General features: G+C 52.4%; 390 protein-coding genes, 1 tRNA gene, 3 rRNA genes and 1 riboswitch (2 of these 395 running past the window's edge). Of the genes, 216 read left to right on the forward strand and 178 right to left on the reverse strand.

Going from position 1 to position 461,373, the window contains the following annotated elements; translation table 11 throughout:
• The 4 genes from BN8_RS19740 to BN8_RS19755 form a co-directional block, all read right to left on the reverse strand.
• On the reverse strand, nt 1–1,420 hold the 5' portion of the coding sequence (locus BN8_RS19740) for a RagB/SusD family nutrient uptake outer membrane protein (protein WP_009283701.1). It extends 257 nt beyond the left edge of the window; only the first 1,420 of its 1,677 coding nucleotides appear in the window; its start codon is at nt 1,418–1,420; the stop codon falls past the left edge of the window.
• 92 nt (nt 1,421–1,512) lie between these two features.
• Nucleotides 1,513–4,503, reverse strand: a complete 2,991-nt coding sequence (locus BN8_RS19745) for a SusC/RagA family TonB-linked outer membrane protein (protein WP_009283702.1) — start codon at nt 4,501–4,503, stop codon at nt 1,513–1,515.
• Between the two features lie 407 nt (nt 4,504–4,910).
• On the reverse strand, nt 4,911–5,330 hold the full coding sequence (locus BN8_RS19750; protein WP_009283703.1) for a DUF6069 family protein: 420 nt from the start codon (nt 5,328–5,330) through the stop codon (nt 4,911–4,913).
• Between the two features lie 295 nt (nt 5,331–5,625).
• The gene (locus BN8_RS19755; RefSeq protein ID WP_009283705.1) at nt 5,626–6,204 is read right to left on the reverse strand and encodes a TetR/AcrR family transcriptional regulator; all 579 of its coding nucleotides are present in this window, start codon (nt 6,202–6,204) and stop codon (nt 5,626–5,628) included.
• 347 nt (nt 6,205–6,551) lie between these two features.
• On the opposite strand from BN8_RS19755, the gene BN8_RS19760 reads away from it, so the two are divergent.
• On the forward strand, nt 6,552–7,487 hold the full coding sequence (locus BN8_RS19760) for an NAD(P)/FAD-dependent oxidoreductase (RefSeq protein WP_009283706.1): 936 nt from the start codon (nt 6,552–6,554) through the stop codon (nt 7,485–7,487).
• Between the two features lie 159 nt (nt 7,488–7,646).
• Here the strand turns inward: BN8_RS19760 and BN8_RS19765 are convergent, their stop codons facing one another.
• From BN8_RS19765 to BN8_RS19775, 3 genes are all read right to left on the reverse strand, one after another.
• Nucleotides 7,647–8,747, reverse strand: a complete 1,101-nt coding sequence (locus tag BN8_RS19765) for a phytase (protein WP_009283707.1) — start codon at nt 8,745–8,747, stop codon at nt 7,647–7,649.
• A gap of 71 nt (nt 8,748–8,818) precedes the next feature.
• Nucleotides 8,819–10,078: a right-handed parallel beta-helix repeat-containing protein gene (locus BN8_RS19770; protein WP_009283708.1), complete on the reverse strand. Its 1,260-nt coding sequence runs from the start codon at nt 10,076–10,078 to the stop codon at nt 8,819–8,821.
• A 43-nt stretch (nt 10,079–10,121) separates the two neighbouring features.
• Nucleotides 10,122–12,875 carry a TonB-dependent receptor gene (locus BN8_RS19775; RefSeq protein ID WP_009283709.1) on the reverse strand — a complete coding sequence of 918 codons (2,754 nt, stop codon included), beginning with the start codon at nt 12,873–12,875 and terminating at the stop codon, nt 10,122–10,124.
• A gap of 43 nt (nt 12,876–12,918) precedes the next feature.
• On the opposite strand from BN8_RS19775, the gene BN8_RS32970 reads away from it, so the two are divergent.
• Genes BN8_RS32970 through BN8_RS19790 form a run of 3 tightly spaced genes read left to right on the forward strand, consistent with a single transcriptional unit; the run spans nt 12,919 to nt 17,187 of the window.
• The gene (locus tag BN8_RS32970; RefSeq protein ID WP_144051783.1) at nt 12,919–13,401 is read left to right on the forward strand and encodes a hypothetical protein; all 483 of its coding nucleotides are present in this window, start codon (nt 12,919–12,921) and stop codon (nt 13,399–13,401) included.
• A 17-nt stretch (nt 13,402–13,418) separates the two neighbouring features.
• A complete protein-coding gene (locus BN8_RS19785) occupies nt 13,419–16,532 on the forward strand; it encodes a ligand-binding sensor domain-containing protein (RefSeq protein WP_229368215.1) in 3,114 nt (1,037 codons plus the stop codon).
• A gap of 10 nt (nt 16,533–16,542) precedes the next feature.
• Complete coding sequence (locus BN8_RS19790; protein ID WP_009283711.1) at nt 16,543–17,187, forward strand: response regulator; 645 nt, start codon at nt 16,543–16,545, stop codon at nt 17,185–17,187.
• A 58-nt stretch (nt 17,188–17,245) separates the two neighbouring features.
• Here BN8_RS19790 and BN8_RS19795 read toward each other — a convergent pair whose 3' ends face one another.
• Nucleotides 17,246–17,944, reverse strand: a complete 699-nt coding sequence (locus tag BN8_RS19795; RefSeq protein ID WP_009283712.1) for a LytR/AlgR family response regulator transcription factor — start codon at nt 17,942–17,944, stop codon at nt 17,246–17,248.
• Nucleotide 17,945: 1 nt separating this feature from the next.
• The gene (locus BN8_RS19800) at nt 17,946–19,997 is read right to left on the reverse strand and encodes a response regulator (protein ID WP_009283713.1); all 2,052 of its coding nucleotides are present in this window, start codon (nt 19,995–19,997) and stop codon (nt 17,946–17,948) included.
• Between the two features lie 284 nt (nt 19,998–20,281).
• On the opposite strand from BN8_RS19800, the gene BN8_RS19805 reads away from it, so the two are divergent.
• The 3 genes from BN8_RS19805 to BN8_RS19815 all read left to right on the forward strand — a co-directional run bounded on the left by BN8_RS19805 (nt 20,282) and on the right by BN8_RS19815 (nt 24,150).
• A complete protein-coding gene (locus BN8_RS19805) occupies nt 20,282–22,309 on the forward strand; it encodes a tetratricopeptide repeat protein (RefSeq protein ID WP_009283714.1) in 2,028 nt (675 codons plus the stop codon).
• A gap of 235 nt (nt 22,310–22,544) precedes the next feature.
• A complete protein-coding gene (locus tag BN8_RS19810; RefSeq protein ID WP_009283715.1) occupies nt 22,545–22,904 on the forward strand; it encodes a hypothetical protein in 360 nt (119 codons plus the stop codon).
• A complete protein-coding gene (locus BN8_RS19815; protein ID WP_009283716.1) occupies nt 22,882–24,150 on the forward strand; it encodes an oligosaccharide flippase family protein in 1,269 nt (422 codons plus the stop codon). Before BN8_RS19810 ends, BN8_RS19815 begins: the two co-directional genes overlap by 23 nt.
• Here the strand turns inward: BN8_RS19815 and BN8_RS19820 are convergent.
• Genes BN8_RS19820 through BN8_RS19835 form a run of 4 tightly spaced genes read right to left on the reverse strand, consistent with a single transcriptional unit; the run spans nt 24,068 to nt 31,178 of the window.
• Nucleotides 24,068–25,270: a glycosyltransferase gene (locus BN8_RS19820; protein ID WP_009283717.1), complete on the reverse strand. Its 1,203-nt coding sequence runs from the start codon at nt 25,268–25,270 to the stop codon at nt 24,068–24,070. The genes BN8_RS19815 and BN8_RS19820 overlap by 83 nt on opposite strands.
• Before the next feature lie 24 nt (nt 25,271–25,294).
• The gene (locus BN8_RS19825; protein WP_040006373.1) at nt 25,295–26,866 is read right to left on the reverse strand and encodes a cellulase family glycosylhydrolase; all 1,572 of its coding nucleotides are present in this window, start codon (nt 26,864–26,866) and stop codon (nt 25,295–25,297) included.
• Nucleotides 26,867–26,883: 17 nt separating this feature from the next.
• Nucleotides 26,884–28,089 (reverse strand): hypothetical protein, encoded by a 1,206-nt coding sequence (locus BN8_RS19830; protein ID WP_040006374.1) that lies wholly within the window; start codon nt 28,087–28,089, stop codon nt 26,884–26,886.
• On the reverse strand, nt 28,086–31,178 hold the full coding sequence (locus BN8_RS19835) for a protein precursor (protein ID WP_009283720.1): 3,093 nt from the start codon (nt 31,176–31,178) through the stop codon (nt 28,086–28,088). Before BN8_RS19835 ends, BN8_RS19830 begins: the two co-directional genes overlap by 4 nt.
• 225 nt (nt 31,179–31,403) lie before the next feature.
• On the opposite strand from BN8_RS19835, the gene BN8_RS19840 reads away from it, so the two are divergent.
• A complete protein-coding gene (locus BN8_RS19840) occupies nt 31,404–32,186 on the forward strand; it encodes a dolichyl-phosphate beta-glucosyltransferase (protein ID WP_009283721.1) in 783 nt (260 codons plus the stop codon).
• A gap of 118 nt (nt 32,187–32,304) precedes the next feature.
• Here BN8_RS19840 and BN8_RS19845 read toward each other — a convergent pair whose 3' ends face one another.
• Entirely contained in the window at nt 32,305–33,987 is a 1,683-nt protein-coding gene (locus BN8_RS19845) for a tetratricopeptide repeat protein (protein ID WP_009283722.1), read from the reverse strand.
• Between the two features lie 215 nt (nt 33,988–34,202).
• Here BN8_RS19845 and BN8_RS19850 point away from each other — a divergent pair, with 215 nt between their 5' ends.
• The 4 genes from BN8_RS19850 (at nt 34,203) to BN8_RS19865 (ending at nt 38,440) form a co-directional block, all read left to right on the forward strand.
• Nucleotides 34,203–36,017, forward strand: coding sequence for a family 43 glycosylhydrolase (locus tag BN8_RS19850; RefSeq protein WP_009283723.1), 1,815 nt, complete (start codon nt 34,203–34,205; stop codon nt 36,015–36,017).
• A 79-nt stretch (nt 36,018–36,096) separates the two neighbouring features.
• Nucleotides 36,097–36,588 carry a GNAT family N-acetyltransferase gene (locus BN8_RS19855; protein ID WP_009283724.1) on the forward strand — a complete coding sequence of 164 codons (492 nt, stop codon included), beginning with the start codon at nt 36,097–36,099 and terminating at the stop codon, nt 36,586–36,588.
• 54 nt (nt 36,589–36,642) lie between these two features.
• Complete coding sequence (locus BN8_RS19860) at nt 36,643–37,872, forward strand: MFS transporter (protein WP_009283725.1); 1,230 nt, start codon at nt 36,643–36,645, stop codon at nt 37,870–37,872.
• Nucleotides 37,873–37,906: 34 nt separating this feature from the next.
• On the forward strand, nt 37,907–38,440 hold the full coding sequence (locus BN8_RS19865) for a putative metallopeptidase (RefSeq protein WP_009283726.1): 534 nt from the start codon (nt 37,907–37,909) through the stop codon (nt 38,438–38,440).
• Nucleotides 38,441–38,448: 8 nt separating this feature from the next.
• Here BN8_RS19865 and BN8_RS19870 read toward each other — a convergent pair whose 3' ends face one another.
• The 7 genes from BN8_RS19870 to BN8_RS19900 form a co-directional block, all read right to left on the reverse strand.
• Nucleotides 38,449–42,021, reverse strand: coding sequence for a carboxypeptidase regulatory-like domain-containing protein (locus BN8_RS19870; RefSeq protein ID WP_009283727.1), 3,573 nt, complete (start codon nt 42,019–42,021; stop codon nt 38,449–38,451).
• A 61-nt stretch (nt 42,022–42,082) separates the two neighbouring features.
• Complete coding sequence (locus BN8_RS19875) at nt 42,083–42,376, reverse strand: putative quinol monooxygenase (RefSeq protein WP_009283728.1); 294 nt, start codon at nt 42,374–42,376, stop codon at nt 42,083–42,085.
• An 84-nt stretch (nt 42,377–42,460) separates the two neighbouring features.
• Nucleotides 42,461–43,453, reverse strand: a complete 993-nt coding sequence (locus tag BN8_RS19880; RefSeq protein WP_009283729.1) for an aldo/keto reductase — start codon at nt 43,451–43,453, stop codon at nt 42,461–42,463.
• A 77-nt stretch (nt 43,454–43,530) separates the two neighbouring features.
• Complete coding sequence (locus BN8_RS19885; protein ID WP_009283730.1) at nt 43,531–44,292, reverse strand: DUF6090 family protein; 762 nt, start codon at nt 44,290–44,292, stop codon at nt 43,531–43,533.
• Between the two features lie 132 nt (nt 44,293–44,424).
• Entirely contained in the window at nt 44,425–44,703 is a 279-nt protein-coding gene (locus BN8_RS19890) for a hypothetical protein (protein ID WP_009283731.1), read from the reverse strand.
• Nucleotides 44,704–44,719: 16 nt separating this feature from the next.
• Nucleotides 44,720–46,207, reverse strand: coding sequence for a S8 family serine peptidase (locus BN8_RS19895; RefSeq protein WP_009283732.1), 1,488 nt, complete (start codon nt 46,205–46,207; stop codon nt 44,720–44,722).
• A 214-nt stretch (nt 46,208–46,421) separates the two neighbouring features.
• Nucleotides 46,422–46,820 (reverse strand): T9SS type A sorting domain-containing protein, encoded by a 399-nt coding sequence (locus BN8_RS19900; RefSeq protein WP_040006375.1) that lies wholly within the window; start codon nt 46,818–46,820, stop codon nt 46,422–46,424.
• A 224-nt stretch (nt 46,821–47,044) separates the two neighbouring features.
• On the opposite strand from BN8_RS19900, the gene pgeF reads away from it, so the two are divergent.
• Entirely contained in the window at nt 47,045–47,815 is a 771-nt protein-coding gene (gene pgeF / locus BN8_RS19905) for a peptidoglycan editing factor PgeF (RefSeq protein ID WP_009283734.1), read from the forward strand.
• 67 nt (nt 47,816–47,882) lie between these two features.
• Nucleotides 47,883–48,125: a GlsB/YeaQ/YmgE family stress response membrane protein gene (locus tag BN8_RS19910; RefSeq protein ID WP_009283735.1), complete on the forward strand. Its 243-nt coding sequence runs from the start codon at nt 47,883–47,885 to the stop codon at nt 48,123–48,125.
• A gap of 91 nt (nt 48,126–48,216) precedes the next feature.
• Here the strand turns inward: BN8_RS19910 and BN8_RS19915 are convergent, their stop codons facing one another.
• Entirely contained in the window at nt 48,217–49,368 is a 1,152-nt protein-coding gene (locus BN8_RS19915) for an acyl-CoA dehydrogenase family protein (RefSeq protein ID WP_009283736.1), read from the reverse strand.
• A gap of 377 nt (nt 49,369–49,745) precedes the next feature.
• Between BN8_RS19915 and BN8_RS19920 the strand changes: the two genes are divergently transcribed.
• Together BN8_RS19920 and BN8_RS19925 are read left to right on the forward strand one after the other, a co-directional pair.
• Nucleotides 49,746–51,077: a UDP-glucose dehydrogenase family protein gene (locus tag BN8_RS19920; RefSeq protein ID WP_009283737.1), complete on the forward strand. Its 1,332-nt coding sequence runs from the start codon at nt 49,746–49,748 to the stop codon at nt 51,075–51,077.
• Nucleotides 51,078–51,183: 106 nt separating this feature from the next.
• A complete protein-coding gene (locus tag BN8_RS19925) occupies nt 51,184–52,164 on the forward strand; it encodes a UDP-glucuronic acid decarboxylase family protein (RefSeq protein ID WP_009283738.1) in 981 nt (326 codons plus the stop codon).
• 185 nt (nt 52,165–52,349) lie between these two features.
• Here the strand turns inward: BN8_RS19925 and nspC are convergent, their stop codons facing one another.
• The 4 genes from nspC to BN8_RS19945 form a co-directional block, all read right to left on the reverse strand.
• Nucleotides 52,350–53,498, reverse strand: coding sequence for a carboxynorspermidine decarboxylase (gene nspC / locus BN8_RS19930; protein WP_009283739.1), 1,149 nt, complete (start codon nt 53,496–53,498; stop codon nt 52,350–52,352).
• 65 nt (nt 53,499–53,563) lie between these two features.
• The gene (locus BN8_RS19935) at nt 53,564–53,935 is read right to left on the reverse strand and encodes an energy transducer TonB (RefSeq protein WP_192579080.1); all 372 of its coding nucleotides are present in this window, start codon (nt 53,933–53,935) and stop codon (nt 53,564–53,566) included.
• A 59-nt stretch (nt 53,936–53,994) separates the two neighbouring features.
• Nucleotides 53,995–54,804, reverse strand: coding sequence for an energy transducer TonB (locus BN8_RS19940; protein ID WP_040006376.1), 810 nt, complete (start codon nt 54,802–54,804; stop codon nt 53,995–53,997).
• 59 nt (nt 54,805–54,863) lie between these two features.
• Nucleotides 54,864–56,078, reverse strand: coding sequence for a saccharopine dehydrogenase family protein (locus tag BN8_RS19945; protein ID WP_009283741.1), 1,215 nt, complete (start codon nt 56,076–56,078; stop codon nt 54,864–54,866).
• Nucleotides 56,079–56,298: 220 nt separating this feature from the next.
• Here BN8_RS19945 and BN8_RS19950 point away from each other — a divergent pair, with 220 nt between their 5' ends.
• The 3 genes from BN8_RS19950 to BN8_RS19960 all read left to right on the forward strand — a co-directional run bounded on the left by BN8_RS19950 (nt 56,299) and on the right by BN8_RS19960 (nt 58,108).
• Nucleotides 56,299–56,730, forward strand: coding sequence for a WapI family immunity protein (locus BN8_RS19950; RefSeq protein WP_009283742.1), 432 nt, complete (start codon nt 56,299–56,301; stop codon nt 56,728–56,730).
• A gap of 145 nt (nt 56,731–56,875) precedes the next feature.
• Nucleotides 56,876–57,319, forward strand: coding sequence for a WapI family immunity protein (locus tag BN8_RS19955; RefSeq protein WP_040006377.1), 444 nt, complete (start codon nt 56,876–56,878; stop codon nt 57,317–57,319).
• A gap of 168 nt (nt 57,320–57,487) precedes the next feature.
• On the forward strand, nt 57,488–58,108 hold the full coding sequence (locus BN8_RS19960) for a TetR/AcrR family transcriptional regulator (RefSeq protein ID WP_040006636.1): 621 nt from the start codon (nt 57,488–57,490) through the stop codon (nt 58,106–58,108).
• A gap of 59 nt (nt 58,109–58,167) precedes the next feature.
• Here BN8_RS19960 and BN8_RS19965 read toward each other — a convergent pair whose 3' ends face one another.
• Nucleotides 58,168–59,463, reverse strand: coding sequence for an aminopeptidase P family protein (locus tag BN8_RS19965; RefSeq protein ID WP_009283745.1), 1,296 nt, complete (start codon nt 59,461–59,463; stop codon nt 58,168–58,170).
• A gap of 318 nt (nt 59,464–59,781) precedes the next feature.
• Here BN8_RS19965 and BN8_RS19970 point away from each other — a divergent pair, with 318 nt between their 5' ends.
• Nucleotides 59,782–61,353, forward strand: a complete 1,572-nt coding sequence (locus BN8_RS19970) for a S8 family serine peptidase (RefSeq protein WP_009283747.1) — start codon at nt 59,782–59,784, stop codon at nt 61,351–61,353.
• A 6-nt stretch (nt 61,354–61,359) separates the two neighbouring features.
• Here the strand turns inward: BN8_RS19970 and rfaD are convergent, their stop codons facing one another.
• Nucleotides 61,360–62,325: an ADP-glyceromanno-heptose 6-epimerase gene (gene rfaD, locus BN8_RS19975; RefSeq protein ID WP_009283748.1), complete on the reverse strand. Its 966-nt coding sequence runs from the start codon at nt 62,323–62,325 to the stop codon at nt 61,360–61,362.
• A 268-nt stretch (nt 62,326–62,593) separates the two neighbouring features.
• On the opposite strand from rfaD, the gene BN8_RS19980 reads away from it, so the two are divergent.
• Complete coding sequence (locus BN8_RS19980) at nt 62,594–63,010, forward strand: 6-carboxytetrahydropterin synthase QueD (RefSeq protein ID WP_009283749.1); 417 nt, start codon at nt 62,594–62,596, stop codon at nt 63,008–63,010.
• An 85-nt stretch (nt 63,011–63,095) separates the two neighbouring features.
• Complete coding sequence (gene lpxB / locus BN8_RS19985) at nt 63,096–64,217, forward strand: lipid-A-disaccharide synthase (RefSeq protein ID WP_009283750.1); 1,122 nt, start codon at nt 63,096–63,098, stop codon at nt 64,215–64,217.
• On the opposite strand, the gene BN8_RS19990 is transcribed toward lpxB, so the two are convergent.
• Together BN8_RS19990 and hisB are read right to left on the reverse strand one after the other, a co-directional pair.
• Nucleotides 64,203–64,799 (reverse strand): 1-acyl-sn-glycerol-3-phosphate acyltransferase, encoded by a 597-nt coding sequence (locus BN8_RS19990; RefSeq protein WP_009283751.1) that lies wholly within the window; start codon nt 64,797–64,799, stop codon nt 64,203–64,205. The genes lpxB and BN8_RS19990 overlap by 15 nt on opposite strands.
• 260 nt (nt 64,800–65,059) lie before the next feature.
• The gene (gene hisB / locus BN8_RS19995) at nt 65,060–66,208 is read right to left on the reverse strand and encodes a bifunctional histidinol-phosphatase/imidazoleglycerol-phosphate dehydratase HisB (RefSeq protein ID WP_009283753.1); all 1,149 of its coding nucleotides are present in this window, start codon (nt 66,206–66,208) and stop codon (nt 65,060–65,062) included.
• 279 nt (nt 66,209–66,487) lie between these two features.
• Between hisB and BN8_RS20000 the strand changes: the two genes are divergently transcribed.
• Complete coding sequence (locus tag BN8_RS20000) at nt 66,488–67,492, forward strand: NYN domain-containing protein (protein ID WP_009283754.1); 1,005 nt, start codon at nt 66,488–66,490, stop codon at nt 67,490–67,492.
• Nucleotides 67,493–68,794 carry an aminodeoxychorismate synthase component I gene (gene pabB, locus BN8_RS20005; protein ID WP_009283755.1) on the forward strand — a complete coding sequence of 434 codons (1,302 nt, stop codon included), beginning with the start codon at nt 67,493–67,495 and terminating at the stop codon, nt 68,792–68,794. It begins immediately after the preceding gene.
• A gap of 12 nt (nt 68,795–68,806) precedes the next feature.
• Here pabB and BN8_RS20010 read toward each other — a convergent pair whose 3' ends face one another.
• The 3 genes from BN8_RS20010 to BN8_RS20020 form a co-directional block, all read right to left on the reverse strand.
• Nucleotides 68,807–69,712, reverse strand: coding sequence for an SDR family oxidoreductase (locus tag BN8_RS20010; protein WP_009283756.1), 906 nt, complete (start codon nt 69,710–69,712; stop codon nt 68,807–68,809).
• A gap of 85 nt (nt 69,713–69,797) precedes the next feature.
• Entirely contained in the window at nt 69,798–70,637 is an 840-nt protein-coding gene (locus BN8_RS20015; protein ID WP_009283757.1) for a crotonase/enoyl-CoA hydratase family protein, read from the reverse strand.
• 76 nt (nt 70,638–70,713) lie between these two features.
• Nucleotides 70,714–72,132, reverse strand: coding sequence for an aminotransferase-like domain-containing protein (locus tag BN8_RS20020; protein WP_009283758.1), 1,419 nt, complete (start codon nt 72,130–72,132; stop codon nt 70,714–70,716).
• Between the two features lie 105 nt (nt 72,133–72,237).
• Here BN8_RS20020 and BN8_RS20025 point away from each other — a divergent pair, with 105 nt between their 5' ends.
• From BN8_RS20025 to BN8_RS20050, 6 genes are all read left to right on the forward strand, one after another.
• The gene (locus BN8_RS20025; RefSeq protein ID WP_009283759.1) at nt 72,238–73,647 is read left to right on the forward strand and encodes a pyridoxal phosphate-dependent decarboxylase family protein; all 1,410 of its coding nucleotides are present in this window, start codon (nt 72,238–72,240) and stop codon (nt 73,645–73,647) included.
• 74 nt (nt 73,648–73,721) lie between these two features.
• On the forward strand, nt 73,722–74,216 hold the full coding sequence (locus BN8_RS20030; protein WP_009283761.1) for an MBL fold metallo-hydrolase: 495 nt from the start codon (nt 73,722–73,724) through the stop codon (nt 74,214–74,216).
• Nucleotides 74,217–74,386: 170 nt separating this feature from the next.
• Nucleotides 74,387–75,229, forward strand: coding sequence for a ComEC/Rec2 family competence protein (locus BN8_RS20035; protein WP_009283762.1), 843 nt, complete (start codon nt 74,387–74,389; stop codon nt 75,227–75,229).
• 52 nt (nt 75,230–75,281) lie between these two features.
• Nucleotides 75,282–76,409, forward strand: coding sequence for a trans-sulfuration enzyme family protein (locus tag BN8_RS20040; RefSeq protein WP_009283763.1), 1,128 nt, complete (start codon nt 75,282–75,284; stop codon nt 76,407–76,409).
• Between the two features lie 208 nt (nt 76,410–76,617).
• Nucleotides 76,618–76,956, forward strand: coding sequence for a PadR family transcriptional regulator (locus BN8_RS20045; RefSeq protein WP_009283764.1), 339 nt, complete (start codon nt 76,618–76,620; stop codon nt 76,954–76,956).
• Complete coding sequence (locus tag BN8_RS20050) at nt 76,953–79,649, forward strand: ABC transporter permease (RefSeq protein WP_009283765.1); 2,697 nt, start codon at nt 76,953–76,955, stop codon at nt 79,647–79,649. Before BN8_RS20045 ends, BN8_RS20050 begins: the two co-directional genes overlap by 4 nt.
• Before the next feature lie 57 nt (nt 79,650–79,706).
• Here the strand turns inward: BN8_RS20050 and BN8_RS20055 are convergent, their stop codons facing one another.
• Nucleotides 79,707–80,618 (reverse strand): SDR family NAD(P)-dependent oxidoreductase, encoded by a 912-nt coding sequence (locus BN8_RS20055; RefSeq protein WP_063827479.1) that lies wholly within the window; start codon nt 80,616–80,618, stop codon nt 79,707–79,709.
• A 79-nt stretch (nt 80,619–80,697) separates the two neighbouring features.
• On the opposite strand from BN8_RS20055, the gene BN8_RS20060 reads away from it, so the two are divergent.
• On the forward strand, nt 80,698–81,297 hold the full coding sequence (locus BN8_RS20060; RefSeq protein WP_009283767.1) for an NAD(P)H-dependent oxidoreductase: 600 nt from the start codon (nt 80,698–80,700) through the stop codon (nt 81,295–81,297).
• Nucleotides 81,298–81,390: 93 nt separating this feature from the next.
• On the opposite strand, the gene BN8_RS20065 is transcribed toward BN8_RS20060, so the two are convergent.
• Entirely contained in the window at nt 81,391–82,575 is a 1,185-nt protein-coding gene (locus BN8_RS20065; RefSeq protein ID WP_009283768.1) for a cysteine desulfurase family protein, read from the reverse strand.
• 145 nt (nt 82,576–82,720) lie between these two features.
• On the opposite strand from BN8_RS20065, the gene BN8_RS20070 reads away from it, so the two are divergent.
• Nucleotides 82,721–83,590 (forward strand): mechanosensitive ion channel family protein, encoded by an 870-nt coding sequence (locus BN8_RS20070; RefSeq protein WP_009283769.1) that lies wholly within the window; start codon nt 82,721–82,723, stop codon nt 83,588–83,590.
• 148 nt (nt 83,591–83,738) lie between these two features.
• On the opposite strand, the gene BN8_RS20075 is transcribed toward BN8_RS20070, so the two are convergent.
• Both BN8_RS20075 and BN8_RS20080 read right to left on the reverse strand, forming a co-directional pair.
• Complete coding sequence (locus BN8_RS20075) at nt 83,739–84,494, reverse strand: peroxiredoxin family protein (RefSeq protein ID WP_009283770.1); 756 nt, start codon at nt 84,492–84,494, stop codon at nt 83,739–83,741.
• Between the two features lie 77 nt (nt 84,495–84,571).
• A complete protein-coding gene (locus BN8_RS20080) occupies nt 84,572–85,975 on the reverse strand; it encodes an enolase C-terminal domain-like protein (RefSeq protein WP_009283771.1) in 1,404 nt (467 codons plus the stop codon).
• 89 nt (nt 85,976–86,064) lie between these two features.
• On the opposite strand from BN8_RS20080, the gene BN8_RS20085 reads away from it, so the two are divergent.
• Both BN8_RS20085 and BN8_RS20090 read left to right on the forward strand, forming a co-directional pair.
• Nucleotides 86,065–86,916, forward strand: a complete 852-nt coding sequence (locus BN8_RS20085; RefSeq protein ID WP_009283772.1) for a DUF2490 domain-containing protein — start codon at nt 86,065–86,067, stop codon at nt 86,914–86,916.
• Between the two features lie 109 nt (nt 86,917–87,025).
• Entirely contained in the window at nt 87,026–87,625 is a 600-nt protein-coding gene (locus tag BN8_RS20090) for a hypothetical protein (RefSeq protein WP_009283773.1), read from the forward strand.
• Between the two features lie 66 nt (nt 87,626–87,691).
• On the opposite strand, the gene BN8_RS20095 is transcribed toward BN8_RS20090, so the two are convergent.
• From BN8_RS20095 to BN8_RS20110, 4 genes are all read right to left on the reverse strand, one after another.
• Nucleotides 87,692–89,095: a tetratricopeptide repeat protein gene (locus BN8_RS20095; RefSeq protein ID WP_009283774.1), complete on the reverse strand. Its 1,404-nt coding sequence runs from the start codon at nt 89,093–89,095 to the stop codon at nt 87,692–87,694.
• 121 nt (nt 89,096–89,216) lie between these two features.
• Nucleotides 89,217–90,257 carry an NAD-dependent epimerase/dehydratase family protein gene (locus BN8_RS20100; RefSeq protein WP_009283775.1) on the reverse strand — a complete coding sequence of 347 codons (1,041 nt, stop codon included), beginning with the start codon at nt 90,255–90,257 and terminating at the stop codon, nt 89,217–89,219.
• On the reverse strand, nt 90,238–90,741 hold the full coding sequence (locus tag BN8_RS20105) for a hypothetical protein (RefSeq protein ID WP_009283776.1): 504 nt from the start codon (nt 90,739–90,741) through the stop codon (nt 90,238–90,240). Before BN8_RS20105 ends, BN8_RS20100 begins: the two co-directional genes overlap by 20 nt.
• The gene (locus tag BN8_RS20110) at nt 90,716–91,795 is read right to left on the reverse strand and encodes an AAA family ATPase (RefSeq protein WP_040006378.1); all 1,080 of its coding nucleotides are present in this window, start codon (nt 91,793–91,795) and stop codon (nt 90,716–90,718) included. The genes BN8_RS20105 and BN8_RS20110 overlap by 26 nt, the downstream gene beginning before the upstream one ends.
• 141 nt (nt 91,796–91,936) lie before the next feature.
• Between BN8_RS20110 and metG the strand changes: the two genes are divergently transcribed.
• A complete protein-coding gene (metG, locus tag BN8_RS20115) occupies nt 91,937–93,988 on the forward strand; it encodes a methionine--tRNA ligase (protein ID WP_009283778.1) in 2,052 nt (683 codons plus the stop codon).
• An 80-nt stretch (nt 93,989–94,068) separates the two neighbouring features.
• Here the strand turns inward: metG and BN8_RS20120 are convergent, their stop codons facing one another.
• Nucleotides 94,069–95,310: a DUF2264 domain-containing protein gene (locus tag BN8_RS20120; RefSeq protein ID WP_009283779.1), complete on the reverse strand. Its 1,242-nt coding sequence runs from the start codon at nt 95,308–95,310 to the stop codon at nt 94,069–94,071.
• Nucleotides 95,311–95,416: 106 nt separating this feature from the next.
• Here BN8_RS20120 and BN8_RS20125 point away from each other — a divergent pair, with 106 nt between their 5' ends.
• Both BN8_RS20125 and BN8_RS31960 read left to right on the forward strand, forming a co-directional pair.
• Entirely contained in the window at nt 95,417–95,863 is a 447-nt protein-coding gene (locus BN8_RS20125; protein ID WP_040006379.1) for a peptidylprolyl isomerase, read from the forward strand.
• Nucleotides 95,864–96,028: 165 nt separating this feature from the next.
• Complete coding sequence (locus tag BN8_RS31960) at nt 96,029–97,834, forward strand: carboxypeptidase-like regulatory domain-containing protein (RefSeq protein ID WP_009283781.1); 1,806 nt, start codon at nt 96,029–96,031, stop codon at nt 97,832–97,834.
• A gap of 65 nt (nt 97,835–97,899) precedes the next feature.
• Here the strand turns inward: BN8_RS31960 and BN8_RS20135 are convergent, their stop codons facing one another.
• Both BN8_RS20135 and BN8_RS20140 read right to left on the reverse strand, forming a co-directional pair.
• Nucleotides 97,900–99,390 (reverse strand): ATP-dependent DNA helicase, encoded by a 1,491-nt coding sequence (locus tag BN8_RS20135; protein WP_009283782.1) that lies wholly within the window; start codon nt 99,388–99,390, stop codon nt 97,900–97,902.
• A complete protein-coding gene (locus tag BN8_RS20140; protein WP_040006380.1) occupies nt 99,387–99,638 on the reverse strand; it encodes a hypothetical protein in 252 nt (83 codons plus the stop codon). Before BN8_RS20140 ends, BN8_RS20135 begins: the two co-directional genes overlap by 4 nt.
• Here BN8_RS20140 and BN8_RS20145 point away from each other — a divergent pair.
• The 4 genes from BN8_RS20145 to coaD all read left to right on the forward strand — a co-directional run bounded on the left by BN8_RS20145 (nt 99,637) and on the right by coaD (nt 102,342).
• Complete coding sequence (locus BN8_RS20145; RefSeq protein ID WP_009283783.1) at nt 99,637–100,074, forward strand: CBS domain-containing protein; 438 nt, start codon at nt 99,637–99,639, stop codon at nt 100,072–100,074. The two genes, BN8_RS20140 and BN8_RS20145, sit on opposite strands and share 2 nt — an antisense overlap.
• Before the next feature lie 132 nt (nt 100,075–100,206).
• Entirely contained in the window at nt 100,207–100,707 is a 501-nt protein-coding gene (locus BN8_RS20150; protein WP_040006381.1) for an NUDIX domain-containing protein, read from the forward strand.
• A gap of 72 nt (nt 100,708–100,779) precedes the next feature.
• A complete protein-coding gene (locus BN8_RS20155) occupies nt 100,780–101,697 on the forward strand; it encodes a DUF3822 family protein (protein ID WP_040006641.1) in 918 nt (305 codons plus the stop codon).
• 183 nt (nt 101,698–101,880) lie between these two features.
• Nucleotides 101,881–102,342: a pantetheine-phosphate adenylyltransferase gene (gene coaD / locus BN8_RS20160; RefSeq protein ID WP_009283786.1), complete on the forward strand. Its 462-nt coding sequence runs from the start codon at nt 101,881–101,883 to the stop codon at nt 102,340–102,342.
• 7 nt (nt 102,343–102,349) lie between these two features.
• Here the strand turns inward: coaD and BN8_RS20165 are convergent, their stop codons facing one another.
• On the reverse strand, nt 102,350–103,042 hold the full coding sequence (locus BN8_RS20165; protein WP_009283787.1) for an NUDIX hydrolase: 693 nt from the start codon (nt 103,040–103,042) through the stop codon (nt 102,350–102,352).
• Between the two features lie 161 nt (nt 103,043–103,203).
• Here BN8_RS20165 and BN8_RS20170 point away from each other — a divergent pair, with 161 nt between their 5' ends.
• Together BN8_RS20170 and BN8_RS20175 are read left to right on the forward strand one after the other, a co-directional pair.
• Nucleotides 103,204–104,493, forward strand: a complete 1,290-nt coding sequence (locus BN8_RS20170; protein ID WP_009283788.1) for a hemolysin family protein — start codon at nt 103,204–103,206, stop codon at nt 104,491–104,493.
• Nucleotides 104,494–104,556: 63 nt separating this feature from the next.
• A complete protein-coding gene (locus tag BN8_RS20175; RefSeq protein ID WP_009283789.1) occupies nt 104,557–104,868 on the forward strand; it encodes a hypothetical protein in 312 nt (103 codons plus the stop codon).
• Between the two features lie 74 nt (nt 104,869–104,942).
• Here the strand turns inward: BN8_RS20175 and BN8_RS20180 are convergent, their stop codons facing one another.
• Complete coding sequence (locus tag BN8_RS20180) at nt 104,943–106,703, reverse strand: ABC transporter ATP-binding protein (RefSeq protein ID WP_040006644.1); 1,761 nt, start codon at nt 106,701–106,703, stop codon at nt 104,943–104,945.
• 149 nt (nt 106,704–106,852) lie between these two features.
• On the opposite strand from BN8_RS20180, the gene BN8_RS20185 reads away from it, so the two are divergent.
• Entirely contained in the window at nt 106,853–107,491 is a 639-nt protein-coding gene (locus tag BN8_RS20185; RefSeq protein WP_040006382.1) for a DUF4126 domain-containing protein, read from the forward strand.
• 14 nt (nt 107,492–107,505) lie between these two features.
• On the opposite strand, the gene BN8_RS20190 is transcribed toward BN8_RS20185, so the two are convergent.
• Complete coding sequence (locus BN8_RS20190; RefSeq protein ID WP_009283792.1) at nt 107,506–108,786, reverse strand: glycoside hydrolase family 183 protein; 1,281 nt, start codon at nt 108,784–108,786, stop codon at nt 107,506–107,508.
• A 193-nt stretch (nt 108,787–108,979) separates the two neighbouring features.
• Nucleotides 108,980–110,854 (reverse strand): molecular chaperone HtpG, encoded by a 1,875-nt coding sequence (htpG, locus tag BN8_RS20195; RefSeq protein ID WP_009283793.1) that lies wholly within the window; start codon nt 110,852–110,854, stop codon nt 108,980–108,982.
• Nucleotides 110,855–111,170: 316 nt separating this feature from the next.
• Between htpG and BN8_RS20200 the strand changes: the two genes are divergently transcribed.
• From BN8_RS20200 to BN8_RS20210, 3 genes are all read left to right on the forward strand, one after another.
• Nucleotides 111,171–112,133: a cytochrome c family protein gene (locus BN8_RS20200; protein WP_009283794.1), complete on the forward strand. Its 963-nt coding sequence runs from the start codon at nt 111,171–111,173 to the stop codon at nt 112,131–112,133.
• Nucleotides 112,134–112,180: 47 nt separating this feature from the next.
• Nucleotides 112,181–114,610, forward strand: coding sequence for a TonB-dependent receptor domain-containing protein (locus BN8_RS20205; protein WP_040006646.1), 2,430 nt, complete (start codon nt 112,181–112,183; stop codon nt 114,608–114,610).
• A gap of 80 nt (nt 114,611–114,690) precedes the next feature.
• Nucleotides 114,691–114,999, forward strand: coding sequence for a rhodanese-like domain-containing protein (locus BN8_RS20210; protein ID WP_009283796.1), 309 nt, complete (start codon nt 114,691–114,693; stop codon nt 114,997–114,999).
• A gap of 1 nt (nt 115,000) precedes the next feature.
• On the opposite strand, the gene BN8_RS20215 is transcribed toward BN8_RS20210, so the two are convergent.
• Genes BN8_RS20215 through rplS form a run of 3 tightly spaced genes read right to left on the reverse strand, consistent with a single transcriptional unit; the run spans nt 115,001 to nt 117,197 of the window.
• A complete protein-coding gene (locus BN8_RS20215) occupies nt 115,001–115,930 on the reverse strand; it encodes a bestrophin family protein (RefSeq protein WP_009283797.1) in 930 nt (309 codons plus the stop codon).
• A gap of 55 nt (nt 115,931–115,985) precedes the next feature.
• Nucleotides 115,986–116,759, reverse strand: a complete 774-nt coding sequence (gene dapF, locus BN8_RS20220; protein WP_009283798.1) for a diaminopimelate epimerase — start codon at nt 116,757–116,759, stop codon at nt 115,986–115,988.
• 57 nt (nt 116,760–116,816) lie between these two features.
• On the reverse strand, nt 116,817–117,197 hold the full coding sequence (gene rplS / locus BN8_RS20225; protein WP_009283799.1) for a 50S ribosomal protein L19: 381 nt from the start codon (nt 117,195–117,197) through the stop codon (nt 116,817–116,819).
• Nucleotides 117,198–117,314: 117 nt separating this feature from the next.
• On the opposite strand from rplS, the gene BN8_RS20230 reads away from it, so the two are divergent.
• Nucleotides 117,315–118,817: a bifunctional ADP-dependent NAD(P)H-hydrate dehydratase/NAD(P)H-hydrate epimerase gene (locus BN8_RS20230; protein WP_009283800.1), complete on the forward strand. Its 1,503-nt coding sequence runs from the start codon at nt 117,315–117,317 to the stop codon at nt 118,815–118,817.
• Between the two features lie 473 nt (nt 118,818–119,290).
• Here the strand turns inward: BN8_RS20230 and feoB are convergent, their stop codons facing one another.
• The 3 genes from feoB to BN8_RS20245 form a co-directional block, all read right to left on the reverse strand.
• Nucleotides 119,291–121,468, reverse strand: a complete 2,178-nt coding sequence (gene feoB / locus BN8_RS20235; RefSeq protein ID WP_009283801.1) for a ferrous iron transport protein B — start codon at nt 121,466–121,468, stop codon at nt 119,291–119,293.
• 24 nt (nt 121,469–121,492) lie between these two features.
• Nucleotides 121,493–121,720, reverse strand: coding sequence for a FeoA family protein (locus BN8_RS20240; RefSeq protein WP_009283802.1), 228 nt, complete (start codon nt 121,718–121,720; stop codon nt 121,493–121,495).
• 134 nt (nt 121,721–121,854) lie between these two features.
• The gene (locus BN8_RS20245; protein ID WP_009283803.1) at nt 121,855–122,628 is read right to left on the reverse strand and encodes a sulfite exporter TauE/SafE family protein; all 774 of its coding nucleotides are present in this window, start codon (nt 122,626–122,628) and stop codon (nt 121,855–121,857) included.
• Between the two features lie 150 nt (nt 122,629–122,778).
• Here BN8_RS20245 and BN8_RS20250 point away from each other — a divergent pair, with 150 nt between their 5' ends.
• From BN8_RS20250 to BN8_RS20280, 7 genes are all read left to right on the forward strand, one after another.
• On the forward strand, nt 122,779–123,453 hold the full coding sequence (locus BN8_RS20250) for a heme exporter protein CcmB (RefSeq protein ID WP_009283804.1): 675 nt from the start codon (nt 122,779–122,781) through the stop codon (nt 123,451–123,453).
• A 118-nt stretch (nt 123,454–123,571) separates the two neighbouring features.
• Complete coding sequence (gene ccsA, locus BN8_RS20255) at nt 123,572–124,231, forward strand: cytochrome c biogenesis protein CcsA (protein WP_009283805.1); 660 nt, start codon at nt 123,572–123,574, stop codon at nt 124,229–124,231.
• A gap of 33 nt (nt 124,232–124,264) precedes the next feature.
• Entirely contained in the window at nt 124,265–124,522 is a 258-nt protein-coding gene (locus BN8_RS20260) for a CcmD family protein (protein WP_009283806.1), read from the forward strand.
• Nucleotides 124,523–124,571: 49 nt separating this feature from the next.
• On the forward strand, nt 124,572–125,012 hold the full coding sequence (locus BN8_RS20265; protein ID WP_009283807.1) for a cytochrome c maturation protein CcmE domain-containing protein: 441 nt from the start codon (nt 124,572–124,574) through the stop codon (nt 125,010–125,012).
• A gap of 72 nt (nt 125,013–125,084) precedes the next feature.
• Nucleotides 125,085–127,793 (forward strand): cytochrome c biogenesis protein CcsA, encoded by a 2,709-nt coding sequence (gene ccsA, locus BN8_RS20270; RefSeq protein WP_009283808.1) that lies wholly within the window; start codon nt 125,085–125,087, stop codon nt 127,791–127,793.
• Nucleotides 127,794–127,865: 72 nt separating this feature from the next.
• The gene (locus BN8_RS20275) at nt 127,866–128,099 is read left to right on the forward strand and encodes a hypothetical protein (RefSeq protein WP_040006649.1); all 234 of its coding nucleotides are present in this window, start codon (nt 127,866–127,868) and stop codon (nt 128,097–128,099) included.
• Nucleotides 128,100–128,113: 14 nt separating this feature from the next.
• Nucleotides 128,114–129,403 carry a hemolysin family protein gene (locus BN8_RS20280; RefSeq protein WP_009283810.1) on the forward strand — a complete coding sequence of 430 codons (1,290 nt, stop codon included), beginning with the start codon at nt 128,114–128,116 and terminating at the stop codon, nt 129,401–129,403.
• 9 nt (nt 129,404–129,412) lie between these two features.
• On the opposite strand, the gene BN8_RS20285 is transcribed toward BN8_RS20280, so the two are convergent.
• From BN8_RS20285 to BN8_RS20295, 3 genes are all read right to left on the reverse strand, one after another.
• Nucleotides 129,413–131,533 (reverse strand): outer membrane protein assembly factor BamB family protein, encoded by a 2,121-nt coding sequence (locus BN8_RS20285; protein WP_009283811.1) that lies wholly within the window; start codon nt 131,531–131,533, stop codon nt 129,413–129,415.
• A 78-nt stretch (nt 131,534–131,611) separates the two neighbouring features.
• Nucleotides 131,612–133,945, reverse strand: coding sequence for a PAS domain-containing sensor histidine kinase (locus BN8_RS31965; protein WP_009283812.1), 2,334 nt, complete (start codon nt 133,943–133,945; stop codon nt 131,612–131,614).
• Between the two features lie 114 nt (nt 133,946–134,059).
• A complete protein-coding gene (locus tag BN8_RS20295; protein WP_009283813.1) occupies nt 134,060–135,964 on the reverse strand; it encodes an ATP-binding protein in 1,905 nt (634 codons plus the stop codon).
• 141 nt (nt 135,965–136,105) lie between these two features.
• Between BN8_RS20295 and pyrE the strand changes: the two genes are divergently transcribed.
• From pyrE to BN8_RS20315, 4 genes are read left to right on the forward strand one after another with little or no spacing between them, the layout of a single operon-like run.
• Nucleotides 136,106–136,786 carry an orotate phosphoribosyltransferase gene (gene pyrE, locus BN8_RS20300; protein ID WP_009283814.1) on the forward strand — a complete coding sequence of 227 codons (681 nt, stop codon included), beginning with the start codon at nt 136,106–136,108 and terminating at the stop codon, nt 136,784–136,786.
• A 39-nt stretch (nt 136,787–136,825) separates the two neighbouring features.
• Nucleotides 136,826–137,224, forward strand: coding sequence for an OsmC family protein (locus tag BN8_RS20305; RefSeq protein WP_009283815.1), 399 nt, complete (start codon nt 136,826–136,828; stop codon nt 137,222–137,224).
• Nucleotides 137,221–137,655: a (4Fe-4S)-binding protein gene (locus BN8_RS20310; RefSeq protein ID WP_009283816.1), complete on the forward strand. Its 435-nt coding sequence runs from the start codon at nt 137,221–137,223 to the stop codon at nt 137,653–137,655. The genes BN8_RS20305 and BN8_RS20310 overlap by 4 nt, the downstream gene beginning before the upstream one ends.
• Before the next feature lie 47 nt (nt 137,656–137,702).
• Entirely contained in the window at nt 137,703–139,628 is a 1,926-nt protein-coding gene (locus BN8_RS20315) for a glycoside hydrolase family 88/105 protein (protein ID WP_009283817.1), read from the forward strand.
• A 170-nt stretch (nt 139,629–139,798) separates the two neighbouring features.
• Here BN8_RS20315 and rrf read toward each other — a convergent pair.
• From rrf to BN8_RS20345, 6 genes are all read right to left on the reverse strand, one after another.
• Nucleotides 139,799–139,910 (reverse strand): 5S ribosomal RNA (gene rrf / locus BN8_RS20320).
• A 145-nt stretch (nt 139,911–140,055) separates the two neighbouring features.
• Nucleotides 140,056–142,887, reverse strand: a 23S ribosomal RNA gene (locus BN8_RS20325).
• A gap of 185 nt (nt 142,888–143,072) precedes the next feature.
• Nucleotides 143,073–144,579: ribosomal RNA gene (locus tag BN8_RS20330) — 16S ribosomal RNA — on the reverse strand.
• Together the 16S, 23S and 5S rRNA genes form the textbook arrangement of a ribosomal RNA operon.
• A 440-nt stretch (nt 144,580–145,019) precedes the next feature.
• Nucleotides 145,020–146,321, reverse strand: a complete 1,302-nt coding sequence (gene tyrS / locus BN8_RS20335) for a tyrosine--tRNA ligase (RefSeq protein ID WP_009283818.1) — start codon at nt 146,319–146,321, stop codon at nt 145,020–145,022.
• 87 nt (nt 146,322–146,408) lie between these two features.
• Nucleotides 146,409–147,638, reverse strand: coding sequence for an S-adenosylmethionine:tRNA ribosyltransferase-isomerase (locus BN8_RS20340; protein ID WP_009283819.1), 1,230 nt, complete (start codon nt 147,636–147,638; stop codon nt 146,409–146,411).
• Entirely contained in the window at nt 147,625–148,104 is a 480-nt protein-coding gene (locus BN8_RS20345; RefSeq protein WP_229368226.1) for a hypothetical protein, read from the reverse strand. Before BN8_RS20345 ends, BN8_RS20340 begins: the two co-directional genes overlap by 14 nt.
• A gap of 203 nt (nt 148,105–148,307) precedes the next feature.
• Between BN8_RS20345 and BN8_RS20350 the strand changes: the two genes are divergently transcribed.
• Together BN8_RS20350 and BN8_RS20355 are read left to right on the forward strand one after the other, a co-directional pair.
• Nucleotides 148,308–148,859, forward strand: coding sequence for a cob(I)yrinic acid a,c-diamide adenosyltransferase (locus BN8_RS20350; RefSeq protein WP_009283821.1), 552 nt, complete (start codon nt 148,308–148,310; stop codon nt 148,857–148,859).
• A 105-nt stretch (nt 148,860–148,964) separates the two neighbouring features.
• Nucleotides 148,965–150,035, forward strand: coding sequence for a branched-chain amino acid aminotransferase (locus tag BN8_RS20355; RefSeq protein ID WP_009283822.1), 1,071 nt, complete (start codon nt 148,965–148,967; stop codon nt 150,033–150,035).
• An 89-nt stretch (nt 150,036–150,124) separates the two neighbouring features.
• Here the strand turns inward: BN8_RS20355 and BN8_RS20360 are convergent, their stop codons facing one another.
• The 3 genes from BN8_RS20360 to BN8_RS20370 all read right to left on the reverse strand — a co-directional run bounded on the left by BN8_RS20360 (nt 150,125) and on the right by BN8_RS20370 (nt 153,095).
• Nucleotides 150,125–150,706 carry a hypothetical protein gene (locus BN8_RS20360; protein ID WP_009283823.1) on the reverse strand — a complete coding sequence of 194 codons (582 nt, stop codon included), beginning with the start codon at nt 150,704–150,706 and terminating at the stop codon, nt 150,125–150,127.
• A gap of 23 nt (nt 150,707–150,729) precedes the next feature.
• Nucleotides 150,730–151,395 carry an OmpH/Skp family outer membrane protein gene (locus BN8_RS20365; protein ID WP_040006384.1) on the reverse strand — a complete coding sequence of 222 codons (666 nt, stop codon included), beginning with the start codon at nt 151,393–151,395 and terminating at the stop codon, nt 150,730–150,732.
• A gap of 209 nt (nt 151,396–151,604) precedes the next feature.
• Nucleotides 151,605–153,095, reverse strand: coding sequence for a BamA/TamA family outer membrane protein (locus tag BN8_RS20370; protein ID WP_009283825.1), 1,491 nt, complete (start codon nt 153,093–153,095; stop codon nt 151,605–151,607).
• 120 nt (nt 153,096–153,215) lie between these two features.
• On the opposite strand from BN8_RS20370, the gene BN8_RS20375 reads away from it, so the two are divergent.
• From BN8_RS20375 to BN8_RS20385, 3 genes are all read left to right on the forward strand, one after another.
• Nucleotides 153,216–154,592, forward strand: a complete 1,377-nt coding sequence (locus BN8_RS20375) for an MFS transporter (protein WP_009283826.1) — start codon at nt 153,216–153,218, stop codon at nt 154,590–154,592.
• Nucleotides 154,593–154,673: 81 nt separating this feature from the next.
• Nucleotides 154,674–155,609: a carbohydrate kinase family protein gene (locus BN8_RS20380; protein ID WP_040006658.1), complete on the forward strand. Its 936-nt coding sequence runs from the start codon at nt 154,674–154,676 to the stop codon at nt 155,607–155,609.
• A 414-nt stretch (nt 155,610–156,023) separates the two neighbouring features.
• Complete coding sequence (locus BN8_RS20385; protein ID WP_040006385.1) at nt 156,024–157,682, forward strand: sensor histidine kinase; 1,659 nt, start codon at nt 156,024–156,026, stop codon at nt 157,680–157,682.
• Nucleotides 157,683–157,792: 110 nt separating this feature from the next.
• Here the strand turns inward: BN8_RS20385 and BN8_RS20390 are convergent, their stop codons facing one another.
• Nucleotides 157,793–158,413 (reverse strand): hypothetical protein, encoded by a 621-nt coding sequence (locus BN8_RS20390; RefSeq protein WP_009283829.1) that lies wholly within the window; start codon nt 158,411–158,413, stop codon nt 157,793–157,795.
• A 156-nt stretch (nt 158,414–158,569) separates the two neighbouring features.
• A complete protein-coding gene (lgt, locus tag BN8_RS20395) occupies nt 158,570–159,391 on the reverse strand; it encodes a prolipoprotein diacylglyceryl transferase (protein WP_009283830.1) in 822 nt (273 codons plus the stop codon).
• Nucleotides 159,392–159,490: 99 nt separating this feature from the next.
• On the opposite strand from lgt, the gene yidD reads away from it, so the two are divergent.
• From yidD to BN8_RS20410, 3 genes are all read left to right on the forward strand, one after another.
• Entirely contained in the window at nt 159,491–159,700 is a 210-nt protein-coding gene (gene yidD, locus BN8_RS20400; protein WP_009283831.1) for a membrane protein insertion efficiency factor YidD, read from the forward strand.
• Nucleotides 159,701–159,795: 95 nt separating this feature from the next.
• Nucleotides 159,796–160,173, forward strand: a complete 378-nt coding sequence (locus BN8_RS20405; RefSeq protein WP_009283832.1) for a co-chaperone GroES — start codon at nt 159,796–159,798, stop codon at nt 160,171–160,173.
• A 62-nt stretch (nt 160,174–160,235) separates the two neighbouring features.
• Entirely contained in the window at nt 160,236–160,613 is a 378-nt protein-coding gene (locus BN8_RS20410; RefSeq protein WP_009283833.1) for a DUF4174 domain-containing protein, read from the forward strand.
• Between the two features lie 113 nt (nt 160,614–160,726).
• On the opposite strand, the gene BN8_RS20415 is transcribed toward BN8_RS20410, so the two are convergent.
• A complete protein-coding gene (locus tag BN8_RS20415; protein WP_009283834.1) occupies nt 160,727–162,685 on the reverse strand; it encodes a sialate O-acetylesterase in 1,959 nt (652 codons plus the stop codon).
• A 72-nt stretch (nt 162,686–162,757) separates the two neighbouring features.
• On the opposite strand from BN8_RS20415, the gene BN8_RS20420 reads away from it, so the two are divergent.
• The 5 genes from BN8_RS20420 to BN8_RS20440 all read left to right on the forward strand — a co-directional run bounded on the left by BN8_RS20420 (nt 162,758) and on the right by BN8_RS20440 (nt 167,929).
• Nucleotides 162,758–163,648: an SDR family oxidoreductase gene (locus BN8_RS20420; protein WP_009283835.1), complete on the forward strand. Its 891-nt coding sequence runs from the start codon at nt 162,758–162,760 to the stop codon at nt 163,646–163,648.
• A gap of 9 nt (nt 163,649–163,657) precedes the next feature.
• Nucleotides 163,658–164,989: an NCS2 family permease gene (locus BN8_RS20425; RefSeq protein WP_009283836.1), complete on the forward strand. Its 1,332-nt coding sequence runs from the start codon at nt 163,658–163,660 to the stop codon at nt 164,987–164,989.
• 30 nt (nt 164,990–165,019) lie between these two features.
• Complete coding sequence (locus BN8_RS20430) at nt 165,020–165,826, forward strand: 5'-methylthioadenosine/adenosylhomocysteine nucleosidase (RefSeq protein WP_009283837.1); 807 nt, start codon at nt 165,020–165,022, stop codon at nt 165,824–165,826.
• A 134-nt stretch (nt 165,827–165,960) separates the two neighbouring features.
• Nucleotides 165,961–166,611: an NAD(P)-dependent oxidoreductase gene (locus BN8_RS20435; protein WP_009283838.1), complete on the forward strand. Its 651-nt coding sequence runs from the start codon at nt 165,961–165,963 to the stop codon at nt 166,609–166,611.
• Between the two features lie 118 nt (nt 166,612–166,729).
• Nucleotides 166,730–167,929 (forward strand): glycoside hydrolase family 1 protein, encoded by a 1,200-nt coding sequence (locus BN8_RS20440; protein WP_009283839.1) that lies wholly within the window; start codon nt 166,730–166,732, stop codon nt 167,927–167,929.
• A gap of 12 nt (nt 167,930–167,941) precedes the next feature.
• Here BN8_RS20440 and BN8_RS20445 read toward each other — a convergent pair whose 3' ends face one another.
• The 4 genes from BN8_RS20445 to BN8_RS20460 all read right to left on the reverse strand — a co-directional run bounded on the left by BN8_RS20445 (nt 167,942) and on the right by BN8_RS20460 (nt 171,794).
• Nucleotides 167,942–168,622: an esterase family protein gene (locus tag BN8_RS20445; protein ID WP_229368229.1), complete on the reverse strand. Its 681-nt coding sequence runs from the start codon at nt 168,620–168,622 to the stop codon at nt 167,942–167,944.
• 122 nt (nt 168,623–168,744) lie between these two features.
• Nucleotides 168,745–169,338, reverse strand: a complete 594-nt coding sequence (locus BN8_RS20450; protein WP_009283841.1) for an SGNH/GDSL hydrolase family protein — start codon at nt 169,336–169,338, stop codon at nt 168,745–168,747.
• 40 nt (nt 169,339–169,378) lie between these two features.
• Nucleotides 169,379–170,422 carry a homoserine O-acetyltransferase MetX gene (gene metX, locus BN8_RS20455; RefSeq protein WP_009283842.1) on the reverse strand — a complete coding sequence of 348 codons (1,044 nt, stop codon included), beginning with the start codon at nt 170,420–170,422 and terminating at the stop codon, nt 169,379–169,381.
• A gap of 55 nt (nt 170,423–170,477) precedes the next feature.
• Nucleotides 170,478–171,794, reverse strand: coding sequence for an O-acetylhomoserine aminocarboxypropyltransferase/cysteine synthase family protein (locus BN8_RS20460; protein ID WP_009283843.1), 1,317 nt, complete (start codon nt 171,792–171,794; stop codon nt 170,478–170,480).
• A gap of 185 nt (nt 171,795–171,979) precedes the next feature.
• Nucleotides 171,980–172,085, reverse strand: a riboswitch (SAM riboswitch).
• 185 nt (nt 172,086–172,270) lie between these two features.
• Here BN8_RS20460 and BN8_RS20465 point away from each other — a divergent pair.
• Nucleotides 172,271–172,597 carry a DciA family protein gene (locus tag BN8_RS20465; protein WP_009283844.1) on the forward strand — a complete coding sequence of 109 codons (327 nt, stop codon included), beginning with the start codon at nt 172,271–172,273 and terminating at the stop codon, nt 172,595–172,597.
• Nucleotides 172,598–172,618: 21 nt separating this feature from the next.
• Here BN8_RS20465 and BN8_RS20470 read toward each other — a convergent pair whose 3' ends face one another.
• The 4 genes from BN8_RS20470 to BN8_RS20485 all read right to left on the reverse strand — a co-directional run bounded on the left by BN8_RS20470 (nt 172,619) and on the right by BN8_RS20485 (nt 176,392).
• Nucleotides 172,619–173,341 (reverse strand): class I SAM-dependent methyltransferase, encoded by a 723-nt coding sequence (locus BN8_RS20470; RefSeq protein ID WP_009283845.1) that lies wholly within the window; start codon nt 173,339–173,341, stop codon nt 172,619–172,621.
• A gap of 101 nt (nt 173,342–173,442) precedes the next feature.
• Nucleotides 173,443–174,633, reverse strand: a complete 1,191-nt coding sequence (locus BN8_RS20475) for a glycosyltransferase family 87 protein (RefSeq protein ID WP_009283846.1) — start codon at nt 174,631–174,633, stop codon at nt 173,443–173,445.
• 20 nt (nt 174,634–174,653) lie between these two features.
• Entirely contained in the window at nt 174,654–175,442 is a 789-nt protein-coding gene (locus BN8_RS20480; RefSeq protein WP_009283847.1) for a polysaccharide deacetylase family protein, read from the reverse strand.
• Entirely contained in the window at nt 175,400–176,392 is a 993-nt protein-coding gene (locus BN8_RS20485; RefSeq protein WP_040006386.1) for a glycosyltransferase family 2 protein, read from the reverse strand. Before BN8_RS20485 ends, BN8_RS20480 begins: the two co-directional genes overlap by 43 nt.
• A 167-nt stretch (nt 176,393–176,559) precedes the next feature.
• On the opposite strand from BN8_RS20485, the gene BN8_RS20490 reads away from it, so the two are divergent.
• Genes BN8_RS20490 through BN8_RS20500 form a run of 3 tightly spaced genes read left to right on the forward strand, consistent with a single transcriptional unit; the run spans nt 176,560 to nt 179,362 of the window.
• A complete protein-coding gene (locus tag BN8_RS20490; RefSeq protein WP_009283849.1) occupies nt 176,560–177,558 on the forward strand; it encodes an ion channel in 999 nt (332 codons plus the stop codon).
• Nucleotides 177,559–177,611: 53 nt separating this feature from the next.
• Nucleotides 177,612–178,520 carry a S66 peptidase family protein gene (locus tag BN8_RS20495; RefSeq protein ID WP_009283850.1) on the forward strand — a complete coding sequence of 303 codons (909 nt, stop codon included), beginning with the start codon at nt 177,612–177,614 and terminating at the stop codon, nt 178,518–178,520.
• 44 nt (nt 178,521–178,564) lie between these two features.
• On the forward strand, nt 178,565–179,362 hold the full coding sequence (locus BN8_RS20500) for an SDR family oxidoreductase (protein ID WP_009283851.1): 798 nt from the start codon (nt 178,565–178,567) through the stop codon (nt 179,360–179,362).
• Nucleotides 179,363–179,407: 45 nt separating this feature from the next.
• Here the strand turns inward: BN8_RS20500 and BN8_RS20505 are convergent, their stop codons facing one another.
• Nucleotides 179,408–180,745, reverse strand: a complete 1,338-nt coding sequence (locus tag BN8_RS20505; RefSeq protein ID WP_009283852.1) for an amidohydrolase — start codon at nt 180,743–180,745, stop codon at nt 179,408–179,410.
• 141 nt (nt 180,746–180,886) lie between these two features.
• Between BN8_RS20505 and BN8_RS20510 the strand changes: the two genes are divergently transcribed.
• The 9 genes from BN8_RS20510 to BN8_RS20550 all read left to right on the forward strand — a co-directional run bounded on the left by BN8_RS20510 (nt 180,887) and on the right by BN8_RS20550 (nt 197,635).
• Entirely contained in the window at nt 180,887–183,928 is a 3,042-nt protein-coding gene (locus tag BN8_RS20510; RefSeq protein ID WP_009283853.1) for a SusC/RagA family TonB-linked outer membrane protein, read from the forward strand.
• 28 nt (nt 183,929–183,956) lie between these two features.
• Nucleotides 183,957–185,378 carry a RagB/SusD family nutrient uptake outer membrane protein gene (locus BN8_RS20515; protein WP_009283854.1) on the forward strand — a complete coding sequence of 474 codons (1,422 nt, stop codon included), beginning with the start codon at nt 183,957–183,959 and terminating at the stop codon, nt 185,376–185,378.
• A gap of 319 nt (nt 185,379–185,697) precedes the next feature.
• Complete coding sequence (locus BN8_RS20520; protein ID WP_009283855.1) at nt 185,698–188,823, forward strand: SusC/RagA family TonB-linked outer membrane protein; 3,126 nt, start codon at nt 185,698–185,700, stop codon at nt 188,821–188,823.
• A 24-nt stretch (nt 188,824–188,847) separates the two neighbouring features.
• Nucleotides 188,848–190,374 carry a RagB/SusD family nutrient uptake outer membrane protein gene (locus BN8_RS20525; protein ID WP_009283856.1) on the forward strand — a complete coding sequence of 509 codons (1,527 nt, stop codon included), beginning with the start codon at nt 188,848–188,850 and terminating at the stop codon, nt 190,372–190,374.
• A 172-nt stretch (nt 190,375–190,546) separates the two neighbouring features.
• The gene (locus BN8_RS20530) at nt 190,547–193,711 is read left to right on the forward strand and encodes a SusC/RagA family TonB-linked outer membrane protein (RefSeq protein ID WP_009283857.1); all 3,165 of its coding nucleotides are present in this window, start codon (nt 190,547–190,549) and stop codon (nt 193,709–193,711) included.
• A gap of 26 nt (nt 193,712–193,737) precedes the next feature.
• Nucleotides 193,738–195,201 carry a SusD/RagB family nutrient-binding outer membrane lipoprotein gene (locus BN8_RS20535; RefSeq protein WP_009283858.1) on the forward strand — a complete coding sequence of 488 codons (1,464 nt, stop codon included), beginning with the start codon at nt 193,738–193,740 and terminating at the stop codon, nt 195,199–195,201.
• A 28-nt stretch (nt 195,202–195,229) separates the two neighbouring features.
• A complete protein-coding gene (locus tag BN8_RS20540) occupies nt 195,230–195,739 on the forward strand; it encodes a hypothetical protein (protein WP_009283859.1) in 510 nt (169 codons plus the stop codon).
• Nucleotides 195,740–196,116: 377 nt separating this feature from the next.
• Nucleotides 196,117–197,175, forward strand: a complete 1,059-nt coding sequence (locus tag BN8_RS20545) for a 3-oxoacyl-ACP synthase III family protein (protein ID WP_040006664.1) — start codon at nt 196,117–196,119, stop codon at nt 197,173–197,175.
• Between the two features lie 22 nt (nt 197,176–197,197).
• Nucleotides 197,198–197,635, forward strand: a complete 438-nt coding sequence (locus BN8_RS20550; protein WP_009283861.1) for a MaoC family dehydratase — start codon at nt 197,198–197,200, stop codon at nt 197,633–197,635.
• A gap of 15 nt (nt 197,636–197,650) precedes the next feature.
• On the opposite strand, the gene BN8_RS20555 is transcribed toward BN8_RS20550, so the two are convergent.
• Nucleotides 197,651–198,379 carry a sulfite exporter TauE/SafE family protein gene (locus BN8_RS20555; protein WP_009283862.1) on the reverse strand — a complete coding sequence of 243 codons (729 nt, stop codon included), beginning with the start codon at nt 198,377–198,379 and terminating at the stop codon, nt 197,651–197,653.
• A 105-nt stretch (nt 198,380–198,484) separates the two neighbouring features.
• Between BN8_RS20555 and BN8_RS20560 the strand changes: the two genes are divergently transcribed.
• The 9 genes from BN8_RS20560 to BN8_RS20605 all read left to right on the forward strand — a co-directional run bounded on the left by BN8_RS20560 (nt 198,485) and on the right by BN8_RS20605 (nt 208,785).
• Nucleotides 198,485–200,437: a S8 family peptidase gene (locus BN8_RS20560; protein WP_009283863.1), complete on the forward strand. Its 1,953-nt coding sequence runs from the start codon at nt 198,485–198,487 to the stop codon at nt 200,435–200,437.
• Nucleotides 200,438–200,564: 127 nt separating this feature from the next.
• Nucleotides 200,565–201,497 (forward strand): homoserine kinase, encoded by a 933-nt coding sequence (locus BN8_RS20565; RefSeq protein ID WP_040006387.1) that lies wholly within the window; start codon nt 200,565–200,567, stop codon nt 201,495–201,497.
• A 73-nt stretch (nt 201,498–201,570) separates the two neighbouring features.
• Nucleotides 201,571–201,972, forward strand: a complete 402-nt coding sequence (locus BN8_RS20570; RefSeq protein ID WP_040006388.1) for a hypothetical protein — start codon at nt 201,571–201,573, stop codon at nt 201,970–201,972.
• A 92-nt stretch (nt 201,973–202,064) separates the two neighbouring features.
• A protein-coding gene (locus BN8_RS20580) for an IS3 family transposase (protein ID WP_374755517.1) occupies nt 202,065–203,173 on the forward strand; the annotation gives its coding sequence in 2 pieces (ribosomal slippage) (nt 202,065–202,326 and nt 202,326–203,173; 1,110 coding nt in all).
• A 379-nt stretch (nt 203,174–203,552) separates the two neighbouring features.
• Nucleotides 203,553–204,710, forward strand: coding sequence for a 3-dehydroquinate synthase (locus BN8_RS20585; protein ID WP_009283865.1), 1,158 nt, complete (start codon nt 203,553–203,555; stop codon nt 204,708–204,710).
• A gap of 112 nt (nt 204,711–204,822) precedes the next feature.
• Nucleotides 204,823–206,073: a metabolite traffic protein EboE gene (gene eboE, locus BN8_RS20590; protein ID WP_009283866.1), complete on the forward strand. Its 1,251-nt coding sequence runs from the start codon at nt 204,823–204,825 to the stop codon at nt 206,071–206,073.
• 58 nt (nt 206,074–206,131) lie between these two features.
• Entirely contained in the window at nt 206,132–207,517 is a 1,386-nt protein-coding gene (locus tag BN8_RS20595; protein WP_009283867.1) for an alkaline phosphatase family protein, read from the forward strand.
• A 57-nt stretch (nt 207,518–207,574) separates the two neighbouring features.
• Nucleotides 207,575–208,159, forward strand: coding sequence for a hypothetical protein (locus tag BN8_RS20600; protein ID WP_009283868.1), 585 nt, complete (start codon nt 207,575–207,577; stop codon nt 208,157–208,159).
• A gap of 197 nt (nt 208,160–208,356) precedes the next feature.
• Nucleotides 208,357–208,785 (forward strand): hypothetical protein, encoded by a 429-nt coding sequence (locus BN8_RS20605; RefSeq protein ID WP_144051784.1) that lies wholly within the window; start codon nt 208,357–208,359, stop codon nt 208,783–208,785.
• Nucleotides 208,786–208,854: 69 nt separating this feature from the next.
• Here the strand turns inward: BN8_RS20605 and BN8_RS20610 are convergent, their stop codons facing one another.
• Nucleotides 208,855–209,967, reverse strand: coding sequence for a DUF2911 domain-containing protein (locus BN8_RS20610; RefSeq protein ID WP_040006389.1), 1,113 nt, complete (start codon nt 209,965–209,967; stop codon nt 208,855–208,857).
• Nucleotides 209,968–210,249: 282 nt separating this feature from the next.
• Here BN8_RS20610 and ileS point away from each other — a divergent pair, with 282 nt between their 5' ends.
• The 7 genes from ileS (at nt 210,250) to BN8_RS20645 (ending at nt 220,076) form a co-directional block, all read left to right on the forward strand.
• Nucleotides 210,250–213,735 carry an isoleucine--tRNA ligase gene (gene ileS / locus BN8_RS20615; RefSeq protein ID WP_009283871.1) on the forward strand — a complete coding sequence of 1,162 codons (3,486 nt, stop codon included), beginning with the start codon at nt 210,250–210,252 and terminating at the stop codon, nt 213,733–213,735.
• A gap of 226 nt (nt 213,736–213,961) precedes the next feature.
• A complete protein-coding gene (locus BN8_RS31970; RefSeq protein WP_009283872.1) occupies nt 213,962–215,623 on the forward strand; it encodes a CBM35 domain-containing protein in 1,662 nt (553 codons plus the stop codon).
• A gap of 134 nt (nt 215,624–215,757) precedes the next feature.
• Nucleotides 215,758–216,504, forward strand: coding sequence for a hypothetical protein (locus BN8_RS20625; RefSeq protein WP_009283873.1), 747 nt, complete (start codon nt 215,758–215,760; stop codon nt 216,502–216,504).
• On the forward strand, nt 216,501–216,920 hold the full coding sequence (locus BN8_RS20630) for a DUF2846 domain-containing protein (protein WP_009283874.1): 420 nt from the start codon (nt 216,501–216,503) through the stop codon (nt 216,918–216,920). Before BN8_RS20625 ends, BN8_RS20630 begins: the two co-directional genes overlap by 4 nt.
• A 21-nt stretch (nt 216,921–216,941) precedes the next feature.
• The gene (locus BN8_RS20635; RefSeq protein ID WP_009283875.1) at nt 216,942–217,961 is read left to right on the forward strand and encodes a sensor histidine kinase; all 1,020 of its coding nucleotides are present in this window, start codon (nt 216,942–216,944) and stop codon (nt 217,959–217,961) included.
• A gap of 6 nt (nt 217,962–217,967) precedes the next feature.
• On the forward strand, nt 217,968–218,654 hold the full coding sequence (locus BN8_RS20640; RefSeq protein ID WP_009283876.1) for a LytR/AlgR family response regulator transcription factor: 687 nt from the start codon (nt 217,968–217,970) through the stop codon (nt 218,652–218,654).
• A 102-nt stretch (nt 218,655–218,756) separates the two neighbouring features.
• The gene (locus tag BN8_RS20645) at nt 218,757–220,076 is read left to right on the forward strand and encodes a purple acid phosphatase family protein (protein ID WP_009283877.1); all 1,320 of its coding nucleotides are present in this window, start codon (nt 218,757–218,759) and stop codon (nt 220,074–220,076) included.
• A 72-nt stretch (nt 220,077–220,148) separates the two neighbouring features.
• On the opposite strand, the gene BN8_RS20650 is transcribed toward BN8_RS20645, so the two are convergent.
• Together BN8_RS20650 and BN8_RS32975 are read right to left on the reverse strand one after the other, a co-directional pair.
• On the reverse strand, nt 220,149–220,439 hold the full coding sequence (locus tag BN8_RS20650) for a hypothetical protein (protein ID WP_040006390.1): 291 nt from the start codon (nt 220,437–220,439) through the stop codon (nt 220,149–220,151).
• Nucleotides 220,440–220,887: 448 nt separating this feature from the next.
• The gene (locus BN8_RS32975; protein WP_144051785.1) at nt 220,888–221,100 is read right to left on the reverse strand and encodes a hypothetical protein; all 213 of its coding nucleotides are present in this window, start codon (nt 221,098–221,100) and stop codon (nt 220,888–220,890) included.
• A 12-nt stretch (nt 221,101–221,112) separates the two neighbouring features.
• Here BN8_RS32975 and BN8_RS31975 point away from each other — a divergent pair, with 12 nt between their 5' ends.
• Nucleotides 221,113–221,532 carry a hypothetical protein gene (locus BN8_RS31975; protein WP_144051786.1) on the forward strand — a complete coding sequence of 140 codons (420 nt, stop codon included), beginning with the start codon at nt 221,113–221,115 and terminating at the stop codon, nt 221,530–221,532.
• A 9-nt stretch (nt 221,533–221,541) separates the two neighbouring features.
• On the opposite strand, the gene lepB (BN8_RS20660) is transcribed toward BN8_RS31975, so the two are convergent.
• The 7 genes from lepB (BN8_RS20660) to BN8_RS20690 form a co-directional block, all read right to left on the reverse strand.
• A complete protein-coding gene (gene lepB / locus BN8_RS20660) occupies nt 221,542–222,711 on the reverse strand; it encodes a signal peptidase I (protein ID WP_009283881.1) in 1,170 nt (389 codons plus the stop codon).
• Between the two features lie 136 nt (nt 222,712–222,847).
• Nucleotides 222,848–223,741, reverse strand: a complete 894-nt coding sequence (locus tag BN8_RS20665; RefSeq protein WP_009283882.1) for a 1,4-dihydroxy-2-naphthoate polyprenyltransferase — start codon at nt 223,739–223,741, stop codon at nt 222,848–222,850.
• 134 nt (nt 223,742–223,875) lie between these two features.
• A complete protein-coding gene (locus tag BN8_RS20670; protein ID WP_009283883.1) occupies nt 223,876–224,496 on the reverse strand; it encodes a glutathione peroxidase in 621 nt (206 codons plus the stop codon).
• 87 nt (nt 224,497–224,583) lie between these two features.
• Nucleotides 224,584–224,886, reverse strand: a complete 303-nt coding sequence (locus BN8_RS20675; protein ID WP_009283884.1) for a hypothetical protein — start codon at nt 224,884–224,886, stop codon at nt 224,584–224,586.
• A gap of 65 nt (nt 224,887–224,951) precedes the next feature.
• Nucleotides 224,952–226,745 carry an arginine--tRNA ligase gene (gene argS, locus BN8_RS20680; protein WP_009283885.1) on the reverse strand — a complete coding sequence of 598 codons (1,794 nt, stop codon included), beginning with the start codon at nt 226,743–226,745 and terminating at the stop codon, nt 224,952–224,954.
• Between the two features lie 76 nt (nt 226,746–226,821).
• Nucleotides 226,822–229,230, reverse strand: a complete 2,409-nt coding sequence (locus tag BN8_RS20685) for a penicillin acylase family protein (RefSeq protein WP_009283886.1) — start codon at nt 229,228–229,230, stop codon at nt 226,822–226,824.
• Nucleotides 229,231–229,289: 59 nt separating this feature from the next.
• Complete coding sequence (locus BN8_RS20690) at nt 229,290–230,960, reverse strand: hypothetical protein (protein WP_009283887.1); 1,671 nt, start codon at nt 230,958–230,960, stop codon at nt 229,290–229,292.
• A gap of 269 nt (nt 230,961–231,229) precedes the next feature.
• Here BN8_RS20690 and BN8_RS20695 point away from each other — a divergent pair, with 269 nt between their 5' ends.
• Entirely contained in the window at nt 231,230–232,333 is a 1,104-nt protein-coding gene (locus tag BN8_RS20695) for a glycosyltransferase family 4 protein (RefSeq protein ID WP_009283888.1), read from the forward strand.
• Nucleotides 232,334–232,342: 9 nt separating this feature from the next.
• Nucleotides 232,343–233,518 (forward strand): glycosyltransferase, encoded by a 1,176-nt coding sequence (locus BN8_RS20700; RefSeq protein WP_009283889.1) that lies wholly within the window; start codon nt 232,343–232,345, stop codon nt 233,516–233,518.
• Nucleotides 233,519–233,579: 61 nt separating this feature from the next.
• Here BN8_RS20700 and BN8_RS20705 read toward each other — a convergent pair whose 3' ends face one another.
• Together BN8_RS20705 and BN8_RS20710 are read right to left on the reverse strand one after the other, a co-directional pair.
• A complete protein-coding gene (locus BN8_RS20705) occupies nt 233,580–234,389 on the reverse strand; it encodes a peptidoglycan-binding protein (protein WP_009283890.1) in 810 nt (269 codons plus the stop codon).
• 157 nt (nt 234,390–234,546) lie between these two features.
• Nucleotides 234,547–236,988, reverse strand: coding sequence for a bifunctional YncE family protein/alkaline phosphatase family protein (locus BN8_RS20710; RefSeq protein WP_009283891.1), 2,442 nt, complete (start codon nt 236,986–236,988; stop codon nt 234,547–234,549).
• Nucleotides 236,989–237,147: 159 nt separating this feature from the next.
• On the opposite strand from BN8_RS20710, the gene BN8_RS20715 reads away from it, so the two are divergent.
• The 4 genes from BN8_RS20715 (at nt 237,148) to BN8_RS20730 (ending at nt 240,001) form a co-directional block, all read left to right on the forward strand.
• Complete coding sequence (locus BN8_RS20715) at nt 237,148–237,648, forward strand: GbsR/MarR family transcriptional regulator (RefSeq protein WP_009283892.1); 501 nt, start codon at nt 237,148–237,150, stop codon at nt 237,646–237,648.
• A 327-nt stretch (nt 237,649–237,975) separates the two neighbouring features.
• A complete protein-coding gene (locus BN8_RS32980; RefSeq protein ID WP_144051787.1) occupies nt 237,976–238,269 on the forward strand; it encodes a hypothetical protein in 294 nt (97 codons plus the stop codon).
• Nucleotides 238,270–238,313: 44 nt separating this feature from the next.
• The gene (locus BN8_RS20725) at nt 238,314–239,072 is read left to right on the forward strand and encodes a thiol-disulfide oxidoreductase DCC family protein (RefSeq protein ID WP_009283894.1); all 759 of its coding nucleotides are present in this window, start codon (nt 238,314–238,316) and stop codon (nt 239,070–239,072) included.
• Nucleotides 239,069–240,001 carry a TIGR01777 family oxidoreductase gene (locus BN8_RS20730; RefSeq protein WP_009283895.1) on the forward strand — a complete coding sequence of 311 codons (933 nt, stop codon included), beginning with the start codon at nt 239,069–239,071 and terminating at the stop codon, nt 239,999–240,001. The genes BN8_RS20725 and BN8_RS20730 overlap by 4 nt, the downstream gene beginning before the upstream one ends.
• A 3-nt stretch (nt 240,002–240,004) precedes the next feature.
• Here BN8_RS20730 and BN8_RS20735 read toward each other — a convergent pair whose 3' ends face one another.
• Nucleotides 240,005–240,802: an alpha/beta fold hydrolase gene (locus tag BN8_RS20735; protein ID WP_009283896.1), complete on the reverse strand. Its 798-nt coding sequence runs from the start codon at nt 240,800–240,802 to the stop codon at nt 240,005–240,007.
• Between the two features lie 103 nt (nt 240,803–240,905).
• On the opposite strand from BN8_RS20735, the gene BN8_RS20740 reads away from it, so the two are divergent.
• The 6 genes from BN8_RS20740 to BN8_RS20765 all read left to right on the forward strand — a co-directional run bounded on the left by BN8_RS20740 (nt 240,906) and on the right by BN8_RS20765 (nt 245,600).
• Nucleotides 240,906–241,169 carry a hypothetical protein gene (locus tag BN8_RS20740; RefSeq protein ID WP_009283897.1) on the forward strand — a complete coding sequence of 88 codons (264 nt, stop codon included), beginning with the start codon at nt 240,906–240,908 and terminating at the stop codon, nt 241,167–241,169.
• Nucleotides 241,170–241,250: 81 nt separating this feature from the next.
• Nucleotides 241,251–241,535 (forward strand): hypothetical protein, encoded by a 285-nt coding sequence (locus BN8_RS20745; RefSeq protein WP_009283898.1) that lies wholly within the window; start codon nt 241,251–241,253, stop codon nt 241,533–241,535.
• A 5-nt stretch (nt 241,536–241,540) separates the two neighbouring features.
• On the forward strand, nt 241,541–241,936 hold the full coding sequence (locus tag BN8_RS20750; RefSeq protein WP_009283899.1) for a hypothetical protein: 396 nt from the start codon (nt 241,541–241,543) through the stop codon (nt 241,934–241,936).
• An 83-nt stretch (nt 241,937–242,019) separates the two neighbouring features.
• Nucleotides 242,020–242,727: a hypothetical protein gene (locus BN8_RS20755; RefSeq protein ID WP_009283900.1), complete on the forward strand. Its 708-nt coding sequence runs from the start codon at nt 242,020–242,022 to the stop codon at nt 242,725–242,727.
• Nucleotides 242,728–242,981: 254 nt separating this feature from the next.
• A complete protein-coding gene (sufB, locus tag BN8_RS20760; protein ID WP_009283901.1) occupies nt 242,982–244,427 on the forward strand; it encodes a Fe-S cluster assembly protein SufB in 1,446 nt (481 codons plus the stop codon).
• A gap of 201 nt (nt 244,428–244,628) precedes the next feature.
• Nucleotides 244,629–245,600 carry an aldo/keto reductase gene (locus tag BN8_RS20765; protein ID WP_009283902.1) on the forward strand — a complete coding sequence of 324 codons (972 nt, stop codon included), beginning with the start codon at nt 244,629–244,631 and terminating at the stop codon, nt 245,598–245,600.
• Here BN8_RS20765 and BN8_RS20770 read toward each other — a convergent pair.
• The 4 genes from BN8_RS20770 to BN8_RS20785 form a co-directional block, all read right to left on the reverse strand.
• Entirely contained in the window at nt 245,554–246,369 is an 816-nt protein-coding gene (locus BN8_RS20770) for a sterol desaturase family protein (protein WP_009283903.1), read from the reverse strand. The two genes, BN8_RS20765 and BN8_RS20770, sit on opposite strands and share 47 nt — an antisense overlap.
• A gap of 453 nt (nt 246,370–246,822) precedes the next feature.
• Complete coding sequence (locus BN8_RS20775) at nt 246,823–247,380, reverse strand: DUF4199 domain-containing protein (protein ID WP_009283904.1); 558 nt, start codon at nt 247,378–247,380, stop codon at nt 246,823–246,825.
• A gap of 103 nt (nt 247,381–247,483) precedes the next feature.
• Complete coding sequence (locus BN8_RS20780) at nt 247,484–247,945, reverse strand: helix-turn-helix transcriptional regulator (RefSeq protein WP_009283905.1); 462 nt, start codon at nt 247,943–247,945, stop codon at nt 247,484–247,486.
• A 20-nt stretch (nt 247,946–247,965) separates the two neighbouring features.
• Nucleotides 247,966–248,676, reverse strand: a complete 711-nt coding sequence (locus BN8_RS20785) for an SDR family oxidoreductase (protein WP_009283906.1) — start codon at nt 248,674–248,676, stop codon at nt 247,966–247,968.
• A 167-nt stretch (nt 248,677–248,843) separates the two neighbouring features.
• Between BN8_RS20785 and BN8_RS20790 the strand changes: the two genes are divergently transcribed.
• Nucleotides 248,844–250,052 (forward strand): glycosyltransferase family 2 protein, encoded by a 1,209-nt coding sequence (locus BN8_RS20790; protein ID WP_009283907.1) that lies wholly within the window; start codon nt 248,844–248,846, stop codon nt 250,050–250,052.
• Here the strand turns inward: BN8_RS20790 and BN8_RS20795 are convergent.
• From BN8_RS20795 to BN8_RS20805, 3 genes are read right to left on the reverse strand one after another with little or no spacing between them, the layout of a single operon-like run.
• Nucleotides 250,003–250,587 (reverse strand): class I SAM-dependent DNA methyltransferase, encoded by a 585-nt coding sequence (locus BN8_RS20795; protein WP_009283908.1) that lies wholly within the window; start codon nt 250,585–250,587, stop codon nt 250,003–250,005. The two genes, BN8_RS20790 and BN8_RS20795, sit on opposite strands and share 50 nt — an antisense overlap.
• Nucleotides 250,584–251,333 (reverse strand): PIG-L deacetylase family protein, encoded by a 750-nt coding sequence (locus BN8_RS20800; protein ID WP_040006391.1) that lies wholly within the window; start codon nt 251,331–251,333, stop codon nt 250,584–250,586. The genes BN8_RS20795 and BN8_RS20800 overlap by 4 nt, the downstream gene beginning before the upstream one ends.
• The gene (locus BN8_RS20805; RefSeq protein WP_009283910.1) at nt 251,317–252,480 is read right to left on the reverse strand and encodes an acyl-CoA dehydrogenase family protein; all 1,164 of its coding nucleotides are present in this window, start codon (nt 252,478–252,480) and stop codon (nt 251,317–251,319) included. Before BN8_RS20805 ends, BN8_RS20800 begins: the two co-directional genes overlap by 17 nt.
• Nucleotides 252,481–252,630: 150 nt before the next feature.
• On the opposite strand from BN8_RS20805, the gene BN8_RS20810 reads away from it, so the two are divergent.
• The 5 genes from BN8_RS20810 (at nt 252,631) to BN8_RS20830 (ending at nt 259,036) form a co-directional block, all read left to right on the forward strand.
• On the forward strand, nt 252,631–253,581 hold the full coding sequence (locus tag BN8_RS20810) for a tryptophan 2,3-dioxygenase family protein (protein ID WP_009283911.1): 951 nt from the start codon (nt 252,631–252,633) through the stop codon (nt 253,579–253,581).
• Between the two features lie 97 nt (nt 253,582–253,678).
• Nucleotides 253,679–256,054 carry a TonB-dependent receptor gene (locus BN8_RS20815; RefSeq protein WP_009283912.1) on the forward strand — a complete coding sequence of 792 codons (2,376 nt, stop codon included), beginning with the start codon at nt 253,679–253,681 and terminating at the stop codon, nt 256,052–256,054.
• A 4-nt stretch (nt 256,055–256,058) separates the two neighbouring features.
• Entirely contained in the window at nt 256,059–257,252 is a 1,194-nt protein-coding gene (locus tag BN8_RS20820) for a PepSY-associated TM helix domain-containing protein (protein ID WP_009283913.1), read from the forward strand.
• 285 nt (nt 257,253–257,537) lie between these two features.
• A complete protein-coding gene (locus tag BN8_RS33960; RefSeq protein ID WP_192579081.1) occupies nt 257,538–257,765 on the forward strand; it encodes a helix-turn-helix domain-containing protein in 228 nt (75 codons plus the stop codon).
• Nucleotides 257,766–257,971: 206 nt separating this feature from the next.
• Nucleotides 257,972–259,036, forward strand: a complete 1,065-nt coding sequence (locus tag BN8_RS20830) for a zinc-dependent alcohol dehydrogenase (RefSeq protein WP_009283914.1) — start codon at nt 257,972–257,974, stop codon at nt 259,034–259,036.
• Nucleotides 259,037–259,091: 55 nt separating this feature from the next.
• Here the strand turns inward: BN8_RS20830 and BN8_RS20835 are convergent, their stop codons facing one another.
• The 3 genes from BN8_RS20835 to BN8_RS20845 all read right to left on the reverse strand — a co-directional run bounded on the left by BN8_RS20835 (nt 259,092) and on the right by BN8_RS20845 (nt 263,262).
• Entirely contained in the window at nt 259,092–259,598 is a 507-nt protein-coding gene (locus BN8_RS20835; RefSeq protein WP_009283915.1) for a YdeI/OmpD-associated family protein, read from the reverse strand.
• Nucleotides 259,598–262,114 carry a TonB-dependent receptor gene (locus tag BN8_RS20840; RefSeq protein WP_009283916.1) on the reverse strand — a complete coding sequence of 839 codons (2,517 nt, stop codon included), beginning with the start codon at nt 262,112–262,114 and terminating at the stop codon, nt 259,598–259,600. Before BN8_RS20840 ends, BN8_RS20835 begins: the two co-directional genes overlap by 1 nt.
• 113 nt (nt 262,115–262,227) lie before the next feature.
• Nucleotides 262,228–263,262 carry a helix-turn-helix transcriptional regulator gene (locus BN8_RS20845; RefSeq protein WP_040006394.1) on the reverse strand — a complete coding sequence of 345 codons (1,035 nt, stop codon included), beginning with the start codon at nt 263,260–263,262 and terminating at the stop codon, nt 262,228–262,230.
• Nucleotides 263,263–263,421: 159 nt separating this feature from the next.
• On the opposite strand from BN8_RS20845, the gene BN8_RS20850 reads away from it, so the two are divergent.
• From BN8_RS20850 to BN8_RS20910, 13 genes are all read left to right on the forward strand, one after another.
• Complete coding sequence (locus BN8_RS20850; protein WP_009283919.1) at nt 263,422–263,913, forward strand: pPIWI_RE_Z domain-containing protein; 492 nt, start codon at nt 263,422–263,424, stop codon at nt 263,911–263,913.
• 55 nt (nt 263,914–263,968) lie between these two features.
• Nucleotides 263,969–265,327 (forward strand): ADP-ribose polymerase, encoded by a 1,359-nt coding sequence (locus BN8_RS20855; protein ID WP_040006395.1) that lies wholly within the window; start codon nt 263,969–263,971, stop codon nt 265,325–265,327.
• Between the two features lies 1 nt (nt 265,328).
• The gene (locus tag BN8_RS20860) at nt 265,329–265,577 is read left to right on the forward strand and encodes a hypothetical protein (protein ID WP_009283921.1); all 249 of its coding nucleotides are present in this window, start codon (nt 265,329–265,331) and stop codon (nt 265,575–265,577) included.
• Between the two features lie 209 nt (nt 265,578–265,786).
• Nucleotides 265,787–266,035, forward strand: a complete 249-nt coding sequence (locus BN8_RS20865; RefSeq protein WP_009283922.1) for a hypothetical protein — start codon at nt 265,787–265,789, stop codon at nt 266,033–266,035.
• Nucleotides 266,036–266,125: 90 nt separating this feature from the next.
• A complete protein-coding gene (locus tag BN8_RS20870) occupies nt 266,126–266,581 on the forward strand; it encodes a pPIWI_RE_Z domain-containing protein (protein WP_009283923.1) in 456 nt (151 codons plus the stop codon).
• A gap of 85 nt (nt 266,582–266,666) precedes the next feature.
• Nucleotides 266,667–266,915 carry a DUF433 domain-containing protein gene (locus tag BN8_RS20875; RefSeq protein WP_009283924.1) on the forward strand — a complete coding sequence of 83 codons (249 nt, stop codon included), beginning with the start codon at nt 266,667–266,669 and terminating at the stop codon, nt 266,913–266,915.
• Between the two features lie 65 nt (nt 266,916–266,980).
• Nucleotides 266,981–267,271: a DUF5615 family PIN-like protein gene (locus BN8_RS20880; RefSeq protein ID WP_262493857.1), complete on the forward strand. Its 291-nt coding sequence runs from the start codon at nt 266,981–266,983 to the stop codon at nt 267,269–267,271.
• Between the two features lie 35 nt (nt 267,272–267,306).
• Complete coding sequence (locus tag BN8_RS20885; RefSeq protein ID WP_009283926.1) at nt 267,307–267,657, forward strand: VOC family protein; 351 nt, start codon at nt 267,307–267,309, stop codon at nt 267,655–267,657.
• Between the two features lie 162 nt (nt 267,658–267,819).
• Entirely contained in the window at nt 267,820–269,442 is a 1,623-nt protein-coding gene (locus tag BN8_RS20890; RefSeq protein WP_009283927.1) for an amidase, read from the forward strand.
• A gap of 192 nt (nt 269,443–269,634) precedes the next feature.
• Nucleotides 269,635–270,906, forward strand: a complete 1,272-nt coding sequence (locus tag BN8_RS20895) for a hypothetical protein (protein ID WP_040006396.1) — start codon at nt 269,635–269,637, stop codon at nt 270,904–270,906.
• Entirely contained in the window at nt 270,879–271,544 is a 666-nt protein-coding gene (locus BN8_RS20900; protein WP_040006397.1) for a condensin complex protein MksE, read from the forward strand. Before BN8_RS20895 ends, BN8_RS20900 begins: the two co-directional genes overlap by 28 nt.
• 4 nt (nt 271,545–271,548) lie before the next feature.
• On the forward strand, nt 271,549–274,965 hold the full coding sequence (locus BN8_RS20905; RefSeq protein WP_040006398.1) for a hypothetical protein: 3,417 nt from the start codon (nt 271,549–271,551) through the stop codon (nt 274,963–274,965).
• A complete protein-coding gene (locus tag BN8_RS20910; RefSeq protein WP_009283930.1) occupies nt 274,952–275,950 on the forward strand; it encodes a hypothetical protein in 999 nt (332 codons plus the stop codon). Before BN8_RS20905 ends, BN8_RS20910 begins: the two co-directional genes overlap by 14 nt.
• 22 nt (nt 275,951–275,972) lie before the next feature.
• Here BN8_RS20910 and BN8_RS20915 read toward each other — a convergent pair whose 3' ends face one another.
• The 5 genes from BN8_RS20915 to BN8_RS20935 all read right to left on the reverse strand — a co-directional run bounded on the left by BN8_RS20915 (nt 275,973) and on the right by BN8_RS20935 (nt 286,553).
• The gene (locus tag BN8_RS20915; RefSeq protein ID WP_009283931.1) at nt 275,973–277,802 is read right to left on the reverse strand and encodes an SLC5 family protein; all 1,830 of its coding nucleotides are present in this window, start codon (nt 277,800–277,802) and stop codon (nt 275,973–275,975) included.
• 93 nt (nt 277,803–277,895) lie between these two features.
• Nucleotides 277,896–279,068, reverse strand: a complete 1,173-nt coding sequence (locus BN8_RS20920) for an LLM class flavin-dependent oxidoreductase (RefSeq protein WP_009283932.1) — start codon at nt 279,066–279,068, stop codon at nt 277,896–277,898.
• Entirely contained in the window at nt 279,061–280,833 is a 1,773-nt protein-coding gene (locus tag BN8_RS20925; RefSeq protein WP_009283933.1) for a glycoside hydrolase family 13 protein, read from the reverse strand. Before BN8_RS20925 ends, BN8_RS20920 begins: the two co-directional genes overlap by 8 nt.
• 82 nt (nt 280,834–280,915) lie before the next feature.
• Nucleotides 280,916–283,786 carry a TonB-dependent receptor domain-containing protein gene (locus tag BN8_RS20930; RefSeq protein WP_009283934.1) on the reverse strand — a complete coding sequence of 957 codons (2,871 nt, stop codon included), beginning with the start codon at nt 283,784–283,786 and terminating at the stop codon, nt 280,916–280,918.
• A 199-nt stretch (nt 283,787–283,985) separates the two neighbouring features.
• Nucleotides 283,986–286,553, reverse strand: coding sequence for a TonB-dependent receptor (locus tag BN8_RS20935; RefSeq protein ID WP_040006399.1), 2,568 nt, complete (start codon nt 286,551–286,553; stop codon nt 283,986–283,988).
• 270 nt (nt 286,554–286,823) lie between these two features.
• On the opposite strand from BN8_RS20935, the gene BN8_RS20940 reads away from it, so the two are divergent.
• The gene (locus BN8_RS20940; RefSeq protein ID WP_009283936.1) at nt 286,824–287,582 is read left to right on the forward strand and encodes a DUF2490 domain-containing protein; all 759 of its coding nucleotides are present in this window, start codon (nt 286,824–286,826) and stop codon (nt 287,580–287,582) included.
• A gap of 60 nt (nt 287,583–287,642) precedes the next feature.
• Here BN8_RS20940 and BN8_RS20945 read toward each other — a convergent pair whose 3' ends face one another.
• The 8 genes from BN8_RS20945 to BN8_RS20980 all read right to left on the reverse strand — a co-directional run bounded on the left by BN8_RS20945 (nt 287,643) and on the right by BN8_RS20980 (nt 296,178).
• Nucleotides 287,643–288,335 carry a hypothetical protein gene (locus BN8_RS20945; protein WP_009283937.1) on the reverse strand — a complete coding sequence of 231 codons (693 nt, stop codon included), beginning with the start codon at nt 288,333–288,335 and terminating at the stop codon, nt 287,643–287,645.
• 173 nt (nt 288,336–288,508) lie between these two features.
• Complete coding sequence (locus BN8_RS20950) at nt 288,509–289,600, reverse strand: hypothetical protein (protein WP_009283938.1); 1,092 nt, start codon at nt 289,598–289,600, stop codon at nt 288,509–288,511.
• 2 nt (nt 289,601–289,602) lie between these two features.
• Entirely contained in the window at nt 289,603–290,292 is a 690-nt protein-coding gene (locus BN8_RS20955) for a hypothetical protein (RefSeq protein ID WP_040006400.1), read from the reverse strand.
• Nucleotides 290,267–290,821, reverse strand: coding sequence for an RNA polymerase sigma factor (locus tag BN8_RS20960; RefSeq protein ID WP_040006401.1), 555 nt, complete (start codon nt 290,819–290,821; stop codon nt 290,267–290,269). The genes BN8_RS20955 and BN8_RS20960 overlap by 26 nt, the downstream gene beginning before the upstream one ends.
• A gap of 130 nt (nt 290,822–290,951) precedes the next feature.
• Nucleotides 290,952–291,662 carry a head GIN domain-containing protein gene (locus tag BN8_RS20965; RefSeq protein WP_040006684.1) on the reverse strand — a complete coding sequence of 237 codons (711 nt, stop codon included), beginning with the start codon at nt 291,660–291,662 and terminating at the stop codon, nt 290,952–290,954.
• 292 nt (nt 291,663–291,954) lie between these two features.
• Nucleotides 291,955–293,793: a glutamine--fructose-6-phosphate transaminase (isomerizing) gene (gene glmS, locus BN8_RS20970; protein WP_009283943.1), complete on the reverse strand. Its 1,839-nt coding sequence runs from the start codon at nt 293,791–293,793 to the stop codon at nt 291,955–291,957.
• A gap of 179 nt (nt 293,794–293,972) precedes the next feature.
• Complete coding sequence (locus BN8_RS20975) at nt 293,973–295,334, reverse strand: DUF4270 family protein (RefSeq protein WP_040006402.1); 1,362 nt, start codon at nt 295,332–295,334, stop codon at nt 293,973–293,975.
• A 37-nt stretch (nt 295,335–295,371) separates the two neighbouring features.
• Nucleotides 295,372–296,178 (reverse strand): glycogen/starch synthase, encoded by an 807-nt coding sequence (locus BN8_RS20980; RefSeq protein ID WP_009283945.1) that lies wholly within the window; start codon nt 296,176–296,178, stop codon nt 295,372–295,374.
• Nucleotides 296,179–296,387: 209 nt separating this feature from the next.
• On the opposite strand from BN8_RS20980, the gene panC reads away from it, so the two are divergent.
• Both panC and BN8_RS20990 read left to right on the forward strand, forming a co-directional pair.
• Nucleotides 296,388–297,227 carry a pantoate--beta-alanine ligase gene (gene panC, locus BN8_RS20985; RefSeq protein WP_009283946.1) on the forward strand — a complete coding sequence of 280 codons (840 nt, stop codon included), beginning with the start codon at nt 296,388–296,390 and terminating at the stop codon, nt 297,225–297,227.
• Between the two features lie 372 nt (nt 297,228–297,599).
• Nucleotides 297,600–297,791 (forward strand): hypothetical protein, encoded by a 192-nt coding sequence (locus BN8_RS20990; protein WP_040006403.1) that lies wholly within the window; start codon nt 297,600–297,602, stop codon nt 297,789–297,791.
• Nucleotides 297,792–297,884: 93 nt separating this feature from the next.
• Here BN8_RS20990 and BN8_RS20995 read toward each other — a convergent pair whose 3' ends face one another.
• Together BN8_RS20995 and BN8_RS21000 are read right to left on the reverse strand one after the other, a co-directional pair.
• Nucleotides 297,885–299,294, reverse strand: a complete 1,410-nt coding sequence (locus BN8_RS20995) for a M16 family metallopeptidase (protein ID WP_009283947.1) — start codon at nt 299,292–299,294, stop codon at nt 297,885–297,887.
• A gap of 50 nt (nt 299,295–299,344) precedes the next feature.
• On the reverse strand, nt 299,345–300,019 hold the full coding sequence (locus BN8_RS21000; RefSeq protein ID WP_009283948.1) for a M15 family metallopeptidase: 675 nt from the start codon (nt 300,017–300,019) through the stop codon (nt 299,345–299,347).
• A gap of 131 nt (nt 300,020–300,150) precedes the next feature.
• Between BN8_RS21000 and BN8_RS21005 the strand changes: the two genes are divergently transcribed.
• Both BN8_RS21005 and BN8_RS21010 read left to right on the forward strand, forming a co-directional pair.
• On the forward strand, nt 300,151–301,386 hold the full coding sequence (locus BN8_RS21005) for a spore maturation protein (RefSeq protein ID WP_009283949.1): 1,236 nt from the start codon (nt 300,151–300,153) through the stop codon (nt 301,384–301,386).
• 74 nt (nt 301,387–301,460) lie between these two features.
• A complete protein-coding gene (locus BN8_RS21010; RefSeq protein WP_009283950.1) occupies nt 301,461–301,640 on the forward strand; it encodes a hypothetical protein in 180 nt (59 codons plus the stop codon).
• 8 nt (nt 301,641–301,648) lie between these two features.
• On the opposite strand, the gene BN8_RS21015 is transcribed toward BN8_RS21010, so the two are convergent.
• Nucleotides 301,649–302,308 (reverse strand): DUF1345 domain-containing protein, encoded by a 660-nt coding sequence (locus BN8_RS21015; RefSeq protein WP_009283951.1) that lies wholly within the window; start codon nt 302,306–302,308, stop codon nt 301,649–301,651.
• Here BN8_RS21015 and BN8_RS21020 point away from each other — a divergent pair.
• The 5 genes from BN8_RS21020 (at nt 302,291) to BN8_RS21040 (ending at nt 312,024) form a co-directional block, all read left to right on the forward strand.
• Nucleotides 302,291–303,664 carry an APC family permease gene (locus BN8_RS21020; protein WP_009283952.1) on the forward strand — a complete coding sequence of 458 codons (1,374 nt, stop codon included), beginning with the start codon at nt 302,291–302,293 and terminating at the stop codon, nt 303,662–303,664. The genes BN8_RS21015 and BN8_RS21020 overlap by 18 nt on opposite strands.
• Nucleotides 303,665–303,697: 33 nt before the next feature.
• Nucleotides 303,698–304,894 carry a trans-sulfuration enzyme family protein gene (locus BN8_RS21025; protein ID WP_009283953.1) on the forward strand — a complete coding sequence of 399 codons (1,197 nt, stop codon included), beginning with the start codon at nt 303,698–303,700 and terminating at the stop codon, nt 304,892–304,894.
• Between the two features lie 513 nt (nt 304,895–305,407).
• The gene (locus BN8_RS21030) at nt 305,408–308,389 is read left to right on the forward strand and encodes a sialate O-acetylesterase (RefSeq protein WP_009283954.1); all 2,982 of its coding nucleotides are present in this window, start codon (nt 305,408–305,410) and stop codon (nt 308,387–308,389) included.
• 122 nt (nt 308,390–308,511) lie between these two features.
• Nucleotides 308,512–311,550: a serine hydrolase domain-containing protein gene (locus BN8_RS21035; RefSeq protein WP_009283955.1), complete on the forward strand. Its 3,039-nt coding sequence runs from the start codon at nt 308,512–308,514 to the stop codon at nt 311,548–311,550.
• Nucleotides 311,551–311,571: 21 nt separating this feature from the next.
• Complete coding sequence (locus BN8_RS21040; protein ID WP_009283956.1) at nt 311,572–312,024, forward strand: DinB family protein; 453 nt, start codon at nt 311,572–311,574, stop codon at nt 312,022–312,024.
• Between the two features lie 49 nt (nt 312,025–312,073).
• Here the strand turns inward: BN8_RS21040 and BN8_RS21045 are convergent, their stop codons facing one another.
• The 3 genes from BN8_RS21045 to BN8_RS21055 form a co-directional block, all read right to left on the reverse strand.
• On the reverse strand, nt 312,074–313,090 hold the full coding sequence (locus BN8_RS21045) for a phytanoyl-CoA dioxygenase family protein (protein WP_009283957.1): 1,017 nt from the start codon (nt 313,088–313,090) through the stop codon (nt 312,074–312,076).
• Nucleotides 313,091–313,307: 217 nt separating this feature from the next.
• Nucleotides 313,308–314,945 carry a hypothetical protein gene (locus BN8_RS21050; RefSeq protein ID WP_009283958.1) on the reverse strand — a complete coding sequence of 546 codons (1,638 nt, stop codon included), beginning with the start codon at nt 314,943–314,945 and terminating at the stop codon, nt 313,308–313,310.
• A gap of 212 nt (nt 314,946–315,157) precedes the next feature.
• The gene (locus tag BN8_RS21055) at nt 315,158–316,783 is read right to left on the reverse strand and encodes a hypothetical protein (RefSeq protein ID WP_009283959.1); all 1,626 of its coding nucleotides are present in this window, start codon (nt 316,781–316,783) and stop codon (nt 315,158–315,160) included.
• Nucleotides 316,784–317,020: 237 nt separating this feature from the next.
• Here BN8_RS21055 and mltG point away from each other — a divergent pair, with 237 nt between their 5' ends.
• The 6 genes from mltG to BN8_RS21085 all read left to right on the forward strand — a co-directional run bounded on the left by mltG (nt 317,021) and on the right by BN8_RS21085 (nt 322,748).
• Complete coding sequence (gene mltG / locus BN8_RS21060) at nt 317,021–318,061, forward strand: endolytic transglycosylase MltG (RefSeq protein WP_009283960.1); 1,041 nt, start codon at nt 317,021–317,023, stop codon at nt 318,059–318,061.
• 87 nt (nt 318,062–318,148) lie between these two features.
• The gene (locus tag BN8_RS21065) at nt 318,149–318,562 is read left to right on the forward strand and encodes an acyl-CoA thioesterase (RefSeq protein ID WP_009283961.1); all 414 of its coding nucleotides are present in this window, start codon (nt 318,149–318,151) and stop codon (nt 318,560–318,562) included.
• A gap of 87 nt (nt 318,563–318,649) precedes the next feature.
• Nucleotides 318,650–319,612, forward strand: coding sequence for a YihY/virulence factor BrkB family protein (locus BN8_RS21070; protein WP_009283962.1), 963 nt, complete (start codon nt 318,650–318,652; stop codon nt 319,610–319,612).
• A 282-nt stretch (nt 319,613–319,894) separates the two neighbouring features.
• Entirely contained in the window at nt 319,895–320,902 is a 1,008-nt protein-coding gene (locus tag BN8_RS21075) for a glycosyltransferase family 2 protein (RefSeq protein ID WP_144051788.1), read from the forward strand.
• 81 nt (nt 320,903–320,983) lie between these two features.
• On the forward strand, nt 320,984–321,604 hold the full coding sequence (locus tag BN8_RS21080) for an L-threonylcarbamoyladenylate synthase (RefSeq protein WP_009283964.1): 621 nt from the start codon (nt 320,984–320,986) through the stop codon (nt 321,602–321,604).
• Between the two features lie 100 nt (nt 321,605–321,704).
• On the forward strand, nt 321,705–322,748 hold the full coding sequence (locus BN8_RS21085; protein WP_009283965.1) for a hypothetical protein: 1,044 nt from the start codon (nt 321,705–321,707) through the stop codon (nt 322,746–322,748).
• A 344-nt stretch (nt 322,749–323,092) separates the two neighbouring features.
• Here the strand turns inward: BN8_RS21085 and tig are convergent, their stop codons facing one another.
• Complete coding sequence (tig, locus tag BN8_RS21090; RefSeq protein WP_009283966.1) at nt 323,093–324,439, reverse strand: trigger factor; 1,347 nt, start codon at nt 324,437–324,439, stop codon at nt 323,093–323,095.
• Between the two features lie 101 nt (nt 324,440–324,540).
• Nucleotides 324,541–324,622, reverse strand: a tRNA-Leu gene (locus BN8_RS21095).
• A 258-nt stretch (nt 324,623–324,880) separates the two neighbouring features.
• Between BN8_RS21095 and BN8_RS21100 the strand changes: the two genes are divergently transcribed.
• The 9 genes from BN8_RS21100 to BN8_RS21140 all read left to right on the forward strand — a co-directional run bounded on the left by BN8_RS21100 (nt 324,881) and on the right by BN8_RS21140 (nt 334,748).
• Nucleotides 324,881–327,136: a RelA/SpoT family protein gene (locus tag BN8_RS21100; RefSeq protein ID WP_009283967.1), complete on the forward strand. Its 2,256-nt coding sequence runs from the start codon at nt 324,881–324,883 to the stop codon at nt 327,134–327,136.
• A 101-nt stretch (nt 327,137–327,237) separates the two neighbouring features.
• Nucleotides 327,238–327,747: a Fur family transcriptional regulator gene (locus BN8_RS21105; protein ID WP_009283968.1), complete on the forward strand. Its 510-nt coding sequence runs from the start codon at nt 327,238–327,240 to the stop codon at nt 327,745–327,747.
• Nucleotides 327,748–327,759: 12 nt separating this feature from the next.
• Complete coding sequence (locus BN8_RS21110) at nt 327,760–328,242, forward strand: DUF3291 domain-containing protein (protein WP_040006689.1); 483 nt, start codon at nt 327,760–327,762, stop codon at nt 328,240–328,242.
• 28 nt (nt 328,243–328,270) lie between these two features.
• Nucleotides 328,271–329,557: an adenylosuccinate synthase gene (locus BN8_RS21115; RefSeq protein ID WP_009283970.1), complete on the forward strand. Its 1,287-nt coding sequence runs from the start codon at nt 328,271–328,273 to the stop codon at nt 329,555–329,557.
• A 145-nt stretch (nt 329,558–329,702) separates the two neighbouring features.
• The gene (locus tag BN8_RS21120; protein ID WP_009283971.1) at nt 329,703–329,912 is read left to right on the forward strand and encodes a YgaP-like transmembrane domain; all 210 of its coding nucleotides are present in this window, start codon (nt 329,703–329,705) and stop codon (nt 329,910–329,912) included.
• Between the two features lie 105 nt (nt 329,913–330,017).
• Nucleotides 330,018–330,662: a hypothetical protein gene (locus BN8_RS21125; protein WP_009283972.1), complete on the forward strand. Its 645-nt coding sequence runs from the start codon at nt 330,018–330,020 to the stop codon at nt 330,660–330,662.
• Between the two features lie 84 nt (nt 330,663–330,746).
• A complete protein-coding gene (gene eat / locus BN8_RS21130; protein WP_009283973.1) occupies nt 330,747–332,096 on the forward strand; it encodes an ethanolamine permease in 1,350 nt (449 codons plus the stop codon).
• Nucleotides 332,097–332,220: 124 nt separating this feature from the next.
• Complete coding sequence (locus tag BN8_RS21135; protein WP_040006406.1) at nt 332,221–333,288, forward strand: hypothetical protein; 1,068 nt, start codon at nt 332,221–332,223, stop codon at nt 333,286–333,288.
• 86 nt (nt 333,289–333,374) lie between these two features.
• Complete coding sequence (locus BN8_RS21140) at nt 333,375–334,748, forward strand: tropomyosin (RefSeq protein ID WP_009283975.1); 1,374 nt, start codon at nt 333,375–333,377, stop codon at nt 334,746–334,748.
• Between the two features lie 64 nt (nt 334,749–334,812).
• Here the strand turns inward: BN8_RS21140 and BN8_RS21145 are convergent, their stop codons facing one another.
• The 3 genes from BN8_RS21145 to BN8_RS21155 form a co-directional block, all read right to left on the reverse strand.
• On the reverse strand, nt 334,813–335,379 hold the full coding sequence (locus BN8_RS21145; protein ID WP_040006407.1) for a porin family protein: 567 nt from the start codon (nt 335,377–335,379) through the stop codon (nt 334,813–334,815).
• A gap of 97 nt (nt 335,380–335,476) precedes the next feature.
• Entirely contained in the window at nt 335,477–336,679 is a 1,203-nt protein-coding gene (gene chrA / locus BN8_RS21150; RefSeq protein ID WP_040006408.1) for a chromate efflux transporter, read from the reverse strand.
• A 204-nt stretch (nt 336,680–336,883) separates the two neighbouring features.
• On the reverse strand, nt 336,884–337,858 hold the full coding sequence (locus BN8_RS21155; RefSeq protein ID WP_009283978.1) for an isopenicillin N synthase family dioxygenase: 975 nt from the start codon (nt 337,856–337,858) through the stop codon (nt 336,884–336,886).
• A 163-nt stretch (nt 337,859–338,021) separates the two neighbouring features.
• Between BN8_RS21155 and BN8_RS21160 the strand changes: the two genes are divergently transcribed.
• Nucleotides 338,022–339,593, forward strand: a complete 1,572-nt coding sequence (locus BN8_RS21160; protein ID WP_009283979.1) for a sensor histidine kinase — start codon at nt 338,022–338,024, stop codon at nt 339,591–339,593.
• Between the two features lie 56 nt (nt 339,594–339,649).
• On the opposite strand, the gene BN8_RS21165 is transcribed toward BN8_RS21160, so the two are convergent.
• From BN8_RS21165 to BN8_RS21175, 3 genes are all read right to left on the reverse strand, one after another.
• Nucleotides 339,650–340,351 carry a superoxide dismutase gene (locus tag BN8_RS21165; RefSeq protein ID WP_009283980.1) on the reverse strand — a complete coding sequence of 234 codons (702 nt, stop codon included), beginning with the start codon at nt 340,349–340,351 and terminating at the stop codon, nt 339,650–339,652.
• A 202-nt stretch (nt 340,352–340,553) separates the two neighbouring features.
• The gene (gene recR, locus BN8_RS21170) at nt 340,554–341,165 is read right to left on the reverse strand and encodes a recombination mediator RecR (RefSeq protein ID WP_009283981.1); all 612 of its coding nucleotides are present in this window, start codon (nt 341,163–341,165) and stop codon (nt 340,554–340,556) included.
• 85 nt (nt 341,166–341,250) lie between these two features.
• A complete protein-coding gene (locus BN8_RS21175; RefSeq protein WP_009283982.1) occupies nt 341,251–341,529 on the reverse strand; it encodes an ATP-dependent Clp protease adaptor ClpS in 279 nt (92 codons plus the stop codon).
• A 114-nt stretch (nt 341,530–341,643) separates the two neighbouring features.
• Here BN8_RS21175 and BN8_RS21180 point away from each other — a divergent pair, with 114 nt between their 5' ends.
• Nucleotides 341,644–343,107 (forward strand): sodium:solute symporter, encoded by a 1,464-nt coding sequence (locus tag BN8_RS21180; RefSeq protein ID WP_009283983.1) that lies wholly within the window; start codon nt 341,644–341,646, stop codon nt 343,105–343,107.
• A gap of 55 nt (nt 343,108–343,162) precedes the next feature.
• Here the strand turns inward: BN8_RS21180 and BN8_RS21185 are convergent, their stop codons facing one another.
• A complete protein-coding gene (locus BN8_RS21185) occupies nt 343,163–343,378 on the reverse strand; it encodes a hypothetical protein (RefSeq protein ID WP_009283984.1) in 216 nt (71 codons plus the stop codon).
• A gap of 262 nt (nt 343,379–343,640) precedes the next feature.
• Between BN8_RS21185 and BN8_RS21190 the strand changes: the two genes are divergently transcribed.
• The 5 genes from BN8_RS21190 (at nt 343,641) to BN8_RS21210 (ending at nt 352,220) form a co-directional block, all read left to right on the forward strand.
• A complete protein-coding gene (locus BN8_RS21190) occupies nt 343,641–345,533 on the forward strand; it encodes a TlpA disulfide reductase family protein (RefSeq protein WP_192579082.1) in 1,893 nt (630 codons plus the stop codon).
• 52 nt (nt 345,534–345,585) lie between these two features.
• Complete coding sequence (locus BN8_RS21195) at nt 345,586–346,500, forward strand: RluA family pseudouridine synthase (RefSeq protein ID WP_009283986.1); 915 nt, start codon at nt 345,586–345,588, stop codon at nt 346,498–346,500.
• A 432-nt stretch (nt 346,501–346,932) separates the two neighbouring features.
• On the forward strand, nt 346,933–348,924 hold the full coding sequence (locus BN8_RS21200) for a DEAD/DEAH box helicase (protein WP_009283987.1): 1,992 nt from the start codon (nt 346,933–346,935) through the stop codon (nt 348,922–348,924).
• 228 nt (nt 348,925–349,152) lie between these two features.
• The gene (locus BN8_RS21205; protein WP_009283988.1) at nt 349,153–350,661 is read left to right on the forward strand and encodes a tetratricopeptide repeat protein; all 1,509 of its coding nucleotides are present in this window, start codon (nt 349,153–349,155) and stop codon (nt 350,659–350,661) included.
• Nucleotides 350,658–352,220, forward strand: a complete 1,563-nt coding sequence (locus BN8_RS21210; RefSeq protein ID WP_009283989.1) for a tetratricopeptide repeat protein — start codon at nt 350,658–350,660, stop codon at nt 352,218–352,220. Before BN8_RS21205 ends, BN8_RS21210 begins: the two co-directional genes overlap by 4 nt.
• On the opposite strand, the gene BN8_RS21215 is transcribed toward BN8_RS21210, so the two are convergent.
• From BN8_RS21215 to apaG, 3 genes are all read right to left on the reverse strand, one after another.
• Nucleotides 352,217–353,587, reverse strand: coding sequence for a monooxygenase (locus tag BN8_RS21215; protein ID WP_009283990.1), 1,371 nt, complete (start codon nt 353,585–353,587; stop codon nt 352,217–352,219). The genes BN8_RS21210 and BN8_RS21215 overlap by 4 nt on opposite strands.
• Nucleotides 353,588–353,849: 262 nt before the next feature.
• Nucleotides 353,850–354,629, reverse strand: coding sequence for an O-methyltransferase (locus BN8_RS21220; protein WP_009283991.1), 780 nt, complete (start codon nt 354,627–354,629; stop codon nt 353,850–353,852).
• Between the two features lies 1 nt (nt 354,630).
• Nucleotides 354,631–355,017, reverse strand: a complete 387-nt coding sequence (apaG, locus tag BN8_RS21225; protein ID WP_009283992.1) for a Co2+/Mg2+ efflux facilitator ApaG/CorD — start codon at nt 355,015–355,017, stop codon at nt 354,631–354,633.
• Nucleotides 355,018–355,161: 144 nt separating this feature from the next.
• On the opposite strand from apaG, the gene ung reads away from it, so the two are divergent.
• Complete coding sequence (gene ung / locus BN8_RS21230) at nt 355,162–355,827, forward strand: uracil-DNA glycosylase (RefSeq protein WP_009283993.1); 666 nt, start codon at nt 355,162–355,164, stop codon at nt 355,825–355,827.
• Between the two features lie 78 nt (nt 355,828–355,905).
• On the opposite strand, the gene lepB (BN8_RS21235) is transcribed toward ung, so the two are convergent.
• The 5 genes from lepB (BN8_RS21235) to BN8_RS21255 form a co-directional block, all read right to left on the reverse strand.
• Nucleotides 355,906–357,078, reverse strand: coding sequence for a signal peptidase I (lepB, locus tag BN8_RS21235; protein ID WP_009283994.1), 1,173 nt, complete (start codon nt 357,076–357,078; stop codon nt 355,906–355,908).
• 74 nt (nt 357,079–357,152) lie between these two features.
• Entirely contained in the window at nt 357,153–357,893 is a 741-nt protein-coding gene (gene dapB, locus BN8_RS21240) for a 4-hydroxy-tetrahydrodipicolinate reductase (protein WP_040006692.1), read from the reverse strand.
• Between the two features lie 5 nt (nt 357,894–357,898).
• The gene (locus tag BN8_RS21245) at nt 357,899–358,591 is read right to left on the reverse strand and encodes a DUF5683 domain-containing protein (protein WP_009283996.1); all 693 of its coding nucleotides are present in this window, start codon (nt 358,589–358,591) and stop codon (nt 357,899–357,901) included.
• Nucleotides 358,592–358,668: 77 nt separating this feature from the next.
• The gene (locus tag BN8_RS21250; protein ID WP_009283997.1) at nt 358,669–359,595 is read right to left on the reverse strand and encodes a ParB/RepB/Spo0J family partition protein; all 927 of its coding nucleotides are present in this window, start codon (nt 359,593–359,595) and stop codon (nt 358,669–358,671) included.
• An 86-nt stretch (nt 359,596–359,681) separates the two neighbouring features.
• Nucleotides 359,682–360,467 carry a ParA family protein gene (locus BN8_RS21255; protein WP_009283998.1) on the reverse strand — a complete coding sequence of 262 codons (786 nt, stop codon included), beginning with the start codon at nt 360,465–360,467 and terminating at the stop codon, nt 359,682–359,684.
• A gap of 792 nt (nt 360,468–361,259) precedes the next feature.
• Here BN8_RS21255 and BN8_RS21265 point away from each other — a divergent pair.
• Nucleotides 361,260–361,730, forward strand: coding sequence for a hypothetical protein (locus BN8_RS21265; protein ID WP_009283999.1), 471 nt, complete (start codon nt 361,260–361,262; stop codon nt 361,728–361,730).
• Between the two features lie 4 nt (nt 361,731–361,734).
• On the opposite strand, the gene BN8_RS21270 is transcribed toward BN8_RS21265, so the two are convergent.
• From BN8_RS21270 to BN8_RS21285, 4 genes are all read right to left on the reverse strand, one after another.
• The gene (locus tag BN8_RS21270) at nt 361,735–362,661 is read right to left on the reverse strand and encodes a LysR family transcriptional regulator (protein WP_009284000.1); all 927 of its coding nucleotides are present in this window, start codon (nt 362,659–362,661) and stop codon (nt 361,735–361,737) included.
• Nucleotides 362,662–362,718: 57 nt separating this feature from the next.
• Nucleotides 362,719–363,756: an SPASM domain-containing protein gene (locus BN8_RS21275; protein WP_009284001.1), complete on the reverse strand. Its 1,038-nt coding sequence runs from the start codon at nt 363,754–363,756 to the stop codon at nt 362,719–362,721.
• A 68-nt stretch (nt 363,757–363,824) separates the two neighbouring features.
• The gene (locus BN8_RS21280) at nt 363,825–364,811 is read right to left on the reverse strand and encodes a hypothetical protein (RefSeq protein ID WP_144051789.1); all 987 of its coding nucleotides are present in this window, start codon (nt 364,809–364,811) and stop codon (nt 363,825–363,827) included.
• A 174-nt stretch (nt 364,812–364,985) separates the two neighbouring features.
• Nucleotides 364,986–366,947: a hypothetical protein gene (locus BN8_RS21285; protein WP_009284003.1), complete on the reverse strand. Its 1,962-nt coding sequence runs from the start codon at nt 366,945–366,947 to the stop codon at nt 364,986–364,988.
• A gap of 111 nt (nt 366,948–367,058) precedes the next feature.
• Here BN8_RS21285 and BN8_RS21290 point away from each other — a divergent pair, with 111 nt between their 5' ends.
• Entirely contained in the window at nt 367,059–368,180 is a 1,122-nt protein-coding gene (locus tag BN8_RS21290) for an NAD(P)/FAD-dependent oxidoreductase (RefSeq protein WP_009284004.1), read from the forward strand.
• Between the two features lie 3 nt (nt 368,181–368,183).
• Here the strand turns inward: BN8_RS21290 and BN8_RS21295 are convergent, their stop codons facing one another.
• Entirely contained in the window at nt 368,184–368,636 is a 453-nt protein-coding gene (locus BN8_RS21295; RefSeq protein WP_009284005.1) for an Lrp/AsnC family transcriptional regulator, read from the reverse strand.
• Nucleotides 368,637–368,812: 176 nt separating this feature from the next.
• Here BN8_RS21295 and ald point away from each other — a divergent pair, with 176 nt between their 5' ends.
• Nucleotides 368,813–369,943: an alanine dehydrogenase gene (gene ald, locus BN8_RS21300; protein ID WP_009284006.1), complete on the forward strand. Its 1,131-nt coding sequence runs from the start codon at nt 368,813–368,815 to the stop codon at nt 369,941–369,943.
• A gap of 100 nt (nt 369,944–370,043) precedes the next feature.
• Here ald and BN8_RS21305 read toward each other — a convergent pair whose 3' ends face one another.
• From BN8_RS21305 to BN8_RS21315, 3 genes are all read right to left on the reverse strand, one after another.
• Entirely contained in the window at nt 370,044–370,331 is a 288-nt protein-coding gene (locus BN8_RS21305) for a hypothetical protein (protein ID WP_009284007.1), read from the reverse strand.
• On the reverse strand, nt 370,328–371,845 hold the full coding sequence (locus BN8_RS21310) for a glycosyltransferase family protein (RefSeq protein WP_009284008.1): 1,518 nt from the start codon (nt 371,843–371,845) through the stop codon (nt 370,328–370,330). Before BN8_RS21310 ends, BN8_RS21305 begins: the two co-directional genes overlap by 4 nt.
• 74 nt (nt 371,846–371,919) lie before the next feature.
• Entirely contained in the window at nt 371,920–373,419 is a 1,500-nt protein-coding gene (locus BN8_RS21315; RefSeq protein WP_009284009.1) for a glycosyltransferase family protein, read from the reverse strand.
• Between the two features lie 149 nt (nt 373,420–373,568).
• Between BN8_RS21315 and BN8_RS21320 the strand changes: the two genes are divergently transcribed.
• A complete protein-coding gene (locus tag BN8_RS21320) occupies nt 373,569–374,951 on the forward strand; it encodes a glycosyltransferase (protein WP_009284010.1) in 1,383 nt (460 codons plus the stop codon).
• Complete coding sequence (locus BN8_RS21325; RefSeq protein WP_009284011.1) at nt 374,951–375,547, forward strand: GAF domain-containing protein; 597 nt, start codon at nt 374,951–374,953, stop codon at nt 375,545–375,547. The genes BN8_RS21320 and BN8_RS21325 overlap by 1 nt, the downstream gene beginning before the upstream one ends.
• Here the strand turns inward: BN8_RS21325 and BN8_RS21330 are convergent, their stop codons facing one another.
• From BN8_RS21330 to BN8_RS21345, 4 genes are all read right to left on the reverse strand, one after another.
• The gene (locus BN8_RS21330) at nt 375,548–376,354 is read right to left on the reverse strand and encodes a PdaC/RsiV family protein (protein WP_009284012.1); all 807 of its coding nucleotides are present in this window, start codon (nt 376,352–376,354) and stop codon (nt 375,548–375,550) included. It abuts the gene before it with no gap.
• Nucleotides 376,355–376,453: 99 nt separating this feature from the next.
• Entirely contained in the window at nt 376,454–377,188 is a 735-nt protein-coding gene (locus tag BN8_RS21335) for a LytR/AlgR family response regulator transcription factor (protein WP_009284013.1), read from the reverse strand.
• Between the two features lie 90 nt (nt 377,189–377,278).
• A complete protein-coding gene (locus BN8_RS21340) occupies nt 377,279–378,394 on the reverse strand; it encodes a sensor histidine kinase (protein WP_009284014.1) in 1,116 nt (371 codons plus the stop codon).
• A gap of 154 nt (nt 378,395–378,548) precedes the next feature.
• On the reverse strand, nt 378,549–379,205 hold the full coding sequence (locus tag BN8_RS21345; RefSeq protein ID WP_374755534.1) for a histidine phosphatase family protein: 657 nt from the start codon (nt 379,203–379,205) through the stop codon (nt 378,549–378,551).
• Between the two features lie 37 nt (nt 379,206–379,242).
• Here BN8_RS21345 and BN8_RS21350 point away from each other — a divergent pair, with 37 nt between their 5' ends.
• The 3 genes from BN8_RS21350 (at nt 379,243) to BN8_RS21360 (ending at nt 385,639) form a co-directional block, all read left to right on the forward strand.
• The gene (locus tag BN8_RS21350; protein WP_040006413.1) at nt 379,243–379,659 is read left to right on the forward strand and encodes a hotdog fold thioesterase; all 417 of its coding nucleotides are present in this window, start codon (nt 379,243–379,245) and stop codon (nt 379,657–379,659) included.
• Between the two features lie 244 nt (nt 379,660–379,903).
• Entirely contained in the window at nt 379,904–383,914 is a 4,011-nt protein-coding gene (locus BN8_RS21355; protein ID WP_009284017.1) for a hybrid sensor histidine kinase/response regulator transcription factor, read from the forward strand.
• A gap of 447 nt (nt 383,915–384,361) precedes the next feature.
• On the forward strand, nt 384,362–385,639 hold the full coding sequence (locus BN8_RS21360; protein ID WP_009284018.1) for an isochorismate synthase: 1,278 nt from the start codon (nt 384,362–384,364) through the stop codon (nt 385,637–385,639).
• 112 nt (nt 385,640–385,751) lie between these two features.
• On the opposite strand, the gene BN8_RS21365 is transcribed toward BN8_RS21360, so the two are convergent.
• Nucleotides 385,752–385,937, reverse strand: a complete 186-nt coding sequence (locus BN8_RS21365; RefSeq protein WP_009284019.1) for a hypothetical protein — start codon at nt 385,935–385,937, stop codon at nt 385,752–385,754.
• Between the two features lie 20 nt (nt 385,938–385,957).
• On the reverse strand, nt 385,958–386,185 hold the full coding sequence (locus BN8_RS21370) for an adhesin (RefSeq protein ID WP_144051790.1): 228 nt from the start codon (nt 386,183–386,185) through the stop codon (nt 385,958–385,960).
• 215 nt (nt 386,186–386,400) lie between these two features.
• Between BN8_RS21370 and BN8_RS21375 the strand changes: the two genes are divergently transcribed.
• On the forward strand, nt 386,401–387,444 hold the full coding sequence (locus BN8_RS21375; protein ID WP_009284021.1) for a glycoside hydrolase family 130 protein: 1,044 nt from the start codon (nt 386,401–386,403) through the stop codon (nt 387,442–387,444).
• A gap of 40 nt (nt 387,445–387,484) precedes the next feature.
• On the forward strand, nt 387,485–390,484 hold the full coding sequence (locus tag BN8_RS21380; RefSeq protein ID WP_009284022.1) for a S9 family peptidase: 3,000 nt from the start codon (nt 387,485–387,487) through the stop codon (nt 390,482–390,484).
• Here BN8_RS21380 and BN8_RS21385 read toward each other — a convergent pair.
• Nucleotides 390,481–390,960, reverse strand: coding sequence for a response regulator (locus BN8_RS21385; protein WP_009284023.1), 480 nt, complete (start codon nt 390,958–390,960; stop codon nt 390,481–390,483). The genes BN8_RS21380 and BN8_RS21385 overlap by 4 nt on opposite strands.
• A gap of 169 nt (nt 390,961–391,129) precedes the next feature.
• Here BN8_RS21385 and BN8_RS21390 point away from each other — a divergent pair, with 169 nt between their 5' ends.
• Nucleotides 391,130–392,410, forward strand: a complete 1,281-nt coding sequence (locus BN8_RS21390; RefSeq protein WP_009284024.1) for a sensor histidine kinase — start codon at nt 391,130–391,132, stop codon at nt 392,408–392,410.
• A 58-nt stretch (nt 392,411–392,468) separates the two neighbouring features.
• On the opposite strand, the gene BN8_RS21395 is transcribed toward BN8_RS21390, so the two are convergent.
• Nucleotides 392,469–392,852 (reverse strand): DUF1573 domain-containing protein, encoded by a 384-nt coding sequence (locus tag BN8_RS21395; RefSeq protein ID WP_009284025.1) that lies wholly within the window; start codon nt 392,850–392,852, stop codon nt 392,469–392,471.
• A 220-nt stretch (nt 392,853–393,072) separates the two neighbouring features.
• Here BN8_RS21395 and BN8_RS21400 point away from each other — a divergent pair, with 220 nt between their 5' ends.
• The 4 genes from BN8_RS21400 (at nt 393,073) to BN8_RS21415 (ending at nt 397,150) form a co-directional block, all read left to right on the forward strand.
• Nucleotides 393,073–394,344, forward strand: coding sequence for a sensor histidine kinase (locus BN8_RS21400; protein ID WP_009284027.1), 1,272 nt, complete (start codon nt 393,073–393,075; stop codon nt 394,342–394,344).
• The gene (locus BN8_RS32185; RefSeq protein ID WP_040006414.1) at nt 394,331–395,023 is read left to right on the forward strand and encodes a response regulator transcription factor; all 693 of its coding nucleotides are present in this window, start codon (nt 394,331–394,333) and stop codon (nt 395,021–395,023) included. The genes BN8_RS21400 and BN8_RS32185 overlap by 14 nt, the downstream gene beginning before the upstream one ends.
• A gap of 26 nt (nt 395,024–395,049) precedes the next feature.
• Nucleotides 395,050–396,162: a hypothetical protein gene (locus BN8_RS21410; protein WP_009284029.1), complete on the forward strand. Its 1,113-nt coding sequence runs from the start codon at nt 395,050–395,052 to the stop codon at nt 396,160–396,162.
• A gap of 109 nt (nt 396,163–396,271) precedes the next feature.
• A complete protein-coding gene (locus BN8_RS21415; protein WP_229368235.1) occupies nt 396,272–397,150 on the forward strand; it encodes a TolB family protein in 879 nt (292 codons plus the stop codon).
• 41 nt (nt 397,151–397,191) lie between these two features.
• On the opposite strand, the gene BN8_RS21420 is transcribed toward BN8_RS21415, so the two are convergent.
• Nucleotides 397,192–398,391: a lipase family protein gene (locus BN8_RS21420; RefSeq protein ID WP_040006416.1), complete on the reverse strand. Its 1,200-nt coding sequence runs from the start codon at nt 398,389–398,391 to the stop codon at nt 397,192–397,194.
• A 439-nt stretch (nt 398,392–398,830) separates the two neighbouring features.
• Between BN8_RS21420 and BN8_RS21425 the strand changes: the two genes are divergently transcribed.
• From BN8_RS21425 to BN8_RS33670, 6 genes are all read left to right on the forward strand, one after another.
• Entirely contained in the window at nt 398,831–399,538 is a 708-nt protein-coding gene (locus BN8_RS21425) for a YiaD family glycine zipper/OmpA-like lipoprotein (protein WP_040006417.1), read from the forward strand.
• Between the two features lie 26 nt (nt 399,539–399,564).
• Entirely contained in the window at nt 399,565–399,777 is a 213-nt protein-coding gene (locus tag BN8_RS21430) for a hypervirulence associated TUDOR domain-containing protein (protein WP_009284034.1), read from the forward strand.
• 23 nt (nt 399,778–399,800) lie between these two features.
• On the forward strand, nt 399,801–400,166 hold the full coding sequence (locus BN8_RS21435) for a DUF3140 domain-containing protein (protein WP_009284035.1): 366 nt from the start codon (nt 399,801–399,803) through the stop codon (nt 400,164–400,166).
• A 74-nt stretch (nt 400,167–400,240) separates the two neighbouring features.
• Nucleotides 400,241–400,696, forward strand: coding sequence for a ferritin-like domain-containing protein (locus BN8_RS21440; RefSeq protein ID WP_009284036.1), 456 nt, complete (start codon nt 400,241–400,243; stop codon nt 400,694–400,696).
• A gap of 359 nt (nt 400,697–401,055) precedes the next feature.
• On the forward strand, nt 401,056–401,553 hold the full coding sequence (locus BN8_RS33665) for a carboxypeptidase-like regulatory domain-containing protein (protein WP_009284037.1): 498 nt from the start codon (nt 401,056–401,058) through the stop codon (nt 401,551–401,553).
• Nucleotides 401,550–402,140, forward strand: a complete 591-nt coding sequence (locus BN8_RS33670; RefSeq protein WP_040006419.1) for a TonB-dependent receptor plug domain-containing protein — start codon at nt 401,550–401,552, stop codon at nt 402,138–402,140. Before BN8_RS33665 ends, BN8_RS33670 begins: the two co-directional genes overlap by 4 nt.
• 134 nt (nt 402,141–402,274) lie before the next feature.
• Here BN8_RS33670 and BN8_RS21455 read toward each other — a convergent pair whose 3' ends face one another.
• The 8 genes from BN8_RS21455 to BN8_RS31980 all read right to left on the reverse strand — a co-directional run bounded on the left by BN8_RS21455 (nt 402,275) and on the right by BN8_RS31980 (nt 411,381).
• Nucleotides 402,275–403,003 (reverse strand): DUF3891 family protein, encoded by a 729-nt coding sequence (locus BN8_RS21455; protein WP_009284039.1) that lies wholly within the window; start codon nt 403,001–403,003, stop codon nt 402,275–402,277.
• 121 nt (nt 403,004–403,124) lie between these two features.
• The gene (locus tag BN8_RS21460) at nt 403,125–403,544 is read right to left on the reverse strand and encodes a response regulator (RefSeq protein WP_009284040.1); all 420 of its coding nucleotides are present in this window, start codon (nt 403,542–403,544) and stop codon (nt 403,125–403,127) included.
• Nucleotides 403,545–403,896: 352 nt separating this feature from the next.
• Nucleotides 403,897–404,403 (reverse strand): pyridoxamine 5'-phosphate oxidase family protein, encoded by a 507-nt coding sequence (locus BN8_RS21470; protein WP_009284041.1) that lies wholly within the window; start codon nt 404,401–404,403, stop codon nt 403,897–403,899.
• Between the two features lie 281 nt (nt 404,404–404,684).
• Nucleotides 404,685–405,104 (reverse strand): four-helix bundle copper-binding protein, encoded by a 420-nt coding sequence (locus BN8_RS21475; RefSeq protein ID WP_009284042.1) that lies wholly within the window; start codon nt 405,102–405,104, stop codon nt 404,685–404,687.
• A 529-nt stretch (nt 405,105–405,633) separates the two neighbouring features.
• Nucleotides 405,634–406,131 (reverse strand): hypothetical protein, encoded by a 498-nt coding sequence (locus BN8_RS21480; RefSeq protein WP_040006421.1) that lies wholly within the window; start codon nt 406,129–406,131, stop codon nt 405,634–405,636.
• Nucleotides 406,132–406,245: 114 nt separating this feature from the next.
• Nucleotides 406,246–407,733, reverse strand: a complete 1,488-nt coding sequence (locus BN8_RS21485) for a hybrid sensor histidine kinase/response regulator (protein ID WP_009284044.1) — start codon at nt 407,731–407,733, stop codon at nt 406,246–406,248.
• A gap of 10 nt (nt 407,734–407,743) precedes the next feature.
• Nucleotides 407,744–408,187, reverse strand: a complete 444-nt coding sequence (locus BN8_RS21490) for a response regulator (protein ID WP_009284045.1) — start codon at nt 408,185–408,187, stop codon at nt 407,744–407,746.
• A gap of 170 nt (nt 408,188–408,357) precedes the next feature.
• Nucleotides 408,358–411,381, reverse strand: a complete 3,024-nt coding sequence (locus BN8_RS31980) for a PAS domain-containing protein (protein WP_192579083.1) — start codon at nt 411,379–411,381, stop codon at nt 408,358–408,360.
• A 241-nt stretch (nt 411,382–411,622) separates the two neighbouring features.
• Between BN8_RS31980 and BN8_RS21500 the strand changes: the two genes are divergently transcribed.
• Nucleotides 411,623–412,267 (forward strand): porin family protein, encoded by a 645-nt coding sequence (locus BN8_RS21500; RefSeq protein ID WP_009284047.1) that lies wholly within the window; start codon nt 411,623–411,625, stop codon nt 412,265–412,267.
• Nucleotides 412,268–412,342: 75 nt separating this feature from the next.
• On the opposite strand, the gene BN8_RS21505 is transcribed toward BN8_RS21500, so the two are convergent.
• Both BN8_RS21505 and BN8_RS21510 read right to left on the reverse strand, forming a co-directional pair.
• Nucleotides 412,343–413,815 (reverse strand): sigma-54-dependent transcriptional regulator, encoded by a 1,473-nt coding sequence (locus BN8_RS21505; protein ID WP_009284048.1) that lies wholly within the window; start codon nt 413,813–413,815, stop codon nt 412,343–412,345.
• 98 nt (nt 413,816–413,913) lie between these two features.
• Entirely contained in the window at nt 413,914–414,279 is a 366-nt protein-coding gene (locus BN8_RS21510; protein WP_009284049.1) for a response regulator, read from the reverse strand.
• Between the two features lie 482 nt (nt 414,280–414,761).
• Here BN8_RS21510 and BN8_RS32990 point away from each other — a divergent pair, with 482 nt between their 5' ends.
• Nucleotides 414,762–414,923, forward strand: coding sequence for a lmo0937 family membrane protein (locus tag BN8_RS32990; protein WP_009284051.1), 162 nt, complete (start codon nt 414,762–414,764; stop codon nt 414,921–414,923).
• 203 nt (nt 414,924–415,126) lie between these two features.
• Here the strand turns inward: BN8_RS32990 and BN8_RS21515 are convergent, their stop codons facing one another.
• On the reverse strand, nt 415,127–416,200 hold the full coding sequence (locus BN8_RS21515; protein WP_009284052.1) for an endonuclease/exonuclease/phosphatase family protein: 1,074 nt from the start codon (nt 416,198–416,200) through the stop codon (nt 415,127–415,129).
• A 266-nt stretch (nt 416,201–416,466) separates the two neighbouring features.
• On the opposite strand from BN8_RS21515, the gene BN8_RS21520 reads away from it, so the two are divergent.
• The 7 genes from BN8_RS21520 (at nt 416,467) to BN8_RS21550 (ending at nt 425,556) form a co-directional block, all read left to right on the forward strand.
• Nucleotides 416,467–416,718 (forward strand): YtxH domain-containing protein, encoded by a 252-nt coding sequence (locus BN8_RS21520; RefSeq protein WP_009284053.1) that lies wholly within the window; start codon nt 416,467–416,469, stop codon nt 416,716–416,718.
• 24 nt (nt 416,719–416,742) lie between these two features.
• On the forward strand, nt 416,743–417,111 hold the full coding sequence (locus BN8_RS21525; protein ID WP_009284054.1) for a YtxH domain-containing protein: 369 nt from the start codon (nt 416,743–416,745) through the stop codon (nt 417,109–417,111).
• 142 nt (nt 417,112–417,253) lie between these two features.
• Nucleotides 417,254–418,471 (forward strand): efflux RND transporter periplasmic adaptor subunit, encoded by a 1,218-nt coding sequence (locus BN8_RS21530; RefSeq protein WP_009284055.1) that lies wholly within the window; start codon nt 417,254–417,256, stop codon nt 418,469–418,471.
• A gap of 144 nt (nt 418,472–418,615) precedes the next feature.
• Complete coding sequence (locus BN8_RS21535; protein WP_009284056.1) at nt 418,616–421,714, forward strand: efflux RND transporter permease subunit; 3,099 nt, start codon at nt 418,616–418,618, stop codon at nt 421,712–421,714.
• 521 nt (nt 421,715–422,235) lie between these two features.
• Complete coding sequence (locus BN8_RS21540; RefSeq protein ID WP_009284058.1) at nt 422,236–423,165, forward strand: hypothetical protein; 930 nt, start codon at nt 422,236–422,238, stop codon at nt 423,163–423,165.
• Between the two features lie 194 nt (nt 423,166–423,359).
• On the forward strand, nt 423,360–424,037 hold the full coding sequence (locus BN8_RS21545) for a response regulator (protein WP_192579098.1): 678 nt from the start codon (nt 423,360–423,362) through the stop codon (nt 424,035–424,037).
• Nucleotides 424,038–424,137: 100 nt separating this feature from the next.
• Nucleotides 424,138–425,556, forward strand: a complete 1,419-nt coding sequence (locus BN8_RS21550) for a sensor histidine kinase (RefSeq protein ID WP_009284060.1) — start codon at nt 424,138–424,140, stop codon at nt 425,554–425,556.
• A 104-nt stretch (nt 425,557–425,660) separates the two neighbouring features.
• Here BN8_RS21550 and BN8_RS21555 read toward each other — a convergent pair whose 3' ends face one another.
• From BN8_RS21555 to BN8_RS21575, 4 genes are all read right to left on the reverse strand, one after another.
• Entirely contained in the window at nt 425,661–425,891 is a 231-nt protein-coding gene (locus BN8_RS21555) for a hypothetical protein (protein WP_009284061.1), read from the reverse strand.
• A 435-nt stretch (nt 425,892–426,326) separates the two neighbouring features.
• The gene (locus tag BN8_RS21565; protein WP_009284062.1) at nt 426,327–427,916 is read right to left on the reverse strand and encodes a peptide chain release factor 3; all 1,590 of its coding nucleotides are present in this window, start codon (nt 427,914–427,916) and stop codon (nt 426,327–426,329) included.
• Nucleotides 427,917–427,985: 69 nt separating this feature from the next.
• Nucleotides 427,986–428,363 (reverse strand): DUF423 domain-containing protein, encoded by a 378-nt coding sequence (locus BN8_RS21570; RefSeq protein ID WP_009284064.1) that lies wholly within the window; start codon nt 428,361–428,363, stop codon nt 427,986–427,988.
• 82 nt (nt 428,364–428,445) lie between these two features.
• A complete protein-coding gene (locus BN8_RS21575) occupies nt 428,446–429,102 on the reverse strand; it encodes a YggS family pyridoxal phosphate-dependent enzyme (RefSeq protein ID WP_009284065.1) in 657 nt (218 codons plus the stop codon).
• Between the two features lie 187 nt (nt 429,103–429,289).
• Between BN8_RS21575 and BN8_RS21580 the strand changes: the two genes are divergently transcribed.
• From BN8_RS21580 to BN8_RS21615, 8 genes are all read left to right on the forward strand, one after another.
• On the forward strand, nt 429,290–430,231 hold the full coding sequence (locus BN8_RS21580; protein ID WP_009284066.1) for a DUF8428 domain-containing protein: 942 nt from the start codon (nt 429,290–429,292) through the stop codon (nt 430,229–430,231).
• A gap of 167 nt (nt 430,232–430,398) precedes the next feature.
• Complete coding sequence (rpsF, locus tag BN8_RS21585; protein WP_009284067.1) at nt 430,399–430,776, forward strand: 30S ribosomal protein S6; 378 nt, start codon at nt 430,399–430,401, stop codon at nt 430,774–430,776.
• 2 nt (nt 430,777–430,778) lie between these two features.
• A complete protein-coding gene (rpsR, locus tag BN8_RS21590; RefSeq protein WP_009284068.1) occupies nt 430,779–431,030 on the forward strand; it encodes a 30S ribosomal protein S18 in 252 nt (83 codons plus the stop codon).
• A 90-nt stretch (nt 431,031–431,120) separates the two neighbouring features.
• Nucleotides 431,121–431,561, forward strand: a complete 441-nt coding sequence (gene rplI, locus BN8_RS21595) for a 50S ribosomal protein L9 (RefSeq protein ID WP_009284069.1) — start codon at nt 431,121–431,123, stop codon at nt 431,559–431,561.
• A gap of 144 nt (nt 431,562–431,705) precedes the next feature.
• A complete protein-coding gene (locus BN8_RS21600; protein ID WP_009284070.1) occupies nt 431,706–432,731 on the forward strand; it encodes a GSCFA domain-containing protein in 1,026 nt (341 codons plus the stop codon).
• A gap of 28 nt (nt 432,732–432,759) precedes the next feature.
• The gene (locus BN8_RS21605; protein ID WP_009284071.1) at nt 432,760–433,863 is read left to right on the forward strand and encodes an Mrp/NBP35 family ATP-binding protein; all 1,104 of its coding nucleotides are present in this window, start codon (nt 432,760–432,762) and stop codon (nt 433,861–433,863) included.
• Nucleotides 433,864–433,905: 42 nt separating this feature from the next.
• Complete coding sequence (locus BN8_RS21610) at nt 433,906–434,172, forward strand: NifU family protein (protein WP_009284072.1); 267 nt, start codon at nt 433,906–433,908, stop codon at nt 434,170–434,172.
• A 111-nt stretch (nt 434,173–434,283) separates the two neighbouring features.
• A complete protein-coding gene (locus BN8_RS21615; protein ID WP_040006424.1) occupies nt 434,284–435,930 on the forward strand; it encodes a D-alanine--D-alanine ligase family protein in 1,647 nt (548 codons plus the stop codon).
• Here BN8_RS21615 and BN8_RS21620 read toward each other — a convergent pair whose 3' ends face one another.
• Complete coding sequence (locus BN8_RS21620) at nt 435,931–436,497, reverse strand: Uma2 family endonuclease (RefSeq protein WP_009284074.1); 567 nt, start codon at nt 436,495–436,497, stop codon at nt 435,931–435,933.
• A 133-nt stretch (nt 436,498–436,630) separates the two neighbouring features.
• Here BN8_RS21620 and BN8_RS21625 point away from each other — a divergent pair, with 133 nt between their 5' ends.
• Nucleotides 436,631–438,388 (forward strand): phospho-sugar mutase, encoded by a 1,758-nt coding sequence (locus BN8_RS21625; protein WP_009284075.1) that lies wholly within the window; start codon nt 436,631–436,633, stop codon nt 438,386–438,388.
• A gap of 68 nt (nt 438,389–438,456) precedes the next feature.
• Here BN8_RS21625 and BN8_RS21630 read toward each other — a convergent pair whose 3' ends face one another.
• Entirely contained in the window at nt 438,457–439,488 is a 1,032-nt protein-coding gene (locus BN8_RS21630; RefSeq protein ID WP_040006425.1) for an oxidoreductase, read from the reverse strand.
• A gap of 34 nt (nt 439,489–439,522) precedes the next feature.
• Here BN8_RS21630 and BN8_RS21635 point away from each other — a divergent pair, with 34 nt between their 5' ends.
• From BN8_RS21635 to BN8_RS21665, 7 genes are all read left to right on the forward strand, one after another.
• Entirely contained in the window at nt 439,523–440,824 is a 1,302-nt protein-coding gene (locus BN8_RS21635; protein WP_009284077.1) for a Gfo/Idh/MocA family protein, read from the forward strand.
• A gap of 36 nt (nt 440,825–440,860) precedes the next feature.
• On the forward strand, nt 440,861–441,286 hold the full coding sequence (gene tsaE, locus BN8_RS21640) for a tRNA (adenosine(37)-N6)-threonylcarbamoyltransferase complex ATPase subunit type 1 TsaE (protein ID WP_009284078.1): 426 nt from the start codon (nt 440,861–440,863) through the stop codon (nt 441,284–441,286).
• 113 nt (nt 441,287–441,399) lie between these two features.
• Entirely contained in the window at nt 441,400–442,611 is a 1,212-nt protein-coding gene (locus BN8_RS21645; protein ID WP_009284079.1) for an alanine dehydrogenase, read from the forward strand.
• 53 nt (nt 442,612–442,664) lie between these two features.
• Nucleotides 442,665–443,069, forward strand: a complete 405-nt coding sequence (locus BN8_RS21650) for a hypothetical protein (RefSeq protein WP_009284080.1) — start codon at nt 442,665–442,667, stop codon at nt 443,067–443,069.
• Between the two features lie 403 nt (nt 443,070–443,472).
• The gene (gene gyrB, locus BN8_RS21655) at nt 443,473–445,497 is read left to right on the forward strand and encodes a DNA topoisomerase (ATP-hydrolyzing) subunit B (RefSeq protein ID WP_009284081.1); all 2,025 of its coding nucleotides are present in this window, start codon (nt 443,473–443,475) and stop codon (nt 445,495–445,497) included.
• 165 nt (nt 445,498–445,662) lie between these two features.
• The gene (ppk1, locus tag BN8_RS21660) at nt 445,663–447,900 is read left to right on the forward strand and encodes a polyphosphate kinase 1 (RefSeq protein WP_040006707.1); all 2,238 of its coding nucleotides are present in this window, start codon (nt 445,663–445,665) and stop codon (nt 447,898–447,900) included.
• A 147-nt stretch (nt 447,901–448,047) separates the two neighbouring features.
• The gene (locus BN8_RS21665) at nt 448,048–449,289 is read left to right on the forward strand and encodes a NupC/NupG family nucleoside CNT transporter (protein WP_009284083.1); all 1,242 of its coding nucleotides are present in this window, start codon (nt 448,048–448,050) and stop codon (nt 449,287–449,289) included.
• Between the two features lie 51 nt (nt 449,290–449,340).
• Here BN8_RS21665 and BN8_RS21670 read toward each other — a convergent pair whose 3' ends face one another.
• Both BN8_RS21670 and BN8_RS21675 read right to left on the reverse strand, forming a co-directional pair.
• Nucleotides 449,341–450,363: a fatty acid desaturase family protein gene (locus BN8_RS21670; RefSeq protein WP_229368240.1), complete on the reverse strand. Its 1,023-nt coding sequence runs from the start codon at nt 450,361–450,363 to the stop codon at nt 449,341–449,343.
• Nucleotides 450,364–450,726: 363 nt separating this feature from the next.
• Complete coding sequence (locus BN8_RS21675) at nt 450,727–451,578, reverse strand: M12 family metallopeptidase (protein ID WP_009284085.1); 852 nt, start codon at nt 451,576–451,578, stop codon at nt 450,727–450,729.
• A 267-nt stretch (nt 451,579–451,845) separates the two neighbouring features.
• On the opposite strand from BN8_RS21675, the gene BN8_RS21680 reads away from it, so the two are divergent.
• Nucleotides 451,846–453,531 carry a fatty acid--CoA ligase gene (locus BN8_RS21680; protein ID WP_009284086.1) on the forward strand — a complete coding sequence of 562 codons (1,686 nt, stop codon included), beginning with the start codon at nt 451,846–451,848 and terminating at the stop codon, nt 453,529–453,531.
• An 89-nt stretch (nt 453,532–453,620) separates the two neighbouring features.
• On the forward strand, nt 453,621–454,112 hold the full coding sequence (locus BN8_RS21685; protein WP_009284087.1) for a metallophosphoesterase family protein: 492 nt from the start codon (nt 453,621–453,623) through the stop codon (nt 454,110–454,112).
• Nucleotides 454,113–454,159: 47 nt separating this feature from the next.
• Here the strand turns inward: BN8_RS21685 and ftsH are convergent, their stop codons facing one another.
• Together ftsH and rsfS are read right to left on the reverse strand one after the other, a co-directional pair.
• Entirely contained in the window at nt 454,160–456,181 is a 2,022-nt protein-coding gene (gene ftsH / locus BN8_RS21690; RefSeq protein ID WP_009284088.1) for an ATP-dependent zinc metalloprotease FtsH, read from the reverse strand.
• A 151-nt stretch (nt 456,182–456,332) separates the two neighbouring features.
• Nucleotides 456,333–456,728, reverse strand: a complete 396-nt coding sequence (gene rsfS / locus BN8_RS21695; protein ID WP_009284089.1) for a ribosome silencing factor — start codon at nt 456,726–456,728, stop codon at nt 456,333–456,335.
• Between the two features lie 114 nt (nt 456,729–456,842).
• On the opposite strand from rsfS, the gene BN8_RS21700 reads away from it, so the two are divergent.
• Nucleotides 456,843–457,607, forward strand: coding sequence for a biotin--[acetyl-CoA-carboxylase] ligase (locus BN8_RS21700; protein WP_009284090.1), 765 nt, complete (start codon nt 456,843–456,845; stop codon nt 457,605–457,607).
• An 81-nt stretch (nt 457,608–457,688) separates the two neighbouring features.
• On the opposite strand, the gene pafA is transcribed toward BN8_RS21700, so the two are convergent.
• Entirely contained in the window at nt 457,689–459,353 is a 1,665-nt protein-coding gene (gene pafA, locus BN8_RS21705; protein ID WP_009284091.1) for an alkaline phosphatase PafA, read from the reverse strand.
• A gap of 234 nt (nt 459,354–459,587) precedes the next feature.
• Between pafA and BN8_RS21710 the strand changes: the two genes are divergently transcribed.
• Nucleotides 459,588–460,370: a sterol desaturase family protein gene (locus BN8_RS21710; protein ID WP_009284092.1), complete on the forward strand. Its 783-nt coding sequence runs from the start codon at nt 459,588–459,590 to the stop codon at nt 460,368–460,370.
• 61 nt (nt 460,371–460,431) lie between these two features.
• On the opposite strand, the gene BN8_RS21715 is transcribed toward BN8_RS21710, so the two are convergent.
• Nucleotides 460,432–461,373 carry the 3' portion of a polyprenyl synthetase family protein gene (locus BN8_RS21715; protein ID WP_009284093.1) on the reverse strand. Its footprint extends 33 nt past the window's final position, so only the last 942 of its 975 coding nucleotides appear in the window; its start codon lies beyond the right edge, outside the window; it ends in the stop codon at nt 460,432–460,434.

The raw sequence follows: 461,373 nt of genomic DNA on the forward strand, positions 1-461,373 counted from the left end.
GAACGGTGTTCACATCGGCCAGGGCACCAGCCGCATCATTGCTCTTCCGCAGTTTTGCCTCGGCCCGCATCAGGTACACATCGGCCAGACGTACGATTGAAATATCGGCGTCGCCCAGGTTCCGCCCCGACTGCGACTTCTTCCCAAACTCATATTTCAGCACCCGGTAGCCGGTACTGTAGTTACTGCCCGCTACGGTGAAATCCACCTGCTCGGTGAAATTTACGGGCAGCGTTGGCCGGTTCCGCGTTACGTTGAACAGCTTGCCGATCCGGTAGTTGTTGCCGCACCGCACAAACGCACCGTTCACCCGCAGCAACCCGTATTGCTGACCACGCAGAATCCCCCGATCCATAACTACATCACTGGCGGCCACGCAGGAATCGGCAGGAATGTTCATGTTCTTTTTGTAAAAGCGCGGGTCGGTTCCGGCCGGGTCGCTGGGCGCGTAGGCGCTGGTCCAGGTACGGTAGAAATCCGGCGTAATGGCCGGGCCGTCGGTACCGTTGGCCCCAGGAAATGCCGGTAGCGGGAACTGGTCACCCGACAGCGAGAAGTACGCCAGCCGGTTGTGACCGTTCAATTCAGCGCGCTGGTCAACGGCAAAAATCAGCTCTTTGTTATCGTGGTTATTATCGTTAAAGATCGAGAAGTAATCCGGCGACAACTGGTATTGTCCTGAACTGATGATTTTGTCGCAGTACTCCACCACCTTGTCCATATCCTCCGGCTTGAAGGTGAACTGAGCCCCAAAACGGTCGCGGTAAACGGCCGCATTCAGGTACAGACGAGCCAGCAAACCCCACACAGCCCCCTTGGTCAGCCGGCCCGGACCAACCGTAGTCAGCAGGTCAGGCTCAGCAGCCAGAAACTCATTCTTCACGTATTCGAGTGCCTGTTCGCCCCGCAGGATTTCTGAATTCGACTGAGGATCATTCTTCACAAACACCAGCCCGAACAGGTCGAGCAGCAGCATATTGTAGTACGCCCGCATCCCCCGGGCTTCGGCGATGTAGGTTTTTACGTTCGGGTCGTTGATTGTCGGCAACGTATTCAGGGCCGTAACCGAACGTGAAATACCCTGCGCCAGCAGCAGCCACGTATTGCGGAGGTTGGGATCAGTGCTCGTATGCGTGTGCTGGTGCATGGCGATGTAAATACCGTTATCGCCCCAGTCGGTACCACCCCGATACGGCAGAATAGCCTCGTCGGTCGAAATTTCCTGAATGGCAAAGTAGGTCGTGTGCGTGAAAACATCCGGCAGGCGGGCATACACCGGGGCAATGTTGCCGTCGGCGGCTTGTTTGTCCGTCAGGCCGGATGCTGAGGCCTCGTCCAGAACGTTCTCGTTGAGGTCGGTACAACTGTTCAGCGAGAGCAGGCTGAGCAGTGCTATGGTTGAAATGAATATCTTTTTCATTGTTGTCGGCGGATCGAACGCTGATCAGTATGATTTTTAAGGTTAATCATGATCAATCATAAGCATCATACTGATCAGCGTTCTAGTCAATATTAAAATGTCACGTTCAGGCCAAATATGACCGAGCGAGCTTTCGGGTAACTCAGGTAGTCGATACCGTACGACGAAATACCGTTGACGGTCCGGTCGGTGTTTACTTCCGGATCGTAGCCGTTGTACTTGGTGATGACGAACAGGTTCTGGCCGGTGGCCGAGAGCCGGATGTTCGAAATCCACCGCTTCATACCGATCAATTGTGGATTCAGGTTATACCCCAGCGTCAGGTTGTTCAGCCGGAAGAACGCACCGTCTTTCAGGAAGCGGGTCGACACCGGAGCGGAGTTGTTGATTGACTCCGTCGGCTCACCCACCGACTCGGCCGGACCGTTCAGGCCTTTCACCAGACGAGCTTTGTAGAAGAAGGCGTTGGCCGTGTTGTCGTACAGTTTGTTGCCCGATACGCCGTTGAAGTTAGCCGTCAGGTCGAAGCCTTTGAACGATACGCTCCCATTCAGGTTGTACTGCCGCGTGGGCAGGGCGCTACCAGCCGCAATCCGGTCTTTGTCCGTTCCGCCAATACCGTCGCCGTCTACATCGCGGTAGAGGCTCACGCCCTTGTCGTCGATGCCGATGTACTCGCGGAGGAAGAACGTACCGATCGGCTGACCGTTCACGTAGCCATTGATTGTGGCCGACGTCAGACCAGCCCCCGTGGCCGAACCCGACGTAATGACCGTGTAGGGCGAATTGTTCACTACGTTCTTGATGAACGTAACGTTACCGCCCAGGTCGAAACGCAGGCCACTCTGGCCGACATACCGGTAGTTCAGCCCCAGTTCAACGCCCTGGTTGGTGATGGTCATGTCTGGTACGTTGGTCCAGTACGTAGCCGCCGGCTGGATGGGGTCGGCCGGAATCACTTCGAGCAGAATTTTGCCCGACACCTTGCGGAAATAATCGACCGTACCCGTCAGGGCACCTTTGAACAGACCAAAATCCAGACCTACGTCGGTTTGCGTCGACACCTCCCACTGAATATCGGGGTTAGCGAGCCGGGTGTAGGTTGTTCCGGCCGGGTAAGTTGTCGAGTTGTCGAGCGGATAGCTGGTCGTTGCCGATACGTTCGACGTAAACAGGGCTTGGGTGATCTTCGACGGAATCTCCTGGTTACCCGTTTGCCCCCAGCCCGCGCGCAGTTTCAGGTCGGAGAAGGGTCCCGATTGCAGGAAGGGCTCTTCCGACAAGCGCCAGCCCGCCGAGAACGAGGGGAAAACACCGTACTTGTTGTTGGCACCAAACTTACTCGATCCGTCGGCCCGTACCGTTGCGGTCAGCAGGTAGCGGTCCCGGTACGAATAGTTGACCCGCGAGAAGAACGACTGCAGTTCGTTTTCGAGCGCAAAGCCACCCGGCCGGTTGTTCGCCAGCGTCAGGTCCTGACCAAGCCCAGGGTTGTAGATTGGCTCAATCGGCGAAATCGGGAATTTGTTAATGCTCCAGTTACGTCCCGAGATTGAGAACTTCTGATACGAGTGCCCCAACAGCGCCGTCAGGTTGTGGTTGTTCCAGCCGCGGGTGTAGGTGAAGTAGTTCTCGATCAGTACGTTCTGGTTATTACCGTAGATACTTTCGAGCCGCCCGTCCTGCTGAGGGACCGTGCTGGCCAGCGATTGCAGATCCCGCGTTGAGCTGGAATTGTCGACGCCCAGATTCAACTTATAAACGAGGTCTTTCGTGATTTTGAACGAAGGCGATACGTTGGCCACAACCCGGTTAATCGTCGTGATATCTTTTTGAAGATTGAGTGTCAGCAGCGGGTTCGTGAAGGCCTGGTACCGCGCCGGGGCACCCGTGGCATCATAAGCCGGATAAGTCGGGTTTGCCGATATGGCAGCTCCAACGATGCTCTCGATCGGAGGCCGTTGGTTGTACGTTTGTGAGGCCGTCAGATTCACATCCAGCGTGAGCCGGTCTTCCAGGAATCGCTGCGACGCATTGAAGCGGCCCGTATAGCGGTTGAACTGGCTGTTTTTCAGAATACCCTCCTGGTTCTGTACGCTCAGCGATCCGTAATACGTCAGCTTGTCGTTACCCCCACTCAAGCCGACGTTATAATCCTGCGTAACGGCTGTCCGGCTGATTTCACGCTGCCAGTCCGTCGAAGCTTTCTGATCGTCCAGCACACCCCCTACGGCTACCACCTGCTGGCGGAATTCGTCGGCCGTAAACACATCGATCGGACGGGCCATGTTCGAGATACCGACGTTGGCCGACAGGGTCAGGTTCGACGTACCGGCTTTCCCTTTTTTGGTCGTAATCAGGATAACGCCGTTAGCACCACGGGCACCGTAAATGGCCGTTGCTGAAGCATCTTTCAGCACGTCGATGGCTTCAATATCCTGCGGATTCAGAAAGCTCAGTGGGTTGGTAGCGCCCCCCGTGCTGGAGTTATCCAGCGGAATACCATCCAGGACAAACAGGGGCGTACTACCCGTACGAACGCCACCGGGTCCGCGTACGGTAATGTTCTGCCGGCCACCGGGTTCACCACTCGCCGAGGTTACGTTCACCCCGGCTACTTTACCCTGCAGGAGTTGTTCGGGCGAGTTGATGATCCCCCGGTTAAATTCGGTGCTTTTTACGGTTGTCAGGGCACCTGTCGCGTCTTTCTTGGTGGTGGTACCGTAGCCGATCACCACAACCTGCGCCAGTTCGGATGCCGACGGAGCCAGCGAAACGTTTATTGTCGTGCGGTTGCCCACGCGAATCTCCTGGGAGACAAACCCAATAAAACCAATAACAAGTACCGCGTCTTCGTTAGGAACCGCGATCCGGAAGTTCCCACTTGCATCGGTGGATGTGCCGCGCTGCGTTCCTTTCAGTAGAACGGTGCAACCGGCCAGCGCTTCGTTGGTAGTTGCATCGATGACCCGACCACTAACTGTTATATCGGCCGTCGGCTGATTAGGTTGACTTGGTGTGTTCGCAGACTGATTCAGTACTGTATCGTTTGCCCATGCAGCAGCAGGCAGGATAGCTACCATGATCAAACCCAGCAGCAACCCCCATCGAAACCGATCGGTCAGCCAATAGAGAGGATGATAAAAAAAATCCATAGCAGGAAGTTTAAATTCAACGACAAATTTCCGGGTATGCTTCTTTAGTCGAAATGCATTGAGGGGGAATTAAAGAATTGATAATACGCTCGTTATTTATCTAATAGTTGACTTTAGCACTTTGTGAACTTTTCCAGTAATTAATTATAAATACTGCTATCCGTCAGAAGGTTGCCTGCAATAAAATTCAATTATTTCTGGTTCAACTACAAATTAATATTATGAGCGGATTAATTGATAGACGCCATTAACTAAGATAATTTAACAAAAAGGGCCAGGGCACATGCAAGTCAATGACATGCATAGGCCCTGGCCCATTATAGCTGTATGTGTGATTAACTACGAGCGAAGCGATTAAAGGTGAACACCACTACCCCCGCTACCACAACATGCATTAATTCCAGAATAACGACCATGCCGATCGGTACGTTGGGGATGCTGAACGGTGAGAAAAACGACAGCAGAACGATAACAGCCGCAACGATATTGAATAGACGCAGCGGGTTCCTGGTGAATCGATTCAGGATAACCAGCACCAGGCCGGCTACTAAAGATGGCAGTAGCGACGCGATCAGTACCGGCACAGCGCTCAGGGGCTCACCGGCATTGGGAATGATCAGATCGCCGGGGATGGCCCCCGTGGCTAAGCCGATCTGAAACAGTAAGACGTTAACAATAGCCGATATAACACCGGCGATGGCAGCCAGCGACAGCACCCTGCCGACACTGGGAGTAGATGAAATCCGGGTTTCCATACAACAAACGAGTTAATTAATTAGCATTGATTTAGTGGTAAGTCCAGTGAGTTGCGCCGTCTGCTCCCAGACTATTCGCGCAGTTCATTATTCAGTAAGGCAGCCGATGATTAAATGGGTTTGCCTTTGCGGTTTATCAGCACCGATTGATTGGCCTTTGCATTTCGTCCGGTGGCGAACGTCGCTACTACCTGCTCGTGTTCTGCAGGGTTGAAGCAGCCGGTCAATCAAAGATCCAGTTTATATCGTCGCTTCATTTTATAACACTGTTTTTATCAAGCAAAAAATAAAAGGCTCATAAGCCTTTTATAAAACGGCCGATGGCGTCTTCTACTAATTGTTCAAAACGGCCAATCGCTTCCGGATGACAATCGTGATGGGCCATGGCAACAAACCCCTGTATCAGCGCAAACCAGTGCATAAGCACTGACTCAACATCATCGCTCGTTAATTGGCTCAAAACATTCCGTATGCTCTGCAAACCTTCTTCGGCTTCCTGAGCAGCATCGCTATGGCACACCGCACCGTCGAGGTTAAACATGAGCGCGTACCGTTCCGGATTCTCCTTAGCAAACCGCAGCATCGCCAGCGACACAGCTTTTAGTTGCTTTTTGGGTTTGTCGGGCCGCTCCGCCAAAGCGGCTAGCTGAGCATCGCGCAGTTGCCGAAAACCTTCCCGCTGCAACTCGGCCAGAATAGCCTCCTTCCCACCAAAATAATGATAAATAGCTGTCGTACTGGTCTGGAGCCGGTCAGCAATCTTGCGGGTGGATACGCCCGGCCAGCCTTCTTCGCCCGCCAGCGTGAGGGTCTGACGAAGAATATCCTGCTTGAGCGACTCCTGGTATTCTGCTTTCCGTGACATCTTAGCCATATAACGCTGTTACAAAATAAAAGTTCTGATTAGTTTTAGAAATATGTCTGCCTCTGAATTGTAGTCTCTCTGATCACTTTTTCTATGCTTAACCTGGTAAAAGGAACTCGCCTGTTTACAGTTAAATCATCCAAGGTTTACATCTCGGAGCAGGCAGGGTCAAGGTAAAGAATCCTGACCAGTTCTCCTCACTCGCTTCTTGATTGATGTATTTTAAAGTCAATAAGCAAAACTATATATACGCTGGAAGTTACTGCATTTGGGTTTGCGCCCCACAAACGCAACAATGTTGCATTTGACAATATTTTTATTAGCTTTGTAGCTTTCAAGGTCAACTACCACAGCCAATGAATCCAACTAGCTCTTTTGACGTAATCATTATCGGTGGCAGCTACGCCGGGTTGAGTGCCGCCATGACTCTCGGTCGGTCGCTACGTACTGTCCTCATCATCGACAGTGGTAAGCCCTGCAACCGCCAGACACCCCATTCGCATGGTTTTCTGACCCGCGACGGCGAAACACCCGGCCAGATTGCCGCCATCGCCAGAGATCAGGTTCTGACCTACCCCACGGTTTCGTTTCTTTCCGATAAAGTCACACAGGCCCAGCCGAGCGACATTGGTTTCTCGGTAGAAACGCAGTCCGGGCATCTATACAAAAGCCGGAAACTGCTACTTGCAACCGGCCTTGAAGACATCATGCCCGACATTCCGGGATTTGCTGAATGTTGGGGCCGCACAATACTGCACTGCCCCTACTGCCACGGCTACGAGGTGCATGGTCAGCCGCTGGGTATTCTGGCTAACGGCGACATGGCGCATGAACTGGTGCGTTTAATCCAGAACTGGAGCCCCGATCTGACCCTGTTCACGAACGGTCCTGCTACGTTGACCGACGAGCAACGCCAGTTCATTGAGCAGTTGGGTGTTCCGGTAGATGAGCGGTCATTGACGCACCTTATTCACCAGAACGGACGCCTGGCGGCATTGGCGTTCACCGACGGATCGATTCATGAACTGAACGCTGTGTTCAGCCGCGTACCATTCCGACAGCATTCGGATCTGGCCGTGCAGTTGGGTTGTAAGCTGACCGAGATGGGATTGATTAAGGCGGGCGAAATGGGACAAACCGACGTACCCGGCCTGTTTGTGGCCGGCGATAATAGTACGCCTTTCCGGCAGGTAGCGATCGCCACCGCCAACGGAGTGAAAGCCGGTGCCTGGATGAACAAGGAAATGATTGAAGAAGATATTGCTCTGAAGTTCTCAGTGGTAAGCGGGTAAGCGCCAGTAACGTTGCAGCCTGGTACCAGGAATGAAACTAGTGTCCAGAGAGGAAACAGGTTTTGTAACTGACTACTGGCATCGGGAGCGAGCGATCAAGAAGCACAAATCCTGACCAGCCAAGTGGCTAGTCAGGATTTGGTATAACAGTCTTCTTTTCTACTTCTGCGCTATCTTCTTCAATTCCTTACCCATAATGTCCTCCCAACGGTAGAGCTGGAAGGTCCGGTCGTCGCTCATGGCAATGAACAGACCGTAGCGGAACTGGCTGTTCAGTGGGACCGATACTGTTTCAGAGCCGTCGCTTTGGTGGGCGCTGACGGTTACCACCTTAATCAGGTCATGCTGGTTCGGATTCGCTACGGCTCCCTCCCGGCTGAAAATGTGGAACCGGTTGGCCCCCTGGTCCGACACCAGAATGTAGCCGGTCGTATCGGTCAGCTTATAAATCGAGATGCCTTCGTGATCTTCGGCAAAACCGGTGGATGCAAAAAGAGCCAGTTCCTGGTTACCCTTCTCCGGATCGGCGTAATACTTACGGACTCCCTTGCCCTCGTCGGAGTAGTAGACGTAGCCCAGTTCGTCGTCAACGGCAACGGATTCAATCTCTTTCAGACCGCTGTATTGTCCGAATTTGCGAACCAGCGTCGCTTTTACAGTACCCGACCCGTTGTCTTCCAGCAGGTACTGCCACAAGTACGTTCCATCGGTCGGTCCACTCTTACGGCCCACTACGGCGTAGATCTGCCCGGCTTTGTTTTTGTATAAGGCAATCCCCATCAGGTCGCGGAAGGCGGTACCCGTTTCACCGACGAACATAGCAAGTCCTCCCCCATCGACCGGTTTCATATCCGGCAGTGAATAGATACGCAGCTTATGGGTAAATCGCTCGGTCGTTACGGCAATATCGGTGGGTTTACCGTTTAGCCTCAGACCGTATTCTACGTCCACATTGTCAGGGCGCTGCAACCCTTTTACAACCTTGTCGGCCTGAATTTTGCCGTTTAGATCAAAGACGTACAGACCGCCGTCCTGCTCTTTGTCCGTACCGATGATCAGGCTCCTGGCCGGGTCCTGCGGGTTAATCCATACCGCCGGATCATCCGAATCGTGCTGGACAGGATCGGTGATGACAACTGGCTTAACAATGGTTTCCCCGATCGGCGTTGTCGCAGCCGCCGTCTGGGCTTCAGTCCGGCAGCCCTGCTCCAGCACGGAGAGCAGCAGGCAACCGCTGAGGATGAGTGTTGTAGAATTCACGGGCCGTTAAAGGTCAAAAACAATGAAAATCCCCGGTCCGGTCGGGCCAAACCGGGGATTGTGAGTGTACTTTACTTCGTGCCGAAAGCACCGATGGTTGTTGTCGGCTCAGGCGACTTGTACGTTACGCCGTTGATGGTTAATCCGTTGGCGTAGTTACGCGTGAAACTGGTAGTTCCTTTGCCCAGCGTCGGCGAACCGGCCTGTACACTGAAGTCCCACGCCTGATTGAACGTAGCGTTCGTCATGGCAGTGTTCAGCGGGTAGTTGACGAATTTCGGATCGTTGTCGCCGGCCGTTTTGCTGATGATGTCGTTGCTCCCCGCCAGAATTTCCGTCGACGGCTGGAACTGGTTGACGGCCTCCTGCGTGAAGGCGTAGTACATGTTGTTGCTCACTTTTGAGCGGTTATCTTCCGGAGCACCTTTGTCGCGCTTGATACCGAACCGGTCGTTCACGAGCAGGTTGTTGTACAGATCGGCACGGACGGTTTTTTCAAGCCAGATTGAACCACCTTTTGTGGTTGGTCGGCGCCAGCCAGCGTTTACAATCGTGTTATTATAGCCAACCACATACGCCTGCGGGCTGCGGTCGCCGGAGTTTGAGAGCTTCAGACCGTTGGTGTTCGGGCTGTAGATCAGGTTAAACGCTACGTCGGCCACAACGCCCGATTTGATGTTAATCGCGTCGCCGTTGGCAATACCCGTCGTGTAGAATTTGTTGTTCGCGACGATCACCTTACCGCCTTCGAGGTAGAAACCGTCTTCGTAGAAATTACGAACGGTGCTGCTGGTAACCACAAACTGACCGTTCACGTCCGGGTAGTAAATAGCCGGGATGCGTTCGCCGGCCGCGGCTTTGTACAAACCACCTTTTACGGACGGCGACGTTTCCGTCGTGACGGCACCACCGTATTCCAGAACGGTGTTCTGCATGACAAATTCTGCACAGGTCGGTGCGGCTACGATACCACCCCACAGCGCGCCAAATTCATTTTTTACGGTTTTCCAGGCATCCGGAACCGTGAATTTCACCGGGTTCTGTGATGTACCGAGGCTGTACAGGTTACCGCGCACCACGATCTCGGGTTTCACCGTCGAGTCGTTCATCAGAACCGTTACGCCCTCTTCAATGGTCAGGGTTTTGCCCGCCGGAACCTGGAGGTGGCCGGTGATCTTGTAGGTGCTTCCTTTCTTCCACACCCCGGATACTTCACCCGAAACAGCCTCCTGAACGACCGGCTGTGGTGTCGGATCGGTGGTGCTGGTTTCTTCCTTACAACCCGTAAAGACGACGGTCGACAGCGCAGCGACGAATAATAACTTTTTCATGAGGTTTGCTTGTGATACGTGTTAATATGGTTGTCTATTAGTGCTATTGAAATCGGTACCGGAGGCCAAGCAGATACGAGCGCTGATAGTAGTCCCGACGCACGAGCGTTTGACCCGGCTCCGACTGGAACGGAATACCTTCGTTCTTCGGGCTCGTGTTTTTGATGTACACTTCCAGGGGCGTATTGAGCAGGTTGTTGGCCTTGGCAAAGAAGCTGAAGCCTTTCCCGAACGTTTTCTCGACAGAAGCATCCATTTGAACAAAACCCTTCTGCCACAGGTCATTGTCCACGAACTGCGAGACCGTATTGATCCGGTCGCCGGTATAATTCAGGGCCAGTTGTCCATCCCAGCCGCTCTCCGTGTTTTTGTACAGCAGCGACAGGTTCGCTACGTGCGCCGACTGCCCGTAGAGCGGTCGCGTTTGGTTCACGGTAATGGTTTCAAGGTCGCCGGTCTGGTTACGGATTCGCTTCGATTTGGCGGTCGTGATTCGGGAGTGCGTGTAGGTGTAGTTCGCCTTGATGCCCAACACGTTCAGGTACTTGATAAAATCGACCTCAAGGCCGTAGTTGTTGGCGTTGCCGAAATTCCCCGGCGAGTAGTACGTATCCTGCCCGCGAATGGCGTCGCGTTGCAGCGTGTATTCAATCGGATTCTGTAGACGTTTGTAGAAAGCGCCCACCATGAACTGCTCCGATGGCCGTGGGAAAAATTCGTAGCGAAGGTCGATGTTATCGGCGATGGCCCGCTTCAGGTCCGGATTACCGCGCTCCTGGTATTCTTCCTGCACGATGCGGTACGGCACGATCTCGAAAAAGCCGGGCCGGTTGATCGACCGGAAGTACGAAGCCCGGAGGTTGGTCCGCTCCTGCGGTATGTACCGAACGTGCAGACTCGGCAGTACATCGGTGTACAGTTGCTTGCCCGTTGGCCGGTCTTCGCCAATCTGGAACCGCATCGCATACCCCTGATCGGTATTTTCGACGCGAACCCCACCCACAATCTCTGTCCGCTGCGTCTGGGTCTTAACTTGCAGGTACCCAGCCTTGATCACTTCGCTGGCGTCGTAGGTCAGGGCCGTCGCTACGGCACCGCGTGGGTTGATGACAGTCCAGGCAATGTCGGCGTAGTTGGTAAAATCAACCCCGTAGCGGGCCAGCAGATTCGTTGGCCGCAGTTGGTAGTTATTGTAGAAATTGGCACGTTGCTTGTCGCGGTACAGGCCACCCGCCATCCAGTCGACGGCAACGCCAGCAATGGACGTCGTGTAGGTCAGGTTGAGGTAGCCCGCCAGATCCCGGTCGGAGTTATGCTCCCACCGGCGGGTTGCGTTGCCAACCGTCGTACGGGTCTCTACGTTGTTTTTGCGTTCGCCCAGCAGCGGAATCGTCGTGTTGTCGGGTACGTCGTTCGTAGCCTCTGAATACACCGCCGACCATTGCAGCCGCAGGTTGTCCTGCAACTTGTGCTCGCCCTGAAGCGTACTGGTGTAAATCTGCTGCTTAGTCAGCCGCGACCGCGTTGAGTAGCCCAACGTAGCGTTACCGAGTTCGAGATCATAGCCGCCAATGGTCAACTGAGTCGATTTGGTATCCCGCACCTGCGCATTGGTCAGACTCATGAAGGCATTGTACCACTGGAGTTTATGCCGTGGGCTCAGCCGGTAATCCAGCTTGGCATGGATACCGTAGCGGGTTTGCTGTTCGGAATAGAGCCGTTCGTTCTGCTCCGTGAGCGTTACGCCCCGCAAGGTATCGACCGTTTCAAAATCGAAGAACAGACTGTTGCTGCCTCGGTACGTGTTCTGATAGCTACCCGCCACGATCACGCCCAGCTTCCGGTTGAAGAACCGGTTTCCGATCGACAGCCCACCCAGCAGGTTTGGGGCCGGGCGGCTGTTTGTATAGGTCGATGTGGCCTTCGAAAAATCATTGGCAGTGGCGTTATATTGGCTCCCGAACAATTCATAAGGTGATTGTTTGCTCACCTGCCCGGTCTGGAATCGCATAAAATCCCGGTCGAAAAACAGTTCGCTGTAGCCCGTCGAGAGGTTGGCCACGATGGACGGGCTATCCGGCGCATCCTTCATGACCATGTTGACGGCACCGCCAACGGCATCACCTTCCATGCTGGGTGTGAGAGCTTTATAAACCTCCAGCCGATCGAGCAGTTCAGACGGAAAAATATCGAGCGGGACGTATCGGTAACGGTTGTCGGGGCTTGGAATCTTCACACCGTTGACGAGCGTGTAGTTGTAGCGCTTGTCCATGCCGCGCAGAATGGCGTACTGGCCGTCGCCGTTGCTGTTTCGCTCGATGGAAATTCCGGAAACGCGTTGAATCACATTCGCTACGGTGAGATCGGGCGAAAGCTGGATGGTTTTACCCGACACGATGTTCATAACCTGGCTGGCATTCCGCTCCAGGTTGCGGGCGGTGTTATCGCTGGCACCATCGCGTTTCGCAACAATAGCCACTTCCTGAAGCATCCGGTCTTCGGCCGGTTCCATCGAAAAATTGATGGTGAGCGTTTCCTGATCGACGGTTACCGACTTGACGATGGTTTTATAAGTAAGATAGCTGATTCGGATTCGGTACTGCCCCGGCGTTACGTTACGAATGACGTACGATCCATCCAGCCCCGACACGCTATGCAGCCTGTTGTCCTCAACGATGATGTTGGCCCCAATCACCGGCTCTCCGGTAGCCGACTCGACCACCCGGCCTTTGACCGTAGCCGCCATCGCCTGAAGCGAAACGAAGAGACCCACTAAGACCAGATACGCGTTTTTCATTGCCTGTTATAGTCTTTGTCGAAAGAGCCGCCAGCGAGTCACCATGGTCGTGCGTTCCGACTGGACAAAGGTCAGGGTAAATGAAGGAGGAGAGCAAAGCTGGCCTGTGAACAAAAAGGCAACAAGGCAACAAAGGGCGTTAACAAGCAGGCAACAACGTAAACACAGAAAGATTAATCAACTGACTATCAAGCAAAATCAGCGTTACAACCAAGCCATTATCTTATTGTTAACAAGCCGTTACGGCAATATGAAGTCTCATGACGGGATAGTTTTAAAACGAAGCGTCTGCTGTTGTCAAACCAGTATGGTAGTTTGGCAACAGCAGACGCTTTCCTCAAAAAAGCAGGAGTTAGAAAAAAATGGTGTGGATAGAAATATATCTGTGGATAGAATAGAAAGCACACCTTTGGCCAAGCAGAATCGCTTGTTAACCGATGTAAATTTCCTGGCTTATCCGGGCGTAGCCTATACCCCTAAAGGGGTATTTTTTTGTCACCACCTACTTGTTAATTTCATACCATGATACCTTTCCCGTATCTCATGATTCGCACGTGGTGGATAGCGCTGTGGTTGCTGCTTGTCGTTGCTGCATCAGGAAAAGCCCAGCCTACTCAGCTCCGGTTTGAACACCTCACGGTTAACCAGGGCCTTTCCAATCATTTAATCTATGCTATGCTCCAGGATAGCTACGGGTATCTATGGTTTGCTACCGACAATGGTCTCTATAAATACGACGGCTATACGCTGGTCACGTACAAAAAGATTCCGGGCGATACCACCTCACTTGCCGGGAACTCGTTGCCCCAACTGATGGAAGACCGGGATGGTAATTTATGGATCGGTATGATGGGCCAGGGTATGTGTAAGTTCGATCGTCGGACGGAAACATTTACCTGCTATCCACCAACCCCGCTTACGCTTCGCCAGGGCAGCATCAATTCGCTTTGCGAAGACCAGGAAGGGTTTATCTGGGTTACCAACGGACAAGCCGAACTTCGGCGATTTGATAAAAAAACCGGCACCTATTCCCGCATCAACTATGCGTCTCTGCTGTCTGAGCCGTCGGCTGAGGGTAAACCCATCACTCCGATTATCAATACGATCTACCGCGATAAAACAGGGTACATATGGCTATGCAGTGACCGTGGCCTGTATCGAATGCAGGTAAGGACGAACGGCCAGGGTAAGCCCCCGCAAGTCAGTTTTACTACGTACCGCCACGACTCAACCAAACCGGGTAGCTTAAGCCACGATAAAGTGTGGGAAGCCTATGAGGATCGAGCCGGTACGCTTTGGGTAAGCACTGAAAATGGAATAAACCGGTTTGATCGAAAAAGGGAGACCTTCACGATTTTCCCGTATAGGCAGCCCCCTCCGCAGGTAAACAAAGCATCCATCAACAGGCATTTCCGCCACTTCGCGGAAGACCAGCAGGGGAATCTCTGGTTAGGCTGCGCCAGCGAGGGTCTGTTTCGGTTCGACACAAAACGCATGCAATTCGACCGCATTCGCCATAACCCGGTTGATCGATCCGGTCTAAGCAGCGATTGTGTGCTGTCTTTACTGGTCGACCGGTCCGGTTTGTTATGGGTTGGTACGTACGGCAAAGGAATCGACATTGTCAATCTCACCGAGCCGTTCCAGCACTACGAACCCCTACCCTATGATACGCGGTCGTTGCATAACGAATTTGTTCAGACCATTCTGGAAGACCGATCGGGTACCGTCTGGATTGGAACCGGTTTTGCGTTGAACCGGCTGGATCAGCGAACCGGTCAATTCGTGCAGTATCGCCACAGCCCCATTGATCCAACGAGTCTGCCCAATTGGAATGTTGAGGCCATGCTCGAAGATCGAGAGGGAAACTTGTGGGTGGCCAGCGGGGGCGAACTGGCCCTCTTCGACCCGAAAGCTGGAACGTTTACCTGTTTATCACGACAAACAAAGCGGTATCCGGGGTTGAGTGGCCAGGCAGCAATTCTAACGCTGTATGAAGATCGGCAGGGCCTGCTCTGGCTGGGTACGACCTACGGCCTGAAGAGTTTTAATCCTAAAACAGGTCAGGTCGTTTACTACGCCCCTCAGCAAAAAAACGGAATCAGCGATGCCCATGCTACGTCTATACTGGAAGACGACCGGGGCAACTTGTGGATCGGTACAGGGAGCGTTGCGTTGAATCGGTTAGACCGCAAGACGGGTCGTTTCACTTACTACCGACCCGATCGACACAAGCCCGGCAGCATTACGTCGGATGGCGTTCCCTGCATCACTCAGGATTCGAAAGGAAATTTATGGTTCGGTACCCTGGGTGGCGGCCTGTGCCGGTTCGACTACCGGACGGAAACATTTCAGGCCTTTACGCAAGCCAACGGGCTGGCCGACAATACCATCTTTTCGATCACAGAGGATAATCAGGGTAATCTCTGGCTGGCCACCACGAAAGGACTTTCCCGGTTTTCGGCGAATCGCACCACCTTTTCCAATTACGATGTCAACGACGGGCTGCAAAGCAATGGCTTTCGACACGCTCATTGCAAAGCGAAAGATGGTACATTGTACTTTGGTGGCAATAACGGCTTCACCGTATTCAACCCTCGCCAACTGACCATCAACCGGCATGTTCCGCCACTGGCCATAACCCAGATCAAGCTATTTGATACCCCCCTGACCGGCAAAACAGGCACCGACACCATCGAACTGACCTACGACCAGAACTTCCTTTCCTTTGAGTTTGCCGCGATGGATTACACCAACCCGGCCAAAAATCAATACGCCTACAAACTGGACGGGCTTGAACCAGACTGGGTGCATAGCGGTTCGCGCCGGTACGTCAGCTACACCAATCTGGCTTCCGGTACGTACGTATTTCGGGTCAGGGGTTCAAACAACGATGGTGTCTGGAACGACAAAGGTGTGGCCCTGCAGGTTATCATCCACCCACCCTGGTGGCAAACCACCTGGTTCAGACTGCTGGCGGGTCTATGTTTCGTGCTGCTGGCTATCGCGTCGGTTCGGCTGTACACCAGGGCCCGGCTACGTCGGCAGCGGACTAATCTGAAGCGCGTACTACAGGCACAGGAGGAAGAACGTCAACGGCTGGCGGCCGATCTGCACGACGATTTAGGGGCAACATTATCGGTTATTAAAGGACAGTTGCAAACGCTTCATCGAACCCATGAAGGATTGGAAGGGCCGATTCAATTAATGAAGAAAGCCATCATTGACCTGCGCCACATCTCTCATCACCTCATGCCACCCGAGTTTGTCAGGCTCGGGCTGGTCGAAGCCATCCGGGAGATCGTCAGACGGGCCGAAGCGGGTTCCGACATCCGCTTTCTGTTTATCTCTTTCGGCCAGGAACGACGGCTTGATCACGAAACCGAGCTGACTATCTATCGCATTGCAGTTGAGCTTATTAACAACGCAATCAAACACGCGGGCGCGACTCAGATCACAATACAATTGATTTTCTATCCTCAATACGTATCTTTATTAGTCGAAGATGATGGTCGGGGTTACGCAATTACGGCTCAGAACGAACAGTTTGGGATTGGCCTGCGTAATATCCGCTCCCGAGTTGCCTATCTGAAGTCGAAACTGGCAGTCGATTCCGGCGAGGCAGGCACGACCATCACCTTAGAGGTGCCGTATTAATTCCTGAACCATGATTTCCGGTATCAAGCCGACTACTGTTCTCATTGCTGACGATCATCAATTGTTTAACGAAGGTCTGCGCAACCTGCTTACCTTCGACGGAACTCCGTTCAGGGTTGTTGAGCAGGTTTACACCGGCTCAGACGTAATCCCCGCCATTCATACCTGGCGGCCGGATGTCGTGCTGCTGGATATCAACCTGCCGCAACGTACCGGGCTTGACATTGCGCGGGAGGTGGTTCGGGAGTTTGCCAACGTTCGGGTGGTTATCGTTTCGATGTACAGCTACCAGAAATTCGTGGACGAACTAAAGGCAATCGGCGTAGCCGGCTATCTGCTGAAAAGCGCATCGCAGCAGGAGTTGATTTCCTGCCTGGATCATGTCATGCAGGGCGGCACTTACTTTGATATTCGATTAGGCGGTAAAGCGGGTGATCTGCACCTGGAGGATGATTTTGTCAAGCGGTTCAAGCTTTCGCCCCGGGAGCTGGAAGTGATCGTTCTGCTGAAAAACGGTCTGACAACGGCTGAGATTGCCCAGCGCCTGTTTCTGTCCGACGAAACGGTGAAGACCCACCGAAAGAACATTTATTACAAACTCAATATCAACAGCCTCGCCGAATTGATCCGGTTTGCCAATGAACAGGGCCTGTGATCTACGGGCTGTACGTTCGTAACAGAGAGCAACCGCTTTCAGACTGTACTGCTACGTTCTACAACAGATTCAGGCGATTCATCAATTCGGCTTTGTTTGCCCGGCTAATCGGAACTACTTTATTGGCAATCACCAGGTTGTTCTCCTCAATATCAACAATTTTGTCCAGGTGCACGATGTATGAACGATGCACCCGGAGAAACTCTCGTCCCAGCTTTTCCTCCAGCGATTTCATGGTCGTATACACTACGAATGTCTGCTGATTCGTAATAATTTTTACGTAATCACCCATATTCTCAATGTACGAAATCGTTTCGTAGGGGATACGTATATAACGGCCGTCTGTCTTGACGTATATATCTTTCCGATGGTTGGCGGTAGCCTGAATGGTTTTGCTCCGGTTGCTCAGTTCCAGCACTTTTTCGACGGCCAGCTTGAACCGGGGAATGGCAATGGGTTTTTTCAGATAATCAGCGACCTGATACTGGAATGCATCAAACGCATACTCCGTCTTGGTTGTCGTTAAAACGACCTGCGGAGTTGCGGGGAGCCGCTCCAGCAGCTCAAAACCGGATAACCCCGGCATCTCGACATCCAGCCAGATCAGGTCTACTTCCTGTTCTGCCAACACCTTGAGCGCTTCGGTCGCATTTTCACAGACCGCTAGCAATTCCAGCGATTCGTGTTGCTCACAAAGCCTTTGAAGCGACTTTCGGGCCATAAGCTCGTCGTCGACAATGATGCATTTAAGTATCATACTAACTGGTAAGATAGTGTTGCCATTGTGCCTCAATCAGAGGTTTCTTATTTGTCAGTTCGGCGCAAAAGCCCTGCCAAAGATTCTGAATATCAATAACATCCGGGTCACCAGACGCCATTTCTTCCAAACGTGCCATAACCTTTTCGAGCTTCGGCAGGCCCACCATCCGCAGCGTAGGCTTTAACTTATGGGCCAGCTGGCGAACCTCGGCCCATTGCTGCTCACGAATAAGTGGCTCAAAGGCGTCGAACTCCGGCAGAATCTGTTCCAGAAATGTCTGAAACATATCGGCCGCATACTCCATATCGTCGCCGTAGAGGTTGGTGAGCTGCTGCTGATCCAGCACTGTCAGGTCGATGACAGTTGTAGTCGGCACGATTTTAGCCGACGCGTATTTCTGAAGCAGCTCCAGGAGGGTTGCCGGGTAGAACGGTTTACCAAGGAACTCATTCATACCGGCTGCGTGCAAGCTTTCCTGATGGTCCAGCATGGCCGAAGCTGATAACGCCACGATGGGAACCTGCTGGTTTGGATTGGGCTTTGTTCGGATTGACCTGGCGGCTTCGTACCCATCCAGAACGGGCATCTGAATGTCCATCAGAATGAGATCAAACCTCGACCGCTGGGTCACGTCTACCGCTTCCCGACCATTCCTCGCTATCTGGTACGTTACCCCCCACTTCGTCAGCAATGCGCTGACGTACCGCTGGTTCATCAGATTATCTTCTACCACCAGTACGTTCATTTGACTAACGAGGGCGGCCGATTCTGGGGTACCGGGCTGACTGCTCGCTTTACGCTTCACATACGGCAGCGAAATGGTGAATACACTACCCTGCCCTACAGCGCTCTGCACGCTGATCTGCCCCCCCTGCAAGTCGACCAGTCGTTTGGCAATGGTCAGGCCAATACCTACCCCCTTCTGTTTTTGACCGAGGTGGCTGATTTGCTGAAACTTCTCAAAAATCTGTTCCCGTTTGTCGTCCGGGATACCCATTCCGGTATCCGCAACGTCAAACTCGATCCAGGCTTTATTGCCTTCCTGCTTTTGCAACCTGGCCGAAAGCCGGATTAGCCCGGCTTCGGTAAACTTTTCGGCATTGCTCAGCAGGGTATACAGGATACGGCGTAATAGGGAACTATCACCGACGAAGCTATCCGAAAGCCCATTGCCAATAGCAAGCTCAAAGCTAACCGACGACTTCGCCAGCTTATCTCTGAACTCGTTCGCCAGGGTCTCGAGCAAACCAGCTACGTTGAACGGTTCGGGTTGAACGTCAATCCGAGCGGAATCAATTTTAGCCATGTCCAGCAGGTCAGAAACCAGCTCATGCAGAAAATCGGCCGATGACCTTAACATGTCGAGGTATTCCTGCTGCTGAACAGACGGGGATGTATCGTACAGCAAATTGGTCATGCCAATAATGGCATTGAGGGGTGTACGCATCTCATGGCTCATGTTGGCCAGAAACTGATTCTCGGCGATCCGGGCCTCCTCGGCTAAACTTCGGGCTGATTCCAGCTCCTGTTCCAGTTGTTTGCGCTCCGTGAGATTATAGTGAATACCGATTGAGCCAACAACCTGCCCTTTTTCATTCGTGATCGGGACGCCACTGACGAGCGCCCAGACGGTATGTCCATTTTTATGCAAAAGGGGTAATTCGTAGGAACTTGACTGGCCGTGTTTCCGCTTTTCCTGCTGTCTCTCAAGCACATCGGCATTCCCCGGTTTTACAAAAAGCTCACTGGCGTTTTTCCCAAGCAGTTCGTCCTCGCGGTAGCCAATCATCTGACAGAAGCGGTCGTAGGCCCGAACAATGATCTGGTCGTTGTCTACTTCAAGCAGACCCAGATCCATGTTATTCATGATCCCCCGGTACTTCTCTTCGCTTTTACGCAGTTGGTCAAGGGTGGTACTCACCTGAAGCAACTGCTCTTTGAGCACAGAAAGCTCATTGGTGCGTTGTTCCAGCATTTTCTCAGCCTGCATACGGGCAGTCTGCTCCTGCGCAGCCGAGACAGCTTCCGTATCAAGCTTTTTACGATTCATTATCAAGAAGTGAGTGAAATAGTGACAAAAATGCCAATTTGATTTACTTGCTTTTACAAGCTCCTGCTTAATCGCATAAAAATAATGTCAAAATACCATACAATAAACGCGAGGTGCTTTATTGAGGCTTATTTTTAATTTATATTTAGCCAATTTCAGTAACAATTTATTTTTCGGGGGAGAATCCTACCAAAAAACGGGTGAAACCAGCAGTTCATCGAAAAAGCCAGCCTTCCGGCGGGTCGTCAAAGTACCTTTGACTCATCCTTTCAGCCTCAATTGACATGAAAAATCTTTTGCTTGTCTTCACCCTGTTACTGAGCCAGCTTACCTGGGCACAATCTGAACTGAAACCCGGTTTCGACCTGCTCGAAGCGGGCAAGTTTGCCGAAGGCGCTTCATTCTTCAAAACGTATCTGACCACCAAAGACTCGACCAACCGTACGGCCCTGCTGTGCTACGGCCGGGGTATTGGTCTGTCGGGTAATGTTGCTGAGGCACAACAGGTGTTTCAGAAACTCCAGCAGCGCTACGCCGACGATTTTGAAATTGGGCTGAACTGGGCCGAATCGCTCATGTGGGCGAAACAGTACGCCGAAGCAAAAACCTACTACGAAAAATTACTGACCCAGCAGCCTACCAACTTTGCAGCTACCCTCGGCTACGCCAACGCCCTTTCATCCCTGCACAGCTACCGTCAGGCCCTGACGTATGTGGAGCGGGCGAATTTGCTGCAGGCCGGTAACGCCAGCGCCCGCATCAGCCGGAAATACATCAAACTCGGCTTAGCCGACCAGCTCTCAAAAAACCAACAATATGGTGAAGCCGCCCAGTTGCTGGAAACCATCTTACAGGACTTCGCTAACGATAAAGACGCCCTCTTCGCCAAGGCGCAGATCCTCGTTACGCAGGAGCGTTATGCAGACGCTCAGCGCGTTTACCAGACGCTGGTCGAAAAGCCGGAGAACCAACCGAACGCTTACTTAGGTCTGTCGTATCTGTCGTTTCTGCAAAAGAAAAAGCAACAGGCACTTACCTACGCCAATCAGGCAATTGCGGCTGCCAACGCCTATCCCGAAACGCAGTTAAAAGCGCAACTGGGTCGCGTGAGTGCGCTGGGCTGGAACGAAAAGTTCAGGCAGGCGTTTGCCCTGCTGGACTCCCTCGACAGCCGCTACCCCAACAACGTGGACGTTACGGTTTCCCGCGCCACCTTGTCGGTCTGGAACAAGCAGTACGCGAAAGGAGCCGAATTGTACCAGCAGGCCCTGCAACTGAAGCCCTCTTCCTTCGACGGTAATTTGGGCTACGCTGACGCCCGCCACGCCGAAGGGAACGATGCGGAAGCCTACCGCTACGTTCGCAAGACCCTGGAATTTTACCCCAACCAGTTGGACGCTACGCGGTTCATGCAGCGGCTCGACCTGGCTCATAAACCCACCGTAACAACACAAGCTTTCGTTAGCCGCGATAACGGCAACAACGTATCGACGAACTACAGCCTGAATGCCGCCTTTGATCTGAACACCAACTTCCGGGTGAACGTGGGCTACCGCGAACGGTACGTCGGTACGGTCAGCGAAGGCAGAAACGCCAATGTTAAAACCATGACGGCTGGTTTTCGGACGCGGCTGGCTCCGTTCTGGACGGTATCCGGAAACGCCGGATTGATCCGGTTGCAGAAAGACAGCACCGTCAGCCACCTGAACGTTAACATCACGAATGAGTTTAAGATTGGCCGCTACCAGATGGCCGATATTCGCTACAACCGCGATGCGCAGAACTTTACGGCAGGGCTCGTTGGCTATAATATCACCTACCACAACCTGATTGGTACCTACAACCTGGCCACGCCATTTAAACTGGGCTTTTACTCGCAGTACATCCACACCCTGTATTCAGACGATAACCAGCAGAAATCACTTTTCGCATCGCTGTACTACGACCTGAAATACGCGCCGGTCATCAAAGCGGGTGTCAACGTGCAGTTGATGAGTTTCGCTCAACAACGGCCGGAAGTTTACTTCAGCCCCTCGCAGTTTATGTCGGTCGAGAGTTTCTTTCACATTGAAAACCTGACCATGCCCAAGCAGAAACTGCTGTATCAGGTAGCGCTCGCGGGGGGGGTGCAACGCATTGAACAGGAAGCCTGGCAGCCTACGTACCGCCTGTCGTTTCAGAGCGGCTACCGACCGGCTAAAAATATAGAGATCATGGCATACGTCCTCAAAAGCAATATCGCTACATCCTCCGTTACGGGTTATTCGTACTCTGAAGCGGGATTAAAAGGAAGATGGGTGATTGTTAAATAAATCGTTACCTACCGTTTACTTGGATCGGGGCCGCTGCAGCATTGCAGTGGCCCTTTGTTTTGGGAGTCGCGCCAACAACCCCTGAGCGTACCAGCATCTGTAGATACGTTTTATTGATAATAGCTAACTAAAATCCCCGGAAAGTTTTCAAACACCCGCCGATTTCTGTCATTCATCGAAAAAGCCCCGTAAAAGGCCATATAAGGCTGACATTTGACTATAAATCAAAGCCATTATGAAGACGGAAATGCTACGTAACCTGGAAGTCGAGAAAGACGTATTCGTATCCAACAATAACCTGACCCATGTTTTCCGGCTCAGCGGCCATCTGTGCTCTACGGATGCTCTTTGGCTAAAAGAAACCCTGCGCAGCTTCGAGTACTCCGAAACGATCCTGCTGGACCTCAGCAACGTCGTGAAAACGGATCTGATTGCTGTCAATGCGGTGGCGACAGGCCATAAAAAACACACACTCCGCGTTGTGATGCCCGCCAGCCCCGAAGCCGCCGAAATCTTCTACCTGACCAAATTCACGCAGATTCTGAACCTGATTCCTTCGCTGCCTGTCGTTCATGAAAACGAAGTTTACGCTTAAGAACGGCCAGTTGCTGGGCGATGGCGCGATCCTGATGATCAGCGCCCTGTTGGTCAACATCGGCAACTACGCCTTTAATCTGGTCGCGGGTCGGCTGGTGAACCCGGCGGTCTTTGGCGAGGTTAGTCTGCTGGTAACCATGCTGCTGGCGTTGTCGTTCGTTGCGATGGCGTTTCAGTTGACAGCCTCCCGATTTACGGACGCCCGTGCTTTTTTGATGCAGGCGGCCTGGCGAAGCGGCCTGGTGCTCGCGGTAGTCTTCATTGCGTTAGGTAGCGCCGTTCAGCGATTCTTCCAGTTATCGTCTTCTCTACCACTGGTTATCCTGGCCTTGTCGATTCCTGTATATTTCGCGATGAGTGTCGGACGGGGTTCGCTGCAAGGTAAGCTGAACTACCGCCGATTAGCCGGTACGTATCAGGTTGAGATGTGGGTACGGCTGGCGTTAGGGCTGGGTCTGATCGCCCTTGGCTGGGGCGGCATGGGCGTTTCGGTCGGCTTACTGGTTTCGCTGGTAGCCTGCTACGTGTTAGCCCAATCGAATGCGACCCGCCAGTCGGCCGAGGAAACAACACCCTCCGAACGAAAACTGATCGGGGCGTTTTTCGCCACTACGCTGCTGTACGAACTTAGCCAGATCCTGATCAACAACAGCGACGTTTTGCTGGTAAAACACTATTTCAACGGTCACGACGCCGGGCTGTATACGGCGCTGTCGATGATCGGTCGGGTGGTGTATTTTGGAACGTGGTCGGTCGTGATGGTGCTGTTTCCGAAAGTGGTTGAACAAAAACAGAAAGGCTTGCCCACCACTCATCTGTTCTGGGGTAGCCTTGGAATTGTCGGAATTATTTCCGCCCTCGTCGTGTTGGCCTGTCTGGTTCTGCCGACCCTGATCGTAACTGTTCTGTTTGGCGATCAATACCTAACTGTTAGTCCGTATCTGTGGCGGTATGCCCTGGCCACGACCTTCTTTGCCCTGGCCAACGTGTTTGTGTATTACCACCTTTCGCTCGACCGCCGGACGCCCGTCCTGCTTTCCGTACTGGCCGGTATGCTGCAAATCGGTTTGATCCTGATCTGGCATGAGTCCTTTACGCAGGTGGTCAATTGTCAGGTCGTTGCCATGCTGGTCCTGTTTCTGTCGCTGGTTGTGTATCACGCTATCGTCGCGCTTTCCGCTCGTTCAGCAGCCGCACAAAATGCAGATAGTACCAGTCTACAATATCAGCCATCGGCAGCGTAACCGACGCGAAATAGTTGTTGGTAGCCAGTTCCCGGCGGTACGTGTCATCTTCCAGCACCCGCTGAATGGCATCGGCCAGGCTTTCGACGTTGTCCGGCTCAAAAAATGCGCCATCGTAACCTTCTTCTTTCACCAGTTGGCCAAGGTCGCCGATGTTGGGCAGAATAGCCGCCCGCCCGTAGCTACCGGCCTGGTGCAACACGCCCGAGCTACCGGTAGTGCTGGTATACGGAAACACAACCACGGCGCTTTCCCCGAAAATGCGCGGCACGTCTTCTTCAGCCACGTAGCCCGTAAAGCGTAGTTGCGGTACGTGCGCGTATTTCTGCTTCATCTCGTCCAGATAACCGGCTTTGTTGGGGCTGTCCGTACCCGCAATCACAATTTCCATATCCAGTGTAGTCCGGCTACGAACCAGTTCAACGGCTTCGATCATGGCTTCGACGCGCTTATACGTACCGAATTTGCCGAACGTCATGACCTGCATCGGACCGGGCGGCAAGGCAAAATCCGGCATGGGCGGCAACTCAAAACTACCGTGCGGCACCAGGGCTACGTTTTTAGCATTGTATTTTTTCTCCAGCACCTGCACGTACTTGGCGATCGTTACCGTGACCAGATCGGCGCTCAGGATGAAGCGTGTCAGCATGGACCCAATAAACTGGTAAGCCGCCGAAAGGACCGGGTTTTTCGTAATCCCGGCCGCTCCGAGATCCACCTCCTCCAAAATGTTATGCAGCAGAACTACGGACGGATAGCCGGCTTTTTTGACCAGAAACGGCGTCTGTAGACCCAGGGCGGCCGGTATTTTCTGATCGCCGAAAAACAGAAACTGAATATTGAACAACACCACATCCGGCTTCGTCCGCCGAACGGCCTGTAGGATATTGACGGGGTTCGACCAGTTGTTGAACTGCCAGACGGCCTCGACACGAATGGGGCATCCCTCATCGTCGAAGGTATAGTGCTGACCAGCGGGGAGTTTATCCGCAATCAGAATAACCTCTTTGACATCCGGGTTCCGGCGAAAATGCTGCACCAGATAAAAGCCGTATTCATTCAGGGTACCCTTGCCCGGTGGGTAGGTAGAGACGATGGCGACACGTAGCGGTTGTGACATAGCGTGGTTGTTTTAAGGAGAAGTTTACGGTTTCAAGACGTTTACTACGGGTTTCGGCTGGCCATCCGCGCGTAGAATACCAAAATGTTTCTGCGGCTCCCGCTGCCAGGGCTTATTGCCGACAATATCTGGAGGTACTTCGGTGAAATCGTACAGTGTCCAGAGCAGATACGGAATGTTCCTGTTTCGCTTCAACACATCCCTTACCCGACTGACGTAGTTTTCCTGATCCGCTTCCGACTTCCCGAACGGCGCCCACACGCCCCGGTAGGTTGGCTGACCGAACTCTTCCAGCATGAGCTTCTTCTGCGGTACTTTCCGTCGCAGATCGGCAATGCCCTGTTCCAGTTGCTCCAGCGACCGGTATGAGTGAAAGGACACAAAATCTACCTGATTGGCCAGCAGGTGCGCATTTTCAGGATACGCCCAGCCAATGGTGATCAGGTGATTGGGATCAAACTGCCGGGCACGGCCCGCGATCCAGTTCAGCCATTCTTTTACGTCGTCGGGATCGTGGTGCTTAAAGTCCAGATCCGGTTCGTTTTTCAGGTCCCAGGCCAGCAACGCCGGGTGCCTGTTCAGTCGGGTCAGGATTTGTTCGAGCTGGCGATCCGTAGCGGTCAGGTTCAGCAGCCGGTAATCGCCCACGAAGTCAAACAGCGTAACAAGTACTTTCAGGTTTTGGTCGTCGGCCAGATCGAGCAGGTTTTCAAGCTGGTCGAGCCGTTCGGGAGGTACCTTGCCCTTGCCGAAGTCATGGAAGTTGACAAACACCCGTGCGGTATTCAGACCCAGCTCACGAATCCGGCGAAAATCCGCCTTGATCACCTTCGGGTCGTATTGCTTCCAGAACAGCGACCAGGGCGATTTCTGTGGGTAATAATTCACCCCGGCTGGAAAGAAGGGCCGGCCATTGACCACAAACTGGTTTTCCTCCATTCGCACAAATCGGGCGCGATCGGTGGGCTCAACCTGAGGGATACGTAACGGGGCCGCTTCCTGCCGAACCATATGTTTGATCCGCCAGTAGCCATCGTCGAGCAGCATCACGACCTGATAATCAGCCACCGACTGGTCCGTATACAATTTCTCCTGCGTATCCGTTCGATACAGCCGTTGCTTCAGCAACAGGTGGTGGTCCGTAAAGGAAACAATCTGGCCATCAGCGGAATAAAAATGCAGTTGAAGGTAATGATCCACGTCGGTTTGGTGCAGCCGGTGGCCCTGTTGCGTCAGTTCGGTCACGGACGCCGTCGCTTTCGGTAGGGCGTCGGTGGTAAAGTATTCCTTCATGCCGATGGGCTTCCCCGCCAGGTAGCTCAGTTGCCACTGGTACCACGCCCGGACGTAATCGCCGACGATTTGCTCCCGGGTAAAATCTTCCATCGGCCGACCCGTTGCGGAATCGTCGGGAAGCCAGACCACCCGAGGGGTGTGCGATTCGAGCATGACGGTGGTCAGGTTCAGGGCTTCTTCGCGCTTAGCACCACTGTTGACGTATACCCAAAATTGTCCCACAGCCGCGACGAGCAGCGCCACCACCGCCAGTCCCGACGACCCGATCAATACTCGTGAATACGGTTTACTGATAACCACAGGCACTTCGTTCCAAATTACTTTACATTAATAATCAACACTACCTTTCGGCCGCCAACGGTCAGTTCGACACTGTGCGGTCCGGTTGTCACACCGGTCAGGTCCGCTTCTGCATAGCCGCCAACCGTTTCAATCGCCAGGGGGTCCCGATCATCGATCTGGACAGTAACCGCTGTACCATTCGGTACCAACTGGTCCAGGCTTTCGGTCAGTGGGCCTATCCGTAGCAGGCGTCGTTTCTGATCAACCTGCACCGGTATGCGCTTCAGATTCTCAGGAAACGAAAGCGTCAGTACGTTACTTTTTCCCGCCCCGAAAACTGACGCGCTTATACGCATAGAGCCCTCATAGCCGGGGTTTTCCAACGACACTTCGGCCACACCCCGTAGCGTGTAGCCCTTGACGATGCGAACGGTTTTGTTGGGGTCCAGGCACTGAAACCGGACCAACGTTCCGTCCGACACCACATTGCCGTAGGAATCGGTCAACACATTTGTTCGCACCCGAAAGTTCTGACGCTGGTCAGCCAGCGGGGTGTAGTTCGATGCCTGGATGGTAAAATTGACCGGAAACCCGGGCACCTCCAGCAATTCTTTCTCCTTACCCGATACGTTCTCGGCCCGCACCCCGACAATAGTTTTCCCCGTACTGGTCTGCGCCGTAATACGCTGATACGCTACCAAATGGTGCGTCTGCGCCATTCGTTCGTCACGTTGTCCATTCGGCCGCAGAAACCGAAACTGCACCGGCGTCGTAGCTTTTACGGGGTTCCCCAGGCTATCCGTCGGGATGGCCGTAATCATAGACCAATGCTGCCCATCGGCCACAATCGACTTGGCGCCGAGGTAGAGGTCCAACGGCTGGGCGGTTTGCTGGGGAACAACCCGTACCGTTTGCGTCCCTACCAGGGTATTCCGATGCCAGACCCGTAGCACCTGAGCGCCCGAGCGGGCAGTCCAGGCAACCGGCAAAGCCACGTTCAACGCGGCACCATCCACCGGCTGCGCCATTGTCTGCGTTCCCCATCCACCCTGCCAGGACAACATTATTGATTCCCCCAGATTAATTCGCTGGGTTTTGATCTGAACTGTCAGCGGCTGACCGGCCACCACCGAATCGGGTACAAGCAGCGTCACCGAACCCGCAGCCACCTGCTGCGGAGGATCATCGCAACCCGTCAGCAGGGCCACACACAGCCAACCGTATCTTGCGAATCGCTTCATTCCCCGATGTATGAGTTGACCACAAACTGAACAAAGCCGTGCAACGTTGGAATCAACTCCGATCGATCCGCGTTGGTATACGGCGGTCGGAACGTTTCCTGCGGCAGTCCATTCACGAAAAACTGCGACGATCGCCCTTCCTGAATACGTTCTATATGCTGAAGGTCCGGCAGCGGCATCGCAAACGTCTCCTTCCGCTGCGGCCGAACCCCTTCCTGCAAAAACCGGTGATCCACCCATATAATGCGCTGGGCACTGTCGTAAGTCGCCATCAGGATCTGCGGCACGCTGATTTCGAGCGTACCCTGGTTGCTGATCTGCCCCGTTGCGAGTTGCTGATCTGATACTGATACCTGCTGAATTTCAGCATCGCGGTAGAGGTCTTTGTCGGCCACCACCGCCCGCGCAAAGACCTTGAACGTAACTGGCTTACGCTCAAATTTGAACGCCGTAAATTCATTGGGATTGAACTGCCCGGGATTCTTGTCGTCTTCTTTAACCCAGGCCGTTTCCTCGAAATCAACCCGGAACGGAATAATTTCCTTGGGCAAGACCTTGTGCGACGTAGTGTATTTGGCGTTGTAGCTCACCAGCATCCGCCCCCGCCGATCAAACAATTGCGCTTCGATGGTAACGTGAGCCGGTACGTAGTCGGTGTTTTGTAGCTCACCAACAACAACGTAACGGTCCTGAAACCGCACCAGACTGGCCGACAGGATGTACATCTCCGGGCGATCCATGATATCTTCGTGCAGGGTCGTGGCCGTCGTTACGGTTCGTTTACCCTGATTCCGCATGGCCGGTACGCCTTTGATCAGAAACTGATCGGGGGCCGTGGCTGCCGGGGGGGCCGACGGCATAATCCACCACTTGCCATCCCGCTCAACCAGTTCGTGTGGGGTTTCGACAATGTATTCATCCAGCGGAGTAACGTATTTCTGCGTAACGACCGCCTTGACCCGGTTTCCGATTCGCTCTTTCACGCGAACAGCCATCGAATCGAGCTTACTATACGATGCCACCAGGCCATCGCGAACGGAGAGCTGCAGGATGTATTCGTCGAAGCTCATCGTCGGCTCGAAGTAGTTGTATGCTTCGCGGAAGTATTTGAAATCAAGAGCGTTGTAATACGCTTTTAAGGTTGACTCGGGTGTTTTCTGCGGAAACGGCTCGGAGTTCTTCAGCCAGACAGCCGCCAGCAGCGCAACCACGCCCATCAGCCAGGTTATCCAGATGAGCCGCTTGCCCGGCAGGATACGGATCAACAACGTACTCATCAGATACGGCTGCTGTATCAATTTCCCGGCGCGTTTGCGCTCCCGGAGCAGATCGGCAAGGTACGTCTGCGCCGGGAATCGGTACAGGCGACTTCGGAGCGAGGTATATACCCAGACAATCACCATCATGGCCAGCGCCGACAGGGGCAGGATGCCCCACATCAGTTTCTGATACTTCGGCATATCCTTGCTCGGCAGGAACGACGGCAACGGCGGTACGTCCTGTTTCTGCCAGACCAGAATACCATTTTCCAGCCGCTGCACGCGCTCCCACCCGGCGAAATACAGCATGGGGTCATAGAACTTGTCGTTCGAAAAAATAAACTTGAGGTGGTATTTTTCCGGTACGGTCAGAAACTGCTGCAAGGAACCAATCCCCTGAATACCTTTGAATTTAGCGTTTTCGAGCCGCTCGATGGGTGTTACGGTCAATTCGATCACCCGACGGGCCGAGTGGTAGTTGCCGTCGATGGACAGGGCTGTAGTCTGCGCCGAGAGCCAGGCCATCTGGTCGCCAAAGCCGAGCGTCAGAAACCGCCAGCGGCTGTGCATGTCGCGGTCCAGAAAATTCAGAATTGGCTGTACGTCGATGGGTTTGGGTTGCAGCGGACGAATCCGGCCAAGATTGACAATAAGCACTGTGGTTAAACTGACCGCAGCAATCAGACCTCCCAGCAGCAGCCGGTAGCGCCACCGTTGCCCGCGTTCGATCAGCGTTTGCCGCCAGTCGCCTTCCAGTAACCGCTGAAACAGTTCGCCCACGAACGGAATAGCCAGCACCGACGCCCAGAACGTAAAGCGATCGAGGGTCAGAATATCAAATGCGTTGGCCCCCAGAATCTTCTTCGGAATTGGGGTTGTGCCGCCCGTTCCCAGCAGCAGCAGCAAGGAAAACGACAGCGCCATGAACAGATTCCGACGGATGTAGAGCCGCCGGAATACGTACGGCAGCAACAGCAGCGTAGTGCCGAGTGGTATCAGGAAAAACATCAACCCCGACGATGGTACGTTGATGAACGAATCGCGTGACCCGTGCGGAATCGGCACCTGCGTAATCGGGTCGGTTTTCGACCAGTACCAGTACGGAAAGATAATCGTGACCATCAGCACGCCCACCCCAACGCCAAAAATGATCAGGTATTTGAGTCGTTTGAACACAATCCCGATCAGCCGCTGAACCACCTTAACCAAATTACCACTCGGCCCGACTTCGTCCAGCAGCGCCACACCAATCATTGGTACGATAAAGAATACCATTCCGAAGAGAGTGGTAACATGATGAGATGCTACGGTTACCCCCAGCAGCGACCAGGCCCGGAATAACCGTGGCCATTCGAGAGTACGAACGTAGGTGTAAACCTCGGGCAGAACGTTGGTGAGGCAGGCGATTCCGCACAGGGTTGGCAGTTGGCCGTAGATGTGAATCGTCTGAACGATGCTGGAGGCAAAAACCGCGAACAAGGCGGCATACCCAGCCGCCTGCTCCGACACCCACAGGCGTGAAAACCGGTAAATACCCAGCACGAAACCGCTCACGGCAAGCAGGACCACAATGGCAAACCCGAATTTAAGTCCACCGATAAAAGACAGTAAGGCAATGAGTTGATGTGCCAGGGGCGGGTAGCTTGTGATGGTAAAACCCGTATACCAGCGATACTCCCAGGGCTCGAACCACGACCGGGCGTAGTGATCGGCAAAGAAGATATGCACATATGCGTCGTAGGTTCCATCGAGCGTGAAGAACAACGCCGAGCCGTGGAAACACAGAACCAGCAATAAGGCAATCTTTACTAATGTGGTTGATTTGGGCATTCGTCAGGTATCACCATTCTCCATCAGGTAGTGCAAAAATAGTGCTAAGCCACGTAGCGCCGGCAAGTTACCAAAAACTGCGACCTGATTAACTCAAGACAAAAACTACCAAAAAACCGCCAGTTTACGCAGTTCATCGAATACTCGCCATACACCGGGCAAAACGAAGCCAACTTTGTCTCAACGAAAACGCAGAAGAAACAAAACATTAGCCCATCTAACTCCATGAAATTCGGTATCGTAATCCCCTGCTACAATGAAGCTAATCGGTTGAACGTCCAGGCTTTTACCGCTTTCGCTAACCAGAATCCAGACTACCAGCTCTGCTTCGTCAACGACGGCAGCCGCGATAATACGCTGGAGGTCCTCGAATCCCTGCACCAAACCAACCCTGACCAGATTACAGTGTTCGACTGCCCCAGAAATGGTGGTAAGGCTGAAGCCGTTCGGCAGGGGGTACAATACCTGTACGACAACACGAACCTGAATTACATCGGTTTTCTGGACGCTGACCTGTCAGTAAGCCTGGAAGACTTTACCGAGCTGGCCGAAACCCTGGCCCGCGATAACAGTCTGAAAATCGTTTGCGGATCACGGGTGAAGCGGCTTGGTGCCGAAATCAGCCGGAACCTGAAACGCCACATCATCGGCCGGACGATGGCTACCCTCATCAGCACGCTGTTGCAGATGCCGTTCTACGACACGCAATGCGGTGCTAAAATTTTCCACCGCTCGCTGGTACCGGTTGCGTTTGGCGAGAAGTTCCAGAGCGCCTGGCTGTTCGACGTCGAGATGTTCTTCCGTATGAAGCAGTACTACGGCCTGAACCCAGCCATGAACATGATCTACGAATTTCCCCTGCGTCGCTGGATTCACATGGAAGATTCAAAAATTGGCGCCAGTGATCTGTACAAAATTCCGGTTCATCTGCTGCGCATCGATTTCCACTACCAGATTCGTCCCCGGCTGCAGGAGTTCCGTCTTCAACTGGTTCCCCAGGCTGTTTAATCCGTACACTTTACTACGTCTAAGAAACTGATTATTAATCCGGATATTTCACAAATTCAGAAAGCAGACGATAGATAACTTTACTTCATCCCCCCAATTCATCCCGGCCATGCGGTTGCTAGACAAACCGCTGAATATACCCCGACAGCGATTCGCCTTCTGCCAAACCCAGTTTTTTGCGAAGACGATAGCGTGATACCCGCAGGCTGTCGGGCGAAATGGCCAGCATCGTTGCAATATCGGCTGAGCTCATATTCATCTTCAACAAAGCGATTAGTCGCAGGTCGGTAGCGGTCAGATCGGGGAAGTGACGGGTCAGGTTGCTGAAGAAGTTTGGGTGTACCTGATCGAACGTAGTCCGGAAGTCGTCCCAGTTTTTATCCTGGCTGAAACTCTGCCCGATTTTTTGCACCAGTTGTTTAAGTTGTTTACGCTGGTCCCGTTTGTCGTCTTTCAGAATCGTATTAAGATCGCTTTTCAACTCTTCCAGTACCTGATTTTTCTGAATCAGATGCAGCGTATGCGAGGTTAATTCCTTGCCTTTCAATTCCAGTTGGTACCGCAGGTTTTCTTCCGCCAGTTGTTTATTGGTCAATTCAACCTGCATCAATTCGTTCTGGGTGCGAAATATCTCCTGATTCTGCTGATTCAGGGCCTGTTCATTCCGAATCTTGAGTCGCTGCCGACTGATAATCACCGCCCCCAGCACACCAATCAACACCAGTACCAGCACCGCCGTTACGGTCAGGATAACGTTCATACGCTTCTCGGCGCTTAGTCGGGCAATCTCGTTGTCCTTCTGCTCTACATCGTACAGCGTTTGCAGCAGCGCAATCTGCCGGTTATTATCGGTGGCGTAGATCTCGTCGGTCAGGTCGTGGCTTAGCTCGAAATAGTGATAGGCGCTATCGTGCCGGTTCATCAGTTGGTACGTTTTGCCCAGATCGCGGTAGGCACCGTTCAACTGGTATTTTTCCCCTTTCTGCTCCGCCAGTTTCTTCACCTGATCATAAATATCCAGCGCCTGCCGATAGCGGCCGGTTTTCCGATACAGATCCCCCAGGTTATTGACAATTTCCAGCCGCCCAATTTCATCGCGGCTCTGGTCGCTCATCGTCAGGGCATTCTGGTAATAATACCGGGCCGAATCATACAGCGCCCGATCCTCGTAGATGCTTCCCAAGTTCTCGTAAATCTTCGATAGGCCAACCGGATCTTTTATGGCCTGGTAGTTGGCCAGCGCCAGTCGCTGATAATGGAACGCCTGGCTGAGGTCTCCTTTCTTTTCGTAAAGATGCCCGATGTTGCCATACGTCCGGGCCATGCCCTGCTGGCTGCGAATCTGCCGGTACATGGCCAGCGCTTCGTCAAATTGCTTACGGGCCAGGCTGCTCTGCCGATTGTAATAGTAGACCGTTCCGAGTTCGTTCAGGTTGCGGGCCAGCCGGTCGGGTACGTTGGCCGTCCGGAATATTTTCTGAGACTGCAACAGGTAGTTGATCGCCTGTGAGTAATTGCCCTGGTGGTAGAAAAGCAGGCCCAGTTGCTGAAGATAATCCCCTTCGGTCAGTCGGTCGTTCTCTGCGGCAGCCTTCGCCAGCGCCTGCTTGATCAGCAGATAGGCCGAATCCGGGCGCTGCCGCGCCAGTTGTTCAATCCGCGAAACGGTTGGTTCGGCGGTGGTAGCCTGCGCACTACCCGGCATGGCCTGCATGAGCCATACCAGCAAGATAAACCAGCGGCTAACGGGCACCTTGTTTAGCAGCGGATCTGCCGAAAAAATAGGGCAAAAGGGTCGCATTGTACATTAATTCACTGCATGAAGATAGGCAGTAGCCGGGATTTGGAACATGAAGTTTTTGTGAAGTCCACCCCATTGACCTGAGACGTGGGTAATGAAGCATTGACTGGAAATTTGATAATTCTCAGATACAATAGGCTCCATTGCGGTTCGCATCCCTTAATTTTACAAGACGGTCTGCGTCCGGCGCGGGCCTCTTTGCTTTCCTGTATTGTATGAAAAATCTGGCTTTTCTCTTCCTGCTCCTGGTCGGCTTACCGGCCCTTGCCCAGCGGCAGGCGCAGCAGCGCACTTACTGCAACCCGATGGATATCAGCTACCGGTATAATTTCGAGCAGTTGAACGAGAAGATTTCCTATCGTTCCGGTGCCGACCCGGTCATCATCAACCACAAGAATGACTATTACCTCTTCGTGACCATACAAGGCGGCTGGTGGCACTCCAAGAACATGGTCGACTGGAAGTACATCGTTCCCAACAAATGGCCGATGGAGGATATGTGCGCCCCGGCAGCCCTGTCCGTTCGCGATACGTTGTATCTGTTTCAGTCGACGTTTGAACAGCGCCCCATCTTCATCTCTACCGAGCCCGAAAAAGGCAAGCTGATCTTTTATAATCGCTGGATGCCCCGGTTACCGAAAGACATCGGCCCCTGGGACCCGGCACTCTTCCACGACCCCGACACGGATAAATGGTTTATGTACTGGGGGTCGTCGAACGTGTACCCCATCTTTGGGGCTGAACTTGATAAAAGCCGGAATCTGACCTACGTCGGCAATAACCCGGCCGCGGCCTACAAAGCCATGTTCTGGCTTGACCCGTATCAGCACGGTTGGGAACGTTTCGGGCCGAACCACTCCGATCCCATCAAGCCCTTTACGGAAGGTGCCTGGATGACCAAGCATAACGGCAAATACTACCTGCAATACGGTGCGCCCGGTACCGAATACAACGTCTACGCCAACGGCACCTACGTCGGCAAGGATCCGCTGGGACCGTTCGAATACGCGCCGTATAACCCAATTGCCTACAAACCCGGCGGCTACGCCACAGGCTGCGGCCACGGCAATACGTTTCAGGATAACTTCGGCAACTACTGGAATACCGGCACGACCTGGATCGGTGTTAACTGGGGTATGGAACGGCGGATTGTGATGAACCCGGCCGGTTTCGATAAGGACGATCAGATGTACGTCAACACCCGCTTCGGCGACTTTCCGCACTTTTTGCCGACCCAAAAAGTAGATACCCGCCCTGGATTGGGCCGCCCTGGACAGTCAGAAAATGATCTGTTTACGGGCTGGATGCTGCTGAACTACAAGAAACCTGTGACGGCATCGTCGACGACCGATACGATGCGGGCCGAACTGGTGAACGATGAAAACCCGCGTACCTTCTGGGCGACGACCAAAAACAAACCCGGCGAAACCCTAACCGTTGATTTGCAGCAGGAGTGTGACGTTCGGGCGGTGCAGGTCAACTACTTCGACTACAAGCAAACCATTTTCGACTCCGATTCGACGGTGTATACCCAGTTCAAAATTCTGACCTCCCGCGACGGCAAAAAGTGGGACGTAGCCGCCGACCTGACGAAGGAGCCGAAACGAGACCATGCCTGTGCCTATGTCGAACTGGAAAAGCCCGCCCGCGCCCGCTACGTTCGCTACGAGCACGTGTATGTTGCCGGACCCACGCTGGCCATCAACGGGCTGCGTATCTTCGGAAACGGCAGCGGCAAAGCTCCGGCAACGCCCGGCAAATTAACCGTTAAGCGCCAGAAAGACCAGCGTAACGCCGATCTCGCGTGGGAGAAAGTGCCCGGGGCCGTAGGTTATAACATCCGGTGGGGCATTGCGCCCGACAAATTGTATCAGACGTACCAGTTCTGGAACGACCAGCCCAATACGTTCGAACTGCGGGCGCTCAACGTCGGGGTGCCGTATTATTTCGCCATTGAGGCTTTCAACGAAAACGGCGTTTCAACTCTCAGTGCCGTCGTGGACGATCAGTCGGGGCTGGCCAAAAAGTAAGGTTTGTAACGCGAACGGATCAAAACACAGGTCTGTTCGCGTTTCTCACTACGTAATTTGTCCGGAAGCCAATCACCTTATGCCATTCACATTCCGCAATGACCAACCCGACGTAGCCCTTGCCGTGTTACGTGAGGTTGGCCAATGGCTCGTCGACAGCCAGCAAACCCTGTGGGAAATCGATACGCTCACCGCCGACAACCTGATTGATACGTACACTGAGGGCAATTTCTACGTCATGTACAACGATGACGAGCCGGCCGCTGTGTTCATTCTTCAGTGGGAAGATCCCTTGTACTACGGCGACGTTCCGGCTGGTACGGCCGGATTCATTCACAAAGTGGCGATTCGGCGGCAGTTTGCCGGGCAGGGTCTGTTCGGTCCCATCATCGAGTTCTGCAAACGGCAGTGTCTGGACCGGGGCATTCGGGAGATCCAGTTAGAAACGGACGCAACCCGGCCCGCCCTGATGCAGTTTTATGAACGAAACGGGTTTCAGCCAACCCACCAGCGACCGGTCCAGGAATTTGGCCAGACGTTTCTGTGTCAGTATTACGTGCTCCGGTTTTAGTTCGTCAGCCAGACCGATTGGTGGTCTGGCCACTGCCTTTTTACAATCATCAACATGTTCAATGACCGCCGGTTACTGCTGATTTACACCATCGTTCTTATTGATGTCATTGTCGGCTCGGCCATTGGACCGATCATGCCGGAGTTTGTCAAGGGCCTGCCCAACCCGCAGTTGTGGCTCTCGGCCGGTACCGCCCTGTTTCTGGGGATGCAGTTGTTCTCGGCTCCCCTACTGGGTAAACTCGCCGATGGCTACGGTCGACGGCCCATTGTCATCATCTCGGCCATCGGTACGTTTGCGGCCGATTGTCTGCTGCTGCCCGTCCGGGTTGGTTTCTACTTCGCCAATCGGCTGAGCGACGGAACCACCAACGGCATGTACGCGGCTGTCCGCTCGGCCATCACCGACATTTCACCGAAAGACCAGTTGTTCAAGAATCTGGGCATCGAAGGCGCGATCATCTCGCTCGGGTTTGTGGTGGGGCCAATGGCATCGGGTCTGCTGCTGACCACCTTCGACGTAGTGCCTAAAGACCAGGCTGCTTACGTGACGATCATGGCCGTAACGCTGTCGGGTATCAACATGCTGTTGAGCTGGGGCTTCCGCGAAACCCACGCCAATCCGCCCGGCATAAGTCGCCAGGCACTTAAAGGAGAGCTGATCAACGCCCTGAATGTCCAGCGGTTGTGGGCTCGGCTTTCTGAAAAAAGCCGGCGCTACCACGGGCTCAAACAACTGGTGCTGATGCAACTGGCCCTGACCTTCAGCACCGGCTACTACAACTATTTTGTAGCGTATCTGAGCGTTGGTCAGTTGCACATGGACGCTAAATCCATCTCATACACCTTCATTTATTTTGGCCTGCTGAGCATCGTTATCAACTACATTTTCTACACCTACATTGCCGACCGCATCAACCAGCGCCGGGCAATCTTCTGGTTTGCCGTGCTGGGCACCCCAACCCTGGCTGCTTACGGATTGGTCGGTACGTCGGAGGTGATGTTCTACGTAGTGCTCACGATCGATTGCCTGACCCTATCGCTGATTCAGGGGTTGATTGAAGGATTGATGGCGCAACTCACCACCGACGAAGATCGGGGCGAAATTTTCGGCATCAATCAGGCGATGCAGGGATTAGGTAGTTTCGCTACGACGCTTATCTTCGGAGCCATTTCGCTGATCGACCTGCGGCTGCCATTCGCGTGGTTTGCCGGCTGCCTGATGCTATTGACCTGGCTGGCCGCCCGGCAACTTAGACGCCCGGTTGCCCTACCAATTACCTGACTATAAACCTGTCTAACAACCCTGACCAATTGGTATGCGCCCCTCTCTTTTCGTTATTGGACTGGTATTGCTTGCGTTGAGTTGCCAGCCCGATCAGCCACCGGCCGAGCCACCACAGTACAACGTACCAACGGACATTGAACCGTTTGTTCAGGCGTTTCGGGACGAGGCCCGGCAACGCGGCCAATCCGTCGCGACGGACAACCTGATCATCCGGTTCGGGGCCGTTTCGGACAAGGATGTGTGCGGAGAATGCCTGCTACAGTCCAACAAAACGCCCGTTATTACGCTAAGCAACGATCCGCTCTGCTGGCAGCAGATGAATGCCCAGGAACGCGAATGCCTGGTGTTTCATGAACTGGGGCACTGCGTGTTGAAGCGGTTGCACAAGACGGATCGCTTTCCGAACGGCGCCTTCGTGAGTCTGATGAACCTCAACGATGTCAGCGTGTATGCTACCTGCCGGTACCCCATCGGCAACGATGACTGCGATAAACGCCCGCGCCGGTCGTACTACATCGACGAACTGTTCAACCCCAATACCCCTGCGCCGGCCTGGGCGAAGTGATTCTTGCCTTACTGCACCCGGATTTGCTGAACGCTGACAACCGGCTGCCCGTCGGTCGTTACGCCCTGGATTACGACCCGCAGGGTGCGTACTACGTCCGATACGGGAAACGCCAGCATAGCCCGCCCCTGTCGATCTGTCTGCACAATGGGCTTCCAGTACAGTACATCCCGGCGGTCGATGGGCGACTCCTGATCTGTTGTAGTAGGCGGATCGGCAGGCAGGTCGTAGCGTGGTAGGTAGAATTCGCGCTGCACGGACGAAAACCCGAGCAAGGTCAGTGGCTGAGCCGACGATGATGTTGATGCGCTGGCCTGACCTGGACGCCAGCGTTTGGTATAGAACGCAATGACCCCATTGCCACCCCGAACGCCGTAGATACCGGTTGACCCGCCGTTTTTCAAGACCTCGATACGTTCGATGTCGTTCGGATTAAAGCTGAGTAGTTCGGTTCCCTCCTCGCCAGTAACCGGTGTGCCATCGATCAGGAATAACGGCTGGTTACTCGACAGAAAGCTACCAATTCCGCGAATGATCACCGAATAACCGGCTCCCGCCGACACGGATTGGGTCTGGGAAACGGTCACACCGGGCACCTGCCCCCGAAGCATCTCGTACAGGTTGGGGTAGCGCATAGAGTTGTCGTCGAACAGAATGGTAGCGTCGGCCGACCCGTGCAAACTTCGTCGTTTAATATCATCCGGTCGGTCCTCAATCTTTCTGGCCCGGATCGTTACTTCTTTCAATTGTCTTGCGGTTTTGTCGCGATACGTACCGGGATCAGCCCCCTGACGCAGCCGGGCCGCTTCGAGTTGCGACCGTAAGGTTGACCAGTTTGCTACGGTATCGCCCCCGCTTACAGGCCATTCCTTACCAACTCGTTCCAGAATCAGTCTCGCTTCCTTAGCGGGCAATGGCTTCAACTGGCGGTCGGTGAGTTGAGCCACGACGCTGATCGTATCCGAAAAGACCATACCACCAACCCTAAACTGCCCATGCTCATCGGCCCCCGCCGAGCGCACAAATGCCTGCCCTGGCCGGGTGGAAGCAACAACGATCTGCGTACCCGGAAGCGGTTGCCCCTTTGCCGAAACGACCCGTCCCACGACTGAAATACCACCGGGCTCCTGCCCAATGGGCGGAGGACTGCTCACTCGTCGCCAGCCCTGGGTCATCAACAGATCATCAAGTGCCCGGCGCGTGTCGGCCGACGTAGCCTTAAAATAAAACCCGGGCTGTTCTACCCGACCACGCAGATCGCCCGTGAGCAACAGATGCGCCCGTATGTCGGCCGTAGCCGTGTCGTCGGGGATCTGCGCCACATCCGTGATCGACGCCGACAATGCCGCTACGGCCGGCAAATCGGCATCGTCGGTTAGTTTCAGATTGAGCGCCAGCCGTTCTCTTGGCTGATAGCGACTTTTGTCAGTCGTTAGCTTCACCTGAATGGGCGGCAGGCGCTCGGGAATAAATACCAGCCGCTCGGCCTGCGCTTTGGCCTGCTCACTGAACAGCGTAATCTGGTTAAGCCCGGGCGGCAACGTCGCGGCAGGCACCACCAGTCGGGCCAGTCCCTGCTGCAACTGCACTTTCTGACTATATACCAATTGCCCCCGGCTCTGGATTAATACGTAAACCGGTTCGGCTGCGTGGTTGCTCGTTCCGGCAATCTGTAGTGAAAGCCGACTGCTATCACTGACCACATCGGCCATCAGCGAAAACCCGTCGGGATCGACCGGCGGCAACGGTACACGCTGGGTTGAATGTACCGACTGAATTTCAGCCCGGTAGGTCTGTCCCGGAGCAGGCATGATCGACACGCTGCCCATCCCTAACCGGCTGGTCGTGAAACGGATTACTTCACGACCGGTTGAGTCCAGAATCCGGCCGGAAACGGCTTGCCCGTGCCCATCAGTACTAACCACTTTAATGCCCAAACGAGTAGATAACCCAGCCACCCAGCGCCCTCCTTCGGGCAAAAACTGTACATCCGGAGCTTTGGGCAGGTTAGCCATAGTGGCTGGTACGTTCGGGCTCATCATCAGGTTATACACGGCCACCGACCGTTCGTAGGCCGGGCGGTGCTGCGTATCATCTTCATCCGTATAAGCCCGCAGTCGATACGTACCCGTTGCGAGCGAATCCGACAGGCGGAAATTACCGACAGCCCGACCATCGACGATACGTATCCATTGATGCTGAACCACATTACCGGCCGGAGTGAGCAGGTCAACCTGTAGGGCCGCTTCGCCAACGGGCAGCCGTTGGGTCGCGGCATCGAACAGGTAGGCGCTGAACCAGATCCGATCGCCGGTGGCATAGAACGGCTTGTCGATGTGCAGAAACGCGCCCGGTGCCAGTGTCCGAAATTGCTCGTTGAACCGCTCGGTCAATCGGCCCAGCCTAGCATCGGGTGGCAACAACTGCCCCTGAGCAAGTTCGGCACCTTGAACAGCCCCCGCCGGTTGCGTTTTCTCCGGTTGCCAGTCGGCGGGCAGCAGCGTCGACAGCCGATCGTCGGCCAGCGACCCCTGAATCTCCATTCCCCGTGGTGACGTCACCCATCCATCAACGGTAATGTCCATCTGGCGATTTGGCAGCCAGAGTTGCGAATAAGCGTAACGGGCATCCCGATAAGGCGAATAAGGCGAGGTGTCTTTAGTGTATAAAATTGCCAGCGGCATCGACGACACCAGCCGACGCTCAAACGACAGTTGCCCGGGTTGAATGAGTTCGTTTAGCTTCAGCGGCAGCAGATGCCGGTTAATTTCCCGGTATAGCGACGCAGGGCCGTTGATGGTCAGAATAGGCAGGTTTGGATTCTCCTGATACACCAGAAAACCCTCCTGTTCGTAGGTACCGGCCACCAGGCTGGTCAGCAGATGGCGCAGCGATCCGTCGTAGGCCCGCATCCGGTTGCGACGGTACCGGGTGGCCTGTCGTTCGTCGGTGGTCGGTAGTTCCTCGAATCGGGATGAACCACCGTAGTACACACGTCCCTGGTGCGTATCGAAGTGGATCAGATCATAGCGCAGCCGATAACCAAGCGCCTGGTTCTCGATGATCAGTGGTTCGCTGGCGGTTGCTCTCAGATGGCCGTTTTCTTCCGTAAAACTGACGGCGTATTCGTTGGTGATCACGCACTGACTGGCAAACGGCTGGCCCAGCAATTCCTGCCGGAATCGACGGAACTGGCGCTGCCACTCCTTGTCGGTCCGCCGGGCTTTAACCGTTACGTCCGACAGCACCTGACCGGTACTTTTCAGGTCGAACTGAACCGTCACGGGCTGGTTATTATTGAGTCGGATGGTGCGCCGGATGGTTTCATACCCCACGTAGGAAGCTACCAGTTCGACGGTACCCAGCGGAAGATTTGACAGTTGGTACCTACCCTGCTCATCGGTCGTTGTGCCGCGTGTACTGGCGTTCAGGTATACGTTGGCGAACGGCAGGGGCTTGCCCGTAGCGGCATCGGTAACACGGCCCGACACGGTTCCGGAAGGAGTCTGGGAATAGGCGATCTGGTAAAGCCCACCTATGAGCCAGACTACCAACGCCATCACGAATCTGGAGCACCGCATACAGACAGAATCCCTTTGATTCACAAAGGCTTCGGGCGAATCAATTTACTGAAAAGTGGCCTTACACCTCTTCCAACTGCTCCATGGAGTAGGCAACGGCTCGTTCGGCGAACAGCGCTTTGGTAGCGGCCCAGGTGGTGCGAAACAGGTCACTCTGGCGGTAATTTTCCAGCGCATCCGGCGATTCCCACAGGCTGTAGGTAATGCGCACGTTCGGGTGATCCCAGTCGCGGAGGAGTTCAAGGTGCTCACAGCCCGGAAAACTCCGGATTTGCTCCTTCGAACTATCAAAAATCTGGTGAAAGTCAGGCAGCTTGTCGTCCTGAAAGGTCATGCGCACAAGGCGGATAAGCATACGGCGGTACTAAAAGGCGATAAAACAATGGAGTAGAGTCGCTCCCCAACCTTCAGGTTAGCCGGTTGGGGAGTGACCCACTGATTATACTAATTCCAGTTCGTCAAGTTCCTGATTGATAAACGAGATTTCGTCGGCCGACAGTTTTACATCGATGGCTTTGGCGTTCTGCGTGGCCTGATCTGCATTACGTGCTCCCACCAGCGCTACGGTAATACCCGGCCGGTCGATGGTCCAGCGAATGACGAGCTGGCTCAGCGACACATTCTTTTCGTCGGCCAGCGGCTTGATTCGTTGCAGGAAGTCGTTCGTTTCCGCGATGTTCGCTTCTTTGAAGAACCGGTAGTTAGCCCGGTGATCGCCCTCCGAAAACTGATGCCCCGGCTTAATCTTTCCCGTCAGCAAGCCGCGTTCCATGGGGCTGTAAGCCAGAATTGATTTCTTATGCTCAATACAATACGGCACCAGTTCGTCTTCGATGCCCCGGTTGATCATGCTGAACGGCACCTGGTTGGAGGCCAGTTTCAGCACCGTTTCGGCCTGTTGCATCTGAGCGACGTTGTAATTGCTAACGCCCGCCTGTCGGATTTTCCCCTGCTCAATCAGCCGCAGCACGGCCTCCATACTTTCCTCAATGGGCGTGGTTTTATTAGGCCAGTGCATCTGATACAGATCGATGTAATCCGTACCGAGCCGCTTCAGACTGTCTTCACACTCCTTGATGATGCTTTCTTTGGCAGCGTACCGGTAAATATCGATGTCGTTGCCGGCGTTGTCTTTGCTTTTAAAGGCAAAGTCGCCCTGGGTCAGATCCCAGCGCATCCCGTACTTGGTCAGGATCTGCACCTTGTCGCGGGGAATACCTTTGATGGCTTCACCCACGATTTCCTCGCTGGCCCCCTGTCCATAAACTGGGGCCGTATCGATGGAGGTTACGCCCAGATCATAGCTGGCCCGGATGGCGTTGATGGCATCACTACGCTCCGTGCCACCCCACATCCAGCCACCGGCCGCCCAGGCTCCAAATGTAATGGCCGATACGCGGACATCAGACTCGCCCAAATTTCTGTATTCCATATGGCTGTGTAACTAATCAGTTTTTTAGAGTAAAGCCCTAACTTTCTTTTTTGTTGCGAAAATGCTGATCGATACCGTTAGTTCAGTTTTTTCTTCAACTGGGCCTGAATGGCTTTGCCCTTGCTCAGAATTTCCTGGTACTCTTCCAAAAGCTCTTCCCGCGTACTCTGCCGAAGCAGCATTACGTTCTTAAATTCTACTTCGCCGGTCACGGCGGCCAGGTTTACTGGCTTACTGTTCATTCCCCCGACCAACGGCAGGCGATTTACCACATAAGGGCCTGCTATCGCATTGGTGGCGTCCAGTTCAGCACTTTCGACCTGTTCGATTGATGCATAATGCCTGTAATAATCGAAGAGTGCTTTTTTCAGCGATGCATCCGTGATTAACTGCATATTACCGGTGCTTGTCAGATCGAGGAAAGTGGCATTCTCGGCTATAAATCGGGGACGCTTAAACACAAACCGAACATCATCCAGAATCCGGTTGTAATTAGCCGGCGCAGCAGCCTGCTGCTCGGTAAGACTTCCCAACAGGCTGGCTTTCTGAATAATCTGCTTTGTTTCGGCAATTACTTCATCGAGTTGATTAAGATCCGTAACTACATCATTCGTCAGGCTTTTCAGGTACGCCTGCTCAACTTCCTGCTTGCGATTCTTCTCTTTCCATTCATCAAAGGCAAATGAGAGCGTAATACTGAGGATGATAACAACTATTTCCAGCATGTATTCCGGCCAGCGTTCCCGAAGCAACGTACCAATTTGTTTAAAAGGCCCCGGTCGTTTTTTTGCCGATTCTACGGCTGGTTGTTGTGGAGTAGGCTCTTGCTGAATATCCATGCCGTTATGAAAGCGCGCCGTAATACTAAGGAATCCAGCCGCTAAAGGAAAGTTGATAGTAACAACTACCTGACAAAAAACCAGCTTACTGGAAAATAAGCTGGTTTTTTGATTCAGCAAACCGATATAAACCTATCGCTTGGGAGGTCGCTTCACCTGTGGGCGGGTCGATGGGATGGCGTAACGCGTTTCTCTTTTGACCGTCCAGTCGGGTAATTTACGGGCCAGTTCGTACGCTGTGGCCTCTTCCACTTCGATCAGCAGCGTTTTCCGGCCCGAATCCAGCACCTGCGACGTATCCCGAATAAGGCGAAGGTCGTCCAGCGGGAACGGGGGTGTTCCCTTAAAGTTCAGTACGTATCGAGCCTGAGCCATATCCTTGATTGTTATCTGGTTACGAATCGTTTGCATAGGTAGCAAACAAACTTTAGACAAACAACATCCCGGTCCCCTCAAAAGTTGGCCCAAACCCCAGCGACTGCACGTTCGTGGCCAGCAGCCGGATCATCGCTTCGGCACGGGCCGCATTCCGGGGCATGCTCAGAATGGCCGACTCGGCCGAGAGCAACCGGGCTGCTATGCCCGCAGCCATGGGACAGGCCATGGACGTACCACTGAAGGGGGCATACCCACTCGGCACCGTCGACACGATGCCGACACCCGGCGCAATGAAGTCAACCTCGGGACCAATGTTGGAAAAAGCCGCTACGAAATTCTTTTTGTCAGTACCAAACGGAGCCGCTACGTTCGGCGCATCGGTTGTGTTAGCCGGGAACGTTCCTTTCCGGCCCATAGCCCCCACAGCCAGCGACAGGGAGAACGAAGCCGGAAAGCTCACCGGTTCGCGGCCGTCGTTGCCGGTAGCCACAAAGCAGATGGTACCGTTTTCGTGCGCGAACGTAATGGCGTCCTCAGTTGCGTCGTCGGGTGAGCCACCGCCAAGACTCATGTTAATAATGTCGCAGCCATCCGCTACGGCCTGCTCAATGGCTTTGATAATGGCGAAATTCGACGCGCCCTCACTGTCCCGCCCAAATACGCGGTACACATACAGGTCAACATCCGGTGCTACACCCCGCACACCCGTCGGGGGCGTTCCGCGGGCGGCAATGATCCCCGCTACGTGAGTACCGTGTTCGTCAACGTCGGCAAAATCGGCTGGGTCTTCGCCCGTTACGGTGCTGGCGCCCCCGGCAACCACCAGATCCGGGTGTGGCCCCGTTCCGGTATCAATTACGCCTACTTTCACCCCTCGTCCGGCGGGTTCGTCCTCCGGTCCTGCCGGGTAGAAAAAACCTTTCGCATCCGGTACGTCGAGCTTAACCGGCTGTAGTTGGAGCACATCGTTATTTTTTAGCGTAATGTTCTTTCGCCAGAGACTCCACAGACCGGCCTTCGGATAAACGAAGAGTTGTTCAAGCGTACGATTGCCTACATTTCTGAACCGCACTACGCCCTGTGCATCGGACGTAGCCTGTTCGCCTTCGCGCTGCTCGAAATCCGTAAACGCCACCACGATTGCGCCCGCTACCGGCCGATTCGTACGAGCTTCCGTCAGCCGAATCCGTATGGATACCTGGGGCTGATTCGCCAGTGGGGTGGGTTTCCGATTAACTTCGTAACGCCACCGCTGCGGGAAGTAAAATACCTCCGGCACGATCCGCAACCCCGGTAGTTGTGCCCGGAGTTCAGGCAGGTCGCTTTCGGGCAGCCGAATCAGTTTCGCTCCCCGCGGACCACTGGTATCCAGCACTACGGCCTGTTGGGGCAGGTCGCTGTCCAGTACGTCGTCCAGGTGCGTATCAATTTTTAACCTGGCCAGGGTAGATAATGTGGCTGACACCGATGGGTCATCAGGAAACCGTACACCTGTTCTGGGTAATAGAATGTAGTGTTGATACGTGCGTTTAGCCATGTCAATACGTCTGATAGATGGGAGTGATGTTGCCTTTTTCTCGCCCCGAGAGAGTCATTGCTATGATAAGTAAACGATCCGTTTCATTCAGAACGAAACATTTGCCGGATTGTACACATACATTAACTCATATGGACAGGCATTTGCTTCAACTTAGCCAACAAAAAACCCCGTCCGATTACGAACGGGGTAAGGATTTAGGACCAACTTTCAATTAATTCATCGAAACTGTACGCACGGGTTCAACCGGCGTTTTGGTGGACAGCGTAACGTTCTTCGTAATGGTCTCAATCCCATTCGTCACTTCAACCAGGTACTCCCCATCGGGCAGTTCACTTACATTCAGTTTTACGCGGAGCGTTGCCTCTTTTTTGCCAACGTGCTGGCTGTACAGTACCGTTCCGTCGGCTTCTTTCAGCCGGATGTCGACGTGTCCGCCGGCAGCTTTATCGACGATGACATTCAAACGAGTGCCGTCAACAGAAGAAAACATACCGACCTGGTAGGTGGCAGGAGCCGTCGGGCGCGTCGGCGCTTTGATTTCGACAGGCTTGGCAAAGGTGGCTGTGCTTAAAGCAAGAGCAAGGGCGAAAGTGTTAATGAGCGTTTTCATCGTATTTGTTGTGTAAGAAGGTTGAACATCAGTTGTTGAAATGGATCGGGCTTTTCTGCCTGATTGATGTATCAAAGGTAGAAGCAAAACCGGGTACCTTGCATTACAAACTACCGGGACGGTCATCTGACTTGATAAACGGACGAAAGTCTGTATGCCTGAGCGAACGGTCTGCGGGTCATATTGCGTTGTATGGCCATCGACGTACTCAAACTCAGATATACATGTTGCCATCAACTGCCATCAACGGCTCTTTTTTTCGCGTTCCTGCCATCTTTGCCGCAACTAATACGGTTGTGGCGGCAGAGAGCACCCGACACGGGGGGGTTAGCCAGTGGCCGTTTGCTTCCCTGAACCTCGGCATCAACACAGCCGACGAGCCGGCCCATGTTGAGGAAAACCGCCGACGCTTTTTCGACGCACTGGGTGTCGATGCGAGCCGGTTTGCCTCGTCGCACCAGGTTCACGGCACGGAGGTGCTGCACGTAACCGAGCCTGGCCGCTATGAGGGCTACGATGCCCTGATCACCAATGAACCGGATCTGCTGTTGGGCGTGACCGTTGCCGACTGTGTTCCAATTCTGATCTATGACCTGGCAAATCAAGCCGTTGCGGCTATTCACGCCGGTTGGCGAGGTACCGTGGGCGGTATCGTTACCAAAACCCTGGAGACTATGCGCGCGGAGTTCGGTACGTCGGGCAGTACCTGCTACGCGTACGTAGGCACCTGCATCGATGAAACGGCCTTTGAAGTTGGCCCCGACGTAGCCGAGCAGTTTGCCGCCGAATTCAAGCGAATTGATCCGTATACGGAAAAGATTTATGTGAATCTGAAATCGGCCAATACCAAACCGTTGGTCGACTTCGGCATTCCCACCGCGCAGATCAGTATTTCTACGTTCTCGACGGTACTTAATAATGATGATTATTACTCATTTCGAGCGGAAAAAGGACAAACCGGCCGGATGCTCGCTGTAATTGGGCTACGGAACTAAAACAAAATTTAAAAAGACTGGTTGTATAGTGTGTTTTCAAACATGTTTCACTCAACGTTATACAATCATGGGTATCTTAGTCTCAATCCTGGTAGGTGCCATTGCCGGCTGGCTGGCTGACCTCGTTTTCAAACGTTTTTCATTCTCACTGCTGGTTGAAATCCTGCTTGGTATCGCTGGTGGTTTCGTAGGTGGCTGGATCTTCGGCCGCTCAACGGGTCTTCTGGACAATATTCTGACGTCGTTTGTAGGTGCCGTTATCATTCTCGGTATTGCCGCGCTGATAAAAGGTTCTCGCCGGACGGTGTAAATCAAGAATCAGAAAAGGAGGAGGGAGTAAGGGAGAAAAGGAACTAGTAAAATAGTCCTTACTCCTTTACTCGCTCCTCCTTTTCTGCTATCTATTTTAAAATCTGCCGCGAAATCACCAGTTTCTGAATTTCGCTGGTTCCTTCGCCGATTGTGCAAAGCTTCGCATCGCGGTAAAACTTCTCCACCGGAAAATCCTTCACGTACCCGTACCCCCCGAAAATCTGAACGGCTTCATTGGCCACTTTCACGGCCGTTTCGGACGCAAATAATTTGGCCATGGCCGATTCTTTCGTAGTGGTTTTTCCCTGATCTTTCAGATCGGCGGCCTGGAACGTCAGCAGCCGGGCCGCTTCGATATCGGTAGCCAGATCGGCAAGTTTAAACGCAATGGCCTGAAAGCTGGCAATTGGCTGGCCGAACTGCCTGCGCTCCTGCGCATACTGGAGAGCAGCTTCATACGCACCCTGGGCAATCCCTAAACTTAGAGCCGCAATGGAAATCCGGCCTCCGTCGAGTACTTTCAATGACTGCACAAACCCATCGCCGACTTCGCCCAGGCGCTGGCTATCCGGAATCCGGCAATCGTCGAACAACATCTCGGCCGTTTCGGATGCCCGCATACCGAGCTTATCTTCCTTACGTCCTCCCTCAAAGCCGGGTGTTCCCCGTTCGACCACAAACGCAGTGGCATTGTGAGACGTATTGGGTTCACCCGTTCGGGCGATTACCACCGCTACATCGCCGGTTTTGCCGTGGGTGATGAAGTTTTTAGCTCCGTTCAGCACCCAGTGGTCGCCCTCGCGAACAGCCGTTGTGCGCATGTTGCCCGCATCGGAGCCGGTGTTGGGTTCGGTCAGTCCCCACGCGCCGATCCATTCGCCGGTGGCCAGGCGGGGCAGATACGTTTGCTTCTGCGTTTCGTTACCGAATAATAAAATATGGTTGGTGCAAAGAGAGTTATGGGCTGCCATTGATAAGCCCACCGATCCGTCAACCCGGGCCAGTTCTGCAATGGCCGTTACATACTCACGGTAACCCAGGCCAGTACCACCGTAATTGACCGGCACCAGCATACCCATTAGCCCTTGCTCACCCAGATGCCGAAACAGATCAGCCGGAAAATGCTGTGCTTCGTCCCACTGCCGAACATTCGGCCGAATCAACCGTTCACTCAACTCTCGTACCGACTGAGCAATTAATTGTGTAGTGTCTACTTGGTTTTCTACAATTTCGCTAACCATATGTTTGACTTTCTGATGAAGTGATTTCCTTGTAAGTTCGTTTTTTTAGCGGTAAAATCCAACCGCTTCTTACCTAACTTCTAATACGGATAAATGGGCGGCAAAGTTTTAAAATTCAGAGATTAACCGTCCAGAAAATTTTTCACCAAGCCAATTATTAACATTTAAACAAAATCGGTAACTTTCGCAGACTTTCTTATCAGGCTATGGAGCCTGGTAAATCAACTTAGTTTTATAGGTATTGTGTCAGCTACCGGTGAGTCACTATTCGGGCAAATCCGTAGGCGCTTATTGAAAAACTCCTATTTTTGTAACATCTCCCTGGTTCGCCCGGGCATTATTTATCAACGATCGAAAGCTTTATCAAATAACTCTATATGAAATTAGCAGTCGTAGGAACCGGATACGTGGGGCTTGTCACTGGGACTTGTTTCGCGGAGACTGGCAATCAGGTTACGTGTGTCGACATCGACGAGCGTAAAGTCGAAAAACTGAACAACGGTATCATCCCCATTTACGAACCGGGTCTGGACGTACTGTTCCACCGCAACGTAGAAGAAGGTCGCCTTAAATTTACGACCGATCTGGCCGAGGGGATCAAAGGGGCCGAAGTGATCTTTCTGGCGCTGCCAACGCCCCCTGGCGAAGATGGCTCAGCCGACCTGAAGTACATCCTGAAAGTATCCAGCGACCTGGGCCCGATCCTGAACCAGTACGTGGTGGTGGTCGACAAGAGCACGGTACCGGTCGGAACGGCCGAAAAGGTTCATGCCCACATTGCCGATAACGCCAAGGTTGAGTTCGACGTTGTCTCGAACCCGGAGTTCCTGCGCGAAGGTGTAGCCGTAGAAGATTTCATGAAACCCGACCGCGTTGTGATCGGTACTCGCTCTGAACGGGCTAAGGGTGTGATGAACCGGCTTTACGCTCCGCTGGTCCGCCAGGGTAACCCGGTCATCTTCATGGATGAGCGGTCGGCCGAAATGACCAAGTATGCCGCCAACGCTTTTCTCGCCACCAAGATCACGTTCATGAACGAGATCGCCAACCTGTGTGAGCGGGTAGGTGCAAACGTTGACGACATCCGTCGGGGTATTGGCACCGACAGCCGGATCGGCAAGCGGTTCCTGTTCGCAGGGATTGGTTACGGCGGAAGCTGCTTCCCGAAAGACGTACAGGCGCTGGCGAAAACGGCCGAGGACTACCAGTACGATTTCAAAGTGCTGAAGTCGGTAATGCAGGTGAACTACTCCCAGAAAACGAAGCTGATCCCGCAGATTGTTGAGCACTTTGAAGGGAACCTGCGCGGCAAGACCATCGCCATATGGGGACTGGCCTTCAAGCCGTATACCGACGACATTCGTGAGGCTCCTGCGCTGGATAACATCAGAGCACTGCTCGAAGCGGGTGCAAAGGTGACAGCCTACGACCCCGAAGCAATGGACAACGTGCGAAATATTCTGGGTAACCAGATTACCTTTGCGCATACGTCATACGCAGCCCTCGACGATGCCGACGCACTGGTGATCATGACGGAGTGGCCGTTGTTCCGCACGCCGGATTTTGATAAGATGAACCTGCTGCTGAAGAACAAGGTGATTTTCGACGGCCGGAACGTATACGAAGTTGACCAGATGCGCGAACTGGGCTATACGTACTATAGCATCGGTCGTGAGGCCGTCAACGTATCGGTCGAACAGAAAGTATAAGCTATTACGGTCTACGGTATGCGGTTTACGGACGATGCTGCTCATTTAGGCTGCACACCGTAAACCGCATACCGTAAACTGTATGTATGAACCATAAACCTAGTCAATGAAGCGCGTTTTAATTACCGGCGGAGCCGGTTTTCTGGGTTCGCACCTGTGCGACCGATTCATCAGGGAAGGGTACCACGTTATTGCGATGGATAACCTCATTACGGGCGATATCCGCAACATCGAGCACCTGTTCCACCTACCGAACTTCGAATTTTACCACCACGACGTTTCCAAGTTCATTCACGTTCCGGGCGAACTGGATTACATTCTGCATTTTGCTTCACCAGCCAGCCCCATCGATTACCTAAAAATCCCGATTCAGACCCTGAAAGTCGGATCGCTGGGCATCCACAATTGCCTCGGTCTGGCACGCGTAAAAGGCGCTCGTGTCCTGATCGCGTCTACGTCGGAGGTGTACGGTGATCCAACGGTTCACCCCCAGAACGAAGACTATTGGGGTAACGTAAACCCGGTCGGCCCACGTGGCGTATACGACGAAGCGAAGCGGTTTCAGGAAGCCATGACGATGGCCTACCATACCTACCACGGGCTGGAAACCCGGATTGTCCGGATCTTTAACACCTACGGTCCCCGGATGCGGTTGAACGACGGCCGTGTGCTGCCGGCTTTCATTGGCCAGGCGCTACGGGGTGAAGACCTGACCGTATTCGGTGATGGTAGCCAGACGCGCTCCTTTTGCTACGTTGATGATCTGGTTGAAGGAATTTACCGGCTGTTGCTCAGCGACTACCCCTACCCTGTCAACATCGGCAACCCGTCGGAGATTACGATCAAAGAATTTGGCGAAGAGATTATAAAGTTAACGGGCACCTCACAGAAGCTGGTGTTCAAGCCACTGCCGCAGGACGACCCCAAACAGCGACAACCGGACATTACCCGGGCTAAAGCTATCCTCGGCTGGGAGCCGCAGGTAGCGCGGGCGGAAGGGCTGCGCATCACGTACGACTACTTTAAAAGCCTGCCGGAAGAAGAGTTATACAGGGCTGCGTATCACCGTGAGTTTGTGAAGAAATAACCCAATTAGTGACGTTTTTGTAAAAAATTTTTGTACTTTTACAGCAGTAACTGCCTTGAGCAGTACACCTTTAGCTGTCTGATGAAAACCTGCGGGCCATGTTGTGCGCAGGTTTTTTTTGGTCCGTACAGTGCGTACGGACCAACCTACAAGTATTCACCCCTCTGTTACTATTTGCTCATCAATCAGCTCAGCCGATCTTTGAAGCTTTCGTAGCCATACGAACGTACCAGTTGAAATGAATTGTTGGGTTTCCAGATACCAATGGAAGGCAATCCTACTCCGTTGAACGTAGTGGTTTTCACCATTGTGTAATGAATCATGTCGTCGAAGATTAGCTTATCACCCACGGCCAACGGCTCGTCAAACGAGTAGTCGCCCATGAAGTCGCCTGCCAGACAGGTCATACCACCCAGCCGATACGTCGGTTTATCGGCCACCGGTTCGTGGTAGGCTCCAATGATCCGGGGTTTATACGGCATCTCGAGTGTATCGGGCATATGGGCCGCAAACGACGTATCAAGAATGGCTACGTCGATCCCCTGGCTGTTGAACGCGTCCAGCACCGTCGAAACCAGTACACCCGTTTGCCAGGCAATGGCCGAACCGGGTTCCATGATGACGTGAACGTTGTATTTTTCCCGAAAGGCAGTCAGTAAGCCAATCAGGTGATTGGTATCATAGCCTTCGCGGGTCATCAAATGCCCACCACCCAGATTCACCCATTTGGCCTGATGCAGCAGATCACCAAAACGACTTTCGAGGGCTTCGAGCGTGCGCTCAAGGGTATAGGAGTCGTTTTCACAGAGTGTATGAAAATGAATACCTTCCAGCCCCTCCGGCAACTGGTCGGGCAGGTGGTCGCGCGTAACACCGAGCCGCGACCCCGGTACGCAGGGATTATACATATCCGTGGCCACCTCGGAATATTGCGGATTGACACGAATGCCGCACGAAACCCCAGCCGCTACGGCCCGCGCCCCAAATCGCTCCCACTGGCTCCACGAGTTGAACGTAAGGTGACTGCTCCGCTCCAGTACGTCGTCAAACTCATCGTCGCGGTAAGCCGGGATGTACGTGTGTGCTTTCACACCCATGTACTCGTTGACGAGTTTGATCTCGTTCAGCGAACTGGCCGTTGCTCCGCTCAGGTATTCATGCACAATCGGAAAGGCGCTGAACATGGAGAAGGCTTTGAGCGCCAGAATAATTTGTACACCGGCCGCCTGCTGTACGCCGTTGATTAAGTCAAGATTCTGGCGCAGCTTCGCTTCTTCGAGAACAAAACAGGGGGATGGAATTGTATGGACGTTTTCGCGTAAGATCGTATTCATGCTGCAAAGGTACGGCCTTTCCCTTCCTCCCCCAACTGCAATAACCCTGCTGTTTGCCAAACCAATTACTCCTGGCGGGCAGGAAAGTAAATGGGTAAATTATAACGTACCGCACAAACTTTTCCAGAGTTTGTTGCCGGCGTCCAACGCGGCATATGGCGGATCATTCGAACGGCCTCTTCATCGCATCCATACCCTAATCCTTTTAAAATCTTTATCGTGGATATCTCCACAAAGCCGAGTGTATCAATAACAAATGACGCAAAAGCCCGTCCCCTAACGCCAGCTTGTTCGGCAGCTTTTGGATATCGTACCTGTTGACGCAGATAATTGGCCAATGCTTTTTGTCCGACCGGAAACGCTGGTTCCTGTACCGTGTTAATAAACGTTTGGCCATGACTGGGCTGCGTCAGAATCCAGAGCAGGATACAGATCATAAGCTTCGCTTGGCTAATGCCCCCTACTGCTTTGGCCCTCTTTCGTGTGCTTATCCGTTTCATTCCAGCGCAAAGGCAATGGGCAGGTTGAACTTGACCCGTACCGTTCGGCCCGATTGCTTACCCGGCTTCCAGGGCGGCATCTGCTTCACCACCCGTAGCGCTTCTTCGTCGCAGCCGAATCCGATGCCTTTCAATACCTGTACATCCGTCAGGCTACCGTCGGTGTTGACCACAAAACTGACCACTACCCGCCCAGATATCCCCGACCGACTGGCCTGGGCCGGGTACCGGAGATTCTTTTCCAGAAAGCTTCGGAGCGATTCCAGCCCGCCGGGAAACTGCGGTTGCTGCTCAACGGAGATAAACGGCTCGTCGGATTTCACCTCCGCTTCAACGGCTTTTTCCACTACCGTTGGCGCATTACCTTCCGGTGGCTGAATTACCTCAACATCGCCAGTACCTTCGGCCGTCTGATCGCTGGGCGTAGCGTCGGCCAGTTCGTCGGTAGTTGGTGGCAATACGTCTTCCAAAACTTCAGCATCAGGCATAACTACGGGGGGTAAGTCACGTACCGTATTGACCGTCGGTGGTGCTTCGACGGGCGGCAATGGAATGGGTTTCTCAGCCGGTACGTCGGGCAATTTGGTGAGTTCCGCTTCAATCAGGGTAGGCTGATCGGTGATGATTCCATCGGGCCACAGGTAGCCATACACTGTAGGCAGGCCCAATCCCAGTAAAAATAAACCGACGCCCAGTCCCAGTGCGCGGGTGAGCGTCGGTCGATACTGTCGGCGCAGATCAAACGCGCCATAAGCTTTCAGGCGATTTTCAAATACTAGTTCGTCGAGGGTAGAAGCTGTATACATGATATTGGCTGGTTTAGTTACAGCCAATGGATGCATAACTGCCTAAACTTCCACAAACCCTACGCCGGATACTCGTGCGGCAGCGGAATATCCACCCGCTCCTGCACCGGCAGGCCCTGCTTGTTCATCTGCTCAATAAACGGATCGGGATCGAGTTCCTCACAGTTCCAGACACCGGGCTTCATCCAGACGCCGGTCAGCATTAGCATCGCGCCGATCATGGCCGGTACGCCCGTTGTGTAGCTCACAGCCTGCCCGCGCACTTCCTTGTACGTTTCGGCGTGGTCGCAGTTATTCCAGATAAAATACGTCCGTTCGGCTCCGTCCTTCACGCCTTTGATCTGGCAGCCGATGGACGTCTGACCCGTGTAGTTTTCACCGAGCGTGTCGGGAGAGGGCAATACGGCCTTCAAAAACTCCAGCGGCACGATGTCCATGCCCTGAAATTTAACCGGGTCAATACGTGTCATCCCAACGTTCTGCAATACTTCCAGGTGCGTCAGGTACGCCTGACCGAAGGTCATCCAGAACCGCGCCCGCTTCAGGGTCGGGAAGTTTTTTACCAGCGATTCGAGTTCTTCGTGGTACAGCACGTACGATTCGCGGGGACCAATTTCGGGGTATTCAATGGGTTTGTGAATGCTCATGGCCGGAATCTCGATCCATTCGCCGTTCTCCCAGTAGCGACCCGGCTGGGTGATTTCGCGGATGTTGATCTCCGGATTGAAATTAGTTGCGAACGCCTTGCCGTGGTTACCCGCGTTGCAGTCAACGATATCGAGGTAATCCATCCGGTCGAAGTGATGTTTCGCAGCATAGGCCGTGAACACCTGCGTAGCACCGGGGTCGAAACCGCAGCCCAGCAGGGCCATCAGTTTTGCCTGCTCAAAGCGCTCTTTGTAGGCCCACTGCCAACTGTATTCAAATTTGGCTACGTCTTTAGGTTCGTAGTTGGCCGTATCGAGGTAATGAACGCCGGCTTCGAGGCAGGCATCCATGATCGGCAGGTCCTGATAAGGCAGGGCCACGTTGATGACCATCACCGGGTTGAACTGACGGATCAGCGCGACGAGTTCCGGTACTACGTCAGCGTCGACCTGTGCGGTCTGGATCGTTACGCCGTGCATCTCCTGAATCTCGGCCGCAATCCGGTCGCATTTCGATTTGGTTCGGCTGGCCAGCATAATCTCCGTAAAGACTTCACGGTTCAGCGCGCATTTATGCGCCACAACGCTGCCGACGCCCCCAGCTCCGATAATGAGCACTTTTGCCATTTACTTGCTTGTTTGTCGTGATTAGATTTGGCCGCAAAGATACGGAAACGCAGACAGCCTGAAACCGGCCATTCAGGATATAAACCAACTTCATGGTAATATTATACGTAGCGGTCTGCGTCGACAGGAGTAGCCCGGCAAAAACTTTAATGCCGTGAAAAACAAATAAATAGTATATTTGTTATATAGACCATAGACATCCGTCTCTTCTCTTTACGTTATGAAGTTTATATCTCCTACGGGCTCATTCGAATTGTCTATTCTGGGATACGGAAACACCAGTGCTAACTGGCGTGACCGCAACAACCTACGCTGCCGGATTTCAACCATCTGGCGACAGAACATGGATACGCAGTCGGCACCGCTACAAACCTGGGAAATCGGCCGTCTGCTGGATGGATTACGTTCGCTGCGAAACAGAGTGGTCAACCACCTGGTGCTTTCGTTTTCTGAACCGGGCCTGAGCGTGGAAGCCACTGCTTTACCCAACGACCAATACCGGCTTCAGATTCAGTTGGACCATAACCTGACACCGTCCTGGCATACTTACCCGGACTTTCCGGTTGAAATGGACCTTTTACTGACCCGGAGTCAGTTACAGGAAGCTATTCACGATCTATCCGGTGAGCTGGCCAGCTACCCGGAACGTTGATCGCAAAAGGTATTCAAAACCCGGTATGGTAGGGCTTACTATACCGGGTTTTGCATTTCATAATATTGTCGCTAACTTACCAACGTATATTGATAGCGTATTGTCAGCGACTGCCTGATTACTTAATCCGTTATTGACCTACTCGATGTTACTGAACGGCCAGCGCAGCTATTTCGAGCTTAACCTCCTTGACTACGAACACCCGCAAACGGCTCCCTCGTCGGCGGATCGGAATCTGTTGTGGGTTGCCGTTCGGACAGGCTGGCAGCATCACCAGTCGACTGCAACGGCTGCCATTCTCCACACGTACGAAATTGAACGATTAATCCACTGGCTTCGTCACCTCTGCACAACGGGCCGCCCTTTGCCCCGTCTGCTGTTTTCAGAGCCCTGCCTGAGTTTTGAATGCATATCGGCTGATACCGATGAATTTCTGCTACAAATTAAACTAGCTTTTGAAGTAGCACCTGACTGGCATTACGATCCATTTACTCCTTTCTGGCTCCCAGTCGTCATCAACAAGCATAAGCTGTCGGAAGCCATTCATCAACTGGAACAGCAATTTTCGAATTTTCCAGTTCGCGGCTAAGGTTACCGCTTGGTAACAAGTTGAAAAGTAACCATATTTGTGCACTTCCTATAATTCCCTACCGAATTACTGGGGGGTACTAACACGTTGTTAGTTAATGCACTGCACGCCTAATTCTTAAACACAAAATTCAGTATCATGAAGGTTATCAAGCGTAGAAATCGTCAAATGACCATGGAGCGAATCCTTCGGGCAATGGGCGATGTCATGGCTGAACGCGGCACCGAAAAAGCAGGCATCAACGCTGTGGCCGAACGGGCCGGCGTTAACAAGGTGCTTATCTACCGCTACTTTGGCGGCTGGAATGGGTTGCTGGAAGCGTATGTTCAACGAGGCTTCTTCCTCTCGATGTTTAACGAGAAATTTCTGGAAGCCGTACCGGAGCAGCTCGCATCGGAAAACCGGAGTAAAGTCTGGTCGGAGTACACGATTCAGTTCATGCGCGAATTCCGGGCTCGTAAATCCTCCCAGGAACTGGTACGTTGGGAAATGTCGCATGGCGAAACGGAACTAGCCCGCCGACTGGCTGCTTTCCGCGACGATTCGTACAAAAAACTGGTCGATAAACTCGCTCCTCACTACGATTTTGATCCGCTGGCTATCACCAGCCTGATGGTATCCGCCGTTACGTACATGGTCCTCATGAGCAGCCAACGGGATCAGATCGTGGGCATCGACCTACGCTCCGACGAAGGCTGGGAACGCATTGAGAAGGCCGTTCGCCGAATTTACACCGGTCTTAACCTCGCCCTGGAACGGGAAGATTCAAAAAAAGCCGAAGTAAAATAAGTGATGGGTTTACGGTTTTCGGCCACCCAAACCGAAAACCGTAAACAATAAGCCATCCTCTACCGATTCATCAAGTCTTCAATCTCGTCGGCTTCGAGTGGGATGTTGGCCATCAGGTCTATGTTCCCGTCTTCTGTAATCAGTACGTTATTTTCCAGCCGGATCCCCAGCCCTTCTTCGCGGATGTAAATGCCCGGCTCAACCGTAAACACCATTCCTGGCTCAAATCGCCGGTATTTGTTGCCTACGTCGTGGACGTCGAGTCCCAGGAAATGCGACGTGCCGTGCATGAAGTATTTTTTATACAACGGTGCATCGGGATTTTGTTGCTGCACGGCATCCTGATCCAGCAGGCCCAATCCAATTAATTCCGACTCCATCACCTTACCCACTTCGCGGTGGTAGTCGTCCCAGAGATTTCCGGGTCTTAGCATCTGTTTGGCTTCTTTCATCACCCGGAGTACGGCATCATACACCGCCCGCTGCCGTGCCGTAAAGCGACCGTTGACCGGTACCGATCGGGTCATATCGGCGTTATAATTGGCGTATTCCGCACCAATGTCGAGCAGGATTACGTCGCCGTCTTTGCACTGCTTGTTGTTGTCGATGTAGTGCAGCACGCAGGCACTTGGCCCGGACGCAATGATCGACGAATAGGCAGGCCCCCGCGACCGATTCCGCAGGAACTCGTGGTACACCTCAGCTTCGATTTCGTATTCCCAGACGCCCGGTTTGATGAATGTCAGCAGCCGCCGGAACATCCGTTCGGTGATGTTGATGGCCGTCTGGATCAACTGCACTTCCTGTGGCAGTTTCGTGGCCCGGAGGTAGTGCATCAAAGGAGCAAGCCGCTCCAGCCGGTGCAAGGGGTATTGCTGTTTGAACTCCTCAATAAAGCGGGCGTCGCGGGTTTGCACCTGCACGCCGGCCCGGGTGTGCTCGTTCGTGTTCAGATAGACCTGCTCGGCCTCGAAAATCATCTGCTGAAACACAAAATCAAACTCCTGTATCCAGTAAATCTGCTTCTCGGGCAGCCCTGACACCTGGCTGGCTTCTTCTTTGGTTAATTTGTGACCTTCCCAGATCTCGATCAGTTCACTGGTTTCGCGCAGGAACAAAGCAGCCCGAAATTTCTCGTCCGGGTGATCGGGAAAAAGCACCAGGCGCGTTTCTTCCTGATCGACGCCCGTCAGGTAAAACAGATCATTGTTTTGCCGAAAACTCATGGTGCCGTCGGCGTTGGTGGGCATAATGTCGTTGGCGTTCAGAACCACCAGCGACTTGGGTTTTAGCAACGCATTCAATCGTTGGCGGTTCTGAACGAAAAGTTGAGCATCTATCGGTTCGTAGCGCATACCTGATGTTATCAATGAGAGTCGCAAAGAAAACCATTTTTGCGGATCAGCTTTTCCCTACGTTACGTTTTAGCCAATTTCTCTTGGCTACGATAAATTCAAGCTCCTGTTCCCGGCAAAAGTCGGTTCGCTGTTTCTGCAAGTTCGGGAGCTTGCCGTTACGCCTGTTAAGCGCTTTTTGACGAAGATCGGAAATCTCAGATTTAGAAAGCCGACTCCGGTCACGTCAAAACAACTTCCTGCGACCGTTACATGTAATTTTTGGAACATTGTCTTTACTTTTAGTTTGGCAATTGCAGATTCTTTGTAAATTCCTGAATGAAAAATTTTCTGATCCTCACGTTTTGCCTGTTCACTACGTTCGTGCAGGCGCAGGTAAATACGGTATCCACGGGTGCCGGTTCGTCCAAGTACTGGATTCTTTTTACCGACAAGGATCAATCAACAGCGCCTGCCATCTCCCCCACGACTCTCGAACGTCGGCGGCTCCAGAACCTGCCCGTCGATGAGTCGGATCAGCCGGTAACGGGTCAATACATCAGCCAACTGCAACAGGCAGGCATCCGGCCCGAGTGCCGTTCCCGCTGGCTTAACGGCGTTTCGGCCCGCCTGACACCCCAGCAGTACGCTCAGGTATCAGCCCTGCCCTTTGTATGGACCATCCAGCCCATCGATCCGAACATCATTATCACCAGCACCGCATCGGCCCTGAAAACGTTCGATCAGATTAATCCGCAGATGGCCCCCGTAATGGCCCAGATTCAGGCACCTGAGTTTGCGCAGGCCGGTCTGACGGGCCGCTTCGTGAACATTGGGGTAATCGACGCGGGCTTCTTCGGAGCCGATTCGGTTGGGGCGCTTCGGCATATCTTCAAACGAGAAGGTGTCAAACAGGTACGGGATTACGTCAACGCCAAAAAAACGCAGAATAATCTGTTCCGAACACTCGAAACCATGTCCGACTTCCACGGCACGGAGGTATTGGCCGCCATCGCCGGCAACGATCCGGCCGAGAACGTCCAGTATGGTCTGGCTACCGACGCTACGTTCTACCTCGCCCGCACGGACCAGGGAAACCGCGAGTTTCGGGGTGAGGAAGACAACTGGGTCGCGGCTATGGAGTGGATGGACAGTCTCGGTGTACGGCTCATCAACACCTCGCTCGGCTACGCTAAAGGCATGAGCAACCCGAAAGAAAACTACGAACCCAAGCAGATGGATGGCCATACCAGCCTCATCAGCCGGGCTGCCCAGATAGCTGCCGACAAAAAAGGCATCCTGATCATCGTGTCGGCGGGTAATGAAGGCGACGACCGGAGCTGGCGTATCATCAGTACCCCGGCCGATGCCAAGGGTGTATTGGCCATCGGCGCTACCAACGCCAAACTGTGGAATCGCATTGGCTACAGCAGCATCGGCCCCGAAGAGTTGCCTTATCTGAAGCCGAACGTATCGTGTTTTTCACTCTACGGCACATCGCTATCGGCCCCGGTCATTACGGGTTTTGCGGCCTGTATCATGCAGGCCAACCCCAAACTGACCAACAAGCAGGTGATGGACATTATCGAAAAGTCATCGCACCTGTATCCCTACGGCAACAACTACGTCGGCTACGGCGTACCCCTGGCGTCGCGGGCGCTGGCCTTGCTGAAGAACCAGCCGCTGCCCGAAACGACCCGGTCGGTAAAGGCCACCGGCAAATCAATCACACTGCCCGTATCGACCTCGGAATCCGTTGTGTCGGTCTTCCGGAAAAAGAACGCCATGCACGTACTAAGCCAGGATGCGCTGCACGTCGCGGACGGCAAACTGGTGATACGTCGGGCTAACGGCGAAAAGCAGACGACAGTGGACCTGAAAAAAGAAGTGATTGAAGTGATCTGGGAATAAGCGGTCTTAATAATACCGCTTCCCGATCAGGTAATTCTGCACGTAATCGGTGATGCCTTCTTCGAGCGACTGGAACGGCCGTTCGTAGCCGATGGACCGCAGCTTGGCCATATTGGCCTGGGTGAAATACTGGTATTTGTCGCGAATATCAGCCGGAGTATCCACGAAGGCGATGTGTGGCTCCTGCCCCAGCGCCCGGAACGTACTGTTGGCCAGGTCGAGGAAGGTACGGGCCTTGCCGCTGCCCAGGTTATAGATGCCGGAATTACGCCGGTGGTGCATCAGAAACGAACAGACCTCTACTACATCTTTGACGTACACGAAATCGCGCATCTGCTCACCGTCGTTGAAGTTCGGATTGTGCGACCGGAACAGCTTTACTTCCCCTGACTGACAAATCTGGTTATACGCGTGAAAAACCACGGATGCCATGCGACCTTTGTGGTATTCGTTGGGGCCGTACACATTGAAGAATTTTAGCCCAGCCCAGAAGAATGGCTTTCGGTCCTGCTCCAGCGCCCAGATGTCGAATTCATTTTTCGACTCGCCGTAGGGATTCAGTGGCTTTAGTTGCGGAATCTGCGATTCGTTGTCATCATAGCCGAGTTCGCCTAGCCCATACGTAGCGGCCGATGATGCATAGACCAGTGGTATTTGATAATCAATGCACTTGTACCAGATCTGCTTGGAATACTCAACATTCAGATGATCGAAGATGGCGTAATCCTGTTCGGTTGTATCGGTCCGGGCACCGATGTGGAAGATGAATTCGACTTCCTGATAGTTCTGGTCGAGCCACTGGAAAAACTGCTCCCGATGAACCCGTTCCTGAATGCGCTTACCAACGAGATTAGGCTCTTTTTCGGGAGTTGAAAAATCATCAACAGCGATGATGAAATTGAAATTTTCCTGATTAAGCTTACTTATTAAACAGCTCCCTATAAAACCAGCGGCTCCCGTGACAATGATCATAAATTGGTAGTCGTAAACGTGTTCAGTATAAAAAAGAGGTTTAGCTTCGGTTCTGAGAAGTGAAATTGAGCGTAAAGTTAGTGCTTTTGACCTAAAGAAATGAATAGCGTATTTTATGAATAAATTGCACTTTTCTTATATGCCATACTAATTCAACGGATTAAAACCACTGACTTTCAACCCGCATTTCTGTTCCAGTAAAAAGGTCCGTACTTTTGCACTCTTTATTCACCGGCGTTTCTGGCAACCGCCTTAAATAAACCAGATTATGGTCTATATTAATCGAATTGAACATTTCAACGCGGCTCACCGGCTCTATAATCCGGCCTGGTCCGACGAAAAAAATAAGGAGGTTTTTGGCCCCTGTGCTAATCATAATTGGCACGGCCACAATTTTGAACTGATCGTTACGGTCAAAGGCGAGCCGGACCCGGATACGGGATTCGTGATTGATCTGAAACTACTGGGCGACATCATTCGGCGCGAGGTTATTGAAAAAGTCGATCATAAAAACCTGAACCTGGATGTCGACTTTATGCAGGGGAAGATGGCCAGTTGCGAGATTTTTATCATGGAAATCTGGAAAATTCTGGAACGTGCGCTGGCTCCGGTCACGGAGGCTCACCTCCATCAGATCCGGCTTTACGAGACGCCCAAAAACTTCGTTGATTACTTCGGGGAATAAAAGGATGATAGAGGAAGTTAGGGTAATGGGTTACACGTAGCTCCTGCCCTTAACTCGACCTCCTTTTACACCTCGTACCTACCCTATGACCTATTACCTGATTGCCGGCGAACGTTCGGGAGATTTGCACGGCGCAAACCTGATTCGGGCCATTCAGCAGCACGACCCGCAGGCCAGCTTCCGGGCATACGGCGGAGAACAAATGCAGGCAGCCGGGGCTACGCTCGTCCGGCATTACCGCGAGATGGCCTTCATGGGTTTCTGGGAGGTCGCTAAAAACCTGGGCACCATCCGGCGCATCCTGCGCGAATGTCAGGCCGATCTGCTGGCTAACCGCCCCGACGCTCTCATTCTGATCGACTACGCCGGGTTTAACCTGCGGATGGCCCGCTTTGCCAAACAGCACGGCATCCGGGTGTTTTATTACATTTCACCCAAAGTCTGGGCCTGGAATCAGCGACGGGCGCTTAAAATAAAAGCAAGTGTTGATCGGCTGTTTACGATTCTGCCCTTCGAAACCGCCTTTTTCGCCCGGTTTGGCTACGACGTCGATTACGTTGGCAATCCCCTGCTCGATGCTCTGGCCGATTTTCAGCCCGATCCGTTGTTCCATGACCGCGCCGGTCTGACGGATAAACCTGTCATTGCGCTACTGCCCGGCAGTCGGCTACAGGAAGTTACGTCCATCCTGCCGGTTATGTTGACGGTAGTCGAGCGGTTTTCGAACTATCAGTTTGTTGTCGGTACGGTCAGCAATCTTCCCACGGCGGTTTACGATCAACTGCTGGCAAAGTACCCCACGGTGAAACGCGTAGCCGATGCGGCTTATGATCTGCTTCAGGTGTCAACGGCCGCGTTGGTGACGTCTGGTACCGCAACGCTCGAAACGGCCCTGCTGAACGTACCGCAGGTGGTTTGCTATAAAACCGGGTTCGTATCCTACGAAATCGCCCGGCGCCTGATAGCCGTCCCGTACATTTCGCTGGTGAATCTGATTGCCGACCGCGCCGTGGTGACAGAGCTGATCCAGCATGACCTGACCACTGATCGTACGGCCGCTGAACTACAGGCGGTGCTGCCCGACGGCTCCCGACGCACGGATGTACTGGCTGGGTATGCGGAGATTAAAGAAAAGATGGGTGGCCCGGGTGCTTCTGAGCGGGCTGGTAAACGGATGGTAGCCTTAACACAGTCAGACGGATTGTGAGCGACTGGTGGTTGGAATGGGAATGACTCCCGTTTTTTCCCACTCGGTCAACCACTGTTTCTTCTTGCCGTGCACCTGCGAGAAAAACTGGTAGACAGGCAACATATCCTCTTCATAATTGCCGGTCATGTGTATAGGTTCACTCAGGATAACCAGCTTGCGGGGCCAGTCGAAACCAGTCAGAACGAGCGGTACGTTGGCTTTGAGAGCGATGTAATAAAACCCCGTTTTCAGCTTACCAACGTCCGAACGGGTCCCTTCGGGCGCGATGCAGACGTGGAGCCGTTCGTTCTGACTGAACACGTTTACAACGGCATCGACCAGGTTGTGCGATTTGTCGCGGTAAACGGGTTTGCCCCCCAGCGCCCGGAAAAGCCAGCCCGCATACCAGGTGAACAGTGAGCTTTTAGCGAGGTATTGAATCCAGACGCGAGTAGCGGCCCGGGCACCCACACCGACCGGAAAATCCCAGTTTGTTGTGTGCGGAGCGACCACCCAGATACTTTTAGGCACAGTTGGCACAGGACCGGCCAGCCGCCAGCCGGCGGTTGTAAACAGCCATCGGGCCAGTGCACTTAACATACGCTGAACTGAAAGAGAAATTGTGAAAAGTTGACGTCCGACATTTGCGAACGGAAAGATTCGAACGTCGGACGTCAGCCTTACTTAATAGTTACGCTCCTTGCGCTCCAGCCAGCGACCGGTCAGGAACGATGCCGTCAGCAGAACAACGTAGAACAATAGTGTCAGAGGAGTTGATAAATCCATGTCTGTAATAAATTGAATCGTTGGCAAAAGTACGATGCAAAACGTCTGCTACCAACAGCAGCCGCCAGTTTGTCTTATAGAACACCTTTTGTACTGGGCAGGTTATCAAGCTCCCGGATGTCACGCCGAACGGCCATCCTGATCGACTTGGCAAACGCCTTGAAAATAGCCTCAATCTTATGGTGTTCATTATCGCCCTCTACCTTGATGTTCAGGTTACAGAGCGCCGTATCGGAGAAAGACTTGAAGAAATGGAAGAACATTTCGGTCGGCATGTCACCCACTTTTTCCCGGCGGAATTCGGCCTGCCAGACCAGCCACGGCCGACCCGAGAAATCAATCGCTACCTGTGCCAGCGCTTCGTCCATCGGCAGCAGGAAACCGTACCGACTGATACCGCGCTTATCACCCAACGCCCGGCGATACGCTTCGCCCAGCGCGAGGGCCGTATCTTCGATGGTGTGATGCTCGTCGATATGCAGGTCGCCGTTGACGCGAATGCTCAGGTCGGCGCCGGAATGTTTGGCTACCTGATCGAGCATATGGTCAAAAAAACCAAGGCCCGTGTGAATATCCGCCCGACCACTACCATCCAGATTCAGGTCGATGCGAATCTGTGTTTCCTTCGTGTTACGCTCCACCGTAGCCGTACGGGCGGGCAGGCGCAGGAATTCGTAAATCTGATCCCACTTTTCGGTAGTCAGCGCAATGGTCTGCTGCATTACGTCGGTCGGCCCGCCGATGTCGGCGATCTGCACGGCCGGTACGGCGTTGGGCGGCACAAACAGAATGGCTTTAGCCCCCAGGTTCACGGCCAGTTGCACATCGGTCATTCGGTCGCCGATAACGTAGCTGTTGGCCAGATCGTATTCATCCGAAAAGTACCGGGTCAGCATGCCGATGCCCGGTTTGCGGGTCGGCGCATTATCACGAGGAAAATGACGGTCGATATGTACGGCCTCGAAGTGAACATCTTCGCCCGCAAAGGTCGCCAGCATCCTGTTATGCGCAGGCCAGAACGTATCTTCCGGAAAGGAGGCCGTTCCAAGCCCATCCTGGTTTGTCACTATGACTAATTCATAATCAGTTTCCTGCGCAATTTTTCGCAGGGCTGAAATAGCATTGGGAATAAATTCGAGCTTGGCCAGCGAATCGACCTGCTGATCAGGCTGCGGTTCCACGATCAGGGTTCCATCGCGGTCTATAAACAAAACTTTTCGCATATCGGGCTTGTTATTCAACTGGTAAAGATACCATACTGCCCTATTACGTAAGAGAATTGTATTAATTTTACGGCGTTATTTGATAGTACCACTTTCTTAGTTCTATCGTCTGTTACGTAGCCTCCATACCATACTTATTAATATCTTTTGTAAAAGCATAGTAAAAACTTGATTTTACGCAAACCGATAGATCCATCGTACCTGGAAAGAATCAAAAATCAGTAACACCCCCGTTGGAGTACAAGAAAATAAATTAGCGTACATAAACCATAGTAACACATGCCCGGAACTCCCTCCAGATTAACCCGTATTGGGGTTTTCTATGATGGTAATTATTTCCTACACGTAAGTAACTATTACAATTATTCACATGAACGTCGCAGCCGGATCAGCATTTCCGGTCTGCACGAATTTATTCGTCGTCAGGTAGCCGAAGAAGAAAACGTAGACGTTCGGCTGTGTCAGATTGTCGATGCCCACTACTTCCGGGGTCGTCTGAACGCGCACGAGGCTAACCAGCGCGGCAATCAACTATTTTACGACCGGCTGTTTGATGATATCCTGATGTCGGAGGGCGTCGTGACGCATTACCTTCCGGTAAAAACCTACCAGGGATACCGCCAGGAAAAAGGGATTGACGTATGGCTCGCCCTCGAAGCGTTTGAACTGGCGCTCCATAAAAAGTTTGACGTAGTGGTGCTGATCACCTCCGACGGCGACTACGTACCACTCATTCGGAAACTGAATACACTGGGCTCCCGCGTGATGGTTCTGAGCTGGGACTTTGAGTTCCTGAACGACGAAGGTGAAAAGCAGGTCACCCGCACCTCGCAGGATCTGCTCGAAGACGTATCGTATCCGGTCGGTATGCACGAGTTGATCGACACCCGGCTGCGGAAAAACGACGCGGTCATCCAGAATCTGTTCGTTAAGCAGCAACCCCGCCCAACGTTCACGGCCGTGAACGGGAACGGTAGCTATTCGAACGGCAACGGCTTTGGCAGCGGCCCGGCGTACGGTAACTACCAGATCGACGACGAGCCCAACTACAACGTAGCCGACATAGATACCGACCCGGAAGGTCGGAAAGTGAGTACGATCCGCAGCCTGAAAACCGGCTATGGCTTTATCAACTACCCGCCTAATAACCTGTTTTTCCACTATACGAGCCTGCTCGATGTAGACTTCAACGAACTACAGATCGACGACGAGGTAGAGTTCACCCTTGGCAAAAACGCCGAAGGGAAGGACATTGCCGTTGAGGTTCGGTTGCTCCAACAATAAATGAATGCAGTCCGTTTTGCGGTCGACGACACCGAATCGTGGCGCTGGCAAGCCCTTCGCTGGGCTGCCAGTCAATACGCATACGTAGCGTGGTTCGCCAGCAACGGCCTTGAATACCCTGATAACCCGTTTCCCAACCGACTCTGCATCGGTGCGAAACGGGTTGTTTCGTTTTCGGACGGTGACGCGTTTTCAGCCCTATTCCGGACCCATCAGCAGAAGCCAACTTTCCTGGTCGGTTATTTCGGCTATGATCTTAAAAATCAACTTGAAGCGCTGAGCAGCCGCCATCCGGACCGGCTGGGCTTCCCGGATGTTTACTTTGCCGAGCCGGAGTGGGTCATTGATGTTAATCCTGCTGGTGTAGTGACGGTCTGGGGTGATGGCGATGTACAGGCACTACGTACGGCCATTGATCAGCACCAGTCCCAACCCGCTCCGCCGATCTTCACTACGGTACAAAGCCGGGTTTCGCGGGATGACTACCTAGGGAACGTTGAGCGTATCCGGCAGTATATCAGAGAGGGCGAGGTGTATGAATTAAACTACTGCGTTGAGTTTTTTGCCGAAAACGCTATCCTCGATCCGGTCGCTACGTACGAAGCCCTGACCAGGCGGTCACCCATGCCATTCTCAACATTTTTGAAGCTGGATGATCGCTACCTGATGGGTGCTTCGCCGGAGCGGTTTCTGAAAAAAGAGGGCCATCGACTCATCTCGCAGCCTATCAAGGGTACGATTCGACGGGGGCAGTCGCCGGAGGAAGACGAGCGGCTTCGCACCCAGTTACTGAACAGCGAAAAGGAGCGCGCCGAGAATCTCATGATTGTTGATTTAGTACGTAATGATCTGGCCCGTTCTTCCCAAACCGGCTCCGTTCGGGTTGAGGAACTGTTCGGCATTTATACGTTCCGGCAGGTTCATCAGATGATTTCGACGGTGTCGGCTACGTTGCGCGAGGGCGTTGCGTGGTCAGACGCCATTAAATACGCCTTTCCGATGGGCAGCATGACTGGTGCGCCCAAAATTCGGGCTATGGAGCTGATCGACGAACTGGAGGTCAGCCGCCGGGGATTGTTTTCAGGAGCCATCGGCTTTGTGACGCCCAACGGCGATTTTGATTTCAACGTCGTGATTCGGAGCCTGCAATACAATGCCCAAAGCCATTACGCTTCGTTTTCGGTGGGCAGCGCCATCACCTACGACGCCGACCCAGCGCAGGAATGGGACGAATGCCTGTTGAAAGCCCAGGCCATACGGTCGATCCTGGAGCCGGCCACTACGTCCGTAACAGCCGGCTGAGGGTAGGCTGCGTTACTCCTGTCCTTCTTTCTTACTGGCGCGATTGGCCTGTTTGATTGTCTGCTCAATCACATCCCACTGCTCATTGGAGACCTGCTCGAGGTGATTAAATTCGCCGGCCATTAATACCTCCCCCCCGTCGATCGTGATGCACTCGCCGGTAATGAAACCCGAAAAGTCGGACAGCAGAAAGGCCGCCAGATTGGCCAGTTCCTGATGCTCCCCGACCCGCTTAAGCGGAATGCGACTGACCGGGTCCATCATCTTGATGAGCGGCTCCGGAAACAACCGCTCCCAGGCTCCCTTGGTCGGGAACGGTCCCGGCGCGATGGCATTCAGCCGGATGCCGTATTTCCCCCACTCAGCAGCCAGCGATCTGGTCATGATCAACGCGCCCCCTTTGGCTACCGCCGATGGTACTACGTAGCCGGAACCCGTCGTGGCATAGGTTGTCGAGATATTGAGCACCGTCCCACGAATCTGGTTGTCGATCCAGTATTTACCCACGGCCAGGGTGAAATAGTACGTGCCGCGCAGGACGATGTCCACAATGGTATCGAACGCTTTGTACGACAGCCGTTCGGTCGGACTGATGAAGTTACCGGCCGAGTTGTTCAGCAAGCCATCGATCCGTCCGAACCGCTCGATAGTTCGGGCCAGTACGTTCTCGATCTCTTCCGGTTTCCGGACATCGCAGGCCACGGCCAGAATCTGCCCCGCGCCGGCTGTGTTGCTCACTTCCTGCGTCAGTTCTTCGGCCGTCTGATCCAGCACGGCCTGCCGGCGGCTACAAATGGTGACGTTGGCACCCAACTGCAAAAAATAGCGGGTCATTGACTTACCTAAGCCCGTGCCTCCGCCGGTTACGATGATGGTTTTTCCCTTGAGCGCGTCATCGCGCAGCATACCTGTCGTCATATGGTAAAGAGTGAAAGAGCGAAAGAGTGAATGAGCGAATGTTAGCGGAGCTTGTTTCGCTCATTCACTCTTTCGCTCTTTACATTTAGTATCCCCTTTCGATTTTCTTGTTGAATTCGGCTTTTCGTTTGTCCAAAGTGGCCTGCATGGCTTCGCTGAAGTCGTCGGATTGCAGTTGCGACGAATTCCAGAGAGCGACGTATTGCAGGCCGTCTTCGATGGATTTATTAAAACTGTAGTTCAGCACCTGCTTGGCACCCTGCACTGCCCCGGCCGGATTTTCGGCAATTTTCTGGGCAAGAGCCTGCGCTTCGGCAAACAGATCGTCGGGAGTTTGATACACGTGATTGACCAGGCCAATCCTTTCGGCGAAGGCCGCGTCGTAATCGGCACCCGTGAAGGCCATTTCGCGGGTGTAGCCCTGACCGATAATGTTCGGCAGAAACTGTAGCCCACCTATATCGGGCGTAATGGCCAGCTTAGCTTCCCGCAGACTGAACTTAGCATCCCGCGAACACAGCCGGATATCGGCGGCCGCAATCATGTTAACGCCCCCGCCAATGCACCAGCCGTGGATGGCCGCAATGATGGGCTTTGGCGACTGGTACATCTTCTGAAAACCCGACTGCATCCGGCGAATCTCAGCCATCAGTTCGATTCGCTGATGCGCGACCATCGTGCCGCTCGTCATCGTGCCCAGTCGCGGCATCATCCGTTGCAGATCCAGACCGTAACTGAAATGATCGCCACCACCCCGAAAAACAACGCACCGCACGTCGTGCATACCGTTGATCTCGTCCATTGCCTGGGGCAGCTCGTCCCAAAATTCCGGCCCCATGGCATTTCCTTTGCCCGGTCCTGTCAGCGAAACGGTCAGTATACCGTCGGTTTGTTCAAAAGCGAGTGATTGATACGTCTGGTTCATACTAGTATGCTTGCATACGGTTAGCGTAAAGGTAGTATTATTCTGATATTTTGTTGATTTGGCCCTTATCAACTTGTCAGGTCATGCGGCACAATTGGCCTATCTGCTTTAACCCATCCAGGTAGGTAACTGTTGGCGGATGCCCATACGCAATACGTAAACAGGTAGCATACTGGGGTTGCGTCGTGAATAGATGTCCTGGATAGAACGTAATTCCAGCGCTGACGGCCTGAGTCAGAAGCGCAGCGGCTGAATACCCATCGGGAAGTTCGACCCACAGCACAAATCCACCCGCTGGCCGACTGACCGTTGTACCATCAGGGAAGCTGGTCAGGACCGCATCCAGATACGTCAGCATGTGTTTCTGAAGGGCAGCCCGCAGTTTTCGCAGGTGCAGATCGAACCGACCGATCCGCAAAAAATCGGCGATGGCGGCCTGCGTAATACGGGCCGGACTGATGGTCTGCATGAGTTGTGCCCGGATCACGGCTTCCTGATAGCGCCCCGGAAATACCCAACCGACCCGATAACCGGGGGCCAGTGTTTTCGACACCGATGAACAGAGTAGCACCCGCCCGGCCGTATCGAAACTGTGGCAGGTGCGCGGTCGGACGCTGCCAAAATACGTTTCGCCGTAGATATCGTCTTCAATCAGCGGCAGATCGTATCGGGCGAGCAGGTTCACCAGCGCGGCTTTACGCTCGTCGGCCATACAGTACCCGCTGGGATTACTAAACGTAGGGGTCAGCACCACGGCCCGAATCGATTCGTTGCGGATGGCCTGTTCGAGCGCTTCCAGATCAGGACCCGTTTGTGGGTGAGTCGGCAGTTCATACGCCCGAACACCCATGCCTTCCATTGCCTGCAAAATGCCGTAGTACGCTGGGGATTCGACCGCCACTACGTCGCCGGGCTGGGTCGTAGCTCGCAACGCCAGCGTAATGGCTTCCAGACAACCGTTGGTGACCACCACCTCGTCGGCCGATACGCGGCTTCCACCGTTGAACGACAGCCGGGCGATTTGCCGACGTAGTTCAGGCGAACCGGCCGTAGCCTCGTAGCCCAGACCGCTGTCCGGCAGTTGACGTACCGCCGTTAACAACGACTTGTTGAGCTTCGCCTGCGGGAGCAAGTCAAGACTTGGTACAGCCACGGCCAGATCAACAATGTCGGGTTGTGTCCAGCCCTTAGCCAGACTACGCATCGCTTCGCTGATGGTGATTGGCGTTGCCATCGGACGCGGCTGGCTGGTACGGGGTACTAGACCGGGCTGATTCCCCGCCGACCGTACGTAGTAGCCTGACTGTGGGCGAGAGACAATCAATCCGCGGGCTTCCAGATCGTAGTACGCCCGGAAGGCGGTCGTGACGCTAACGCCCTGCTCACGACTCAATTGCCGAACCGAAGGCAACCGCTCACCCATCCGCAAAACACCCTGCTCAATCTGGTACCGAAGCTGGTCAGCCAGTTGGCGATATCGAAAGCCGTCTGTCATACATACAACTGATATTGTTCTTTTTGCAAAAACTGGATCTGTTTCATATTACAAACTTGGCAGAACTTTGCCCGACAAACAACTAATGAACAAACCACTATCCGTATGAACCTTATGCATCAGGAAGGCCAGCAATTTAAAGTACTGCTGGAGCTGGCCCAATCGCAGGCGCTTTCATATCTGCAAGGCTTACCCCACATGCCAATCAGCCGACCTGCCCCCGTTCAACCCTCGGTTGATTTACCCGAGCGTGGCATGGGTACGTCAGCCGCTTTATCGCAGTTTCAGACCTATTTCTCGCAGGCGCTTGTCGCTTCGTCTGGTCCGCGCTACTGGGGGTTCGTGACGGGTGGCACTACGCCCGCGGCCATCGTTGGCGACTGGCTGACGGCCGTTTACGACCAGAATCCGCAGAGTGTTACCGGGCCGGGCGATGTATCGGCGGCTATTGAACTACACACCCTTCAGCTCTACCGTCAGTTGTTTGGCTTGCCTGACGGCTTTATGGGTGGTTTTGTAACGGGCGCAACGCTATCCAACTTTACCGCGCTGGCCGTAGCGCGGCAGTGGGCCGGTCAGCAGCTTGGCCACGACATTGCCCGCGACGGTGTTACGTCCGGTATTCGGATTCTGGCTGCGACGCCCCACTCGTCGGTCGTTAAGTCGCTGGCGATGCTGGGCCTCGGCAGCCGACACATGACGTACATCCGGAAACCGGCCGACCGTGAAGCGATGGACGTAGCGCATCTGGAAGCGTTACTGGCTCAGCAACCCGACGTACCGACCATCCTGATTTCGAGCGGGGGCACGGTCAATACGGTAGATTACGACGACATGCAGGCCATTGCCGAACTCCAGAAACGGTATTCCTTCTGGTGGCACGTCGACGCGGCATTCGGAGGGTTCGCGGCCTTGTCGCCCCGTTTTCAGGACCGGCTGGCAGGTTGGGAACTGGCCGACAGCATCACCATCGACAACCATAAATGGCTGAACGTACCTTACGACAATGCCGTGTACCTCATTAAATCCCATCACGCGACTTTGCAGGTTCAAACGTTTCAGAACTCCAACGCCCCGTATCTGGGCGACCCGCTGGCCGACTTTAGTTACCTGAACTACGGCCCCGAAAACAGCCGCCGACTGCGGGCGCTCCCCGTCTGGCTTACATTGCTGGCATACGGTCGGGAAGGGTACCGCCAGCTTGTGGAACAGAACGTGGAGCAGGCCTGTGCGTTCGGAGGACTGATTGACCAATCTGATTTCCTGCAACTCGAAGCGCCGGTACGGCTAAATGTGGTTTGTTTTTCGCTGAAGCAGTACCGGACTGATAAAGAGAAACTCACTCAATTCCAGAAAAAGCTGGAAGCGCTGGGTCAAGTCTTCATGACACCCACCGTCTACAACGGCGCTTACTGCCTGCGGGCAGCCTTCGTCAACTGGCGAACATCACCCGACGATCTGCGACTGGCGATGGAGAGTATGCAGGAAGCCTGGAAAGCCGTGCGCGAAGCATAATGAATTCATAAAGCACGGGTGGTTACGAAACCGTATTTTTACAACGCATCACTGTTCACCTTCCTGACCACCCTATGGCTTTTATTGGCTATCCCGAAGCAAAGCTACTGAAACAACCCGTCAGCGACGAACGGGTTAAACCGCAGGACATTGTAAAACGCGTTCTGTGGGGCGACTACGCCGAAATCATTGACACGACCACATCAGCTACCCACACGAAAGTTCACTGCCGCAACGCTGATGGCTGGGTTGCCAACAAACTCCTGCAGGCGGAGCGGCTGCTTGAAATCAACTTCATCGATGTTGGGCAGGGCGACGGCTGTTTTCTGGTAACACCCGATGATAAGTTCATCCTGATCGACGCTGGTCGCGACGACAGCATGTACCGGTTCCTGAAGTGGCGCTTCAACCTCTCGCACAATAACTTCGTGATTCCGCTCGATTACGTCGTGATGACCCACTCCGACCTGGATCATTACGGCGGTTTCCGGCCAATCATTGATTCGGGCCGCTTCACCATCCGGCGTATGTACCACAACGGCCTCGTGGAGCGCACCGGTTTAACCTGATCGGGCCGGTTATTACCGTAGGCACGGAAGAATACATCACCGACCTCTGCGATACGTTCGATAAGGTAAAACAGCTACTGGACGTCGACGCTAATCGGGGTAATAAGCTGTATCCGAACCTGCTGCACGACGCCTATCAATCCACTACGCTTGGGTTGACCGATATACGAATGCTGGAAAAAGGATCGGTTATTGACGGGTACGACGCGCAATCGGCGGTTCACATGGAGGTACTGGCTCCAATCACCCGGCAGGACGAAGCAACCGGCGGACGAAAAAGTCTGCCGTATCTGGACGAGCCGACACCCTTCAGTGCGCATCCGGGCTGGGACGAAACCAAAAATGGCCACTCAGTGGTCATTCGGCTGCAATACGGTAACGTCTCGATGTTGCTTGGGGGCGACCTCAACGACAAGGCCCAACGGTACCTGACGGTTCAGTACACCGGCCACGATCCGCTGTCGGAGTTGACCGATGCAGAACGCACGGAGATGATTCAGCGGGGCCGCGCCGTGTTTCAGAGTGATCTGGCCAAGTCATGCCATCACGGTTCGGACCGCTTCCTGGACGATTTTCTGGAGTTTCTGCACCCGCTGGCCACGGTGATTTCGAGTGGTGATAATGAAACGTATACGCACCCCCGCCCGGATACGTTGGGGGCCATCGGTAAATCGAGCCGGGGCCGCCGACCGCTTATTTTCAGCACTGAACTCGCCCGCTCGTCGGAAGACAAGAAAGTGATCAAGGATGAACTCCTGCGGGAAGTTGGCGCTTTGTTCGCCGAACTTGATACCACGACCGATCCTGTCCGCAAAAAAACGATTCAGGCACGCATTGTTGCCATCCGCGATTCGCTGGAGCGGAATGTAGCGGTATACGGAGCGATCAGTGTGCGCACCGATGGTCGGCGTGTACTCATCGCACAGAAAAAAGAGAAAAAAGGCAGCGGTCACGTCTTCTGGAAACTGGAAGCCGACGAAACCGGTGAACTGCAATACGTGATCAATCGTTGATAGGCTATTCCAACACGCACAAAGGTCCTTCAACACTCGAACCGTTCTACGTATGCACTTCGATACGCTTGCCTTACAGGCCACCCACCAGCACGACCCCACGACCGGGGCCGTTGTTCCCCCCATTCATCTCTCTACCACCTTCGAACGCAATGAGGCCAATGAACTACCGGGCAATTACCTGTACGCCCGGCCGAACAACCCCAACCGCGAAGCCCTCGAACGCTCGCTGGCTACGCTCGAAGGTGGTGCGACCGGTATAGCCTTTAGCTCCGGACAGGCCGCCATTATGACCCTGTTTCAGGCGCTGCGACCGGGCGATCACGTGGTGCTGGCCCACGATGGTTTCTACGGCACTACGTCGTTGCTGGAAGATGTATTTCATCCCTGGGGCCTGACCTACACCCGCGTCGATATGACAAACATCGATGCTGTCCGGTCCTCTATCCACGAAAATACGCGCATTGTCTGGGTTGAAACGCCCTCTAACCCGACGCTGGCAATCGTTGACCTGCTGACCATTGCGCGGATTGCCCACGACGGCGGAGCACTCTGCGTCTGCGACAATACGTGGGCCACTCCCGCTCTGCAACGACCTCTCGACCTGAACTGCGACATCGTGATGCATTCAACCACAAAGTACCTGAGCGGTCACAGTGACGTGATTGGTGGAGCGCTGATCTTCAAACGCAACGACACATTTACCCAACGAATCCGGCAGTTGCAGTCTGTTTCGGGGGCGGTACCCTCGCCGTTCGACTGCTGGCTGGTTATGCGGGGAATTAAAACCCTCGGCGTACGGGTTCGGGCGCAGACCATCACGGCTCAGGCAGTAGCTGAGTTTCTGGATGGCCATCCCATGATTGAGCGGGTCAATTACCCCGGCCTGGCGAATCATCCGGACCGGCAGTTGATCAAACAGCAGATGAACGGTCCGGGTGCCATGCTGTCCATTCAGGTAACAGGCGGGGCTGAAGAAGCGCTTACCGTGCTTGGGCGGCTGCGGCTGTTTCGGCGGGCCACGAGCCTGGGTGGCGTCGAAAGTCTGATTGAACACCGGGCGTCGGTGGAAGGGCCTCTTTCAACCACTCCGCCTAACTTATTACGCATTTCTATTGGATTAGAGCACGCCGAAGACTTGATCGGTGATCTCGCCCAGGCACTCACCCCTGGTCGGTAAAGGCTTTTCCCTCACACCTACCCCTCTCCCAAAGCGGGAGAGGGACGTAGCTCCGTTTTATCCTCCCCAGAGTGTCCATGAGCGTACAGACCCTGTCCGTTATTGGACATCATTTTCCTCTAGCCACCGAGCTAACCTATTAACTTTCAACTATTTATCTATTTGGCTAAAGATTTGTACGATAAAATATAAACTAATCCAGCACCCCATGCGTCGCACGTACTTAGGCGAGTTTGAAGAGATCGTTCTGCTGATGGTGGCCATCCTGGATGGACAGGCGTACGGCGTTACGGTGTCGCAGGAAATTGAGCAGCACACGGGTCGTCTGGTTACGTTCGGCACCGTACATAATACCCTCATTCGGTTGGAGGAAAAAGGGTTTGTTAAATCCGAACTGGGTGGTGCTACGGCCGAGCGGGGTGGTCGCCGAAAACGTCTGTTTCGCGTGACGGCCCTGGGCAGCAGGGCGTTGCAGGACATTCAGCAGCTACGCAATGAACTTTGGCAACTGGTTCCGCCCAATACCTTAAAGCTGAGCGGCCTATGAACCCGGCGAACCAACCACCCCGAAACCGCACCAGCGGACCACCGCGCTGGGCCAAACGCCTGCTGCGGTGGCTGCACCCGGCCAACACACTGGAGGAAGTCGAAGGCGACCTCGATGAACTCTACGCCTACTGGTATGAGCGGGCCGGTGAGCCACAGGCCAGTCTGCGCTACCTGCTCAACGTACTGTCGGTGATGCCCCCGTTTGTGCGCCGACGTCAGCAAGTAAATCCATATCCTCAACCCTCATCCTTCCATCCCGATATGATCCGTTCGTACGTTAAAATTGCCCTGCGGAACCTCTGGCGCAGTAAAGGCTACGCGGCCGTAAATGTGGTTGGCCTCTCCGTCGCCTTCTGCATCTGCCTGTTTTTGTTCCTTGTCGCTTACCGTCAGCTCACATTCGACTCATTCCATAAGGATGGCGATCGGATTTTCCAGACGTATCTTTTCGCTAATGACCCAGAGCGCGTCAGTCGGACGGGCGGGATGCCGTTGCCGCTGACACCGGCGCTGAAGGCCGAGTTTCCGGAGGTTGAGACCGCAGCCCGGGTGATGTCTGGGCGGCTGAGTCTGGTCGAATACCGGGGCAAGTTCTTCGACAAAATGGTTGTCCAGACAGACCCGGATTTTCTGACGTTGTTCTCCTTCCCGCTCATTAAAGGTAGCCCGGATGTGGCGCTGCGTGACCTAAGCAGTATTGTGGTCAGCGAAACAATGGCAAAGACCGTATTTGGCAACGAAGATCCAGTTGGCAAATACCTGCTGATTGGCACCGAAAGCAACAAAAAGCAGTACATCGTCTCCGGTATTATTGCCGATTCGCCGGACAATTCATCGGTCCGGTACGATGCGCTGGTTCGGATCGAAACGACACCGAACTACCAGAACGACAAGGAGAACTGGCACGCAAACTCCCATCGGACTTTCATCAAAATAGTCCCCGAAGCCGATCAGGCAGCGGTTGAAGCCCGGCTGAAACCGTTTGCGCAGAAGTACTTTGCCGGTACGATACAAGACCTCCTCAAGAAAGGCGCAAAGCCTGATGACCGTGGTGACGTGTTTGCCATACGCTTGCAGAAGCTGGCCAACGTCCATTTCGACCGCGACGTATCCGACGGCAAAGGAGCCCCCATTGCGCTGATCTACGTACTGATTGGGATTGGCGTCTTCATCCTGTCGATTGCCTCCATCAACTTCATCAACATGAGCATTGCACGGTCGTTCACCCGGGCTAAGGAAGTTGGAGTTCGCAAATCGCTGGGCGCTTTGAAAAATCAGCTTTTTGTCCAGATCTGGAGCGAATCCACGTTTATCTGTTTTATTGGTTTCGTTGTCGGCATTATCCTGACGTGCTTGTTGCTGGGTACGTTCAACACGACGTTCCAGGCTAAATTCACCTTAAGCTATGCGTTTCAGCCGGGATTCATTGCCTGGATGGCGGGCGTTTTTCTTGTCGTTACGCTCGTTGCCGGTGGTTATCCGGCCTGGCAAATGGCCCGGTTCAATGCGGTGGAGGTGCTGAAAGGGAAGGTATCTCTGAAGAAACCCGGACTTGTACGCAACGCATTGATCGTTACGCAGTTTGCCATGTCGAGTCTGCTGGCCTGCTGCACCATCATTGCCATACAGCAGGTAGACCATATGCGCCGGCAGCCGGTCGGCTTTGACAAAGAACAGGTGATTAGCCTTCCGGTCGGCAATCAGGCGAATGGGCGGCAGGTACTTGGGCGTTTGCGCAACAAGCTGGCCAACGACCCAACCGTACTGGCGGTAACAGGTACGAGCATCAATCTGGGGAAAGGCAAAGACCGTGTTACGTCGCGAAGTACGTTCGGCTTTACGTATAAGGGCAAACAGATCGCGACGGACTGGCTGCTGGTGGATTACGATTACCTGAAAACGCTCAACATGAAGCTGCTGGCCGGCCGTGACTTTGACCCTGCATATGCCGCCGATTCGATCAATCGCGTAGTGGTGACGGAGAGCCTGGCCAAACTAATTAACGCCAGACAGCCGGTCGGCGCGTTTATTCGGGACGATTCGGACACAACGGGCACAAAGTCCGAAATTATCGGCGTCGTTCCGGATTTTAAGTTGTATTCCGTAGCCGACGAAGCCCGGCCCATTGCGATGCATCTCTCCAACCGGGAAGACATCCACTACATTTTCGTTCGGGTAGCCCCGCAAAGCCTGGCTCAATCGATGGACAAGATAAAACAGATTTGGCGGGAGGTAGCCCCACAAGCGGAGTTCCTGGGTTCGTTCCTCGACGAAAATGTGGACGGCTGGTACCAGAACGAAGAATCTATGTCGCAGATATTTAGTCTGGCGGCCAGTATCGCCATGCTGCTATCCTGCCTGGGGCTGTTTGCCATTGCTTTGCTGGTTATTGAGCAACGTACCAAGGAGATTGGCATTCGGAAGGTGATGGGGGCCAGCGTGGCCAGCATCATCATTGTACTGTCCCGCGACTTCGTTAAACTGGTGATGATTGCCCTGGCGATTGCTATTCCCCTGGCCTGGTTCGGGATGCAGAAATGGCTCGACAACTACGCCGAGCGCATCACCATCAGCATCTGGATATTTTTAGCCGTTGGGCTGGTTTCTATACTGGTAGCGCTGGCGACTGTGAGCTTTCACAGCGTTAAAGCCGCTCTGATGAACCCAGTGAAGTCGCTTCGATCGGAATAAGCTTCGTTCCGGCGTTAGTGCGTACTAACGCCGGAACTGGCTACGTTACGATTCCGGCTATCCGCCACTCACCAAAGGTAGCCCTGAATTCCTCAGCAACGGCCGACGCAGGTAGTCGTAGATGCCCGTAAGCCGCTCGCTGAGCGCCCATAGCTGCTTCCCCAGCCTTCGGTTCTGCGCTTTGTCGCTGGGCGGATATGGTTTGCAATTAGCGAAATAAAGACCCGTTACGTGCTTGACCTCCGGCGACGACGCCAGGTAGATGTGAGTCCTGGCGGCTGTTTCGGGTTTGGGCGCAAAGAGTTTGAAGAACCAGAACGTGAAATTCAGCAGCCCACTGGCGTCTTCGCTGTTGCCGAACGCCGTATCGACCAGCCACGGGTGCAGGGCGTTGACCGTAATACCGTCGTCCATGAGCTGGTCAGCCAGTTCAAAGGTCCAGAGCAGCTTGGCCAGTTTGGAATCATCGTAGGCCGGAATGGCACGATACGGTGCCTTGTCGCGCCGGACGATATGGCTCATGTCGAACTCAGCCAACCGGTGCAGTTCCGACGCTACGTTGAGGATACGGGCCTCGTCGCTTTTTCGCAGCAGGTCCAGCACCAGGTGCGTCAATAAAAAATGGCTCAGGTAATTGGTCTGAAACGTCAGTTCAACCCCCTCCGGTGAGTACTGCAACGTATCGACCACCCGACCGGCGTTGTTGATCAGAACATCCAGCCGATCGTAGCGGCTATGCATCTCCTCCGACGCGCGGTAGATGTCGTCCATTCTCCCTAAATCGCACTGAATCAGGTCAACATGACCCGTTCGGCTGGCCGCCAGAATCTCGGCCTGCTGCCGTCGGCTCCGGTCGGCATCACGACAAATCATGATGATGTCGAATCCCTGTTTGGCCAGTTCCAGAGCAGTTACTTTACCCAAACCGGAATTAGCGCCGGTGATGGCACAGATACGAGGCTGTTGCATGGCTACGGTCGTCTGTTTACGTCCGAAACTAAACATCTAACCACGTAGTTACTAAACCATATTGAATGGACCTAGAGGTATGAACATCGCCGTAATCGCTACGTCATCACGCAAAAACAGCAACTCCCTCCGCTTCGGAAACTACGTCCGCAAAGTATTGACTGAGTCGGGGCAGCATGAAGTCAGCGTCGTTGACTTTGAAGACTATGATATTCCGTATGTCGGGCAGGGTTCGGTAAAACCCGATGCACTGACGCCATTTCAGCAGAAGCTGATCCAGGCATGGCAAAACGCTGACATTGTTATCTTCGCCATGCCCGAGTATAACTGGACCGCCCCTCCCCAGGCTACCAACGCGATTCATCAGTTGGGAGGGCCGCATTTTAAGTATCTGTTTGAAGGTAAAGTGTTTGCCATGGTTGGGGTTTCCAACGGCCGGGGTGGCCGGCAACCGGCACTCGATATGACGACGGTGGTGAACAAAGTAATCAGCTTCACCAACAGCTACTCGATCGTATCGCCCAAGCTGTATGAATCGCACGAAACCGACAAGAACCTGGATGAGAGCGGTCACTTTGTGGGCCATGAAGTTTACGCCCGCACGTCGAAAGCGTTCTTCGATTACACGCTGAACGTTGCCCAACGCTGGCTGCAGCCGACATTGGTCGAAAAAGTTTAAAAGCGGAGGAAAGCCGGAGAGGAGGAAGGGAGAAAAGGAAAAATGCACAGTCGGCAATTCCTTTTCTCCCTTCCTCCTCTCCGGCTTTCCTCCCTAATGTATCAGTTCCTTCTGATACAGCCCAACGAGCGTATCAACGGCGTAATCGATTTCTTCAGCGGTGTTGTATTTGCCAAACGAAAACCGGACGTAGCCTCGGTCGGGGTCGAGGCCAGGCAGGGCCGCCAGTACGTGCGAGCCTACGTTGGACCCACTCGAACAGGCCGAACCGCCCGACGCCGAAATCTTCGCAATATCAAGATTGAACAGCAGCATATCGCTGATGTCGGATGGGGGCAGGCTCACGTTCAGGACTGTGTACAGGCTACCCTCGACGTTGGCCGAATCGCCATTGAATTGCACCGGTGCGCCGGACCGCTCCGGCATTTTCTCGCGCAACCGCTCGATCATTCGGCGTTTGAGCCCCGTAATGTGCCGCCGATGCTGCTCCATGTCTCGGTAGGCGATTTCAAGCGCTTTGGCCAAACCAACGATACCGTAAATATTCTCGGTGCCACCCCGCATGTTCCGCTCCTGCGCCCCACCGTGAATGAACGGCATAATCTTCGTCCGCCCGGCGTTGACGTACAGGAAACCAACACCTTTCGGGCCATGAAACTTATGGGCGGCTCCAACAATGAAATCCACCGGCAGTTCCTGAAGGTTATGGCGGAAATGCCCCATCGTCTGCACCGTATCCGAATGAAAAATGGCATCGTACTGTCTGCACAACTCCCCTACCCGATGCAAATCCAGCAGATTACCAATCTCATTATTGCCGTGCATCAACGACACCAACGACCGCGTCTGGGCCGTACTGAGCAGTTCTTCCAGATGCGCCAGATCAATGTGGCCTTTCTCGTCGACATTAACCAGACTCAGTTTGATGCGCCCATGTTTGGCCAGATGCTCCAGCGTATGCAGCACGGCATGGTGCTCCAGCGGTGAGGTGATGGCGTGGGTCAGGCCGTAGGTTTCGATGCTGCTACGGATAGCCGTATTGTCGGCCTCAGTTCCGCCGGAGGTAAAGAAGATCTCGGCCGGCGACGTATTCAGCAGCATCGCAACGGTTTTGCGGGCCTTCTCGATGGCGGTACGTACTGTCCGGCCGTGGCTGTGAATCGACGACGGATTACCAAAATGATCAGTCAGTAAGGGCAGCATTGCGTCCAGTACTTCCGGATCAAGCCGGGTCGTTGCTGCGTTATCTAAGTAAACGGGGGCGTGAGAAGTGGTCATTATCAAGGTACTATATTTGGCAATCGCATCGGCAAAAGTACAACTAGCGGCCTGATAAATCAACGCGAGGGGCCGGACGGAGGTTCAGTCGGCAAAACAAGTCTGTGCGGGACGACGTTTTGAACAGAAACGATCCATTCAGTTCATGATTGACATTGACCAGGCCACCCGGCTTATTTACCAGAAATTAGTGCTCTGGAGCCGGTCGGCCATTAGCTATGTTCCCGAAATCATTACGGCTATCCTGGCCGTAATTATCTTCAATTTCCTGGCCCGCTACGTCCGTCGCATCGTTATTCGCGGGTTTGCCCGGTTCAGCAACAACATATCCCTTATTCACCTGACGGGCTCACTGGCGCAGGTCGTCGTCATGGCCATCGGGATCTTTGTAGCACTTGGCATGCTGGGACTTGACAAAACCGTTACGTCGCTGCTGGCCGGTGCGGGGGTATTGGCCCTGGCCGTTGGTTTTGCCTTCCAGGACCTGACGGCCAATTTCATTTCGGGCACGATGATCGCCCTGGCCCGCCCGATTCAGGTAGGCGACATTGTTGAAACGAACGGCTTCACGGGCCGCGTAATGGACATTAAGCTGCGGTCTATCCTGCTCGACAACTTTCAGGGCCAGACCGTTGAGATACCCAGCAAGGATGTGTTCCAGAAATCGATTATCAATTACTCACGAATTGGGCAGCGACGTATTGAACTGAACTTTGCCATCTCTTACATCGACGATTTAAATAAAGCCCAGCAACTAGCCAGGCAGGTGGTTCAGGCGCTGCCGTTTGTGCGCCAGGACAAAAAGGTCGAAGTGCATTACAAAGCCTTTACCAATGACAACATTCAGGGATTTATCTGGTTCTGGATCGATCAGCCACAAGTCAGTCCGGCGCTGGCGTTGAGTGAAGCGCTCAAGGTATTAAAGACCGTTTTCGACCAGAACGATATTCTGATGATGTTCCCGCCCCATACGTTCGATCTGAAGAAGCGCAAACGGGAAGAACTGAAGGTATAAGCTTCGTATAACCCGAAGACGTTTTTCGGCTACCCGTTTCGATGGTGTACAAAAACACTACGTTTGTGGCATCAGGGGAGGATCAATAAGATTTTTAGTGATCGTGGAGCCCAGTACCTATGTCCGGCATTCATGATCACTCAAAAACTTAAGGCATATTAACAGTGGCCAGCACCGCTTTTAACTGCTCGTAATCAGCTCCATCAACGTAAGCGGCAACCTTGCCTGCTTTGTCAATAACAATAAAAGAAGGGCTGCTCAATACCTGAAACTTTCTGTTGAAGCCGTAGGCATCCGGAATAGGCATAAACGGAAACGTGCGGGTGGTTGAAAAGTCACGAACCTCATCGGGCGAGTCGCTTAATACGCCTAACGATAGGAGTGGCACGGAGTTCTGGTAGAGTTTCAGTACGTCGTTTAACTGCTGGATTTGTTTTTCCCCGAAAAATGGGCGTTTCAATGAAACCCAAAAGCTCAATACAACCACATTGCCTTTCAACTCAGTTGATCGATACGTTTTTCCATTGACATCTTTCATGATAAACAGCGGCATATCGTCACCGGGTCTGGGTCGTTGCGTGGTGTCAACATCCCGAAATTGATGCGTCGCTCGTTCCTCAGCCGTGGTTGGCCGGATCAGGTAAGCGCTGGCTTTGCCGTATTCGTCAAATACCGGTTCCAGGTGCTGCCCGTCAGGATCGGCCTGTACTCGCCGTTGGTAGTCATTGAAAGAGACTCGTTTTTGGGTAGCCTTATCAATGATGACCGTATTGTCGTCAATGCGCCTTGTCGTTTGTATACCGCTGCGTTGAACAACAACCTGGGCTGTAGCAGTCAACCCACTAAGCGCAGTAAATAAGGTTGTAGCCGCTATTGGTACGAGTTTACGTTGAAGAAAGAACATATCGTCTGGTTTTGCTTCCTAACTATAAGCTCGTACCAATATAGCCTCATTACGTCATTTTTACTTTTTTTCTTTCGTTACGGCCGGATCACTGTCCCGTCCTTCTTCCGGGTAGCCCCCCAGCTATAATCGAACGTCGGGCCGTCGGGGAACGGAAACTTAGCCGCAACCTTCTCGTTAATGTCGACGCCGTGGCCGGGCTTTTCCTGGGCATACATGTAGCCGTCTTTCACCGTCGGGCAACCCGGAAACACCTCCTGCGTGTTTTCCGGAAATACGTAGCCTTCGTGAATGCCAAAATTATAGCTGGTCAGTTCGAGCGCGAGCTGCGACGCGTGCGCAACGGGCGATGCATCGCCGGGACCATGCCAGGCGGTTTTCACGCCGAAAAACTCACACATCGCCTGCACCTTCCGGGCCGGGCTCAGGCCACCAATCTGCGAGATATGAATCCGGATAAAGTCAATCAGCCGGTCTTTGATCAGCGGTACGTACTCGTGCTGCGTGTTGAATAACTCGCCCATAGCCAGTGGCACGGTCGTCTGCTGACGCAGGAGTTTGAAATGATCGTTGTCTTCGGGCGGAAACGGATCTTCAATAAAAAACGGACGGTAGGGTTCCACCGCCTTGCACACCTGCACGGCCTGACTCAGACTCACCCGTTCATGAATGTCGTGGAGCAGTTCAACCTCATCGCCCAGTTTTACGCGCAGGTGTTCGAACAGCTTAGGAACGCTTTTGACGTAGGCATTGGGGTCGAAAATTAGTTTGGGATTAGTCGGGCCGGGCACCGTAACGGCGGGCGTTGCCAGTCCGGCCTGCGTTCCCGACGTACCCACTGAACTAGCCGGTGTTCCGGTAGGGCCTTTCGCACCATAGACAGCGTTGCCTTTCAAACCCATTTGAACCCGAACGTGCCGGTAGCCCCGCTCCATGGCCGACCGTGCCGAGTCCTCAACCTCCTCCGGGCTACTGCCCTGGGCGTGGAAATACAAGTCCGCCCCGGCGCGGCATTTACCACCCAAGAGCTGATAGAGCGGCATATTGGCCCGCTTGGCTTTGATGTCCCACAACGCCATGTCGACCCCACTCATGGCATTGAACAGAACCGGGCCGTTGCGCCAGTACGAACTTACGTACGACGACTGCCAGATGTCCTCGATCTCGTCGGCATTACGGCCTATCAAAAACGGCTTGAGGTATTTCTCGATGGCTGTGTGCACGACGTAGGCGCGCTGCGTGAACGTAGCGCAGCCTAAGCCATAAAGTCCCGGTTCGCTGGTTTCAATCTTGACAACAACAAGCCGAATACCGTTCGGGCTGGTCAGGATCGTTTTTACGTCGGTGATGGTCAGCGGTGGCAGGCCGTTCAGCGACCTCGGTTTAGGTTGCTGGGCTAAAGCTTCCTGCACGGGGGCCAGACCGGTCGCGCTCAGTGCGGCACCGGTAGTCAATTGCTGGAGAAGGGTTCGGCGGTTCATGGTGGAAATGATTTAGTGTAGAAAGGCAAACCAAACATTCGCCTACTAACTTGGGTTAGGGTTCAACTCCTACCGATACTATATCAAGTATGTTTAAACGAACTTGTGCACTAAGCTTACCCTTTTTCCTGTCAACCTCCTTAGCAGTTAGTCAGGATTTTCGGCACGAAACCCGCGCCCGTCAGGCGTTCTGGTCGGAAGTAAACCTGCTGTATAAAACCAAAGGCCGTTGGTCGTTTCAGCTTGATCATCAATACCGGCGTCAGGCCGAAGACAATAACGGCCGCGACTGGAACGCATTCCGGTACCCGCTACTTCAGGTGTTCCGGCCGTGGGTAAACTATCAGGTATCCAGATCAGTGCGAACGTCGTTGTCGCCCATTGGCTTGTGGTGGAACTGGGGACGAACCAGTAAATACCAGCCACTGACGTTTTTTCAGGAAGTTCGTATAATTCCTCAGTTACAGATTACGAAGCCATTCGGCGATGGCGAGTTTATTCAGCGATACCGAACTGAACTCCGCTGGCCTTCTCAAACCGATACGCTGGCTACGACGTATATTTTCTTGTCCGACGGCGAATCACAGCAGGTTCTGGCCGACCGCTTCAACGTCCGGCTGCGGGCTATGGCCCGCTGGCTGAATCCGGTGTTCAAACGTTCGGCCACCGACAAACGCTGGTACACCCATGTCAGTGTTGAGCCCATGGTTGTTATTTCGCGCTCCGTCGCCCGCTTCGATCAAAACCGGACGTACCTGGCAATGGGTCGTCGACTGAAGGACCATATCCGCCTTGAAGTAGGCTATCTCAATCAACTGGCTTTACAAACTAACCCTGCCGAACGGCTCAAAACACTTCGGTTCAATAATGCCCTGCACGTATACCTATATCTCGAAAATTTCCGGCGCTCAAAGAGTCAGCCCGACTCAGGCCCCGAATAAAATATAGGCTCTCTGCTACAACGTATCAATCATATATGTATATTAAACACAATTTATTACAATTTAAAATCACAAAAATAACATAAGCTAAGTATAAATCACTACCGTTATGAAATCAGGCATACTCATTGGCACCCTCCTTTTGCTGGTGTCTGTTCAGGTCAAAGCTCAGCACAAAAACCCCCATCCCCAGACGATTTACATACCGCAAACGGTATATCAGGGACCTGTCATTGATTATAAATACCACGACGGCGTCATGAGGCTACGCGATGGAACGGAGTTGAAAGGCCGCTTCAAGTACAATGGTCGTAAAACGTTTATCTATCGGGCAGGCGCACAGACCGCCCGTCAAAAATTCGGTTTTTCGAGCATCAGACGATTGGCACTAGCTGGCTCGGATACGCTGGTTACGGCCCGTACCGACTCTACTGTATTCGTTCGGATGGGTACTCGTCTGTATCGGGAACTTGCCAGTGGCCCAACCATGGTGATGGACCAGACTTATACCGTTGATGAGGACCGCGGAAAAATTGGCAGTAAAATTTATGTACTGGACGATGCCGGCAAGTTTCACCGGTTCAATTCGTTGGAGAAGCTGAACCGATGGTTCTATACATACCGGGAGCAAGTTGGACAAAAAGCGACCGACGTATTCCTCAACAAAACCGAAATTGCCAAGGCAATAGCTCAGTTGAACCGGCAGTAAGGGCACAAAAAAGCCGCTCCCAATCCTGGCAGCGGCTTTCCTACATTAAGTGGTATATTATTTGGATTAGGTTTTGCGGTATTGCTGAATAATTCGATAAAGCGCTTTCTGCTTTTCCAGCTCAGGGAAAAACTCAAACAACTGGACATGAGCGTCGTAGTTGAGCGACAAAGCGGCTTCCAAATGTAGCAAAGCTTCTCGATAATACCCAGCGTGAATTAAATAAACTGCTGAACGGTAATACAGATCCGGTTCTTTCGGCATTTCGTCGATGCCAAGCTGAATGATCTCATTGGCTTTCATGAAATCACCCTGATCAAAAGGCACCAGCGACCACGTCAGGTACACATCCGGATTGGTCGTGTCCACTTCGGCGGCTTTCTGAAACGCTTCCACACTCGACAGTACGTTGCCGATCTTGTATTCGGTTTCGGCCAGTGCCAACAGATACTCGCCATTCTGGTCGTTCAGCTTGATGGCTTTTTGCAGAAACGGCAGGGCTTCATACCATTTTCCAGACTCACTCAGACAGACCCCGATACCAAACCAGGCTTCGTCCCACATGGAATCCAGTTTGATGGCCTCGCGGTATTCTTTCACCGCTTCAGGCAGCCGATCCTGCTTCTCCAGACTGGCCCCGAGGTGGCAATACGTATCAGCGGTTGCCTCTTCGTATTTCAGCGTTTCGCGGTAGCAGGTTTCAGCTTTCTCGAACAGCCCCAGGTTCATATACGTGTTGCCGAGGTTGAAATGCGCCGAGGCAAAGTCTTCTTTTATCAGCGTCGCGTACTCATACGCTTCGGCGGCTTCGGCATACCGGGCCAGCTTACTGTAGGCAATCCCGATGTTGTACCAGGCATTGTACGAATAGGGGTCCTGATCGATCAGTTGCTCGTAATAAGACAGACTATTCTCCAGTTCGCCCGTTACGTCGAGGCAGAACGCGAGTTCGTACAGCGCATTCTCATTATTAATGTTCAGCGCAATAGCCTGTTTGTACTGTGCGATGGCCTCATCGTACTTGCCCCAGTTCTGATAGCTCTGCCCCAATTGAAACAGAATATCATCCTTGTCCTCAGCTCTATCCAGAAGTTCTTCCAGCACCTGAACGGACTCTTCGTAGCGACCGGCCATGCCCAGCACTGAGCCCTGCATATAGGGTACGTCGAGATCACCCGGATTAAACAAACCGGCCCGTTCCAGCAACTCCAGCGATTCGTCGAATTTCTGGAAATTGGCCAGAATCTGGGCCTTGTCGAGCATCAGCTCCAATGCGTAAGGGAAGTTTTCCAGACCGGCCTCGGCGGCCTTGAGGGCTTTGTCCAGATCGCCCTGGCTGAGGTAGTGTTCGACCATCTGTTCATACACATCCAGGTCGAAAAACTGACTTTCTTGCTTGTCCAGCATCTGTTCAAAACGCCGGATCGACTCTTTTATATCACCTTCTCGTTCCTCAAACTCTTGCTCCATGTCGTTACCTCAGCGGGTTAAGTGGGGGTCGGATAGGGGCCGCAGCCATCGGCGCGGTTTATCCTTTGGCAGTAGAAATATAAACGGAAAAAGATAATTCCGCAACCCCCGGCCCGAAATTTTACGAACGGTTAACGGGGGTTCCGAACGCGTCTGCCACGCGCCGGAGGGTTTCACTTAACGGGCGGTATTGTAAACCAATCACTTGCTCAATCCGGCGTCCGTCATACTGATAACGCGAACTGGCCGACCGGGCCGTTTCGCGGGTAATCAGGGGTGCCTTGCCCGTTGCCCACGATCGAACGGCCTCCAATGGCCACAAAACGCGGGTTAAGGCAGGTGGTACCCGAACGCTCGGCGGGCGCTTACCCAACACCGTTGCCAGCTTATGTAACAAGTCTTTGTACGGAATGGTGCCCGCGTTCAGAATGTACCGACGGGCCGCGTCGGGCTCGGCTGAGTGGTCATGTTCCATTAGCCGGTATAAAGCCTCCACAACGTCCAGAACGTCAACGTAGTTGATTAACCCTTCTGGATAAAAGCGCTTTTCGTCATACGCATATTTGATAAGTTGCAGACTGCTCCGCGTCCAGTCACCAACGCCCAGCACCACCGATGGATTCACCATCACCGCATTCAGCCCCTCAGCAACACCCCGCCAGACCTCCAGTTCAGCGCGGTATTTTGTTTTGGCATACTGTGAGTTGTTCGGAGAATCTTCCCACTTCTGCTTTTCAGTAATAATGATTGGACTAGTTGACTTAGGCCCTTTTGCCGACGGTCGGCCTAATGCCGCTACGGAACTGACGTAGCCGAGTTTTCGGACACCCGCCTTTAGGCACACATTCACGACATTGGCGGTGCCTTCAACGTTTATCTTTTCCATCTGGACACGGTCTTTTGGCGTGAATGACACGACGGCAGCCGCATGGACTACGTCCATTTCTGATCTAATGGCCGCTTCGAGCGATGGTATATCCAGAATGTCGCCCTCGTGCCAGGTAATCTGATCCGCTACATCGGCCAGCATGCCATAACCACGCTCGGGCCGGTGAAGCGCTTCCACCCGATGACCAGCTGTGAGATAGCGCCGGGCAATGTGAGAACCAATAAAACCGGTCGCACCGGTAATGAACACAGTCTTAGGTAGTGATGAAGTCATTCAGGATGCGTTCGAGGGTGAGGAAGCCGGGTGCCTGACGAGCGTGGAGATCGGCGAGGAGCTGGAGGTAGTTGTTATTGCTCCCGATTGATGACGTTTTTAAGGCTTTTCCAAAAGTCTTGATATCACTGCTGAATCCATAATCAGATACATGCAGCCCTATCTGCCTTGCATTCCATAATAAAAAAGACTCAATAGCTTTATCAACAACGATCAGGTATTGCTGTGTCTGCCCCTTACGCTTGATAACAATTTTGTTCTCTTCCAATACGGTGGCAAATGATTGCAAATACGGTGGAACGCGTTTGTCATTGTCAACAAACCCGATTCGCATACCTGAATGTTCACGTCCAGCTTCCTCCTGCATTTCCTTGGCAACATTAGGTATACCGAATATATGAACGACAAGCTGTCGATTTTGAACAAACTGCATAACCAAGGCCGTATCTGCGTAACACTCAGGCAGGATTTGCAGATCGGGCATTGGGTATAAATCTATCCAGATTGAAAAATACGTCGGTGCTGTATTCTTGCACGAAACCAAGTTCTTCAGGAGTCAAAGCCTTGACCTTTGTCTCGTAGTCTTCGTAATACGTAACAAAGACATTAAGTTGATCATCGGCCAGGTTTGATACGAGCGTTTGTAGTAGATACGGGCTGTGCGTCGAAACAAAGAATTGATTTTCTTCACTATAAATCATCCGGTAGGCAATGTCTTGTGTGTACGGCGGAAACGAATGAACCTCTGGCTCTTCGAAGATGATGACTGAGTTTTTATTGGATTCAATGGCTGTGATGTAAAACATGAAGCGACGAAATGTATCGGCTATACTGAAAAAAGGATATTTGATTACGTAAAAGCCATCTTTTCTCTGCAGCTCAAACATTTGTTCATCGCGAGATAAGACAAAATCGAGTCCCTGTTGACTAAAAAGTTTTCCAAATTCTGTTTTTAGATTGCTACTCTTGTCCACAACTCCAAATAAATTATGTCCATCAGGTGGTAGTAGAAATTCTTTAAAAACGCCACGAAATGCGTCTAAATTTGCAAAATCGTACTTCTTATAAGGAGATGAATTATATCGATAAGCACGTTGAATATCTTTCATTTCCCCAGTGTATTTTAATTCATATAAAGTTCCTCCTGAATCCAACACCACATCTCTTACGTTAGGAGTGTCTATACCAGGTATATACTTGGGGTAAGAGTAGTACTCAAAATCAACGCTAACTTTAACACTACTCCCTATTAAAGCGGTGATCTTGTCAGAGTAAATCTGAATTTTTTTCTCCCAATCATTATCATAGAATAAATGCTTTATCTCTTTGTAGCGGATAAATCCATTTAAAAATTTATCAATACTATATTCCGCCCCCAGCAACCCCAGCCCCTCCAGAATATTCGACTTGCCGACGTTGGGCTTTCCGATGAAGACGTTCACACGCTTGCAATCCAGCCGCAGGTCTTTGATGGACTTGAAGTTTTTGATCTCAACCCAGTTCAGGAAATTATTCGTGGTGGCTTCGGTGTTCTCCATACTAGTCCAACGTGTTTGCGTAAACATAACAACGTTCGGCCCTGAATTGCTAATTTCGCGCCCAAATCAGTTTGTGGTTCGTCGTTCGTGGTTGTCGTTGGACTAACTACGAACGACAAACCACAAACCACAAACCACGATATGGCCTTAGAAAATCCACAACGTTATACCGTTACGGCGGCCCTGATTTACGCCAACGGACCGATTCATATCGGCCACCTGGCCGGCTGTTACCTGCCCGCCGATATCTACGTTCGTTACCTCCGCTCGACAGGTAAGGATGTCGCTTTTATCAGCGGTACAGACGAGCACGGCGTCCCCATCACGATCAAAGCCAAGAAAGAAGGGATTACACCCCAGGAAGTCGTCGATAAGTATTACGGTCAGATCAAACAGTCCTTCGCGGACTTTGGCATCTCGTTCGACATCTATTCGCGTACCACAAATCCGGTGCATCACGAGACCTCGCAGGAGTTCTTTAAAAAACTGTACGACAAGGGCGACTTTGTGGAAGAAGTGACCGAACAATACTACGATGAGGTGGCAAATCAGTTTCTGGCCGACCGATACATCGTCGGTGCGTGTCCCGTCTGCGGCAATCCGAATGCCTATGGCGACCAGTGCGAACGCTGCGGTACGGCCCTTAGTCCGCTTGAACTGATCGAACCGCACTCAACGCTGTCGGGCTCCAAACCAATCCTCCGCTCGACCAGAAACTGGAGCCTCCCCCTCGACCGGATGCAGCCGCAGATCGAAAAGTATGTCAACAGCCATCCTGAGTGGAAAACCAACGTGCTTGGTCAGTGCCAGTCGTGGTTGAAAGAAGGGCTGCGCCCCCGCGCCATGACCCGCGACCTCGACTGGGGCGTTAAGGTGCCGCTGCCCGATACTGAAGGCAAAGTCTTGTACGTCTGGTTCGACGCCCCGATTGGCTACATTTCGATGACCAAGGAGTGGGCCGCTGAGCAGGGCCGCGACTGGGAACTATATTGGCGCGATCAGCATACGAAACTGGTGCACTTCATCGGTAAGGATAACATCGTATTCCACTGCATCATATTCCCGGCCATGCTGATGGCAGAAGGCAGCTTCATTCTGGCCGACAACGTACCGGCCAACGAGTTCATGAACCTGGAAGGCGACAAGATTTCAACCTCGCGCAACTGGGCCGTCTGGCTGCACGAATACCTGGAGGAACTACCGGCCAAGCAGGACGTTTTGCGTTACGTTTTGGCAGCAAATGCGCCTGAAACTAAGGACAGTGAGTTTACATGGAAGGATTTCCAGGCCCGCAACAACAACGAACTGGTGGCCGTATTTGGCAACTTTGTCAACCGGGCGGTGGTGCTGACGCAGAAGTTCTGCGACGGTAAGGTGCCCGTTGCCGGCGACCTGACCGAGTACGACCGCGAGGTGCTCAATGAACTCGCTCAATTTCCCGACCGCATCGGGCAGGCCATCTACCAGTTCCGGTTCCGCGAAGCCCTCGGCTACCTGATGGATCTGGCACGGCTTGGCAACAAGTATCTGGCCGAAACCCAGCCCTGGCAGGTGATCAAAACGGATCAGTTGAGGGTAAACACGATCATGAACATTGCCTTGCAGATTACCGCCAACCTGGCAATTGTCTGCGAACCGTTCCTGCCGTTTACCGCCCAAAAGCTATGCGATCAGCTATTAATCAAAGACCGGCTTGACTGGACCAACGCGGGTCGCGCCGATATCCTGGTTGAAGGGCACGAACTGGGTAAAGGCGACCTGCTGTTCGCCAAGATTGAAGACGACGTTATTAACCAACAAATTCAGAAATTACTGGACGCCAAGCGTATGAATGAACTGGCCACCAAGGAAATACCAGCCGCCAAAACCGAAATTACGTACGACGACTTCGCCAAAATGGACATCCGGATCGGTACCATTCTGGAAGCGGAACGCGTACCCAAAAGCGACAAACTTCTGAAACTGAAAGTAGACGACGGAACCGGTCAGCGGCAGATTCTGAGCGGCATCGCGAAACATTTTGCTCCCGAGGACATCATTGGGAAGCAGGTGACGTTCCTGGCAAATCTGGCTCCCCGCAAGATGATGGGGCTGGAATCGCAGGGGATGATTCTGATGGCCGAAGACCGCGACGGAAGTTTGTCACTGATTTCTCCCGATAAAACAGTCTGGAACGGCGGGGCCGTAAGTTAACGCCCGGGTCAGTCTCCAGACTGGCCCTTTGTTTATAAGCGTCGAGTTAGGGCCAACCTCCCGGTTGGCCCAGCCGTTACTCAGCCTTTTATGGCGTGGTCTGCCATAACACTCTGGCTTGACCAGATACGCCTGGCCGTCCAGTCTTCGGCCGGAGCCGACCAGAAGGGATTAGACGCTGGTAAACCCAACGGCAGGAACGCAACCGAGCACAAGTACAGGCTACCCGTTGATATATACGTTTCGCCTATGCCGGGCTGATGACCACAGAGACCAATCTGAAGCCATCCTTTATCGTTGAACGTACCCGGTACGTCCATCGTCCGGCGAATAACGGCCGTTAAGGCACTACGTACCTGCCCCGGCGATAGTTCTTTCGGCAATTGTCCTTGCAGCGCTACCTGCGCCAATAATTGAAACGCTCCGCATCGATACGCCAGCGACCGGCCAAAAGCGGCAAACGAACCGTCTGGGCCAATCAGTCGCTCCTGCACTATTGCGTACCGCTGAGCGCGGGCGAGGATCGTATCGTAGAGTTCTTTATTGGCTTTTCCGGCGTCCAGTAAGGTTTTCACTATGTCCAGCAGCATTGGCTGAATCACGTAACTGTTGTAATAATCCCAGTGGAAGTCGGGACCATCGCCGTATGCCCCATCGCCTTTGTACCAGTTCAGGTGCTGTTTGATAGCGTAGTCCATGCGCATTTCGTCAGCGGCACCGGTAAATTTCAGCAGTGCGGCCTCAACCATTGCACTGAACAAAAGCCAGTTATTGTACGGTGGTTTAATGACGCGGCTCGATTGCAGGGCCGTCACTACGTTTTTCTGCTGATCGGCGGTTAGCCCCGCCCAGATTTTTGGGGCACGTAGTAAGCCATGCGCCAGAAAAGCCGCGTCGACCAAGGGCTGAGCATTCCTGGTAAAATTCAGAAAATCAGGCGATTTAGGATCTACGCCGTTAGCAATACCCTGCCGGGTTAAGTCGAGGTACCGTTTTCGCGAGCGCCCCTCCGCCGAATCATCGGCTTCGAGTTCAAGCCAGGGGGCCAGTCCGGCCACCGTCCGACCGAGCGCTTCCAGATGTGAGACTACTTTCCGACTCGCGTCCTGTCCGGGAGCCGATTCAATCGGCATTGTCGCTTTCAGCCGATTCTGGGCTAATGCTGTCAGGACCGGATCAACCACTTTCAGCAGTGTTTGCAGCCAGTACGTCCGATCATCGGCATTCGTCTGATTCAATACGGTGCCCTGAGTTACGGTGCCAGCCTGCGTTATGGCTAACGGCAGCGAAGACAACAGTCCTGTAAAGGTTCTTCGTTTCATCAAACTATCAGAGTATATCCGCCCTGTTTTCTACTCAAACCGATTAGTCGCGCCTTTCCCGACCCACCTATTATCTTTGCACCGATTTAACAGACCACAGGGTATTATGACAAAGGCAGAAATGCGTACCGACAAGGGTACAATGACCATTGAGTTCTTTGAGAAAGACGCGCCAAAAACCGTCGAAAACTTTGTTTCGCTCGCGAAGAAAGGTTTTTATAACGGCATCACGTTTCACCGGGTTATTCCAAACTTCATGATTCAGGGTGGCGACCCAACCGGCACGGGCGCGGGTGGACCGGGCTACACCATTCCCTGCGAACTGACCGGCGACAACCAGTACCACGACCGGGGTGTGCTGTCGATGGCACATCGAGGCCGCAACACCGGTGGTTCTCAATTCTTCATCTGCCACAACCGCCAGAACACCCAGCACCTCGACCGCAACCATACGGTGTTCGGTAAGGTAGTTGAAGGTCTGGATGTAATCGATCAGATCCGTCAGGGCGACAAAATTCAGGAAGTAAAAATCCTGGAAGACGAGCAGGCGTAACGTATCAGAACGCGCTCACAGCAAGGGTCGGTAGTCGGGATAACACCTCGGTTACCGACCCTTCTTTTTGAGTCTATCATTACCACAAAGCAACCATTATTACTAAATTAGACTCATAATGTCGTTCGCCTGTTGACAAGTCGCACCCTCAACCTTTATCAACACATGAAATCGTTTCTACCCTTCGTGCTGATCCTCTTCAGCCAGTTAGTCAATGCTCAACCGCGGACGATTCATGGTACGGTTCGGTCAGCCCATGACAAGGTTCCTATCCCAGGTGCCAATGTAGTCCTGAAAAACACAACCATCGGCACTACGACCAGCCCCACCGGTACATTCAGCCTGATGACCCCGACTGAATCAACGACCCTCGTCGTGGCTTCCATTGGCTATAAAACCCTTGAAGTCCTTGTTCCAAAAACGGTCGATTCCGTTTCCATACGCTTACAGGAAGACTCCCGGGCACTGGCCGAGGTAATCGTTACGGGCTACAAAACGCTGTCCAGACGAGACGTAACCGGATCGGTAGCTACCCTGTCGTCAACGAAAGGCGTGACAGCACCGAGTACAAGTGCCCGCCGACAAACGTACAAAGGGCCACAAGTAGGGGCCGGCCTTCTGACCGCCGGTGAAATTCACGATTACAGTAAATGGAAGCTATGGCAGGATATTGCGCAAAATGACCTGCGGACCTGGCAGAAACAATGGCACATTCGACCACTGGAGCGCTATTCCGTACAACTGACCACAACCGACGGCTACCCGATCAGTAATGCTGTTGTGACCTTGAAAACAGCAACTAACGGTACGCTCTGGGTTTCCCGCTCCGACAACACGGGTAAGAGTGAGCTATGGAATAATCTGTTTGATAGTTCAGCCGTGAGCCAGCCGGTTCAGATTGAAGCGTTGGTTGACGGCCAGCCGTATATCCTTAAAAAGCCGGTTCTCTTCAACAAAGGCCTTAACCGCATTCAGGTGAGCCAGCCTTGCCGCGCCTTATCGGCCGTTGATATTTCGTTCGTTGTCGATGCTACCGGCTCCATGCAGGACGAGATCAACTACCTGAAGGCCGAACTCGGCGACATCGTCAGCCGGACAAAAGCCCTGCTTCCCGGCAACACAATCCGGCTGAGCAGCGTCTTTTACCGCGATGTCAGCGATGACTACCTGACCCACAAATCGGATTTCACCGAAAGCCTGGATTCGATTTCCCGGTTTATCAATAACCATGATGCCGCCGGTGGTGATGACTATCCCGAAGCGGTTGACCAGGCGCTGAACGTAGCCATTAACGAACTGAACTGGAGCGATCAGGCGAAAGCTCGCTTGCTGTTCCTTATTCTGGATGCGCCACCGCACGAAGACGACGAGAGCCAGGCGCTCTTGAAGCAATCCATTCAGAAAGCGTCGGAGAAGGGCATTCGCATCATTCCGGTTGTTGCCAGCGGTGTCAACAAAAGCACGGAATACCTGATGCGGTCATGGGCGTTGGCTACAAACGGTACGTACGTATTCCTGACCGACCACAGTGGCATTGGCGATGCGCATATGGAGCCGACAACCGACAGTTACAAGGTAGAGCTGCTTAACAAGGTCCTGGTCCGACTGATCACCAGTTTTGCCCAGACACCCGACTGCCAACCCATCCGGGACGTAGCGCAACGAACTACCCGATTGTACGAAGACGGTGCTGATTCAACAAACGTAACAATCAACGGCGAAGCGGAGGATGGCGCGCCTTCCTGGAAACATTACCCCAACCCAACCAGCGACGTATTACACGTGGACTGCCGGAAAGCACCGACAGAGGTTTTCGTGGCCGACGTAACGGGCAAGATTGTATTGCGAACCGTTCCGACCGAGCGTCGGTTTACGCTCAATATGGTCAGCTTTCCGACCGGCATTTACTTCCTGAAGGTCAATAACGGCAAGAAGTGGGAATCCGCCCGGTTTATACTGAACCGGCAATAGGCGTATCGCCAAAGACTTGGGGAAAGTCCATTAACCCTGCCCCCAAACCCTTTGCATCCTGCCAATTACCCAAAAAACTGCGAATTAAAATTCATTAGAAAGGCTTCATCCGTAGCCCGGGTCAGGGCAGTGTACAACCAGCGAACAAACTCCTGATTCACCTGACCGTCGGGCAGGAAGCCCTGATCCACGAAGATGGCGCTCCACTGGCCACCCTGTGCTTTGTGGCAGGTCAGCGCATAGGCGAACTTCACCTGAAGAGCATTCAGGTACGGGTCGCGCCGGATAGCTTCGGTCCGTTCTTTTTTGCTCTTGATGTAGAAATAATCTTTCTGGACACTCTCGTACAGCATCTTGTGCTGTTCTGAACTGAGCGACGGCGAGGGCGAATGCAACGTATCCAGAATAATTTTTGCTTCAAAATCAGGCTGTTCTTCGTAGTCAACGAGCCGTAGCGTAACGGTCGCGAACCGGAAACCGTGCATTTCTTCCTGATTGCGGATTTTCATTACTTCTGCGAATTCGCCGTTGGCCAGAAAACCAGCCGGTGAGTCCTCACCCAAAATGGTATAGTTGTTACGGGCAATCATCAGCATATCGCCCGCGTCAAGTTCTTCCTCGCACTGGTCGATCATCCGCCGAACGAACTGGTTGTACTGCACGGCCGTCTTGTTGGACCGGCAAATAATCGCTGTGTTCTCCCGGCCGTATTTGTCGTAAGCGTAACGAATACCATCCTCCAGCTTGTTCAGCGGCATCTTATAAATATCCCGGAACGATTTCACGTTCAACTGGATGGATGGTGTATCGCCTGGTACGTGCCTGGGTACACCGTCCAGCAGCGCATCGAACCCAATAGCTGCCGGGGTTGGCTGTACGTCGGTAAGGAGTTGCCGCAGCCCCGTTGCGTTGTGCAGAATTCCAGACTCCTCGTCCTGCCGCATCACCTCCGTCAGTTCCTGCTCAAACACGGTCATGTCGAAGGAATGCATTAGAAACCCACGATCCAGTGCTGGACTCAACTCTCGCCCGATTGGTGGTAACTGAGCCGTATCGCCCACCAGCAATAGCTTGTTCCCCTGATTTTCGAACACAAAATCGACCAGATCGGTCAACAAACCTTTACCGCCAAAGTCCGCTTCGTCGGAGATCATGGAAGCCTCGTCGACGATAAACAGTGTATTCTCGTGGTAATTCTTCTGGCGCTGAAACGACAACGTACCAGAAGCAGGGTCGGCCACCTGCCGGTAAATCTTCCGGTGAATCGTCTGCGCGGGCTTTTTGGCGTAGTTCGCCATGACTTTAGCCGCCCGGCCGGTAGGGGCCAGCAACACAGATTTATACCCAAACCGGGGCAGCACTTTAATCAGCGTACCAACCAGTGTTGTCTTCCCCGTACCGGCATACCCACGCAGCAGAAAACAGTCGCGATACCGCTCAAACTCTTCGTGAGCAATGAATTCGCCGATTTGTTCAAAGAATTGCTGTTGGCCGGGAGTGGGTTTGTAAGGGAAGCGTTTGGCCAGCAACTGCGCGGCCGTTTGGGTATCATTCATGCTTCTAAGTTACGAAAAAAGGAGGAAAGGGAAAAGAGGGAAAAGGGGAAGAAAGGAGGGGGAGGAAAGGAGGAAAGGAGAAAAGGAAAATCAATCCATACCACCTCCTCCCCTTTCCTTCCCTTCCTCCCCCTTTTCCCTCTCCTCCTCTCCTCCCCCTTTTCCCTTTCCTCCCTCCTCCCTTTCTCCATTTGCTTCATCCTTCCAAATTTCTTACCTTCACTTTCCACTAAACCCTTCTTAGTCATGAAAATCCGTCAGATTCTCCAGGGGAAAGCAGTCAACGCGCTCTACACCGTTACGTCGAACCAGACGGTGCTGGAAGCCCTCGAACTTATGGCCGACAAAAACATCGGGGCCGTGCTGGTTGTCGATGATGGGCAGCTCACCGGAATTTTCTCCGAACGCGACTACGCCCGCAAAGGGATTCTGAAAGGTCGCCATTCGGCCGATACCAGCATCAGCGAGGTAATGACGCCCCACGTCATCACAATCGAGCCCGATCAGCGACTGGACGAATGCATGGTCATTATGTCGGAGCGGCATATCCGCCACCTGCCTGTGGTTGAACAGGGGAACCTCATCGGTATCATTTCGATCAACGACGTCGTGACGGCCATCATCCGCGACCAGAAAACCCGCATCGCATCGCTTGAAAGCTATATTTCCGGGAGCCCTTATTAACTGATGACGGTCGATAGCCGAGCCTGGTGATCGGCTACGTTAAACCGATAACCTTTATCGACTATCGACCGTCTGGGCTATCCATTCCTAAATATGTACTATCTTTGCGTTCTTTTTTAATCGTTTCAAGCCGTGACGCAAACGTTGGATAAAGCCCGCGAAGAAGTGCTTAAGTTATATGGAAACCGGCTGCGGCTTCGTGTCTGCGGTCTTTATCACGAGGGCGATCGTCTGCTGATGGTTCGTCACCGGGGCATCGGTCCGACCGATACGTTCTGGTGTCCGCCGGGGGGCGGGGCGCAATTCGGTGAATCGGCTCCGGAAGCGCTCATCCGCGAATTTGAAGAAGAAACGGGGCTGGCCATTGAAGTAGGCGATCTGTTGTTTGTCAATGAATTCATGCAGCCACCTCTCCACGCCATGGAACTCTTTTTTACCGTGCGGGCCACGGGCGGTTTGCTCCGCCAGGGTATCGATCCCGAAATGAGTCTTGACGGTCAGATTATTGAAGATGTGCGGCTTATGACGTTCGAGGAAATCAAATCGTATCCTCCCGAAGAAGTACATGCCCTGTTTGCCCACTGCCGCTCATTTGACGACATATTCCGCCTACGCGGGTATTTGCATCAGTAGTTGTCCAAGTGCCGACCGCTTTGTAAGTTTAAAACCCTTTTACTATCCGTAACCGTTAAGTTGCCTGAACCCGTGCAAACCACTGTGTCGCTAGCGCCAACCGTAGCCATCCACTCCGACCAATTTGACCTGGCCCAAACCCGGCAGTCGGTGCTGTGCATGGAAGTTGGGCACGACCGGTTTCGTTTCCTGATTCAGAACGCCGGCAAGCGCGGGTGCTACTTTGAGGACTATACATTCCCCTCCCTGCTCACGGAACGGCCGCTGACCAACGTACTGCCCGAGGTGTTTCGGGAGCACCCAGTTCTATCGGCCGGGCTGCACGCAAACGGCGTTTCCCAGGACCGGACCTGGCAGGAAATCCGGATCGCCGTCAACTCGTCGTCGTTCACGCTGGTTCCCAAATCACTTTTCCGGAAAGAATACGCGGGAAGTTATCTCGGACTGATGCGGGGCAATACCCTGCCGGGTCATGAGTTCGCGCAGTCGTATGCGCACGAGAACGAAGGTTTCCTTTCGGTGTTCAATCTGGAGCACCCGCTGGCCGATTACTTTTCGGAAGTGTATCCGCTTCAGCCACTTACGTTCGTTCACCAGACCAGTGCGCTGTTGCAGGCAACGGCAGACCTCGACCGGCATACGCTGTCATCACAGAATGTGTGGCTGTACTTCGACAATGAATTTGTCACCATCATCCACCGTTATGACCGCCAGTTACGTTATTGCAACCGATTTGGCTATAAAAACGCGCAGGATCTGGCCTATTACATTCTGTACGTCCTCGATGAACTGAAACTGGCTCCCGATGCAACGACCGTATCGCTTTACGGCGAGATCACGCCCTTTGCTGATACGTATGCGGAACTGGCCCGCTTCTTACCCAATCTGTCGTTTGGTCACACACCGCCCGGTGTTTCGCTGACCGACGAGTTTGATGAAATCCCTGAGCACCGGTACCTGAGCCTGTTTGGGCTGTGCCTGCTTGGCTAAGCGGCTGTTTTATCCGGAAGGTGCTGTACTTATCCCCCCGTCGGCAACACTCGTATACCCCGGAACCCATTTCAAAGTAATTGCGAGGGATTATATTAATTCACTACCGGTCATATCCAGCGCAAAGTAGCGATATGATGATTTTGCCGTTATCTTTCGCGGTCTTTCCGTCATCATACCTACATGAAACGAATCGCTCTATTTCCCGGCTCCTTTGATCCGTTCACAAAAGGCCACGAAGATATCGTGCTGCGAGGGCTGCGGCTCTTCGACGAGATTGTGATCGGTATTGGGCGTAATGCCAACAAACAGCGGTATTTTGCGCTGGAGCAGATGATGCGACTCATCGAAGAAACGTTCCGGGACTACCCGACCGTGCGGGTTGTCAGCTACGACGACCTGACGGCAAACGTAGCCCGCCAGCTAGGTGCCAGGTTCCTGCTGCGGGGGCTGCGCAACACCACCGACTTTGAGTACGAAAACGGCATCTCGCAGGTAAACCGCTTTGTATACGAAGAAGTAGAAACGGTGTTTCTGATCACATCGCCCCACCTGGCCCCCATCAGTTCGAGCATCATCCGCGACCTGCACCGCTACGGTAAAGAAATCGACTCGTTTCTGCCTTATAAATTTCAGGAGTTGTAAGCTGCCATTACCACGTACCGAGCGACTCGATGACGTACCGGATGGAGCTGAACGAGTTGGTCAGGGCCAGTTGCACCTGCCGGCGATCCATCCAGGCCAGCTTTTCAATATCCTCATCAGCCTGGGGTGCCATCCGGCGGTCATCGACGACACTCATCCGGTACCACTTCGTCCGCTTCAGAATACGGCTACCGTTCAGGCTGTACGTATGCCAGGTCGTGCAGATCCGTTCGCCCAGGGCTACTTTGATACCCGTTTCCTCTTCCACTTCCCGGGCGGCCCCTTCGCGCGACGATTCGCCGTCGTCCAGCTTGCCTTTTGGCAAATCCCAGACACCCCGCCGGAACATGAGCAGAATTTTTATATCGTTTACAATGACGCCCCCGGCTGCTTTTACGACCTTAAAATGACTTTTTAATTCATCTTCGCACGCACTTTTATCGGCGCAAACCAGCGTCACGGACAGCAATCCGTTCGTTTTGGCCTTTTGCAGCAGACTGAGCAGCCGGTCGATAGTAGCGGGTGTGGCGTTCATGACCAACAGGTGCCCATGCAGCGACTCGTCTTTCAGAATCTCCAGCCGGGCGTCGATAATCTGGTCATAATCAGTAAACGATTGGTGTTGCGTAGAATCAAGAATCTGTGATGCGGCTTTCGCACCGACGAGCCGGATTGGTCGGTCGTCAATAAAGACAATCATGCAGACAAGAGCAGTTCGTGCCGCAAAAGTAACAAAACTATTAGTCCCTCGCACGACGGTCCGATTACTGACGGCTTATTCCCTCTGAACAGGATAATTGCCGTAGCCATTAAAAACTGCCTGCGATTGCTATTTTTGCAATACGTCAATGCCTCTCCTTTGTGGAACTACTCATTATTTTATTTCTGACGATTCTGAATGGGGTGTTTTCCATGTCAGAAATCGCCCTGGTATCGTCGCGGAAATCCAAATTAGAATCAGCCGCCAAGAACGGTGATCGACGCGCACAGGTGGCACTCGACCTGGCTAACGCGCCAAACCGATTTCTGTCGACGGTGCAGATCGGTATTACGCTCATCGGTATCCTGCTTGGTATTTTTTCGGGCGACCAGCTTACGACCGACGTACAGAACTTTGTCGCGCAGATTGCTGTCCTTCAGCCCTACGCCCATCCGGTTGCGGTTGTGTTGGTCTTGCTGATGCTGACGTACCTGTCGCTGGTACTGGGCGAACTGGTTCCCAAGCGTATTGGCCTCTCCAATCCCGAAGGCATTGCCAAAACAATGGCCGCCCCCATGATCCTGCTGTCGCGGCTAACTTCGCCGTTTATCAGCCTGCTCAGCTTTTCCAGCGATATTCTGATCAAGCTCTTACGTATCAAACCGAACGAAAGCGCCGTTACGGAAGAGGAAATCCGGAGCCTGATTGAAGAAGGTGGCTCAGCCGGTACTATCGAGGAAATTGAGCAGGAGATTGTGCAGAATGTGTTTCAGTTGGGCGATCGCCGGATTACGTCCCTGATGACTAACCGGCAGGAAATCGTCTATCTCGATCTGGAAGAAGACCCGGCCGAAAACAAAGCCCGCATCATGGATTCCAAGCATTCGGTGTACCCGCTCTGCAAGGGAAGCGTGGATGATGTGCTGGGGTTGATCTACAGCAAAGATTTTCTGGGGAAAGACCTCGAAACCGAATTGCAGCGGCTGATGGATCTGAAGCGCGACGCCCTGTTTATCCCGGAAAACAACCGGGCGTATCAGGTACTCGAACGGTTTCGGGAGCGTAGGCAGTACGTAGGTATTATTGTGGATGAGTACGGTGGCATCCTGGGAATCATTACGCTGAACGATATCCTCGATGCACTCGTCGGCGATATCGCCGACGATACAGACTCCGATTATGAAATTCGGGAACGCGAAGACGGCAGTTTCCTGATTGATGCGCAGTTACCGTTCGACGAATTTGTGTCGTATTTCGACATCACGATCTCCCCCCAGAGCCGTCGCGATCTGACGGGATTTGATACGCTCGGCGGCTTTGCGCTGCATATCCTGAAAGACATACCCACCACTGGCGAAACGTTTATGTGGCAGGGGTATACCTTTGAAATTATCGATATGGACAAAAGCCGAATTGACAAAATTCTCGTTCGTAAACCTACCGAAGAATAAATTTTTTCCGAACAGGCATACCCCGGTGCCGGTTGTAGTGAGTAACTAAACTCATCAGCAACCATGCGACACCTGATTCAATATGCAAACACGCCCGACGATTCGGGGCGAATCCCATCCGGTATGGACCATGACCCAAACGCCGACGAAGAAATCATCGATCAGCAGGCGGGTGAACAGTATCCCAAGCCGGTAGAAGATGATCCGGATGTACCATCCGACAACCTGGCAAATTCTATTGCCTACGCCATCGATGGCTCAGGTCCCGGTCCCACCGGCAATGAACCGGAAGGTACTGAACGAAAAGTGATTCACGAAGGCATCACCGGTGCCGGCCCGGAGGATGAAGAAGAGGAATTTCGGAGTCTATTGTAATTAACGTATCAGGTTTCAGGTTCAACGTTGTGGAAGCATCAACAACGTTGAACCTGAAACTGGAGCGTTAACCGTTAGACAACCTCCTTATACTGCATTCGGTACAGATTCGCGTAGAAGCCTTCGTGCTGCAACAGTTCTTCGTGTGTGCCCTGCTCCATAATCCGCCCTTTGTCAACCACGATAATCTTATTGGCTTTCTGGATGGTTGATAACCGGTGGGCAATCACGATAGCCGTGCGGCCTTTCATGAGCTTATCGATAGCGTTCTGAATCATCTCTTCCGTTTCGGTGTCCACCGACGACGTAGCCTCGTCCAGTACAATGATTTTCGGGTCCTGCACCATAGCCCGAACGAACGAAATCAACTGACGCTGCCCCACCGACAGGGTTGAGCCGCGCTCCATTACGTTGTAGCTGTAGCCGCCGGGCAACCGCTCGATGAAGTCGTGTACGCCCACCAGTTTGGCCGCTTCAATCATTTTTTCGCGGCTGATGCGCTTATCACCGAGGGTAATGTTGTTCTCAATGGTGTCGGAGAACAGGAAAACATCCTGCAAAACGACCCCGATGTTGCGTCGTAAAGCGCCCAGTTCGTAATCGTGTACATCCACGCCATCGACTAGAATCTCGCCTTTATTAATATCATAAAAACGGCTGAGCAGGTTGATAATGGACGATTTACCTGCGCCGGTTGCGCCCACGAACGCGATCGTTTCGCCGGCCCGTACCTTAAACGAGATGTCGCGCAGTACGTAATCTTCATTGTTGTAGGCAAACCAGACGTTGTTGAAATTTACCTCGCCTTTCATGGCCGTCGGTACAAAAGTGCCGTTGTTGACGGTGTAGTCCGTACTGTCCAGCAGTTTCAGAATACGGTCGGTGCTGACGATCCCCATCTGGAGCGTATTGAAGCGGTCGGCCAGCATCCGGATAGGTCGGAAAAAGAGGTTGATGAACATAACGAAGGCCGTAACGGTCCCGAACGTCACCTCCTCGTTGATGATTTCGCGGGCACCGTACCAAACGACCAATCCCACACCCAGCGCCGAAATGATGTCGGCCACGGGATAATAAACCGAATAATACCAGATCGAGCGAATATTGGCTTTGCGGTGTTCGTTGTTGATCGCCCGGAATTTATCGGCTTCAATTTTCTCGCTGCTGAATATCTGAACTATACTCATGCCCGTGATGTGTTCCTGCACGAACGAGTTCAGATTGGCCACGGCGGCCCGCACTTCGTTAAACGAATCCTTGATCTTTTCCTTAAAGATGTACGTACTGAGCAGCATCAGCGGAATCATCGACAGGCTGATGGCCGACAGTCGCCAGTCGGTGTAGAACATCACAGCTACGATCAGAATCAGTTGAAGGATATCCCCGGCGATAGCGGCCATGCCTTCACTGAACACATCGGCAAGGGTTTCGACGTCGGAGATCGACCGCGTCACGAGCCGGCCAATGGGCGTATTGTCAAAAAATTTGAGCCGCAGGTGAAGAATTTTCCGGTACAACTGCACCCGAATGTCGCGGATAACGTGCTGCCCCAGCCACCCCGACAGATACGTGTTGGTAAACTGTACGATGGCCTGCAGCACCAGAACACCGATCATCAGCATGAGCATGAGGGTCAGGCCCTGATAATCACCCGCAGCAATCTCATTGTCAATCGTGTACCGAATCAGCAATGGGGTTAAGGGAGCCAGCGAAGCCGACAGCAGGATGATAAACACCAGTAAGTAAAATCGGCTTTGGTAAGGGCGTACAAAGCTGTACAGGCGTTTGAGCGTTGGCCAGTCAAAAATTCGACCACTCTTCTGTTCTTCGTTCACGGGAAAGCGACTAAATGGCAAGTTTTCTGGGTAACAGCAGAAGTCGATTTTCAGTTTACCGTTTAGAGTTTTTCCGTTCAACGGTAATTGGCATCCCCAATTATTGGACAGAAAACCGTAAACTGTATTTGGAAATCCAACTTACTACCATGACTATAGAATGGATTATCAGCGCCTGCCTGGGGGTCGGTTTAGCCGCCTGCTGCGGTTTCCGGGTGTTTGTGCCCCTGCTCGTAGCCAGCGTCGCGACTAAATTAGGAATCATCGGCACCATGGAAGGCCTTGAATGGATCAGTTCCTGGACGGCTCTGGCCGTGTTGTCGGTGGCAACCGTTTTTGAACTCGGTGCCTATTATATCCCCTGGCTCGACAACCTGCTGGATACCCTGGCCACACCCGCGTCAATTATTGCCGGTACGCTGCTCGGTACGTCGTTTCTACAGATCGACAGCCCAATTCTCGACTGGGGGCTTGGTCTAATGCTGGGTGGCGGTTCGGCGGGACTCGTGCAAGCTGGCACCAGTCTACTCCGGTTAGGGTCCACGGCGACTACGGGGGGGATTGGCAACCCGGTCGTGGCCACGGGCGAGAATATAGCTTCGTTCGGGTTGTCTATCCTGACCGTCCTGCTGCCGTTGTTTGCGTTCGTGATTATCGTGCTGGTACTGCTGTTTATTGCCGCACGGCTGCTCAGTCGGCGCAAAGTGTGGTTCACCCGCGCTGGCCGCAACCAGGCCGGAGGTACTAGTCCAGCGCAGTTTCCACGTAGTAGCAACGGCCGCGTGTAGCCAACCGTGTTGAATTACTTTTCGAATTCAACTACGTACTCCGAAAGGTACACACTCTTTTCGGGTAGGATATCTTTAACGAAGAGCCGGGCTTTCTGACCAAGCTTCAGGCAGGTACGCTTTTGGGCAATGTCCTCGGGCGTGTTCATCGGTTGCAGCGAGGGGTACCACAAAAAATGCCCGGGTCGGCTCAGGAGCAACTGCGGTTTGCTCCATTGCTGGGCGTTATCGCCCTTGCCCAGGTCAGCGTTGGTGTTGAAGGAAATGAAGATGTCGCTGCCCGCCCAAGACGGTCCAACTACCTTACCCATTAGCATCACCCAGGCATTGAGGTACGTGTTCCAGCTTACCGATGGTCCCCAGTGGAATCCCCCTGTAGGCGACGAAGCGGCACCACCTCCTTCCGCCCGTGGAATCTGAAGCGAGGCTATGGGCGCACCAATGCCGTTGGGCAAGGCATTGAAGCCACGACCATCCCAGCGCCGGGCTTTCCCGACCGGGTTGTCCAGATCCGACAGCCGGATACGCGCTACGCTGATGCACTGGCCCTTGTATTCGTTTTCAGGTCGGTAAGTCGCCGGCTGGTACGTACCGGGATAGCCGTATTCGCCGTAAAACAGGTACAGGTAATCACCACTGGCCACGGCCGACGGATCGCCCACGCCCCCGGCGAAGGTGTTCGACGTATTGTGCGGCTTCAGAATCATCCGGGGCTGGAGGTCCTCAATGAACAGGCCGCGGTTATCCCAGCTTCGACCACCATCGGTCGATTTCATGATGCCGATCCGGCACACGGCCGCCGGAGACGTTGGGCCTTTTAGCCCCTGCGGCCAGTTTTTGTTGATATAGCCTTCGCCGGTTTTCGGGTCGTAAGGCAGCGTTGACGGGTAGTTTTCGTTGTGGTAAACCGCGTAGAGCGTTCTGCCGGAACGGTCACGAGCATCCTGATAAACGGTTTCGAACCAGACAGCCCCGTGTAGCCCGGCTTTACCGATGGGCGCATTGTCGGGTATTTTGGGCGTACGGAACTCCTCAGCCTTTCGGCTGAACGCTTCGTCGGCGTTTCGTCCATCCGCAAACTTCAGGTCGTCAGCATAGCCCCAGAGCGGGTCCTCGCCGTGCTTGCCCGGAAAAATCCGGAACGTATCGCCAACCCAGGCTTCGGCCATGTTACAGTCGACGAAGGAGTTGAAATAAAACGTCTGGCCAGGTACCAGTTTAAATTTAGGCGTAGCGGTGGGTCGGTCAACGGAAAGCTGGCTCACCGGCAAAAAGCCGACTCCAACGATGAGCATCCCACCCACCGCGGCTACTGCGAGCATTCTCTGTACGTTCATGGGCCTAAAAGCTCAGGCGCCGTCGGTTTTACTAATCGCCTGAACACAACGAACCGGCGTGTCTGTCGGATTGATTTGTTTCAACATCTAGTCAGTTGTCTCCACGCCAATCCGGCAAACACACCGGTTCGTTCGCCATATTCACAATTTACTACAGCGTTTCCACCGTCCGGCGCACAAAAGCCGTCAGATCGGCTCCCGACAGCATGTTCTGCGACAGCAGGGCCAGGTCGTACACCTGCTTGATCAGCGCTTTGCGGGTATCTTCGCTCTCCGTCGCCAGGATCTTACCAGCCAGCGGGTGGTTGGCATTTACGACCACGTTGTAGTTCATCGGCAGATTACCGTAGAACGACTGCTCACCGGCCAGCGTCGACATATCCTTCATCCGACGCAGAAACTCCGGCTGCGTAATGGTGACGGGCAGTTCGTCGGTGGGCTGGGCTTCTACACTCACCGTCAGCGCCTTGCTATCCAGCACCTGCTCAAACAACTCTTTCAGTTTCGTCCGGTCGTCTTCCGAAAGTACGCTTTCGCTGTTCAGCCCCTTGTCGACAAGCTTGTCCAGCGTATCGGCATCAACCCGCTTGAAGGTCGTCTTCTCGAGCTTGTATTCAATGCTGTTGATGAAGTGCGGATCGATCACGTTATCGAACAGCACGACGTCGTAGCCGCGCCGACGCGCCGACTCGATGTAGGCATCCTGCTGTTTGCGATCCGTCGCGTACAGAATCACGAGCGTATCGTTTTTGTCGGTCTGATTGACCTGGTACTGCTCGCGGTATTCGTCGAAGGTGTAATACGTCCCCTCCGTGTTTTTCAGCAGGACAAACGACTTAGCTTTTTCCCAGAACTTCTCGTCGCTGAGGGCACCGTATTTGATGAACAGCCCGATGTCATCGAACTTCTCTTCAAACGCTTTCCGGTCGGCTTTAAACAGGTCACTCAGTTTGTCGGCTACTTTCCGGGTGATATAGCCGTTGATTTTCTTCACGTTCGCATCGGCCTGCAGAAAGCTTCGCGATACGTTCAGCGGAATATCAGGCGAATCGATGACGCCGTGCAGCATCATCAGGAAGTCGGGCACTACGTCCTTTACTTCGTCGGTGATGAAGACCTGCCGACTGTAGAGCTGAATTTTTTCACGCTGGAACCGGAGTTCATTCTTGACGCGGGGGAAGTACAGAATCCCGGTCAGGTTGAACGGATAATCGACATTCAGGTGAATCCAGAACAGCGGCTCTTCCGACATGGGGTACAGCTCGCGGTAGAATGTCTTGTAGTCCTCATCGGAAAGATCCGAAGGAGCTTTGGTCCAGATCGGCGTGGTGTTATTAACCACCTCTCCGTCGAACTCGATGGATACAGGCAGGAACCGGGCGTACTTGTCCAGAATGCCCCGTAGTCGCCCTTTGTTCAGGAACTCCTCGGAGTCAGGAGCAATATGCAGAATTACGTCCGTACCCCGTTCAGCGCGGTCGGCGGGGGTCAGTTCAAACTCCGTCGAGCCGTCGCAAACCCAACGGGCGCCCGACTGGTCGGCCCCATTCGCTCCTTCGCGGTAGGATTTAGTCACGATCTCGACTTTTTCGGCCACCATAAACGCCGAATAGAAGCCCAGTCCGAAGTGTCCAATGATAGCGCCTTTATCATCGGTTTTGTCCTTGTACTTCTCTAAAAATTCGGTTGCACCAGAGAACGCAATCTGGTTGATATATTTCTTGATTTCGTCGGCCGTCATACCGATACCATTATCGCTGACGGTGATCGTTTTGGCTTCCTCGTTCAGCGATACGGTCACTTTCAGGTCACCCAGCTCGCCCCCAAACTCGCCAAACGATGCCAGTTGGCGAAGTTTCTGCGTTGCATCGACGGCGTTGGAAACCAATTCCCGCAGGAAGATTTCGTGGTCCGAGTAAAGGAATTTTTTGATAATTGGGAAAATGTTCTCGGTATGGATCGAGATCTGGCCCCGCGTGGATTCGCCCCGCGTGGCACCATCCTTTTCGTTTTGTACTGCTTCCATATCAATTGTTGACTAGTTGACTGGTTATATCCCTGACCGGGCGGTCGTCAAATCCTGTTCCAGACGCCAGCCCGGCTGACAGATTGGCAGAATTTGCTGGAAAGATTTATCCTATTTATTCAATAGCCGCTGCCTGTCTCCCATTGAGTAATCGCCGGGTACTCACCATTCAGATAATGTATCCAACAGTTGAGAACACAAAACCGGTAGTTCACGCATAATCGGTTTCACAGCCCTTTCGGCTCCGGGTAATTTTGATCGTGCTGAGACCTACACTGTGAAACGCGCTGCCTCTTTTTTACTACTCAACTGCCTGATGAGCTGTGTCCACCCTACCGTCCAAACGGACAAGGGGGAATCACTCCGCACCATCACCGTGAAGCCGACGCCCGCCCGGATTGAGCGCGGGCGGTACCTGGCCAATCACGTGGCAGCCTGCCTGGATTGCCATTCCCGACGCGACTGGACGCGACTGGCCGGGCCGATCAAATCGGGTACACTGGGCGCCGGTGGCGAAGAATACGGAAAAAATTACGGCCTGCCGGGTCGTATCTACGGCCGGAATCTAACCCCATCGGCGCTGAGCGACTGGACCGACGGCGACCTGCTGGTAGCTATCACTACCGGGGTAAACAAACAGGGCAAGCCGTTGTTTCCGCTGATGCCGTACCGCAACTATCACCAGATGCGGCTGGATGATGCTGTAGCCATTGTTGCGTATCTCCGCACGCTCGATCCCATTGCCAATGACGTTCCAACCGCCCGCGTACCGGCCCCCATTCGGCTGGGGTTACGCCTGATGCCCCACCGGGCCGTTCTCAGGACGGACACAACGGCGCTGTCGGGTGTCGCATATGGCCGCTACCTCACGCAAATGGCCGGCTGTGCCGACTGTCATACCCGCCGGATCATGGGAAAACTGGTTGCGAAAGCTCCGTTTGCAGGTGGTATGGCAGTTCAGGTGACCGGTGGAGTTGTTCAATCGGCAAACATCACCCCCGAACCTGAAACCGGTATTGGTCGCTGGACACAGCAGGATTTCATTAATCGGTTCAAAGCCTACGACCCGACGCATTTCATAGCCCCGTCCGTCGGCGATGGCTTCAATACGGTCATGCCGTGGACCTTGTACGCGGGAATGACAGAGACCGATCTCGGCGCTATCTACGACTACCTGCGGACGGTCCCTCCCGTGAAACATCAAGTCATTGTATTCTCGGCCACGAACAACAAACAACGTACTAAAACGGACCGTCTGTCCAACCCCAAAAGCGAATGACTCAGCGTATGCTCAACCCACTCTATTCTATAAACCTTTCGTTCAACATGCTACGACTCCTGCTTCTGCTGCTCATCCCGACCGGTTTTGCCGTTGCGCAACCGTTTTCCATCAAAGGCTCAGTAACGGGCGCTGACCAAAAACCCGTGGAGGGTGCCGTCGTTTCCCTGCTTCGCTCAACTGATTCGTCATTCGTCAAAGGTGCACTGGTGGATGGCAATGGATCATTTGCAATAGCCAATTTGCCGGCCGGCAATTTCCGCCTGTCGGTGAGTTACCTGGGCTATCAGAACTACCTGAGCCAACCGATCCTGCTGGACGAACAGCACCCGAGTGCAGATCTACCGGCAATAGCATTGCAACCCGCCGAGAAAAGTCTGAGCGAAGTGCGTGTTGTGGCAAAGAAGCCGTTTGTGGAGCAGCGCATTGATCGCGTCGTAGTGAATCCTGACGCACTCATCAGCAACGCAGGCACGACCTCGCTCGACGTACTTGAAAAAGCACCGGGCGTACAGGTTGATGCCAACGGGGTGATTAGTCTGCAGGGCCGGGCGGGGGTGGTCGTGTTCGTGGACGATAAACCGACGTATCTGTCAGCGGGCGAACTGGCTAACTACCTGCGTTCATTACCGTCGGGGTCGATCGAAACAATTGAGATCATGACAAATCCACCCGCGAAATACGACGCGGCCGGCAACGCGGGTGTTATCAACATCCGGTTGAAAAAGACGAAAGCGCGGGGGCTGAACGGAGGCTGGAACGTTAGCTATGGTCAGGGTCGTTATTTCCGCAGCAACAACAGCGCGAATCTAAACTACCGCACCGGTAATCTCAACTTTTTCGGGAATGCCAGCCTGAACGCTAACAACATGTACCAGGACCTGACCATCTGGCGCGAGTACTTCGCCCCGACCGGTCAGAAACAATCAGGTTTTACACAAAACTCCTACATCCGGCGTCGGATGAACAGCGCAAACCTTAAGGCTGGCGTAGACTGGTACGTATCAAAAAAATCGACGCTTGGGCTGGTTTTGAGCGGGTTCTACAACCCGGGCAGCTCCACCGTAACCAACAATGCCCGCGTATTCGACGCCAACGGTGGGGTAACGGCCCGGGTGGAAGCCTTCACGCCATCTGACCGGCTGCTGGACAACAAAACCGCCAACCTGAACTACGCGTATAAATTCGATAGCAGCGGGCGCGAGCTATCCATTAATCTGGACTACCTCACTTACGGCTCCAACACCGATCAGTCGCTGATCAATACCGTGTTTGCCACCGATCAGCCCGTCGAAAAAACCATTCTGGAGTCATCATTGCCGTCTACGATCAATATCCGTACGGCCAAAGCCGACTACGTACATCCATTGGCCAAAGGCAGCAAGGTCGAAGCAGGTATAAAGCGCAGCGATATCGAAACCGACAACGTAGCCAATTTCGTCGACGTAGTGGGCAGTGTACGCCGACCTAACTACGAGTTTTCGAACAACTTTACGTACAACGAAGCCATTAATGCAGGCTATGTGAACTATAGCCTTGAGCGCAAACGGTTTACGATGCAGGCCGGACTACGTTTCGAGAACACGGCCATTCGGGGAGAGCAGCTGGGCAACGAGATGGTAAACGATTCGTCGTTCAGCCGGCAGTACAATAGCCTATTCCCAACGTTTTACGCGACGTACCGGCTCGATTCGGCAGGTAAACATCAACTGCGGTTTTCGTACGGTCGACGGATCGACCGACCCAACTACCAGTCGATGAACCCGTTCACGTACCCGCTGGACCGGTTTACGCTCTACGGCGGTAATCCCTACCTGCGGCCTACGTACTCCGACAACCTGGAGTTTTCGCACACCTTCAACAACGCCGTCACGACAACGCTACGGTACAGTGAGGCCCGCGACGTAATCTTCGAGACGATCCAGCAGGGTGATCAGATCTTTTACAGCCGTCCGGGTAATTTTGGCAAGCAGATCAGCTACGGCATTGCCCTCAACGGCACCTGGCAACCCGCCAAGTGGTGGACACTACAGGTGTACTCCGAAGTGATGTACAACCGCTTCCAGGCTAATCTGTACAATCAGCAAGTAGACAACAAGGGAACGTACTGGTATGTCGCCCCGACGAACCAGTTTCGGCTAGGTGCCAACTGGAGCGCCGAGCTGGCCGGTACGTACCAGACACGGGCCTACGCAGGTCAGTTCATCGTTATTCCCATCGGTCAGGTTCGGGCGGGCGTATCAAAAACGGTCTGGAAAAATAAAGGCACCCTCAAACTGGCCGTCAGCGATCTGTTTTATACAAACCAGGTAGGCGGAAACATCCAGGGCCTGGGCAACTCCACCGCCCGCTGGTACAGCTACCTCGACAGCCGCGTGGCTACCATTTCTTTCGCGTACCGCTTCAACAGTGGACAAACCCTCCGGCAGCGGCAGACGGGCGGCTCGGAGAGTGAGCAGAGCCGGGTCAGAAGTTAATTTTTTAGTCCAGCAATCGTTTGTAAAAGGCAAGCGACTCTTAGCGAACAGGTCGGCGAGATAGATTGTTACGCCTGTGTATGACCACACAGCCTTACACGGACATTAATCTCGCCGATCTTGATTTACTACGCGAGGAGCCCAATACAGTCGTTGTCGACGTGCGCGACGAGTGGGAATTCGAGGAGTTTAACATGGGCGGGATAAATATACCCCTGCCCGACATCCGCGCCCGTAAAGCCGAATTAGAGCCATTCGACACACTCATTGTCATCTGCTCCAACGGCGTTCGCAGTCGGGTGGCGGCTAAGGATTTTCTACGTCAACCCGAGTTACAGCACAAAGCTATCTACCACCTGCACGGCGGTTTGCTGGGCGATGAAGCCTGACCTACGTTACGATGGTAAAACCGGCTTTGGCGGCCTGTTTCTCCACATGGGGCAGATGGATCTGTAAAATATCGTGCACGTTGACGCGAATCTGCTGGCTAAGCTGATTCAGGGGTAAATCGTTACGTTCGAGACCGAACGGATCTTCAATCTCCTCACCGATCAGTTCCAGCCCTACGAGGATATACGACGCAAACAGCACCATCGGGATGGTCAGGTAGCCATAGACGTCGATGATAGTAAACGGCAGCACGGCTACGTACAGCATGATAAACAGCTTGAGAAACAGGTTGTAGGAAAAGGGGATGGGCGTACTCTTGATCCGTTCGCAGATACCGCTCACATCCATCAGAACGGAGATCAGCTCATTAAGATTGATATGCTGTGATTCAGAAAAGTAGCCTCTTCGGTACAGCTCTTCCGTGTGTACCCAGAGATGATTGGTAACACTGGCCGGTCCGTGTTCAATTTTACTCAGTTCACGTCGATCTTCATCTTCCAGCACATCCAGCTCGTCGGGATTGGGCCGATCCCGAAGGTGGTTTTTCAGCGCAAACGGAAAGTTAGAAATAGCCTTGGCGAAAAACTGCCGGTTGGTGTCATCGTCATTGGGTAGAACAGCGTTATAAAAAATAGCCAGATTCCGGCAGCAGTTCACAAGAACACCCCACGTCCGGCGCCCTTCGTAGAAACGATCGTAGGCGGTGTTAGTACGAAAGATGAGCAACAGACTAAGCAGAATACCCATAGCCTGCAGAAAAGAGCTGGGCGTATCTTTCAGCCGAAGGTCGTAATACCGAATTTCAACAACGCACACGGCAGCTACGTAGAGGCCCACTATGACCAGTTTGGCTAACAAGTCCTTTGCCGTGGGCCCCGTGTGAAAATGCCAGACGGCCGGCAGCCAGTCCTTCGATTTGTAAACAATCATAGGTAGTAGTTACATGTTTCGCACAAACATTCCCCACCTATAACTGCGACTTTACTCAAAGAGTTATTACCCCGTCAAAAACGCGTCTGGCCGGACCAATCAGGTAGACATCGGTAAAGCCACCACCTTCTACGGGGTTGAACGACACGCGCAGATTCCCTCCTAATGTTTGAATAAACACCGGATCGGGCATGTTCAACTGCCGGTGAACCACCAGCGCAGCCGCCGTTACGCCTGTACCGCAGGAGTAGGTTTCATCCTCCACTCCCCGCTCGTAAGTCCGGACAAACAGCGTATGATCGTCCATGACCTGGACAAAGTTCACGTTCGTGCCCCCCGGCTGAAAAGCTTCCGAATACCGGATGGCTCGGCCTTCGCCTACTACGTCCATAGCCGCCAGGTCTTCGGCAAACTTGACGACGTGGGGCGAACCGGTATTCAGGAACGTGTGGCCAGGGTGCTGCTCCATACCGGCTACATCGTTCATCTTCAAAAAGATTTCTTCTTCGCACACCACCGCTACGTGTTCACCATCAACGGCCCGGAAGCGGGTTTCGCTTTCGAACAAGCCCAGGTCGTGCGCAAACCGTACGATACACCGCCCGCCATTACCGCACATGCTTCCTTCGGCGCCATCCGCATTGAAATACACCATCCGGAAGTCATACTCGGAATCGTTCTGAAGCAGAATCAGGCCATCAGCCCCAATGCCGAACCGCCGGTGACATAACCGCTCGATGAAAGCCTGATCACCGGCCGGGAATGTCTGGTCGCGGTCGTCAACCAGCACAAAGTCATTGCCGGTTCCCTGGTATTTAAAGAAGTTCATAGCTTACAAAAAAAGCCGCCTTTTCAGGCAGCTTTTCAACAATGTGCTTGACAGCAATTAGGCTGCTACTACCTGTGTTACTTTTGCTTTCCGCTCTTTCACACGGGCAGCTTTACCCTGACGGCCGCGGAGGTAGAACAACCGCGCGCGACGTACTTTACCCATGCGTACGATTTCAACCTTGTCGACGTTGGGAGACAGAGCCGGGAAAATCCGCTCTACGCCAATGCCGTTTGATACTTTGCGAACGGTAAACGTTTCACCGTTGGTATTTGGGTTACGGCGCTGAATCACCGTACCTGTAAACACCTGAATACGCTCTTTATTGCCTTCGCGGATTTTGACGTGCACGTTTACGGTATCGCCGGACCGGAAATCAGGCAGATTGGTGCGACGTTGTGCGTTGTCGGCCTCCACCAGTTTGATTAAGTCGTTCATGACTGTATATATGTGATAGCTACTATCGCCAGATAAGAATTTGCGAAATGAGCCGCAAATATAGTAAACTTCTCACTGCCAGAAAATACTTTTGCAAAATTACCTTGAGTGCACTCCATGAAGATCCTGAATGTTGACCAGATTCGCGCGCTTGATCAGGCCACTATCCAACACGAACCCATTGCCCCGCTCAACCTGATGGAACGAGCAGCGCAGGGATTCGTCGAATGGTTCGCGGCCCGGTATCCTAACACGTCTCCTATCAAAATTTTCTGCGGACTGGGCAACAACGGGGGCGATGGTATGGCCATCGCCCGGCTCCTGCTGGAACGGCACTATACCCTCGATATCTACGTAGTACGGTACGCGCCCCGCGAATCGGACGATTTTATGCACAATCACCGGCGGCTGAAGCTGATCACCGAACAGGTCAGCTACATTGAACTGTCGACCGACATTCCCGCTATCCGGCACAATGAGATCGTAATTGACGCCATTCTGGGATCAGGCCTGTCGAGACCGGCCGAGGGCATTATCCGGAGTACGATTGAAGCCATTAACCGGGCACCGGCAACCGTGATTTCAGTCGATATCGCCAGTGGTCTCTTTGCTGATAAACCCAATCGCCCCGATGACGTAATCATTGAGCCCGATCATACCGTTACGTTTCAGCTTCCCAAACTGGCCTTTGTTTTACCCAGAAACGGCCGATACGTTGGTGAATGGCACCTGGTAAACATCCAGTTAAACAAACGATACATTGATCTGGCCCCCACGCCGTATTACTACACCACTCCTCACGAAGCCCGGCTGCTGCTACACAAACGTGACCGGTTTTCTCACAAGGGCACGTACGGCCATGCTTTACTTCTGGTCGGCAGCTATGGTAAAATCGGGGCGGCCGTACTGGCTTCCCGGGCTTGCTTACGGTCAGGCGTTGGGCTGCTGACAGTCCAGGTACCCCGCTGCGGCTATTCAGTGTTGCAAACGGCCGTCCCGGAGGCCATGTGTCGCCCCGACGGCCATCAGTATGTGCTGACGGGGCAGAGTGAGGTGGAAAGTCCTGCTCCGGCCGAATACTCGACGGTAGGCATTGGCCCGGGAATCGGTAAAGCTCCCGAAACGCTGGCCATGCTGCGGGAACTGCTGCCCACCCTGAAAAAGCCGATTGTACTCGATGCCGACGCGCTGAACCTGCTGGCCGAGCACCGCGAGCTGCTCGACATCCTTCCCCACAACAGTATTCTGACCCCGCATCCTAAGGAGTTCGAACGGCTGACTCAGCCATGGGCGGATGATTACGAAAAGCTGAACAGCCTGCAGGCTTTCGCCAAACGGTATCGGGTGGTGGTGATTCTGAAAGGTGCCTTCACGGCGGTGGCTACTCCCGACGGTGAGGTGCATTTTAATTCAACCGGTAATCCGGGATTGAGTACCGGTGGTACCGGCGACGTACTGACAGGCGTGCTGACGGCTTTACTGGCCCAAGGTTACGACTCCGTTGAGGCCGCCGTATTGGGTGTGTTTGCTCATGGCCTGGCCGGCGACCGTGCTGCTGACCAACGGGGGCCTATTGGTATGGTGGCTTCGGACGTAATCGACGCCCTGCGGTGGGATTAGCAGTGTGGATTTAGCACTACTACAGTTGTGGAGACATTACCACACTCCACACTTTAACCTGACTAATCGACTATTTCGTCCAGATTAGTTTATATGAATCCGAGATACGTTCACACAAAAAGTATCAGGTAGTTATACGTATAATAAATGAAGCGTAGTTCCGCTCTAAAAAAATAAGGTTCCCGGCCCCAAATTTGCGTTGTCTTCACCACATCTATACCACCAGGTACCATGAGAAACGTAGCACAACGGGAGTGGCGCATGAGCCGGCCGACTAGAAAGAGTCGTTTAGTATTAGATCAAACGACTGCTCTGGGTGGACTAACACTCGCTTTATTTACATACATTCTGTACCACTTTATTTACCCGCTTATCTCCAAAGGGCTTCTTTGGTAATTCGCCCCAGGTGCATTAATCGCCCGGCCAATACAGTCAATCGTATTGGCCGGGCGATTGCTTTATAAGCCTACGGATCAACTCAATACCTGATACGTCAGAAAAGCGGCTACGTAGGCAAGGGCGCTCATGTAAATCAGTTGAACAGCAGGCCATTTCCAGCTTCGGGTCTCGCGCTGGGTAGCCGCCAGCGTACTCATACACATCATGGCGAATACGTAAAAAATCAGTAAAGAAAACGCCAGTGCCGGGGTGTACATTGGCCCACCGGTGTCGGGGTTGCGCTCCGACCGCAACCGCTCCCGGATCGTTGTTCCATCATCATCGTCGCCCGAACCGATGCTGTAAATCGTCGACATCGTGCCAACAAACACCTCACGGGCTGCAAACGAACTCAGCAGCGCGATACCAATTTTCCAGTCGTACCCCAATGGTTTGATAACCGGCTCGATAAAATGGCCAAAATGACCGGCATACGAGGCTTCAAGCCGCTGGGAAGCTACCTGATTTTCCAACTGCTCAGTGGACAGGCCGGCACTCTGCCGCCTGACCCGCTCCTCTGCCTGCTGCATGTCGTCGCCGGGGCCGTAGCTGGCCAGCACCCACAAAACGACAGAGATGGCTAAGATGACCCGCCCGGCTTCCCAGACAAACGAGCGGACACTTTCCCAGACCGTTAGTCCGACGTGGTTCCAGCGAGGCAGTTTGAACGTAGGCAGCTCCATGATGAAGAAGCTCCGCTCCTTCGAACGCAGCACCAGCTTCAATACGTAGGCGGACAGCAACGCGCTGAACAGCCCCAGTAGATAGAGCCCCATCAAGGCCAGCCCCTGTAGGTTGAAAAAGCCAAAGATCTGCTGCCTGGGTACGACCAGCGCAATAAGGATAGTATAGATAGGTAGCCGGGCCGAACAGCTCATCAGGGGAGTAACCAGAATGGTAATGAGCCGGTCGCGCCGGGTACCAATGCTACGGGTTGCCATGATGGCCGGTACCGCGCAGGCGACGCCCGAGATCAACGGCACTACACTCCGGCCATTCAGTCCAAACTTGCGCATGATCCGGTCCATAATGACCATCACCCGCGACATATAGCCGGATTCTTCCAGCAATGCAATCAGGAAAAACAGGAACGCGATCTGAGGGATAAACACGAGAATACCGCCGATTCCGGCCAGTATGCCATCCGTAAGCAGATCAGTAAGTGGGCCATCGGGCAGTTGCTCTTTGAGGGTACCATTGAGCCAGGCTACGCCCGAGTCGATAGCATCCATGAAAGGCTGAGCCCAGGCAAAGATGGCCTGAAAGATCAGCAGCAGGATAAACGCAAAAATGGCATACCCCCACACCGGATGCAGCAGAATCCGGTCGAGCCGCTGGCTCCAGGTCGGCTGATCGATCGGCCGGCGGTCAACAACCGCGTCGGCAATGACGTCGGCAATGCGCTGGTAACGCGTAATGGTTTCACTGGCCTGAAATTCCGGCTCGCTGAAACGATACCGGTCGATGATGCTGTCCAGCCCCCGACGCTGCTGCTGGTCCAGAAACGAGAAGCCATCGTGCTGGATGACGTACTGGAGCGCGAGGTAGTTGTTTTTGAGCTGATATGACCCTTTGGTATCAGCGATCAGCTCGCCCACCTGTTCAGCCGGGTCAAAGAATAACTGACGGGGCAGCGTAGGCTCGTTCAGTTGCGTAACGACGGCTTTTTTTAACTGGTCCAGCCCTTCGCCCGTCCGGGCGTTAATGCGTACCACCGGTACGCCCAGCCGCATGGCCAACTTGACGGCGTTAACCTCCTGGTGCTGTTTTTTGGCGACGTCGAGCATGTTCAGTGCCAGCACTACCGGTACGCCCAGATCCGCTATTTGCGTAAAGAGCAGTAGATTCCGGCGCAGGTTGGACGCATCGACCACCACCACGGCAACATCAGGATAATCCGGGTGCTGGGGGTTGGCCAGTATGTCCGTAACAATCTGCTCGTCGAGTGATTTGGGATATATGGAGTAAACGCCGGGAAGATCAACAACGATGGCTTCGGTTTGGGCATCAATCGGCCACGGACCCGACTTCTTGTCTACGGTCACCCCAGGAAAATTACCGGTTTTCTGGCGTAGGCCGGTCAGTTGATTGAAGAGCGATGACTTACCGGCATTCGGGTTTCCAACTAAAGCAATTACGGGGGACGTTTTCAAATTGGTGTACGCGGTTCCCCGCCGGGATTCGCAGTATTCTGCTTGATAGGCAGGCCACATAGCGGGCCACCTGAACCAATACCGCTAATTATCAATCAGAATGGTAGCTGCTTCCGACCGGCGCATGGATAAACAATAGCCCGATACGTTCAGGCAGATGGGATCACCCAGCGGAGCCTTGCAGTGAATACAAACTTCAGCACCCGGCAAGCAGCCCATTTCCAACAACTTGAGCGACATCAACTGGTCGTTAAAAGACCGAATAATAGCTCGTTCTCCAATTTTCAGATCAGCAACACTGCGCTTGCTCATGGTGTCGGTGGATGCCGCCGTCAGGCGTTAACATTTATTTAGATTCATTCAAATTAACGCAAGATTACGACGGAAAGTTTAATGATGCAAGCAGAGACGATGAGAAAAAGAAAGCCCGGAGGTTGCTACGGCCCTCAAGTGAAAGAAACGACGATATCATAGCCAAAGCGGAGAATTGTCACCGCGATAATCAACAGGAAAAACACACGGATAAACTGGTTGCCTTTCAGGATGGCCAGCCTGGCTCCCAGAAACGCCCCCGACAGATTGGCTACGGCCATTGGCAGGGCAATGGTATAAAGCATAGTGCCTTTAATGGCAAAAAACAGTACACTGGCCAGGTTAGTCGATGCATTGATCCATTTGGCATGGGCGCTGGCTTTCAGAAAATCAAATCCAATCAGTGCAATAAACCCCAGAACCAGAAAGCTGCCGGTTCCCGGGCCAAAGAAACCGTCGTAGAACCCAATCAGCCCACCCATCAGCCACATACGACTCCGCTGCTGACTGGCCGAAAGGGTGCGCTGGTTGGCCTGCCCGAAATTTTTCCGGCTGAGGGTATAGATAAACACGGCCGTCAGGATCACCAACGCGAGCGGTTTCATGAAGCTGTTGGGTACGCGCGTGAGCGTCCACGAGCCTAACCACGACATGCCGAACGCAATGGCCATGGCCGGGCCGATAAAACGCCCAGCCACCGCCACCCGACGACTATATTGAGTCGCTCCCATAAGACTCCCGGCCAGTGATGGAATCTTCGTCGTACCGATCAGCGTCGGTACGGGATAATTGGGCAAGGTAAACAACATAGCTGGCGTTTGGATGAGTCCTCCACCCCCGATAATTGCGTCAATAAAGCCCGCCAGGAACGAAAAGCCACAGAGCGTAAGCGGGGTACTATAGTCCATAAACAGTGGGTTCTTGACTAAAGAAGCGCTTCCTCATGGGTTTAGGTTTCCGTTTCACCGGTTAAAATTTTCACTTCACTCACGAACTTCAATTTATTTCTTTTACCCTACCTGCTTGTGTCGTAATTTTGTACATTAAAAAGAACTAGCATGGCGGAATCAGTACGGCAATTGGGTGCGTTGATGCGGAAAGAGTTTCTGCTCGAATGGCGGCAACGCTACGCACTTAATGGCATGCTGTTGTACATTGTCGGGGCGGTGTTCGTGTGCTACCTGAGTTTCAGCGCCCGGCGGGGCCTGCTGACGCCGATTGTCTGGAATACACTATTCTGGATTATTTTGCTCTTTACGGCCATCAATGCCATTGCCAAGAGCTTTGTGCAGGAACGGGCCGGCCGGCTTTTGTACTATTACACGCTGGCGAGTCCGCAGCAGATTATTCTGTCGAAGATTCTGTACAATATCGTGTTGATGCTGGCCCTGGCCGGACTTGGATTTGTGGTCTATGCGTTCGTGCTGGGGAATCCGGTGCAGGACGTACTGTTGTATTTGTTGAGTCTGGCGTTGGGGGCAATTGGCTTTGCGGCTTCGTTGACCCTGATCGCGGGCATAGCCTCGAAGGCCGAAAACTCAGCGACCCTGATGGCCGTATTGAGCTTCCCGATCGTGCTGCCGCTGCTGCTGATGCTGCTTCGGGTCTCGAAAAATGCCATCGACGGTCTCGACCGCAGCGTAAGCTGGGATGAAATTGGGATTGTGCTGGCAATTGATGCGATTGTACTCGCCTTGTCATGGATGCTGTTTCCGTTTCTATGGCGGAGCTAGAATCGGTAGTTGGTATTTGGTTTACGGTTTTCAGTTTTCGGCTGTACGAGATTGCGTTAGTCCGCCGGAGCACTGGAGCGCCGAAATCGTAAACCGAAAACCGTAAATTGTAAGAAAAATGAAAAATTCCTGGTGGAAGATTCTTGCCGTTGCCATTCTTACCTACACCGTATTCTGGGGAATATTGGGTAAGGTGCCGCGGCAACCAATTCTAAACGAAAGCATCCGCAACGTGTACTTCCACGTACCGCTGTGGTTTGGCATGACTACGTTGCTGCTCACGTCAGCTATTTTTTCGATACGTTACCTGCGGAGCGGCCTTGCCGACCATGATCGGATCGCGGTTGAATTTGCCAACACAGGTATCGTATTTGGTCTGCTGGGGTGTGCGACCGGCTCAGTGTGGGCCAATTTTACCTGGGGTGAGCCGTGGCCGAACGACCCAAAACTAAACGGGGCCGCTGTGGCAATGCTACTGTATTTTGCTTATCTGATTCTGCGCGGTTCGTTCGATGATGAGCAGCGACGCGCCCGGATTTCGGCGGTGTACAACATCTTTGCGTTTGCGGTCTTTGTTCCGCTGATATTTATTCTGCCGCGCCTGACCGATTCACTGCACCCCGGCAACGGGGGTAATCCGGCATTCGGGCAGTACGACATGAATAGCCAGATGCGGATGGTGTTTTACCCGGCCGTTATCGGTTTCACGCTCCTGGGCGTCTGGATTACTGAACTACGGGTCAGATTAAGCCGAATTCGCGCCGTTGTTGAGGAATGATTCGGGGTTACTTTTCGTTACCTGATTACCATTATGAGCTTATTTCTAAAAGGCAAACTTGCACTGGCAACGGTTCTGCTGACCGCCCAGAACCTTTTCGCTCAACAGCCTGTCACGGACGGGGTTGAGATGGCCGACCGGCTCCGGGCCGATGGCAAGATCTGGGTCGTCGTAGCCGTCATCGCAGTGGTGTTTGCCGGCATTATTACGTATCTGATTCAGTTGGACCGGAAGATCGGCAAACTGGAGAATGAAGTAAAAGACAAACATCAGCCCCTAAACGTCCGGTAGTGATGTCCTATTACATAGGTCGGACGTCCACCATTAACGATTACGTACAATGAAACTTTCTCACATCTTCGGCATCATCGTTATCGCCATTGCCATTGCTATCATCGTTTCTACCGCCGGCGACGCCAGTTCGTACGTGACCTTCACTCAGGCTGCTCAGATGGCCAAGGATGGTAACGACGATATGATTCACGTGGTCGGCAAACTGAAAAAAGATGCTGCCGGGCAGATCGAAGGGTTGTTTTATCAGCCCGAGATGGACCCCAATCATTTTGAGTTCACGCTCGTCGACAACGATAACCGAGTGCAGAAGGTGGTGTATAACGCGCCGAAGCCGCAGGATTTCGATCGGTCGGAGCAGGTTGTCGTGATCGGCTCGATGCAGGACGACCACTTTCAGTGCAACAAGATTCTGCTGAAGTGCCCATCGAAGTATCAGGACGGCAAGCTGGAAACCACCGAACACGAGGCCAAAACGGCTAAGCTGTAAGGTGTTGGGTGGCGCGACACAGTTTGTGCTCTGCCACTTATTCAATACTTCATTGATTCAATCATTCAACCAATGATCCATACAACGGTCGGTAATATCGGTCACTTCTTTGTCATTCTGTCGTTTGTAACGGCGTTGGTCTCGACGATCGCGTATCTGCTCGTGGCTCTTTCTCAGCGTAAGGCTGATAGCGCTCCTGTTGAGTTCGAGCGCGCAGAGCGACTGGAATACGCCGAAGTGACCAGTGCAGGGGCCGGTCGGACCAGTATTCCGGTTTCTTCCAAACGCCCCAGAACCGACAAGAAAACTCCGTCTGGCAAGGCAGCCGTTGCCGGTAAGGCGGGTGAACCCCGCAACGACTGGCGGATGCTGGCCCGCTGGGCTTTTTATGTTCATGGCGTGGCGGTTGTGGGTATCGTAGGCGCTTTGTTCTACATTGTCAGCAATCACTATTTCGAGTACCATTACGCGTGGAGCTACTCGTCAAAAGCGCTCCCGGCCGAATATATCATCTCCAGTTTCTGGCACGGCCAGGAGGGTAGTTTCCTGCTCTGGATTTTCTGGAATGCGGTGCTGGGTGTGATCCTGATCAACACAAACCGAAAGTGGGAAGCGCCGATGATGATGGTGTTTGCCCTTGTGCAGGCTTTTCTGGCGTCGATGATTCTGGGGGTTGTGTTCGGCGATACATTAAAGATTGGCTCATCGCCGTTCCTGTTGCTGCGGGAAGCCATGCCCGACGCACCCATCTTCGCGACCGACCCGCTGTTTGTTCCGGAAGATGGGAAAGGCATGAATCCGCTGCTCCAGAACTACTGGATGGTGATTCACCCCCCTACTCTATTTTTAGGTTTTGCCCTGACCCTGGTTCCGTTTGCTTACTGCATGGCCGGGCTATGGCGTAACCAGCCGCTCGAATGGATTCGGCCGGCGCTGCCCTGGACCCTGCTGGGTGCCATGATTCTGGGCGTCGGGATTATGATGGGTGGCTACTGGGCCTACGAAACCCTCAACTTCGGTGGCTACTGGAACTGGGATCCCGTCGAAAATGCCGTGTATGTACCGTGGTTGATTATGGTGGCCGCGCTGCATACCATGCTCATCGCCAAGCGCAGTTCTACCGGCCTGAAAACGGCTATTATCCTGACGATCGCCCAGTTTATCCTGATTTTGTACTCTACGTTCCTGACCCGGAGTGGTATTCTCGGTAATGCGTCGGTACACTCGTTTACGGATTTGGGCCTGTCGGGTCAACTGTTGGTTTATCTGTTTGCGTTTATTATCCTGTCCGTTTTCCTGGCGGCCCGTAAGTGGAAACTCATCCCGAGCGATGAGCAGGAAACCTCGGTATACACGAAAGAGTTCTGGCTCTTTATCGGCGCTACGGTGCTGTGCCTGGCAGGTTTTCAGGTGATTGCAACCACATCGATTCCGGTATACAACAGCATTCTGGAGTCGTTTGGTAAGGTATCAAATCTCGCGCTGCCGGTCGATCAGATTGCTCACTACAACAAGTTCCAGATCTGGTTCTTTGCCATTATTGCATTGCTGTCGGGCATTGGTCAGTACATGTGGTGGCGGAAAGTAGAGAACCGAAACTGGAATGCCCTCGTAACGCCGGCTATTCTCACCCTGTTGATCAGTGCGGGATTGATTGCCTTCGGTGAAGTTCGGAACCCCGTATACATGGCTCTGCTGGTAGCTTCGGTATTCGCTATTGTCGCTAACGGTACCATTCTGCTGGGTGTTATTCGGGGTAACTATCGACTGTCGGGTGGTGCAGTAGCCCATATTGGTATGGCACTCATGCTCATCGGCGTCTTGTTTTCATCGGGCTACTCCCGGGTTATTTCGCTGAACAACAGTGGCATTCTGATTTCGCGCTCCGAAGACTTCACCAAGAACGACAATAAGGAAAACAAAGAGAACGTCCTGCTCTGGCTGAACCAGTCCGAACGGATGGATCAGTATCAGCTAACGTACCGCGGTCAGCGTATTGAAGCACGCGACGTACCTGGTTATTTTCCGCGTTCATGGGTACAGCTCATCGAGGGTGATTTCCACGGCATTGCGCTACGCGATATCGACGTCAACGGCAAAGTCTACCATAAAAAAGGGGATACGCTGGCCCTCTTTCCTGAAAATATTTTCTACGAGGTTGAGTACCGTGAGCCAAGTGGCAAAATCTTTACGTTGTATCCGCGACTTCAGGTCAACGAACGGATGGGCGTAGTGTTATCACCAGATATTAGCCGTAAGGTCGGCCGCGATCTTTACACGTACGTAGCAACAGCCCCCGATCCAACGGCCGAAGATCAGTGGGACAAAACCGAAACGTACAGTGTAGCCTTAAAGGATACATTTTTCCTGAATGATTATGTGGCGATTCTGGACGATGTAGTACGTACAAACGACGTTGATGGTACGGAACTTGGCCCGAACGATGCTGCCGTAAAGGCGCAGGTGCGGGTACTGGACAAAAACGGTGAGCATATCCTGTCGCCGGCATTCATTATCAAAGACCGCCTGGTTGGTCGCCGGGCCGAAACGAATGAAGAGCTGGGCCTTCGCATCCAGTTGAACGAAATTGACCCCCGTACCGGCAAATTCACCTTCGCCGTTAACCGAAAGCAGCGCGATTACATCGTCCTGAAAGCCTTTGAAAAGCCGCTCATCAATGTCCTTTGGATCGGTACGTTCATTCTGGTCATTGGCTTCCTGATGGCAACGGTCCGTCGGTACCGCGAATTTTCGAAAATGCGGAACAAGGGCATGGCATAATCGTTAATTAGTCAGTTGGTCAGCCGAGCTATGCAGGTGTGCATGGTTTGGCTGACCAACTGGTTTTTGTTTATGAAACTGTCCGAAACCATATTGATTGCCCTGGCGCTTGGATCACTGCTTTTATGGATTCTGGAAGTCCGCCGGACCAGTTTTGCCGAAAGCTACTGGATACTGATGGTCTGCCTGGCGTTCCTGTTTTCATTCCAGTTCGTCCGCAACCGGCGGCTAGAACGGGAGAAAATCGTGTCGCCAACCATCAAGCAAATGGAGGCTGACCGGAATCGGAAGAAGAAAAAGAAATAGATTGCGGTTTTCCCATGGAATTCTTTACCCTTCTGTTTGGTGCGTTACTAGCGCTCGTTACGGCCGGCTTTTTCTCCGCCGTGGAGATGGCCTATGTATCAGTGAACCGGTTGTATTTTGAGATTCACAGCAAGCAGGGACCGCTCAGCGAGAAGCTGGTTTCAGGCTTTTTGAAAAACCCAATCCTGTTTATCGGGACCACACTCACCGGCAATACCCTCTTTCTGGTTACGTTCACGGTGCTGGGCGTTACGGTGCTGAATCCGTTATTGTTGTCTATGTTGCCGGCAGGGTGGGCCGAAAGTGAGTTCATGCTCATTACGCTTGAGACTATTCTCCTGACCGTTATTTTTCTGCCCCTGGCCGATTACTTACCCAAGAGCCTGGCCCTGATTCACCCGGATGCCTTTCTGGAACGTCTGGCTGTGCCGTTGTGGGTCATTTATCAGGCTATTGCTCCTATCGTTCGTGTGCTGGTTGGTATTGCCCGTTTCGTGATTCGCTACGTATTGGGTCGGCAGCAGACCGAAATCAAGCCGGTTTTTGGGCTGACGGACCTCAACAACTACCTTCAGCAGCTTAATCAGAAAGCAGATACACAGGAGGACCTGGAAGTTGACACGCGTATCTTCAACAACGCCATCGAATTCCGCGATGTGCGCGTTCGTGACTGTCTGGTTCCCCGCACCGAAATTGCGGCCGTCGCCGTTGATGATACGCTGGAAGATCTTCGGCAGGCATTTCAGACCAGCGGACACTCTAAAATTGTGGTGTATCGCGAGAATATTGATGACGTGATTGGCTACTGCCACGCCCTGGCCCTGTTCCAGAAGCCGTCGTCCATCGAACAGATTCTGACCCCTATCATTACCGTTCCGGAAACAATGCCCGCCCAGGATCTGCTGATGCGCTTTCTGGCCGAGCGGAAAAGTCTGGCTCTCGTCGTTGACGAATTTGGAGGAACGGCCGGCATCGTCAGCGTCGAGGACATGGTCGAACAGATCTTCGGCGAGATTCAGGACGAGTACGATACCAACGAGGACTGGGTCGAACGGCAGATCGACGACTGGACATGGCTGCTCAGCGCCCGTCATGAAATCGACGACCTGAACGAGAAATACGGCTGGACAATACCTGAAGGCGACTACGATACACTCGGCGGCTATATTCTGGCCGAAAATGAAGACCTGCCAAAGGTGGGGGATATTATTGACCTTTCTCCCTTTACGTTTACGATCGTGTCAATGAGCGGTACGCGGATAGACACCGTTAGAGTGCATCTGAATCGGGAAGCGGCCGAGTAAGCGTTTCTTCTAAGGCAATGCGAACGCTACGTATTTATCCCCGGATTTGGTCTTGAGTTTGCCCCCTCCGCAGGCAAGCACTACGTACTGTCTCCCGCCTATGGCATACGTACTCGGTGAGGCATAGCCGGCAGCCGGCAGTGACGTTTGCCACAACACCTTGCCCGTTTGGGTATCAAACGCCCGAAATTGTTCATCCCGACTGGCCGCAATAAATAACAGCCGGCTGGCCGTGACGAGTGGACCACCGTAGTTATCCGTACCCGTTGGCGGAATACCCCGCGCCGTTAGTTCCGGATACTCACCCAATGGCACCTGCCACCGACGCTTACCGGAGTTTAGATCAACGGCCGTAAGGGTTCCCCAGGGGGGCGTACTGACCGGGTATCCATTCGCATCGTACCAGCGGTTATAGCCCGTATGCTGATACGGTACAGTTGTTGCCTGCGACGAAACCACGGCTTGTGCCGACTCTTTCTGAAACAGAAAATCAATGAGCGCTTTGTGTTCAGCCGCTGACAGGTGGGCGAAGGAAGGCATCATACTACGGCCTTTCTGTAGAATCTGCCTGACCTGATCAACCGACAGCCGCTTGTCAATCGCGACCAGCGACGGGTAAGAGCCATCGTGGTTCCCGCGCCGGTCGGTACCGTGGCAGGCGGCACACCGCAGGTTGTATAGCTGCGTACCGGTCAGTGCAGTTCCGGCCGAGGCTGTCCGGCGCTTTTCCAGGGAAGTGTACACCGGAATCTCTTTGGCCGGTACGTATAGGACGCCATCCGGGTCGACCGCAGCGCCACCCCATTGTCCTCCGCCATCGGTACCCGGGTAAAATATGGTCAGCGTCTGGGTGATGGGCAGATACGCCCGACCGGTTCGGGCCTGCCGGATAACGCCCGCCAGCGAATCCCGGTTGGCGACAAAGGAATTAAGGTCTTTTTCAGTAAATGCCTGCCGGGTGAAGTAATCCGGTCCAAGCGGGATTGGTTGTGTCGAAAATGGCTGCTCACCCGCTACTCCATCCGTCGGAACAGGCCGTTCGTCAATGGGAAATAAAGGTTTACCCGTAACGCGATCAAACACAAAAATATAACCCTGCTTGGTAATCTGCGCTACGGCATCAATACGCTTTGGCTTCCCATCGGGTCCTTTATGCGTTACAGTCAGCAGGTTTGGTGGAGCGGGAGGATCGCGGTCCCAGATGTCGTGGTGCACCAGTTGAAAATGCCACAATCGCTTACCCGTTTGTGCATCCAGCGCCAGCAGGCAGTTGGCAAACAGGTTACTTCCCTGGCGATTCCCCCCGTAAAAATCATAAGCCGCCGAGCCGGTGGGGATGTAAACAATCCCTCGCTCCCGATCAATGGCCATTCCCGCCCAGGCATTGGCTCCACCAACGTGCTGACGCCCGGGCCGTGGCGACCACGTATCATATCCTGTTTCGCCGGCCTGCGGTATGGTCCGAAATGTCCAGACGAGTTTACCCGTTCGGGTATCGAACGCCCGGACGTCGCCCAATAAGGCCGTTTCTGATTCGGCCACCCGCGCACCTACAATCAACAGGTTTTTATAAATCGTGTTGGGTGTATTCGATACCACATACTCATCCGCCCCCGGCCGCTCCAATCCCGTTCGGAGATTAATTCGCCCCTGCTCGCCAAAACTGGCAATGGGTCGCCCGGTCTGGGCATCGAGTGCGTACAGCCATTTGCCAGCCCCGAAAAAGATTTGGGCAGTTCGGCCATCCGTCCAATACGTAACGCCCCGGCTGGTGGTGCCACCATTGTCGGTCAGTGCCGTTTTCCAGATCTCCCGACCCGTAGCCGCATCGAGCGCAAACGCCTGTGTACCTGCTGATACACCGTAGAGTATTCCACCTACCACAATGGGATTACACTGCATCTGCGTCCTGTTCTGCACCGTATCAGCCCCGCCCGATTCATACGTCCAGGCCACCCGCAGGTGCTGCACATTATCGGGCGTTATCTGGGCAAGAGCCGAATAGTGGTTCCGGGCACCGTTGCCGTTGTATTCAAGCCAGTCGGTATCCGGTACCGGCAAAATAGGCAGTTTCATGCCGGCGTTCAGCAGTAATCCTACGGCGAACAACCACAGAAGTAAGCGTTTCATGAGCAGGCGGGAAAGTCTCGGGGTTCTATAAGGCAAAATACGGGGGTAAGCGTTTTATACTAATGCCCCGTATATGGCTCAGGCAATCGGCAGGTAGATTTGAAACGTAGCCCCCTCGCCTTCGCGACTGGTGGCCCGGATGTAGCCCCGGTGGTTATCCGTTATCTTGCGGCAGATGGCCAGACCGATGCCCGTCCCCGGATAATGACTGCGGCCGTGTAGCCGCTGAAAAATGGTGAAGATCCGGTCCGTATACTTTTCATCGAACCCGATACCGTTGTCCTTCACGTCGATCCGGACAAACGACCGGCGTTCATCCGTCAGCAACACACCCTGTATGCTACGGCCTTCGACCATAACGGCCGAAATAACGACGTGTGGCGGTACCCCCTCCTTACAAAACTTCAGGGCGTTGGACAGCAGATTCTGAAACAACCTGTGCAACTGCGGAGCATCCCCCATCAGGGCTGGCAAATCATCGAATTCGATAACGGCCCGTTTTTCCTGAATGATCAGATCCAGATCCTGAACGACACTATTGACCACCGACGCCAGCGACACCAGCTCGTGTGTTTCCTGCATATTGGTCAGTCGCGAAAACTCGAGCAGATCTTTGATCAGATCCGACATCCGGGCCGCTGCCGATTGCATCCGGTGTACCAGATCGGCTCCGGACTCACCCAATGCGGGTACGTATTGCGCCCGTAATACATCGCCAAAGGCCTGAATTTTTCGCAGCGGCTCCTGCAAATCGTGGCTGGCTACGTAGGCAAACTGCTCCAGACTTTCGTTTGACCGCTTTAGTTCCGTCACCGACTGCTCAAGTTCGCGCTGGTAGCGCCGGGCCTGGCTGATGTTCCGGTAAATGGCCATGGCCATCAACGTATCGCCGGCTTCGGCTTCGTCGTTGACGGGCCCCACGTACACTTCGTATACCCGATCGCCGACCGGCTGGATCAGTGTCCGGCTAATGCCCCCGAGGGCATCCTGCAGGTAGTTCCTCAACTCAGTACGATAGGTTGGCCGTAGTGCCTGATCCAGCCGACGGTCGATAATACCAGTCGGCGGATTAAGCGGAAACAGCTCTTCCGGCAACTCGCCATTAGCAAACACAACCCGCAGGTTACTGTTCACTACCAGAGCACCTACATCCGGTACGTTACGAGACATGGTGTTGAACAGGATGGCCTGGCTCCGCAGCACCTGAAGCATTTTTTTTGTCTCGTTGGTACTGGTATAGCTCACCAGCAGTTTGTTCGTGCTGAAAGGTGTGACCGATACGTCGAGGTAATGGATAGCGTCGCCTTTTGGGTAGCTGTCCTCAAGCCGCACAGGCACTCCCGTTTGAATAACCTCAAGATATTTCTGCCAAGGTGTGGGCATTGCACCCGGCAACAACTCCAGCATACCTTTGCCCACCACTTCGTCGCGGGAGCGGCCTATATCGTTCAGTACCGACTGGCTGATGCTTTCATAAATCAGGTCAACTACCTCGCCGGCGTCGTTGCGCTTAATGTCAAAGATGACGAGTCCACTGGCCAGGCTATTGAGGAGATCGGTGAACTGATGGGCCTGCCGCTCGATATGTTTAAGCTGTTCAACCTGTTCAGAAATATCCAGCAGCGAAATCACGAACCCGTCTTCCAGCTTAACCATCGATAAATCGAAGGTCATGTGATGCGAAGGGATGTACTGCACTCTACGCTCAGGAATACCCGTTTCCGTTACGCGGACCATCGCCTGAAAAAGCTCATTGGCTGCCTCGCCGGGCTTTCCCCGTTCTGGATACCGTTCCAGCATGGTTCTCACCCTGAAATCCTCGGCGGTCTGTCGCGTTTGTTGTTCAGCCGCCGTATTGTGCAGTACTTCCTGGAAATCAACAATCTGCCCCAGCCCCTGACCGTTAGAACTCGCTTCGCGAATAGCCCGGTAATAGATCACTCCATTCAGCGCGCTGTTGAGGATGGTTCGAAGCAGCGTGTTCTGGTGGAGTTCGCGGGCTATCTGTTCTTTATGCTCAGTGATGTCCGTAAACGAAAACACAACGTGCCGACCATCATTGGCGGAACTGATAATTAGCTTATACCAGCCGGGGTGCCCCGTATCCTGAATGACATATGGCAGTTCATGGGTACTTTTCTGACCGGTTCTGATCACCTGCAGCGCTGTCTCCCAAAGGCTGGTTTCCTGTCCGTTGGGAAACATTTCGCTTATTTTCCCGCCTATCTTACTGCGAAGGTTGACCCCTATGATCTCCGACGCCCGGCAATTTTCCATCAACAATCGGAAGTCGGGAGACGCCCCGTCGGGGTCTTCCAAAAGTTCATATACTGCTATCCCCGTGGCAGAATGATCTAAAGCGATCTGCCAGAGCGACGAAATTACAGTATCCGATGGAAGCGTTGCGTCCATAAACGTGTGCAAAGAAGGTAAACGAAGGTAAAGAACCGCCGGAAGATTGGCAAACCAAATCCAGTCCCGGTGGGTAGGTTATCCACCCGAACTGGACTGGGCTCATATACGTAGCTACTCTGCCAGGGTAGGCAGATACACCCGGAAGGTAGCGCCACGTCCGGGCTGGCTGCTGGCGTAAATAACCCCATTATGGTTTTCGATTACGCGCTTGCAGATGGCCAGACCGACGCCCGTACCGGCGTACTGCTGGCGGGTATGCAGCCGCTGAAAAACCTGAAAAATACGGTCGGCATATTTCGGATCGAACCCAATGCCGTTGTCCTGCACGCTTATTTCGCAGAAAGAGCTTTGTCCGTTTACCGATACGTCCGCGCCCATAACGGCCCGGCAGTTGATTCGCACCACCGCCGACTGCCCCGGTGGCTGAAACTTGATGGCATTACTCAGCAAATTCTCGAACAACTGATAAAGTTGCGTCTGATCGCCGAGCACCTCCGGCAAGCGATCGACATCCACGGTGATATTCGCCTTTTTTTGCTCCGGATTTAATTCCCGAACTACATCGGCCAACACTTTTGTTAGCGATACCCGCCGGAATGACTCGCGGTGCGTACTAACCCGCGAATACGCCAGTACGTCCCGAATCAGCTCCGACATCCGGCCAGCCGCCGATTGCATACGTTGCACGATGTCCTTTCCCGAATCATCCAGTACGTCGGCATACTGGTCGACCAGTACGTCGCTGAAGGCCGTAATCTTCCGCAGCGGCTCCTGTAGATCATGGCTGGCTACGTACGCAAACTGCTGCAGGTTATCATTGGCGCGTTGGAGCCCCAGATTGGCTGCTTCAATTTCCTGCTGATGCCGCTTACTGGCCGTAATATCGACCAGTGTTAGTACGATACCATCGCCCCACTTCATCACGGAAATTTCGAACCAGCCCGTTAGTTGATCGTAGTTATACTCCTGCTCAAACCGCATCGACTGGCCGGTTTCGATCACCTGCAAATAGCGATTGAACAGCCCGGTTTCAATAACGTGCGGAAAATATTCGAGCATCGTGTGGCCAATTACCTGCTCGTCGGTACGACTGACGCTTTGCCGGCTGGCTTCATTCTGCGCTACGTAACGGAAATCGACAATACGGCCGTCCGCAGGGTCCCGAACCGCTTCAAACGCAATGATGAGGCTCGACGAGTTATCGAGGACAGAACGTAACAGTTCAGCCTGCTTTTCCTTGGCCAGCTCCGCTTTTTTGAGGGCGGTCACATCCACAAACGTAGCGACCACACCCTTACCGTAAGGCCTGATGCGGACATTGTACCATCCATCATAGTCCCCAACCGGGTAATTCATCCCGTTCAATCTGACAGGCTCTCCGGATTCAGCCACGTGGATGTGCCAACTCAGCACGCCATTCGTGGTAGCACCGGGCCAGACCTGCGAGTACCGCTGCCCAATCAGTTCGGCGCGGCTACGTTTGGTAATTCGCTCAGCGTCTTCATTGATGTGCGTAAAAACAAAATCGATTATCCGACCCGACTCATCCCGTACTGCATCCATTACGGCAATTCCCGTCTGCGCGTAATCCAGAACGGTTTGAAACAACGCCTGTTCGTTTAATCGTTGCTGCTCAACCAGTTTGGTGGCCGTAACATCTGCCATAGACACCAGTACGCCATCCTCAAATTTTGTCAAAGCCTGAAGCAGCCACACATTACCGCCCTCAAAGTAGTGCTCGATCCGAACGGAGCGGCCCGTATGTACAACGTTGACGTATTGCTCGAAGATGCCGCTTGCACAGCCGTCCGGATCGAGCGTCAGCATGCTATTATTAAGAATCTGTTCTTCGGTAAAACCCGTTAAGACGGCAGCCTGACTATTACATCTGATGACGTCAAAATCGACAATTTGCTCTGATCCGTCGCGTATAGCCCGGCATACTAAAATGCCGTTAAGCGACGTCTGAAATACGCTTTCCAACAGTAGTTCCGACGACAGGGTAAGCGGGTACATTAATGGTAGTGGTTTATCAAGGAAGGTTATTTATGTGGTTTAAAATAAACTTTTTTTCTGATTTCGCAGACACTATCAACCTGGATTAAAAAAATTATTGCCGCCCGGCATTTACCTGCCGCGTCGAACGCTCACGTTTTGATGCTTTCTTTGCAGCATACATTAATCATCCGGTTCGTCCCCTTGAATCCAACAATCATCAAACGAGAAGTGGCCCGGCATCTGCTTACCGTACAGGCCGTTCGTCTGCGGCCCGATCAACCATTCACCTGGAGTTCGGGTTGGCAGTCGCCCATTTATTGCGACAACCGCGTTGCCCTTTCTTATCCGGACGTACGGACGTACATCAAGAATGCCCTGGCTGACGTCATTCGCCAGCATTTTCCCTCCGCTGAGGTTATTGCTGGCGTTGCAACGGCCGGTATTCCGCAGGGGGCATTGGTAGCCGACGTATTAGGGCTTCCATACTGCTACGTCCGGCCCGAGCCGAAAAAACACGGGATGGGTAATCAGATTGAAGGAAGGCTGGAAGCCGGGGCGCGGGTCGTTGTAATTGAAGACCTGATCTCAACCGGCGGTAGTTCTCTGAAAGTCGTGGATGCCCTCCGCCAGGCCGGGGCTGAGGTACTCGGTATGGCGGCTATTTTTACGTATGGATTTCCACTGGCAGCCCAGAACTTCGCCGATAAAAATGTATCGCTGGTTTGCCTCAGCGATTATGAAGCACTACTTACCGAGGCTCAGTCGCTGAACTACATTTCTGCCGACGCTATGGAATCACTGGCAGCCTGGCGCGAAAACCCGGCCGAGTGGGGTCGATAGTTCATCCGTTGTGCTTTAGAGAAATCACTATCTTGCAGTATGTCAACCGTAACTGCCCGCATTGAACGTACGCCTTACGAAACCCACATTTCAGGCAAAACCCAGGTAATTGTCGCTGATGAACCGTTCGATGTCGGCGGGTTAGACCGGGGTATGCGACCCACCGAGTTGTTATGCAGTGCCCTGGCCAGTTGTATCGTTATCACCCTGCGAATGTACGCCGACCGCAAAGGCTGGCCGCTCGAATCGGCGGTGGCTCATGTCGACTACGCGCGCGATGTAGAAAACAACCGGTCGCTGTTTACAACGCAAGTGATTTTAAACGGTGATTTATCCGAAGAACAACGCCTGCGACTACGTGAAATTGCGGATCGCTGCCCTATTCATAAAGCACTGGCAAACCCCATTGACTTCGATACTGCCCTGATTGAGCCATGACGCCTTCTGAAGATATCACCAAGACTTATACCAACGGCGAAATTACCGTCGTCTGGAAACCTGCTGTATGCATTCATTCCAAGCTCTGCTGGACACAGCTTATCGACGTGTTCAATCCACGTGCCCGGCCGTGGGTAAACATGAGTGGAGCTTCCACCGACCGGATCATCGAACAGGTTGATCGATGCCCATCTAAAGCCTTAAGCTATTTCCGTAACGAGGAACATGTCAAACCGGAAGATATAGAGGCCGAAAGTATTGTTGAGCCCCTGCTCAATGGTCCATTACTGGTGTATGGCAACCTGCGCGTAAAAGATGCCGAAGGGCACGAAACCTTGAAACACAACGTCACTGCTTTCTGCCGTTGTGGCTCGAGCAGTAATAAACCTTATTGCGACGGATCACACATCAAGGTTAATTTCAAGGGGTAGATTCGCCAGGATTATCCGCTTTTAGGATCAACATCAGTAAGGTTGTCATGTTGATCCGCTTCCTTTTTGCTTTCCTGTTCATAGTTCCATCCGTTTTTGCGCAGACGAAACCCTGGTCGCAGAAAATGGCTGACACCTTTATGGCCAGGCACAACGATTCCATCGTAACCGGGAATCAGAAAAATGCTCGCTGGGATTACGAACAGGGACTCGTACTCAAGGCCATCGAACGGGTCTGGAACCGAACCGGCGACGGTAAATACTACGACTATATTCTGAATAATATCAATCAGTTTGTCGGGAAAGATGGCAGCATCCGTACGTATAAGCCCGGCGACTACAACCTCGATAATATTGCAACCGGCCGCTTACTGCTCATGCTGAGCCAGCAGACACAGCCAGGCCGCGAACGTTACCAAAAGGCAGCTACCCTACTCCGACAGCAGCTTAAGGAGCAACCCCGCACAAAAGAGGGCGGCTTCTGGCATAAGCAGCAGTATCCAAATCAGATGTGGCTCGATGGGCTATACATGGCCGAGCCATTCTATGCCGAACACGCTCTTTTGTTTAATGAACCAACCGCTTTTGATGACATCGCCAACCAGTTTGCCCTGATTGAAAAACACCTTATTGATCCAAAAACCGGCCTGCTTTATCATGGCTACGATGAGAGCCGACAGCAACGATGGGCCAATTCTAAAACGGGTCAGTCGCCAACTTTCTGGGGTCGTGCCCTGGGTTGGTACGCCATGTCCCTGGTTGACGTACTGGATTACTTTCCCGATAATCATCCTGAGCGGACACAACTGGTAAGCTATCTGCAACGGCTGATGCCAGTGTTGGTTCAGTATCAAGACCCAGCATCCGGCGGCTGGTACCAGATTATTGATCAGGGTAGTCGCCAGGGCAATTATATAGAATCATCTGCTACGTCGATGTTGGTGTATGCATTAGCTAAAGGAGTTCGTAAAGGATACCTCCCCAATAGCTTGTTGAACAACGCCCGGAGAGGCTACCAGGGCGTACTTGACAAATTTGTTAAATCTGATACCGACGGGCTTTTTAGCCTCGACGGGGTTGTCAGCGTCGGCGGTCTAGGTGGTGAACCTTACCGAGACGGCAGCTATGCTTACTATTTAAGTGAACCGATTCGAAAAAACGACTTGAAAGGCATTGGGTCATTCATTATGGCCAGTGTAGAGATGGAAATTGCCGCTGAGCAGTCGGTTGGAGCCGGGAAAACAGTTGGGCTTGATTACTACTTCAACAACGAATACCGCTCAACAGCCACGGGTCAGGAACGTTTTCATTATACCTGGGAAGACCGTACCCATTCAGGTTTTTGGCTATGGGGTTCTATCTTCCAAGATCTTGGCGCAAATACACAGGCTGTTACGATAGCTCCCACTAGCTCCAGTTTAAATGCTTTGGATGTGTATATCATTGTCGACCCTGATTCTCCGAAAGAAGCCAAACAACCGAACTACGTTCGAGCGCAGGATGTAAAAGCAATTAGCGATTGGGTTAAAGCAGGGGGAGTTCTGGTTTTGATGGCCAACGACACGGCCAACTGTGAAATTCCACACTTCAATCAATTAGCGCAGGCTTTTGGCATTCGGTTTATGGATAAGAACCGTAATAGCGTTGAAGGAACCAAATGGGAACAAGGCCGGCTTGATATTCCAGCGAATCACCCCATCTTTAAACACACTAACACAGTATATATTAAGGATTTGGCTACCCTTGACATACAGGCTCCAGCTACAGCAGTCTTAAAAGCCGATAATGACGTTATCATCGCTGTTTCACAATATGGCAAGGGAACAGTCTTTGCAGTTGGCGATCCCTGGCTATACAACGAATACACCGACGGTCGCCGGATACCAGCAACTTATCAAAACTTTTCGGCCGCTAAAGATTTGGCAATTTGGCTGCTTATTGAGTCAAAGAAAGGTTTGCGGACTCAGAAATAGGTGCAATTCATAAAATTCTAATCCATGAATACGCTTTGCGTTACGACAACATAAATGCAAAGCAATTCATCTGTTAAAAGCAGCAAGCGCTTATCTTGTAAAATGTGGTTTCAAATGGCTTAAAATGAGTAAAGCCGTCCTTTTGGGACGGCTTCGACTCGCTTGACAAGAGGTGGCAGCTACCTACTCTCCCGGAAACGACTCCAGTACCATCGGCAGTGCGGGGCTTAACGGCTCTGTTCGGGATGGAAAGAGGTGCTCACCCGCCTTATGACCACCAGCCTCCTTGTGACTGGCGCCAGCCCCTAACCAGGACCAGCTTAGATCGTTGCAGCCTTCGACTCCAAAACACACCTTCGTGTCTTGGACAGCACAGAGAAAGACTTACCTAACGCAAGTAACGTAACAACGTATTGACTCGAATTTGACAGCTACACGTCCGGGCTCATTAGTACGGCTCAGCTCTAGGACTCTCACCCCCTGCACCTGCCGCCTATCAACGTGCTCGTCTCGCACAACCCTTTATACCGGAAGTCTCATCTTGGGGCCAGTTTCGCACTTAGATGCCTTCAGCGCTTATCTGATCCGCACGTAGCTACTCGGCCGTGCCACCGGCATGACAACCGATCCGCCAGCGGTGCGTCCATCCCGGTCCTCTCGTACTAAGGACAGATCCCCGCAAACTTCCTGCGCCCACCACAGATAGGGACCGAACTGTCTCACGACGTTCTGAACCCAGCTCGCGTGCCACTTTAATCGGCGAACAGCCGAACCCTTGGAACCTTCTCCAGCCCCAGGATGTGACGAGCCGACATCGAGGTGCCAAACCTCCCCGTCGATGTGAGCTCTTGGGGGAGATCAGCCTGTTATCCCCGGCGTACCTTTTATCCTTTGAGCGATGGCCCACCCATGCAGTACCACCGGATCACTATACCCTGCTTTCGCACCAGATCGGTCCGTCGACCTCACTGTCAAGCCCGCTTCTGCTATTGCACTCCCCAGCCGATTACCGTCCGGCCTGAGCGGACCTTGGGAAACCTCCGTTACCCTTTCGGAGGTGACCACCCCAGTCAAACTACCCACCAACCACTGTCCCCTCGCAGGTTAGACCACCAGTCAGCCAAGGGCGGTATTTCAAGGTCGGCTCCACGATGCCTGGCGACACCGCTTCACTGCCTCCCGCCTATCCTACACATGCCTGACCAGCGATCCATGATAAGCTGTAGTAAAGGTGCACGGGGTCTTTCCGTCCCGTGGCGGGTAAGCGGCATCTTCACCGCTACTACAATTTCACCGAACTCATGGTTGAGACAGTGCCCAGATCGTTACACCATTCGTGCAGGTCGGAACTTACCCGACAAGGAATTTCGCTACCTTAGGACCGTTATAGTTACGGCCGCCGTTTACTGGGGCTTCAGTTCAATGCCTCGGGTTGCCCCTAACATCCCCCCTTAACCTTCCAGCACCGGGCAGGTGTCAGACCCTATGCGTCATCTTGCGATTTGGCAGAGTCCTGTGTTTTTGGTAAACAGTCGCCTGGGCGTCTTCTCTGCAGCCTCCCACTCGCGTGGGTAGGCCCCCCTTCTCCCGAAGTTACAGGGTTATCTTGCCGAGTTCCTTAACCATGATTCTTTCGTCCACCTTAGATTATTCATCCCGGCTACCTGTGTCGGTGTACGGTACGGGTACCCATGCGCTTAACGCAGCCTCACTTTTCTTGGAAGCCCCTTCGCCACTTCGGTTCAGCCGTAGCCTCCCCTCAACGCCCCCTTCCGGCCGGACGTAGCAGCCCCGGCGCTCCGTCATGAGACGACCTGCATGGACAGTGCGGGACTATTAACCCGCTTGCCATCAGAGCCCGCCCTTCGGCTGCCCCTTAGGTCCCGACTAACCCTCCGATGACTACCATCGCGGAGGAAACCTTAGCCTTACGGTGTGGAGAGTTCTCGTCTCCATCTCGTTACTTATGCCTACATTTGCTTTTCCCTTCAGTCCAGCTCAGCTCGCGCCTGACCTTCACCCCAAAGGGAATGCTCTCCTACCACATCATGCTCATGCATGAGTCCACGGCTTCGGTGGTGTGCTTGATGCCCGTTTATTATCGACGCCCGCCCCGCTCGACCAGTGAGCTGTTACGCACTCTTTAAAGGAATAGCTGCTTCCAAGCTAACCTCCTGGCTGTTTCAGCAGCCGGACCGCCTTTGTTCAACTTAGCACACACTTGGGGACCTTAGCCGATGGTCTGGGTTGTTCCCCTCTCGGAACAGGACCTTAGCACCCTGCCCCTCACTGCCCGACACCCCCTGGCGCATTCGGAGTTCATCAGAAGTTGGTAGGATGTGACTCCCCCGCATCCTGTTGGTCGCTCTACCTCACCAGTGGTAACATCGAACGCTGTTCCTAAAAACATTTCGGAGAGTACGAGCTATTTCTCAGTTTGATTGGCCTTTCACCCCTACCCGCAGCTCATCCGGAAGCTTTTCAACGCTTATCGGTTCGGCCCTCCACGGGGTGTTACCCCCCCTTCAGCCTGGCCACGGGTAGATCACCAAGTTTCGCGTCTACCCCCACTGACTATGCGCCCTGTTCAGACTCGCTTTCGCTTCGACTTCGCGACTCCAGTCGCTTAATCTGGCCAGTGACGGTAACTCGTAGGCTCATTATGCAAAAGGCACGCCGTCACCCCCATCCAGGGGCTCCGACCGCTTGTAAGCGCCTGGTTTCAGGTTCTCTTTCACCCGGGTACTCCCCGTTCTTTTCACCTTTCCCTCACGGTACTCTGCCCTATCGGTCTTCTGGTCGTATTTAGCCTTGGCGGATGGTGCCGCCAGATTCAGAGGGGGTTCCTCCGGCCCCCCCTTACTCAGGATCCCCGACCCGGCAGCGCCCTGACCCGTACGGGACTCTCACCCTCTACGGTCGACCTTCCCAGATCGTTTCGGTTCGCTTGCTGCCTTGTTGTCAGGTCCTACAACCCCGACTGGGCCGTAACCCAGCCGGTTTGGGCTCCTCCCCGTTCGCTCGCCACTACTTGGGAAATCACGACTTGTTTTCTCTTCCTGCGGCTACTTAGATGTTTCAGTTCACCGCGTTTGCCCCCTCGAAAGGGTACTAGCTCTTCAAGCTAGTGGGTTGCCCCATTCGGACACGTGCGGATCAGCCCCTGCCAGCGGGTCCCCGCACCGTTTCGTCGCTTGCCACGTCCTTCTTCGCCACCAGAAGCCTAGGCATCCCCCAGACGCCCTTTGCTTGTGTATATGTCACAAATCAATCAGTCAACTACTTACTTACGTTAGACCAGCGGCTTACACCGCTGTTTCGTCTTTCCCTGTACGTCAAAGAACTGCTGCGCTGACGCCCCTTGCGGTAACGACAGCCCGGCTCTGACAAACCCATCAGCACACTAACACCCACTGGCCGGTGATCACTCACCGACGGCTCCAGAAAGGAGATGTTCCAGCCGCACCTTCCGGTACGGCTACCTTGTTACGACTTAGCCCCAGTCGCCGGGTTTACCCTTGTCCGGTTGTTACCCCGAACTTCAGGTCCCCCCAACTCCCATGGCTTGACGGGCGGTGTGTACAAGGTCCGGGAACGTATTCACCGCGCCATGGCTGATGCGCGATTACTAGCGATTCCAGCTTCATGGGGTCGGGTTGCAGACCCCAATCCGAACTGTGACCGGCTTTGCAAGATTGACTCAGGGTTGCCCCATCGTGACCCGCTGTACCGACCATTGTAGCACGTGTGTCGCCCTGGACGTAAGGGCCATGATGACTTGACGTCGTCCCCCCCTTCCTCTCTGCTTGCGCAGGCAGTCTCGCATGAGTCCCCACCATTACGTGCTGGCAACATACGATAAGGGTTGCGCTCGTTGCGGGACTTAACCCAACACCTCACGGCACGAGCTGACGACAGCCATGCAGCACCTTGCTTTGTGCCCCTTGCGGGGCGCGGATGTTTCCACCCACTTCACGCGCATTCTAGCCCAGGTAAGGTTCCTCGCGTATCATCGAATTAAACCACATGCTCCACCGCTTGTGCGGACCCCCGTCAATTCCTTTGAGTTTCACCGTTGCCGGCGTACTCCCCAGGTGGATGACTTAACGCTTTCGCTCAGCCACTGAGTCCAAAGACCCAACAGCCAGTCATCATCGTTTACGGCATGGACTACCAGGGTATCTAATCCTGTTCGCTCCCCATGCTCTCGTGCCTCAGTGTCAATCAAACCGTAGTCACCTGCCTACGCAATCGGGGTTCTGGGTCATATCTATGCATTTCACCGCTACATGACCCGTTCCAGTGACCTCCAGTTCATTCAAGTCCCACAGTATCCAGCCACATCTGAGTGTTGAGCACCCAGCTTTCAAACCAGACTTACAGGACCACCTACGCACCCTTTAAACCCAATAAATCCGGACAACGCTTGCACCCTCCGTATTACCGCGGCTGCTGGCACGGAGTTAGCCGGTGCTTATTCACCCGTTACCGGCAAACAACCCCGCAGGGCTGCGTTTCTTCACGGGCAAAAGCAGTTTACAACGCTGAGCGCCTTCGTCCTGCACGCGGCATGGCTGGGTCAGAGTTGCCTCCATTGCCCAATATTCCCTACTGCTGCCTCCCGTAGGAGTCGGGTCCGTCTCTCAGTACCCGTGTGGGGGCCAATCCTCTCAGAACCCCTACTGATCATGGCCATGGTAGGCCGTTACCCCACCATCCAGCTAATCAGACGCAAACCCCTCCCGGATCTATAAATATTTAGCTAATCAGTGATGCCACCCATTAGCACCATGCGGGTTTACCCCAGCTTTCGCCGGGCTATCCCCCAATCCGGGGCAGGTTGTTTACGCGTTACGCACCCGTTTGCCGCTGGCATTGCTGCCCGCTCGACTTGCATGTATTAGGCCTGCCGCTAGCGTTCATCCTGAGCCAGGATCAAACTCTCCATTGTAAATAGTGTTGTAGCTAAAAAGCTACTGTCTTGTTCAACCGCTTCCGCAAGGGAAGACCAGTTGGGCTCTTGTTAGTTGTGCTGACCAGTTTGTCAAAGAACTGTCGGCTCAGCCGTTGCTGAACCTGGGTGAGAAGCAAGCGATTGATTCGCTTAAGTCCCTGTTTCAATCAATTGGGAGTGCAAAAGTACGTGTTTTGTTATCCCGTGTCAAGTGTTTGCTGAAAATTATTTTTGCATTTGATTGTCAGCTACTTACTTGTAACAAGCTGACAGACAGTGTGTTGTGTTTGTCGATCGAGCTTGTTTCCCTCATTTGGGACTGCAAAGGTAGGGCCTTTCACCACCCTTGTCAAGACCCCATCAAAAAATATTTGAGAAGCAGTTGTTGTCTAAACGGTAAGTGTCCGTAAGACAGCCACTTACCGTTTAAAACTTTTTTAAACTTTTTTCAAAAGGTGGTTTTTCTTGCCTTTTGATACCAGAATATAGCGGTCCTGCAGCCATTCAAGGTCTAACGGAGCGGCCGGATCGGCAATTTTTGTCTTGTTTATACTTACTGCGTTCTGTGTAATAGCCCGTCGGGCTTCGCCTTTTGAAGCATAAATTTCACCACGGGTTCCGACTGAGAGCAGGTCGGTGATGTCCTTGTTTGTTTCAAGTTCCTGTGCTGAAACTTCCGTTTGAGGTACTCCTTCAAATATTATGTCAAATTCATCGGCTTTAATGGACCGTAGTGTGTCTATGGTTGCTTTGCCAAATAGTACTTCCGACGCTTTAACGGCCAGTTCGTATCCAGCCTCGGAGTGAACTCGGGTAGTTACGTCTTTGGCGATGGCTTTTTGCAGGATGCGCAGATGCGGAGCTTCGGCGTGTTGCCGTTCCAGGTCTTCGATTTCTTCACGGGATAATAAGGTGAACACCCGAATCAGTCGCGGGCAATCGGCATCAGCAGCATTTAGCCAGAACTGATAGAACTGGTAAGGCGATGTCAAGGAAGGGTCGAGCCATACATTGCCGCTTTCTGACTTGCCAAATTTGGTTCCATCTGCTTTTGTAACCAGCGGGGTAGTTAAGGCGAAGGCCTTACTCTCGTCATGCAGTTCGCCCTGTTCGCTTTCCTTCCGCCGGATAAGTTCAGTACCCGTTGTGATGTTCCCCCATTGATCTGAGCCACCCATCTGCAACCGAACGCCCTTGTGCTTGTAGAGCCAGTAGAAATCGTACCCTTGCAAAAGCTGGTAGGAAAATTCAGTAAAGGAGATTCCTGTTTCAAGGCGCTTCTTTACGGAATCTTTGGCCATCATGTAATTGACCGTAATATGTTTCCCGGCTTCCCGCAGAAAGCCGAGGAATGAAATATCCTTGAACCAGTCGTAGTTGTTGACCATTTCGGCGGAATTGCTGCCCGACTTGAAATCGAGAAACTTTTCCAGTTGCCGGCGGATTCCTTCCTGGTTTCTACGGAGCGCTTCTTCAGACAGAAATTCCCGTTCAGCCGTCTTCCCGGAGGGATCGCCAATCATGCCGGTAGCTCCTCCCACCAATGCGAATGGTTTATGACCTGCTCGCTGTAAATGAACCAGCAGCATAATGGTAGCGAGATTGCCGATATGTAGTGACGCGGCAGTTGGATCAAAGCCAATGTAGCCTGCTGTCATCTCTTTTGAAAGCTGTTCTTCGGTGCCGGGCGTCATGTCATTCAACATGCCACGCCAACGGAGTTCTTCAATAAAGTTCATTTGTAAGAAGGGAGGAAACGAAGAAAGGTAACGTTATGCACCTCCTTTCTTCGCTTCTCTCTTTTTATGGTTCGCAAAAATAAGGCTTTATGGTAAAAGCAGGGATGAGTCGCCATAGCTTAAGAAGCGATACCCTTCGTTGATGGCTTCGTTGTAAACCCGACGCCAATCCTCACCGATGAGCGCGGCTACGAGCAGTATCAGCGTTGAACCCGGCTGGTGAAAATTAGTGATGATACCTTTGCACAGTTTAAAGGTATATCCGGGGGTGATGTAAATCCCTGTATGAGCCACAACCGATGCCTGACCCGTTTGCTCCAGATAATGCAGGAACGCTCCAAGCGACTCCAATACCGTCGGCTGTTCATCCGGAGGAATCTGATAGGCATAGTGCTGGTCTAGCCGGAACGGATCTGCATCCCCACGTAGCAGCTTTACCCCCATCCAGTACAGGCTTTCGAGGGCTCGCATGGACGTAGTACCGACAGGCAGGATCTGATTGTGGTGATCCATGAGCCGACGTAGGTTCAGCTGCGTATACACCACCTGCTCTGTATGCATATGATGCTGCCGAACGTCGTCGGTTTTGATTGGCTGGAACGTACCGGCCCCAACGTGGAGCGTTAGATAGTCGTGGTCAAACCCACGATGGGCCAGCCCATCAAATACAGCTTTTGTAAAATGCAAACCCGCGGTCGGGGCTGCAACGGCTCCCTCCTGTTTAGAATAAACAGTCTGGTACGTATCCCGGTCAGCATCGACTACGTCGCGTTTCAGGTAAGGAGGCAGCGGAATCTGACCGGCCAGTTGAATCACCTGGGCAAAAGTTTCGGGCGATGCATTGCTGGCCGATGACTGCCAGCTTAACCGCACGGTCGATTGTTCATAGTCTTCCCAAGTGGCTTCCAGAATAATGTCACCTTCCTTAGAGGGCAATATAGTCTGTAGCGTTTCGGATTGTTTCCAGCGCTTCCGATTACCAACCATGCACTGCCATACTACGCTACGGGTATCCTGCATGGCCAGCGTAATGGGTCGATCCAGCGGAACTGGATTTAGCAAAAACAATTCAATGACTGCTCCCGTCGAGCGGGTGAAAATCAACCGCGCTGGTATGACTTTCGTGTCGTTGAAGACAAGAAAACTACCATCAGGCAGTACATTGGGTAAACTGTTAAAGCGGGTATGAGTGATCTCTCCGCTTCGGTAGACCAGCAGCTTCGACTGATCTCGCTGGGCTAATGGAAACCGGGCAATGCGTTCGTCGGGCAATTCATACTGAAACTGCTCCAGCCGCAGCGTTTCAACGTTCGCCATGAGCAGCGGGTTTGATAAGCAAACGGACCGGCAACGCAATCAGTACGGCAGCTAGTATGAGGGTACTGAGCGGCAGAAGCCAGGCGTAGTTAATGGGCGTTGCCGTAAGATCGGACCGGTTCAACAACGACAGCACGAACAACGCCAGAGCCAGAATGGTGTTAATGGCCGACATGATAGCGTAGAACCAGTTAGTGATAACCTCGTTCAGTTCGGCACGATGATCGGCCCAAAGTGGTTGATTTGGGATGGGAATCTGACCAATTGGAACGCGCGTAAACAGCCTGGCAACCGTACTGATAAGCGTATTATTAATCAGAAAAATAGCCACAGCGATGTAAAATACCGCTTCCCGATCCACATACTGAACAGCCTGGCCGATTTCGTTGAACCGAACCGCGACTGCACCAGGATAAGAAACGTAACTGGTAAAAAGCGATAGAAGTAACCCAAGAATGGAAATCACTCGCCATGCACGAATAAAAAACGTACCTGCCTTCATTAGAAATTAATTGTGGTTTCTGCAGATTTTTGCTATAATCAGCAACTTTGGGTGCCCTTGGCAATCCAAAAACTTGTTTGCCCGAAACCAGTTCGATTGTTCAGGGTGCAAAGTTAGCCTTAGATTAGGCGCATTCCACTTGTTAGTAGAAAGTATGTTGAGGTAGTATGAAGATCTATACCAAAACCGGCGATAAAGGATTTACGGGGCTGATTGGTGGCCGACGCGTAAGTAAAGCCGATCTGCGCATTGATACATACGGTACTGTCGATGAGCTTAATGCCTGGATTGGCCTCGTACGCGACCAGCCGGTGAACAGCGAGCGTAAAGTTTTTTTAAAAGCAATTCAGGATCGGCTGTTTACAATTGGCTCGGAATTAGCCACCGATCCGGATAAAGCACCCAAACGCGCCATGCCGGCCATTGTTGACAATGACATAACGAAGCTGGAACAGGCGATGGATCAGATGGACACGCTGCTGCCCGAACTGCGGGCGTTTGTCCTGCCGGGCGGCCACGAATCGGTGTCATTTTGTCACCTGGCCCGGACGGTCTGTCGACGGGCTGAACGGTTAGTGATTAGCCTCAACGAGGAGTCGCCGGTCGACGAACTGGTTCTGCAATACCTGAACCGGCTATCAGACTATCTGTTTGTGCTCAGCCGACTGATGGCTCAGGAATTAAACGCAGAGGAAGTAACCTGGCAACCACGCACCTAAAAAGTTGTCTTGACAACTAAGTTTAGTCGAACTAATTATTTAGCTTTGCCACTGGCCCTTTGGACAGAGTAGCCAACCGGCCAAACTCATTAACCACAAGCTGTTATGACGACGGATGCATTGCAAATAGAGTTACGGAAAGCAGAGCGCTCCCGTATTCAGGAGGTAGATTTCAACCACCTGCCTTTTGGCAAACACTTTTCGGACCACATGTTCGTGGCCGATTTTGTGGATGGTCAGTGGCTGAATCAACAAATTGTACCATTTGACAATTTTACCCTTAGCCCGGCGCTATCGGCTCTGCACTACGGCCAGTCTATTTTTGAGGGTATGAAGGCGTTCAAGAACGAAGATGGCGAAGTGCTGATGTTTCGTCCGTACGCCAACTTCGAACGCATGAACGAATCGGCCCGTCGGATGTGCATGGCCACGCTGACCGAAGACGTTTTCATGGGTGGTCTGGAGGCCCTGCTGCGGGTTGATGCTGACTGGGTGCCAACTGCCCCCGACAGTTCATTGTATATCCGGCCGTATATGTTTGCTACTGATACGTACCTGGGCGTAGCACCGTCGAAAACGTACCGTTTCTGCATTTTCACCTGTCCCGTTGGTGCCTATTACTCGAATCCCCCTAAGCTTAAAGTTGAAACGGAATATATCCGATCGGCTCCGGGTGGTGTGGGTTACGCAAAATGCGCCGGTAACTACGCGGGCTCTATGTACCCAACCCTGCTGGCGCAACAACAGGGATATGATCAGTTGATCTGGACCGACGCCCGTGAGCATAAATACATCGAAGAATCAGGTACGATGAACATCATGTTCGTAATTGACGGCAAGCTCGTCACCCCGGCCGTTTCTGATTCTATCCTGAAGGGCGTCACCCGGGATTCGATTATCCAGATTGCCCGGAGCTTCGGTATCGAAGTAGAAGAGCGGAAGGTTTCGATTGAGGAAGTAATTGGTGGTATCGAATCTGGTCGGTTGACCGAAGCGTTCGGTGCTGGTACGGCCGTGGTTGTGTCGCCATACTCATTGATCGGCTACAACGGAAAAGACCATATGCTGCCCGAATTTTCGCCCGAAAATTCACTGGCTGCCAAAATAAAGGATTACCTCACCGACCTGCGTACGGGTAAGGTTGAGGATACGTTTGGCTGGGTGCACAAAGTCTAACCAAACAACGACTTATAACAAACCGGGAGCGATTACGGCGACATGCGTCGATGTAATCGCTCCCGGTTTGTTTTGTCTGATACGTCTGTCTACTTAATTGACGCGGTAGTTGGCGCACCCGCCGGATTAATCCGGACTTTCAGCCCGTAATCCTTTCCTTTCGACACGTCTTTCAGCGAAACTTTCTCTGCTTTGGGACCAGTCCAGATCATTGCCCCTTCCTGCGTTACTGGCTGACCGTAGCAGGCCGTAAAGAACGTTTGCAAATCCTGCTGATACGTCTTAACCGACTGTGGAGAATTCAGGAAAATATCGGCAACGATCGCCGACACGTGCTGCCCTGTCTGATAGTACAGAAAATCCGCCGATTCCAGATTCGGAAACTCGATGGTATAGCCTACGTGTTCGTTGTCGCTTTCAAATAGCTCTCCTTTCTCAGTCGCCCGAACGGTGGCGATGGGGTCCCCAAGATTGATGCCGCGCCAGTGGCTATCGGAGGTTAGGCCCAGCGAATCGAGTCGTCCGGTAACAGCGGCTTCCCCTGATCCGGCTGTACCGGCAACTACTGCCGACGAGTCAGTTGCTTTTGAGTCAGCCTGCTGGCGGTTGCGGCAGGCATTGCTGAATACGGTTAACCCCAGAAGTGCCCCAATCAAAAGGAATCTGCTCATGTTGGCGTAGTCTCAAACTGCGGTTATTTTTTCTTGGGTGTTGTGGCTGGCCTAGCCGGGGCCGAACCGCCGGCATTGGCCGGTTTCTGCGTGGTGGCCGGAGCTGGGTTGGCTGTCGGAGTGATACCCATCTTTTTCAGAATCAATGCCGTTACATCATGTTCTTTGGGTGTGTAGAGCAACGTCGGTACGGCATTAATACCGGAATCCAGATTGAAGATGTAAGCGTATCCGTTTTCGGCAGCTACTTCATTGATGTTTTTCTGAATCTTCTGAAGAACCGGATCGACCAATTCCCGATACTTGTTTTGCAAAGACGCTTCGGCCGTTTGCCCAAACTCCTGAATGCGATTCTGTAAGCTTTGCAACTCCGTTTCGCGATCTTTACGGATCATGTCCGTCATCTGTCCTACGCCTTGTTGGTAGGCGGCAAACTTGTCCTGCAATTCTTTCTGCATACGCTGCAACTCCGTCTCAGCCTGTTTTTGCTGCGCATTCAGTTGACTGGTGATCGTTTTGGATTCGGGCGTTTGAGACAGGATGTAATCGATTCGTGTATGACCCACTTTCACGGGACCCGACGCGGTTGCTGTACCGGCAGCAGGTGCCGTTACCTGATCCTGCGCCCGGGCATCTGTTGTAGCCATCGCAAGCATGGCCATAAACCCGATGACAAGTGTTTTTTGCATTATGTATTTCATTCGCGGTTTGTTAAAAATTTGTGCCGGAATGGTTTCTACCAATCAGGCATTCCAACTGCGAAATTAATACCTTTTTTCTATACAGAGCCCTTTGATTTACCCGGTCGGGCAGCTCTGGGGAGCCAGGAGAATGGATTTAACAATTTTTATAAATTTCGTCAGAACGCCTGAAGCGCAGGGCTCTGAAAACCGGTTGTTTACAGTTCCTGCACCAGATTGAAATAGAAACCTTTATGCCCTTGTCCGTTCACGACCGCATTGAAGCGAAAAACCATGTTGTAAAACGTGACAATATCCAGACTAACGCCCGTACCAACAAGCGTCCGGTTCGCCAAACGACTCTGGTACTTTTCGGCTACGCTGCTACCGACGTAGCCCATATCGGCAAAGGCTGTCAGATAGGCCGCAATCGGTACGGTATTAAATTGCCGGATGTGCAGCCAGTCGAGTTGCTTACGTGTTTTCAGGAGTTCGTAGCGAAGGCTATTACGCCAGATACCGAAGCGCTGGCCATCGATTACGTATAGTTCATACCCCCGTATCATGTCCAGCGAACTGCCGAGTGCCCGTAGGTTAAAGTAAGGTTGCTGAGTGGCCCACGTAGCCCGACCGCGTACGCCACTGGCCATGTAGAATTTTCCGCCAAGACCCCAGTACCGGGTCAGGGATGCGCTCATCTCCAACTGCCGAAAATTGTCGCCCGGGAGGAGTCCGTTCAAACCGACCACACCCGTCAACAGCGTCCCGTGGAGCGGGTAAGCCACATTATCGCGTCGGTCGTAGCGATAACCATAGGTCAGCGAGAGGTAGCGCTGCTGCGTGCGGCCATCACCAAAATAGTCGGGATTCAGGCAGGCTACGGTGTCGGCTATTGAATTCCGGTTGAGCCGGGTTTCGAGCGAATGATAATGATAAAGCCCCTGCCGGCGGGTCAGGGCAACGGATGCATAAGCACGTTCGCGCAGCAACCCCTCCGATCGGAGATACAGCCACTTATCGGCACTCGTACGGTATGGAATCTCTTTATTGGTGATGTAGCCGACATCGACGCGCAGGCCGGTTTTCTGCGCTTTGTCAATATAGGGCCGCTGGTAGGATAGCACGGTTCGGCGCAGAAAGCCCAGTTCAAGAACGGCCTGCAACCGGTCATTGGCTCCGGTGAAATTACGCCAGCTAAGCCGACCACCGTAAATTACCCGGCGCAGATCGCGTCCGCGATCATACCACCATTCGTTAAAATTACGATCGGCCAGGTCGAATACCGGATACAGGATAATGTACCACCGTTCTTTCATAACCACCTCCACATCAACTTGCTGTAGCGGTTCAACTAGGCTGATGGTATCGGGGGGGACGGTTATCGACTTAACATCGGCAACAGGTTTTGCCGTTACGTCGACTGTTATGAACAGATTCGTGTTGTTGATGTTTCGCTGATCCCAGATCAACTTACCGGGCAGTTCGCTTCGGCGTAGGGTATCGCCGGCTTTCAGCGACATCTCGCGCAGGATAATCCGGTCGTGAGTACGGTGATTGCCGTTCAGAATGATAGACCGTACAACAACGCGCTGCCCGGTGGCGTCATCAATGCCGGTAGAATCTAATCCAATGGACCCATAGGCCGACTGGAAGACCAGCGACAAAAGAATGAAGCCAACCGAAAAAACGCCACGTAGCTGTAGAACCATCCTCAAAATTAACTCTTTTCAGAAAAATAGGTCAAGAATTTCTCCTAATCCTTCAAATTCGTTTGTAATATTGTTTTCTATAGTTAAAGATACTAGCGGCTAACCTAATCATACCAGTTCATGCAAACTGAAAAAATTCAGAAACCGGTTCAGGCTCAAAAGCCTCGGCTTAGTTTCTGGCAGATATGGAACATGAGTTTTGGATTTTTCGGAATCCAGTACGGCTTTGGTCTTCAGCAGGCCAATATGAGTCCTATCTTCCGGTACCTGAACGCCGATGAGTCGTCTATCCCGGCGCTGTGGCTGGCAGGTCCCGTAACTGGTCTACTGATTCAACCGATCATTGGTGCCATGAGCGACCGGACGTGGTCGCCACGCTGGGGCCGTCGGAAACCATTCTTTCTGATTGGTGCCCTCATCACCAGCGTTGCGCTGTTCTTGATGCCGAATTCGTCGACGCTCTGGATGGCCGCCAGCCTGATGTGGATTCTGGATTCAGGTCTGAACGTATCGATGGAACCGTTTCGGGCGTTCATCGGCGACAAACTAAACGAAGACCAGCGCACCATCGGTTTTGCCATGCAAAGCTTTTTTGTCGGTTTTGGGCAAACACTGGCTAACCTGATGCCACGTATTCTACCCCTCTTCGGTTTGACGATGGTGGCTACGGGTTCAAATTCGATTCCGGACATTACGCGCTGGTCGTTTTACATCGGAGCCGTGGCTATTGTGGCGGCCGTTTTGTGGACGATGTACACGACGGACGAATACCCACCGGACGATATGGCTGCTTTTGAACGGGAAAAACGTGAAGGCGGTGGTATTTTCAAAGCGTTCGCGGAGGTAGGCATAGCGCTGCGCGAGATGCCCCCGACCATGCGGCAGTTGTGGTGGGTCAAGTTCTTTACGTGGTACGGTTTGCCGCTAATGTGGCAATATCTGTCGCTGGCCATTGCTCGTCATGCCTTCAACGCTCCTACAGCACAGTCGCCCGGTTTTGAACGTGGTATTGAAGTGGGCAACGACTGTTTTGCTCTGTTCAATATCGGGTGCTTTGGAGTTTCATTTTTCCTGCCTGCCATTGCCAAACGTATCGGGCGCCGGGGAACCCACGCGCTGTTTCTGACCCTCGGAGGGCTTGGCTTCATGTCGATGCTGCTGGGTAACGATAAAAGCTTTTTCCTGATCGGTATGGGGTTTGTAGGGCTGGCCTGGGGTTCTATTCTGTCCATGCCGTACGTCATGCTATCGTCGTCTGTACCGCAGGAACGGATGGGCGTTTACATGGGTCTGTTTAACGGCTTCATTGTGGTGCCGCAGATCATCAACATGATCACAATTCCCTTCCTGTACGACAGCGTTTTGGGCAGCGATCCACGCAATGCCTTAATTCTGTGCGGCATTTGCCTGCTACTGGCGGCCGGTGCCTGCTTCCTGGTTAAAGAAACCCGACGGAGCGAACAGATTGCGTTCCCGATAGAACCGGGCGGCAACTAAAATTCAAACAGTTTCCTACATTTGTCACTCAACCATCCTGACTTAATGCACAGGCGGTTGAGTGACTTTTTTGTGTATACCATGAGTATCAATCGCCCGTATGCCCTCCTGTCGGTGGGTGAACTGCTTGCCGATTTTATCAGCCATCACGTATCACGCGATCTGCTGGATGCACCGGACTTCCGCCGGTATCAGGGAGGCAGCCCGGCCAACATGGCGGCCAATATGGCTCGCCTGGGCAACCGTACCGCCCTGGTAGCCTGTGTCGGCAACGACAACCTCGGCCGCTACCTGACCCGAGAAGTAGCCGAAGCGGGAGTAGATACTCAGTACACATCCGTCGATCCGAACCACCCCACGAGCATCGTCATCGTTTCGCGCACGGCAGGCACACCCGACTTCATTGCTTACCGTACTGCTGATTGCCAGATAAAGGCCGAGCAGCTTCCGGAATCACTGCTGGCTCAGGCACATATTTTTCATACTACCTGTTTTGCTCTGAGTCGACAACCAGCTCAGAAAGCCATCGTTGAGGCTGCGCACCGTGCCCGGCGGTTGAGTTGTCAGGTTAGTATCGATGCTAATTACGCTCCCAGCATCTGGCCCGACCGCGACGAAGCCTGGCGTATTCTGGCGGATTACTGTTCGGCCGGTGCTTTGGTTAAACTAAGTGAAGATGACACCAAACGACTCTACGGTCACCCCCAGCCGATTGAACAGGTACTGAACGATTTCCACCGAATGGGGGCTCAACAGATCTGCCTGACCCTGGGTGCTGAAGGTAGCCTGGTTTCGTATGAGGGCGGCACCAGACAGGTACGCATTCCTGGCCGCAAGATCGACGTAGTGGACGTAACGGGGGCCGGCGACGCCTACTGGGCAGGGTATCTAACGGCCTTTCTCGACGATAAAACACCAGAGGAATGTGCTCATGCCGGAGCAGCCATGGCTAAAATGAAATTAATGCGGCAAGGGCCGCTCCCTTCGGTGATTGATCGGCATGAGATTTACGCCTAGGCGATGTTCATTACGACGTATTGCAATTGACACCAAAATTGCCGGTCAAATTTAGATAAACGATCGCTTAGCTGACTCTTGCTCTCCCTGCCAATACTTTGTTGAAAGTTGTTTTCCCCAACTCTTCAAACAAAAATATATAGTATTTCTATATGTTAAATCAGACATTATTTCAAACACCGAAAACCTGCGCTTATTATTAAGTCATATATTTAACTGCTCATCGCTGAAACGGCTTATTTTCCTTTAATGACTCCGTACAGCGGACTTACCAACTCACAATTCTAGTAGGCTTTCATAATGAAAGTAGCCTTATCGTTACTGCTGATAGGAAGCTTGTGTCTCATAAGGCACAGTAGTTACAGCCAGAAACTTGACAACCAACGGGATAGCTTACTACGCCTTCTGCCGACTTTGCCGGATGACTCTGTCAAGTTTGGGGTCCTTTATGACATTGGTAACAGTTACAAGGCAATTGACGCGCACACGGCAAGACAATACGCTACGCAGGCACTCGACTTGGCCCGCAGTCTGAAAAGAGGTGTTGATGAAGCCGACGCGCTAAATCTGATTAGTTCGACCTACCGAATTGAAGGTGATTTTCTAAAAGCAAAAACAGCGTTGCTACAGGCGCTGCCCCTCTGGGATCGATTTCATAAATACAAAGGGCTGAGCCAGGGCTACCACAACCTCAGCTTTATCATTTTTGAAGGCGAAAAGGACTACGACCTGTCTCTGGCATACTGTCAGAAAGCACTTGCCATAAACCTTGAACATAACCTGGCCAAGTACATCCCGAGTAATTACAACCAGATCGGCCTGATTTATAAGAATAAAGGCAGACTGGATCTGGCCCGCGCTTATTTTTTAAAAGCGGTTCAGCTAACAAAGAAGTTACCTGCTGATCAGCAAGGCGACCTGAGTGCTTTTTATAATAACCTGTCTAAAATAGCGCTTGAACAAGGGCAGCCAAATGAGGGACTACGGTGGGTAGGCTTAGCAACCAACCTGAATCAGGAAAATAACAATCAACTGTCGCTGACGTACAGTCTGGAGAACACCGCCCGCATCAAGGCCTATCTTGGTCAGAGCGATCAGGCGGATAAGCTCTTCTCGCAGGCACTGAATCTGGCTCGGCAGCTTAACGCACCCAAACGCAGCCGTGACATTTACCTGACTATGAGCGAAAGTTATGAGCGAGCCGGAAACTATGAGCAGGCCCTGCTGGCCCATAAACGATTCAACGTTCTGGATGATTCGCTTTTCACGGCTACCCGAGCGAGACAGTTGTCGGAGTTACAGACGCAGTATGAAACTAACCAGAAAGAGCAGCGCATTGAGCAACTGAATACCGATGCGAGGGACCGGCAGCGGCAATTCATTTACCTTGGCGTTGGCAGTGGCTTGCTGATTGTGCTACTGGGTGCGCTCATCTGGCAGAACAACCGTATCCGACGCAGTCGGAACCTTATTCGTCAGCAATCGGATCACCTTGAATTACTGATCAAAGAATTGCACCATCGGGTCAAAAACAATTTTGCGCTTGTATCGGGGCTGCTTAATCTGCAAATGCACAAAGCCCCCAGCGAAGAGACAATGAAAACCGCGCAGCAGCGTATTGAAGCCATGTCGCTTATTCACCAGCGACTGTACCAGACCGAACACCTGACGCACGTCAATTTTCAGGAATTTTTGGCAGATCTAACGGCCAGTTTATTACGGGCTTATGGCTTCCAGCCAGACGATATCAACCTTACGCTCGACGTTGATGTGGTCTGGCTGGATGTAGACCGGGCCATTCCACTCGGCCTTATCGCCAATGAGCTGATTACGAACACATTAAAATACGCCTATCGGGAAACGGATAAACCTGCGCTTCGCGTGGCCCTGCAGGAAAATCCGAACCTGTCGCTTGAGATAGCAGATAACGGGCCGGGTTTTGACCCCAAAAGCTGGCAACTGTCCGGCGGCTCTTTTGGCAAGCAGTTGATAAAGGCGCTTACGGCTCAGTTAAATGGTCATTATGAGTTGGACACGTCCAGCGGGACTTGTTTCCGACTTTCTATCGCCTGACAATACCCAACTGGACGACACGTAACCCAGCCCGAAAGACATGCCAAGCGCCCCCCCTCACGCAACCCTTCGCGTTTACTGGCATTATCAACCTACCTTTTTAATGATGACTATTTCATATCCTTAAGTTTATCCAGATCTACATCATCCAGAACGGTTTTCAGCTTATCCATGTCAATGCCTCGTCCTTTGGCGGTCACGATGAAGCGGTTATTGATCAGTACAGCAATCTCTCCGTTTTTATCCGAGTTATCGTATTTCTCGTACGTCTTGTAATCGCCCATTTTGCTGGTCTTTTCGTATCCGTTGGCGGTTTCCTTGTCAACCTCGATCATCGACCAGGCTGCCAGCCCCATCATCATGCTGGCCCCTCCGCCATCGACAATGGCTACTTCAACGGTTTCGGTGTCATCGGCGTTTCCATACTTCCCGGTAGCCGTTGAAACGTTAAAACCCATAGCACCGCTTTTTTCGCCAGTGGCTTCCTTACGTGCCAGCCCGTCGGCATCGGCAGGGAGTAACTCTTTAAGCGTACGGAAATCTACCGTTTCAACGGGGCCCTTTTTTTCCATTTCTTCGGCCTGCTTGGCCATTTCCCGAACGGCGGCCACAGCCCCGGATGCTGAAACGGAAGCCTCGTCTTTTTCCTCTTCTTCGTTTTTACCCCCACAACCGGTCAACAGGGCGGCTGAAACCAGGCCTGTCAGGAGAAAAGATACGTTCTTGTTCATGTATATACTTGGTTAAGATGAATTATGGAATGAACAGGGAGCAAACTACAACGTATCGGGATTACCATGGTAATGTTTTGAGCAAACGTGCTATCCTTTCTTCAAAGCTGTAAATCAAAAAGGGACCTTGCGGTCCCTTTTTGATTTGTTCACTGCTTATCTGATGGGCAGTGAATGCTGCCGCTGGTTACCACGTATCACGAAGTACACACCAAGCGCCACCGCTGGTATACTAAGGATCTGTCCCATGTTCAGGAACAGGTCGTTCTCGAAAGCTACCTGATTTTCCTTCAGGTATTCGTAAAAGAAGCGCAGCGAGAACACCCAGATCAGAAAAATACCGAGCATACTGCCCCGGGGCGTCCGTTCGCGATTTCGGTTCCAGTACCAGAGCAGAAAGAAAAACAGCACGAAACACGACAACGCTTCGTAGAGCTGCGACGGATGCCGAGGTATTTTCTCGTATTCGGGATTATTAATAAAAATAAATGCCCAGGGTACGTCTGTAGGTCGCCCAACAATCTCGGAATTCATGAGGTTACCCAACCGGATAAACGCCCCGCCGAGGGCTACCGTGATCACGATCCGGTCCGTTACCCACAGGAACGTCTGGCCTGTTTTGCGGCTGGCCTCCCGCCGTGAATACAACCACAAGCCCAGCAGGATACCGATTGCTGCCCCATGGCTGGCCAGCCCCGCATACGGCGGCAGAATGACCTCCAGCGGATTACGCAGCAACACCTGGGGTTCATAAAACAGGAAGTGGCCGATCCGAGCGCCTAATACCGTCGAAACGACCATGTAAATCAGCAGTGTATCTGTATCGGCAACAGGTTTATTTTCCGTCTTGTAAATATGCGTCATGATCTGCATGCCAATCAGGAACCCCAGCGCAAACAATAACCCATACCAGCGGATTGAGAAGGAACCAATGTGAAAGATTTCAGGATTTACATCCCAAATAATGTACTGCAGCATAGCGTGTTGGTTTCGGAGTCGTTACGTGTAGAACGACGACGGGCAAAGATACGTAAGTGCAGGAAAGATTTTAACCGTTTCGGTGTTTAAGAAATTAGTATGAAACAGCTCCTTATCGGCTTGGTCAGGGTATACCAGGCAGCCATTTCGCCTTATTTTCCGAATGCCTGCCGCTACACGCCTACCTGCTCGCAGTATATGATTGAGGCAATTCAGAAGCACGGGCCGATGAAAGGCGGCTGGATGGGTCTGAAACGCATCGGCCGCTGCCATCCATGGGGCGGTCATGGCTACGACCCCGTGCCCTGATACGAATCAGACTGCCATTTTGACTTACTCAATACGTTTGCCTGATTTTTGCCTTTCAACTTTGATAGTTCGACTATTTACGAAAAACAGAGAATATGCTTGGCATTACCGCAGATAACAAACTGAAACGCCTGATCGTGGTTGGCGATCGGGTGCTGATTAAACCCAAAGACCCTACCGACCGCACCGCGAGTGGTTTGTACCTCCCGCCTACCGTTCAGGAAAAAGAACAGGTACAGTCGGGTTATGTCATTAAAGTTGGTCCGGGCTATCCGATTCCGGCCGCCGTAGAAGACGAACCGTGGAAAGAAACTGAAGAAAAAGTCAAATACATGCCGCTCCAGGCGCAGGAAGGTGATGTTGCGCTGTATCTGCAACGCAACGCCATTGAGTTGCAGTATGAAGGCGAGCAATACGTGATTGTTCCTCAGGCCTCTATCCTGATGCTGGAGCGGTCTGAGGACCTGCTGTGAGCGCCGGGTCAAAACCACTACGCCTTTTCGTTAGTTAGATACCCTACTAAAGAACCATCCATATGGAAAGCGTAGGTAATCAAACCAAGTCGCTCAAGGCGATTTTAGACGAAAAGAAAGACCAACGGCGGGTGTTGCTGATCTATGGTCGCGACGATGCCCAGCATTTTACCATCGACCAGCAGGAATCGCTCAACGAATTCCGTGACCAACTGGAAGAACGCGATACGGACGTGATCGTCCTGATTGCGTCTACCGTAACGGAACCGGACCGCTGGTATCTGATGCATAGTGATTTTAAACTCAATCCGGCAGAGGACTTTGTGGGTTGGCTGGTTGGCAAAGACGGTACCGTAAAAACATCGTTCACCAGCCCCATGGCTCCACAGGAACTCTTTCGCATCATTGACGATATGCCCATGCGGCAGCAGGAAAAGTAGTCAGAACCGGGATTTAGCGGATTTTTATGATTAACCTGGTTTTGTAAGCGCTTCGCGCTGATGACAAAGCAGCATCGTCCTAATCACCTCAATCCGCTAAATCCCGGTTCTGACTACATGCCAAATCGATTTTTCTCCGTGATTCCCGGCCAGGTATCCGTCCGAAACGGTACGGCCGGGAATCCTTCTTTGTTGTACAGGTTAACATCGCCGTTGTCGTCGGCCCAGCCGTAGCGGACAGCCACGGGAGTCGTCACTGAATCGCAGTATACGACCACCTTATCGCCCTGCACCTCGGCTTTGGCGTAGTAGAACTTCTGATCGGCACCGGCCAGCTCAAACCCTTTCAGATAGCCGTATTTATCTTTTACCATCAGGCCGCTCCCTACGTTTTTGAAGGTCAGTACGGCGCGGTTCCCATCAACGGTCATCTGGTCAAGACTTGGCCCGGCCGATACGTTTCCGCTACCGTATGCTACCCGCATGGCCTCAGCAGCTAATCGTTTACCTACGTCCTGCTTGTTTTTCGGGTGAATGTCGTTCGATTCGCCGATGTCCGACGTAACGGCCATACCCGTTTTCGGCAGTTGCAGCGTCATGGTCTGCGCTTCGCGGAGTTCAGCCCAGGTACTACCTTTCTGGCTGTTGCCGTTGGCGGAGTTAAAGCTGGCCAACTGCACAAACAGGAATGGAAACTCACTGCCCCACTGCTGCCGCCAGTCTTCAATCATCAGCGGGAACGCTTTGCGGTATTGGTACGCCCGGCTCGCATTTGATTCGCCCTGATACCAGATCACCCCCTGCATCGCGTACGGAATCAGTGGGTTCAGCATAGCGTTGAACAGCAACGTAGCGAACGTATTGGGCCCCGGTTTATAAGCCGATGGGAAAAACTGCGCAATACGGTACTGCCACTGCCCGGCCAGCGGAATATCCACGCCCGGTCCGGACAACCGCAACTGGTCGGGTTCGCCCATGAGCCCACCCGCGCCCCCCGTATCCGTAATGCGGATGGCAATGACATTACGTCCCGGCTTGATTACCCCTTCGGGAATTACGTAACTCCGCGACCGCCCGACGTTTTTTGTGGTTCCTACCAATTGCCCGTTCACGTACGTAGAATCTGAGTCATCAACGCCAAAATTCATGGTGAAGCTGCCGGGTTTTGTACCGACTGGAACATCAATCTCGCGCCGGAACCAGACAACCCCATCCACCACCGGCAAACCAGCCCACTCCCAATCGCCGGGCATCCGCATGGTTTTCCATTGGCTGACGTCGACTTCAGGTTTCGCCCAGGTTAACTCCTCAGCAGGGGTCGGTAGTTGGCCGTTCTGCTGCTCCTGAAGCAATTTTTGGAGCCGATCCTTCCCCTGTTGAATCGCTTCATCATCACTGGCGGGGAGCTTAGCTGCTACGTTTCGCAGGTCATCATCGCGTTCTAAGGCCTGTCGGCTGGTCCAGGTTTCGGAGTGAGTGCCTCCCCAGGAGGTATTAATCAGCCCGATGGGTACGTTCAATTCCTGCTGAAGCTGACGCGCGAAGAAGTAGCCCACGGCCGTAAACCTGGGAGCCGTTTCGGGCGTGCAAACTACCCATTCGCCCTCAATGTTGTCTTTGGGCGTCAGGCTCAACGCCTTTTTGACCAGCAACTGACGAATTTGTGGGTGGTTGGCTACTTTAATTTCCTGCCGGGCGTTGGTGGCCGCTTCAAGGGGCCATTCCATGTTCGACTGGCCGGAACACACCCACACCTCCCCCGCCAGCACATCGTCGTACGTAACTGTGTTTTTGCCCTTTATGGCCAACTGATACGGCCCACCCGCTTCCATCGGGTCGAGGGTAACGCGCCATTTACCGTCTTTACCGGCTTTAGTCGTTTTGGTTTGTCCTACCCCGGTCAGCGTGACCGTCACTTTCTCGCCGGGATCGGCCCAGCCCCAGACCGGAACGGGTTTCCGGCGCTGCAATACCATGTGTGAACTGAACATGTTCGGTAATCGTACGTCGGCGAAGGCCGCCTGAATGGTCAGTAAGCCCAGAAGAAACGTGCGTAAGGTCAATTTTTTCATCGGGATTCAGGGATATGAGGGATACCTAGTAATCAAACCAATACATTTGAACCAGATCTGTAAATCTACAAAATGAACGTGTCCGAACGTATCCTGATTAGCGGGGCTACCGGCAATGTTGGCCTGGAAACCTTGCGTGAACTCGTGCAGCGCCCCGACAAGCATTTGTTCGACGTCATCGCTGCCGTTCAAAACCCGGATCAGGCGCGAAAGACCATTGCGGTCCAGCCCGACGATTTTGTCAAACTGGATTTTACGGATGCCGCCACCTTTGGCCCTGCCCTCCAGGGGGTCAGCCGGCTGTTGTTGGTACGGCCTCCCCAGTTGGCCGACGTCGATAAATACTTCAAACCGTTTATCGACGTAGTGAAGCAGAAACCGGTTAAGCAGGTCGTATTTCTATCGTTGCAGGGCGTCGAAAACAATACCGTTACGCCCCATCACAAAATTGAAAAGCTGATCGTCGAGGCAGGTATTCCGTATACCTTTCTACGCCCAAGCTTTTTTATGCAGAACCTGAGTACAACGCACCGGGACGAAATTCGCTTACGGAATGAGATTTTTGTGCCTGCCGGTAACGGCCGTACCAGTTTTGTGGATGTGCGGGACATTGGAGCCGTTGCGGCCCTCGCCCTGACAAGCTCTGGCCATGAACATCTCAATAAAGGCTACGAGCTGACCGGTTCTGAAGCGCTCACCTACGGCGAAGTGGCCGATATGCTGACCGACGTATTGGGACGAAAAATCACGTACCGAAATCCATCCGCCCTTCGGTTTGTCTGGCAAAAATGGCGTAATGAACACACACCGCTCGGCTTCGTACTCATTATGGTAGCGTTGTATTCGGTCGCCAGGCTGGGCAAAGCCGCCGGGCTTACCAACGAAACCCAACGGCTGCTGGGCCGCCCGCCCATTTCGATCCGGCAGTTTCTGAACGATTATAAAATGGTCTGGATGCCGTAATTTGCGGTCATGGCCATTTCTTCCGTTCCAACCGACACCATACCTACTAACCGCCGTACCGAAATCCTGGCCGGTATCTCTACGTTTCTGGCGACGATGTACATCATCGTGGTCAATCCGGCAATTCTCAGCCAGGCAGGACTGCCGTTTAGCGGAGTGCTTACCGCTACGATACTGCTCTCGTTCGTGTGCAGTCTGATGATGGGGCTCTACGCCCGCAACCCGATTGTAGTGGCACCCGGCATGGGGCTCAATGCCTTCTTTACGTTCACGGCGGTCAAAACCATGGGATTGCGGCCTGAAGTCGCCCTGGGTGCGGTGTTCTGGGCAGGTGTCCTGTTTTTGCTACTGTCCATTGGTAACGTCCGCTCAGCACTGGTCCGGACCATTCCTCACCCGTTACGTTACGCTGTCTCGGCCGGAATCGGCCTGTTCATCACCCTGATCGGTTTCGAAAATGCCAAATTCATTGTAGCTAATCCAGCTACACTGGTCAGCATTACACGCCTGAACGATCCCATTGTCCTGACGTTCATCTTCGGGCTGCTGCTAACGAGCGTGCTGGTAGTGCGCAACGTACCGGGAGCCATCATTATTGGTATCGTGCTGACAACACTGGCAGCCTGGCCCATCGGCCGGTTCTGGGGCGATGCATCGGCCATTAACTTCGGTAACCGCGAACTGGTTAGCTTTCAAGGTATCTGGTCTACGCCGGATTTTAGCCTCATTGGTAAGGTAGACCTGGTTAACTCGCTGCAATGGTCGCTCTGGCCGGTCATTTTCGCCTTCGTGTTCACCGACCTGTTCGATAGCCTGTCTACGTTCGTGGGCGTGGCCGAAGCGGGTAATTTATACGGTCCCGATGGCCACCCCCGTAACCTCAACCAGTCGCTGCTGACCGATGCGGTCGCTACGGCCCTGGCCGGTTTGCTGGGTACCAGCCCTGGTACGTCCTACATTGAGTCGGCGGTAGGTATTGCACAGGGCGGACGTACGGGCCTGACCGCCATCGTCGCAGGGTGTTGCTTTTTGCCCTTTCTTTTTCTGTCGCCCCTCCTCTCCATCATTCCGGCCATTGCGACGGCTCCGGCCCTGGTGCTGGTCGGTGCGTTCATGATGAAGCCCGTCACCCGCATCAACTGGAACCAGTTGGACGATGCCCTGCCAGCTTTTCTGGCGCTGGTCCTGATTCCGTTTACGTACTCCATCACACAGGGCATCATCTGGGGCTTCCTGTCGTGGACGGTCATTAAAGTGGCTGTCGGAAAAAGCCACGAAGTACCGGTTGGGTTATGGATCGTGGATGGATTCTGTCTGATAGCCTTGTTTGCCGGTCATTAATTTTGTACCCAATCTTACGAAATACAACCTATGAAAAAATTAGTAGTTGCTTTCCTGCTGCTTGCACAAACTGGGCTGGCCCAACGCTACGAACCCCGGCCTGTTACAGCCCTGCTGGGTGCTTTCGACGAAGAAGTGAAACTGGTCCAGCAGTCGCTGCAAAACCGGCAGGTGCAGGTCATCAATGGCATTACGTTCATCACCGGTCAAGTCGACGGGCATGATGTAGTCGTGGCAGAAACGGGTATCGGTAAAGTTAACGCAGCCATGACGACGGCCTTTATGCTGGCTCATTTCCGGCCCCAGCGGGTTTTGTTTACCGGCATCGCGGGCGGTACCAACCCCGACCTTCAGCCGGGCGACATCGTGATTGCCCGCCAGACGGCCCACCACGACTTCGGCTACATTACGTTCAATCGCCAGAAGACCAACCAGACACGTAACGCCATTACCAAAGAGTTTAACCCCGCCTACTTCCCAGCCGACTCAGCGTTATTAAAGGTAGCCGTCGAAACGGCCAAAACGGTGCCGTTCGAAGCCATTCCCGTTACGTCGCGACCACCGTCGGTCATTGTCGGTACGGTCGTAACGGGCGATGTTTTTGTGTCGTCGGAGGAAAAAGTGCAGAGCCTGCGTAGCGAATACAACGCCGATGCGACCGAGATGGAAGGGGCGGCCGTAGCCCAGGTCTGTTACCAGCAGCAGGTGCCTTGCCTGGTTATCCGCAGCCTCAGCGACAAAGCCAATGCCAACGCCCGCAATGATATGCTGACCTTCTTCAAGACAGCCGCCCGCAACTCAGCCAAATTAGTCCTCGCGATCGTGAAAGGGTTATAGTGGTTTTAATAGCCGCTTCCCTCCGCCAGGACTGCTGTAAACACCCTCCGGAACGGAATTACCAGCCTGTCAGGGATTAAGTTTAAACTCTATCGCTATTTGGTAGTTACTTGCTTGTACAAGCACAAAAAAATATGTCAACCATTGCTGTTTTTGGCGCCACAGGCCGTACAGGAATTCCCCTTGTTCAAAAAGCGCTGGAGGAAGGCTACCAAGTCAGAGCGTTGGTTCGCAATCCCCAGAAAATGACAATTACCCATCCTCATCTCATTGTCATTCAAGGCGATGCGTTAGACCCCAGGTCAGTCAGCAAAACCATCGGCAACAGCGATGGAGTTATCAGTACTCTTGGTCAGGACAAAGCCAGTTCGCCCGATTTCCAGACCCGCGCTACTCAACTGATCATTGACGTGATGAAGCAAAACGACATCCGTCGGCTGATTTCCCTGACCGGCGGGGGCGTCCGCGATGCGGCCAACGATAAACCGGGTTTCATGGATAACGCTATCGTGTTTATCATGAAGAACGTGGCGGGAAAAGGGGCTCGACAGGCGCTGTTTGATGGTATCAGTCATGCCGAACTGATTAAAAAAAGTGGCCTCGACTGGACAATCGTGCGTGGTCCCATGTTAACCGAAGATCCGGCTAAAGGGAGCTATAAGGTAGGGTATGTGGGTACCGTACCGGGCATCAAACTGACGCGTGCGGACCTCGCCGACTTCATCATGAACGAGTTTGAGACCGGCCAATACCTACATAAAATGCCATTCGTCACCAATGGGTAAGGCATGAATCTATTCATTCCCTCAGAAAAGCCACTTGCCTTTGGCGGCAGGTGGCTTTTTTAACATCTTTGGTGATTACTCAACTTAACAAACCTGTTTTCTGCTGACAGGTAACCTCATGGCTCTATTTTCAACTAACCCGTTCCGGTCGTTCTGGATGGCGGGATATGAATGCACCGATCAACTCAACTGCTTTGGCAACCGCGTTGATTTTCTACCATTGACCGGCCATACCCAACTACTCGCCGAAGATTACGCCCATCTTGGCCCTTTCAACATTCGTACCGTTCGGGAAGGAATTCGCTGGAGCCAGATCGAAAAAACACCGTATCAGTACGATTGGAGTCTGGTCAAAGCCATGCTCCTGGAAGGCCGTCGGCAGGGTATCCAGCAAATCTGGGATATGTGCCATTTTGGGTATCCCGATGACCTTACTCCCCTCCACCCCCAGTTTGCACGTCGGTTTGCAGCTCTATGCCGGGCCTTCGTCGAGTTTTACCGATCGGTGCTGCCCGACGATGAACTGATTGTTACGCCGATTAATGAGGTTAACTTCATTTCGTGGCTCGGTGGGGATGTGCGCGGTACGTCGCCTTACTGCGTAGGTCAGGGTTGGGAAGTGAAATACGGGCTGATGCGGGCTTACATTGAGGGCGTTGCAGCCCTGCGCGAAGCCGACCCATCCGTCCGAATCCTGACTACGGAACCACTGGTACAGATTGTGCCGCCCCTCAATGCGACCAACGAGCAAATTATCGAAGCCGCTACCGCCGACGAAAATCAGTTCCAGTCGGCAGATATGTTGGGCGGCTTCATATGCCCCGAGTTGGGTGGCTCTCCTGATTTCCTTGATCTGCTTGGCTTCAATTATTACTACAACAATCAATGGGAACTCGGCTTTCAGACGTTTCTGCCCTGGGGTGACCCAATTCCCGACCCTCGCTGGCTGCCCTTACGCAAACTGCTGCTCAAAGCCTACCGACGATACAACCGCCCTATTGTATTGACAGAAACCAGCCACCCCGGCATTGACCGGCCGCACTGGATACGGATGATCGGCGAAGAATGTTCAGCGTTGGTTCAGGAAGGCGTTCCGCTTTGGGGTGTATGTCTATACCCAATTATCGACCGCCCGGACTGGGATCATCCTACGCAGTGGCACCACTCGGGGCTGTGGGATGCCGAGCTAATCGACGGTGAACCACCCCGTCGGGTTCTGTATCAGCCGTATGCCCAGGCGTTGCTGGAAGCACAGGTGATGGTCGAAAATGCCAGTGCTCAATCGGCTACCGTGCCCGAGGCTGTTGCCGCTACGTAGCGAGACAAGCGCTTAGAGATAAAGTTGTACCATCCGCTGCCAGTAACAAGCCTGGTGTGCTCGCCCGTCCCAGACGTAGAGTTCGTGTGGTATCTGCTTGGCCGTCAGGGCTTCACTCAACGCTATATTGCTTCCTAGAAATGGGTCCTCGGCCCCAATAGCGATCGTGATTTCCATCCGCCGGAGCTCCTTCAGAATCTGCTCATCAATCAGATTAGGCACAAAGTGGGTAGGCGTATGGAAATAAACGTCGTCGTTATAGTAATCATCAAAGAGACTCCGAAACTCGGCCACCGGCATCGACAGATCGTAGCGACCGCTCAACGCTACGATCTTCCCAAAATGTTCGGGGTGGCGAAGCGCAATGTTAACGGCATGATAGGCTCCCAGACTACACCCGTGGGCAATCATAAACGGCTGCGGATTCTTGAGTCGTGAGAGGGGTAATACTTCGTTCAGTATATACTGCTCATATTGAATATGCCGCTGAATACGATCCTGCGGATGAATGTGCCGGTTATAGACGCTTTCGCTGTCCACACTATCCACGCAGAAGAGCTGAAGCAGGCCATTATCGATGGAGCCCGACAAAGCCTCGACAAGACCAAAGCCCTCGTAGTCGAAAAAACGACCCCGCCGGGTCGGGAAAACCAGCACCCGTGCTCCTGCATGACCAAAAATGAGTAGTTCCATATCCCGGTTTAAGTTCGGGCTGAACCATTTATGGTATTCACGGTGCATAGTGTAAGAAAGGAAAAACGGCCGAAATTGGCCTCTTTTCAGCACATTTAACTACTTGCTGCTTAAAGAAATTGTTAAAAAATATGCGGATGTTTAAGCAACACCTCCCGCCAGAGCGCGTATCCCTTTGCATTCAGATGCAACCCATCGGCCTGAAATAACTCCGGCCGGGGACCACAGGCAGCACTCAGCATGGGCGTGTGCGAATCGACGTAGTGACAATGCGGATACCGGGCAATTTCTTTACGGATCAATTCATTGGCGTACCGGATTCGATCAACAATGGCCCAGCGAGCCGGACTCGGCTTAATGGCCATAAACGTCAGCGGTACATCAGGGAGCTGGCGTTGCAGTTTCTGCGTCAATGCGCAGAAAAACAGATACACTTCTTCGACATGACGACCGTCGCCCAGGTCATTATCCCCAGCGTAGAAAATGATCGATTTAGGATTAGCCGGCACCACAAGCCGGTCAAAAAACCAGGCGCAGGCTGCCAGCGTTGAGCCGCCAAAACCAAGGTTAAGGGTATTATACTGTGGAAAATCCTGTGCCAGTGTGGTCCACAACCGAATGGATGAACTTCCGTAAAATACGACGGGGCTGTCAGCAATAGACCCGGCTTTTACTTTCTTTTCAAGCGCCTGAACTTCTTCTTCGTACCAAAACATGAGGGCAATATAAAGTAATAGGAACTCGGAGGCCGCGCTTTTATAAAACTTTTGCACTCACCTTCGCCGATTCGCCCAGCCATTTTCGAATAATCTGGGTCAATGGCTTTGCTTCAATTAGAAAACCATCGTGGCCGTAAAGTGAATCAATTTCTTCGTAAACGGCATCGGGAATGTGCCGCGCCAGAAACTGTTGTTCGGAAGGAGGAAACAAAATATCGGAGCGAATACCCACCACCAGCGTCCGGGCTTTGATCTGATTCAGCGCGTTCAGAATGCTGCCCCGGTTCCGCCCTACGTTGTGCGAATCCATCACTTTGGTAAGCGTCCAGTACGTAAACGCATTAAAACGAGCGGCCAGCTTCTCACCCTGATACCGCTGGTAGCTCGCAGCTTTATAGCCGTCGAGTTGTTCGTTATTATCAAGCGCCTGCGTGAATCCGTACGTATCGTAATTTCGGTACGAGATCAAGGCCATGGCCCGGGCCGCTTTCATCCCGGTTACGCCCGCGTCGTCCCGGCGTTCGGCCCAGGTCGGGTCGGCTTCAATTGCCATCCGCTGCGACTCATTGAACGCAATCCCCCACGGAGAGAACACCGCGTTGGAGGCAATTAAAATCAGATTTTGAATCAGATTCGGCTGAGTAATGGCCCACTCAACCGCCTGCTGTCCGCCTACTGATCCCCCCACGCAGGTATGAATCTGCTCAATACCTAGTTCCTGGCGCAGCAAATCCAGGGCTCCAACCATATCGCGAATGGTGATGGTTGGAAAATCGTGGTAGAAAGGCGTACCCGTAGCCGGGTTAACTGACAGCGGCCCAGTAGAGCCGTAACAGGAACCAATGATGTTCGCACAGATAATGAAGTAGTGCTCCGGGTCATAGAACTTCCCGGGTCCCACCATCCCGCCCCACCAATCGACCGGATCGGCATTGCCCGTCAGCGCGTGGCAAATCCACACCACATTGGAGCCATCCGCATTGCGCGTGCCCTGTGTTGTGTAGGCCAGTCGAAAACCCGGCAGTGCCTCACCCGATTCGAGCGGGTACGTGTACTTGTAATCAAAAAATTGAAGGTCCAATTATGCTATTAGTTTGTAGTAAAGGGCTTACGGTTAGCCGTAAGCCCTTTACTGATTAACTCAACACCGGCTCCGCAATGGCGGCAAAAGCCTGTTGTAAGTCGGCTTTAATATCATCAATGTGCTCGATTCCGGCCGAAATCCGCAGCAGCCCCGGTTCAACCCCCGCACTAGTCTGTTCGTGCTCACTCAACTGCTGGTGGGTTGTCGAAGCCGGGTGAATAATCAGCGTTTTGGCATCACCGACATTAGCCAGGTGGCTCACCAGCTTCAGGCTGTTCACAAACTGATCGGCGGCTTCTCGACCACCTTTCACCTTGAACGTGAACACGCCACCGAAGCCCCGCTTCAGGTATTTCTTCGCCAGGTCATAATACGGGCTGCTTTCCAGGCCGGGGTAGTTTACAAATTCCACCTGCTCGTGCGCTTCGAGCCATTTTGCCAGCGTCAGGGCGTTTTCTACCGTCCGATCAAGGCGCAGGGAAAGTGTTTCAAGACCCTGCAGCAACAGGAACGAGTTGAACGGACTGATAGCCGGGCCCCAGTCGCGCAGCCCTTCCACCCGGGCGCGGATGATAAACTGGATGTTGCCAAACGGCCCGCCAACACCAAATACATCGCTGAACACCATGCCATGATAGCCCGGTGATGGCTCACTGAACTGCGGGAATTTACCGTTGCCCCAGTTGTAGTTGCCACTGTCGACAATCACCCCGCCGATGCTGGTCCCATGTCCACCAATCCATTTGGTAGCCGATTCAACCACTACAGCCGCGCCGTGTTCGATGGGCCGGAACAGGTAACCACCCGCCCCGAACGTATTGTCGACAATCAGGGGAATATCGTGCTGCTGGGCAATAGCCGCAATAGCGTCAAAATCCGGAATATTAAAACCGGGGTTCCCAATGGTTTCAAGATAAATCGCCTTTGTCCGCTCGTCGATCAGCTTCTCGAAGGATTCGGGTTTATCGCCATCGGCAAAGCGAACGTCCACGCCCAGCCGCTTGAACGAAACCTTGAACTGGTTATACGTACCTCCGTAGAGAAACGAAGTCGAAATAAAGTTGTCGCCTGAATTCAGGATGTTGTTCAGGGCAATGAACTGAGCCGCCTGCCCCGATCCCACAGCCAATGCTGCTACCCCTCCTTCGAGCGCGGCCATCCGCTTTTCGAATACGTCGGTAGTTGGGTTCATGATCCGGGTATAAATGTTTCCGAACGCTTTCAACGCAAACAGATCAGCTCCATGCGCTGAGTCATTGAAAACATAGGACGTAGTCTGATAAATAGGAACCGCCCGTGAATTGGTGGTAGGATCAGCCTCCTGACCCGCATGGAGCTGAAGGGTTTCGAAATGCAGTTGATCGGCCATAGCTTCTAGGAAATAAGGTGGAAGAGTTAATTATTTATGAAAAGACAATCATACAAAACAGATAAACGGCGACGATCTGTCCCAGCCTGCCTGGCTGAAAGACGTCGGGGTGGTGAGTGCTTAACGGCCCGCAAGGGGCATACAGCAGTGGATGTACAGCATGTGGTTTTACGATTTATAGCTCCTAATGATCCGCCGTAACGGTTACTTTAGGCAGGAATTAGCACCTTGCCGTGTGGTAGGTTGCCAGAGGTTCACCGAGCCTGGTCTCTCCCCTCTTCTGTATAAATCAATCTGCGCCGGGGTTAAAAAGGCGCTATTCAATTGACTTGATAGCGCAAGTATAACAGCCAAACAATGGGATTCCAAAATCCAGCCCGGATTTTTTGCCGTTGGCTTATTTTTCAGGAATATCCTAAAGTACCTATTTGAATAGCCGCGCCGTTTTTTACTTTTGCTTTTAAGATCGCTATCCAATGAGTCAAGTATATCGTTTCAAGTCCGAACACACTGGCCGACGCGCTGATACAACTACGGTAAAAGACGCCATTAACCAGTTGCTGAAAACATACCAGCTTCAGACCCGCTTTAACGAAACGTACCTTGAGGCTTTCTGGAGCCGGATGATGGGACAGGCGATTGCTTCCCGGACGAACCGGCTCTACGTCCGGGATCGTAAACTTCACATTGAGATCTCGTCGGCTCCTCTACGCAACGAACTCGTCAACGCCAAGCAGAAGCTCATCCAGCTTGTCAATAAGGATATGGGCTCGGAGGTGATCGACGACGTAGTTTTCATCTAACCGGCCCAGAAGCTTCGGGCCTTAGAATTGAATCAGTAAGCTTTTACGTTCCTGCTGCATAGTAATGGGCTCCGGAATGAACGTAGCGTTCAGTCCCAGTTGGTGGCACATATCCAGCCATGCCTGCTCGGGTATGACCAGAAATCCGTTCTGCTGCCGGATGTTGTAATACGACGAAAATCGCAGCCGAACCAGTAGCTTCAGCATCGACAGGAGTTGTCCCTGCCGGAATGACTTGGTAACGATACTCCAGATATCCTTCAGCGTATTTTCCTCCACAATCAGATCGCAGATTAAGGCCTTGGTACCGGGGGCCGCTACGTTCCGGATGGCTGCCAGTAACTGCTTCGCTTCTGATGCGTCGCGGTAATATTGCACCACGCTCATGACAATAATTACGTCAAATCGCTGGCCAGCGATTACGTTAAAGTTCAGGTAGTCATCGGCGGAGAGGTCGTGGAAGTACACATTCGGGTGATGCCGGTGTTTGGCACGGGCCATTTCGTTGTACCGCTTCGATACGTCCAGTCCATGGATCTCAGCTACCCGGTCGTGCCAGGCATCCTCGAGATTACCCGGCCCAGACCCAATATCAAGCACCTTCTGCGATTTGACCACGGTAACGTACTTCTCGACCCGCGCCAGGAAATAGGCGTAATTAGCAGACATCGAATCGTCAAACTCGTTCTCCTGCTGCCAGAAATCAAGCCAGGTCGCTGACTCGTTCGCTTTTTCAGTAGTCATTTTTGACTAAATTTTGCAGTGTTGTAGTAATCAATTACTGTATATGCCTGCGCCATCTACGTCAAAAAGCATAGCTCTTTGACGTGCGTTTGGCTAACAGGTCACGACAAAAGTGTTGCTTGCGGCTTGGGCGTGACTTGTGGCACCCGGGAAGGCACATGCATGAGATACAAAATCCGGAACCAGATCAGTACGCACGGAAGGGCTTTCAACACGTAGGGCTTTACAAACTGTTCGCGGAGAAAAATTGGAAACACATCACTTGGCGACAATACGGTCAGGATAAAACAACTGATCAGCAGGACCCGGTCAAGCCAGCTTTGAGGACAAAAAAACCACCAGCAAAGCACACCCGTAACGGCCGTAATGTACGTGGGCGATTCAGCTACCGGGTTAAAGATGACCTGAAAGATCAGGATCGACGCCAGCATCAGCATCCGAAATGTACGCTCGCTAAAACGCCGAGTGTGGGCGTAAACCGTACAAAAAAGCACCACCCCCGTACCGATAATGGCCGGTGTTGCAACATTGGGCGAGATAATCAGGTGGACAAGCCGGTGAATAGAGGTGTTGGCCCATTTATCCCCATCAGACTTGATAAATAGCTGCCTTACCCACATTTCATACTGCCACCATAGTTTCTCCGGCGATGTAAACAGCAGAGGCAATAAAGCCAGCACTACGCCCCAAAACACCATGTACGCCAGGAACCGCAACTTCTGCGGATACAACAGAAACAGCGCAGCCGCCACGAGGCTGTAAATCTTGATATTGAAGCCAAGTATGATGAAAAAAGCGGCCCAGAACGGCTGTCGCCTTTCAAAACTAAGGAACGTAAACAGCGAGATGGCTGCAATGAGCGGATTCGTCTGACTGCCTACTACCGACGTAAACAGTTCCTGCAAACCGAACCAGTAGGCAACGACTTTCTGGCCGTGCGTCCAGGGCATCCGATAAACGGCAACTACCCACACCGCTGTAAACAAAAACTGCCAGATAAATAAACCAACGGAATATGGCAGCGAAAAAACAGGCGAAAATAAAGCTGCGAACGTTGGCGCGTAATGAAAATGATCCGAATATTCGGCCGGATACACCTCGTACAGGCTCTTTCCGTCAATCAGATGATAAAGCGAGTAATAAAAGATGCTGTAATTATTGGACCCGAACAGAAAAACGGCTTTAATGCTCGCGAACAGGGTAGCAGCCGCGTAAATACTAAAAATAAAGCGGAAATCGCTGAAGAGCGGTTTCCGGAAAAATTGCACAAATCCGGCAATAGATGAATTCATGAAGGGAAAGTAAGCGGTTTTCAACGGTGATCAAGTTGCTGCACAAACTCGTTCATGGTACAGAATTCACCCATCGGTTTCAGGTATCGAAGCAGTTGTTCGACGCGGTCCAGCAGTTCATCCCGCGAATGTCGCCGGACATACGTCGGGATTTTTTCAAAAGCCGACAGGTCGGTAAACTCCCAGGGATGTACGTACAGGTTCAGGAACCCCTCCTGCCGCAGCGTTTGTCGGCAAAGCTGTTTGTACAGGCTAAAGGGAAAGTTTTTCAGGCTGAGCCAGAACAACGGTAAACGCAGGCGGGGCGTTACCGAAGCCGGTACCTGCCATACGTTCTGCTCCCGGAACGGTTGCCGGGGCTCCCCCCAGTGATTATACCGACCCGGTAGCCAGGTTGGATGCAGCGATGAATTATACTGGTAACCGGCCTGCTGTACGTCAAGCGGATCAACGTAGCCCATCCGGGCACGCCGGAACCCCGTAACGGGCCGACCCAGCAGTTGCTCCAGTGCCAGACGAGACTTCAGCAAATCAGCAGGCTCAAAGGTCGTATGAAAATACCCATGTGAGGCAATCTCGTGGTTTCGGGCCAGTTTCCGGATCAGCGCCGGCTCATGCAGTGCGTAATTGGCGGTCGTGAACATCGTTGTACGAACGCCAACGGCATCGAACCGATCGGCCAGCAGCCGCAGGCCACGAGTCGAAACAGCCATCTGCTCATGCATGGGCAGATCGTGTCCGAACTCCAGGGCCGTATCAAACTCCTCTACATCGACGGTGAATAATATCCCTGCTCTGCTGATTGCCATTTCGTTACGGTTTCGTCGATATCGCTCGTATCGCCTATGATGTACGCCGGTCGCTGCTTAACTTCGACGAAAGTTTTACCCAGATAAACACCAATAATACCAATGAGTATGAACTGAACTCCACCAATCAGCACCATGAGCAGTACCAGCGTTGTCCAGCCCGATACGGTCGCGTTAGTAAAGAAGTATTCGTATAGCACCTCGGCCCCAAACAAACTGGCGAACAGTGACATGGCGAAACCCAGCAGCACCGACATATAAAGAGGGCGCGTTGAAAAAGAGGTAATGCCCATAGCCGCTAGTTTTATCATCTTGCGGAGCGAGTATTTGGACCGGCCCGCATACCGGGGGGCCGGCTCATAAAGCACCCGACACTGCCGGAATCCGATCCACGAGATTGCCCCCCGCAGAAACAAATCGTTCTCCTTGAAAGACTTAAGCGTATCGATCACTTTTCGGTCGAGGAGTCGAAAATCGGCGGCTCCGTCCTCAATGTTCAGGTTGGAGGCCGCCCGCAGTAATCGGTAAAAATTCCTGGACGTAGTGCGTTTGAACCAGGACAGCCGCGGATCAGGCCGACGAACGGTGTACACTACTTCGTAGCCCTCCTGCCATTTGTCAATAAGCGTCGGGATTAGTTCGGGGGGGTGCTGCAGGTCGGCATCCAGACAAATGACCGCATCCCCACGAGCGTTGTCATAACCCGCCCGCAGGGCCATCTGGTGACCAAAATTTCGGGAAAATGACAGATAACGAACGACTGCATAGGCCTGGCTTAATTGTCGAAGCACAAATCGAGTCTGATCAGTACTTCCGTCGTCGATAATCAGAATTTCATACGCCCCGTACGATTCCATGATGCTCATCAGGCGATGAACCAGAACGGGCAGGTTCTCTTCTTCGTTATACGACGGTACGACCAGACTTATCATACCAGGACCTGATTTCATAGTATCTTCGTTATGTTACAAGTTGCGAACATTCACATCGTCCCATCGGAACCTTGGAACTTGGGGCTAAAAATAAGTACTTATACTTACTCCGTCATAACCAAAAAGTTAAAGTTGTCTTAAAAATTTTTATATCCGTGCAACTGTCTGCATAAACGACTTGTCTTGTGAAAGCTCGATCAACTACCCTCACTCAATCTGGCAGTCTCCATGGTGGCGACAGTAAACTTGTACTTCAGGAGGAGCAACGCCAGGATCTTGGTTTTGGCACCAAACTAAACGATCCACTTTCGCGGCTGATTAACAAAGACGGCAGCTTTAATATTCAGCGTGCCAACGAACCATTCTGGGATCGGGTTAACCTGTATAACCGGCTGATTACCATGAGCTGGCCCCAGTTCCTGGCCTTGGTGGGTTTGTTTTATCTGACGGTTAATCTGCTCTTTGCCGGGATCTATCTGCTGCTCGGGGCCGAGAATCTGAAGGGCATCGCGGACCTTACACTGTATGGTCGGTTCTGGAATTCGTTTTTCTTCAGCGCCCAGACCCTGACAACCGTTGGGTATGGCCATATCTACCCCAACAGTTTTATCACGAGTACCATATCATCATTCGAATCGCTGGTGGGGTTGCTGGCGTTTGCCCTGGTAACGGGGCTCCTGTATGGCCGGTTCTCGCGGCCGGTTGCTCATATCCGTTTTGCCAAACAAGCCGTTTTTGCACCGTATCTGGACGTAAACGCGTGGATGTTCCGGATCATTAACGCCCGGTCCAACCAGCTCATCGACGTAGAAGTCGAAGTGTCGCTCTCCCGGCTGGAAGTTCATAAGGGCGTAAAACAGCGTCGGTATTACACACTGAATCTGGAGCGTAAAAAAGTTACGTTCTTTCCGACAAACTGGACGCTGGTTCATCCCATCACTGACGAAAGCCCGCTCCATGGCTGCACCCCTGAAGACCTCGCCGAATCTGACGCCGAATTTCTAATTTTGCTCCGGGCTATCGACGATACGTTTTCCCAGACGGTTCATGCCCGGTGTTCGTACCGGTACAATGAAGTGTTGTGGGGCCATAAGTACCAGCCCATGTTTGATGGTAGTAAGCAGGGAGTGGTCACTCTTGACCTCAACCTGCTTGACGCCACGACGCCGGCTGCCCTTAACTGACCAGGCTCCGGCATAATCAACTCAATTTCGATTTATTTAACCGGTTTAACATTTTGCTGCAACCTCCTTTCCTACGCCCCGGCGACACGGTGGGCGTAGTGGCGCCCGCCAGCCACTTTCCCTATAGTGAATTAACAACAGGCTTACGCATTCTCCGCGACGACTGGCAGCTTCAGGTGATCGAGGGGGAAAGCCTTCGGGCAACCGATGGTCCCTTTGCCGGATCAGACGAGCTACGCCGGGCTGATTTACAGCGCATGTTCGACGACCCGACCGTTCGGGCCGTTTTTGCCGCCCGGGGTGGCTATGGCTGCTACCGCATCGTTGACGACCTCGACCTGACGGGCATACATCAGTCACCCAAATGGCTGGTTGGGTTCAGCGACATTACGGTGTTGCTAAGTCGGCTCTACAATCGGGGAATACAGAGCCTGCACGGGATTATGCCCCGCCAGTTTGGCAACGAGGGGGTTGGCGAATCCGTAGATTCGCTCAGGCAATGGCTGTTTGGAAACGGCCCCAACGAATACATCATACCGCCCCATGCGCTTAACCGGTACGGCCTGGCCAGCGGGCGACTCGCAGGAGGTAATCTGACGATGCTGTGTAACTCCGTTGGCACCCCGACGGACATTGAACCCGAAGGCGTAATTCTATTCATTGAGGACATTGACGAAACCCTCTTTTCACTCGATCGGATGATGCAGCAACTACGTCGGTCGGGGCGACTGGCCAGGCTGGCGGGTCTGGTGGTTGGTCAGTTTACCGACATGCGTATCAATTCGTCGCTACCCTTCGAAAAAGATGCTTTTGCCATCATTGCTGATGCAGTACACGATGTTTCATATCCGGTTTTGTTTAATTTTCCGGCCGGACACGTTGACATGAACCTCACCCTGCCCATCGGCCGTGCTGTGACGCTTGACGTAACTACCGAGCAGGCGCGGCTGCGGTTTGACTAGTATACGGCAAGCCCATAATTCCACCAACTCACGTATCATTCCCTATGTCTACCTTTTCTCAAAAAGTTGTCTGGATTACCGGTGCGTCTTCGGGTATTGGCGAAGCGTTTGCCCTTGAACTGGCCAGCCACGGCGCTAAACTGGTACTATCAGCGCGTCGGGCCGAGGAGTTGACGCGTGTTGCCAACCTGACAAAGTTGCCCGCATCGGATGTCCTGGTTTTACCGCTCGACATGACGGATATTGATAGCCTGCCTGGTCACGTGAAAACGGTGCAGCAACGCTTCGGGCGAATCGATTACGTATTTCAGAACGCCGGTATCTCCCAGCGCAGTGATGTAGCCGACACCAATTTTGAGGTGTATCGGCGCATTATGGAGGTCAACTTTTTCGGGGTAATTGCCCTGACGAAAGCCGTATTACCGCTCATGTTGGCTCAGGGTAGCGGCCATTTCATCGTAACGAGCAGCGTAGCCGGAAAACTGGGAACCAAACAACGTTCTGGCTACTGCGCCAGCAAGCACGCGCTGCATGGTTTCTTTGATTCGCTCCGGGCCGAAACGTACGATAAGGGCATCCGTGTAACCATCGTATGCCCCGGCTATATTCGAACACCTTTGTCTTTCTCTGCCCTGAATTCAGAAGGAAAGCTTCACGGCCGGATGGACGACAACATCGACAAAGGGATGCTACCCAATGTATTCGCTCAAAAATTGCGGCAGGCCGTAGAAAGCGAGCGGGAAGAGGTTTACATCGGCGGAACCGAAACCTATGGCATCTACCTCAAGCGTTTTTTACCAGGTCTTATCTCCCGGATTGTCCGGAACCGCAAGCCCGAATAATTCAAAAGCCGACCAGTCTTAGGTCGGCTTTTGAATTATTCGCGTTTACCGGCTGGCTACTTTCGCGTGTTGATCCATATAATCGACCGTCAGGTGGCAGAGCGATTTCATACCCAGTACGAAGCAGCTTTCGTCAATCTGAAAGTCGGGCGTGTGGTGGGGCGCTGAGTCTTCAAGCTTTTTGCCTTTGGTCATACCGCCGAGGAAGTAAAAGAAACCAGGCACTTTTTGCTGGTAAAACGAAAAGTCTTCAGCCCCCGTTTGAGCTGGCGTCAGTCTGATGTTGTCCTTTCCGGCCAGCGTTTCCAGCGTCGGAATCATCTGATCCGTGAGTTTGGGATCATTGTACGTAATAGGATACATCACATCGATCGAAACGTCGGCCTTGGCGCTGGCGCTCTCCGCAATGTTCGTGGCAATCTCACCAATCCGGCGGTGTATTGTCTTTTGCATATTGGCATCCAGCGAACGAATCGTACCGATCATATTCACCTCTTCGGGAATGATATTCTGCCGAATGCCACCGTGAATGGCGCCAACCGTTACTACGGCCGCGTTGTCGGTTAGCGGCAGGTTCCGACTTACGATCGTTTGTAAGCCCATAACAATCTGCGAAGCTGTTACGATGGGGTCAACACCGGTCCAGGGCGATGCCCCGTGGGTCTGCTTGCCTTTAATCTTGATAGCGTATGAGTCAACAGCCGCCATGGTAGCACCGGGCCGGTATTTGATTGTACCAACTTCGGTTTGCGAATTGATGTGCAGCCCGAAAATGGCGTCGACTTTCGGGTTTTCGAGTACGCCCTCTTTTACCATAAGTTGCGCGCCACCTTCCTCGCCAGCCGGTGCTCCCTCTTCGGCCGGCTGGAAAATGAATTTGACCGTACCGCGCAGGTCATTTTTGACCGAGGCCAGGACTTCGGCCGCGCCCATCAGCATCGCAACGTGCGTATCATGTCCGCAGGCGTGCATCACCCCGGTCTGCTGTCCGTTATATTCCGTCCGCACCTCCGACTTAAACGGCAGGTCGACCCGTTCGGTCACCGGCAGTCCATCCATATCGGCCCGAAGCGCCACAACCGGTCCTGGTTTCCCTCCTTTCAATATGCCGACTACGCCCGTTTTCGCTACGTTCACTTTCACATCCATACCGAGTGCCTGCAAATGAGCGGCCACTTTAGCGGCTGTCTGGAACTCCCGATTGCCTAACTCCGGATGCTGATGGAAGTCCCGGCGCCATGCCACAACCTTTTTCTCCATTCCCTCGGCCAGTTTATCAATCCGGGGTTTCAACGATGGGCCCTGCGCAAAAACGACGCAGTACGTCAGCGTAAAAGTGAAAGTAGCCAAGGTCAGAATGGCTATTTTTTTAAATCCAATCATAAAATTATACAATTTCAGATGATTTATATTTTGTTTGGCAATTTACAAAATACCTTAAACAATATGCCGAACATTTTGTTCCGTAGCATAGATTTACTGTACATACACTAAATTTGCAAAACAATTCATCTAATAAACTCTATGGAAAAACGTCTATTTATCAGTTGCCTGCTCACCGTCTTGTTCTGCCTGCCGGCCATGGCACAAGAGGTAGTTGTAAGCGGCCGCGTAACCTCATCAGACGACGGCTCTGCTCTGCCGGGCGTGAGTGTGCAGATTAAAGGTACTACCCGGGGGACCTCCACCGATGCTACGGGTAATTACCGCATTAATGTACCTAGCGATGCCCGATTGGTATTCAGCTTTATTGGATTTGCTAATCAGGAGGTAGGGGTGGATAACCAGACGACGATCAACGTAGCGATGCAGGCCAGCGACAAAGCGTTGGAAGAAGTGGTTGTAGTCGGTTACGGCACCCAGAAGCGGGCCAGCCTGACCGGTGCGATCGCCAACATCCAGGGTCGGGAGTTGGTGAATATCCCATTGGCTAACCTGGGCAACCAGTTGCAGGGTCAGATCGCGGGGGCTCAGATCACTAACCAGAACGGTCGGCCCGGGGCACCAGCCTTCATCCGAATCCGGGGTGTCGGGTCGCTCAATGCCGGCTCCGATCCGCTGTACGTAGTGGATGGGGTGCCTGTTACGGCCGACGCCTATCAGGCCATTCCGACAACAGCCATCGACCAGATTTCGGTCCTGAAAGATGCGTCCTCCGTTTCGATCTATGGGTCGCGGGGCTCGAACGGCGTAATCCTGGTAACGACCCGCAAGCCGTCTCCGACCGAAGGACCACGGGTTGAAGTGAATCTGCGGTACGGCGTCAGCGAGAAAACGCCCGACAACTTTGAGCTGATGAGTTCGCAGCAGAAGCTTCAGTATGAGTATGACCTGGGTTATGCAAACTCGTACGTGGCCGATTACCTCCGGACAAAAAACATCGCCAGCATTACCAGCGCTACTCCCGCCGATCTGCAACCCATCTGGAATGAACTCAATGCGCAGTCGGTGAACTGGCTCGACGTACTGCTCCGTCAGGGCAAGCAACATACCGAAACCATCAACCTGAGCGGTGGTTCGGAAAAACTGAGCTATTTCCTGGGTTTGCAGAACTACGGCGAACAGGGTATCAACAATGGTTCTGACTACCGGCGTCAGATCGGTACGCTGAACCTGGAGTTCCGTCCGTACAAGTGGCTGCGGGCCGGTCAGACCGTCAACGTAAGTGTTCGGAATGAAACCCTGCTGCGCGACCGGAACAACGCCCAGAGCCCCTTCCGGGCGATGTACACGTACAATCCGTACGAGCCGGAATTCAACCCGGATGGTTCCTACAACCTGACCCACCAGGGATTCAGCATCTCGGAGGCTATTGTCAACAACCCGGAGAAAAGCCGTACACTGAATGGGCTGGCCACGGGTTATGTCGGCATCACCCCCATCGAAAACCTTGACATCCGTAGCACGATCGGTCTGAACTACATCGATTTTGCCCGCGAATACTACATTAAGCCAGGCTCTATTCTGGACCAGTACGTTGGCGACCCATCGGCCCCCGGTTCTAAAACCGACAACGGCAGCACGAATTTCAACTACATCTGGACCAACACGGCCCAGTATAACTTTACTCTGGCCGATCGGAATAACTTCCGGTTGCTGGGCGGTACGGAATTTACCAAGAACTCGTTCAAGAGCTATTCCCTGGGCACCAAAGGCTTTCCGTCGAGTAACGTTAATACGCAGGACAACGCGTCGACGCCCACCCAGGCCACAACCGGCAAGAGCGACTGGGCGCTGTACTCGCTGTTTGCCCGCCTGAACTACGATTTTGATCAGAAGTACCTGCTCGAAGCCTCGGTTCGTCGGGATGGTTCGTCGCGCTTCGGGGCTAACAACCGCTACGGTACGTTCTGGGCCGTAGGACTCGGCTGGAACCTGAAGCGGGAAGCGTTCATGAAAGACGTAGCGTTTATCAGCAACCTGAAAATACGGGCTGCTGTCGGTACGGCGGGTAACTTCAACATCGGTAACTACCAGTCACTTGGCCTCTATGGCTACGGTAGCTACGGTACGTCGTCATCCGCCGTACCGACGCAACTGGCTAACCCTAACCTAACCTGGGAGCGCAGCCAGAGCACCAACCTGGGGGTCGAATTTGACATGTTCAACCAACGGCTGCGGGGCGTAGTAGAAGTCTATAACCGCGATACGAAGGACCTGCTGCTGTTTGTACCGCTGTCGAACGTAACGGGTTTTTCGAGCCGCCTGGAAAACGTAGGTAGTATGAACAACCGGGGTATCGAAGCGGATCTGGCCTACGACCTCGTACGCACGAAGGATGTCCGCTGGACGCTGCGTGGCAATATCACGCTCAACCGCAACCGGATTACGGCGCTCTATAACAATACGGAGATTCCCAACGGCCTGTCGCGCTACGTCGTGGGTCAGCCCATCGATGTCTACTTCCTGAACCGCTGGGCGGGCGTGAATCCAGCCAACGGCGATGCACAGTATCTGAACAAAAACGGTGAGGTAACCAACGTATTCAGCAGCGGTGATGCCGTGACGCTCAACGGCAAGTCGCCGGACCCGCGCTACTACGGTTCCATCTTCAACACCGTCAGTTTCAAAGGCCTGGCGCTGTCGGCTCAGTTGTACTATTCCGGCGGTAACTACATCTACAACAACATCTGGCAGACACTGGTATCCGACGGAGCCAACCGGGCTTCACAGCAGGCTGCTTTCGCCCTCGATTACTGGAAGCAGGCCGGCGACAACTCACCGAATCCGCGTCCGACCGGGGTAACGCGTACGACCGACCGCTTCCTGCAGAAAGGCGATTTCATCCGCCTGCGCAACGTGACCGTTTCCTATTCAGTGCCCAATAGCCTCTTAAGAAGCATCGGCTTTAAAAGACCGGCGAGTACAAGCGATCAGTTCTCTGATGTAACCTTCTTTCTGCAAGGGCAGAATCTGTTCTACCGGGCGGCTGAGTACAAAGGCGATCCGGAAGTGGGCATTGGTAGTGGCGAAGGAAACGCTAACGCGCTGCGGGGTGGTCTGATTTCGATTTTCAGCTATCCGACCGTTCGCAGCTACACCGCCGGTCTGAACATCGCGTTTTAAGTAACTTCTTAACCGATCAAACATCAACATGAAAAAGATAACCATCAGTGCAGCATTGCTTTCCGGTTTGATGCTGACTGGCTGCGATAAAGAATTGACCCTGGTTCCGTACAACTCCATTACGTCTGATCAGGCATTTGCCACCCCTACGGATTTTCAGAATGCCGTCAACGGTATGTACAGTGGTTTTCTGGGGGGTAGCTACTACGGGGGCGACTTTATCATCGTACCCGATCTGCTGGCCGACAACCTGATTCTGTGCCAGCGGGGGCGTCTGACAAACCGCAACTTCAGCGAGTACCTTTACTCGGGTGAAGCAACTTCCGGCTTGTTTTTTAATGCATACACGGCCATTCGCCGGGCCAATGCCGTACTGGAAAACCTTGACAAACTGACTAACGAAGCCCAGCGTAACAATTTCCGGGGAGAAGCCCTGGCCGCCCGGGCACTAGCTCATTTCGATCTGGCCCGGGTTTATGCGAAAGGCTACGTCCAGGCGTCGGCCAGTGACCTCGGCGTTCCGTACATTACCAGCACCGACCCGACGCAGAAACCCGGCCGGGAGCCAGTCCGGCAGACGTACGATAAAGTAGTAGCCGATCTGGTGGAAGCCGAAGCGATCATCAACGCCACCAACGGCGTAGGTCGGCTGAATAAAACAGCCGTCAACGGGTTGCTCTCGCGGGTTTATCTATACCGGGGCGAATGGCAGAAAGCGATAGATGCGGCCACCAAAGCACTGACAGCCAGCAGCGATGTCGGTAGCCTCACGGCTTTCCCGGCCATTTTCAGGGATGCAACCGAACAGGGTGTATTGTTCAAACTACGCATCATCGACAAGGACAACCTGGCTGTGGGGGTTAACTACAGCCAGGCTTCGGCCACGGGAATTCGTTCGGAATACGTCTGTGACTACGACCTGTACACGAAGTACGCGAAAAACGATGTTCGGCTTACGGCCGGTATTACTACCAGCAGTTTCTCCGGCACGCCTTATAACCACATTGCCAAATACCTGGGCCGGGCAACCGGGAACGCCAACGTGGTTGATGTGAAAGTGCTCCGTACGGCCGAAGTGCTCCTGAACCGGGCCGAAGCACTGTATCGTCTGGGAAAAGACACTGATGCGCTGGCGGACCTGAATCGACTACGGGTGAACCGCTACACCGGCTTCGACGCCAGCAAGGCTACCGAAACCGGCGATGCCCTTGGTGCGGCTATTGACCTGGAACGTCGCCTTGAACTCGCTTTTGAAGGACACCGTTTCTTCGACCTGAAGCGCCGGAATCTGCCCGTTGCGCGTGTCACCAGATTCGGCGACCGCGCCGACGGGACTGGCACCACCTACGTAAGACCGGGGCTGGCCATAAACGACCCGAAATTCCAGTTACCCATTCCGCAGGCAGAAATCAACGCGAACCCGCAGATGGTCCAGAATCCGGGCTACTGATCAGGTTCACCCTATCAAAAAGCCGACCCGATGGTCGGTCGGCTTTTTGATTTTTAATAGGCTGGATGCTTTTATCCCTGTCAAAAACGGTTCAAATCAAAGCCTGGCCGGATTCTTGGGCGCTCCTTTGCATCGGCAAGATTACATTACCATAAAACTATATATTCTATATACATTAACTATTTTTTGAGAAATCTTACCAATGCCGAATTATAGTTTGAAAAATATTAAATCTGTAGAATAGTCTTTTTAAAAATGGCGATTATTTTTGCTTCCCAAAATCACGTTTTTTTAACCTAAATTTAATTTTAATCACTTTATGAACAAATCTCTATTGGGAGCTTTGCTGCTTCTGATACTGTCCCGTGTGCCCTTGTTAGCGCAGGATGTAACAGTACGCGGGCGTGTTACTTCATCAGACGACGGCTCCGCTCTACCGGGCGTGAGTGTGCAGGTAAAAGGGACGACGCGGGGCGCTACCACCGATGCGTCGGGGAATTATCAACTTGCGGTGCCGGGAAATGGCCGGCTCATCTTCAGCTTCATCGGATACACCAGTCAGGAAGTAGCCGTCGGCAACCGTACCGTTGTCGATGTAGCACTGGTGAACAACTCGACCAACCTTAGCGAAGTCGTTGTAGTTGGTTACGGTACGCAAAGCAAGCGTACGGTTACGGGTGCCATCTCCACGGTAGGTGGTGAGGTAATTGCCAACAAACCCGTGCAAAGCTTCGATCAGGCCCTGCAGGGTCGGGCGGCCGGGGTAAACATCACGACGCCCAACGGTGTCCTCAACAACGCTCCAGTTATTCGTGTACGGGGTGTATCGTCGATCAACGGTTCATCTTCGCCCCTGATCGTAGTCGACGGGTTGCCCATCAACTCAGGCGACGTATCGGCCGGCGGCTTCACCGTAAACAACCCGCTGGGTGACATCAACCCGAACGACATCGAATCGCTCGACATCCTGAAAGACGCATCAGCAACGGCCATCTATGGATCACGGGCCGCAGCGGGCGTTATTCTGATCACGACCAAGAAAGGGAAAGAAGGCCGCGCGCAGGTTTCCTACGACGGCTGGATTGGCGGTACGCAGCCCTTCCGGCTGTTCGACATGCTGAACGCCCAGCAGTTCATCGAGTACAAAAACGTAGCGGCCCGCAATGCCGGACTGGCGGATCAGTTTTTCCCGACCCTCAATCCCGATGGCAGCATTGTCGACACGGACTGGTTCGATCTGATCTATCGCACAGGGCTGTCCCACAGCCACAACCTGAACGTAAACGGTGGGACAAAAGAAACCCGCTACGCCTTCTCGGTTGGCTACACAAATCAGGAGGGTATGATCGTCAAGAACGATTTCAGCCGCCTTACGGGCCGCATGAACATTTCGCACCAGCTAAACAAAGCCATCCGTGTCGGTTCCAACCTTACGCTGGCTAACAGCTTCAACCGCTCACCGAACACCGGCACTACCGGGCCTTTCAGCATCGGTGGTCTGGGTCGTCTGCCGCTGGTACTGCCTCCCAACGTAGCCCCCCGCAACCCGGATGGCAGCTACAACATCAGCCGGTCGCTGAACAGCCTGGGCCTGGGCAACAACCTGATCGGCCCCAGTGGCTATTATAACCCACTGCCGGACATCGAACTGAGTAAGTTTACGTCGGAAAACAACCACATCCTGGGCAACGTCTTCATGGATGTGAACCTGCTGAAAGGGCTAACGTTCCGTACGTCGTACGGTATCGACCGGACTACGGTAGAAGACATCGACTTCCGCAATAGTATCCACGGCGAAGGTGGCGCGGCCGGCGGACAGGCGTTCAATATCTACACGAACGTTAAACTCTGGAACTGGCAGAACTACTTCACCTATAACTTCGGCTTCGGCAAGAACAACTTTGAAGCAGTGGCCGGTACGGAAGCGCAGAAGTACACGGTCAATCGCTGGGGTGGTGCCCGCCAGGGTCTCTCAGACCCCTTCTTCACCAGCTACCAGGGTAACTTCACGACCAACCTGCCTCCATCGGGCAACTTCCAGACGCAGAATGGCCTGTTGTCGTACTACGGTCGTCTGACCTACGACTTCGACAAGAAATACCTGTTTACGTTCAACCTGCGTCGTGACGGCTACTCTGCCTATGCACCCGGCCGGAAATGGGGTACGTTCCCGGGCGGATCGCTCGGCTGGCGGATTTCCGAAGAAGGTTTCTGGAAAAATTCCGGTCTTGGCACCGTCCTGAACGAGTTTAAACTGCGCGCCAGTGTCGGGCAGGTGGGTAACACGGGTATCGGCGACTTCTCGGCTCTGAGCCTGTTCTCATCGGGTCTGTATGGAACCGTGCCGACGTTCGTCTTCTCGCAGGCGGGTAACCCGGATCTGCGCTGGGAAATTGGTACCAATACGGACCTCGGTATCGCGTTTGGTCTGTTCAACGACCGTCTTACCGGCGAGCTGACGTACTTCAACAAGAAAGTGAGCGATCTGGTGCTCTCTGAACCGCAGGCGCCGTCGCGGGGTATTCCGGGCAACAGCATCTCCAACAACGTAGGGTCGATGGTAAACAAGGGGATTGAGTTTGCCCTCACGAGCAATAACATTTCACGTGGGCTGTTCTCCTGGACGACCAGCTTCAACTTTACGTACCTGGAGAACAAGGTACTGTCGCTGGCCAACAACAATGCTGACATCTTCCCATCGACGGGTGGTCTGGAGGGCTCCAACATTGTGCGCGTTGGTGAGTCGATTGGTAGCATCTACGCCATCCGGACCAACGGCGTGAATCCGGCAAACGGTCGGCGGATTTTCATCAACGCGGCCGGCCGCGAGGTGCAGTACGACCAGTCGGCGGCTCCGGCCCAGCGCTGGACCTACGTATCCGACGGTGCAGTAGCGCCTGCCATTGCCGGTACCGACCGGGTGGTGATCGGGAATGCCCTGCCGAAGTTCTACGGTGGTCTGGATAACACCTTCCGCTACGGTAAACTCGAACTGGGTATCTTCCTGCAATATTCAGGTGGAAACTACATCTACAACGGTACGAAAGCCGGTCTGCGCGACCAGCGCCCGTGGAACAACCACACCGATGTACTGAACTACTGGAAACAGCCGGGCGACGTAACGAACATTCCACGGCCGGTGCTGAACGACAACGTTTCGAACGGATCGGCTAACCCGATTTCGGAAAACGTGGAGAAGGGTGACTTTATCCGGGGCCGGAACATCCTGCTGGGGTATACCTTCCGCAACGACTTCCTCCGCAAGGCGAACATCGCGTCGCTACGGCTCTACGGTCAGGTGCAGAATGCCTTCATCATCACCAACTATACCGGTGCTGACCCCGAGATTTCGACGAACCGGAACACCAACATTGCGCCGGGTGTCGACCGCAACTCAACGCCCCAGGCTCGCACGTACACCTTCGGCGTCAGCGCGAATTTTTAACCCACAAGAGATCAATTGTTTACCATGAATTTTACGCAATTTAACCATATAGTTACCCGGCGTGGGCTGCTGAAGACAGCCTTAGCCACGGCGTTGTTCAGCGTTTCTCTGACTTCGTGTTCTGAAGAGGAGCTGCTCAATCCGACTCCGCTGACCAGCCTGGCCGATGTTGAGGCCTTTGCTAATCCTGACCGGGTACTGGCGCAGGTTAATGGCCTGTATTCCAGCATCAAATCCGGTCAGTTTCTGGGTGGTCGTTACCTGATCTACATCGATGTTCGGGGCGAGGAGTTTCTGAACATCACCAACAACGGGGTAACGGCCCTGAGCGCCTGGAACCACACGGAGAACTCGGGCTCCAACGAACCGACCAACCTCTGGAACGCGGCTTATCTGGCCATTAACCGGATCAACTTGTTTCTGGTCGGGCTGGATGCCAACCCAAGCGTGATTGATGCTGCGCTGGCAAACCAATACCGGGGCGAAGCGCGGTTGCTGCGGGCGCTGGCATACCATCAGATGGTGCAACTGTATGCCCAGCCGTTTACGAAAGACAACGGTGCCAGTCCGGGTCTGCCGCTTCGTATCAAAGGCGAAGTAGGTACCGGTAACAACGACCTGGCCCGGTCTACGGTTGCAGAAGTTTACCAGCAGATTCTGGAAGATCTGAACTTTGCGGAGCAGAACCTGCCCGCCAGCTACGCCAACGCCACGCTGAACACGACCCGGGTGCACAAGAACACCGCCATCGCGCTGAAGACCCGGGTATATCTGGCTATGGGGCAATGGGCAAACGTTGTTACGGAAGCAAACAAGATCGTTTCGACGGCAGCACCGTTCCGGGCGTCGTCGGGGGTAGCGCACCAGTTGCAGGCCGATGTCCGGACAACGTTTACCAACTACACAACAACCGAGTCGATCTTCTCGCTGCCGATGAGCAGCAATGACCTGCCCGGTACGCAGAATAGCCTGGGGAGCTACTACCTGCCGCAGATCGGCCTGGGCGATTTCAGCCTGAACCCGAACGGTATCATCGGCAATGCTGCTTTTGCGGCTGCCGACGCCCGCCGGGCATTTGTGAAAAACGACTGGCCCGGCGACGCGCGGGGTGGCCAGCAACTGTCGCGGCTGAACAAATTCCCGACCGGCCCACAGCATACCGACTGGGTACCGGTGATCCGCTACGCTGAAGTGCTGCTGAACCTGGCCGAAGCAAAGGCACGGGTGGCTACGGCCGGAATCGACGAGCAGGCGCTCGCCCTGCTGAACGCCGTCCGGGGCCGGTCCAATGCTGCGGGTGTGTACACGGCCAGCGCTTTTGCCAACGGAGCCGCTCTGGTAAACGCCATCCTGCTCGAACGCCGGATTGAATTCCTTGGCGAAGGCCTCCGCTCAAACGACCTGTTGCGGACCAATCAACCGCTGCCCGAAAAGGGGGGTGTGCAGAGTGCCCCGCGGATTCAGGCCGTTCCGGCTACTGCCTCGGTGTATATCTGGCCCATTCCGCAGACAGAATTGAACGTCAACAAAGCTATCGTTCAGAACCCGTAACGGTTTATTTTGTCGAAAAACAGAACGGCCGGTCAATTGACCGGCCGTTCTGTTTTTCGACAAAATTATTTCTTAACAAACGTTAACAATTATTGTTTTACTAATTATTTTTGCAACCCGTTTCCGAGTACTTTTTTATTGTTTTATTTAAATATTTTCCCCAAAAATCTCTATGAGAAAATATCTAATGTTGGGTTGGCTGCTCACCTTACTGTTCTGTTTGCCCGCTTTGGCGCAGGAGGTAACTGTGAGTGGTCGGGTCACTTCATCAGACGACGGCTCCGCTCTGCCAGGCGTGAGTATTCAGATTAAAGGCACTACCCGGGGGACGACCACCGATTCGGAAGGGCGTTACCGGCTAAGTGTACCAGCAAATGCCCGGTTAGTTTTCAGCTATATCGGATTCGGTAATCAGGAGATCGCCGTGGGTAACCAGACTACCATCGACGTAGCGCTGACCAGTGGGGCACAGAACCTGAGCGAAATCGTAGTGACTGCCCAGGGTATCGAGCGCGACAAGCGTTCGCTGGGTTACTCAACGCAGGAAGTTAACAGCGCGCTGATTTCGCAAAAATCAGAGCCGAACCTACTCAACTCACTGCAGGGTAAGCTGGCGGGGGTAAACATCACGACGCAAAGTGGCTCGCCGGGTGCATCAACGAACATCAATATTCGGGGGATTACGTCGTTCAACGGCAGCAACCAGCCGCTGATCGTCGTTGATGGCATCATCTTCAGTAACGATGTGAACGTAACGGGTAATACATTGTTTCAGTCGCAGTCATCAAACCGTCTGTCCGATATTAACCCGGAGAGCATCGAGTCGATCAACGTACTGAAAGGCCCCGCTGCCGCCGTTCTGTACGGTTCACGGGCATCGGCCGGTGCGATCATCATCACCACGAAGACGGGCCGCAACCAGCAGAACAAAACGGAAGTAACCATCACATCGTCATACAACGTACAGGACGTTTACGGTTTACCTCGTTTTCAGAATGATTACGGTCAGGGCACAAACAACCTGTTCGTTAACAACTCGACCAACTCATGGGGACCGGCTTTCGTAGGTGGCCCCACGTCCGTTACCAACCTGCAGGGTCAGGTTCGGCCTTACCAGGCGTATCCGAACAACGTTAGTGATTTCTACCGTCAGGGGCACATTCTGCAGAACACGGCCAACATTGCCGGTGGGGATATCAATCGTAACTTCAACATCTCGATCAGCAACACCTCGCAGCAAGGGATCACCCGAAATTCTAAATTCGGCCGGACGAACGTTCAGTTGGGTGGCGAAACCCGCCTGAACAATGGGCTGCGCATTACCGGTACCGGTACGTACGCTCAGACCGTTCAGCGGGGTGCAACGCTGGGTAACGGGGGTAGTGCATTTGGTCAGTTAACCCGTATTCCGCGGAGCTATGATCTGCCTAACGAACCCTTCCAGGATGCCAACGGGCAAAGCATCTACTTCCTGACGACGGCTAATAACCCGAACTGGTCACTGTACAACTCGACGCTGGACAGCCAGGTTGACCGCTTCTTCGGAAACTTTACGGTAGGTTATGATATAGCAAAGTGGTTGAACGTTACGTATCGTGTAACGGGCGATACCTACACCGACCGCCGGAAAGCCGTAGAAAACATTGGTTCGGTTCGTACTCCGCAGGGATCAATTATTCAGGATAATTTCTTCCGCTCCGAGTTGAACGGAGACCTGTTGATCAATGCGAAAACCGATAAATTTTTCTTGGAGGGTTTAGGAGCTAACCTGTTGCTGGGTAACAACATCAACCAGCGCCGGACCCAAAACGTATCGGCCGTTGGTGCTTCGCTGGTTATTCCTGGCTTTCTCAATCCATCAAACGGCTCGGTATTTACGGGAAGTGGCGAAACCAGCACGCTCCGCCGACTGGTTGGTTACTACGCTCAGTTGTCGTTGAATTATCAGAACTACCTGTTCCTCGAACTGACTGGCCGGGCTGACCAATCGTCGACGCTGCCGAAAGCCAACAGCACGTACTTCTACCCGTCGGCATCACTGAGCTTCGTTCCGACGGATTTCTTTAAGGTACAATCTGACATCCTGTCGTATGCCAAAGTACGGGCCAGCATTGCCCGGGTAGGTCGCGATGCCGATCCGTATCTCCTGAACTCAGTGTATGTAGCATCTGGTTATGGAAACAACCTGGCCAGTGTTACGTTCCCCCTTACCATCGGCGGCAGCAGCGTACCCGGCTTTACGCCAAGCAGCCGGATTGGTAGCAATGCGCTGACGCCTGAGTTCGTTACGTCGTCGGAAGTTGGTTTGAACCTGGGCTTCTTCCAGAACCGGTTAAGCCTGGACGCTGCGTACTTCTTTACGCGGTCGACCGACCAGATTTTCAATGTAGCGATCTCGAACTCGACAGGTTTCGACACCCGGACTACTAACGTGGGCGAACTGCAAAACCAGGGTATCGAACTGGTATTGTCGGCTACACCGGTACGCGTAAGCGGCTTCAAGTGGGACATCACGGCTAACTTCACCCGCATTCGGAACAAAGTTATTTCGATTGCCCCGGGCGTACGTCAGTCGGGTATTACGGGTAACGGCTTCATTGGTATTACCTCTTCAATTGTCGAAGGCCAGCCGTATGGTGTAATTGTGAGTACGGCCAATACGCGGGTACAGAACACGGACCCGAACGGCCAATACTACGATCCAACCGGTCAGTACGTAGGGCAGTATGTGGTCAACCCAACGAGCGGTCTGTTCGTACCGGGTCTGGCGGGTCAGGTGATTGCCAACCCGAACCCGAACTACACGCTGGGTATCAACAACTCGTTCTCGTACAAAGGCTTCACGTTGCAGGCACTGGTCGACATTCGTCAGGGCGGACAGCTCTTCTCGTTCCCGGCCGTTGACTACCGTAGCGGTGGCCAGTTATACGTAACGGGTGTTGATCGGGATCAGCCCCGTATTCTGCCAGGTGTGTTGCCGATCACAGGTTCAGATGGCCGCGTAACGGGTTACCGTCCGAACAACATCCAGTTGTCGTCACAGGCCTACTGGCAGGGATTAGGCGGTCTGGCTTCCGAAGCCGCCGTATTCGACGCAACGAACTATCGCCTGCGCGAGGTATCGCTGAACTACACACTGCCTAAAGGGCTGCTGAACAAGACTCCGTTCGGCACCATTTCAGTGGGCGTGAGTGGCCGGAACCTGTTCTTCTACGCGCCGAATTACTATACTGATCCGGAAGTAAACACGCAGGGAGCCGGTAACATTCAGGGTCTTGACCTGAACGGACCGCCGAACGCGCGTAACTATGGTGTAAACCTGCGGCTCACGTTGTAATCCTTTTTTATCACTTGATCCTATCTATGAATACCATATTTCGAAAAGCATTGCTCGTAATGCCTCTGCTGGCAACTATGGGTGGATGCAGTCAGTTTCTGGACGTCAATGTGACGCCCAATAACCCGACAGCAGTACCGCCATCGGTTCTGCTCCCCTCGGCTCACATCGGCACGGCCTTCGCCAACGCCAATGAGTTGAACCGCTTCACGTCGGTCGTAACGCAGCAACTGGCCGGCGCGGCCAACAGCCCGGCCAACTATGACGTGTACGTAGTAAGTTCATCAGACTTCGGGAACCAGTGGCGCTTTGAACTATACGGTGGCGCGTTGATTAATTATCAGCAAATTATCGACATCGCCAATGCGTCGAACTCGAAAGCGTACACGGGTATAGCTAAAATTATGAAAGCCTATGCTTTCTCGATGGCTACCGATGTATGGGGCGATATCCCGTATTCTCAGGCGTTGCAGGGCGATGCGAATGTGCAACCCCGTCTCGATAAGCAGGAGGACATCTATAAGGGTAACCAGTCACTCGGCATTCAGAGTCTGTTTGATCTGGTACGTGAAGGGATAGCCGATCTGAATGCGCAGTCGACCACCCGTCCGACTACCGATGACCTGATCTATCGGGGCGACCTGGCCAAGTGGCGCCGGGCCGGCAACACCCTGTTGCTGAAACTGGCAAACACAATTAGCCGGAAGGAGCCAGAACTGGCCCGTTCAGTAATCAATGAGGTCCTTAACAGCGATCAGTACATCAAAACGAACGCCGACGACCTCAATGTATTCTTTGGTGGTGCTGTTGGTAGCCGCGATCCGCGCTTTGAGTACACAAACATCAGCTCGTTCCGCGACGACCTGATCCTGAGTACTCGCTACCTGAATCTGCTCCAGGCCAACAATGATCCGCGTCTGCCGATTTTCTTTACCAAGCCGGGTGCTAACTACGTAACGATCGACAACGGCCAGCGGGGTGGTATTCCCAGCCCGACAAGTAACTGGTCGCGTTACAACGCTTACGTGACGGGTGCCAATGGTGAAGGGCCGGTACGGTTGCTGACCAACTTCCAGCGGGCGTTTATCCTGGCTGAATCAGCGCTGACCCTGGGCACTACAGGCGATCCGCAAACGTATTACACAGAAGCTATCCGGGCCTCAATGAGCCTGGCCGGCCTGACTACGGCACAGATCGATGCGTACCTGGCGGCCAACCCGCGTATTGCTACGCTGAGCGGCACCACGCAGGAGAAGCTGGCCCAGATCATTACGCAGAAGTACATTGCCTTTACCGGCAACGGTATTGAGCTTTGGAATGACTGGCGTCGGACCGGCTATCCGGTACTGCAACAGTCGCAGAACGCTGCGGGTATCGATGGCACCCGGCCGGTGCGGGCCGTTTACATCTCGCAGGAGATTGAGCGAAACCCCAACTTCCCGAACCCGGCTCCGCAATCTAACATTAAAGTGTGGTGGGACGTCGATTAATGGTCACTTCGTTTAACTAAGCAAACGCATGAAAAAATTCTTAATAAAAGGGCTTTTGCTGGCAACATTGGCAGTGACCAACTTCGCCTGCGAAGACGATTTAAAATATGGCGAACTGGTACGGGACAACCGCCCGGCAGTACCGGTAACATTCCAGGGTGCCACTACGTATGGCGGTAACCCGTTCATCGAAATACAGGCATCGGGACCGGGAACAATCCGGTTTACGTTGTCCATACCCGAATCGACCGGCCGGACAATCCGCGAGATTACGACGGTAGCCGGTGGCGGTACGGGCATTAATGCTGCTACGCTGAACACGGCTTCGGCCAAGTACAATACAGCACCGATCCCGGGCAACGGCACAACGGCTGTTTTCGAAACCACGCTGGCTGCGTTCCGGACCAAGTATCCGTCGGTGGCAACTACGGTGTCACCCAACCCGGCGTCACCACGTGAGATTGCGTTTATCTTCCTGATTACGCTCGACAACGGCGATCAGATTGTAACGCAACAGGTGCGCGTCCGGATTTTGTAATTACATAGTACAGTAAGCCATAAAAAGCAGGAGGGCATTTGTTCTCCTGCTTTTTGTTTTTGCAAAGGTTGTGTAACCGCAAATGGTTTAAGACCAGTTTCATTAATTACTGTGTATCAGTACTCAAAACCCCTGAAGAGGCAATACGTAAAGGGTGTTTTTAACGTAATAGAATCAAAACCTGTACAAATCGGCATATTTACCTTCGGTTACCTACCGTATAATTACCAACACCCTCCGCTTAGTAACTTACGTTTCGTCCGGCTGGCAAACTGGTTATTTTGCCTACTGAACTTTTGGAAAGTGAGTGAATTCCGCTACAAAGTAACTCGCCTTCTACTAAGGGCAGCCACTTATATCCAGCTTATTGTGTGATGATGAAGAACGCTAAAATTGCCGGTATTGGCTACTACGTGCCGGAGCGAGTTGTGACCAACGAGGAGATTGCCCCGTGGGTAGACGTCGACGGCCCCTGGATCGAAGAGCGGACGGGTATCCGCGAACGGCGCTACGCCAAGATGGGCGAGGAAACCGCCACCACGATGGGCACTATTGCGGCCAAAATTGCCATCGACCGTGCCGGGATCACACCCAACGACATCGACTTCATTATTTTCGCAACCATGAGTGCCGATTATATCGTGCCGGGCTGTGGCGTACTGCTTCAGCGCGAGCTTGGTATAACTGGCAATGAAATTGGGGCACTGGATATCCGTAATCAATGCTCAGGTTTTATTTATGCCCTGGCCGTTGCCGACAAGTTCATCAAAACCGGTACGTACCGCAACATCCTGGTTGTAGCCGCCGAACGTCAGTCATTCAATCTGGATTATAGCCTGCGCGGTCGTGATTCGGCCATTATCTTCGCCGATGGCGCGGGAGCGGTGGTTCTTCAGCCAACCGATCAGCCCAACGAAGGTATACTGACCACTCACCTCCACGCCGACGGTACCGACGCTGAAGAACTGGCCATCATCAACCCCGGTAGCCACGGCAATTACCACCTGAAAAAATACAAATCACAGTACCTTGAATCGGAGTACAATCTGGTACATCCGAACACCGGCCCTTTTGAAGGCCAGTTTATCTATCCGGGCGTGTTCAAAGGGTACCTTGTGATCAAAAAAGCGTTTCAAAAATTTCCGGAAGCCATTCAGGAGGCTATCAAAACGGAGGGTTACTCGCTCAGCGACGTAGATTTTTTCGTCATGCACCAGGCTAACCTCCGGATTCTGGAATACATTCAGAAGAAGCTCGGCTTACCCGACGAAAAGCTTTGGAACAACATCCAGCAGTACGGCAACACAACGGCAGCCTCCGTACCCATCGCTCTATGTGAAGCCTGGGAAGCGGGTCGTATCCGCGGGGGTGATCTGGTTTGTCTGGCTGCGTTTGGTAGTGGGTTTACGTGGGCTTCAGCATTGGTTCGATGGTAAAACCTTTACTAACTTTACGTCAATGACTGACATAACTTTTACGCCTATGCAAGTCATGGAGGTTGGAGAAACGTATTGCTACCGGTATCAATTCAGTCAGGAAGACGTTGAGAAATTTGCCGAAGCAACTGGCGACGACAATCCCCTTCATCTGGACCCACATTTTGCCGCCAACACTCCGTTTAAACGTCCTATTGTTCACGGTATGCTGAGTGCCAGCGTATTAGCTAAGGTTTTTGGCAAACAGTTTGGCGGTACCGGGGGCGTACACCTGTCGCAAACGCTCGATTTTGTGCGCCCGATGTACGTTGACACCGAATACGAGCTTCGCTTTTCCTGCAAAAACATCAACTGCCGGCGACATACAGCCGAGATTACGTCGGAAACATTCGATTTAACAACGGGCAAGGTGACGCTACGGGGCACAAGTGTGGTGTTTCACCGCGACCTGTTCAACTGAGCGCCCAGACCTGCCTTATGTAGTGATCAGCTTCACGCAGGCTACTCCTATACCAAACGCCAGCAGATAACGAAGCGTCGGGACGGTGAAGCGGTGACTACCGAAATACCCGCCCAGCAATCCACCCAGAAAAGCAGCCCCGATCCACCCGTAGAGCGTTGGGCTTGGCGAATACCCTTTGCTAAGCAGTCCGAACAGCCCTGACAGGGAGTTGACAAAAATGAACAGGGCCGACGTAGCCGCGGTTTCTTTTAGCCGCGCCCACCGAAACAGTAGCATCAGCGGACTGAGAATGATCCCTCCGCCAATACCCAGCATCCCCGACAGCAAGCCGATACCGCCCCCCAGCCCGAGACCGGCCGCCAGCGGCACCGATTTGGGTTCTTCTTCGCGGCCGCGAATAGACCACAGCAGCCGAACAATCACCAACAGCAAACACGCAGCCAGCAACTGACGGTACAATGTATCGCTCAGCGGGATGGTTGCTCCTACAAACGCCAGGGGTACGCTCGCTACGGCAAACGGCCAGAATTTCTCCCAGCGAAAATGTCCTGCCCGGTAGAACTGAATAAACGACACCGTCGATACAAACAGGTTTAACATCAAGGCTGAGGGTTTCATTTCCGCGGGTGCAACGCCAAACAGCGCCATAGTGGCCAGATACCCGCTGGCCCCTCCGTGCCCAACGGATGCATAGATAAATCCGACGACAAACAGACAGAAAAGAAAGAGTGTAGATTCCATTCTGATTCACCAAAAAGGACCAATGATTTGCGCATCATAGCGTTATAATCTATAGCTGCGTAAACCACAAAGCGGTAATTTAGACGAAAGTTAGCCGAATCCAGCATGAATTTTCATAAACTGATTGCGAGTCTTCTCTTCTTTTTTGTTGGTATCCAACTAAACATACAGGCGCAAATTCCCCTCCGCAACTCCCGATGGCAGGGCACGACCCTCGGGGGCCAGCCGGTGCAGCTTGCGTTCCGGAACGATTCGGTGCTGGTCACCAGTCCGAACGGCGGGGCGGTGGTCCAGCGGCTGCGGTACGAACAGTCCGGCGATACGTTGCTGGTCTTGCAGGCCGGAGCTTCGTCCTGCGGCACGAACGACATCGGTGCCTACCGGCTGGAATGGCTGCGGAACAGCGAGCAACTGGTTGTTCGGGCCATCAGCGACCCGTGTCCCGAGCGCAATCAACTGTTGTCGCCGGGCAAACCCCTCACCCGGCTTCTGTTTCCGCAGCAAGCCCCCCGCAACTGGTCGTATCTTGACCCCGTAGCTGACTCCATTGCGGGCATCAGTCTGTACCGGGCCTATGATCTGCTCAAAGGCCGTCCGTCGCAGCCGGTTATCGTCGGCGTCATTGATTCGGGCGTTGATATCAACCACGAAGACCTGCGCGATGTCGTCTGGGTCAATCCGAAAGAGATCGCCGGGAATGACGAAGACGATGACAAAAACGGCTACGCGGACGATCTGAACGGCTGGAATTTCATGGGGGCTAAAGATGGCACTACGTATGAAAACGACCACGACGAGGTTACGCAGATTTATGTGCTCTGGCGCGACAAGTACGACAAAGCCGATCCGGAAAAACTGAACGCCAGGGAGAAAAAGCAGTATCAGACCTACCAACGAGCCAAAAAGCAGTTCCTGGCCCGCTACCAGGCAGCCCGTCCCAAACGGCTGGCCCTGGGCGATACGGTTCGGTTCTGGCAGGTAACGGAGCAATTGAAACAGCAGTTGGCCGGTTCATCAACCACCCAGAAAGCCATTCGGGAAGCGGCTGTCGGTACGGATTCGGTGGCGCTGGCCGTTCGTGACCTGCTGGCCGAAACCTACGACCCGCGTTTTGGATCGTTCACGGCCTTTGCGGATTTGGTACGCCAGCGCTTTCCGCTGTTCCGGCGGGCCATGCTGGGCGGGGCTCTGACTACCAACAACCCCGACTATAAACCCCGGCAGGCAGTGGGCGACAACCCGGCTGATCCGACCGAACGATACTACGGCAGCCCGCGGCTGAACATCGGGCGCTCAGCAGAACTAGGTATGCACGGTACCCACGTTGCGGGTATCATCGGCGCTAAACGCGACAACGGCCGGGGTATCGACGGCGTAGTCGACAATGTCAAAATCATGATGATAGGTGCCGTACCGTCGGGTGGCGACGAACGCGACAAGGACGTAGCGAACGGCATCCGCTATGCCGTCGAGAACGGGGCCAGGGTTATCAACATGAGTTTTGGCAAGCGCATGTCGCCGTTCAAGGAAGAGGTCGATGCCGCCATTCGTCTGGCAGAGCAGCGCGATGTTCTGATTGTTCACTCAGCGGGTAATAACGGTGAAAACTACGATTCGGTACCTGCTTACCCATCGGCCGTGTACGAAGACGGCACCGTAGCGCGTAATGTGCTGGTGGTTGGCAACTCGACCTGGCGCATCGGCGACGGTTTACCCAGCCGGTCGTCGAACTACGGCAAACAAACCGTCGATCTGTTCGCCCCAGGCACCGATATTCTCTCGACCCTTCCCAACGATCGATACGCCAGCTTATCGGGTACGAGCATGGCCGCTCCCTGCGTCTCTGGGGTAGCTGCGTTACTCCGTTCGTATTTTCCCGAACTGACCGCCGTGCAGGTGAAGGAAATCCTGATGAACAGTACGTATAAGCCCGACGTGACGGTTCGCAAACCCGGCTCCACCGAGCGCGTTCCATTCAACAGCCTGAGCCGGTCGGGTGGCCTGCTGAATGCGTACGAAGCCGTAAGAATGGCGATGCAGATGAAGGGGAAGAAGTAAGCCCCTCACCCCTGATTCCTCTCCCAACATGGAAGAGGGGCTGGGGACGGTCGGCCGTTGCCGTGAGGGTAATACATTTTGACTTTCCGGCCTGAAAGCGCTAAACTTGCGGTTTCATTGCCCAACCGTGAAGTCAATCAGCGTTTTTGCCCCCGCTACCGTCGCGAACGTCGCCTGTGGCTTTGATATATTTGGATTTGCCGTAGCTAATCCCGGCGATCAGATTACGCTAACAGCCAGCGATCAGCCCGGCGTCCGCATCACCGACATTATTGGCGACGAAGGCCGCCTACCCCGCGAAGCTGAACGCAACACCGCCGGTATTGCCATCCAGACCTATTTGCAGCACATCGGCCGCACCGACGTAGGCGTTGACGCCGTGTTGCACAAGCAGATGCCACTCGGCAGTGGGTTGGGTTCCAGTGCCGCCAGCGCCGTAGCGGGTGTGTTTGCCATCAACGAAATGCTCGGTCGACCGCTGCCAACGGTTGAACTGCTGCCGTTTGCGATGGAGGGCGAACGACTGGCCTGTGGCTCGGCCCACGCCGACAACGTAGCACCCTCGCTGCTGGGTGGATTTGTGGTCGTGCGGAGTTACAGCCCGCTCGACGTAATACGGATTGAAACACCGGCGGCCCTCTACTGTACGCTGGTTCACCCCGACATTGAAGTCAACACGAAAGACGCCCGCTTTATCCTCAAAAACGAAGTCTCCCTCAAGAATACCATCATCCAGATGGGCAACGTAGCGGGTTTGATTGCGGGTCTGATGAAGCCGGATTACGGGCTGATCAGCCGTTCGCTGGTAGATGTAATCATTGAGCCGGTACGTGCCATTCTGATTCCTGAATTTAACGAAGCAAAACATGCCGCGCTGGACAACGGTGCGTTAGGGTGCAGCATCTCCGGCTCCGGCCCTTCTATGTTTGCCCTCAGCCGCGACGCCGACACTGCTCAGCAGGTTGGTGCCGCCATGCAGCAAGCGTTCCTCTCCGTCGGCATTACCAGCGAAGCATACGTATCGGAGATCAATAAGCAGGGCCCCCGGGTAGTAGATTAGCCAACGTATAAAGGTAGAAATTGGAGACGTAGGGCCTTAAGCAGGTAGACACCCTGTCTTTTCCTTTCTTCTGATGAGCTATATCGCTGCTAAAAAAGCAAGAAAAATAGCTGATTATGCTATCGTCGCTGGAATCGTTTTGTATTTATCAAAATTCCTGAGAAGTCAGTTTAGCAATGACTCCATCCTGTTTATCTTAGGTTTTTTACCAAATTTTGGTTTAGCGTTCGTTATCCCATTCATATATGTCAGCAATCGAGTCCGGCAGAAAAAACCGGTAAACCATTTTACAGGCTCCTGTGTGATTACCGTATTGCTTATGGTCTTGAACGAAATAAGAGATCAATATCAGGTAGGACGGACCTTTGATTTATTTGATATCTACGCATCGTTTGCTGGAGTTGGTCTCGCATTTATTGTATTCCATACATCGAATCTGTTTACAGCACTCCGAAATCCCCTCGATGAGGAATGAATTTTGTTTTGCATAACGACTCCTCCTGTAAGTATCCCTAAAATTCGGACAGTTTTGAATTAGAGAAAAATGCTAATTTTAAACTGATTCCCATGAAAAAGACCCGATTCACCGAATCCCAAATTGTCAAAATCCTTAAGCAGCAGGAGAATGGCATCCCCACCAAGGAAATTTGCCGCGAACATGGCATTTCTGAAGCTACTTTTTATAATTGGAAGAGCAAGTATGGTGGTATGGAAGCTTCCGATGTCAAACGGCTCAAAGACCTCGAAGAGGAGAACGCTCGCTTGAAGAAGATGTACGCTGATCTGGCGATGGACAATCAAATCCTGAAGGATCTGTTCACAAAAAAAGGTTGGGCCCTGCCACCAAAAGGCAATTAGCCGAGGAGATTGTTCAGGAGCACGCTATTCCCGTGAGCAGGGCCTGTCAGCTAGTGTCTTTACCGCGTTCGCAATTCTATTATAACACCAGGAAGGATGATACGGCTGTGATTGAGGTATTGCAGGATTTGGCTTTTGCCCATCCTTCGTATGGGTTCCGGAAACTGTTTGCCTATATCCGAAGATCTGGCCAGACCTGGAATCATAAAAAGGTGTATAGGATTTATAAACTGCTCAAGCTGAATAGAAAACGTAAGGGGAAGCGTAGGCTGCCAACTCGAGTGAAGCATCCGCTGCAACAACAGACCGCAATTAACAGCAGTTGGAGTATGGATTTCATGAGTGATACGATGGTAGGTAACCGTAAATTCCGGACGTTCAACGTCATCGATGATTGTACGAGGGAGGTGCTGGCGATTGAGATCGACACCTCACTTTCCAGCAAAAGGATCATCCGAACGTTGGAACGGGTGATAAAAGAACGAGGAAAGCCCAAGACCATTCGAACCGACAATGGCCCGGAATTTACTTCGGGTGATTTTGAGCTTTGGTGTAGGGGCGAGAAGATTGAGATTCAATACATCCAGCCAGGCAAACCGATGCAAAATGGGTACGTTGAACGGTTCAATCGACTATACCGGGAGGCTATTTTGGATGCTTACCTATTTTTTGACCTTGAACAGGTCCGGCAATTGACGAGCGATTGGATAGAGGAATATAATCTAAGAAGACCCCATGAGTCATTGGGTAATCTCACGCCCGAAGAGTGGAAAAGCAGGGTGATTGAAAACGAAGAAACTCTAATTGGTACTGTCTGAGATTAGGGGTACTTACACTCCAACGCTCGCGGGCACTCAATAAAGCTGTGATAAGAATCTGAATAGTCTCCCCTGTCTGCCGGCACATGAGGAACCGCAACCTACGGTGCCACTTCATCAACTCTTGATCGGTCCGTCGCAAGCTTAGGATACAAACTTTACAATCTTACGTACGACTCAATAGTAGCTGAGGTAAACAATTTACTTCTACCTGGTACGTGACTTATAGCAACGTTTCGGCTCAGGTTACGTTACATCCATAAACCATCGATTGTTACACAGGTTCTGTCGGTAAAAGCGCTATTGCCGGGGATTTTTGTAGCGATCCTGTTGTTTATAGGGTAATTTTGAGTTTTTGACGTACTGACACCCCATACTAATGGATCATCTGCAACAATCGTTCGCGGTACGATTTACATACAACGTTTTCTTTACTGAGCATCTTTTTGCCCCTGCCAATTCATTATTAACCGATTTCCTGCAATCGCGTCGCACGGAAGGCACAACTCAAAAAATCCTGTTTGTGCTCGATTCGGGCTTCCTGGCGCATCATCCTGAACTGCCGACGCAGATCAAGGCCTATTTCGCCAGTGTCCAGACGGTTTCGCTGATTCTCGACCTACTGATACTGCCCGGTGGCGAAGCGGCAAAGAACGACCCGACGCTAGTTGACCAGATCGTCGATGCAGTCGATCGCTACGGTATCGACCGGCACTCCTACATTGCGGCTGTGGGTGGCGGCTCCGTGCTCGATCTGGTTGGATATGCAGCGGCTATCTCGCACCGCGGCATCCGGCACATTCGCATTCCAACGACGGTGCTGTCGCAGAACGATTCGGGCATTGGCGTCAAAAATGGAGTTAACTACCGCGGTAAAAAGAACTTTCTCGGTACGTTTGCGCCACCGGTGGCGGTCTTTAATGACCTTACGTTCCTGACCTCGCTCGACGACCGCGACTGGCGGGCGGGCATTTCGGAAGCCATCAAGGTGGCGCTGATTAAAGACCGGGCCTTTTTCGACTGGATTGAAGCCAATGCTACGGCCCTTGCCCACCGCGATATGGCAGCCATGCACTACCTGGTTCACCGCTGCGCCGAGATGCACCTCCAGCATATTGCCGGGGGTGATCCGTTCGAGATGGGTTCGTCGCGGCCGCTGGATTTTGGCCACTGGAGCGCCCACAAACTGGAGCAGCTTACCGGTTTTGAGATTCGTCACGGCGAAGCCGTCGCCATTGGTATTGCCCTCGACAGCCTGTATTCCCACGACCTCGGCTGGCTGACGGAAACAGAAGTTAACCGCATCCTGACGACGCTACACACGCTGGGCTTCTCGCTGTACCATCCCATGCTCGACGCCGACAACAGCGCGGGTATTCTGAAGGGTCTGGCCGAGTTTCGCGAACACCTCGGCGGCCGGCTGACGATCATGTTGCTGGAAACAATCGGTAAGGGCGTAGAGGTTAACGAGATGGATGCCGACCGGATTCGGCGGGCCATCAACACCCTCCGCGAGCAGGAATTGATAAACTTGTAATAAATTTTCAAACGCAGAGTAACGGAGGAAACGCAGAGTATACAGAGGAAATTTACAATAAAAGCTCTGCTGACTCTGCGTTTCCTCCGTTACTCGGCGTTTAAGAAACCATATGAAAACACCCCTCGGGCACCTCGGTTATTGCACCAACATCCACGCGGGTGAGTCGTGGGCCGATCACTTTGCGGCTTTGCAGCAGGCCGTACCGGAACTCAAGCAACGGTTGTCGCCGGATGCCCCGTTTGGGCTGGGTCTGCGTCTGGCCAACCAGGCCAGCGAAGAACTTGAGCAACCGGAGAACCTCGTCGCATTTCAGCACTGGCTCTCCGACAATGGCCTGTATGTGTTCACAATGAACGGCTTTCCGTTCGGTGGCTTTCACCGCACGGTCGTGAAAGACCAGGTGCATACGCCCGACTGGACCACCGAAGCCCGGGTCGAATACACCAAACGCCTGTTCCGGATTCTGTCTGTACTCCTGCCGGTTGATGAGCTGGGCAACGCCATCCAGGGGGGCGTATCGACCTCGCCCCTCTCCTACCGGCACTGGTTTGAGTGGAACCAGCCGGCCGCCCGGGATTACATCTACTCACAGACGACGCAGAACGTACTCGAAGTGGTCAGCGAACTGATTCGGCTACGTCGGCAGACCGACCGGCTGATGCACCTTGACCTGGAGCCTGAGCCGGACGGGATTATCGAAACGGCCGATGAGTTTGTGGCCTGGTTTACCGACTACCTGATTCCGATGGGGCTGGAACAACTGACGACCGAGTTCGGCATGACCGACGAGGAAGCCGAAACGGCTATCTGCGAACACGTACGGCTGTGCTTCGATGTCTGCCACTTTGCCGTGGGTTACGAACGGCCGGCCGATGTACTGGATAAACTCAAAGCCTATAACCTTCGGGTGGGTAAAATCCAGATCAGCGCGGCCCTGAAAGCGGAGTTTCCGCAGGATGCCGAAGGTCGCGAAGCTGTTCGGCAGGCGTTTGAGCGCTTCAACGAGCCGACGTATCTGCACCAGGTCGTGGCCCGCACCCAGTCGGGTGAGTTGCTGCGTTTCCCTGATTTGCCCGAAGCGCTGGCAGCTTTCGACGATACCCATGCCGAATGGCGGGCGCACTTCCACGTACCGATTTTTGTGGCCGACTACGGTGTACTGCAATCGACGCAGGATGATATTGAAGAGGTTTTACGGCTACAGGCCGAGCGTTCGTTTACCAACCAACTGGAAGTAGAAACGTACACTTGGGAGGTTTTACCGGAAGGATTAAAACGCGACCTGGTCGACTCCATTGACCGCGAAGTAAGTTGGGTTAAAGATTTAAACGCAGAGGTACAGAGAACTACGCAGAGTTAAAAGAGATTCTCCGCGCTCTCCGCGAAACACTCTGCGTCTCTGCGTTTAAATACAAGCTATGAAAAAGACCGTAGTACTCGACGTAGTGGGCCTGTCGTATTCGCTGATTGGCGAGCACACCCCCTTTCTGAACCAATGGATGGCCGACAAACACCGCGCCACCATCGATCCGATGCTTCCGGCCGTAACGACTTCGGTGCAGTCGACCTACGTAACCGGCAAATGGCCCAGCGAGCACGGCATCGTCGGCAACGGCTGGTACGACCGTTCGGATGCAGAAGTTAAATTCTGGAAGCAGTCGAACAAGCTCGTTCAGGCCGAGAAGATCTGGGAGCGGGCCAAAGCGGTTGATCCATCGTTTACGGTGTCGAAGATGTTCTGGTGGTATAACATGTATTCCACTGCCGACTATTCGGCAACGCCCCGGCCGCAGTACCTCTCCGACGGTCGCAAAATGCCCGACTGCTACACCTACCCCGGCGACCTCCGCGACCGGCTCCACGCGCAACTGGGTACGTTCCCACTGTTTCAGTTTTGGGGTCCGGCCACGACCATCAAGTCCAGCCGGTGGATTGCCGACGCATCAATGCTGGTTGATCAATGGCATAATCCGACATTGACACTGATCTACCTGCCGCACCTGGACTATTGTCTACAGAAGTTCGGGCAGGACCCGGCCCGTAACGCCAGCGACCTGCGGGAGATCGACGACGTTTGCCGCGACCTGATCCAGTTTTACGAAAAGCAGGGGGCTGACGTAATCGTACTATCAGAGTACGGCATCACGGATGTCAGCCGACCAATCCACATCAACCGTATTCTGCGCGAAGCCGGTCTGATTCGTTATCGGCTGGAACAGGGCCTGGAAATGTTCGACGCTGGGGCATCGCCCGCTTTTGCTACCGCCGATCACCAGATTGCTCACGTATATATCAACGATCCGGGCGTAACGAATAAGGTCCGTTCGATTCTGGAAAAAACACCGGGAATTGAATTGGTGTTAGATAAGGAACAGCAAAAGGCGTATCACATTGATCACGAGCGATCCGGCGACTTTGTTATCATGGCCGATGCCAACAGTTGGTTTACCTACTACTATTGGCTCGACGACGCCAAAGCGCCTGATTTTGCCCGTATAGTCGATATTCACCGCAAACCGGGCTACGATCCGGTTGAAATGTTTATGGACCAGACAAACCCGTTTATCAAACTGAAAGCGGGGTACAAACTGGCCCGGAAAAAACTTGGATTCCGGTACCTGATGAATGTGATTTCGCTGGATGCCACCCTCATAAAAGGCTCTCACGGCCGAATCGGTACGGCGAAGGAACATCATCCGGTCTTTATCAGTAAAGGCGCTGTAGGCGAGTCCCTGTCCGCAACGGCCGTGTACGATCGAATCTGGGAAACATTGACGGCAGGCATCAGCCAACTAACTATGTAAGGAAATTCAGATAAGTTTGTATATTTAGTACAAACAACGCCCAACCCCCTTATAGCCATGAAGAACGCTGCTTATCTGCTTGGCTTGCTGCTTATTGTCTCGGCCTGTGCGCCGAAACAGTATCCCCTCGGTACGTCGTCGCCCAACGACGATGCGGTTGCGTATCAGGATGGCGCTGAATACTACGTTCCCCGGCAACCGGACTACACCGCCCGCAAGCGGCTGTATCCGGACCCAATTGGCGGGTTGGGCCGTTCGGAAAATCCTAACATCCGTGTAACGGACATCCGGCACATCAACGACTATACAGTCGTGTTTATGAGCTTTGAAAATGACCGAGATTCCAGAAACTCGCTGAGTCTTGGCACTACAGCGGCCATCTCATTCAATAAACAGGCCAAGCTCGTTGTTCCTAACAGCGACCGAACGTATGCTCTCGTGAAGGCCGACGGCATTCCGCTGTCTCCCCAGACCCGCGATGTGTATACCGGCGACCGGGCTAGTTTCGCGTTGTATTTCGAACGACTCGACCCCAGCGTTACGGTTTTCAGCCTGATCGAATGCCAGAGCGATGCGTCAAATTCGTGTTTTAATGTCTTCGACATGAACGCGTCGAAACCAGGTGCCCCAACCAGTAATTAATCAGAAAAGCGGCTTTTTTCTGTCGGCTGAATATAGTTATCCACCTACTACGTCGTTAGTAAGGTATTGTCCTCTTTGTTTTAAGTGCCGTTATGAATGTAATCCCTTTCTCAGTACTTAATTGCCGTTTTTACTACTTCACATTTTTTTCAATCTCATTTCTACTAATCGGTTCACTTAGCCAGGCACAAACGCCCATGCCGACTCGCCTGGCCCACCGAATACTTTCCGGTTATTCCGTAATTACCGATGCGCCCGTCAACAAGGGCAAGCCTACACTCTTTGTATTTGAGCAGGCCGATACGTTCAAAACCGTGTTTCAACCCGCATCAGGCCAGCGGCAAACTAATCCGAATTTCAGCAAAGAAATGGTGGTAGGTGTGGTCCTGCCCTCCACCGGCAAGTCACCTAAGCTCACCGTCAGTCGCGTATTTGTAAAGGATTCTGTGCTGACGTTCCGGTATATCAAGCAAACGGATACCAGCAAAACGGCGTCGGTACAGACCACAACCGTTACGCCCATGCTGCTGGTAGCGATTCCGAAACAAACGGTGCTGAGTGCCCGCCTGATCGAGAATGGGCGTCTGGTTCAAACGATCAAGCGCCGGGAGGAAGAGGATAAGTAGGCAATGTGGTGATGGTGGTGTCAGGTTCTAAACCTGACACCACCATCACCACATTGCCTAACAGGTGTTTTAATTCACATCTTTGCCCTGCGCCAGTTGTTGCAGCAGCCGTTCGACGTTGGCTTTGTTGTTGGCATCGGGGGCCAGGGCGAGAGCTTTTTTACCCCAGTCGGCAGCCGCTTTGTAATCGCCAACAGCCGAATAGGCCCGCATTAGCCCCATGTTTGACAGGAATACGTTGGGGTTCTTTTTGGCCAGCGATTGAAACACCTCCAGCGCTTCCTTCGCTTTCTTTTGCCGGATCAACTGCCGACCGTACTGGTAATACTCCTGCTCGTTGGCCATCGGCAGCGCTTCTTTCATCAGCGCGTCAGCTTCCGCCTGCTTTCCAGTCATCGTCAGCAGCCGGGCTTTGGTGCTGAGCGTCCCGAAGGTTTTTTGCCCAACGAACTGTCCATTGATGGCGTAGTCGGCCCAGCGAAGGGCTTCGTCGAGGTTTACGTTCCGATCGGCGCAGTACGCAGCCGCCTGTTGATAAGCCTCCGCCCGGAAGCCCTTTTCGCCCCGCAGTTCGTTTCTCAACGAAGCCAGTTGGGTCTGTACTACGTCGACTGTTACGGTGAACGGAATTTTCCACGTTTCCCACATTAGGGCGATTACGGCCGACGAGTCTGTTTCATCGGTGAACTCATACTTCAGCCGCTCCACCATCGGCTGGTTTTTGACTGGCTTCACCGTCACGCGCAGGGCGTCGTCTTTCGGGTCATAGAAATAGCTCCCCCACGAAGTGCTGGTTTTCGAGAAGATTACCGTCACTTCATTTTCTTCGACGCCCATCATCAGCCCGTATGTACCGGCCGCCAGTGGTTTGCCTTCTACCATTACGTCCGTACTGAACGAGATCGTCGTGTTCTCGTTGGCACCGGCCCGCCAGGGAGCCTGTTTGCTCGTCCCGAAACCCAGGTCCTTATAGCCGAAATGCACCAGTTGGCCCCAGATTTTCCCTTCGCGACCTTTCACCGCCGGGCGGTCGTAATCAATCGTTACGTTCGTAAGGCCGATGTATTCGGTTACCGATGCTTTTTTGTTACCGCCATCGGCCGGAAACGTAAGCTGGGCGAATCCAGGAAGTTGCGCCGTCATCAGCCCAACCCCCAGTAGAAGTAGTCGTGTTGTTTTCATGAGAATCAAAATAATGGGTTAGGCGGATTGACATAAAGCTCTTTTTGATGAATGGGCACGAAACTCGCTTCAACTGTGGCTACGCCAGTCCAAACTGAATTGGCCCGGGCGCGAAACTAACCCGACGTGAACCACTGTTACCAACGAACAGGCACCTCCAACGCCCTAAAATTCCGTATCTTTGCACTCGCTTTGTCCTACCCCAGGTAGGCAGGCGATCCGATATTTTTCTGCTTTGGCCGCATAAGGCCGGAGCAGTAGACCCGATTAACGTCCAACGCGGTGAAGTACAAGCAATATGAGTCCCTCGATTACGCGCAGATCGCGGCCGAGGTATTGAGTTATTGGAACCAGAATCAGGTATTTGAGCAGTCCGTCGCGATCCGCGAGGGTCAGCCCAGTTTTACGTTCTACGAGGGGCCTCCTTCCGCCAACGGAACGCCGGGTATTCACCACGTGATGGCGCGGACGATTAAGGATATTTTTTGCCGGTACAAAACCCTGCGTGGCTTCCAGGTAAAGCGCAAGGGCGGCTGGGATACGCACGGCCTGCCCATTGAGTTGCAGGTTGAAAAAGAACTTGGCATCACCAAAGAAGACATCGGCAAGACGATCAGTGTTGAAGAATACAACCAGAAATGCCGCGAAACGGTCATGCGCTTCACCGACCAGTGGAACGAAATGACCCAGAAGATGGGCTATTGGGTTGACCTCGACAATCCGTACGTTACGTACGAAAACGAGTACATCGAAACCCTTTGGTACCTACTTAAGCAGTTGTACGAGAAAGGCTTACTCTACAAAGGATACACGATTCAGCCGTATTCGCCCAAAGCCGGTACGGGTCTCAGTTCCCACGAACTGAACATGCCCGGTACGTACAAGGACGTAAAGGATACGACCATCGTCGCGCAGTTCCGGGTGAAACCAACCGGCAAATCCGGTTTTCTTTTCTTCGATTCGGGCGACGCCGACGTCTATATTCTGGCCTGGACAACCACGCCCTGGACCTTACCGGCCAACTCGGCGCTGACCGTTGGAAAAGACATTGACTACGTACTCGTTAAAACGTTCAATCAATACACACACGAATCGATCAACGTAGTGCTGGCGAAAGCGCTGGTCGGCCGATGGTTCAACGAAAAAGGACGGCAGGATGACCCCAGCAGTCCGGTGTTTGATACGTATCTGCCGAACGATAAAGTGATTCCCTGGGCTATCGTTTCCGAATTTAAAGGGGAACACCTCCAGGGCGTCGAGTACGAACAGTTGATGCCATATGTCCAGCCGGAGGGCAACGCCTTCCGGGTTATCCTGGGCGACTTCGTCACGACGGAGGATGGTACGGGGGTGGTACACACCTCGCCGACTTTTGGTGCAGATGACTTCCGGGTAGCGCAGGCTAACGGCATCCCAGCTATCATGGTCAAAGACGAAACCGGCAAAGATGTACCCATTGTGGACAAGCAGGGCCGGTTTGTTCAGGAGATAACCGACTTCGCCGGGCGCTACGTTAAAGAGCAGTATTACTCCGACGAAGAGCAGGCTGATCCGGACTTCAAACCGACGGACGTACTGATCGCCATCAAGCTGAAGGAAGAGAATAAAGCGTTCCGGGTCGAGAAGTACGAACACCCGTACCCGCACTGCTGGCGGACCGACCGGCCCGTTTTATACTACCCGCTTGATAGCTGGTTTATTCGGACAACGGCCGTGAAAGACCGGATGGTGGAGTTGAACAAGACCATCAACTGGCAGCCCGAAAGCACCGGCACCGGCCGCTTCGGCAACTGGCTCGAAAACCTCGTCGACTGGAATTTGTCGCGGTCGCGCTACTGGGGAACGCCGTTGCCGATCTGGCGGGCGGAAGCGGGTGAAGAGGTCTGTATTGGTTCGGTTGCTGAACTGGTGTCAATGAGCGAACGAGCAAATGAGCGAATGAGCGAATGGGTTGCTCAGGGCAAAACCGACTTTCAGGCTTACATCGACAAGAATAAAGCGTTTCTGGCTGCTTATACCGATGGTACGTACGATTTGCACCGACCGTACTCTGATGAGCTTTACTTCGTTTCGGACAAGGGGAACCTGATGCAGCGGGAGCCGGACCTGATCGACGTTTGGTTCGATTCGGGCGCGATGCCGTATGCGCAGTGGCACTATCCGTTTGCCAATCAGGATACGTTTGAGCAAGCCTTTCCGGCAGATTTCATTTCAGAAGGCGTAGACCAGACGCGCGGCTGGTTCTTTACGCTCCACGCTATTGCCGTGATGCTGTTCGATTCCGTCGCGTTCAAGAACGTCGTGTCGACGGGTCTGGTGCTGGACAAGAACGGCAACAAAATGTCGAAACGGCTGGGCAACGCCATCGATCCGTTCGAGACGCTGGCCAACTTCGGTCCGGATGCTACGCGCTGGTACATGATCACCAACGCTGAGCCCTGGGATAACCTGCGGTTCAACCTCGACGGTGTGGGCGAGGTGCAGCGGAAGTTCTTTGGTACGTTGTTCAATACGTACAATTTCTTCGCGCTGTACGCCAACCTCGACAACTATACGATCAACGAGTTTGATAGAGTCCCCCGCGAACGACTGACCGAGCTGGACCGCTGGATTCTGTCGAAGCTGAACACGTTGATCAAGGACGTAACGGAGCAGTACGAAGCTTACAACCCGACTAAAGCCGGGCGGTTAATCCAGGATTTCGTATCCGATCAGCTCTCGAACTGGTACGTGCGGTTATCACGCCGACGTTTCTGGACGGGGGCGCCTAAGACCGGGGCGTCGGACGCAGGAGAATTGACCGAAGACAAGCGGGCGGCTTACGAGACGTTGCAGCACTGCCTGCTGACCGTAGGGCAACTGATGTCGCCGATCGCGCCGTTCTTCGCCGACTGGCTTTACCACAGCCTGACCGATGGTATCCGCGAGGTTGCCAGAAATCAAAATACCGCAGTGGCGGACCACCCACTACGCCATGATTCAGTGCATCTGACCGACTGGCATCCGTACGAAGCCGATTGGGTAGACACCGATCTGGAAACGTCGATGCAACTGGCACAGGACATCTCGTCGCTGGTACACTCGTTGCGGAAGGGCCATAAACTGAAAGTTCGTCAGCCGCTGAGCCGGGTGCTGATTCCGGTCCTGAACGAGCAGACACGCCGGCAGATCGAGCACGTAGCACCGATCATTATGTCGGAGGTGAACGTCAAAGCCGTTGAGTTCGTCGACGATGCGTCGGGCATTTTGAAGAAGAAGGTAAAGCCCAACTTCAAAGCGCTGGGCCCGAAGTTTGGCAAGCAGATGAAGGACGTAGCGGCCGCTATCACGGCCATGACCGACGAGCAGTTGAAGGAGCTGGAGCAGGTCGGCAGTTTACAGTTGTCAGTAGGTAGCATCGCCCTCTCCGATGTAGAAGTTTTGACGGAAGACATCCCGGGCTGGTTGGTTGCCAGCGAAGGCGGCCTGACCGTAGCGCTGGACGTAACCGTAACCGACGAACTGCGTCGGGAAGGGATTGCCCGCGACTTCGTCAACCGCATCCAGAACCTGCGTAAAGACCGCGACTTTGACGTGACGGACAAAATTCGTATTGAGTTAGAACGCAACGACGAAGCACTGGCCGAAGCCATTGAAGCCAATAAGTCGTACATCCAGCAGGAAGTACAGGCCGTTTCGCTGGACCTCGTTGGCGGCTTAAACGGTGAGGCTGTTGAAATTGAAATGGATGAGTTTCTGCTTCGCGTTAAGGTAGCCGTGGCCTCGTAAAGCCCGCATACCTCATAAAATTCTGTACATCGCCCGGTTGACCAGATGCCTTTGGCAGGTCGGCCGGGCGATGTTTGCATTTAGTCACCTGGTCCGTTTGGTAGGATATATTTAGTTATGAATATGTTACCACCCAAGACAACCCAATAACTTCTTGACTAAATACCACTTTCGGGTAAGTCGTTGACTTAACAACGGTATTCTTCATCTTAAAACCTCGATTCCAATGAAGACAATTACCCGATTTTTATCAATCGCCCTGGCCCTGGTTGGCTGGGCTTTCACTGGCCACGCTCAGATGTACATCAGCGGACGGCATCTATATTCCCAGGCCGGGGAAAAAGTAGTATTGCGCGGCATTAACGAGATGTATTGGGGATTGGGCGATAAAACCGGCGGCTCCATAATAGGGGAAATGGCCAAAACGGGGGCCAATTCCATTCGCATTGGCTGGCTGACGAGCGTCGGTACAGCCACTGATCTTGATGGTGCTATCACCAAGTGCATTCAGAACAAGATGATACCGATGGTTGAAATCCATGACGCTACCGGTAACATCGACAAGCTTCAAACCTGTTTGGACTTCTGGCTTCGCTCAGACATAAAGGCCGTCATGAACAAGCACAAAAAGTGGGTTTTGCTGAACATTGCCAATGAAGCAGGTGACGGCACGGTCACCGACGCGACCTTCAAAGCAAAGTACAAGGATGCCATCACCCAGTTGCGCAACGCAGGTTACGAGATGCCCTTTATCATTGATGCAGCGACCTGGGGGCAGAATGAAACGCAGATCATTAATACCTGGTCGGAGATTTTTAATCACGACCCCAAAAAAAGAGTGATGTTTTCCGTACACACCTACTGGACTTCCAATCAGCAGTCGCGGCTGGATTATCTGATCACGCAGGTTGTCAATCAGAACATTCCCTTTATTATTGGTGAAGGTCCCCAACCGTTTGGGTCGAACTGTACATCCGCTTTCCCGTACGTGTACGCCATGCAGAAACTGCAGCAGAATCAGATTGGCTGGTTAGTATGGTCGTGGGGAAGTGTCCAGAACGGCGACTGCAACGGCGGATCCGTCGGCAACAGCGGCTTCGACATCACAACGAACGGCGTATACGGCAACTGGCAGAACGACTGGGGCCGCAAGGTGAGCATAGAAGACGCAAATTCTATCCAGAAAACGTCTGTCAGACCGCCGTCGATTCTGGGTACGACCAGCACAGGATCAAAGCTGGAGGCCGAAACCGGAGTCTTAACGGGTGTTTTGGTAGGCAACTCCATCGCGGGTTATTCGGGGAGTGGCTACGTTGACGGCGCATCGCTCGATGGAACCGGCGACAACATCAAAGTAACGGCAAATGTCGCACAGGCCGGCACTTATCCGCTTGCGGTTCGTTACAACGGTCGTTTTGGCGAGAAGTACCAGGATATCTACGTAAATGGTACGTTATTCGGCTACGTTAACTTCCCGGCTATCAACGGCTGGGCTACTAAGTCAGTCGGCAGCATCTGGCTTAACGCAGGAAATAATACCATTGAGTTGCGCAAAAGCTGGGGGTACATGGATGTTGACTACTTCGAAATCGGAGCCGTCGGTACTGCGCGGGTGGGGAACGAATCCGACCGAGAGGCAGAATCGTTACGAGTATATCCTAATCCGGCCCGCAAGGAAGTTACGGTGGAGTTTTATGCCGGGCAGGAGATGGAAACAACCCTGCAACTCACCGACATAGCCGGTCGCATCGCCAAACAGAGTACTCACCAGACCAAAGCCGGCTTAAATCAACTCCGCCTGCTGCTGCCCGCTGAAAGCGGCCTGTATATGCTCCGGGTGCAGAACGCCGAGCGACAGCAGACCCGAAAGGTAGTCGTTGCGGACTGACATCATTGGTTTCGTAGAGACCACAAAGCTACGGTACTTCCCCACAAACATCGCCCGGTTGACCACACGCCTTTGGCAGGTCAGCCGGGCGATGTTTGTTTTGAATCACCAACACACAAGAAAACAACCTTTGTATGAAACGCTACGTACTCTCACTTTTAGCCATTGGTCACACTGCCCTCGGTCAGGCACCAGACTCAACCACGTTTTCGGGTATTCCGCCCGCAAGTAAGTTCAAATTCAGCTTCATAGGGGAATTGGGAACCACCGTTGCGTCTACCAGTATGCCTAACATCCGGTCGTTTTTCAGAAGCAACCAGATCGAACCCGATTTTCACATTGACCCGATGATCAATTTTGGATTCGGGGCTCGCTATGGACGGCTTAAACTTATGCTACAGGCTGGAAACGGCATTAGCTTGATCCGAATAGCCAATGTCGAAATGGAATCAGTCGCCAGGCAGAACAGCGCAGGCTACAGCGGAGTGATGCTTGGCTTCGACGTAGCGAATACCCGGAACAGACGCCTGTACATCAATGCTGGCTTTGGCAGTATCGATTACGAATACAGCGTTTATCGCCGGACCAACCAGGCCGTTTCCTTCCAGAACATACTGCAAACCGACCGGACTGGCAATATTCCATCACTACGTCTAAGGAACAATTACCTGGATGTCAATATTGAATATGCTCAACGGGAAAAACGCAAGCGGGGCGCCGAAAGCGTATTACGTCTGGGTTTCCGCCGAGGGCTGCAAGCCAGAGCCTGGGAATCGGATGCATTTCCGTTAGTTGGTGCGCCTACTGACCGTATCAGCCAATTTTACTTCCAGGGTCTCTACTATTTTTCGAGTAATTACACAAAAGCAGGGAAGCGATGAAAGCGATGCTATTGATTCCCTTATGGTTGCTGATCACTGGTCTGTTTGAGGACCGCTGGCAACCCCGCAACGGTCAGGCGCGGGTCATCATCTACCGCCAGCGGGAGTTTGGCAGTACCCACTATGATATTACGATCAACGACAGGAAACAGGGAGCCTTGCCCACCAACCGATACATACAGGTGGACATTTCGCCGGGACGTATTAAAATTGAGTCGAAGAAGGACTACTTTTCCGATAACCAGACGTTGTGGCTCAACGCGCAGGCCGGGCATACGTACTACGTTAAGGCGGTTGAGGAGGTTGATTTTCTGAGCCGTACGTTGCTGATTGCACCCATTAGCGAAGAGCAGGCACAGCGCGAATTGCAAAAGATCAAACCGATTGCAGGTTCTTCATCGGCTACGACAAATTAAGTATTACGGCTCAGATCTGCCATGCCAACCGTTCGAAAACCATACCCGGCGCTGCTGCTCGCCGGGGTCTTGATCAGCCTGCTGACCTACTGGGGCAGGCTGCTCTACGTTGGAGTCTGGCAAAACGATGAAACAGCGCCCGACATCGGCGGGCTGGCCAGATACCTCCTGGGTATTGTGGTCTTACTGACGGCGCTTTGGGGCCTCGCCTACGCGAATTATCGCCTGGCCTTCCGGCAGTGGCTGCTACATCCGGACCGACGACTCTATTACTGGACGTGGCTCTGTGTGCTGGCCTGGCTGGTGTTTGAACTGCTGCAACGGCGCACCGATCGCGAACCGGAATTTGTCGATGAGAACCTGCTCGTAACAGGCGTCGTCATGGTCTTCATCATTGCCTACGGCTACGTTGCCGATTCCTTTCGGGCCCGCCGGGAGCAGGTGTATCTCATCCAGCAGAAAACCGAAGCCGAACTGACCGCTCTGAAGGCGCAGATCAATCCGCATTTTTTGTTCAACGCGCTGAACACGATTTACAACGAAGCCCAGCGAGCCGACAACGAAACCGTGGCCGATCTGATTCAGCAGTTGTCGGGTATCATGCGGTTTACGCTCCAGGAATCCCGGCAACCGCTGACGTCGATCGATAACGAACTCCAGTTTCTGGAGAAGTACCTGGCGTTGCAGCGGGCGCGTCTGCCCGAAAGCGATACGTTACGGGTATCGGTTCAACTCGACTGGGATGGCCAACCGGCCCAGATTGCTCCGTTGCTGCTCATTCCGTTTATCGAAAACGCGTTTCAATACGGTATAAGCCTGCTTCAGCCATCGTGTATTGATTTAAACGTAACGGTCGAAAACCGACGACTGACCATGCACCTGGCTAACAGCATACCAACCACAAATACGGCAAAGCACGGCACAGGCACCGGTATTGCCAATGCCCGACAGCGGCTGGCGCTGATGTATGCCGGTCGGCATACGCTGGCCATACAGCAAACTTCTGATTCCTTCGTAGTGAACTTAACCCTTGATTTGTAACGAGATATGCTCAATGCGATTGCTATTGACGATGAGCCCGCAGCCCTGGATGTTCTGCAACGCTACGCGGCAAAGGTGCCATTTCTGAACCTGACACAAACGTTTATCAACACCACCGATGCGCTGACGCACCTCCACACGCAACGGGTTGATCTGCTGTTTCTGGACATTCAGATGCCCGACGTATCAGGAACTGATTTTGCCCGCCTGGTGGCCCCGTTGCAGAAACCAGTCATTTTCACAACGGCCTATACCGACTACGCTGTTGAAGGCTTTACACTTCAGGCCCTCGATTATTTGCTGAAGCCGATTGAGTTCGGCCGATTTCTGCAAGCCTGCAACCGCGCCTACGCCCAGATTATGCCGCAGCGCGAAGGCTCCTCGTCCAGCATTTTTGTGAAAGATGGATACGACTGGGTTCGGGTCAACTTGGACGAGGTGTTGTACATCCAGTCCGATACGAATCTGCTGTTCATTCACGAGCAGAACCGGCAGGTAACAACCCGCATGACGATTGCCGATATGCTCGCTACGTTGCCCGCCGACGAGTTTATCCGTATTCATAAATCGTACATCGTGGCGCTACGGGCCATCCGCAAAATCGAACGGCATCAGGTCACGGTCGGCAACGTAACGATCCCATTAGCCGGTAGTTACCGCGATGCACTGGAGCAGCGACTACTGCGCAAATAGTGACTTTCCCGCATTTATTAACAATAGCATAACCCCACCCGCTACGGCCTGCCGGTGAGGCTGTTTTATATTTGATAGATTTCGTACTAACGTTTTGTTCCTATGACAATGCCGTTTCAGCGTTGGTTCTATCTGCTGGCTTCTGTGGTTACGGTTCAGTCATCCAAAGCTCAGGCCGTTGACATCATTCGCGGGCCGTATCTTCAGGTCGTTACGCCTACCTCCATCACCATCCGCTGGCGCACCAGCCAGCCCACCGAAAGCCGCGTACAATTCGGTACCTCTGCCACCAAACTGAATCAGGAAGTAAGCGATTCCAAACCTGTTACAGACCATGAGGTTGTGCTGACAAACCTGAAGCCCGCCACCCGTTATTACTATACCTACGGGGCCACGAAATCAACGATGAAAGCCGACCCCGGGCAATATTTTCAGACGGCTCCCAAGCCCGGCTCCACCGAACCGGTCCGTATCTGGGCGCTGGGCGATTTTGGTAATAGCTCCGCCACCCAACTGGGTGCCCGCGACGCGATCGTCAGGACAACGCAAGACCGCCGACCTGATGTCTGGCTCTGGCTCGGCGACAATGCCTATTCAAACGGGAAGGAAGAGGAGTTTCAGCAGCACGTATTTGGCGTGTATCAGGACGGTTTTTTCCGAAACATGCCGTTCTGGGCAACGCCCGGCAACCACGATTACGGCGGGCAGATCGAAAGCCAGGACATTCCCTATTTCCGGATCTGTTCGATGCCCAAGCGGGGCGAAGCCGGTGGCATACCCTCCGGCTCGGAGTCTTACTACGCCTTCGACTACGGTAATGTCCACTTCGTATCGCTGGATTCGTACGGTAAGATGGACGGTGGGCAGCGGCTCTACGACACCACCAGCCGCCAGGTCGATTGGCTGAAACGTGACCTGGCCGCGAACAAACAACCCTGGACGATCGTGTTCTTTCACCACCCACCCTATACGAAAGGTTCGCACGATTCGGATACGGAAGAGTTGTTGGTCAAACTACGGCAGAACCTCCTGCCCATCCTGGAACGCTACAACGTTGATCTCGTCCTGGGCGGTCATAGCCACGTCTACGAGCGCACGCATCCGATTGTCGGTCATTACGGTTTGGCCGATACGTTCGACCCGAAATACATTGTCGCGGCTTCGAACAGCGCTCAACCGAACGAATACCGCGTCAACGGCAAAAAGCAGGGTATTATTTACGTCGTGGCCGGATCGGGCGGGCAGTTGGGTGGTCAGGAGCCGGGCTGGCCGCTCAAAGCAGCCGCATACACCAACAACACCGATGGGGGTTCTATGCTGATCGACGTCAACGACAACCGCCTGGAAGCCCGCTGGGTGTGCACGGACGGCGTTGTGCGGGATCAGTTCTCGATCGTGAAAGAGAAGCCGGGGCTTCGTTGAGAGAGGTACGTAGCAAATCTTTCGACTACGCAACGGGCCGGCCGCAACAGGTTGGCCTGTTGCTTTATTCAGCTACTTCCGGGTGGCGGTCAGGGCGTCGGCGGAGCCAAGAGCCGCCAGTTCATCTATTAGTTCATCCGACAGTTGAAGCAACTGCTCTTCCGTCAGCCGGCCTTCGTGATGAAGCCCCACTAACCGATCCAGGTCTTCTTTAATTCGCCCGCGCGTTCGTCCCTGCAGTTCATTGGTGAACAGCGGCTCATCACCGGCCTGGTTTTTCCGATGTTGTTCCCAGCACTGACCAGCCACAAAACAAACGATACCCACCATCAAAACACCCAGAAGGATTACAAGTATCAGCATGGCTCACGATAGTTTACCAAGTTTCGAAGCAGTTGAGTCGTCCATAAGCAAGCCGGTTCTGTGAAACCAGCCGCTGAATTTCTGCACAAACCGTTTGCCTGTTTTCGTCGTCTAACAGGGCTATTCCTGCGTTCTGTACACTAATATAGCAATCTGTTGCGTCTATTCACGTATCGGTCCGCACAGTTTGCCACATCGAGATACCACTAATCGTTTAGCGTCACCAGCCATCCTACTCATCCCAGCTCAGACATATAAAGTCCGGAGAATGAATAAAATAACCCTGAAACTTATTAGAGATTGCTAAGATAGCTGTTAGAATGGCATTAAACTGAGTGACTGGTTCAACAGGAAACCGATGGTCGAAGCCTTGATGGAGGGTGTTCATGACTGCCTCGCATGAACTGAAGCCCGCAGTAAGTATCATTAATCGTACCAATGTCGCATTTTACGAACCGGCCGCTTTATGCCCCGACTTTATGCGTTGAGTCGCGCGACAGCCGCCGGTCAGGTTCTTCTCCCGAATAGCCGCCAACACCCCGGCTTTTACATTTTGATTGCCCGCCTGGCATCCGATAGTTGATAACTGGCATAGTTTTAGTACACACTCAGCCGTGAGTTTAACCGGGTTCTGTCCCGCTCCACCATCAGTACAGCTCAAGCCCGTTAATCTATGACAGCACAATATCTACTCGAATCCTTATTATCTTTTCAAAACACGTATCGGGTTGTGATGCGGCATTTCAACGATGACGTTCGGAACGCCCGGCTCCTCGAACCGGTGCTGGGTTTGACCAACAACAGCATCCGCCAGCGATACAATAAGCCCCAGCTCTGGCGGATCAGCGAAATTCGTCGGCTGGCCGTTCACTACAGCCTGTCAGAAACGGCCTGCGTTCGGGTTCAGGAAACACTGCCCCAGCTCCAGCCGTATCTCCAGCAGCTACCCGGCCGACAACGACGTCGCCTGGAGCGGCTCAGCCAGCTATCCAACCGAAAGTTAACCAACCGGATGGCCACCGACTGGCTGATCGCCGACGTTAACGAGCTGATCACCGGTTTAACCAACTGGCTGGCCGATCAGCCTGCGTAGCCGATACGTCTAATCAATCAACCGAAACAAACGGTTCCAGCGGACCTTGTGCCAGATGTCGGCCGGAACGGGATCAATCGACATCCAGACAAAAACGGCCTTCCCAACGATGTGATCCTCGGGTACAAAGCCCCAGTAGCGCGAATCTTCGGAGTTATGGCGGTTATCGCCAAGCATGAAGTAGTAGTCCTGCTGAAAGGTGTAAGTCATAACCGGCTGGCCGTTAATCTGGAGGCTGGTTGCAGTCAGCACTACGTTTTTGTTGCCTTCGTAGCGTTGGATAATGGGGCCGTAAACCGCCAGCGTCTGCCTGTTGATCGGGATCGTAACGCCTTTTTCAGGAATAAGCAAAGGACCGAAATTGTCCCGATTCCAGGCATTTGCCGAGCCGCCGTAAATCCCCGGTTCCGCCTGACCGGCTGGTGCCGTCATGGGGTCGATCCCCTTCACCCAGTCAAAGGTTTTAAACTGAGCAATCACCTCGGCGGACGTATTGACCCGGTAACCAACCAGCACGGGTGCTTTTGTCTTGTTATCAATGGTTTCGAGCGGTTGCCAGTTGATAAACGGCCCTTCCGGCGACTTAAAATCGTTGACGATATCGTATTTTCGAAAAAACCGGTCGTCGAGCACTTCGGTCGTTTTGACGAAGTAGGACGACTGCTGCCGGCGAGCTACCGGAAACGCTTTGTTGTTGACAAACACCTGCTCGTTCCGAATCACTACCGTATCGCCGGGTATGCCTACACACCGCTTCACGTAGTATGTTTTCAGATCAGTCGGATAGTCGGGTTCGCCCGGCAGTTGGGGTGGATAGTTGAACACCACTACGTCGCCGTTCTTCACGTGCGAAAAACCCGGAAACCGGTACATCGGCAACTGAATGGCCGAACTGAACGACGGCAGGTCCGTTCCCCAGAGCTTCTGGTGCGTCAGCGGCACCTGGAGGGGCGTTTTAGGTGTACGAGGGCCGTAGTGCAGCTTACTCACGAATAGAAAATCGCCAACCATCAGGCTGCTTTCCATCGAAGGGGTTGGAATGGCGAACGCTTCGACGGTCATCCAACGGATGAGTGTTGCAGCCACAACAGCAAACAGGATGGAGTCCGCCCACTCGCGGAGGGGGGATTTTTTGGGTGCAGGCGCTTGTGGAGCCGCCTTCTTTTGGATGCCAAACATAGGTAGCAGATTGAACGTCAAATGGTATCGGTCGGCTTTAGCACAGCGACAACTGAAATCTACGTCCAATTCCTACTCTGAAAAATGCATATTACACGAATGGCCGTATACCCGTTCATCCGGCTGGGCATCGTGGTTACAGTACTTGCCCAATGCCGAACAACACAACAAACAACAGGGTTGTGAGGGCGAGCTGTCCCAAACGGGGGTTGAGTTCGGCCGGCCGTTGGTGCGTGGCTACCGCCCGACCGTTCAGCACAAATAGCGGGAACGCAAGCAGGTAGAGATAACTTACCCATCCCTGTCCCGTCAGTAGGGAGTACAACAGAGCACAGAGCATACCGGCGATGAGCAACGCCCAGTGGTAGCGGATGGCCCGATGCAGGCCCAGACGTGCCGGAATGGAACGCTTACCCGTCATCGTATCGGTTTCAATGTCGCGGATATTATTGATATTCAGCACGCCGGTTGCGAACAACCCAACGCTCGTGGCCGGCAGGAGCAAGGCCGTATTAAACGACAAGGTGTGCAGAAAATACGTCCCCAGCACACCCAGCCAGCCGAAGAAGATTAGAACGGCAATATCGCCGAATCCAGCGTAGCCATAGGGCCGTTTGCCGTTGGTGTAGCCAATGGCAGCCGCGATGCTTAACAAACCCAGAATCAGAAACGTCCCAAATACCTCCTTCCCGGCTTCCTGAAAGGCGACAACCAACAGCCAGATACCCGTAATCAGCGATAGCACCGACGTAATGATGATACCCCGCAGCATGGCTTCCTTTGTGATCAGCCCGGTAGCCACGGCCCGTCGGGGTCCCACGCGCTGGTCGGTATCCTTACCCGAAACGGCATCGCCGTAGTCGTTGGCGAAATTGGAGAGAACTTGCAGAAAAATGGTAGTCAGGGCCGCCAGCACCGCAACCGACACCTTCAGTTGTCCATCGGCAGCGGCCAGAAAACTACCCAGAATAATACTGGCCAATGCCAGTGGTAACGTACGCGGACGGGCCGCAGCAACCCAGGGGTTCATGTAAAGAGTGAAAGAGCGAATGAGTGAAAGAGCGAATCAGACCGCAGTTGCGGCCGGTCCCGAAGCGGAGTAAGAGAGTAATGCGCTCAGCACGCCCTTCACTCTTTCATTCGTTCGCTCTTTCACTCTTTAAATCAAATTCCTACTGCTTTTTTAAACTCCGCATCGTCCGGCTTCACGCCTGATGCAAAGAAATGAGTCAACTGGCCTTGCTCGTTGATTACGTATTTGCAGAAATTCCAGGTCGGTGCTTTGTCGTTCCAGCCGTTCAGGGACTTAGACGACAACCACTTATACAGCGGTGCCTGCTCTTTGCCGGTTACAACCACCTTCTCAAACATCGGGAACGTTACACCGTAATTCTTCTGGCAAAATGTAGCAATCTCTTCGTTGCTGCCTGGTTCCTGGCTGGCGAAATCATTGGCCGGAAAACCCAGCACGACGATCTTGCTACCATGTTCCTTGTAGAATTTCTCCCAGTCGCCATACTGAGGTGTGTAGCCGCATTTTGACGCTACGTTCAGAACCACAACTTTTTTGCCCTTGAAACCACTCAGCGATACCGACTTCCCGTCGATTGATTTCACCGTGAAGTCATAGAGCGTTTTTGCGGGTGCCGGCGGGGTGGTAGGCGCAACAGCAACTTCCTTCTTGTCGCTGAAGATTCCTTTAACAAGCGTTGATAGAGACATAAATCCAGAAGTAATAAGAAGAAGCCCAAAGGCCGAAAGTGTAAGTACTGTCGTTTTTCTCATAAAAAGCAAGGCGATAACATGGTCATGTTATCGCCTTAACGGGTTGTACCGGGAAATAGTTTGCGCCTTTGGGGTTCTTCCGCCGACTTATTGAACAGCGTCCCGGATGTATACCTTGACCCCACCAACCCGGGGCGCAATCAGGTTGTAAATAGCACCGAACAAAGCGCCAAATATCATCCCGAAAAACCCGTAGAGAATCGGCATCAAAATAATCATCACAATGCCGCCACCCATCATCATTCCCATACCCGACCGGTTAACCATGGAGCCAAATAGGGAACCAAACAGAAAAACTAATAAAGCGAAAAACAGCCCGAGCACCGCCAGGATGGCGCCGTATACCAGCGCAACGGACGCTATGTCCACTTTTGTGATTTCTCGTTTCATCTGGAAAAGGTTTATAGATGCTGACCTGAATATAAGACCTTTACCAAACAAATACGTGAACAACGTTACATTTTCTCGGGCACGTCGATGCCGAGCAACTGCATGGCTTTGCGGATCGTTTCGGCCACCATTGCCGATACGGTAACCCGTAGCTGCGTCTTTACCGGGTCCGGCTCCGACAGAATCGAAACCTCGGCGTAAAACTGGTTGTAGGCCTTGGCCAGTTCATACGCATACTGCCCAAGGTACGACGGCGCGTAGTCGTTGGCCGCTTCGGCAATGCGCTGCGGAAACTGACTCAGCAGGTACACCAGTTGCTGTTCGGTGGGGTGCAGATCAACAGTCGCTACGTTGCCGGCGGGTTTCAGGCCGGTTTGTTCGGCCTTCCGCAGCACCGACCGGATGCGGGCGTGGGTATACTGGATGAACGGCCCCGTATTGCCCTGGAAGTCTACGGATTCTTCGGGATTGAACAGCATCCGTTTTTTCGGGTCAACCTTCAGCAGGAAGTATTTCAACGCACCCATGCCCAGCATGTGGTAGAGTCGCTGCGCTTCAGTCGAATCAAAATCCTCGATCTTGCCCAGATCACGGGTACGTTGTTCGGCGGTGTCATACATCTCCTGAATCAGGTCGTCGGCATCCACCACGGTACCCTCGCGGGACTTCATTTTACCGCTGGGCAGATCAACCATGCCATACGACAGGTGATACAGGCCGTTGGCGTACGGACGACCTAACCGGCGCAGGATGGCAAACAGTACGGCAAAATGGTAATCCTGCTCGTTGCCAACCACCCAGATCTGGCGGTCGTTGTGAAAATCTTCGTATTTCAGGTCGGTCGTGCCGAGGTCCTGCGTCATATAGACCGACGTACCATCCGAACGCAAGACCAGTTTCTGGTCGAGGCCTTCTTCGGTCAGGTTGATCCAGACGGAGCTATCGTCCTTCCGGTAGAAAACGCCTTTCTGCAACCCCTCTTCCACAACCTCCTTACCCAATACGTAGGTGTTGGATTCGTAATACGTCTTGTCGAAGCTGACGCCGATCTTTTGATATGTCTGATCGAAACCGGCGTACACCCATTCGTTCAGTTGCCGCCAGAGGGCCACCGTTTCGGGGTCTCCCTGCTCCCACTTCCTGAGCATTTCCTGTACCTCCAGCATCAGCGGGGCTTTCTTTTCGGCTTCCTCCTTAGGCATACCCTGTGCCACCAGCTCGTCGATCTGAGCTTTGTAGGCTTTATCAAACAGGACGTAGTATTTACCAATCAGGTGGTCGCCTTTTATTCCGCTCGACTCGGGCGTTTCGCGATGACCCGACGCATCGGCACTGAACAGTTGATACGCCCGCATCGACTTACAGATGTGGATGCCCCGGTCGTTAACGATGCAGGTTTTCACGACGTCGTAGCCGCTCGCTTTCAGGATTCGGCTGACGGCATCGCCCAGGAAGTTGTTGCGCAGGTGACCAAGGTGCAGGGGTTTATTTGTGTTCGGCGACGAAAACTCAACCATCACCGATTGCCCTTTGGCAGGAAGCTGCCCGAAATCCGGCGTACCGGCTATGTCGTTGAGTACGCTGATCCAGACGGCATCAGCAATGCTCAGGTTCAGGAATCCCTGTACGACATTGAACCGGCTCACCACGCTGGTATTTTCCAGCAGGTAGGTACCGATCGCCTGCCCGATCTCAATGGGTGATTTGCGCAGGGCTTTGGTCAGCGGAAACGTGACGAAGGTATAAAGCCCTTCAAATTCCTTTTTGGTGGGTTGCAGCGCCACATCATCGACGGTTGTATCGAACAAGGCGCTGATCGCTTGCTGTATGGCTTGCTTTAATTGTTCCTGTATCTCCATTTTCGGCGGTCCGCCATACGGCGCACCGATCAGTTGTATTCAAAAATCAGTGCAAAAGTAATGATCCTTATGCTGATTATTTCTTTCCACCGGCGGGCGAATTAATTCGCCCGCTACCAGAAGGCTGCAACGTGATTGTCGATTCGGCTACCGACTGCACTTTTTTCTTCGAGAAATACACCGGAAAGTAGCCATTCTGAGCCCAGAGCGGAAACAGGTCGGCGTAGTGAGGGCTGGCCGGATCGCCTGACTGGCCAGGGCTGTTAATACCAACCGTTTTATCCCAGTCCTGCGTATCGACGATAATCCGGAATGAAGCCCCGTGTTCCTGGTTCAGGCTATTGCCGGTATTGTTGACCGTTTCGCCGTAGCCCCCACGGGGCAATGGCCCCAGGTTCATCCTGGCTCGCTGCTCGGGGGTGGCCCGACTGCTCAGGACGTGCGTCAGCGTAATGTGTTTATTGCCGGGCTGCCCATACAGCCAAAGCGAAGGGTCAGCACCGAGACGTTGGGTAAGGGTAACGACGGCTCTTTCGAGCGATTTGATAAGTAGCCCGGCAGGCACCTCACCGTGCGTTATCCAGTCCACTACCCGCTTCATCGGTACGCTCCGCAGGTACGGTCGGGCCACTTCGGGCACTTTGGCAGTGTAGAGCGCCTGCCGCAGTTCGGTTTCCCAGGCCACGTAGATAGCCGCCGAAACAGATTCGGGCCGTAGCTGATAATCCCAGTTCAACAGCCGCTGCCGACTTTGCTCAACCACCGGATCGCCTGCTTTCAGGCTCTTCAGCAACGGCACCAGCGACCGGGCGCTCATCGACAGGTAGTCGGCCTGCAACGCCTTAAAATCATTGATGGAATGCCGGGGCTTTGATTGAATCACTTCTTTGATCCGATCGGCCCGCACCGGATTGGCCCATACCCAACCAACGGCGTTGCGATACGGAAAATCAGCGGGCGTCAGGTTGTTGTTGGCTGTCACGACGAAGCCCTCGGGCGGGTCAATTTTGTGCGGTAGTTGCTGAATGGGCAGGTAGCCGCTCCACTCAAACCGACCATCGCCGGGCACGGGCACCAGACCCGTCCAGTTCTTTCGGATGGGCGATAGGCCGGTTGCCTGCCAGCCGATACTATGCTTACCCGCAGCCGGTCGCCCCGCCCAGATCATGTTTTCGCCCGGTAGACGGCTGTAGGCACACGCCTGCCGAAATTCGGTCCAGCTTCGGGCCTGGTTCATCCGCAGACTGGCCAGATACGGTGCGCAGCCCCGATCCAGCCAACCCGCCCGAACGGCGTAGGCTTTATGATTTTTCGCGTCCTCGAACACGACCGGCCCGTGATGGGTGTACTTCAACGTAGCCGTTACCGGCTTTCGACCGTTGACGGGAATCGTTTCAGTCAGCACCTGCATGGTTTTCCAACTACCTCGATACTTATACTGGTTCGGGTTGGCCGGATTAGTTTCGTAAACATACAGGTCTTCGTTGTCGGTTTCGAAGATGGTCAGTCCCCAGGCCCCGTAGTCGTTATGGCCGATGGATACGCCCGGCAGTGTCGGCTCACCGGCTCCCACTACGTTCCAGCCCGGCGCGTGCAGGTGTACCCAGTACCGCAGCGACGGCACCGACTGCGCCCGGTGAGGATCATTCGCCAGCATTGGGAAACCACTTGCCGACCGCTTACCGCTGATGATCCAGTTGTTGGAACCGACGTACTGCTTTTCGGCATCGAACCAGTCGGCGATTGGCTCCTGTCGGTTCAGGCTGGCTTCTTCTTCCGTAGCGCCCAGCCCCTCATCCGTGGCACTAAATTTCAGCGGCAGCCGAAATGCCTCGTAAATATCCAGAATCGGCTGCATTAGCTCTGCCCCGCTAACATGCAACGTCAGATCGGGTTCGGTGGGTTTGCGGGCCGGATGAAACCATTGCAATTGCCGTAGTTTTTCCGCTCCAATCAGGTGCACCAGCCGACCGTAGTTGAGTTCGTCGCGGACGTTGCCGAGCAACCCCTGATGGCGGCTGATAACGACTTCGGGCGTCCAGTAAGCCGGCTTTGTATTCAGGAGTTTGAACTCAATCGGCAGCTTTTCGGGCGTTTTCAGTATCTCACTGATATAGGCATTGATCCCATCCACAAACGCCTGCACAATCTGTGGGCCGTGCGGATGGTAATGCTTCAGTTCCTGCTCGAGGTTACCTCTGAATTTAAACAGCCGCGTACCGATGTCGCGTTTCACCTCCTTCGGACCGAGTAGTTCGGCCACGGTACCAGTCGCCTGCCGACGCCAGATTTCGAGCTGAAAAAGCCGGTCGGAAGCGGCCGAATAGCCCTGCGCAAAGAACAGGTCGTGCTCGTTCTGGGCATAGATGTGGGCGATTCCCCAACGGTCGCGGATGATTTCGACGGGTTGCTTCAGGCCCTGGATACGTTGGGCAAAGACGGGAGAAACGAAAAACAGGCAGCAAATGAGGAGAAGTCGGGACATAAAAAACGGTTTCCTGCTTAAAGAAACCGTTTTTTTCGTCCCGTGGTTATTTTCGCCCGTTACTTCTTACAGCCCTCCACCGCCTGCCGGAAGCCCTCGCGGAGCTGCATACCGGTGGGGATGTCGTTGGTAAACACCCGAACGCTGTTCACGTAGTTGGACGGATTGCCGTTTTTGAACGCCTTAATCGACTTTTCCTTCGTGCGAGTGGTGAGCTGTACGTATGCTTCGTCGCCGGAGGTATTCAGCTCCACCGCCGACGGATCGATTTCGCCAAGGCTGAACTCAAACTGCTCATCGGTCGCTTTTTTGCCGTCGTTGGTGTTCTGCGTAAACTTAACGGTACAGCCGCCTGCTTTGTCCAACTGCTGAGTGACCGTAGAGCGGCCCGTCTGCACCGCTGCCAGCTTCGACGCGATGAACGTCAGCTTAGCATCGGTACTGCCCGTTAGGATGCCCAGCTTACGGTTCTCCCGGCATTGCAGTATCATTTTTCCCAGTTGGTCGGGCAGATAGCGGATCGTTTCAATGTCTTCCACCTGAATCTCAATCTCGCCTACATAACTCTGTTTCTGGCCATTGCGCCACACTTCAATGTATTTTTGATTAGTGGGCATGGCCAGTTCCAGCGCAAACGTTTTTCCTGATGCGTTGGTTTTGACTCCTTTCTCGTTCAGGTTTGCCCAGTCAAATCGGTATTCGGTCGTTTTGCCGGCCTCCGTAACGGTCAGCACCGTCTGGCAGCCGGGTTTGAGCGATTGCTCAACGCCCCCAACGGCTTTGGTAGCCGCCACAACGCGCTGCTGCGTATCGTCCGACGAGCGGTAGACAGGTGCCATTTCCTTTTGTTTCTGCTGGGCCAGCGGCAACAGTTTCTGCATCACCAGCGCCCCCTCACGTGCTTTTTCCAGGTCGGCAAAATAGAACCGGACGGAACGCTCGTTGCTGGGTTTACCCGCTTCGGCGTGGCGGATGTAGTTCAGGCGGTTTCGGGTAGCGGCCTCAATAAACACCCATTTGCCAGTCACGCCAAGTTTCACTTCGCCCGGATCGAGGTCGCCGAGGTTAACGTCCGTTACCTCTTCCGTCGTTTTTTTGCTGGCGGTAAGCTGCTGCGTTACCCGGATTTTTACCGGATTTACTCCGTCGGGCAGTGCCACCGTTTGCCGGTAGCTTTCGTCGCCACTGGTCGCATCCGCTACGTTCTTGCGGAGCCAGTCGGTCAGGGTGGTCAACGAACTGCCAACATTCAGGCGACTTTCGAGCAGTTTCCGGGCGGCCGTTGGGGTCTGGCGCAGGGCCTCGGTCAGGGCGCGGGCGTTGTCGACGTTTTCGGCGTACAGGGTAAGCGTATTGTCGTAGCGAAGTTGCCCGTTCTCCGTAACCCGCACAAAATCATTGTTGTTGACGATCTTAAGCGAAATCACCATCAGGTCTTTTTTGGGGGCATACTTCACCGAGCCCGGATCAATGTCGGCCAGGTTCAGTTCGTAGACGTAATCCGTTTTCTTGCCTTTCTTATCAGCTTCGGACACGTCGATCTTCGCCAGATACGGCTGTGCTCCGTTGGATTTGAGTTGCTGCGTAAACTCCTTGTCTGACGATTTGACGGGTTTCAACTGAGCGGCAACCACCCGCAGTGAACCGCTCAAATCGGGATTAGCCTGCCCGTAAGCGATCATACCGGTAGCCAGAAAAATAAGCAGCGAAGCGAAGTAATACGTTTTCATAGATGTGCGGGACCTTGCGATTATGAAGGTGCTAATCAACGGAATAAACCAGGCCACGCAGAACACATTAGCTGGCAGACGGCAATTTTACGGGTTCAATTGACAGTTCTCGGTCTTCAATTGATGGCCTCCGCGAGTATCTTCTGCGGTTAACGGCTGCCGCTAGTCTGCAAACCGTCCATCCGAAACTTGTCCCAAAACTGCATTTCGAGCACCCGGTTACCGCCGACAGCCAGTTTCTGCGTAACATTGTGCTCCGTTTCTTGCGTATGAAAATTCTGTACGATCACCAGGCCTTCACGGGGGCGCGGTATGGAGGTGTGGCCCGGTATTTTTATGACCTGATTGTATCGCTCAGACAACGAGGAGTTGACGCGCGGCTGTCGGTTCGGTTTTCCAACAACGTTTACCTGTTGAACAGCAATCAGTTCCGGACGTATTCCTACCGTTACTTTCTGGGTTACATGCCGACGAGTATGCTGTTCTCGCAGGTTAACCGGCTGCTTAGTTCGGCGCAGGTGATGCAGCACGACTACGATGTGTTTCACCCGACGTTCTTCCACCCATATTTTCTGAAGTTCATCGGCCAGAAACCGTTTGTGCTGACGTACCACGATCTGATTAAGGAACGGCTGGGCGACGCCTACGGACACCTCGACAACGCCAATAAAGACCTGAAGCAGACGCTGCTCGACCGGTCGGCGCGGGTCATTGCGGTATCGGAAAACACAAAAAAAGACCTGGTCGATCTGTTCCGCATCGACCCGGACAAAATAACGGTGGTTCACCACGCGACCCACTTCCGCACGCTGAACGTACCGGCTGCGTTTCAGGTACAGACACCCGATACGTACCTGCTCTACGTCGGGAATCGCGGCACGTATAAAAATTTTATGCCGTTTCTGAAAGCCATTGCTCCTTCCCTGAAAAGCCATCCGCATGTGCAACTGATCTGCGCCGGGGGCGGCCCTTTCGATGCAACCGAACAGCAGCTAATTACTGAGCTTGGCCTGAACGGACGGGTGATCTTTCACGACATCGACGACTTTGTGCTGTACCGGCTCTACGAAAAAGCTCTGGCGTTTGTGTACCCGTCGCTGTACGAAGGATTCGGTATTCCGATTCTGGAGGCTTTTGCTACGGGTTGCCCGGTCGCGTTGAGCAATACGTCCTGCTTTCCAGAGGTGGCGCAGGACGCGGCCCTGTACTTCGATCCGGCGTCGGAAACGTCGATGCGGCAGGCCATCGAGCAACTCATTCAGAACGACGCACTCCGGGCGTCATTACGCCAGAAGGGCTACGTTCGGCAAGAGGCTTTCTCGCCCGAGAAGGTAACGACCCAGACCCTTCAGGTTTACCAACAAGTAGTTTAGCCAGTTACTGTGAGGAGAATTCTGCTGTTTGATTCCGTTATCGATGGGCACCACGCCGACTACCTGACCCACCTGATCAACTACTGGCTGCATCACCAGCCGGATGGGGAGTTGCTGGTTGTTACGCAGGCGTCGTTTGAGTCAACCGTTCACCAACTGCTCGGCGGTAACCCGGCCGCGGACCGTGTTCGGTTCATACCTATTCCGGCCCAGGCCATCGCACACACCCACCAGGCCTCCCCCCTCAACCGATCATTCCGGGAGTGGAAACTGGCTCTTTCCTACGCGGCTGAGTATCGTCCGACGCATCTTCTGCTCATGTACGTCGATATTTTCCAGTTGAGCATGTGGCTCGGTCAGAAAGCCCCCTGTGCCGTATCGGGCATCTACTTCCGGCCGGATTTCCACTACGCCGTACGGGGCGGGTTGAAGGCCCGGCTGAACGTACTGCGTAAAAAGCTGACCTTGCGGGGTGTCCTGTTCCGGGGTGTCCTGAGCAACCTGTTCTGCCTGGATCATTCGGCGGTTCCGGCCCTGACGCAGATGAGCCCCGGCGTGAACGTATTGCCCCTACCCGATCCGGTGAAATCGTACGACATCTCGCCTGCCGAACTGGATGAGTTACGGGCGGAGTTACAACTTGATCCCAGCCGGAAAACCTTGTTGCTTTTCGGCCACCTCGATGACCGGAAGGGCATTGAACCACTGCTCGAAGCACTCAGGCTCGTAAAGCCAACCGTTCGGCAAGCCTTGTCCGTACTTCTTGTGGGCTCGATCAAACCTGATTTTCGGCAACTGATTGAACAAAAAATAGCCGACGTACCCTCCGACGTTCAGATTATCCCTGTATTCAAGGAAATACGTGGCCGACGCATCCAGACGTATTTCGAACTCTCCGACTACGCGCTGGCGCTCTACCAGCGGCACGTCGGTATGGCTTCGGTCATTATTCGGGCGGCCGTATCGCGCAAACCACTGCTCTCGTCGGATTATGGCTACATGGGTCACCTGGTGCAGACCGAACAGCTTGGCCTCGTGGCAGATTCGACTTCCCCAGCGGCCATCGCCAGTATGCTTGAACAGGTGATCGACGGGAACGTTTCCTATTCCGAAGCTAATCTGCAAAAGCTGGCCGACCAGAATTCAGACGTAGCGTTCGCGGAAACGATCCTGAGCCGGTTGTAGTAGTGGGGTAGTGGTTTGTGGTTTGTAGTTGGTTGACACCGGAGGAACTACAAACCAAAAACTATAGTCCCTCAATTGAAAACACATCCATCGTTGTTTTGCGGAAGTTGCGGACACGGGCAAATACGCCGGTTCCGTTGCTGGAGCCTTTGGTGTCGGTATTACCCTCAATCGTTTCGACGGTATCGTCGTCTACCCGCGTGATGACGCCCGTATGAAACCAGTCGTCTACTCCCTGGAACCGTAACAGGAATACATCCCCGGGTTTGATGCGCGACGGATCGCGACGGATCACAGCGTTTTCGGTCAGGCGACCGTTTTGCCGGCCACTCAGGGCCAGTACGTCGCAGCTAAGTGTCTTCGGCATAATGGCTGTAAACTGCCTCCCCTGCCCGGCCGCTACCTGATCGAGTACGGTCTGCACGAACCCCATGCACCACTTAAACGGCGACCCATCCATACCGTCGCAGTAGCTGCGTACCCAGGGACCAAGATTCTGCGCACTGCTGGACTGGAGTTCGGTCGCCCGCTGTTTCAGGTGCCGTTGCGCTATCTGAATAACTGTCTGGCGGATGTTGTCGACAGGGGCCACTTTCTGAAAAGCGGTAGCCAGCGGATGGCTGAGCTCGTCGAACAGATTGGGCGTTACCACGCCGGTCGGAGTCCGTCCGACGGCTTCCTCAAAATTACGTACCGCCCGCTCCGTAGCTGGTCCAAATTGCCCGTCGACGTTTGTGGCTACGGAGGCTTCGGGAAATCGGAGTGCGCTGAGCGACAACCACTCCTGAACGCGTCTGACATCGTTGCCCTGACTGTTGCGCTGCAGTGGAGCGCTTAGAGAGAGTTCGTCCTGAAAAGCTTTTTTCAACATGGCGAGAGGAAGTTTTACCCAAATGGGGTATCAAAGGTACAGCCATCTCTCCTAAGTTGATAGTACTCCACGACCGTTAACGAAAAGGCCGACTTCCCGAAGTCGGCCTTTTCGTTAACGGTCGAAATGCGTTTAAAGTCGTGTCCCAGCGCTTGAACTAATCATCGTCGTCGTCATCGGCTTCCTCGCCCACGACCAGGAACGCCCCGCGTCGGGGAGCAGGCATTACGGAATGCTCTCCCTTCACCGCTTTCCAGATCACTTCGTTGAACTTCAGATCGTCCAGCTTGTCGGCATACCGCAGGTCAAATTTCTCGGATTCGCGGGCCGGGCCGTTCATGGCTGTGTTCTTTGCTTCCAGATCCTGCTGAGCCGGGCGATGGGTGTAGGACGTCAGGTTCGGTGTATTGGTGAAGCAGGCAAACAGGGGCGTAGCAGCCGCGTCGTACTGGCTCATCGGCGGTAACCCCAGAATCAACTCCATCGTCCGGAGCATACCAGATGTTGAATACATGGTGTGCTCAACGTGCTTCCGCTTGGTGTACGGGCTGATCACCAGGGCCGGCGACCGGTGCGCATCGACGTGGTCGGGGCCGTTCTGGGCGTCGTCTTCCAGAATGAACACGGCCGATTCTTTCCAGATCGGGCTTTTTGATAAGTGTTCAACGAACATACCCACGGCCAGGTCATTGTCGGCTACGTGTGCAGCGGGGGTTGGCGCACCGATCCGGGCACCGCTGGTATGGTCGTTGCCGAGCCGCAACGTATTGAACCGGGGCACGGCGTTGGCCACCACCAGCGAGTCGAACTCTTTCTTCCAGAGCGTCACCCGCATCGTATCCATCACCTTCAGATCGTAGTCGGGATAAGTCGGGCAGAAATGACCCACAAGGGCGTTCTTTTTCTGTTTGGAATACGCTTCAAATTCGCCGTAGCTCCGGTACGTAACACCGGCCCGCTGGCAATAATCCCAGATGAAGCCTTTCTTGGGAAACGCCACCGGACGGCTACCCTCGTAGTCGTAAGTACCGCCCCGGCCACCGTAGCTCGTCGGCCAGGTTTTTTCGACGTAGTCGGTCGCATAGGCCGCCATCGACCAGTTATGCCCGTCGGCACTTACTTCCGCATCGACATAGAAGTTATCCAGCAGCACAAACTCGCGGGCCAGTGCGTGGTGGTTCGGCGTTACCTTCTCGGGGAACAGGCACAGCGACGAATCACCGTTTCCTTCCGGCATATCGCCAAATACCTGATCGTAGGTCCGGTTTTCCTTGATGATGTAAAACACGTACTTGATCGGCGACGTATCGCCCATTTTGCGCGGGATTGGGTTATTGGCTTCACCGGCCGCCAGTTTTTCCTTTTCTTTTGAGTACGGCGTGTTCTGGTACACCAGCTTCGACATAGCCGTCAGTTCTGCGGGTTTCGGCAGCGTGAACATCGATAACGTTCCTTTGAACAGCCCGGCAATGTATTCCGTACCCGCTTCCCGGCGCTTATAGGGATTAGGGCCGTTCGGATTAGCCTGCGACGAAAATCCTTTTCCGTTAGCCACAAGCACTTTGTTACCGACGACCTTCACCGATGTAGGATACCAGCCTACCGGAATGAAACCGAGCGACCGGCTGCGGCCCGGCTTCGATACGTCGAACGCAGCCACGCAGTTGTTATCAGCATTGGCCACCAGCAGCGTTTTCTGGTCTGTTGACAAAGCGAGACCATTCGGGGTACTACCAGCCGGCGCATCGGGATACAGGGAGGTGTTGAACGTTTCCAGCACCCTGCGCGACTTCACCTCTACCAGCGATACGGAGTTGTCGTTGGCATTGGCCACGAACAGGTACTGCCCGTTGCGCGAAAACGTCATATCGTTGGGGTGGCTGCCGGTCGCGATTTCGCCGGTCAGTTTCTGTTGCTTCGGATCGTAGATAATTACTTTTTCAGCGCCCCAGACGGAAATAAACAACTCGTCGGACACCGGCGACCGCAGACAGGTAAATGCTTCGGCGGGGAGTTTGATTTTGTTCTTTACCTGCTTCGACGCAATGTCGCAGACGTAGAGCGAACTGTCGTCTTTGGTAACGGCGTAGAGCGTCCTGCCGGCCTTGTCCACTTCTACACCCGCCACCGAGATCCGGTTGGGCCAGGGTTTACCCAGTTCGATTGAATCGGTTTTGGTCAACTGATTATTCGATACGTCGTAGATCAGAATTCGGTTGTCGTTCCCACCCGATGCAAACAACCGCTTGCCGTCCGGGCTGAACCGGATACCTACCCATGACTTTGCGATAACGGCTTCGCTCAGGACCTTTTCGCCGGCTACATCAATCAGTTGAATAGTCTGCGTGCTCTGGCCGTTGTTAGTCACCGCCAGGCGTTTACCGTCGGCCGATACGGTCATATTGAGCGGAAGGTCACCCAGTTGCAACGAACGGCCGTGGGGGGTCAGGCTCCAGCCGTTGGGCAGCATGACCCGTTGCGTTTCCCGGCCCATCTTACCCGGTAGCTGAACCGCCCGATTGCCCGTCTGAGCCGGTTGCGCCCAGACAGTCAGCGACAGCGAGGAAAGTAGTAACGTTGGTAAGTATCTCAGCATCATAAAGTACGTTTATATTCATCAAATGTAAGGGTTCCCCTTTGCTGTCATTATTAAGTTTTTGTGAACGTCGTGCTGTTAAATTATGAATTATAAAATACCAGCAAAAAGGTTTATTTTCAATTATTTTTGAAACTATAAAATTAACTATACATTTGACGCATGGAATTCACGGAGGCTAAGGACAAGTTCATTCAGACCTGGGGTACGCTAGCTACGCAGTGGGGCATTAACCGCTCGATGGCGCAGCTTCACGCCTTGCTGCTGATCTCGCCCGAACCCATGACCACCGAGGACGTGATGGAGCAATTGCAGATCTCGCGGGGCAACGCCAGCATGAACCTCCGCGACCTGATGGACTGGGGGCTTATCTACAAACAACTGAAAGCTGGCGAACGGAAAGAGTTTTACGTGGCCGAGAAAGACATCTGGAAAGTGGCTCGTCAGGTAGCAAAGGAGCGCCGTCGCCGGGAAATTACACCCGTGGTTGAGGTATTGAATGATCTGAAAGCCATCGACGCTACTACGCCGGAAGCTCAGGAGTTCAAGCGCGTTATGGAGGGATTGAGCAGCGTAGTAGGGTTTGCAGACAATACGCTCAACGCCGTTATCAGGGCCGAAGAGAACTGGCTGATGAGCCAGTTTCTGAAGGTATTTCGGTGATATTTTTTTAGCTAAAACTTTCAATTATTTCTGAAAATTTAAAACATACTATAAAACATGGTTACTTCTGCTTTTCAAAACAGTATGTATCAACGGTGGACGCTGCTACCTCTGGCTGCTTTCGTACTGAGCTGGCTTTTCGGTATTGCCTCGATCGTTGTATTCCCTTTGCTTCTGACCACAGCTCAGTACCTAACGCTTCGGAAACATCCGGCAGTTAGCCGGCCTGCTCTTTGGTTCATCACCGCCATTACGACGACATACAGCTGGATAAAATGGGGACCTGTCTCCCGCTTTTCAACCCCTGTCGACATTTCGGAAACCATTATGACACACTATGCTGGGCAGATCGTCAACAGCCTGTGTATCCTGTTCATCGTACCCAATGAGCCTATCGAGACGCTGGTTCGTTGGTTCGGCAGTACGTTACTGGATGCCATTATCTGGCTGGGACTTTATAACCTCCTTCGTCAGGCAGCTCCGGATTTTACCGGAATCAATCATACCACCGGCATCCTGCCCTTTCTTACGTACTTGATAATAAGCCTGCTGGCACATAGCGTCAGCGGTCTTTTACTCCTGGACTACGCAGCAACGGGTCTGGATGAAACACCAGAATAAATTCCCTGTCGCCCCAACTGACTGACTATGCAAATCGAAAAACTATGAAAAAGCTAATCATCTACGATGCCGACTGCCCGATGTGCCGGGCTTACACGAAGGGGTTAGTCGCCATTAACAAGAACCTTGACCGTATTCCCAACAACGCCGTAACAGATGCTTCCATCCTGAATCGTCTGGATCGCCGGCGTGCCCGCCACGAAATTCCGATGGTCGATCTCAATGGCGGTGAAACCCTTTATGGTGTTGATACCTGGCTGTATTTATTGGGTGAGCGCAGTCGTGCCTTAAGCGGCCTGTTGCCGGTACGTTGGTTCCGTCGGCTGCTTGACTTCCTGTATGCGTTTATTTCCTACAATCGCCGGATCATCATTACGGTTAGGCCCGGCCGCTGGTCATTGCTGGATCTGCAACCCGAGTTCAGGCTCAACTACCGGCTGTTATTTATTGCGCTTGTCTTTGGCTTGGTAGCCGAATTACACTATGTCTGTCACGGCGCGTTACCCTGGCTTGCTCCGATCCTGCTCGGGCTACAGATCGGGTTGGTTATCCTCCATCTGTACATTACCAAACATCCTGACTTTTTCGAAACGCTGCTGGACTACGGCGGCCACCTGGGTATGAGTTTGCTCCTGGGCGGGCTTATCCTAACGATTGGCCTAAGCGTTGCCTGGCCCGTACTTATGCCGGTTGGTTACGCCCTGACCATCGGTCAGCACTTCATCCGGAGCTATAACCTGGGCATGAACCCGTGGTTGAGTGTGAGTTTTACGCTAATTTATCTATCCATTACTGGACTATGAAACCCCACAAAATTATCCTGGCAGGTGAAACCGGCTTTCTTGGCCAGGTATTGGTTGACTACTGGAAGGATAGCCCCATTGACATCGTTGTCCTCTCGCGGAAGCCGTACACGAGTCACGACCGCGTTCGGTACGTAACCTGGGATGGCAAATCGATAGGCACCTGGGCTGATGAACTCAATGAAGCCGATGTGCTAATCAACCTGGCTGGCCGAACGGTAGATTGTCGCTACACCGCCAGGAACAAACGCGAGATCATTGAATCACGTACCAAATCAACAGCCATTCTCGGGCAGGCCATCCGACAGACAGCTAACCCACCTCAACTCTGGATCAACCTATCGTCGGCCACCATCTACCGCCATGCCCTAGACCGGCAGATGGACGAGATCACGGGCGAAACCGACAGCCCGCAGGCAGAGTACCGCTTTTCCCAGCAGGTTTGCAAAGAGTGGGAGCAAGCGTTCTGGGAGAGTGATACGCCGGAGGTCCGCAAAGTTGCCTTACGTTCCTCACTGGTTCTGGGTCGTGACGGTGGCGTATTTCCGGTTTTGAAGCGGTTAACGCGGTTTGGTCTGGGCGGGCAACAGGGCCACGGCGATCAGTTTATCAGTTGGCTTCATAAACACGACTTTGCGCGGATCATTGACTTCCTGATCAGGAACGACGCCCTCGACGGTACGTTTAACTGTACCGCCCCCTGCCCCATTCGTAACACAGAATTCATGACATTGCTACGACGGGCATTCGGTACCCCGATTGGGCTACCCGCTACCCGGTGGATGCTGGAGATTGGTGCGTTCTTACTACGTACGGAAACAGAACTGGTTTTGAAAAGCCGTAATGTGATTCCTCGCCGATTACAGGAAGCCGGGTTTCAATTTGCTTATCCAACGGCATCCGAAGCAGTGGCTGCATTAGTAAAATAGCGCTTATTTCTTCAGAAACGCCACTACGGCCTGGGCAAACTCCGGAGTTCGCATCGCTCCGCCGTGATCGCCGGGCACAAGGGCCAACTTCGCGCCCGGAATGGCATCGACCAGCGTCTGCGGGTCACCGTTATCGTGGTCCTTGTCGCCGTTGACGACCAGCACCGGTACGCGAACCTTTCGCAGTTCAGCCATTGTGGTCTGCGGCTGAAACTCCTGCAACCGGGCGAGTACCACCGTATCGGCTCCACTTTTTTTGGCGTAATCAACCGCACTCTGCAACTCAGGATGGCTGCCCGGCCTGGTCAGTGCTTCGTAAAAATTCTTCCGCCGGTACCAGTCGGGTTGCGTAAAGTCGGCGCTCATCCCACCCATAACGGCCCGGCGCACCTGCTTGTCGAGCGTCAGCAACCGGGCGGTCAGGATAGCCCCGCGCGAGTAGCCCACTACGTCGTAGTTGCTTAGCCCGAGGTGTTTCATCAGGGCCATTACGTCCTTCAGCTCCGCATCGTTACGGTAAGCGGCTGCCTCGTGCGGGCGGTCCGAACGGCCATTGCCGCGCAGGTCCAGCGTTACCACCTTGAAACCCGCATCGGCCAGTTGTTGCCGAACGGCCGCCCGCTTCCACGAATCGCCGTTCGTGATGAAACCGTGGAGCAGGACAACTGGCCTGCCCTGACCGATGGTATCGTAGTGGATCTGCGTACCGTCAAACGATGTAAACAACGGAGCGCGGTCGCTCTGGGCGCTGACCAGATAAGCCTGAAAAACAGCAACGAGCAGGATGAGGTGCGATTTCATAATGTAACCAGGATTGGGCCAGTTATAATCAACGGATAAACGCGGCCCGACAACCTTTCTACCCGTATTGGGTTATTACCTGGACAGACAAATCATTACGTCAATGACTTCTCAACAGAAAACCCCAACTATCGTGAACAACGATACCGAACTGATCGGTACGCGGTTGGCTCACATTGACCCCGATAATTTTCGTAACCAGAGCGGAGCCGCCATTGAAGACGACGAGGCAGATGAGCAGAATACTGACGATACACTCGCTGACGAACCAACCGACGAGGATGGCGACCCAACTGGTGAACACGACCATGTTCAGGACGACAACTACTACCTGGGTGGCCATGTAACCCGTTCAGGGAGCGTGTAATCCTGCGGGAATCGCGCCGTAAAACGCACAGGACTTAATCTCACCAATGCACAGGCTTAGGCCTGATATGGTCATTCTATCATGGAAAACCAGACATATAATCCCGCCGAAGACGAAAACCAGGGTGTTTTGTCGAAAATGGCCCAGAGCGAACAAGCCAATGATGGCGTGCCGCAGACAGAATACATGAATCCGATGACAAATCAGGGACCGGAACCGGTGAAAGAAGAAGTCAGCGACCGTGGCGACGGATCGCCCGACCCGGAGGCCAACGGCGTCAATGACGATATGTTGGCGGAAGAGGATGTGGAAAATGGCGACATAGAAGTTGATAATAACGAAGAACTAGTCAGCAACAATCCGTAGAAGGCATGAACAACCTGTCGGCTACGCAATTGGCTCAACTCATCATTCGGCTTGGGCTGGGCATCAACATGCTCATGCACGGCGCGGTTCGTATTCCCAAACTCAACGCCTTTGTCAATAAAATGGCGGGCGGGTTTGCGGATACCATACTGCCCGATGTACTCGCACGGTCATTTCTCTACGTACTCCCGTTTGTCGAACTGACCAGTGGTCTGCTGATCCTGCTTGGCGGTCGATTCAGCAAGTGGGGTTACTTCATCGGCGGTCTGGTGATCGCAGCCTTATTGTTCGGCACCACCCTGAAAGAAGACTGGGGGACTGCCGGCACGCAACTGGTTTACGTTGTCGCCTTTTATCTGGCTTTGCGGGGTCTTGATGTTCCTGACCACCAGCGACGTTGAGGGACTTTCAGGAAAATTTGTTACCTTCATTACAACCGTGCCATTGGGTGCGGGGTCAGAACAGGAAACAAATCCTAGTAACAATGAAGTCGACATTTCTTTTCACGTCCGTGCTGATCAGTAGTTTGTTCATCGCTTCCTGTTCGCAGGAATCTACTGAATTACAGCCCAACCAGCCGGGCGTTCTGTATGAATCGAATTTTCAGCAGAGCAAAGACGGCTGGGAAGCCGATGTGGTGGATTATGGTACTCAGATTGCGGACATCCAGTTCAAATCAGATTGGGTTGGTCTACCCAGTCCGTTGAACACCAACCAGAAATCCATCATGGTTTCCAGCATGAACCGGAGCGACGACCTGTTCATGTACATCCGGAAGAAACTAACCGGTCTCAAACCCAATACGACGTATTCACTCGTTTTTGACGTAGAACTGGCGTCGAAATATGCCGACAACTCGGTTGGTATCGGCGGCTCGCCCGGCGGTAGCGTATACCTAAAAGCCGGTGCTTCGGCCACGGAGCCCAAGAAAGAGCTCAAAAATGATTTTTACGAGATCAGCATTGATAAAGGCAATCAGGCCGAAGGGGGCCGGGATGCTTTTCTGCTGGGCACCATCGGGGCGGGCAACGACGTAAGTGATTACAAGCTGATTACCCGCAGTAACGCCGAAAAACCGTTGCAGGTCCAGACAAACGCCAACGGCGAACTCTGGCTGGTTGTGGGCACAGATTCAGGATTCGAAGGCTTGACTACGCTGTATTACACCAAGGTTAAAGTAACCGCGAAGTAAGCACTGCCCCATCGATTATTGCCTACAGCAAAGGCCATTGCGAATTGCAGTGGCCTTTGTTGTTTGACGCTGGCGCAGAAAGTGTGACGCGCAACCGTAGTTTTCAGAACGCCCTATCGGAACACGTATAGAGATTCAGGCTGTCGAATTAGCCGAAAGTTTCCGATATTTGTCCATTCTGCCAGGAACGTACCTACCCGGCCGATTGTTAATTCCATACGACAGCGCGTTTCTAAACTACGCGTTTACTAACCATGAGCAAAGAAGTCGAACTCTTAGAGAGCATCACTAACGCTGAGTATAAGTATGGGTTTGAGACCCTGATCGAGGCAGACGAGGCTCCGCAGGGCTTGGACGAAGATATTATACGGTTCATCTCCGCCAAGAAGAACGAACCGGAATGGATGCTGGAAAACCGGCTGAAAGCATTCCGGCTGTGGCAGGAAATGACCGAACCTCACTGGCCCAACGTCAAGTACCCTAAAATTGACTACCAGGCCATTAAGTACTATTCGGCTCCGAAGCAGCAGAAGAAGGTTGAGTCACTCGACGACATTGACCCTGAACTGCGCCGGACGTTCGAACGTCTGGGCATTTCCCTGAACGAACAGAAGCGCCTGTCTGGCGTAGCGGTCGATGCCGTAATGGACTCCGTGTCCGTTGCGACGACGTTTAAAAAGGACCTTGCCGAGCGTGGCATTATTTTCTGCTCGATCTCAGAAGCCATTCAGGAGCATCCTGAACTGGTGAAGAAGTACCTCGGCTCGGTCGTACCGGCCAAGGACAACTACTTTGCCGCCCTGAACGCGGCCGTTTTCTCCGACGGATCATTCTGCTACATCCCGAAGGGTGTTCGGTGCCCGATGGAGCTGTCGACGTACTTCCGCATCAATGCGGCCGGTACGGGTCAGTTCGAGCGCACGCTGATCGTCGCCGACGAAGGCAGCTACGTTAGCTACCTCGAAGGCTGTACGGCTCCCCAGCGCGACGAGAACCAGTTGCACGCGGCCGTGGTGGAGTTAATTGCCTTCGCCGACGCGGAAATTAAGTATTCGACCGTGCAGAACTGGTATCCCGGCGACAAAGAAGGTCGGGGCGGTATCTACAACTTCGTGACCAAGCGCGGTATCTGCGACGGCCCGAACTCGAAGATTTCGTGGACGCAGGTTGAAACCGGTTCAGCCATTACATGGAAGTACCCGTCGGTTATCCTGAAGGGCGACAACTCGATTGGCGAATTCTATTCGGTAGCTGTGACAAATAATATGCAGCAGGCCGACACCGGCACCAAGATGGTTCACATTGGCAAGAACACCAAGAGCCGGATTGTATCGAAGGGGATCTCGGCCGGTAAGAGCCAGAACTCATACCGTGGTCTGGTACAGGTGCTGAAGCGGGCCGAAAACGCCCGGAACTTCTCGCAGTGTGACTCGCTGCTGCTGGGCGACAAGTGCGGAGCCCATACGTTCCCGTACATCGAGGTGAACAACCCCACGGCCACCGTTGAGCACGAAGCCACTACGTCGAAAATTGGTGAAGACCAGTTGTTTTACTGCAACCAGCGTGGTATCCCAACCGAGCAGGCCGTAGCCCTTATCATTAACGGGTACGCCAAGGAAGTCCTGAACCAGTTGCCGATGGAGTTCGCCGTTGAAGCCCAGAAGCTGCTGGAGATCAGCCTGGAAGGATCGGTTGGTTAATTGATTATAGTAATCTGGTATATGGAAGCCCCTGCGGAAACGTAGGGGCTTTTTCATGAAAAGTAGTCCTTAAGATAGCTAAAGTTGAATAGTAACGGAAGCGCGTAACCCAACGTCGAATTTATGGTTTGTACTGTGAAGTTCGTAGCTTGGCTGCGACTTATAAGGTCACCAACGTACAAATCACAAGTTTAGCTAATAATGCAATACCGAACCTTTGGCCGCACCGGCTGGCAAGTCAGTGAAATTGGCTACGGCATGTGGGGACTCGCCGACTGGACCGGCTCCGAACGTACCGAAATTGACCAGGCCCTCGACCTCGCCGTTGAACGTGGCTGCAACTTCTTCGACACCGCCTGGGGCTACGGCTCCGGCCTGAGCGAACAGATTCTGGGCGATCTACTCAAACGTAATACGGGTAAGCGGCTTTACGCGGCCACCAAAATTCCACCCATGAATTTTAAGTGGCCGTCGAAGCCGGAATACAAACTGGAGGACGTATTCCCAGCCAGCCACATCATCGAATACACCGAAAAGAGCCTGAAAAACCTACAGGTTGAAACCATCGATCTGATGCAATTCCACGTGTGGGAAGACGCCTGGGCTGACCGCGACGAGTGGAAAGAAGCCGTACAGAAACTGACGCAGGAAGGTAAGGTACAGGCATGGGGCATTTCAGTGAACCGCTGGGAGCCCGACAACTGCCTGAACACATTACGTACCGGTCTGATCGACGCCGTGCAGGTCATTTACAACATTTTCGATCAGAACCCGGAAGATAACCTCTTTCCGCTCTGCCGCGAGCTAAACCTGGGTATTATCGCCCGCGTCCCATTTGATGAAGGTACGCTGACCGGTACGTTTACCAAAGAAACGACCTTCCCGGCCAACGACTGGCGCTCAACGTATTTCGTTCCCGAGAACCTGAACAGCAGCGTCGAACACGCCGACGCGCTGAAGCCGCTGGTACCGCAAGGCATGAATATGCCCGAAATGGCGTTGCGGTTCATCCTCAGCAACCCCGACGTTCATACGACGATTCCGGGTATGCGCAAACTCCGTAACGTAGAGGCCAACAACGCGGTTAGTGATGGGCAGGGTCTTTCGCAGGAATTGCTGGATGAACTCAAAGCCCACCGCTGGGACCGGACACCGACGGAGTGGTCACAGTAGCAGCATCGAGTACTGTTCGTTGTGGAGTGGCTTTGGTATACGCTTCGTCGTAGTCACTCCGCAATGTTCCCATCCACCGATCCCAGCACGTAAAATACAGCCCGAAATTCCCGCCGAAGTGCCTATGGTGCTGGTTGTGAGCCACCGACGTATTGATCCAACGCCCCACGCGAGTCTGATGAAACCGACTTGGCAGAATCTCATAGCCCAGGTGGATATAGACGTCGTGCACAACCGAGAAAATGAAGAACATCACCATGGCTGACCAGTGTATGGGCAGTGTAAACGCAATAATAGGCAGGATGGCCCCTTCCAGAATTGCCTCCAATGGATGAAAGGCATAAGCCGCCCAAGGCGACGGATTGGTTGAACGGTGGTGCACTAAGTGAAACGTCCTGAACAATCGGGGGTGGTGAATTGTCCGGTGCATCCAGTAAAAGTAGGTATCGTGCAGCGCGATCATCCAGACGAACGAAAATAGATAGTATCCCCAGCCATACGTATCTATGCCAAAATAGACGTTGTTGTACGGCAACAGTACCGTTGCATTAAGCGCAGCACTCGCTGTCATGATCAGCATGGCCAGTACAGAATAGCCGATTTCACGCTGATAGTCAGCCGGTTTTGGCAGTTTCTTCTGAATCTTTCGTCCGATCAGTACTTTTTTGAGGATAATGTAGCAGAGCAGATAAGCTAACCCAGCCACTAACAGGTACTTCATAACCAGCCCCCAGCTCGTCATCAACCATTCGTCGAGAAGTAAATCCATAAACGTTACGGGGTGTAGTTTAACCCTTAGAGTGAAACTACATAGGATAATATCGACTTAGGCCTGCAAATTTAGTTTATGGGGTATGTATTGTATAAGTGGTCGCTATTGAAGCGCTTTGTTTATAAACGTGTTTAAAGAGAAGCAGTTACGCCTAAAAATTGGTAGTCATTCTAGATACAGGGTTAGTTAGCTGTATAATTTTGGTTTGTTTTGTGATCAAGCGTTACATTCTTCAGCCATAAAGTCACTATACAGATGAGTTTGGTAAAACCCGTCAGTTTAACGGAGGAGGTCACATGCCATCCAGGCCTACCAGAAAGCTTGTGAAGTACAGCCAAACGACAGCGACATCATCAAAAGGAAGCCTTACTTCCTTTTTTGCTTTTACTACAGCACACAAGCGGCTTTCCTGACGTTTTTACAGTAGCCTATCACCAATACGTACTGAGCTTAAATGGTTGTACCGGCCAACGGACTCGGAATATTATCCGCTCGTTTGCGCTTCAGCACCAGGGCACTAATCAGGGTAACGAGTAGATTGATGGGGAAGATCTCCAGAAACGTAATGCCAATCAGCCCCACCCAGGTATCGTAGTAGGCGAACATCCTGCTCATCTCCTGCCGGGCCTGTTCAAGCTCAGCCGGTGATTTTCCGTCTGATTTCAGTTTATTAAGTGCGCTGGCGGTGTAATCCTGGACGAAGTTTGGATACACCGTTTTGTAGACGATGACCCAGGTTGCTACGTATAGTGCCGAAGCGATCAGGGCAATACTTAGTCCCATCAGAAAGGCGTCTTTAAAGGAAATCTGTCCGGCCTGGTACCGGTCCCGGTAGCTCTTGATGGCTACCGGAATCATCGACGCGGCCAGGAGCATAGACGTGTAGCCGATTAGCTCACCCCACTCGAAGCTGGTTGGATTTTGCTGGTGAATGAGCATCATAACCACCAGCATGGCGGATACAATCAGACCGGCGATGCTCCCGAAGATAAGGATAGTACGTTGCATAGTTTTGGTTGGTTTGTCGGCCAAAATTGTCCTTCGCAATGCACGTTTCTTTCATTCGTTTGGGTGATTTTACTTAAATCACCCAAACGAATGAGGAATTCCCTTACCGAATCAGTCCCAGCGACCGGGCTTTGTCAACGGCCTGCGTCCGGCGTTTTACGTCTAATTTGGCATATAGGTTACTCAGATGCGTCTTGACAGTATTAGTGGAGACGAACAGATGACTGGCAATTTCTTCGTTGCTGCACCCCTGCGCCAGTTGGTCCAGCACCTCCAGTTCCCGGCTGCTGATACCCAGTTGCGCCAATACCTGGGGCGCCGGTTGAAGCGGAACCACCGGCACCGACACTACGACCGTCTTTTCAACAATCACCGGCGCTGACCAGCGAAGCCCAACCCAGATGCCTACGCCCACAAAGAGGATTGCAACCAAGAGGACATAGGCTTCAAGCGCATGATCGATCACCATGAACCGATACCGCGACCAGGCCATTACGCTCAGTAGAACTCCCAGCGCCAGGCCATAAAGCAGCACCATCCGAACCTTAGACGCCTTTCGGGTCATAATGAATGTGTCTGTACGAATTAATACTCCTGCTCCAGCGGGTGCACCATAAACTCGTCAATGACGACATGAGCCGGGCGACTGACAATGAAGAGCATTGACTCAGCCATGTCTTCCTCTTTCAGCCAGTTTTGTGAGGTTTCATGACCGTGGCCTTTGGCGTGAAAGTGCGAATCAACCAGGCCCGAATAAACGCCTGTCACTTTGATCCCGAACGGCCGAACCTCCTTCCGCAACGCGCCCATAAACGCTTCCTGCGCGTACTTACTGGCCGTATAGAGCGAACCACCCGCGAATGTCCGCTTGGCTACGTCTGAGGCCACGACCACGATATGCCCCGATCCCTGAGCTTTTAAGGTTGGCAGGGCGGCTTTGGTCAGCAGGAATGTCCCTTTCACATTGGTGTCCATTAGGGCATCCCACTCGTCCACAGTGATTTCGTCGACGTTTTTGAACACACCGTAACCCGCGTTGTTGATAACGATGTCGATTCGGCCGAAGCGCTCGAGAGCCGTTTCCACAACGCGCTGCATGTCGGACTCGCTGGATACGTCGCCGGGAACGGCCACGACACGACCATGCGGACCCGCGGATTCAACCTGCTTCAGTTCAATCACGTTGCGGGCTGTTATGACTACATTCGCTCCCTGTTCGGCTAATAATAACGCCGTAGCCCGGCCAATACCCCGCGATGCGCCGGAGATAATAACGGTTTTGTTCTCTATACTCATGACATATACGTTAGCTGCCCGAAGCAGTCAGGCGCTAAGTTCGTGATGATTTTGCAAAGAATGCAGGCATCTATAGCCTACGTTAGTTATCTACTAACAATTAGCCTGAACGGCCGGTTGTCATATGCGCTTATGTGTAACACACGGCGTAGGCGATTACGACGAGTATGCCCGTAGACATACACCCTACACTGAACGAAACACCCGTTCATCATCTTTTCAACGACTCGGTTTCATCAGCATTACGTATATCAGTCATTGTTCCGGTGCGCGACGAAACGGCTCACCTGGAGCAAACGCTGGATGCCCTCCGGAATCAGATCAACGCGAACGCCGGGCCAATTAGCCCGGATTTGTACGAGGTTCTGCTGCTGGCAAACAACTGCACAGACGACTCTTACGAGCTGGCTAAGCATTACCAGACTTGTTATCCCGACTTTCCGCTACACCTTGCGCAGATTCAGCTTCCCGCACACCAGGCCAACATCGGTACCGTCCGGCGGCTGCTGATGGACGAAGCGTGTCGGCGACTGCTGAGCGTCGGTAATGAAAACGGCATCATTGCCTCCACTGACGGCGATACTACGGTAGATGCTCAGTGGTTATGGCATATTATGGCGGAGATCGATAAAGGCTGCGACGCGGTAGCCGGGCGCATCATTGCCCAGCCCGACAGCAGCCCGGCGCGATTATTTCATGTGCGCGATGTGACGTATCGCCAACTGATTACCAAGGTTGAATCGCTGCTCGACCCGCACGTACACGACCCCTGGCCGCGCCATTTTCAGCATTTTGGAGCCAGCTTTGCCGTAACCTGCCGGGCGTACCTACAGGCTGGACGGCTACCGGAAGTGCCTTATCTGGAAGACGAAGCGCTTTACAAAGCGCTGCTGCGTATCGATGCCAAAATTCGAAAAAGTCCCCACGTAAAAGTTCGTACGTCGGCCCGGCTCCAGGGACGTGTAGCGATTGGTTTCTCAGAGCAGCTACGTAGCTGGGCAAAGATGCACTACGATCAGCAGGTGCAGTTAGCCGAACCACCCGGTGCTTTATTAATCCGGTTCAGTAACCGGCATCGGCTTCGCCTGCTGTGGCAACACCGCCATGCAACCGTTTCGACGGACGAATTAGCCATCATTGCTCGGGAACTGTGCATCTCCGAACGCTGGTTACAATGTCACCTAACGGCTTACCCCTATTTTGGGCAGCTTTGGGAGCAGGTAGAAGTCAGCATGAGCCATAACGACTGGCTCCGGGCATGGCCACCTATTCCCATTACGGAAGCCATTCAGCAGCTACGCGATTATTTCTGTTCATTAACTGCCACTACCGCTTCTCCAACAGGTCGAGTCGGTACTGTTCGTTCCGTTGGCTAAGCAGGGATTGCAGGGGTTGCCCAGGGGCAGTCAGTTCCAGGAAAGCCTCGTGTACCTGATCGCCCGTCAGGGGATAGTCCGGTACGAACGGCGTCCAGTGCACCAGGAGCAGGTGGCCACCGGGCCGCAGGTGGTCAAGCATACAGTGTTGCGCCTGCCGCAGGTCGTCCAGGGAGAGGTAATAACCAACTTCGGACAACAAAATCAGATCGAACTGATCATCGGGGAACTGACCAGGTATGCTCATCTGCCGGACGGTAACCTGCGGGAAGGCCGCCAGTCGCTCACGGGCTTGCTTTAGCGGCAACTCGCTGGCATCGACGGACAGTAACCGATCACATCGTTGCGCCAGCATTGCGCTCAAGACACCAATCGAACAGCCAATTTCGAAGGCGTTGGCATATCGTTCGTTGGGAAGAGCGGCCAATGTAGCCTGGTACTTACTGCGTTCGTATTCGCTGGTGGCAAACTGCCAGGGGTCGTCGCTGGCGCGGTAGATATGGTCGAAATAAGCCTGCGATAAGCTACTGCTCATGATTGAAAAAACACTTCGGTCGGAATTTGAAAAAAGCGCAGCAAGTCAGGGGACAAGTAAAAACCGGTAGGGTCATCGTCGATTAACCGCGTTACCTGAGAACAATGCGCGGCAATGGCCTGCTGCTTCAACGCCATGACCGAATCAATAGCTACGCTTTGCATACGTACCTCGCCAAGATGAGGTCGGTCTTCGTTGGTGCCTAATTCCCACAACCAGATAGGATACTCAACCACAGTCGGCGGGTCAGTTAGCTGCGCTACGGCAGCCTGGGTGAGATGCCACGAGGCCCGATGGTCGGGGTGCGGATCGCGTCGCCAGGGTACCAATACCGTTTCCGGCGCTATGTTTTCCAGCCGATCGGCTACGTCTCTGCTTGCTGTCGTAAACGTCGGGCTATCCGGCGTTGGCACCTGCGTATCCTTGAGCCGCATGAACTGAACAGCCTCCGCTTCAACACCCAGAATACGCAAGGCTTCAAGCGCTTCAGTTTCGCGGAGTTGCCGCAGTCTGTCGGCTGGGTACTGCTTTGACTGCGGATGCGACATACTCCCGTCGCTGACGAAGATGACATGAACCGGATAGCCGGCCTGCCGCAGCCGGGCAATCGTCCCCCCGCACCCCAGCGATTCATCATCGGGATGCGGAGCAATCACGACCGTCGCGCCGAACTGGTGTAGTAACCTATCACCGGCCGGTTCAACGTACTTGTCGATAAACTGAGTTTGATCAATGCCAGAGATCATGAATCCGGGAAAGGTTTTGCAGTACATAATGACCCGTTTGGGTAAGAGCCGCATCCGGCGCGGGCTGGCGCAGGTACATGCTCAGATCCCGGTGAATACGCTCGAACGGTAGCGGACGCAGCAGCCCCCTGGCCCCCACCGACCGTTCGGCCAGTTCCAGCGTTCGCAGGCAGATTTGTTCGATAGCCGTACGGGTCATATTGGCATACGCCACAATCTTATCGGCCTCTGCGTGCTGGGCCAGCCAGGCGTCGGTCTTATCGCCGGCGGAAGTGAGCCACTGGCTGCCAGATTCGACCAGGCAGGCCATTTCCGCCACCCGGGCCTGCTGAAATGGGTCGCTTATACGATTCAGGTTATTTAAATACGTCCGGGTTTCGTTTACTAACGCTTCGGCCGCTCCAAGCTGAACAGCGGCAAAACGAATAGCCCCCCCACTGAAGTACGGCTGCCGCAGATAATCGCCGGGCGCACCCAGCAGATCGTGTTCATTTACTTCAATACCCGTGAAGTCCAGTTTAAAACTGGCCGATGAACGCATACCCAGCGGTTGCCAGAAACGGTCGTCCTGAGGGATAGCTTTCACGCTCTCCGTCGGGACGATGCACATTTGCCAGCCGGTCCGGTCGGCACCTATCAGTTCGCCCGTAATCAATGGCCGCTGAATCCAGCCCGCGCCGGAGCAAAACGTTTTAGCGCCCTTTAGCACGTACCGACCCGCCCCGACGGCATGGATACGAACACCGTCGTCAGCCTGCGTATTCCAGACACTGAACAACCGCTGATGATCGATCACATCGGCGTAGTAGCGTTTCTGCTGTTCCGTTGTGCCAAACAAATGAATGAGCAGCAACGCGTTGAGGTGGCCTTCATAGAGCCGTCCGACCGATAGGTTACCGCTTCCGATGCGTTTGAGTAGCTGCAATAATTCGCCCGTTTGCGGCTGGTTAAAATCAAGCTCCTGGTCAGGCAGGGTTATACCCAATAAACCGGCATCGGCCAGCCATTGAAATTCGTTTTCTGGAAACGCGCCTTCTACATCACTCTGCGGAGCATAGTCAGCCAGCCGTTGCACCAGTTGATTTATAAGTTGAGGGTTAATTCGTTCTGTCAGGCGTGTAGCGGGTGTCGTTGATGAATCCATCATACGATTGCAATGCTATGTATAAGCAAAATGTTTACCGCCCCGTCAACATAACGCCAATTTCCATCGTATAGCCAGCTTTGGACAGAGTGCCCCGGCAGCTTCATCGGATACAACGAAGCTGCGTATCTTTACTACGTTATTCAACAGACTATGCACGAATCCCTCGCCAACAAACTACACCAGTTAGAGCAGAAATTTGCCGCCATGGGGCAGGATATGAACGCCTACCTCGAAGGCCTGCTCCAGGCCGATTACCTGACGTACTGGGATTACGTTCATCTTGATACGCTGCTGTCGCTGCAAAACCCCAAAACCGCCTACCCCGACGAGCTGATCTTTGTCACGTATCATCAAATTACGGAGCTATACTTCAAACTGATTCTGCACGAAATTGCCCAGATTGCTGACGCGCAACCCCTAACGACCAGCTTCTTTACGGCCCGGATGCAGCGTATTAACCGGTACTTTGCCCTGCTCGAAGAGTCGTTCGGAATTATGATTTCGGGAATGGAGCGGGAGCAGTTTTTGAAGTTTCGCATGGCGTTGCTGCCCTCGAGCGGGTTTCAGTCGGTGCAGTTTCGTGAGATTGAAATCGTTTCGACCGACTTTACCAACCTGCTGGCCGAGCCACCAACAAGCGCTACGTCCATCGCCGGGCAGTATGACGCCATCTACTGGAAACGGGGCGCTACCGAGCTGGCAACCCAGCAGAAAACACTGACGCTCCGCCAGTTCGACCAACAGTACAGCACGCGACTCATCCGGCTGGCCGAAAGTTATCAGGCCAAAAACCTGTATCAGCGCTACCAGGCATTAGAAACAGCCGGACAGATCACTGACGATCTTCGTATGGCCCTGCGGGAGTACGACCACCGCGTCAATGTCCGATGGAAGCTGGCTCACCTGCGTTCGGCCGTGCAGTATCTTCATAAAGAACCGGAAGATATTCGGGCAACCGGGGGCACGAACTGGCAAACCTACCTCCCGCCCGTTCAGCAGCAACGGGTATTTTTTCCATCGCTCTGGTCACAGGACGAACGGCAAGCGTGGGGGCAATCGATCCGGCAGCCCGACCAGCCTATCAATAACTTAACCCCATAATTTAAACTATATCAAGTTTCTATTATAACATACCGATACACACGTCGGACATATCGATATACCCTTTTCATTTGCATTAGAATTAGTCTAAATAAGTATGAGCTATAGATCCTTACTCACTATACTGATCGCGTTATCCTTTTGGGTAACCGTAATACCTTCTCTGCTTGCGCAGACGTCTACAACGGGCATCATCATTGGGAAAGTCAATGACCACAATGGCCAGCCGCTGCCCCAGGTCAACGTACGGTTGTCCGGGACGCAGTTCGGAACGCTTACCAATGAACAGGGCACGTACCAGCTCAATAACGTACCGGCCGGAACCTACACTTTAATAATCAGCCGGATGGGCCATGGTCGGTCCCAGCAATCGATTACGGTCCGGGCCAATGAAACGACGGAGGCTGCGAACCTGATGCTCAACGAGTCTGCTCAGAACCTCGACGAGGTAACCGTAGAGGGTAAAAACCCCTACAAAGCTGACCTACCGTCCTACAGCCTGCGTGTCAAAACGCCGTTGATTGAACTGCCGCAGAACGTGCAGGTAGTTAACCGCCAACTTCTGGCCGACCAGCAGATTTTCGATATGCTCGAAGGAGTTTCGCGCAATATCAGTGGCGTTACCAAACAGGAACACTGGGACAACTACGCCCGGTTGAACATGCGCGGCTCGCGGATTGCCCCCTTCCGCAACGGCATGAACGTACAGTCAACCTGGGGGCCGCTGGCCGAAGATATGTCGATGGTGGAGCGGATCGAGTTCGTAAAAGGTCCCGCCGGGTTCATGATGGCAAACGGCGAACCGAGCGGTTTTTATAACGTCGTGACCAAAAAGCCGACCGGTATAACTAAAGGCGAAGCTACGATGACGATGGGTAGTTTTGATACGTACCGCGCCACGGTCGATCTGGACGGCAAACTCAAGCAGGATGGCAGCCTGCTGTACCGGCTGAACCTGATGGGGCAGGCCAAAGGTTCGTTCCGGGAGTTTGAGTACAACAACCGCTACACGATCGCACCGGTGCTGAAATACAAACTCAGCGAACAGACCTCGATCACGGCTGAATACACCTACCAGTTCTCGCAGATGTCGGCCATTGGATCAGCTTACCTGTTTGCCAAAAACGGTTTCGAGCGGCTACCGTTCAACGCAACGACGGCTTCGGCTAACCTGGACCCAACCAACATCAATGATCACAGCTCGTTCGTGATTCTGGAACACCAGATCAGCCCCAACTGGAAGCTGACAGGCCAGCTCGCCTACTTCAACTACAAGCAGATCGGCAGCTCGCTATGGGCCGACTCGGCAAAGGCCAACGGGGATTTATACCGCAATGTCAGCATCTGGGACGCATCCAACGAAGGTAAATTCGGGCAGCTTTTCATTAACGGCGACGTAACGACCGGACCGGTTACCCACCGCATTCTGGCTGGCCTGGACCTGGGTAACAAGAAATACATCGCCGACTGGAACCAGTCGTTTCCGCTCTACGACAGCACGACGGTCTTCAACATCTACCAGCCCAACTACTATTTGCCGGCGAACCTGCTGCCCCGATTCAACCGCTCAACGAGCCTGCGTTACCGGGCCGGGGTTAACGTACTGAGCCAGTCATACGCGGGAATTTATGTGCAGGACGAGCTACGTTTCTGGCAGGACCGCATCCGCCTGACGCTGGCCGGCCGACTTACCTCCGCCAAAGACAGCCAGTATGGTAGCGGCACCGATGAGACTGTATTTACCCCACGGGTAGGCATCAGCGGCTCGATCAACAAACAAACGTCAGTGTACGCACTGTACGACCAGGCATTCGTACCTCAATCCGGTGTCGATGCGCGGGGCAATGCGTTCCGACCGATCACGGGCGACAACCTCGAAGCTGGCTTGAAGAGAGAGTGGGCCGGTGGGCGCTGGCAGTCAACACTTTCGGTGTATCAGATTACGAAGAACAACGTATTAACGGCCGACCCCGGCAATCCGAACTTCTCGGTACAACTCGGGCAGACCCGTACCAGCGGGGTTGAATTTGACCTACAGGGCGAGCTGTTACCCGGTCTGAGCCTGGTGGCTAACTACGCCTACACCGACTCGAAAATCACGAAAGACACGCGTTCAGAAAACGTTGGTCAGTACGTTCCCGGTTTCGCCAAGCACGTAACAAACGCCTGGCTGTCGTATCGGCTGCGGAAGGGCGCGTTGCAGGGCGTAGGGGTTTCGCTCGGGTACCAGGGGCAATTGGAGCGGTTCGGCTGGTTCGTCGACCCAACCTCGAACAAATCAAACCTGCCTGACTACTTCCGCGCCGACGGAGCCGTATCGTGGCAGAACAACCGGGTTAGCCTGGCCCTGAACGTCAACAACATCCTGAATGCGTACCTGTATTCGGGCGCTCCGTATCCCTACAGTGGCTATTATTACTGGCAGGCCGAAGCTCCGCGTAACTTCCGCTTAAGTATGGCTTACCGCTTCTAACGTTATGACAATCAAGAAGACAATCGGCATGATTCACCTCTGGCTCGGACTCGCGTCCGGGCTGGTGGTGTTTGTTATCAGCATTACGGGCTGCCTGTACGCGTTCCAGGACGAAATCCAGAACCTGACGCAGTCGTATCGGTTCGTCGAAGCCAGGAACCAGTCGTTTCTGCCGCCCTCCACGCTCAAGGCCATCGCCATGAAGGAGTTGCCCGAAAAGCATTTGCACGCCGTGATGTATGGTAAAAAAGACCAGGCCGCGCAGGTGATGTTCTTTCACTTCGAGCCGTCGTATTACTACAGCGTGTATCTGAATCCGTACACAGGCGAGGTGCTGAAGGTGAAAGACATGGACGCCGATTTCTTCCGGATTGTGCTGATGGGACATTTCTACCTCTGGTTACCGCCGACAATCGGTCAGCCCGTAGTAGCGTCGGCTACGTTGATCTTTGTCGTTATGCTGATTTCGGGTATCGTGTTGTGGTGGCCTAAAAACAGGAATGCGGCAAAGCAACGGTTTTCCATCAAATGGAAGGCAGCCTGGCGACGGACCAACTACGACCTCCACAACGTACTGGGCTTCTACGCGACGTGGGTGTTGCTCATTCTGGCCCTGACGGGCCTGGTCTGGGGCTTTCAGTGGTTTGCCAAGTCGGTACATACGCTGGCCGGTGGCGAAAAGTCATTGATTTATCAGGACCCAGTATCCGACAAACCGCAGCCCTTAGCAATTCTCCCTGCCCAGGCTCCGGCCATCGACCGGGTGTGGCAAAAAATGACCGCCGAACACCCTACGGCGGAGGTGATGGAGGTGCATATTCCCGATACGGATTCATCGGCCATTGCCGCCAGCGCCAACCCCGACGGTCGTACGTACTGGCAAACCGATTATCGATTCTTTGACCAATACACGTTGAAAGAGCTCTCTGTTGGGCATGTTTACGGTCGATTTGGCCAGGCCAACCGCGCGGATAAGCTCATTCGCATGAATTACGACATCCACACGGGTGCTATTCTGGGTTTGCCGGGTAAAATTCTGGCGTTTTTTGCCTCGCTGATTGCGGCCAGTTTGCCTATCACCGGCTTCCTGATCTGGTGGGGCCGGCGTAAACACGGCCGCCGGAAGCAAAACAAAACAACCCAACGGGTGCAAAAGCCCACGAAACCTATCCGAACGGTTTCTTCTGCTAACATTTGATGGCTTCCGTCCTGTTTTTATTGGCTGGAAGCTTTGTACCGTATCGCTTCGTATAAGATTTCGAAAACCCGTAAGCCAACCCTGCGCAGGGTTGGCTTACGGGTTTATGGTATTGTTCAATGATGTATGATCGTTATAATGGTCGCGCCATAACGAGTATGTACCGTTTCCTCATCAATCAACTCGCTTAACTTTCTTACTAACCATTTCCCGGTTAGATGGACAGTGTAATTATAATTCTTGAGGGATATGAATATAAGCCATGCCCTTATTCAAGCTATTTCAATGACTGGGATAACCCAGGACGAACTAGCAAAGCGGGTTAAGGTAAGCCCCAGTATGATCAATCAGCTCTGTCGGGGGAGCCGAGATGCAACTGAAGGACTGGTTGGCCAACTGGCTAATGCGCTTCAATGCAATGTGTCCATTACTGTCCAGTTTACCAGGAAGCCTACCCCAAATCAAGCGGATAACAACAAAACCAGTCAGGGGATGTCTAAAAATTCGCCTTAAGCTCTAAGGATCAATGCCTATCCTCAATTTTAGGACGTGTCCGATGGTGTTACAGCACAGACACGACCACATAGGCAGCCTATTTTATCAGTAAGCTACCAGCTTGCGTCGATAAAACCATGTTGGCCTCCGCTGGTAGTAGTCAGGCCCCTGTCACGCTCGAAAGAATACAGCCAATAACCTACTGATCAATAAAAACCAACGCTATGGAAACGACAATGAAGGCTGCCGTGAAAACCGCCGACGGTACGTTTGATGTGACCGAAGTTAACACCCCAACCCTACCAAAGCCCGACTGGGTACGGGCCAGGGTAAGGGTATCGGGTATTTGCGGCACCGATCTGCGTCATTGGAAACACGAAGACCCGAACCTGGAAGGTAAAATCATGGGGCACGAACTGGCGGGCGAGATCGTCGAAGTTGGGGATGCCGTTACCAATGTCAAACCGGGCGACCGGGTCGTTATCGAAACCCTGCTTGGCGATGAAACGTGCGACTGGTGCCGGGTGCAGCAATACAACCTCTGCCCTCACCTCTACGAAGTGCGGATGAAGACGATCTCCCAAGCCTTCGCTGCGTACGTGATCGGACCAGCTAAGAAGTTCTACAAACTGCCCGACCACGTGAGTTTTGAAGAAGCCACGCTGCTGGATACCTTTTCGGTTAGTCTACATGCCATTCATTTGAGCGGGCTGAGCCTAAACGACAAAGTGGCGGTGATCGGGGCCGGGCCAATCGGGCTGGGGCAGTTGCAACTGGCCAAGCTGTGTGGCGCGGATGTAATCGTGACCGATGTCGTCGATTCGTCGCTGCAACTGGCGAAGGAACTCGGTGCCGACGCCGTTGTCAATACCAAAACGGACGACGGCTATCAACGGGTTATGGAGTTTACCGGTAATCGGGGTGCAGATATCGCCTTCGAGTGCGTTGGTGGGCCATCCATGCCGACTACGTTGTCGCAAGCCACGGAATTCGCACGAATTGGCGGAAAAGTTGTGATCGTGGGCGGTTTTGAAGCCGGCAAAACAGCGATCGAACTGGACTGGCAACGTATCCAGATGTCGGAAATCAAGCTGATCCCGAGTGCGAGCTATTCGTTCTGGGATATCTATCCCGAAATGCAGATGTGTCTGGATTTGCTGGCCAAAGGAAAACTGAACGCCCGTAAGCTGATCACCCATAGCTTTCCGCTCGATGAAATCAATAAGGCGTTTGAAACGGCTCAGGATAAGGAGCATACGCATGCCGTTTTCGTAGCGCTTACCATTTAAGGGAATGTTTTGGTGTCGGGTATACGTCACTGACACCAAAACACGCTGTCAGCTCCTACTTCCGGCTTTTGTAATACCGAATCATTTCCGGATAGCCCATGCCCATCGAGAGTCCCGTTACGGCCTGGGTTATCCGTTTGGTTTTGGTCTCCACCGTTTTGGCGTCTTCGATCCACTTGCTGAAATAGGTCTGGTGTCCTTTCGACAGGCCGTTGAAAAACGAAAGGGCGGCCGGTTCATCGTCCAGGCACGCCATCAGATCGGCCGACAGTTCAATGGGGGAATCATCCACGGCCAGTTCGACCCGTACCGACGCGCCTTCTTCCTTGCGAATACCCCGACGCATGACAGCGTTGACCGGCATGATAAACTGCCCGTCGCCCATCGGGATTAGGGCAATTTGTTTGATGGCAAAATTATCCAGACAGCCCTTTACCCGAAAGGAGGTTTTCTGACCGGGCTTTAGCGTGGCCGTTATGTCAATCGGAATCTCAAGGTAGGTCCAGCCCGTCTTCTCCCCTTTCTCCTCAAATCGTTGGAGAATCGCCGTAAATGTGTGCATCAGAACTCTTTTTCACCAAATTCGTTGGTCGGCAATTTAGCCGGTTTGCTCCGTTGACGCAACGAATAGCTGATGTTCACCAGCAGAATGTCCTTCTCCTGAATGTAATTGGTCGTCGTGAAAAAATTGCGGCCCGGCATGGAGGTGCCCGGTATGGAGGTGCCCGGCATGGAGGTGCCACGGGTGGTGATGCGTTGTTCGTTCGTGGGTAGCCAGCCGAGTCCGATGTTCTGCCACTGCATGGTGATAGCCAGCCGATTGGCGCGAAAGCTTTTCCTGACGGAGAGGTTGGGCTGGAAGAAGCGGGAATCTTCACCCTGTGCTGTGATACGTTGCGACAGGTAGTTAAGATTTCCCTGAATTACCCACGACGGTGCTGGCTGTACGCTTGTATTTACGTTAACCGAGTACACCCAGGCTGCGTTATTGAATACCACCGCGTTCTGAAAGAATCGGGCTGCGTTCAGCTGGCCACTAATGACCGACCGATAGACCGTGCCACCAACGTAGAGCTTCCAGCCTTTGGTCAACGCCAGATCCGTTGCTACCTCCAGACCGTATCGCTGCGCCCGGCCGGCATTTGTGTAGATTCGGTTCAGGATGGTATCGGCAAAGACACTGTTCACGCGGTTGACAATGTTTTGTATGTTCTGGTGATACAGGGTAGCCTGTAGCGTACTCCGGCCAATGGTTCGGCTAACACCCAGTTCGCTGAGGTCAACAAATTCGGGAAGCAGGGCCGGATCGCCCTGTTCGAGCGTTTCGGAGTGTTCGCGTTCGGGGAGCGGATTGAGCGCCAGGTTACTCGTGCGCTGCACCCGGCGGCTGTACCCCAACCGGAGCTGCCAGGCATCGGTGGGTCGGAACACTACGTTAGCCGATGGAAACAAATTACGCAGCGACAGCGGAAAGAGCTGTTCCTGCGGCCGAATCTGCACCTGCCGCTCCGCCGACTCAAAACGCAGGCCCGCCGTGTACTCCCAGCGTTTGGTTTTGCGGCCATACTGGCTATACAAACTATGGATCTGGTTCGACACCCGCACCCGACCCGTAAACGCATCAATAACCCGCAACGGCGCCCCACGCCCGTCCTGTTCCAGGAACCGGTAGTCGCCATCGTCCTCCTGATAGCGGTATTGATACCCCGCTTCCAGCTTGCCACCTGCCAGCGGCCACGTAGCGTCGACATTCGCCCGGGCGTTACTAATCGGCCGGGCGGTGGTTGTCAGCGTGTATTGCAGGGTGTCGCGGGTGTCGGTACGGTGAACGTTCAGGTTGCGCGTGAATCCATCCAGATAGTCATATTCGTACAGAGCACCGGCACTCAGCGTGGCCTTGTTTGTGAACGTATGCGTATAATCCAGATTAGCCGTGAAGAATTGCCCTCGCTTACGCACCAGATTGGTGTTGAAATAGCTGAACTGGCTCAGCGTCTGTCCCGTTGTGCGGTCGATGGTCCGGTTATTATAAATCAGGTCGGCGATCCGGTCTTCGGTGCGGTAGCCGTAGTACACCCCACCCGACCAGACATCTTTCTTATTCGGGGTAAAGCTAACGGCCAATCGGTTTGTGAAGGTATATCGGTCAAAACTCCGCTCACCCACGCTGGGGAACGTCGTAAATCGATTGTTACGGGTTGTGTTTACATCGCCCTCCCGCCGACCGGCAATGTCGTTGCGGAGATAGGCCGTGCTGAATGTCCAGTCCCAGCGGGCCGTGCGGTAGCTGAGCGTTATATCGGTACCGTATCGAACCGGTTTGCGGGCGTTGCCAAACGCACCAAGGCTCGGCAGGCCACCCTGCGCGTTCACCAGCACGGACAGCCCCACATCAGCACCGGCTTTGGTAGTGATGGCAATGATTCCCGCTTTGCCATCGGGATCGTACCTGGCCGAGGGCGTCGTGATAACATCGATGGATTCAATGGTGTTGGCGGGGAGTTGGTTCAGTAACGTACCGAGGTTGGCCTGTACGGGTTTCCCGTTAAGCAGCACCAGAAACCCATTGGCTCCGCGCTGCGTCACTTCCCCTTCGGCGTTGATACTGATACCCGGCAGGTTCCGCAGCAGATCGGTGGCCGTGCCACCCACGGCCGCCTGGAACTGAGCGGCCCGGTACGTCTGCCGGTCAGCTTTTACGGCCAGATCGGACCGCTGACCGGTGATCACGACTTCGCTTAATTGATTGCTGGTGCCCTCCAGCCACAGAGTATCGAGCCGGAGGGTCTGCCCCTGCCGGAGGGTTAGAGGCCCTATGTCCCGCGCTTTGTAGCCAATAAAAAACGTCCTGAGCTGATACTGACCAGGAGGAATCGCGGCAATACGAAACACGCCGACCGAATCGGTGATGGTTCCAGCAACGGCCACTGAATCAGCGGGGCGGTACAGGGCTACGCTCACGTACTCCACGGGGCGCCTTGTTGTCTTGTCCATGACTAATCCAGAAACTCCGGTCTGAGCATGAACCAGATGAAAGCAGATGAACGATAATAGAGTAGTCAATAAATGTTTGTGCATTCGCTCGGGCGATCAGTCGGCAAAAGATAAAGTAATTGGGCTGATAGTTGTTCAGTTTATTATTTATCAATTCGTTAAACATGATTTTTTCGATTCAGTAGTCTCCCGGCAGTTCACGCTTCTTCTGTGTACCGCGCCAGGGTAGCGCGCAGGGAATCCGTAAGCTCCCGGACCAGACTGTCCGGCTGCAGCACTTTCAGATGCTCGCCGTAACTGCGCAGATGCATCAGCAGGTCGCGATTAGGAGCGAGTCGGAGCCGGATAATACACTCCGTATCATTATCGCAGATTATTTCCTGCGTTTGATGAATGGGCTTCGCCTTAACGTACCGCCCGAACAGGGGCGTAAACTGCAGCACAATTTCCTCGACCGGTCCGCTGCTGTCGGTAATCCCGTAGATGTGTTCAAACAGTTCGCTGACGTTGGTCAGTACGTTCGGCGGTACGTCGCAGGGATCATCCAGAATTTCCAGGTCGCTCATGCGGTCTAGTGCAAAAGTCTTTTCCCGGCCGCTGGGCGCGTCGTAGCCGATTACGTACCAGCTATCCGAAACTTCACGTAACAGAATCGGGTGCAGAATACGTAGTTTCGGGCGCTCCTCGCCGGGCGTCGACGTTTCATGCTTGCGGTACCGGAATGCAACCTGCCGGTTCTGGTTAACCGCCCGGATCAGTGCCGGTACGTAATGCCGGTTCCCCCCCAGAATCCGCTCCTCTACGTACACCACCCGGCGCATCTGGCCCGCAGCATGGCTATCCCGTTTCACCTCCCGAATGATGTCGAGACTCTGCCGAACGCGCTCCAGGGCATTATCCAGTTCATTGGCTACCGAAGCCCCCTGGGTAGCAGCCAGCACCTCGCGGGCCTGCTCCATCGCTTCCATGTCGTCGGGGGTGAGCATCAGCTTCAGGAGCCGGAACTGCGGATTGGTGTAGTAATACCCGTTCCGCTTTTTGCAGTAGGCAATCGGCGCTTCGTGGTCTTCGCGCAGGCGTTGAATATCCTTCTCCAGCGAGGATACGGACCGGATGCCACACTTGTCCTGCAGGAGTTCAAATAGTCGCTGTTTGGAATACTGGCGCGGGTAACGGCTGATGATCTCGTCGATCAGGCGGTATCGCTGGAAAGCAGAGCGGGTGATGGGCATGAGATGTGATAAGGTAGGGACGCCGATTCTGTAGAGACGCAACATGTTGCGTCTCTACGGCAAACATGCCAAAAATTTTTTCACAAAAAAAGATGAACAGAAAAAGATTACGTTCTGGCGGGTAGAACTTTGTTCTGTCACTTTTAAACAACGATACAAATGAACACGCTCTTTCGCCCTGCACGCCGGACCGCCTACGCCCAGAGCCAGGCCCAGCCGGCCATCCTGTTCCCGGCTATGACCCCGCAAACCCAGTGGGTTGGCGAAGCAGCACAACGCCCGCGTCCGGCCCGCCGACCGGCTCTGTCGGCTCAGCAATTGCTGGACGTAGAACTGGGGCTGTTTCTGGTATCTCAATTGCTGCCGACGGCTTCGCCTGATGCGCTGCCCTCCCTGCTGAACGAGAGCAATGGCTCATTTCTGGAGCGCCGTACGTGGACACCCCGGCAACACAAATTACTCAACCGTGGGCGGGCTTTGCTGGCGCATATTCAGCAGCCAAACGTCTGGCACGCCCTGCTCGACGCCTACGCCAACACTCCGGACCGCCTGCAGGCCTACGACATCAGTACCGATCGTAGCCGGTTCAAAGAGAAGCAGGTAGGATTTTTCCGCAACCGGATTCTAATGCTCAAGCAAACGGTGGGATAAGCTCAACATGCTATCCACTCTCCATTTTTTCACCTGCTTAACCACACTTTATTCCATGATTTCCGGTCTGCTGCAGCGCATCACAACCAAGACAAACCCAGCAATTACCTTACAACAAATTCAACCAGCACCAACCCCTGACAACCCTACTACAGGCTCCCACCCAGCCCTTCAGCCCAAAGCCGTACCCGCAAAGGCCTTCCGGATGGCCAAGCTTATTATGGTCACGGCCGAGAACAACAACAAGTACTATGAGATGCGCGAGAACGATAATGGTACGTTCACTGTGCAGTACGGTCGGGTGGGCGGCACGCATAGCACGGCTACTTATCCGCTGGCACAATGGGACAAGAAGTTTCGCGAGAAAGTGGCGAAGGGGTATATAGATCAAACCCACTTGTTTGCCGAAACCCGCGTAGTAACGGACGCCAGCTCGATTGACAACCCGGCCGTACGCGGTCTGATGAGCCGGCTGCTGGAACTCGCCAACCGGTCTATCTATCAGAACTACGTCGTTACGGCTCAGGAAGTGACTCGCAAGCAGGTCGATGCGGCCCAGCGCCTGCTCGACGAACTGGCCGACATGATGGGGTCTGGCCTGAACACCGATACGTTCAACCGCACGCTGCTGGACCTGTTCAAAACCATTCCGCGCAAGATGGGCAAGGTCAGCGAACACCTCCTTACGCAGCCACCCCAGTCGGCCGACGAGCTGCAATCGCTCCGGGATCGGATGGCCGGTGAGCAGGATACGCTGGACGTCATGCGTGGGCAGGTCGAATTAACGCAGTCGACTACCCAGCCCGACCAGCCACCGGTTTCGCTCCTGGAAACGATGAACCTGACCATGGAGCCAGTGACGGACAAACGCTTACTGACGCTCATCAAGCGCATGATGGGTCCCGACGCCGACAAGTTCGATGCGGCCTTCAGCGTGTGTCAGGCCAGTACGCAGGCGGCTTTCGACAAGTACGTGAGCAAGCAGAAAAACCGCAGAACGCAGTTACTCTGGCACGGGAGCCGCAGCGAAAACTGGCTCTCGATCCTGAAAACAGGTTTAGTGCTACGTCCGGCCAATGCTGTCATTACGGGGAAGATGTTCGGCTACGGAATCTACTTCGCCGATCAGTTCAGCAAATCGTTGAACTACACCTCTCTGCACGGGTCTGTATGGGCGAAGGGAACGCACCAGGAAGGCTATCTGGCTATTTATGAGGTACATGTGGGTGAGCAACTGGTCGTTAACCAACACGAACACTGGCATATGCAACTGGATGCCGACCGATTGCAACAGATTGATTCCAGGTACGATTCGGTCTACGCCCAACGGGGTGTGAGTCTGCTGAAAAACGAATTCATTGTGTATAACCAGGCGCAGTGTACGATCCGGTACATGGTCCGAATCAAGGTGTAAGATGAACGCGAAACAAAAGAAAGCAGGGCTACGCGCCGTACGTATGGCCGCCACAACGCTGATCCTGGCCGAAGGCTGCACCACGACCTTATGCGTTAAAAACTTCCTTCGCAACAAGAATTACCTGGCTTATCAGGCCGACGTATCGAAGTGGCTGTACGCCGTAGCCAAACGGGAAGGCTGGGCCGTCAACGACAATGGGCGCTTCCGGGTCTACTATTTTCCAAGCCTGAAACCCCTGCCGCAGTAAGCACCGATCCGATAAAAATCACAAATCGAAAAAATATTTTTCAATCAGGCGAACAACGTAAAAAATTTACGTTCTGCAAGTGCCAACTTTGATTCACAATCGAACGCAACAAGGGCCTTCAACAAGGACTAATGAACACCCCGCGAGACCCTGATTCGGTAGTGACGTGAGACAACGAATTTCTGAAAACACTAAACGTAAACTGTGTCATGAAAACGCAACTCAAAAAAGCTGGTCTTGACGAGGTTCGCCTGGCTGCTACCACCCTGATTCTGGCGGAAGGTTTTACGACGACGCTCTGCGTGAAGGACTTCCTCCGTAAGCGCAACTACCTGGCCCAGCGGGAGCACATTGCCGATTGGCTGTACGCCGTCGCGAAGCAGGAGGGTTGGGCGGTCAATGACAACGGCCTGTTCCGCATCTTTCACTTTCCGCGCCTGAAGCCACAGTTGCAGTAGCAGGCACCATCAGATCACATTGAAGCAGGAGAACAACGTAAACGCTACGTCCTGTGGGTACAACTCTGACTTGAACAACGAACAACACTAATGAACACCGCATTAACTTCCGCCTATCCCACCGTTCGCCCGGCCCTGTCCAGCCTTCTGCGCTGGCAGGAGCCGCTGGCGACTCGCCTGCGCAACCGCCACGCGCTGCCGGGCCGCGTAGCCAACCGGATGCTCAACGTTGAGCTGGGGCTGTATCTGTTAAGCGAACTGTTGCCGACATCTCCGCAGTACACCCTCCCCGACCTGCTCAACGGCCAGGGGGCGGCCTATCGTCAGCGCCCGCCCTGGACACCCCGTCAGCACCGGGCGCTGAGCCAGGCCCGGGTGCTGCTGGCTCCCTACCGCGACCGCGAGGTCTGGTACAAGGCGCTGGATAAATACGCAACGCTACCGGGCAACGTCCGGCTGTTCACCCGGCTGGGTGGCTGGAACCCCGAAGCGGGCGGGTACGTCCTGCGCGAACGGCTGGCCATGTTCCGGGGGGCATTGGTGTAATTCAACCCAGTACGTCAATGAGTAGTCGGGCCCGCTCTGTAGTGTATTGATCCCCTATTCGCTACCTTTGTAAAAATACGAACGCATGAACTGGCAGGAATACATAGTTGCCGATGACACAGTCCTGTCTGGAAAACCGACTATTAAGGGGACGAGGTTATCCGTTGAATTTTTGTTAGAGCGACTGGCCGACGGCTGGACTGAGCAAGATTTGCTGGATAATTATCCACGTTTGACAAAAGAAGCGCTACAGGCCATGTTTGCTTTTGTTCATGCCAATGTGAAAGATAATCTACTGCTGTTTCCAGCTCACAACCTGCGCCGGGCTTCATAAAGTTTCTGGCCGACGAAAACTTCCCGATTACTTCCTTTCGCACCTTGTAAACATTTGGCTATGATATTAAACATGTCGCGTTTGATATGCCCAGTGTTGCTGATGTGGATATTACTGAGTTTGCGATCACTGAACAACGCGTCATCCTCACCTTTGACGGCGATTATGGAACGCTGATTTTCAAGTTTGGGTACCGGCCACCTGGCGTTGTTTACTTTCGGCTGGTCAATATTTCTCCAGACGAACCTGCTCACATGCTGATAAATATGTTGAAAGAAGGGTATCAGATAAACAATATGCATACGGTTGTTGAGAACGACAGGATACGTCAGCGTCGGATAGCTCAAGAATCGTGATCACTACTTGCCAGCCATCTTAACTTCCTGTCCCCATGAACATTCTGTCCATTGAGCCATTTGTTCCCTCCGGTAGCAATTTTGAGGGCTCTAAGCAATTCTTTCAGGCGCTGGGCTTCCAGATAAATTGGGACACCGGCGACTACGTTGGTTTCGAGCGCGACGGCTGCAAATTCATTTTACAGAAGTACGACAAGGCTGAATTTGCCGAAAACTTCATGCTCAGCGTCCGGATCACCGATGCCGATGAATTCTGGCAGGACGTAACGGCCCGGCAACTCCCCGAAACGTTTGGCATTCAAATCAGCAAACCAATCAATCAACCTTACGGACGCGAGGTGAACATCATCGATCTGGCCGGTGTCTGCTGGCACTTTGTGGAGTAACGTAGCATATCTGTTAAGGCGATCATCACCCTGTTTTATTCGCACTAAGCCTGTTTCCAGCACGAGACAGGCTTTTGTTGATGAGCCCAGCCGCATTATGTCAAAGCCTGATTAACTTAATGGCCAGTTTATAGGATCAGTCTATCATTTACCCACCCTTTTATGAACAGACGGCGCTTTCTTAAGCACAGTTCAGTCGTTTCCGTATCGGCCACGTCCATAGCAATGGCCTCCTGCTCATCGCCAAAAGCCGCCGAGACAACTGATGAAGCTAAACCTTTTGTTGATGAGTTTGAATTGAATGAGCTGACCGTGCCTGACCTGCAACAAAAGATGCAGTCGGGTGAGCATACGTCCGAATCCCTTACAAAGCTCTACCTCGACCGGATCGACGCCATCGACAAGAAAGGCCCCGGCCTAAACGCGGTGATTGAAGTCAACCCCGACGCGCTCAAAATAGCCAAAGCGATGGACGAAGAGCGTAAAGCGGGTAAAGTGCGTGGCCCGATGCATGGTATTCCGGTGCTGATCAAGGACAACATCGACACTGGCGACCAGATGATGACAACCGCCGGTTCACTGGCGCTGGAGGGGCACAAAGCCGCTAAGGATGCCTTTGTCGTTGCTCAACTGCGGAAAGCTGGAGCCGTCATACTGGGCAAAACAAACCTCAGCGAATGGGCCAATTTTCGGTCAACCCGGTCCACCAGTGGCTGGAGCAGCCGGGGCGGCCAAACCCGCAACCCATACGTACTGGACCGGAATCCAAGCGGATCCAGTTCAGGTTCCGGCTCGGCGGCATCGGCTAATCTATGTGCCGTAGCGGTGGGCACCGAAACCGATGGCTCCATCATTGCTCCCGCATCGCATTGCGGTTTGGTTGGCCTCAAGCCAACGGTTGGGTTGGTCAGCCGTAGCGGCATTATTCCCATCTCCCACACGCAGGACACCGCTGGACCGATGACGCGCACCGTAACGGATGCCGCCATTCTGCTTGGTGCGCTCGCAGGTGTCGATCCTGACGATGCCGTTACGCTCGAAAGCCGTGGCAAAAGCACGACCGACTACACGCAATTTCTGAAAGCCGATGCCTTACGAGGTAAACGTATCGGCATTGAAAAATCATTCCTGAAAGGGCACGAAGGCGTCGTCGGCTTGTACAAAGAGGCTATAGAAGTATTGAAAAAACAGGGCGCTACGGTCGTTGAAATCGAGATAATGAAGGAGCTTGGCGAGACCGGCGGAGCCGAGTTTACTGTACTGCTATACGAATTCAAAGATGGCGTGAACCGCTATCTGTCAAAAGCCAATGCGCGTGTCAAGTCCCTGGCCGACGTGATTGCGTTCAACAAGCAGAATGAGGCCAAAGCCATGCCGTTCTTTAAGCAGGAAATTCTCAAAAGCAGCGAAGCCAAAGGCGATCTGACCAGTAAGGAATACACCGACGCCCTGGCGAAAACCCGGACCTGGCGCCAACGTATCGACCGGCTCATGGCGGCCAACAAGCTGGACGCGATCGGCGGCACTAGCATTGGCTTTGCCGGCTGCATCGACCTGATCAACGGCGACTACGACACGGGTTTCTATTTCTGCCCACCAGCCGCCATGGCCGGTTATCCGCACCTGACCATCCCGATGGGCAACGTTCACGGCCTACCGGTCGGCTTCTCCCTCATCGCCGGTGCCTACCAAGAAGGCCCGTTGCTGGCAATGGGGTATGGGTATGAGCAAGCGTCTAAAAAGCGGACGCGGCCGGGGTTCATACCGGTTCTAATTCCTAGTTGAGCCACATGAATTTGTTTATAAGGCTTCTAATTATTACCACTTCCTCAAAGGCTTAATCACGTTAAAGTATATTAGACATGAATATTCTTTTAGAATTAAGATCATTGACGAAAAGATAAAGTGCATTCCATACCACTACTAGAGGAATTTAGAGTCCATCACAACAAGCTCTTACCAGAGCCACGGGTTTTGATGGCTATTATTAAATTGTACAATGACTTAGGGGGTTTAGAAGGCTCTGCTGAATCATTTACAGAATCTCAGCTACGCTCTGCTTTTCAATGGGCTGACTCTGAATTAAGTTTGGCTGATGAGCCAAGCACAAAAACTTTCTATGAACGTTATAATTCAATAATATATGAGTTGTTCGATTTTATTTTAAATCGTGACCCAAGCGACGGAACATACAGCTTATCATCGTACGCTCTTCAGCTATGCCGTCTTCTTAAAGATACATTGTTCCATGAAATCAAGTCTACACGTCTAGTAACGCTATTTAGACTTATGGATGAACAGCTAGACAATTCGGAACGATTTATAGGGTGGGCGAATGAAGAATTAGATGCAACCATTCACAGCATTAATGGGCAGATCGAACAAGCAGAAATGAACATTCGTCATGAAGTTCGACAATTACAAGGGTATTCAGGTCAAAGCAACGAAGATTATGAAGCCCATTTGCGAAATACAGAAAACAAACTGCGTGACTTATACAAGCAAACTCAGCAGCTTCTTGATGCATTCACTTCAACAGCAGGAATTGAATACAAACTTAAATTTCTAAAAAACACATTCTCTGACGACGAAATTTTGCAGAAGTTAGCCGATAAATCTTTGCTATTTATTCGAGAATCTCACAAAAAATTACGCTCTCAGAGAGCATTGTTGGATAGGGCGCAACCTAGGGTTCAGGCACTATTTAAAAATCTTGATGCAGCTCGTTTCGACCGACTTTCTGGCCAATTTCTAACATACTTACTTAATCCAGATCGTAATGTTACACCTGCATCTGGTCATCCTGAACTACCACCTGATGTGCCTGCTAAATGGTTACTTAGCAGTCCGTTAAAGCTGAAATACCTCCCTAATAGGACCTCTCGGATCTTCCCACCTGTTCGTATTCCAGCCCCCCAAGTTGCTCCAGATCCCGAAGCAGAGAAAGAATTTCTGCTACAAGCGGAAGTTCAATTACGGCTGCAACAACGTACTGATTTTTGGCTGACAGAACTTATTCAACAAGTACAGCAAAATAAATCTGTTGCTTTTGAGCCATTTGCAACTGCAATTATTCAGAATGAGGCTCCTGATGAAGTATATAGTATACTGGCTTTTCTATTAGGCCGAGTACTCAACGAAACTGTACCACGCCAAGGCTGGTCAGTACATAGTCATACTCAAGAGCCTCCCCTTGTCATTAACCACACATCATTTGCATTATGGCCTCTTCACTTCAGCCACCAGTAGACTTTCATGATTTCTTTACCAATTCAGACACCATTGAACACTTTGCTAGATTAGACTATGAACTACGAGCAGGGGTTTATATACAAGAAATTCATCCTGAACAGCGACGTTTATTCTGGTTCTTAGAAGACCAAATTAAACCTATTGAAGAATTTTATTTGACAGTATATGGCTTGAAACTGCAACACCGACTCGACGGAACACGTCGATTTTATTTCTTACAGCCCACTGAACAAGCAGCTAACAAAATTCCTCAATTATATCGCCGAGACCTTAAACCCGATTTAATTATTGTGGGTATGCTGTTATGTCAAGTAGTATTTGTGGATTTGGAAATTCCTAGTACAATAGATGAGCTTATGCAACTATTGGTTTTGGAATACGCACCATACAGAGAAGGATTACTTAGGCACGTATCTAAACTGAAAAATTCAAAGTATTTTGCTACAGACCTAGATGATGACAAAGTAAAAAAATGGCTTTCAGATGCAATTGATGAATTCACAAAACTTGGTTGGGTATACAAGCCTGGTGACGGCACTTTTCAAATAATGCCTGCCTTAAACCACTTACGCGACCTATACTGGGATGATATCATGAGGATGGAAATAATATATAAGTCTGATAATTCTAACTAGAACAATGCGCTATCCATTCCTATACAGTATATCTACTGTCAACCTTATCTATCACGGAAATTGTGACTATAAGCTTAATCCATTCTGTACTGGTTTTGCGGGTGAAAGTGGTGTAGGTAAAAGTATTATTGCAGACTTACTTCAACTTATTTTTATAGCCAACGAAGGAATATATCAATCAGCTACGCATGGAAAAGGAAATCGTCCATTACATAAGTTAGTGCAAAAGCGAGTATCGACTGCCACTGAAGACGGAGCTAGTCGCGGATACGTTTTTGCTAATGTTCAAACAGGGGCAACTGATTTCCTTGTCATTGGTTGCGCTATAGAAAGTGTCACGCAGCAATGTATTCCATTTGTCATTCAACAAGGTGAAGACTTCCGTGCTCAGTTGCGTTCTATTTCTCGCCCTTTAAGTCATACTGCATTTATCGACAATGGTAATATAATCGCAGTAACTGAGTTGCGTGATCACATGTATAGAAATCAGCAAGTAGTTGCCAGAATATTTACTAAGGGGCCTTCTGACTATTACAAGATTTTGTGGGATAACGATTTAGTGCCAATAGACATTCGCAAACCAACTATACTCAAAGACTATGCTAAAATTCTTCGTTCATTTTCACGCAGTGGAGAACTAGACAAGAATCCAGAAAATCTAGAAAGTTTTTTATTTGGAAGCGAACGAAAAGAAAGCATTTGGAAAAAATATGAACAGTTATTAGCTAGTGTAGGACGAGACAAAAGGGATTATGAGCGAAACAGTCACCGTATTCATCGTATTGAGCGTAGAATGAGCGGATTTCGCCAACTTGATAATTTGCTAAAGGAAGTTCATTTATGGCGGAGAGATTATCAAGAAAATGAACTCTATATTGCTCAAAAAAATCGTAAAGCAGCACAGGTTGAAATAGAACGATTCCTATTACAAACCCAATCTACTCAGCTATCAACCTTTCGTCTAGGCGAAGCTCAAGCACATCGCAATTTAAATGGTGCTTGGGCAAAATTAATTAGTTACCGATCTCATCAGCGACGTTTACAGGAGCTACCAGACCTGATAGATAAGGCGAATGAGGATTTGCAGACAGCCGAAACACTCAAGAAAGCAGCAGAGGAGACTGCACGCTTTTCTAGAGAGAACTTAGTTAAAGCAAACAAAGTAGAAACTTGGTTATCCTTTGTAGGACCTGATTACAAAGATTTATATACCGCCTTAGAAACTAAACAGACAGAAGAACGCCATGCCAAACTTCGTAATGATCTTTGGGCATATCTTAATCAGCAAAAGCAAACCGATATTTTACGCTTTCTGGGCTGGGATAAGGGATTTTCAGCTTTACAAATACAGCAAGAGTGTAATGAGTGGGAACAAACAGCTATTGATGCGCGTAGGTTAGCCTCCTATACGGACTTGGCTAATCCCAAGTCACTAACTAGTTGGGCCTTAAAAAGAAGTGATCCTCTTACTCTCGATCAGGAAAGCGTGTTAGCCCATTTTGGCCAGTTTGATAAATGGAAAAATAAAGAAGAACGTCAAGCTCGCTTTTTAGAGACTGCTGATTTACTGATCCACGATAAGATGGTAATTGAAAACGGCGTTTCAACTGCTGGTTTTTGGTTATGCTTGGCTGGGACAAAAGAGTGGATTGTACGCCTGTCACCAGAGCAAAGGCTCTTTGAACACCACGATAAAGAGCAGGTCCGTAAGCTTTTAGAGACGTGGAATCAAAAGAATGAAAAGCAGGCCGAAATCTTAGAAGATAAAAGTCAGAAAGCAAAAGCTTTACTAGAAGTCCTAGAGGGTTGTTCCTACTGGGAAGAAGCACTTCCTCTGCTAAATAACACCAAGACAAATAAGATAATAATACCTATTGATTTTCCCACAAGCTCATCAGACATTGGTATTGCTGTTGATCTACACCGCAAGCGTAGTTATTTAATCGCAGAGCAGGAATCAAAAATTACTAATGAGAATCAAGCTAACATTAACTATGGACATACTTTTGAAACGCAATTAACATTAAGAAGTGAACAAGGCGCTTTACAGAAACAAATAGATGAAGTAGACAGAGGGCAGCTAGCCTCTGACTTGTGGAAATATCGTATACAACTACGGAGTATTCAACAGGAAGCAAATAATTGGTTGAGTGAAAATTCTGCTAACATACCTATAGAACTTATTAGAAAACATCATGCAGAAACTGGCGCAGTTGACAGCCTATCGAATGATGAGTTAACCAAACAGCTAATTCAAGCAGAAATTAACCTCGAAAATGGGCAAAAACAATTAATTGAAACTGAAAATAAGCTTGCTGAATTGCAGCGAATAGAACAAGAGGTACAACTTAATTTTGAAAAACTACCACTAGTCGAAGCCGATAAGCTGGATATTATTCCGACTTATTCAGATGTTCAAGAAAAAGAAAATGATTATGAACTACTGTTTCGTGAGCTTGTAAAAGAGTTTTTAAGTAGTGATGAAATAAGTAAGTACCGTCCGGCCGAAGACTTGCTACATTTTATGCAAGAAGTACTGCCAGATGAAGTTCGTGGTGCAATGATACGCTCGACTGATGAAGGGCAAGAGCGTTTGCAAAGTGCTTGGAATAGCATTAATGAGTCAATGCGAGAAATTGCACGCCTTAAATTGGTAGAATTAGGTCAATTAATTGGCGATGTTCGCGAAGCATACGATGATTTTGCAAAAGATATAGGAGACCTGCAAAAATATTTCCGACGAGAAAAAACAGAAATAACCGGTGGGTTCCGCCCGTATGTAGCTATTCGTTCGGTCACAGCTTATCCGGTAGAATGGCTAGATGAATTTCAGCGTACCGCTGCTGATCCCGAAACAGTCCGTCAACTAGCCAATTTAGATTCGCTTGAGAGCATACTTTATCGTGCTTATGATCAAAAAGGTGGTACAGATCCAAAGCGCAATATACCAAAGTTACTAGACCCACTGAGTTACGTAAAGTTAGAATTTGAGATGAAAAACGAGGAGGGCTATGTCAATGACGGCAGTAGTGGTCAGACATTTATGGCAGCGGCCTTACTGAACATAGCTCGTCTGTCAGTGATCGGACGTACTGGGGGACCTAATACGGCTTTGCGTGGGCTGCGATTTATGGCTATTGATGAAGTTGACAGTTTAGGAAGCAATTACCAAACTTTATTAGAATTGGCCCACAAAGAGAACTTTCAGGTAATTTCATTATCAGTACGCCCTTTGGTTTATGAAGCAGGTTCTCAGCAACGCTTATACTTCCTTCATCTTGGCCGAAATAAAACACTACGGCAAAACCTACCGCCAGTTATGTTGAGTAAAGGGGAGCTTACTCCTGTTTCAACTGAGCGTTTTACTCCTCCAAGCAATCCAACCTTATTCGATCCACTCCCTCCTGATGTTACAGCCTAATCCTATTCTCCTCGGTCCTGAATATACTTGGCGTTTATTAAGAGCCTTAGCTGAAATACGTTGTAAAGGACAAACACGTAGCAAGACTCTATTAGGCAATCCACCCTTTACGAATCCGGTTTACATAAGTTACAAAAATCAGCTACTGATTGCTCCGAAACACTTGCATCCCCATATCACAGTCGCTTGTCCAAATTTTAATGCATTTTACGATCGTGAAATTGCCCCTGTTTATACGGAAACTGAAAAATTTCTAGGAGACAATGGTTTAGACTCACATCACGCCCACTTTACTCTCAAGGATGTAGTAGGCTTACAAAAAGTAGCTAATGAATGTGTGGTAATCATCAAAGATGAGTATTCACGCGAGATCGTAGGAACCTTATATTTTGACAGTGCCAAAGCATTGAAGGAAAAAGAAGGGCTTAATTCTGCCGTTTTAAAACTGCTTGACTTAGAGCAGTATCCGCAGTTGAGTCATTTGATACAAGAGTCAATCTGGGTTAGCGGACACCCCAAAGCTCGTTTAGTGTTACTCTGTGAGAATCAACACTATTTGCTTCAATGGAAAAAGGCATTCGCTCAGCAAGTTGAGTTACGCCATGCTGGTGGACGTAATGTGACGAAATTAGCTCATGCACCTGATCCCGGAGCAACATTCTGTTATTTTGGAGACTGGGATTACGCTGGCCTTAGCACGTACCGGGACGTATACGCTATACATTTGCTTAACCATAACCGCCGGACACGTTTACTTACCCCGCCACAAAATGCTCCTCGGAAACAAGTAGGTATAGCAGGTCATGGTAGTCGTTGGCCCTCTGATTTATGGAAGAAACTGTCTCATCCAGAAATTCCATTAGAAGAACTTTTTAACGATGAGCAACGAAAATTGATTGATGAACTCAATCAAAATGATAAATGGATAGAGGAAGAGAGCGTTTTGTTTAATGATTTATTAGCATATAATGGGTTATTAAACTGACTTTTCTTATGGATACAACTCTCTACGCAAAATAATACAACACCCCTACACTCACCGCCGTCAGCAACCCAGCCCAAATAAGGTCATTACTCAAACTAAAGCCAGCACGAGATACAACCTCGCTCTTTCGCTCTTTTACTCTTTCGCTCTTTGGTCCTAAGAACAACCCAAACGTAGCCAGAGCCGCCCAAACGGCAACGCTTTTCGGGGAGAGACCGCCCAGAAAAATCAACCCAACGAACACGGCTTGCACCAGCAGGAACAAACCGACCGCCCGGGCTAACTGGCCGGCGTCGATGTCGACACGTAGGCGCTCGAAGCCTTCGGGGCGGAGGTTGGGGAAAGCGGTTCGGCTCAGGACGATGAGTGTTGTTAACGTCAGCAGGAACGTCAGGAAGACGCGGTGCATGAAGTTCAGCTTTTCGCCAAAAACGGCCGCAACGGATGGGTTTGTCCCGAGAAAGTTGTTGTACATAAATTCAGCCAGCAGGCCGTAGAAGGGGGCTGCGGCCATGGCAATCACGGCCGCCCGCGCCGAAGCGCCCCGCCAGAGAATCCCGACAAAAAACGCAACCATGATACCGGGAGTGAAGTACGACAACTGCGCCGACACTTTTAGCATGAAGTTGTTGGTTCGGTCGGGCGTATACGTCCACAGCGCCAGGCCGATACTGGCCACCACCATCACCAGAATCATCAGCCGCCCGAAGCGCACAATCTGCTTATCCGTTGCTTTCGGATTGACGTACTTCTGATACACATCGACCGTCAGCAAGGTCGTGGCCGAGTTCATCATCGAATCCACGGACGAGAACGTAGCGGCCGTCAGGCCCGCCAAGATCATCCCGACCAGGCCCGTACCGGGCGGAATCACCGTTTCAACCAGCTTCAGAAAGGCGTTGTCGGAATTGAAATCCATACCGTTGAAACGAGAGCGAAACAGGTAATACGCGGCCACACCGGCCGAGATGCTAAAAAACGGAATTGTCAGTTTGAGAAAGCCGCTGGCAATAACGCCTTTTCGGGCATCGCTGTCGGAGTTGGCGGCCAGGACGCGTTGCACCAGAAACTGGTTCGTCGAGAAGTTGAAACAATGCTGAAGCAATAAGCCGGTAAAAATGCCTGTCCACGGCAGATTCGGGTGGTTGCTGGGCAGGTACAGGTGCATCTTCTGTGCCTCGCGGGGTTGAGCCGCGTCGAGATTAAGCAGTCCCGTAAAGCCACCAATTTCGGGCTGGCTCAGCGTGAAGTAAGCCACGGCCGTACCAGCCGCCAGCATCATCAGCGTCTGGATGGTGTCGGTCACGACGATACTTTCCATACCGCCCCAGATGGTATATGAACACGTAATCAGGCCAATCAGGATCAGCCCCGTTGTGTATGACATCTCGAAGCTTGTTCCCCCAAACAGCCACTGCAAGGTCAGGCTCCCGACGTAGAACGAGCCAACCAGTTGCACCAGAATGATCAGGATGAGTAGAATGGTATAGAGCAGCCGCGCCTTGTCATTGTAGCGCACTTCGAGGTACTGCGAGAGGGTAAATACGTCCAGTCGCCGGTAGGACGTCAGGAAGACGAAGCACAGCAGCAGGATAGCCGGAAAGACGATTTCGTAATGTGCCTGTACGAAGCCGATGGAGTAGCCAATGCCCAGCATCCCGATCAGATGAAACGAACTAATATTCGTCCCAAACACCGACCCCGCCACCGCCCACCATTTGATGTTACGCCCGGCCAGGAAGTAGTCTTCAGCGGTTTTCTTCCGGAGCGCGATGATGATCCCGGCCGTTGGCATAATGGCCAGCATCCCGATCAGGACGATGATATCGATGGTTTGGAGTTGGGATAGCATGTTTTTAACCGCAAAGACGCCAAGATACCGCAAAGGGCGCAAAGGATTTCTTAGCGTTCTTTGCGCTAACCTCTGCGTCTTTGCGGTTAAAAATTATTGATAAGCCAGTTGCCCGTATGTCAACGGCGTGGCGGGGGTTGTCACGGGTCTCCTCCCCTGCACATCGCCCAGCCGGACGTTCGGCAAATGAGGTAAGACCAGCCGACCGAAGTATTCACATTCCTCGATCAATGGATACCCCGACAAAACGAACGACCGGAAGCCCATATCCATGTAGCGGTTCAGCTTCGCGACGATCTGTTCAGGCGTCCCGACCAGCGCGGCTCCGGCTCCCGACCGTGCCCGACCGATTCCGGTCCACAACAGCGGTTCGACAAAACCTTCCTCATCGGCATTCTGACGCAACGCATCCTGACGTAGCACTCCTAACGACTTAGAATCCTGTGTCCGGTGTTTAAGCGCTTCGGCCTGCTGGGCGTCAAACTTCGACATCAGGTGCCGGGTGAACGCCCGGGCTTCCTCCTCCGTTTCCCGTACCACAACGTGAATCCGCAGTCCGAAGTCAATGGTCCGGCCATACTTTTCGGCGCGGGCCGATACGTCCTGCATGGTCGTGTACAGGCTTTCTTCGTTCTCCGGCCACATCAGGAACACATCGCAGTATCTGGCGCATACCTCCCTCGCTCCATCCGCAATCCCCCCGAAATACAGCAACGGACCACCGTTTTGCTGATACGGCTTCACCGGATCACTGGCTAAGCTTAGTTTGCCGTAGATGGGCCCTTCGTGCTCCACGCGGTCTTTCGTCCATCCCTGTTGCAGGATTTCGATGGTTTCTGAACACCGTTGGTACCGTACGGCTCCGTCTTCTTTCAGACCCGGCAGGTCGGAGTTGATGATGTTGATGGTTAATCGCCCTTCCAGCAGGTGATCGAGCGTACTGATGGCCCGCGCCAGCATCGGCGGGTGAACTTCGCCGGTACGGATAGCAACCAGCAGACTAATATCACTGGTCAGTTTCGCAACGGCCGATGCAAACGCGATCGGGTCCTGCCCAACAACGTAGGAGGTCGGCAGCAGTATATTTTTAAACCCGTACTTTTCGGCCGTCAGCAGAATATCGCGACAGTGTTCAAAACTGCTCCGCCGTTCCGGGTCAAGCTGTCCTAAAAATTCGGTGTCCCCTCCGCACAGGTCATCAAACCAGGCGATCTCAGCCACGCGCTCGGTGGTACGGACAGGAATTGGTGTTATTGTGTCAAGCATAAGGTGCAAGGATACGCGCTTCAAAGGGCCGTAGTGCAAAAGACGAAGTGGTATAGTTTGATAGAACTACTTCGCCTGTTTCAACCTCCGGTACGTACACGTCCTGGTCTGAAAAGTTTGCCAAAATTACCAAACGTTCGTCGTTGGCGATCCGTTCGTATGCCCAAACGGCAGGATGTTCGGGCAACAGGTCGCGGTACATACCCTCCCAGATAGCCGGGGTCTGTTTACGCCAGCGAATCAGTTTTTTGTAATAACTCAGCACCGAGTCCGCTCGTACCTGCTGATCCGCTACGTTAATCTGCGGGTAGTTTGGATTGATTTTAAGCCAGGGAGAAACCTCGGTCAGACGTGACTCGGTCTGACGTGACCCGGTCAGACGTTCCGTCAGACCTACTGGCCCCTCACTGGTCTGACGGAACGTCTGACCACCCACCGTGGGTTCACCATGAATCTGCCCATCCCTCTGACCGCCATCCGGCATAAAGCCGGCATTCGGGCCATCATGCCATTGCATCGGCGTTCGGGCGTGGTCGCGGGCGATGCGGTTAGCGGTCTGCAAAAAGACCTCCGCCGACTGCCCACCGTCGACAACCAGCGCTTGCCAGGCGTTTTTCACCTGGATATCGTCATACTCGTCGATGCTGTTGAACGGGCAGTTGGTCATACCGATTTCGTCGCCCTGGTAGATACTAGGCGTACCGCGCTGGGTCAGCAGCACCGTTGCCAGCATTGTCGTTGATTCGTAGAGATAACGCTCAGCATCGCCGAAACGCGACAAAACGCGCGGATTATCGTGGTTGCCGAAGTAGATGTTCTGCCAGCCCGTATCGCCCATCGTTTCGTCCCATTTGTGAAAAATGGCTTTCAATTCTGGCAACGTAAACTCGGGAGCCGGATCGATAAAACGGTGTTCCTCACGCGGTACGGCATGATCAAAATGATAGATCATGTTCAGCTCCCGGCGGTCTTTGCCCACGTACAGATTCGCCTGCTCCGCCGAAACACCAAAGCCTTCTCCTACCGTCATACACTCGTAGTGGCTCAGCACCTCGCGGTTCATTTCCTGCAGGAACTCGTGAATACGTGGACCATTTGCGTAGATGGTCAGATCACCGTAGCGGCCTTCGGGGTAGTCGGGAAACGTCGTGTCTTTCGACAGAAACGGGATCACGTCCATCCGAAAGCCATCTACGCCTTTGTCTAACCAGAAACGCATCATCTGGTAGATTTCCTGCCGAAGCTTCGGGTTTTCCCAGTTTAGATCGGGTTGTTTTTCGGCAAAGAGGTGAAGGTAGTATTCGCCCGTTTGCTCGTCAACTTTCCAGGCCGGACCGGAGAAGAACGACAGCCAGTTATTAGGCTCTTTGCCGTCTTTTGGCGCCCGCCAGATGTAGTAATCCCGATAGGGGTTATCCTTGCTCTTCCGCGACTCCTGAAACCAGCGATGCTCATCTGAACTATGATTCACGACCAGATCAAGGATGAGCTTCATACCCCGCTTGTGTACCCCAGCCAGCAGCTCATCAAAATCGTCCATCGTGCCAAACGTCGGTTGGATAGCCCGGTAGTCGGAAATATCGTAGCCATTGTCGGCGTTGGGCGACTGGAAGATGGGGCTCAGCCAAAGCACATCAACCCCCAGATCGTGGAGGTAATCTAGCTTCTGTATGATTCCCGGCAAATCGCCCACACCATCGCCATCCGAGTCGTTGAAGCTGCGGGGATAAATCTGGTAAATGATAGCTTTCTTAAAATCAGGCATACGACTACCAGATTACCTCGACCTGGTCTTTGTACCATCTAAATTTCTGATCGGCCGACATCACCGGCGTTTAAAAGTCTACCTACCGCATCAGCTCGTCAAACGTGATCGACACGTAGTACAGGGCACCGATCCGGGCCAGACCGTACCCTTGCGCGTAGTACTGGTTCAGAACATTCGTGCCGCCTACCTTCACGGTCGATTTAATTTCCGGCACCTTGTACGACACCTGCGCATCGAGACTACTCCAGGCCGGCAGCCACACATCGCCCTGCGTGGTGCCCTGCTCAACCCACGTCCGGTCAGTCCAGCGGTACGTGATCGTAGCCCCCAGTCGGTCGGTCAGTCGCGGATTGCTCAGGCTGATGTTGTACCGGTTCTCCGGCGAAATGAAGAAATTCCGGCCCAGTTGCGCTACCTCCGGATTGCTCATTTTCCGTTTCACTACCGGATTACCCGCGCGGTCGTTGCGGACATTGCCACGGGCATCGCGCAACGTAATCAGGCCGATCTGATACGCGTAGTTTCCACTCAGCGTGTAGCCGTTTTTCAGGCCATACTCAATCCCGATACCGGCCCCCCGCACGAAGATTTCGTTCGTATTGTTAAAGTTAACCTGCAACGTCCGGTAGTTCGACGGTGTCAGCAGCGCATTGACACCCGCTCCCGGTGTCAGTAATTGAAACACACTCTGGGCCGCAATGAAATCGGAGTAGCGGCTACCAAAATAATAAGCGTCGAGGTAGAGCCGACTGCCGACAACAGTCTTGTAGCCCACTTCCCAGGTTTTGATTTTCTCTGTGGTATACTGGGCCGGGTCGATGACAAATGGCTGGGGAGCCGCGGCCGTATTCGGGTTTGCCTGGAAAGGCGTAGTTTCATTAACCAGATAGCCCGGATTTGCGATCAGTCCGGCCCCGGTGTAGGCCAGCACTGTCCCCCCTACTTCGCCCCCCTGACCCGTGCCCGGTATGGCGAACAACTGCCCCGGCGACGGATTGCGGAACGCCGACTGCCAGGAGCCGCGCAGGTTGTGGACACCGTAGCTGATCACACCCGACGCCCGGGGGGTGAAGCCTCCCTTCAAATACTGGTTTTTGTCGTATCGCAGCGCAACCGTAGGCTTAAACGTCAGCCCGGCTACGACCGGAAACGTTTTCGACAGTTGTGCATATCCCCCGTATTCGTCAATGGTGTATTCCGAGCCATCGGGTTTGCGTGGGAACGCGGTGCCGCCCGACTCCAGGACGTAGCGCCGATAACTTCCGCCCACCAGCAGATCAGCCACCCGTAGCAGCTTCGAGAAGTTATACATGCCCTCATAGTGCCAGAGTTGCGAATTATCGCGGAAGCGCGTACCACGAACGTTGGTCAACCCCGGTACAAAATCCGTGTTGTACGTACCGCTGACGGCATCACGAATCCGGTTGAACTCCGGCGACCCAGGCTCAAAACGACCCCGGTTGGCGGTCTGACGGGCCTGCTCTACGGTCGTTTTGTTCTCGATGTAAGCCTGACCGAACTCAGAAGCCCACTGGTTGATCGGCTTCCAGGCGTTGTTGATGGCAACGGCCGTCTGGCCGATGTTCCAGCCTTCGGCCTTCTGCTGCGTTGTGTAGGCACGGACGAAGAAGTTCTCGCCCCGGACTTCGGCCTTGAACTGGTGCCGGTTGTAATTGGGAAAGTACTCCCGGAAACCGGCGGTCCGGATGAAGTTACCATTACCATAGTACCAGCCCAGCGAAGCTTCAATGGTGTTGGTCAGTTTGTAATGCAATGCTACGTTGGCCCGGTTACTGAACACTTTCCCCTCGTTGCCCAGTACGTCGATTTCACGGTAACCGGTGCGCGTCACGAGCTGATTCTGAAGCTCCGGCCGAGAGTAGTTGGCCGGAAAGCGGAACGAACCGCCCGGTACGTTGATATCGTCGCCATAAATATTGACCCCGTCATACTGAAAATTTGTACTTGGGTCGTTGTTTGGCACGTAGCCGATACCGGTAGCAACCCCGCCCCGCGACGCATCGGTGGTAAAGAAGCCCGGGCGGGCGTTGGTCGAACGGTCGCTGTAATCATCAGCGATGAAGTCCGTACCGGTCAATCGCTGGAAGTTCACCTTGTAGGCAAAACGCGTACCGATCTGTTTAGCATACCGAACGGCTACGTCCAGGTACGGTTTCGGACCAAAATCGTCCTTGCCGAAGTTGTTGGCACCGAGTTTAAGCTGGGCGCTCAGCCCCTGGTACGTAAACGGATTCTTGCTGGTCGTGAGCATCAGTCCCTGTAGTGCATCCGGTCCGTACAACGCCGACGATGCCCCCGGAATCAGTTCGATGCTCTCTACATCGAGGTCCGAGATACCGGCTACCGTTCCGAAACCAAAACCCAGGCCCGGCGACCGGTTGTCCATGTAGTCGGTGAGCTGCACGAACCGGTTGTTGTTGTTGGCCCCGAAGCCCCGCACGTTTACCGACCGGAAGGTCAGGCTCTGGGTCAGCAGGTCGACACCCTTCACATTCTGCAACGCATCGAATGGCGTAGCGGCCGGTGAACTGGCAAACTGCCGGGGTCCCAGCTTCTCGACCGTAACGGCGGCCTTGGCGATACTTTCCTCCACGCGGCTGGCCGAAACGATCACTTCATCAGCTAAAATGGCTTGTTCCGTCAGTTCCACCGTTACGTTGCGAAAATTGTTACCGCGCACCGGTACGCTTTGGGTAGCGTAGCCCACAAACGACACCTGCAACGTCAGCGGAAGGTCCCGGCTGGTTTTCAGTTCAAAGCGGCCTTTCTCATTCGTGATGGTTCCGGTGGTGGTTCCACTCACCGTAACGGTTACACCAGCCAGCGGCTGTTTCCTGGCGTCGGTGACCGTACCGGCTATGTTGGTCTGGGCAGTAACAAAACCCGTGCCCCACAAGATAAAGAACAGAATTATGGAGACTTGTCTCATAGACAGGCTATTCAAAAAAAATAATAGTTAGTAAGCGATGAGTGCAAAGATTATGAACTTTAGCATCAGAAAAAATTCTCGCCAATGATAAAGTTTTCATAGAAATATGCGCAGAACCGAATGGATCTGCGCATATGTTGTTCATCAAAACACAGGTTCGTGCAACGCCATGATGCCTTGCCCAGACTCAGTCGCGTCGTTAGAACGCATACCGTAACGTAACGCCATACGTACGCGGGTCGCCTACAATACCGGCATAATGCCCCGCACTGCCCGGTGCCGCCAGCAATTGCTCGTAATAATCGGTGTTGAGCAGGTTTCTACCCCATAGGAAAACGGTAATGCCCGTTGAGGCTCTGAATCCAACCCGGCCGTTTATCAAGGAATATCCCTCAATATTCAGGTATTGCGAAGGCGATGGACTCGACGAAAACGAAGAACGGTAGAAAGCGTCTATCCCGATGAAGTAATTTCCCTTCAAACTGATGAGCTTTCCTTTGGCGGTTGCTTCGCCCCCAACAGAACCAGACCATTTGGAAATACCCGGCAGAGCGCCCCCCGAAATGTCCTTGAAGGCCTGCTCACCGCCTGTTTCTTCGAGGGGTACCGGCGCATTCCTGAAGGTTACGTACTTCCCGTCTGTGTAGGCAACGGCTGCGTTCAGGGTTAAGAAATTAGCTACGCGGATGTTTCCGTCAACTTCAACTCCCATGACCCGAACCTTCTCGGCATTGGCCAGATAGCCGCGGTTTACCCCCGGCTCCGGCGTCTGAACCTGCGTCTGATAATCTTTGATCTCCGTATTGTGGAACACGACGTTCAGAACCGAGATGGGAGAAGGCTTGGTTTTTACCCCAAATTCGTAGTGCGTGACGAATTCAGGTTTCACCCGGGCCAGCTCCAGTAATACCCGGCCATTGGCCGTTGGCAGGCCGCCAATATTAACCCCAACGGGTTTGTAGCTTATCGAATAGGTACCGAAGGCGTTAAACGCACCGCTTGCTCTGTATTGCAGGGTAAGCTGGCCGGAAAAATTGTCCTCCGATACGTTCGTGTCGAATGCCTGGTTCGTGTAAACGCCATTTTTTAACGCCAGCAAAGCCGGGTCGGTCGTTTGCAGCCCGCCGTACGTTTCCCGTCTGTAATTAGCTATCTTTTTGTCGTAGTTATAGCGGATACCCGGCAAAACGTGGATTCGCTCCGTTACGGCCCAGTCCAACTGCCCAAAAGCCGCTAAACTCGTGCTCCTGATCCGGTTGGTAGTCCGGATACCGAAATTATCGAACAGGCCCGGCGTTTTCCAGAGGGGACTGGTCGAGTTCTGGGCAAACCGCCATTGCGCCGAACCGGCTTCTTCCGTCTGTACGGGATCAGATTGTAAATCCTGCCAGAGTCCGAATACGCCTACAACACCACTCAACCGGGACGAAAGTTTGCCGGAATACCGTACTTCCTGCGACCATTGGTCATGGACCGAGTTGCCGGCCGATACGGTAAAGACGGGCAATCCGATATAGTCGCGGTCGTTTAACGGAGTCCATTTCCAGTACCGCCATGCCGTTGTGGACGTTAACGTGCCACCACCCAGTTTAACGTCGGCATTCAGCGATACCCCACCGAGTTGATTATCGGCTTTTGAGGGCGTATCGAGGTCAACGATGCGTTCAAAAGCGCTTGCATACGGAAGTTTGTAGTTCAGATCGGCAATGATGGCGTTGAATTGCCGATACGCAGCCCGTTTGGTCGGAACAACCCCGGCTACCGGCCAGCCATAGCCAGTCGGTTTTTGATCAGATACATCGCCGATCAGGGTAATTTTCACATTATCCGTTGGCGTGTACAAAAGTTGTCCCCGCACGCCAATGTTGTTGATGTCGTTGATCGGCAGTTGGGTATGTACGTTGAAGAACGTACCATTACGCTGCGTACCGGTGAAGGATACCCGCGCAGCCAGCTTCCGGCTCAACGGCCCCGTGAGCGATCCTTTGGCCTGAATGAACCCATAATTACCGTAACTCAGTTCGAACGTTCCACTCGGCGTAAAACCAGCGGGGCGCGTCGTAATGTTAAAGGCACCGGCCGTTGTGTTTTTACCAAACAGCGTTCCCTGCGGCCCGCGCAACACTTCCACCTGTTCAATGTCGACAAAATCGAGGGCTGTAGCCGCCGGACGGGCGTAATAAACGCCATCTACATAAAAGCCAACGCCCGGATCGATGCCATCGTTGGTTAATCCATACGTAGAGCCTAAGCCGCGAATGTTAAGCGTCGTGTTTCTGGCGTTGGAGGCATACAACTGAACGGTAGGCACCAGTTCTTTCAGCCGGTTTACGTTGAAAGCACCGGCATCTTCGGCCCGGTTACCGCTCACAATCGAGATTGGAATGGGAACATCCTGCGCCGACTCCTGACGACGACGGGACGTAATCGTTACATCAGCAAGCTGATTGGCAGCTTCTTCGAGCAGAATGTCAACGTTATTATCGCTTACAACAACATCTTTGGTCTGATAACCAACGAAGGAAACGGTGACGGTGAAAGGGAGTTTCTGACCAGTAACCAGGTTAAACTGGCCGTTTTGATCGGTTGTACTGCCATTCGTTGTGCCTTTAATGGTTACGGTGGCCCCAATCAATGCTTCTTTGGTGCGGGCATCAACGATCTTTCCGGATACGGTCGCATTGATGACTGGTGCGTTCTGGGCCAATGTAGATAGAGGTGCAAGAACGACTCCTAGTAAGAAAATGGACGCTAAAAAGTACTTCATTCTCGGCTGCATTTTTTGTGTAGTTCTGAGCAGATTATTACTTCCGCCTGAGCGTGCTCTGTGGTTATAGTTCAATTGTCCCTATACTCCCGGTTTTAGATAGACTATTAGTACTTATAATCTATTGATTTTATAGGGTTTGCAAATAAACTTATATATTGCAGCCACTTCCAAATGAAAGGCATAGAAAATCAACTCACAGTATGCGAATTCTTATTTTCGAAACAGCCTTTCGCGGAAATATTTAATTAATCGCTCTGCTAATCGTATATGCAACGTTCACTACTACTCCTCCTAATTCTCGTTCTCCCTTGCACAACCTACGCTCAGGTTCCGGATCGGAACGCCAAAATTGTGTTCCCGCAAGAGCAGGTTTGGATAGGTTATTTTAATCAGACGCGACTAACCAGGCACGTTGGCCTCTGGCTTGACGTTCACCATCGGCGTATCGATTTCCTGGACCGCCCGAATCAAAACTTGATCAGAGGTGCTTTGACCTATTATGTGGCTGACAACGTTCGGCTCATGGCTGGTTACGCGTTTGTCGGCTCCTATCTGTCGCCGAGTGGCGTGGTTCGTCCGGAACATCGGCCGTGGCAGCAAGTTTGGTGGTCGGGTCGAAGCGGTCGCTTTAACCTGACGCAATGGGTCCGGACCGAACAGCGGTTTAATCGCAGTATTCAGGGTGATCAACTGGCCGATGGGTACGGGTTCAACTGGCGATTCCGGTATAATTTTCTACTACAGATACCCGTCAAAGGGGAGACCATCCAACCGGGTGTGCCGAATTTTGTGCTCCAGGACGAAGTGTTCGTAAACGCCGGTAAGCAGATTACCTACAACTATTTTGATCAGAACCGCTTCTTTGTGGGTTTATCGTACCCGTTTACCAAACACCTGCTGCTACAGGCCGGCTACATGAACCTTTTCCAGCAGCAGGCGGCTGGAAATACCTTCACTAACAATCACACCCTGCGATTATTCCTGTTCCACAACCTTGATTTCAGGCCGCAACAACCAGCCCCCTAGACATAAAAAAGCCGCTTGATGTAAAATCAAGCGGCTTTTTTATGTAAAACGAAAAGCAGGCTATGCTGCGCGATTGCTCTGCGGTCGACGCAGGTTCACGTTGCGTAGCGGTGTACGAGCCTCTTCGACGGTTTGCTCCGACACGGCCCCAATGTGATTGGCCCGCTTCAACACGTAGTCGAACGGCAGATTGAAATAGTTCGAAACCTCGCTCCGGAAACTGTCGGGAAACTTCGACAGCCGTAGTCCGAAAAACTTGCGAACCTCAGCTTCGGGCAGTAGAGCCGCCAGCGCCACGCGTTCGGCTTCGGCCAGCAATTCGGTCCGCGACGGATATTGATGATCGAGACCAATTGATGCCGTCAGTACGTTCAGGAACAGATTTTTGTACATTCCTGACAATTCAGCCGGCAGAATGACCCAGCCCTGATTCCGGAAGATCCCGGAAAAACCGGTCAGGCCCTGTTCGCCCCGAATGTCGCCGGCAATCATTTCGGCCGGGAACCGGAGTTGATCGGCGCCACTGTCGCGGTCGGCTTTCTGGAGCCGATAGACAACGGCCTCAACGGGGCTTTTCTGAAACAATAAGTTGGCGGGTATAACCTGAGTGCTTTCCCACTGGTCGGTCATCCGCAGAAAGAGGCTTTCATTGACGGCCAGGTTGTCAGGGCCACCGAGGCTGACAAGCATCCGGCGAAAAGCCGCCAGAAAATCTATTTGAAGCTGGTTTGGATTGTTTTTGAGTCGTGCCATTACGCGTTCCGCCAGGCGTTGTCCCGGCGTCCATTAGTACGGTTGTCCGATTGAGACAGGACGGTAAATATACGTAATGGAACGCAGATGACAAAGTGTTCAGCAAAAGAAAGTTAGGCTGCTGTTTTCCCCTCATGCGGTGGCTTCGGTCGCTGGATTGGGTACTGAATTTATCACAACCCTACGGTTAAACGCAGGCCAGGGTATACGTTTTTGAATAAGCCGGTAAAATAAAATTCGGGCTGGACTTTGAACAGCCCATAATGATACACCGTGCTGCTTACGCGAAACGTGTTTGGGTCAAAGTAATTTCCCCTGCGATGAACCGGCACACCGACATACAGGCCAAGGAGTGTACGACTGGAAGCCGACGTAAGCCCATTCTTATTGAAGCGATAAAAGGTAAAGCCAACATTCAGAAAGTCATTTCTGAAGGTGCGGAAGCGTCCATCACCTGCCTCCCGAAAGAAAAAAGAAGACGTATAGCCAATTGTATACCCAACGTTGTAGTGACGACCCGGAACAAACTGAGCGTCCAGGTTAAATGAAGGAACCCACTGACTACGAATCAGGCCTACGCTTATCCCGGGCGAAAATCGAATAAATGGACTTCGTGCCAATCCGGGATTGACAAACCGGGGCGCTTTACCCGCTTCCTCAATGAGATCAAACGACATTTTGGAACTTGTCAGATCATGGCCTTTATACTGTTCTACCGATTCAAATGCCTGATTCAATCTGGCGTTCAATCCACCATTTTTCAAGAGCTGTTCAATGCCATCCAGGTTATTCACAAATAGCTGAATCGAAACGTCGTAATAGGGTCGCTGATTACCGGTCTGTCCCCAGACGATCAACAACGTATCCTGAGCGGTCTTTACCTGAACCGGCTCCTCATCGTCGCGGAACCGAAACGACAGGGTCCGTTGCGGGGTTGTTCGTAAGTCAAGCGCCCGATCAGTTGGCGACAGTCGGAAAAAGGCATGCGTTGCCACGGTTGGGGGCTGGGCACTATCCCGAACGACCCGGTAATCGGCAACGAACAGGCGCAGTACCGAATCTACGTTCCGGCGAGCCTGAATTTCGGCGTAGCGGGTAAACCCAACGAGGAGCGTATTTCGTTGGCCCAGATCAATCTCAATATGACTCATCCAATCGTTTGTACGGTTGGAGCCAGACGCCGTTAATCGTCCCTGAACCTGTTGGGCAACAATAGTCCCATCCATGCTCAGCATGAGCGCGGTAACCAAGAAAAGAATTCGCATACTTACTGGTTTGGTTTATTCGTTAAGCGGAGAATAATTGGCTTTGCTATTTCACCTTCGTCAGGCTGCAACTCCCCTTCATCACCCAGACGCACGACGTTTCCGGTCTGGTAGAGCTTCGGGCGTTTCTCATCCTCCGCCTGTAGTTCGTTCGCGTGTACTACCCGGAATTGGCGTTTAGGAACCGTAGCCAACGCTTTTGTGACTTCCGGCGTCGAAGGTATTGTTTCAGCAACAATGCGTAGGGTTTCAGCGGGCATCGCTGTAATGGCCTCAGTCAATTTTGTTTGCTCGACCAGGTTCCTTTCAGGTACGTTTACTCGTCGGACAGGCCGCTCTCGAACTACTTGTGCCGACTGATCACGAACAGCGGTTCGTTGCCGCAGATCCAACGGTCCGACCGGCCTGTTGGCTGGTATCGATGCGGCTGGCGGCCGATTTATAACCGACGCACCCTTTTCAGCAGGCGTCAGCTCTACATAAAGCCAACTTATCAGCAGGACTGATGCGCAGGCTGCGGCCAGCCACCAGACAGTGCCACTACGGCGTTGCGGAGCTGCCCCCTGCAATCTGGGATGCATCTGCCTCCATACCTGATCAGCGTTGAATGCAGAGCCGGGTGGCGGTGTATCAGGCAGATCGTTGATCGCCTGCCGCACCAAGTGGTCAAGAGGTTCGTCGGGTCGCTTCATAGCCATAACTGGTTAACCATTCCTGCAACAGAGCGCGGGCCTTGCTCAGTTGTGACTTCGATGTATTCTCGCTGATAGCAAGCCGCTCGGCAATTTCCCGATGGGTATATCCTTCGATTACGTACAGATTAAAGATGGTTCGGTAACCCGTTGGTAGCTCCCGAATAAGTGCATAAATCCGTTCGGCATCTAACCCCATATCGGGCAAAGGATTCGAATCCGGCTGAATACCGGCCATTTCCTCTGGCTGAAAAAGTGGCAGGCTCCGGTTTGCCCGCAGGTGCTGTAAGGCTTCGTTCACAATAATACGTCGAAGCCAGGCCTCCAGCCCCTTATCGTCACGGTAAGTAAAATCGCTGATCCCCTGAAAAGCCTTCATAAATCCATTCATCAACACTTCTTCAGCGTCTGACTCGTTACGGACGTAGCGCAAACTCACCCGAAAGAGCCGATTAGCATACTGATCAAACAACCGTTTCTGCGCAAAGGCATTGCCTCGTTTGCATTGTTCGATGAGTTGCTGATCCATTTTTTTGGCTGATGCGGGTTTACATCTGCATAAATGCGGGTTTTCCTGAACGGGTTGCCTGAAGGTATAAAAAAAGTGCCGGTGGCATGTCGACATACCACCGGCACTTTTTGTAAAGTGTCTCTATACCCTACTCCTGCTCAACTGAGCTGGCTCCCGATACCTTCGAGTTCAGCCGGGGGGTGCCGCGATACCGGACTTTGCTGGCTCCGCTGGCCGAGACGTTCAGGGCGTCCTTCACCCGGATCTGCACGTTGCTGGCACCCGATACCTCCAGATCAGCCGTTTCGGTTAGCAGATCATACGCGTTGAGCTTACTGGCCCCCGATACGTCGCCCGTCAGGCCGCTGCTGCTGCCGTTCAGCGTAAGCGTCGATGCGCCCGAGATAGCTGTAGTCAGGCGGGTCGTCGACACGGCTACGTCGGATTTTGATGCCCCAGACAGGGTAACGTCCATACTGTTCACATTGGGAAAGCCGCTGATCGTTGACCGCGATGCCCCCGAGAAGTTAATTCCCCGCAGCGTCGGCATCGTTATCGTGATGTACATATCGTGATGCCGGTTACGCCGGTAATTGTCGTATTGCGCCGTCAGCGTTCCGTTTCGTACGGCTACGACCAGATCATTGACATCGCTTCGGTTTCCGCGCGCTTCAACGGCAAAGGTAGTACCCGGGCGTACGGTTATGCGGAAGGCGCTGCCCATGTCGAGCCGGTCGAAACCAGATACCGAATACGTTTGGGTGGTCTCTTCATAAGGACCTGAGTCCTGGCAGGACACAAAAACCAGAGCAAAAAGGGCCATCAGGGCCAGTTGAAAAAAAAGAGGTTGTCGTTTCATACGAATAAAGTATTTGTTGTGTGACACCCCAAAGGTCATATACCCCTACTCCTTCCTACAAGTCGCCTTTACTGAACCAGCGAATATGCGTACTGAAAACGACGAATTGGAGGATAAACAGTATAGACTCTATCCTCTGTAAGACAGGACGTAACGGGCCAGTATCCACCCATACAGCACAACCGATAAACACGTTCTTCGGACGGTTGAAGGTATTTTTTCATTTCTAGTCGCATAAAAAAGCGCAGCGAGTTTACACCCGCTGCGCTTCGATTGGCATTTTTGTATGGTCTTACTCCACGGTCACTGACTTGGCCAGGTTACGGGGCTGGTCAACGTTCCGGCCGCGCATCACGGCGATGTCGTAGGCCAGCAGTTGCAGCGGCACCACCGACACCAGCGGCATCAGGATTTCATGGACTTTCGGAATCTCAATGGTGAAATCAACCATGTCCGGTAGCTGCGTATCGCCTTCGGTCGTGATGGCAATGACGCGCCCCTTGCGCGCTTTTACCTCCTGAATGTTTGACACGACTTTCTCGTAAGAGCTATCCTTGGTAGCAATCACGACAACCGGCATATCTTCGTCGATCAGCGCAATCGGGCCATGCTTCATCTCGGCGGCCGGGTATCCCTCAGCGTGGATGTAGCTGATTTCCTTCAATTTCAGGGCACCTTCCAGCGCCACGGGGAAGTTCAGCCCACGGCCGAGGTAAATGAAGTTACGGGCGTAGGTGAAGATATAGGCAATCTCCTTGATCTTCTCAGCGGCCTGCAACACCTTCTCTACTTTCGCCGGGATGCTCTCCAGCTCTGCCAGCAACTGCCGTAACAGACTATCGGCAATCACACCTTTACGTTGAGCCGCGGCCAGGGCCATCAGTGTCAGCACCGTGACCTGGGCCGTGAACGCCTTCGTACTGGCCACTCCGATCTCAGGCCCCGCATGGGTATAAGCCCCCGCGTGCGTTGCCCGGGCAATCGACGAGCCAACTACGTTGCACACACCGAAAATGGTAGCCCCTTTCGACTTGGCCAGTTCGATGGCCGCCAGCGTATCGGCCGTTTCACCCGACTGCGAGATGGCAATGACGATATCCCCTTCGCTGATGATCGGATTCCGGTACCGGAACTCCGATGCGTATTCAACTTCAACCGGAATCCGGGCCAGCTCTTCAAAAATGTATTCAGCTACCAGCCCGGCGTGCCAGGACGTACCACAGCCAACGATAACAATTCGCTTCGAGGCTGCCAGTTTGTCCAGGTAATCGCGCAGTCCGCCAAGTTGAAGATGCCCTTCGTCGGCATTCACACGCCCCCGCATACTATCGGCAATGGAACGCGGCTGCTCAAAAATCTCCTTCAGCATGAAGTGATCGAAACCGCCTTTCTCGATCGCTTCCAGTTCCAGTTCTACCTTGTGGACATACGGCGTCGTGGTTGTATTATCGAGGGTAACGATCCGCAGTGCACCGTCTTTGATGACCGCGATTTCGTAATCGTTCAGGTACACTACGTCTTTCGTATACTCAATAATGGGCGTTGCATCGGATGCGCAGAAGAACTCGCCCTCACCAATGCCGATCACCAGCGGGCTGCCTTTACGGGCCGCGATCAACTGGGTAGGATCATCTTCGGTCATGATCACGATGGCATATGCCCCAACTACCTCCTGCAACGCCAGCCGAACGGCCTCTTCGAGCGTTCCGCCCTGATTTTCCCAGATATCCTCGATAAACTGCCCCAACACCTCCGTATCGGTTTCGCTGGCGAACGTATGCCCTTTCCGCAGCAGGTTCTCTTTAATGGCCGCGTAGTTCTCGATGATGCCGTTATGGATGATGGCCAGCTTTCGGTGGAACGAGTAGTGTGGGTGCGCATTCACATCGTTCGGTTCGCCGTGGGTAGCCCAGCGGGTATGCCCCATCCCGATTTTTGCATGCAGGGTCCGGCCGCTGAGTTCGTGTTCCAGCGCCGACACCTTTCCCTTCTTTTTATACACCTTGAGACCATCGCCGTTCAGCAGCGCTACGCCCGCGCTGTCGTAGCCGCGGTACTCAAGCCGCTTCAGCCCTTTTATGACGAGCGGACACGCTTCCCGGTGCCCGACGTATGCTACAATGCCGCACATAGTTGGTTTTCTGGTTTCGGTTGATCCTGCAATTGGCTATATAGTCAGGGGCAAGATACGGCGAAATGCCGACATGTCAGGACCACCTGTAACTGATCTTATTAAGTTGTAAAATAGCAAAACCCACCGGCACTACCTACCCGTGTTCTGGCAGGTGATACCGATGGGTCCGATGTTAATTAACGAGAAACCGTGTAGAACACGATCAGCTTTGCGCTGGCATCGCCGTCCAGCACAGCCTGCGTTACCTGATCATTGACGTAGTAATACTGTGCAAAGGACAACCCACCCTGACTGTTCACCGGCGACAGCGAACTCAAACCCGGTGTAATGATCGCCAGACCATTGTTGGGCGTCAGTCCCGCGATGATTGATTGAAAATAGCCGCTCAACTGAACCGTATACGACTTCGTCCGGCTATCATACTGAGCCACCTGCGGAGCTGTCCACGAGCTTTCGATCCGGTCGAACAGCACCTGCGGAGCCTGAACCAATTGCAGGAACTGATTCGGCGTCGTGCGTATCAGGCGGTTCTGTGCGTTCACTTCACCCAGCGCCAGGAAAGGAGGCAAATAATACAGTCCGCTCGGCGGAGCCTTGGGCGTAATGATCAGATCGGCCCGGTTAATGGCAATCCGGCCCTGCTGCTTCAGGTTATCCAGCCCCGGAAACTGTAGCTTGGTCGTTACGCCGGTCGCCGTTTGGATGAACGTCCGGCCTCCCACGGCCGACGGCCGGAGTGCCTGCTGCGGCCCCAGATTGGCTAATGGTGTTCCCGTCCGGTCGGCTTTAATCTGGTTGAATCGGGCTCCACTCAGCAGGAAATCCTGGGTCGAGCTGGTCGTTGCGCCGGTTTTGTGGTAGAACAGCCGGACGAACGCTATGCTGTTGGCGTCGATTGCTTCAAAACCCAACAGAGCCGCGTTCGTAGCCGACTGCGACGTAATGGCCAGTCCCCTGAACTGCTCCTGGAAGGCAGCATTCGTTTTCGCGGCATCCTTGTTCGCAATCGACAGCAGATCCCGCCCAAATGCATCCGACACGGTAAAGCTTACCTGACGAGTCGTATTGGGCTGGGGCGTAATGGTGCGCCGGGCAATCGGCTCGCTCTCGTACGGTATGCTGGTGTTGATGTCGTAATTGATCGTTGTACTAAGCGGCTGCGTCAATCGATGAACACGAAGTTCCTGCGACTGAAGCGTATCGCCGTACACATACGACACTGTCACATACAACCGTGTTGAGTCATAGACCAACTGCTCGGCCGGGATCGCCGTGCTTCCGTCTTTCGGCTCGAACGTAATACCACCGAGTGACAGTTGAGAGTACGCAGTTGCCTGAATCTTCCCAAACGTTGGGTCCGAATAGCGCCCTACCAGAAAATTCTTACTCAGGTACGACCGGGTCGAATCCAGCAGGATGGTCGACCGCTGTACGCTGATCGTATCCGTATAAAAGACGTCCACCGGCGTGGTGGGCGGAAGACCAATTTCTTTCGGCTCTTCGCAGGCAATTACCCCCGCTATCGCACCGGTCAGCATGATCAATCGTACGAGGGTTGGCCTCGTAGGACCAAATTTAGCCAGCCAGTTGCGTGTACAGGTTGTAATAGCGGTCCGCGACATCCTCATCTTCGGTAATTTCAAATTTATGTTCTGGTAGTTCATTCAAAATGGCGTTCAGGCTTTCGCTCGACTCTTCGTCGGCCCGTACCACCGCATCTGCGTAGGTAGAGCCAATCCGGATAAAGCCCTGAAAATCCGCTGACTTCAACGCTTCCAGCATGGAATCGTCGATGTCCATCATGCGGGCCTTCTCAATGATGTCGCCATTGAAGCGGTGCTCAAACGCATTGTTGTAGACCGTAAAGACCGACTTGGTGTCCTTGAACATGGGATCATTCTTGTAGGTCGTTTTGAGATACAACGGAATCAGGGCCGTCATCCAGTCGTTGCAGTGCACGATATCTGGTGCCCAGCCGAGCTTCTTCACTGTTTCCAGCACTCCCTTGCAGAAGAAGATCGCCCGCTCGTCGTTGTCCGCGTAGAAGCGGTTCTCTTTGTCATGGAAAACGTACTTCCGCTGGAAATAGTCTTCGTTATCAATAAAATAAACCTGCAATTTAGCCGTTGGAATGGAAGCAACCTTGATTATCAACGGCTTTTCCTCGTCGCCCACCGCGATATTGATACCCGACAGCCGTACCACCTCATGCAGCCGGTTTTTGCGCTCGTTGATCAACCCAAAACGCGGCACGAGAATACGAATTTCCATGCCCCGCTCCTGCATGGCCTGTGGCAATTTGCGGACAAAATCAGCAACATCAGATGTTTTCAGGAAAGGGTTGATTTCGCTGGCAACGTAGAGGATACGTAATTTGCTCATATAGTACGGACGGGATATGATGATCGAGTTTACCTAAAAAACTTGCAAAATTATACAATTTTTTCCCGTATTTCAATAAGCTTTGCGCAAAAAAAGCGAAGGGTCAGGAACATAAAGTAAGCCATTCGGGTAACTTATTTTGGACAAAACCCTGGTTATTTCCGGTTATCTGCCAACCCTGCGTTCCTGTTTTCACTCGTTCTGCGCTCATGCATTATTTCGATACCATCGCTGCCCTCCGAAGCTTCTTGCACGCCAACCGTACCACCCAGCAAGTCGGTCTTGTGCCTACCATGGGGGCTCTGCACAGCGGGCATCTGACGCTGATTGACGCGGCCCAACAACAAGCCGATCTGGTTGTTGCGAGCATCTTTGTCAACCCGGTCCAGTTCAATAACCCCGACGACCTCGCCCGCTATCCCCGTACGTTTGAGGCCGACCTTCAGCTACTCGAAGCAGCGGGCTGCGACGTAGTGTTTGCCCCATCGGCTGATGAAATGTATACGGAGCCACCCCTCCTCCGGCTAAACTTTGGGGAGCTTGAAACGGTCATGGAGGGGGCCTTCCGGCCGGGACACTTCAACGGTGTCGGTATTGTGGTGGCCAAGCTGTTCAACATCGTGCAGCCCGACTGCGCCTTCTTCGGGCAGAAGGACCTGCAGCAGGTGGCTGTCGTCCGGCGATTGATCCGCGACCTGAACTTTCCCATCGAACTGATCCGTTGCCCAACGGTTCGCGAAGCCGACGGCCTGGCGATGTCGTCGCGCAACCGCAACCTTACTCCCGAAGAACGCGAACTGGCCCCGGCACTGTATCAGGCCCTGACACTCGCCCACGATCTGCTCGCCGAAGGTCAAAGTCCCGCGCACGCCAAAGCCGCCGTTACGGGGTATTTCGCCACCCGGCCCGGTTTCCGACTGGAGTACATTGAGGTAGCCAATGCCGATACGTTACAACCGGTAGCTGAAGTGCTGGCACCGGGGCAAACAGCGGTTTGCATCGCGGCCCATTTAGGCAAAGTGCGGTTGATTGATAATGTGGTGTTTTGAGTAACTAATTTAGTTATAACACATTGTTCAGAAGGCGGCTGCAAAGCGGTGGAAAAGGGCGTTATTATTCCCTTCCAAGTCAAACCATATGGGTTACTGTATTTTATGGTGAAGTCCTTAATAAAAGAAGCTTGAGAACCACTGCCAGGCGATTCCCCTGCATTTCTTTCTACAACTTCTGCAAGGTGCATAAGACGCTTCGGGTTACACCGGCAATGGAAGCGGTGTTGGCAAAGAAACCAATGATAATTTAGTAGATCGTTGAACTGACGGAAGTTTACTGAAAACACCTGAAACGTTAAAAAACCTTAATCAGCACTAACTGATTAAGGTTTATCTATATCTTCACAAGTGCACAAAACTGCCTTCGTCATGAAAAAGACACAAGCTATCAAGAAAATAGCCCTAATCCTGCCAGTGATTATGGGTATTTTATTTTTCTGGGTGGTCATTCTCTCATATGTCGAGCGGGGCGAAGTCGAATTAAATCTAATAGGAATAGGTGGTGTCCTTCTGGTTTTGGGCAATATCCAATACATGCTTTCAGCTTCCCAACGAATTTGAGTCATGCCGAAAATTTTTCAAACTGAGACACTACCCGATTACGGCTCCGCAAAATAGAAACTGAGTGGTTTGTAACGGATATTTCATGATCATTTACCGGCGAGACTCCGGCAGAAAGGTCACCGAAATTACGTCTTTAGTTGTGGCAAACCGACGGGCTGTATTCTGTAGATTTTCGGCCGTAGCGGCTTTCGCACCTGCGTTGGACTGAATCGGCCAGTCACCGGCGTAAATTGAACTCCACAGAAGCAGATTCCAGACATAACCGCTTCGGCGGGCATACGCTTCATTCTGCGCAGCCCTAGCCTTAAAAGGTTCTACTTCGGCATCCGTAATCGGCTCCTGAAGCAACCGCTTCAACTCCGCGTTGACAACTGCATTGACGGCGTCTACCTGATCCGGCTGACAAGTTACCTGGACCAGCAAACCGACCCGGCGATTCCGCTGACTGACTCCATTTATAAGACCGCCGGACTCTTTCGCGACCAGAACCTGGCCACTTAGTCCGTCTTGCTTCAGACGTTCACTCAGGCGTTTCCGAAAGATGCGGGCAAAAACTTCTATCAGCTTGGTTTCACCCGGTGCCACCGTCTTGTACGTAGTCAGATGTACCTCACTCACTACAGCAGAAGTTGCTTTGGGTAGATAATACACTTTCTGCAAGCGCGAAACCGGAAAACTACAATCATCACGTAGTTGCAACCGAGTCTTTTTAGCCGTCGAAGGCCAATTGCCAGGGTACTGTTGTAGCAGCCCAATGACGGATTCCAACTCAAAATTGCCGGTGATGGTACACCTGATCTGATTGGCATTTCCGAAGGCCTCCCTGAATAGGGCCTGAGCCCGGACCGGACTGATGTCGGCAAGATCATCGACGGTTAATTGGTCTCCCGGGCAATTCAGCACTTGGCGTAATGTATCCGATACGATTTCTTCCAGGCTTGGCTCCCTCGCCGGGCGAATCGTTGCCGGGCGACGATACCCTGCTATTAACTTCCTTAGAGCCGCCCGATAAGCGGATGTGTCTGCTGAAGGTTGGGTAACAAAGGCATGCAAAACCTGAAAAGCTGCTTCCAACTGGCTTTTTCCGGTTTGTAAGTCAAATCCAGTGGAAAACCGGTTTCCCGTCGGTGAAACGTAAATCCGGCGATTTTTCAGGTAGGTTTCCAGTTGTCCGGGATCCAGATTAGCGACACCCGACATTCGGACCAGATAGCTTGCAATACGCAGCGTTGTTACATCCCGGCCAGAATAAGCAGTTGGCCGGTGCAGACGCTCCAGTTTAATGTACACATTGGAATCAGCGGGATTAGTTGAGTTGCCCGTTACGGGGCGTAGGGCTACCTGAAGGCCATTTGCCAATGTCACATACGTAATGTCAAACTCGGCCTGGAACTGCCGCTTCGCTATGCCCACGGGGGTTAATTTGGGTAAACGTAGCGTGTCTGAATCAGGTTGAGCAAACGCTAAAGCAGGCAAGAACCAGAAAAGAAGTAGTCTCATATGATGGCAACGTCTTTAAAAGGCCATTGCGTATGATGCTAAACCGATAGTTACTCCACAATTCGGAACACCATTTTGGCCTTTTCCCGCGAGAGGGCATTGAAATGCCACCATTCAAACTCAATGGGGCTAAAGCCACCGGCCCGCATGGCCTCGCGCAGAATGCGTCGGTTTTCGACTTGCTGCTTCGTTAGTTTGCCCGCTTTCAGCAGTTCTTCCTCCTTCGATGGGTAAGCCAACTCACCGAAGAAATCGTATTTCGTGCCCATGTCCAGGGCTTTTCCATCCTTCGTCGCCACGGTCAGGTCAACGGCACAGCCGTAGTTATGGATAGACCCTTTCCGTGGATCGGCCACGTACTTCTGGCGCTCCCGCTCGGGCAGGTCGGGTAATGCGTTCCAGAGTTTCCACTGGGCTGCGCGGGGTCGGGCCGCGTCATACACCAGCAGTCGCAGATCGGGATGCTGCTCCTGAAGGTACCGGCTCGCCTTCGCCAGCTTCTGGGCCGCCATTGGCTGCATATACGCTCGGGTCAGTTCTCCGTACACGTCCTTACCCACAAAATTATCGGTCGTCGAATATTTAAGTTCGACCAGAATACTCGGGTCCACGTTCTGAACATCCACGAGCTTTTGGTTAATCATCGCCTGTTCGAGCGATTGAGCTGACAGGGTGAATGAGTGAACAAGTGAATACGTAAGCAGGGCGATTAAGCTAATTTTCATAGAGTTGTCACGCATCAATTCCAAAGAGGACGTTTACGATCGATGACGGTCGTTGCAAATAAATAAAAAACGGCCTACTTTGCCCGTTATTCCATATTCTTACATCTGCGGAATCCGCGCAATCTGCGGCCATGGCCTTAAACTACATCTGGGTTGCTTTCTTTCTTGTTGCCTTCGTTGTTGCGCTCATCAAACTCATCGTCTTCGGCGACACCGAAATCTTCAAAACCATTGTTGAGGGGCTGTTCGATTCGGCAAAAGTGGCCGTCGTCGACATTGCGCTGCCACTGGCGGGTGTCATGACGTTCTTTCTGGGCCTGCTCAACATTGGCGAGAAAGCCGGAGCCATCAACTTCATTGCCCGGATCATTGGTCCGTTCTTCAATAAGCTGTTTCCGGAAGTACCGAAAGATCACCCGGCCAACGGCCAGATGATTATGAACTTCTCGGCCAATATGCTCGGCCTCGACAATGCCGCTACGCCCTTCGGCCTGCGGGCAATGGAAAGTCTGCAAAGCCTGAACCCCAATAAAGAGTCGGCCTCAAACGCGCAGATCATGTTTCTGGTCCTGCACACCTCCGGCTTGCAGATCATTCCGCTCAGCATTATGGCGCAGCGGGCGATTCTGGGGGCTCAGAACCCGGCCGACGTCTTTATCCCCTGCGTCATCGGTACGTACGTAACAACCGTGGTTTCGATGATTGCCGTGGGCATCCGGCAACGTATTAACCTGTTGAACGGAACGGTAATCGGCTGGCTGGGCAGCATCACCGCCCTGATTGCCCTGGCGCTCTGGGCACTAAGCGGCCGACCAAAGGAAGAAGTCGAAGCCATCTCGAAGGTGGTCGGTAACGTACTGTTGTTCTCGATTATCGTGGCATTCGTCACCGGGGCGCTCATCCGGAAAGTGGATATTTTCAGTACGTTCATCGAAGGTGCGAAGGGTGGATTTGACACGTCCGTGCGCATCATTCCTTACCTGGTCGGGATGCTGGTGGCCATCAGCGCCTTCCGGAATGCCGGAGCGATGGACTACCTTGTCGACGGCATGAAGTACCTGATCGGTCTGACGGGCGTAAACACTGATTTCACGGATGCCCTGCCGGTTGCCCTGATGAAACCCCTGAGTGGTTCGGGCGCCCGGGCGCTCATGATCGACGCCATGAAACAGTTCGGTCCCGACTCGTTCGTTGGGCGGCTCGTCTGCATTTTCCAGGGGTCGGCCGATACGACGTTCTACATCGTGGCGCTGTATTTTGGCTCGGTCGGCATCAAAAACACCCGTTACGCCATTCCGTATGGCCTGTTTGCCGACCTGATTGGTGTGCTGGCGGGCATTGCTCTGGGCTATCTGTTCTTTCACTAACTCCACGGGTCGTTTTCCAAACAATCCGGTTGGACGAATTATTGTATCCAGACAACTAAAGACACACCCCAACTATGAACATTAACCAGGTTCGCGAACAACTCCACCGCCTGATCGACGAAGTGGATGATTTATACGTACTCAACGGACTGTACCGGAATCTGCTGGCCGATAAACGCCAGCGCGATGAGTACGAGAAAGAACAGCAGGCCAAGGCTAACACCGAGAAAGGCCGGTCGGCCCGGCGATCGTAACGTTCTGCTTAAAGTACCCCGGCCAGTGCGTTGATACTAAGGGCTATGATCACGGTGTTGAAAATAAAGGACAGCACACCGTGCAGCAGAGCCGTACGGCGCATCTGGCGGGAGGAAATCTGTACGTCTGACACCTGACTGGTCATGCCAATGACGAAGGCGAAATACGCGAAATCCAGATAGTCGGGTTCCGGCTCCTGCGGAAAGTCCAGACCACCCAGCGGTTTGGCCAGATGAGGACTATCGCCGTAATACAGGTGGGCGTACCGCAGAGCGAATACGGTATGCACCAGACTCCACGAACAGATTACGGCCAGCAACGCCAGCAAAATGTGCTCTCCCCGATGCCGATCGTTCATTGCGTTCAGTAACGCAACCACCGCTGATAAGCTCGCTATGGCGGCAAAAACAACAAAAAGGAAAATGAAGGTGCGACTGGAATCCTGAATCCGGGATAATTTCGGTAATTCGCGGGGGTGCGCATCCAGGATGGATGTCCACATCAGGCTAAGTATCGTCATGGCAAACGATACCCAGGCGATGGTGATGCGATCGGGCCAGTTCAACCGGCCGGGCAGCAACGCCAGCACCAGCAGCATAACACCCAGCGCAATCAGCAACCGATGGTGAGCATCTAAACGACTAATCCGATGAATGTAAGCAGTCATGAACGTGGGCAATCAACCGAGCAGAAAAGTAAGGAAGCCGCTGCTACGATCCAACCAAAACTTTCGGCCTTCGACCTGACCATGATTGTCGTTAGTCTGGTCATCGGGATTGGTATTTTCAGAACCCCTACTCTGGTGGCTCAGTCGGCGCAAACACCCACCGTCTTTTTCGCAGCCTGGATTGCAGGTGGCCTGGTCAGTCTGTGCGGGGCCCTGACGTATGCCGAAATCGGTTCGCGTTACCCCGTAGCGGGTGGATTTTATAAGCTCATCTCCGAGGCCTTCCATCCGGTGTTTGCGTTCATGCTGAACTGGGTCATCGTGCTGACCTACGGAGCCGGTAACATTGGTGTCGCCCTGATCGGTGCTGAATACATCAACCCCCTGCTACCCGACCCGCTTCGCGGCACTGACGGGATTCGCGGCACGGCCATTGCCACCGTCCTGCTTTTCTACGTCATTAATCTGCTGGGCATTCGGTCGGGGGCCCGCACTCAGAACCTGCTGAGTGGTCTCAAGGTGGTACTGATGCTGATTCTGTGCGCCGGTGTGTTCGTTACGCCGAGTCTGGCTTCTGCCGGTTCATCCGCTGCACCGTCTTCCCAATCAAGCCTTGGAGCCGCCTTTTTTGTGAGTCTTATCGCCGTCTTTTACACCTACGGTGGCTATCAACAGGTGCTGAATTTTGGGGCTGACATCAAACAACCGACCCGGAATGCGCCCCGGGGCGTTATCGGCGGCATGTTGCTGATCATGGCCCTGTACCTGAGTCTAAACTACGCATATTATCGGCAATTGGGCTTTGAAGGACTGGCCGGATCGAAGCTGATCGCGGCTGATCTGGCCCGGGCCTTGTTCGGCGACTGGGGTTTCGTGCTGTTTTCCATCGCCATTTTCATCTCCGTGCTGGGTTACCTGAATGCGAGCCTGTTATCTCTGCCCCGCGTCTACTATGCCATGGCCGACGACGGCGTTCTGCCACCCATCTTCAAACGCGTCAACACCCGTACCCAGACGCAGGAATTCGCCCTGACGTTCCTAGTGGTTATCATGTTATTATCGCTGTTTTTCCTCGGTACGTTCGAGAAAATTGTCAGCTACGTTATGTCGGTCGACAGCATTGCGCTGGCTAGTGCAGCCGCTACGTTGTTTGTCTTTCGCCGTCGGGTAAAAGGCAATGATACATTCACCGGATACCGGGTCTGGGCGTATCCATGGCTACCGTTGCTCTTCATCGGCTTCCTCGTCATTGTCTCCATCAACGTAGTGCTGAATGACCCCGGTCCGGCGGCCATTGGCTGGGGTCTGTTTCTGAGTGGCTGGCCGCTGTATTATCTTTTAAAACGACTGGTTTAACCGGAGCGCTCTGGTTACCCGCAACCCACAACAATGGACGTATCCTACATTCTGAACGAACTGGGCGAAGACCGTCATCAGTATTTCAACGCCATCGCCCCTCCCATCATCCAGACCAGCAACTTCACCTTTCCGAACGTGGCAACCATGCGGGCTGATCTCCAGCATGAGCACGACCGGCATTTTTACACCCGCGGCAACAACCCCACGGTCAAGATATTACGGCAGAAACTGGCCGCCCTGGAAGGCGCCGAAGATGCGCTGGTGCTGGCCAGCGGTAGTGCCGCCATCGGGTCGGCGGTGCTGGCCAACGTAGCACAGGGCGACCACATCGTATCCGTTGCCAAACCCTATAGCTGGACGGAACGGCTCATGCGCGATTATCTGCCCCGTTTTGGCGTCACGACTACGTTCGTTGACGGCACCGACCCGGCAAACTTTGAGCGGGCCATCCAGCCCAACACCAAGATTATCTACCTTGAGTCGCCCAACTCCTTTACGTTCGAGTTGCAGGACATTGCGGCCGTAGCACAGATCGCCCGGTCGCGGGGCATCGTAACGATGATCGACAACAGTTACTGCACGCCCTTACACCAGCGCCCGATTGAACTGGGCATCGACATCACCCTCCACTCGGCGTCGAAGTACATTGGTGGGCACTCTGACCTGGTGGCCGGTGTAATCTGCGGGTCGGAAGCCATGATCCGGAAGATTTTTTACGGTGAGTACATGACGTTCGGCGGTATCATCTCCCCACAGAATGCCTGGCTGATGATCCGCGGGCTACGTACCCTGCCGCTCCGACTCGAACAAAGCAGCCAGAGCGCCCGGCAGATCGTTGCCTTGCTGGAAAGCCATCCAGCGGTCAGTCGGGTGTATTATCCCTTCTCCGAAACACATCCTCAATATGAACTGGCACGTCGGCAAATGACTGGCTGCGGGGGGTTATTAACCTTCTCGCTCAACACCAACCGGATCGAAGATGTCGATACGTTTGCGGATTCACTCAGGCGTTTCATCCTGGGGGTTTCGTGGGGCGGCCATGAGTCTTTGGTCTTTCCGGCCAGCATCGGGTTCGCCATACCCGATGAAAACTCTCATGAACCAACTCCTCCAACACAGTCCGGCTTCAATTTAGTCCGGTTGTACATTGGCCTTGAAGAACCACATGTGTTGCTGGACGATTTGAAACAGGCTCTCGACGGTGTTTTGCAACAGTCAATTGCTTAATAGACAGGGGGTGGCTGGCTGCCCGGACAGTTTAGTGGCTGCCTGGCCACCCCTTTTTAACAACGCTCTATTAATTGTACGTTTCTAAGTTCAGAACCCCAAACAGCAGCATTTATACCTAGTTAGCTACGGCCGTTTAATCAACGATTTACCGGCAAAATAAACGCCGGTTCATTCTCATCAATCTATATAAACATTATAGGAATTAAAATTAAATATTGACTTATAATCATTGAGCAAAATATTTCTTAATAATATCAATTTAATCAAAATAAAATTTGCCTTCTTGATTTTGCCTCTATCTTTGTCAGCGAATTACTTTTCAGTGCTCATAAAGTTGGTTCCGCGGGCTTGGTTTTGTGTTTATTCTGTACAGTAATTCCTAGTATCTCCCACACTCGATTCAGTCGATGTCGCCTGAATCTGCTATGACAACATACTGCCTGATTTAAGCGAATTGTGCGAATGGTCCGCGTGGGTTTACCATGTTTTTTCAACTTTACCATCTGATCTATGAGAAAACTTCTCATCTGGACCCTGCTACTGTGGGGAATCAGTACCGGCTTTGCCCTGGCTCAGCTTACCCTCTCCTCTCCTCAATCACGCATTGTTTACCAACGAAACCAGGCCAACCAGGGCACGGTCTGGGTAGCCGGTCAGGCACCCGCCGGAACCTCGCGCGTTGAAGCCCGGCTCGTTCCCATCAGCGCCGGTCAGGGCAGCCCCACCGACTGGACCGCTATCAATATCATTTCCCCCAATAAATCGTTTAGCGGCACCATTCCGGGGCGGGGTGGGTGGTACCAGCTTGAAGTTCGGGCCTTAGCCGACAACAACGTACTAGCCAGCGCCGGCGTCAGCCGGGTTGGCATTGGCGAAGTCTTCATCGTGTCGGGGCAATCCAATGCATTCGGCAACGACAACGCCACCGGGGCCTTCGATGACCGCGTTTCCTGCCTTGATTTCAAAGACGATAACCTTAATGAACAACTACTACCTGTAACGTTCAGCCACGCCGACGGTGGCCGCAGCATCGGCCCGTCGAACCCTATGCACATCTGGGGCATGCTGGGCGATAAACTCGCCAGCCGACTGAACGTACCGATTCTGTTCCTCGGCGCGGCTCAGCCCGGTACGTCCAGCGAGCAATGGCGCCGGTCGGCCGAAAATGCTCCTGAATACGCTCAGAACCTGTTTCCATATCGCCGGCTGGGCGCGGCTTTGCTTCACTATGCCAGCCGGACGGGCCTGCGGTCGGTATTATGGCATCAGGGCGAAGGCGACGTAGGCAACGACCCGCAGCGGTACTTCGACAACGTTCTGTTCCTCATCAACAAAAGCCGCCAGCAAACCAGCTACGGTTCACTGGCCTGGGTCGTGTCGCGGGCAACCTACGTGCAGGGCCGCACCGACGGCAACATCATCAATGCCCAGAATCGGTTGTCCAACGAGGTACCCAATGTGTTTCCCGGCCCCAGTACCGACCAGCTTACGGGCGCTGATAACCGGCCTGACGACGTGCATTTCATGGGGGCCGGTCTACCCCGCCTGACCGACCTGTGGGACCAGAGTCTCAACGATAATTTTTTCAGCCGTTCGCAGCCGCTCAGCCCATCGGGCGACCGGCCCGCTATTACGACCGGCTTTGTGCTGCCCGCCAGCGTCAATGCCGGCCAGGTTATTTACGTACCTTACGTAAAAAACGGGCCGTTTGAAGAAGGTAATCAGTTCAAGGTACAAGTGCTCAACAGCGACGGTGGAGTGGTAAGCGAAATCGGCACCGGAACGGGTAATCCGCTACAGGTAACGCTGCCGGGTTCACTGGCTCCCGGTAACTACCGCGTTCGCGTTACGTCGACCCAGCCGGCGTTTACGGGTACTCCCAGCGACGTATTTCAGGTTGGCAACGGTCCGGTACAAACGCCCGCTAACCCAACGCAGCCTACCCAGCCCAGCGAGAACGGCGGAACCCCTAACGAAGCCATTCGGATGATTGGGTACAAATACGACGCTGTTTCGCACGGTTTTCAGTTGCTGGTCAATGCGACCGGCCCGGTCGAGGTTCGTCTGCAACGCATCGATGGTGGGCCGTTTGGCGGTGAAACCAACTGGGATGCTCCAACAACCAGTTCAGACTTTGCCGGCTTTACGCATTACCGTTTTTACCCACCCATCGCGGCTGGTGTAGGCGGTGTCGAGCCGGGCCGTTACCGGTTGTCGGTACGTCGGCAAGGCGATTCTGGCGAGGGCGTCTGGAGTGACGTCACGCTGCTGAACGGTAAGTTTACTACGTATACGGCGGGTGATAACGTCCAGCCTACCCCTGCACCGGTACCCACACCGCCCGCGCCCACACCGGCTCCGGTACAGCCAACACCCCCGCAGCCCACTACCCCGCCCGTGGTTACCAACCCCACGCCCACCGACGGCCGGATTCGCCGAATCGGCTACAAATACGACGCTATTTCGCACGGATTCCAGCTTCTGGCCGACGCATCCGGCGCGGTCGAGATGCGGCTCGAACGACTGGATGGCTCGTTCAGCGAAACGAATTGGGGCCCCGCTACGGCCAGTACGGAGTACAGCGGCTATACTTATTACCGTTTCTACATGCCTCCTGTGATTGGCTTTGGGGGCGTTGAGGCTGGTCGTTACCGGCTATCGGTACGTTCGCAGGGGGATAGCGGCAATGGCGTATCGGCCGAAGTAACGCTGCAGGATGGTGTGCACGAAGCCGCGGTGGTTAGTGGTAATCAACCGCCGACTACGCCTGTTCAGCCACCGACCCAGCAGCCGGCCCCACCGGTTCAGCCGCCGGTCAGTTCAAACCCAACACCCGACGGAACAATCCGAACAATCGGCTACAAATACGATATGCCAACGCATGGCTTTCAGTTGCTGGCTGAAGCGTCTGCTCCGGTTGAGATGCGGCTCGAGCGGCTGGACGGTCCGTTCGGTGAAACGAATTGGGGGCCTGCTACCAACGGCAACGACTACATCGGCTACAACCAGTATCGGTACTACGCTCCGCTGGCCGTTTATCCAAGCGGCATCGGCGTGGGCGGAGTTGAACCCGGTCGGTATCGGCTATCGGTGCGTCGGCAGGGCGATACGGGCGACGGCATCACGACCGAAGTAACCTTACAGAACGGTGTCTTTGCGGTCTACTCGCCCTCGGCCCGCACGGCTGCCGTTGAACTGGCCAGACAGCCCGTATCAACCGAAGGAAGCTGGCGGGTATGGCCCAATCCGTTTGTCGATGAGGTGACCATCAGCGTACCAGCGAACCTGACCACTAGCCGACTGCGCGTCGTTCTGACCCAGTTGAACGGCTTACGGACTGAGATTACAGGCAACGATCTACGTCTGGAGGCCGGACAGTTACGAGTCAAAATCGGTGCATCGGCCGAAGCATTTTACATTCTTCAGATCCTGGACGGCGTTCGGCCGGTTCATTCGCAGAAGCTGATCCGGCAACCGCAGCTCCTTCCATAACGTATTTTTATACCCCACAAAAACAGCAGGCCACATATGACCTGCTGTTTTTCTGTATAAACGGTCGTCGTCAGCAGGCTGGACTTTTGTACTTTTGTCATTCACTACAAATTGCTCTGAATATGGCCTGGTGCCGATCGATATTGTTTGCTTTTTTCGGCCTACTTTTCTCCACCGTAAGTTATTCACAGACTCCATCTTCTACGGCCATCGATCCGGATGCCGGTGAGCTTTCTCCTACACCTCCTACGTTTCTGCAGTTGTCGGATCAGGCCAGCCGCTGGGCCGATTCGGTGTTTGCCGGCCTGACACCCGACGAGCGCATTGCCCAGTTGATCATGGTCGCGGCTTATTCGAACCGTAATCAGGCATATGAGGACTCGCTGGTGACTCTGGTCCGGACATACAGACTCGGCGGAGTTGTTTTCTTTCAGGGCGGGCCTATCCGACAGGCTAAGCTGACCAACCGGCTACAGGCCCTCTCGCAGGTGCCCTTACTAGTGGCTATGGACGCGGAATGGGGCCTTGCTATGCGGCTCGACAGTACCGTGCGCTACCCTTACCAGATGACGCTGGGAGCCATACAGGGCCACGACGAACTGATTTACAGGATGGGGGCTAACCTGGCGCGGCAGTTTCATCGGTTGGGTGTGCATGTCAACTTTGCTCCTTCGGTCGATGTTAATAATAACCCTAATAATCCAGTCATCAACTTCCGGTCGTTCGGTGAAGATAAGTTTACCGTAACGCGCAAGGCCCTGGCCTACCTCCGGGGCATGGAAGACAACGGCCTGCTGACCAGCATTAAGCACTTTCCGGGTCATGGCGACACCGGCACCGACTCACACTACGACCTGCCCGTAATTACCAAAAGCCGGAAAGAGCTCGATAGCCTTGAACTTTATCCTTTTCGGCAGCTCATTAATTCTGGCGCTTCGGGCGTGATGGTTGCGCACCTCAGCATTCCGGCTCTCGATAGCACCCGAAACCGCCCATCGACCCTTTCGCCTGCCATCGTATCCAATCTTCTCCGCGACCAGCTCGGCTTTCGGGGGCTGATTTTCTCGGACGCGATGAACATGAAGGGCGTGACGAAGTATTTCCCGTCGGGTCAGGCAGATCGGCTCGGCCTGGAAGCGGGTATGGACGTACTGGAATTTACGGAGGACGTACCGAAAGCCATTGCGCAGATCAAACAGGCCGTCAGCGAAGGCCGGCTTTCCCAGGCCTCGCTGGATGCCCGCTGCCTGAAAGTCCTGCGGGCCAAAGCCTGGGCCGGGCTGAACAAGTACAAGCCCATTGTGCTCGACAATCTGGTGCGCGATCTGAACCGGGTGCAGGACGACCTGCTTAACCGGCAGCTCACCGAAGCCAGCCTGACGGTGGTCAGAAACGACATGAATCTTCTGCCCCTGCAACAACTGGATACCCTCCGCATTGCCTCGGTGGCGGTTGAATCAGACGTACCAACGGCGTTTCAACGCATGCTGGGTAACTATACCCAGGTTGACCACTTTTTCCTGACCTCAAAAATGGATGCGGCATCCATCGCCAAAGTTCGGGATACGTTGCAGACGTACAACCTGATTCTGGTTGACGTACACCTGAACAATATCCGTCCGGCGGCCCGCTACGGGATGCAGCCCAAAACGGCCGGTTTCGTCAACGACCTGACGGCTACCGGCAAGGCCGTTGTGACGGTGTTTGGCAATGTGTACACGCTGAGCAAACTGCCCGGTCTGGAAAAAGCGCGGGCTATTGTGATGCCGTATCAGCTCACCAATTACACGGAAGAGCTATCGGCCCAGTTGATTTTCGGCGCTATTGGAGCCGACGGTAAACTCCCCGTTACGGTCGATTCGACGTACCGTTCGGGCGATGGCGTCACCATCCGATCGCTGGGTCGCCTGAAGTACACCATTCCTGAAGAAGTTGGTATCGATAGCCGATTCCTGACCCGTCAGGTTGATTCGCTGGTTTCGGTGGCTATCAGCCAGAAGGCCATTCCCGGCTGCGTCGTGCAGATGGCAAAAGACGGCAAGGTCATTTTCCGGAAGGCATACGGCTCACAGGTGTATGATGCGTCGCTGGGCGTTGCGCCCCGCTCAACCCGGCTCGACGATCTGTACGACATGGCCTCTGTTACCAAGATCAGCACCTCAACTCCCGCGCTGATGCGCCTGGTCGACGAAAAGAAATTCAATGTAGACGGCAAAATGGCTGATTACCTGCCTTCCTACAAAAATTCGAACAAGGCGAACCTGACGTGGCGGAACGTACTGACGCACCAGGCCGGGCTGAAAGCCTGGATTCCGTTCTGGCGCGACACCAAAAACCCCGACGGTACGTACAAACCCCGCACGTTCGAGAAAGAATATTCCCGTCGTTTCCCGATCGAAGTAACCGATAGTCTGTTTGAGTACCGGGGCTATCCAAAAGAGATTTTCGATCAGATTCGGGAATCGCCCCTGACCCCGCCGAAAGTCCCCGGCGTACCGGAATACGTATACAGCGACCTCTCCTTCTACCTCTATCCGCAGATTGTGAAGCGGCTGACCGGAGTTGAGTTTGAGGAGTATCTGAAAAAGACATTCTACCGGCCACTTGGTGCTACCACACTCACCTACAACCCGCGCCGGTTTTATGCACTCGACCGGATTGTACCGACGGAATACGATTCACTGTTCCGCGAAACACTCATCTGGGGCCGGGTTCATGACGAAGGAGCCGCCATGCTGGGCGGTTTATCGGGCCATGCGGGCCTGTTCGGAACGGCCAATGACCTGATGAAACTGGTAGAGATGTACCGGCAGAACGGCAGCTACGGCGGGCAGCTATTTATTTCGCCCCAAACCCTGAGAGAGTTTACGAGCTACCAGTTTCCGAGGTTCGGCAACCGACGTGGTTTAGGTTTCGAAAAGCCGTCGTTTAAGTTCACCGGCAACGCTCCCCGCTCGGCGAGCCCGGCCAGTTTTGGCCACTCCGGGTTCACGGGTACGTTCACCTGGGTAGATCCGGCCTACAACCTGACGTACGTCTTCTTATCGAATCGGGTATATCCTACCCGGAACAATAATAGGATTAGCGAGTTGAATACCCGAACGAACGTCGCCGAGGCCCTTTACCAGGCCATTCAGCGCGGTATGCCTACAGCACCTTAGAGCGCTTGTCCGTCCGCTGTTATGAAGAACTACCTTATTCACTTGCTTAACTACGAAGCCTGGGCCAACAAGCGTGTTATCCAGGCGCTCGAAACCCTGGATACCCCTCCCAACCGGGCCGTGCAGGTTATGGGACACATCCTGTCCGCACAACAAATCTGGATTGGCCGTGTGACGAATGAACCAACGTTTGTCGCCATCTGGGAAGATATTCCTATTGCCTGGATGGCAGAAACGGCCGACCGGCAGCATCGCAAACTTGTTACTTACGTCACCAATCTGGCAGAACCGGAACTGCTGGCTCCCATTGATTACGTAACCTCAAAAGACCAGCCGTTCCAGAATACCGTGTTGGATATTCTGACGCACATGTCGCATCACTCAGCTTACCACCGTGGCCAGGTCGTACAATTGATCCGGCCAATACTTTCGGACGCCCCCATTACGGATTTCATTGTCTGGGTACGGGAATAAAAAAACGGGATCAACTGAGTAGCTGATCCCGTTTTTTCATACTAACGGACTATTTGAAGATATCCTCCTGATCAGGCATTAACGGGTTAGCAAATACATCGGCTCCGTTTATCGTCCGACGTACCGGTTCGCTCGTCGGGGCTTGCCGATGGTGCTGATACGCCTTCAACGACGAGTAGTGGCACACGTACGACTTACGCGTCAGGGCTGGATTGCGGATGGCGTCGCCCCCGTGGGCCAGCGACGCATGCCAGAGCAGCACGTCCCCTTTTTTAATCAGCAGCGTTTCTCGCTTCAGACCGGCCTCCTGACAAACTTTTTCGAGATACTGCGCGAAATCAGTCGGATTATATTTAGACTCTCCACTGTAAAACATTCCCGTAGTGCCGAAGTCAAACTTCCGAAGCCGGTGCGAACCAGGGAAGTAGAACAACGGCCCTGAGTCAATGTGTACGTCTTCCAGCGCAATCCAGGCGGCTGCCAGGTGGCTGGGGTTCTCCGACACTACGTAGGCAAAATCCTGGTGCGTTGCCTGCTGGCTGCCGTATTTAAACAGCAGGCTCTGCATCGCCACGACCCGATCGCCAAACACCGCTTCCAGAAACGTCACGATGCTGTTGTGCAGCATGATCTTCTTACCCATCACCGAGTTATCGTGGAAGTCCATGATCTTGATGTAGGGGCCATCGAGTACCTCCACCGGTACGTCTTTTGCTTCCATAACCGGCTGAGCCGCGTACTCGGGCCGGTCGATCCGGATGTTAGTCCGATACCGTTCGTGGTGTTCGATCAATTCTTCCACCTCACGCCAAAGCTGGTCGACCCACTCCTGCTGGATGGCTTTTTCCAGAATAACGTAGCCGTTCTGCTGCCAGAAACGCAGCTTCTCGGCCAGATCGTACGGAAAATTCTGACCACGCTGATACTGCTTCACGAATGAATCGATGTTGGCATTTTTCTTATCGATCCAGGGCAGGGTTGCGTACTCAAATTCGGTGAGGGGCGGCTTGGGCTGGGGAGTCAGCGCCTGCTTCACCATTGATTTCAAGCGGCTGGTTAAACTCATACTGATTGACGGGTTGCAACATGAAATGGTATTGACTTCGCTAACATACAGTATTATCGGAACTTACTGTACTTATGAAAACGTATGCATACAGTTTTTTACTTATCCGGAGGTTTGGCAGGTAGACATATGTAAGCTATAAAACAAAACCGGGCAACAGCCTGATAACTATTGCCCGGTTTATGAAGCAGGTGATGTTCTCGTGTTCAGCCGTCTATTAATTACCGGGATTGTTTACCCCCAGATAGTTTAGCTCAATAACTTCGCCCGGCGGGAGGAACGTATATGCGTTTCCATGGGTAATCTCAAACTGCTGGACGATGTCCTTCCACATGGGATGCCCCGCAAAACTTACCTTATAAGTGTGCATCTTCCCGTCATTGATGACCGGAATAACTACAAACTGATTAGGGTCGCGAACGCCCTTAGGGAAACGCAGGTTATTCTGATTGGGGTAACTGGGGTCCATGCCATCAGGGGCCTGCCCGTTGAGCAGCCACGTCAGATGCAACTGCGTCTGTGGACCCGAGTAGGCCATGCGGATGTAGACACTGTTGAACTCCGAGGCCAGAAAGCTGTGGTAGCCCGACATGAGCTTGGTGCCCCAGGCGTTGGTCACCCCGTTCTCGGTCTTGCCCGTAAACGTTACCTTCCAGTTGTCAGTCACAAAGGGCTCCTGCTGGTCATAGCCCCCATCCCAGATGAACCAGCCGTTGCGGCCATCGGCCTTGCGGAAGTGGAAGTCGGGGGTGTTCTGGCGGGGCTGGGCGTAGACAAACTCACGGACCTGCTGTTCGGTGCCCACCACGTAGGTGTACTCCTTGAGCCATACGTTCTCACTGTCAAGGTGAACCATCGGGTGGTTGGAGATGTACGTCATGGTGTTCCCCCCTTCCCAGTCGTCGCGCAGCCAGGGCACCGCTACGTTATAACTCCCGCGGTAGAAGCCCGGGCAGTACAGGCCAATTAGGCGGTTGGCGCCAATTTCAACGCCCTGCCAGGGTTCAGTCTGTCCGAAAGGCGTCCCCTGGTGCAGGAGGTAATCATCGCCATTACGTCGTTCAATACCGTTGGTCGCGGCCGTGGGCGCACCCGTAAACGGCTGAGAACCATTATAAAAACGAACCGTTTTAGCGCCGTTAATCATCATCATGGGCCACTCCTGCTGGCTGGCATTGTGGAACAGGTTGTCGCCCCGGCGGTGAGTCAGCCGAACTTTCACGTGGACCTTGTTGCCTTTTAGCTTCACCCATTGCTCATAAAAGAAGGGCAGCAGGCGCGCATCCATGTGCGGCCACGACAAACACTGAGCTTTGGTGTAAATCCAGCCGTTTACGATACCCTGATACAGAATAGGCGCCGGATTGCCGCCGTCGTCGCCGGCCTGCAGGGGGTTGTAGCCGATGCCTTTCCAGCGGGGCGAATCGTCGGAGAACGGAATATCCTCGTGCCCGCTGTACGAGCTCATACCCGATTCGCGACCCTGGTCAAAAAAGTTGATCAGATACTGATTCGTTACCTTATCGAAGATTTGCAGCGAGGCACCGTACTCTTTTCGCACCTCGATGCGTAGTACGTCCGACTCCTGCGTAAACATTTTGCCAATCTCCTTGTTATGGATGCGGTTTGTGTTGTATCCATTCCATTCGGTTTGTTCATTAGGAACCGGGTAAGTAAACGGCTCATCATCTAATTGAATTGGAGGTGGTTTTTGTACCGGTGGTTTTGGCACGTAGGGGCCTCGCTTCACGATATAGGCAACACACCGAGACTGGCAGGGCAGCGTAATTTGCCCCCAAACACCCGTGCAGGAGCACATGATCAGCAAAACACAGAGCAAGCGCGGATAGGCCATAGCAATGTAGTGACACAGTCGTGACCGAAATGGTCATGGACATTGAATCTTTACTTCGACTGCAAACTAAAAGCGTGCCAATTATTCTATTGTGCGGCACTATCCGGTCTAACTTATTTATTTCATTGAATAAAAAGGGTTTAAACCGACTTTTTTGTAAACAAAACAAGTCTTTTATATACACTCCCGACCAATTGTTACTACATGTGAAATTACTCACCCGGTTTGTTTACACCGAGGTAGTTTAGCTCAATAACCTCACCCGGTGGCACAAAATGCGAGTCCCCGCTATGGGTGATCTCAAACTGCTGGACGATGTCCTTCCACATGGGATGCCCCGCAAAACTTACCTTGTAGGTGTGCATCTTCCCGTCGTTAATCACATTGAAGGGAATAAACTGGTTGCGGTTTCGAATCCCGTTCGGAAACCGAACCTTGTTCTGGTTAGGATATCTGGGGTCCATGCCATCAGGGGCCTGCCCGTTGAGCAGCCACGTCAGATGCAACTGCGTCTGTGGACCCGAGTAGGCCATGCGGATGTAGACACTGTTGAACTCCGAGGCCAGAAAGCTGTGGTAGCCCGACATGAGCTTGGTGCCCCAGGCGTTGGTCACCCCGTTCTCGGTCTTGCCCGTAAACGTCACCTTCCAGTTGTCGGCCACAAAGGGCTCCTGCTGGTCATAGCCCCCATCCCAGATGAACCAGCCGTTGCGGCCATCGGCCTTGCGGAAGTGGAAGTCGGGGGTGTTCTGGCGGGGCTGGGCGTAGACAAACTCACGGACCTGCTGTTCGGTGCCCACCACGTAGGTGTACTCCTTGAGCCATACGTTCTCACTGTCGAGGTGGTAGAAAGGCCGATTCGATACGTAGGTAGACGTGTTCCCCCCTTCCCAACTGTCATTCGCCGGAATCGACATCACGTTGTAATTAGCCCGAAAGTAGCCAGGTGTGTAGAGGCCGATCATACGCGGTGCCCCATCCGGGTTCTTACCGATTTCAACGCCCTGCCAGGGTTCGGTTTGCCCGTATATCGTTCCCTGGTGCAGAATGTAGTTACCCGGCGACACTGTTTGTTCAATAGCATCCGTTACGGTCGTCGGAGCGTTGGTAAACGGGGCCGGACCATTGTAAAAATAGACTTTTCGGGCACCGTTTACGAACATCATGGGCCACTCCTGCTCGCCGGGTCCGTGAAACTTATTGTCGGCCCGGCGGTGAGTCAGCCGAACTTTCACATGGACCTTGTTGCCGTCGACACGTACCCATTGTTCGTAAAAGAAGGGCAGTAGTTTAGCGGTGGTATGCGGCCACGACAGGCACTGGGCTTTGGTATAAATCCAGCCATCGACAAACCCATGATACAGCACAGGCGCCGGATTACCGCCGTCGTCGCCGGCCTGCAGGGGGTTGTAGCCGATGCCTTTCCAGCGGGGCGAATCGTCGGAGAAGGGAATATCTTCCGGACCGCTGTACGAGCTCATACCCGATTCGCGGCCGAGATCATAAAAATTGATCAGATTCTGTTTGGTAACCTTGTCGTAGATCTGGACGGAAGCACCGTAATCCTGCCGAACCTCAATGCGCAGTACGTCAGACTCCTGCACTGAGCCAGGGCCAATAATTTTGTCGTAGATCTTGACACCGTTGTAATAAGTCCAGTTAGATTGATAGTTCGGCGTAACATAGATGAATGGACCGGGCGGTGGGGGTGTTCTGATTGGTGGTATGGTGCGGGACGGGCCAACCACGGCAACAATTTCCTCGTGATTGCAGCTAAACGGAACGGTGACGTTCATTAACGTAATACACAGGACTGTCCAGATAGAGTAGTGTTTCATACGTGGTTAAGGCAGCTTGCTCACCTTCAGCCTGTAAAAATACAGTGTATCCTTTCAGAAGCTTGCTATGACCAAACTTTGTTATGAGTTATATTTTTATGAAGCCCTGACCAGCCCCGGACGAATTCGTCTTCAGTTAACGTTATAACGTAGCGTTGCCCGCCCGGTAAATTGTACGTTGCCAACAGCATAAAGTGCTAAACTGCCGTACCTTTGCTGGGTAATTCCCAACGTATCATGTCACGTAACTTTAAGATTGGGGCGTTTCTGACCATTTGCATTCTGGCCACTACGTTCTCGTTTTATTTCTGGCAAGTGTTCAAAACTCCCAACCTGAATGCAAAGGAAGGCGCGAACGAACCCTTTGCCCTACTGATTCACAAAGGATCGACGTTTGACTCCGTTGTCGATTCGCTGAAAAAGCACGACGCCCTCGAAGATGAAGTTTCGTTTCGGTTTCTGTCCCGGCTCATGAAATACAACCAGCGGGTCAAGGAAGGCCGCTACGAAATTCCACCGAATACTGGCAACTACAACGCGATTGTTAAACTCCGCAGCGGCAATCAGGACCCGATGACCGTGACGTTCAACAACATCCGGCTCAAGAGCGATCTGGTACAGCGGCTCGGCAGCAAGTTTGAGTTCAGCACCGATACCCTCGCCCGGTTGCTCAACGACCCGGCGGTGTGCGCCCGATTTGGCTTCGATACGACCACCATCGTCTGCATGTTCCTGCCCAATACGTACGAGTTTTTCTGGACCATCAAGCCCGACGCATTTCTGGAGCGGATGGGTAAAGAATACAAAAAATTCTGGACGCCAGAACGCCAGGCAAAGGCCAAAGCCCTTGGCCTAACCCAGACCCAGGCGCAGGTTCTGGCTTCGATTGTAGCCGCCGAAACCAACAAGCGCGATGAGCAGCCGCGCGTAGCAGGCGTTTACCTGAACCGGCTGAAACGGGGTATTCGACTGGAAGCCGACCCGACACTGGTATTTGCCCACCGCGATTTTACCATCCGTCGGGTGCTAAACGTACATAAAGCCATCGACTCCCCATACAACACCTATCGCTTTGCCGGGTTGCCGCCGGGGCCAATCAACCTGCCGTCGCCCGCGACTATCGACGCGGTGCTGAACCCAGAGGAACATGACTATCTGTACTTTGTGGCCAAGGCAGACTTTTCGGGCTACCATACGTTTTCAAAAACCCTGACCGAACACATGGCAAACGCACGCATCTACCAACAGGCACTTACCCAACGAAATATTATGAGATAAGGAGGAAGAGAGGAAAGGTATCAGCAATTCCCTCCTTTCCTCCCCTTCCTCCTTTCTCTCTTTCCTCATTTTCTCCTCTTCTCCCCCATGTTCACCTACGACGTAACCGACATTCGGGTCCGCTATTACGACACCGATCAGATGGGCATAGTGTATTACGGCAACTACGCCCGTTTTTACGAAATTGGGCGGGTCGAAGCGCTGCGCGGCCTGGGTCTTAACTACAAAGACCTTGAAGATCAGGGTATCGGCATGCCGGTCTACGACATGAAAAGCCGGTTTATCCGCCCCGCCCGCTACGACGATCTCCTCACTATCCGCGTCATAGTTCGCGAGTTGCCCCGCACTCGTGTCGTATTTCAGTACGAAATTTACAACCAGGAGGGTCACCTCCTCAACACCGGCGAAACTACCCTCGTTTTTCTGAAGAAGGGAAGCCGCCTGCCTGTTACAATCCCTGATGAATTGCTGGAAGTGGCAAAACCTTTTTTTCAAACATAGGTTAGATTTTTAGTCGCCTGTCCATTAGTAACCGAATGGACCAGACAGTTAAGGACTTAACCGAGCAACGCAAAACGGCACAACGTTATGTTTGAAAAACTGATGAATTTCAAGGCGCTGGAGGGAACGAAACAGTGGATGCGGAGGCACCAGGCGTTTAACTCCAAGCGAACCTGGTACGACTTTCTGAACAGTCTGATTGAGAAAATCAGCAGCAACGATTTCAGCGAACGGGCATCAGCCGTAGCGTTTAATCTCTTTCTGGCCGTTTTTCCGGCCATTATTTTTTTGTTTACACTGATTCCGTACGTACCGATTGATAACCTCGACGACCGGATTATGAACCTGCTGCGTCGGGCAATTCCGGCCGGAACGTACGAAGCTGTTTATACCACCATCCGCGACATCGTTAGTCGACAGCGGGACAGTGTTCTGTCATTCGGTTTTCTCCTGACTCTGTACGCAGCTACGAGCGGCATGGTTGCCCTGATGAATGCGTTCAACTCATCGCACGAATCGGCTGATCAACGTGGCTTTCTGAAAGTTCGGATGACGGCCGCCGGCCTGACCTTTGTGCTGGCCTTTGGCCTGATCATAGCCATTGTTGTACTGGTGATTGGGGGAGTTGTTACCGATTACCTGCTGCAGTTTGGCATTCTGAACAACGTAGTAGTTGCCAACCTGCTCAGCATCGGCCGCTATCTGCTGGTGTTTGCCGTGTTCGTGGGCGTGGTATCGGTCATTTACCGGTTCGGGCCTGATGTGGATATGAAGTGGTCGTTTGTGACGCCGGGGTCCATTTCGGCATCGGTGCTGATCGTGCTGGTCACCTTGGTCTTCTCCTTCTATGTGTCCAACTTTGGATCATACAACAAGGTATACGGTTCGATTGGTACGCTCATTGCCCTGATGGTCTGGTTAAATCTGATTTGCCTGCTCCTTATTCTGGGCTTCGAAATGAACGTATCGCTCTACAACCTGGAGGGCGACAAAGACCCGGATCCTGCCGAGAAGAAGACTGCAACGACAAACGCCACCCTCAATACGTGAAGTGGCGTTTGTAAACCCTAACCCATAAATGTACTTTTCCTCGCAGCGGTTTGCCCCGAAGCATTCGGCTGATTCTCCCAAAAAACCGTGCCAGATTTTTGGGCAACTTGGTTGTCACTGATTTTGCGCTCCGTTTACTCAAAATGTTTACAATGCGATAGAATTATGATATATCATTACGGTACGCCGTCTTGATAAGGGATGCAACCTTGGCGGGATACTTCATTAATAAGCCGTTAGTAACGCATGATTTCGGTAACTGGGCAGTCCAACGACTTACCAATGAGTCCATACTTAAACCAGATTAAGCCCTGGGTAACCGTTATCTGTATCAGCTTCAACCACGAAGCCTACGTTGAAGAAGCGCTTCAATCGGTTGTGACGCAGACCTATCCGAACGTTGAATTAATCGTCATCGATAACGGCAGTACCGATCGCACACCTGAACGTATTGATGCCTTTGCGGCCAGACATCCGGGTGTTCAATTTATCAGAAATTCGGTCAACGTTGGCCTGAACCGGGCGTTCAATCAGGGACTCAAACTTGCGGGAGGCCGCTACGTAATCGACCTTTCAGCCGACGACGTACTTCTTCCCGATCGCATTGCCCGGCAGGCCGATCTGTTCGAACGACTGGCCGGGCCGTATGCGGTAGTGTTCACCAATGCGCAGTATATCGACGAAAAAGGTCAATGTATTGGTTACCATTACCCGGTAGATAACCAGGGGAAAGCCCGCGTGAGCGTTCCGTCGGGCGATGTTTTCCGGAACGTACTGGAGTCGTATTACATTTGCACCCCAACCATGATGATGCGCCGTGACGTACTGAACGAACTGGGTGGGTATGACGAAGCCCTCGCGTTCGAGGATTTTGACTTCTGGGTCCGCTCGGCCCGGCTCTACCACTACGCCTACCTCGACGACGTTTTGACCTGCAAACGACGGCTTTCCGACTCCCTGTCTGCGCAAATCGCCAGGGCCGACAATCCGCTTTTACACTCGACGCTGGCCGTCTGTTACAAAGCGTTAGCCCGTTGCGAGACCCCCGACGAGCGCCAGGCTCTGGCCCGACGTACAAGGCGGTTCGTTCGCAAAGCGTTCTACGCCGAACAGTTTGATCTGGCGCTGCGGTTTGGCCAGTTGTCGAGCCAGTTGGAACCACCGGATCTGTTGACCCGGTTCATCCTGGGCTTGAGCCGCCTTCACCTGCCTGTCAATGGAATCTACCGGACGTACTTAAAATGGCGGGGAGCCGACTACGCCCTTAGCCCGGTCACAAAACTGGTCTGAGTCGATGAACGTAGGGGCTTTGTTTCGGTTGACGGCAAACATCTTTGGCTCCGAAACGTTGACCATGAAACTGCTGTTTCCATGCCCGCTGAATTTATCCGACTATACCCTCAAAACCCCGACCCGCGCCGAATCCAGTACGTGGTCAATGCCCTGCGCGACGGCGCTGTGGTGATCTACCCCACCGATACGATCTACGGTATGGGCTGCGATATCCATAATGCCCGGGCGGTTGAGCGGGTAGCCCGTATTAAAGGCATCAAGCCGGCTAAGAACGATTTTTCGTTTATCTGCTACGACCTCAGCCACATCGCCGACTACGCCCGGGTGAGCAACCAGGCCTTCAAGCTGATGAAAAAGCTGTTGCCAGGGCCCTTTACGTTCATTCTCGAAGCCAGCAGCCGGGTGCCGAAGCTGTTGAACACCAACAAAAAGACCGTGGGTATTCGCGTACCGGATCACGACATTCCAAGGCAACTGGTTCACGAACTCGGCAACCCGATCATCACGACGTCCATCCGCGATGAAGATGAAGTGATTGAATACTCAACCGATCCGGAACTGATTTTTGAAAAATTCCAGCACCAGGTCGACATTGTAATCGACGGCGGTTATGGCGGAAACGTCCCCTCCACCATTATTGACGCCACGGACGACGATTTTTCAATCATAAGACAGGGGTTAGGTGAACTGGCGCTTTGAAAAGTTAAGGCAAGATTCTATACTTGCACCGTAGGGTTAAGTTCCTGGTAGGGATCATAGCCCTTTTTTTTGTGACTAACCTCTAAATTCTTATCGCAGTATGCGTTTTTCGTTGGCCGCTTTTACGTTTCTTGCTCTGAGCCAGCTAACCGGCTGTTCGTCGCAGTCGAATCAGGATGGTTCTCAGCAAAACGGTAAGCTCACGACCGAGGCTTCGGCCGAACCCACCAAAGCCCAATCCACGACCGTAGCCCGGCCCGACTCATCGGCTACGCCCGTTGCCGCGGCCAAACCCATCCGTACAGACGGCGTCTCGACCGGCGACCTCGAACTCGACTCGATGACGTATGCCCCCACGGAAGCGATTCTGCCCAAGAAGCGCATCTTCGCCTACTACGGTAACCCCCATTCGAAAAAGATGGGCATTCTGGGCGAGTACCCCAAAGACGAAATGCTCCGGCGACTCGACAATGAAATCAAAAACTGGGAAAAAGCTGATCCTAAAACACCGATCCAGCCTGCCCTGCACCTGGTAGCTATTTCGGCGCAGGGGGCACCCGGCAAAGACGGTGGCTACCGGCTCCGGATGTCGGACAAGACCATCAAGAAAGTGCTAAAATGGGGCAATGAGCACAACGCCCTTGTCTTTTTGGATATTCAGCGGGGCCACGCCCCCCTGGGCCCGGAGATGAAATACCTGGAGAAATACCTTAAGCTGCCGTTTGTGCACCTGGGCATCGATCCTGAGTTCTCGATGGTGACCGGTGCCAAACCCGGCACAAAAATTGGCTCCTACGACGCGGCCGACGTGAACCAGGCGGTTAACTTCCTCGCTCAGGTCGTGAAAGAAAACAACCTGCCGCCCAAGGTGCTGGTCGTTCACCGTTTTACGCAGGGCATGATCAAGAACTACAAAAACATCAAGCTCAACCCGAACGTCCAGATCGTGATGGATATGGACGGCTGGGGACCACCAGTTCTGAAGAAGGATTCGTACCACGACTACATTCAGAAAGAACCGGTGCAGTACACGGGTTTCAAGCTGTTCTACAAAAACGACTTCCGCAAGCCCGGCTCGCGCATCATGAAGCCGGAAGAAGTCCTGGCCCTAACCCCGGTGCCGATGTATATTCAGTATCAGTAAGATATAAGTTAGAATAACATTTAAGCCATAAAAGCTGGTGTTTGTCATCCTTCCGGGCGTTGGGATGACAAAAAGAATCTGACTTATACATCTATAGATCAAATATTTATCCGACATACATCCATAATTCACATTAGGTTGTAAGTTAAATTTTTTACGTACAAACGCGACAGTCGGCCCCTCCTGGGGCCGACTGTCGCGTTTAGATTCTCTTAAGAACGTTAAGAATAAATGGCGCATCATCACTTTTGATTGACAAATTCAGCTAGCGAACGTATCTCAAAAGCAAAAGCCCCGTCATCGCGAACGGGGCTTTTGTAAAGTTATATAACTATTTAAAACAACTACCGATTCTCAGCTACTGCTTTGAACTCGTCCAGCGATACGTCCTGGGTCACGATGGTCAACTGCGTTTTAGCGTACTCGATCACTTTGTCGTCGTAGACGCGATTGTACGTGCTGGTGTAGTTCTGGCCGTTGTTTTTCTCGTCCATCAGGTAGTTGCGGGCAATCCGGTCGATGGTCTGGTTCATCTCCTCGTTGTCGCCGGACATGAAACCAAACTGCTCACGTACCATCTGCCGCGTTACCTCCATCACCTCCTCAAATTCAACCTTGATGTCGGCCTGCTCAGCAATTTTGTTTTTAATCAGTTGAAGTTTCACCGACTTCGTGAAGTCGTCGTACTGCTCGTCGATCTGCTCGCGGGTAAATTTCCCTTCGTTCACTTCAGCCAGCCAATTCTTCAGGAACTCGTCGGGCAGCAGAATGGGCGTGTTATCCAGCAGCGTCTTTTCAATGTCGAAACGTAGCAGTTGGGCCGACTCGCGGGCATAGTTTCCCTGAATAATTTCCTGCACCCGGGCACGGAATTGCTCCTCATCTTCGACCGCACCGGCACCCAGCACTTTGTCGAAAAACTCCTGGTTCAGTTCAGCCGGCTCATGGCGCGTTACGTCTTCGATCGTGAACGAAAACTCTCCGGTCAGGTCAGCGGCTTCTTCCTTTTTAGCACCCGTAGCCAAGGCTCGGTCTTTTTCGTCCGGAAACGCCTTCTCCATATCGAACGTAAAGGTTTCGCCTTTCTTTTTGCCCACGAAGAACGGCAGATAGTCTTCGTCGACCTTGTTCAGCGGCAGTGCTGTTTTGGTTTCGAATGCCCCATCTACCTGCTTCAGTTCGCCATAGACCGTATCACCTTCGGCGGCTTCTTCGGCGTGCGTATGCGAGTGGAACTGCTGCTGGAGGTTAGCGATGGTTTCGTTCACCTCCTTTTCGCCGGCTACGATGTTATACTGCGTCACCGACGGCAGGTCGCTGAAATTAATGTCGAACTCAGAAGCCAGTCCCAGCGTATAGCTGAATGCAAATTCGGTCTGATTATCCCAGTCGATGGCGTCGGCCTGTTCGCGGTCAGGAACCGGATCACCGACAACCTGTAGCTTATTTTCGCGGATATACTGACTGACCGTACGGCCCAGCAGGTTGTTGATTTCGTCGACCAGGATGCTTTTGCCGTACATCTTCTGAACGAGCGATGCCGGTACATGGCCCGGGCGGAATCCTTTCAGCGATACTTTCCGGCCGTATTCCCGCAACTTTTTATCAACCTCAGACTTATAGTCCTCCGGGGTCAGGGTAATTTTCAGCGACGCATTGGTTTCGCTGGCTTTTTCGAGTGCTATATCCACAATCGTATCCGTTTAAAATGATAAAGAGCGAAAGAGTGAAAGAGCGAAATGTTAACGGCTGGCGTTCTTTCACTCTTTCGCTCTTTCACTCTTTACTTTCGTACGGGCGGAGGGACTCGAACCCCCATGCCTTGCGGCACCAGATCCTAAGTCTGGCACGTCTACCAATTTCGCCACGCCCGCAGGTAGCTCAGTTTTCGGTCAGTTAACGGGCCGCAATGTACTGGTTGGCCGTAAACCGAATACCGTAAACCGTTTTTCGGTCCGCAAAGGTATGAATAAGTTTTGACTCGTCAAGGCACCAATCAAAAGGATTTATTTTTCAGCGCTTCCTAATCAAATTTTGAGGTTTATTTTGTTATCTTGGTAGTACGAGTACAACCTAACAGAGGAGAGGGAAACAAACGCCCCGGCTCCTGACCATCAGACGCCAAACGTAATATGAACGCCACAACTGCCGAACCCGTCATTGACTTAGAGCAGGAACGACAGGAAATCCTGAAACGCTATCGGCGCCTGCTGCGGGCTGCCAAACCGCTGTTGAAAGACAACGACGCCAAGCTGATCAAGAAAGCCTTCAATACCTCCGCCGAAGCCCACAAAAACATGCGTCGGCGGTCGGGAGAACCGTATATATACCATCCATTAGCCGTAGCGCAGATTGCCGTTGAGGAGATTGGACTCGGCACCACCTCCATTGTGGCGGCCCTCCTGCACGACGTAGTGGAAGATACCGACATGACCATTGCCGACATCGAGCGGCTGTTTGGTCAGAAAGTAGCCCGGATCATCGACGGGCTGACCAAGATCTCGGGCATTTTTGAATATGGCACCTCGCAGCAAGCCGAAAATTTCCGGAAAATGCTGCTTACGCTGTCGGACGACGTGCGGGTGATCCTGATCAAGCTCGCCGACCGGCTTCACAACATGCGGACACTGGATTCCATGCCCCGCGACAAACAGTTGAAGATTGCGTCTGAAACAATCTACATCTACGCTCCGCTGGCACACCGGCTGGGTTTGTACGCTATTAAGTCCGAGCTGGAAGACCTTTACCTTAAGCACGTAGAGCCGGAAGCCTACAAGGACATTGCCCGCAAGCTGCGGGAGACCCGGCTGGCCCGCGACCGCTTCATCAATCGATTCATCGAACCAATTGAGCAGGATCTGGCTGAAACCGGCATTAAATACATTGTCAAGGGACGACCGAAATCGATTTATTCCATCTGGAACAAACTGAACAAGTCGAAGAAGCCGTTCGAGGAAATCTACGACCTGTTCGCCGTTCGGATTATTCTCGATATTCCGTCTGACGAGGAGAAAGCAGCCTGTTGGCGGGCTTACTCCATCGTAACGGACCATTACAAGCCCAATCCCGACCGCCTGAAAGACTGGATCAGCACGCCACGCACCAACGGGTATGAATCACTGCACACCACCGTCATGAGCAAAACCGGCCAGTGGGTAGAGGTGCAGATACGTACTGAGCGGATGAATGAAATTGCTGAAAAAGGCTACGCGGCCCACTGGAAGTACAAGGGGAACGACACCCAGACCGGCGCGGGTATTGAAGCCTGGATCAGTCAGGTACGCGACATGCTCGAAACCGCCACGAGCAACACCGACAAGAAAACCGCCATTGAGTTCGTCGATGATTTCCGCAGCAATCTCTACAGCGAAGAAGTCTTCGTGTTCACACCCAAAGGTGATCTGAAAGTGCTGCAGCGTGGCGCTACGGCACTTGATTTCGCGTTCGACATTCACACGCAGATCGGCGCTCACTGCATGGCGGCCAAGGTAAACAATACGCTCGTTCCGCTCAGCCACGTACTGCAAAACGGCGATCAGGTGGAAGTAATCACCTCGAATCGCCAGAAGCCGAGCGAAGACTGGCTCCGGTTCGTGGTTACGTCGAAAGCCAAAACCAAGATCAAGGACCTGATCAAGGAGGATAATCGACGCTACGTTACGGATGGTCGCGATCTGGTTCAGAAGAAGTTGCGGGTGCTCCGGATGGAGATGACCAACGAAGTCATCAACCAGTTACGGGCTTACTTTGGCTCAAAAACCACCGACGACTTTTTCTACCGGGTGGGCAAGGGTCACATCGACGTTCAGGAACTCAAGAAGTTCAAAGCCGAAAAGGAAGCCCGCGAAAACCGCCAGAACAAGCTCAGCACCGACAACATTCAGGACGGCAAGACGTTCGAGAAAGAGCTGAAGAAGATCCACGGCGAGCGGGCTGATGCCGATATGCTCCTCATCGGTGAGGACATGGACAAGATCGACTACACGCTGGCCAAGTGCTGCAACCCTATCTCGGGCGATGACGTATTCGGCTTCGTAACCATCAACGATGGTATTAAGATTCACCGCGTTACGTGCCCCAATGCCGTCGAACTGATGTCGAACCACGGTAACCGCATCATCAAGGCGAAGTGGACATCGCAGAAAGAACTGGCCTTTCTGGCGGGTCTGCGCATCACCGGTACTGACCGGGTAGGTCTGGTTAACGACGTTACCCGTGTCATCAGCAACGAGTTGCACATCAACATGCGTTCGGTGACGATTGACTCGAAGGATGGAATTTTTGAAGGCATTATTAAGCTATACGTAAACGACACCTCGCACCTGGAAACACTTATGCGCAAGCTGGAGCGGGTTCAGGGGGTGTTTGAGGTCGTACGATTTGATTAAACAGATTGCGTGGGGCAAGGAGCATAGGGCGTTGGCTACAATTAAAATCCCCCACGCCCTATGCCCCTTGCCCCACGCTTAATAACCACTAACTTTGCATTATGCCAGCGCCGAAACAATCAAACTTAGAAGCGGCCCGGACCATATTCACAGCCTACCTCGAAAGCAAGGGACTGCGAAAAACGCCTGAGCGCTTTGCCATACTGGAAGAGATCTACAACCGCGCCGATCATTTCGACGTGGATGAACTGTACATCTCGATGAAAAACAAGAAATACCGTGTCAGCCGCGCCACGGTGTATAACACCCTGGATGTACTGGTCGACTGTGACCTGGTTACCAAACACCAGTTTGGCCGCAACCTGGCGCAGTACGAGAAGTCGTACGGCTATCGCCAGCATGATCACCTGATCTGCACCGACTGCCACAAAGTGATGGAGTTCTGCGACCCACGTGTACAGAACATCCAGAACATGGTGGGCGATATGCTCAAATTCAACGTCATGCACCACTCGCTGATCTTTTACGGTAGTTGCGCCCGCGATCAATGCGAGAACCGGCAGCTAACCGGCAAAGATGCCCAGGGCGTTCAGATACCTGTTGAAGAATAAACTATGCTGCCTATGCAGACCCATCATCTCGCCCAGATGAATATTTCGCGAATGCTCGCGCCCACAATCGACCACCCGATTATGACCGAGTTTGTTGCTCAACTCAATATCATCAACACACTGGCTGAGCAAAGTGATGGGTTTATCTGGCGGCTTACCGGGGAGGGCAACAACGCAACCGATCTGCGCCCTTACGACGACGAACGTATTATCGTGAACCTGTCCGTGTGGGAATCCGTCGAAAAGCTCCAGCAGTTTGTGTTCAGAAGTCTCCATACGGAGGTTATGAAAGACCGCCGGAAGTGGTTTGAGAAACCAAGTCAGCAAACAACCGTATTGTGGTGGGTCCCGGCTGGTCATATTCCAACCGTTGCCGAGGCCAAAGAACGGCTCACCCTACTCAATGCCAACGGCCCAGGGCCATTGGCATTCTCGTTCCGGGACATTCAGCCCGCACCGGACAGTCCAATCAATGTAAGTAACGAATTAATATAACCAGTGCCGTATCAGCGGCCAAATCAGAATGGTAGATGTTTTGTTAGGCCTCCAGTGGGGCGATGAAGGAAAAGGTAAAATCGTGGACGTTCTGGCGCCACAGTATCAGGTCGTTGCCCGCTTTCAGGGTGGACCAAACGCCGGTCATACGCTGGAGTTCGATGGGTTTAAACACGTTCTGCACCAGATTCCGTCCGGGATTTTCCGCAATGACATCCTGAATATTATCGGTAACGGGGTTGTGCTCGATCCCATCGTATTCAAGAAAGAAATTGATGGGCTATCTAAGTATAACCTTTCTCTAACGCAGAACCTCCAGATCTCGAAAAAAGCATCCATTATTCTGCCGACGCACCGCTTGCTGGACGCTGCCTACGAGCAGGCCAAAGGTGAGGCTAAAATCGGCTCTACCCTGCGGGGCATTGGTCCGGCGTATCAGGATAAGGTGGGTCGGCAGGGCCTGCGCGTTGGTGATATCCTGTCGCCAAACTTCCGCAAGAAATACGACACACTCACGTCGATCCATAAAACGATTCTGAATCAGAATAACTTCGATTACGCATCGACGCTGCCCCAGGCCGAAGCAGAATTCTTTGCCGCGGTTGAGTTCATGACGCAATTCCAACTGACCAATAGCGAGTATACAGTCAACCAGGCACTGAACGACGGTAAGAAGATCCTGGCCGAGGGAGCCCAGGGTTCACTGCTCGACATTGATTTTGGTTCCTATCCGTTCGTGACGAGTTCAAACACCATGACGGCCGGTGCCTGTACGGGCCTGGGTATAGCCCCCCGGCAGATTGGCGAGGTGTATGGTATTTTCAAGGCCTACTGTACCCGGGTAGGCAGTGGGCCCTTCCCCACCGAGCTGAACGACGAAACCGGGGAGCGGATGCGGAAAGCCGGTAATGAGTTTGGTGCCACAACGGGTCGCCCGCGTCGTTGCGGCTGGCTCGATCTGCCCGCGCTGAAGTACGCGATCATGATCAACGGCGTTACGCAACTGGTCATGATGAAAGTAGACGTATTGAATATCTTCGACCAGATTGACGTCTGCACGCACTACAAACTGCCCGACGGTACGGTGACCGAGCAGTTACCATACGATCTCTGCGACACGACGGTGACCCCGGTTTACAAATCATTTGACGGCTGGCAGACCGACCTCACCAATGTTCACGCGTTTGATGAGATGCCATCGCAACTGGCAGCCTACGTCTCGTTCCTTGAGGAATCGCTTGGGCTTCCAATCAGCTTTATCTCAACCAGTCCCGACCGCGAAGCCATCATCCATCGGCAGGCCCTGACGGTTTAGAACGTACCTTCTACGTTTCGCTTTGTTTGCAAACGCCCGCTTTTGGTGGGCGTTTTTTATTTTACGTAAAATAAATACCTAAGTATTGCCGTAAAGGACTGATAATAAAGCTATATTTAACGCTCACCTACCTAACCTTAACCGTATGCAGTTGAAGAAAAACGTTGGCTTTCTGGACCAACTGGTCCGGGCAATTCTGATTGTTGATCTCATTGTCCCCTGTCTGTTAGGGTTTGTCACCGGCTTTCTGGCCTATATCGTGATTACGCTGGCATTTGCGCTCGCCATTAGCTGCGTTACAGGCTATTGCTGGTTATACGGTGTCATTCATTTCTCTACCCGGCAGCCGACCTAAGATTTTATCCAGCTGTGACGAAAGCCACGCCTTGGTATGGGCGCGGCTTTTTTGTATTTTTGACCATTACGCATCAGCGGATGCTGACCGTTCGGCTTTGTCTACATGTCTCAGAAAGCGTTTTACCAACTGTTATATCAACAGGAACAATTGTATCGGCTACCCGACGACACGTGGCTGTCACCCTCGAGCCTACAGCAACATCAACCCCCAAACTTAGATACATTGCTGGTTGATACGCCGGACAGCGTCGTTATTGCTGTTGAGCCGACGCCTGCGCCAGTACTGCCCCAGCCCGAGCCACTTCCGCAGCCCCAGCCGCGCCCGATTGTACCGCCGATCGCCCAACCGGTGCTACCAGTCGTACCTGAGTCAACCAGACTGCCCCAGCTCAACCACAAGGTATTGCTACTGGCCGACGAAGAACTTGACCCGAGCAACCTGCTCTTTCTGGAAAAAATTCTGAAAGCGGTTAACCTGAACGTCGACGGGGTTGACCTGCTGAATCTACATGGCGTTCGGGATATGGACTTTGCTGAACTTCTTCGCGGAAAATTCATCAACCACTTTATCACCTTCGGCGTACCGTTCGAGCGTATTCACCTCGATATTATGATGGATCGCTATCAGCCGGTCCGGTTCGAAGGCATTACGTTCTTAATGGCCGATTCGCTGCCAACTATCGAAGCCGACCAGAACCTGAAACGGCGGCTGTGGACGGCACTCCAGCGCATTTTTCCCCAGCGATGAAACAGGTTCACGGTTTACCGTAGCTGCCGCTTACTTCTGGCCATCCACAAACCGGGGAACACCGGTCGCCCAAAGCCGAAAACTTTGAACCGTAAACTGTACACCGTAGCAACCGACATGCAGGAACCATCTCTCCGTAAAGTCATAACAACCACGCAGCTTTGGGCGATTGCGGTCGGCCTGGTTATTTCCGGCGAATACTTCGGCTGGAATTACGGCTGGGCCGTTGCCGGTACGGTCGGGTTTCTGATCGCTACGCTGCTGGTTACGGTGCTGTATCTGGCGTTTATCTTTAGCTATACAGAGTTGACTACGGCCATTCCAGACGCGGGCGGACCGTTTGCATACGCATTCCGTGCGTTTGGACCAACGGGTGGATTCATAGCCGGTTTTGCAACGCTGATCGACTTCCTGATGGCTCCCCCGGCGATTGCGGCTGCCCTCGGGGCCTATGCTCACTTTCTGAACCCCGCCCTGCCGGTACTCGGCGTAGCGGCTGTCTCCTACGTTGTTTTTATCGGCATTAATATTCTGGGCATTCGGGAAGCCGCCAACTTCTCGGTGATCGTCACTGTACTTTCCGTGGTTGAACTGCTGGTATTCATGGCCCTCGTCGCACCGGCTTTCAAGATGGACAACGTACTGGCGCATAATGAGTCGTTCGGCGTCGGGGGCATCTTTGCTGCCCTGCCCTTCGCGATCTGGTTCTATCTCGCAATTGAAGGCGTAGCGATGGTGGCGGAAGAAGTAAAGGAGCCCAAAAAGACCATTCCCCGAGGGTATCTGCTGAGCATCGGTACGCTGGTTGTCCTGGCACTGGGAACGATGCTGCTATGCGCCGGTGCCGGCGACTGGCGATTGATCAGTGAACTGGACTATCCCTTGCCTGAAACCCTCGCACTGACGCTGGGCCGTCAGAATGCCTGGGCAAAAATCTTTGCCGGGCTGGGTTTGTTCGGCCTGATTGCCTCATTTCATGCCAACACCATCGGGTATTCGCGGCAGTTGTATGCCCTGGCCCGGGCGGGCTACCTCCCCCGTTTTCTGGCACAGGTAAATCCCCGTTTTCGAACACCGCACTGGTCTTTAATTGTGGGTGGCCTGATTGGTTTGCTGGCCTTGTTTTCCGGCACCACCAGCCAGATCATCATTTTATCCGTAATCGGAGCGCTGATGATGTACATTGTCAGCCTGCTGAGTCTGTTAAGACTACGTCGGAAAGAACCGAGCCTTCCCCGGCCCTTCCGAACACCCTACTACCCCGTTATCCCTCTGATTGCCTTAGCTTTATCGGTCGTTTGTCTGGTAGCTATTGCGTACTATAACCCGCTGCTGAGTGCCCTGTTCGCGGGGTTGATGTTCGGATCGTGGCTCCTTTTCCGCCTGTTCATCCTGCGAACAGTGCAGTCTACTGCAACCGGGTTATCCAAGTAGAATTTGCTTCTGTAGGGCAATATTCCGTTACTTACGGGGTTTTTCATGATAAGACGTCCGCTTGTGTGACCCTTCAGTTGTCAATCGTCTGATTGTCACAGTGCAGATGTCTTTTGCTCAATCTATGACACTTATTGAACGCATACAAAATGTATTTCGGTCCGGTAAGCAACCCGTTACTACCCAGGTTGCGCCGGTTCTATCCGCTATTCCCTCAACTTCCGCGGTGCAGGCAACCGTACAACCCGACGTATTAATTGCTGATGTACCCTACGTAGTCGAGCCACTGCCTCACTGGATCGCCGATGAGGACGCGTTACGTGACGAGGGCGTGCTTTTTGGTCTATCGGAAGCCGGGCCTGAAGAGAAAGTGGCTGTTATTCGTTATCATTTTGCCCAACAAACCGCTCCCGTTGAGCAGGAAATCGAGCGATACACTGAAAAAATTGGTGAACTGAACCTGCTCATTGAGCAGAAAGGAACCCGTATCAACGATCTGCGGCAGCAACTCGACAAACTCCGTACCCGCTCATTTGTCGAGACGTACCTGCCGCGGACGTTGATCGGCCTATGCTTATCCATCGTGATGTGCATTGGTACGTTCTTTTTAATCGACGATACGCTCCAGCCGACTTTCCCCAACAACCGGTGGATCGCGGTGGGTGTTTACCTTACGGGCATGTTTGGCCTGTTCAACCGCACGTCGGTATTTCATGATGCCGGAGCCCGGCTTTCGGGTCGTCGGCTCCTCGAGGAAATCGGGTTACCGCTGGCGACATCGCTGTTTGTGCTGGCGCAGGCCTGGTCAACGCGACCAGTCTGGTCGGCGCTTGCCCTGTTTGTTTTCGTCTTTTTCGTGTTTCTGCTGGCGGGTAAGCTAACGTTAGGGCTGTTCACCGTACTGGGCAATGATCTGGCGGGCCTTCAAACCAATCGGCAGCTACGCCGTGATCGGGAGCAGCAAGTGCCCGTTCTGGAAGCCAGTCTCCATCAGCTTACCCAGGAAACTGATACCATCCGGGCGCAGAAGTGGCCGCTGGTGACGGCCCTCAACCGGACAGAAGCCGAGGTAACCCGATTGAACGCCCGGCGGGATCAGCTTGTTAACCTATTTATCAGCGAATTCGAATTGGCCCGCAGCCTCCGGGACCGGCTCACGGAACGGCAACGGGCGGAAATTTTGACCAGGTAAAAAGGTATTCGGTTTACGGTTTTAGGCCTGACCATCTGGGCAGCGCTCACCGAAAACTGTAAACCGAATACCGTAAACGCGCAACTATGGAACCTACGAACAATCCCGACTTTCAGCACGGCTACACGAGTGGTGTGGAGGGCGTAAACCGGGAAACATACGAAGGCTATCTGTCGAGTCAGGTCAGCAACGAGTGGCTTACCGAACGGATTGGCGAAAAACGGGCCGAACTACAACGTACGGACGATAAACTGACCGAGGCCACCGAAGCCCGGCGTACTGCCTATGCCGACCTTCAAACGCACGCACTGAAAGTCGAACAGCTATCGAAACAGGTCAGCCAGCGGGAACGCGACCGGCAAGCTCTGGAAGCCGACCGCGACCAGCTACGGGAGCGACGTACCAAAGCCGCGCCCGAGTACTCCCTGCTGGCGGGGCTGCTGTTTCTGATCGCGGGGATCTCGTTCCTGGCGGGCGATCTGATCATCTCGCATGAGATCGTAGCCTACGCCCTGAACATCCGCAACACGAACGAAGCCTGGGCGTTTGCGGTGGGTCTGGCGATGGTGTCTATCCTGCTGAAACCGGCCTACGACCGGCTCATTGAACAACCGTATCAGGAGAATCCCGAACGTAACCGGACTAAATACGAACGCTTCAAGATAATTCTGGCCGTTTTTGCGGTGGTGACGCTGGCCGTTCTGGGCTGGTTCCGGTACGAAGCCTACCGCACCGATCAGTTGAAAGCAGCGATTAACAAGTCGATCCGGCAGATGCAGTTCAACAATACAGATCCGTCGGGCGCTACGCAGGCGCTGGACCCGGCAACACTGAATCGGATTGAGAAACAGTTGCAGGAGTCCAACGAGCTGAACCTGACACTGGTGAATAGCCCCTGGGCATTGCTGTCGTTTGTGCTGAGTGGGATTTTGTTTGCGCTGGCCGGCGCGGTCTGTCTGGGTATTGCCCTGCCGGTGCTATCGGCGTTCTGGTTCCGCTGGTTACAGGCCGATATCAAGCTCTGGAAACTACGTCGGCGCCTGAAGCGGCTCGACAGGGAGCTGGCTCCGATTGAACAGCAACTGGCCGAAGAGCGTACCCAGCAGAACGTGTTGCAGCACAATCTCGACCTGTTGCCCTCACTGGATGAACTGCGACAGGAACGTCAGCTCATTACGGCCCAGTTGAACGAATTAATGGCCGACCTGAAACTGGCCCAGACCGACAGCCGGATTCACAACTTCAATGATGGCTACGGCCAGGGCGAAGCAGCCCGAAACGTGTTGAGTGCGGAAGAACAGCGGCAGTTGCAAAAGGAAATGCTGTCGTTGCAGAACAGCGGACGTAATGGCCGCACATCCGGTACTAACGGCAATCCGGCCGACAAAGCGCCGAACGGTAAGCCACAAGGATCACGACCGTTCCAGACAATCCGCAAGTTTCTGTCCGACGACCTGTAGACTTACCTCTGATTGATTCCCAGAGTCCAGAAAGTTGAATCTTCTGGACTCTGGGAATCACTGTTTATTTAATTCGGAAATTAATACCAATGCTCGTACGCCACTGACTGGCATCCAGAGCCGGGCGTCCACTGTTGGTTAGCATACGTTCCGCCAGTCCTTCCAGCGACCAGCGCTTACCCAATCGGTAATGAATGCCTAGCCCCGCATGCGTCTGAAGCGTATTCGCATATTGCGGTGATCCAAATTGCTGTGGGCTGGGACTGGCGTAATCGGTGTAGTATTTAGTACGTCCATACATGGCTCCGGCCTGTGCAAACAAAGCAACCCGCTGACCTCTCACAAAATAATATCGCGTAGACAATCCGCCACCCCAGAACTTCGTCTGTGAACCATCGTTTGCGTCGTAACGGGCATCGAGCGCTACTGACCAGCCATCCTTCAGAAAGTACTGCACGCGCGGTGCAACATGGTATGAATTGCCAATGTACCCTGCATACCCAAAGCCCGTGCTAACGCCCAGATTAATACGTCCCTGCCCCAACAACGTTTGCTGCCGGTCATTGATGGCTGTTTGGGCCTGAACGGTCAAGGACAAACAGATCAGGAAAAGAATTGAAAAGTTTTTCACAAAATTATTGCAATTGGTTTGCAGGCAAGATACCGCCGAGGCCAGATTCGTTCGAATCCAGACGCATCTTTTAACACATTTTAGGATAACGTATCCCTCAGAACACAACGCCCGCCACCAGGCCACCGAGGATTAGCAGGAAAGGAGGAACACGGGTAAATTCCTGCAAAACGATGGTGCAGATAACAATCATGACGGAGGGCCAGTGCGGAACCATCGGCTCAAACAGCACCAGAGCCGCAGCCGCCGTGAGCCCCGTGCTGGCGGCATTGATGCCTTCCAGCGACGCCCGAACGACGCGGTACCGCTTGAGTTGATCCCAGAACCGGTAGACAAAGAAGATTAGAAACGTACCGGGCAGAAAGATTCCGGCCGTTGACACGCAGCTCCCCCAGAACTGACCGTACACACCCGTATCGCGCATAGACAATGCCCCAATGTACGATGAGAAGGCAAATACCGGCCCCGGAACCGCCTGCACCAGTCCCAGTCCCGACAGGAACTCCTCCCGGGTCAGATATTGCTTAAACGCGACGAACTCGTTGTAGAGCATGGGGGTCAGCACCTGCCCCCCACCAAATACGAGGCTACCGTTACGATAGAAGTTCTCGAACAGACGGACGGGCAACGACTGCGTAATAGCACCAAGGGTAGCAGCCGCAATCAGTACCCCCAGCCACAGAAAGAAATTGGCCCACTCGACCCGGAGCGGTATTTTGTCCATGCGCTGCTGCTTCTCATACGTCAGTGCCGTCGTAACGCCACCCACCACAATCACAACCGGCGTCATGTAGGGCGATCGGAACGCGTAGGCCGTCAGTGCAGCCAGTATCGCCAGGACCAGACTGGTTTGGTTTTTAATAACTTTCCGGCCAATCCGGTATCCGGCCACAATCAGAAAGCCGACGGCCATAGGTTGAATAAACCGGGCGAAATGCAGGGATAACTGCTTCTGTTCGAGGTAGTAGACGCCAATACCGGCAGCCGTCATAATTGATACGGCCGGCAGCACCCAAAGCAATAACGTCAGGTAAGCGAGGTTCGGACCACCGATTTTGAAGCCCAGCGCCGTTATGGTCTGCGTGGAGGTGGGGCCCGGCAGCACTTGGCAGAGTGCGTTAAGCTCCATCAACTCCTCCTCAGTCAGGTACCGGCGTTGCCTGACAAACCGATCGAACATCATCGCCAGATGCACCTGCGGTCCCCCAAACGTAGTCAGCGCCAGAATCAGCACATCCTTCAGGAAGATTATGTACCGGATTCGGCGCACCGGCTTAACCGTCGTCAGGTTGGGAAGCATGCGGTTTGGTAAGCGAAAGAGGAGATGTCTGTACATGCCAACGCCAATTGTGACTTGTTGAGCTGAATTAACTACAAACTCAACAGTCTATCTCGGCATTGCCTTACTTTCTTACTAAATAATCAAATCTGATGTCAGTTTACAAAAAAAGGCTACCAATTTCTGTTAGAATCGATAGCCTTCCAGAGAATACTAACAATAGAGCTACGCTTTTTTCAGCCCTAGTTCGCGCAGGCGTTCATCCAGAAACTCGCCAGCCGTCATATCGGTGTATAGTTTAGGATGTTCAGCGTCAACGCAACTCTCCAGACACGTCAGGTCCATGCTGCCCCGGGGGTGCATGAAGAACGGAATGGAATAGCGGGATGTGTTCATCAACTCGCGGGGCGGGTTCACGACCTGGTGAATCGTCGACTTCAGTTTGTGGTTTGTCAGCCGGTCCAGCATATCACCTACGTTCACGATGACCTGATCAGGCAGCGCCGTGATCGGTATCCACTTTCCATCGCGACGAAGCACCTGAAGACCATCGGCGCTGGCACCCATCAGCAACGTGATGAGGTTAATATCCCCGTGCGCAGCCGCCCGCACAGCCCCGTCCGGCACTACGTTCGGATCGAGCGGGAAGTAATGCAGCGCCCGCAGGATGCTGTCGCCGTTCTGTACCTTGTCCTCAAAATAATCTTCCGGCAGTTTGAGGTACAGGGCAATGGCCCGCAGCAACGTCCGGCCCGCATTTTCGAGCGTCCGGTACGTCGACAGGGTATTTTCCCCAAAGGCCGGGTACTCGTCCGGGAACACATTGGCCGGCATATCCCCTACGGGTTCGGGCTGGCCAATGTGGTAAAACTCTTTCAGATCAGCCACCTTAAATCCTTTGGCCGTTTCTTTTCCCTTGCCGACATAGCCGCGCTGGCCATTCAGTTCAGGGTGCTCATATTTCTGTTTTACAGCATCGGGGGCCGAAAAGAATTCCTTGACGGCTGCGTATAAACGCTGGGTCATTTCGTCCGTCAGACCGTGGTTTTTTATTGCCACAAAGCCGATCTGATTAAAAGCCCGGCCTAATTCCTGCACGAAACGCGCCTTACGCTCAGGATCACCGGATGTAAAATCGGCCAGATCGAGCGATGGTATCTCGTCGTATAGAGGCTGTTCAACAACTGCTTGCTCTGTCATACGTTAACAATTTATACAAAATTACGAAAGTTTACGGAACCGACGGGCTAGCAGAGCGCCCCCTTATTGCGGAACTAATGAGGGGTAAGCTGAAACATCTCTCCAACCTGCTCTGTTTAGTTTAAACCATCTATTGCGGATTTTGAAGTAGGTACTCAACGGTATGGAAAAGGATCTTGGCGACCGCCCCCGGTCATCTGACTCGCTCTGGCAGGTGGCCCTGGATCAGTCGGCCAGTGGTATAGTTATTTACGAAGCTGACCGTCGGGATGATGGCCAGATCGATGCCCTATGGGTACGTCTGGTTAACCGACGGGCAGAGGATATAATTGGCCTGGCCAGGCAGGATATGATCAATCAGAAAGCCGCCAATTTGTTTCCATCTGCTCAGCCCACTACCCTCTGGGAAAACATACATCACGTCATCAACACGGGCAAACCCCACCGTTCCGAGCTGTTTTACCAGGTCAGCCGAACGCACAAAGACCATTGGTTTGATCTGTGCATTGAACCCGTTGGCGACGGACAGTGTGCCGTGGTATCGTTTACGGATATTACAGCGTTGAAGAGCACCACGCAGGCCCTAATGGGGGAAGCGATCCTCTTCGAGACCCTATCCACGACCGTACCGGGCATGTGCGTCGTGGTCGTTGACCACAATCAGCAAATACTCTTTGCCAATGGAGAACTTCCGGGTCTCTACAGCAACCGGCACCCGGAAGAGATGATCGGTCAGCCGATTATCGATACGATCATACCCGAGTTCAAGGCTGACTGGAAACGCTACGTCGGTACGGCACTCAACGGCGAACAGCACTCGTTCAGCGACCATTGGGGCGGCTGGCGGTGTGAATGTTACGTTGGCCCGGTTCGTAATGAACTGGGCGAGATTACGATGGGCATCTGCGTGTACCGCAACGTATCGGAACAGTACCGACAGCAGCAAACCCTTCAGCGCATGAACAATGACCTTCAGCGTTCTAACAAAAGCCTGGAACAGTTTGCCTACGTAGCTTCCCATGACCTGCAGGAACCCTTACGTAAAATCAAATCCTTCGGCGATGTTCTGGCGGAACGATACGCAGACCAGCTCGATGAAGCTGGTCATGACCTGATCCGGCGTATGCAGTCGGCCGCCGACCGAATGAACACATTAATCCGGAACCTGTTGAATTACGCCCGGCTTACGCCCCCCACGGACGTATCCCAACAGGCAAATTATCGGCTGATTAGTCTGATTGATCTGCTGAACGATTTGCAGACGGATCTGGAGGTAATGGTCAACGAGCACCAGGCTATTCTGAAGGTAGGTACAACCATTCCGATGGTGCCGGGCGACCCGACGCAGCTACGGCAGTTGTTCCAGAACCTGATTGTAAATGCCATCAAATTCAGTCGGCCTGACATCCAACCCAAGGTAACCGTTTCCGGCAGCCTGATCAGGGGGGTCGACGTACCGGAATTCCCGACTGTTGATCGAACGCAGGAATATGCAATCGTCAGTGTGCAGGACAATGGGATCGGTATCGATCCGAAGGACTATGAAAAGATTTTTGGTCTGTTCAGCCGATTGCACGGCCGCCAGCAGTTTGCCGGATCAGGGATTGGGCTCGCCACCTGCAAGCGGGTAGTTGAAAATCACGGTGGTACTATTGCGGTCGAGAGTAAAGTCGGGCGTGGTTCTACGTTCCGGGTTTACTTACCGCTACACGTACCCGAACAGATAGTTAATTAGTTCAGGGTTTACAGTTTCCTGCCAGCGTCGAAACCTGTAAACCCTGAACTGAATACTTATTTCGCGCTGGCAAACAGTTGCCCTACTTTATCCCAGTCGTACACGTTCCAGGCAGCCGCAACGTAGTCGGGGCGCCGGTTCTGGTATTTGAGGTAGTACGCATGTTCCCACACGTCCAGACCCAGCAGGGGCGTACCTTTTTTGTCGGCCAATTGCATCAGCGGGTTATCCTGATTGGGCGTCGAGGTGATTTCCACGTCGTTACCCGTCTTAATCAGCCATACCCAGCCTGAGCCAAAGCGACCGCCGGCAGCTTTTGCCCATTCAGACTTAAAGTTGTCGAACGAGTTATACTTCCGGTTGATGGCCTCAGCGAGTGCGCCCTTCGGTGCGCCACCTCCTTTAGACGACAGAATGCTCCAGAAGAATGTGTGGTTCCAGTGCCCGCCCCCGTTGTTTCGGATAGCGGCCGGTGTACTGCTGTCGATACCTTTCACCAGATCATCAATATTCATCGATGCATATTTGGTACCGGCAACAGCCTTGTTCAGGTTATCCACGTAGGCTTTGTGGTGCTTATCGTGGTGAATTTCCATCGTCGTTTTATCGATGTGAGGTTCCAGCGCTCCTGCATCGAATGGCAGAGGAGCCAGTTTGAACGGCCCTTCAGCCTGGAAGGAGCTTAATCCATACGAACGAAGAGTAGTAAGGCCAAGGGATGCACCGAAAGCCAGTTTCAGAAACTCGGAACGATTCATGCGGAGTGTGTTGATTTGGGATGAAACTACATTCCTAAGCAAAACCGTCCTGTACGGCCGATGTTTGCGTCTCCGCAAAGAAAAGGAGTTTTTATGAAATGATAGTTTGCGAAAGGGGTAATTAAACCAGTACGCCCGCCGGCTTGTACTTTGTTTCAGCACAGACCGGCGGGCGTAGTGAGAAATGGTGTATAGTACCAGATTAGTCGTAGGCAATTCGGCTCAGAATACTTCGGCCGAGGGTTACTTCGTCGGCATATTCGAGATCTCCACCGATGGGAACCCCCCGGGCGATGGTTGAGATCCGGAGGTTGAATGGCCGGAGTTTTTTTTGCAGATAAAACGCCGTCGTATCGCCCTCCATGGTTGGGCTGAGCGCCAGAATGATTTCCTTTACCTGCTCGCCATCCGGACTACGTAGCCGCGCCAGCAATGACTCGATCTGGAGATCGCTGGGTCCCACGCCTTCAACCGGCGAGATGATACCGCCCAGGACGTGATATAGCCCTTTGTATTGCGCTGTGTTCTCGATAGCCAGTACGTCGCGGGTATCCTCCACTACGCAGATCAGCGATTCGTCGCGCTTGCGGCTCGCACAAATGCTGCAAAAATCATGATCGGACAGGTTGTGGCACTTCTGGCAATATTTCGTTTGCGAACGCACGGCTTTCAGCGCGTTAGCCAGCGATTCGGTTTGATCTTCGTCGCGTTTTAGCAGGTGCAGCACGAGTCGCAGGGCGGTTTTCTTCCCAATCCCCGGCAACTTCGACACCTCGTTTACCGCGTCTTCTATGAGTTTGGATGGATACTCCATTGAATGAGCGAATGAGTGAATGGTTCAATTAATGAATTTCAGCGTCGGTAATCGTTCGCTCATTCACTAATCAACTGATTCACAATTAATGTAAGACTTCTGCGCTGATACCGCGCCGACAGATTTCGTTGCGCATGGGCACCAGTTCCTCCCACGATCCGTTCTTAACGGTGCATTTACCTTTGAAGTGAATCAGCAACGTGCACTGTTCGGCCTGTTCGGGCGTGTGGCCGCACACGTCAATCAGGGTTTCAATCACGTGATCAAAGGTGTTCACATCGTCATTGAAGACCACGAGGTTATGGACATCCGTTTCGATGACTTCGTCGAGCACATCCACCGAGGTTTCTTCAAAAGGTTGCATGAGCGGGTAAAGTGTGTTTATTTAGCAAATTTACTGAAATTTGACTGCTTCTAAAAGCGGCCTGCATACGTAGAAATAACCTTATTCCGGGCTAAAAAGTTGCCCGTTTACCAAATGAATAGCACCGTCGCGCTTACCATTCTGATTGCCTATTTCGGCATGCTGATCATTGTTTCGTACTATACCTCACGCGGAGCGGATACGAACACTTTTTTCACAGCTAACCGCCAGTCGCCCTGGTACTTGGTGGCCTTTGCCATGATCGGTACGTCTCTGTCGGGCGTGACGTTCATTTCTGTTCCGGGGGCCGTCGGCACCAAGGGGTTTTCGTATTTTCAGGTGGTGCTCGGTTACCTGATCGGGTACTACGTGATCGGGGCCGTTCTGATGCCGCTTTACTACCGAATGAACCTGATTTCGATTTACGGGTACCTGGAAAAACGCTTCGGGTTCTGGTCGTACAAAACCGGTGCCGGCTTCTTTTTACTGGCCCGGACGGTTGGGTCTGCCGTGCGGCTCTACGTTGCGGCCGGGGTGTTGCAACTCGCTATTTTCGGACCGCTGGGCGTACCGTTCGAGGTGTCGGTAGCCATCACGATCCTGCTGATCTGGCTGTATACGTTCAAGGGCGGGGTGAAGACCATCATCGTAACGGATACGCTGCAAACTACCTTTCTGATTACGGCCGTCGTGCTCACAATCATCCTCATTGCCCGCGAACTGAATTACAGTTTCAGCGAAATGTCGGCTGCCATCAACGATAGTCCTTATTCGCAGATTTTCTACTGGGATACCAATGATCCCAAGAACTTTGTCAAACAGTTTCTGTCGGGCATTTTCATCGCCATCGTGATGACCGGGCTGGATCAGGACCTGATGCAGAAAAACCTGACCTGCAAAAACATCGGCGAAGCCCAGAAGAACATGTTCTGGTTCACGATCACGCTGACGATTGTCAACTTCCTGTTCCTTAGCCTCGGTGCTTTGCTGTACTTATACGCCAACGCCAGGGGCATCGCAATTCCGGCCAAAACCGATGACCTTTACCCCATGCTGGCGCTTAATCACTTCGGCGTAGTGGTGGGCATTACGTTCCTGCTGGGCATCACGGCCGCTACATACGCCAGTTCAGATTCAGCCCTGACCGCCCTTACCACCTCGTTCTGTGTAGATTTTATGAATGTAGAGAAACGGCCCGAAACGGAACGCGCCCGTATCAAGCACTACGTTCACATCGGTTTCTCGGTGCTGTTCTGGATTGTTATCGTCATTTTCAACCGCCTGAACAGCAGCGACGTTATCACGGCGGTATTCGATCTGGCGGGGTATACTTACGGTCCCCTGCTGGGTCTGTATGCCTTCGGGCTGTTCAGCAAACGGCCGGTTATGGACCGCTTTGTGCCCTGGATCTGTATTATATCGCCCGTACTGACCTATATCGTCAACGCCAACTCAGCCGCCTGGTTCAACGGGTACCAGTTCGGTTTCGAGCGACTGATTTTGAACGGCTTGTTTACGTTCATCGGCTTATGGGCCGTATCGCGACCGGTACGGCAGGAAGAAGCCGTAGCGGTGTAACTACGTCCTTCAGATAACCACAAACGCCTGGCAACTTGCCAGGCGTTTGTGGTTACTAAGCCGTTTTCTCGTAGTCTTCGCTCGTAAGGCCCATTGCACCGCTGGTTTCAATGGTACCATCTCCCCCATCCGTCAAACCACCCAGCGCAGCGTCGGCCTCATTGCCCGGATCACCGCTTTCTAACGCATCGTCGCGTTCTTTATCCTCGGCACCGTCTGGCGCTGAACCGCCATCATCACCCGGCGCATACATTCGTATCCACGTGTTCATACTTGTCCCTTTTATTATGCATTAACCGGTTGCCGACTGCTAAGTTTAGGGTTTGATCAGCAAATAAGTAACTAGTCAATGCGGTAGTCCGAATGCTTATTTCTCAGCTTCTTTTTCGCAGCGTGCTTCTGCAAAAGAGGTACGCTGGATAGCTCTGAAGGGGCTTTGGGTGATGGAGCCCAAGAGCTTTCGGACGTATGAACGTAGCTAAGAAACGCAGATTCTTATTGACCGTTTCCGTAACCAATTGTACTTTGTGCATGTGAAAGCAGTTTTCAGTTTCTTACTCAGCGTAGCCGTAGTTCTACCAGCCGCGGCTCAGTTTACGTTTTCGCCCGAGAAGCCGCAGATCGGGCAGGTGGTTTCGTTTACCTACACCCCCCAACGAACCCCACTGGCGGGCGACACCACCCTGGAAGGGCGCTACGTGCGATACAATGATCCGGGCAGTATCAAGTTCAGCAAAGGCATTCCGGTGCCACTGGTTCGGCAGGGCGACTACTTTACGGGACAGCTTCCCGCGCAACGAGCCGGTACGGCCGGTATGATGATCGCCTTCCGAAACCCCAGGGTGCCCAAACGGACCGACCTCAATAACGGACATTTGTACTCGATTCCTTTCTACGATGGTAAGGACTGTCTGGTACCCCACGCGCTGGGTGGGCAGGCCTCCGTATTCAGCCGAACCGGATTTATGTACGATCTGGATGGCCGGGTCGATCCTAACTGGCTCGTGCTGCTGTACGAATGGGAATTGATTCAGTATCCGGAACACAAACCGCAGTACTGGTCCGACTATGCCCTGGCGATGATTAAGCAGCGGAAACCCGGCTATGGTCCCAAAGTGAAAGCGTATATAGACTCATACCTGGCGTCGCGACCCGAACCCACCGCCGACGAATTGACCCGGGCCGGGGGCCTGTACGAGCAAATGGGCGATTTTACCAAGGCCAATGCCCTGCGCGACCGGATGAAAAATCTGGACCCTAAAGGGCCGCTGATGCAGAAATCGCGCGCCGAGGCTGTCCGGAACGAACCGAACTGGGCCAAAAAGAAGGCAGCTTACGAAGCGTTCATTAAGGATTTTCCCAACTCGACGCATACGCCGGTACTGACCAACATGATAACCGACGGCTACTACAAGGCCGGCGACCTGCGCGGTCTGGTCGCGTTCATCGACCCGTTACCCAATACCTCCGTTGATCCGCAATGGCTCAACAGCGTAGCGAATCAATTGGCCGAAGATCGGCGTGGTCTGACCGAAGCCGAGTGGATGATCAAACGGGCGCTGGCAGTTCTGGATGCACAGCCTAAACCTTCCCGCCCGTCGGCACAATGGCAAGCCGAGCAACAAGCCCGCAAACGGCAATACATGGCAACGTATGCCTTCGCACTGGAACAGCAGGGCAAAGACAAGGAAGCCTACGATACGTACCTGCAAGCCATTAATACGACCAATCCGGAGGACAGCGACATCAAAACCAACGAACGTTACTGGCTCTGTGCCCTCCGAACCGGCAATGGTGAAACAGCCCGCCCGAACGTCGAAGCGTTTGTACAGGAAGGCCGGTCCAACAACCGGCTTAAAAACGCCCTGCGCGATTATTACGCGAAGAAGACTGGTAATGCTGCCGAAGCGGAAACCTACGTAGCCAAACTCGAAGCCGACCTGCGGGCCGACCTGCGCGAAGAACTACGTAGTACGTTGATCAACGAACCAGCCCCGGCCTTCAGCATGACCGATCTTAAAGGTCAGAAGATTTCACTGGCTTCGCTACGTGGGAAGGTCGTAGTGCTGGATTTCTGGGCGACCTGGTGTGTACCCTGCATTATGTCGTTTCCGGCTATGCAACAGGCCAAAGCGTATTTCAAAAACGACCCGAAGGTGCAGTTCCTCTTTGTCAATACCCGCGAGGGTGGACCGCTGCAACGCGTCCATGACTTCATGGCTAAACGTCCGTACGGCGATTTCGTCGTACCGGTCGATGCTGGTCAGCGGGTGGCCAATGCCTACAAAGTGCAGGGCATTCCGACCAAAGTTATCATCGATCCGCAGGGGCGTGTTCGCTACCGGGGCATTGGCTATTCTGGCGATGCCGAAGCTACCGCCAACGAAATGACACTGCTTGTTGAACTGCTGAAAGAAGGAAAGTAAGCACGTAGTGTAGCGTATTGGTCTGTACACTCAAGAAGTTAACCCAAACCAGATGCCCGGTAAACCCTCTCCGCGTTCCCAACGTAAAGTCCTGCCACCGGCACCGCGTATGGTGGTGAAGGAAGCCAGTGAGCTAATGAGCTTTTTAGTAGCTCAGCTTCCGCATAAGAATCGAAACAACATTAAAACGTTGCTGCGCGACGGCCAGATTGTCGTAGATGGTCAGACCGTTACGCAGTATAATCACCTGCTTCAGGTTGGTCAACAGGTTGAAGTACGGCGCGAGAAAGGCCCGGCTACGAACGCATACAAAGGATTAACCATTGTATTTGAGGACGAACACCTCATCGTTATTGACAAGCAGGAAGGACTATTGTCCATTGCCACCGACACCCAGAAAACCAATACCGCCTACTACATCCTGAGCGGTCACGTCAAACGGCAGAACCCAGCCGCCAAAGTGTTTATTGTACACCGACTCGACCGCGATACGTCCGGCCTGATGGTCTTCGCGAAGAGTGAGCAGGCCAAGAAACTGTTGCAGGAATCGTGGCAAACCGCCGTAGAGCAACGGACGTACCTGGCAGTAACGGAGGGGGTTTTGAAACAGCCTGAAGGTACTATACGGTCTTATCTACAGGAAAGTAAAGCGCTGGTGATTTATTCAAGCCAGAACCCCAATGAGGGGCAGTTAGCCATCACCCATTACCAGACTCTGAAACAGACTTCGCGTTACTCATTAGTAAAGGTTGATCTGGAAACGGGGCGCAAAAATCAGATTCGTGTACACATGCAGGATTTGGGGCACCCCATCGTTGGCGATATAAAATATGGAGCCAGAACCAACCCGATCGGTCGGCTGGGACTGCATGCCTGGGTGTTGTCCTTCACGCATCCAATTACGGGCGAATCGCTCCGTTACCAAACGGCTGTTCCCCGAAAATTTGCTGGTTTATTCAGCGAATAACACCAAAACCAATTAATACTACCCGAATTTTTAGCACTAGAACAGGAAAAATACAATTTCTTAACATTGCAATTTGTACAGGAACGATTTTCACCTTACTTTTGTAATAGTACTATCAAGCAACATCCGTTGCGTCTCTGCATCTCTCCTGTAATTACGCTGAGTTAGGTCTGACAGAGCCAGTACGGATGTACGGATGGGTTTCTGTGTGGACGCTTCCCGGGTGGAAGTACCCCGAGAGGATTCTCTTGCGCGTGGGCTAATCGTCAATCGTTTTTTTGTTGTCTCGTTCCTCTGGTGGTAGGTTAGGGGTTTGGGCCTTGTTGGGTCAGTTGGGCAGCTTCGTTCGTTGGGCAATTCCGCAATCTCGCGCCGTTCACCGGCACACTCGTCTCGCTTGGATTTTCATCCATAATTCTTTTTTATTTTTTCATGCAAGTGGAACAAAATCAACCTGATGTTCAGGATACTTTCCTGACGACAGACGAAGTGGCAACCGAGGTTGTCCAGACTGAAACGGCTCCGGCTAACCAACCTGAGGCCGTTGTTGCAGCCCCCAAAGCCGCCGATCCTAACCAGAAGACCTTTGCCGATCTTGACATTTCAGACGATCTGCTCCAGGCCGTAACCGACATGGGCTTTGTTAGTCCCTCGCCGATTCAGGCCGAAGCCATTCCCCCGATTCTGGCCGGTCGCGACGTAATAGGCCAAGCCCAGACGGGTACGGGAAAAACGGCAGCCTTTGGTATTCCGGCGCTCGAAATGATCGACACGAGTGTTCGCTCCGTTCAGGTGCTGGTGTTGTGCCCAACCCGCGAACTGGCGCTGCAGGTGGCTGATGAGATTCGTAAACTCGCCAAATACAAGCGCGGTCTGCGGGTAGAAGCTATCTACGGTGGTGACTCTATCGAGCGGCAGATCCGGTCGCTGAAAGGCGGTGTGCATATCGTTATCGGTACGCCGGGCCGGGTTATGGACCACATGGAACGTAACACGCTGAAGCTCGACAACGTCCGGATGATGATTCTTGACGAAGCCGATGAAATGCTGGACATGGGTTTCCGCGAAGACATTGAGAGCATTCTGGAGGATATGCCCGAAGAGCGGCAGACCATCCTGTTCTCGGCTACCATGTCGAAGCCGATCATGGCCATCACGCAGAAGTTCCAGAAGGACCCGGTGCTGGTGAAGGTGGTTAAGAAAGAACTGACCAACCAGAACATCGAGCAGGTATATTTCGAGGTGAAGCCGAAAGCGAAAGTGGAGGTGATGTGCCGCCTGATCGATACGTATGACCTGAAATTGCTTCTGGTCTTCTGTAATACGAAGCGCAAAGTCGACGAGATCGTTGAAGATCTACAGATTCGGGGCTACATGGCCGAGGGTCTGCACGGCGACCTGCGCCAGGCACAACGAAATAACGTGATGTCAAAATTCCGGGCTGGTACCACCAACATTCTGGTGGCTACGGACGTAGCTGCCCGTGGTATCGACGTGGACGATGTTGACGCCGTTATCAACTTTGACATTCCGCTCGACGAAGAATATTACGTACACCGGATTGGCCGTACGGGCCGCGCCGGTAAGTCAGGTCGGGCGTTCTCGCTGGTGGGCCGCGACGAGAAATATCGTTTCCGCGAAATCCAGACCTATACGAAAGTTAAGGTTGAAAAAGGTGTTATTCCGTCGTTCGAAGACATCGTTGGTATCCGCAAAGCCCGCTTCATTGAGCAACTACAGCAGACGATTAACGAGAGCGCAGACCTGAATCTATACGATGACCTGCTGACGCAGCTTCACCACGCCGGTTTCTCGACTGAGCAGGTGGTAGCCGCTCTGGTGAAACGCAGCATGGGTATCGAGAAGAACGAATTTGCCGACCAGAACCTTGGCCTGGAAGATGACCGTCGCGAACGGCGCGACCGGGGCTTTGGTGACCGGGATCGGGGTGGCCGTTTCGACCGCGACGACCGTCGGGGCCGCGGTGACAGCCGGTTCGGTGATCGTGACTCACGTTATAGCGACCGTCGCGACCGTAATGACGGGCCGCGTGGTTACGGCGATCGGGATCGGGGTGGCCGCTTTGACCGCGACGATCGTGGTTCCCGTGACCGTAACGACGGAGCAGGGGGTGGTCGTCGGGGTTATTTCGACAAGGATAACGACCGTCCGCAACGCGAACGCGATGCGAACATGACGCGTCTGTTCGTCAGCATTGGCCGCAAGGACTATGTCCGTCCAGGCGACATCGTCGGTGCCATCGCCGGTGAAGCCAACATTCCGGGCAGCAGCATCGGTCACATCGACATCTTCGATAAGTTCACCTATGTAGACGTACCGAGCGATATGGCCAACCGCGTGGTTGACGCCATGGAAGGTAATACCATTAAGGGTCGCCGGGTAAACATAGAAGTAGCGCGGTAATCGCCTGCCGAAATCATACTATGTGCAATTGACACACTAGACTGTAAAGCCAGTCTGCAAAAAGCCACCTGAGAGGGTGGCTTTTTGCGTATGAATAGCGCTGATGCTCAATGCCTACCACTCACTCAATTGGGAATAATCTATTTATTATTTTATGCCAATTCCAATACATTTAGTAGAAAAGTTGTAGCGTGCCTTAGCCCACCTTTTACCTAACATACGATACGTATGGGTAACCTGACCATTATTGATAACCTGCCCACTCAACCAGTTGCAGATACGCTTCAGGAGGTAGACCAATTTCTGAAGACCCAACCTGATCCGGACGCTGTTGCGCAATTGGTAAAAGACCTATATAGCTTTGGAACGAAGATCATGAATGATGATCCCGTTGCCGCCGAAAAGCTGTTTCGCAAGGTCACCGAATTAGATCCTAACTACGCCAACGGCTACATTAACTGGGGCTTTTCGCTTCACAAGCAAGGCCGTAACGACGAAGCCGTAGACCAATACAAGATTAGCTTGACAAAATCTCCGGAGCCGTCTCTCGCCCTAGACGTATTAAAATGGCTCGGTGGAAAAGACGTCAAACGGTTTCAGGACGTTCTTGATGCCCTCCAGGCCCAACCTGATCTGGTTACTCCCCTAGACAAGGAAAAACTACTTGGCGATATGGAGTTCCAGTTGAAGCACTTTTCTAAAGCCGCTGAAGCGTATGAGCGTGCACAGCAACTAGCGGCTGCTGATCCATTTATACTAAAAGCGCTGGGCGACGTCTACTGCGCTCTACTTCAGGAACCCAAAGCCAGTCAATATTACACGCAAGCTATTACGCTGGCTACCGAGTCGGTTTATACTACTGAACAGGCAATTTCTGCGCTTCCCCAGGTTGCTTCCGGTCAAGTACAACCCGACCGCAATAGCCTAGAAACTACGGTCACAGAGGCCCGCAAAACGTTAGCCAGGCTTCATTATGAGATTGGCGATACGTTATTAAGCTTAGATGCTGATCTTGATCAGATCTGGGCTCACTGGAAGGAAGCCGTTCAGATAGCCCCGGGTGCCGAGTCAACGTTATCCATTGCTGACACACTTTACAACAACGGCCAGGCAAACAGAGACCGGCTGACCAAGGCAGTTGACACTTACACGACGTATAACCAGGCTTCACCTACACCAGACTCGGATGCATACGTTCTTTTAAACCTTGGCTTGTGTCATTACTATCTATATAACTATCCGGCAGCAACAGAAACACTTACAAAAGCCGCTCAGTCTGCCGGTGATTATCAGCATTATGCCAACTACTGGCTTGGAGTCCTGTACAGCGGCCAGCGCAAGTTTGAGGAAGCAGAACCCTATTACCAGAGAGCCTTCCGGCAAAAACCGGATGAATACTTTATCATCGAAGGCCTGATTCTGTGCCTTACAGCCCTGGGTAAAAAAGACGAAGCACTAACTATATGCCAAAAAACGAAGGCCAGATACAGTACCGACCAAGAGCGGACAGCTGAAATTAGCTACCTCATCGGCAACATTCATCTTGATTTTAAAGAACTGGACAAAGCGCTTCTTTACTACAAAGAAGCACTCCAGCAGGATCCGCGTCATGTGTTCGCCCGGCACAATCTGGCTCATATACTGGAAAAAAAGGGTGAATATCAAAAAGCCCGCAACAATTGGAATAAAGCGAAATCTAATTATCTGGACCTGCTCATTAAATCTACACCTGTATGAATCTCAAAAATTATAACCTCATTGATTTCAGTGCTTACCTGAGCAGCATTCTGTTTTCAATTGACTATGATTTTGAAAAAGCTGAGAGTCAACTTCTGGATGTGCATGAAAAGGAGCCCGGCAACCTGCTTTACATCCTGCTTCTGTGCCAGCTCTATCAAAAGAAAATCGAATACTGCTCGCTACCAAACGGCGACACCATGCGGGATGAAACCGAACTGGCCAACTATGCTCAGAAAGGATTGGACACGCTTGATAAAAAGCCTAGAACCGTCTGGATTGACAGCGATTTCCAGCAACAGGGGGCTTTTCTAACGTATAAATCAAATCTGGAAGAAGCCCTCAAAGCTTACCAGCAAGCAATTAGTATTAATCCCAAAGCAACCGATCCCAGAATCGGTCTGGGAGTGGTTTATCAGAAACAGAAAAAATGGAACGAGGCCCGAGCGGCTTTCGAACAGGCTCGCCGGTTAGACCCTAACGATTTCACGTTACGGTGCAATCTGGTCGAAATCCTTATTGAACAGGATCAATTTAAGGAAGCCGAAGAGCATCTGGCCTTTGTCCGTCGGCTAACCAGCGAACGCCACCTTGACGCGCTGATTCTGTCGGGAAAGCTTTACGCCAGACTAGGTGACAAAGCGCGGGACAATGACGATACCGTTGAAGCCGATGGCCGGTTCGACAAAGCGATTTATTTTCTGGATAAAGCCGCCCAGGCTGGTAATTACGGTGATTTTTCCCGAAAGATTACCCCTGCTGAAAGTTGCACTGTACATTACCTGAGCGGCTACTGCCAGATTCGCCAGTTACAGGCCCGTGAGAAAAAAGGTAGCCTGATTGAGCGGTTTAATTTTGCAACGGAATCCCAACGAAACGTTGATAAAGCATTATTTAAATTCGGTCGGATTCCCGAATACGCCCACAATAGTTTTGAAGCAAATCAGGCCGTCCGGCAACTCAAAAAATACAGAAAAGAATCCAGTCCGCTCAAAGAGGTCGGCGCACAGGTACCGAAAGGAACCGTGGTCGTCATCCTGGCCGTTCTGGTCCTCATCTCAGCCCAGATTTTCTTCCTCTTTCGGGAAACGAGTCTGGTCAGGGCTATTACGCAGCCCGACGTCATTTGCTACATCCAGCCCAGTAAAATACAACCACTGCTTAAACTGGATTCGGTCGCCGATCTCAAGCTAACCCGGTTTGCCCGGCTTACCTTCAACCATCCGGACTCATTAATTGCCCGGTGGCAACGGGATATGGGAGAAACCATCCGGATTGAGCGGAGCTGGATTGAAAACGCCGACGCTAAACATACTCCCCTGCTGACGGAAGGATTTTACGTGTTCATCACGTTTGCGTCCCTTTTGTTCATTATTGCGGGCTTAGCCTTGCCCGAGCTGACAAAGCTTAAGGTCGGCAGCATTGAACTGGAAAAAGCCAAACTCGAAACGATCACCACAATCACCAGTCTAAATATGCTAAATGGGATTAGCGACAATAGGTCAAGTGGTGCTGCTTCGGATTCACGCACCTCAGGTACGGGTCCGTCAGTAATTTAATTTTCCTCAACATAGTACCCGAAAATAATTCCCATCTCATCCTCGCTGGTCAGGCCGAAGCGAACAGCTTTGTTCGTTGTGTTATTGTACGTGATTTCGGAGGTGAGCCCTTCACCTGACTTAATCGCGATTGGGGTGTTATACGTAATAATGTCGGGGTGCTCCCAATCCGTGGAGGTGTATACCACTTCACCGTCGCGGGAACCGCCTTTGATTTTGATCACGAACTTCTCTCCCAACTTGTGCATATGCGACGTCAACGCAATAATCTTACCCGGCTTATCAAACACAAACGCCCGGCTGAGCGTCACACGGCTGTTGGCCGGGATATTCAGGTTCGTATTGCTCAGATCCAGCGTTTTCACCACGCGTTGCACGCTCGCCTTGTCGACAGTATACAGGTTAAGCTGGGCCTCCCCTTTCACGACAGCTTCTGTTTTGTTGACGTAGTGCGAGTTCAGGTCAAGGGACGTGCCGGCCGGTATCAACAGAGCCGTGCCCGCCGGAAACGTGTAGTCCACGTAGGGCGACTGACTACCAGCCAGGTACACGTGGTTTGACATGGATACGGCTGTCAGCAAATTTAAGGAGTTGTCGGGGTTACGCAGATCACGAACCTCGTCCAGAGTAGGCAGCAGGTTCTTGCTCCGAAAATCATAGGCCACAAAGTGGTGACTGCCACTGCGCATCTTTATTTCAAACCGATTGACGTAGATATCCTGTGTGTTGCCGACGCTTTTACGCACGAACAGTTCACGTTCAAAATTTGGGGCGACATCGAAGGGACTAATGCTCATCTGCACGCCTTTTCCGGGACCAGGAGCAGGTAGCGGCTCATACGCAGTCGGAGCCGTGGCTTCGCCGTCAAGCAGTTTAGCGTCCGCTATAGTGCCCGTTTTAGGCGCACCCGCGTCGATCCAACGGCGTACAAATTCAAGCTGTCCTTCGGAGAGGAGCGGCATACCCAGTGGCATTGGGTTGCCGTACTGCTTACCCGTATGGTGATTGGCCTCGCCGGTCAGCTTGTGATACAACAGACTCTCCAGCGACGCAAACGCTTTCACCCGCAGCAACCCATCCGCCTTAGCCGAACTGTTTCTGGGCGCTACGCCCACTAAATTCTGATAGGATACACCCTCTGCTAACACCAGACCATGCTGCGCAAACGATGGATCTTTTTCCGACGCATGGCATCCAGACGTAGCACAAGTTGGGGTAAGCAGCTTCTGCTGAAGCAGGTTAAACGACGATTCAGTCGGTTCCGGCTCTTCAGGAACAGCACTTGGCTCCTGGCAGGAAACGATTGTCAGCCCGAAACAAAACGCAGTCAATACAGAAAGTAAATGGTTATCAATCAACCGGTTCATTGTTGATAAAGGACTAAGAAGAGATATGGAAAGGTAACGATTTTTGAAGGGCTTTCTGGTATTGACCAGTTGAGGCTATTTAGGATCAGGAGCAACTATACCGTATCTATATTCACGTTTTTTATCCTATGTGTTACTGAACAAGGCGCAACAATTACGATACAATTTCAAACAGAACCTTTTTGCTATTATGAATAACAAACCAGAACAACAAAATCGTAAAAATTTAATTAGCTCGTTACGTAACGTAGCATGAATCTGATCAAAAGCGCAACGTAAAATTCTGTTTGGGTTGCTCTCGTCGGAAGAATACCAGCCCAATCCAGAACAAATCAATCGTCACGCTGACGGACGAATGCGCCTTGATATAAGCCCATGCCTGCTCCATCTCAGCCGACCAGTGAATATCATCGAAGATGAAGACTGTGTCATTATGCGCTTTGGTCAGGCATGTCTCAAAATACCGGACGGTTGGCTCAAAGCGGTGGTTCGCGTCGAAAAACGCTAAATCGATATGCTCCAGCGTAGCTACAGAGGGAGCCAGTGTATCGTCCAGATTGCCGACGATTACGTCAACGTTCTGAGCGTTTAAGTGCAACAAATTCTGCTGAGCAACGGCCGCTGTCTGCGGGCATCCTTCAAATGTCAGCACACGCCCCTGCGTTAAGGCGGCAGCGTCAGCCAGATAGGCCGTCGTTACGCCCAGTGACGTACCGAGTTCGACGACTGATCGGGCATGAAAACGCTGTATGAGTCGATACAACAGTCGAGCGAACCGGGCCGGTTTTTCGGCCGTGCGAACGATGTCCCGAATCATACGCCGGGGGGACGAACGGACTCTCGACCCCGCTCCAAAGTCAGTTATTTCAATTGAATCGGACCGCCGTAGCAACGACTGCCGCAACGAGGTGATGGCGGCAAAAGCCGGTTCGTTACGGTTGTCGACCCGAATTACTTCAGTATAGAGCTTGAAAAGAAACGGAGAATGTAGAGCGTGCTCATCGCGGGCGTTGAGCAGATAACGCAGATACGCAGGAATCAACTTAATTCAACTTATACGGCACCACCATAGTAAATTCAGGGATGGTCACCCGAACCTGTTTGCCGTCGATAATCCGTTCGACAAGATAGGTACCTACCATCTTGCCCATGCTTGACCGCAGGTTGCAGCCGGAAACGTATTGATGCACTTCGCCTGGCTCCAGCACAGGCTGCTGCCCCACTACGCCCTCGCCCTCAACTTCGCGGACGGTACCGTTGGAGTCAAAAATTGTCCAGTGCCGACGAAGTAATTGAATGGTATATTCGCTGGCGTTTTCGATTGTGATACGGTAGGTGAACACATAATGGGCCTGCAACGGGCTCGAATAGTCCGACTGATACTCTGTCTTCACGCTCACCTTTATGCCTTCTGTTACTGCCGAAACCATAAATTTAGCCCCTGTTTGACAACCTTAGAACGAAAATTAGGTTGATTAGTTTTGTTACGCAAGAACCATCATTAAAAAAATTTTCGGAAGTGGCCTTGCTTGTTCTTATGCGTACAATGCCTTTAAACCCGTATCAGTTCCCACATGAAAGTCACGATCGCCGAATCCTGGCAGCAACGGCTGCAACCTGAGTTCGATAAGCCCTATTTTCGCGATTTAGCCGAATTTCTCCGCGACGAATATTCTACCCAGCGCATCTACCCACCCGGCAAACTCATTTTCAACGCGTTCAACCAATGTAGCTTCGACGATACCCGTGTTGTCATTCTGGGCCAGGACCCGTATCATGGCGAAGGCCAGGCCAATGGGCTGGCCTTCTCGGTAGCCGATGGCATCACAAAACCGCCCTCGCTCATCAATATTTTTAAAGAAATTCAGGATGACCTGGGTAAGCCAATTCCTAAATCGGGCAACCTCGAACGCTGGGCGGTACAGGGGGTTCTGCTGTTGAATGCAACCCTCACCGTACGGGCTGGTCAGGCCGGTTCGCATCAGAACAAGGGTTGGGAAACCTTCACCGACGCCGTTATCAAGCTCATTTCCGACGAGAAAGAGCACCTCGTGTTTATGCTTTGGGGCGCCTATGCCCAGAAAAAAGGGGCCGTCATTGATACCAGCAAACACCTGGTTCTAAAAGCCAAACACCCTTCCCCCATGGCTGCACAGTGGGGTGGCTGGTTCGGCAATAAGCATTTCAGCCAGGCTAACGAATACCTGGAAAGCAAAGGATTAGCTCCGATTAATTGGTAAACGAGAAAAGGAAGGGGACGAAAGGAAAAAAGGTTTTACCCCTTCTCCCTTTCGTCCCCTTCCTTCTTTCGTTCCTTCTTAATCAATGATTCGGAACAGACGGCTCCAGCGAATCTTGTTGAAGAAGCCATCCGGATTCGGGTCGATGGACATCCAGACAAATACGGCCTTGCCAACAATGTGGTCGGCCGGCACGAAGCCCCAGAAGCGCGAGTCCAGCGAGTTATGGCGGTTGTCGCCCATCATGAAGTAGTAATCCTGCTTGAACGTATACGACGTAATGGGCTTACCGTCAATCTTGACGCTCGTCGGTGTTACCTCTACGTTCTCATTGCCTTCATACTTCTCGATGACGGGGCCGTAAAGAACAATTGTTTTCTCGTTCAGTTGAACCGTAGCGCCTTCTTTCGGAATGGTCAGCGGGCCAAAGTTGTCGCGGTTCCAGTTGTACACCGGCGATCCGTAAATACCCGGTGCCTGTTCGCCGGGCTTATCCATGATCGGTTCCACACTCTTCACCCAGTCGAACGACTTAAACTGATTGGCTACTTGCTCGGTCGTGTTGATCCGGTACCCAACCTGCACCGACGACTTCGTTGAGTCGTTGTATTCCTCCAGCGGCTGCCAGTTGTACGTAGGATTGCTTGGGTCCCGAAAATCGTTAACGATATTGTATCGCCGGAAAAACGCTTCGTCCATCACCTGGCTGGTTTTCACGAAGTATTCGTGCTCGGCCTGAGGAGGGCGGGGGAACAGTTTGCCGTTTACGTACACATCCTGCCGACGGATCTCTATGACATCGCCCGGAATGCCAATGCACCGCTTGATGTAGTTGGTTTTCAGATCGACGGGGTAATCGATGTTGTCGTTCAGGTATTTAGGCGGTACGTTGAATACCACAACATCGCCGTTCTTGACGTGGGTGAAACCCGGCAGCCGGTACATTGGTAACCGGATCGCATCGCTGTAGGAAGGGATGTTTGTTCCCCAGATTTTCTGGTGCGTGAGGGGTACCTGCAGGGGCGTAGACGTTGTCCGGGTACCGTAGTGCAGTTTACTCACAAACAGGAAATCACCAACCAGCAGACTATTCTCCATCGAAGGCGTCGGGATGGTAAAGGCCTCCATGAACAGCCACCGGATCAACGTAGCAGCTACAACGGCAAACAATATTGAATCAAACCACTCCCGCGCGGGCGATTTTTTTTTGGTCGCCGGTTTGGCGTCGGCTTTTGTTTTTGTTACAGACACGTTAACTTCTGATGAATGTTGAATAATGACTAGTGGATAATCGACTTTTAAAGGTCAAATATCGCGTATCGTCATCATTCCTCGTTAAAATTTAATAAATCATCCATACCAAATACCCCTTCGTGGCCCGGTAGCCATTCGGCCGCGACCACGGCACCGAGCGCAAACCCCTGCCGACTATGGGCAGTATGCGTAATTTCTATTCGATCAACGTCCGAATCATAGCGGATGGTATGCGTGCCGGGCACGGTTCCCTCCCGTAGCGATTCGATGACAATCGCATCATCGTCAGCGGATTGAACGTCGCTTTTGTCAATCCAACGGCTTTTGTGTGGTAAGTGTTCAAGCACCCCCTGGGCGAGCGTTATGGCCGTACCACTAGGGGCATCTTTTTTCTCCGTATGGTGAATTTCGGTCATCGATACGTGATACGACGGGTAGTTCCGCATGAACTTCGCCAGGATCTTGTTCAACCGGAAAAATAGATTCACGCCAATGCTGTAGTTAGACGCGTAGAAAAAAGAGCCTTTGTGTTGGCGGCATAGCTCTTCTACCTCGGCCAGCCGGCTCAGCCACCCGGTTGTTCCGCATACGACGGGCCAGCCACGCTGGAAGCAGTATGTAATATTCTCGACGGCTGATTCGGGTGTGGTAAATTCAATGACTACGTCAACGGCATCATCAGGCAGTTGGTCGGGATCGGTGCCGGAATCATCCTTTCGGTCAACCCGCCCAACAATCTGATGCCCCCGGTCCAGTGCAATCTGCTCAATTACCCGGCCCATTTTGCCGTAGCCGAATAGTAGTATGTTCATGCTCATTAATTGAATGTCATGGCCAGCCGAACGCCCGGCACTATGCCCAGCCCGCCCGTCGGCTGAATACTTGGATGAATTTTTAAGGTTAAATCGTCCGACAAATCAAAGGTTTTCAGGTGTGCCGCTACGTTAGCCTCAACCGCGTTGAGGGCCCAACCGGCAGCCGTCAGGATAACGGTCAGATCCCGCTGCCGTCGAAACTGGTCAGATGCCCGCTTTAACTGGTCTACACTCAGCACCTGCCCCCGCACAACGGCCACTTTACTGGAAGTGGAGTTGAACGCTTCCCGATAACCTGATACGTATTGATTATATAGATCCTGGTTCCATCGGAACGCAATGATGGCTCCCGCCAGTCCGCCGTAAATGAATGGTAGTTTCCAGTACTGCCGGTTATAGATCTGGCCGAGACCTGGTACCAGTAACGACCGGATCGTTGCTTTACGGGGAACAATTTTACGAATCTTCGCCTGCTGCGTCGGTGTGACCCGCAACGTATCAGTAGCTATCTGTGCTACGGAATCGGCTACAGGTATTAACTCAGATTCGCCTACCTTCACTGGAGATACCGGAACAGTTGCCGGTGGTAGCGTATCAATGGCTACCGGAGCGTTACCGACCTGAGCCGTACTGTTCGTCGTAGTCAGACCTATGCAGAATAAGGTAACGAGAGTCAGGTGAACAAAATGCTTCATAGCAGGAAAACGGAATCAGCGGCAGGTTTGGCCTTTACTCCTACGCGTTTAAGATAATTTAACGCGCTGAGCGGCTGTTAAGCTGCCGTATGATTCAGCACTTCCAGAATCTTGTTGAGTTCCTCCTGCGATGTGAATGGAATCTTAATCTCGCCTTTATGTTTTTCGTCGGCTTTAATGGACACCTTGGTACCAAACAGCGAAGAAAGCTTGAACTGAAGGCTGCGCATCTCCTGCTTGGGCAACGTAACGCGCCGGGCACTCGGTAGTTGGTCCTCGTCGCCATCGCCCAGATTCCGAACGGCTTCTTCAACCTTGCGGACCGACCAATCTTCGTCGATGGCGCGGTTGAACAACCGGATCTGCGTATCAGGATTTTCGATGTTGATGATAGCCCGGGCGTGGCCCATCGATATTTTATTATCCCGCAGCGCAGCCTGTATCACCGGCGGCAGTTTAAGCAGCCGAATGTAGTTATTGACGGTTGTCCGATTCTTGCCCACGCGTTCGCCCAGTTCCTCCTGCTTCAGACTACACTCGGTGATGAGCCGCTGGTAGCTGAGCGCAATTTCAATCGAATTGAGGTTTTCGCGCTGAATGTTTTCGATCAGCGCCATTTCGAGCATCTGCTGATCGTTGGCCGTACGGACGTACGCCGGGATATGCGTCAGCCCCGCGATCTTGGATGCCTGCAAACGGCGCTCACCCGAGATCAGCTGATAGCGATCCTTACCCAACTGCCGAACCGTAATCGGCTGAATAATGCCCTGTGCTTTGATCGAATCAGCGAGTTCCTGCAACGCTTCCTCGTCGAAACGGGTCCGCGGCTGGAACGGGTTCGTTTCAATCAGCGTCAGGCTGATTTCGGTCATCGTACTGATGGACTCATACGGCGAGGGTTTACTCGGCCGGTTCACCGAATCGCTGTCCTGCAGCAGGGCGCCTAAGCCACGGCCCAATCCTATCATCTTCTTATTCGGCGCTTTGGTATTGGTGTTGTCCATGAGGAAAGATTTTTGTCAAAAGCTGCCACCGCTAGCTATCCCTTAAAATTCATGAACCTGTTAATCGATGACGTACTACTGACTAATTAAACGGTTTCCTGTGGCATCATCCCGTTTTTAGCCAGGATTTCGCGAGCAAGATTTAAATAGCTGATGGCTCCTTTGCTATCGGCGTCCTGCGCCAGCGCTGGTACGCCGAAGCTGGGCGACTCGCTCAGCCGGATGTTACGCGGAATGATTGTATTAAAGACCATCTGCTGGAAGTGTGCGGTTACTTCACCGACTACCTGATTCGATAACCGTACCCGCAGATCGTACATCGTCAGCAGGATACCTTCTATGGACAGATGCGTATTTAGCCGAGACTGAATAATCTTGATCGTATTGAGCAACTTACCCAGTCCTTCCAGCGCGAAGTATTCGCACTGAACCGGAATAATAACCGAATCAGCGGCCGTCAGACTGTTGATCGTAATCAGACCCAGGGACGGCGAACAGTCGATAATAATGAAATCATACTCGTCGCGGATCGAGCCCAGCGCGATTTTCATTTTATCCTCCCGGTTCTGAAGGTTAATCATCTCGATTTCTGCTCCGACCAGGTCTATATGCGACGGCAACAGGTCCAGATTGGGAAAATCCGTCTGGATGATGGCATCCTGTGGACGCACGCCCTCGACCATGCACTCATAGATGCTGCTCTCAATTTCTTTAGGATTATAGCCTAATCCAGATGTCGAATTGGCCTGAGGATCAGCGTCGACTATAAGCGTTCTGAACTCAAGAGCTGCCAAACTGGCGGCCAGATTGATTGTTGTGGTGGTTTTACCGACGCCCCCCTTCTGGTTGGCGATAGCAATGACTTTACCCATGGGTTTGTACGTTGCAGTCCCAAATATGCCGGATAGTTTTCACGATTCCAAGTAATGTTCCACGGAATGTTTCACAGAAATAATCTTTTAGCTAACCTACTCTTTAAACCAGAGACTTATACATTCTCACCAACCGTTTCATCCTATAAATATTATATCATATTATAATGTATACAGGTTAACACTCTTGCAACCTACAGGGTAGTAGATAAAATGACTCACATTGTGTGGAACCTTTTCTACACAAGCTCCAAATCATATGAATGCTTGCGTCTGTAAAAATTGTTGTTGACAAATAGTCCTGCTACAAATTCCCCATTAGAGCAGGTAAGAAGCGCGTTCTTCTTCCACAAGTTTACGAAGCCGCAAAATAAGAAACATACTCCTATCCTAATTGGCAGTAAAGTTGTCTGAATGATCGGGCACCAACCTTCATTCTGAAATTTTTTGACACAGAAATCAGCAACTTATCCTTATTGGCTATGCGGCAAACATTAATTATTCTCGGGGTTATGTGCACGATTGGTTGTTTTTTGGGGTACTGTGCTGCACTGATTGACATAGTACAGGACGTCAAAACCGGCGTATACAAGAACAACTTTCAAGAAGCGGTTTTAGAAGTATCGTGCTTTTCGCTCTACACGTTTCTGGCTTTCCGGTTCCTACGTAATAAAATTCCTCTGGTCTAAGCTTACGATCATTTTCTCCGGCTGATCCACGGCGTTCTGTCGGCGTATTGCTGTCCCTGACTCGCTTACGTTTGTACGTGCTTATCTCACTTTTCGAACCTACATGAAACACTCACTACGTTCACAACTGAACTACTGGCTGCTTGCGTCTATGTGTATCCTTTCGACGTACTCATACGGCCAGTATACCCCCTTCAAAGGGGCCAACATGATCTTGCTCGGCACCAGCCTTGCCGATAAGGAAGCCCTCACTGAAATCGCAAACGTCCTGACGGACCAATCCATTTCCTTTTCTGTCGATAGAAATCTGGTATCGTTCCAGGCAAAGGATAAGTCGTCGGGCGGAAACGAACCGATTGTTTTCGAAGGTTTTCTATCCGTCAATGCAGGTCTGGTTAAACTGACGGGTAAAATGCAGAATGCTGCAAGCGGGTCTCAAACCGTGAGCTACATCCCTGTCGAATACACGACCAGCAAAGCTTCGTCGCAGCGCCTGGGGTTCCTGTACATGGACCAGCTCGCCAAGAAACTCCAGCCTGTTCTGCACGGCGTGATTATTTATAAATACCAGTAATGGCTTAGTGGCGGTCTTTTCGCATTCCGGGCTGAGTCAGGTCGGCGTAATGACGCCGGGCAAAGCGCAGAAACGTCTCGGCTAGCTGTTCATTTGCCCCCTGTAGTTGAATAGCGTAAAAATCACGCCGGATGGTAAGCCCCTCAACATCCAGCACCCGTAGTACACCAGCCTGAAGTTCATTCTTTACGGCGTATACTGATACCAACGCCAGGCACGACGATTGCGTCAGGTAGGCTTTGATGCTCTCGGTACTTCCCAAATACATTTCTACCGTCAGGTCGGTCAGGCGCACCCCGACCTGACGTAATGCATATTCAATAACCTCCAGCGTTCCGGAGCCCCGCTCCCGCAGCAGAAGCGGCTGGGCTTTCAGTTCGTCAAGGGTAATTTCGTCGCGGCCGGCCAGCGGATGATCTGCCTTCGCAACCAGCACGATCTCGTCCTGGACAAAAGACGTATAGCGGATATCGTGATGGCGGGTGCGCCCTTCCACAATTCCCAATTCAATGTCCTTGCTCAGCAGCTCGTGTTCAATCTGCTGGGTGTTACCGTTTAAGAGCGATACATTCACGTCGGCATATTGCTGATGAAACCGGGCCAGTACGGGCGGAATGACGTATTGCGCCACAGTAGAGCTGGCTCCCAGCCGCAGCAAACCGGCATACTGACCCTTTAGCGCGTTCAGGTCGTATTCCAGTTGGCGATACGTAGCCAGAATGGCTTCGGCATGGCGCAGGGTTATCTGGCCGGCCGGCGTCAGGCTGATCTGGTTGCCTTTCCGCTCAAACAGTGCAGTACTAAGCTGTTGCTCCAGTTCGTGGATGTGCTTACTAACGGCAGGCTGCGTAATAAATAACTCAGCCGCTGCTTTCGTAAAACTCAGCCGCTTGGCTACGGTATAAAAAACCTTCAGACGAAAGTCGAGCATGATTATCCGGTGTTCGGATTACGGTTTTCTGTTTACGGTTCCTAACTGAATTGCAGCTTACGCCCACACCTTTACCCCTTCGGTGCAGTTGCGGCACATCTCGATTTCGGAGCGGGACCGCAGGAGCGTTTGGCGGAAATCATTATATGCCGAACTATGCCAGAGTTCACCAAACGACTGGGTTTGCAGATCGCCTAGCCGATGGTGGGCGTCTTTATCGAAGCAGCAGGGGACTACCCCTCCATCCCACGTAATAACGCACGAGTGCCACATCTTCCAGCAATGGTTTCCCAGACCACTTTTGATCGCATAGGTACCATCAGGCTGCGGAGCGTAGCGGCTGTAACGGTCAATGGTCGGGATGAGCTCTGAGCCGTGTTCGTAGTCGTAAATCTGTGCGGTTTTCAGCGCTACCTCATCCACGCCCAGCTCATGCGCCAACGCTTTGACTTCATTGATCTGGTGCTCGTTTGGCTTCACGACCAAAAACTGGAATACGACGTGGGGTGTCCGCGAACGTAATTCTTTTTTCCAGCGAATGATGTTGCGGGTGCCTTCAAGTACTTTCTCCAGCTTACCCCCTACCCGATATTGCTGGTATACCTCCTGGGTAGTGCCGTCGATGGAAATGATCAGCCGGTCGAGCCCGGACTCTACTGTTTTGCGGGCGTTGGCATCGGTCAGATAATGGGCGTTTGTCGACGTAGCGGTATATATCTTACGCTCAGTGGCGTAGCGAACCAGGTCCAGAAACTGGGGATGCAGGTACGGCTCCCCCTGAAAATAAAAGATCAGGTAGAGCAGCGTTTCGTGCAGTTCGTCGATCGTACGCTTATATAGTTCCTCACCCAGCATACCCGTTGGGCGGGTGAAAGAGCGCAGTCCACTTGGGCACTCGGGGCAGCGCAGGTTACACGACGTAGTTGGTTCGAATGATACGGACATGGGCAGACCGGGCCGGGCGACCTTACCGGTTTGCCGGGCTGCGTAGTAGCTGTAAAGAACCTTCAGCGCATTGGCTACACGCTTCGGTGTCAATTTACCGAAAAAATTCAGGCCATCGTAGATACGACCGACCGAGAGGTTGCGGTTCATACCTCAAAGGTAGCAAGGAAGGGGGAAAACAAGGCTGAAAACGACGGGGCGGCTTCTACAAGTATCACTCAGAGCCGACGGAGCAGCACCTTACCACGTAGCGGCAACCGAAGACCGTTCAGCCGACCTGACAGCAGCCATAGTCCGGTGCCAACCAACACAGCCATGCTTAGGCAGGAGGCTTCGGCAACGGTCAGATAGAGTGCATCGGGAACCCCGAAGACGTAATAGCCTGGATACCGTAGGCTATCAAAATACAGCCGTAACGTGTTAGCGTAGTTACGACCAGACGTCAGCTCCAGCACGGTCGTTAAGGCGCAAAAACCCACTACGGCTACAAAGCCGTTTTGCAGCAGCAGGGCAAGCATAGCCCGCCAGCGCCGGAAAATCATGCCCAGCAATACCATTCCGATCAACGACATCCACCGACCCGTTTGCAGGTCGCTCAGCAGCCGCTGGTCCCAAACTGTTGCGTGGTACTCAGCCAGAGCACTATAGTTATGATCAATCCAGAATTGCGTTTCGGCCAGCCGCATCTGGCGGGATTGCCGTTGTCTCTGCTCAAACTGATTCACCTGCTCCGACGTAGGCAAAGGTAAATTCTGGTTTGCCTGATACCACCGGCTGATCTGGATCGGTAGATTCAGGAGCAGGATAACCACCAGTAAGGCCACCCATCGTCCCCGTAGCTGCCAAACGGACAATAAGGCTACAACGGCCAGAACCAACCCGATGAACGTACTATCGCCGGTGATCAGGTAGATAAACACCCCGGCCAGCGTCATACTCATAATGTGTAGCGCGAACCGGACAATCGATGCCGAAAACGGTTTTGTACTAAGTCGGGTGTACCAGCGGGTTATCATGTACCCGTATCCGATGGCCATGATCAATATAACCCGGCTGGTAATCCAGGCCATCATTTTCTCAACACCCGACGGAAAGAACTCATTCAGTAGAATTGTCTGGTATGTCAGCATAACTCCCACAATCCCAATAAAACTTAACCATCCAACAAACCGACCTACATTTTGTACGGTATAAGTGAGTGCCATAGTATATTCTATTGTAAGAGGAAGATATTGCCAAATAATCAGCATGTTTAACAAATTTACGAAAAACATACCGAATAATTACTATTCACTTATCCTGCGGAGGTGCACTGATGATAAATCCGAGCTATTTGTATGTAAACAGAGCGTTTATTATATGGTAGCTGATCGTCAAGGCTAAAATACCGTTTGATAGATTCTGCACTGAGCTTCGTCGAACAGCCGATTACTGGCGAGTTCCCCTGGCAACGTATCAGGTAAAGCGCCTGTCATGGCCGCGGCAAATACGTACCCCGATGTTTCTTCATGGGTCCAGACAACGTAGTCGGCTTCGCCCGGGGCAACCAACCACTGCGTTCGTTTGCCGGTAATCTGTGGCCAGATTTGCTCCGCCAGTTGCCGCATACGTTGAATTATGACAAATTGATCGGCGTTTTGCCCCCATTCGAATGGTCCGTGCGTCACTTTATCTGGCTGCCGGTCATCTTCAATCCGAAACACATACAGCTTTGTGTATTCTTCATTAGCCCCCCGCTGTTCGTGCAGGTTACGCACCTCGAAACCCAATCCAACGTAGCTGGGCATATCTGTCAGGAACAGGGCCGTAAAGTATCGGAATAGATTACCCGTTCGGTAAAACTCATCGAATCGGGGATCGTCCTTGTCGGCCGTCATTACGGTAAAATTGGGCGCGAACTGACGCGTCTTTAGCCAGTGGTAGTACGTCTGGAAGCGATCGACAAACAAAGGTGATCCTATTACCGTCGATTGCAGATCGCCGAGGGTTGAGTCGGCCTCGATGGCTTCCAGGTGGTCGAGTTCGTCGCCGTAGCCCATTGTATCGGGCGGAGCCAGGAACGTTTCAGCAAAGAACGCGTAATGTGGTGTGCCATGCTGCCGGACATACTGCTTAATGGCCCGCAGCGGGTCGTAAAAGGGACCTGGCGTTAGCGGAACCCCCTCAGGCCGCATCTGGACATGGGCCATGTCGCCCCGCATAAAATCGAAGTTGTAGGCTCGCTGGCAATCGTGGTATTTATGGCAAACGTAGTCCCAGGCCGGGTGATTGGGCCGGTCGAAGTCAAGCGCCCACTGCTGGTTATCGTTTTCTGGCTCATAGAAGCGATACCGGGCCAGTGGCCCGAACACCCGCGACATCGTTTCGGGCTTATCGAAGGCGTATTGATACCAGATCTGCCCGAAGTCGTCGAGGACGTAGTCGGTCGGATCGATATGCAGCCCCCGGTAGGGTGGTGCCATCGTCATAGGTAGGGTTTCAAAGCCCTGGGCAGTCAGGTAGCGGATCAGCTCAAGCCGTCGGCTGAGTCGCCCTCCGTAATCGTTCGGATGGCCAAATAGAATACGCGTACGCTGTTCGTCGGTCAGGATACTTATATCCTGAGAGAAAAAAAAGTCTTTGGCAAACGTCAGGGGGGTTCCGTCGGCGGCTCCGTAAAATTTCAGGTATTGCCAGATCGCGCCTTCCACCTGTCGATACAGTGTAGCCGAGTGGCTGGTCATCGTAGCCCCTTCGCGTTGTACCCATTCGAACAGCGACGGACAAGCCAGTACAATTTCTGAAAAACGGTCGGTATGCGGAATTACGTCCATGCCTACCGTTCGGCCCATTGTATGCAGCAGATTGACAACGATTTTAAGCTGTTTTTCAACGGTGTTCAAAGCGGGAACCGCCTGGGCCAGCTCAACACTGAAAAATTCGGGATTTATCTGCCAGCTCACCATCCCGTACAGACTACCAACCACACCCGGCTCCCAGATCGGCAGGAGGTGAATACTGTCGTGGCCGGCTGGTAGGGTGAAAACATAGTTGACTACATTCCAGAATGACCCAATGGTCCGTACGTTGACGCCGACCATGTTACTACGTTTTAGCCAGGTGCCATCGGGCTGGTCGGCAACGGGGCTGGCGATGGTTTCGGATGGGTCCAGCGCCCGTCGCAGCCTATCGGTCCCAAGTCGCTTGTGAAGGATTTCCAGCGTCTGGTACACCGGAAACTGCACAGCCGTTTGAGGTAACAGATTAGGTATAAATGACTGTTGCCCCGATGTATAGGCTTCTGTATACACGCTGTAACGCTGCTGCCAGTCAGTCAGAAGGTTATGGAAAGAGGTAGGCATAGAACAAATGTATCCGTAGTCAGTGGGTTTTCAAACCGTTTGTTAGCACAGGCAGTTTGTAGATAGATAAACCAAATCAGTCGGATAAAGAATATAGAGTCCGTAGCGCCTATGCAGGATGTCATCATTGCCGGTGGTGGGCTGGCGGGCCTTGTCAGCGCTCTGGAACTCGCGCAGGCGGGGCACCGTGTAACGCTGATCGAACGCAAAACGTATCCGTTTCACCGGGTTTGTGGCGAGTACGTCTCCAACGAGGTAAAGTCTTATCTTCAGTCTCTTGGCGTTGACCTGGGAGCGCTGGGAGTGGCCTCTATTGGACAGTTCTGGCTGTCGGCACCGTCGGGACGCTCTTTGCGGGCTCCGCTCGACCTGGGCGGTTTCGGCGTCAGCCGCTACACGCTGGATTATGAGTTGTTTAAACTCGGTGAAGAGGCAGGGGTTCAGTTTGTGCTCGGAAAAACAGTCGATGATATTGTCTTTACGGATGAGGCTTTCATCGTCACACTGAACGATGGTGATACGATGACCAGTCGGTTAGTCATCGGGGCCTTCGGCAAACGGTCGAAGCTGGACAAAACCTTTAACCGGGCGTTCATGAACCAGCCGTCGCCCTACATTGGCGTCAAATATCACATCCGGACCGATTTTCCGACTGACCTGATTGCTCTGCATAACTTTCCGGACGGCTATTGCGGCATGTCGGCCATTGAAGACAATAAATATTGTCTCTGCTACCTGACTACTCGCGATAATATCCGACGGTTCGGTAATATCCCTGACATGGAAACGGCTGTTCTCCATCAGAATCCGCATTTGAAAGCAGTTTGGGCAAACTCCGACTTCTTATATGAAAAACCGGAGGTGATCAATGAGGTATCGTTTGCCGCCAAACAGGCCATCGAAAACCACATTCTGATGGTCGGCGATTCGGCTGGGCTCATTACACCCCTCTGTGGCAACGGCATGGCGATGGCGATCCACGGTGCCAAACTGGTCAGCAGCCTGGCCAATCTTTTCCTGGCGGACCAGTTGTCGCGGTCGGCGCTGGAAAACCACTACCAGTCGGCCTGGTCGCAACGGTTTGCGCGCCGGCTGTGGGTTGGCCGAACGGTCCAGCGCCTATTCGGCGACAGGTGGTTATCGGAAGCGGCCGTCAGCGTATTTGGGACGTTCAGACCCGCTCTTACGAGCGTTATGCGGCAAACCCACGGGGAAATGGTACCCGTTTACTGACAGTCAGATCGGCACTACCGTCGAATTTTTCACTTCGGCCATCACAAAAAAACTGCTGATGTGCAGGATGCCCGGAATGACCGACAGCCGTTCCTGGTAAAACCGATTGTAAGACTCCATATCCTGGCTGATGATCTTAACGAGGTAGTCGAACGTACCGGACACCCGGTTGCATTCGAGCACTTCCGGCAACTGACGAATAGCCGCGTCGAAGTCGGCAAACGTATCCCGCGTCTGTTTGTCGAGTGTTACCTGGCAGTAAATCATCAGCAGGTTACCCAGCTTTTTCTTATCGAGAATCGTTACGTATCGGTCGATGAATCCTTCGCGTTCGAGCCGCTTGATTCGCTCGTGGACCGGTGTCTTCGACAGGTTGATCTGCTGCCCGATTTCCTGGATAGTCAGGCGGGCGTTTTCCTGCAGCAAAGCCAGAATCTGACGATCAATTTTATCCATTGTCGGGGATGACGGAAATTTTACGGTGGCCGGACAACATTTCTGCAATAGTAAGAACAAATTCCTGCTATGCAGCTGAAATTACATACAGTTTCCTAAATTAATAGGTACTCTTAGAAAATTTATACCATCAATTTAGTTTTGCTTTATTGATACCTTCAAACTCATTCAGCATCATGGTTATTGGTGTTCCCAAAGAAATTAAAAACAATGAGAACCGGGTGGCTTTAACCCCGGCAGGTGTGGCCGAGCTGCGCAAGCACGGACATACGGTATACGTTCAGGTCAATGCCGGCGAAGGCAGTGGGTTCGAAGACGAGGAGTACATTGCGGCCGGGGCACAGATGCTGCCCACGATCGAGGACGTGTACGGCATCGCCGAAATGATCATGAAGGTGAAGGAGCCGATCGCGCAGGAATATGGTCTGATTAAAGAAAATCAACTGCTGTTCACCTACTTTCACTTTGCTTCGTCGGAGGAACTGACGCGGGCTATGCTGGCTAAAGGTGCTGTTTGCCTTGCCTACGAAACTGTAGAAAAAAACGATCGTAGTCTGCCGCTGCTGGTTCCAATGTCGGAAGTAGCCGGCCGTATGGCAGTTCAGGAAGGGGCTAAGTATCTCGAAAAACCGCTGAAAGGCCGGGGTATTCTGCTGGGTGGCGTACCAGGTGTAAAACCAGCCAATGTCCTGATTCTGGGCGGTGGTATCGTCGGCACACAGGCCGCCAAGATGGCTGCCGGTCTGGGCGCGCACGTAACGATCATGGACATCAGCCTGCCGCGTCTGCGCTACCTGTCGGACATCATGCCGTCGAACGTACAGACGATGATGTCGAACGAATACAATATCCGCGAGATGATTAAGGTATGCGACCTGATCATAGGGGCGGTACTGATTCCGGGAGCCAAAGCTCCGCACCTTATCACCCGCGATATGCTGAGTCTGATGCGGCCCGGTACGGTGCTGGTCGACGTAGCCGTTGACCAGGGTGGCTGCATTGAAACCTGCCAGCCGACCACACACGAAAATCCGACCTATATCATTGACGGCATCGTACACTATTGCGTGGCCAACATGCCCGGTGCAGTGCCCTACACAAGTACGGTTGCCCTCACGAACGCAACGCTGCCCTACGCGCTGCAACTGGCCAATAAAGGCTGGCAGCAGGCTTGCCGCGACAACATGGACCTGCAACTGGGTCTCAACGTAGTGGATGGCAAAGTGGTGTACAAAGGCGTAGCTGATGCATTCGGTCTACCGCTGACCGACGTTAAGGAAATCCTGCGCGACGAAGTCGAAGCGTAAGGTTTAGTTAAACGCAAGGGGCGTCAAGAAAACGTAGCGTTCGCAGAGGAAATAAGTATTGTTCCTTGCGAGCCTTGCGTCTTCTTGGCGCCCCTTGCGTTTAAAGATAGTGACTCACCAGGTCCCGCCACTCCTCTTCCAGCGAACCGCTGAAGACCGGTGCTTTGGCCCGACGATACCAATAGCCGGCATTCCACTGATCGCCCTCTTTCCGATGGAGGTATGCATGCAAGCGGTCATAATCGGCCACGCCCTCGCGGCTTTGCGCAATATCATGAGCTTTGCCCCACTGATCGCCGGCATCATACCAGAGCGCTTCAAGAATCGGGTGAAGACCCGCTGGGGGCTGAGGTTGCCCGAGCGTGGCAGTGAATTCGTCGATGGTCATGGCAATGCTTGTTTCAGGTACGTTTCGTAGGCCGGGGTCACGTAAATGGTATACGTATTTAACCGAACGGCTCGGTAGGGCTGCTTCATCACCCGGGGCAACCGGTCGCTCAGTTTTTGAAAATCGTCGTTAGGGATAATGGCCACGTCGGCTCTTTCCCACTGTTTATCCGTTGGCCAGATGTTATAATGTTTGTGAAAAAACGGAATCAGAAAATCAAACACATATACATTGGAACGAGCCGGAATGGTTTTCGCTAGTTGCTCAACCACAGCTACGTCCGAATCGGGTAGCAACGGCATCTTCTGTGGATCATACCGATACGTAAATGTATCATGAAAGATGGTATCGAGCCGAAAATCGGAACGGGCAAAATGTACAATCGGTAGCTGAACCGCAAATAAGCCAACCGCCAGCGCCACGGGTTGCCAGGAGGGTGCCGGCACTACCTCATCTTTGAATACCAGCCATACGATAGCTACGTAGCACACCGAAAATGCGTACATCAGTACGAACCGGGGTGGCCAGGTCAGCGATACCAGATCGAACGCGGGATTGGTGCCATAATAGTGTGACCCCTGTACCCAGTTCGACGCCAGCAGGGCCGCCTGCGCCACAGCGTAGATCAGCAGCAGACTACCCGCCTGCCGAAACCCAGTGCGATAGAGTACGTATACCAGCAGCAGGATCGAGGGCAGTAACAGCAGGAAGTTGTTCAAAAACAGGCGCAGGTTCCGGGCAATGAAATCGGCCTGATAAATACCGTCCCTGATCACCTGTAGAGCTTGTTGTAAGCGGGGTTCGGGCTCAGCCGCGTGGTTTTTATAGGACAGAAACAGCATACCCACCACGAACAAAACCGCCCATCCCCCCAGAATGAGCCAGAATCGACGACGAGCCAGAATACCAAAAACGGATCGATTAGCCCGGTGTACGTATTGCACGCATAAATAGGCCAGGTGGATACCACCGGCCAGCAACGCCCCGTCCTCCTTAACCAGCACGATCAGAGCCGCAGTGAGCAGAAACCATCCTGTTCGTCCATTGAACAGCGCCAGCACAAACAGCACAGACAAAGGATAGTACGTCAGCTCCGGATGCCAGCCGAAACCGGGGTGATCATTGAACCAGAACCAGACCGGCCCGAACAGCAGTACGACCAGGGCCACCCACGCAAACCAGCCGGTGGTACGTCGGCTCATCTCCCGAAGCAGCAACGTATAACTAAGCAGGTACAAACCAATCAGCACAATAAACGCTCCATAAGCGCCTAGTACGTAGATCAGCGGCCCCCACAGCAGCATCGCATAATTGTTATGAATCCGGTCGTCGTACCCCCATACGTTCTCGTAGAGCACCGGACGGCCGTCCATCCAGCTACACGACAGTTGCAGAAACGCATACATGTCGTTGTAGGTGTAGTAAAGAGATTGAAACCGAATGACTTTAAAGGCCAGAAAAAGTAATAGCAGCACGCTACTCACGATGGTCAAACCAATCCATCTACGCATCATAGGCAACCGAAATCCCTTCAGGGTAATGTAGTGATTATTAACAGAACTAATTTTTGGGGCAAATGGCCGTTTTGTCAACGAATACACTGTTTTACGGCACGTTCGTAAGGAGCCGAAACGTACAGGTTATACGCCGTAAGCCGAATGACCTGATACGGTTGCCGCATCGGCAGTACCTTCCGTAATCCCTGCGGATCGTCAATGGGCAGCAGCGCCACATCGGCCGGGCGATACTGATTACCCGTTGGCCAGATGCCGTAGTGCCGGTGAAAAAAAGGTACCAGAAAATCAAACGCAAAAACGTTGGAACGGGGCGGCAACCGATCGGCCAGGCAACGGACAACGGCCAGGTCTCCGGCCTGGAGATACATCGGATTTTTTTCGGCATGATACCGCCCCCGCAACGTAGCGGCCCACTCGCGGGGAGAGGGAAAATCCGGACGAGCCAGGTACAACAGCGGCACCTGTAACGCCAGCAGCCCCCCGCCTATCAAACCCAGGGGCAGCTTCACAACAGGTTGAAAGCTCCCCCCCATTTCGTACAGCAGGATTGTCAGAAAAGCGGCCGAAAACGCCCACAATAGTATGAATCGGGGGGGCCAGGTCAGTGAAACCAGATTGAACAACGGCTGACCGTAATAGTGGGAACTCTGCACAAAATTCAGGCCTGTCAGCACAAGGATTCCGACAAGCCACATCACCAGAACGTTGCTGACGACGGGGCTTCCCAGCGCACTGCCAAACCAAAACAGCAACCCCAGCACCGGCAGGAGCAGCAGCACCGACTGCCCAACCAGTAGCAGCGTTTGCCGCCAGAATGGCAACGTCCCAATGTTAGTCTCAATCAGATTCAGAGCCTGTTGCAGCCGGGGCTCAGCAAAGTTGTTTTTGTAACCCAGCCAGGCCATACCCACAACGAATACGATTCCCCAGCCTAACCCGATCAGCCAGAATCGGGGCGTTGCCAGCCATTGCCACAGCGGACGCTTTGGCTGACCATGCACGAACCTGACTCCCTCGTACGTAAGGTGAATTAATGCTCCCAGGATGGCACCATCTTCTTTAATCAGCACGACGGCTAGCCCTGCCACTATCGTAGCCGGGCGGCTTGTTTCAACAAGGGCCAGTGCAAACAGGATAGCTGCCGGCAGGTAGGTCAGTTCGGTATGCCAGCCAATATTTGGGTGATCGTTGAGCCAGAACGAAACCGGCCCCAGTAACATCACCCCCAAAAAGGCATAGCGCGCCCAGGTCGGTACATCCCGCCGGGCCAACCGTTCATTAGCCAGCCCATAGCTGACCAGCAGCAGCAGCGTCTGCACTGCAAACAGGCCATAGACGCCGAACGCCCGGCAGAGCGGCCCCCATAATACTACCGTGTAGTAATTATGAATTTTGTGATGATAGCCCCAGATATTCTCATACATGAACGGGCGTCCATCCATCCAGCTGCACGACATCTGCAAAAACGCGTACATATCATTGTACGTATAAGCGAGCGTCTGGAAGCGTAGTAGTTTAAAGGCAAAAAAAGCGAGCAGCAATAGCCCGATCCAGTAAGTTGAGCGTTGCATGGGCGGTATTAATGCTGAGCGCAAACTTAATAGTTTAAGGTTGTATCTACCGAATTCTCAATCCACAACAACTGAATGTTTCTTTTTTTTATACTTGCGTAAGTATCTACCTACACTATTGGTTACCTAATCATTTAACGATACCCACCATGAACGGCCTGGAACGCGACCGCTGGATACGGCGTAATCGCTTTTATTACAAGAACTTACTTGAGTTCTTACGCTACAACGTTCCCGAAAATCGCTCAGTGCTGGAAATTGGCTGCGGAACGGGATATGTTCTTAACCAGCTTCGCCCTGCCCACGGCGTCGGCATTGATCTAAATCCAAACTTTATTGAGCACGCCCGACAGCAATATCCAGCGTATACCTTCCTCGTCGGCGATGCCAAAAACCTGGAAATTCTGGATGAGCAGTTTGATTATATTGTTCTTAGCGATACCATTGGCGCTTTTGACGACGTACAGCAGGTTTTTGCTCAGCTACACCGCGTTTGCCGGCCCGATACGCGTATCATCATTACCTACAAGAATTTTCTGTGGACGCCGGTTCTCAATCTGGCCGAAGCCATGCGGCTGAAGATGCCCGAAGAACGGCAGAACTGGCTCGACCGGCAGGATATTACCAATCTGCTGGAAGTGGCCGACCTTGACGTTGTCCGAACGGGTCGAAAAATCCTGTTGCCCCGCTACATTCCCATCCTGTCCTGGCTGCTTAATCGCTACGTAGTCAATCTGCCGCTGATTAACCGCCTGGGGCTGCTTACGTTCATCGTAGCAAGGAGTGTACAGGGGCTTAAACCAGCTTATGACTACACCGTTAGCGTGATTGTGCCTGCCCGTAATGAACTGGGTAACATTGAAGCCATTGTAAACCGTACCCCAAAAATGGGTCGGCATACCGAGCTGATTTTTGTGGAAGGTAACTCGACCGACAATACCTGGGGGGAAATAAACCGGGTTTGCCAGCAGTACGGGCATCTGCGCGACATGAAGTGCGTCCAGCAGGACGGCAAAGGTAAAGGGGATGCTGTTCGAAAGGGTTTCGCTATGGCAACCGGCGATATTCTGATGATTCTGGATGCCGATATGACCGTACCGCCCGAAGACCTGCCCAAGTTTTTCGACGCCATTGCAACGGGTAAGGGCGAGTACATCAACGGGACCCGGCTGGTCTATCCAATGGAGAAAGAAGCGATGCGGACGTTGAACCTGATCGGCAACAAGTTCTTTTCAATTGCGTTTTCGTGGCTACTTAACCAACGCATTAAAGATACCCTCTGCGGTACCAAAGTATTATCCAAAGCCAACTACGAACGGCTGATTGCCAACCGCTCCTACTTCGGCGACTTTGACCCGTTCGGCGATTTTGACCTGATTTTCGGAGCCGCTAAGCTCAATCTGAAGTTCGTTGAAATTCCGATCCGATACCGTGCCCGTACCTACGGCGAAACCAATATTTCTCGGTTTAAGCATGGCTGGTTGCTGCTGAAGATGACCTTCTTTGCCCTGAACAAGATCAAATTTGTCTGATGAGAAACGAAAATAGCTACCGTCAGAATACCGTATTTGGTGCAACGCCAAATCCACTGATGCCCGAACCCGATGCGATCGATGAGGAATTCGCTGAGTCAGCTAACCAGATACTCAGCAACGCGGTCGAACTGGTACGAACCCTCATTGGAGCCCATCAGGCCGCTATTGCCATCGTTATTGACAAAGACTGGCGCTACGTCCGTAAGTATTTCTCGCTGTCCGAGAAGTACAGTGCCTGGGCCGATTATCAGACACCGGCCGTCGGCTTTGGCACCCATGCCTGGTTACTGGAGTATAATCGGTTAGTTCGGTATACGCAGGCTGAGCTGGAAGCCCATCCTCACTGGCATAATTTCGGTACAGAAAGCGATAAACATCCGCCCATGCGGGGTTGGATGGCTACACCACTTGTTGACAAGCAGGGAAAGAACTGGGGATTGATCCAGTTGTCGGACAAATACGAAGCCGGCCCGGAAGAAACCAACTTCAATGAAGATGATGAGGTTCTCTTTCAGCAGTTTGCTACGTTAATCTCACAGGCGCTGGATGCGATCTGGGAAGTACGTAACCTGAAAAAAGCAAAACAAGATTAGTCAATCGGCCTGCCAGTCGTCGTTCAGAATAGCCTGCAACTGGCTGTAGGGCACTGTCACTTCAATGGGCCCTACGGCATAAGCGGCAATCTCGTACGGATTGTAGTAGAACAGTAAACCATCGCGAACTACCCCCACATTGGCCGGCAGAAAAAATTTGCCGTCCCGCAGAAAGTAGCCGCGCTCTTCTAGGTTATACTGCGGCAACAGTTCCTGGTGCTTTCGGAATGCTTTCTCAACAATGCTAATCAGGGCCGTTGTATCAGTGACCAAATCAGCCAGGGCCAGCGGCTTGCCAGTCGCCCTGTCGAAGGTATACAGACTGGTACTGGAATTTGGGTGAGCCCCACCCGTGTAGGCGTAGGTACTCACTTTCACACTTAGGATTTTTGGTGTAGCGTGAAGGGTATCGCCCGTTGTTTGCAATTCCCAGCACCCGCCCAGCGCCCCAATGTCATTGGCCATGCTATCGTAGCTGGCTGCCAGCAACGTAGCCGCTTTATTCAAATCCGTCTGTGCATCGGGGTGTTGAGCGATGGTAGCGCTATCAAGCCAGCTTGTGATGCTTTTGGCAGCCAGACCACGCAGGGTTGCATTAATGGCGCTGGCTCCATCTGAGTCGTCGCGCAACTGAAAATACGTTACCGCTACGGTAATGCCCCGGCGGTTTGCCGTATCACACTTACTTTCGCCGGCGAAATCGTATCGTTGTGGCTCCAGAACGGGTGGATTCGAATTCGTAATGGCGTGGCAAGCTATCCAGTATATGGAAGACCCGAGTAGAAAAGCCCATAGAAAATACCTCATGCAACAACACCGGCCGCTTACAAAGACCGCTTTTTAGGGCTGTAAAAGACAATTTATCAGGTGATTAGTACCATCTCCATAACACGTATCACCAGATTATCACAAACTTAGTAAATCTTTAAACCGGATTGCCTGTCGGCGGCTAATTTCGATTTTATCGCCCCCGCGTAAAGTCACCAGCAAGCCACCACTAAACCAGGGTTCGATTTTTTCAATCCATTGCAAATTGATAATATGCTTGCGGTTCGCGCGGAAAAACGTAGCCGGATCCAGCCGATCTTCCAACGCATTCAACGACTTAAGCACCAGTGGTTTCTGATCGTCAAAGTACAAACGAACGTAGTTGCCCATCGACTCGAACAGCCGCACTTTGCCTAATTTGACAAACCAGCACTTCTCGCCGTCTTTAACGAACACCTGATCGTTTTCGCCGAGCATCTTGGCGGTAATATCGCGTGGCGCTGCGGCAGGTTCATGATTGTGCTGCTCTTCCTCAACCCGATGGATAGCCTCCGACAGTCGGGCCAGTTCTACTGGTTTGAGCAGATAATCGAGGGCATTGAATTCAAACGCTTTAATGGCGTATTCGTCGTAGGCGGTAGTGAAAATAACTTCGGGCGTTTTACCTTCGATGGATTGAAGCAGCTCAAATCCGTTTTTACCCGGCATCTGAATATCCAGAAAAAGCAATTCCGGCTGCATCTCTTCAATCATGGTCAGGGCCTCGTCGGCATTGGCCGCTTCGCCAATAATTTCGATTTTAGGAAAGTTATCCAGCAAACGACGTAATTCATTACGAGCCAGCCGCTCGTCGTCAATGATAAGTGTTTTCATAGTTTGGTTTTACGGGTGACAGGCTGCCGGTCAACGAGCCGGGTTCTACGTCATGAGACCTTTATCAGCTACGTAGCGAAGGCGGCTACTTTACTGACTCAGCGACTGATCGGCCGTTTTTCGAAAAATAGTATCTGATTGAATTGGAATGATGATGTCGGCCCGAACGACGTTATCGTCTTCCTGCACAATATCGAAACTGGCCTCAGGTCCATAAAGCAGATCGAGCCGCTGCGACGTATTTTTCAACCCGAATCCGCCCGATGCTTCTTTGTCGCCCAGTATACCGGTATTCCGGATGATAATATGCAGTTGATCAGTATTGTTGCTGCGGGAGCCTCCCGATGCATCGTCGCGGATGATCACTGTCGAACGCACCTCCACGAACCCACCACCCACGGCCTTTGACACCCCATGCTTGATCGCGTTCTCAACCAGGGTCTGGAGCATCATAGGCGGCACCTGCCAGTAAAGCGTCCGGGCGTCCAGATCGATACGTGATTTGAGCCGGTCTTCGTAGCGAACCTGCTCAAGGGCCAGATAATCCTCAACGGTCTTGATTTCCTCGCGTAGCTCGACTGTTTTGCGCCGGTCGGCCAGCAGTGAGTTTCGGAGCAGATTGGAGAGCTGCGTAATGCCCTGCTGGGCTTTGATGGGATTTTCGTACACCAGCGCCCGAATGCTATTCAGCGCATTGAAAACGAAGTGCGGATTTAACTGCGACCGGAGTACTTTAGCCTCGGTCTCACGAATAGAGGTTTTAAGCAAAATTCGCTCAATCTCGGCATTGCGGCTTTGTTCAAAATAATGGTACGTCGTATAACTCAGTACCCACGTCAGCATGGTCTTGCCGAAGTTCAACAAGTAGCCCAACACAACGGCGGGCTCGTTAACGAACAGTTCGGGCATGAGGTGTCGATCGGCCGGCAGGTTAACCACCGTCATGACCATCGACAACACGAGCACAGATACCAGCACACGAGGTGCCAACCGGAAAAACGGCAACCGCACCCAGTTCCAGCGCTTAATCATCAGCCGGTACAGGTGGGTCAGGGTAATGCCGAGCAGGATATTGGCAATTCCCAGATACAATGTATCGGGCTGAAAACCAAAATCCAGCAGATAAGTCAGGTACTCTACCCCTATGAGGAGCGTCCACCCGAAAATCTGGCAAAACCAATATATTTTCTGCTTTGAAGTTTCCATTCCTTACTTAACCCTTTTTCGGTTAATAAGCGAATGTACAATAATTAGTCCTAATGAGTCTGTAAAATACACCAGCGGGAAAATAGCTCGATAACGTTACGTATCGAATGATAAGAAAAAGATACAAACGTATGTAACGTAGTAAGGTATCCGCTCAGGCCAGGGCTAGTGTCAGCAGGTGGGTACTGTCATTAGCCTGTTCGATGACACACTGCTTTGTATCGTACTCATAGCGGAGCTTATACAGGCAGAGGTTACTATGCTCAAACTGATCCATGTTGGCCAGCGAACGCCCCGTCAGCCACGACAACAGGATGCGCATGGCCCGGCCGTGCATAGCTACCAGCACCGGTTCTTCGTCGGGCCGCGAGAGGATGGTATCGATAGCCGGTTTCTGACGAGCCGCCACCTCCTCAGGGCTTTCTCCGCCGTCGGTTGTCATGCTGGTTTGCCCGGCAGCCCAGCTTTCGATCAGGTTCCGGTAATACTCGTTGTCGATGCTGTTGGGAACCTTACCTTCCATCACCCCCCAGCTAATTTCGTTCAACCCAGGCAGGATCTCATGGGGAAGCCCCAACTCGATGAATGGCTCCACCGTCTGATACGTCCGCTTGAGTGATGAGATGTAGATCTTACTGAAAGGGACATGCTGATACGCCTGAAAAAACGCCATAGCCTGGGCACGGCCCATGTCATTCAGATCAGAATCTACCCCACTGCCCTGTACGATTCCACGCCGATTATAATCTGTTTCGCCATGACGAATCAGATATATGGTTTTTTGTCGCAAGCCGTTAGCTTTGTCTTCCATAGAAATTGGGTGCAAAAATACGCAAAACCTCCTCATAATGAAAGCGGGCTTCGAATTAGCTAACCTTCAATTTATTCATAACGACTCCATCGTCAAACATTTGGGCATTGAGTTTACCGAAGCTGGCGAAGGGTATCTCATTGCCCGGATGCCGGTCGATGCCCGTACCCACCAACCCTTTGGCATTTTGCACGGCGGGGCTTCTGTCGTTCTGGCGGAATCGCTGGGCAGTGTAGCCTCCTATATGATGCTGCCCGACCCAACCAAACAGCAGGCCGTTGGGCTGGAAATTAATGCCAATCACATTCGCTCCGTTCGCGAGGGCTGGGTTTATGGACGCGTCACACCAATACATATCGGCCGTACTACCCACGTCTGGGACATTCGGATCACGGATGAACAGGGCCGCCTGGTTTGCATCAGTCGGCTAACCATCGCTATCATTACAACCTGACTCAACCGGCCTTTTTTCCTCATTTCTGCTACGTGTTCAGGTTGAATCACTTATCCACTAAAAAGCATTATCCAACGAGTTCATGAGATTTTTCCATTGCAACGAATAAGTTATATTTGTTAGGTAATGGCACCTACCGGGTAAGTTAACAGAGGAGATTAGGCTGGGTGTGAACTTATTCGGCGCCACAGACAATTACGTTCCTTGCCACGGCCGCAGGTGCCTGCGTTCAAGCAATGACTGTATGACGTTTTTTTACCGATTTTATAATGCATTCGTTTTTCTTGTTGTATCCGTTACGATTGCTTTTGCTCAACCTGTCCGTGAATCGTTCAGCCATTTATCCTCAAAAAATGGGCTGTCGCATAATTCTGTCAATTGTATTCTTCAGGACCGCGAGGGGTTTCTCTGGTTCGGTACAAATGACGGGTTAGCCAAATACGACGGGCATTCTTTCACCGTTTTTCAGCCTAATCCGGCTCAGCCAACGCATAGCTTTCAGGGAAATCAGGTGATGAGTCTCTGCGAGGGCCGCAACGGTCACATCTGGGCGGTTACCATGAATGGTGGCCTGCACGAGCTTATCAAAGAAACAGGACAGGTCATTCCCCACCCGATCAACGTAGCCAATCATGCCAGTTGGTGGAACGCGCAGTGGTCGGCCTGCCTGGATCACGAAGGGCTTTTGTGGATCAGTACCTACGGAGGTTTGGCCTGCTATAACTCCGCTACTCACCATTTCAGCCTGTACCCTTCTCCTAAAAATGACCTTCCGCTCCGGTCGGTATTTGAAGATCGGCAGCACCGGCTCTGGGTCGGTTCGCTGAAAGGACTGTATCTGTTCGACCGGAAATCAGCGCGCTATTCGCTTATCCCGCTGAATCGCCCTACTGACTATCAACCCTTTTATGTGGCATTTCACCAGGATCAGAACGATAGACTATGGGTAGGAACAGTTGGCGATGGTTTGTTCAGGATTGATCTGCGCGACCCTTCACTCCGGCTGACCCCCTATAATCCGGAGGGCAAGATCAACCGGTACATTTTTCTGAACGGAATCCGGCAGGACAATAATGGCAATATTTGGGTAGGTACCAATAGCGGCCTGCAACGGATCAATCCTGAAACTGATCAGGTAACTACGTGCCGGGCCAATCTGGAGAACGATGGCTGCATCAGCAGTAACAACGCCCAGGCCGTTTTTCTGGATCGTAGTGGTACGTTGTGGGTCGGCACCGACAACGGTATTGACTGGCAACCGGCCGTCACCAAGCGGTTCAACGCTTTTCAGGTTACCCCAAACTCAGGCGAGGTGCACATGCTTGAGAACCGGATTAATACGTTGCTGCAGGACGGCCAGGAAACTATCTGGTTTTCAAACCTGAATAAAGTTCATCGGCTCGATCTCCGGCAGAATCGGCTTACCGCTATCGATCCCGGCCAGCTTGGCTCACGGGGCACGTATACCAACTATGTTTGCTCATTACTGCCCGACAGCGCGTCAGGCATCTGGCTGGGTACGTGGGACGCCCTCTATCGGTACAGCCATGCATCTGGTCAATTTACGCCCTACCGCTCAGAAATACCGGCTCAGTTCATTAGCCGCAGTCCGACGGGGCTGATCTGGTTTGGCGGTGAAGGCGGACTGGCCTCATTCGATCCTCGCACCGAGCGTTTTACTTACTTTAAATACAAACCTGGCGACGTTCGGCTACTCGACAAATACGTGTATGGCGTACTGGCCAGCCGCTCTGGCGATGTCTGGATCTCCATCAACGGAAAGGGCGTTAGTCGACTCAATCCGCAATCCGGCCATTACCAGCATTATCTGGCCAGCCGCCGACCTGGCCAGTTGAACGATAACGTAGTGCTGACTTTTTACGAAGACGCGGATCAGGTCATCTGGCTGGGTACGAACCAGGGTGGTCTAAACCGGTTTGATCCGAAAACCAGTACGTTCAGCCAGTTCACAACCCAGGATGGACTACCCAGCAACAACGTCGCTGGTATCGTCGGCGATAATGCAGGACGATTATGGCTCAGTACAAACCGGGGGCTTTGCCGATTTGATCCACGGACAAACGTGATCCGAAATTACGATGTCAACGACGGATTACCCAGCAATGATTTTTTATCGGGTGCCGCCTTCCGGAAAGGTAATGTATTGTATTTCGGCAGTTTGAATGGACTGGTTTATTTCAATCCGGCCGATATTCGGGATAATACCCAGCCGTTTCCGGTACACATCACAGGTTTCAGGGTATTGGACAAAACTGTCCCGATCACCAGCCAGCACATTAACCTGAGTCACGACGAAAACTTTCTTTCCTTTGAGTTTGTCGCCCTGACGTATGGCATGCCGGAACGCAACCAGTACACTTTCCAGTTGGAGGGCGTCGATGAAAATTGGGTAAAAAGCGGCAATCGACGTTTTGCCAGCTATACTGACCTGCCTCCCGGCGACTATACGTTTCGGGTCAAAGCCGCGAACAGCGACGGCATCTGGAACCAGGAAGGTACGTCGCTGCACCTCACTATCCATCCGCCCTGGTGGTTCAGTTGGTGGGCGTACGGCTTGTATGCCCTTCTGCTGGTGGGGGGCGTCTTCGGGCTGGCTCGGGCCTACACCAACCGGCTGAAAGAGCGGCAGGAAATGGAACTGCAACGGCGGGAATCGGAGCAATTGAAGCAGATCGACGAGCTTAAAACCCGTTTTTTCTCCAACATCACACACGAACTCCGCACACCGCTTTCCTTGATCGTCAGTCCGGTTGAACAACTGGCCCAGAATACCAGTGTCCCCGAACCGGTACGAAAGCAGTTGAAAGTCGTTGAACGGAATGCCCAGAAACTGCTGCGACTGATCAACCAGTTGCTGGATCTGTCCAAGCTGGAAGCTGGTCGGATGGACCGAGACGAAGCCCGGGGCGACGTAGCGGGTTTCGTTGAGCAACTGGTCGAGTCGTTCCGGCCGGCGGTGGAGCAGAAAGGTATCACACTGACGTTCAACAACCGCTACCCTAACCAGCATGAAGTATTCTTCGACGCTGATAAATGGGAAAAAATCCTGTACAATTTACTGTCGAACGCGTTTAAGTTCACGTCCGATTCCGGTTCGATTCAGGTTGACATTTGGGAATCGGCCACCAACCAGGTAGGCATACGTGTATCAGATACGGGCATTGGTATTCCAGCCAGCGCTCAGCCCCGTATCTTTGATCGCTTTTATCAGGTCGACGACTCCCGGACACGCTCGTACGAAGGCACGGGTATTGGTTTATCGCTGGTAAAAGAACTGGTCGACCTGCTGGGTGGCAGCATTCAGATGACCAGTCAGGATTCTCCTACGGCTCCCAACCGGGGCACAACCTTTACGCTAACGCTACCCATTCGTCAGCCTACAGCGGAGGCTGTTGAAGTAGCGTCGGCAAAACCCGCCAGCGACTTCATCAAGCCGATGGCTACCCAATCCCCGTTGACGACTCCGTCCGGCGGAGCCGACGAAACAGCCCCGCTGATTCTGGTCGTCGAGGACAGTGACGATTTACGCGAGTTTATCGCCAATGAAGTAAGCCGTGACTACCGCGTGCTGACGGCCCCTAATGGTTTGGCAGGCTGGGAAATCGCCCAGCAGGATCTACCGGATGTAATCATTACGGATCAGATGATGCCTGAAATGGACGGACTGGCGTTAACTCGACAGTTAAAAGCTGATCCGGCCACCAATCACATAGCGGTTATAATGCTCACAGCCCGGGCTTCGCAGCAGAGTCGGCTTGACGGGCTGGAACAAGGCGCCGACGATTACTTGACGAAACCGTTTAACGTGGATGAACTTCGGCTCCGGCTGCGGAACCTCTTCGACCGGCAACGGAAACTTCAGGAACGTTATCAGCAACAGCTCACGTCGGTTGAAGCCCCGCTGAAAGTCGATCAGGTTGAGGATTCGTTTTTGAAAGAAATCTATCAACACATCGAAGCCCGGCTGGACGACTCCCAGCTAACCGTCGAGAACCTGGCGCTAATGAGCAGTATGAGCCGCCGAACGCTACACCGTAAGCTGACCGCGCTCACCAACTTGTCGGCGAACGACATAATCCGGAATTACCGTTTGCGCCGGGCTACCGATTTTTTACGGGCCGGACACAGTGTTTCGGATACAGCTTATCGGGTTGGCTTCGACAATCCGGCGTACTTCACGACTGTCTTCAAACAGGTCTATCAACGCACCCCCAGCGAATTTTTAGGCAAGTAGTATACCAGTAACCTGATTGCAGTTACGAAATAGTCGATGAAACGCACTTTTTTTTGCCTCGTGTCCCAAAAACGAAAGCAGTTGTCCCAAAACTGAAAGGCCATTTCATACAATCCTGGTACGTTTGATGCGCATCCACACCAACGTTCAACCCATCCTCATTACTGGGAAAGTTAGCCCAGTCAGTTACGAATCGTACTGGCTGGGCTGGCCCCCCAACCACACAGACGTATGTCTGTTTATGCCCTCACCTGACTAATTCTATCCAGCACCCAACCTCAGTTCCGACTCTGCTGCTTACGGTCGTAGGCAGCAGAGACTCGGAGCTGATGAGTAGCTGAACCCTCCTACCAGTATCTTCATTCGGATTTCCCCCCTATCTTTCGCACAAAATTTCTGTACAAACTGTTATCCTCATAGCCGACCTTTACCGGCCGGTCGTTGGCTATGCAATCAGACTTATCAACGATAACCGTAACCGCTCCGCATACCGTCGCTGAACCCACGGCGACTCATTTCTGGGAATCGGCTCGTCAACTGGGCTGCCCGGCTGCTTTGTGGCGGCTGCCGAATCAGCAGGAGAAGCACCTGATCATCCACCTGACCGATGTGCTGCCGCGGGTTTCGGCCGATCTTGAAGAACTCCCTGCCGGATTCGCCGTTAGTCCGTTCGACAACCTCGACAATGGTCCCGATAATCCGGCCCGAACGCTCTTTCTCCGGGCCGATGTACACGTAGTGTTTTCGGAAGGCACGATAACCCAGCTGAACTATGCATCCGGGCACCAGGCCGAAGCATTGCAGCGATTGGTCTCTCAACAGCTCAATAACCCGCCTACATCGAAATTCAACTCGATAGCCACAAAGACGATGGCTGATGGCGACGCGCAAAGCCTGTATGAACAGAATGTAGCAGAAGCTGTTGCCGAGATGCAGCAGGAGCGCTTTCGAAAGGTTGTGCTGTCGAGAACGAAGCGGGTTGAATTTGACGAGACACCAGATGTTGTTGCCATTTTCGACAAATTGTGTCTGACCTACCCAACAGCCTTTGTATCGGCAGTTTTTTTACCCGAACGGGGGCAAGTATGGATCAGTGCTACGCCCGAGCGCCTGGTCAGCGTTGATGATAAAGGTATATTCCGAACTCTATCGCTGGCCGGAACTCAATCGGCTTTTGATGCAGCGGGGCAGCCCAAACGCCCCTCTGAAGCGATGTGGTCACAGAAAGAGATTGAAGAACAGGCACTTGTCAGCCGTTACATCATTGAATGCTTTAAGAAGATTCGTCTGCGCGAATACCTGGAAGAAGGTCCCAAAACGATCATAGCCGGCAACCTCATGCACTTAGGTACGCGGTTTAGCGTAGATACGCAGGCCGTTCGATATCCGCAATTGGGCACCGTAATGCTCCGGCTGCTCCATCCGACTTCGGCGGTTTGTGGTATGCCCCGCGATGCGGCTTATGAATTTATCCGTACCCACGAACCTCATGACCGGGAACTGTACAGCGGTTTTCTGGGACCAGTCAACGTAGCCAACGAACATGGCGGCCCTGAAAGCCACCTGTTTGTTCACATTCGCTGCCTGAAACTGGAAGGTAACGTAGCTACTCTATACGCCGGTGCCGGTCTGACCGAAGATTCAGTTCCTGAGCGGGAGTGGCAGGAAACCGAAATGAAATGCCAGACACTTCTGAATGTGCTGACATCTGTAACAAAAAAGTAATGAGCCTTTAACACCCTTCTCCGTTTCGGAGAGGGAAATCAGGACGATAATAACGCCAGCAGGCCCGCACTATCCCTGGATAGTGCGGGCCTGCTGGCTATACAACCCTTGCTTACTGGTTGTCAAAGTCTGCTCCTTCGGCAGGGTTTTCCGTTGCCCGTGAGCCTTCCTCGGTAGTCCGATCGCCCTGAGCACTGGCGGCCGACGACTGTGTTTCGCTATCGGGTGCAGTCCCCCCATTGTCACCTTTCGATGAGTAGGACTTTTCCTGTTCTTGTGTTGTTTCGGCTGGCGTCATCTTGTAAGGGATTGAATTGATTAATAGAACGAACGGAGTGTCGTACCATCGTCGTCCAGATCATCGTCAACGTCATCGTCGAGGTCTTCATCAAGATCGTCATCATCGAGATCGTCGTCCAGATCGTCTTCGTCAATGTCGTCTAAATCATCTTCGCCGTAGCCGCTGGTAGCGCCGGAGCCCGTATCATCATAGTCGGCCCCTTCCTGGTCAGGTGTTAACATCCGTACGTCGTCAAGTACATCCACGTCTTGGTTTGGATTCGCTGGGTGCAACATAACTGATAAATATTTGATGGTTCGTCTAGAAAATTACAACACTTAACCCAACGTACCGTGGAAGGTTTGAGCCGTTGAAAAAATAATCGATTAAGTGGCCCGGACGGAATCGACAGTTGTCGGTTTACCGTGTACAGTTCCGGTATTGACCTACTGTCCGAAACTCGTTACGCAAACTAATTCGCATGAAAAATTATTCATTACGGCGACTCTCTGATCAACCTATCCTACAAACCAGCGACGTTAAACCCTCTATTGAAGGCTTCTCCGTACTGGGAGCCTTCAATCCGGCGGCCTGCCGGGTTGGCGATGAGATTATTCTTTTGCTACGCGTTGCCGAAGCCCCTATTTCCGAAAAAGGCTGGTTGTCCATCCCCATCATTGAAGAAACCGACGGCATTCCGCAATTGGTCGTTAAAACGTTTCGTGAGCCAACTGACGATTACGATCCGCGTGTCATTACGCTCGACGGGAAAGTATACCTGTCGTCGATCAGTCACCTTCGGCTGGCTCGTAGCCGTGATGGTATCCATTTTGAGATCGACGAGAAGCCATTCATGTTCCCAACCCGAATGGATGAATCGTTTGGTATCGAAGATGCCCGGATTACGTTTCTGGAAGGTAAGTACTGGATCACTTACACATCGGTGTCGGAACATGGCCCTGGTGTTGGCCTGGCCGTTACAACCGATTTTCAAACCATAGACCGGGTCGGCATGATCTTAGCGCCACCGAACAAGGACGTAGCGCTTTTTCCGGACCGTATCAACGACAAATACATGCTCCTGCACCGACCGATGGTGTCGGAGATCGGTAAACCATCCATCTGGCTGGCCGAATCGGTCGATGGCATTCATTGGGGGAATCACCAGTTCCTGTTCGGCGCATCGGGGGCTGACTGGGAATTTCAAAAAATTGGAGCCGGGCCGGAGCCCATACTGACCGACGATGGCTGGCTCGTTCTGTACCACGGCACCAGCCGAAACACCGAATATTCGTTAGCGCTGGCCCTCCTCGACCGCGACAATCCAGCCAGGGTGATTGACCGCTCGACGACTCCCCTCCTCACCCCGGAACTTCCCTGGGAGCGCAAAGGCTTTTTTCCTAATGTCGTCTTTTCAAACGGCTGGGTCCAGGCCCCTGCCAACAGCAAGCGTTCTGACGCGATCTGGGTGTACTACGGAGCTGCTGATTCTGGTGTCGGATTAGCCGAATTAATACAGGAATAACGTGATAATTTTGTACATTCGCTTTTCCTCAGTATAAAATATGGCTTGTCGTACATTTTTTACAATCTTTTGCATTTTTGCAACACATCTACTGTTTGCCCAAACGTCCAAACGCCCACTTGTTCATGCGGACTATGACCGCTGGCAAAGTGTTCGTTCCGAAAAAATTTCGGACGATGGTCAATGGATCGCCTATCAGATTGACCCGCAGGAGGGCGACGGCATGCTCCACGTTAGCCGCGCTGGCAAAACTCAGTCGGCTGGTGGCCCGGCTCGTCCTTCGTATTCGTTCCAACGGGGGTATCAGGCGCAGTTCACACCCGACAGCAAGTTTCTGGTGGCAAAACTGAAAGCACCACTGGCTGATACGCGCAAGGCAAAGCTCAAAAAGAAGAAGGCTGACGAGATGCCAAAAGACAGCCTCTTGGTACTGAATCTGGCTACGGGTGCGGCCACCAAACTCCCGAATCTAAAATCCTTTACGTTTGGGAAAGAAGGTGGTACCTGGCTGGCCATTCTGCAGGATGCCAACGTACCGAAGCTACTCACAGAAGCCAGAGCAACCCCTAAAAAAGACACGCTGACACCTACTCAACCGGCCTCTACAACAGCAGCCACCGCATCGTCGGCGCGAAAAGGCAAAAAATTAAAAGGCGACGACCTGATACTCCTCAATTTGGCCGATGGTACCCGTAAATCGTTTCGCAACGTATCGAACGTAGTCATTTCTGACAACGGCCGCACGATCTTCTACAGCAAGGAAGTGTCGGATTCGCTGCGGAAATCAGCCGCCGTAGTGCCGGGCGTTTATCGGTTCGATACGGATAAACAAGCCGAAGTGCTGGTTGATACCAACTCGCGCATGAAGCAGTACAAAGGGCTCGTTGTCGACAAAGCGGGGCAGCAACTGGCGTGGATGGCCTCCGCCGATTCGACCGGGGCCGACGTACGCGTCTTCTCGCTCTACTACAAGCCGCTGCAGGCACCCGTAGCCGCCAAGGGCAAACGTACCCGGCCGGTTAGCAGCGAAACGAGAGTTCTGGCCGATACGGTATCGAAAGCCCTACCCAAAGGCTGGTCGGCCAATGAATTCCGGGAGCCTAAATTCAGCGATGACGGTACCCGTCTCTATTTTTCAACGGCCCCTATTCCGCCCCGCGCCCGAAAAGATACGCTGACGCCCGACGACGAAAAAGTTAAAATGGACGTGTGGAGCTGGACTGATAACCGCCTGCAACCCATGCAGCAACGGCGACTCAAGGAAGAAAAAGAACGCGGATTCCTCACGGTATGCGACCTTGCTCCGGGTAGCCCGACCTACGGAAAAGTAACGTTGCTGGCGAACCGCGAAGTACCAACCGTTACATTCGATCCTAAAGCAAATGCGCGGTACCTGCTCGGCCTTAGCGACCTGCCTTATCAGGTACAGGCTTCCTGGGACCCCGGCCACACGGATCTGTATTTGATCGACACGCAGACCGGCGAGAAAAAGAAAATTGCCAACGACCTGATGGCTTCTAACATAAAGCTGTCGCCGTTGGGGCAATATGCCATCTGGTTCGACGAACGCGACTCGCTCTGGCGGGCCTGGTCGGTGCCGGCCGGCAAACGGCTTGATCTTACCCGCGGCCTGCCGGCTAAGTTTTTTGACGAAGAGCACGACACGCCCAATCTGCCGGGTAGCTACGGAACCGCCGGCTGGACCAAAGATGACCGCTACGTCTGGCTCTACGACCGCTACGACATCTGGCAGATCGACCCCACTGGCCAGCAGAAGCCGGTCAACCTGACCAAAGGCTGGGGCCGCAAAAACCGGGTTCGGCTGCGGGTGGCTGACCTTGACGAATCACGCGAATCCCGTACACAGGGCTTCAGTGAAGAACAATCAATTGACCCGAGCAAGGAGTTGTACCTGACCGGATTCTGGGAAGACGACAAGCACACCGGTATTCTCAAGGGCACAGCTCCCGCTAAAGGAGACATCGCGCTTAGCACCGTTGCCAGCAGCAACCACCGGTATTTTGGGTTGAACAAAGCCAAAAATGCGTCAACGATAACGTACTACCGGGGTAACTTTCAGGAGCCGATTAACCTGTACGTAACCGATACGACGTTTCAGGCGCCGGTGCAACTGACTCGCGCTAATCCGCAGCAGGACAGCATCCGCTGGGGCAGCGTCGAACTGGTGAAATGGATTGGTACCAACGGCGTTCAACTAGAAGGGCTGCTCTACAAACCGGAAGGATTCGACCCGGCCAAAAAGTACCCAATGCTGGTGTACTACTACGAGCGCAATACGGAAACCCTGAACGACTACCGCGCTCCGGCACCGAGCCGCTCAACGATCAACATTCCCTACTGTATCTCCAACGGCTACCTTGTGTTCGTGCCGGATATTATCTACACGACCGGCCAGCCGGGCCCGAACGCCTACGACTGCATTGTGCCGGGTGTACTGAGTCTGATCAACCGCGGCTTTGTTGACCGTGAGCGCATTGGTCTTCAGGGGCAGAGCTGGGGTGGCTATCAGACAGCCTACATCGTTACACGCACGAATATGTTCCGGGCTGCGATGGCCGGTGCTCCCGTTGCCAACATGACGAGTGCGTACGGCGGTATTCGCTGGGAAACCGGTATTGTCCGGCAGTTTCAGTACGAGAAAACGCAGAGCCGTATCGGCGGAACACTCTGGGACAAGCCAATGAACTACATCGAAAACTCCCCGCTGTTCTTTGCCAATCGGGTGCAGACGCCTTTGCTGATGATGCACAACGACGCCGACGGGGCCGTACCCTGGTATCAGGGCATTGAGATGTTCACGGCCTTGCGCCGGTTGAACAAGCCGGTCTGGATGCTGGTGTACAACGGCGAGGGCCACAACCTGACCCAGCGCCACAACGCCAAAGACCTGAGCATCCGGATGTACCAGTTCTTCGATCATTACCTCAAAGACGGTCCAGTGCCGGTGTGGATGAAAGAAGGACGTACCGCCGTTGAAAAAGACCGGGGCGAGATGAAATACGAAATTGGCGATAATTAACCGTTCTGACCAGGCAGCGTTACGGTCTCCCACCAGTATTGCCGCATAGACTGGAAATACGCCAGCCATTGGTCAAACGTTGAGGGCTTAACGATATAGGACGTTCCACCGAACCGGTACAATTCGTTAATGTCTTCCTGTGAGTTTGAATAGCTGAACACCACAATCGGCATCCGGATGTAGGGCGAGTTGGGTCGCTTGATTTTTTGAATCAGCGTCCACGAAGGCCCTGCATCCGGAAGATAAAGATCCAGCAGCATCAGCTTAGGTAGATTGGCCTGATCGGCCAGGCAATCGGCCAGATACGTTTCCGCTTCCTTCGCCGTTGACACCCATACAGTCTGTACTTCAGGCAGACATTCGCCAAGAGCTTCCTGAATCAACATCCAGTGATCCGGATTATCTTCAACGACGAGAATACTGGCCTTATAAAAATTTTGTTTAACGGTCGATCTTCCGGAATAATGATCATGCATGACATTGCGCGGTCAGTGTCGAGAACGGGGTAATGAAAGCCATCAAGCCATTCTCGGAAAGCGAATTTAACTTAACAATCTTTTCAAAATAAACACAGTTGGTTATTTAGTGTTTTATCGGTCAGGAAAAGTGGCCGTTCACAGCCGCGCTAACTCGATAACCAGCACCATGCCCACCGAGCCCGACAAGTCCGGCCAGCCACTACTTGACTTGCCTACTTATTTATTCGCCCGTCGTGAAGCGGTACTCAACATCTGGCGGTCCACCTGCGAAGCAGACCCGACGATCTACCATGTAGCCAACCTTTCGCGGGAAGAATTCAACGACCAGATTCCCGTCGTGCTCGACCTGTTTGATCAGCAACTGCGGGGGCAGCCATTGAGCTACAACCTGATTGACATTGCCAGAGAGCATGGACTACATCGCTGGCATAAGGGCTATCCACTCCATGCGCTACTCTCCGAACTAAGCCATTTCTTTCAATGCCTGGCCACCGAGGTAACGAACTATGCACAACATTACCCAACGGCCAACACCGCTCTTCTATACAAAGCCTATGAATCAATCGTTCACTTCAGCAGCCTGCTGACCAGTGGGAGCGTAACACGCTATACCGAACTTCTGCGCGAACAGGCCATTGGCCGGGCGGAAGCCTTACAACTCACATTGACTCAGGTTCAGGAATTAACGCGGCAGCGGAGTACGCTTCTGCGATCGGCTACGCACGACCTGCGCGGAGGACTCGGAATTATTCAGGGGGCGGCTTCGCTGCTTTCCAAACCAAATGCCACTGATGAAGAACAGGCCAATCGCCTGAATATGCTCCAACGCAACTTACTATCGATCAGTGATATGCTAAGCCAGCTAACCGATCTGGCCCGACTGGAAGCAGGTCAGGAGACGGTTCATATCGATACGTTCAACGCAAGCGAACTGCTCCGGAATACGGTGCTGAGCATTGAGCCGTTAGCTCAGGAACGGGGCCTTGTTCTACAGGCAGATGGCCCTGATGATCTGGTCGTGAGGAATGACCGGATTCTGGTACAACGGATCATCCAGAATCTGCTTCTGAACGCGGTCAAATATACATTTGTAGGTTTTGTGTCAGTTTCCTGGTCTGTCATTGATAATCACTACTGGATTATCAGCATTCAGGATACAGGTCCGGGCTTACCCGCCAACCTGGCTTCCTCTATCTCGGAACCCCTGAAACCAACCGTCGAATCGGCCAGCGTTTTGCAGCCCCCTCCCCAACTGACGAAAGTCGACAAAACAGGAGCCGTTTCTCCACCAAATGCCAATTCAGACAAATCCGTTGGCGAGGGCATTGGACTGTACGTTGTCAAACGGCTTTGCGAGCTGCTCGGGGCAAATCTGGACATTGAAACTCAGCCCGGAAAAGGGACGTTGTTCCGGCTCCGTCTGGCAACGCAGCTCGAAACTATCTAAACTGCTCTCTTCAGCCGCCGGCCGACGTTCATGCGTACCGGCGGCTGAACGATCGTTTTCAGCGCATCACCTCGCCTTTGATGTAAAGCGTTGCTACCCCGCCTTCCGCGTTGGACTCGACCGTAACGGTTTTGTTAAACGCCCCCGGCGAAGCGGCATTGAAAGTGGCTTTGATCGTGCCCGCCTGTCCAGGCATAACGGCCGCTTTGGGATACTCGACGCCCGTGCAGCCACAAGACCCTCTCGCGTTGGAAATCACGAGCGGAATTTCGCCCTTGTTTGTGAATTCAAACGTGGCTGTTACAGGCTTACCCTGCGGAATACGGCCGAAGTTATGGCTTGTCTGGCCCCACCCAAAAAGGGCAGCCGCCCGGTGTGCTGAGGTTGATGCCGCTACGGCGCACATCAGCAATAATGAACCGAAAAACAGAATGCGTTTCATACAGACTAATAGTTTTGAAAGTTTTGACACCGCACTCAACCGAGTACGTCACAAACCTAGCCTACGTCCTTTTCTCCGCTTGTTAAGGGCTTGCTAACGTTTGTTAATGAGTTGTTAATGGATGCCACTTCACGAAAAAGGAATTGAGCAGCTACGTATTTAATCCGTATTTTTCCATCGAAAACTTTCCGCCCGAATACGGTTTAACTTACAACGTAGTATGTCGCGTCGTTTGATCCGCTTGCTGGTTGCCTTATCGGTACTGTCGATTATCGGCATTCTGTGCGTACAGGCGGTGTGGGTACGTAATGCCTATGCCCTTCGCGAACGCCAGTTCCGACAGTCGGCCTTTATTGCCTTGCAGGACGTAGCAGACGAGGTTGCCCGCCTGAATCAGTTTACGCTGAACCGGTACGCAGTCACTCAACTATCGCCGGATTACTTCATCGTCAATACGGATGCGCCAATTGATCCCGTCACGCTGGAATCGCTGATTCAGAACTCCCTCCAGGGCCACAAACTCATCACGGACTTTGAGTACGGAATTTATAACTGCGAGTCAGATCGGATGCTGTACGGGGCCTACGTTAGCACGAGTGCTAACGGACAGCCGGCGACTACTCGGAACCGTAACCTGCCTAAATTTTCGCGCTATACGTATTACTTCGGGATTCGTTTCCCGAATCAGGCTGGTTTCGTAGCCGGTCAGTTAAACGGCTGGCTCTGGTCAACAGCCGCCGTGCTGATTGTCGTTATCTTCTTTGGCTACACCCTGACTGTCGTGTTGCGGCAACGGCGATTAACCGAAGTACAACGCGACTTCATCAACAACATTACGCATGAGTTGCAGACCCCTGTTTCGACCCTGCGCATAGCCGCTGATGTTCTCCAGTCGGACGCCATTACCCATCACCCCGACCGACTTCGGCAATACGCCCGGGTTATCCAGGAAGAAAGCACTCGGTTGCAGAAGCAAGTCAACAGTGTGCTTCAGCTCGCCCGTACCGAACGGATTGGCTTTTCGCTGCACCTGGCCGAAGTCGATCTCCACGACCTTTTGCAAACTACCGCCGACACCTTCCGGCCTTACGTACAGCTTGACCTGCAAGCGCCTTCTGCAACGATTCTGGCCGATCGATACCATCTGGAAAACTTTATTAACAACCTGGTCGATAACGCCATCAAATATTGCGATACAACCCCGCAGGTAACGCTACGTACTCAGCTCGAGGCTGGACAGGTGGTCTGGTCGGTAGTAGATAATGGTATCGGCATTGCTCCCGAGCATCAGAAGTCAGTCTTCCGGCAATTTTATCGGGTTACGTCGGGGCGTATCCATAAGGGCACCGGCTTTGGCCTGGGGCTGTACTATGTCCAACAGGTGGCCCGTGCGCACCGCTGGCGTCTTCAGTTGGTCAGTCAATTGGGAGGTGGCAGTACGTTTTCTATTCGCTGCCCCTTGTCTGCAGTTTCGCACTATGAACCCGCCTAAGGCCCACATTCTATTCGTTGAAGACGACGTCAATCTCGGTTTCGTCACGCGCGACAACCTCGAAATGGCCCAGTTTGCCGTAACGCACTGTACAACCGGCACCCAAGCCTGGCATACGTTCAAACCCGGCAAATTCGACGTATGTCTCCTGGATGTAATGCTGCCCCAATGCGACGGTTTTACCCTGGCGCGCCAAATTCGGGCCGTTGACGCCCAGGTGCCCATTCTTTTCCTGAGCGCCTTGTCTGACAAAGACGACCGGATTCAGGGGTTGCGGCTTGGTGCCGACGATTACCTGACCAAGCCGTTCAGCATTGAAGAATTATTGTTGAAAATAGATGTTTTCCTGCGCCGAAGCCGCTCGAAGTCTGTTCTCACCGACAGAAATCGTTTAGCGGGGATAGCGTTCGACTATCAGAACCTGATGCTGACGATTAACGATCAAGCACAACTGCTGACTCACCGCGAAGCGGATGTACTGGCTTATTTGCTGGAACGCCCCAACGCGCTGATTCGCCGGGAAGAACTGCTAAGGGCCATCTGGGGCGACGACGATTATTTTATGGGCCGCAGCCTGGACGTATTCATTTCGCGCCTGCGTAAGCGATTTGCCGATCACCCAGCCATCCGTATTGAGAATGTACACGGTGTTGGTTTTGTTTTTCGCCAAAATACCTAGTTTGCGGCATCTTTCTACCTGACGCCATGAACCGCCGATTAGCGTTCCTGTTTTTTCTTCCCTGCCTGATCATTGTCAGTTGCCGTACGTCCAGACCGTCGGTTTCGGCTAAAGCTCCCACCTCAGCCCGAATTGTTGACGAAGGGTTCCTTACGTGCTTCCCCAGCGGTACGTCGCTGAACGGGCAGCTTGTCTGGTGCGAGGTGTCGGCAGTGCTGATGAACGGCCAGCAAGCCTTACTCGCCAACGACAAAGACGTACCGGCTGGCTTAAGTCCGGTTTTCGGCAAACCCCTGACAGCCTTATCCGATTCGACACAAGCGCCCACGTATCTGACGGAAGAAGCGTTCATAGCCGCCCGGAAATATGAAGATTTTGCCCAGACACCCAACCAGCAGTTGGTACTTCTGACAACGGCCTTTGATCGGATCAAAACGGGGAGTACTGAATGGGACGGCTACAATACGGTGTTGTACTGGCCTAAAGGCAATGAACATCAGCCCCGTGTGCTGGCGCCTTCCGATACGGCCCGGACCTCAATAGCATACCGGCAGCCTATTTCGCAAGTACTGGCCAACGAAGAGTTTCCGGGCGCTATGCCCTATTTTAAGATCGAAGGACTGGCCGCAACGGACAAGCACTTGCTGTTTGGGATACGGGAAGAAGGCAAGGCATTCGACAATTTTAAGCACCGGGTCAAAGTGATCAGCGTTTCGTATGCCCTGGAAGGCGCTGGCAACGACCGACGGATACGGCTTCAGAACGACTGGAAGCTAATTACTGACTTCAACCCCGCTGCCGCCGAGCCGTCCCTGCCTGGCCCGCTTGCCTTATCGAGCCTTGAATATGATCCCATACGCGAGCGGTTCTGGCTCCTAACCTCCCTCGAAGCCAATGGTCAGGTTGATGCTTACTTGTGGACCATCACACAGGCCGACCTGTTTGCCAACAAACCGTTCACATTAATGCGCGACGAGATGGGTCAACCGCTGCATTTTGGCCATAAAGCCGAAGACCTGACCCTGCTTGCGCCGAACCGCTTGCTGGTCGTTCATGACGATGACCGGGTCCGTACCACCGTGGGCAAGCAAACGCGCCAACCCAATCAGGCAGCCTACACCGTGGTTGAAATCCGGTAGTTTTAGCAGTTGGCCTTCTTTGGTACAGGCAGCATAACCAGCTACGTACCGACTCATGAAGGTTTCCTTATTGATAATTTTTTACAGCACCCTGCTAATTAGTACTTCTGTGGCTCAATCCGTTGTGAGTCATCTGGAAACCTATGATCTGGCAACGGGAAAACGTCGGACCATCCGAATAGATACCGCTCGGTTTGAAGCCCCAAACTGGACCCGCGATGGGAAATACCTACTCATCAATCAGAGCGGTCGAATGTACCAGGTGACCCTTGCCGACGGCCGTAAGGAACAACTGGACACTGGCCCGCTGGCACAGTGCAACAACGACCACGGCCTGACACCCGACGGCAGGACGTTAATCATCAGCAATAACACAAAGGGAGCTACCCGGTCGCCATCACTTATATACACCGTACCGCTGGCGGTTGGCACAGGCTCAGTCCAGACGCCCCAGCTCGTTACCCCCACGGGGCCATCGTACTGGCATGGCGTGTCGCCCGACGGCAAAACACTGGCCTTTGTTGGCGAACGTAGTGGACCGGATGGAAAAACCGATTTTGACATTTATACCATTCCTATTACTGGCGGTCCAGAAACCCGCGTAACCACCTCGCCCGGTCTCGACGACGGTCCGGAGTATTCGCCTGATGGCCGATACATCTATTTTAACTCGATGCGGACAGGCCGAATGCAACTCTGGCGAATGCGGCCCGATGGTGCTCAACCCGAGCAGCTTACCAGCGACGCCTACGCAAACTGGTTCCCACACGTATCGCCCGATGGGCGCTGGATTGTGTTTATTAGCTACGTTCAGGACCAGGGCTCAGCGCACCCCGCCGACAAAGAGGTGATGCTCCGCCTGATCGATCTCAACGCCGGGAAGAACGCTCCGATACGCGAGTTAGCCCGGTTCCGGGGCGGGCAGGGCACCATCAACGTACCGAGTTGGTCGCCCGATAGTAAATCGTTTGCCTTTGTCAGCTACTAGCCACAAAAAAGGCCAGTCACCGACTGGCCCCTCATGCTGCCTTACAAATTGGATGGATTCGTAAAGAATGTATACGTACCGAGTATAAACTCAATCAGACCCGTTGCGTGGGTTGCGTTGCGGATCGGATATAGCTTCACGTTCGTGGCCCCGCGTTTCTGCATGGCATCGTATGCATTTTGCGAGTTAAAGTAAAAGACAAGATTATCAGCAGTTCCGTGATACAACCGGGTTGGCGTCCGGGGCTTCCAGTCATAGACATCGTTATCCGCTACGGCTTCGACAAATGCCTGATCGGTTTCTTCAGCAGCCGCCTTTTTGAATGCGTCAGTAAATGCATCATTCAGGCTCACGCCAATGTTGGCATTACGTCCGCTTTCGGCAACCCGGGATGCGTAGGGTTCTTTGAAGTAATAGGATGCCGGTCGGTTCAACCCGTAAATGCGGTCGTAGGTTAGCAGAACCCAGGTGTACAGCCGGTTATAATCCGAATTAGTAGTGGTCCGGTTACTAACCAGATAGCGCATGGTAGCCGTTTTATCATACGCGCCCGCTCCCAGACTCGACGCCACCAGATTAAACTCCTCGCCGGTTTCTTCCTCAATTTTTTTCTGGAGCGACATGCTGGCGTATCCGCCTTCAGAATACCCGGTAATAAACAGCCGACTATCCCATTTTATCTGCTGGTCGGCCAGAAATTCGCGTGACGCCCGCAACATATCAAGCGATGCCGTTGCCAGTCCCTCCCGGTGTTCATACGTATGTGGTAAATCTTTTGAAACACCGTAGCCAATGTAGTCGGGTGCGGCTACGATGTAGCCCTGCGCAGCAAACAAGGTTCCAAAGGTGTAGATTTCGCTCCCCGAGTTGTAGTAGGATGGGGCCTCGGCATCGCTGGCAATAGTACCATGCTGGGCACTGATCAATGGCATTGCTCCATCGGTATTTGGAACCAAAAGAGCCCCGGAGGCTTTTATCGGTTTGCCGTCCGTATTGGTTGTATTGTACTCAATCCGGTACACCTTGATACCGTACCGCACCAGTAACTGCACCGGTGCCAGAGCCCCCGTAAACCGCCCACGTAATTGACTTGCCTGAAATTCTCCGATCAGCTTGCTATCGGCCAGTACACGTTCCGGAGCGACCGGAGTTGCCAATTCAGTGCTATTTTTACAACTAATGGGCGTGAGGATTATCATGACGCCCAGCACCAGGGTAAGAAAAGCTTTTAACGTTAGCATAAGGATGAAATAAGTCGGCTAAAGACCAGCAGCGAGCTACATACTGTTTCAATAAAACGTTGCTTATAGCTGTTTCGTTTCAAAATCCTTTCTCTTAATTAGGCACTAATCTCTACATAATTGTCTAGTTTACAGAGATATAACCTAAACCTTGCCTGCAAAATCCTATAATTTATATATACAAATAGGTAGGCTTCCTTATAAGTGTGGAAGTGGGAAATGTGGAAGCCACTCCACAGGATTAGGCATCTCACTTCACGATTTACTCTACTAGATTGGTTACCTATGAGAGCCAGTTAATCACGACTTTTCTGAGCTTTTCGTAGTAATACACTGTCTAACAGCGGTTTTCGCCATGCACTTTACCCGATTTTAAAATCTGATCTTATTCTGGTATAGCATTTGGCTAATGAAGGATAGTACCATGAGTTCACACACTATGAATAAACAGAACATCAACACGAAGACAATGGCAGTGGTGCTGGCGGTAAGCCTGCTTTCTACCGACGCCCTCACAAGTTGTCAATCAATTAAGCGAAATACCAATAAAACACAGCGCGGAGCCGCTATCGGTGCGGGCGCAGGAGCAGTAGTAGGTGGCGTAGTAGGTCGGCGGTCTGGCAACACAGCAGTCGGCGCTATTTTAGGAGCAACAGTAGGTGGTGCAGCCGGGGCGGTTATCGGTCGCCGGATGGACAAACAAGCTGAAGAAATGAAGCGCGACCTACCAAACGCCCAAGTTGAGCGGGTTGGCGAAGGTATCAAGATTACGTTTGGCTCCGACATCCTGTTCGATGTCGACTCGTATCAACTCAAGCCCGACACAAAGCGGCAACTCACGGAGTTTGCGCAGACGCTGACCAAGTACGAAGACACCGACATTCTGGTTGAAGGTCATGCCGACGCTACCGGATCAGACGATTACAACCTGAAGTTATCGCGGCAACGGGCCGATGCAGTAGCCGGTTACCTACGTGAGCAGGGTGTGAAAGCCTCCCGACTTGATGAAAAAGGGTATGGTGAAGCTCAACCCATTGCCGACAACAGCACGGAATCCGGACGCCAGAAAAACCGTCGGGTTGATATAGCGGTCTACGCGAACAAAGAAATGCAGCGGGCCGCTAAGAAAGGCACCCTGGAGGAATAATCAGCTACGGCGAAACCTGAAGAACGATGGCAACGGTGAAGAAAGGCGACGAGGTAGAATGGAAGTACGGGAAAGGTAAAGCATCCGGAACCGTTGCCGAAGTTCACAAAGATGACGTTACGAAGAAAACTCAGGGCTCTAAAACCAAGCGTAAAGGGTCTGAAGACGAACCAGCCTTAGTGATCAAACAAGGTGACAAGCAGATTGTAAAATCGGCAAGTGAAGTCAAGAAGAAATAACGTAACTGAACGCAGAAGCAGCTATGGCAACCGCAACGAAAGAGACTACCGACAAGCAGGAAAAAGAAAACCAGCAGGTTGAAAAAGACTTTAAAGAGCTTGTCAACATGTCTGCGTCGGAGTTGAAAAAGTGGCTTGACACAGACGAGTCGAAAGCTGTCGGTCAAAAGAAAGACGGCGCAAAGGAATCAACCGGTCACGAATCCGGTCGGAAAATCATCGAAATTCTTGATAAGAAAAAGAGTGAATACGATGAGGATGACTACGACCAGATGCATCGGACTGTAAGTTATATCAAGCGGCATATGGCTCAGGAGCCTAAGGAAACGGAGGGCAGCAACTGGGCATATTCGCTGAAAAACTGGGGCCATGATCCCAACAAGAAGTAAGATTTTAAGTACGCTTTCTGATTTACTCAACGACCAGTTAATAGTACCCTTGAACACAGTAAGATAGACAAGTTATGAACGTTAAGGAAACCCGGGGTGAAATCCTCGATCAACTGAATAAGCTGCTGACCCGCAACCACGATGCCGAAAAAGGCTATCAGGAAGCAGCCGACAATGTGAAAGACGCCGAACTGAAAAGCCTGTTTTTAGCTCAGTCACGGCAGCGTAGCGAATTTGCGGCTGAATTAGCCCGCGAAATCCGGACGCTAGGTGGAGACCCCGATAATGGAACGAGCTTTGCCGCCGACCTGCACCGGGCCTGGATCAACGTCAAATCGACGTTTGCCAGCAATGATGATAAAGCTACGGTTGAAGAGTGTCGTCGGGGTGATCAGGAGGCCCTCGATGATTACAATACCGTACTGCAAGAAACTGATCTGGTTGCCAGTACGCGCGAACTGCTGCTGCGCCAGAAACAGAGCATCGAGTCAGCACATGCCTCGATGGCTCGCCTAGCCTTGGTAGTGTAGTGAATGGTGGGATCGGAAAGCCTGCGTCCTCTGGATGCAGGCTTTTTTGTTTTAATCTACTTGTTTAATCGGCATGATATTTTGCCGTCACAAAAAACCTCCAGGAGTTGTTTTATCCACTTAAGCCCCGATAAAAGGCTACATAGACGATCTGACAGTAATTAATTACAATAGCAGGCTTTCGTCATCCATTAATAAGGGTTTGCTCTTACATGATTACCTTAGCCAGAAAGCCTGAAAGGTTAAATAACAAGCCACCTTCATGGTAACCACAACTTGTTTGTTAGCAAACTAAGGTATAGGACAGGCATAGGTATAACTGCATTGCGAAACTCTTAATAGAGAGTAACTTAAGCACTATGCGTTGCCCGTTCTTCATTGGCTGGATAACTGTCGCTCTACTTTTTGGATTGACCCGGCCGGCTCTTGGACAAACAACAGCCGTACTAACTGGCTACGTAACGGATGCTACGAGTGGAAAACCCATGCCGTTTGCTCACGTTTATGTCAATGGATCAACGCGGGGTGCAATCACCGACGAAAAAGGCTTTTATACATTGGCAGGTGTGCCACTCGGCACGGTCGAAATAGCCGCTTCATTTGTTGGCTATCAGCCTGCTACCCAAAAAATCAGATTTAATAATACGTCTCCACAAAAAGCCAATTTCGGGCTGAAAGTCAATGAACAAACGCTGAATGCCGTAACCGTACGCGGCAATATCAAACAGTGGGAGCGGCACCTACGCCAATTTAAAAAGCAGCTTTTTGGCGAACCGTTTGGCGGCCAATGCCTGCGGCTGATGCTGTTCTCGTATTCAATGAGAAATCGCCAACCTACCCGAATCTATACGAAATGATTCAGGGGCGATTGGCGGGTGTGACGGTTACACGGGAAGGGGCCACACAAGCAAGAAGCTATAAGGTCTTTATTCGGGGGGTGGGTAGTTTCAAAAGTGGTATGCAGCCATTGTATCTGATGGATGGTGTACCCATTCAGGATCCTGATGGAACCGCATTGATGTACTTCAACTCAAGTGATATTGAACGTATTGAATTACTGAAAAATGCGGGTACGGCAGGAATGTACGGGGTTCGGGGAGGTAATGGCGTTATTGCTTTTTACACCAGAAGCAAACGTTCTATGCAGGGCAGCGCCAAACCTAAATCGGGTATGACGCCGATTCAATTCATTGGTTACCCCTCGGTTCAGCGTGAGTTTTATGTACCACGCTATGATACGGAAGTAGCAACCAGCGCTATTTCTGGCCCCGTCGATCACCGGGATGTATTATACTGGAAACCGCTCATGCAAACTGACAGTCAGGGGCGCAGCCAGCTACGTTTTCCGCTGTCGGACGTAGTGCGAACGGTGCGAATTGTGATTCAGGGCGTCACTGCCGATGGTCGTCCGGTGTCAGGCGTTCAATTGATACAGGTTCAATAATGTAGCGATTCACGCAAAGGCTTGTAGCGAAGAAAGCCATGATTCTTCTAACATCATAATGAAATGCCCTATACATAAGCATGTGTAGGGCATTTCATTTGTCTCTAAACACAATCTCTTTTTATCAATGCATGTTATTTGCTGAATCGCCACGTCAATACCTCAATAGATGCGTCCTGTAAGGCATTGTACAATTCATTGTCCGACGAAAAAGCCAACTGCACTAATTGAAACGATTCCACATGAACGTCAAAAGTGGCCGCTTCAAAGGGCCAGGGTTCAACGCCTAACGTACCGTCCTTACGCTGCAAAATGAAATACGGAATCTTATCCGGCCCAATACTGATTTCCAGCCGTCGCTGCTCAGGCGGCACCTGATCCTGACACAGGATTAACGACAAAGCATCGCACCACTGCACAAAGGAATAAGCATATTCAGCTTCTTCTTTGGTAGCGCCGTACTGTCTTCGCCATTTTGGCTGATTATCATTACGCTGCTGATCCAGAAACGTGTCCAAATCTTTATCCTGACCGCGTTTAGACTCGTACAGGAAGGACGTATGCATGGATAGCATTAACGCATTCCACCGACTTTTTTCAAGCCCAATCTGGATCATCTTCCGCGCTTGCTCAACCGAATACTCCAGCACCTGAAAATCCATCGGCGCACCGGCAGATGTCAGGTGGTTCTTTCCTTCCCAGGCATCTTGACCGTCGTCGTGTTCAGTCAGCGCCACCAGGGTTTCAACCCAATGAATCGGTCGCTTGTCAACCTGCCACTGTAAAGCCAGTTGAAAAGCCAGAAGGCCATGCGCCTGCTGATGAATAATACGCCAGCCCTTATCGGTTTGTGTTACAATCATTAACTATATCCGCTATACGTTCATAGAAACTGGCTATGCCTTCTGTTTCCAGATAGTAAACAGCTAAACGTTTCGATTGTCTTTTCAGGCTTGGATTGATTCATCAACTTATTCGACGGATTCAATCGGCGGTCGAAAATAAACACTGCTTCATGAGCCCATCAACAGCCTGGACGAGCTGCGGGTAGCTTTTAATTTTACTGATAAAAGCAGCAGCTCCCAACTGAAAACAATATTTAACAACGGATTCCTCATCCGATCCACTCATCACGGCCACCGGAATGGAGCGCAGTTGTTCGTCGCAGGCCAGCAGCTGCAGAATTTCTTTACCACTAAGGATAGGCATATGCAAATCCAGCAGAATCAGATCAGGAAGCCGTCCGTCGAGTGAATGAGTTAACCGAATCATCAAATCAGATCCATCTTTTAGGAATCTTACAGTACAATCTTTGTGATTCTCTTCAAAAAGTACAGACAATACATACGTATCATCCGCGTCGTCGTCAACAACGTAGATTAGTGGGCAATTCCGATGAAGCATAAAGTGAGTATTAGTACAGTATAGGTGAACATTGAGTTACTCAAGCACAGCAATACTAATAATTAATTACATTGATTGTATGCCACAGTAAATATATTGTCAAAATTCGCAATTCAACTACCTGTAATAAGACTACTATCAAAATCCATTAAATTATCATACAATAAACGAGCAATTAATCCTTTGCAAACCTGTCCTGAAAATCTGTATTTATACTCATATGTAAGTAGGCTGGCTATTATAACTTTGACCTCACTCGAAGGCGCGTATAGATGCGAATTTATCTTGATGTTCAACATAAAAAAGCCACTCATAAGAGTAGCTTTTTTATACATAAATGTATACTACCGTTTTAGCTATTGTACACCTTTTGATTTTCTCCTTCCTTGTACGTATCGCCTGTTACGGCCGCCCGGGCCATTTCCAGAAACCGCACCATGCGGCTCGACGTCGAATCCCAGTATTCGGCCAGCTCCGTATGCACTTTCAATAGAGTAAGTTCGGGATCATCTTTGCCGTCGGGAAACCAGGGTTTAGCGGCCGGCGACCAAAGTTCGTCAATTTTAGCCCGGTCATATACTTCATCGGCCGAGCCGGATACAGACACGTAGGAGGCTTCATCCGGATGGGCAAAGGCCAGGTTGACCCGGTGTTCGTGCTTATCAATCTGGTCTACTTTTGGTGCGCTCTTTTTCGTAAAGAACCAGAATGTACCATTTTCATCCATCTGCATGGTAGCCATTGGACGACTTACCAGGTTTCCCTGATCATCAATGGTGGTCATCATGGCAATCCGGATGTCTTTGACCAACTCCCTGATTTTTTCTAATTGTTCGTTCCGTTGCGTTTTCGTTTCCATAACGTGTGTGTTTTACAATTCAACGTCTAAAAAGTCAATTTGTTCATAAGCCATATTTTACAAAAACGCCAACCCTTAGTCGTTCTGAAACGAGCTAACGGCTGGCGTCTTTGTATCAATATATATGTTGCCGGAAGGAGCGGGCGGTTGTCAGCAGTTTCCGCTTTGTTATTCACGCCACATCATCAGCCGGTATGAATTAGCATCATTACTTACCTTCTACTACCGCTTTGATGCCGTCAACCGCCCAAACTTCCGGGTATCTTTGGCAGGCTACCTGCTTAGTTGTACAGCGTATCGCGCAGATCGATACCGTAAAACAGCGAAGCGGGCGTCGTTGCCGGATTCGTCACGTTTGTATCTGTCTCGTAGGCCATTTCCAGAATGGTTACGCAACTGCGAATCGTCTGCTGACACATGGCATGTACCTGTTGGCAGCGCTCATGGTTAGTGAACTGATTAACCTCCTGAGCACATTTTTCACACACTTCGATACAGGCTTTTGCCAACAGCCGGGTGTTCTCCGAGCCACGTACGTAAAGCATCGCCAACTGACGGCACATGTCCGCACAATCAAGGTTCAGGAAGATACACCGATACCAGTTTTCAATATCTTCTGAACGAGAACATTCAGTGGCAAACTCATCGCACAAGGCTGCGCAACCGGTCAGCGAGTCGTAAATATTTTTCTTCCAGATCATAGCTTTTACTGAATTTCAAATTAGGCTAAAGGGCTCTTTCACGCCAGATGTGGGGCCGTGAATGTACATTTACCATATCCGGCTCGGCCGGAGAACGACGGGCCCAGCGACGGGCCTCATTAATACTTGTGGCAATGGCCTCGTCCCTCCCCAAATGCCCCTGCTCTATCAGCATATTTGCTATCTCAATAGCCTTAGCGCGGGTGCTGGGGCTAAGTGAGCGCATGGCAGCAGGGAAGTGAGTTGTTGTCCACATTGTTGCGATCGTTATTGTCTCATACAGTACATTGCCTTTTTCGTGCCAGTTGCTACGCAACTACACTTACAGTAACGTTAGGCAAACCAAGGCTTTAATAATCAGACAATTAAAACTTTGTACCTATGCATTTTTAATCTCTTTATAGTAACGCATCCTCTGCTGATGTGGAAATTTTACAAGGGCACTGTGTAAAGTTTTACACACATTACCTCAACAAAAAAGCCGACTCATGACCAAGTCGGCTTGATTAGATAATGTTACTGCCCAGAATTAATCAGCCCGGACAGCATTGAGTTGAGCGTCTGTCTTGCTAACCAAATATTCTGTTCGTGCTTTCACCTCCGGCCATTTTTCGGCAGTCGTAAATTCCAGGTTCTTAAGTTCATCCGCCATTCGCTGCCGGTACGTTTTTAACGTGTTTATCGCTTGTTGCAGGCTTTTCTTCCGATTATTGCTAACCTCTGTGAGTGTGCGCTCATAATGAGCGATTTTATCATCAATGTCCTCAATAGTGGCACTGATATCCTCACGTGCATTATCGCGCTCTTTTCGCCATTGCCGAGCAAAGTCTTTCCGAGCACTGTCGACCTCAGCCTGCTGTTCACGCACCTCATCGATATCCGCACCAGCTTCGGCCGCGTCCACCACATCTGCTTGCTCTTCCCGTATTTGTTCCGCTTTTTTTTCTGTACTTGAATTACAGCCGATGGGTAATGTAGCCATCATTAGTACAATCCCTAAAGCCAGTACGAGCCGGTTAGTCTTCATAACATCGCTGTTTTGAAGACTAACCGGCTCGATTGATGAATGTTTACACTATGTCTGCGCGCTGCGAATTTAAGGACTTAAAGCTGCTGCATCAGCTGGTGCCTAACGCTACTCCTACTGCTGCTTTGGGAAATACAGCCGGAACGTAGTCCCATGGCCTGGCTGGCTTTCTACTTCAATACTTCCCCGGTGGCTGTTAACGATGTTTTGGGTAGCAGTGAGCCCCAGCCCCATACCACCTGACTTGCCAGTAAAGAACGGATCGAAGAGTCGCTGCCGATCGGCTTCTTTTATACCACTGCCGTTGTCAGAAACCTGGATAAAGACTCGATTATCGTCGGTACATTCAGTTACCACGCGTAGCACGCCCTGGCCGGCCTCCATAGCTTCTACAGCATTGATGAGGATATTCAGCAGCGCTGTCTTTACCTGTTCGCGGTCAAGTGGAGCCTGGCAGTCGTCGAGCGACAGCTCGGTTTCCAGCCGCATATTCTTCAGTTTGATCCGGTCGGCCACCAATTGAATGGTAGCTTTCACAACGGAATTAAGATCCTGCACCTGCCGATCAAGTTCGCGCGGCTTCGATGAATTCAGCATCTCAGTGATGAGCTGCCCGATACGATCTACATTCCGTCCAATGATGTCCGTAAACATAGTAATGTATTCATCGTCAGCAGGTAGCTCTTCCTTAAGCTGCTCCAGCGCCAGACTCAGGTTCGTAAGCGGATTACGGACTTCGTGGGCAATGCTACGGGCAATTTTGCCGGTCATGCTCAGTTTTTCGGCGATCAGCAATTCCTGCTGTGCTTTTTTCTGCTCCGTAATATCCCGCACAATACCCTGATACCACTGTGGCCGTCCGGACGCGTCTTCAACTGCCCAGACCGAAATCAGGCAGATTCGCTTACGTCCACCTTTACTATTCAGGACCGTTTCAAAATCCTTTAGCTGGCCATGTTCCCGTACTGTAAAGCGTAGTTGGCGGAGGTGGTTAAAATCAGCAAAAAGCCGGGCTGGGTTAAGTTGCCGGAGTTCATCGCGGCTATAACCGAGCAGTCTTTCTACCGATGGGTTCGCATCCTGGAACCGCATGAGGCTATCGGCTACAAAAATGGCGTCGATAGACCGCTCGAACAACGAGCGGTACTTGTTTTCTTTCTCCGCAATTTCGGCCAGCACTTCCGCTTGCTTGAGCGCGTACCGGATGCTGCGGCCCAGGACCTGCGGATCGATCCGGCCTTTAACCAGGTAATCGGCGGCCCCCAGTTCAAGCGCCGACTGGTCGACGGTCAGATCGTCCTGCCCTGTCAACAGAATCATGGGTGCCCGGCATCCCATCCGGAAGGCCTGCTGAATAAATTCGATCCCAGTGCGACTACCCAATCGATAATCGACCAGGTATACGTCATAATGTTCGGATTCTACGGCCGCCAGCGCGTTTTCGTAATCATCGACCCAATCGAGTTTAACGTTGGCATTCTCGCGGGCCGAAACCATCGTTTTGGTTAAAATATAATCGTCTTCGTCGTCTTCAACCAGAAGAACGCGAATGGCTGTTTGCTTTCTTTGCGAAACGTCGAGTGAAAAATCTACAGCATCCATACGGGCGTAGTTATTGCGGAAGTTTAACGGTATCCATCCAATAAGTTTTCAGGGCACCAATCATCTCAACAAGCCGGTTGAAGTTAAACGGCTTTGTCACAAACGAATTAACCCCCAGGTTATACGTCTTTACAACATCTTCGTCGGCCGACGATGTAGTCATAACCACTACAGGAAGCCGACGTAGTTTAGGATCTTCTTTAATCTCTTCTAGGGCCTGAAAGCCATTTTTGCGGGGCATGTTCAGATCCAGTATGAGCAAATTTGGCCAGGGCGCGTTCAATTCATTATAGCGGCCAATACGATGCAGGTATTCCATCAACTCCTCTCCATCCTCTACAAACTGAATTTCCTGTGTATAGCCATTCTGCCGTAACGCCCGTTCGAGAAACATACGATCATCTATATCGTCGTCAGCAATCAGAATTGTCATAGCTGGAAGTTTACGGTGCATACGGTTATGATAGTTGGTAAAGCAATATCTTATGTTAGATGTGTTTTTTGTCGTTACGTATTATTGCGTATATGCCCATCTTACACCATGTGCCACACAAAGCAGAGAATCAAGTCTCATTGACAGGCAATAACCAAATTAATTCAGTCAAATTTACTACAAAACTTTCACTACCCGTTCTCAGTAGGGAACAAAATGACAAACGAGGCTCCCTGCCCCAGCCGTCCCTCCGCCCGGATGATTCCACGGTGGTTTTCCACCACTTTCTCGACAATGGATAAACCGATTCCGGTTCCGCTGTAATTAGACCGTGTGTGCAATCGCTGGAAGAGTTGAAAAATCCGCTCAGCATACGCTTGCTCAAACCCGATCCCGTTGTCGGCCACAGTGATTTCAGCAAACTTTTGACTGGTCGCAACGGTCAACTGATCTATCTCCTGAGCCGCTACCAGACGCGACGAGATGGTGATCAACGGCTGAACGTCAGGCTTTGAAAACTTCAGCGCGTTACTCAGCAGATTTTGAAATAGTTGTCTCAACTGAAGCTCATCACCCTGAATGGTTGGCAATGACCCGACCTGAAGCACCGCTTTTTTACTGTGAATGGTTGTATCTAAATCACTAACTACTTCGCTAATCACCTGGTTGAGGTTCACCTCCCGGAACGTATCACGCTTGTTGGCCACCCGCGAGTAGGCCAGCAAGTCTCTGATAAGCGTCTGCATCCGCTGAGCTGCCGATTGCATTCGCCGAACGATGTCGGCACCGGACTCGCTCAGTTGGCCTGCATACTGGCTTTGCAGCACATCGCCGAACGTTATGACTTTCCGAAGTGGCTCCTGCAGATCGTGTGAGGCTACGTAGGCAAATTGTTCGAGGTTGGCGTTTGAACGTTTCAACTCCTGGACCGACAGCTCCAGTTGTTGCTGCAAGCGCTTCAATGGAGTAAAATCTGCGAACGTAACCAGCACATCATCGCCGAGCCTGGTAGCCGCAATATCGAGCCAACTATCGATTCCATCCGCTTTATAATAAAAATCGAACCGTATACTCTCCCCTGTTTCGTATGTCCGTAGGTAGCGGTCAAACAACCCGTTGGTTTTATAAGCCGGGAACCATCGACTACCCAGATCCCCCTGAAGAATGTCCGACTTTTGCCCTACATAATCGGCCAGCGTTCGATTAGCCGTCTTGAACCGAAAGTCGACCACCCTTCCGGATTCATCACGCACCGGACTGAATAGAAAAATTCCGGTTTGCGACATATCAATTATACCCTGGAGCTTCGCTGCCGCTTCCTTGATGACCAGTGCCGCCTGTTTCGACTGGCTTATATCGGTGAACGTAACCACACAGCCATCGTCCAGCTTTGTTATTGATACTGCATACCAGGTATTGTAGTCGGGTAAATGACGTTCCAGTCGTAGTGGCTGCCCTGTATTAATGACTTGGCTATATTCATCAAATACGCCGGTCTGTCGGCTATCCGGATAAATGGTTAGCAGTGTACTGCCCGCAATATCCTTTCCGGTACGAGCCATAATATCTTCCCGGGCGGTCTGATTAAAAAGCTCAAACCAGAAATCGACAATGTCCCCCTGCTCATCACGAATGGCCTGAAATACAATCGTTCCGTTCAGAGATGTGTTCAGAATACTGTCCAGTTGCCGGTTCTTTGCTTCGATCAGATGAGAGGCCTGGCGTGACTGCGTAATGTCGAGAAACGTACAAACGACACCATCATCCAGTCTGGCAACCGATAATGAATACCATTTATCGAAGCCCCCGACGGCATAATGAACATCCACCGTAGTTGACTCGCCCGACGTCATAACCTGGCTGGCGATAACAAGTAAACGTTGCGATTCATCACCGGAATAAACATCCAGGAGTGTGCGGCCAATAACGTCATTGGGCAACTGCGCCAACTGGTGAGCGGCCCGGTTGCACTGAACATACCGAAGATTGATCAGGTTTCCGAGGTCATCATACATACTTTCGAACGTAATGACTCCCTCGGGCGACCCATCCAAAATGGTACTAAAGCGAAGTGCCTGCGCCTGTTCACGCAACTGGGTTTCCTTCAGGATACTGATGTCCAGAAACGATACGATAACCTGCTCATCGGTAAAACGCACGACCGACACCTCCAGCCAGCGCTGATTAGGCTCAAAGAAGTACTCGACCCGTAGCGGCTCACCCGTGGACAGAACATGCAGGTACCCTTCATACATTCCGCCGGTCGCACCGGCCGGGTCCAGTTCCGACAGCCTCAAGCTCATCACCTGTTCGGCCGTGTATCCCGTAATGGCAAGCGCTGACTGATTGTAAAAAACAACTTGAAAGTCAACAATTCCGCCGGTTTCATCCGTCACAGCCTGACACATGAGCATGCCGGTTATCGAACTGTTCAGGACCTTATCTAATTCGTTCTTCCGCCGTTCTGCTTCCAGCGCAGCGGCTTTTTTCTCGGTGATATCAACAAATACGGCAACAGCCTCATCGGGACCCGACGGTGCTATCGACACATTATGCCAACCCCCAAACGATGGAATCAATACATCTACGTTGATAGCCTGCCCCATTTGCACGACTTTGGTCAATTGCTCAAACAGCGTCCATTGATCCGGGTACAATTGCAGCAATGTAGATGTCTGCACCTGGGTCTGATCAAGCTTTGCAGTGTCAAGAGCCTTCTGATTCAGACTAATTAACCTGAAGTCAACAATCTGACCGTACTGATCACGCTGAGCCTTATACGACACGATGCAAGTCGGCGATGTATCGAGTAGCTGATTGAGTAAACGCGCCTGTTCTTGCTGTTCCGTTACATTGCGAATGGTTACGAGCACCCCATCGCCCAGTTTTTTTACCCGCAGTGCGAGGTATGCATCCAGATTAGGGTCATAAAACGCGTAATCAGCTACTTCATCTCTATCGACAACCAACGCATACTGACTTACAATCGGCGCTAGAATGTCTACCTGCCCGGGATTGTCGGCCATCATCCGAACACCTACCTCCAGTTGATAGGGCGGTGGGGCAATTGTCCGGAACTGCTCATTGAAGTACGTAAGCCTGAAATCAACGATAGAACCAGCCTGATCTCGTATAGCGTCGTAACAGACCACACCATCCGGGAGCAGATCAAGCAATTGGGTGAAGAGTAAGGTGGTCGGCTGATGGGTTAACATGCGAACGTAACGTTGAACAAAATTTCCCATTTTGTGGAAGCCCATCCGCACGAAAAGAGAAATTTCAAGATTGACTGGCCGCGTAAACGATTAGTCAAATGTATTGAAAACTCCTGATATATAGCCAAACAGACAGCGTCAGCGCCTTCTACGGCAAGAATGGCACGAATTTATCGATAAAGACCAAGTGATAGTGCCCATCAGATCTGGGCTCATATACTCAACAGATGTGTTTAACACTATGAAAAGACCATTCAACACGTTTTTACTGACCGCGGCCATTGCGGTTGGTTCATACGCACTACAGTCAACAAATGTTCAGGCGCAAAGTACTGCGCGAGTTGGGATCAAAGGCGGCTTTAACGCAAGCACATTGTATTACGACAGCGATGGGGTCAATGATAAGAACGAACGGTATGGGTTTCATGCTGGAGTCTTCGCACAGATTCCCGCCGGCGATTTCTTTGCGATTCAGCCGGAACTGCTGTATACAACAAAGGGGGCGTCTGGCAACTACAACATTCTGGGCATAAATGGTACAAACACGTTCCGCCTGAACTACGCTGAGCTGCCTGTGCTGGCTACGTTTAAGTTGGGCAATACGGTCGATCTACAGCTCGGGCCTTACGTAGCTTATCTGCTCAACTCTGATATCAACTCGAACGGTGATTTCGGAACGGGTGTCGCCCGCATTGACCGCGATAACTTCAACAAAGTAGACTACGGTGTAGCCGGTGGTCTGAATCTCTACCTCGGAAAAGCGCTGATTGGTGTCCGGTACGGTCAGGGGATCCAACGTATCGCCGACAGTGGCGTAGCGCGAACCATCCTTGGCAATGCTAAGAATGGCGTTGGCATGATTTCAATTGGGTATAGCTTCAACTAACCGAAGCGCTCCGATAAGAGAAACAAAAAGGTCGACATCATTCTGTCGACCTTTTGTCAAGTGCTTCACCAAAGTTTAAAGGTGAATATCGTAAGCCTTAAGCTTGTTATACAGTGTTTTGCGGTCAATGTTAAGCACTTCAGCCGCTTTGGTTTTGTTGTACCCTGTTTTTTCAAGTACTTTCAGGATGGCAGCCCGTTCAGCGCTTTCCGAAACGGATTTAAGGTTGTTGGCAGGCTGTGATATAACGGGTACTCCCGGTCGTAGGGGATCATAACTTACCTGAGCACCACCCGTATCTTCGGGTGTCAGATACTGTGGCGAAATAATTTCCTGCGGTAAAACATCAGCTTCGATGTAATCGCCCTGTGTAAGCAGCACGGCCCGCTTCACTACGTTCTGCAACTCACGGAGGTTTCCGTGCCAGTAGTATTCCTTTAGCTTCTCGCGGCTTTCATCATCGAAACCGATAATGTCTTTATCAAGCTGCTCATTAGCCAGCTCGAGGAAGTGCTCCGCAAAAATCATAATGTCTGCCTTGCGTTCACGCAGGGGCGACAAATGAATTTCGAATTCGTTGATACGGTGGTAGATATCCTCCCGGAACCGCCCTTGCCGAACCGCATCCCGCAGATCTTCGTTCGTAGCACAGATGATTCGCACATCAACCGCAATGTCCTGGTTACTACCAATCCGGCGGATTTTACGTTCCTGCAATACCCGCAACAGCTTTATCTGATTGTCGTAAGACAGGTTTCCCACTTCGTCCAGAAACAGCGTGCCACCGTTGGCATATTCGAAGCTACCTGCTTTGTCCGATAGAGCGCCAGTAAACGCTCCTTTTACGTGACCAAACAATTCGCTACCAGCCAACTCCTTCGATAATGCACCGCAGTCAATGGCCACAAATGGTTTGTCGCCCCGCTTACTCTTTAAATGAATAGCATTCGCAACAAACTCCTTTCCCGTGCCAGTTTCGCCGGTAATGATCACCGACATATTGGTTGGGGCGATAAGTTCAACGTGTTTCTGAAGTTGCTCCGCAGCCCGACTCTTACCAAATATAAATCGTTTCCCATTGGGAGCCAGGGGTGTTTTGGGAGCGGCTTTGGGAGCAGCTTTAGCAGCTACAGTGGCTGGAGAAGCGGTTGCGGAAGAACTGGACGCTGATGCGCTCAGTGACTGACTGCGCCGTTCGAGAGCACCTTTGATTGTATACAGAATTTCATCGGGGTAGAGAGGCTTGGTTACGTAGTCGTAGGCCCCATGCTTTACCGTTTGAACGGCCACCCGTACATCCGAATAACCCGTGATGATAATTACGGCCGTTGCGGGATTAAGTACTTTAATCCGGCGGAGCATCTCCAGACCGTCAATGTCAGGGAGTTTAAAGTCACAGATTACTAACTCAAACGGCTCCTTTCGCAACAAGATGAGACCATCCTCCCCCCGTTGCGCCGAAGCCGTTTTATAACCCTGCTTGCTCAGAAAACGCTCTAACAGCAGGCATATATCGTTATTATCGTCAATTATAAGAATCTTTTCCATGGGCAGTCGAACCGCCGAAGCGGCAGCTTGTTCGGACAGCCTCCGGTTCAAACAAGCGATGCGTAAGTACCGTCAGTGGGCTGCTTAAACAAAGTTACTCAAACCTGGATGGTTTGCAAAGCCTGTTCAATGGAACGGCGCGTAAAGGGTTTACCGATAAAATAGTCGGCCCCTTGCTCAGTAGCCCGGCGACGCTCAGCCTGTCCGTCAAAGGCACTAATCATAACCACCTTGGCCTCAGACTGCCCTTCTTTAATGTGCGGCAATAAATCGAATCCAACGCCATCCGGCAGATTCAGATCAAGAAAAACAGCATCAAAATGCTGGGTTGTCAAAAACTGACGCCCTTCTTCGATAAAGTGTGCGCAGGTAGGCTGGTATCCCAGGCGACGCAGCAGACCGGACAACAATAAACATATATCCGACTCATCGTCAATAATCAATACCCTTTTTACGCTGCTCATCGTGTTTATTACGGCCGGTCTAAACTGTTGCCCCGCGTTCACACCCCTTATATTCCCTACCACGGTGTAAATGAATTAATGTTGTGTACTATCAACAGTATATAAAATTTAGTGCCGAATATTTACGAAATGTTGAAGTAAATAAGTCTTTAGCAGATAAAGTGCAATAAAAGAACTACTTACGATAAAATAGAGCAATTTCCACCTTTATTAATCGCAATTTTTACCTGTATCGCTTGTTTTAGTTGCCGTGGAAAATCTACACAATTTTCTACACCTGTGGATTTTTATCTACAGTTTTAAAAGTACCCTAAACCTGTTTTTCTGCTACAATCCGATAGCCTGAACTTTATTTAGGGCTCATTTACAAGCGTATACAATGATATACGTATGAATTCGGTTCAGCAGGACCTGTTTGGCATAACTTTTTCTAAATAGTCTATCAAATGCGAGATAAATTGTTCTGATTTACTCACAACGTTATGGGAAATCTGTTGTACACGATTGCCGTTATCCTGATCATAGTCTGGTTGCTGGGCTTTCTTGGGTTCAACAGTTTCGGACTGGGCAATCTGATTCATGTACTGCTAGTGATTGCGATCATTGCGATTTTACTCCGTCTAATTCAGGGAAGAGGAGTATAAAATGACAGATTCTATCCGACAAATTGATTAACACCCGGCAAAGTTGTGTAACTTGCCGGCCCAAATAAACTGACATTTGTATTAAAGTGGTACGTTTAGGTTTAGGTGGTTTCATTTTAGGTTAAGTACAAGTTACGGTGGGTACGGAATCCCTGCGCCAAGTTGAGCGCAGGGATTTTTTTATTTCGTCGGTAACCACCCGGTCAACGAGCCTCTTTGATAGTTTCGTTGCTTTCCTGAATATCATCTCCTTCAGGCTGTGGTATGTCAACCGCCCGTGCCGGATCAGGCGCATAGGTGAGTTCGATCAGAATCGGGAAATGATCGGAACCACAATTCGGTAATCGTTTCAAATAACGTAGCCGAAAATGATGAGATACAAATACGTGGTCCAGCGGCCATCGCAGGAAGAAATAACGGGCATGGAACGTACTGAATAACCCACGACCCACGCGTGGATCGAGCAACCCGCTGATCCGCTGGAACAAGCGAGTCGTATGCGACCAGGCCACATCGTTCAGATCTCCGGCTACAATCACAGGGCCTTTCTGCCGACGGGCCTCTTTGCCTACTATAAGCAGTTCTGCATCGCGCTCTGTAGAACGATAATGTTCGGTTGGGCTGGGCGGCATCGGATGAACGCCGTAAAAATGAATCAACTGCTCCGAAGGGAGTTTAAATTGACCGTAGATAGACGGAATGTCATCCTGAATCAAAAAACGGAGTTCGGCATTCTGCAACGGCAAGCGGGAATATAATAACATGCCGTACGTATTTTCAAGTGGATGCAGCAACCGGAATGGATACTGCTCCTGCACTGATTCCAAAGCCTTTGCCCAGGCTTTGTTCCCTTCCAGAATCAAAAAAACGTCGGGTTTGTACTTCGATATAAGCTGACATACGTCCGGTGTGCGCGTATTATACATGTACACATTCGCAACCATCAACCGTATCGTTGCTTTGTCGTTCGACGCTTCGCCAGCCTTACGTAGAATACGATGCACCTGCTTCTTATGAAAAGATGTATACGGGTAAATTAGCCAGCCCTGATACAACAAAGCCGCTGACAAACCAACGGGCATAAGCGCATCAGTCCATTCACTCTTTTCACCTGTGAACACCCACGCTACCAGCGCAATTGACGCCAGAACGAAAAGTTGCAGATGGGGAAAATCCCAGATACGTATCCACCAATAGTCCAGGCGGATAAGATGGACGAACGAGGCAATAATTACAAACCAGATAAACGCCGGCAGAAATAAAGTGAGGTAATCCATGAAGTAGTGGCTGGTTGAGTAATTAATCAATAGCTATTTGCCGCCGTCGAACGCTGGCAAACAGCTACGTTCATAAGTGTCAACTTGTGTTGTTGAGGAAATGTTGGACATCGTTGTAGAAATTTATCCTCAACTACTGCCAATCAACCACTTAGAAATTTTTTAAGTAAAAAACTATTAATCAATGCCTTATGACGTTAAGAAGAAAGTGGTACAAAATTTTCTAATGAGGAGATGTACCGAATCACACACTAAAACGATATTTTATGAAATCGTTACCTGGCATTCTTGTCGGACTCGCAATGGGCGCTGTTATCGGTGTTCTGCTGGCTCCGCAAAGTGGTCGTAAGACACGGAAGCGAATTTCTTCCGAATCTGATTCTCTCTTTAAAGACCTGCAGGATCAACTGCAATCGGGTCTGGAGAATATCAAAAAACAATACAACGATTACGTTGATACGGCGGCCTCCCGGTCGCAGGAGATTGTGAGCCGAGTCGAGCGCCGGACGAAGAAATAATTAATCACCTAAAAACAAACAACAATGAGAAGCACAAGAGATTTTCTGACGGGTATTATAACGGGTATTGCAATTGGTATGTTAACCGCCCCTCGCAGTGGTAAAGAAACCCGCGACAAACTGGTTGATGAAGCAAACAAACGTTCCGAAGATTTGAAAGATCAATGGAGCAAAGGTGTTGAGCAGGTAAAGCAAGGTTACGAACAGGCTAAGACGCAGGTTAACCAGTACGCTCAACAGGCTAAAGATCAGATCAATCAATATAAAGATAAAGCACAGTCTGAAGCCAATCAGGACCAGGCTAAGCAGCAATACAACGAACAGGTCGATAACCTGGCCAACAAGGCACAATCAGGTATTGAAGATGCTCGTGATGCTGTTCGCGTGAACTAATTTCATTTTTGCTGATTTACTCAACGTTTTGAAAAATTGATATGCCCCCGGCCAAAGCCGGGGGCTTTTTCTTTGTCTGGGTTTAACGCACTTTTAATTTTTGTTTAAGCAGCGTTTAATTAGGGTCGGACACCTTTGGGATATGAAAAAGCGCACTATTATCCCTCCTTGTTCACGGCCTCTACGGCTGCGGAACTACTTCGGCAATGATTTAGCCATGCCGAGTGGGGTTTCATTTGGTATCATCGTGCGGAAAAACCAGAAACCTGGTTATCGACAGATCATGGCAGCAGTTGCCACGCTGTTACTGGCTGGTAGTCTTACCAGTTGTCATTCATCGGCCGAATCTGAAAATGCAACAACTAAACAGGCGCATCAGGATGTCAATCTTTTATCGACCGCCCGGTTCGACACGGCGCGTTTAAATACGGTCACTAATGAGCTTGATCTGACCGGTAAGATCACGTTCAATCAGGACAAGGTTGTTAAAGTATTTCCGCTGGTTGGCGGGCACATTGAACAGGTAAAGATTGAACTTGGCGATTATGTCCACAAAGGGCAGGTACTTGCAGTACTGCGATCCGGTGATCTTGCCGATCTGGAGCAGCAAGCCATAACGGCGCGGAGCCAGTTGGCCGTTGCGCAAAAAAACGTGCAGGTTACGGAAGATATGGCAAAATCAGGCTTCTCAGCTCAGCGCGACCTGCTGGTTGCCCGCGAACAGCTTGAAGCCGCCAGGGGGGAAGTAAATCGCGTCAACGAACGCCGTCGTATTCTGGGAGGTAATGGCTCTGAATACGTAGTCAAAGCACCTGTCAGTGGTTTTGTTGTTGAAAAGACGGCCTCTCCGGGCATGGAACTTCGCTCCGACGACCCTGAAAACCTGTTTACAATTTCTAACCTCGATCAGGTGTGGGTTCTCGCCAACGTATACGAATCTGACTTAGCCAATATACACGCAGGCGATTCAGCAACCATCACTACCCTTTCATACCCGGATCGCGTGTTCCATGGTCGGATTGACAAAATCTTCAATGTGCTCGACCCTGAGAGCAAGACAATGAAAGTTCGTGTTACGCTCAATAACGCCGATTTTCAGTTAAAGCCAGAGATGTTTGCCAACGTGCGGGTAGCCTACGCCGGTCATGATAAACGGGTGGCCATTCCAACAAACGCCGTTGTCTTCGACAAAAGCCGAAACTTTGTTGTCTCTGTCACGAAAGAGAATCAACCCGTTGTGCGGGAGGTGGATATTTATAAGACCACCAGCGATAAAAGCTACATAAATAGTGGGCTCAGCGACGGCGAACGCATCATCACAAAGAATCAATTACTGATTTACAATGCGCTTGCTAACTAACCAATCATACCAGCAGAACGAAAGCGGACGGTAGCTATACTCAGCCCACTGTCCGCTTTTGTTTTAACAGGCTTTTAACAAAGGTTTAAACCAGCTTTAAGTCACTCCCAGGAGCTTTGCGCTGGTCGTTTCACTCAGCACGCCATGAATAAGGTCATCAAAAGCATCCTGTCATTCTCGCTGAAGAACAGGTTTTTCGTCTTTTTTATAACGGCACTATCAGTAGTAGCCGGTTTTATCAGTTATCAAAATACGCCAATTGAAGCGTTTCCGGACGTAACGAACACGCAGATCACGATTATAACGCAGTGGCCTGGCCGCTCGGCAGAAGAAATCGAAAAGTTCGTTACCATCCCGATTGAAATAGGACTGAACTCCGTTCAGAAACGTACCGACATTCGCTCGACAACCTTGTTTGGCCTATCGGTCGTTAAAATACTGTTTGAAGATGGCGTTGACGATGCCTTTGCCCGTCAACAGGTTAATAATCTGCTCAACACTGTTGACCTCCCCGATGGTATAAAGCCGGACGTACAGCCTCCCTACGGTCCAACCGGTGAGATTTTCCGCTACACACTCCAATCACCTACCCGTAATGCCCGTGAACTCAAAACGATGCAGGATTGGGTCATCGAGCGACAGTTGAAAAGCGTACCGGGAGTAGCAGATGTCGTTAGTTTCGGGGGCGAGGTTAAAACATACGAAATCACCGTTGACCCGCGCCGGCTCATCGATTACAATATTACACCTCAGCAGCTCTATCAGGCAGTTGCCAACTCCAATGTCAACGTAGGGGGCGACGTCATCGAAAAAAACTCGGAAGCCTATGTGGTCCGTGGCATTGGCTTGCTGAAAAACCAGCGTGACATCGGCAATATAATCATCAAAAACGTTAATGGAACGCCGATCATGGTGCGTAACGTAGCGCAGGTGTCGGAATCGGCACTGCCAAGGCTGGGGCAGGCTGGTCGCGATAAGCAGAACGATGTTGTAGAATGTATTGTGGTTATGCGCAAAGGCGAAAATCCCAGCGAAGTTATTGAGCGGGTCAAAGCCAAGATTGATGAGCTGAACGACCACATTTTACCCTCGGATGTTCAGATCAATACGTTTTATAACCGCGAAACACTCATCAATTTCGCTACGCACACGGTCACGCATAACCTGATTGAAGGTATTGTGTTCGTGACGGTAATTGTGTTCCTCTTCATGGCCGACTGGCGTACTACCGTCACGGTATCAATCATTATTCCGCTGGCTTTGCTGTTTGCATTCATCTGCCTTCGGCTAAAAGGCATGTCGGCAAATCTTCTGTCGATGGGTGCCATCGACTTTGGTATCATCGTCGATGGAGCCGTTGTGATGGTCGAGGGGATTTTTGTTACACTCGACGAACTGGCCCACCGACAAGGCATGGACAGGTTCAATAAGATGGCCAAACTGGGGTTACTTCGTAAAACTGGCACCGAAATGGGCAAGGCGATCTTTTTCTCGAAAATGATCATCATCACCTGTCTGATTCCTATTTTCTCATTCCAGAAAGTTGAAGGCAAGATGTTTTCTCCACTGGCGTGGACCTTGGGATTTGCCCTGCTCGGAGCCCTGATCTTTACGTTGACACTGGTTCCTGTGTTGGCGAGTCTGCTCCTACGTAAGAATGTTCGGGAAAAACATAATCCATTTGTAAACCTGGTCACCCGGTATGCAACTCAGGCATTTGCCTACACCTTTGCCCACAAAAAACTCAGCCTGATCCTGGCTGGCCTGCTGGTACTGGTTGGTCTTTCGGGTTTTAAACTGTTGGGAACCGAATTTTTGCCTGAACTTGACGAAGGTTCCATCTATGTCAGAGCCTCTATGCCCATGAGCATTTCGCTGCCGGAGTCAGTGAAATTAACTACTGATATGCGGCATATTTTTGAAGAATTTCCAGAAGTGAAAGGTGTTATTTCCCAGACCGGTCGCCCTAACGATGGCACTGATCCAACGGGCTTTTATAACATTGAATTTCTGGTAGATATCTATCCGAAAGACGAGTGGAAAAGCGGCTGGACAAAAGAAGAACTTATCGATCACATGCAGGAGAAACTCAAGGTATTTCCTGGGGTAACGTTTGGTTTCTCGCAGCCCATCATGGACAATGTGGAAGAGGCCGTATCAGGTGTTAAGGGGTCGATTGCCGTCAAAATTTACGGAACTGACCTGTACACGCTTGAGCAAAAAGCCACTGAGGTTCAGCGCCAGTTGGCTACGGTTGACGGAATTCAGGATTTGGGAGTTATTCGCAATATTGGTCAACCCGAAATGCGAATAGAGCTGGACGAACAGAAACTCGCTTTATACGGCGTTGATAAAGCAGACGCCGAAGCCGTGATTGAGATGGCTATCGGTGGCAAAGCAGCAACGCAGATCTATGAAGGCGAGCGCAAATTCGATTTACGAATTCGCTATGAGCCGCAATTCCGCTCCAACGAACAGCAGATTGGTCATTTAATGGTTCCTACTGAGAATGGCAGTATGATACCCATCAAGGAAATCGCTCATGTTTACACGCAGACGGGCCCCGTACTGATTTTCCGGGAAGGTAACCAACGCTACGGAGCAGTCAAATTTTCGGTTCGTGGCCGTGATATGGGCAGCGCCGTCACAGAAGCTCAACAGAAAGTGGCCGCTAACGTGCAGCTACCGGCCGGCTACACAATTAAATGGGCCGGTGATTTCGAAAACCAGCAACGGGCTACACTGCGTCTGGAGCAGGTTGTGCCCATTAGTCTGCTGGGCATTTTTTTCATTCTCTTTGTGCTGTTCGGTAACGTTAAAGACGCTGGCCTTGTCCTGCTAAACGTGCCATTCGCCATCATTGGCGGCATTGCGGCCCTGATTGTCACCCATGTCAATTTCAGTATCTCGGCTGGCATAGGCTTCATTGCCCTGTTCGGTATTTGTATTCAGAATGGGGTTATTCTTATCTCCGTTTTCAAGAAAAACCTGCACCAGAAGCTTTCGTTATCTGATGCCATCCGGGAGGGTGTTATTTCACGCATCAGACCGGTAGTCATGACGGCCATGATGGCCGCGATCGGCTTAATTCCAGCCGCTGTTTCGCACGGTATAGGATCGGAAACCTCTAAGCCGCTGGCTATTGTCGTGATTGGCGGTCTGATTACAGCAACGTTGTTGACGCTCCTAATCTTCCCCTTGCTATTTTACGCCTTTTACCGGCGTAAGTTTCAAAGCTTGTAGTGCCACAAGATAACATCCCTACCAGCGTGTCTATCTCCACAATAAGCATCCGGAGTTACAGACCGTTTAATAATATTAGTTGTTTGTTGCTATAACTGAACAAGTTCCAAAGAATTTGTGTTTATCTAACATAAGACAGCGCAAATCTTCGCGAGAAAAGCAATTTTTAAGCTAATATTAACGTTATATTGATAAGTAATCGCCACCTTTGTGCGATGAACAGGACAACGTAGTAGATAGTATTATTTTGAACTGTCAAAGATATTGCTCAATTTAGCAAACGATCCTTTACAAAGGGAAGGTTGAACATCAAGACTCGGCGGCCGCCCGGTCGTCGGTCTTGAAATGGTGTGGATAGAAGCGGAAAGCCGCCCCGATTTTCGGAGCGGCTTTTTTGTTTTTGGTCAACGCTGGGTTTTGTTTTAATTGGCTGTTAATAAGCAGCTAACACAGCTTTAATAACTAAGACAGAGTTTTGTAAGCGCTACAGCAAATATACGCTTAGCTGCTACCATCCTGCCATGCTCACTATTTTTGCAAACCTGATACGTGGTCTGAAATTGTCGCCCCAAAAGCAAAAGTTGGCCGACAAACATCCGGGCACAACCTTCTGGGATTTACCAAGCCACTCTTTTTACTCGGCTCTACTAACGTCTGCCAGTGAGGACATCTTTCTAAGTCCAGCTTACGATTCGTACGTGTCTTTCTTTAAACAAGGCTCTTTGGCCATAGTCCCCTTACAGCAAAGCGTTACGTTAAATCCTTATCTTCTGCTTGCCTTTGAAAACGAATGCCTGCGTCTTGGACTACAATCACTCTATATTGGTGTTGGAAAGTCGGATCTGGCGTTTTTCAGCACGATTAACAAGCAATGTCGGCTTACTGGCTACGAAGGATTTGCGAACGTACAGCTCAGCGAACTCAACTGGGCTATTGAGGCCCTCAATCTGGCAAATGAACACAATTTAAGTGTTCACGTTTACGAGTCGCCTATATTGGACGGATTAGTACAGCAGTTGGAGGCCGTAGTCGGCAATGGAAATACTATGCAACGATCCGCCAGGTACACCGACTCAGTATCGTGTCGGCAGGAGATAACACGTAAGTTAAAATTCAGCACAATTGCTGTGCTCGAAAATTCGGAAGGAAAGATTTTTGCATTTGCAAAACTTGGCGTTAATCCGGCTGGTGAAACCGGCTCATTTGGTTCTATTTCACAAACTTTTGATGCACCAGCCAACGCACAGCACTTACTTATTGCAGGTATTATCCATCATTACTACCGACAGGGACGCAGCCAAATCAGTCTGGGCAGTATATCAGCCACATTGTCAAAATCATCAGCGGAAAAAACGTTAAATCAATACGTTCATGAATGGCATCCTCATTATGCTGCTTTTAGTAAATCACTCAACCCCAATCAGGTTATACAAAGTCTAATGTCTCTTTAACGTTCTTTTAATATAACTTTTATTGCCTTTTAATACCGCATCGCCACTTTCGGGCCACCACTGTACTAATCGGATGGCTTTTTTCCCTTTTACTTTTGAGAAAAAAGCAGTCTGTTAATACAATAGCATTTTTTGTACACTAAGAACTTCATAAGACGTTTTTAAAATTAAGTATAGCTATGTATGTTGCAGACATGAAAATCTTGGTGGTGGAAGACGAACCCAAACTGGCATCGTTCGTCAAAAAAGGCTTAGAAGAACAATCCTGCGAAGTGGACGTCGCCTTTGACGGTCAGGTTGGCCGAAACATGGCTCTCCATAACACCTATGACGTTATTGTGCTGGATGTCAATCTCCCTAAAATGAATGGCTTTGACGTCGTTCAGTCGTTACGAGAGGAGCATATACGGACTCCGGTACTGATGCTGACGGCTATGGGCTCGGTTGACGATAAGTTAACTGGTTTTGAATCCGGAGCTGATGATTACCTGGTAAAGCCCTTTGAATTCCGCGAATTAATGGCCCGTTTGCGAGCGCTAAATAAGCGGGGCAGCGATCCTGGTACGCAGGCAAATGTGCTAAAAGTAGCCGACCTGGAACTGGACCTGAATGAAAAGGTGGCCCGTCGAGGTGGTAACCGTATCGAATTAACAGCCAAAGAATTTGGCTTACTTGAATACCTCATGCGTAATCGGGGCCGTGTCGTCTCCCGAGTTGACATTGCCGAAAAGGTTTGGGATATTCATTTCGATACTGGAACGAATGTTATTGATGTTTACGTAAACTTCCTCCGCAAAAAGGTTGATAAAGACTACCCGGCCAAGCTGATTCATACGGTGATTGGCATGGGCTATATGCTCAAGGAAGAATAACTCAGTGGGCGAGTTAGTCAGTACGAATTAAACGTGTGAAAGGTTATTGCATAGCTTACGGGCGAATTACACGGTGACTATGTTTTTTGACTGACAGCTTATGAATATCCGCACCCGCCTGACGTTACTGTTCGTGATGCTGGTGGCTTCTATACTCTTGTTGTTTTCCGTTACGATTTATTACTTATACGATCAGTTTCGGGCACAGGAATTTGAACAGCGTCTTGAAGAAAAAGCTCTTACAACCGCCAGGTTCTGGGAGAACGTAAGCCAGGCCCTGCCCGACGATTTGCCCGCCATGGCAAATGAGCAGGTCACAATCTACGATGAGCAGGGACGCATTCTATACAACAGTAATAAGCTTTTAGCCCGTTTTCCGCTTCCATCCGGCTTTATACGTAGTGTCCTTCAGAAACACACTCAAACAGCTCACCTGGGTGATATTGAGGCCATAGGCGTTAGTCATTCTAACCGACAAGGTGATAAACTCGTCATTGTAGCATCGGCCTTTGACCGCTACGGCTTTAGTAAACTCAAACGCCTTCGGGAGATCTTGTTTTTTGGCTGGCTACTCTGCCTTGCCATTACAGGCATATCGGGGTATCTGTTCGCGAATGATGCCTTACGACCTGTTTCCGAAATTGTAGCCCAAGTCAATACCATATCTGCAACAAATATTCACCAGCGACTTCGGGTCGGTCGTCAGCGGGATGAACTAGCTTATTTGGCCCGAACATTTAACGACATGCTGACACGACTGGAAGAAGCATTCATTTCACAAAAAAGTTTTGTTTCGCACGCTTCCCATGAGCTACGTACCCCCCTGACGGTGATGATGGGGCAAATAGAAGTAACCTTGCTGCAACCACGCTCCCAGGCCGACTATGAGGCTGCCCTGGATGGATTGCTTGATGAAGTTAAGAGTATGATCCGCCTGGTCAACGGTTTGCTTGAGTTAGCACGGGCCAGCGCTGATGCTACCACACTAAATTATCAGCCTGTACGCATCGATGAATTATTATGGCAGGCACAAAGCCACATCATTCAACGAAAACCTCAATACGAAATAGATATTGACTTTGAAAATCTGCCGGCCCAGGAAGAAGATCTCGTCATAATTGCTGAAGAGTCGTTGTTGCTCACAGCTCTCCAGAACTTAATGGAGAACGGTTGTAAGTACTCTCCCGATGAACGCGTAACGGTTCGGATTCTATTTGAGTCAGGGCAGGTCAACCTGATTATTAGTGACAATGGGTATGGCATACCCAGGGCCGATCTGCCACACATATTCGAACCCTTTTTCCGTTCGTCAAGTACGATGACCGTTAGTGGGCATGGAATCGGTCTCGCACTTACTCGCCGGATTATTGAACTACATCACGGGCAGATTGTCGTCGAATCGGAGGTTGGCCGTGGCACAACTTTTCGCATCAGTTTGCCGACGCAACAACAGACACCGGCCAACCGAGTAACTTCATTTTCGTCGGATCGGGAGCGTCTGGCGGGTTTCAACCATTGAGCCAGCCACAGCGTTCGGCAACGTCCTACCAAAATGGCAGACGATCCGTTGGGAAATAGTTCTACTTTATTTCCAACAGATCGTCTGCGTACTCGTAAGAAAGACTAATACTCTTTTTTCACTTGCTTTTTCGCGTCTTTTGCCGCCTTTTTTGTTACGTCGGCCGCTTCTTCTTTGGCTTTACTGCCCGATTCGCTCGCGTCTTTTTTCATTTGTTTGGCTTTATCCTCGGCGATTTTAGTCGTCTTCTTCGCTTCTTTCTTTGTCACGTCCTGAGCGACTACATTCGAGGATAAAAACAGCATCGTGATCGCTGCGGTGATTAATGTCTTCATGGCTATTTGCTGGTTGTTGATTGCGGCCGTTTAACCCGACTGCCATTTTCAGTTTGGCCCTGAATAGGTTGTTTACGCTTTTGAGAATTCTCTGGAACAGGCTGAGCTGGTCGTTGCCCGTTAAACTTTTCAGCGGCCGCTTTCTGCTTTTCTTTGTCGCTAACCCGGCCTGCACTACCGTTGTATGGCGAACTACTCCTTATGCTTTCGCGCGATTGTGCATAAACGGCTGCTGGTACCATCAACAACGTAACGACCCCAATCTTTATCCACTTACTTTTCATAAGGATGATTTGTCTGTTGATAAATGAATCAATAAACTACAAACTCTACAATTCAACAGTAGTTAAACAAAGTGAACAACCGGTACCTACCCCACAAAAAAAGGCCAGCTTTCCGCCGGCCTTTTGATATTCGTTACAACATATTGACTGCTTAAACAGCCACTTTAAATTCAGATGTCTGATGAAACTGAATATCCGGATTATTCTGCTGATTCATGCGAAGCATCCAGTCTGACTCAGCCAGAAAAACCGGGTTCTGATCTTTATCGTAACCAATCTGATTACCTTTCAACCGAATAAACTCTGCCAGTTTCTTTGGATCTTCGCTCGTAATCCAGGTGGCTTTTGAATAGCTCATTGGAACCCAGCGGCATTTTGCTCCGTACTCATGCTCAAGCCGGTATTGAATTACATCAAACTGGAGGTCGCCCACCGTACCGACCACTTTGCGATTACCCGGCTGAAGGGTGAATAATTGCGCAACACCTTCATCTGTCAACTGCTCGATACCCTTGTCCAGTTGTTTGGATTTCATAGGGTCGAGGTTGATAAGCTCTTTGAATATCTCCGGCGAGAAACTCGGAATGCCCTGGAACTGAAGCTCCTCTCCTTCTGTCAGCGTGTCGCCTATCTTAAACGTACCGGTATCGTATAAGCCAACCACATCGCCGGGGAAACCCTCATCCAATACGCTTTTGCTATCGGCCATGAAGCTGAACGGGCTTGAAAAGCGAACGTTTTTATCCAGGCGGGTGTGATGGTAAAACTTGCCCCGCTCAAACACCCCCGAACATATGCGCAGGAACGCTATCCGGTCGCGGTGACGGGGATCGAGGTTGGCATGTATTTTAAAGACAAATCCGCTGAACTGCTTTTCGTCAGGTTTGACTTCCCGCTTATCAGTCTGCCGGGCAATGGGCTCGGGCGAAAACTGGCAGAATCCGTCCAGAAGTTCTTTAACACCAAAATTATTGACGGCCGACCCAAAAAATACGGGGGCCAACTTTCCGCTCAGATAAGCCTCTCGGTCAAACTGATCGTAAACGCCTTCAATTAACTCAACGTCTTCGCGAAGTTGAGCCGCATCACGTTCGCCTACTTTCTCATCGAGAACGGCCTCTTCAAGCTTGATCGGCAGCACATCGTCCTCAACCTTGGTCTTATTAGCTTTGAAGAAATATAACTTTTGCTCGATCAGGCTGTAAACGCCTTTGAAATCTGACCCCATGTTAACGGGCCAGGTCAGCGGTCGAACACGGATATTCAGTTTCTCTTCCAGTTCATCGAGCAGATCGAACGGATTACGTCCTTCACGGTCGAGTTTATTGATGAAAATGATCACGGGCGTATCGCGCATCCGGCATACTTCCATCAACCGTTCGGTTTGTTCCTCTACACCTTTTACGCAGTCGATAACCAGAATAACGCTATCAACCGCTGTCAGCGTCCGGTACGTATCTTCCGCAAAATCTTTGTGGCCCGGTGTATCAAGAATATTGATTTTCAAATTGTTATACTCAAACGTCATCACCGACGTTGCGACCGAAATACCCCGTTGCTTTTCGATCTCCATAAAATCGGACGTAGCCGATTTCTTGATCTTGTTGGACTTCACCGCTCCGGCGGTCTGAATTGCGCCACCAAAAAGCAGTAATTTCTCCGTTAACGTAGTTTTACCGGCATCGGGGTGGCTAATGATGGCGAACGTCCGACGGCGGGCTGTTTCCTGTGCTATACTCATTTTAACTGGCTTTCCAGTTTTGTATTTTTCTTATAAACAACAGACAAAGGTACAAAATTCCGGGCTGCTTTATAGAAACGCCCATAACAACAGCGCCCAACCGGCAATCATAAATACCCCGCCAATGGGTGTAATAGCCCCCAGCCAGGTCACACCGGTGAAGCACAGAATGTAGAGGGAGCCGGAAAAGATAAGCACCCCGCCCAGAAAGGAATAGCCTGCCCAGTTAAGCAACCGCATAGCCGCCGGATTCGCGCTGAATACCTGCATCAGAATCCCGACGGCCAGTAAGGCCAATGCATGGTAAAACTGGTATTTTACGGCTGTTTCAAACGTATCACTACGCCCTGATGCTTCGAGCGTAGCCCGTAGCGCGTGTGCGCCAAAAGCGCCTAATGCAACGCCCAACAAACCAAGAATCGCACCTGCCTGAATGAAAAATTTCATAGTCTTGACCGAAGGTTCTGCTCCGGTGATTAAAGTTAATTGTCAATTCTGAACGTAATCTCTGCGATGCGATACCGCCCTGTTACCGGGCTCCGAAGATGGCGCTGCCAACCCGAACCATCGTACTACCCTCCTCGACTGCAATATCAAAATCCCCGCTCATACCCATGGACAATTCGCTGAACACAACGTTTGGTCGGCGGATAGTTGCAAGACGGTCATACAACGCCTTTAATCCACGAAACTCCTGACGTACCTGGCCTTCGTCATCGGTGTTGGTGGCTAACCCCATCAGGCCAATGATCCGCACATTCGCCAGGGCGTCGAGTTGGGCATCATTCAGGAGACTCTCGACTTCGTCGGCTGACAGCCCAAATTTGGTTTCTTCCTGGGCTATGTGAATCTGGAGCAGGCAATCGATAACGCGTTCGTGCTTAAGAGCCTGCTTATTAATCTCCTGTAACAGTTTAAGACTGTCGACCGATTGGATCAAGGCTACGAATGGCGCAATGTATTTGACTTTGTTGGTCTGAAGGTGTCCAATCAGATGCCATTCCACGTCGGCCGGAAGCAGTGGCTGCTTTTCAACCATCTCCTGTACCTTGTTCTCCCCGAAGCGCCGACAGCCGGCGTCGTAGGCTTCCTGTAGCAAAGGGACCGGCTTTGTTTTTGTGACGGCAATCAGCTTGGCACGGTCATTGATTTTAGTCTCAATACGTTGGATGTTATCGGCAATCATAGCAGGTATAGAGCCCGGGTTACATTGGGCCGAATGAAAACAATATGCAAAGATAGGTTTGAGAAATTAGCAGAAACACGTAGTTTTTGGCCGAAAAGCGGCAAAACGGTTGCGTTAACGCAATAATCATAAGTTTCCCCTTCGTTAGTTAACGACCCTAACCACCAATCCGTTTCTTTAAACACTCATGGAAACAAAAACCCAACCGCGTAACAACAGCCGAAGTTATCTTCTGGCTGCCTTGCTGATCCTGGCTGCGCTGAACGTATTGCTCCTGTATTTTTATTACCAGGAGCGTCAGGATAATAAGACGAAGGATGCGGCCATTGCTACCAAGACAGAAGAAGTACTGGCCACCAAAACGAAACTGGATTCAATTTCGGCGCAGCTCGATGCCAAGATCGCCGAAATTCGACAGCTTGGCGGCAGCGTCGATTCGTTGTTGAAAGTAAAGGAACAACTGGAGATTGATAAGCGCGAATTACGTAATGTCAATAACTTCAGTGCGGCCAAATATGATAAAAAAATCCGTTCGTATCAGGCGCTACTGGCTCAGAAAGACCAGGAAATCGCCCGGCTGAAAGAGGAGAATGGCATGCTGGTCCAACGTAATGATTCACTGACGCAGGAGAATACAGTGCTTCGTACTGAACGCCAGAGCCTGAGCGACTCGGTGAATTCGGTTGTAGCCAGAAATCAGGAATTAAACGAGAAGGTAACGATTGCTTCTGCTCTACGAGCGGAAAATATTTTAGTCAACGCCATCAACTCGCGGGGAAAAGAACGCGACGGTGGCAACTACAAAGCCCGACGCGTTGACAAGATTCGTATCTCATTCCGGCTGGCTCCTAATGCAGTAGCCCAGCAAAATGAAAAAGAAATTTATCTGCGCATACTAGACCCCAGCGGAGCCGTCATTTCGGATATGGCGACAGGCTCCGGCGAGTTTGTGCACAATGGCCAGGGGATGATTTACACGGCTGCTCAGCATATCAATTTCGATAATTCCCGCCAACAGGTCGACTTTATATATGGCCGTGGCGGACAGCGCTTCAACGAAGGCCGACATACAGTTGAGCTGTATTCAGAAGGGTTTAAGATTGGCGAAGGTGAGTTCACAGTGAGATAAGGAGGAAAGAAAAAAAGGAGGAAGGGGAGGAAGGTTGAAAGGGAAAATACGTTCTCCCTCTTCTCCTTCCCTCCCCTTCCTCCTTTCCTACCTTTTTTACCCTTCCCTCTTTACTTATCTACGTTTTTTCCGTATCTTTGCGCCCTCATTTTAAACCAATTATCATAATGTTCCCAAAGAACTACGAAACGGTGTTCATTTTAACTCCCGTTTTATCTGATGCTCAGATGAAGGACGCCGTTGATAAGTTCCGCAAAGTGCTGACCGACAACGGGGCGGAACTTATTCACGAAGAAAGCATGGGCCTGCGCAAACTGGCTTATACAATTCAGCACAAGAATACGGGTTACTACCAACTCTTCGAGTTTAAGGCACCGGGTACGATCGTTGAAAAACTCAACACGGAGTACCTACGCGATGAGCGTGTGATTCGCCACCTGACAACGGCTCTCGACAAGCACGCTGTTGAATACAACGAGCGGAAGCGGAAGGGCTTGGTGGGTAAGAAGAAACAACAAACCGAAAACGCCGGAGAGGCCAAGTAATCATGAGCTTACAAAACGAATCAGTATCCAAAAACGAAAACCGGAAGAAATATTGCCGTTTCAAGAAAGCCGGTATCAAATACATCGACTACAAAGACGGTCAATTCCTGCTGCGTCTGCTGAACGAACAGGGCAAAATTCTGCCGCGTCGTCTGACCGGTACGAGCCTGAAGTATCAGCGGAAAGTGGCTCAGGCTGTTAAGCGTGCGCGTCACCTGGCGATTTTACCATACGTTGGCGACTCACTCAAATAAAGTTTTTATTGTCTCAGGTCTGAGGTTTTAAGTTTTCGCATCGAGCAACTTCAAACTCTGAACTTGGAACTTGAAACAACATTTCTTCCAATGGAAATCATTCTAAAAACTGATATTGCCGGCCTGGGCTACAAAAATGACATCGTGACGGTGAAGCCCGGTTACGGCCGCAACTACCTTATTCCGCAGGGATACGCCGTTATGGCTACTGACTCGAACAAGCGCGTAGTTGCCGAAAACATCCGTCAGGCTGCCCACAAGGCTGAGAAAATTAAGAACGATGCGCTGGCATTGGCCGAAGGCATCGGTGATACCGTACTGACCATTCCGGCAAAAGCAGGCGAAAGCGGTCGTATTTTCGGTCGGGTGACTAACACGCAGGTAGCCGACGCGTTGCGTGAAAAAGGCTTCGACATTGATCGGAAGAAAATTACGGTTGAAGATATCAAGAGCCTTGGTACGTACGAAGCTTCGCTTGACCTGCATAAGGATGTGAAGCACAAAGTGAAATTTGAAGTAGTTGCCGAGTAATTCGAACGCTGCTAAGAAAGGGTCGGTATGAATCAATACCGACCCTTCTTTTTTTATAGAAATCTCACTGACTAACAGACCTTTACAACGTATAAGTTCTTTAGTAAAAGTGACCTAATCGAATCGTTTTTTTGTTAAGTAAGTATGCTATTCCATACTGAATTAACACCCGATTCGCTGCCTGTTCCGATCCGGCTAACTGACCGGATTGTAACCATTGGCTCATGCTTTGCGGACGTAATGGGCCGCCAATTAACTGATCATAAAATACAGGTCTTGACTAATCCGTTTGGCACGGTGTTCAATCCTATATCCATTGCTAAGCTGCTCACGATGGCTTTGCGTGGGACCAAACCCGATGAGTCACTGTATGTGGAACGCGATGGCATCTGGTTTCATTACGACTTTCATTCGTCGCTCTGGGCGCGCAGCCGGGCCGAGTTATGCGAACGGCTAACGGAACGCCTGGCCACAACCGCCGATGCCTTACGTCGGGCGGATTGGCTATTACTCACGCTGGGAACAGCCGTAGTGTACCGTCATATTCAGACTGGCCAGGTAGTGGCAAACTGCCATAAAGTGCCCGGTTCGCAGTTCGAAAAATACCTGTATCAGATTGACCACCTGCGCGATGAACTGCTGAAGTTATTTAAGTTGCTACGTCGGGCTAATCCAAAGCTTCAGGTTCTGCTAACTGTTAGCCCCGTTCGGCACACGCGCGATACGTTACCACTCAACCAGGTCAGTAAGTCAACCTTACGAGTCATTTCGCACGAGTTAACCATTTGGAATGACTGGGTGCATTATTTCCCCAGTTACGAAATTATGGTCGATGACCTGCGCGACTACCGTTTTTATGAGGCTGATCTGATCCACCCAAATACGTTGGCTCAGAACTATATTTTCGAGAAGTTTGCCCAGTGCGCGTTTGATGACGAACTTCGCGGCTTTGTTACCGAATGGGCGAGTATCCGGAAAGCCCTGGCTCACCGACCGCTGTATGGCGATACTTCGGCTCACCGGGCGTTTCTGAACAGTTTACTGAAGCGGCTGGATACGTTGCGCGACCTGGTCAACGTAGATGCTGAGCGGGCCGTTGTCCTCGAGCAACTGGTGCTATCCGCTCCCGTGCAAAAGGACGAATCACGACAAACCAATTCGGCCCAATAGCTGTTGTGAACCAAATTGACCTACCGAAATGTCTGAGTATAAATTAAGTAAGGAGTCCGTTCTTAGCGCCTTGAGCCACGTAGAGGAGCCGGATCTGAAGCGCGATATTGTATCGCTCAACATGGTGAAAGACATCCAGTTGGGTATTGATCAGGTTCGCTTTACGGTCGTGCTGACGACGCCGGCCTGCCCGCTTAAGGAAGTAATCCGAAAGCGCTGTGAAGACGCGATTCATAGCCACATCGGGCCCAATATCAACGTTACTATCGATATGACGTCTGATGTCACATCGACACGTACCAATGCGCCCGTGCTGCCGGGGGTCAAGAATATCATTGCTGTCTCGTCTGGCAAAGGAGGGGTTGGTAAATCAACCGTTACGGCGAATCTGGCGGTGGCATTGCACAAGTCTGGCGCAAAGGTTGGCATCATCGATGCCGACATCTACGGCCCTTCTATTCCCACCATGTTTGGGGCGGAGGACATGCAGCCCATGATTTCGCAGGTTAACGGGCAGAACCGCCTGCAACCAATTCAGCAATTTGGGATCAAGCTGTTGTCGATGGGTTTTCTTGTCGCACCCGGACAAGCCATTATCTGGCGGGGCACAATGGCCAGCCGCGCCTTGCAGCAATTCTTTTCTGATGCCGACTGGGGCGAGCTGGATTACCTCCTGATTGATATGCCTCCGGGCACGGGTGATATTCATCTGACGCTGGTACAAACCGTACCGGTTACTGGCGCTATCATTGTAACGACACCCCAGAAAGTGGCACTAGCCGATGCAACTAAAGGCCTGGCCATGTTTCGGCAACCGCAAATCAACGTACCCGTTCTGGGCGTGATTGAAAATATGTCGTATTTCACACCGGCTGAACTACCGAACAACCAATACTATATTTTTGGCAAAGGTGGTGGCAAACAACTGGCCGATATGTTCAGCGTACCACTGCTGGGGCAGATTCCGCTGGTACAGAGCATTCGCGAAGCGGGTGATGAAGGTCGACCTGCTATCAACAATACTGAGCCGATTGTAGCCGAAGCCTTCCGATCAACGGCCGAAGCCCTGGCCCAGCACGTAGCCATCCGAAATGCAACCCTCGACCGCACGCAACGGGTTGAAGTTGCGTAAGCAGCCGATACATTGTATATTTACATCAAATCGTAGGGTTCAATGGAGACAGTAACGAACAACGATCAGTTGATAACAAGAATAGAGCGTGCCCTGGATAGCATGCGGCCTTATCTGGAGGCAGATGGAGGAAATGTAAAGATTCTCGAAGTAACGAATGACAACGTGGTTCGGCTGGAACTGATGGGCTCCTGCGGTTCGTGCCCTATGTCTGCCATGACGTTTAAAGGCGGGCTGGAAGAAGCCATTTTGAAAGCGGTACCTGAAATAGCAAAGGTTGAAGCGGTCAATATTACACCGGCGTTTTAATAGTTAGAACAGAGGAACGTACCCATTTACCTGATAAATCTGATGAGCCGCTTGTCTTTAAAACAGGCGGCTTTTTTGTTTCTTTGCACGTCTCATTACCTCCTCTGTTTCGTGAAAGTAGGCATTTTTTTTGGTGGACCGGCGCGGGAGCGCGAGGTGTCGTTTGCCGGGGGCCGTACGGCGCTGGCTAATCTGGATAAAGGTTTATTTGAACCCGTTCTGGTCTTTGTCGATGGCCGTGGGCGATTTCGGCAGGTGTCGCCGGAGTTTTTGCAGGCCCCGTCTCTTCGGGACGTCATTCCGCAGGATGCATCCGGCTTCTCAGTGTACGACGAATCGCTGGATTCCGACGCACTGGCATCCAGTTACCCAGAAATCCGTCCTGAAAGGTTCAGCGCTCATTTTGACATTGCGTTTCTGGCGATGCACGGTCCCGACTGCGAGGATGGTGCCATTCAGGGTTTGCTGGAGTGGTACAAAATGCCTTACACAGGCCCCGGTCTGGTTGGTTCGGCAATCGGCATCAACAAGATTTTACAAAATGAACTGATTGCGCTGGCTAACGGGCAGCAGAAAAAAACGGCAACAATCAACCGTGATGCATGGGAACGAGCTGACAAAGCGCAGTTTTTTCAATCGCTGATTGACCATCTGGGCCTGCCGATTGTCGTCAAAGCTCCCCATCAGGGCTCATCCATTGGGGTGGCGATTGTTCGCGAGCCCGATCTGGCCCTGTTTTGCCGGTCGGTGGAGCAATGCTTTTTTACGATGAGCGTTCAGCCAGACGGGTTTTCTAAGCTCAGTGAGTGGGGAGAGTTGTCGGCCGACGAAAAGCGGGAACTGGCTCAGACGATGGTTAGTCTGGATTCGGGCATTAGTTTTCCGGTGGTCATCGAGCAAACCGGTGAGGTTATCCGACATCCGCAAACGCTGATCGACAAGTTGGATTCAATGCAGGGCCAACCGCTGACGCTGGCCTCCGTCAATGCCGAAGATGACGTACTATTCGAGGAGTTTATAAGCGGTCAGGAATTTTCGTGTGGTGTCATTCAGGACGACGACGGCCGGGCCATTGCCCTCCCTCCTACCGAGATTTACAACGTAACGAGCTTCGATTTTGAATCAAAATATAAGCTCAACACCACCAAAAAGCGGATTCCTGTCGCGACCAGCCTGGAAAACAACCGGAAGATTCAACTGGCCGTTGCAGAAGTATTTACAAAACTTGGTATCAACGTATACGCCCGTATTGATGGGTTTCTGACACCGGATGAGCGGGTCTTGCTCCACGACCCGAATACGATTCCGGGCATGTCGCCTTCGTCGCTTATTTTTAAGCAGATGGCCGAGATTGGGCTGAACCTGACTAACTCACTTACCTATCTGATCCGTCAATCGCTTCGGGAGCGCATCCGTACAGGTAAGAATACATTCCACCTCAAACGGCTGCTGACCGACTTAGACACTCAGTTGGCGAATCGTAAGATGAATCCATTACCTGAGCGGGTGGTATCGTTTGGCCCCAGCGACGAAGGATTTGCCGAAGCCAAACAGGAATATAACCGGTTGGCGGCTTCGGGCGAAGTCCGTCCATCACTGGTCTATCTGAAAAGTAAGGTAGAGAACTACGAGATTCCGGTCAATCTCCTGTTTAAAGAGACCGTTGAGGAACTTGAAGCAGCTCTGTCGCAGCCACGGCATCCGCTGCTGATCGAAACAACCGAGCAGGCACGCCACATTACGGAGCGGTACGTGTGATTACGCAAATAAGCTTTTTAAGTCGAGCGTTAGGCCAGTTAATACATTGGAGGTTAACTGGCCTTCTTCCAGAGAAGCTGCGCTCAGGAGTTGATACTGCCCATCGACCAGCGTAAAAATTTCGACGTATTCATCAGCAGGGTCGACCAGCCAGTATTCGGGTACGCCAAAACGCTCGTACAACGCTTTCTTAGTTACCCGATCGCGGTAAACGGAGGAAGGTGAGATCACTTCTACGACCAGCGTTGGCACTCCAACGATACCGTCGTTGGTTATCAGATCTGCTTTAGTTTTATCAACAAAAACCAGATCGGGCTGCGGAGAATTATAGTCATCCAAAAACACATCAACGGGTGCAAACAGAACATACCCTATTTGTTGCTGCTTAACAAAAGCTTTAATCTGGTCGTACAATTCTGATAAAATCAGTTGATGCTTAGGCGTAGGCGCTTTCTTTTTCACAAGTTCACCGTCAAGGAGTTCATATAGGTGGGTATCGTTATCGTCGAACTCCATTCTGTGGAATTCGGCAACGGTCAGCTTGCGGGTTTCGACGTGTAGTGCCATGACGGAACGATTTGATCGTGTTCAAAGATAACGGAAAACGCGGGCTCTTAAATCTACTCTCCGGATTTGCCAGCCCGCCCGGTAGTAGTAACTTTGGCGCATTGTCTTTACCAAACAAATTCACCCTTCAGCAATGACAACTGCCATTGATTCCTCAACCCAGCAACGTATTGATCGCTGGCTGAACGGCAACTACGATGCCGATACCAAGAGCGCTATTCGCCAGATGATGGAAAGCGATACTGCGGCCGACCTGATCGATTCGTTCTATCGTGATCTTGAATTTGGTACGGGTGGATTACGGGGGGTAATCGGTGTAGGCTCCAATCGCATGAACCGTTACACCGTTGGAGCGGCTACGCAGGGGCTCGCCAATTACCTGAATGCCACGTTTAAAGGCGAGGACATTAGCGTGGCGATTGCCCACGATAGCCGCCGGATGAGTCCGGAATTTGCCCGATTGGTCTCTGATATTTTTTCGGCCAACAACATCAAAGTCTACCTGTTCAGCAGTCTGCGCCCAACGCCCGAGCTGTCGTTTGCCATTCGGCAACTGGGCTGCCAGAGCGGTATTGTCGTCACGGCTTCGCACAACCCTCCCGAGTACAACGGTTACAAAGTGTATTGGAATGACGGCGGTCAGGTCGTCGCTCCGCACGACAAAAACATCATCGAGGAGGTGAATAAGATCACCTCCGTTGACGATATCAAATTTGAGGGCGTTCCGGAGAAGATCCACATGATCGACGAAGAAATTGACGCGCCCTACGTAGAACGGATCAAGACCAACGCCGTAAATCCCGATGTGATTGCCCGGCAATCTAATCTGAACATCGTCTATACGCCTATTCACGGAACGGGTATCACCATGGTACCGCGGACGCTGGAAGCACTCGGCTTCACCAACGTACACATTGTTGAGGAGCAGGCTACCCCCGACGGTAACTTCCCGACGGTTAAGTCGCCAAACCCTGAAGAACGGGCAGCTATGCAATTAGCCCTTGAACTGGCTCAATCGCTAAACGCTGATCTGGTAATGGCCACCGATCCGGATTCGGACCGGGTTGGCGCGGGTGCCCGCAACCACCACGGCGAGTTCGAATTGCTGAATGGCAATCAGATGGCCAGTCTGATCATCTACTACCTGCTCAATGCCTGGAAAGACGCGGGTAAGCTGACCGGCAAAGAGTTTGTAGCTAAAACGATCGTAACAACCGACCTTATTGACCGGATGTGCGAGCGCTACGGCGTCACCTGCTACAACACACTAACCGGCTTCAAATACATCGCGTCGGTCATTCGTGAACTGGAAGGCCAGGAGCAGTTCATCGGTGGTGGCGAAGAAAGTTACGGCTATCTGATCGGCGACTTTGTCCGCGACAAGGATGCCATTGCGTCCTGCGCAATAATTGCTGAACTGACAGCCTATGCCAAAGATAAAGGTCTGAGTCTGTTCGACATGCTGATGGAAATGTATCAGGAGAACGGCTTTTACTACGAAGCGCTGGTTTCCCTGACCAAAAAGGGTAAGTCAGGTGCTGAGGAAATTCAGCAGATGATGGCCGATTTCCGGGCCAATCCGCCAAAAGAGATTGCGGGTTCGCCGGTCATTCGCATTGACGATTACAAACAATTGACCCGCACCGACATCGGCAACGAAGTGACCGTACCGATCGAAGCCGGGAAAATGGGGATCGAATCGTCGAACGTGCTTCAATTCTTCACCGCTGATGGTACGAAGGTATCGGCGCGTCCGTCAGGTACGGAGCCGAAGATCAAGTTCTACGTCAGCGTTCGGGAACCCCTCACCAGCAAGGAAGCCTTCGACGAAACGTACGAACAGTTGAAAGCGAAAGTACAGCGCGTGATTGACGAGATGAATCTGAAATAGTTTTCCGTATCGATCAACATAAAAAAGACCGCTTCGTGCGGTCTTTTTTGCATTACAACGAACTGGTTTTAAAATGGAAGTACCGTCCGGCTTGCGCTGCTTTCCCTGGCCAGCTCCATGATCCGAATCACGGCCAGGGCTTGCTCCGGCAACACCTCCTGGGGTATCTCACCGATGATGGCCCGGTATAAATTATCATAAAACGGGTGGTAGTTTCCCGCTAAGCTCTCAACGACTTCCTCCCCATCGCTGGTTGTTAGCCTACCAAACTGACGCTCGGGCTCATGCCCCCAATCCGCCGAATCAGGCAGTTGGTTTTTCCGCAGGGTTTCCTCCTGAATATCGAGCCCACTTTTGACAAACGAGCCCAGGGCGCCGTGAATGACGTAGCGAAGCTGGTTGTCGGCCGCCACCATGTTCGACTTCAGCCGAACACGTTTGTCGGGGTAATAGAGCACAATGTCAAAGTAATCGTCCTGCGGCCCGTCTTTTCGAATGATACGTATATCACCCCAGACGGCTTCAGGAATGCCAAACAACACAATGGCCTGATCGATCAGGTGTGGCCCTAGGTTATAGAGGTTTCCGCCCCCATCAGGATCGTATTCTTTCCAGGTATCAAGTACCTGCGGCCGGTAGCGATCAAAATGCGCTTCAAACTCATTGACCTCCCCTATCCGATTCGTCTGCAACAACTGCTGTATGGTCAGAAAATCGGCATCGTAGCGCCGATTCTGATAAGGCATTGCCACCAGCCCCCGCTGCTGCGCCAAGGTCAGCAGGTCGCGGGCCTGATCAGACGTATTGGCGAAGGGTTTTTCAATCAGTACGTGCTTACCAGCTTCCAGTGCGGCTTTAGCATATGGATAATGCGTATCGTTAGGTGTACTGACAATAACCAGGTCAATATCCGGATCGGCAAACAGTTCGTCGTGACTACGCACGGTAACGAGTGCCGGATCGAACGCCTGCGCGTCATTACGATGCCGCTCAACTACCTTAGTGAGCTTAAAATGAGGGTTTGTGGTCAGGAAGGGCGCGTGAAAATAACGGCCGGACAGCCCGAAGCCAATCAGGCCGACGTTAACGATTTTGGGCATAGTTTTTCGTAACTTTCCCCAAAATAAACACGTCATGAACGATTCCCTACAACCCTTAGCTAATCGCCGAACTTTTCTCAAACAAGCCGCCGGTTTATCCGCCTTTTTTATCGTACCACGCCACGTACTGGGCGGTCGGGGTTTCCTGGCTCCGAGCGATCAGATTACGGTCGGATTCATTGGCGTCGGAAAGCAAAGCGGTGGCCTGCGCAATCAGTTTCTCAAAAATGACGCGCGGGTGCTGGCAGCCTGCGATGTCAACCAAACTAAGCTCAATGCGTTCAAGGAAGCGGTTAACGCCCATTATGCCAAGCAAACGGATAAAGCCACGTACGATGGTTGCCTGACCTTTGGCGATTTCCGGGAACTGCTTGGCCGTAAGGACATTGATGCGGTCGTGATTGCAACACCCGACCACTGGCACGCAGCTATGGCGGTTCGGGCGGCCGAAGCCGGAAAGGATATTTATTGCGAAAAACCCTTGTCGCTAACCGTTGCCGAAGGCCGGGCGATGGTTAAAGCGGCTCGTAAAAATAAGCGTGTCTTCCAGACCGGCAGTATGCAGCGGTCGTGGGCTGAATTCCGAAAGGCCGTCGAACTGGTTCGCAACGGCTACATCGGCGAGGTCAAGACCGTAAAAATTAACGTTGGTGGGCCTCCGCGGCCGTGGGATCTCGCGGCCGAGCCAATGCCCGAAGGACTGAACTGGCCTGCCTGGCTGGGACCAAACACGGTCGAACGGCCGTTTAACAGCCAGTTGTCGCCGAGCCTTACGGATACGTTCTGGGCGCAGTGGCGGGCCATTAACGAGTTTGGTGGGGGTGGCATGACCGACTGGGGTGCCCATATGTTCGACATCGCGCAGTGGGGCCTCGACATGGATAACTCCGGGCCTGTGGAACTGACTCCCCCCACCGATAACAGCGGAAAGGGGTTAACGTATCGCTATGCCAACGGCATCACAATGGTACATGAGCCGGTTGAGGGGAAGCAATTCTGCCAGTTTATCGGCACCGAGGGCGAGGTTAAAGTAGCCCGTGGCGAACTGACAACGACGCCGGCCAGCCTGAAAGATAAGACCATCGGTGAAGGTGAAAAAAGGGTGTATTTCAGTGATAACCATTACAAGGACTTTCTGGATGCCATCCGGTCGCGTAAGAATCCAATCTGCGATGTCGAGGTTGGGCACCGTACGGCTACGGTCTGCAACATTGGCAACATTGCGTACGAGTTGAAGCGGCCATTACGCTGGAATCCTGACAAAGAAAAGTTTGAGGGCGATGCCGAAGCCAATCAGCGGCTGAGTCGTCCAATGCGAAAGGAGTGGAAGGTCTAAAAAAGCGTATCTTTGCGGTTCGATACCGTGAAGCCTATGACGCTATACTTCCAACGACTGGACGAACTCGACACTGTGGCGCATCAGCTCCTGGCCCAAGGGCGACAGCATCGGGTGTGGCTATTCGAGGGAGAGATGGGTGCCGGCAAAACCACGCTCATCAAAGCTCTGTGCCGGGCGTTAGGTGTGGTTAGTATGGTACAAAGTCCAACGTTTTCCATCGTTAATGAATACACGACCCATGAAGGGCGTCCGGTGTATCATTTCGATTGTTATCGGCTTCGTAATGAAGCTGAAGCCCTGGACATTGGTATGGAAGAATACTTTGACTCTGGAAATTATTGTTTTGTGGAGTGGCCTGAGCGCGTTTCCTCGCTTTGGCCGGCCACGTATTACCAAATCGATATAACGGCCGATGTGGATGGCCGCCGAACTGTTAAAACTGAACTTGTTGGTTCGTAGTTTGTCGTTTGTAGTTCAAGTTTAAAGTTGGTAGTTCGAGGCATCATCCTCTTAACGACAAACGACAAACTATGAACTACGGACAACAAATCACAAACCTCAAACCATAGAGCATGACCGGATTTGAGGAATTGGCCAAACAAACGGCCTTATATCCAAAGGAAGCCCCGCTGGCAGTTAAAACCAATAAAAATAGCCTGCTGATTGGCCTTCCCAAGGAGGTTTCGTTACAGGAGAGCCGCATCGCTCTGACGCCCGAAGCCGTGGCCATTCTGGTTCGGAACGGCCACAATGTTATCGTTGAAAAAGGCGCTGGCGAAGGGGCTAAGTTTGGCGACAACGAATACAGCGAAGCCGGTGCGCAGATCGCTTACTCCCCCAAAGAAGTCTATGACGCCAATCTTATTCTAAAGATTGAGCCCCTGCTCGACGGTGAATTCGATCATGTTAAACCCAACAGTACGGTTATCTCCGCTCTGAATCTCCCGGCGCTTGAACGTAGCTTTTTTGAAAAGCTGAATAACAAAAATATCACGGCCATCGGGTACGAATACATTGAGGATCAGGCCGGGGGATTACCTGTGATTCGTTCCATGAGTGAGATCGCCGGTAGTACCGTAATGCTCATCGCGGGTGAATATCTCAGCAATGTCGACAATGGACGAGGCATCATCCTCGGCGGCATTACGGGCGTTCCCCCAACGAAGGTTGTGATGCTGGGGGCCGGTACGGTTTCCGAATACGCCATCCGGACCGCCCTGGGCATGGGTGCCGACGTAAAAGTGTTCGATAAGTACCTCTATAAGCTGCAGCGGCTCAAATACGCTGTCGGTATGCACATCTACACGTCCATCATTGACTCTGATACGTTAACTGAAGCCATTGAACGGGCCGACGTCGTGATTGGTGCCATGCGGGCAGAAGATGGCCTGAGTCCCGTAGTGGTGACCGAAGATATGGTGAGTCGCATGAAACCTGATTCAATCATCATCGACGTAGCCATCGACCAGGGCGGTAATTTCGAAACGTCGCGAATGACCACGCACAAGAACCCTACATTCCGGCAACACGACGTATTGCATTATTGCGTACCCAATATTGCGGCCCGGGTATCACGTACGGCGAGTATGGCTCTGAGCAATATCTTCCTGCCATTCTTGCTGGAAACCGGCACAACCGGAGGTATTGAAGAGATGATGTATGCGAACCGTTGGTTTATGAAAGGTGTTTATGCACATAAGGGCACACTGACCAACGCCTACATCGCCAGAAAGTTTAACATGCGCTTCAAAGACCTGGAATTGTTGCTGGCTGCCAGGTTTTAACCGTATCAGGCAGGCGGTTTGAGGTTGTGCTACAAACTGAACGACAAACTAAGATGATTCACCATAGCAACGAAAACGCGCTTCTCGACGATGCCAATTCGCCCGACATCAACAAACAGTTGATGGGGGCTATTTCGTCGGATTTTGTGCTGGTGGCCGACCAGTTGAAGGAGGCTTCCTATCAGATTCGGAAACGTGGCTTTTCGGAGTTTCCAATTTTTGTAGCCTCCCGGCGGGATGTACCCATTGGACAGTTGCTGATTGGAGCCACTGAGCTGTCCAACCAATGGAATTACAAGGCCACCTTTGTTGATGAATTTGTTCAGCGTAAGCTCATTGGACCGGAGTCAATCGACCTCTTTAAGGAGAACTACAAAAAGCCTGATGAGTATTGCTGTTTATTTGTCGTACAGGGCGATTTTGCTGGTTTTGTGTATATCCCATACCCGGAAGATTGATCGCTGTACCGACGAAACACATGCAAAGCCAGACATCAGTTGTCTGGCTTTTTTTTTACGTATTTATGCTCGGTTTATGCCGGTAGAATCTTAGGCTACCCAATAAGATTTTTTTTAGAAATTCGCAGTTGCTTTCTGATTACATCGGGATTTTAACGTAGCCGACTAATTTCGATTATCCATAGGCTTTTTTGTTGTGTTAACGGTAGCAAAAAGCGCTCTCTGCTAAAAATTAGCCCTATTCACATATTTTTCGTATATTAATGCGGGCTAGCTGGAATGAGTAGGAAATGACGATTTTTTTTTGTATTTTTACAATCTATAATGGGTCAGATAACCCAGGGTGCTGACCCAACTTCCGAACCCCTTACCAGGATAATTGTTGACATACTTTCATTCCAATATGACAAACGAACTTGTTGAAGCAGACATCCAGCCGGAGGTAGCCGGTACACCGGGCCAAGTCAACGCAAATGGCAGCTACAATGCCGATAACATTCAGGTGTTAGAGGGTCTGGAAGCCGTTCGTAAACGCCCCGCCATGTACATCGGCGATGTAGGCATCAAAGGGCTGCATCACCTCATCTGGGAAGTTGTTGATAACTCCATCGATGAGGCCCTGGCCGGATACTGCGACAAGATTACAGTAACCATCAACGAAGATAATTCCATCACCGTCACTGACAACGGCCGGGGTATCCCGACCGGCATCAATACCAAAATGGGCAAATCAGCCCTTGAGGTGGTTATGACGGTGCTGCACGCGGGTGGCAAGTTCGATAAAGACACGTATAAGGTTTCGGGTGGTTTGCACGGCGTAGGGGTCTCCTGCGTAAACGCATTGTCTACCGACCTGCGTGTGGAAGTTCACCGCGAAGGCAAAATCTTCGAACAGGAGTATAAAACCGGCCATCCTCAATACGATGTTCGGGTGATTGGCGAAGCCGAGGACACCGGTACTATCGTGCGATTCAAGCCCGACGCCAGCATTTTTACCGAAACGGTTTTCAAGTACGACACCGTGGCGGGTCGTCTGCGTGAGCTGGCATTCCTGAATAAGGGCATCCACATCATCTTGAGCGACCTGCGCGAACTTGATGAGAGTGGTCAACCCATCAATCAGAATGAGTTCTTCTCGGAAGGGGGTCTGATTGAGTTCGTCAAGTATCTCGATGAGAGCCGCCCCGCCCTCGACGGTATGGAGCCGGTATACATGGAGAACGAGAAAGGGGCAACGCCTGTGCAGGTAGCGCTGGTGTACAACTACGAAGCAGGCGAGAACGTCATGTCGTACGTGAACAACATCAACACGCACGAAGGTGGTACGCACGTTCAGGGCTTCCGCTCGGCCATTACCCGGGTGCTGAAAAACTACGCTGATCGTAACAGCAGCATTCTCGGCAAAAACGCCGGTAAGGTTACGTTTTCGGGCGAAGATTTCCGCAAAGGTCTCACCGCCGTTATTTCAGTGAAAGTGGCCGAACCGCAGTTTGAAGGCCAGACCAAGACGAAACTGGGTAACCAGGATGTTGTGAGTGCGGTTAGTCAGACCGTAGCAGACCTGCTCGAAACGTGGCTTGAAGAGAATCCCAAAACTGCCCAGGGCATCATCAAGAAGGTCCTGATTTCGGCACAGGCTCGTATCGCGGCTGAGCAGGCCTACAAGCGTATCATGGCCGACCGCAAGGACTTCATGAGTGGCATGGGGCTGCCTGGTAAACTGGCCGACTGCTCAGACACGGATCCCGAAAAATGCGAACTGTACCTGGTAGAGGGCGACTCGGCCGGCGGTACGGCCAAGCAGGGGCGGAACCGGGCCTTCCAGGCAATTTTGCCGCTACGGGGTAAGATTCTGAACGTAGAGAAAGCGCTGGAACACAAGATTTACGAGAACGAAGAGATCAAGAATATCTGGACGGCCCTCGGTGTTCGGCTTGAGAAACAGGGCGACGAAACCGTGATGAATCTCGACCGGCTGCGTTATCACAAAATCATTATCATGACCGACGCCGACGTGGACGGTAGTCACATCCGAACGCTGATCCTGACCCTGTTCTACCGCAACATGAAGGCCCTGATCGACAACGGCTACGTGTACATTGCTCAACCACCGCTCTATCTGGTGAAGAAAGGCAAGGAAGAGCGTTACTGCTGGAGTGAGCAACAACGCGAAGCGGCCGTGAAAGAACTGGCTGGTGAAGGACGCGAAGAAAGTGTGAACGTACAGCGATACAAAGGTTTGGGCGAGATGAACGCCGAGCAGCTCTGGAGCACCACTATGGACCCAGACCGCCGGAGTCTTAAGCAGGTGACGGTTGAATCGGCCGCCGATGCTGATCACGTTTTCTCGATGCTAATGGGCGACGACGTAGCTCCCCGACGCGATTTTATCGAACGGAACGCGAAATACGCCAGAGTCGACGTTTAAGAAAAAGACAGTGAAAGCGGGCCGAAACGCCCGCTTTTTTGTTGTAGTTTTAGTCAATAAAGTTGTATACGTTTCGCTATGCCCACCAACCGAACCTTACTTGGAAACCTGGTTTCCCGATTAACACAACGACCACAGAACACCGCCGAAAAAGCTTCTGATAAAATGGCAAAAGTTAGCGAAAAGGTAATTAGCGTCATTGAACAAAGTGATTATCTAAGCCGCGATCTAAGTTGGCTGAAATTCAACGAACGAGTACTGGATCAAGCTCGTAGCGCCGATCGTACGTTAATGGAGAGGTTAAAATTCCTGGCTATCTCGGCGTCGAATCTGGACGAATTTTTCATGATACGCGTTGGAAGTCTTTACAATTACCTCGATTATCACAAGCAACGCGTTGACTATTCCGGCCTGCGTGAAGTGCCATTCCGCAAAGCTCTGTTCACGGCCGCCCAGCAATTTAACCGCGAGCAACAACAGGTCTTTGTTGAGGAGTTATTACCGCTTTTCACGGATAATCAACTTCGTCTGGTTCATTTTGACGAACTGACCGCTGACGAACAGGCTGAAGCTACCGATTACTTCGACCGGACGATCTACCCGACGCTGACACCAATGCTGTATGACTACACGCATACGTTCCCGATGCTGTTAGCTAAAGTCCTGATTTTTGGCGTTGTGACGGTAAATCCTGATGGCGCTCCCTTGCAAAGTTTGCGCACGGAAGATGAGGACGAACGGCAGCGCCTGTCGTTCGTGCAGATTCCGGCCAATCTGCCGCGATTCCTACCGTTTGATCGCGACGAGGAAGTGATTTTCTTACCTATTGAAGAAATTGTCCGGCAGAATATCAAGAAGCTGTACCGGAATGTAGAGATCATTTCGGTTAACCTTTTCCGGATTACCCGGAACGGTGATTTTACGCTCGACGAAAACGACGATGACGAAGCCGATTTCCTGGATGAGGTCCGGCAGAAAATCAAAAACCGTAGGTTAGGGCGCGTTACGCGGGTTGAGATAGAGTCATTTAACCCCGATACGCCCGGAGCCATCTGGATGATCAATCTGCTAAAAAAACGTTGGGAAATTGACGAGCTGAATTTGTTTGAAGCTCCCTATCTACTTGATTTCTCCGCATTATGGCAAATTGTTCGTCATCCTGAGTTCAAGGACGACATGCCTCGTCCACATGCACCGGTGCCACCACTCGGCCTGAACAGGGAGAAAATCGACGATATTTTTGAGGTAATCAGGCAGCGGGATGTCCTTCTGCATCATCCGTACAACAATTTCGAACCCGTACTGCAATTGCTTGAACAGGCGGCTGAAGATCCGAACGTATTGGCCATTAAAATTACGGTTTACCGACTGGCTAAACGGTCGCGGATTACGGAAGCGCTGTTGAAAGCCGCTGAAAACGGCAAACACGTATCGGTGCTGTTCGAAGTAAAAGCCCGTTTCGACGAGGAAAACAACATTCGGGAGGCTCAGCGTTTGCAAAAAGCCGGCTGTTTTGTCATCTACGGCATCAGCCGCTATAAAACCCATACCAAGCTACTGCTGGTTGTACGTAGTGAGGGCAGTCGGGTGGTGCGCTACGCCCATATGGCCAGTGGTAACTACAACGAAGATACGTCAAGGCTCTATACGGACATTGGTCTGCTGACGACCGACGAAGTATATACGCACGACATTTCCGAGTTTTTTAATGTCATTACCGGCCACTCACTGCCGAACGAATACCGGTACCTGATTACGGCCCCGCGGGGTATGCGCGACCAATTGATTCGACTGATCCAGACCGAAGCTGAAAATGCGCAGCGAGGCTTACCGAGTGGGATTTGCATCAAACTCAATTCGCTGGAGGATAAACTGGTCATCGATGAACTGTACAAAGCGTCGCAGGCCGGAGTTCCTATCCGGCTGGTCGTGCGGGGCATCTGCTGCCTCCGTCCGCGTCGAAAGGGGCTGAGCGAGAACGTTACAGTTCGTTCGATCGTGGGCGATTATCTGGAGCATACCCGCGTGTTTTACTTCCACAATAACGGCGACCCGAAGGTGTATGGGGGTAGTGCCGACATCATGGTTCGCAGCTTCGACCGTCGAATTGAATCGCTGTTCATTCTGGCCGACCAGCGGGTGAAGCAGCAGGCCATCCTGCTTCTTGCCTACAACCTGCTTGACAATGTCAATGCCTATGAATTGCAGGAAGATGGAACCTACAAAAAATGCGAAGTACCCACCGGCGAAAAGCCATTTAATATTCATGAGCGATTCTTCGACGTGACCGAAAAAGAAGTCATGGCCGCCCGGCTATTCGATCCTGAACTGAAGCCCGCCGATCAGGCGATCATTGAAGAAGAATACCAGGAAGGTGCTGAACGGGCTATTGCGGATATTTGATTTAGAGGGAGGAGAGGAGGAAAGAGAGAAAAGGAGGAAGGGGTCTAAAATCAGGGGACCTATCCCTTTCCTCCCTCCTCCCTTTCCTCCTTTTTTGTTCGTATCTTCGCAGGCTTAACTTAAAAATTACCACGACACCCCTATTCAATGAGCCGCTTTACCGGCCTAATCGGCATCGTTTTGATTCTCGGCATTGCCTATGCAATGTCAAATAACCGCAAAGCAATTAACTACCGTACAGTTGGGGTTGGCCTGGCACTACAGTTTGGACTCGCGGTGTTCGTACTGAAAACACCCATCGGTCAGCAAATCTTCCAGGGCTTAGGTTACTACGTCGACCGGCTTCTGCAAAAAGCCGGCGCTGGTGCCGCATTCGTTTTTGGCCCACTTGTCAAGAGTAATTTGCTTTCCGAGGCTTTCGGGGCTGGAAATAACCTCATCTTTTTTTTCCAGATTATTCCGACTATCATCTTTGTGGCGGTGCTGGTCAACATTTTCTACCACCTCGGCATCATGCAGCGGGTGGTAGCCGTCATGGCCCGTATGATGAAGTGGCTCATGGGCGTTAGTGGAGCCGAGGCTCTCTCGAACGTAGCCAGTACGTTTGTTGGTCAGGTCGAAGCGCAGATTATGGTGAAGCCTTATCTGAAGTCCATGACCAATTCTGAGCTATTGGCGTCGATGGCCGGTAGCTTTGCCTGTATTGCGGGGGGCGTTCTGGCGGTATATATCTCGCTGGGCGTACCGGCCCCTTATCTGCTGGCGGCCAGCATCATGGCTGCACCGGGGGCGCTGGTAATTAGTAAGATCGTATACCCCGAAACGGAAGTTTCTGAAACGAAGGGAACGGTGAAACTCGAAATCAAGAAGACCCACGCCAATCTGCTGGATGCCATTGCAGCAGGTGCCAGCGAAGGGTTGAAAGTTGGGTTTAACGTGATTGCTATGTTGATCGGGTTCATCGCCCTGATCGCCCTGATCGATAGCCTGCTGTTCCGGCTGGGTTTCTACGTATTAGGCATAGACAACCTGAGCCTGAACTACCTGCTGGGCAAACTATTCTCCATCTTTGCATGGGCGATGGGCGTCCCTGGCAAGGACATTGAAGCCGCCGGCGCCCTGATGGGTACCAAAATGGTCGTCAACGAATTTGTGGCCTATCTCGACTTGGTAAAAATCAAGCAGACGCTGGACCCCAAAACAATCGCCATCACCAGTTTTGCCTTGTGCGGCTTCGCCAATTTCTCCTCGATTGCCATTCAGGTAGGCGGCATTGGCGAGCTGGCCCCTTCGCGTCGGAGCGACCTTGCCCGGCTGGGCTTCAAGGCTCTCATCTGCGGAACGCTGGCCAGCTATATGTCCGCAACGCTGGCAGGACTTCTCCTGTAACCTAGCATCATGAACAAACAGTACCAGGCCGGTAGGAAGAGGATTTCTTCTTTACCGGCCTAGTACTTTCAGCATCTTGATATGCGAACTAATAGCCTCAGGAAACGACGCCTTGTTGTTGTAAGGAATGCCACATTCCTCGGCTGTACGTTGTACAATCGGTGAAAGCGCCCTGTAATGAATGTGCGAAATCGTGGGGAAGAGATGGTGCTCGACTTGAAAATCCAGTCCGCCAATGAACCAGGAAAGCAGTTTCGGGCACGAAAAATTGGCCGTAGTCTGCATCTGGTGAATGGCCCAGGCGTTTCCTACAATTCCGCTATCGTCGGGAGCAGGCTGTTCGGCACCTTCTACAATGTGCGCCAGTTGAAAAATGGTACTCAGCACCAGACCTGCCGTAAAATGCATAACTGCAAAACCAAGGAGCCATTGCCCAAATGTCAGGTCGGTTATTAGCAACGGTAGCACCGCGATAAAGAGCAAATAAAAGACTTTGCTGCCAATGAGAATGGCAACGTCGCGGTTCGAGAATGGTTTAATCAGTTTCCCCTCCTGCTTGTGGTTATATCGGTATGCCTGCCGAAAATCTTTGATAAAGAAAGAAACCGTCATCAATCCATACAGCAGAAACGCGTAAATATGCTGATACCGGTGAATACGCTTCCGCTCGTCGCTGTGGGAGAGCCGTAACAAAAATTTTCCTGTAATATCCTCGTCTACGTCGTGGATGTTGGTATAGGTATGGTGGAGGGTGTTATGCTGTATTTTCCAGTTCAGTACATTCCCTCCCAACAGATACAGGCAGGAACTGAACAGCGTATTGATCCAGGGTACGTTAGAAAATGAGCCATGATTAGCATCATGCATCACGGCCATGCCTACACCGGCAGTTCCAAGACCCATCAGCACCGCAAATCCCAGCATGGCCCAGGCGGTAAATTGATTGGAAAGAATCAATCCATAAGGTACTAGCAGCAAACAAAGCATGAAAATGCCTTTGCATACCAACTGCTGATCTCCCTGCTTCGATAGAGATTGTTCGGCAAAGTACTGGTCAACTCGCTCTCGAAGCATCGGAAAAAATACCGATTTGTCTTTGTTTTGAAATTTTACGGTTTTTTTCCGCATCTCGTTCTTCTACTCGGCCGATTGGATATGAAACCCGCCTTCTACAAGAACGCACAAAACAGGATTGCTATACTTTTATCTACAAAATCAGTTAAAAAGTTTGATAACGACCAGCCCGTTTTTCAAATATGGCCGACAACCTTAGGAAACTTTGTAGCACGGTGCTTATGTCCATAGTGTCTGCTTTATTACGAGGGCATATTCGTTCGAGATCTACATACTTAATAAAACGCCCAGCCAGGTGGCCGGGCATTTTCAGGCAAACAGGTAATTTTACAGTTTTACTTTTGCACCCTGAAACACAATGAGTTACGGGTACATATACTTTACGGTGTTAATATCTACCGGCGACAGACCATTGCGCTGCCCTACGAAAGTCGAGCCATCTTTTTTAGTAAGCGTAGGCAGGCCATTTTTTGAAAAGTCGTACGAGCTGTAAAGCATGATAGAGCCGAAATCCAGCCCACCTGCATAATCGAACCCGTCGCGGCCTAATTCTACGTAGGTCTGAAAGTTACTTTCGTAACCCGTGGTAACATTACCCAGATTAACGGTAACGTATGTGTTGCGATCAGCGCGCGTATGCTCGTGCCACAAACCGATAGCATGACCAATTTCGTGGATAGTGTTTCCTGTTGAACAGCCGGTAGCCAGATTGATGTACTGCACACCACCTGTATAACCTACAGACGACGAACAACCACTCCCCGGTCGGAACACAACATAGGCGTTCTGCGTCGTCCGCTGCACAAACCGAATTGGCGTATTGGCTTCCCAGTGAGCAATGGCACTTGTCACACGCGTCTGGTTGGGTAAGGTCGGATCGATGCTGTAATAAACCACCTTACCCGGCCAGCGTGACGAAGCCCTGGAGCGGCCTGTTCCCTGGGTCTCTGTGTACGGATCATCGCGCAGGTCAGACGGGTTGAGTAGCATGTCGCCTTCAAACACAGCCTCACCGTTGATGGCCTGGTACACCAGCTTCTGGCCAAAAAAGTAAGCGACCTTTGTTTCCCCGGTTTGTCCCGGATATGCCTGTTCGGCTGTAGTTGACATCATGAATTCGGGTTTAGCCTGCTGTTCAGTTGCGTCCTCCCGCGAACAGCCCGTAAGCCCCATAACGGCTACTAATACACCTATTGATACATACTTGTTTGACATAATGAGATTGGTTGGTTGCTAACGTTAACTTTTGTGTATAAGGAATTACTTTTCATAAAATTAAATACAATATCTAATATTAGTTAACATTTTGCATAAAATATTAATAATAAAGCTATTTAAATTGATTATAACTAAATAATCTTATTTCAATGGATTGATTGAATGAATGTATACACGACAGTGTATTAGAAAGCGGGCTTTATACAAAAGTTTGTTGGTAATGTTATAGGACAGTACCTTTAAGGATAAAAGCTCTCGCCGTTTATGATAAATACCAAGCTTATTCCCCGCACTGCTCAGGCTTATGAGACCCCCATGTTAATTAAGCATCTGCTGGCTCAATCCCTGAAATATGAACCTCAGCGCGAAATCATTTACCGCGATCTGTTTAGAATGACTTACGTCGACTTTAACCGGCGAGTTCGGCAACTGGCCAACGTACTCACTAACCTGGGCGTGGGGCCGGGCGACACCGTAGCCGTATTCGACTGGGATAGCCACCGGTATCTGGAATGTTTCTTTGGAGTAACCAGCCTGGGGGCCATTTTGCACACCATCAACGTTCGCTTGTCACCGGCTCAGATTCTTTATACAATGAATCATGCTGAAGACAAGATTGTGCTGATTCATGAGGACTTTCTACCAATTCTGAATGGAATTAAAAGTCAATTGACAACAGTCAACCGATTCGTATTGATTAGCGACAAGGTTTATACAGATTCATCGGCAGTAACCATACCGGATGGATTTGACGGCGAATATGAAGGCCTGCTGGCGGAGGCTTCGGATCAATATGATTTTCCCGATTTTGACGAAAATACCTGGGCAACTACGTTCTACACAACCGGTACTACGGGACACCCTAAAGGTGTTTACTTCTCGCACCGGCAATTGTTTATGCATACTATGGGGCTGCTCAGTTACGTAGTCGGTTATGAAGCCGTTCCATTTCGGTCCGCTACTGACGTGTACATGCCTATTACGCCCATGTTCCATGTCCACGCCTGGGGATTCCCCTTTTTGGCTACTATGATGTCGGTGAAGCAGGTATACCCGGGGCGTTATGAGCCCGAAATGTTGCTTCGGCTTTTGCTTAAAGAAGGCGTTACGTTATCCCACTGCGTCCCAACAATCCTGAACATGCTCGTCAGCAGCCCAGTCGCTAAACAAGTTGATTTAAGCCGCTGGAAGGTCATTATTGGGGGGTCGGCGCTAACCAAAGGACTAGCACGAGCTGCCCTGGACCTGAACATCTCGGTATATGCTGGCTATGGTATGTCCGAAACCGCTCCGGTGCTGACCATTACGTACCTGAACGATCAGGAAAAACCGCTTCCTATCAACGAGCAGGTTGATTTACGAACCCGGGCTGGCCGAATTGCGCCCTTTGTCGAACTACGATTGGTTGATGATGATGGAAACCCTGTTCCCCATGATGGACAATCGCTGGGTGAAGTGGTGGTACATGCCCCCTGGCTCACCCAGGGCTACTATAAGGAGCCCGACCGGAGTGCTGAACTCTGGCGCGATGGCTGGATGCATACCGGAGACGTAGCCACAATTACACCCGACAACTGGCTCCAGATTGCTGACCGAACGAAAGACGTTATCAAAACCGGTGGCGAATGGATTTCCTCACTGGAGATTGAAGACTTACTTTCGCAGGCAGCCGGTGTGGCCGAAGCAGCCGTCGTTGGCCTTCCCGACGATAAATGGGGCGAACGTCCTCATGCCCTCATTGTTCTGAAGCCCGGTGCAGCCGAGAACGTTACTACGGATCAGATCAAAGCTGGTTTACTCGACAAGGTTCAGCGAGGAGAACTGAACAAATGGTACGTGCCTGACCGGATTGTGTTCGTCCCAGAAATTCCCAAAACCAGCGTCGGAAAGATTGACAAGAAAAAGATCCGCTCAGAGATGAAAGATATGATTTTGGGCTTGTCTGCCTAAATAGTTTAAACCCGAGGGCGTAACCTTTTCGCTGAAGCAGCATCAAATCTTTGCGTACTTTGCGTAAACGTTGCGCCCTTGCGTTTAAAATGACTCGAATCGGCCTTATTTCTGATACACACAGCTACCTTGACCCGCAGGTTTTTACCTACTTTGATACCTGCGACGAAATCTGGCACGCGGGGGATGTCGGTGCTTTGACCGTTTTAGAACAACTGCAGGCTTTTAAACCGGTCCGGGCAGTATGCGGTAATATCGATCAGGAAACCAGCGATCTGCCTTCTCACCTCCGATTTACGCTCGAAGGCTTTGATATCTGGATAACACACATTGGCGGAGCCCCACCGAAGTATAACCCCATTGTCCGACCAAACTTACAGATTCATAGACCAGACCTGTTTATTTGCGGTCATTCGCACATTCTGAAAATTGTGCGCGACCCAAATCTACCGGGTTTATTATACATGAACCCTGGAGCCGCCGGAAAAACCGGCTTTCACCGCATGCGGACAGTCGTGCGGTTTTCTCTTAATGGCCGGCAGATCCTTGACATGCAGGCAATTGAATTGGGCAAAAAATAAGGCCGGTGTTCGAACACCGGCCTTATTTAGTTTTGTCAGCAACTGGATTACATAGGCAACGATTGAGGCTCAGTTTCAGCGGGCTTGGCCTCACGACCAATCTCCTCTTTCACCTCCGCTCCTTTATTTTTGTAAGCCTGGTAAACCGTTTCCCGTTCGAATGGCCGCTTGCCAATCAAACGTTCCAGGTCGTTCTGATACAATATTTCTTTTTCGAGCAGCTCTTTAGCGATGATATCCAACGCTTCTCGCTTCTCGCTCAGCAACTCTTTCGTGCGGTTATAAGCCTGATCTACGATCTTGCGTACTTCTTCATCAATGTGCTTGGCGGTCTCTTCCGAATACGGCTTGTTGAACGCGTATTCCGACTGCTTTGAATCGTAGAAGGATACATTACCAATCACGTCGTTCATACCATACATCGTCACCATGCTGTAGGCCAGCTTCGTGATACGCTCCAGATCGCTCAGAGCACCCGTTGATATCTTGCCGAATACGAGGTCTTCGGCAGCCCGACCGCCCAGCGCCATGCACATTTCGTCCATGAGCTGCTCGGTCCGGTACAGGTACTGTTCACGCGGGAGATACTGTGCGTAACCCAGCGCGGCCACACCACGCGGTACGATCGTTACCTTCACGAGCGGATCAGCATGTTCGAGGTACCAGCCCGCTACTGCGTGACCAGCCTCATGGAACGCGACGATCTCTTTCTCTTCAGGCGAAATAATTTTATTCTTCTTCTCCAGACCACCGATAACACGGTCCATTGCATCCTGGAAGTCTTTCATTTCGATCAACTCCTTGTCGCGACGGGCGGCAATCAGGGCGGCTTCGTTACAAACGTTGGCAATTTCAGCCCCCGCGAAACCAGGTGTCTGAGCAGCCAGATCTTTCGGATCAACGTCCTGAGCCAGTTTCAGTGGCTTCAGGTGTACTTTAAAGATCGCTTCACGACCAACGATGTCCGGTTTGTCGATGCTGATCTGACGGTCGAAACGACCAGGACGCTGCAACGCCGGGTCCAGTACGTCCGGACGGTTTGTAGCAGCCAGGATGATGATACCGGAGTCGGTAGCAAAACCATCCATCTCTACCAGCAGTGAGTTCAGCGTGTTCTCGCGTTCATCGTTGGCACCCGGCATAGAGCCCCGGCCCCGCGAACGACCCACGGCATCAATTTCGTCGATGAAAATGATACAGGGTGCTTTCTCTTTCGCTTGTTTGAACAAGTCACGTACCCGAGCAGCCCCGACACCCACAAACATTTCGACGAAATCAGAACCTGACAGCGAGAAGAATGGAACGCCGGCTTCACCTGCTACGGCCTTTGCCAGCAAGGTCTTACCTGTACCCGGAGGGCCAATCAGCAGCGCACCCTTAGGAATCTTGGCGCCCAGCTTCGTGAACTTGGTCGGATTCTTAAGATAGTCAACTATCTCTTTGATTTCTTCTTTGGCTTCATCAAGGCCAGCTACGTCGTTGAACGTAATCTTCACCTTATTTTCGGCATCGAACAGGGCAGCGCGCGACTTACCAATGTTAAATATCTGCCCACCGGGTCCACCAGCACCCGACATACGGCCCAGCAGAAAATACATCGCCAGGATCATGATAATCAGGAAGCCCCAGGTGCCAATCCACTGGCTCCAGTCGCCCCGCTGTTCGAATCGATAATCAATCTTCTCGTTGTCGGGCAGGCCCTGCTGCAACTCATCAAGGTCTTTCTTGAAGGTCTCGCCTGAGGCAATCTGGAATTGAAAGTGCGGCCCATGATTAGCGCCAAAATATGGTTTATCGGAGAAGAAGCCCCGATATTTTGGACTTTGTGCAGCTTGCTGGGTTAGCGTAACTTCGGCAATTTTGTCGTTGACCACCACTACTTCGGCGACTTCACGATCCTTCACCATTCGCTCAAAGCGCTTTTGCGAGATTTCGCGGGTAGCGCTGCTTTTGTTGAAGAATGTAATCCCCAGGATAGCGGCAATCAGTAAAGCGACAATCCACCCCTGGAAGTTAGGTTTACGTGGCCCCCGGGGTGCTAACGGATTTCTATTGTTGTTTTCTGACATTTCCTCAGGTTGTACAAACGGATTTCAATGGGTAACACCGTTTCGAAGGTGAATGTTTCTACAACGAAACGGTTCGGACAGGCGGTTCTTATGTTCAATAAACGGTTGATTAAGACTGACCTGTTCGCACTGGCTCAATCAACCGGTAAACTTACGCAGCCGTTGTTAAAACCGGCTCCTCGACGTATTGAATTTCAGCATCGCCCCAGAGCTGCTCCAGGTCATAGAAAGACCGACGGTCTTTCTTGAAAACGTGTGCCACAACGTCGACGTAGTCCAGCAGAATCCACTCGCGGTTCAGTTTTCCCTCTTTATGCCAGGGATCCTGGTGACTGGCTTTATACACTTCCTCCTCGATGGAGGTTGAAATGGCGTCAATCTGCGTGTCGGAGTTACCCGAACAAATGACAAAGTAATCACAAATGGCATTCTTTACGTTCCGCAGGTCCATCACTACAACGTCGGTGGCTTTTTTTTCCTGCATTCCTTTCACGACGAGGTCGCGCAATTGTTCGGCGGTAACGTGGCTATTGTTGTTAATTCTCATGCTTTCGGTTTAACATTGCACCATAAGCCAATCAGCGGGTACATTGCCATCCAGACATCTATGTGCTGTTTCTGCACCATTCATTAGCTTCCCTTCACTAAACTAAACAATAATTTGTACAAAATCTATCCCAAATCCTTTTTTGTTGGACAAAATATCAAATATCTGCCAAGCTGTCAGTCAACCAACGACGAAGCAGCCCAACTCATTGCCCAACATGACCCCGCCGAAGGGACTATTGTCATTACGGACCGACAAACCGCCGGTCGCGGGCAGCGTGGGAACCATTGGGAAGCGTCGGCCGGCCAGAACCTGACATTTTCGCTGATCGTACGGCCAACTTTCCTGAATGCCAGCGAACAATTCTGGCTGAACACGGCCGTTTCGCTCGGCATCTTTGATACGCTCAGCCCACTGCTTGGCGACGGACTGCGTATCAAATGGCCCAATGATATATACGTAGAAAAACAGAAATTGGGTGGCATCCTGATCGAAAATATCTTACAAGGCTATAATCTGGCGTGGTCGGTGGCGGGTATCGGCTTAAATATCAACCAGACGGAGTTTATGTATTCAACCGCTACGTCGCTGCAACGGCAGGTTCCGCTCCCAAGTGGTTATGACTTACCGGGACTATTAGCTCAGTTATGCGAGAAACTGGAGCAGCGATACCTGCAACTGCGGGCTGGTCAGCGGGCTACGTTGCGGGCGGCTTATCTGCAAACGCTGTTCCGATATCAGGAGGAACATTGGTTTTCGGCCAATCAGGAGTCTTTTCGTGGCCTTATTACCGGTATCGACGAAGCTGGCAGACTAGCCATTGCTGTTGATGGTCGCATACGGTATTTCGGCTTTAAGGAAGTGGAGTTCATTTTGTAAGTACTGATAGAAACGCTGAAGGGGTGTCAGGTTCAAGATCTGACACCCCTTCAGCGTTTCACGTGTGTTTTTTATCCGTCGCTATTTCAACGCTTCTTCTACGGGATGACCAATACTGCCGCTGGGTTCGAGAATCCCCAGCAAGGCCGCGATGGTCGGAGCGATGTCAGCAATTTGAGTTCGACGAACAGTCTGGCCCGGCCGAACGCCCCAGCCGTACAGCAGGAATGGTACGTGCGTATCGTAGGCATAGGTTGTTCCATGCGTGGTTCCTTTCGTACGACCTTCGAACCAGCCCGACCGAAACATGACATAAAAATCGCCACTGCGGTTTGGGTGGTATACGTTCCGCAGCATATTGAGCTGAATCTCCGGAAATGCTTCGGCACCCAGGTTATTCAGATTAAGCACATTAATTACTCCTTTCTGCTTCAGCAGTGTGCTTTTGATCAACTCGTACACTTCCTGAATGGCAATTTTCTTCTCGGTCAGCAACGCATGGTTAAGGTACACCTGCTGGTTAAAATAGGTCAGCATCCACTGGCCGGGGCCATAGGCTTTGGCAAGAGCTGCCTTCACGGCTTCGCCCACTTCGCCGTAACTTTTCACGTCGGCCGGAATTCGGTACGTCTGCGCAAACCCCGGTACGTCTGCAACGCCATGATCGGCCGAGAGGAAAGCCGTCCATGCCCCTTTTCCGACCGTCGCATCCAGTTGGTTGAACAGATCGGTCAGTTGACGGTCGAGCCGGATGTAATTATCTTCCGTTTCAACGGCGTGTGTGCCAAAGGCGTGACCAATGTAATCCGGCGATGAAAAACTGACGCAAAGCAGGTCTGTTACGTTATCCTGCCCGAGTTGTTCACCCTTCAGTGCAGCCAGGGCAAATTCTTTCGTAATCTGATCGCCGTAAGGGCTGGTCCGCAGGATTTCGTATTTGCTACCTCCCGCCGTCGCGACAAACTCGTGCGGGAAAACCGCTTTAGCCTCGCCCGTCAGTGTGGCTTCATACGCCTGATCGTCGGCGGCACTTTCGGTGTATTGGTTCATAGCCAGCAACGGCTCCCATTTCTGGCTTAGAAATTTATCGCCCAGTTTGCGGTTGTTGAATTCATTCACCCAGGCCGGCAGCTCTTTCTGATAGAACGTACTGCTGATGAAGTTACCGTCTTTGGAATCAAACCAGTAGGCGCCGTTGGCTGCGTGCCCTGCGGGCAGAATGGCCCCCCGGTCTTTCAATGCAATACCGACCACTTTGGCCCGGCCGTCGGTAGCCAGTTTCAACTGATCCCCAATGGTTGTTACCAGCAGATTACGGGGCGACATTTTCCCGGCCGTTCCGTTGTTACCGACGGTACTGACCGTAGTGTCTTCCGCGCAGTACACCATCCGGCCCAGATTGCGGTCATAAAATTCGTTACCGACGATACCATTCAGGGCCGGAGCCGAACCGGTATAGATGGCCGCATGACCAGGACCGGTATACGTTGCGGCATAATGATAATGATTATTGCGGCAGTTAAAACCCTCGTCCATCAACCGGCGAAAACCTCCCGTTCCGAATTTTGTATAGTACCGGTACAGATAATCGTATCGCATCTGATCAACCACGATGCCCACGACGAGCTTAGGGCGGTCGGGAAAGCGGGTTACAGAAGCTGCTTTTTTAGGCTGAGCAAACGTAGTAATTGCGACGGCGAGGAAGGGTAATCCAGAGGCCAATCGAAGAAATCCTGCTAACAACATGCGCTGTTTGGTATCGTTGTAATTTGTCGACAAAGATACGTAAGGTTTCAGCGGGGACCGAACATCACAAACTTTGTTAATGTTTGGGCAACAAACTGGCGGCTGGTTTTGAGCCGCAGTGTTCCACTCAGGAATTTAGCCTGTCACTTCTGCAACATTTTGCCGGGAAGCTCATTTATACACAAGCAGACACCAGCTACCTCATGAATCATCTAGCAGTATCGTTGCATATTTATGATTGATATATCGGAGCCGATTCGCTTCTGGCTGACAGCCTTAGGATTCTTTATCGGCATATTTGGGCGGTATGTGCTGTTTTCGGTTACCTTCTGGTGGCTGTTCAACATCTCCATGAAAGAGCAGTTTGCCCACCGCGAGGTACAGACCCGCCCCCGGCGTCCTTATCAGCATCTTCGGGAAATTGGGTGGTCGGTGTTGACATCGCTTATTTTTACGGCGATGGCGATGGGCATGCTGCTTGCCTGGGAATCGGGTTATACAAAAATCTATACCGATCTATCCGACTATCCGTGGTATTGGTATCCAATCAGCATGCTGTTGGTGCTGTTTCTGCACGAAACGTACTATTATTGGCTGCACCGTTGGATGCACAAGCCCGGGGTATACCGCTGGATTCATAAAACACACCACGACAGCATCACTACGTCGGCATGGACTTCTTTTTCGTTCCATCCCCTCGAAAGTACTCTGCAAGCCATTATTATTCCGGCCCTGATGTTTCTGATTCCACTGCATATTACGGCCGTGGGCGCTGTTCTGCTGATTATGACGATTTCAAGCGCCATCAACCACCTGAATACTGAGATCTACCCGCGCGATTTCGACAGGCACTGGCTCGGCCGCTGGCTGATCGGTGCTACGCACCACGGACTACACCACTCGCAGTTCCGCTACAACTACGGTCTTTACTTTACGTTCTGGGATAAGTGGATGAAAACCGAAAGCCCGGATTTTCACAAGCTGTTTTCGAAGAAGACGGCCAGCCGGAAGGAGTAGTTTTAGTTTGTAGTTCTTGGTTTGTGGTTTAATAGTCCGATGTCGAACCACAAACCCACCCTTATTTACTCCGCTCAATTGTATACTGGACGAGTTGCTCCAGCGACCGGCGATACGACGACTCCGGGAAGGTTTCCAGCAGCGCATGGGCCTGGGCTACAAACTGATTCATGGCTTTGGTAGCGTATTCAATTCCCCCCGATAGCTTAACGAAGTCGATCACCTCGGCGACTTTTCGGGGGTTTTCGCTTTCGTTCTTAACGATATTTATGATCCGGCGCTTCTTAAAGTAATCAGCCTGGCGTAGCGCGTAGATCAGCGGCAGCGTCATTTTCTTTTCCTTTATGTCGATGCCCAGCGGCTTGCCGACTTCGGCAGTACCATAGTCGAACAGGTCATCTTTGATCTGGAACGCGATACCGACCTTCTCGCCGAATAATCGGGCTTTCTCGACGGTTTCCTTTTCGACCTGCGCCGACCGGGCACCCACCGCGCAGCAGGCCGCGATTAAAGAGGCCGTTTTTTGCCGGATGATTTCATAGTACACATCTTCAGTAATGTCGAGCCGACGCGCTTTTTCAATCTGGAGCAGTTCACCTTCACTGATTTCCCGCACGGCCGTCGAGACAATCTGGAGCAGGTCGAAATCGTTATTATCGACCGACAGGAGCAGCCCCCGCGAAAGCAGGTAGTCGCCCACCAGCACGGCTACTTTGTTTTTCCAGAGCGCATTGATAGAGAAGAAACCGCGTCGGTAATTTGAATCATCGACAACGTCGTCGTGAACAAGCGTGGCTGTATGCAACAATTCGATGAGAGCAGCCCCGCGGTAGGTCGATTCGGTGATCTGGCCACAAACGCCCGCCGTCAAAAAGACGAACATCGGGCGCAGTTGCTTGCCCTTCCGTTTCACGATGTAATTCATGATCTGGTCGAGCAGCATGACGTCACTCTTCATCAAGTCCCGGAATTTCTGCTCGAACAATACCATCTCGGCAGCAAT

This window comes from Fibrisoma limi BUZ 3 (assembly GCF_000296815.2).
Lineage (GTDB): Bacteria > Bacteroidota > Bacteroidia > Cytophagales > Spirosomataceae > Fibrisoma > Fibrisoma limi.

Excerpts from the sequence above, each read along its gene's own strand:
- BN8_RS19745 (WP_009283702.1), bottom strand. The coding sequence starts at position 4,503 with ATGGTAGCTATCCTGCCTGCTGCTGCATGGGCAAACGATACAGTACTG.
- BN8_RS19750 (WP_009283703.1), bottom strand. The coding sequence starts at position 5,330 with ATGGAAACCCGGATTTCATCTACTCCCAGTGTCGGCAGGGTGCTGTCG.
- BN8_RS19755 (WP_009283705.1), bottom strand. The coding sequence starts at position 6,204 with ATGGCTAAGATGTCACGGAAAGCAGAATACCAGGAGTCGCTCAAGCAG.
- BN8_RS19760 (WP_009283706.1), top strand. The coding sequence starts at position 6,552 with ATGAATCCAACTAGCTCTTTTGACGTAATCATTATCGGTGGCAGCTAC.
- BN8_RS19770 (WP_009283708.1), bottom strand. The coding sequence starts at position 10,078 with ATGAAAAAGTTATTATTCGTCGCTGCGCTGTCGACCGTCGTCTTTACG.
- BN8_RS19775 (WP_009283709.1), bottom strand. The coding sequence starts at position 12,875 with ATGAAAAACGCGTATCTGGTCTTAGTGGGTCTCTTCGTTTCGCTTCAG.
- BN8_RS32970 (WP_144051783.1), top strand. The coding sequence starts at position 12,919 with ATGGTCGTGCGTTCCGACTGGACAAAGGTCAGGGTAAATGAAGGAGGA.
- BN8_RS19785 (WP_229368215.1), top strand. The coding sequence starts at position 13,419 with ATGATTCGCACGTGGTGGATAGCGCTGTGGTTGCTGCTTGTCGTTGCT.
- BN8_RS19790 (WP_009283711.1), top strand. The coding sequence starts at position 16,543 with ATGATTTCCGGTATCAAGCCGACTACTGTTCTCATTGCTGACGATCAT.
- BN8_RS19795 (WP_009283712.1), bottom strand. The coding sequence starts at position 17,944 with ATGATACTTAAATGCATCATTGTCGACGACGAGCTTATGGCCCGAAAG.
- BN8_RS19800 (WP_009283713.1), bottom strand. The coding sequence starts at position 19,997 with ATGAATCGTAAAAAGCTTGATACGGAAGCTGTCTCGGCTGCGCAGGAG.
- BN8_RS19805 (WP_009283714.1), top strand. The coding sequence starts at position 20,282 with ATGAAAAATCTTTTGCTTGTCTTCACCCTGTTACTGAGCCAGCTTACC.
- BN8_RS19810 (WP_009283715.1), top strand. The coding sequence starts at position 22,545 with ATGAAGACGGAAATGCTACGTAACCTGGAAGTCGAGAAAGACGTATTC.
- BN8_RS19815 (WP_009283716.1), top strand. The coding sequence starts at position 22,882 with ATGAAAACGAAGTTTACGCTTAAGAACGGCCAGTTGCTGGGCGATGGC.
- BN8_RS19820 (WP_009283717.1), bottom strand. The coding sequence starts at position 25,270 with ATGTCACAACCGCTACGTGTCGCCATCGTCTCTACCTACCCACCGGGC.
- BN8_RS19830 (WP_040006374.1), bottom strand. The coding sequence starts at position 28,089 with ATGAAGCGATTCGCAAGATACGGTTGGCTGTGTGTGGCCCTGCTGACG.
- BN8_RS19835 (WP_009283720.1), bottom strand. The coding sequence starts at position 31,178 with ATGCCCAAATCAACCACATTAGTAAAGATTGCCTTATTGCTGGTTCTG.
- BN8_RS19840 (WP_009283721.1), top strand. The coding sequence starts at position 31,404 with ATGAAATTCGGTATCGTAATCCCCTGCTACAATGAAGCTAATCGGTTG.
- BN8_RS19845 (WP_009283722.1), bottom strand. The coding sequence starts at position 33,987 with ATGCGACCCTTTTGCCCTATTTTTTCGGCAGATCCGCTGCTAAACAAG.
- BN8_RS19850 (WP_009283723.1), top strand. The coding sequence starts at position 34,203 with ATGAAAAATCTGGCTTTTCTCTTCCTGCTCCTGGTCGGCTTACCGGCC.
- BN8_RS19855 (WP_009283724.1), top strand. The coding sequence starts at position 36,097 with ATGCCATTCACATTCCGCAATGACCAACCCGACGTAGCCCTTGCCGTG.
- BN8_RS19860 (WP_009283725.1), top strand. The coding sequence starts at position 36,643 with ATGTTCAATGACCGCCGGTTACTGCTGATTTACACCATCGTTCTTATT.
- BN8_RS19865 (WP_009283726.1), top strand. The coding sequence starts at position 37,907 with ATGCGCCCCTCTCTTTTCGTTATTGGACTGGTATTGCTTGCGTTGAGT.
- BN8_RS19870 (WP_009283727.1), bottom strand. The coding sequence starts at position 42,021 with ATGCGGTGCTCCAGATTCGTGATGGCGTTGGTAGTCTGGCTCATAGGT.
- BN8_RS19875 (WP_009283728.1), bottom strand. The coding sequence starts at position 42,376 with ATGCTTATCCGCCTTGTGCGCATGACCTTTCAGGACGACAAGCTGCCT.
- BN8_RS19880 (WP_009283729.1), bottom strand. The coding sequence starts at position 43,453 with ATGGAATACAGAAATTTGGGCGAGTCTGATGTCCGCGTATCGGCCATT.
- BN8_RS19885 (WP_009283730.1), bottom strand. The coding sequence starts at position 44,292 with ATGGATATTCAGCAAGAGCCTACTCCACAACAACCAGCCGTAGAATCG.
- BN8_RS19890 (WP_009283731.1), bottom strand. The coding sequence starts at position 44,703 with ATGCAAACGATTCGTAACCAGATAACAATCAAGGATATGGCTCAGGCT.
- BN8_RS19895 (WP_009283732.1), bottom strand. The coding sequence starts at position 46,207 with ATGGCTAAACGCACGTATCAACACTACATTCTATTACCCAGAACAGGT.
- BN8_RS19900 (WP_040006375.1), bottom strand. The coding sequence starts at position 46,820 with ATGAAAACGCTCATTAACACTTTCGCCCTTGCTCTTGCTTTAAGCACA.
- pgeF (WP_009283734.1), top strand. The coding sequence starts at position 47,045 with ATGTTGCCATCAACTGCCATCAACGGCTCTTTTTTTCGCGTTCCTGCC.
- BN8_RS19910 (WP_009283735.1), top strand. The coding sequence starts at position 47,883 with ATGGGTATCTTAGTCTCAATCCTGGTAGGTGCCATTGCCGGCTGGCTG.
- BN8_RS19915 (WP_009283736.1), bottom strand. The coding sequence starts at position 49,368 with ATGGTTAGCGAAATTGTAGAAAACCAAGTAGACACTACACAATTAATT.
- BN8_RS19920 (WP_009283737.1), top strand. The coding sequence starts at position 49,746 with ATGAAATTAGCAGTCGTAGGAACCGGATACGTGGGGCTTGTCACTGGG.
- BN8_RS19925 (WP_009283738.1), top strand. The coding sequence starts at position 51,184 with ATGAAGCGCGTTTTAATTACCGGCGGAGCCGGTTTTCTGGGTTCGCAC.
- nspC (WP_009283739.1), bottom strand. The coding sequence starts at position 53,498 with ATGAATACGATCTTACGCGAAAACGTCCATACAATTCCATCCCCCTGT.
- BN8_RS19935 (WP_192579080.1), bottom strand. The coding sequence starts at position 53,935 with ATGATCTGTATCCTGCTCTGGATTCTGACGCAGCCCAGTCATGGCCAA.
- BN8_RS19940 (WP_040006376.1), bottom strand. The coding sequence starts at position 54,804 with ATGTATACAGCTTCTACCCTCGACGAACTAGTATTTGAAAATCGCCTG.
- BN8_RS19945 (WP_009283741.1), bottom strand. The coding sequence starts at position 56,078 with ATGGCAAAAGTGCTCATTATCGGAGCTGGGGGCGTCGGCAGCGTTGTG.
- BN8_RS19950 (WP_009283742.1), top strand. The coding sequence starts at position 56,299 with ATGAAGTTTATATCTCCTACGGGCTCATTCGAATTGTCTATTCTGGGA.
- BN8_RS19955 (WP_040006377.1), top strand. The coding sequence starts at position 56,876 with ATGTTACTGAACGGCCAGCGCAGCTATTTCGAGCTTAACCTCCTTGAC.
- BN8_RS19960 (WP_040006636.1), top strand. The coding sequence starts at position 57,488 with ATGACCATGGAGCGAATCCTTCGGGCAATGGGCGATGTCATGGCTGAA.
- BN8_RS19965 (WP_009283745.1), bottom strand. The coding sequence starts at position 59,463 with ATGCGCTACGAACCGATAGATGCTCAACTTTTCGTTCAGAACCGCCAA.
- BN8_RS19970 (WP_009283747.1), top strand. The coding sequence starts at position 59,782 with ATGAAAAATTTTCTGATCCTCACGTTTTGCCTGTTCACTACGTTCGTG.
- rfaD (WP_009283748.1), bottom strand. The coding sequence starts at position 62,325 with ATGATCATTGTCACGGGAGCCGCTGGTTTTATAGGGAGCTGTTTAATA.
- BN8_RS19980 (WP_009283749.1), top strand. The coding sequence starts at position 62,594 with ATGGTCTATATTAATCGAATTGAACATTTCAACGCGGCTCACCGGCTC.
- lpxB (WP_009283750.1), top strand. The coding sequence starts at position 63,096 with ATGACCTATTACCTGATTGCCGGCGAACGTTCGGGAGATTTGCACGGC.
- BN8_RS19990 (WP_009283751.1), bottom strand. The coding sequence starts at position 64,799 with ATGTTAAGTGCACTGGCCCGATGGCTGTTTACAACCGCCGGCTGGCGG.
- hisB (WP_009283753.1), bottom strand. The coding sequence starts at position 66,208 with ATGCGAAAAGTTTTGTTTATAGACCGCGATGGAACCCTGATCGTGGAA.
- BN8_RS20000 (WP_009283754.1), top strand. The coding sequence starts at position 66,488 with ATGCCCGGAACTCCCTCCAGATTAACCCGTATTGGGGTTTTCTATGAT.
- pabB (WP_009283755.1), top strand. The coding sequence starts at position 67,493 with ATGAATGCAGTCCGTTTTGCGGTCGACGACACCGAATCGTGGCGCTGG.
- BN8_RS20010 (WP_009283756.1), bottom strand. The coding sequence starts at position 69,712 with ATGACGACAGGTATGCTGCGCGATGACGCGCTCAAGGGAAAAACCATC.
- BN8_RS20015 (WP_009283757.1), bottom strand. The coding sequence starts at position 70,637 with ATGAACCAGACGTATCAATCACTCGCTTTTGAACAAACCGACGGTATA.
- BN8_RS20020 (WP_009283758.1), bottom strand. The coding sequence starts at position 72,132 with ATGACAGACGGCTTTCGATATCGCCAACTGGCTGACCAGCTTCGGTAC.
- BN8_RS20025 (WP_009283759.1), top strand. The coding sequence starts at position 72,238 with ATGAACCTTATGCATCAGGAAGGCCAGCAATTTAAAGTACTGCTGGAG.
- BN8_RS20030 (WP_009283761.1), top strand. The coding sequence starts at position 73,722 with ATGGCTTTTATTGGCTATCCCGAAGCAAAGCTACTGAAACAACCCGTC.
- BN8_RS20035 (WP_009283762.1), top strand. The coding sequence starts at position 74,387 with ATGCTGGAAAAAGGATCGGTTATTGACGGGTACGACGCGCAATCGGCG.
- BN8_RS20040 (WP_009283763.1), top strand. The coding sequence starts at position 75,282 with ATGCACTTCGATACGCTTGCCTTACAGGCCACCCACCAGCACGACCCC.
- BN8_RS20045 (WP_009283764.1), top strand. The coding sequence starts at position 76,618 with ATGCGTCGCACGTACTTAGGCGAGTTTGAAGAGATCGTTCTGCTGATG.
- BN8_RS20050 (WP_009283765.1), top strand. The coding sequence starts at position 76,953 with ATGAACCCGGCGAACCAACCACCCCGAAACCGCACCAGCGGACCACCG.
- BN8_RS20055 (WP_063827479.1), bottom strand. The coding sequence starts at position 80,618 with ATGCAACAGCCTCGTATCTGTGCCATCACCGGCGCTAATTCCGGTTTG.
- BN8_RS20060 (WP_009283767.1), top strand. The coding sequence starts at position 80,698 with ATGAACATCGCCGTAATCGCTACGTCATCACGCAAAAACAGCAACTCC.
- BN8_RS20065 (WP_009283768.1), bottom strand. The coding sequence starts at position 82,575 with ATGACCACTTCTCACGCCCCCGTTTACTTAGATAACGCAGCAACGACC.
- BN8_RS20070 (WP_009283769.1), top strand. The coding sequence starts at position 82,721 with ATGATTGACATTGACCAGGCCACCCGGCTTATTTACCAGAAATTAGTG.
- BN8_RS20075 (WP_009283770.1), bottom strand. The coding sequence starts at position 84,494 with ATGTTCTTTCTTCAACGTAAACTCGTACCAATAGCGGCTACAACCTTA.
- BN8_RS20080 (WP_009283771.1), bottom strand. The coding sequence starts at position 85,975 with ATGAACCGCCGAACCCTTCTCCAGCAATTGACTACCGGTGCCGCACTG.
- BN8_RS20085 (WP_009283772.1), top strand. The coding sequence starts at position 86,065 with ATGTTTAAACGAACTTGTGCACTAAGCTTACCCTTTTTCCTGTCAACC.
- BN8_RS20090 (WP_009283773.1), top strand. The coding sequence starts at position 87,026 with ATGAAATCAGGCATACTCATTGGCACCCTCCTTTTGCTGGTGTCTGTT.
- BN8_RS20095 (WP_009283774.1), bottom strand. The coding sequence starts at position 89,095 with ATGGAGCAAGAGTTTGAGGAACGAGAAGGTGATATAAAAGAGTCGATC.
- BN8_RS20100 (WP_009283775.1), bottom strand. The coding sequence starts at position 90,257 with ATGACTTCATCACTACCTAAGACTGTGTTCATTACCGGTGCGACCGGT.
- BN8_RS20105 (WP_009283776.1), bottom strand. The coding sequence starts at position 90,741 with ATGCCCGATCTGCAAATCCTGCCTGAGTGTTACGCAGATACGGCCTTG.
- BN8_RS20110 (WP_040006378.1), bottom strand. The coding sequence starts at position 91,795 with ATGGAGAACACCGAAGCCACCACGAATAATTTCCTGAACTGGGTTGAG.
- metG (WP_009283778.1), top strand. The coding sequence starts at position 91,937 with ATGGCCTTAGAAAATCCACAACGTTATACCGTTACGGCGGCCCTGATT.
- BN8_RS20120 (WP_009283779.1), bottom strand. The coding sequence starts at position 95,310 with ATGAAACGAAGAACCTTTACAGGACTGTTGTCTTCGCTGCCGTTAGCC.
- BN8_RS20125 (WP_040006379.1), top strand. The coding sequence starts at position 95,417 with ATGACAAAGGCAGAAATGCGTACCGACAAGGGTACAATGACCATTGAG.
- BN8_RS31960 (WP_009283781.1), top strand. The coding sequence starts at position 96,029 with ATGAAATCGTTTCTACCCTTCGTGCTGATCCTCTTCAGCCAGTTAGTC.
- BN8_RS20135 (WP_009283782.1), bottom strand. The coding sequence starts at position 99,390 with ATGAATGATACCCAAACGGCCGCGCAGTTGCTGGCCAAACGCTTCCCT.
- BN8_RS20145 (WP_009283783.1), top strand. The coding sequence starts at position 99,637 with ATGAAAATCCGTCAGATTCTCCAGGGGAAAGCAGTCAACGCGCTCTAC.
- BN8_RS20140 (WP_040006380.1), bottom strand. The coding sequence starts at position 99,638 with ATGACTAAGAAGGGTTTAGTGGAAAGTGAAGGTAAGAAATTTGGAAGG.
- coaD (WP_009283786.1), top strand. The coding sequence starts at position 101,881 with ATGAAACGAATCGCTCTATTTCCCGGCTCCTTTGATCCGTTCACAAAA.
- BN8_RS20165 (WP_009283787.1), bottom strand. The coding sequence starts at position 103,042 with ATGATTGTCTTTATTGACGACCGACCAATCCGGCTCGTCGGTGCGAAA.
- BN8_RS20175 (WP_009283789.1), top strand. The coding sequence starts at position 104,557 with ATGCGACACCTGATTCAATATGCAAACACGCCCGACGATTCGGGGCGA.
- BN8_RS20185 (WP_040006382.1), top strand. The coding sequence starts at position 106,853 with ATGACTATAGAATGGATTATCAGCGCCTGCCTGGGGGTCGGTTTAGCC.
- BN8_RS20190 (WP_009283792.1), bottom strand. The coding sequence starts at position 108,786 with ATGCTCATCGTTGGAGTCGGCTTTTTGCCGGTGAGCCAGCTTTCCGTT.
- htpG (WP_009283793.1), bottom strand. The coding sequence starts at position 110,854 with ATGGAAGCAGTACAAAACGAAAAGGATGGTGCCACGCGGGGCGAATCC.
- BN8_RS20200 (WP_009283794.1), top strand. The coding sequence starts at position 111,171 with ATGAGCTGTGTCCACCCTACCGTCCAAACGGACAAGGGGGAATCACTC.
- BN8_RS20205 (WP_040006646.1), top strand. The coding sequence starts at position 112,181 with ATGCTACGACTCCTGCTTCTGCTGCTCATCCCGACCGGTTTTGCCGTT.
- BN8_RS20210 (WP_009283796.1), top strand. The coding sequence starts at position 114,691 with ATGACCACACAGCCTTACACGGACATTAATCTCGCCGATCTTGATTTA.
- BN8_RS20215 (WP_009283797.1), bottom strand. The coding sequence starts at position 115,930 with ATGATTGTTTACAAATCGAAGGACTGGCTGCCGGCCGTCTGGCATTTT.
- dapF (WP_009283798.1), bottom strand. The coding sequence starts at position 116,759 with ATGAACTTCTTTAAATACCAGGGAACCGGCAATGACTTTGTGCTGGTT.
- rplS (WP_009283799.1), bottom strand. The coding sequence starts at position 117,197 with ATGAACGACTTAATCAAACTGGTGGAGGCCGACAACGCACAACGTCGC.
- BN8_RS20230 (WP_009283800.1), top strand. The coding sequence starts at position 117,315 with ATGAAGATCCTGAATGTTGACCAGATTCGCGCGCTTGATCAGGCCACT.
- feoB (WP_009283801.1), bottom strand. The coding sequence starts at position 121,468 with ATGTGGCCTGCCTATCAAGCAGAATACTGCGAATCCCGGCGGGGAACC.
- BN8_RS20240 (WP_009283802.1), bottom strand. The coding sequence starts at position 121,720 with ATGAGCAAGCGCAGTGTTGCTGATCTGAAAATTGGAGAACGAGCTATT.
- BN8_RS20245 (WP_009283803.1), bottom strand. The coding sequence starts at position 122,628 with ATGGACTATAGTACCCCGCTTACGCTCTGTGGCTTTTCGTTCCTGGCG.
- BN8_RS20250 (WP_009283804.1), top strand. The coding sequence starts at position 122,779 with ATGGCGGAATCAGTACGGCAATTGGGTGCGTTGATGCGGAAAGAGTTT.
- ccsA (WP_009283805.1), top strand. The coding sequence starts at position 123,572 with ATGAAAAATTCCTGGTGGAAGATTCTTGCCGTTGCCATTCTTACCTAC.
- BN8_RS20260 (WP_009283806.1), top strand. The coding sequence starts at position 124,265 with ATGAGCTTATTTCTAAAAGGCAAACTTGCACTGGCAACGGTTCTGCTG.
- BN8_RS20265 (WP_009283807.1), top strand. The coding sequence starts at position 124,572 with ATGAAACTTTCTCACATCTTCGGCATCATCGTTATCGCCATTGCCATT.
- ccsA (WP_009283808.1), top strand. The coding sequence starts at position 125,085 with ATGATCCATACAACGGTCGGTAATATCGGTCACTTCTTTGTCATTCTG.
- BN8_RS20275 (WP_040006649.1), top strand. The coding sequence starts at position 127,866 with ATGAAACTGTCCGAAACCATATTGATTGCCCTGGCGCTTGGATCACTG.
- BN8_RS20280 (WP_009283810.1), top strand. The coding sequence starts at position 128,114 with ATGGAATTCTTTACCCTTCTGTTTGGTGCGTTACTAGCGCTCGTTACG.
- BN8_RS20285 (WP_009283811.1), bottom strand. The coding sequence starts at position 131,533 with ATGAAACGCTTACTTCTGTGGTTGTTCGCCGTAGGATTACTGCTGAAC.
- BN8_RS31965 (WP_009283812.1), bottom strand. The coding sequence starts at position 133,945 with ATGGACGCAACGCTTCCATCGGATACTGTAATTTCGTCGCTCTGGCAG.
- BN8_RS20295 (WP_009283813.1), bottom strand. The coding sequence starts at position 135,964 with ATGTACCCGCTTACCCTGTCGTCGGAACTACTGTTGGAAAGCGTATTT.
- pyrE (WP_009283814.1), top strand. The coding sequence starts at position 136,106 with ATGCTTTCTTTGCAGCATACATTAATCATCCGGTTCGTCCCCTTGAAT.
- BN8_RS20305 (WP_009283815.1), top strand. The coding sequence starts at position 136,826 with ATGTCAACCGTAACTGCCCGCATTGAACGTACGCCTTACGAAACCCAC.
- BN8_RS20310 (WP_009283816.1), top strand. The coding sequence starts at position 137,221 with ATGACGCCTTCTGAAGATATCACCAAGACTTATACCAACGGCGAAATT.
- BN8_RS20315 (WP_009283817.1), top strand. The coding sequence starts at position 137,703 with ATGTTGATCCGCTTCCTTTTTGCTTTCCTGTTCATAGTTCCATCCGTT.
- tyrS (WP_009283818.1), bottom strand. The coding sequence starts at position 146,321 with ATGAACTTTATTGAAGAACTCCGTTGGCGTGGCATGTTGAATGACATG.
- BN8_RS20340 (WP_009283819.1), bottom strand. The coding sequence starts at position 147,638 with ATGGCGAACGTTGAAACGCTGCGGCTGGAGCAGTTTCAGTATGAATTG.
- BN8_RS20350 (WP_009283821.1), top strand. The coding sequence starts at position 148,308 with ATGAAGATCTATACCAAAACCGGCGATAAAGGATTTACGGGGCTGATT.
- BN8_RS20355 (WP_009283822.1), top strand. The coding sequence starts at position 148,965 with ATGACGACGGATGCATTGCAAATAGAGTTACGGAAAGCAGAGCGCTCC.
- BN8_RS20360 (WP_009283823.1), bottom strand. The coding sequence starts at position 150,706 with ATGAGCAGATTCCTTTTGATTGGGGCACTTCTGGGGTTAACCGTATTC.
- BN8_RS20365 (WP_040006384.1), bottom strand. The coding sequence starts at position 151,395 with ATGCAAAAAACACTTGTCATCGGGTTTATGGCCATGCTTGCGATGGCT.
- BN8_RS20370 (WP_009283825.1), bottom strand. The coding sequence starts at position 153,095 with ATGGTTCTACAGCTACGTGGCGTTTTTTCGGTTGGCTTCATTCTTTTG.
- BN8_RS20375 (WP_009283826.1), top strand. The coding sequence starts at position 153,216 with ATGCAAACTGAAAAAATTCAGAAACCGGTTCAGGCTCAAAAGCCTCGG.
- BN8_RS20380 (WP_040006658.1), top strand. The coding sequence starts at position 154,674 with ATGAGTATCAATCGCCCGTATGCCCTCCTGTCGGTGGGTGAACTGCTT.
- BN8_RS20390 (WP_009283829.1), bottom strand. The coding sequence starts at position 158,413 with ATGAACAAGAACGTATCTTTTCTCCTGACAGGCCTGGTTTCAGCCGCC.
- lgt (WP_009283830.1), bottom strand. The coding sequence starts at position 159,391 with ATGCTGCAGTACATTATTTGGGATGTAAATCCTGAAATCTTTCACATT.
- yidD (WP_009283831.1), top strand. The coding sequence starts at position 159,491 with ATGAAACAGCTCCTTATCGGCTTGGTCAGGGTATACCAGGCAGCCATT.
- BN8_RS20405 (WP_009283832.1), top strand. The coding sequence starts at position 159,796 with ATGCTTGGCATTACCGCAGATAACAAACTGAAACGCCTGATCGTGGTT.
- BN8_RS20410 (WP_009283833.1), top strand. The coding sequence starts at position 160,236 with ATGGAAAGCGTAGGTAATCAAACCAAGTCGCTCAAGGCGATTTTAGAC.
- BN8_RS20415 (WP_009283834.1), bottom strand. The coding sequence starts at position 162,685 with ATGAAAAAATTGACCTTACGCACGTTTCTTCTGGGCTTACTGACCATT.
- BN8_RS20420 (WP_009283835.1), top strand. The coding sequence starts at position 162,758 with ATGAACGTGTCCGAACGTATCCTGATTAGCGGGGCTACCGGCAATGTT.
- BN8_RS20425 (WP_009283836.1), top strand. The coding sequence starts at position 163,658 with ATGGCCATTTCTTCCGTTCCAACCGACACCATACCTACTAACCGCCGT.
- BN8_RS20430 (WP_009283837.1), top strand. The coding sequence starts at position 165,020 with ATGAAAAAATTAGTAGTTGCTTTCCTGCTGCTTGCACAAACTGGGCTG.
- BN8_RS20435 (WP_009283838.1), top strand. The coding sequence starts at position 165,961 with ATGTCAACCATTGCTGTTTTTGGCGCCACAGGCCGTACAGGAATTCCC.
- BN8_RS20440 (WP_009283839.1), top strand. The coding sequence starts at position 166,730 with ATGGCTCTATTTTCAACTAACCCGTTCCGGTCGTTCTGGATGGCGGGA.
- BN8_RS20445 (WP_229368229.1), bottom strand. The coding sequence starts at position 168,622 with ATGGAACTACTCATTTTTGGTCATGCAGGAGCACGGGTGCTGGTTTTC.
- BN8_RS20450 (WP_009283841.1), bottom strand. The coding sequence starts at position 169,338 with ATGTTTTGGTACGAAGAAGAAGTTCAGGCGCTTGAAAAGAAAGTAAAA.
- BN8_RS20460 (WP_009283843.1), bottom strand. The coding sequence starts at position 171,794 with ATGGCCGATCAACTGCATTTCGAAACCCTTCAGCTCCATGCGGGTCAG.
- BN8_RS20465 (WP_009283844.1), top strand. The coding sequence starts at position 172,271 with ATGAGTCAAGTATATCGTTTCAAGTCCGAACACACTGGCCGACGCGCT.
- BN8_RS20470 (WP_009283845.1), bottom strand. The coding sequence starts at position 173,341 with ATGACTACTGAAAAAGCGAACGAGTCAGCGACCTGGCTTGATTTCTGG.
- BN8_RS20475 (WP_009283846.1), bottom strand. The coding sequence starts at position 174,633 with ATGAATTCATCTATTGCCGGATTTGTGCAATTTTTCCGGAAACCGCTC.
- BN8_RS20480 (WP_009283847.1), bottom strand. The coding sequence starts at position 175,442 with ATGGCAATCAGCAGAGCAGGGATATTATTCACCGTCGATGTAGAGGAG.
- BN8_RS20485 (WP_040006386.1), bottom strand. The coding sequence starts at position 176,392 with ATGAAATCAGGTCCTGGTATGATAAGTCTGGTCGTACCGTCGTATAAC.
- BN8_RS20500 (WP_009283851.1), top strand. The coding sequence starts at position 178,565 with ATGTCTACCTTTTCTCAAAAAGTTGTCTGGATTACCGGTGCGTCTTCG.
- BN8_RS20505 (WP_009283852.1), bottom strand. The coding sequence starts at position 180,745 with ATGATTGGATTTAAAAAAATAGCCATTCTGACCTTGGCTACTTTCACT.
- BN8_RS20510 (WP_009283853.1), top strand. The coding sequence starts at position 180,887 with ATGGAAAAACGTCTATTTATCAGTTGCCTGCTCACCGTCTTGTTCTGC.
- BN8_RS20515 (WP_009283854.1), top strand. The coding sequence starts at position 183,957 with ATGAAAAAGATAACCATCAGTGCAGCATTGCTTTCCGGTTTGATGCTG.
- BN8_RS20520 (WP_009283855.1), top strand. The coding sequence starts at position 185,698 with ATGAACAAATCTCTATTGGGAGCTTTGCTGCTTCTGATACTGTCCCGT.
- BN8_RS20525 (WP_009283856.1), top strand. The coding sequence starts at position 188,848 with ATGAATTTTACGCAATTTAACCATATAGTTACCCGGCGTGGGCTGCTG.
- BN8_RS20530 (WP_009283857.1), top strand. The coding sequence starts at position 190,547 with ATGAGAAAATATCTAATGTTGGGTTGGCTGCTCACCTTACTGTTCTGT.
- BN8_RS20535 (WP_009283858.1), top strand. The coding sequence starts at position 193,738 with ATGAATACCATATTTCGAAAAGCATTGCTCGTAATGCCTCTGCTGGCA.
- BN8_RS20540 (WP_009283859.1), top strand. The coding sequence starts at position 195,230 with ATGAAAAAATTCTTAATAAAAGGGCTTTTGCTGGCAACATTGGCAGTG.
- BN8_RS20545 (WP_040006664.1), top strand. The coding sequence starts at position 196,117 with ATGAAGAACGCTAAAATTGCCGGTATTGGCTACTACGTGCCGGAGCGA.
- BN8_RS20550 (WP_009283861.1), top strand. The coding sequence starts at position 197,198 with ATGACTGACATAACTTTTACGCCTATGCAAGTCATGGAGGTTGGAGAA.
- BN8_RS20555 (WP_009283862.1), bottom strand. The coding sequence starts at position 198,379 with ATGGAATCTACACTCTTTCTTTTCTGTCTGTTTGTCGTCGGATTTATC.
- BN8_RS20560 (WP_009283863.1), top strand. The coding sequence starts at position 198,485 with ATGAATTTTCATAAACTGATTGCGAGTCTTCTCTTCTTTTTTGTTGGT.
- BN8_RS20570 (WP_040006388.1), top strand. The coding sequence starts at position 201,571 with ATGAGCTATATCGCTGCTAAAAAAGCAAGAAAAATAGCTGATTATGCT.
- BN8_RS20585 (WP_009283865.1), top strand. The coding sequence starts at position 203,553 with ATGGATCATCTGCAACAATCGTTCGCGGTACGATTTACATACAACGTT.
- eboE (WP_009283866.1), top strand. The coding sequence starts at position 204,823 with ATGAAAACACCCCTCGGGCACCTCGGTTATTGCACCAACATCCACGCG.
- BN8_RS20595 (WP_009283867.1), top strand. The coding sequence starts at position 206,132 with ATGAAAAAGACCGTAGTACTCGACGTAGTGGGCCTGTCGTATTCGCTG.
- BN8_RS20600 (WP_009283868.1), top strand. The coding sequence starts at position 207,575 with ATGAAGAACGCTGCTTATCTGCTTGGCTTGCTGCTTATTGTCTCGGCC.
- BN8_RS20605 (WP_144051784.1), top strand. The coding sequence starts at position 208,357 with ATGCCGACTCGCCTGGCCCACCGAATACTTTCCGGTTATTCCGTAATT.
- BN8_RS20610 (WP_040006389.1), bottom strand. The coding sequence starts at position 209,967 with ATGAAAACAACACGACTACTTCTACTGGGGGTTGGGCTGATGACGGCG.
- BN8_RS31970 (WP_009283872.1), top strand. The coding sequence starts at position 213,962 with ATGAAGACAATTACCCGATTTTTATCAATCGCCCTGGCCCTGGTTGGC.
- BN8_RS20625 (WP_009283873.1), top strand. The coding sequence starts at position 215,758 with ATGAAACGCTACGTACTCTCACTTTTAGCCATTGGTCACACTGCCCTC.
- BN8_RS20630 (WP_009283874.1), top strand. The coding sequence starts at position 216,501 with ATGAAAGCGATGCTATTGATTCCCTTATGGTTGCTGATCACTGGTCTG.
- BN8_RS20635 (WP_009283875.1), top strand. The coding sequence starts at position 216,942 with ATGCCAACCGTTCGAAAACCATACCCGGCGCTGCTGCTCGCCGGGGTC.
- BN8_RS20640 (WP_009283876.1), top strand. The coding sequence starts at position 217,968 with ATGCTCAATGCGATTGCTATTGACGATGAGCCCGCAGCCCTGGATGTT.
- BN8_RS20645 (WP_009283877.1), top strand. The coding sequence starts at position 218,757 with ATGACAATGCCGTTTCAGCGTTGGTTCTATCTGCTGGCTTCTGTGGTT.
- BN8_RS20650 (WP_040006390.1), bottom strand. The coding sequence starts at position 220,439 with ATGCTGATACTTGTAATCCTTCTGGGTGTTTTGATGGTGGGTATCGTT.
- BN8_RS31975 (WP_144051786.1), top strand. The coding sequence starts at position 221,113 with ATGACAGCACAATATCTACTCGAATCCTTATTATCTTTTCAAAACACG.
- lepB (WP_009283881.1), bottom strand. The coding sequence starts at position 222,711 with ATGTTTGGCATCCAAAAGAAGGCGGCTCCACAAGCGCCTGCACCCAAA.
- BN8_RS20665 (WP_009283882.1), bottom strand. The coding sequence starts at position 223,741 with ATGAACCCCTGGGTTGCTGCGGCCCGTCCGCGTACGTTACCACTGGCA.
- BN8_RS20670 (WP_009283883.1), bottom strand. The coding sequence starts at position 224,496 with ATGAGAAAAACGACAGTACTTACACTTTCGGCCTTTGGGCTTCTTCTT.
- BN8_RS20675 (WP_009283884.1), bottom strand. The coding sequence starts at position 224,886 with ATGAAACGAGAAATCACAAAAGTGGACATAGCGTCCGTTGCGCTGGTA.
- argS (WP_009283885.1), bottom strand. The coding sequence starts at position 226,745 with ATGGAGATACAGGAACAATTAAAGCAAGCCATACAGCAAGCGATCAGC.
- BN8_RS20685 (WP_009283886.1), bottom strand. The coding sequence starts at position 229,230 with ATGTCCCGACTTCTCCTCATTTGCTGCCTGTTTTTCGTTTCTCCCGTC.
- BN8_RS20690 (WP_009283887.1), bottom strand. The coding sequence starts at position 230,960 with ATGAAAACGTATTACTTCGCTTCGCTGCTTATTTTTCTGGCTACCGGT.
- BN8_RS20695 (WP_009283888.1), top strand. The coding sequence starts at position 231,230 with ATGAAAATTCTGTACGATCACCAGGCCTTCACGGGGGCGCGGTATGGA.
- BN8_RS20705 (WP_009283890.1), bottom strand. The coding sequence starts at position 234,389 with ATGTTGAAAAAAGCTTTTCAGGACGAACTCTCTCTAAGCGCTCCACTG.
- BN8_RS20710 (WP_009283891.1), bottom strand. The coding sequence starts at position 236,988 with ATGATGCTGAGATACTTACCAACGTTACTACTTTCCTCGCTGTCGCTG.
- BN8_RS20715 (WP_009283892.1), top strand. The coding sequence starts at position 237,148 with ATGGAATTCACGGAGGCTAAGGACAAGTTCATTCAGACCTGGGGTACG.
- BN8_RS32980 (WP_144051787.1), top strand. The coding sequence starts at position 237,976 with ATGACACACTATGCTGGGCAGATCGTCAACAGCCTGTGTATCCTGTTC.
- BN8_RS20725 (WP_009283894.1), top strand. The coding sequence starts at position 238,314 with ATGAAAAAGCTAATCATCTACGATGCCGACTGCCCGATGTGCCGGGCT.
- BN8_RS20730 (WP_009283895.1), top strand. The coding sequence starts at position 239,069 with ATGAAACCCCACAAAATTATCCTGGCAGGTGAAACCGGCTTTCTTGGC.
- BN8_RS20735 (WP_009283896.1), bottom strand. The coding sequence starts at position 240,802 with ATGAAATCGCACCTCATCCTGCTCGTTGCTGTTTTTCAGGCTTATCTG.
- BN8_RS20740 (WP_009283897.1), top strand. The coding sequence starts at position 240,906 with ATGACTTCTCAACAGAAAACCCCAACTATCGTGAACAACGATACCGAA.
- BN8_RS20745 (WP_009283898.1), top strand. The coding sequence starts at position 241,251 with ATGGAAAACCAGACATATAATCCCGCCGAAGACGAAAACCAGGGTGTT.
- BN8_RS20750 (WP_009283899.1), top strand. The coding sequence starts at position 241,541 with ATGAACAACCTGTCGGCTACGCAATTGGCTCAACTCATCATTCGGCTT.
- BN8_RS20755 (WP_009283900.1), top strand. The coding sequence starts at position 242,020 with ATGAAGTCGACATTTCTTTTCACGTCCGTGCTGATCAGTAGTTTGTTC.
- sufB (WP_009283901.1), top strand. The coding sequence starts at position 242,982 with ATGAGCAAAGAAGTCGAACTCTTAGAGAGCATCACTAACGCTGAGTAT.
- BN8_RS20765 (WP_009283902.1), top strand. The coding sequence starts at position 244,629 with ATGCAATACCGAACCTTTGGCCGCACCGGCTGGCAAGTCAGTGAAATT.
- BN8_RS20770 (WP_009283903.1), bottom strand. The coding sequence starts at position 246,369 with ATGGATTTACTTCTCGACGAATGGTTGATGACGAGCTGGGGGCTGGTT.
- BN8_RS20775 (WP_009283904.1), bottom strand. The coding sequence starts at position 247,380 with ATGCAACGTACTATCCTTATCTTCGGGAGCATCGCCGGTCTGATTGTA.
- BN8_RS20780 (WP_009283905.1), bottom strand. The coding sequence starts at position 247,945 with ATGACCCGAAAGGCGTCTAAGGTTCGGATGGTGCTGCTTTATGGCCTG.
- BN8_RS20785 (WP_009283906.1), bottom strand. The coding sequence starts at position 248,676 with ATGAGTATAGAGAACAAAACCGTTATTATCTCCGGCGCATCGCGGGGT.
- BN8_RS20790 (WP_009283907.1), top strand. The coding sequence starts at position 248,844 with ATGCCCGTAGACATACACCCTACACTGAACGAAACACCCGTTCATCAT.
- BN8_RS20795 (WP_009283908.1), bottom strand. The coding sequence starts at position 250,587 with ATGAGCAGTAGCTTATCGCAGGCTTATTTCGACCATATCTACCGCGCC.
- BN8_RS20800 (WP_040006391.1), bottom strand. The coding sequence starts at position 251,333 with ATGATCTCTGGCATTGATCAAACTCAGTTTATCGACAAGTACGTTGAA.
- BN8_RS20805 (WP_009283910.1), bottom strand. The coding sequence starts at position 252,480 with ATGATGGATTCATCAACGACACCCGCTACACGCCTGACAGAACGAATT.
- BN8_RS20810 (WP_009283911.1), top strand. The coding sequence starts at position 252,631 with ATGCACGAATCCCTCGCCAACAAACTACACCAGTTAGAGCAGAAATTT.
- BN8_RS20815 (WP_009283912.1), top strand. The coding sequence starts at position 253,679 with ATGAGCTATAGATCCTTACTCACTATACTGATCGCGTTATCCTTTTGG.
- BN8_RS20820 (WP_009283913.1), top strand. The coding sequence starts at position 256,059 with ATGACAATCAAGAAGACAATCGGCATGATTCACCTCTGGCTCGGACTC.
- BN8_RS33960 (WP_192579081.1), top strand. The coding sequence starts at position 257,538 with ATGACTGGGATAACCCAGGACGAACTAGCAAAGCGGGTTAAGGTAAGC.
- BN8_RS20830 (WP_009283914.1), top strand. The coding sequence starts at position 257,972 with ATGGAAACGACAATGAAGGCTGCCGTGAAAACCGCCGACGGTACGTTT.
- BN8_RS20835 (WP_009283915.1), bottom strand. The coding sequence starts at position 259,598 with ATGCACACATTTACGGCGATTCTCCAACGATTTGAGGAGAAAGGGGAG.
- BN8_RS20840 (WP_009283916.1), bottom strand. The coding sequence starts at position 262,114 with ATGCACAAACATTTATTGACTACTCTATTATCGTTCATCTGCTTTCAT.
- BN8_RS20845 (WP_040006394.1), bottom strand. The coding sequence starts at position 263,262 with ATGCCCATCACCCGCTCTGCTTTCCAGCGATACCGCCTGATCGACGAG.
- BN8_RS20850 (WP_009283919.1), top strand. The coding sequence starts at position 263,422 with ATGAACACGCTCTTTCGCCCTGCACGCCGGACCGCCTACGCCCAGAGC.
- BN8_RS20855 (WP_040006395.1), top strand. The coding sequence starts at position 263,969 with ATGATTTCCGGTCTGCTGCAGCGCATCACAACCAAGACAAACCCAGCA.
- BN8_RS20860 (WP_009283921.1), top strand. The coding sequence starts at position 265,329 with ATGAACGCGAAACAAAAGAAAGCAGGGCTACGCGCCGTACGTATGGCC.
- BN8_RS20865 (WP_009283922.1), top strand. The coding sequence starts at position 265,787 with ATGAAAACGCAACTCAAAAAAGCTGGTCTTGACGAGGTTCGCCTGGCT.
- BN8_RS20870 (WP_009283923.1), top strand. The coding sequence starts at position 266,126 with ATGAACACCGCATTAACTTCCGCCTATCCCACCGTTCGCCCGGCCCTG.
- BN8_RS20875 (WP_009283924.1), top strand. The coding sequence starts at position 266,667 with ATGAACTGGCAGGAATACATAGTTGCCGATGACACAGTCCTGTCTGGA.
- BN8_RS20885 (WP_009283926.1), top strand. The coding sequence starts at position 267,307 with ATGAACATTCTGTCCATTGAGCCATTTGTTCCCTCCGGTAGCAATTTT.
- BN8_RS20890 (WP_009283927.1), top strand. The coding sequence starts at position 267,820 with ATGAACAGACGGCGCTTTCTTAAGCACAGTTCAGTCGTTTCCGTATCG.
- BN8_RS20895 (WP_040006396.1), top strand. The coding sequence starts at position 269,635 with ATGGCTATTATTAAATTGTACAATGACTTAGGGGGTTTAGAAGGCTCT.
- BN8_RS20900 (WP_040006397.1), top strand. The coding sequence starts at position 270,879 with ATGGCCTCTTCACTTCAGCCACCAGTAGACTTTCATGATTTCTTTACC.
- BN8_RS20905 (WP_040006398.1), top strand. The coding sequence starts at position 271,549 with ATGCGCTATCCATTCCTATACAGTATATCTACTGTCAACCTTATCTAT.
- BN8_RS20910 (WP_009283930.1), top strand. The coding sequence starts at position 274,952 with ATGTTACAGCCTAATCCTATTCTCCTCGGTCCTGAATATACTTGGCGT.
- BN8_RS20915 (WP_009283931.1), bottom strand. The coding sequence starts at position 277,802 with ATGCTATCCCAACTCCAAACCATCGATATCATCGTCCTGATCGGGATG.
- BN8_RS20920 (WP_009283932.1), bottom strand. The coding sequence starts at position 279,068 with ATGCTTGACACAATAACACCAATTCCTGTCCGTACCACCGAGCGCGTG.
- BN8_RS20925 (WP_009283933.1), bottom strand. The coding sequence starts at position 280,833 with ATGCCTGATTTTAAGAAAGCTATCATTTACCAGATTTATCCCCGCAGC.
- BN8_RS20930 (WP_009283934.1), bottom strand. The coding sequence starts at position 283,786 with ATGAGACAAGTCTCCATAATTCTGTTCTTTATCTTGTGGGGCACGGGT.
- BN8_RS20935 (WP_040006399.1), bottom strand. The coding sequence starts at position 286,553 with ATGAAGTACTTTTTAGCGTCCATTTTCTTACTAGGAGTCGTTCTTGCA.
- BN8_RS20940 (WP_009283936.1), top strand. The coding sequence starts at position 286,824 with ATGCAACGTTCACTACTACTCCTCCTAATTCTCGTTCTCCCTTGCACA.
- BN8_RS20945 (WP_009283937.1), bottom strand. The coding sequence starts at position 288,335 with ATGGCACGACTCAAAAACAATCCAAACCAGCTTCAAATAGATTTTCTG.
- BN8_RS20950 (WP_009283938.1), bottom strand. The coding sequence starts at position 289,600 with ATGCGAATTCTTTTCTTGGTTACCGCGCTCATGCTGAGCATGGATGGG.
- BN8_RS20955 (WP_040006400.1), bottom strand. The coding sequence starts at position 290,292 with ATGAAGCGACCCGACGAACCTCTTGACCACTTGGTGCGGCAGGCGATC.
- BN8_RS20960 (WP_040006401.1), bottom strand. The coding sequence starts at position 290,821 with ATGGATCAGCAACTCATCGAACAATGCAAACGAGGCAATGCCTTTGCG.
- BN8_RS20965 (WP_040006684.1), bottom strand. The coding sequence starts at position 291,662 with ATGAAACGACAACCTCTTTTTTTTCAACTGGCCCTGATGGCCCTTTTT.
- glmS (WP_009283943.1), bottom strand. The coding sequence starts at position 293,793 with ATGTGCGGCATTGTAGCATACGTCGGGCACCGGGAAGCGTGTCCGCTC.
- BN8_RS20975 (WP_040006402.1), bottom strand. The coding sequence starts at position 295,334 with ATGCTGACCGGTGCGATAGCGGGGGTAATTGCCTGCGAAGAGCCGAAA.
- BN8_RS20980 (WP_009283945.1), bottom strand. The coding sequence starts at position 296,178 with ATGAGCAAATTACGTATCCTCTACGTTGCCAGCGAAATCAACCCTTTC.
- panC (WP_009283946.1), top strand. The coding sequence starts at position 296,388 with ATGCATTATTTCGATACCATCGCTGCCCTCCGAAGCTTCTTGCACGCC.
- BN8_RS20990 (WP_040006403.1), top strand. The coding sequence starts at position 297,600 with ATGAAAAAGACACAAGCTATCAAGAAAATAGCCCTAATCCTGCCAGTG.
- BN8_RS20995 (WP_009283947.1), bottom strand. The coding sequence starts at position 299,294 with ATGAGACTACTTCTTTTCTGGTTCTTGCCTGCTTTAGCGTTTGCTCAA.
- BN8_RS21000 (WP_009283948.1), bottom strand. The coding sequence starts at position 300,019 with ATGAAAATTAGCTTAATCGCCCTGCTTACGTATTCACTTGTTCACTCA.
- BN8_RS21005 (WP_009283949.1), top strand. The coding sequence starts at position 300,151 with ATGGCCTTAAACTACATCTGGGTTGCTTTCTTTCTTGTTGCCTTCGTT.
- BN8_RS21010 (WP_009283950.1), top strand. The coding sequence starts at position 301,461 with ATGAACATTAACCAGGTTCGCGAACAACTCCACCGCCTGATCGACGAA.
- BN8_RS21020 (WP_009283952.1), top strand. The coding sequence starts at position 302,291 with ATGAATGTAAGCAGTCATGAACGTGGGCAATCAACCGAGCAGAAAAGT.
- BN8_RS21015 (WP_009283951.1), bottom strand. The coding sequence starts at position 302,308 with ATGACTGCTTACATTCATCGGATTAGTCGTTTAGATGCTCACCATCGG.
- BN8_RS21025 (WP_009283953.1), top strand. The coding sequence starts at position 303,698 with ATGGACGTATCCTACATTCTGAACGAACTGGGCGAAGACCGTCATCAG.
- BN8_RS21030 (WP_009283954.1), top strand. The coding sequence starts at position 305,408 with ATGAGAAAACTTCTCATCTGGACCCTGCTACTGTGGGGAATCAGTACC.
- BN8_RS21035 (WP_009283955.1), top strand. The coding sequence starts at position 308,512 with ATGGCCTGGTGCCGATCGATATTGTTTGCTTTTTTCGGCCTACTTTTC.
- BN8_RS21040 (WP_009283956.1), top strand. The coding sequence starts at position 311,572 with ATGAAGAACTACCTTATTCACTTGCTTAACTACGAAGCCTGGGCCAAC.
- BN8_RS21045 (WP_009283957.1), bottom strand. The coding sequence starts at position 313,090 with ATGAGTTTAACCAGCCGCTTGAAATCAATGGTGAAGCAGGCGCTGACT.
- BN8_RS21050 (WP_009283958.1), bottom strand. The coding sequence starts at position 314,945 with ATGGCCTATCCGCGCTTGCTCTGTGTTTTGCTGATCATGTGCTCCTGC.
- BN8_RS21055 (WP_009283959.1), bottom strand. The coding sequence starts at position 316,783 with ATGAAACACTACTCTATCTGGACAGTCCTGTGTATTACGTTAATGAAC.
- mltG (WP_009283960.1), top strand. The coding sequence starts at position 317,021 with ATGTCACGTAACTTTAAGATTGGGGCGTTTCTGACCATTTGCATTCTG.
- BN8_RS21065 (WP_009283961.1), top strand. The coding sequence starts at position 318,149 with ATGTTCACCTACGACGTAACCGACATTCGGGTCCGCTATTACGACACC.
- BN8_RS21070 (WP_009283962.1), top strand. The coding sequence starts at position 318,650 with ATGTTTGAAAAACTGATGAATTTCAAGGCGCTGGAGGGAACGAAACAG.
- BN8_RS21075 (WP_144051788.1), top strand. The coding sequence starts at position 319,895 with ATGAGTCCATACTTAAACCAGATTAAGCCCTGGGTAACCGTTATCTGT.
- BN8_RS21080 (WP_009283964.1), top strand. The coding sequence starts at position 320,984 with ATGCCCGCTGAATTTATCCGACTATACCCTCAAAACCCCGACCCGCGC.
- BN8_RS21085 (WP_009283965.1), top strand. The coding sequence starts at position 321,705 with ATGCGTTTTTCGTTGGCCGCTTTTACGTTTCTTGCTCTGAGCCAGCTA.
- BN8_RS21100 (WP_009283967.1), top strand. The coding sequence starts at position 324,881 with ATGAACGCCACAACTGCCGAACCCGTCATTGACTTAGAGCAGGAACGA.
- BN8_RS21105 (WP_009283968.1), top strand. The coding sequence starts at position 327,238 with ATGCCAGCGCCGAAACAATCAAACTTAGAAGCGGCCCGGACCATATTC.
- BN8_RS21110 (WP_040006689.1), top strand. The coding sequence starts at position 327,760 with ATGCAGACCCATCATCTCGCCCAGATGAATATTTCGCGAATGCTCGCG.
- BN8_RS21115 (WP_009283970.1), top strand. The coding sequence starts at position 328,271 with ATGGTAGATGTTTTGTTAGGCCTCCAGTGGGGCGATGAAGGAAAAGGT.
- BN8_RS21120 (WP_009283971.1), top strand. The coding sequence starts at position 329,703 with ATGCAGTTGAAGAAAAACGTTGGCTTTCTGGACCAACTGGTCCGGGCA.
- BN8_RS21125 (WP_009283972.1), top strand. The coding sequence starts at position 330,018 with ATGTCTCAGAAAGCGTTTTACCAACTGTTATATCAACAGGAACAATTG.
- BN8_RS21135 (WP_040006406.1), top strand. The coding sequence starts at position 332,221 with ATGACACTTATTGAACGCATACAAAATGTATTTCGGTCCGGTAAGCAA.
- BN8_RS21140 (WP_009283975.1), top strand. The coding sequence starts at position 333,375 with ATGGAACCTACGAACAATCCCGACTTTCAGCACGGCTACACGAGTGGT.
- chrA (WP_040006408.1), bottom strand. The coding sequence starts at position 336,679 with ATGCTTCCCAACCTGACGACGGTTAAGCCGGTGCGCCGAATCCGGTAC.
- BN8_RS21155 (WP_009283978.1), bottom strand. The coding sequence starts at position 337,858 with ATGACAGAGCAAGCAGTTGTTGAACAGCCTCTATACGACGAGATACCA.
- BN8_RS21160 (WP_009283979.1), top strand. The coding sequence starts at position 338,022 with ATGGAAAAGGATCTTGGCGACCGCCCCCGGTCATCTGACTCGCTCTGG.
- BN8_RS21165 (WP_009283980.1), bottom strand. The coding sequence starts at position 340,351 with ATGAATCGTTCCGAGTTTCTGAAACTGGCTTTCGGTGCATCCCTTGGC.
- recR (WP_009283981.1), bottom strand. The coding sequence starts at position 341,165 with ATGGAGTATCCATCCAAACTCATAGAAGACGCGGTAAACGAGGTGTCG.
- BN8_RS21175 (WP_009283982.1), bottom strand. The coding sequence starts at position 341,529 with ATGCAACCTTTTGAAGAAACCTCGGTGGATGTGCTCGACGAAGTCATC.
- BN8_RS21180 (WP_009283983.1), top strand. The coding sequence starts at position 341,644 with ATGAATAGCACCGTCGCGCTTACCATTCTGATTGCCTATTTCGGCATG.
- BN8_RS21185 (WP_009283984.1), bottom strand. The coding sequence starts at position 343,378 with ATGAACACGTGGATACGAATGTATGCGCCGGGTGATGATGGCGGTTCA.
- BN8_RS21195 (WP_009283986.1), top strand. The coding sequence starts at position 345,586 with ATGCCCGGTAAACCCTCTCCGCGTTCCCAACGTAAAGTCCTGCCACCG.
- BN8_RS21200 (WP_009283987.1), top strand. The coding sequence starts at position 346,933 with ATGCAAGTGGAACAAAATCAACCTGATGTTCAGGATACTTTCCTGACG.
- BN8_RS21205 (WP_009283988.1), top strand. The coding sequence starts at position 349,153 with ATGGGTAACCTGACCATTATTGATAACCTGCCCACTCAACCAGTTGCA.
- BN8_RS21210 (WP_009283989.1), top strand. The coding sequence starts at position 350,658 with ATGAATCTCAAAAATTATAACCTCATTGATTTCAGTGCTTACCTGAGC.
- BN8_RS21215 (WP_009283990.1), bottom strand. The coding sequence starts at position 353,587 with ATGAACCGGTTGATTGATAACCATTTACTTTCTGTATTGACTGCGTTT.
- apaG (WP_009283992.1), bottom strand. The coding sequence starts at position 355,017 with ATGGTTTCGGCAGTAACAGAAGGCATAAAGGTGAGCGTGAAGACAGAG.
- ung (WP_009283993.1), top strand. The coding sequence starts at position 355,162 with ATGAAAGTCACGATCGCCGAATCCTGGCAGCAACGGCTGCAACCTGAG.
- dapB (WP_040006692.1), bottom strand. The coding sequence starts at position 357,893 with ATGAACATACTACTATTCGGCTACGGCAAAATGGGCCGGGTAATTGAG.
- BN8_RS21245 (WP_009283996.1), bottom strand. The coding sequence starts at position 358,591 with ATGAAGCATTTTGTTCACCTGACTCTCGTTACCTTATTCTGCATAGGT.
- BN8_RS21250 (WP_009283997.1), bottom strand. The coding sequence starts at position 359,595 with ATGGACAACACCAATACCAAAGCGCCGAATAAGAAGATGATAGGATTG.
- BN8_RS21255 (WP_009283998.1), bottom strand. The coding sequence starts at position 360,467 with ATGGGTAAAGTCATTGCTATCGCCAACCAGAAGGGGGGCGTCGGTAAA.
- BN8_RS21265 (WP_009283999.1), top strand. The coding sequence starts at position 361,260 with ATGAAACACTCACTACGTTCACAACTGAACTACTGGCTGCTTGCGTCT.
- BN8_RS21270 (WP_009284000.1), bottom strand. The coding sequence starts at position 362,661 with ATGCTCGACTTTCGTCTGAAGGTTTTTTATACCGTAGCCAAGCGGCTG.
- BN8_RS21275 (WP_009284001.1), bottom strand. The coding sequence starts at position 363,756 with ATGAACCGCAACCTCTCGGTCGGTCGTATCTACGATGGCCTGAATTTT.
- BN8_RS21280 (WP_144051789.1), bottom strand. The coding sequence starts at position 364,811 with ATGGCACTCACTTATACCGTACAAAATGTAGGTCGGTTTGTTGGATGG.
- BN8_RS21285 (WP_009284003.1), bottom strand. The coding sequence starts at position 366,947 with ATGCCTACCTCTTTCCATAACCTTCTGACTGACTGGCAGCAGCGTTAC.
- BN8_RS21290 (WP_009284004.1), top strand. The coding sequence starts at position 367,059 with ATGCAGGATGTCATCATTGCCGGTGGTGGGCTGGCGGGCCTTGTCAGC.
- BN8_RS21295 (WP_009284005.1), bottom strand. The coding sequence starts at position 368,636 with ATGGATAAAATTGATCGTCAGATTCTGGCTTTGCTGCAGGAAAACGCC.
- ald (WP_009284006.1), top strand. The coding sequence starts at position 368,813 with ATGGTTATTGGTGTTCCCAAAGAAATTAAAAACAATGAGAACCGGGTG.
- BN8_RS21305 (WP_009284007.1), bottom strand. The coding sequence starts at position 370,331 with ATGACCATCGACGAATTCACTGCCACGCTCGGGCAACCTCAGCCCCCA.
- BN8_RS21310 (WP_009284008.1), bottom strand. The coding sequence starts at position 371,845 with ATGATGCGTAGATGGATTGGTTTGACCATCGTGAGTAGCGTGCTGCTA.
- BN8_RS21315 (WP_009284009.1), bottom strand. The coding sequence starts at position 373,419 with ATGCAACGCTCAACTTACTGGATCGGGCTATTGCTGCTCGCTTTTTTT.
- BN8_RS21320 (WP_009284010.1), top strand. The coding sequence starts at position 373,569 with ATGAACGGCCTGGAACGCGACCGCTGGATACGGCGTAATCGCTTTTAT.
- BN8_RS21325 (WP_009284011.1), top strand. The coding sequence starts at position 374,951 with ATGAGAAACGAAAATAGCTACCGTCAGAATACCGTATTTGGTGCAACG.
- BN8_RS21330 (WP_009284012.1), bottom strand. The coding sequence starts at position 376,354 with ATGAGGTATTTTCTATGGGCTTTTCTACTCGGGTCTTCCATATACTGG.
- BN8_RS21335 (WP_009284013.1), bottom strand. The coding sequence starts at position 377,188 with ATGAAAACACTTATCATTGACGACGAGCGGCTGGCTCGTAATGAATTA.
- BN8_RS21340 (WP_009284014.1), bottom strand. The coding sequence starts at position 378,394 with ATGGAAACTTCAAAGCAGAAAATATATTGGTTTTGCCAGATTTTCGGG.
- BN8_RS21345 (WP_374755534.1), bottom strand. The coding sequence starts at position 379,205 with ATGGAAGACAAAGCTAACGGCTTGCGACAAAAAACCATATATCTGATT.
- BN8_RS21350 (WP_040006413.1), top strand. The coding sequence starts at position 379,243 with ATGAAAGCGGGCTTCGAATTAGCTAACCTTCAATTTATTCATAACGAC.
- BN8_RS21355 (WP_009284017.1), top strand. The coding sequence starts at position 379,904 with ATGACGTTTTTTTACCGATTTTATAATGCATTCGTTTTTCTTGTTGTA.
- BN8_RS21360 (WP_009284018.1), top strand. The coding sequence starts at position 384,362 with ATGCAATCAGACTTATCAACGATAACCGTAACCGCTCCGCATACCGTC.
- BN8_RS21365 (WP_009284019.1), bottom strand. The coding sequence starts at position 385,937 with ATGACGCCAGCCGAAACAACACAAGAACAGGAAAAGTCCTACTCATCG.
- BN8_RS21375 (WP_009284021.1), top strand. The coding sequence starts at position 386,401 with ATGAAAAATTATTCATTACGGCGACTCTCTGATCAACCTATCCTACAA.
- BN8_RS21380 (WP_009284022.1), top strand. The coding sequence starts at position 387,485 with ATGGCTTGTCGTACATTTTTTACAATCTTTTGCATTTTTGCAACACAT.
- BN8_RS21385 (WP_009284023.1), bottom strand. The coding sequence starts at position 390,960 with ATGCATGATCATTATTCCGGAAGATCGACCGTTAAACAAAATTTTTAT.
- BN8_RS21390 (WP_009284024.1), top strand. The coding sequence starts at position 391,130 with ATGCCCACCGAGCCCGACAAGTCCGGCCAGCCACTACTTGACTTGCCT.
- BN8_RS21395 (WP_009284025.1), bottom strand. The coding sequence starts at position 392,852 with ATGAAACGCATTCTGTTTTTCGGTTCATTATTGCTGATGTGCGCCGTA.
- BN8_RS21400 (WP_009284027.1), top strand. The coding sequence starts at position 393,073 with ATGTCGCGTCGTTTGATCCGCTTGCTGGTTGCCTTATCGGTACTGTCG.
- BN8_RS32185 (WP_040006414.1), top strand. The coding sequence starts at position 394,331 with ATGAACCCGCCTAAGGCCCACATTCTATTCGTTGAAGACGACGTCAAT.
- BN8_RS21410 (WP_009284029.1), top strand. The coding sequence starts at position 395,050 with ATGAACCGCCGATTAGCGTTCCTGTTTTTTCTTCCCTGCCTGATCATT.
- BN8_RS21420 (WP_040006416.1), bottom strand. The coding sequence starts at position 398,391 with ATGCTAACGTTAAAAGCTTTTCTTACCCTGGTGCTGGGCGTCATGATA.
- BN8_RS21425 (WP_040006417.1), top strand. The coding sequence starts at position 398,831 with ATGAATAAACAGAACATCAACACGAAGACAATGGCAGTGGTGCTGGCG.
- BN8_RS21430 (WP_009284034.1), top strand. The coding sequence starts at position 399,565 with ATGGCAACGGTGAAGAAAGGCGACGAGGTAGAATGGAAGTACGGGAAA.
- BN8_RS21435 (WP_009284035.1), top strand. The coding sequence starts at position 399,801 with ATGGCAACCGCAACGAAAGAGACTACCGACAAGCAGGAAAAAGAAAAC.
- BN8_RS21440 (WP_009284036.1), top strand. The coding sequence starts at position 400,241 with ATGAACGTTAAGGAAACCCGGGGTGAAATCCTCGATCAACTGAATAAG.
- BN8_RS33665 (WP_009284037.1), top strand. The coding sequence starts at position 401,056 with ATGCGTTGCCCGTTCTTCATTGGCTGGATAACTGTCGCTCTACTTTTT.
- BN8_RS33670 (WP_040006419.1), top strand. The coding sequence starts at position 401,550 with ATGATTCAGGGGCGATTGGCGGGTGTGACGGTTACACGGGAAGGGGCC.
- BN8_RS21455 (WP_009284039.1), bottom strand. The coding sequence starts at position 403,003 with ATGATTGTAACACAAACCGATAAGGGCTGGCGTATTATTCATCAGCAG.
- BN8_RS21460 (WP_009284040.1), bottom strand. The coding sequence starts at position 403,544 with ATGCTTCATCGGAATTGCCCACTAATCTACGTTGTTGACGACGACGCG.
- BN8_RS21470 (WP_009284041.1), bottom strand. The coding sequence starts at position 404,403 with ATGGAAACGAAAACGCAACGGAACGAACAATTAGAAAAAATCAGGGAG.
- BN8_RS21475 (WP_009284042.1), bottom strand. The coding sequence starts at position 405,104 with ATGATCTGGAAGAAAAATATTTACGACTCGCTGACCGGTTGCGCAGCC.
- BN8_RS21480 (WP_040006421.1), bottom strand. The coding sequence starts at position 406,131 with ATGAAGACTAACCGGCTCGTACTGGCTTTAGGGATTGTACTAATGATG.
- BN8_RS21485 (WP_009284044.1), bottom strand. The coding sequence starts at position 407,733 with ATGGATGCTGTAGATTTTTCACTCGACGTTTCGCAAAGAAAGCAAACA.
- BN8_RS21490 (WP_009284045.1), bottom strand. The coding sequence starts at position 408,187 with ATGCACCGTAAACTTCCAGCTATGACAATTCTGATTGCTGACGACGAT.
- BN8_RS31980 (WP_192579083.1), bottom strand. The coding sequence starts at position 411,381 with ATGTTAACCCATCAGCCGACCACCTTACTCTTCACCCAATTGCTTGAT.
- BN8_RS21500 (WP_009284047.1), top strand. The coding sequence starts at position 411,623 with ATGAAAAGACCATTCAACACGTTTTTACTGACCGCGGCCATTGCGGTT.
- BN8_RS21505 (WP_009284048.1), bottom strand. The coding sequence starts at position 413,815 with ATGGAAAAGATTCTTATAATTGACGATAATAACGATATATGCCTGCTG.
- BN8_RS21510 (WP_009284049.1), bottom strand. The coding sequence starts at position 414,279 with ATGAGCAGCGTAAAAAGGGTATTGATTATTGACGATGAGTCGGATATA.
- BN8_RS32990 (WP_009284051.1), top strand. The coding sequence starts at position 414,762 with ATGGGAAATCTGTTGTACACGATTGCCGTTATCCTGATCATAGTCTGG.
- BN8_RS21515 (WP_009284052.1), bottom strand. The coding sequence starts at position 416,200 with ATGGATTACCTCACTTTATTTCTGCCGGCGTTTATCTGGTTTGTAATT.
- BN8_RS21520 (WP_009284053.1), top strand. The coding sequence starts at position 416,467 with ATGAAATCGTTACCTGGCATTCTTGTCGGACTCGCAATGGGCGCTGTT.
- BN8_RS21525 (WP_009284054.1), top strand. The coding sequence starts at position 416,743 with ATGAGAAGCACAAGAGATTTTCTGACGGGTATTATAACGGGTATTGCA.
- BN8_RS21530 (WP_009284055.1), top strand. The coding sequence starts at position 417,254 with ATGAAAAAGCGCACTATTATCCCTCCTTGTTCACGGCCTCTACGGCTG.
- BN8_RS21535 (WP_009284056.1), top strand. The coding sequence starts at position 418,616 with ATGAATAAGGTCATCAAAAGCATCCTGTCATTCTCGCTGAAGAACAGG.
- BN8_RS21540 (WP_009284058.1), top strand. The coding sequence starts at position 422,236 with ATGCTCACTATTTTTGCAAACCTGATACGTGGTCTGAAATTGTCGCCC.
- BN8_RS21545 (WP_192579098.1), top strand. The coding sequence starts at position 423,360 with ATGAAAATCTTGGTGGTGGAAGACGAACCCAAACTGGCATCGTTCGTC.
- BN8_RS21550 (WP_009284060.1), top strand. The coding sequence starts at position 424,138 with ATGAATATCCGCACCCGCCTGACGTTACTGTTCGTGATGCTGGTGGCT.
- BN8_RS21555 (WP_009284061.1), bottom strand. The coding sequence starts at position 425,891 with ATGAAGACATTAATCACCGCAGCGATCACGATGCTGTTTTTATCCTCG.
- BN8_RS21565 (WP_009284062.1), bottom strand. The coding sequence starts at position 427,916 with ATGAGTATAGCACAGGAAACAGCCCGCCGTCGGACGTTCGCCATCATT.
- BN8_RS21570 (WP_009284064.1), bottom strand. The coding sequence starts at position 428,363 with ATGAAATTTTTCATTCAGGCAGGTGCGATTCTTGGTTTGTTGGGCGTT.
- BN8_RS21575 (WP_009284065.1), bottom strand. The coding sequence starts at position 429,102 with ATGATTGCCGATAACATCCAACGTATTGAGACTAAAATCAATGACCGT.
- BN8_RS21580 (WP_009284066.1), top strand. The coding sequence starts at position 429,290 with ATGGAAACAAAAACCCAACCGCGTAACAACAGCCGAAGTTATCTTCTG.
- rpsF (WP_009284067.1), top strand. The coding sequence starts at position 430,399 with ATGTTCCCAAAGAACTACGAAACGGTGTTCATTTTAACTCCCGTTTTA.
- rpsR (WP_009284068.1), top strand. The coding sequence starts at position 430,779 with ATGAGCTTACAAAACGAATCAGTATCCAAAAACGAAAACCGGAAGAAA.
- rplI (WP_009284069.1), top strand. The coding sequence starts at position 431,121 with ATGGAAATCATTCTAAAAACTGATATTGCCGGCCTGGGCTACAAAAAT.
- BN8_RS21600 (WP_009284070.1), top strand. The coding sequence starts at position 431,706 with ATGCTATTCCATACTGAATTAACACCCGATTCGCTGCCTGTTCCGATC.
- BN8_RS21605 (WP_009284071.1), top strand. The coding sequence starts at position 432,760 with ATGTCTGAGTATAAATTAAGTAAGGAGTCCGTTCTTAGCGCCTTGAGC.
- BN8_RS21610 (WP_009284072.1), top strand. The coding sequence starts at position 433,906 with ATGGAGACAGTAACGAACAACGATCAGTTGATAACAAGAATAGAGCGT.
- BN8_RS21620 (WP_009284074.1), bottom strand. The coding sequence starts at position 436,497 with ATGGCACTACACGTCGAAACCCGCAAGCTGACCGTTGCCGAATTCCAC.
- BN8_RS21625 (WP_009284075.1), top strand. The coding sequence starts at position 436,631 with ATGACAACTGCCATTGATTCCTCAACCCAGCAACGTATTGATCGCTGG.
- BN8_RS21630 (WP_040006425.1), bottom strand. The coding sequence starts at position 439,488 with ATGCCCAAAATCGTTAACGTCGGCCTGATTGGCTTCGGGCTGTCCGGC.
- BN8_RS21635 (WP_009284077.1), top strand. The coding sequence starts at position 439,523 with ATGAACGATTCCCTACAACCCTTAGCTAATCGCCGAACTTTTCTCAAA.
- tsaE (WP_009284078.1), top strand. The coding sequence starts at position 440,861 with ATGACGCTATACTTCCAACGACTGGACGAACTCGACACTGTGGCGCAT.
- BN8_RS21645 (WP_009284079.1), top strand. The coding sequence starts at position 441,400 with ATGACCGGATTTGAGGAATTGGCCAAACAAACGGCCTTATATCCAAAG.
- BN8_RS21650 (WP_009284080.1), top strand. The coding sequence starts at position 442,665 with ATGATTCACCATAGCAACGAAAACGCGCTTCTCGACGATGCCAATTCG.
- gyrB (WP_009284081.1), top strand. The coding sequence starts at position 443,473 with ATGACAAACGAACTTGTTGAAGCAGACATCCAGCCGGAGGTAGCCGGT.
- ppk1 (WP_040006707.1), top strand. The coding sequence starts at position 445,663 with ATGGCAAAAGTTAGCGAAAAGGTAATTAGCGTCATTGAACAAAGTGAT.
- BN8_RS21665 (WP_009284083.1), top strand. The coding sequence starts at position 448,048 with ATGAGCCGCTTTACCGGCCTAATCGGCATCGTTTTGATTCTCGGCATT.
- BN8_RS21670 (WP_229368240.1), bottom strand. The coding sequence starts at position 450,363 with ATGCTTCGAGAGCGAGTTGACCAGTACTTTGCCGAACAATCTCTATCG.
- BN8_RS21675 (WP_009284085.1), bottom strand. The coding sequence starts at position 451,578 with ATGTCAAACAAGTATGTATCAATAGGTGTATTAGTAGCCGTTATGGGG.
- BN8_RS21680 (WP_009284086.1), top strand. The coding sequence starts at position 451,846 with ATGATAAATACCAAGCTTATTCCCCGCACTGCTCAGGCTTATGAGACC.
- BN8_RS21685 (WP_009284087.1), top strand. The coding sequence starts at position 453,621 with ATGACTCGAATCGGCCTTATTTCTGATACACACAGCTACCTTGACCCG.
- ftsH (WP_009284088.1), bottom strand. The coding sequence starts at position 456,181 with ATGTCAGAAAACAACAATAGAAATCCGTTAGCACCCCGGGGGCCACGT.
- rsfS (WP_009284089.1), bottom strand. The coding sequence starts at position 456,728 with ATGAGAATTAACAACAATAGCCACGTTACCGCCGAACAATTGCGCGAC.
- pafA (WP_009284091.1), bottom strand. The coding sequence starts at position 459,353 with ATGTTGTTAGCAGGATTTCTTCGATTGGCCTCTGGATTACCCTTCCTC.
- BN8_RS21710 (WP_009284092.1), top strand. The coding sequence starts at position 459,588 with ATGATTGATATATCGGAGCCGATTCGCTTCTGGCTGACAGCCTTAGGA.